This window comes from Burkholderia sp. 22PA0099, from assembly GCF_047497165.1.
Taxonomy (GTDB): domain Bacteria; phylum Pseudomonadota; class Gammaproteobacteria; order Burkholderiales; family Burkholderiaceae; genus Burkholderia.
On record NZ_CP163165.1, the window covers coordinates 1990677 to 2452049 of the forward strand.

Genomic DNA, 461373 nt, shown 5'->3' on the forward strand with positions numbered 1-461373 from the left:
CGGGCCGCACCATTCGGCCCAGAAATCGAGCAGGACGGGCTTGTCGGATTTGATGACGTCTTGTTCGAACGACGCGTCGCTGATGTGTTTGATCAATTCGCTCATTGGGTCGATACCTCATTTGTTTCGGGGGGCTGCCTGCGGGCGCCGGTCGGGTGCGCCGGCCGCCGGTTCAGGCAGCTCCGCCCCGCGAAAATGGTGGCGTGAAGCGCTGCAAACCGTGGGCTCGCGGGTCACTCGGGCGTCATATTAGCCTAAATTGCTATCTGCCGTTGGCGGCGATAGTATCCGCTTCGCGAGTAGGGCTGTAGGGCACTACGGGCGACGTAACCGATGTGGGTATGGCGCGGCGGAATGCAAGGGCAGTGGGGCGGTGGGAATCTTTCCGGATGAAATAAGAACGGGCAGCACATTTAAACGATGCCGCCTTTGGGTCGAGGGCGTTCATCGATTGCGATATTCCGGAGAAGGGTGCTTATATATTGCGCACAGGAGCGCCAATTCGATGTCCCGCCTCGCCCGAAGTGCGATGTTGCCGATAAATCGGTCGCGTTCGAATCGAACCGGTGCTAGAATACGCCGTGACGGGCCTCCTCGCATGGTGGGCCGGTGAACCTGGTCAGGTCGGGAACGAAGCAGCCACAACCGTTTTCCGCCAGTGCCGAGGGTCAGGCTCGTCACCCCTCCCTCTAGTTGTTCTGCTGTATCCCTCTGTCGCATTCGCGGCGCCTCGATATTTGCTGTTTCCCCCCTTGTTGATCGCTGAGCAGCGTCATGCGGTTCGGCACGATTGCGTCGTGTGCCGCCGCCGATCCTTGTGCGCGCAAATCTCGCCGGCATCGGTGGCTTGGCTGTCGGCGGCGCGATATGTTGCTGATACAATTTCGTGATGACCTATCAAGTTCTCGCCCGCAAGTGGCGTCCGAAGGATTTCGCTTCGCTCGTCGGCCAGGAGCACGTCGTCAGGGCGCTTACGCACGCGCTCGATGGCGGGCGTTTGCATCACGCCTACCTGTTTACGGGCACTCGCGGCGTCGGCAAGACGACGTTGTCCCGGATCTTCGCCAAGGCGCTCAATTGCGAGACCGGCGTGACCTCGCAGCCTTGCGGCGTCTGCCGTGCCTGCCGCGAAATCGACGAAGGGCGTTTCGTCGATTACGTCGAAATGGACGCGGCCAGCAACCGCGGTGTCGATGAAATGGCCGCGCTGCTGGAGCGCGCCGTGTACGCGCCCGTCGATGCGCGCTTCAAGGTCTACATGATCGACGAAGTGCACATGCTGACGAACCACGCGTTCAACGCGATGCTCAAGACGCTCGAGGAACCGCCGTCGCACGTCAAGTTCATCCTCGCCACCACCGATCCCCAGAAGATTCCCGTGACCGTGTTGTCGCGCTGCCTGCAGTTCAATCTGAAGCAGATGCCGGCGGGGCATATCGTCACGCACCTGGAGCGGATCCTCGGCGAGGAGCACGTGGCGTTCGAGCAGCAGGCGCTGCGGCTGCTCGCGCGCGCGGCGCAGGGCAGCATGCGTGACGCGCTGTCGCTGACCGATCAGGCGATCGCCTATTCGGCCAACGAGGTGACCGAAGCCGCCGTGTCCGGCATGCTCGGCGCGCTCGACCAGACCTACATGGTGCGTTTGCTCGACGCCATTGCCGCGGCCGATGGCCCGGAAATCCTCACGATCGCCGATGAAATGGCGCTGCGCAGCCTGTCGTTCTCGACGGCGCTGCAGGATCTGGCCGGCCTGTTGCATCGGATCGCCTGGGCGCAGTTCGCGCCGGCTTCGGTGCTCGATGAATGGCCCGAAGCGTCGGATCTGCGCCGCTTCGCCGAGTTGCTCGGCCCCGAGCAGGTTCAGCTCTATTACCAGATCGCGACGGTGGGTCGTGGCGAAATGGGGCTTGCGCCCGACGAATACGCGGGCTTCACGATGACGCTGTTGCGCATGCTGGCTTTCGCGCCGTCCGGTCCGGGCGGTGGCGGGGCCGTGCCGGGCGCGGCACCCGCCGCAAAGGTGGGCGCGAGCCGCGCGGCAGCGCCGGCGGTGACCGCTGCGGCTGGCGCCGCGCCGGCCGCCCGCGCGATGCCGGCCCTCGCGCCGAAGCCCGCGGTGGTTCCGGTTGCGGTGCCGAAGCCGGTGGAGCCGCCGGCCGCGTTGCCGGTTGCTGCTGCGCATGGTGCCGCGGTGGTTGATCCTGCAGTGGCCGAGTCGGCCAAGCCCGTTGCGGTGGTTGAGCCCGCCGCGACCGAGTTGGCCAAGCCTGCTGCGGTGGTTGATCCTGCAGTGGCCGAGCCGACCAAGCCTGCGGCGGTGATTGATCCTGCAGTGGCCGAGCCAGCCAAGCCTGCGGCGGTGGCTGTCGACCCGGTCGCCACCGAAGCCGCTGCGACGTCGAAGCCGGAACTCGCACCGTGGTTGGATGAAGCCGATGTCGCTGCCGAGCCGGTTGTCGTAGCCGCTCCAGCCGCAGTGCCGGCTGCCGCTCCCGAAATTGAGGCTCCCGCCGCGATAGCCGATGGGCTGCCCGCCGAGATTGCATCGCCTCAAGCCGATTCCGCGCCTGCCGCCGCAGAACGGGCGGTTGTGCCGAGCGCACCGTCGCCGGAACCGGCCGCCGAGCCGCAACCGGCACGCACACCAACCGTCACTCCCGAGCCGATCGCCGCCATCGCCAGCGAACCGGCCGCGCGTCCCGCGCCCGCTCGCGCCGGTGGCGCCGCCGCCGCGCTCGACGTGCTGCGCAGCCGCGGCATGCGCGTGTCGTCCGATCGCGACCGCGCGGCCACGGCGGCACCGAAAGCCGCGGCCGCCGCGCCGAAGCCCGCCGCGCCGCGCGTCAACGTACCGACGCCGCGCCCGCGTGCCGAACAACCGGTTCACGCCAACTCGGCCGATCCGTCCGCGCCGCCGTCGTGGGACGACATGCCGCCCGACGATTACATGCCGATGTCGATGTCGGCCGACGAGCACTACGGGCCGCCGCCCGACGACGGCTATTTCCCCGTATTCGACAGCGGTCCCGATGACGTGCGCGTGGCACCGCCGCAGCCGGCCCCGGCGCCGGTCGATGCCCGCCCGCTGCCGCCCGCGATCTCGCTCGACGCGGTCGGCTACGACGGTGAATGGCCGCAACTGGCCGCCAGCTTGCCGCTCAAGGGCGTTGCCTACCAACTTGCCTTCAATAGCGAATTGACGGCGGTCGACGGCGGCGTGCTGAAGTTGTCGGTGCCAGTCCCGCAATACGCCGATGCTGCGCAGGTCGCGAAGCTCAAGACCGCATTGGCCGAAGCGCTCGGCAAGGCGGTCGACGTCGCGGTCGACGTCGGTCCGGCGCGCCGCACGGCCGCAGCGCTCGACGCCCGCGAGCGCGCGGCGCGTCAGCGCGACGCCGAGCAGGACATCGGCGCCGATCCGTTCGTCCAGCAACTGATCCGCGATTTCGGCGCGCGGATCGTCGAGGGTTCGGTCCGCCCGGTGGCGGCCGACCACGCCGGTTCGGCCGGCGGCGCGCCGACGCTGCATTGAGCGCGGCCCCCAACCGTCCCATTCCCTAATCCCGGAACCGGCGCTAAGATCGCGCCGGTCTCACACGAATACCAAGGAGCACGTCCATGATGAAAGGCCAACTCGCCGGGCTGATGAAGCAAGCCCAGCAAATGCAGGACAACATGAAGAAGATGCAGGAGCAGCTCGCCCTCATCGAAGTCGAAGGTCAGTCTGGCGCCGGGCTCGTCAAGGTCACGATGACCTGCAAGAACGAAGTGCGCCGCGTGACGATCGACCCGAGCCTGCTCGCGGACGACAAGGACATGCTCGAAGACCTGGTGGCCGCGGCGTTCAACGATGCCGTGCGCAAGGCCGAAGCCACGTCGCAGGAAAAGATGAGCGGCATGACATCGGGCCTGCCGCTGCCGCCGGGCTTCAAGCTGCCGTTCTAAGGCAGTTCCTTTCGCATATCGGTATCGCATGAAACAGCCGTCCGCCCTGTCCGCCCTCGTCGAAGCACTGCGCGTGCTGCCCGGCGTCGGGCCGAAATCCGCACAACGGATGGCCTACCACCTGATGCAGCACGATCGGGATGGCGCCGAGCGGCTCGGGCGATCGCTGCTGTTCGCGACCGAGCACCTGCAGCACTGCGAGAAGTGCAACACCTTCACCGAGGCGCGCATCTGCGAAGTCTGCAGTGATACCGAGCGCGATCCGAGCCTGCTGTGCGTCGTCGAGACGCCGGCCGACCAGATCATGCTCGAGCAGACACTGACCTACCGCGGCCTCTATTTCGTGCTGATGGGGCGGCTGAGCCCGCTCGACGGCATCGGCCCCAAGGAAATCCACTTCGACCGGCTCGTGAAGCGCGCGTCGGACGGCGTCGTCAAGGAGGTCGTGCTCGCGACCAACTTCACGAACGAGGGCGAGGCCACCGCCCATTACCTGGGGCAAACCTTGAAAGCGCGCGGCCTGTCCGTCACGCGGCTCGCGCGCGGCGTGCCGGTGGGCGGCGAACTCGAATATGTCGATGCGGGCACCATCGCCCGCGCGATGCTCGACCGCCGCACCCTGTAACGCGGCACCGGCCATTCGGCCGTACGCCGTTCCGGAGAATCCACACAGATCGAGCGCAACGCCAGGCCCGCTCGCGGGCGTCAAGGTGCTTGAATTCGGCACGCTGATCGCGGGGCCGTTCGCGGCCCGCCTGTTCGCCGAGTTCGGCGCGGAAGTGATCAAGATCGAGGATCCGAACGGCGGCGATCCGCTGCGCAAATGGCGCAAGCTCTACCCGGAAGCGGGCGGTACGTCGCTCTGGTGGGCGGTGCAGGCGCGCAACAAGAAATCGGTCACGCTCAATCTCAAGACGGACGAAGGCCGGCGGATCGCGCAGCAGCTCGCGGCCGAGGCCGATATCGTCGTCGAGAATTTCCGCCCGGGGCTGCTCGAAAAGCTCGGCCTCGGCTACGACGTGCTGTCGGCGAACAACCCGGGCCTCGTGATGGTGCGGCTGTCCGGTTATGGGCAGACCGGCCCGTATCGCGACCGTCCCGGCTTCGGTGCGATCGCCGAATCGATGGGCGGCCTGCGCCATATCACCGGCTATCCCGAGCTGCCGCCGCCGCGCATCGGCATTTCGATCGGCGATTCGATCGCCGCGCTGCACGGCGTGATCGGCGCGATGATGGCGCTGCATCACCGCAACATGAACGGCGGCAAGGGGCAGGTGGTAGACGTCGCGCTCTACGAAGCCGTGTTCAACATGATGGAAAGCGTGGTGCCCGAGTACGGCGTCTACGGCATGGTGCGCGAGCGCACCGGCGCGTCGCTGCCGGGCATCGTGCCGTCGAATACCTATGCCTGCGCCGACGGCAGCATCGTGATCGGCGGCAACAGCGATCCGATCTTCAAGCGCCTGATGAAGGCGATCGAGCGCGCCGATCTGGCCGACGATCCGGCGCTCGCGCACAACGATGGCCGGGTGCCGCGCACGCAGGAGATCGACGATGCGATCGCCGCCTGGCTCGCGCCGCGCACCATCGACGCCGCGCTCGAGGTGCTCAATGCGGCCGACGTGCCGGCCGGGCGCATTTACAGCGCAGCCGACATGTTCGTCGATCCGCAGTTCGTCGCGCGCCAGATGATCCAGCGTTTCCGTTTGCCGGACGGACAGGAGATTGCGCTGCCGTCGATCACGCCGAAGCTGTCGGACACGCCGGGCGACACGCGCTGGCTCGGGCCGGCGCTCGGCGAGCACACCGACGCGGTGCTCGCCGAACTCGGCTACGACGCTCCGGCGATCGCGGCGCTGCGCGAAAAACGTGTGATCTAGCGCCGCGCAGCGATGCGCCGGCAGGTGGCCGGACTGTCGTTCGCACGCCATGTTTCCTCGGTTACAATCGCCGGATGCGAATCCTACTCAGCAACGACGACGGTTATCTGGCGCCCGGCCTGGCCGCGCTCTACGAAGCGCTGCGTCCGTTCGCCGATGTGACCGTGATGGCGCCCGAGCAGAATTGCAGCGGGGCGTCGAACTCCCTGACGCTGTCGCGGCCGCTGTCGCTGCATCGCTCGGCCACCACCGGATTTCATTACGTGAACGGCACGCCGACCGACTCGGTCCACCTCGCGCTGACGGGGATGTTCGAGGGTCGGCCCGACCTCGTCGTGTCGGGCATCAACAACGGGCAGAACATGGGCGACGACACGCTCTATTCGGGCACCGTCGCCGCCGCCACCGAAGGCATCATGTTCGGCATCCCGGCCATCGCGTTCTCGCTGGTCGACAAGGATTGGGTTGAACTGGAATCGGCCGCGCGCGTGGCCGCCGACATCGTCCGGCATTTCATCGAAACGCCGATGCCGGGCCAGCCTTTTCTGAACGTCAATATCCCGAATTTACCGTACGAGCAGCTCAAGAGCTGGCAGGTCACGCGGCTCGGCAAGCGTCACCCGTCGCAACCGGTGATCCGCCAGAACAACCCGCGCGGCGAGGCGATCTACTGGATCGGCGCCACGGGTGCCGCGCTCGACGCGAGCGAGGGCACCGATTTCCACGCGACGGCGAACGGCCATGTGTCGATTACGCCGTTGCAGCTCGACCTTACCGATACGCAGAAACTGGCTGCGACGCGCGATTGGGCGCACTCGCGGAGCGACGTCGCATGAGCGGCGAGCGCGCCAAGCGGTTTCCGCTTGCGCTCGAGGATCTGAAGCGGGCGCCGCGCAAGGCGGCCGCCCGCACGAACGAGCGATCCCATCCGGCCTCGCCCGCACGGCCGACGCTCGGCGCGTCGGTGGCCGGGTCGCCGGCGCGGCCGGCCGGCCTGGCGCGCGCGGCGCTGCAGGGCAACACTGCCTCGGCAGCGGTTGCGAAGGGCGCCGCTCATGCGGGAAAACTCGCCGTGACCGGTGCGCTGGCGCTGACCTCGGAACGGGTTCGCGAGCGCATGGTCGAACGACTGCGCGCGAACGGCATCACCGATACGCGCGTGCTGGCCGCGATGGCCGCCGTGCCGCGCCATCTGTTCGTCGATCCCGGCCTGGCCGCGCAGGCATACGAAGATGCGGCATTGCCGATCGGCCATCAGCAAACGATTTCGAAGCCGTCCGTGGTCTCGCGCATGATCGAACTGGCGCTCGCGGGCCGTTCGCCCGAGCGCGTGCTCGAGATCGGCACCGGCTGCGGTTATCAGGCTGCGGTATTGAGTCATCTCGCGCGCGACGTCTATTCGATCGAGCGCGTGAAACCCTTGTTCGAACGCGCGAAACGCAATCTCCGGCCATTGCGCGTGCCGAACATCCGGCTGCATTACGGCGACGGCCGCCTCGGCTTGCCCGCGGCCGCGCCGTTCGATGCGATCGTGATCGCGGCGGCCGGCTTGGATATACCGCAAGCGCTGCTCGAGCAACTGACCGTGGGCGGCCGGCTGGTCGCGCCGGTCGGCGCGCAGAGCGGCGATTCGCAAGTGCTGACGCTCGTCGAACGCGTCGGGCCGACGCAATGGCGAGAGTCGCGACTTGATCGCGTTTTCTTTGTCCCTTTAAAATCCGGAGTGATTTGACACTGATGATTACGTTGCGCGCGATGCAAAACAAACAATCGACTATTCCGCTGACATCCGGCCAGCGAATCGGCCAGCGCGCCATCTGTGCAGCCGCACTCCTGCTCGTTGCCGCTTGCGCATCGCGCATGGACCCGGCGCCGGTGGTGGATCGCTCCGGCGCACTCGGCACGTCGCCGTCGGCGCCGTTGGCCGCCACGCAGCCGGCCGTGCCGCTCGGCCCGCCGCCGCCCGGCTATTACCGCGTGAAACCGGGCGATACGCTGTATCGGATCGCCCTGGAAAACGGCCAGAATTACCGCGACATCGCCTCGTGGAACAACCTGTCGAACCCGAATCAGATCGAAGTCGATCAACTGCTGCGCGTTGCACCGCCGAACGGCGCCGTCGCGGGCGCGATGCCGCCGCCGGGTGCTTCGAACGCCCCGGTGCCACCGCTGTCGAGCGGCCCGGCGATGCCGCCGATCTACGGTGCGAACGGTGCGAACGGCGCGCCGGCCGGCAACGCGGTGCCGCCGGTCGCCGCTGCGCCGACGCCGGGCGCAGCGCCGAGCGCCAGCTCGGGTTCGGTGTCGTTCGCGTGGCCGGTGCGCGGCCCGATCCTCAATCAGTTCGACGACTCGAAGAACAAGGGTCTCAATATCGGCGGCACGGCGGGCACGCCGGTCAAGGCCGCGGCAGACGGCCGCGTGGTCTATGCCGGTAACGGTCTGCGCGGTTACGGCAATCTCATTATCATCAAGCACGATCCGACCTATCTCACGGCGTATGCACACAACCGCGCTTTGATGGTAAAAGAGGGGGATTCCGTCACGAAAGGCCAGAAAATCGCCGAGATGGGCAACAGCGATTCCGACCGCGTGATGTTGCATTTCGAGGTTCGCCGCCAGGGCAAGCCTGTTGATCCGCTGAAGTATCTGCCGCCTCAATAGCCGAGACGATCATGCCGAAATCGAAGCGCCACGAGCCGCAAGCCGAGTCTGAGAAGATCAGTCGTGCCACGCAAGCATCGGTGGGACGGGCTGGCGCTTCGAAGCAGGATGATGACGATGCCTCCGAGCCGGAGCGCGATTACGAAGCGCGCGAAGCCGATTCGGACGATAACGACGGCGAACGCGGAACACGCGGCAGCGGTGGCGAGAGCGCGCCCGAGCCCGACGATTTCCGCGCGATCATGCAGGCGGAACTCACCGCCGACACCATCCAGCATTACCTGAACCGCATCAGCGTCAAGCCGCTTCTGACCGTCGAGGAAGAGCAGCATTACTCGCGGCGGGCCAAGGCCGGTGAGTTCGAGGCACGGCAGGTGATGATCGAGCGCAATCTGCGGCTCGTGGTCAGCATCGCAAAAGGCTATCTGAATCGCGGCGTGCCGCTGCTCGATCTGATCGAGGAGGGCAATCTCGGCCTGATGCATGCGATCGAGAAGTTCGATCCCACGCGCGGCTTCCGTTTTTCGACCTATGCCACCTGGTGGATCCGGCAAAGCGTCGAGCGCGCCATCATGAACCAGGCGCGCACCGTGCGGCTGCCGGTGCATGTGATTCGCGAGCTGAACCAGGTGCTGCGTGCCAAGCGCCACCTCGAAAAGAATTCGATGTCGACGGGCGAGGCGGCCGAGCGCCGCGAGGCCAGCATCGACGACATCGCCTACCTGACGGGCAAGACGGCCGAGGAAGTGACCGACATCCTCGCGCTGAACGAGCACACCGCGTCGCTCGACGCGCCGCTCGACATGGATCCGGCCAGCAGCCTGCTGGATCTGCTGCCCGACGACCAGGGCCAGTCTCCCGACGCCGAAGTGCAGCACCGCGAGCTCGAAACCTTGACGCGCGCGTGGCTGTCGCGGCTGTCCGACAAGCACCGCCATGTGATCGAGCGGCGTTTCGGCCTGAACAACATCGAACCGGCCACGCTCGAAGAGCTGGCCGACGAGATGGGGCTGACCCGCGAGCGCGTGCGGCAAATCCAGCAGGAAGCACTGGTGCGCCTGAAGCGGTTTTTTGCCTCCAATGGCGTTCGCAAGGACGCCGTCCTGTAAGTCATTGATGACACCGATTCTGGTTTTTGACATCGAGACGATCCCCGATGTCGACGGCATTCGCCGTCTTGAAGATCTCCCGCCCGACCTCAGCGACGAGGAAGTGGCCGAACATGCGTTCGAGGCGCGCCGCGAAAAGACGGGCGGCGATTTCCTGCCGCACCACCTGCAGCGCGTCGCCGCGATTTCCTGCGTGTTTCGCGACAAGAGCGGCTTTCGCGTACGCTCGCTCGGCACGGCGCAGGACAGCGAAGCCGCCCTGATCCAGTCGTTCTACCGGATCATCGAGAAATACACGCCGCAGCTCGTGTCGTGGAACGGCGGCGGTTTCGATCTGCCGGTGCTCCACTACCGGGCGCTGGTGCACGGCATCCCCGCCCCGCGTTACTGGGATCTGGGCGAGGACGATCGTGAGTTCAAGTGGAACAACTACCTGTCGCGCTATCACACGCGCCACACCGATCTGATGGATCTGCTCGCGCTCTATCAGCCGCGCGCCGCCGCACCGCTCGACGCGCTGGCCAAGCTGTGCGGCTTTCCGGGCAAGCTCGGCATGGACGGCAGCCAGGTGTGGGAGGCGTTTCGGGCGGGCGAGATCGAGGCGATCCGCAGTTACTGCGAAACCGACGTCGTGAATACCTATCTGCTTTACTGCCGCTTCCAGTTGATGCGCGGCGGGCTGGCGCCGGCCGAATACGCCGAGGAAGTGCAGATCGTGAAGGACGCGCTCGTCGCTGAACCCGCGCCGCATTGGGCCGAATACCTCGCGGCATTCCCGAAGGCGTGACCGTGCGCCGGCATCGGTGGCGTCGCGTTCAGTCGTGCAGTTCCAGCAGGATCGGTTGATGATCGGAGGCGCGCGTCGCGCCGTCGATTTCACAGCGTGCGACGCGATCGAGCAGCGTGTCCGTCACGAACACGAAATCGCAGGTCATCGCGCCGTCTTGCCATTGCACCGTGTCGTAGACACCGGCGGTCGGTGGTGGCGTTTCGCCCGGATGCCGGTGCACCCAGGCGTCGACGAAGCCGGGGTCGCCGTCGATCGGTGCGAGCATGCGCCGGTACGCGTCGTCGCGATACGCGCTGTTGAAATCCCCACAGAGCACCGCATCGAGCGCGCGCCCCGAGGCCGCGAACGGCCCGTCGCGCGTTTCGGCCCGCGCCGGATGATGCGCGTGTCCGGCCGCTTCGTGGTGCTGATCGCGTAGCGCTTCGACCTGTGCGAGCCGCTGCGCCGCCGAGTAAAACTCCAGATGCGTGGTGACGATCCGCAAAGGCCGCCCTGTCTCGGTTTCGACGTTGACTTCGAGCGCCACGCGCGGCATCGACGGCGTGCGAACGTCAGCCGGCCACGGCAGCGTGTGACGCATGATGCGCCCGAGCGGCAACCGCGTCGCGATTGCGTTGCCGAATTGACGCCTTGGCGCACCGGTTGCCGCAGGCGGCAGATCGACGGCAATCGCCTCGATCACCGCAAAGCCTGGCAGCAACGCGGCCAGCTCGGCGAATTGATCCGGGCCGGGGCCGCCGGGCAGCGCGCCGAAGCCACGCGTCAGTTCCTGCAGGCAGAGCACGTCGAAATCGGCCAGCGCGCGCGCCTCGGCGACGGTGCGACCCAGATCGACCACGCCGCTGGCGTCTCGGCCCCATTGAACGTTCCAGTTGAGCAGTTGCATGTCGAATCTCCAATCGCGGTCGGCCATTCGTCTACAATCTCGCCTTCCCACAAACGAATGTCAGGAAAAGCTGGTGTCTGAAGCCGCCCCCACTCCCGCGCGCAAATCCCGGAACGCGCCCGTCGTGCATGTCAGCGCGCCCATCGAGATCGAATCGCTCGACCATGAGGCGCGCGGCGTCGGGCGTCTTGTGAACGAGGACGGCGAGCCCGGCAAGGTGATCTTCGTCGAGGGCGCGTTGCCCGGCGAACGTGTCACGTATTCGAGCTATCGCCGCAAGCCGAGCTACGAGCAGGCCACCGTTGTCGATATTCTGCGTCCGAGCGTGATGCGCGTGGAGCCGAAATGCGCATTCTTCGGCACCTGCGGCGGCTGCTCGATGCAGCATCTCGACGTGCGCGCGCAGGTTGCGATCAAGCAGCGCGTGCTCGAAGACAACCTGTGGCACCTGGCCAAGCTGCGCGCCGAAACGATGTTCTCGCCGATCCACGGGCCGGCCTGGGGCTATCGTTACCGGGCGCGGCTGACCGTGCGCAATGTGCCGAAGAAGGGCGGCGTGCTGGTTGGTTTCCACGAGAAGAAGAGCAGCTACGTCGTCGACATGACGAGCTGCGAAGTGTTGCCGCCGCATGTGTCGGCCATGCTCGTGCCGCTGCGTCACTTGGTGGCGGGCCTGTCGATCAGCGACCGCATGCCGCAGATCGAGCTGGCCGTCGGGTCGAGCGTCACGGCGCTCGTGCTGCGCGTGCTGGAGCCGATCAATTCGGACGACGAAGCCTTGCTGCGCGCGTTTGCCGATGCGCATGACGTGCAGTTCTGGTTGCAGCCGAAGGGGCCGGATACGGTGTTCCCGTTCTATCCGCTCGACAAGTCGCTCGACTATACGCTGCCGGAATTCAATATCCGGATGCCGTTCAAGCCGACCGATTTCACGCAGGTCAACCATCAGATCAATCGCGTGCTGGTCGGCCGGGCGTTGCGTTTGCTGGCACCGCAGCGCAACGATCGCGTGCTCGACCTGTTCTGCGGCATCGGCAACTTCACGTTGCCGCTGGCGCGTCTCTCGCGCGAGGTGGTGGGGATCGAAGGCAGCGAGGCGCTGACCACGCGCGCGCTGGCCAACGCGAAGGAAAATGGCGTGGACGACCATACGTCGTTCGCCTGTCGCAACCTGTTCGAAGTCACGGCCGACGATATTCGCGCGCTGGGGGCATTCGACAAGTTTCTGGTCGACCCGCCGCGCGAGGGCGCGCTGGCGGTATCAAAGGCGCTGGCCGAGATCGCACAAAGCGGCGAGGGCCCGCTGCCGAAGCGGATCGTCTACGTGTCGTGCAATCCGTCGACGCTGGCGCGCGACGCCGGGCTGCTGGTGCACGAGGCCGGTTACCGGATGCGCGGCGCGGGCGTGGTCAACATGTTCCCGAACACGTCTCACGTCGAATCGATCGCGGTGTTCGAGCGCGACTGACCGGAGCGTTTCACGCAGGCATGAAAAAACCGGCCCGAGGGCCGGTTTTTCGTGGGAGGCGTTCCGCGATCAGTTGCGGTTGCCGCCGAAGATGCCGAGCAACGCGAGCAGATTCGTGAAGACGTTGTACAGATCGAGATAGATCGCGAGCGTGGCCGTGATGTAGTTCGTCTCGCCGCCGTTCACGACGCGCTGGACATCGAACAGCATATAGGCCGAGAAGATCACGATGGCCAGTACCGACACCGTCAGCATCAGCGCCGGCAGGTGCAGGAACACATTGGCGACCGACGCCAGCAGCAGCACGATCACGCCGACGAACAGCCACTTGCCGAGGCCCGAGAAATCGCGCTTGCTGACCGTGGCGACGGTGGCCATCGCGGCGAAGATCACGCCAGTGCCACCGAAGGCGAGCATGATCAGCGACGGACCGTTCGAGAAGCCGAGGATGAAGCTGAGCAGGCGCGACAGCATCAGGCCCATGAAGAACGTGAAGCCGAGCAGGACGAAGACGCCCGCGCTGCTGTTCTTGGTGCGCTCGATCGCGAACATGAAGCCGAACGCGATCGCGAAGAAGGCGAGCAGGCTCATCATCGGGCTGGTGGCCGCGAACAGCGAGAAACCGGTTGCGACCCCGACCCATGCGCCGAGGACCGTCGGGATCATCGAAAGCGCGAGCAGCCAGTAGGTATTGCGCAGTACACGGTTGCGGGTCTCGGCCGACGCCAGCGAGCCGCCGCGACCGAAGTTGTACGGATAGTCGTTCATGGTTTCTCCTAGCATGGAACGTGACAGCGATCGGGAACCGGATGCATCGCAATGCGCTGCAGCAATCCGGGCGCCGCACTGCATAAGATCGGTCTGCCGGCCCAAGGTTTCAAGGGCCACCGAATGATCTGACACGCGCGCGACGCGCAAGCCTCAGCATACTCGGTTTTCGACCTTACGATGGTGTAAGGGTTCAATCGCAATGATACATCGGAACGTGCTACAATAGCGGATTCATTTGAATTCGTAACTTCTTAATTTTTTGGAGTTTTTATGGCAATCGAGCGCACCCTGTCGATCATCAAGCCGGACGCAGTGGCAAAGAACGTGATCGGTCAGATCTACAGCCGTTTCGAGGGCGCTGGCCTGAAGGTCATCGCAGCTCGTATGGCGCACCTGTCGCGCGGCGAAGCCGAGCAGTTCTACGCAGTGCATGCAGCACGTCCGTTCTTCAAGGACCTGGTCGATTTCATGATCTCGGGCCCGGTGATGATCCAAGTGCTGGAAGGCGAAGGCGCCATCCTGAAGAACCGTGACCTGATGGGTGCAACGGATCCGAAGAAGGCAGAAGCCGGCACGATCCGCGCCGATTTCGCCGACAGCATCGACGCGAACGCCGTGCACGGTTCGGACGCAGCGGAAACGGCCGCGGTCGAAATCGCATTTTTCTTCGCAGGCTTGAACGTCTACTCGCGCTAAGCGGGTAACGCGAATCCGGCGCTTGCAGCAAGGCAGGGCATCATGACGAGCGAAACTACCGTCAATCTTCTCGACTTCGACGCCGAGGGCCTCGTCGCATATTGCGGCAGCCTGGGCGAGAAGCCGTTCCGGGCCAAGCAGTTGCAGCGCTGGATTCATCAATACAATGCCGCCGATTTCGACGGCATGACCGATCTCGCCAAGTCATTGCGCGAGAAGCTGAAGGGTCGCGCGATCATCGGCATGCCCGATATCGCCAGCGATCACGTCTCGTCGGACGGCACGCGCAAGTGGCTGATCGACGTCGGCAACGGCAACGCGGTCGAAACCGTGTTCATCCCGGAAGAAACGCGTGGCACGCTGTGCGTCTCGTCGCAGGCGGGGTGTGCGGTCAATTGCCGGTTCTGTTCGACCGGAAAACAAGGTTTTTCGCGCAATCTGTCGACGGCCGAAATCGTCGGCCAGTTGCGCATGGCGGAATTCGCGCTGCGTGAATCGCTCGGGCGTGCGCCCGGGCCGAACGGCAAGGCCGATCGCGTCGTCACCAATGTCGTGATGATGGGAATGGGCGAACCGCTGCTCAATTACAGCGCCGTGGTGCCCGCGATGCGGCTGATGCTCGACGACAACGCCTACGGGCTGTCGCGGCGCCGTGTCACGTTGTCCACGTCGGGCGTGGTGCCCATGATGGATCGTCTCGGCGCGGAGCTGCCGGTGGCGCTTGCAGTGTCGCTGCATGCGCCGAACGACGCGCTGCGCGACGAGCTGGTGCCGCTCAACAAGAAATATCCGTTGCGTGAGCTGATGGCCGCGTGCCAGCGCTATTTGAATGTCGCGCCGCGGGATTTCATTACGTTCGAATACTGCATGCTCGACGGTGTCAACGACACTGACGCGCATGCGCGCGAGCTGCTCGCCATCACACGCGACGTGCCGTGCAAATTCAATCTGATCCCCTTCAATCCGTTCCCCGAATCGGGGCTGCTGCGCTCGAAGAACGAGCGAATCAAGCAGTTCTCGCAGGTTCTGCTCGAAGCCGGCGTCGTCACCACCGTGCGCAAGACGCGCGGCGATGATATCGATGCCGCCTGCGGGCAGCTCGCCGGCGCAGTGAAAGACCGCACGCGCCTGGCGGAACGGACCGGAACGGGGAAAATCATCGAGGTCCGGGCCGTCTGACGGGGAGGTCCGGGCAACGCGAAAGCGATCCGGGGCAGGCCAGGCCTGCCTCTGTTTAAAGGTTGCGCTTCGGCGCCGGCGATGTGTCGGCGCGGTTGCGCAAGTGAAGAAGAATCGACGCGAGGAATAGGATGAGCGAACCGCAACCGCCAAGAGGCGCAGACACGAACGCCGAGTACAAGCCGGCATCGGCGGGGTTGGAGTCGTTGGCGGCGGTCGGGGCGCGCCTCGCGCAGCTTCGTGAAGCGAAGGGTTGGTCGGTCGCGGATGTTTCGTCTCGCTTGAAGGTTGCCGTGCCGAAGCTGCGCGCACTCGAAGCCGGCGATATCAGCCAGATGCCGGGTTCGACGTTCGCGGCCGGCGTGGTGCGCAGTTACGCGAAGATGCTCGGTGTCGATCCGGAGCCGTTTGCGCAGGCGTTGCGCCGTGAAAAGGGCATCCCCGAAGTCGATCTGTCGATGCCGGCATCGGCCGGCACGGGCCTGCCGCGCGGCCGGGTATCGATTCCGCTTGGTGCTTCCACACGCAGTCGTTCATGGCTGTGGGCGGTGTTGGCCGTGATCGTGGCGGTGATCGCCGCGGCCATGTGGCATTCCGGTGGCGATTCGGCAAATTGGCTCTCGCGTTTCAAGTCGAATGCCGGCGTCGGCGCGTCCGATGCGCAGCAAGCCTCGTCGGTGGCCGCTCAGGCTGCGGCGACGTCCGATTCCACCGCGATTGCGGTGGGCGGTTCGACGGTGGCAGGTGAAGTGGCGTCGAGCGCAACCGAGCGTGCTCCGGCTGCCATTGACGGTGCCGCTTCGGCCGCAGCACCGGCCGTTGCACCGGCACAACCGGCATCGGTCGCGCCTGCTGCTGCGGCGAATCCGGCCGCGCCCGCTACGGCATCGGCCGTCGACGGCGCCAGCGTCGTGGCGGCTGCCGGCCAGTCGACGATCGGCATCACGGTCAAGCAGGATTGCTGGGTCAGCGTGCGCGACAAGAACGGCAAGGAAATCGTGTCGGGGCTGGCCAAGGCCGGCGAGACGCGTCAGGGCGCGGGTGAAGCGCCGCTGCGCATCACCATCGGCAACCGCGCCGGCCTCGACGCGGTGACGTTCGACGGAAAAACCGTCGATCCGGCAAAATACTCGGCGGGTCGGGGCAATGTCGCGCGGTTCGCGCTGCCCTGACGGCAAGTGTCGTGGCTGACCGGGCACGACACTTTTTCAATTCGTGCGCCGCCCGAGGGGTGGCGCTTCCGGCGTAAATGGATCCAACGATGCAATCCGAAGCTCAATCCCCACGCAGCAGTCAGATTTGTTCAACCGAGCCGGTGTTTGGCGGCTTCGCGCCGCGTCGCCGTTCGCACGCGGTGGATGTCCGGTGGGGCGGGAATCTGGTAACGATCGGCGGCGACGCGCCCGTGCGCGTGCAGTCGATGACGAATACCGATACGGCCGATGCAATCGGCACGGCTATCCAGATCAAGGACCTGGCGAACGCGGGTTCGGAACTGGTACGGATCACGGTCAATACGCCCGAGGCGGCGGCGGCCGTACCGGCGATTCGCGAGCAGCTCGACCGGATGGGCGTGTCGGTGCCGCTGGTCGGCGATTTTCATTACAACGGCCATCTGTTGTTACGCGATCATCCGGCATGTGCCGAGTCGCTGTCGAAGTACCGGATCAATCCCGGCAACGTCGGCCAGGGCGCGAAGCGCGATACGCAGTTCGCACAGATGATCGAAGCGGCCGTGAAGTACGACAAGCCGGTGCGGATCGGCGTGAACTGGGGCAGCCTGGACCAGGACCTGCTGGCGCGCATGATGGACGAGAACGCCGCGCGCAGCACGCCGTGGGATGCGCAGAGCGTGATGTACGAAGCGCTGATCCAGTCGGCGATCGGCTCGGGCGAACGTGCTGTCGAACTGGGCCTTGGCCGTGACAAGATCATCCTGTCGTGCAAGGTCAGCGGCGTGCAGGATCTGATCGCCGTGTATCGCGAGCTGTCCAAGCGTTGCGGCTTCGCGCTGCACCTGGGCTTGACCGAGGCCGGCATGGGTTCGAAAGGTATCGTCGCTTCCACGGCCGCGCTCGGCGTGCTGCTCCAGGAAGGCATCGGCGACACGATCCGCATTTCGCTGACGCCGGAGCCGGGCGCGCCGCGCACGGGCGAAGTGGTGGTCGGCCAGGAAATCCTGCAAACCATGGGCCTGCGTTCGTTCGCGCCGATGGTGATCGCATGCCCCGGTTGCGGTCGCACCACCAGCACGCTGTTCCAGGAGCTGGCGATGCAGATCCAGACCTACCTGCGCGAGCAAATGCCGGAATGGCGCAAGACCTTCCCGGGCGTCGAAAAGATGAACGTCGCGGTGATGGGCTGCATCGTCAATGGCCCGGGCGAGTCGAAGCACGCGAACATCGGCATCAGCCTGCCGGGTTCGGGCGAGAACCCGGCCGCGCCGGTGTTCATCGATGGCGAGAAGGTCAAGACCCTGCGCGGCGAGCGCATCGCCGAGGAATTCCAGCAAATCGTGAGCGACTACGTCGCGCGCAATTACGGCCAGGCAACGGCCGAGCAATAAATCGTCAACCGAAATCAGATGACCGAAACCAAGCGAAAGCTCGAAAAACTGACGGGCGTGAAGGGCATGAACGACATCCTCCCGCAGGATGCCGGATTGTGGGAATTCTTCGAGGCGACCGTGAAGTCGCTGCTGCGCGCCTACGGCTACCAGAACATCCGCACGCCGATCGTCGAGCATACGCAACTGTTCACGCGCGGCATCGGTGAAGTGACCGATATCGTCGAGAAGGAGATGTACAGCTTCACCGACGCGCTGAACGGCGAGCACCTCACGATGCGCCCGGAAAACACCGCTGCCGTGGTGCGTTCCGCGATCGAGCACAACCTGCTGTACGACGGCCCGAAGCGTCTGTGGTACATCGGCCCGATGTTCCGCCATGAGCGTCCGCAGCGCGGCCGCTATCGCCAGTTCCATCAGGTCGGCGTGGAAGCGCTTGGTTTCGCCGGTCCCGATGCGGATGCCGAAATCATCATGATGTGCCAGCGCCTGTGGGACGACCTCGGCCTGATGGGCATCAAGCTCGAAATCAACTCGCTCGGCCTGGCCGAGGAGCGTGCCGCGCACCGCGTCGAGCTGATCAAGTACCTGGAGCAGTTCGCCGACGTGCTCGACGAGGATGCGAAGCGTCGCCTGTATACGAACCCGCTGCGCGTGCTCGACACGAAGAACCCGGCGTTGCAGGAGATTGCACAGAACGCGCCGAAGCTGATCGACTTCCTTGGCGAATCCTCGCGTGCGCACTTCGAAGGCCTGCAGCGTCTGCTGAAGTCCAACAATGTGCCGTTCACGATCAACCCGCGTCTCGTGCGCGGCCTCGACTATTACAACCTGACCGTGTTCGAGTGGGTGACCGACAAGCTCGGCGCGCAAGGCACGGTGGCCGCGGGCGGTCGCTACGATCCGCTGATCGAGCAGCTCGGTGGCAAGCCCACGGGCGCTTGCGGCTGGGCGATGGGCGTCGAGCGAATCCTCGAACTGCTCAAGGAAGACCAGCTCGTACCGGAGCAGGAAGGCGTCGATGTCTACATCGTTCACCAGGGCGATGCGGCACGCGAGCAGGCGTTCATCATCGGCGAGCGTCTGCGCGACACCGGCCTCGACGTGATTTTCCACTGCAGCCCCGACGGCGGCACCGCCAGCTTCAAGTCGCAGATGAAGCGCGCGGACGCGAGCGGCGCGGCTTATGCGGTGATCCTCGGCGAAGACGAAGTCGCGAATGGCACGGTGGGCGTGAAGGCGCTGCGCGGTGCCGGCGAGGGCGAGAAGAGCGAGCAGCAGACGGTAACGGTCGAGAACTTGACCGAATTTCTAATCAATGCGATGGTTGCATCCGCCGAAGACGGCGACGACTGATCGCAGCGGATTCGCTCGACAACAAGCAGGAAGAAGGAATCGCTAGCCGATGAGTTATCACGACGAACAAGAATCGATTGAAAGCGTCAAAGCCTGGTGGGCCCGTTGGGGCAACCTGACGACCTGGGTCCTGACTGCGGCGCTCGTCGTCGCCGCCGCCTGGAACGGCTGGAATTACTGGCAGCGCCATCAGGCGGCAGAGGCTTCGGTGTTCTACGAGGCCGTGCAGCAGGCCATCAGCTCCGGCGACAAGGCCAAGATCGCGCGCGCCGCGTCCGACATGGAAAGCAAGTACGGCAGCACGGCGTACGGGCCGATGACGGCGCTGGCCGCCGCCAAGGGCCTGTACGATGCGGGCGATTCGGCCGGTGCGAAAGCCCAGCTGCAATGGACCATCGACAACGCGAAGGACGATTCGTACAAGCAGGTCGCGAAGCTGCGCCTGGCTTCGTTGCTGCTCGACGAAAAGGCCTACGACGCCGGTCTCGCGCTGTTGAGCGGCACGCCCGTCGACAGTTTCAAGCCTCTCGTGGCGGATGGTCGTGGCGATTTGCTTGCCGCCCAGGGCAAACGCGACGATGCGCGTGCAGCGTACCAGCTCGCGCTCGAATCCCTGCCGAAGCAAGACACGTCCACGCGTCAGCTCGTTCAGTTCAAGCTCGACGCGCTCGGTAGCTGAGCGTCCGCGCTCGTTCCACAACTCTAGATAGCTTCGCTCACCGATGAATTTGCTGAAACGTAACGTTCTTCCGATCGCCTGCGCAGTTGCCGTCCTCGCGCTGGCGGCGTGCTCGTCCACCAAGGATGCGCGCCGCGTGCCGACGCCGCTCACCGAGATCAAGCCCGCGCTCAATGTGACGCAGGCATGGAAGACGAGCGTGGGCAAGGGCGGGCGCTATTCGTTCTCGCCGGTTGCGGTTGGCGATGCGGTGTTCGTGGCCGCGGCGAACGGCTCGGTCGAGAAGATCGATGCCAAGACCGGCCAGACTGTCTGGCACACCAAGCTGCGTTCTGACCTGTCGGCCGGCGTGGGCAGCGATGGCACCCTGACGGCGGTGGGTGCGCTCAAGGGTGGCGTGTTCGTGCTTGGCGCGGACGGCAAGCAGCTTTGGCAGACCAACATACAGGGCGAGATCTTCTCGCCGCCGCTGGTCGGCAACGGTCTCGTGATCGTGCGTACGATCGACGGCCAGGTGATCGCATTCGCCGCGCAAACGGGCGAGCAGAAGTGGGTGTACCGCAGCCGCGCGGTGCCGCTGAACCTGCGGGTCTCGGCCGGCATGACGTTCGCGGGCGACGCGGCCGTGCTGGCCGGTTTCCCGGGCGGTGGTCTGGTGGCGATCAACCTGCAGACGGGCGAGGCCTACTGGCAAACGCCGGTGTCCTATCCGAAGGGCGTGACCGAGGTCGAGCGCATCAACGACGTGAGCGGGCCGCCTACGCTGGTCGGCGCACAAACCTGTGCGGTCACGTTCCAGGGCCAGATCGGTTGTTTCGACGCGAATTCGGGCCGCCCGCTTTGGGAAAAATCGTTCTCGAGCCGCAGCGGTGTGGCGCAGGATGACACTGTGATGGCTGGTGGCGACGATTGGTCGGTCGTGACCGCCTACGACGTGATGTCGGGCAAGCAGCTTTGGCGCAATGATCAGCTCAAGAGCCGCGACGTCGGCGTGCCTTATCTGCTGGGCCACGCCTTGGTGATGGGCGATTACAAGGGTTTTGTCCACTTCCTGTCCCGCGACGACGGTACGTTCGTCGCACGCATGAAGACGGACGGCAGCGCGATCACGGCAGCGCCGGTGCTGGCTGGCGATACGCTGGTCGTGCAAACGCATGACGGCGAAGTCTACGGCTTCCGTCCGCGCTGATCGATTTTGCTGGAATTGCGCGGTCCGGCGCCCCAGGGCGCGGGCCGCGCGTGTTTTTTTGTGCGGCAATTGTCGCCGGCGCTCCCGAGCGGGCGGGTCCGGCGCGCTGCCCCGGCGGTCAGCCGCCGAGTTCGCGTGTCGCGCGAGTCGCACGCGCGCGCCCATTGCGGCGCGGAATTCGTGCTAATTTTCATTCAACGCAGCCACCCGTCGCAGCCGGTTCTCCGCGCGGCAGGCATCCCGCTCCTGCGTAATACCGTAAACGACATCAAATGAAACCGGTCATTGCCCTCGTCGGGCGCCCCAATGTGGGGAAATCCACGCTGTTCAACCGGCTCACGCGCTCGCGCGACGCACTCGTCGCCGACCTGCCGGGCCTTACCCGCGATCGCCATTACGGCGAGGGCCGGGTGGGCGAGCGCCCCTATCTCGTGGTCGACACGGGCGGTTTCGAGCCGGTCGCCAAGGACGGAATCCTGCACGAAATGGCGCGCCAGACACGCCAGGCCGTCGCGGAAGCCGATATCGTCGTGTTCATCGTCGATGGCCGTAACGGCCTGGCCCCGCAGGACAAGTCGATTGCCGACTACCTGCGCAAGACGGGCCGGCCGATCTTCCTGGTCGTCAACAAGGCCGAGGGGATGAAGTACACGGCGGTGGCCAGCGATTTCTACGAGCTCGGCCTCGGCGACCCGCGCGCGATTTCGGCCGCGCACGGCGATGGTGTCCACGACATGATCAGCGAGGCGCTCGAAGTGGCCTACGCGGGTCAGTCGGAGGAATCGGACGACGCGGCGCAGACGCGCGGTGTGAAGATTGCCATCGTCGGCCGCCCGAACGTCGGCAAGTCGACGCTCGTCAATACGCTGATCGGCGAGGATCGCGTGATCGCGTTCGACATGCCGGGCACCACGCGCGATTCGATCTATGTCGATTTCGAGCGCAACGGCAAGCCCTATACGCTGATCGACACGGCCGGCCTGCGCCGCCGCGGCAAGGTGTTCGAGGCGATCGAAAAGTTCTCGGTGGTGAAGACGCTGCAGTCGATTTCGGATGCGAACGTCGTCATTCTTCTGCTGGATGCCCAGCAGGATATTTCCGACCAGGACGCGCACATCGCGGGCTTCGTGGTGGAGCAGGGCCGCGCGCTGGTGGTGGGCGTGAACAAATGGGACGGGCTCGATTCGCACACGCGCGAGCGCACCAAGGCCGACCTGACCCGCAAGCTGAAATTCCTCGAATTCGCGAAATTCCATTTCATCTCGGCTGCCGAGAAAACCGGTATCGGCCCGTTGTTGCGCTCGGTCGACGACGCCTACGCGGCGGCCATGAAGAAGCTGCCGACGCCGAAGCTCACGCGCGCGCTGATCGAGGCCGTGGAATTCCAGCAGCCGCGCCGTCGCGGCCCGGTTCGGCCGAAGCTGCGCTACGCCCACCAGGGCGGTCAGAATCCGCCGATCATCGTGGTGCACGGCAATGCGCTCGACGCGATCACGGATACCTACCGGCGTTACCTCGAAAACCGTTTCCGGGAAACTTTCGAGCTGACCGGCACTCCATTGCGGATAGAGTTCCGATCCTCGACGAACCCTTATGCGGACAAGGATTGAGGGGATTAGACCGAATGGCCGGCTCCCGAGCGGGGGCAACGAAATCGGCTATAGTGTAGCGATTGACGGCGGATCTCTTTTTCTTCGCCGACAATCTACAAGATCAACCTGCAAAAAAGATGGAGTAAGCCATGAGCAACAAAGGGCAATTGTTACAAGACCCGTTTTTGAACGCACTGCGTAAGGAGCATGTGCCGGTGTCGATTTACCTCGTCAACGGCATCAAGCTGCAAGGGAACATCGAATCGTTCGACCAGTACGTCGTGTTGCTCCGTAACACGGTTACCCAGATGGTTTACAAGCACGCTATCTCGACGGTCGTTCCGGCGCGCCCGGTGAACTTCCACCCGGACGCGGAAGGCGCGGCCTCCTAACCCGATTGCTGCGGCTGGCGTTGCTCGCCGCCGGCGATCCACGCCAGCCGCCTTACTTTGACACCCGATAATTTGATCAACGCAGCGTTAGTCGGCATCGATTTCGGCAAGACCGATTTCGAAGCCAGTCTCGAAGAACTCAGTCTGCTCGCTTCCAGCGCGGGCGCGCGCCCGGTGGTCACCCTGACCGGCAAGCGTTCCAGCCCCGATGCGGCCATGTTCATCGGCAGCGGCAAGGCCGAAGAACTGCGCCTCGCCTGCGATGCCAACGGCGTCGACATCGTCATCTTCAATCACCCGCTCGCCCCTGCGCAGCAGCGCAATCTCGAACGCACGCTGAACCGTCGCGTGGTCGATCGCACGAGCCTGATTCTCGATATTTTCGCGCAGCGCGCTCGCAGCCACGAAGGCAAGCTGCAGGTCGAGCTGGCGCAGTTGCACTACCTCTCCACGCGGCTGATCCGCGCCTGGACCCACCTCGAACGCCAGAAGGGCGGTATCGGCCTGCGCGGCCCCGGCGAAACGCAGCTCGAAACCGACCGCCGGCTGATCGGTGAACGCATCAAGATGCTGAAGACGCGGCTCGAAAAGCTGCGTCGCCAGCACGATACGCAGCGCCGTCAGCGCGAACGCAACCGCACCGTGTCGGTGTCCCTGGTGGGCTATACGAACGCGGGCAAATCCACGCTGTTCAATGCGCTGACGAAAGCGCAAGCCTACGCGGCCGACCAGTTGTTCGCCACGCTCGATACCACCTCCCGCCGTGTGTATCTGGGCGACGAGGTCGGGCAGATCATCGTGTCGGATACGGTCGGTTTCATCCGTGAGCTACCGCACCAACTGGTTGCGGCGTTTCGTGCCACGCTCGAGGAAACCATCCACGCCGATTTGCTGCTGCATGTCGTCGATGCGTCAAGTGCCGTGCGCCTCGAACAGATCGAGCAGGTCAACGATGTCCTGCACGAGATCGGCGCGGATTCGATCCCGCAGGTGCTGGTATTCAACAAGATCGACGCGGTGCCCGAACTCGCGGCCCGTGGCGACGCGGTCGAGCGTGACGAGTATGGTAATATTTCGCGCGTCTTTTTGAGCGCGCGCACCGGCCAGGGACTCGATACGCTGCGTGCCGCCATTGCCGAAATCGCGACCAGCGATGCGCTGTCCGGCACGGCGCTGCCCGAGCGCGACATTCGGTTCGACAGCAACGCGCTGAACGAACCGCACGACGACCACACGGTTTCCGAACACGGGCACTAGCCGGCGCCAGCCGGACAGTCGCACCTACTCTGGTGAACAAACTCAGGTGAACGATTACAACGAGCGGAGTTCCTGGCTGCGCAAGCGCCCGATGCTGTCGATCAACGATCCCCGTTGGGGGCGTGGCGAAAGCAATGGCGACAAGTCCCGCAAGAACGAACCGAAGCGCCCGCAACCCGATCGCGATGGCGACGGCCCACCCGACCTCGACGAAATGTGGCGCAACTTCAACCGCCGCCTGTCGGGGCTGTTCGGCGGCAAGGGCGGTGGCAATCGCGGCATGCGCCCCGATAACGGGCGTGCTGCGCGCGTCGGTGTCGGCATCGTCATCGGCGTGCTGGTCGCGGTCTACGCGGGCAGTGGCATCTTCATGGTGCCGGACGGCCAGACGGGCGTCGTGCTGAAGTTCGGCGAATACCACGGCACGGTCGGCCAGGGCGCTCACTGGCGCCTGCCGTATCCGTTCGAGTCGCACGAAATCGTCGATACGGCGCAGGTGCATTCCACCGAAATCGGTCGCAACAACGTGGTGCGCATCGCCAACGTCAAGGATGCGTCGATGCTCACGCGCGATGGCGGTATCGTCGACGTGCGTTTCATCGTTCAGTACCGGATTCGCTCGGCGGCTGATTATCTGTTCCGCGCGGCCGATCCCGAACTCGCCGTGCGCCAGTCGGCGCAAGCCGCGATTCGCCGCATCGTTGGCGGGGAAGCGGCCAGCGACGTAATTGGCGTCGATCGTGATGCGTTGCGCACGCAACTCACCACGCAGATCCAGCACGATCTCGATCGTGATCAGACCGGCCTGGTGGTCACCGGCATCACGATTCAGGCCGCCCAATTGCCCGAGCAAGTGCAATCGGCGGTCGACGAAGTGGCGAAGGCGCGTCAGGCCAGCGAAGTTGCGAAGAACGCCGCGCAGGCCTATGCCGACGATCTGCTGCCGCGCGCACGTGGCGATGCGGCCAAGCTGGTCGACGAGGCCAAGGCGTATGCCGATCGCGTGGTCACGCAGGCGCAGGGCGACGCCGACCGCTACCAGCAGGTCTATGCACAGTACGAGAAGGCGCCGGCGGTGGTGCGCGAGCGCATGTATCTCGACACCATGCAGGAAATTTATTCGAAGGCGACCAAGGTCTACGTCGGCAACAAGTCGGGCAACAGCCTCATCTATCTGCCGATCGACAAGATCGTCGAACAACAACGTCAGCGCGTGGCCGACGCGGCCGCTGCCAGCGGTGCGGCGCCGGCTTCGGTGGCCGCAGGTGCATCCGATGCGGGTGCTGGCGCCGGCGCGGCCAATGCAGCGTCGTCGGCCGGTTCGTCCGCCGCCGTTTCTGCCGCGGCACCCGCAAGCGCGGCGCGTGCTGCCAGCGCCACGGCCGGCGACGATTCGCTGCGATCGCGCGAAGGGTTCCGCAGCCGGTCGCGCGAAGACGATTTGCAGTAACGGGGACCGCCAGACATGAATCGAATCATCGCGCTTGTCATTGCGCTCGTCGTCGTCGCGTTCGCCGCGTCGTCCACCGTGTTCGTCGTCGATCCGCGTCACGCGGCCGTGCTGTCCGCACGCGGCGAGGGCGAGCCCACGCTGCTCGGCCCCGGCCTGCACGTGAAGCTGCCTCCGCCGCTGCAAACTGCGGCGCTGGTCGACACTCGCCTGCAGACGCTCGAATGGGCCGATGCACAAAGCTGCACGACCTCGGATAAGCAGGACGTGCTGGTCAGCCCGGCCGTGCGCTACCGCATTACCGATCCGCTCAAGTATTACGCGAAGACCGATGCCGGCTCGCGCGACGTGGTCGATCCGCTGCTGTCGTCGCTGAAGGGCGCGTTGACGCAGGCGTTCTCGACGCGCACGCTGACCGATGCGATCCGCGCGCAGCAGGCCATCGCCGATGAGGCGAAGGCCTCGCTGCAGACCGCCGTGGCGCCTTACGGCGTCGAGATCGTCGATGTCTCGTTGCTGCGTGTGGATTTGCCTGCCGCCGCGTCCGAGGCCGCGTATCGCCGCATGTCGGCCGCCGAACGCGAGCGCGCCGATACGCAGCGTGCCGAAGGTGCTGCGAGCGCCGAGCAGATCAAGGCCGATGCGATGCGCCAGCAACAGCAGATCCTGGCCGACGGTTATCAATCGGCGCAGTCGATCAAGGGCGAGGGCGATGCGAAGGCCGCGTCGATCGCGGGCGATGCGTACGGCCGCGATCCGCAGTTCTATCAGTTCTACGCCAGCCTGCAGGCATACCGGAACACGTTCCATGCCAACGACGTGATCGTCGTCGACCCGGACAGCGAGTTCTTCCGTTTCATGCGCAGTCCGACGGGCGGCAGCGCCGCAACGCCGGCTCCCGCTCCCCGCAAACACTGACGCTGAGAAGGGGCGCCGCCATGTGCGGCGTCATCGATACCGCATGGATATTGCCGGTTCGCTGTTGCTCGCGCTCGCGCTGATGTTGATCGTCGAAGGCGCGTTCCCGTTCGTGTTTCCGGTCGCGTGGCGCGATACGTTTCGTAGAATAGCGGAGCGGCCGCCGCATCATATCCGGATCGGCGGCCTGATCGTGATGGTGATTGGCCTCGTGCTGCTCGTCTTCGCGACCTGATTTCGCGGCCGCCGATCCGGCCCGTTTCCGCCCGCCCCGGGGGCGCGGTTCCTGCCCGAACCGCCTTGCTGGCGCCTGGATGGCGCTTGCCGAACCGCGTGGCGCAGGCACCCACCGATTCCAAAATCCGGCGCGCCCGTGCGCGCCGCTGTTTCCTGTCGTAGGACCGTAACGATGTCGACCTGGTTACTTCCCGAGAATATCGCCGACGTGCTGCCGTCGGAAGCGCGCAAGATCGAGGAGCTGCGTCGCAGGCTGCTCGACCGCTTCCGTTCGTACGGTTACGAAATGGTGATGCCGCCCCTGCTCGAGTATCTCGAGTCGCTGCTGACCGGCGGCGGCAACGATCTGAATCTGCGCACGTTCAAGCTCGTCGACGAACTGTCGGGCCGCACGCTCGGCGTGCGCGCCGACATGACGCCGCAGGTCGCGCGGATCGACGCGCACCTGCTGAATCGCCAGGGCGTGACGCGCCTTTGCTACGCCGGCAACGTGCTGCATACGCGCCCGCGCGGCCTGCACGCCACGCGCGAACAGATCCAGATCGGTGCCGAGCTGTACGGCCATGCCGGCCTCGAAGCCGATCTCGAAGTGCAGCAGTTGTTGCTCGACGCGCTGCGCCTGACCGGCATCGGCACGATCCGTCTCGATCTGTGCCATGCCGGCGTGCTCAACGCGCTGTTCGCGCGCGACGCCGTGGCGGCGTCGCGCGGCGAGCTGTTGTATGGCGCGCTGGCCGGCAAGGACGTGCCGCTGATCAATGAGCTGACCGAGGATCTGGGGGCGGATACGCGTGCCGCGCTGCGCTTGCTGCCGCATCTGTATGGCGACGCGTCGGTGATCGACGAAGCGCGCCGCCAGTTGCCGGCGCTGCCCGAAATCACGCGCGCGCTCGACGATCTGGCGCAGCTCGCGGCGCAGGTGCAGGGCGCCGAGGTCGCGATCGACCTGGCCGACCTGCGCGGCTATGCGTACCACAGCGGTGCGATGTTCTCGGCCTATGTCGACGGCGTGCCGAACGCGGTCGCCCGCGGCGGCCGTTACGACCACGTGGGCCAGGCTTACGGTCGTGCGCGTCCGGCTACCGGCTTCTCGCTCGATCTGCGCGAAATCGCGCGGATTTCGCCGATCGAGGCGCGCGGCACGGCGATCCTCGCGCCGTGGCGTCAGGACGATGCGCTGCGCGTGGCGGTCGGTGCGCTGCGCGACGCGGGCGAGGTCGTGATCCAGGCACTGCCGGGGCACGATCACGTGCTCGACGAGTTCGCGTGCGACCGGACACTGGTCGAGCGCGGCGGCGCGTGGGTCGTCGAACCCCGCTGAAATATCGGCGGCGCGGCTGTTTCGGAGCCCATACCGTTGACGCGAAACGGAAAAATTCGGAACCCGCGCCGAACCTAGGTAGAATACGTTTTTAACCAGCTAACGAATCAACATGTCTGCCAGCGCAGTGAATGTGACTCCCGGGCGCAATGTCGTCGTCGTGGGAACCCAGTGGGGTGATGAAGGCAAGGGCAAGATCGTCGACTGGCTGACGGACCACGCTCACGGCGTCGTGCGTTTCCAGGGCGGTCACAATGCCGGCCACACCCTGATCATCGGCGGCAAGAAAACCATCTTGCGTCTCATCCCCTCCGGCATCATGCGCGCAGGCGTCGCCTGCTACATCGGCAACGGCGTCGTGCTGTCGCCCGAAGCGCTGTTCAAGGAAATCGGTGAGCTGGAAGAAGCGGGCCTCGACGTCCAGTCGCGCCTGTTCATCTCCGAAGCCGCCACGCTGATCCTCCCGTACCACGTCGCGATCGACCAGGCGCGCGAAGCACGCCGCGGCGCCGACAAGATCGGAACCACGGGCCGTGGCATCGGCCCGGCGTACGAAGACAAGGTCGGCCGCCGCGCGCTGCGCGTGCAGGATCTGTTCGACGCCAAGACCTTCGCCGATCGCCTGCGCGAAAACCTCGATTTCCACAACTTCGTGCTGACCCAGTACCTGGGTGGCGCAGCCGTCGATTTCCAAGCCACGCTCGACACGATGCTCGGCTATGCCGATCGGCTGAAGCCGATGGTCACGGACGTCTCGCGTCGTCTGTACGACGCCAACCACGAAGGCCAGAACCTGCTGTTCGAAGGCGCGCAAGGCACGCTGCTCGACATCGATCACGGCACCTATCCGTTCGTCACCTCGAGCAACTGCGTGGCCGGTGCGGCCGCGGCAGGCGCGGGCGTCGGCCCGCAAAAGCTCAACTACATCCTCGGCATCACCAAGGCCTATTGCACGCGCGTTGGCGCCGGCCCGTTCCCGAGCGAACTGTACGACGCGGATAACCCCGCTCGCCAGAGCCAGATCGGCGTGACGCTCGCCAACGTCGGCAAGGAATTCGGTTCGGTCACGGGCCGCCCGCGCCGTACCGGCTGGCTCGACGCCGCCGCGCTGCGCCGCTCGATCCAGATCAACGGCGTGTCGGGCCTTTGCATGACGAAGCTCGACGTGCTCGACGGCTTCGATGAAGTGCACCTCTGCGTGGGCTACAAGATCGACGGCAAGGATATCGACCTGCTGCCGCGTGGCGCCGCCGATGTCGCCCGTTGCGAGCCGGTGTACGAAACCTTCCCGGGCTGGAAGGAAAGCACGGTCGGTATCAATACGTGGGACGCGCTGCCCGCTACCGCACGTGCGTACCTGACGCGCGTGCAGGAAGTGGCCGGCGTGCCGATCGACATGGTGTCGACCGGCCCGGACCGCGACGAAACGATCCTGCTGCGTCATCCGTTCAAGGTCTGAGCAACCGTCTTGTGAGTCAAGCGATATGAAAGTCGGGATTCCAGTCGACGCGATGTTTTGCGACGGCATTGATGATCGTCAGCAGCTTGCGCATGGCGGCGACCAAAGCGACTTTCTTTCGCTTGCCTGCGAGGACGAGACGTTGGTAGTACTCGCGCAGCACAGGGTTGTAGCGCACGCCAGTGAGCGTGGCCATGTACAGGGTGCGACGCACGTCGGCGCGTCCGCCCCAGATGCTGCGCTGACCGCGCATGAGCCCCGAATCGCGATTCAGCGGCGCCACGCCGACCAGTGCTGCGATGCGTCTGCGATCGAGCTTGCCCAGTTCGGGCAGCTCGGCGAGCAGCACGGCGACGCTGGTCGAGCCGATGCCAGGCACGCTGCGCAACGTGCGCGCCAGTTCGGCATGATGATGCGCAACGTGCGCGGCGACCTCGGTATCGCTGTCGTCGAGCTCCTTTTTGAGGAAATCGATGACGCGTTCGAGGCTGGCCCGGGCTGCAGCATGGGCAAGCCGCAAGCGTTGTCGCTCGCCGGTGATCATCTGGACCAGTTGCCGACGCCGCAGCACCAGGGCTTGAAGCCGCTGGAGTTCGGCATCGGCAAGCGGTTTGACGAAACGCTCGCGCTCGGGATGCTGGTGCAGCACGCGAGCGAAGGCGGCCAGCATCCTGGCGTCGAGCGCATCGGTCTTGGCCAGCACGCCCATGGCTCGCGCAAAGTCGCGCGCCATGCGAGGGTTGACCACGGCGACGGCCAGGCCCACGGCTTGAAGTGCGCACGCAGCCTCGAACTCGTAGCCGCCGGTGGCCTCCAGCACGATCAGCGCCGGCTGAAGTTCACGCAATTGACTGACCAGTTGTTCGATGCCGGCCGCGTCGTTGGTTGCCTGCCACGTCGCAGTTTGCGTGCTGGTGGCCACCTCCAGCGTCCGGCTCGACACATCGATTCCCACGAAAACAGTATCGGACACGTCCCTTCGCTCCCATCCTTGTTTATGCGAACTCTACATTCCTACAACCGTTCGGGCTGCAAGAAAGGACGGTCCAACCCGGGCGCCCAGTGCTCAGTCACGGGCTTCGTGTTTCAACCCAGAGGCCGCTCGGGCTACCCGAGTTGGTCCGAGGCTTAAAGATACAAGGCCTGGTCGCACGATGACGCAAGCAAAGAATCATCACGGCGCGCCGATCGAGATGTCCGATCCGCGCAATGACGACAGGAACCTGTGGGTCGGCTGGGACGAGTATCACCGTCTCGTCGAACTGCTGGCGCTCGCGGTGCACGAATCGGGCTGGAAGTTCGACCAGATTCTGTGTCTCGCTCGCGGTGGCCTGCGCGTCGGCGATCAACTGTCGCGCATCTACGATCTGCCGCTCGCGATCCTCGCGACGAGTTCGTATCGCGAGGCCGCCGGCACGCAGCAGGGCGATCTCGACATCGCGCAGTACATCACGATGACGCGCGGCAATCTGTCCGGCAACGTGCTGCTGGTCGACGATCTGGTCGATTCGGGCGTCACGTTGGCGCGCGTGCAGCAGCATCTGAAGGAGCGTTATCCGTCGGTCACGGCCGTGCGCTCCGCCGTGCTTTGGTACAAGGCGTGTTCGAAGGTGAAGCCCGATTACTTCGTCCAGCATCTGGAGACGAACCCGTGGATTCACCAGCCGTTCGAGGAGTGGGACACGTTGCGCCCGCATAACCTCGTGGCGTGGACCAAGCGTGGCCGCGCATTGCGCGACGACGGCACGCCCCAGCAATAAGGCCTGCGAGATCCGCAAGGCATTCACAATCGGCGCCCGCGGGCGCCGATTGCATTTCGGGCCGCGTCCCGTCTGCTACCTGTTTAATCGGGGCCGCATGCTACACTGGCTCGCCCTCGTCGCTTCACGGCAACACTACGTGATGGCATGGCGACGCGAGCAGTCTAGAATAGCGCTCGTTTTTCCGACCCCAGAACGGAACGTTACGCTTCCATGACCGACACGACCCATTCGAACACCCAAAAAACCTCCCTGCAGGCTCTCTCCGTCGCGGCGATCGGTGTGGTGTTCGGCGATATCGGCACCAGCCCGCTTTACTCGTTGCGCGAGGCGTTCAGTCCGGCTCACGGCATTCCGCTCACGCAGGCCTCCATCCTCGGCGTCATCTCGCTGCTGTTCTGGGCGATCATGCTGGTGGTCGGCATCAAGTACCTGATGTTCGTGATGCGCGCCGACAACAACGGCGAGGGCGGCGCGTTCGCGTTGATGGCGCTGGCGCTGCGCTCGGTCGAATCGCGCCGGCATCTGACCAAGGTGCTGATGGCGCTCGGCATCTTCGGCGCCTGCATGTTCTACGGTGACGCGGTGATCACGCCGGCCATCTCGGTGATGTCGGCCGTCGAAGGCCTCGAAATCGCCACCCCCCAACTCACTCACCTGGTGCTGCCGATCACGGTCGTGATCCTGATCGCGCTGTTCTGGATCCAGCGGCACGGCACGGCCACGGTCGGCAAGCTGTTCGGCCCGATCATGGTGCTCTGGTTCGTGACGCTGGCGGTGCTCGGCGTTTATCACATCGCACGCGTGCCGATGGTGATCGCGGCCATCAACCCGTATTACGCGTTCTCGTTCATGGCCGACCACGTGCTGCAGGCCTACGTCGTGCTGGGGTCGGTGGTGCTGGTGCTGACCGGTGCCGAGGCGCTCTATGCCGACATGGGCCACTTCGGCGTGAAGCCGATCCGGCTTGCCGGCTACGCGCTCGTGATGCCTTCGCTGGTGCTCAACTACTTCGGCCAGGGTGCGCTGCTGATGCAGAACCCGAAGGCGATCGAAAATCCGTTCTTCCTGCTGGCCCCCGATTGGGCGCTGCTGCCGCTCGTGGTGCTGTCGACGGTCGCCACCGTGATCGCCTCGCAGGCCGTGATCTCGGGCGCCTATTCGCTGACCAGCCAGGCCATCCAGCTCGGCTACGTGCCGCGCATGAAGGTGCTGCACACGTCCGATCTGGCGATCGGGCAGATCTACGTGCCGGTGGTGAACTGGCTGCTGCTGTGCGTGATCATCTTCATCGTGATCGGCTTCAAGTCGTCCGATAATCTGGCCGCGGCCTACGGTATCGCCGTGACGGCGACGATGGTGATCACCACGGTGCTGGCCTGCGTCGTCATGATCAATGTGTGGAAGTGGAACCGCTTCCTCGTCGGGGCGATCATCGGTGTGTTCCTGATCATCGATCTGGGCTTCTTCGGCGCGAATCTGCTGAAGGTCGCGCAGGGCGGCTGGCTGCCGCTCTGTATCGGCGGGCTGCTGTTCTTCCTGCTGACGACGTGGTTCAAGGGCCGCCATATCGTCAAGGAGCGTACGGCCGCCGACGGTATCCCGCTCACGCCGTTCCTGCAGGGCCTGCTGGCGCATCCGCCGCATCGCGTGTCGGGCACCGCGATCTACCTGACCGGCAACGACCGGCTCGTGCCGGTCAGCCTGCTGCACAACCTCAAGCACAACAAGGTGCTGCACGAGCGCACGCTGTTCCTGACGTTCGTGACGCGCGACATCCCGTATGTGCGCGGCGACGAGCGCATGACGGTGCAGGAAGCGGGCGGCGGCCTGTATATCGTCAAGGCCGAGTATGGTTTCAACGAAACCCCCGACGTGAAGGCCGTGCTCGAGGATATCGGCCGCAAGCACGACATGTCGTTCGAGCTGATGGATACCTCGTTCTTCCTCGCGCGCGAAACCGTGGTGCCGACCCATCTGCCCGGCATGTCGCTGTGGCGCGAGCGCGTGTTTGCCTGGATGCACCAGAACGCCGCGAAGCCGACCGACTTCTTCGCGATCCCGGCCAACCGGGTGGTGGAGTTGGGCACCAAGATCGAGATCTGACCGGGAAGGCGGAGCGCCTTTATCGGACGAAACAAGCCGCGCATCGCGCGGCTTTTTCTTTGGGACCACGGCGGATATGAAAAAGCCCGCATCGTTCGATGCGGGCTTTCGGGCCTTCGAGCTTGCGGAACGAGGCGCGGGCGGCTAGTTTCTGCCCGCCGGCCTCGTTGCCTCGTCAGCGCTTGAGCTTCGCGAACGCCGTCGCCATCGCGCCGGCCGGCTCCGCGTCACGCGAACGCTGCGGGCGGCCGCCTGCGCCGCCGCCGCGCGGCCCGTTGCGATCGCCGCTCGATGCGCCGCCGCGGCTGCCGCTGGTGGCGACGCCCGGCTCGTCATTGAGGCGCATCGTCAGTGCAATCCGCTGACGCTTCACGTCGACGTCGAGCACCTTGACCTTGACCACCTGGCCCGCCTTGACGACTTCATGCGGGTCCTTGATGAACTTGGTGGACATGGCCGAGACGTGCACCAGGCCATCCTGGTGAACGCCGATATCGACGAATGCGCCGAACGCGGCCACGTTGGTCACCACGCCTTCGAGCGTCATGCCCGGCATCAGGTCCGATACCTTTTCCACGCCGTCGCGGAACGTGGCCGTCTTGAATTCGGGGCGCGGGTCGCGGCCCGGTTTTTCGAGTTCGGAGAGGATGTCGCGCACCGTCGGCAGACCGAAACGATCGTCAACGAACTCGGTGGGCGAGAGCCCCGACAGCGCCTCGCGATTGCCGAGCACGTCGTCGATGCGCTTGCTGATCCTGGCGAGCATGCGTTCAACCACCGGATAGGCTTCCGGGTGCACTGACGAACGGTCAAGCGGGTTCTCGCCGCCGTTGATGCGCAGGAAGCCCGCGGCCTGCTCGAACGTCTTGTCGCCGAGGCGCGGCACGCGGCGCAGATGCTCGCGCGACGGGAACGGGCCGTTCGCGTCGCGGAAATCGACGATATTGCGCGCCAGCGTGGCGTTCAGGCCCGACACGCGCGACAGCAGGGCAGCCGACGCCGTGTTGGCATCCACCCCGACCGCGTTCACGCAATCCTCGACCACCGCGTCAAGCGAGCGCGCCAGCTCGCGCTGATTCACGTCGTGCTGATATTGGCCGACGCCGATCGCCTTCGGCTCGATCTTGACGAGCTCGGCGAGCGGGTCCTGCAGGCGGCGCGCGATCGACACGGCGCCGCGCAGCGTCACGTCGAGTTCGGGGAATTCCTTGGCGGCCGTTTCGGATGCCGAGTACACCGACGCGCCGGCTTCCGACACGACGATCTTCTGCAGCTTCAGTTCGGGATGCTTGGCGATCAGCTCGCTGGCGAGCTTGTCGGTTTCGCGCGAGGCCGTGCCGTTGCCGATGCTGATCAATTCGGCCTGCGTGTGCGCGGCGATGCGCGCGAGGCGGGCCAGCGAGCCGTCCCAGTCGCGGCGCGGTTCGTGCGGGTAGATCGTGTCGGTCGCCAGCAGCTTGCCGGTGCGATCGACCACGGCCACCTTGACGCCGGTGCGCAGGCCCGGATCGAGGCCGATCACGGCCTTCGGGCCGGCCGGCGCGGCCAGCAGCAGGTCCTTCAGATTGCGCGCGAACACGCGGATCGCCTCGCCTTCGGCATCCTCGCGCAACTGCGTCAGCAGTTCGGATTCGATGTGCGGCTGCACCTTGACGCGCCAGCACCAGCGGCACGCGTCGGACAGCCATTTGTCGGCCGGGCGGTTCTGGTTCGCGATGCCGAAATGGCGCGCGATCATCGCCTCGCCCGGGTGCGGCACCTGCGCGTCGAGTTCCTCGCCGAGGCCGAGCTTGACGGTCAGCACACCGGCGTTGCGGCCCCGGAACAGCGCCAGCGCGCGGTGCGACGGCACGGTCTTGATCGTTTCCGAGTAGTCGTAGTAATCGCGGAATTTCTCGCCTTCCTCGCTTTCCTTGCCTTCCACGACAGCCGACGACACCACGCCCTGGTTGTGCAGGTAGTCGCGCAGCTTGCCGAGCAGCTCGGCCGTTTCGCCGAATCGCTCGGACAAAATGTCGCGCGCGCCGTCGAGCGCGGCCTTGATGTCGGCAACGCCCTTTTCGGCGTCGACGTAGGCGGCGGCTTCGGCTTGCGGATCGAGTGACGGATCGGCGAGCAGGGCCAGTGCGAGCGGCTCGAGGCCGGCTTCGCGGGCGATCTGCGCGCGGGTGCGGCGCTTCGGCTTGTAGGGCAGGTACAGGTCTTCCAGGACCTGCTTGCTGTCGGCGGCCTCGATGGCGGCGCGCAGTTCGTCGCCGAGCTTGCCCTGTTCGTCGATGCTGGCGAGGATCGTCGCGCGGCGGTCTTCGAGTTCGCGCAAGTACAGCAGGCGCTCTTCGAGCTGGCGCAGTTGCGTGTCGTCCAGATTGCCCGTCACTTCCTTGCGGTAGCGCGAGATGAACGGAACGGTGGAGCCTTCGTCGAGGAGTTGCACGGCGGCCGCGACCTGCCGCGGTTGCACCGAGAGTTCGGTGGCGATGCGCTGAACGATCTTGAGTGCTACGGTTTCCGTCATGGGATTTGAGAGCGTCTACGGCCTGCTGGAGCGCCCGTGGCCGGCGAACCGGGCCGGGCGGGTGAATGGAGCGGGGCATTTTGCCATAAATGCGTTTGGGGGCCGCCGCGAGGGGTTTCCTGCGGTGTTAGAATTTGCGCCATGTCCCGCAGCTTTCCTACGACGTTGCCAATCTCCCGACTCACTTTTGCCGCGCTGGCCCTCGCGCTCGGTGCCATTTCTTCCGTGCCGTCCGTTGCTTCCGCGCAAGCGGAGCCGGCCGCGCAGGCCAATGCGTCCGCCACGGGCGATGCCGCTGCCGCGGCACAGAATCCCGATTTCGATGCCCGCCAAAAAGTGCTCAATCAACGCACGGCGGAAAACAATTATCGTTATGGGGTGGCCCAGCACGACTGCTACAGTCGATTCTTCGTGAATAATTGTCTGATCAAAGCGCGTGACGAGATGCGAGTCGAACGGTCGAGCGTCAGCCAGCAGCAGCTTGCCCTCGACGACGAGCAGCGTGCCGCACGCGCGCAGCGCCGCGACGATCAGCAGGCGCTGAAGGCCGCGCAGCAGCAGGCCGACGCGCCGCAGCGCGCCGCGAACGAACAGGCGAATGCAGCGTCGTACCAGGACAAGCAGCAGCAAAACGCGCTCCAGCGTGCGCAACGCGATGCCGAAGCGCCGCAGCACACGGCGAGCCAAAAGGCGTATGACCAGAAGCAGGCCGATTTCCAGCGCAAGCTCGATCAAGCCCATGCCCAGGCGGCGCAGGATGCGCAGCAGCGCACGCAGAACGCCGAGCGCTACGACGACAAGCAACGCGAGGCCGCGCAGCACAAGGCCGATGTCGAAGAGCGGCAACGTCAGGCCGCGCAGAAGGCCCAGGAAAAGCAACAACAGCAGCAACAGCAATAAGGCGCGTCACAGGTCGTCGCGCCGAATTCGGGGGTGGGTAATTCGTTCGGACAGCCAATCCGGCATATCGCGAGCGGTACGGTCAGGCCCTTGCGATGCGTCGGTTCTTTTCAAGGAGGCGAGCATGCAAACCCGTCAAACGGAGCCGAAGCAGGAGTTGCGTAACCGACTGATGTCGTTGCAGGAGCAACACACCCAACTGTCACGCGAGATCGAGTTGAAAGAAAACCGATCCGACATCGACGACCTGGCACTGCACCGGCTGAAGAAGGAAAAGCTGTTGGCCAAGGACAAAATCATCATGCTGCAATCGCAGCTCGAACCGGATCAGCAAGCCTGATCGCGGCCTGGCAAGCGCCGGCGCCGCATCGGGTACCGGAACTGAGGAACCGCTTGCCGTGAATGCACCGTTAGAAGCATCTGCCGACGCGCGACGCGACGATTCGTCCGCGCCGGCGCCGCGCGCGTCTGCCGCTCAACCGCTCGCGATGCCGAGCCGCAAACGCGTCGGCGAACTCGACGCCATCTTCGGCGAAGGCGGCCTGCTCGCGCGCGCGCTCGACGGGTATCGCCCGCGTGCGTCGCAAATCGACATGGCCCGCGCCGTGGCCGCTGCCATGGAAGCCTCGGCCCGCAAGCTGCCCGAGCCGGAAATCTTCGATGCGCGCAAGCGCCCGGCCCGCAAGCTGCAAGGCGAGGGCGCCGCGGCCGACGATGCGCGCGGCGACAGCGCCCCCGCGGCCGATGACAGCGCCGACAACACCCTGATCGTCGAGGCCGGCACCGGCACCGGCAAGACCTACGCCTATCTCGTGCCGGCCATGCTCTGGGGCGGCAAGGTGATCGTCTCGACCGGCACCAAGCACTTGCAGGATCAGCTGTTCGCCCGCGACATCCCGACCGTGCGCGACACGCTTGCGGTGCCCGTCACGGTGGCCATGCTGAAGGGCCGCTCGAACTACCTCTGCCACTATTACCTGCAGCGCACCGCCGACAGTGGCCGGATGCCGACGCGGCAGGACACGGCTTATCTGCAGGAAATCATCCGTTTCGCCAAGATCACGCGCAGCGGCGACAAGGCCGAACTCGCGAGCGTGCCCGAAACGGCGCCGGTTTGGTCGATGGTCACCTCGACGCGCGACAACTGCCTCGGCCAGGATTGCCCGCAGTACAAGGAATGCTTCGTGATGCAGGCGCGCCGCGAGGCGCAGCAGGCCGACGTGGTGGTGGTCAATCACCATCTGTTCTTCGCCGACATCATGCTGCGCGACACCGGCATGGCCGAACTGCTGCCCAGCGCGAACACGATCATCTTCGACGAAGCGCACCAGTTGCCCGAAACGGCCACGCTGTTCTTCGGCGAAACCTTGTCGACCACGCAGATCCTCGAACTCGCGCGCGACAGCGTGGTCGAGGGCCTCGCGCATGCGCGCGACGCGGTGGAGTGGGTCAAGCTCGGCGCCGCGCTGGAGCGTGCCGCGCGCGATGTGCGGCTCGCGTTCGCCGACACCGGTATTGTGCGCATGTCGTTGGCGCAACTTGGCGACGATCATGCGCTGTTCGCGGCGCTCGACGATGTCGATGCCGCGCTCGACGCGCTCGCGTCGGCGTTGGCCAGCCAGTCCGAGCGGGCCGAATCGATCGGCGCTTGCCTGCGCCGCGCTCGCGAGCTGCAAGGCATTCTGGCGGGCTGGGTGGCGCCCGATGCGGCCGCGGCCGTGGCCGCGCAATCCGCCGGCAAGGACAAATCCGCCAAGGCGGACGACGGCGAGCCGGCCGAAGCGAAACTGAAGGACGATCCGGGCGAGAAGGTGCGCTGGGTCGAGGTGTTTTCGCAGACGGTGCAGTTGCACGAAACGCCGCTGTCGGTCGCGCCGATCTTCGCCAAGCAGCGTGCCGGCGTGCCGCGCGCATGGATCTTCACGTCGGCAACCTTGTCGGTGCGCGGCGATTTCGCGCACTACGCGGCGCAGATGGGCCTCAGCTCGCGCCGCTCGATGACGCTGCCGAGCCCGTTCGACTACCCGCAGCAGGGGCTGCTGTACGTACCGCGCGATATGCCGCAGCCGTCGTCGCCGCTGTTTACCGACGCCGTGTTCGATGCGGCGCTGCCGGCCATCGAGGCGGCGGGCGGCGGCGTGTTCATGCTGTGCACCACGCTGCGCGCGGTGGACCGGATCGCCACCAAGCTGCGCGAGACGATCGAGGCGCGCGGCTGGAACCTGCCGCTGCTCGTGCAGGGCGATGCGAGCCGCACCGAGTTGCTCGACCGTTTCCGCGCCTATGGCAATGCGATCCTGGTCGGCAGTCAGAGCTTCTGGGAAGGCGTGGACGTGCGCGGCGATGCGCTGTCGCTGGTCGTAATCGACAAGCTGCCGTTCGCGCCGCCGGACGATCCGGTGCTGGCCGCCCGGCTCGATGCGCTCACGAAAAAGGGCTTGAGTCCGTTCGCCGTGCATCAGTTGCCGCAGGCGGTGATCACGCTGAAGCAGGGCGCGGGGCGTTTGATTCGTGCCGAAACCGATCGCGGCGTGCTGATGATCTGCGATACGCGGCTCGTCGACAAACCCTACGGCCGCCGAATCTGGCAAAGCCTGCCGCCGTTCAAGCGCACGCGCGAGATCGACGTCGTGCGCGAGTTCTTTGAGGAAGGCGGGCGCGGCATTCGGCCCTGAACGGTATGACGCCGCTCGTCACGCGCAGAGCGCGGCGCGCCGCCAATAAAAAACCCGGCCGAGGCCGGGTTTTTTATCGTTGCCCGAGGGCAGGCTCAGAACTGCCACCATGCGCGCTTGGCCGTGCCCGGGCGTGCATGACCCGTGATGTACGGGCTGTCCGGGAACGTGCTGGCGAGCACGCGCTTGGTGTCGTCGGCGAGCTGCGGCTGGTTCAGCTTCGTGTACGACAGCATCATGATGTGCAGCGCGTCTTCGATCGCCGGCGCGTTCTTGTATTGCGTGATCGCGAGCTGCGCGCGGTTGATGGAGGCCACGTAGGCGCCGCGGCGGTAGTAGTAATCGGCGGCATGCACTTCGTGCGAGGCCAGCGCGTTGACGATGTAGCGCATGCGTGCGGCGGCGTCGGGCGCATACTTGCTCTTCGGGTAGCGGTCGACGACGATCTTGAACGCATCGTACGATTCGCGCAGCGCCTGCGGATCGCGCTCGCTCATGTCCTGACCCGAGAAGCGGCCGAACAGGCCCAGGTCGTCGTTGAAGTGGATCATCCCCTTCAGGTAATACGCGTAGGCGATGTCCGGGTGATCCGGGTGAAGCTGGATGAAGCGGTTGACGGCCTGGTCGGCGGCGGCGGCTTCGTTATCCTTCCAGTTGCAGTAGGCGACGTTGATCTGCGCCTGTTGTGCGAAATGGCCGAACGGATCGCGGCCTTGCAGCGCTTCGAAGTACTTCGCGCACTTGCCCCAGTCGCGGCCGTTCAGCGAATCCTCGGCCTCTGAGTATAATTTGTTGTTCGACCAGGTCGCCGTTTCGTCGGTCTTCTGCGGCAAGCCGTGGCAGCCCGCGATCAGGGCGGCGGCCGCAGCCAGCGCAACCCACGCGGCCACAGGTTTTGCCACGCGTTTGGTCGAAATCATCATGGTGAATGTGGCTCGCATGTCCTAAGCTTTCAGTCTCGGTGACCCAGTCTAAATGACCCGTTCAAGTTCGTTCCGTGCCCAGCCGGGCACGGCAAATAGCGACGATTATAGCCCAAGCGCTACTCCGTCCGACGTATCGGGGAGCGATTCGCTCGACGACGACCTGTCGGGCGAGGGGCTTGTCGCGCCAGCGTCCCCCGCATCCGCCGACGAAGCGCCACGTATCGTCTCGGTTCCCGACTCGCTTGCCGGCGACCGCCTCGACAAGGTGCTCGCGCAATTGTTTCCGGATTTTTCCCGTAACCGCCTGCAAAGCTGGATCGAGGCCGGGCGCGTGCGCGTCGACGGCGCGCCGGCCAAGGTACGCCAGCCGGTGCCGCTCGGCGCGTCGATCGAGCTGGTGCCCGATCTGCTGCCCGAGCAACTCGCGTTCGCCGCGGAACCCGTGCCGCTGTCGATCATCTACGAAGATGACACGCTGGTCGTGATCGACAAGCCCGCCGGCCTGGTCGTGCATCCGGCCGCCGGCAACTGGAGCGGCACGCTGCTCAACGGCCTGCTGCATCGCTACGGCCCGTCCGCGGCGGGGCTGCCGCGCGCCGGCATCGTGCATCGTCTCGACAAGGAGACCTCGGGCCTGATGGTGGTGGCGCGCACGCTGGCCGCGCAAACGGATCTCGTGCGCCAGCTTCAGGCCCGCACCGTCAAGCGGCGCTACTTCGCGCTGGTGTGGGGACGCATGCGCGAGAGCGGCACGATCGATGCGCCGATCGGGCGCGATCCGCGCGAGCGCACGCGCATGGCGGTCGTCACGAGCGCATCGGGCAAGCCGGCGCGCACGCACTTTCGCACCACCGAAACCGTGCTGTGGCAGAACCAGCCCATCTCGTCGATTCACTGCGATCTCGAAACCGGCCGCACGCACCAGATCCGCGTGCATTGCGCGGCGACCGGCCATCCGCTGCTCGGCGATCCCGTCTACGGTCACGCGCGCGGCAAGCGTTCGGTTGCGGCGCTGCCGGGCGGCTTCGCACGGCAGGCACTGCATGCCTGGCGGCTCGGCCTGGTCCACCCGGCCACGGGCCGCAACATGCAGTGGCGCTGCGCGCCGCCGGCGGACATCGTCGAGCTGATGGCCGCGCTCGGTTTCGGCGCCGAGGAGGCCGATTTCGACGACGATGACGAAGACGACGATTACGACGGCGAGATCTTCTATGTCTACGACGATCCCGACGAGGACTGATGCGAATGCCCACCACGATGGTGCCGGAACTGAGCTGGGACGACTGCCTGCAACCGGGTTGGCGCGTCTCGCCGCGCGTGCGTGCGCTGGTCTCCACGCGTAACGGCGGCGTGAGCGTCGCGCCCTACGGCCGTTGGTCGGCGGGCGAGGGCGATGCGCCGGGCGGCCTCAATCTCGGCTTTCGTGCCGGGGACGATCCGCAAGCCGTTGCGGCCAATCGCGCACGGCTGCTGGCGTTGACCGGCCGGCCGCGCGCGGCGTGGCTCGAGCAGGTGCACGCCACCACGGTGGTGCGGGCCGATGCGGTGCTGGCGGGCGGGCTCGATGCGCCCCCGGTGCGCGCCGACGCGAGCGTCACCGATGTGCCGGGGGCGGTCTGCGTGGTGATGGTGGCCGACTGCATGCCGGTGCTGTTCTGCGACGAGGCCGGGCGCGCGGTGGGCGCCGCGCACGCGGGCTGGCGCGGGCTGGTGGGCGGCATCATCGAAAAGACCGCGGCGCAGGTGGCCGAGCTGGCCGGTGTCGAGGCGAGCTGGCTGCATGCCTATCTCGGCCCGGCGATCGGGCCGGCCGCGTTCGAGGTGGGCGAGGATGTTCACGCGGCGTTCGCCGAGGCGGCCACGCCCGACGAACGCGACGCCACCGCGTGCGCTTTCGTCGCCATCGATGGCGCGCCGGGCAAGTACCACGCCGATCTCTACGCGCTGGCGCGCTTGCGCGCGGCGCGCCTCGGCATGGCGCAACCGCTGGGCGGCGGTGCCTGCACGCTGACCGAGCGCGAGCGTTTCTATTCGTACCGGCGCGATCGCGTGACGGGCCGCATGAGCGCGATGATCTGGATCGACGGCTGAAGGCGGTGTGGTGCGGGGTGGCGTATCGTGTGCAGGGATACCGGGCGCGCGCTTCGATGCCGACGAGGGTTTTTTACCGCGCCCCGTCATAAATGCGATGCCGGATTGCTGCGCCGCGTGACATGCTTGCCGTCACGGAACCCGGATAGGCTGATCCGGCTCCAAGCAAATGTCTGTTGCGCTTGCGGCCGGGCTTCCGGCGGCGATTGCGATGGATTGCCGCCACGTCGCGGCCACGTGCGTTTTCTCCCGCAGTTTCACATGGGGAAAACGATAATGATAAATCTACTGCACTGCGGCAGAATCTGGAAGCCAGCCTCTAACGCGTGACGGCGCGCAGTTTTCGCCGTACGCAGGTTGTTGACGCAGCATGTCCAGATGCACCGCCAGGAATCACCGGTAACGCAGGTATGACAGCACCGAAAAATTCGTCGACTTCCTCACAAGCGGACTCCTCCCCGGGACGCCAGACCGCCGATGCGTCCCAGCCGATGCAGCAGATGTTCCAGACGTGGCTCGACGCATGGGGCCGCTTCGCGGAACCGCTGCGTGCGGCCGCAGGCCAGGCAGCCCAGTCCGCTGCAACCGGCCCGTCTTCCACCCCGTTTTCCTTTCCGTTCGCGATGCCGAAGCCGCCCGAATGGGCTGCCGGTTGGCCGCCTGCCGGCGGCGCGGCGCTCCCCGGCGTGGCCTTGCCGATGGCCTCGGTGCCGCCCGCCAAGCTCCAGCAGTTGCAGGCCGATTACGCCCGCGACAGCGCCGAGCTGTTCCGTCAGGCCGGTTCGGCCCAGCTTGCATCGCCCGAACTGAAGGACCGCCGTTTCAGCGCCGAGGCGTGGAAAGCGTCGCCCGCGCACGCCTTCACGGCGGCCTGGTATCTGTTGAACGCACGCTATCTGCAATCGCTGGCCGAGGCGGTCGAGGCCGACCCGAAAACGCGCGAGCGAATCCGCTTTGCGGTGCAGCAGTGGACCGCCGCCACTGCTCCGAGCAACTTTCTCGCGCTGAATCCGGAAGCGCAGAAGAACCTGCTCGACACCAAGGGCGAGAGCCTGCGGCAGGGCATCATGAACCTGCTCGGCGATCTGCAGCGCGGCAAGATTTCCCAGACCGACGAATCGCAGTTCGTGGTCGGCAAGAACCTCGCGAGCACCGAAGGCGCCGTGGTGTTCGAGAACGAACTGATGCAACTGATTCAGTACCGGCCTGTTACGCCGACTGTGTATGAGCGGCCGCTGCTGATCGTCCCGCCCTGCATCAACAAGTTCTACATCCTCGATCTGCAGCCCGAGAATTCGCTGGTCGCGCATGCGCTTGCGAGCGGCCACCAGGTGTTCCTGGTGTCGTGGCGCAACGCCGATGCGTCGATCGCCGGCAAGACCTGGGACGACTACACGAACGACGGCGTGCTCGCCGCGATCGAGGCGGCCGGGCAGATCAGCGGGCGCGAGCAGATCAACGCGCTCGGCTTCTGCGTCGGTGGCACGATGCTGGCCACCGCGCTGGCCGTGCTGGCCGCGCGCGGTGAACACCCGGTCGCGTCGATGACGCTGTTGACCGCGATGCTCGACTTCACCGATACCGGCATTCTCGATCTGTTCGTCGACGAGGCGCACGTGCAGATGCGCGAGCAGACCATCGGCGGCAAGAACGGCGCGACGCCGGGCCTGATGCACGGCGTGGAGTTCGCGAACACGTTCTCGTTTTTGCGACCGAACGATCTGGTCTGGAACTACGTGGTCGACAACTACCTGAAGGGCCGCACGCCGGCGCCGTTCGACCTGCTGTACTGGAACAGCGATTCGACGAGCCTGCCCGGCCCGATGTACGCGTGGTATCTGCGCCATACGTATCTCGAGAACCGCCTGCGCGAGCCCGGTTCGCTGACGGTGTGCGGCGAGGAGGTCGACCTGACGCGCATCGACGTGCCGACCTTCATCTACGGCTCGCGCGAGGATCACATCGTGCCGTGGCAAACGGCCTATGCGTCCACCTCGCTGCTGACGGGGCCGCTGCGCTTCGTGCTCGGCGCGTCGGGCCATATCGCCGGCGTGATCAATCCGCCGGCCAAGAACAAACGCAGCTACTGGACGTTCGATTCGCCCGACGCGAAGGAGTTGCCCGAACACGCGCAGGACTGGTTCGAGGCGGCCACCGAGCATCCGGGCAGTTGGTGGCCCGAATGGATCGATTGGCTCGATCAGTACGGCGGCCGCAAGACCAAGCCGCGCGCCACGCTCGGCTCGGCGCAGTTTCCGGTGATCGAGCCCGCGCCGGGCCGCTACGTGATGGTGCGCAATTGACGCAGGAACATTGACGGATCGTGGCAGGCGGCGCACGCTCGCCGTCTGTCTTTCGGCATTTTTCAACTGAGCGGGCCGCGGTGCGGGCCTGGAGGATGTGGACATGACTGATGTAGTGATCGTATCGGCCGCGCGCACCGCGGTCGGCAAATTTGGTGGTTCGCTGGCCAAGCTGGCTGCGCCGGAACTTGGCGCCACGGTGATTCGCGCGCTGCTGGAACGCAGCGGCCTCGCGGCGGACCAAATCAGCGAAGTGATTCTGGGCCAGGTGCTGACGGCCGGCTCGGGTCAGAACCCGGCGCGTCAATCGCTGATCAAGGCCGGCCTGCCGACCGCGGTGCCGGGGCTGACCATCAACAAGGTGTGCGGTTCGGGCCTGAAGGCCGTGATGCTGGCGGCCAATGCCGTCATCTCGGGCGACGCCGACATCATCATCGCCGGTGGCCAGGAAAACATGAGCGCCGCGCCGCACGTGCTGCCGGGCTCGCGCGACGGCTTCCGGATGGGCGATGCCAAGCTCGTCGACAGCATGATCGTGGACGGCCTGTGGGACGTCTACAACCAGTACCACATGGGCATCACGGCCGAGAACGTCGCCAAGGAATACGGCATCTCGCGCGAAGCGCAGGACGAATTCGCGGCGCTGTCGCAGAACAAGGCGGAAGCCGCGCAAAAGTCCGGCCGCTTCGACGATGAAATCGTGCCGGTCGAGATCCCGCAGCGCAAGGGCGATCCGATCCGCTTCGCCACCGACGAATTCGTGCGCCACGGCGTGACGGCCGATTCGCTGTCGGGCCTCAAGCCCGCGTTCTCGAAGGAAGGCACGGTCACGGCCGCCAACGCATCGGGCCTCAACGACGGCGCGGCCGGCGTGCTCGTGATGTCGGCCAAGAAGGCCGAAGCGCTCGGCCTCACGCCGATCGCGCGGATCAAGGCCTACGCGAGTGCCGGTGTCGATCCGAAGGTGATGGGCATGGGCCCGGTGCCGGCGTCGCGTCGCTGCCTGGAGCGCGCGGGCTGGTCGGTCGGCGATCTCGACCTGATGGAAATCAACGAAGCGTTCGCGGCACAGGCGCTCGCCGTCCATCAGCAGATGGGCTGGGACACCTCGAAGATCAATGTGAACGGTGGCGCGATCGCGATCGGTCACCCGATCGGCGCGTCGGGCTGCCGGATTCTCGTCACGCTGCTGCACGAAATGCAGAAGCGCGATGCCAAGCGCGGCCTGGCCTCGCTGTGCATCGGTGGCGGGATGGGCGTGGCGCTGGCGGTCGAGCGTCCGTAATGCTGGGCGGAGCGCGTCGGGAGCGCGCGCTCCGCAGTTAGCGGCAGACGAACAAGGCGGCGCTTTCCGGCGCTGCGACAACGATAAATGGAGTGTTCAGCATGACTCAGCGTATTGCTTACGTGACCGGCGGCATGGGCGGCATCGGAACCGGCATCTGCCAGCGCCTGCACAAGGTGGGCTTCCGGGTGGTGGCGGGTTGCGGCCCGAACTCGCCGCGTCGTGCGAAGTGGATCGAGGAGCAGAAGGCGCTCGGTTTCGATTTCGTTGCCTCCGAGGGCAATGTCGGCGATTGGGAGTCGACCAAGCAGGCGTTCGACAAGGTCAAGGCTGAAGTCGGCGAAGTCGACGTGCTGGTCAACAACGCCGGCATCACGCGCGACGTCGTGTTCCGCAAGATGACGCTGGACGATTGGCAGGCCGTGATCGACACGAACCTGACGAGCCTGTTCAACGTGACGAAGCAGGTCATCGACGGCATGGTCGAACGTGGCTGGGGCCGCGTCATCAATATTTCGTCGGTGAACGGTCAGAAGGGCCAGTTCGGCCAGACCAACTATTCGACGGCCAAGGCCGGCATTCACGGCTTCTCGATGTCGCTGGCGCAGGAAGTGGCCACCAAGGGCGTGACTGTCAACACGATCTCGCCGGGCTATATCGGCACCGACATGGTCAAGGCGATCCGCCCGGACGTGCTCGAGAAGATTGTCGCCACGATTCCGGTGCGCCGTCTCGGTTCGCCCGACGAAATCGCCTCGATCGTCGCGTGGCTCGCGTCGGAAGAATCCGGCTTTGCGACGGGCGCCGATTTCTCGCTGAACGGCGGCCTGCACATGGGCTGAACGCCGCGCGCGCGGCCGGGCCGGCCGCGTGCACGGGTTCGACGGAGATTCCGAGTGCGTTCCGGGCAGCCGCGCGTTGCGGTGCCGGAACGTTGTCATCGCGCCGTTTCGGCGCTCACAGGTGTTCCATGACTACTACAAAGAAGACTGCCGAACGACTCATCAAGAAGTACCCGAATCGTCGGCTGTACGACACCGAAACGAGCACGTACATCACGCTTGCCGACGTGAAGCAGCTCGTGCTCGAGCAGGAGGATTTCAAGGTCGTCGATGCGAAGAGCAGCGAAGATCTCACGCGCAGCATCCTGCTGCAGATCATTCTCGAAGAGGAAAGCGGCGGCGTGCCGATGTTCTCGTCGTCGATGCTCTCGCAGATCATCCGTTTCTACGGGCATGCGATGCAGGGCATGATGGGCACGTACCTGGAAAAGAACATCCAGGCGTTCATCGATATCCAGAACAAGCTGTCGGATCAGTCGAAGGGTCTCTACGATTCCAATGCGATGAATCCCGAAGTCTGGTCGCAATTCATGAACATGCAGGCGCCGATGATGCAGGGCATGATGACCAGCTACATCGAGCAGTCGAAGAACATGTTCGTGCAGATGCAGGAACAGATGCAGACCCAGGCGAAATCGATGTTCAGCACGTTTCCGTTCAAGCAGCCGACGCCGACCGACGGTTCCGAGAACAAGTAACTGCGCGATGGGCCGTCAGGTGACGGCCCGCGTGACCAGGCGGCCCGCCTTTGTGCGGGCCGTTTGCTTTTGGGGGTGGCCGTTTGCGCTCAGGCGGCGTCTTCGCGGTAATCCGAGTTGGTTTCGACTTCGTGCAGACGCCGTCCACCCTGGCGTTTCAATGCACGCAGTTCGAGCGTGACCTCGCAGTACGCGTCGCGCAGTTTGCGCAATTGCTCCTCGGCATCCTGGCGCTGCTGCAGCAGGTTTGCCAGATCGCGATGATCATCGGCCGGGTGGCTGCTGGAGCGCGTCGTGGGCGGGCCGTAGGCCACGCTCATCGCCAAGTTCGGGGCGGGTGCCGCGAGGGCCACCCGCCCCGTATCTTGTGCGGCGGCGGGACGGAATGGCGCGAGGGTGAGGGCTGGGCCGGCTATCGCGCTACCTGGCAGCGGGCTGCCCTGCGAGCGATCGGGCCGGTGCGCCGTGGTTTGGTCGTCCGGCTCATCGGTCATGCCGCCCGCCACCGGTTCCGGCAGATTGATCAGGCAGCGATAGCCATAGCCATACAGCGACGTGATCTCGCAGCCGTGCGTGCCATCAAGCTGCAGCTTCTTGCGGATTCGGCTGACGTGGGTGGCGACGGTACGCGTATCGATATCGTTTTGCAGCTTCCAGATCCGGTTCAGCAGCGTCTCGTGCGAGATCAGTTGATCGGGATGACGAAAGAAATAGGTGGCGAGCTCGAATTCCTTGCGTGTGAGGTTCACGGCCTCGCCATGCAGGCGGACCTTCGACGCCTTCACGTCGATCGCGTAGGCACCGAAATCCACCAGTTCCTCGGGCTCGGCCGCGTGACGCAGCGCAACGGTGACGATGCGCGACTGCACCTCGGCTTCGCGTGCGGGGCGCACCAGATAGTCGTCCGCGCCGGCCTTCAGCGCCTCGGCCGCCTGATGCCACGCTTCGCGCGCCATCATCGCGATCACCGGCATATGCCATTCGAAATGCTGGCGCACCCAGGCGATCAGGTCCACGCCGCCGATGTCGGGCAGCGCGACATCCACCATCAGCAATTCGAAATCGGTGCGCCGCAGCGCGTTGAAGAACGCGTTGCCTGTCTTGAAGCATTCGGGTTGGTGCCCGCCATTGCGCAACCAGAGTTCAAGTTGCCTGGCTTGATTGGCCGGACCGCCGAGAATAGCGACTTTCATCGGTTCTCGCCTCGTTCGGTTTATTGATTCGGTTAAGGACAGGCCCCGAGCGAGGGAGGCCGTTTAAAGCAGTATCCCGTGCACTTTCCGAAACTTGAGTCGTAATTTGTAACAAAAAGATACAACGCGTTGCGTGCATCAGACCCTGAAATTTTCCGCGAAAATTTTGGATGATTTAATTGGTATGAATAATTGTGTGGCCCTGTAAGAACTGGCTGTGAGCCACGGTGGGTGGTGGCAGGTACGTCTGTTGCGCTGCGGCAAGGGACGTCTGGCACAGCGATCGCGCCTGTTCGAGATGCTGTAACGAATCGTTGCAGTCTCAGGCAGAAATAACAGGGTGGGTACGGTGAGGAGGAAGCGGCCGGCGGTTTGCTCGAACCCGGTCGCGTGCTGGCGCAAGTTCCACCGCGCGGCGCCCGGGCGGGTTTTCGGGCGGGTCCCCCGGCGTGAGCCAATGGCGCCGGCACCGCTACCGATTTTGAATCGCCGGGGCCTAAATCACTGTAAACTCTCGCCTTTGCGTCACACCCCATACCTATTCCAGATGTCCCATACCCCGAAAGTCGGATTCGTCAGCCTCGGATGCCCGAAAGCGCTGGTTGATTCCGAGCAAATCCTCACCCAGCTCCGCGCCGAAGGCTACGAGATTTCCGGCACCTATGACGGCGCGGACCTCGTGGTCGTCAACACCTGCGGCTTCATCGACGATGCCGTGCAGGAAAGCCTCGACGCGATCGGCGAAGCGCTGACCGAGAACGGCAAGGTGATCGTCACCGGCTGCCTCGGCGCGAAAAAGAGCGCGAGCGGCGCCGGCCTGATCGAGGAAGTCCACCCGAAGGTGCTGGCCGTGACCGGCCCGCACGCGCTCGGCGAAGTCATGCAGGCGGTGCACAACCACCTGCCGAAGCCGCACGATCCGTTCGTCGACCTCGTGCCGGCCGCCGGCATCAAGCTCACGCCGCGCCACTACGCCTATCTGAAGATTTCCGAAGGCTGCAACCACCGCTGCACGTTCTGCATCATCCCGTCGATGCGCGGCGACCTGGTGTCGCGCCCCGTCGCCGAGGTCATGCTCGAAGCGGAAAACCTGTTCAAGTCGGGCGTCAAGGAACTGCTGGTGATCTCGCAGGACACCAGCGCCTACGGCGTGGACGTCAAGTACCGCACGGGCTTCTGGAACGGCCGCCCGCTCAAGACGCGCATGACCGAGCTGGTCGCGGCGCTCGGCGAGCTGGCCGCGCAATACGGCGCCTGGGTGCGCCTGCATTACGTGTACCCGTACCCGCACGTCGACGAAATCATCCCGCTGATGGCCGAGGGCGCGTATCGCGGCCATGTGCTGCCGTATCTCGACGTGCCGTTCCAGCACGCCGATCCCGAAGTGCTCAAGCGCATGCGCCGCCCGGCGAACGCCGAAAAGGTGCTCGACCGTGTGCGCAAGTGGCGCGAGATCTGCCCGGATCTGACGATCCGCAGCACGTTCATCGCCGGCTTCCCGGGCGAGACGGAAGCGCAGTTCGAAACGCTGCTCGATTTCATCCGCGAGGCGGAACTCGATCGGGTCGGTTGCTTCGCCTACTCGCCGGTGGAAGGCGCGACGGCCAACGAACTCGGCGGCGCGCTGCCCGACGAGGTGCGTGAGGAGCGCCGCGCGCGCTTCATGGAAGTGGCCGAGGAAGTGTCGGCGGCGCGCATCGAGCGCAAGGTCGGCCAGACGCTGAAGGTGCTGATCGACGAAGTGAACGCCGACGGCGGCATCGGCCGCACGTCCGCCGACGCGCCGGAAATTGACGGCGTGGTGTATGTCGACCCGGTGCAGGGCGGCAAGCGCTACAAGGTCGGCGATTTCGTGTCGGTGAAGATCACCGGCGCGGACGGCCACGACCTGTGGGGCGAGGTCGGCGCGGCATGATGCAGGCGTTGTCCGCACCATCGCCCGCCATCCTCGCGTTCGGCGAGGCGATGGTCGAATTCAACCAGTCGCAGCCCGGCTCGCCGCAATATCTGCAGGGCTTCGGCGGCGACACCTCCAATTTCTGCATCGCGGCGGCCCGCCAGGGCGCGCATACCGGCTTCGTGTCGGCGGTCGGCCAGGATCATTTCGGCCGGCTGCTGCTCGACCTGTGGCGGCGCGAGCAGGTGGATACGGCGTCGGTGCGCATCGACGCGGCCGCGCCTACCGGCGTGTATTTCGTTTCGCACGGCGAGCACGGTCATGCGTTCGACTATCTGCGCGCGGGCTCGGCCGCGAGCCGCTATGCGCCGGGCGATCTGCCGCTCGACGCGATCGCGGCGGCGCAGGTCATCCATCTTTCCGGCATCAGCTTCGCGATCGGTGCGAGCGCCTGCGATTCCGCATTCGCGGCAATCGACCATGCGCGCGCGAACCGCGTGCGCGTGAGCTTCGACACCAACCTGCGGCTCAAGCTCTGGCCGCTGGCGCGTGCCCGCGCGGTCATGATGGAAGCGCTGCGCCGCACCGACATCTGCCTGCCGAGCTGGGACGACGTGACGCTGCTGACCGGTCACGAGCAACGCGACGCGATCGTCGATGCGCTGCTCGACTGTGGCCCGGCCGTGGTGGCGCTGAAGCTCGGCAAGGAGGGTGCCTACGTCGCGACGCCCGACGAGCGCCGCGTCGTGCCCGGCTTCGCCGTGGACGCGCTCGATGCGACCGGCGCGGGCGATTGCTTCGGCGGCGCGTTCGTCGCGCGGATCGTCGCGGGCGACGATCCGTTCGAGGCCGCGCGCTACGCGAATGCGGCCGCCGCGCTGTCCACGCGCGGCTACGGCGCGGTCGCGCCGATTCCCGATGCGGACGCGGTCCGTGCCTTGCTGAACGGCTGAATGGCGGGCTGATCGAACGGCTGATCGAACGGCTGACTGAGCGGCTGACGAAGGGCCGAATAACCGTCTGACTGAAGGGCCTGATTGAAAGACCCGACTCGGCCAGTCGCCGAACGGCCGATCCGCCCGCCGTCATGACCTGCCGGCTGCCGGCCCCCCGCCGGTCGAGGGAATCCTCGATTGCCGCGCCCGGCATCCGTATTACCCTGCGGATCACTCACAAACGACATCGGAGGCAACATGCAACGCGAAGTGGTGGTGGTCAGCGGGGTGCGTACCGCAATCGGCGGGTTCGGCGGCAGCCTCAAGGATTTCTCGCCGACGCAGCTCGGCGCGCGCGTGGTGCGCGAAGTGCTCGATCGGGCGGCGCTGAAGGGCGACGAGGTCGGGCACGTGGTGTTCGGCAACGTGGTGCATACCGAGCCGAAAGACATGTATCTCGCCCGCGTCGCGGCGATCGACGGCGGCATCGCCCAGCACACGCCGGCGCTGACGGTGAACCGGTTGTGCGGCTCGGGCCTGCAGGCGATCGTGTCGGCGGCGCAGGCCGTGCTGCTCGGCGATGCCGAGATCGCGGTGGCCGGCGGCGCCGAAAACATGAGCCGCGCGCCGTACACGATGCCGGCCGCGCGCTTCGGCCAGCGCATGGGCGACGCGAAGATCATCGACATGATGCTCGGCGCGCTCCACGATCCGTTCCAGTCGATTCACATGGGCGTGACGGCCGAGAACGTCGCGGCCAAATACGGCATCACGCGCGAGGCGCAGGACGCGCTCGCGCTCGAATCGCACCGTCGCGCCTCGCACGCCACCCGATCCGGTTACTTCAAGAGCCAGATCCTGCCGATCGAGATCGGCTCGAAGAAGGGCACGGTCCTATTCGATACCGACGAGCATGTGCGCCACGATGCGGCCGCCGAGGATTTCAGCAAGCTGCGCCCGGTGTTCGCGAAGGAAAACGGCACGGTCACGGCCGGCAATGCGTCGGGCATCAACGACGCGGCCGCGGCGGTCACGCTGATGGAGCGCCGCGTGGCCGAGGCGCGCGGCCTGAAGCCGCTCGCGCGGCTGGTGTCGTATGCGCATGCGGGCGTCGATCCCGCCTACATGGGGATCGGCCCCGTGCCGGCCTCGCGCAAGGCGCTGGAGCGGGCAGGCATCGCGGTTGCTGATCTCGATGTGATCGAGTCGAACGAGGCATTCGCGGCGCAGGCCTGCGCGGTGGCGGCCGAACTCGGTTTCGATCCGGCTCGCCTCAATCCGAACGGCTCGGGCATCTCGCTCGGCCATCCGATCGGCGCGACGGGCGCGCTGATCACGGTCAAGGCGCTCTACGAACTGCATCGCGTCGCGGGCCGCTATGCGCTCGTGACGATGTGCATCGGCGGCGGGCAGGGCATTGCCGCCGTGTTCGAGCGCATGGACTGATTTCAATTCCCCGGTAAAAAAGGAGTACCCCGACGTGGCAGCAGCAAGCCGAATCCGATTCCTCCGACTCCACCTCGCGGCGGCGTTGACGGCCGCGTTGGCGGCCGGCGCGGTGCATGCGCAAACGTCGCAGCCGTCCCGCCAGCCGGCCGCGCCGGCTACCTCGGGCGCTTCGACGACCGCCGCCGCGGCAGCCGCGGCCGCAGCGCCGCCCGAGCGCGACGACACGGCGCCGGCCAAGCCGTTGAAGCCGGACCCGGCGCTCGAAAAGCTGCCCGGCTACGAAGGCACGCTCGGCGGCCGCGCGATCGTCGTGCATCTCGGCCCGAAGGCGAATGGGTCGGGCGTGCACGGCGAATACCGCTACGTCGATACGGGCCAGGTGATCCTGCTCGCGGGCGACCGCGACGGCGACATGCTCGAAATCGAGGAGTCGAACGACGGCACCAACATCACGGGCGTCTGGACGGGGCACTTCGACGCGTCGGGCGCGCTGTCGGCCGACCGCATGAACGCCGACGAATCGGACCCGCAGCCGGTCGTGCTGAATCCGTCGGCGCCGGCCAAGGCGGCCCACGGCGCGGCAGCGCCGGCCGCTTCGGCCCCGGCGGCCCGCTCGTCGGGGCGTCCGGTCGGCGGCGTCGGCAATCTCTCGACCGGCGGCTGATTCAACGCCGCATACCGTCTCGGTTATCACCCGTCGGGCCTCGCCGCGCAACGTACCGCGCCGCGAGGCCCGATGCTTTTCGACGATGGCCCATGACGTACATGACGTACCGGGTGGCCGTCCGGGCACCGGCTCGGCACGCCCGCCGCCGACTGTACCGGGCCAAGCCGCGCGAATCGGGCTACCCTGTGCGGACCGTTTTTCACCACGCGGCCCATCCGGCCCATCGATTCCGACATGACCGATACCCCTCAGCAACGCGCGCTCCAGACCCGCATCGTTCAGCCCGAAGGCGAACTGCCGCCCGGTTGGGCGTCGTTCGTCACGCCGGTGGCGCGCGCCTCGACCGTCGTGTTCCCCGATCTCGCCACGATGCGCGCGCTCGACTGGCGCGAAGACAACGCCTGGCGCTACGGCCTGCACGCCACGCCCACCTCGCTCGAACTGGCGCGCCAGCTCGCCGTGATCGAAGGCGGCGCGCATACGCTGCTGCAGCCGTCGGGGCTCGCCTCGATCACGAACGTCTACTTCGGCATCACGAAGGCCGGCGACGACGTGCTGATCCCGCACAACATCTACAACCCGAACGCCGACCTCGGCAACTGGCTGGCCCAGGATTTCGGCCTCAGCGTGCGCTATTACGATCCGCTGATCGGCCCGGGCATCGCCGAGCTGATTCGCCCCGAGACCAAGCTGCTGTGGCTCGAAGCGCCCGGCTCGGTGACGATGGAAGTGCCCGACGTGCGCGCGATCACGGCGGTGGCGCGCGCGCGCGGCGTGGTTACGGCCATCGACAACACCTATTCGGCAGGCCTCGCGTTCAAGCCGTTCGAGCACGGCGTCGACATTTCGGTGCAGGCGCTGACCAAATATCAGTCGGGCGGCAGCGACGTGCTGATGGGCGCGACGATCACGGCCGAACGCGCGCTGCACGAGCGGCTCAAGCTCGCGCGCATGCGGCTCGGCATCGGCGTGTCGGCCGACGATTGCTCGCTCGTGCTGCGCAACCTGCCGAACATGAAGGTGCGTTTCGAGGCACACAGCCGTACCGCGCTGGCGCTCGCGAAGTGGCTCAAGACGCGCCCCGAAATCGCCGCGGTGCTGCATCCGCAGCTATCCGATTGCCCGGGCCACGAAGCGTTCATGCGCGATTTCACGGGGGCGGGCGGTTTGTTCTCGGTGGTGTTCGATGCGCGCTACAGTGCTGCGCAGATCGACCGTTTCGTCGAGGCGCTGGAACTGTATGCGATCGGCTGGAGCTGGGGCGGCGCGCACAGCCTGGCGATGCCGTACGACGTCGCGGCGATGCGCCCGAGCTGGACGCAGGGCACGCTGGTGCGTTTCTATATCGGCCTGGAAGACGAAGCCGACCTGCGCGCCGACATCGAACGCGCGTTCGCGGCGACGCTCGGCTGAACGCAGTCGAATAGAACGAACCGGCTGTCGTCAAAAACGAAACAGCGCATCGGCCGCTCGGGCCGATGCGCTGTTTTCACGTGTGCCGCCGATGCGTTCAGAACAGGCGCAGCAGCCCGTCCAGCCCGACGTAATCGAACGCGACGCTGGCCGCTTCGCGCACCACCGGCTTGGCGCGGAACGCCACCGACAGGCCGGCCGTCGCCATCATCCTGAGATCGTTGGAGCCGTCGCCCATCGCGATCGCGCGTGAAGTCTCGATGCCGAGCGCGGCGCAGGTTTCGCGCACCGTGCGCGCCTTCACCTCGGCGTCGACGATCTCGCCGACGACCTTGCCGGTCAGCTTGCCGTCGACGATCTCGAGCGTGTTCGCGTAAGTGAAATCGAGGCCGAGGCGCGCCTTGAGCCGCTCGGTGAAGAACGTGAAGCCGCCCGACACCAGCAGCGTCTTCAGGCCCGCGGCCTTCGCGCCGGCCAGCATCGCCTCGGCGCCCGGCGACAGTTGCAGGCGTTCGTCGTACACGCGTTCCAGCGCGCTCGCATCGAGCCCGGCCAGCAGCGCGACGCGGCGCGTCAGGCTTTCGTTGAAATCCTTGATCTCGCCGCGCATCGACGCTTCGGTGATCGCCGCGACCTGTTCCTTGAGGCCGCAGAACGCGGCGATTTCGTCGATGCACTCGATCGTGATCAGCGTCGAATCCATGTCCATCGCCAGCAGGCCGAAATCGGCGAGTTGGCGGCCCGCGTCGACGAACGCGTAGTCGAGGCCGTGCGTGCCGCAGTACACCGAAATATCGGGCTGCTGGGCCGGCTTGGCGTCGTCGAAACGGATCGCGTGATCGTCGATCGTCACGAGGCGGGTGCCGCGCGACAGCGCGAACAGCGTTTTGTGATGGGTGGGGGACAGCGGCGCGGGGCTTTGAATGACGAGATTCGTGGTCATGACGTGTCGCGTGGGACGAAAGCGGCGCGGCCAGGCGCGCCGGAAGAGGCCGTATTGTAGCCGGTCGGCATGACCGCCCGGCCGGTTTCGGCGGGGGGCTTCGGTCAGGCATCGGCCCGGCGTGCGGGTCCCATCGGTCCGACATCGGCGCGACGTCGGACCGCGATCACCGCGACTCGCCGGGTGGCTCGCGATCCCAGTAAGGTGGATCGCCGAAGTGCTCGGCGATGAAGTCGATGAACGCGCGCAGCTTGAGCGGCACGAACGCGCGGCTCGGATAGACGGCCCAGATCGCCGACGGCTCGGCCAGCGGGTAATCGGCGAGCACCGGCACGAGCGAGCCGTCGCGCAGGTTCGGCCCGACATCCCAGGTGGATTTGACGGCAATGCCGAAGCCGTCTACCAGCGCCTCGCGGATCGCCTCGCCGTTGCTGGCCACCAGCCGGCCGCCCACGCGCACCGTCAGCGGCCCGGCCGGCGTTTCGAAGGCCCAGTCGCGCTGCTCGCCGAGCACCACGCATTCGTGGCGCGCCAGCTCCGCCGGGTGATGCGGGGTGCCGTGCGCGGCCAGATAGGCCGGCGAGGCGCACACCATGCGCCGGTTGACGGCCAGCCGCCGAGCCACCAGCGTCGAATCGCGCAGCGCGCCCACCCGGATCGCGACGTCGATGCCCTCGTCGACCAGATCGATCACCTCGTCGGACAGCCGCAGGTCGAGCGACACCTGCGGATAGCGGCGCAGGAACGCGGGGATCACCGGCGCGACATGCTGCCGCCCGAACGACGACGACATCGACACGCGCAGCCGCCCGTGCGGCTCGGTGCGGGCGCGCCCGACCGCCGCGCGCGCGGCCTCGGCGGCGTCGAGCAGCGCCTGGGCGCGCGAGAGGAACAGCTCGCCGTCCTGGGTCAGCGTGACGCGGCGCGTCGTGCGGTGCAGCAGCCGCGCGCCGAGCTGGCGTTCGAGCTGGGCGAGCCGGGCGCTGGCGACCGTCGCCGACACGCCGAACTCGCGGCCCGCCGCCGACACGTTGGCGAGCAGCGCCGCGCGTACGAACAACGCCACGTCGAGCAGGTCGAGCGGCTTGTCGGAGGCGGCGGCAGGGGACGTGCTGGTTGCATCGCTCATTATCAGGAAAACCCAAAAAATGTTTCCTGGATTATGTCGGTTTTTCGGATGGATCGGGCCGCGTAGGATCTCGTCATCGATGCACGACGCTGCATCCGACCCAACCCGGAGAACCGCATGAAAGCCATTGCCCTGACCCGTTACCTGCCGATCGACGATCCGCAATCGCTCGTCGATGTCGATTTGCCCAAGCCCGAAGCCACCGGCCGCGACCTGCTCGTCAAGGTCGAGGCGATCTCGGTGAACCCGGTCGACACCAAGGTGCGCGCGCCCAAGGACAAGGTCGAGACGGCCCCGCGCGTGCTCGGCTGGGACGCGGCCGGCACGGTGGCCGCCGTCGGCCCGGACGTGACGCTGTTTCGCGTGGGCGACCCGGTGTACTACGCCGGCAGCATCACGCGCCCCGGCGCGAACAGCGAATTCCATCTGGTCGACGAGCGGATCGCCGCGCTGAAGCCGGCCACGCTCGATTTCGCGCAAGCCGCCGCGCTGCCGCTGACGGCGATCACGGCGTGGGAAGCGCTGTTCGACCGGCTCAAGGTGTCGCCGCAGGGCCGCGACGCCGGCAAATCGGTGCTGGTGATCGGCGGCGCGGGCGGGGTCGGCTCGATCGGCATCCAGCTCGCGAAGCAACTGGCGCAACTGAAGGTGATCGCCACCGCGTCGCGCCCCGAATCGGCGCAGTGGGTGCGCGAGTTGGGCGCCGATCACGTGGTTGACCACTTCGGCGATTTGCCGGCGCAAGTCCGTGCGGCCGGCTTCGAGTCGGTCGATTACGTGCTGATCTTCAACGATACGGACCGCCATTTCCCGGCCGCCGCCGAGATCGTCAAGCCGCAGGGCGCGATCTGCTCGATCGTCGAGAACGCCAAACCGGTGCCGGTCGAGCTGCTGAAGGCCAAGAGCGGCGCGTTCCACTGGGAATTCATGTTCACGCGGGCGATGTTCGGCACGCCCGACATGGTCGAGCAGCACAAGCTGCTGACCGAGGTGGCGCGGCTGGTCGATGCCGGCACGCTGCGCGGCACGGTCGGCCAGCAGCTCGGCACGATCAACGCGGCGAACGTGCGCGAGGCGCATCGCCTGCTCGAAGCCGGCCGCGCGATCGGCAAGCTGGTGTTGAGCGGGTTCTGACGCGAAGCCGGGTGCGACGGCGCCGATGATGCCGTCGCACCCGGTTGCACACGGCGGCCGCCACGGCAATGCGTGGCGGCCGTTGCCGTTTACGGGCCGCCGCCGGGATCGAACCGTCCTGCAAGCCGCGCATGCTGCGCCGCCGCACCGGCAAACCCGCCGAACGCGTCGCTTGCGACTAGACTGGATAACCGCGTGCATCGTGTCGTGCCATCGCCATCACAACCAGGCGCCGCCCCGGCGTCGAGACCTCAGGAGGACAGCATGAGCCTGCGCAATCCGTCCGTCGTCGTCTGCTTCGCCGCGCTCGCGGCAATCGCCAGCACCGCGCACGCGGCGCCGCCCGTCGAGGGCAGCAACAGCGGCGGCAACGACGGCCAGCTCCAGTACACGGTGAAGGTCGATTCGAAGCGCTTCGGCGCGTCGCAGGAAACGCGCAAGATCCGCTCGGGCGAGACCGACGACTTCAACTGGAAATCGGTGCCGCCGAGCGGCGCGGTCGCGATGCCGGATGGCTGCCCCGATACCGATTCCGCCCCGCGCGACGCCAACGGCGCGATGGTGCGCCAGACCCAGGTGCGGCTCGCGCCGTCGGTCGACGCCAAGGGCATGGCGACCGTGCAGGTCAGCTTCCAGGCCAGCGCGCCCGACGGCAGCGCGGCCGTCACGGCCGGCGGCAAGACGCTGCAGTGCCCGAAGGCGGTCACCGTCAGCGAGGTCAAGCGGGTGTCGATCTCGACCAAGGGCGGCGCGAAGACCCTGGCGATGCGCGACGGCACGCACGTGACGGTGTCGATCCAGCCCTGAGCATCGGGCGGTGACGCGTCGGGCGTTACCGCGCGCGCTTGCGCGCCTTGCGCTCGATGAGCCGGTGCGCGAGAAAGCGGTGATCGGCCGAGAACAGCCGGCGATAGGTCATCAGCACCGCGCCGACGGTGCCGAGCGCCGAGGCCGCCGCGATCAGGAACATGATCACGATCTGATAGCGCACCGCCTGCAACGGCGGCTGGCCGGCCAGCACCTGGCCCGTCATCATGCCGGGCAGGCTGACGATGCCGACCACCGCCATCTGGTTCAGGGTCGGCATCATGCCGGCGCGCACCGCCTGCCGGGCCGCTTCCTGCGCGGCTTCCCAGCGCGTCGCGCCGAGCGCGAGCGCGGTTTCGATGCGGTCGCGGCGCGCGGTCAGCTCGCCCGTCATCCGCTCGACGCCGAGGCCCACGCCGGTCAGCGCGTTGCCGAGCATCATGCCGAGGATCGGAATCGCGTATTGCGGCTCGTACCACGGATGGATGCGGATCACGACGAACAGCCCGATCGCGCCCACCGCCCAGGTGCCGGCCCAGATCGACACGATGCTGTCGATGCGCTGGCCCGCGTAGGTGCGCTCGCCGCGCCCCGCGCCCGCGAAGCCGGCCACCAGCGTCATCAGCATCATCAGCGGCAGCACCACGTACCAGCGCGGGTTGCCGAATACCCAGCCCAGCACGTAGCCGATCGCCAGCAACTGCACGACGGTGCGCACGGCGGCCAGCGCGAGCTGGCGCCCGAGGCCGAGCGACAGCGCGAACGACAGCGCGCCGTTGATCGCCACCAGCGCGGCGGCGATCGCCACGTCGCCGAGGCTCAGGTCCTGCAGCACGGGGCTCATTGCGTGGCTCCGGGCGCGTGCCGGCTTGTGGCGGATGGCTTATCGATGCCGCGGCCGTGATCGCCTCTGTCTTCACCGAGCACGCCCGCGCGCATCGTCACGTGACGCGTGCCGACCCGCGCGGCCTGCGCCGGATCGTGCGAGATCCACAGGTACGCGCGCGCCTCGGGCGCGGCTTCGAACCAGGCCTGCACGAGCGCCTCGATCGCGTGCGCCGATTCGGGGTCGAGCGCCGAGGTCGGTTCGTCGAGCAGCAGCACGTCGGGATCGAGTTGCAGCACGCGCAGCAGCGCGGCGATCTGCGCCTCGCCGCCAGACAGTTCGCTCGCCGCCTTGTCGAGGAAATCGTCGGCGCGGCCCGCGCGGCGCGCCAGATCGACGGCGCGCGCGCGGTCGAAACGCACATCGCGATACACGGCCAGCGAGTACGGATAGCGCAGGATGTCCTCGACCACGCCGGCATCGATCACGGCGGGCCGCTGGCGAACATAGGCGACGCTGCGGCGGTACTGCGTGATCGATGCACGCGCAACCAATGCGCCGCGCCAGCGCAATTCGCCGCCGTCGAGCGGATCGAGCAGGGCGAGCGCGCGCAGGAACACGCTCTTGCCCGAACCGGACGGGCCGGTGACAGCAATGCGCATGCCCGGCTCGACGAGAAAATCGGTCGGCGCGACCAGATCCCGCTTGGCGATTGGGTCGCGGCGGGTCAGGCCGCGGGCTTCGATCAGGCCGGCAGATGTCATAAATGCAAGAAAAGGTAAATGGGGCTGGGGTGCCGAAGCGCGGTGCCATAATACCGAAACCTGAGTTTGAGTCGTCCCGTCAAGGCTGTGCGGTCGATGGCCTGTCTCGAAAAGAAAAACTGGAGCCCGGCATGACGCTTACCCGAGTCATCGGCAAATCGGCGGCCTGGATCGTCGGCATCCTCGTAGTGCTGATCGCCGCGCTCGTCGTCTTCGTTCTGATGTTCGACTGGAATCGCGCGCGCCCGTACATCAACGAGCGCGTCAGCACCGAGATCGGGCGGCCGTTCGCGATCCAGGGCGACCTCAAGGTAGGCTGGCGCCGCCCCGACGGCGAAACCGGCTGGCGATCCTGGGTGCCCTGGCCGAGCTTCACGGCCAACAACATCGTGGTCGGCAACCCGGACTGGACCCAATCCCCGCATTTCGCCACGCTGGACGCCGCGCATTTCGATCTCGCCGTGCTGCCGCTGCTCGCGCATCGCGTGGTGATTCCGTCGATCGACATCGTCAATCCCGCGATCGACATCGAGCGGCTCGCCGATGGCCGCAACAACTGGACGTTCTCGATCAAGCAATCGGGCCAGCCGTCCACCTGGAAGGTGGAGTTGCACAATTTCGGGTTTGCGAAGGGCAACGTGACGTATCGCGACGCGATCACCAAGGCCGATCTGAACGTGGCGATCGACACGCTCGGCCAGCCGATTCCGCTCGGCGACGTGCTCAAGCAGCAGGAAGCCACCTCGCGCGCCGCGTCGGCGCAGCGCGTCGGCAAGGCCGGGGCCGCGCAACTGACCAAGAAGATCGAGGCGGCCTCGGCGGCGGAAGCGGCTTCGGCTGCTTCGGCGGCGTCCGCCGCGCAGGCCGATTCGGGGGCCTCCGGTGTGTCCGGTGCGGCAGACGCATCCGGCGTCACTGCGGCGGCCTCGTCCGGCTCCACCGCCACCGCATCGTCCGCCGCGAGCCCGGCCTCGGCCGCCAGCGCCGCTGCCGCGCGCCCGCCCGCGCCGACCTACGCGTTCGGCCTGGTCGTCAAGGGCCGCTACAAGAACGTGCCGATCTCCGGCACCGGCAAGATCGGCGGCGTGCTCGCGCTGCGCGACGCGGCCCAGCCGTTCCCGCTGCAGGCCGACGTCAAGGCGGGCGACACGCGGCTCGCGATCGTCGGCACGCTGACCGACCCGATGCAACTGGCCGCGATCGACCTGCGGCTGTGGCTGCAGGGCACCAGCATGTCGCATCTGTACGCGCTGACCGGCGTGACGCTGCCCGACACGCCGCCGTACGCCACCGAGGGCCGGCTGATCGGCCAGTTCCGCCCGAACGCCAGCACGTTCCGCTACGAGAATTTCGACGGCCGCGTCGGCGGCAGCGACCTGCACGGCACGATGACGTTCGCGCAGCGCTCGCCGCGACCGCTGCTGTCGGGCGAACTGGTGTCGAACCTGCTGCAATTCTCCGACCTCGCGCCGATCGTCGGCGCCGACAGCGCCGCCAGCAAGCGCGCGCGCGGCGACACCTCGAAGCAGCCGTCGGACCGCGTGCTGCCGGTCGAAACGTTCCGCACCGACCGCTGGAAGGCGCTCGACGCCGACGTGAAGTTCACCGGCCGCAAGCTGATCAAGAGCAAGAGCCTGCCGATCACCGATCTCTATACGCATGTCGTCATGCAGGACGGCGTGCTGGCGCTCACGCCGCTGCGCTTCGGCGTGGCGGGCGGCACGCTGTCCACCGAGGCGCATCTCGACGGCAGCGGCACGCCGCTGAAGGGGCGCTTCACGGTGTCGGCGCGGCACCTGAAGCTCAAGCAGTTGTTCCCGAGCGACAAGGTGATGCAATCGGCGCTTGGCGAGATCAACGGCGACGCGACGCTCGCCGCGCGCGGCAATTCGCCGGCCGCGCTGGCCGCCACCTCGACCGGCGAGGTCAAGGCGCTGGTCACCGACGGCGCGATCAGCCGCCTGCTGATGGAGGCGGCCGGGCTGAACGTGGCGAACGTCGTCTACGAAAAACTGTTCGGCAACCGCGACGTGAAGATCAATTGCGCCGCCGTCGATTTCGTCGCCAACGACGGGCTGATGAATTCGAAGCTGTTCGCGCTCGACACCGACGACGCCGTGATCCACGTGGACGGCAACGTGAACCTGCGCGACGAGGGCATGGACCTGCAGATCCATCCGCAGACCAAGGGCTTCCGCGTGTTCTCGCTGCGTTCGCCGCTCTACGTGAAGGGCACGTTCAAGAACCCGAAGGTGGGCGTGAATGTCGGCGCGCTGGCCTTGCGCGCGGGGGCGGCGGTCGGCCTCGGCCTGCTCAACCCGTTCGCGGCGCTGATTCCGCTGATCGCGCCGAGCCACAACCGCGACGTGCCGTGCTCGGAGCTGTTCTCGCAGCTCAACGCGCCGGCCGCGAAGAAGGCCGCCGCGGCCGCGACCTCGAAGAAGTAAGCGGCGGCGGGCAGGCGGGCGGGGCGCATCGGCTCCGCTAGCGCCGCCGGCCCGGCTGCTCGCGGGGCCGGATCGCACGGCGCCCGTAGGCTTGGCATTGGCGCCGCGCCCCAGTGCTTCACCGAGACCTGCTAAAATGTCGGGTTTACGTCGATCCAACACATTACGGGCCTCGCTGTGCTTTCTACCGCCAACATCACGATGCAATTCGGGCCGAAGCCCCTGTTCGAGAACATCTCGGTCAAGTTCGGGGAGGGCAACCGCTACGGCCTTATCGGCGCGAACGGCTGCGGCAAATCGACCTTCATGAAGATTCTCGGCGGCGACCTCGATTCGAGCGGCGGCAACGTCACGCTCGAGCCGAACGTCCGCCTGGGCAAGCTGCGCCAGGATCAATTCGCGTACGAAGACGTGCGCGTGCTCGACGTCGTGATGCAGGGCCACACCGAAATGTGGGCGGCCATGACCGAGCGCGATGCGATCTACGCGAACCCGGAAGCCACCGACGACGACTACATGCACGCGGCCGAACTCGAAGCCAAGTTCGCCGAATTCGGCGGCTACGACGCCGAGGCGCGCGCCGGTTCGCTGCTGCTCGGCATCGGCATCGAGGAACATCTGCACAACGGCCTGATGAGCGAAGTCGCGCCGGGCTGGAAGCTGCGCGTGCTGCTCGCGCAGGCGCTGTTCTCGAAGCCGGACGTGCTGCTGCTCGACGAGCCGACCAACAACCTGGACATCAACTCGATCCGTTGGCTGGAAGACACGCTGAACCAGTACAACTCGACGATGATCATCATCTCGCACGATCGCCACTTCCTGAACTCGGTCTGCACGCACATGGCCGACATGGATTTCGGCACGCTGAAGGTGTGGCCGGGCAACTACGACGACTACATGCTCGCGTCGGCGCAGGCGCGCGAGCGCCAGGCCAACGCGAACGCGCGCGCCAAGGAGCGCGTGGCCGAACTGCAGGATTTCGTGCGCCGCTTCTCGGCGAACAAGTCGAAGGCGCGCCAGGCCACCAGCCGCGCCAAGCAGATCGACAAGATCAAGATCGAGGAATTCAAGCCGTCGTCGCGCCAGAACCCGTTCATTCGCTTCGAGTTCGAGAAGAAGCTGCACAACGTGGCGGTGGTGGCCGAGGACATCACGAAGAAGTACGACCGCACCATCTTCAACCGCTTCAACCTGTCGGTGCAGCCGGGCGAGCGCATTGCGATCATCGGCGAGAACGGCGCGGGCAAGACCACGCTGCTGCGCGCGCTGCGCGGCCTGCTGGAGCTCGATCACGGCACCGTGAAGTGGGCCGAGAACGCGAACATCGGCTACATGCCGCAGGACACGTACGAGGAATTCCCGAAGGACGTGACGCTGATGGACTGGATCGACGATTACCGCAAGGATGGCGACGACGAAACGGCCGTGCGCGGCACGCTCGGCCGCCTGCTGTTCTCGGCGGACGACATCAGGAAATCGGTCAAGGTGCTGTCGGGCGGCGAGAAGGGCCGCATGATCTGGGGCAAGCTGATGCTGGGCCGCCACAACGTGCTGCTGATGGACGAGCCGACCAACCACATGGACATGGAATCGATCGAGTCGCTGCAGATCGCGCTCGAACAGTTCGAAGGCACGCTGATCTTCGTGTCGCACGACCGCGAGTTCGTCAACGGCCTGGCCAATCGCATCATCGAGGTGCGTACGGATGGCTCGCTGAACGACTTCGGCGGCAACTACGAAGATTTCCTGGCGACGCAGGAAAAGGCGTAACTGTCCCAAAAACCCAGCCCATGTGCCCCGGATTGTCCCACGGAATTGTCCCACGGGACAATTCCGTGGTGATGGCGGGTAGTGCACCAAATGAGGGTGCGTAGAGCAGCATTGCGAAACTGAAAAGGCCTGCACCGACAACGAGACGATGCAGGCCTTTTCGTTTGTGCAGCTAGTATGACGAGCGTGCTTACAAGCCACGTTTGTGGCGCAATCAAAAACCTACTTACGAGGTTTTTTGAGCGTCGAGCGACGAGCCTGAAATAGAGTCGAGCTTTGCTGCACGAACTGAACGATGAGCGCCCGCTCGTCAGCATCTAGATGTTGCAGTGCATCTGCGACAGTCGCCAATTGATCATCCATCCGTTTTGATCCGCGCTGCAAAAGCTGATCGACCGAACAATCCAGCGCATCGCTGAGTTGTTGCAGTCGGTACAGCGTTGGCGTGCGCATGCCGCGCTCCCACCGGCTGATCGCTTCCTGCTCAAGGTTAATCATTTCCGCAAGCTTCGCTTGGGTTAGACCGCGTGCGCGTCGAATTTCGGCGATAGCCGTGCCTACGCGAGACGCAAGCAAGGCGTCTTGTGCTTCGTCGGATAGGGGATCGTGTCGGGTAGGCATAGGCCACAATGGTGGTCTCTATTCCATTCCGGTTGAACGCCCTATGTGGCATACTATATTCCAAACAAGGCGATTTAATTTGTTGAAGCTAGGCGATGAGCTTCGAAAGCAATGAAACAAATGCGCGCCGTTCGTGACGCGCGCCTTTTTAACCTGGGAACAATTTTGAAAAAGTCAACACTTTTTGTGCTAGTACTCATCAGCACTTCTGCGAGCGCACAAACCGTCTACGACGCTAGGCGGCAGTTCTTCGGCGCGATCACGGATCAGGCATGCACCGTATATGCCGAAGTCGGGGGAGCCGTTGCTCAGGCTAATGCCAAAGGTATGAAGCGTGCGACTGCCAAAGCCCGCGCGTCCCGTGCAGTCGGCGCTGACGGCAGGCCGCTGACGCAGAATCCGGACGCCCTGAACCTCACGTTCGCGATCATTGACGCTGTGTATGCACAAAGTGCAAAGACCGACGAGGAAGGCAGCGTGATTGGTCGCCAGATTTGTACGCAGACGATGGCGAACGGTGAATGATCTTTTTGCTGCGGCTGCGCTATCGACCTGTAATGCGGCCATCACCTCGCTTTGCAATCCAGGCGCGGTTTCATATCGCCATCAACACACATTGAATACGGCGCTTCCTGATCGTCTTTCCGGTCGCGCGCTGCCGTTGCTTGGCTGGATATCTGATGCTTGTCCTACACACTGACGAACGAAGCGTCGCAACAGCGGAAGGGTGTCGGCCAGTTTGCGATTTGACCATTGCAAATTAGACGCCTTACAACAATTTCAACGGGGAGCCAATACGATGGCAAAGACTCAACTGAGCAAGGAACATCGCACCAAGATTTACATCGCATTCGGGTTGTTTATTTTCGGCATCGCGTGCCTGTATCGTTATTGGGATGTGCACGGATATACGGGTAACGGAGCGGTCACGCAGACGGAAGTAGACGCCGTCAAAGATTACGGTGCCGCCGTGTCCCAGCCAGCAACGCAATTGCAGGCGGATCGTGAGCAGCTTGATTCGGATATTACTAACGTGCCGCCAGTGTCTGAAACCATTACACCGATCAAAGACATTTTCGCCAACTACGAAGCCAATTCGCTGCGCGCGGACCAGCTTTATAAGGGGCAGTGGATTCACATGCACGGGCTGGTTCAGAAGGTGGAGAACAGTTTCTACGGTCCGACTGTCGAACTTGTTCCATCTGATGCCAATATTCATAAGCCGAATAGCTCGGTGCAACTGACGACTGACAAATCCCTACAGGCGAAATTCGCCACCTACGTCCCAGGCGACACACTTGATGCTTGGTGCCAAGGCTTCGAGAATACGCCGTTTGGTCCTGTGTTCGGTCACTGCCGTTTTTACGCAAACTGGAAATCGGCCAGGGCCACACCAAGCGCGGCCCCCGTAGCCGCCTCGGCTGATATATCTGATGCTGATCAAGCCACGCAGTTCGGGCGTATTTATCCGACGACTTTCGATTGTACAAAAGTAGCGAATGGCAGTAACGAAGATACGATCTGCCGCGATCCTGATCTGGCCGATAAGGATATTAAACTCGGTGAACTCATCAGGCGAGTACGTGCTGTACCAGAATTCAGGCAGGATCGGATAAATGATTCATTGACGCAAGCATGGAATATTCGCGCGAAATGCAATAACGCGAAATGTCTAAGTGATTGGTACGATCTGGTTAACAATCGGCTTAGCGATATCTTGGCGGAACAAGCTGTAAAGAAAGAGCCGCAATAAGGGCACACGAAATCGCCCGCTTCCTGACTAACTATCCGATGTTCCTTGAGCCAGTTTTAAGGGCTCTTGAAAATCGATGTGGGAGAGCGGTAGTGGAGTCGAAAAATATTTTCGGTAAAAGATTTCTACATGCGAAATGCATTCCGCATAGTGTCTATCTCAAATGTTGGGCTCGATAATTCGTTAGCTAAAATCAGCGCTTTACGATTTTCGGGGTCGGCCCAATGCCTTGGTTAGAGGTAGACTCGCAAATTCGGACAGTCGGATAAGTGGTTTGTCCGGGGCCAGAGCTAGCGATAGTGCTGGCAAAGGAACCGAGGAAATGACGAAAAGAACCCGACGGGCGCACTCAGCGGCGTTGAAAGCGAAGGTGGCTTTGGCAGCAGTCAAGAGCGAGCGGCCGCTGGCCGAACTGGCGCAGCAGTTCGATGTACATCCGAACCAGACACGAATGGAAGCGGCAGTTACCCATCTGAGCAGGGGCGGTGTGCGCGTTGAGACGATCCGCGCACCGCAAACGAACTTAGCTGCTCGATGCACCTCAGCGAGTCGGGGACATCGAAAATTGTGCAGCGGCTGTAGCATGTCGAACACATACAACCGGCAGGCGAGAGCCGCGCATGTCCGAGTCGAAAAGAATCCTCAAAAAATCACCACCGCCTACTGACCCGAACGCGTCGGACTGCGCTTCGTTCGCGCCGTTGTATACGCTTGATCATTGGGAAAATGATCCGTTCCTGACACGCAACCCGGAACGGGCGAAGTTGGTCGAAGAGCGGAAATTCGTAGAACTCAAGCGACGGAACGTCTCGCCTGACGAGATTGCGGACGCAGGTGAGCGCGATGGCTACCGATTATTTTTGGCCAAAATCTCCCGATGACTTAACCGAAGGCGATGCGGCAACAGTTGCGCACCGTGGCGAAGAAAAAATTCGAATCATCCGCCGTGACATGTGGTCAGCTGCTTTTGCCAGTCTGCTAAGCGCCCCAACAATTCTTTTCGTTGATCACCCTCGGGAGGCATTGTATTGAAAACTCCATTGCTTCCAGACAGTGCGTTTTGAATCGCTTCAATCTGCTGTAGGATCGGGGCACATGTTGTGTCCTTGCCTAATTGCTCAGAAAGCACAGCAACTCGCTGGAGAGTAGACGCAGTAAGTTGACGCTCCGATTCTAGCGCTGCCCGTGTGTCAGCCAGTTCCTTTTCAGTGTCGCGTACTCTTTGTTTGTCATCCTGTTCCGACATAACTGTTTGTTTCAATGCATCTTTTAAGACTTTATTATCGGCTGACAGTTCTGCGTTAGCTTTATCTCGCGTTACATCGGCAACTTGCTTTCCTGCGTGGAAGGCCGCTCCGCTCGCCAATATCAATAAGGTAACTAAGCCCGTCAGCTTCGCCGTGGCGCTAGTCTTTCCCTCATTTCCAGACTGCGAAAGTGATTTCGCATGCTTGTCATCAGGATCATTTTGTTTTTGAACTGAGTCGATCATGTGTTTGATAGAGTGGCGGTGGCCAATAATTTGCCCGGCGGTAGCCGGGCGTGCCAGCGTGTGTTAGATGAAATCTAGTAAATCACCCTAGACCTAGCTGCGTCACTTCTTTGATTTAACAGCGTCGCGAATCGCTCGCTCGCTGATCTGCCCGGTCTCACGCCGCATCTGTTCGAGCGTTGCCTCGGGCGGGAAACCGGGGATAGGTCTGGGAAGGTTTTGATTTTCCGTGTCGCTGCGTTTCTGCCGAATGCGGCCATCTTCGTTGCGGTGACGGCCGTCGAGTCCCGGTTCTTTCATTTTCGATCCCTTTGAAGTTGCTGACGAGCGGCCAGCACGCTTACGGCTGACAACGGACGCGACATGGGGCCGGTCAAAAAAATTTCAAGCATGCAACTGTTATGAGGTCGGAAATATAAACATAACTGTACGGAAAAAAAACGACCGGTTTCTTGCCGCTGCGAAACGTACCAGAAATCTGGAAAGAAAGTCCGTGTTTCTTTATTTCTTGCCACATGAGATAATTTCCACGGTTTCTTTCCATCGAGTGCGACATGTCCAAGACTTTCCTCTACGCCCGGGTGAGCACCAGCGACCAAACGACAGCCAACCAAGTCATGCTGGCGGAAAAGGCTGGGTACGTGATCGCACCTCGTCACGTCTACGCCGAAACGATCAGCGGATCGGTTGCTGCGATGGAGCGACCGATGTTCGCGAAGCTGCTCGGGAAGTTGGACGAGGGCGATAAGCTCGTCGTGACGAAGTTGGATCGGCTTGGCCGGCACGCGCGCGATATCGAATCGACTGTCGCCATGCTGCGTGACATGAAGGTGTCGGTGATCGTGCTGGACTTGCCGGTGGTCGAGGTGACGAGCGCGGCCGGCGATATGGTGATGCGGATGTTCGCAGCCTTCGCGCAATTTGAGCGCGACCAACTGGTAGAACGGACTTACGCCGGTCTGGCGCGAGCGAAGGCGGAAGGGAAGATTGCGGGGCGGCCGTCGTCGTTGACCGCCGCCCAGCGTGCAGAAATCAAAATGAAGCTTGCAGCCGGCGCGACCGCCCGAGGGCTGGCGAAGGAGTACGGAGTGTCACACCCGACGATCAGCAAGGCAGCGATCTGTTGATCGAGTATGGACGCGAGTGTTCCTATAAGCCAGCTATCGTGGACCGTCAACTATCGCAGGCTAAGGTTGGCAGTAGTGCAGAAAAATTGTTTTGATGACGTGAGGCTCAGGAGTAAACGAGAGGGTAAGTGTTAGAATCTGCCATCGCCTTGATGGAGTTTTCAGATGGCTCGCATTGAAGATGTATTTGGTGTTACTTCGAAGCCTGTGCTTTCTTACGTGGAGCGGCCGCAAGTTGACGATAGTTTCCGAGAGGCGTTAGGAGCGAATAAACAGATTATCGTATATGGATCATCGAAGCAAGGTAAGACAGCTCTTGTGTCTAAATACTTACCTTATGATAAAAACTTGCTTGTTAGTTTGACGCCCAAAACATCGCTGTTGGACGTTTATCAGCAAATTCTGTCTGCTGCCGGTGTGCGGTTGCTTGCCTCTTCCACCGAGAAATCAAGCTCTGAATCTAGCTTGTCAATCGGGGCAAAGTTTAAAGCAATGTTGCCCCTCTTTGGTGGTGCCGAGGGCGATGTGTCAGGTACAACGAAAGGCGGCTCAGGAAAAGATGTAAGTTATGATGAAGTCACGGTAAATCTCGAGTTGCCGCAGACCGTTGCTGATTTGTTGAATCGGGTGAATTGTGATAAATGGGTGATTCTGGAAAACTTCCATTATCTCCCTGACTCTGTTCAGCAGGCATTTGCTTTTGATTTGCGCGCTTTTCAGGAGCTCAGCGTTCGGTTTGTCGTGCTTGGTGTGTGGCGCGAAAAAAATCGAATGGCGCAGTTCAATGGGGACCTTCTTGATCGAACTATTGAAATTCCCGTGGAGCCGTGGACAGAAGTCGATTTTCGACGGGTTGCTAAGGCCGGATCTCAATATCTCAATATATCCTTTCAAGAGGAAATTCTTGCGCAGGTGATCGAGGCTTCTTTTTCAAGTATTGGCGTGTTCCAAGAGCTTCTTAAAAATATTTGCTTGGGTGCTGGAGTTAAGCAAAGTCAGCCAAATTCGCTAATTATCAGTGATTCGCAATACTTGATAGATGCAATCCAAGTTAAGACCGGTGATTATGGTGCGCGGCATGAGCGCGCGCTAGAAGCAATTGCCGCTGGTCATAACTCAGGGGGGGCGAAAGGAGATCAAATTCCATTGTTTTTGCCATACTACCTCGTTCGAGTTATTGTTAATCACGGGTTTGAAGGGATATCTAGTGGGGCTCGCAAGCAAACGCTTTGGGATTGGATTCGGGAGATTCATCATCGTGGGCAAGACGTGCGTAGCAACGATATGACGAATTTGCTCGGGGGTATTGCAAACTTGCAGTCGGTTAAGGCGATCTCTCCTCCGATTTTTGCGTATGATGCTCAGCAGCGTATTTTGCAAGTTGTGGATTCAACTTTCTATTTTTTTATAAAAAATGCAAATCCAGAGGATGTTGTTGATAGAATTCAAAATCCTCTTGAAGATTGATTTTTTAGTATGGAAAGGGACCAACTCGTTGTGGGAAAAGATGATTCGATACAGCGAGTTGGGAATGAAAGTGTCATTTTTTTAATTCTGCTTTTAAGGCGCGAATAAGTTTTTTTGTTTCTCGGTCTCTTGTTAGATGATGCCTCTTCAGCCAGTCGATCAGGTTTTTTAGAATCTCGGGATTCTGTGCTTCTTGGGCGATAGTTCGAAGTTTTGTTTTGCTTGTTCTTTGTAGGTCGTATCCAAATTTGTTCGCGTATGTTGCAAGAATTAAGTGAAGTGCGACGAGTCGATCCCATCGATAGCGCGTTTCGTTCTTTTTTAGGTCATCAAAAAAATTCAAAACAGGTTGCATTTCGGCGGATGTAAATTGCTGTGTCCGAAAAATATCATACGACACCATTTTCCCATCAACCCAGCATGGATTTGTGTAAATTTTAAGATTGTCTGAGAAAAAGTGATCGTGCGCGATGGATGGATCATAGTTGAGATTGCTAAAAAGGCTGACATCTGTAATTACCCATCTGATTATTGCTAGGTATTTTATGAAATCATAATCGGATTGGCTTGAGATAGTGGTGTCAAGGAGGATGGCTTCCGAGTCTGCTGCAAGAGTTAAAGTGTATAGACTTAAAAATCTATAAATTGTGCTCGTGAAGTAATATCCGTCGGTGCCGGACTGATAATTTATTTTCATCCAGCCCTTGTCCCAATTAGAGTACAAATTCCACTGGCGGTTTGTAAGTTGAACTGCTTCGCGAAGTAGGCGACCCTTGTAGCGCGCGATCAATTCTCTGCTGGCTTTTTTTTGTTCGTACTCATAGTCTAGTTCGGCTTTGTGGCAATTTTCTTTTCGCTTGAAAAAATATCCAAATGCTGCGGATACAATTATTGATGTAATGCTTGCTCCCAATAGTGTTGTAGGGGTGTTTATTATTTGGCCGATTTCTTTAATCATTTTGGTTGTGATGTAATATTGTTGATGTGTAAGTTTATTTAATTTCTGTTGATGATGTGGCAAGTGCTTCAATATCTATGATGATCGTGTTTGCCATCTCGATGACTGTCCGCGCTTGTGCGAAATCAGGTTCGACATCGTTATGCGCGAATCGATTTCGATATACGCCGTAGAAACCACTGATCAAATTTCTCATCGCCAGCTTTTGTGAATCATCAAGCGCCACGGGAATTTTTCCTCCTTTCCCGAACACCACGTTCACCAAATCCTCGCCGTCGATTTTATCGGCCACACCGAACGCTCGTCGAAGTCGGTCTGTCATTACAACAAAAACTTTACGGATAGCGGAGTCGTAATGTCCGCCTGCCATCAACGGGGAAACGGCTTCTCGTAACCGTGGATCAACGTGTGCGTCGTCGGTCGATTGAGCCACAAGGTTGCGTAGCGCCGTAGGCAGATCATGGAAAACTATGTCTTGTGCATCTTGTGCGCAACTGCTTTTATCGTCACGTTTGAGGTAACGATCAAGGAAAGAAAGGTGACGGCCAAGGCTGCCGCAAGATTTCCATTCGAGCCCCGAGATGTTGAGAAAACTTTCCACTTCTTCGACTAAGGCTTCATGTGCTCGGAGAAGCTCTGCCGGTTCCGCGTCAGCAAATAAAGTATGCAGTTGGATGGCTTTGTCATAGGCTTTTTGGTACTGCTGTAAGGCTGAGGCGAGAGACGGAGATGATGACATTGAGGGCCTCGTGTAGTGGCGAGAGCATTACTACGATAATCCGCTGCGCGGACGGCAGATGAATAAATTCTTACATTTAGCGTGTAAAGTACGGCAATAAGATCACGCTTGCAATGGCTTGAATTATGAGTGTAGCCAAAACTCCATCCGAGAGTAATGAAAGAGTGTTGTCTCCCATTTTGCGATGCTCTCTTCCTAAGATGAACGAAAGCACTGCTGCGTTAAATCCGTGCCGTAAGATATGTGGGCGGCCGAGGTAGTCAAACTCACCAAGGTGTTTTGTTTTTAAGCGATTGAACAGCGCCGATACTATTGCTGCGAAAATGGCGCCAAATGTCAAAGGTTCGAGGAGCAGTGCTACGTGTGGATTGCCGATCATTATTTTCCTTGTCGCAGTAAAAATTATTCGTCACTTGCTCTCATGTAGCACTAGGGTTTCGTAGGGGCAAGTTATCGCTACGACAGCGAACATCATCGGGCAACGACGAACGCCGGTGCTCGCAGTTCCCCGACACGACCGCAGCTCGACAGTGCGCTAACAGACATGGGGTGACACAGGATGCCTCGAATTTATTCTGAACGCGCAGATCAACATGGAAGTGAGGGAGGTGTCATGATGAGAATAGCGGAGGGTCGTCAGTTTTCCACGCGTGCTCGGCAGCCGTTGTCGCTACCTGCTTCTACAGACTCCACTTTACGACTAAAGAGTAGGGCGTTGGACCGCGAGGGTGCATATCAAAATGATGCCCGCTCAGATGGCTGTTAGTGCGATCTCAGTTTGCCGAGCCAAGATTTTCTTGTCCGGACGCGTATTTGACCGTCCTTGGTATCTAAAAACCTCATCCCTGCATTTTTCTCCGGGCTGATGATAAAGTTCAGACAAAATAGCACTGAGAGAGGGCCGCGTGTCACGCAGCATTATTTGCGTCGGCGACACCACGTCGCACGGCGGGAAGGTACTGGAAGGAAGCTCAACAGCAACGCTTGAAGGCAAGCCCATTTCGGGCGTCGGGCACTTGGTCGCGTGTCCACAATGCAAGGGAACGTTCCCGATCCTGCCCGATGTGCTGGGCCGTCGCATTCCGCACGCGATAGATGGTCGAAATACAGCCGTCGAGGGTATGCGTACCGCATGCGGTGCGACGCTCATCGCATCACAGTCGAATTCCACCCTCAGCGACGATGGCGAAGGCCAAGCAAGTACCGGTGCGGCTGTTGCAGCCGCCGCTGCCGCGCTCCCGCTGTTACCGACGCCTACGCTTTGCCTCGAATGCTTGGTCGCAGCGGCGAAAAGCGGTGCGACGATGGTCATGCGGGAGTAAGCCTTGTCTCCCGAAAAAATCGAAGCATATTTCCAGCAGCGGCAAGCGCAGGCAAGTGTGCCGCTGCGCCTGTACGCACTTGTTGACGCGCTACTGTACGGACGCGGTGAAACGGTCGAGCGGCCCGCCGCGACCATCGGATTATTCGACGCCACGCAAGACGCTTCGCTGGCCGACGCGGGACCGTGGCTGATCGACTTCGAAAAAGCGCCGGGGAGCGTGCGTCAATCTTTGATCACGATGAGTGCTGGCGCTGACGGTGTGTCGTGGCTGATCAGTGCCTACTCATTTCCCGATCTCGCATACGAACTCGCCGGGCGTCTGGATGCTCGCATGCCTGACGGCCGCACGGCGCTGCTGCGCTTCTATGATGCGCGCTTGATGGTCGAAATCGCGAGCCTACTATCGTTATCGCAGCGCATCCAATTCTTTGTGCCGACGTTCGATTGGCTCGTGCAGATCAACGGCGAACTGACGAGGGTGCATCCGCATGCTTGACCTAACCACGGAGCAGGTTGCCGCGCTTGCCGACATCGATGCCAAGCGATTTGTCGAGGGCGTGCGATCCGATTTATGCAAAGACGATCCGAAGCTCACGGAGGATGCAACGCTATCTTCGCGGCTTTGGAAGGCGTTCAAGGCCGCGCGCGAGCTGGGCATCGAGCTCGACGAAAATTTGGTTACCTTCCTGCGCATCGAAGCCTACGCCCCCAGCTTTTATGAGGAGCCAGCGATCCGCGCATGGTTGACCCGGCCGGGTCGCTCGCCGGACGAACGATTTCATGACTATTTACGAGTGGTGCGTTGGCAAATTGAACATCCTGAATTCCAAGACGGAGTGAACAATGGCGGGTCTGGCAGTTCCGGTAATCGCGGCAGCAGCGAAAGCGCTTGGGCCAATGTTGGTGCGTGGCGGCACCGCTCTTTTGGGCGGAGCGGCGGTGGGGGCAACGGGTAGCCTGTCCGGGGACACCAAGAAAGCGGACAGCAAAGCCGAGTCGGGCGTTCGCGCGTTGCCGCGTACTGACCAGATGTGCGACAAATGCCCGCCGGAGCATGGCACGAGGATTCGCCGCAACCACGGTGTCAACTGGAACTCGTATCGCTATCAAGCACGCATCACGGGGTTTGCGTTCGATACGGAAGAATGCCGTTGGTCGGACGAGTGGCACTGGTTCGAAATCGATTTCGATGGGTTCCAGCCCGGCGCGTGCCTGCTGCAGGAGGCGAAGGGAAATTATGATCAATTTCTCGATGGGTCGATCCCGAAAGCTGACAAATGGTTCGAGGGGTTCAAGTCGATGGAGGATCAGATCGTTGAGCAGGGTACGACCGTGCGCATGAATCCGCCAACCCGCTTGACGTGGTACTTTCAAACTCCACTTACCTACAAAAAGATGGCTCCCGTGCTCACGCGTGCCGCCGTGCCGGCTGTCTACCAACCGTGATCTGAATATGGAAATGAACGCGATGTTCCGGGACGCAGCCCTGTCGTCTCAAGATTTTCAGGAAATGTTGGCGCGCGAGTCGAGGCTTGTCGCAGTGCTGGCCGAGAAGCATCCATTGATGGCGCACGCGAACTGGCGACTCACGGCTGACTCGATGGAGGAGGCCAATCTGTACCCAGCCTTTGACGAAAACGGCGAGCCGTCAACTCCTGCGTTGGCTGTGTTGACGACGCGAGCAGGTAGCAAACGGCGAAAAGTGTCACATGCGGCGATCTGGAACGTGGCAGAAGGGGACGATAGCGCTGCGATTTCCTGCCAAGTTTCCGACGCGAAGGTGCTGCCTGATCGCGTAACACTGGATATTGATGCCGGGCTTTGCCCGCAGTCGGCTGATGATATCGCCGGCGTCATTCAATCAATTGTCGCCAATTTTTCGCCGTTCGTTGTTGAGGTCGCTCCCAAGGAGTATTTCGACAAGCGCGTGTTCGATGACAAGCCGGGCGTCGGCTGGATGCTGTACTTGCCGAAAGTGATTACGGTGCAGCAGGTGCCCGAGGCGCGTGCGTTGATCCCGGTGACGGATTCCGGAAAAAAGCAAGTCGGCACGATCATCGTCAGCGTCACCGATGCGGTATTTTCGGCTGACAACCCGGAGCACGTCGAGGTCGCGAACCGTATCGAAATTCGGCTGGTCGATCAGGACCTGCTGCCGGGCTACGCAAACTTTTGAACTTCGGCCGCGCTACCCTATTTACTGCAACGCGATTGGAGAGAATTTCTCCGTCGCAGGGAACTGTGCCAGCCGGTCTTGCGCGCGAGAAGGTGGAAGGGAAAGTTGCGGAGCGCCCATCCTCGTTGACTGCCACGCAGCGTTCGAAAATCAAAATGAAGTTAGCGGCAGGGGCGACCGAGCGCGGTCTTGCGAAGGAGTACGGGTGTAGCACCCGACGACCAGCGAGGCGGCGTCCGACAGGACGACGTGATCAACGGGTGAGCGACAGCGCGTGAGTTATTTTTTCCGGATGTTATTGGCGTTCTTGAGCGTCCAAAGGAAGTAACCCTTCTTGTCCAGAAGCTCCCCGCGCTCTTTCAGGTGAGCAACTCGCTCGGCGATCATTGCCGCTGCGCCAGACGCCAAGCCGGTAAAGATCGTCGCGTTTGTAGCGCCAACAAGGGTAGCCGCGTTGAGGCCGATCAACCCCGTCAAGATGCCCATCCTCCGTAGTGCGCGCGACTGATTGATGCGATGCACTGTCTTTTCTACGTCGTTGAGCGCGGCGTCGATCTGATTCCGTTGAATGCTTCGAACCTCACGTACAAAACCTTCACTACCAAACGCTGACTTGATGTTGGCTACCGCGTCAGCCAGGCTACGGCTGAATGTGTTGAAGGCATCGCGATTGTCTTGCTTGACGGCTGAGAGGGTGGAAATATCGAGTCCGTCCAGAAATGGTACATCCAGAGAAAGCAGCGCATGGATGTGGCTGGTAGAAAGCCAGTCGTGGTGCTGATGAAAGAACGAGGTCGCGCCGAATTGATCGGGTAGGTCTACATCATGCTTCAAAAACTCAAGCTCCATTTCTAGTGGAGGAATGAAGGGTGCATAGACGACTTTTCCGGTTCGCATGTAGTCACCGCCGGGGCCGCCGATCCAATCTATGAACTCAGAAGGGATCGGATGATAGGCTGACCCTGCATACGCAATATGTAGCCCGTTGTTCAAAGTCTTTGTGGTACTGGTCCAGTAAAGCTCGGGGCGGTGGTTTAATGTCAGCGGCGACGGTCTATGCTTTCGAAGTTCGTCAAGGACATCAGGTAGAAATCCAGGGTGATACTCACCGGTTGGGACAGGCATATCTCGATAACCTGCACTGTCAACAGCCCAACTTCGTACGTCACGAAGTATCAGAGTGTCTGCAATTAGAAAGAGGCGTTTCGCGAGTGATTCAAAATTTCTGAACGATCTTACGTTCAAAATGAGGTTTAGCCCGTGATTGGCGGTTAGCGCCGCAGATAGGGCTTCGCTGTTCGCACGATACCAGAACTCCACCAGACCGGCGAAGTCGTCCGGGTCACGCTCCGTGAACTTGAACAAGTCTTGCTGAATTCTGGATAGAAGCATCGTGCGCTGACCTCGTTTGTCCGTAGCTGCGTATGGACGAGAGCCCGGCAGTTTCAGCGACGCCGGTACTTAGAGAGTACCACTCCGTCCACGACTAGCTTATGCTTCGTTGGCAACTTCGGGCTATTTACTGCTCCGCGATGGGAGACAATTTTTCCGTCGCGAGGAAGCGCGCCAACCGGTCTTGCGCGGCGATGATGAAATGTCGCGGCGTGCTCGACAAGTGGCGGTCGTACACAGCCAGCACACGCTCGATAGCGTTGCAGCCGGCATCGCAAATTCGGAAAATTACATCGTTTTTTCCTGCTGCCGCACTGGCGCATAGCGCTGCTTCGGCCGCCCGAAAATCATTGAGGTCGCGACGGCCAACAGTGGCTTCGTGCAAAAAAAGCGCCACGTATGTCGCGTGCAGCAGCCGGCTGACCGTGGCGGCATTTCCGGCACCGCTCCTCAGCGTTGCGAGTGCAAGGTGCTGTTCGAGAGATTTTTTGCGCGCAACGTCCGCTGCCAGCGGCAGCAGCATCTCGCGGCTGAGGTGCGGCTTGGCTCGTCGGGGTGAGGATTTTGAGTTGCGTTTCATCGTGAGCGTGGGGGAGCGGCGATGTGTATTTTGGCATGAGGGCGCATCGAGCCGTTGAAGGTAGGCGTTCGTATAAGTGGCGGGCTGTCTACAACGGCAAGATCAAAACCCGGGCAACACGGCATCAACGTAGATTTTAGTTTTTCGCTGTTCTCGTGCATGGGCTGGAAGTTTGGCGTACTTGATACCTGCCGGGAATGGCTGCATTTCGGGAGAGATTCCTCCTATTTCTATGGGACTGACCCGAAATTCATCAGTAGTGAAACGGGACGTAGAGACAGCGCGTCTACTATGGATAAGCAAAGCTGCTGTCACAGGAACGGCAGAGAGTGACAATGGGCGGGGGTTTGGGGGCGGCACGCCCCCAAGGTGGGTAAGCACAACGGCAAATGGCGCAAGCGTAGGCCGTAGGCCGTAGCGCAGCGACATGCCGTTGTGCAGGGGCGGTAGCCCCTTCAAAACGTTCAGAACACAGTCCCTATCGGAAAATGACAACCACTGAAAAGCAGAGAAAAAGAGGTGGGTTGTTGTTTTGCGAACGCCCCGGCGCGCTGCGCACTCGCTACGCTCGTGCTTGCACGCTGCTGGGCGGACCTAGCGCCTCGCCTACGGCTCGTTGTGCGTGCAAAAATTTTTATTTGTAAGGTGGAAAGGTAAAAGGGAGGTTTGTTCCCCAGGCCGGTGAGCATTTCTTGCGACCTGCTGCGAAGCAGCGACTTGCACGCGGCGCTCGTTGATCAACAGATGGGGGCGATGATCCTGAATAGCCGGCAGAGACACGCGGAGGCCGAAGGCCGGAGCACTTTGAGTACGCAGATTTTCCGTCGTCATGCGAACGTCATGCGAACGTACGCTCGGCTCTTCAGTGCGTCATCGCCAGACGGACTTCTGAGAATTTGACCGACCATCGTAAATAGACCGAGCGCCCATTCGCTGCTCGGAGAAATTTCGATGTCTCAAAAAACGCATCCACCATTTTCCTCTCGGATTCCGATATCTCTTGCGGAACTGACGACCAAAATCTCGTACGTTGATGCGCTACCCGGCGTCGGGAAATCGTACACTGCGATTCAAAAAGTTGCTGTTCCCCATGCTGAGAAAAAACACAATTCGATACTCGTGTACGCGGTACCGACAGAACGCTTGAAGACGGAAATCTACAACTCGATGCGTGCTGCTGGAATCGACAAAGACCTCATTTTCCAAACTTCGTCACGTCAAGGCAAGGGGCGTGTGCAGGACCAATTTCGCGAGCTTGTTGTTGGTCGTGACGGCAAGCGGGGCTTGCCGAATGGCTCGATCATTCTAACCACGCACGAGTGCCTCGCGAGAATTCCATCAGACATGCGCGGGAGAGAGCGGTGCGTGGTCATCTACGACGAGGCTCGCGCGTGCCTTGAGCGAAGCTCGACGATTACTTTGCCCGCTCCGTTCCTTGAGCATTGTTTGCAGCCGCGTGATCACGAAGCGCGTGACGGCAAAATTGTTCACTGTCGATTGATGACAGACAAGGAATTCGTCGCGTACAACGGGGAAAAAATTTCTCGCTGGTGCTGGACAGACGCTCGTGTCGAACCTCCCGAAGATGCGGCGGAAATTATCCGTAAATTCGGTCTGACCAGCACTGATCACGGCATCCGCCTGCGCGACTTTACGTCTGCAGTGCATTCGTCGGCGCTAGACGTATTCGTGTCGAGTGGCCACCGAAAAAATACATACATGATGCGTATCGTGATGTCGCCGGCCCGCATGTTCGAGGGCTACGCAAAAGTGCTGATCATGTCGGCCTTCTTCCGCACGAGCCAGATGTACCATTTTCTCGCGAGCGAGACAGTGGAGGGTGTCGGTGTGCCGGAAGACATCACGCGTGAATTCGTTGACCGCGAGCGTGCGACAACTTTGCTGCGTCGCTTGCACAACGTATGCATTTCGTACGTTTTCGATCTGCAAGAGCGCACGCTTTCGAAGTCCGATTTGCGCTCAGCAATCGTCTTGAGCAAGCCGATTTCTGACGATGAAAAAAAATCGTGGTGCCGGCGCTGGCACGACCTGCACGCTGGCGCGCGTGGCAGCACTTTTGCCGAAATTCACGCTGCTTGGATGAGTAGCGAGGAACAGCCGCTAACTGTAGGTCATCAGCAACGTGAGAAATTTTTTGAGTTCTTGCACGACCTTGATGACGAATACGGTGTGCGCGGTGATGCCGTGCTGTGTCATATGACGCGGCAAGCGCTGCGTTTGCAGCGTGCTTTTTTTGAACGGTTTGAGATGGAGCCGGAGCCGTTGCTCATCGGCATCAACGCGTCAATTGATGCGCGCGACGACGGGAAGGGCGCTGCGTGGAAAAATTCGCGGCTTGATACCTTTGGCACGAAGATCGAGCAGATACCTATCGCGGCGCACGGTCTTAATGCCTACCGCCACCGCCATTCTTGTGCATTTCTGGCCTCGATGAAGTACAGCAACCCCGAAGCGAACCTACTGCGCGCGATATCGAACGGTGGATACGATCCCGAGGTGGATCGCACGTTAGACTATGCCTTGCAATTGCTTTGGCGGTGCAACGTTCGTACGATCTCCTCTGATCCAGTGCTGCTGATCGTGCCAGACCGTTACTTGGCAGAGCAACTTCAACAGCGATTTCGCTCGGTCGCGGAGGCGTGGTTGGGAGACGAAGCAGAAAATTCACACGCTGACGCAGGCGACGTATCGCCCACGAGTGACGCTGTTGCACCGAGGACGATTCTTCGTGTCGACGCACCGCATCGCGTTTCGAAGTTGTTCAGGCCGACGGCATTGTTTACTTACAGCTATGTCGATGCCGAAACGAAGAGCGCGTCAAACAAGGCATACCGCGAGAGCGAGCGGGGACGGTTGATTCTGGAACTCCGTGCAATCTGGCGCGACACGCCGGACGGTCGCCGACGCAAGCAGCTGGACGACGAGATTTCCATTTTCGAGCGCAAGCACGGCAGAGGTATGGCCGTCGATGCTCGCCGTGAACGGGATTCGATTCCAACTTTTTCGATGTGGCGGAAGACTGAGGCTGGTATGAAAGCGGAGCGCCGGCTGCAAGAACGTAGCAAATCGCGCGAATCTGCCTGACCGTTTTGCGGTACATGAACTGAATAACGGCAGCGTCTGGACGGACGAGCAGGCGGCGATGAAGGCCGTCTGCTCGCCGGCCGATTATCCCAGCTTGAGCGCTAAATCCTCGGCGCGCAGGTGCGTATAGCGTTGAAGGTGCTTGAGATTCTTGTGACCGGTGATCGTGGCGACTTCCATCACGTTTAAGCCTTTCTCGAACAACCTACTGGCCGCTTCGTGCCTTAGGTCATGGAAATGGATGTTGCCGAGGCCACACTGTTCGCGCACTCTTCTGAATGCGTGTTGTATTGCAGATTGCGTGAGCTTGAATACGCGACCGGTATGAGGCGGAGGACACCATGTCAGCGCTTCCATCGCTCGTGTCGAGAGCGGAACTTTACGCGCCGTTCCATTTTTTGTCATGGGTAACAGAGCAGTCCGTGCTTCAAGGTCGATGTTTTCCCAGCGGAGTTTGGCTATCTCGCCCTGCCGCATTGCTGTCTCGATGGCGAGAATGATCGCTGGGGCAATCTCTCGATTGAAATCAATCGCCTTTTGGATAAGTTTCTCATCGTCGCCAACCATTAACCTCACGTCGCGAGGCAGTGGAAGCTTGGGGCGACGAAAGCCACGAACGGGGTTGACTGTAAGGCCAACATCCCATTCATCGATGGCGATTCGGTATGTTGCTGAGATGGCGTCTAGTTCGCGGCCTACCGAGCTACCGCGCACCTCCGTAATCCTTCGGTCACGCCATTCTGCGAGGTGAGCTTTGTTGAGCTGTGATGCAGGTAAAGCACATAGCTTTTTCTCGGTCTTCAACATTCGTCGCAGCGTCCGTCGATCCCACTCGCTGGACCGTTTGTCGGGCTGAGCGTGCGTGATGTATTTCTTGAACAAATCTCCAACGGTTGGGCCGGTATCGATGACGAGGTCGGGTTGCTTACCTTCATGTGTGTCCGCCCAACGCTTTGCGGCTTCCTCGCTATCGAACGTTGCAGACAACGCGGGCTGTCCTTTGCGACGGATTTTTGCCTGCCATTTTGTCCCACGAGGGGTAATTGTTGCCATCATGCTCTCCAAGTGATTGATTGAGAACATGAACTGGGTAGTTGTCGCACGACCGCGAGTTCGTCAACGGCCTGGCCAATCGCATCATCGAGGTGCGTACGGATGGCTCGCTGAACGATTTCGGCGGCAACTACGAGGATTTCCTGGCGACGCAGGAAAAGGCCTAAGCCTTCAGGCATGTCCCGCCGGCTGAAGCCGGCAAGTTTCACGCGCAGGGCGCGGTGATCCATGATCGCCGCGCCCTTGTTTTTCAGCGCTGCATTTCCCATCCTCTTTCGCTTTCCGCTCCCGCCCGCACCAAGCATTTGACCCGCATCAACCCTCGGCATTGACAATTCCCCGATCATCGAGCCTTTCCGACGCCGCCCATAAGAGGTTTCCGATGAGTCTGTCCCGTTCCTTTCCGCCGCTGACGATTCGCGGTCGTTCGCTGCTTCCCGTCGTGCAGGGCGGCATGGGCGTCGGCGTGTCGGCGCATCGGCTGGCCGGCAGCGTCGCGCGCGAAGGGGCGCTCGGCACGATCGCCAGCATCGATCTGCGTCATCACCATGGCGATCTGCTCGAACGCTGCCGCGCGCAGCCGGGCCGCGAGACGCTCGACGCCGCCAATCTCGAAGCGCTGCGCCGCGAGATCGCCCGCGCGCGAAGCTGGAGCGAGGGGCGCGGCATGATTGCCGTCAACGTCATGAAGGCGGTGCGCACGCATGCCGATTACGTGCGCGTGGCCTGCGAATCGGGCGCCGACGCGATCGTGATGGGCGCGGGCCTGCCGCTCGATCTGCCGGAGTTGACCGACGGGCACGACATCGCGCTGATCCCGATCCTGTCGGATGCACGCGGCATTGCGCTGGTGCTGAAGAAATGGATGAAGAAGGGCCGCCTGCCCGATGCGATCGTGATCGAGCATCCGGCCCATGCGGGCGGCCATCTCGGCGTGGCGCGCATCGAGGACGCGAACGACCCGCGCTTCGATTTCGCGCGCGTGCTCGGCGAGGCCGGCGAGACGATTCGCGCGCTGGGGCTGGCGCGCGAGGCGATCCCGCTGATCGTGGGCGGCGGCATCAACAGCCACGCGGCGGTGCGCGCGGCGCTCGAACTGGGCGCGAACGGCGTGCAGGTCGGCACGCCGTTCGCGGTGACCGAGGAGGGCGATGCGCATCCGGCCTTCAAGCAGGTGCTGGCGCAGGCGCGGCCCGAGGACATCGTCGATTTCATCAGCGTGACGGGGCTGCCGGCGCGCGCGGTGCGCACGCCATGGCTCGAGCGGTATCTGCGTCACGAGGCGCGGATTCGCGCCAGGCTCGGCGCGCTGCGGCAGCGCTGCCCGACGGCGCTCGAATGCCTGTCGGTGTGCGGCCTGCGCGATGGCGTCGAGCGTTTCGGTCACTTCTGCATCGACACGCGGCTCGCGGCGGCCCTGCGTGGCGACGTGGCCAACGGCCTGTTCTTCCGCGGCCGCGAAGCCTTGCCGTTCGGCACCGCGATTCGCAGCGTGCGCGACCTGCTCACGCTGCTGCTGACGGGCAGCGAGTCGGAATCTGCGACAAAGCGTCCCACGTTTTCTTTGGCTTGATGCGCGTCAAGTCGCCGCTGGCGGCCCCCCACGACAATCCATATCGTTCTCAGGGGAATTTTTGCCATGAAAGTAAAAGCTCGTTGCGTTGTGTCCGCTTTCGCCTGCGCCGCCGCCGTCGCGATGACGCCTTCCGTCTCGCACGCGGCGTCGCAGGGCGAGGGCATCAATCAGGGCGACATACTGATGCGCCTGCGTGCGATCGAAATCGCGCCGAACGATCGCGGCAGCGGCACGCTGTCCGCCATTAACGCTGGCGTGAACAACGCCGTGGTGCCCGAACTCGATTTCACCTACATGATTCGCGACTATCTCGGCGTCGAGTTGATCCTCGGCACCTCGCGTCATCAGGTCAATTCGAATCTCGGCCCGCTCGGCGGCGTGAACGTGCTGCCGCCCACGCTGCTGCTGCAATACCACTTCAATCATGCGGGCAAGGTGCGGCCGTATGTCGGTGCGGGCCTGAACTACACGTATTTCTACAACGACGGCCTGCACGTCGGCGATCAGGGCGTGGCGGTGCACAAGAGCAGCTTCGGCCCGGCCCTGCAGTTCGGCGTGGACGTTCAGGTCACCAAGCAATTCTTCGTCAACGTCGACTTGAAGAAGCTCTGGATGCACACCGACGCCACGCTCGGCGGCCAGTCGATCGGGCGGCTGCATATCGACCCGATCATCGTCGGGGTCGGCGTCGGCATGAAGTTCTGACGAACGGAATTCAAGCGTTGGGGTTGAGCGGCACGGCGGTTCGCGTGCCGCTTTTTTCGTCCGCGGCCAGGGCGGCGGCGGATGCCGCTGGCGCGGCGTGCTCAGAGCTTGTCGTACTGGAAGCGCTTGGCGGTGCCTTCGCGCGTGATGCGTTCCCACACCGCGGCTTTTTCTTCCTCGCTCATGAATACCCAGTTCGCGACTTCGAGCGCGGTGCGGCCGCAGCCCTTGCAGATGTCGTCGAACAGCGTCGAGCAGACGCCGATGCAGGGGCTGTCGGGCTTGTCGTGAAGGTTCGAGCTCATGGTGGTGCGGTGTCGGTTCGGTGCGGCAAAAACGCTATGGTAAAGCATCAGCGCGCGATGCTCACGCCGACGCGCGCGATCCAGTGCTGGCGCCGGTTGTAGTCGAGCAGATCCTCGCCGTAGCCATTGAAGTAGCCGAGCCACACGTAGCCGCCCCAGGCATCGCCGAGCAGTTTCGCGAGCGGGTAGGACAGTTGGGAATCGACGCTGCCGTACCAGTGGTGCGTGCCCTTGCGCAGCGTGGTGGCCAGTTGCCAGCCGTCGGGGCTGCCGTATTTGATGACCAGATCCATGTAGCCGCGGTAATCGGCGATGTCGCGGTTGTCGCTGATGCCCACGTAGTAGTACAGCATCGGCGAAACCTGCCAGTGGTAATCGGACAGGTTGCCGAACTCCCAGGTCGGCTGCACGAACGCGATGTTCAGGCTGCGCGAATCGGTGCCGGCCTTGCCGTTCGACTCGTGTCCGATACCGGCCGCGAACCCCATCCGCGTGAACCACGTGCTGTGCAGGCCGGTGTCGGCGACGTAGTAGAACAGCCTCGGCTTGTAGCTGGTGTCGCGGAACGGTTTCGAATCGGCCGACAGATCCCAGATCGAGGTTTGCGTGTAGCCGAAATAGAGGTTGTCGAGCAGCGCGCGCGAGGCCGGGTTGTCGGGCATGTGCAGGCGGTACTTGAAGCTCAACTGCAGCTTCGCGCTGACGTCGCCGTTCACGCCCGCGCCGATGAACATCGGCTCGTAATACGAGATTCTCGACAGCAGGCCCTGCGCGCCGGTGGTCAGCGCGTCGGCGCTCGGCTGCGGCAGGCCGGCGGTGGCGGCCACCGTGGACGCGGCGGCGGCCACGCCGGCCGGCGTCGATTGATGCGCCTCGGCCGATTCGGCGCGCGCCACGGCGACCTGGTTCGGGCCGCGGTTCAGCGAGACCACGGCCGGCGAGGCGTCGAAGCCCACCGGCGCGATCGTCACGGTGCCGCGCGCGCTGTCGGGCCACGGCGCCGAGAATCGCACCTTGCGGTACTGGCCCGCGCGCAGCGTGAAGCGCGCGGGCACGCCGGCCTCGCGCACCAGCTTGACGGGCACCGGCGGCTGCTCGGCATTGGTCACGGTCACGTCGATCGAATCGGGTGCGGTGACGGCCAGCGGCGCGCGATCGTCGTCCGAGTAGATCAGCGTCAATGTCAGCGGCGCATCGGCGGCCGCTTCGCGCGCCGGCTGCACGAGCGAGACGGTGGCGTGCGCGGCGCCGGCCGCACAGAGCAGGGCGGCCGGCAGCAAGCGCGGCAGCAGGGCATGGAACCGCGTGCCGAACGTGTTGCTCGGCAGGGCGGGCGTGATGGGAGCGGAGACGGAGACGAACGAACGAGCGTGACGATGGCGCATGAGTACGATGGATTGGAGAAGCACGGTGGAGTGTCGTGCCGCAACAAGGACACTGCGACAAGTTGGCTTATTGTAATTCAGCGGCAAGCTTGAAACGGATGCCCGATCGTCCGCCGTTTTTGTTGCGGCTGCGATGGCGCGGACACGCAAGCCGGCGTCGCGCCGCCGATGGCGCGCCCGTGCGCCGCATGCGGTGCGCGAGTCGGGCCGTCGGGGCATGACATTGCACCGGGCAGTCCGATATTTTTTCGGGTGGACAGGCCCGCATAACCCGATAAAATTGCCGCGACTTCCCGGTGGGTGTTCCGTTTGCGCGACATCGGCGCATTTTTTTTGTGACGCTCCGGGTTTAGTGATATTTTTCGGGTTTTTCAGGGACGGGTCGCCTTGGCGGGCCGTCGTGACGACACAGTCGATACCGGCCAGCATAGGGCCGGACGGGAGAACGGGATGAACGCAAAGGTAGCTGGCCGGTTGATGGCCCTCTCGCTGTGCGTAGCCGCCACGGCGGCTTCGGCGAAGGACACGCAGCTCAATGTCTACAACTGGTCCGACTATATTGCCAAGGACACCATCCCCAACTTCGAGAAGCAAACGGGCGTCAAGGTCCGCTACGACAACTACGACAGCGACGACACGCTGCAGGCCAAGCTGCTGACCGGCAGCTCGGGCTACGACATCGTGGTGCCCACCAGCAACTACGCCGGCAAGCAGATCGCCGCCGGCATCTTCGCGCCGCTCGACAAGTCGAAGCTGCCGAACCTGAAGAACCTCGATCCGCAACTGATGGCGCTGGTGGCCGGCGCCGATCCGGGCAACAAGTACACGGTGCCCTGGGCCTACGGCACGACGGGCCTGGCCTACAACGTCAACAAGGCCCAGCAGATCCTCGGCAAGGTGCCGCTCGACAACTGGGACATCCTGTTCAAGCCGGAAAACATCTCGAAGCTGAAGGCCTGCGGCGTGTCGGTGCTCGACGCGCCGGACCAGATGTTCGCGGCCGCGCTGCACTACATCGGCAAGGATCCGATGAGCACCAACCCGGCCGATTACCAGGCCGCGATGGCGGTGCTCAAGAAGATCCGGCCGTACATCACGCAGTTCAACTCGTCGGGCTACATCAACGATCTGGTCGGCGGCGACATCTGCTTCGCGTATGGCTGGTCGGGCGACGTCGTGATCGCCAAGCATCGCGCGCAGGAAGCGAAGAAGCCGTACAAGGTCGAGTACTACATTCCGAAGGGCGGCGCGCCCGTGTGGTTCGACGTGATGGCGATCCCGAAGGACGCGAAGAACAAGGAAGCGGCCCTCGAGTGGATCAACTACATCGAGGATCCGAAGGTGCACGCGGCCATCACCAATACGGTGTACTACCCGAGCGCGAACGCCGCGGCTCGCCAGTTCGTCAGCAAGGACGTGGCGAACGACCCGGCCGTGTACCCGCCGGCCGACGTGGTCAAGACGCTGTTCCTGCTCAAGCCGCTGCCGCCGGAAATCCAGCGCCTGCAGACGCGGCTCTGGACCGAGTTCAAATCCGGCCGCTGAAGCTCGCCGCGGTTCGATACCGTCCCTCAAGCCCCTGGTGCCCCCGGGGGCTTTGTTCGTCTTAAATCGCCTTTGTTCGGTACTACCCAGGAGTGATGCAGCAGATCATGAATAGCCCGTCGCGCTTGTCGTCCGCCGCTGCGCCGTCCAGCCCGTCCAATGTTTCGTCGGCGGGCAACGCCGCGAACTTCGTGCAGATCGTCGACGTGGTCAAGCAGTTCGGTGACACCCCCGCGGTGCGCCAGGTCAATCTCTCCGTCGAGAAGGGCGAACTGTTCGCACTGCTGGGCAGTTCCGGTTGCGGGAAATCCACGCTGCTGCGCATGCTGGCCGGCCTCGAAACCGTCACCTCGGGCAAGATCCTGATCGACGGCGAGGACCTCGCCCAGATGCCGCCGTACAAGCGGCCCGTGAACATGATGTTCCAGTCGTACGCGCTGTTTCCGCACATGACGGTGGAAGCGAACGTGGCGTACGGCCTCAAGCAGGAAGGCACGCCCAAGGCCGAGCTGAAGGCGCGCGTGCGCGATGCGCTCGAGCTGGTGCAGATGAGCCGCTATGCGACGCGCAAGCCGCACCAGCTCTCGGGCGGCCAGCAGCAGCGCGTGGCGCTGGCGCGTTCGCTGGTCAAGCGGCCCAAGCTGCTGCTGCTCGACGAACCGATGTCGGCGCTCGACAAGCAGATCCGCCAGCGCACCCAGATCGAACTCGTCAACATTCTCGACAAGGTCGGCGTCACCTGCATCATGGTCACGCACGATCAGGAAGAGGCGATGACGATGGCGAACCGGATCGCCGTGATGAGCGAAGGCCAGATCGTGCAGATCGGCGCGCCGCGCGAAGTCTACGAATATCCGAACAGCCGCTTCTCGGCCGAATTCATCGGCTCGACGAACCTGTTCGAGGGCAACGTGGTCGAGGACGAGCCCGATTACGTGTTCATCGAATCGTCGGAACTGCCGTGCCGCATGCACGTGAGCCACGGCATCACCGGCCCGCTCGGCATGGCGGTGACGGTGTCGGTGCGCCCCGAGCGCATCGCGCTGACGCGCAAGCCGCCCGAAGGCGCCTACAACTGGGGGCACGGCGTGATCACCAACGTGGCCTACATGGGCGGCTACTCGCTGTATCACGTCAGGCTCGATTCGGGCAAGACCGTGATCGCCAACGCCACCAGCCTCGCGCTGTCGGAGATCGACACGCCGGGCTGGAACGACGAGATCTACGTGCGCTGGAGCGCCACGGCCGGCGTGGTGCTGACCGCATGAACGCACTGTCCACGTTCTTCGGCTGGCCGATGCGCAAGCTCGGCCTGAGCGGCCGCACGGCCGTGATCGCGGGGCCGTTCTTCTGGCTCCTGCTGTTCTTCGCGGTGCCGTTCCTGCTGGTCGTGAAGATCAGCTTCGCGGAACTGAACCTCGGCATTCCTCCGTACACCGAACTGACTTCGTTCGCGGACGGCGTGCTGAACATCAAGCTGAACCTGTCGCACTACGCGTTCCTGGTTACCGACAGCCTGTATTTCGCGACCTATGTGAACTCGGTGTGGGTGGCGGCCGTCACGACGTTCCTGTGCCTGCTGCTCGGCTATCCGATGGCGTATTACATTGCGCGCTCGAACCCGGCCTCGCGCAACCTGCTGATGATGGCGGTGATGCTGCCGTTCTGGACGTCGTTCCTGATCCGCGTGTATGCCTGGATCGGCATTCTCAAGAACAACGGACTGCTGAACAACTTCCTGATCGGCATCGGCCTGATCCACTCGCCGATCGAGCTGTATCGCACCAACATCGCGGTGTATATCGGCATGGTCTACACCTACCTGCCGTTTCTCGTGATGCCGCTCTACGCGCACCTCGTGAAGATGGACCTGCGCCTGCTCGAAGCCGCCTACGACCTCGGCGCGAAACCGTGGAAGGCGTTCCTGACCGTCACGCTGCCGCTCTCGCGCAACGGCATCATCGCGGGCTGCCTGCTGGTGTTCATTCCGGCGGTGGGCGAGTACGTGATTCCCGAGCTGCTCGGCGGCGCCGACACGCTGATGATCGGCCGCGTCATGTGGAACGAGTTCTTCAACAACGCGGATTGGCCGATGGCCTCGGCGGTGACCTGCGCGATGGTGCTGCTGTTGCTGGTGCCGATGGCGGCGTTCCAGCACTTCCAGGCGAAGGAACTGGAGGGCCGCCGCAAATGATGCCGAATCGTTATCTGCGGATCGTGGCGCTCGGGCTCGGCTTCGCGTTCCTGTACATCCCGATCCTGAGCCTGATCGTCTACTCGTTCAACGCGTCGCAACTGGTGACGGTGTGGTCGGGCTTCTCGACGCGCTGGTATGCGGCGCTGCTGGCCGACGACGAACTGATCGCGGCGGCCTGGCTGTCGCTGAAGATCGGCGTGCTGACCGCGTTCGCGTCGGTGTTCATCGGCACCTGGGCCGGCTTCGTGCTGGCGCGCATGGGCCGCTTTCGCGGCTTCGCGCTCTACTCGGGCATGATCAACGCGCCGCTCGTGATCCCCGAGGTGATCCAGGGGATCTCGCTGCTGCTGCTGTTCATCGAGCTGGCCAAGTGGATCGGCTGGCCCGCGCAGCGCGGCATGTTCACGATCTGGCTCGGCCACGTGATGCTGTGTCTGTCCTACGTGGCGATCATCGTGCAGTCGCGCGTGCGCGAGCTCGATCCGTCGCTGGAGGAAGCCGCGCTCGACCTCGGCGCGACGCCGTTCAAGGTGTTCTTCACGATCACGCTGCCGCTGATCTCGCAGGCGCTGGTGTCGGGCTGGCTGCTGTCGTTCACGCTGTCGATCGACGATCTGGTGCTGTCGGCGTTCCTGTCCGGCCCCGGCTCGACAACCTTGCCGCTGGTGGTGTTCTCGCGTGTGCGCCTCGGGCTGAACCCCGAGATGAACGCGCTCGCCACGCTGTTCATCGTTGCCGTGACGATCGGCGTGATCGGCGCCAACATGGTGATGCTGCGCCGCGAACGCAGGCGGCTGGCCGTAGCGGCCTGAGCTTGGCCAACTCATGAAAAACGCCCGGAATCGTGTTCGCGATTCCGGGCGTTGTCGTTGTCGTTGTCGTTGTCGGCGCGGCGGTTCAGGCCTCGCTGACGGCCGGCTCGACAAACCACTCGCGGCCCTTCAGCATCGCGTGCCAGTAGACGGGCGGCAGCAGTTTTTCCTTCAGGAACCACGCGAGCTTCGACGGCCGGGTGCCGTCGTTGAGCCAGGCGGGGAAGGTCGGCGCGACCTTGCCGCCGTACAGGAATTCGGCCAGCACCACGCGCCCGCGCTCGACCGTCAGCGGGCACGAGCCGTAGCCGTCGTAACGCGCCACGCCGCGCGTGCGGCCGAGCGCGGCCAGCACGTTGTGCGCGACCACCGGCGCCTGCTTGCGCGCGGCGGCGGCGGTCTTGGCGTTGCTGGTGTTGGTCGCGTCGCCGAGCGCATGGATGTTCTCGAAGGCGCGGTGGCGCAGCGTGGCCGGATCGACGTCGATCCAGCCGTTCGCATCGGCCAGCGCGCTGTCGCGCACGAAGCCCGGCGCGCGTTGCGGCGGCACGGCGTGCAGCATGTCGAATTCGCGCGTGATGTCCTCGGTGCCGCCGCCGTCGGCCTCGGCGCGCGCGCGGCGAAAGCGCGCCAGGCGCGCGGGGCCGTCCACGGCGATGAGCGTGTCGCCGAAGCGCAGGTCGATGCCGTAGCCCTTGACCGATTCCATCAGCGCCGGCACGTAGGCCGGCACGCCGAACAGCGCCGGCGCGGCCAGGTGGAATTCGATCTCGATATTGCCGAGGCGGCCGGTGCGCCGCCAGTGATCGGCCGACAGATACATGGCCTTTTGCGGCGCGCCGGCGCATTTGATCGGCATCGGCGGCTGCGTGAAGATCGCGCGGCCGCGCGGCAGCGCCTGCACCAGCTGCCACGTATAGGGCGCGAGGTCGTAGCGGTAGTTCGAGGTCACGCCATTGCGGCCGAGCGTGTCGCTCAGGCCTTCGATGCCGGCCCAGTTCAGTTCGATGCCGGGGCACACCACGAGTTGCCGGTAGCCGACGCGCGTGCCGCCGTCGAGCGTGATGGTCTGCTGCTCGGGCGAGAACGCGGTGACGGCCGAGCGGATGTGCGTCACGCCGCGCGGCAGGACGCTGGCCATCGGCCGTGCCGTGGACGGCGCATCGAACACGCCGCCGCCCACCATCGTCCAGCCCGGCTGGTAATAGTGCATGTCGGCGGGATCGACGAGCGCGATGTCGAGCGTGCGATCGCGTTTGAGCAGGCTGGCGGCGGTGGCGATGCCGGCCGAGCCGGCGCCGACGATCACGATCTCGTGACGCGCGGCCGGCACGGCGGCGTTGGTAGGGGAGGCGGACATGTTCAGGATTCCTTCAAGGTGAGGCGGCGGCCGCGGCGCTTACAGCGCATCGATCGGCAGTTTCAGATAACGGATGCCGTTCGGCGCCGGATCGGGCAGCCGGCCGGCGCGCATGTTGACCTGCACCGACGGCAGGATCAGCACTGGCATTGCCAGCGTGGCGTCGCGCGCGGTGCGCATCGCGACGAAGCTGTCTTCGTCGATGCCTTCGTGCACGTGGATGTTCGCGTCGCGCTGCGCGGCCACGGTGGTGACCACGCAGGCCTCGCGGCCGCCGTCGGGCGGGTAGTCGTGGCACAGGTAGAGCCGCGTGTCGGGCGGCAGGCTCAACACCTTGCGGATCGAGCGGTAGAGCGTGCGCGCGTCGCCGCCGGGAAAGTCGCAGCGCGCGGTACCGTAGTCGGGCATGAACAGCGTGTCGCCGACGAACGCGGCGGTGTCGGCGGGCGCCGAACCGTCGGCGCGCGCCACCACGTAGGTCATGCAGGCCGGCGTATGGCCCGGCGTGTGGGTCGCGCGGATCGCCAGCGCGCCGAGCGCCAGCGTGTCGCCGTCGTCGATCAGCCGGTCGAACGGGCGGCCGTCGGGCACGAATTCGGGGCCGGCATCGAACAGCGCGCCGAACACCTTCTGCACGCGCGTCACGTCGCGGCCGATCGCGATCTCGCCGCCGAAGCGCGCCTGCAGCCACGGCGCGGCCGACAGATGATCGGCATGCACATGGGTTTCGAGCAGCCAGCGCACGCGCGCGCCGAGCGCCTCGACATGCGCGGCGACGCGCTCGGCGCTCGCATGGCTGGTGCGGCCCGATTTCGGATCGAAATCGAGCACGGAATCGATGATCGCGCACTCGCGCGTGGCCGGATCGAGCACGACATGGGTGGCCGTACAGGTGGCCGGATCGAAGAACGATTCGACGGTGAAGGCGGGGTCGGACATCGCGGGGTGCTCCGGAAACGATCAAGAACCGTCTGTGTACACAAGATACATGCCAGCGGCACCGCCTTGCCGCGTCATTCGGCTAGTAGTTTGATCCGGCGACGATTTTTCGCGACGAGGCACGGCGGGTGCGCGCCGGTTGTCCCGCGGGAATCGCAGATCGCTGCCATCGATGGCAGTGTCATGGCAGTCATGTGGCAGAATTGGCGGCTTGCCTGTCATTGCCTGGGTTCGTCATGTCCACTCGCCGCCGTACCGCTGCGCCCACTGGTTCAGCCGATGCGCTTGGTGCGCCCGAAGAGGCCGGACGCCAGCCCCGCACGATCCCGATCGTCCCGGCCGATCAGGCCGATCCGGCCGCCGCCGCCCATCCTCCCGCCGGCCTCGGCGCGCTCGTCTCCTACCTCGAACACGATCCGCAGCCGATGATCGTGGTCGATCGCGATTACCGGATTCTCGCGGCCAACGCAGCCTACCAGCGCCAGTTCGGCGTGGCGGGGCAGGCCCACGTCGGGCGGCACTGCTACCGCGTGTCGCATCACTACGACGTGCCGTGCGACCAGGCCGGCGAGCATTGCCCGATGCGCGCCGCGCTCGAATCGGGCGCGGCGTCGCGCGTGCTGCATATCCATCACACGCCGCGCGGGCCGGAACATGTCGACGTGGAGATGCGGCCGGTGTTCGACGGCGCGGGCGAGGTCACCGCCTATGTCGAACGGCTGACCACGGTGCGCAGCGCCTCGGCGCGGCCCAGCGCGAGCGGCCTGGTCGGCAGCTCCGAGCCGTTCAACGCGGCGTTGTCGGCCTTGCAGCGCGTCGCGCCATCGACGCTGCCGGTGTTGCTGCTCGGCGAATCGGGCACCGGCAAGGAGCTGTTCGCGCGGGCGCTGCACGAGGGCAGCCCGCGCGCGGCCGGGCCGTTCGTGGTGGTCGATTGCTCGGGCATCGCCGAATCGCTGTTCGAGAGCGAGCTGTTCGGTTACGAGAAGGGGGCGTTCACCGGCGCGCAGGCGCGCAAACCGGGCCTGGTCGAAACCGCGCAGGGCGGCACGCTGTTCGTCGACGAGATCGGCGACGTGCCCGCCTCGATGCAGGTGAAGCTGCTGCGGCTGATCGAGACGGGCACGTTCCGGCGTGTCGGCGGGGTGGAGGCGTTGCGCGCCGATTTCCGGCTGGTGGCGGCGACCCATCAGCCGCTGCGCGAGATGATCGCCGACGGGCGCTTTCGCCCCGATCTCTATTACCGGATCAGCGCGTTTCCGATCGATCTGCCGCCGGTGCGTGCGCGTCACGGCGACATCGGCCTGATCGCCGAATCGATCCTGCGCCGCATCGCCGATGCCCGGCCCGGCGCGCGGCCCTGCGTGCTGCACGAGGCGGCACGCGCCTGCCTCGACGCCTATGCGTGGCCCGGCAATATCCGCGAGTTGCGCAACGTGCTCGAACGCGCCTGCCTGTTCGCCGACGACGGCGTGATCCGCGTCGAGCATCTGCCCGACGCGCTGCGCGGTGCGCTTGCCGATGCGACGCAGTCGGCCGGCCTGCCCAAGCCCGGCGCGCCCGACGACGCCACGCTGCGCCACGTCGCCGGCAGCTTTCGCGGCACGCGCCGCGCGCTGGCGGCGCGGCTCGGGATCAGCGAGCGCACGCTGTATCGGCGCATGCGGGCGTTGGGGCTGGCCGGGCGGGGCGGTTTATAGGTTGATAAGGCGCTGAGTTCGTATCGCGCCGCACCGGCTGCGCTCGGTCACTGCAAGCGGTATCGCGCCGCATCGAGTTGCCCCATGCCCGCCAAGCCTTCCCGTCATCGCGCTGGATGCGGATGCGTGACCAACTGCGAGAACGCTTCCAGCGCCTTCGACACGGTGCCTTTGCGCCAGATCAGCCAGGTCCGCAGCAGGCCGAATTCCTTGCCCATCGGCCAGGCGCGCACCGATTGCGAGCCGGGCATGCTTTCGAGCATGCTGCGCGGCATGATCGCGAGCCCGCCGCCGGCGCTCACGCAGGCCAGCATGCCGTGATACGACTCCAGTTCGCGGATCTCGCCGGGCAGCGCGCCGTCGTTGGCGAGCCAGCGTTCGAGGTGGCGCCGGTACGAACAGTTCTTCCGGAACACGTAGAGCGCGTCGCCGTCCGCGTCGCGGCCCCGGCGGATCGGCGCATGCGCGGCCGGCGCGACGATCACCATCTCCTCGTCGAACACCGGGAAGCCGGTCAGCTCGGCGTGGTCGAGCGGGCCGTCGACGAACGCGGCGATCAGGTCGCCGCTCAACACGCCGTCGATCATCTGCCCGGATGGCCCGGTCGCCAGTTCGAGCGCGACCTGCGGAAAGTGCTGGTTGTAGGTGGCCAGCAGCGCCGGAATCCGCACCGCCGCCGTGCTCTCCAGCGCACCCAGCGCGAAGCGCCCGGCCGGCTGTTGGCCGGCCGTGACGGCGCGCGCCTCGGTCACGAGGTTCAGGATCTTGCCGGTGTAATCGAGGAAGATCCGCCCCGCCTGCGACAACGACAGCCGGTTCTTCTCGCGCGTGAACAGGTCCACGCCCAGTTCTTCCTCGAGTTGCTTGATGCGGGTGGTCAGATTCGACGGCACCCGGTGTACGGCTTGGGCGGCGGCCGCGATGCTGCCATGGCGGGCGACGGCCTGAAACATTTCCAGCTGGACGAGATCCATGTCGACGTTCTCGAAACGTGAATGATTTGCTCAAAACTATTCAGTTTCATTGAGCGATGGCCGAGCTTACACTGCCCCCCATCGAATGCCAACGGAGATCACCATGAGCCAAGCCGCACCTGTTTTTCGCTCCATCAGCCCGCTCGACGGCAAGGAAATCGCCACCTATCCGGTGCAGGGGCCGGACGATCTGGAACAGGCCCTGCAACGCACCGCGGCCGCCTTCGGCGAATGGAAGCGCCGCTCGATCGAGGCGCGCGGCGCGGCGCTGAAGCGGCTCGGCCAGGCGCTGCGCGCCGATGCGCAGCGGATCGCCGAAACCATCACGCTCGAAATGGGCAAGCCGATCAAGCAGGCGCTGGCCGAAGTCGAGAAGTCGGCCGGCGTGTGCGACTGGTACGCCGAGCACGCGGGCGACTTCCTGGCCCCGGAGCCGACGCTCGTCGAGGGCAACAAGGCACGCATCGAATACCGTCCGCTCGGGCCGGTGCTGTCGATCATGCCGTGGAATTTCCCGATCTGGCAGGTGGTGCGTGGCGCGGTGCCGGCGCTCGCCGCCGGCAACACCTATGTGCTCAAGCACGCGCCGAACGTGCTCGGCTCGGCCAACCTGCTGCGCGAGGCGTTCGAGCGCGCCGATTTCCCGGCCGGCGTGTTCGAGCTGGTGAATCTGTCGAACGAGCTGGTGTCGGCGGCGATCGCCGATCGGCGCATCGCCGCCGTCACGGTGACGGGCAGCGTGCGCGCCGGCTCGGCGATCGGCGCGCAGGCGGGCGCGGCGCTGAAGAAGTGCGTGCTCGAACTGGGCGGCTCCGATGCGTTCATCGTGCTGGCGGACGCCGATCTCGACCTGGCCGTGGCGGCCGCCGTGGCCGGGCGCTTCCAGAACTCGGGGCAGGTGTGCGCGGCGGCCAAGCGTTTCATCGTCGAGGCGCCGGTGCTCGACGCGTTCACGGCGCGCTTCGTCGAGGCCGTCAAGGCGCTGCACATGGGCGACCCGCGCGATCCCGACAACTACGTCGGCCCGATGGCCCGCTACGACCTGCGCGACGAACTGCACGCCCAGGTCGAGCGCACGCTGGCCGAAGGCGCCACGCTGCTGGTGGGCGGCGCCAAGGTGGCAGGCGAGGGCAATTACTACCAGCCGACCGTGCTGACCGGCGTGACGCCCGCCATGACCGCGTTCCGCGAGGAACTGTTCGGGCCGGTGGCGTCGATCATCCGCGCCGACGACGCCGCGCATGCCGTGCAACTGGCCAACGACAGCGATTTCGGCCTGACGGCGTCGGTGTTTACGGCCGATGCGGCGCTGGCCGAATCGATCACGCGCGAGCTCGAGGTGGGCGGCGTGTTCATCAACGGCTACAGCGCCAGCGACGTGCGCGTGGGCTTCGGCGGCGTCAAGAAGAGCGGTTTCGGCCGCGAGCTGTCGCACTTCGGTTTGCGCGAATTCTGCAACGCGCAGACGGTGTGGGTGGATCGCCGCTAAAGCCAGGGCAGGCCCGCCCGATCGGGCCTCGATGCCGGCCGCCGCGAACGTTCGCCGTTCGCGGCGGCCGGTTGTCGATCCGGCATGTCACATTGGTTGCTTCCGGTGCCAGCCGAACGGTCGCGCGATTCGGGTCACGCTTGCTTGCCGCGCGACGGCCTCGGCACCGCGCTGAACCCGGCGTTCCGGCAACGTGAGGGTGCCATGATGCGCAAGTCGCATTAAGCTGGCGGCGCGTTCTCCGTTTGATACCGACCGATACCCATCGACACCCACCGACAACGACCCCGATCGAGACAATCCCATGAGCATCCTCACCCCCGCACTGCGCACCCGACTGGAAACGATCAGCACGGCCACGCTGGCCACGGCGCTCTACAAGCGCGGCCTGCGCAATCAGGTCATCCAGGGCGTGACGCCGCTCCAGCGCCTCGCCAGGAGCATGGTGGGCGAGGCGTTCACGCTGCGCTACATTCCGGCCCGCGAGGATCGCAACCCGCTCGAAGTGTTTCGCAATCCCGAGCATCCGCAGCGCAAGGCGGTGGAAACCTGCCCGCCGGGCGCGGTGCTCGTGATGGACAGCCGCAACGATCCGCGCGCGGCCTCGGCCGGCGCCATCCTGGTCACGCGCCTGATGAAGCGCGGCGTGGCCGGCGTGGTGACCGACGGCGGCTTTCGCGACGCCGATGAAATCTCGCGCACCGAGATCCCGGCGTTCCATCAGCGCCCGTCCGCGCCGACCAATTTGACGCTGCACGAGGCGCTCGACATCAACGTGCCGATCGGCTGCGGCGGCGCGCCGGTGTTTCCCGGCGACGTGCTGGTGGGCGACAACGACGGCGTGATCGTGATCCCCGCGCATCTGGTCGAGGAGATCACGGCGGAGGCGCACGACATGACGGCGTTCGAGGATTTCGTCATGGAGCGGGTGCGGGACGGCGACCCGATCATCGGGCTGTATCCGGCTACCCATCCGGACACGCTGGAGAAGTTTGCGGCTTGGCGAGGTCGCAACGGGCGCTGATCGGGACAGGTCGAGCGCAATCGTGGCGGGCGCCGATCGTGTTGGCCCGGCGCAGGCGGGCGTGATGCCGCGTTCGAGCGAGGCCGGGGTGCGGCGAATCGTGGCGGATTCGTCGGCTTGGGGTGCCCAACGAGACACATCCGCTTTTCTCGCCGTCAACCATTCGTAAGCCAGTCGTCACGCCACGCCCATCGCTCCGATAAGCAAAGACGAATAAGTCATTTCCCGTGGTTCGGTACGGATTCCATACTGATTCGTTGAACCGGGCGCGCCCTGCAACACGCTGCGCGCGCCCGGTTCGCCACCCGCACGCCATCCGCTGCGCTGCGGGCAAGACACATTCACAGGGGAATGCACCATGAGCGATTCGACCATCGCGAGCACACGCCGCGGCGACGCCGCCGCGCAAACGAACGGGAGCCGGCCATTCGGCACCGAGGACTGGTGGGCCGTGGCGATCGGCCTGTTCGCGATCGTGGCCGCCTATCTGCTGTTCGCGACCGGCGCCAGCATCAAGGTGCTGGCCGTGGCGCCGGCCAAATGGGCCTCGCTGCCGCAACTCGGCGCCGATCTGGCCGCGCACGCGACCGGTTACGTCGCGCTGTTCGTGGCGTTCGCCGTGGTGTTCTCGGTGGCGATCGCGGCGCTGAAGCTGCCGGTCGCGCAATTCGTGCCCGGCTTCCTCGTGATCTTCGTGGCGTCGGCCGTGATCTTCGCGATCGGCGCGTGGGCGCAGGCGTCCACCTACAACCTCGAACCGCCGCTGATCGCGCTGGTGCTCGGCCTGATCGTGTCGAACCTGTTCACGCTGCCCGTGTGGCTGGCGCCGGCGCTGCGCGTGGAGTTCTACATCAAGGTCGGCATCGTGCTGCTCGGCGCGACGCTGCCGTTGACGCTGATCGCCTGGGCCGGCCCGGTGGCGGTCGGGCAGGCCACCATCGTGTCGCTCGTGACGTTCTTCGTGATCTACGCGGTGGCCCGCGCGCTGAAGCTCGACCGCCGGTTCGCGGCCGTGCTCGGCGTGGGCGGCGCGGTGTGCGGCGTGTCGGCCGCGATCGCGATCGCCGGGGCGGTGCGCGCGCGTCGTGAGCAGGCGTCGGTGGCGATCACGCTGGTGGTGATCTGGGCGATCGTGATGGTGTTCGCGCTGCCCGGCATCTCGCGCGCGCTCGGCCTGCCGACCGGCATCGCCGGCGCGTGGATCGGCACCTCGGAATTCGCCGACGCGGCCGGCATCGCCGCCGCGCAGGCCTACGGCGATTTCGCGCGCCATGCGCCGGGCGTGGTGGCGGGCGCACCCGACGCCTCGCTGCAGGCGTTCGTGCTGATGAAGGTGGTGGGCCGCGACATCTGGATCGGCATCTGGGCGTTCGTGCTCGCGATCGTCGCGACCACGCGCTGGGATCGCGAGGAAGGCGGCGGCGAGGTGCGCGTGCGCACCGGTGCGGGCGAGATCTGGCGGCGTTTCCCGAAGTTCGTGATTGGCTTCGTGGTCGCGTCCGCGCTCGTCACGTGGATCGCCTCGCATTACTCGCTGGCCGATTACCGCAGCGTCGTCACGCCGGCGTTCGTCGCGCCGATCACGGCGCTGCGCACCTGGGCGTTTACGTTCTGCTTCCTGAGCATCGGGCTGACGACGCGCTTCGCGTCGCTGTCGACGGCCGGTGTGAAGCCGCTGATCGCGTTCACGGCGGGCGTGGCGGTCAATATCGTGATCGGCTATGTGCTGTCGGTGCACGTGTTCGCGTCGTATTGGGCGTCGCTCGGTCAATGAACGCGTTCGCGGCCATTCCGCCCGGCGCCCGTTGCGGACGCTGCGTGCACCGCGCCGACGACCGCGCGCTGCTGGAAGCGCGGATCGCCGGCCTCGCGTCGTTCGGCTCTGCCTACGGCGAGAGCGTCGGCGACAGCCGGCTGTGTCTCAAGCTCGACCGGCTGGTGTCGCCCGGCGATGCGTGTCGGGAGTTTGTCGAGCGGGCGGCGTGAGGCGATGTGTGCGAACCACTCAGGTCGTTGGGACCTGAGGCTCGGCTGGCCCACGCCGCACGGAGAGGCGTGTTGTCGGTTCATCGAGCGCGCGGCGTGAGCCACTATCCGCGAACCGCTCGGGCCGCCGGCCCGAGGTTCGACGGCTCGTGTTGTCCGGGGATGCGTGCCGCGAGTTCGTCGGGTGTGAACCGATATCCGCAAATCGCTCAGGCCGCTGGCCCGAAGCTCGGCAACCCATGCCGTGCGGCGGTGTAAGCCGTTATCGACGCACCGCTCGGGCCACCGGTTGCCGGCTCGACAAGGCCATCCAATAGCGTTCGAGACATCGCGCCCATGAGGACGCGCGAGGCGTCCTCATGCCAACCGCCGTGACACGGCTCAGGGCGTCGCCCCCGAAGCCGCCGCGACGGTCGCCGCCTTCCCGGCTTGCGCCGGTTCCGGCGGCGTCCCCATTGCCTGGAACAGCCGCGCCGTATCGGCGAGCCGCGAGCCGGTCGCGCGGATCGCGTCGAGCTGCGCGTTGCGGTATTGCTGCTCGCTGCTGCGTCCGGCCGACGGCGGCAGCGCGCCGAGCCGCACGCGCGCGGCCGTGTCGTCGGATGCGCCGCGCGCGGCCTCGGCGGCGCGGCTCGACGCGTCGAGCGCTTGCGCGTCGTTGTCGAGCGCGGCCAGCGAGTCGGCCACGTTCTGGAACGCCGTCAGCACGGTCGCCTTGTATTGCTCGACCGCCGCCGCGTAGCTGGCCTGCGCCGCGCGCCGCTGCGCGAGCAGCGCGCCGCCATGAAACAGCGGCTGACTCAGCGAGGCCCCCACGCTCCAGATTCCGCCGATGCCCGACAGCGCCGCGGGCCAACTGAACCCGGCCTGGCCGAGCGAGGCCGACAGCGAGATCTGCGGGAACATCTGCGCGGTGGCGACGCCCACGGCGGCGGCGGCCGCCTGCAGCGATGCATCGGCCGCACGAATGTCGGGCCGCGTTTCGAGCAAGGTGGACGGCACCGCCACCGGCACGCTCTCGGGCAAGTGCAGGTCGGCCAGCGCGAGATCGGCGGGCGCCTGATCGGGCGTGCGGCCGAGCAGCACCGCGAGCGCGTGGCGCGCACTGAGCCATTGCTGGCGCAGCGCAGGCAACGACGCTTCGACGCTGGCCGCACTTTGCTGCGCGTTCAGCATGTCGGCGCGCGAGGCCGAACCGAGCCGGTTGCGCCGCACGGCGTCGTCGGCCTGCGCGCGGGCCAGCGCCACGAGCCGTTCGGTGGCCTGCACCTGCTCGGCCAGCGCGGCCGACGTGATGGTGGCCGTGACGATGTTGGCCGCCAGTGCACGTCGCGCCGAATCGAGCTGGAGCGCGGTCACGTCCACGCGCTTCTGCAATTCGCGGTTCGCGAAGCGCGACGCGCCGAACAGGTCGATCGTGTAGCTGGCCTGCAACTGACCTTCGAACAGGTTGTAGAGCGCGGTGGGCGGCCCGAGGTTCGGCACGCCGAGGCCGCGCTGGCGCGCAGTCTGGCCGCCGAGATCGATCGACGGCAGCAGCGAGCTGCCGATCTGCGCGCGCAACTGCTCGCGTGCGGCTTGCAGCGCATGCGTGGAGGCCGCCAGCGTCGGGCTGACGCGCAGCCCTTCGTCGACCAGCGCGTCGAGCTGCGGCGAGCGATAGTGCTTCCACCACTCGGGCACCGGCTGCGCGCCCACCTCGAAGCGCTGGGCCACGCCCTGCGCGGCGACGGTTTGCACCGGCAGCGGCTCGGCGCCGTAATGGGCCGGCGAGGGCATCGCTGGCGGCTTGCCGCTCGGCGCGAACAGCGAGCAGCCGGCCATCGCCAGCGCGGTGGAGGCGGCCGCCGCCACCGCGAGCGGGCGCAGCGTCCGACGAAGCGCGTGGCGTGCGTGGCGCAGGCTCCTGGCGCGGCTTGAAAGGCGTTGCATCATCGTCAGGCTCCGTGAGGCGTGGCGGACGGCGGCGTGCGGTTCGCATCGTCCTCGCGTTCGTTCGATTTGACGCGGAACCAGGTCGCGTAGAGCGCCGGCAGATAGAACAGCGTCAGCACGGTCGCGCTGCTGATGCCGCCCATCAGCGCGGTGGCCATCGGTCCGAAGAAGTTCGAGCGCAGCAGCGGGATCAGCGCCAGCACGGCGGCCGCGGCGGTCAGCGTGATCGGCCGGAAGCGCCGCACGGTGGCGCCGACGATCGCGTCGAAGCGCTTGTGCCCGCCGGCGATGTCCTGCTCGATCTGGTCGACCAGGATCACCGAGTTGCGCATGATGATGCCGAACATGGCGATCACGCCGAGCATCGCCACGAAGCCGAACGGCTGGCCGAATAGCAGCAGCGTGGCGGCCACGCCGATCAGGCCGAGCGGGGCGGTCAGCACCACCATCAGCACCCGCGAGAAGCTCTGCAACTGGATCATCAGCAGCGTCAGCACGGCGATCGCGAGCAGCGGCATCTGCGCATTGATCGAGGCCTGCGCCTTGCCGCTTTCCTCCACCGAGCCGCCAATCTCGATCCGGTAGCCGACCGGAAGTTGCGCGCGCAACGTATCGAGCTGCTTGTCGATGGTCTTGGTGACGTCGATGCCCTGGGCGCCGGCGCGCACGTCGGATTGCACGGTGATGGTGGGCTGGCGGTCGCGCTCCCACACCACGCCGTATTCGAGCGTGTTGCGGAACTGGCCGAGCGAGCCGAGCGGCACCGGGCCGTTCGGCGTAGGCATCGCCAGCGTGGCGAGCCGCGACGGATCGATGCGTTCGGCCTTCGGCGCGCGCAGGTCCACGGCGATCAGCTTGTCGCGTTCGCGGTACTGCGTGACGGTGGTGCCTTGCAGCGTCATGGCGAGGAAGCTCGACACGTCCTGCGACGTCACGTTCAGGTCGCGCGCCTTCTTCTGGTCGAGCTCGAAGCGCACCGAGCGTTCGGCCGGCTCGTCCCAATCGAACTGCACGTTGAACGAACGCGGGTCCTGGCGCACTTGAGCGGCCACCTTCTCGGAGATCGCACGCACCGTGGCGATGCTGTCGCCGCTCACGCGGAACTGCACCGGGTAGCCGACCGGCGGCCCGTTTTCGAGCCGCGATAGGCGCCAGCGGATCGCCGGGAAGTGATCGCGCAGCTCGCCGCCGAGCCAGGTCGCCAGCTTCTCGCGTTCCTTGACCGATTTCGCCGTTACCACCAGTTGCGCGAAGTTCGGCTGCTGCAACTGCTGGTCGAGCGGCAGGTAGAAGCGCGGCGCGCCGGTGCCGACGAAGCTGACCGTGTGATCGATCTCGGGCCGGCCGGCCAGCGCCTTTTCGAGCAGCTTGGTCTGCTGCAGCGTGGCCGCGAACGACGCGCCCTCGGGCAGCCGCACGTCGACCAGCAGCTCGGGGCGGTCCGAACTCGGGAAGAACTGCTGCGGAATCTGCGAGAAGCCGAACAGCGCCACCACGAACAGCGCCACCGTGATGCCCAGCACCACGAAACGCCGCTCGATGCACCAGCCGATCCAGCCGCGCAGGCGCGCGTAGAAACGCGTGTCGTAGATGTCGTGCGCTTCGTGATGGTCGTCGTGATGCGCCTCGTCGTGCGCGCCGGCCTGCGAAGGCTCGCGCTTGCGCTCCGGCAGCAGGTGATAGCCGAGCAGCGGGATCAGCACCACGGCCGCGATCCACGAGGCGATCAGCGCGATCGCCGACACCTCGAAGATCGAGCGCGTGTATTCGCCGGTGCTCGATTGCGCCAGCGCGATCGGCAGGAAGCCCGACACCGTGACGAGCGTGCCGGTCAGCATCGGGAACGCCGTGCTGGTATAGGCGAACGCGGCGGCGCGGGTGCGGCTGAAGCCTTGCTCCAGCTTCACGGCCATCATCTCGACGGCGATGATCGCGTCGTCCACCAGCAGCCCGAGCGCCAGCACCAGCGTGCCGAGCGACACCTTGTGCAGGCCGATGCCGAACAGGTACATGAACAGCGCCGTGATGGCCAGCACGATCGGGATCGAGATCACCACCACCATGCCGGTGCGCAGCCCGAGCGACACCAGGCTCACCACCAGCACGATGCCGATCGCCTCGGCCACCGCTTCGAGGAAGTCGTCGACCGAATGCGACACGGCCAGCGGCATGCTCGACACCTCGGTCAGCTTGAGGCCGGCCGGCAGTTGCGTGCGCAACTGCGTGGCGGTGGCCTCGAGCGCCTTGCCGAGCCGGATCACGTCGCCGCCGGGCTGCATCGTCACGCCGATGCCGAGCACCGGGTGGCCGTTCGAACGCATCTGCGTGACGGGCGGGTCATCGTAGCCGCGCTTGACGGTGGCGAGGTCGCCGAGCCGGAACGTGCGGCCGTTGATGCGCACCACCATGTCGGCCAGTTGCTCGACCGTGCCGAACTGGCCGCTCGGGCGGATGTAGACGCGATCGTTCGAGGTGGTCAGCACGCCTGACGATGCCACCGCGTTCTGGTCGTTGATCGCCTGGCCCAGCTGGGTGGGCGAGATGCCGAGCCGCGTGAGCCGCGCATTGTCGATCTCGACGTAGATCCGCTGATCGGGGTCGCCGAAGTAATCGACCTTGCCCACGCCGGGCACGCGCAGCAGCACGGTGCGCAGCTGATCGGCGTAGTCGTGCAGTTGCGCGGCCGAGTAGCCGTCGCCGTCGAGCGTCCAGATATTGGTGTAGACGTCGCCGAATTCGTCGTTGAAGAACGGCCCCTGCACGCCCTGCGGCAGCGTGGTGGAGATGTCGCCCACCTTCTTGCGGATCTGGTACCAGGTTTCGGGCACGTCCTTGACCGGCGCCGAATCCTTCATCGTGAAGAAGATCATCGATTCGCCGGGGCGCGAATAGCTGCGCACGAAATCGATGGCCGGCGTTTCCTGGAGCTTGCGGCCGATCCGGTCGGTCACCTGTTCCTGCACCTGGCGCGCGCTCGCGCCGGGCCAGAACGTGCGGATCACCATCACGCGGAACGTGAACGGCGGGTCTTCCGATTGCGCCAGGCGCGTGTAGGCCAGGATGCCCGCGAGCGTCGCGAGCACGATCAGGTAGACCACCAGCGCCTGATGGCGCAGCGCCCAGGCCGACAGGTTGAAACGGCTTTCCTCGCGTTCGCTCATGACGCGCCGTCCTCTGCATGCAGCGGTGCCACCGCGCGCACCTTCTCGCCGGCGCTCACGGTATGCACGCCTTGCTGCACCACGCGCTCGCCGGCCTGGATGCCCTGCGACACGGTGATGGTGTTCTCGCCGTAGCGCGTGACCGTCACGCGGCGCAGTTCGAGCGTGTCGTCCTTTCGCAGCACCCAGACGGCCGGGTCCTGGCCCTGGTGGAACAGCGCGGTGGACGGCAGCGTGTAGCGCGCGCCGTCGGCCGGCGTGCCGGCCAGCGCGACGTCGGCGGTCATGCCGAGCTTGACGGCCGGGGTGGGGTTCTCGAGCGTGAGCCGCACGCGATAGGTGCGGCTTTGCGGATCGGCGGCCGGCGCGATTTCGCGCACGCGCGCCGTCAGGCGCTGGCCCGGCAGCGCCGGCAGCGTGACGGCCGCCTCGTGGCCGGGCTTGAGCAGCGCGAGCGTGGCCTCGGGCACGTCGGTCACCACGTCCACCTCGCCCGACCAGGCCAGTTGATAGACGGCCTGCCCGGCCGACACGTTCTGGCCGGTGTCGGCCTGCTCGGCCGTGATGTAGCCGGCGTGATCGGCCACCAGCGTCGTGTACTGAAGCTGGTTCTTCGAGAGCGCGAGCTGCTGCGCGGCCTGATCGCGCTGGGCGCGGGCCGACGCATAGGCGTTCTCGGTCTGTTCGAGCTGGGCGGGGGCGATCAGGTTTTCGCGGGCCTGGGCGCGGTCGCGCTCGACCTGCTGCTGCGCGTAGGTCAGCGCATGCGTGGCGGAGTCGAGCTGCGCCTGCGCGCTGGCGGCGTTCTTTTCGGAATCCGACGGATCGAGGTGGGCGACCACCTGACCCTGCTTGACGGTGTCGCCGAGCCGCACGCTGCGCTCGATGATCTTGCCGGCCACGCGGAACGACAGCGGCGTGGCGTAGCGCGGCTCGACATCGCCGGGCAGCGTGGCGGCGAGCGTCGCGCCGTCGGCGCTGACCGGCGTGGCCACCACCGGGCGCGGGGCGGGCGGCGGCCCGTTGTCCTTCGGATGACATGCTGCGACGAGCAGCGCGGCGCCGATGACGACGACTGCGCGGGGTCCGGATGCGTTCACGGCAACCTCATGAGGGAAGGCGGGCGGCGTTGCAACCGGCGCCAGGCGCCGGCCGCAACGAGCGGCGGCGCCCGCCGCGACGGCCTGTCGGGCCGGCGGCGAACGCCTTTATCTCGAAAACAGCGATGCATTCTAATACACAGTTGTATCTGAATGCAAAGCTGGATCTTCCGAAATTTGGTGCTAGACTTCGCGCCATGAAACCGAAGCGCTTGACCCGCGAACAGAGCAAGGACCAGACGCGCGAGCGCCTGCTCAGTTCCGCGAACACGATATTTACGAAGAAGGGCTATGTCGCGGCGAGCATCGAGGACATCGCGGCCGCGGCCGGCTACACGCGCGGCGCGTTCTATTCGAACTTCGGCGGCAAGGCCGAGCTGCTGCTCGAATTGCTGAAGTGCGATCACGAGGCGATGCGCGCCGAGCTGCAGCAGATCTTCGATTCGGGCGGCACGCGCGACGAAATGGAAGCCCGCGCGCTGACCTTCTACAGCCAGTTCATCCGTTTGAATCCGGCCTTCATGCTGTGGGCCGAAGCCAAGCTGCAAGCCGCGCGCGACGCGAAATTCCGCACCCGCTACATCGCGTTCATGCGCGAGAAGATCCAGGACATGGCCGCCACCATCGAGCTGTTCGCCGAGCGCGCGGGCACGCCGCTGCTGCTGCCGGCCGAGCAGCTCGCGGTGGGCTTGATGGGCTTGTGCGACGGCATCCAGGCGATCCACCAGGCCGATCCGCAGTTCGTGTCGCTCGAAATGACCGAAGCCACGCTCGGTGGCTTCTTCGCGCGCGTGGTGCTCGGGCGCTCGCCCGGCTGAACGCGCCGAATGTGCGGAGAGCGGCCGCCACGCCGCTTCGCATGCTTTCGAATTCCCGACTTTTTCGCTTGTCCTGCCGGACGGCTGCCGCTCAACGGTTCCCGTTCAGGCGGCGGTACGCGTCGAGCAGCGACGTCTTGTAGACCACCCCGGCCAGCATCGGATTCGCCGCCGATTCGATCACCGGCAGCCGTTCGCCCTGGAAGCACATGAAATGCTCGAGCGCCGTGCCGAGCGGCATGTCGGGCGTGAGCAGCGGAAACGGCGTGTGGGTGTAGTCGGCCGCCGTCTTGTGCTGCGTGTCGCGGCCTTCGAGCAGGTCCGACGTGATGTCCTTGAGCGCCACCGCGCCGCGAAATGTCTCGTCGGCGTCGGTCACGTACAGGTACTTGACCGGATATTCGAGGAACACGCGCGTCATTTCGGCCACCGTGGCGTCGGGATGCACCACGGTTTGCGCCGGCTGGATCAGCGCGCGCATCTGCGTGGATTTCAGCCGCAGCCGTTCTTCCTCGTCGCGATGGCGGCGCAGCGTGATTTCGTACATCGAGGTCTGGCCGAGCGCGCGCGCCGCGAAGTAGGCCACCACGCACGACACCATCAGCGGCAGCACCACCTGATAGCTCAGCGTCATCTCGAAGATCATGATGATCGCCATCAGCGGCGCCTGCGTGGCGCCCGCCATGAACGCGCCCATGCCGACGATCGCATACGCGTAGGACGCCGACACATGCCCCGGCAGCAGCATCTGCATGCCGAGCCCGAACAGCGAGCCGGCCGCCGCGCCCACGAACAGCGTGGGCGTGAAGATCCCGCCGACCGCGCCCGAGCCCGCGGTGGCCGCGGTGGCCAGCAGCTTGAACACCATCACGATCACCAGCGCCTGCCAGGTCCACGGCGCATGCAGGATCGAGTTCACGACGCTGTAGCCGTTGCCCCAGACGTCCGGCACCCAGATCGAGATGACGCCCACCACCAGGCCGCCCAGCGCGAGCCGTACCGGCAGCGGCGCGGGCAGCTTGCGGAACTGCGATTTCGAGGCGGCCAGCAGGCGCAGGAACTGCGGCGCGGCCGCGCCGCACAGCAGGCCGAGCGCGACGAACGCCACCACCTCGATGCCGGTGACGGCCGGGAACACCGGCATTTCGTACGGCGGCTTGTAGCCTGCGAACTCGCGCATCGTGATGTTGGCCACCACCGAGGCGACCAGCATCGGCCCGAAGCTTTCCATCGAGATCGCGCCCAGCACGATCTCGCCCACGAAGAACGCGCCCGCGATCGGCGCGTTGTAGGCCGAGGTGATGCCGGCCGCCGCGCCGCAGGCCACCAGCAGCCGCAGGCGCGGCGGATCGAAGCGCGCGACGCGCCCCACCAGCGACGCAGCCAGCGCGGCGAGCTGCACCATCGGGCCTTCGCGGCCGATCGAGCCGCCGCTGCCGATGGTCAGCAGCGACGACGCGCTGCGCCAGAGGCTGTCCTTGACGGGCACGATGCCGTCGCCGAGCGCGACCGCTTCCATGTAGTCGACGCCGCCCGATTTCTTGGCGCTGCCACGCTGCGCGAACAGCAGCACGCAGCCGGCCAGGAAGCCGCCCGCGGCCGGCAGCCAGACGCGCACCTGCCACGGCAGCCGCTTGGCCATCTCGACGAAGCTGCCGCTCGAACCGGAAACGAGGCGCTGGATGGTATCGATGCCCTCGCGGAACAGGATCGTCGCGAAGGCGCCGCTGATGCCGGCGATCACCGACCAGATCAGCATCGTGTGGGCATCGGACAGGCGGAACAGGGTTTGGGCGCGCGTGCGCAGCTTCAGCAGAAAGGACAGCACGAGGTGGTGGGGAGCGCGGAGAAAGTCGAGGGCAAGGATAGCACCGCGCCGCGCCGGCCGGACGGTTCCGGCGGGCGCGGCGCGGGCAGCGAGGTGGGCTGCGGGGCGAGGGGTGCGGCGCTCCTCAGCCAAGCCAGCGCTCGACGAGCCAGGTGATGCCGAAACCGCCGACGATCAACCACAGGTAGAGCACGAAGCCGGCCGTCAGCGCACGCGGGCCGGCGGCGCGAATCTGGGCGAAGCGCGTTTCGATGCCGAGCGCCGTCATGGCCATGGTCAGGGCGAACGTGTCGAGCGTGTTCAGCGTGTGGACCGCCTGCTCCGGCAGCACGCCGAGCGAGTTGATCACGACGAAGCCGAGGAAGCCGAGCGCGAACCACGGCACCGCGAGCTTGCGCTTGCCGTGGCCGGCCGCTGCGCCGCTGGCCGAACGCGACGAATGCGCGAGCCACGCGCCGAGCACCAGCAGCACCGGCACCAGCAGCATCACGCGCGTCATCTTGACGATGGTGGCGGTGTGCACCACCTGCGCATCGACGCCGCTGGCCGCGCCCACCACCTGCGCGACCTCGTGGATCGTGCCGCCGAAGAACAGGCCCAGGCCCTGCGCGTCGAGCGGAATCCAGCCGGCGTGATAGGCGAGCGGATAGGCGAACATCGAGAGCGTGCCAAACAGCACCACGCTGCCCACTGCCATCGCGCTCTGGTGCGGCTTCGATTGCAGCGTGGATTCGAACGCGAGCACCGCCGCTGCGCCGCAGATCGCGCTGCCGGCCGCCGTCAGCATGGCCGTGTCGCGATCGAGCTTGAGCAGCCGGGTGCCGACCCAGGTGCCGATCACGAGCGTGCTGACCACCATCAGCACCGAGACGGCCAGCCCCGGCAGCCCGACCTGGGCGATTTCCTGGAGGCTCACGCGCAGGCCGAAGAACGCCACCGCGATGCGCAGCAGCTTGCGCGCCGAGAAGTTGATGCCGGCGGCCCAGCTTTCCGGCATGCCGTCGCGCAGCGCGTTGCCGTAGACGGTGCCCGCGATGATGCCGACGATCAGCGGCGACAGGCCGAGCCGCTCGATGGCCGGCAGCCCGGCGAGGCGGGTGACGGCAGCGGCGAACAGGGCGACGAACAGCACGCCGTTCAACTGGCCGCGCATGGACGGCGCGGCGGCGTGCGGCAGGGTGGGGTGGGCGGTGGACATGAGGGGGGCGATTCCGGGTGTCGATGCGATGGGCCTAATCCTAATTTGGATATATCGATATGAAAAATTGTGATTAGTGACATCAACTATCGGGAATTCTGATATTTTCTCGGCATGACCCCGGATCAACTGATAACGTTCGCCACCGTCGCCGAGCTGCGCAACATCAGCCGCGCGGCCGATGCGCTGCATCTGTCGCAGCCCGCCGTGTCGGGCCAGTTGCGCCAGTTGCAGGACGAGTTCGGCGAGCCGCTCTATGTGCGCGACGGCCGCGGTGTGCGGCTCACGCCGGTGGGCGAGGCGCTCGCGCCGCTGGCCGCGCAGGTGCGCGACGCCTACGGGCAGGCGCGTGCGTTTCGCGACGCGGTGCGCGGCGTCGAGCGCGGCACGCTGCGGATCGGCGCCAGTTCGACGCCGGCCAGCTACCTGCTGCCTTACCTGATCGCCGCGTTCCGGCCGCTCGCGCCGGCCGTGGTGGTCCAGACCATGACCGGCAACACCGCCGACGTGGTGGCGGCGCTCGCTTCGCTCGATCTCGCGCTGATCGAGGGGCCGCCCGGCGAATCGCTGCCGGCCGGCACCGCCGTGCACAGTTGGCACGAGGACGAGATCGTCGCGATCGTGCCGGCCTCGCATCCGCTCGCGGCGGCGCCCGAGGCGCCGGTGTCGCTCGACGTGCTGGCCGCCTCGCCGTTGGTGCTGCGCGAGGCCGGCTCGGGTGTGCGGCAACTGGTCGAGCGCGCCTTCGCGCGGGCCGGCGTGCCGGTGCGCGTGGCGCTGGAGATCGCCGGGGTGGAGGCCGTCAAGGAGGCCGTGAGGGCGGGGATGGGCGTCGGTTTCGTGTCGGCCATGTCGCTGCGCGGCGATGCGGCGCTGATCAAGCGCCCGATCGCGCCGCAGCCGCTGGTGCGCCGCTTCTCGATCCTGGTGCCGCATGCGGCCACGCCGTCGCGCGTCGCCGCGCGGTTCCTGGAAATGAGCCTGGCCTGGCAGGGCGCCTGACGGCCGCGTCGTCGTTTTATCCGGCCCGATTTCTCCGATTCATCCCCTAGGGATTTTCTCTATGGCCGCCGCCCGGGCCGAAGCGCACCATTCGCGTCATCGAATGGAACCGGTTCCAGGGCGAGGTGCCCGGAGCCACACAACGAGAGACAAGCAGACATGGCACACATCGTGATCGTCGCCAGCGCGTTCGGTGTCGAGGCGATTCGCCGCGACGGGCATCGCGCCTTCGTGGCGCACGCGGCGCAGGCGGGCGCCTCGGGCTTCGAGGTGCGGCGCGAGCTGTTCGCGTCCGACGACGACGCCAGCCCGGCCGCGCTCGCCGCGCTCGGCCTGGCGATCGCCGAGGCCGGCCTGTGGGCCGTCTATTCGACGCCGGCCAATCTGTATCGCGACGACGGCGCGCTCGATCGCGACGCGCTCGATCTGGCGCTGGCCGAAGCCGACGCGCTGGGCGCGCACTTCGTCAAATTCCAGTTGGGCGGCTTCGCCGGCGCGACGCATGCCGGCGCGATCGCCGAGGCGGCGCGCGGCGCGCGCGCGCGAATCCTGGTCGAGAACGGCCAGCTTGCGATCGGCGGCACGCTCGCGCAGTTCACCGGCCTGTTCGCGGCCCTGCGCGCCGAAGGCGCCGGCACGCTGCTCGGCATGACGTTCGACATCGGCAACTGGCTGTGGCCCGGCGAAACGCCGCTGGACGCCGCGCGCGCGCTGGCCGAACACGTCGAATACATCCACTGCAAGGCGGTGACGGGCGAGGGCGCGCGGCGCTTCGCGGTCGCGCCGCAGCAGGCCGACCCGCTGTGCCTGCCGGTGCTGGCCGCGCTGCCGCGCGACGTGCCGCGCGGCATCGAATTCCCGTTCGATGCGGCGAACCTCGCCGCCGATGCGCACCGCCGCGTGGCCTGGCTCGACGCCGCCTGATCGTCCGTTTTCCGCATTCCGAAGGAGCTTTCATCATGTCGCAGTCCCCCGTCGAGATCGTCACCTACGGCGAGGCGATGACGCTGTTCGTCGCCAATGCGCCCGGCCCGCTCGCGCAGGCCGAGCAGTTCACCAAGCGCATCGCCGGCGCCGACCTGAACGTTGCAATCGGTTTGGCGCGGCTCGGCTTCCGGGTCGGCTACGTGAGCCGCGTCGGCGACGATTCGTTCGGCCGCCACGTGCTCGACACGCTCGCGCACGAACGCATCGACGCCGCCTGCGTGACGGTGGACGGGCGCTACCGCACCGGCTTCCAGCTCAAGGCGCGCGCCGACGACGGCAGCGATCCGGACATCGAATACTTCCGCAAGGGCTCGGCCGCCAGCCACCTGTCGCTCGACGATTACGCCGCCGACTACGTGCTCGGAGCGCGCCATCTGCACCTGACCGGCGTGGCCCCGGCGATCTCGGCCACCTCGTGCGAGCTGGCGTTTCACCTGGCCCGCGAGATGCGTGCGGCCGGCAAGACGATTTCGTTCGATCCGAACCTGCGCCCGACGCTGTGGCCGTCGGCCGAGGTCATGGCGCGCACGCTCAACGAACTGGCCTCGCAGGCCGACTGGGTGCTGCCGGGCCTGGCCGAAGGCCATCAACTGACGGGCCTCGACACGCCCGCCGAGATCGCGCGCTTCTATCTGAATAACGGCGCGCGCGCCGGCGTGGTCATCAAGCTCGGCGAGGCTGGGGCCTATTACTTGTGCGCCGACGGCCGGGAAGGCACGGTGGCCGGCGAGCGCGTGGCGCGCGTGGTCGATACGGTGGGCGCGGGCGACGGCTTCGCGGTCGGCGTGATCAGCGCCTTGCTCGAAGGCCGCCCGGTCGAGGCGGCGGTGGCGCGCGGCAACCGCATCGGCGCGCTCGCGATCCAGGTGATCGGCGATTCGGAAGGTCTGCCCACGCGCGCCGAACTCGATCGGCTGGAAGCCGATGCCGAGCCCGCCGTGGCCGAAGCGCTCGCGCGATAATCGCCCCGCGCGGCCACCAACCCGCCAAGCACCCATTGCGGCGCACGACGCCGAAGGAGACAGCCCCATGCATGCCACGCTTCCGGTCCGCCGCTGGTGGAAGATCATGCCGATCGTGTTCATCACGTACAGCCTCGCGTATCTCGATCGCGCGAATTTCGGCTTCGCGTCGGCCGCCGGCATCAACCAGGATCTCGGCATCGGCAAGGATCTGGCCTCGCTGATCGGCGCGCTGTTCTTCCTCGGCTATTTCTTCTTCCAGATTCCCGGCGCGATCTACGCGGAGCGCCGCAGCGTCAAGCGGCTGGTGTTCTGGAGCCTGATCTTGTGGGGCGGCTGCGCGGCGCTCACCGGCGTGATCGACAACATCCCGTCGCTGATGGCGATCCGCTTCGCGCTCGGCGTGGTCGAGGCGGCCGTGATGCCGGCCATGCTGATCTACATCAGCAACTGGTTCACCAAGCACGAGCGCTCGCGCGCCAACACGTTCCTGATCCTCGGCAACCCGGTCACGGTGCTGTGGATGTCGGTGGTGTCGGGCTACCTGGTGCACGAGTTCGGCTGGCGCCACATGTTCATCGCCGAGGGCGTGCCGGCAGTCGTCTGGGCGATCTGCTGGTGGGTGCTGGTGCAGGACAAGCCGGCGCAGGCGAGCTGGCTCACGAGCGACGAGAAACGCGACATCGAACGCGTGCTGGCCAGCGAACAGGCCGGGCTCAAGCCGGTGCGCAACTATCGCGAGGCGTTCCGCCAGCCGGCCGTGATGATGCTGTGCGCGCAGTATTTTTGCTGGAGCATCGGCGTGTACGGCTTCGTGCTGTGGCTGCCGTCGATCGTCAAGAACGGCTCGTCGCTCGGCATGGTCGAGACGGGCTGGCTGTCGGCGCTGCCGTATCTGGCGGCCACCATCGCGATGCTGCTGGTGTCGTGGGCCTCCGACAAGCTCGATTTGCGCAAGGCGTTCGTCTGGCCGTTTCTGCTGATCGGCGCGCTCGCGTTCGCCGGTTCCTATGCGCTCGGTTCGACGCATTTCTGGCTGTCGTACTCGCTGCTGGTGGTCGCGGGCGCGGCCATGTATGCGCCGTACGGCCCGTTCTTCGCGATCGTGCCGGAGCTGCTGCCCAAGAACGTGGCGGGCGGTGCGATGGCGCTGATCAACAGCATGGGCGCGCTCGGCTCGTTCGTCGGCTCGTATTTCGTCGGCTACCTGAACGGCGCGACCGGTTCGCCCGCCGCGTCGTACGCGTTCATGAGCGTCGCGCTGGTGGCGGCCGTGGTGCTGACGCTGCTCGTCAAGCCGCAGCCCGACAGCGTGCCGCCGCTGGCTCACACTTCCACCGGAAAATGATTCGCATGACTCACCGTATCGTTGCCTACAAGACCTTGCCCGACGATGTGCTCGCCTACCTGGAGGCGCATGCCGAGGTGATCCACGCGAACGGCGCCGATGCGCTGGCCGCCGCGCTGGCCGATGCCGACGGCGCGATCGGCGCGAGCTTGCCCGTCACCGCCGCGATGCTCGACGGCGCGCCGAAGCTGCGCGCCTGGTCGACGATCTCGGTCGGCTACGACCAGTTCGACGTGGCGGACCTGACGCGGCGCGGCATCGTGCTCGCCCACACGCCCGACGTGCTGACCGAATCCACCGCCGACACCGTGTTCGCGCTGATCCTGGCGAGCGCGCGGCGGGTGGTCGAGCTGGCGGAATTCGTCAAGGCGGGCGAGTGGAAGAAAAGCATCGGCGAGCCGCTGTTCGGCACCGACGTGCAGGGCAAGACGCTCGGCATCGTCGGGCTCGGCCGGATCGGCGCGGCGGTGGCGCGGCGTGCCGCGCTCGGCTTCCGGATGCGCGTGCAGTACACCAATCGCAGCCCGCATGCCGAGGCCGAGGCGCAGTTCGGCGCGCGCCGCGTGCCGCTCGACGAACTGCTGGCCACTTCCGATTTCGTCTGCCTGCAGGTGCCGCTGACCGACGCCACGCGCCATCTGATCGGCGCGCCCGAGCTGGCACGGATGAAGCCCGGCGCGATCCTGATCAACGCCGCGCGCGGGCCGGTGGTCGACGAGGCGGCGCTGATCGAGGCGCTGCGCACCGGCACGATCCGCGGCGCGGGGCTCGACGTGTTCGAGCGCGAGCCGCTCGCGGCCGATTCGCCGCTGCTGGGCATGAAGAACGTGGTGGCGCTGCCGCATATCGGTTCGGCCACCGCCGAGACGCGCCACGCGATGGCCCGCAACGCGGCCGAGAACCTGATCGGCGCGCTCGACGGCACGCTGCGCGAGAACATCGTCAATCGCGAGGTGCTGGGCGGCGCGCCGGCACGGCAGGGCTGACGGCCGCCACGGGGCACGACGGGGCACCGCGTGCAGGTCGGTCGACTGACGACTGTCCCGGCCCGGCGTGCCGTGTGCTGTGCGGCGTCCGGCTGCGTTATGATCGCGCGCTGAATGCGCGCCAAATCGCACCACAGGCGGTACGACGGGCTGTACGAGTCGAGCGCCGCGGGCCGTCCGGCAACGTGCGCGCACGGGCCGGCGCTGCCGGCCTCGCCCCATGGAGAAACGATCAGTTGAACTGCGTATCCCGCTTCCGCCGTCGGGCCGCATGCCGCATTTTCCCGGAGACGACGCGATGACCGAGCCCCGCCCCGTGCCCGCCGCGCGCCCCGCGACGATCAGCGACGTCGCGCGCGAAGCCGGCACCGGCAAGACCAGCGTGTCGCGCTACCTGAACGGCGAGACCGGCGTGCTGTCGACCGATCTGCGCCTGCGCATCGAAGCGGCGATCGCGCATCTGAACTACCGCCCGAACCAGATGGCGCGCGGCCTGAAGCGCGGCCGCAACCGGCTGCTCGGGCTGCTGGCCGCCGACCTGACCAATCCCTACACCGTGGAAGTGCTGCAGGGCGTGGAGGCCGCGTGCCACGCGCTCGGCTACATGCCGCTGATCTGCCACGCGGCCAACGAGGCCGACATGGAGCGCCGCTACCTGCAACTGCTGACCACGTATCGCGTCGAGGGCATGATCGTCAACGCGCTCGGTGCCCACGAGGATGCGCTGATGCCGCTGCGCGGCTGCGGGATTCCGACCGTGATGGTCGATCGCCGGGTGGAGGGTTTCGATGCCGACCTGGTCGGTCTCGACAACGCCGAAGCCGTGCGCGCGGGGCTGGCGCACCTGCACGGCAACGGGTTCGGTGAAATCGTGTTCATCGTGCAGCCGTACGAGCAGGTCAGTTCGCGCCGGCTGCGCGAGGCCGCGTTCCGCGAGGCGCTGGGCGCCACGGGCCGCGCGGCGCTGCCTACCGTGGTGGCCGATCTCGCCGACGCCGAGGCGTTGCGCGCCTCGCTCGCGGCACTCGATGCGCGGATCGACGCCGCGGCCGGCGAAGGCCGGCGCGTCGCGCTGTTCGCCGCCAACGCGCCCGTCGCGCTGGCGCTCGCGCGGCATCTGCATGCGCGTCACGGTGCGGGCTGGCAGGCCAAGGCCGCGCTGCTGTCGATCGACGACCCTGAATGGGCCGAGCTGCTCGGCATCTCCACGATTCGCCAGCCGACCTACGAAATCGGCTATCGCGCGGTCGAATTCGTGCACGACCGGATCGAGGGCGCCACCGGCGCGGCCCGCGAGGCGTTGCTGCCCGGACAGCTCATGGTTCGCACGTCCACCGCAAGCTGAGTATCATGCGGGGTCGCGCACCGGCCGGTGCGCCTGCCTTCCAAGGATCGTCATGACTGTTGCTCCCGCCACGCTGGTGGCGTTGATCATCGGCACGCTGATCGTCGCGCTGCTGCCGATCGTCGTGTTCCGCCTGCTCAAATCCCCCATGAAGGTCGACCGCCGCGATGCGATCGTCGGCATCGCCGCGTTCATGCTGTTCGCCACCCTGATCGAGCGCGGCTTCTATTCGCTGGTGCTGCACTTGCCCGCAGTGGCCTTGACGCTCGCCAAGCCCGGCGTGTTCGTCGCGTTCAGCCTGATCGCGCCGGCCGTGATCGAGGAAGCCGGCCGTTATTTCGGGCTGCGTTTCGTCGAGCGCCGCTACGGCGCTTCGCTCGGCGACGGGCGCGGTTTCGGCTACGGCGTCGGCTTCGGCGGCGCGCAGGCCTGGTATGTCGGCGTGGTGGTGCTCGGCCAGTGGGTCTGGCTGGTCTGGCTCGCGCAGCGCGGCCAGCTCAACGCGCAACTGTCGACCATGCCGTCCGATCTCGCACTGCGCATCCAGATGATGCTGGTCACGATGTCGGCCTCGACGGTCGGCGTGCGCGTGCTCGGATGCATCGCGATGTTCACGTTCCAGGTGGCGCTGTCGGTGCTGGTGTGGCGCGGCGTGCGGGCGCGCAAGGTGTGGATTCTGCCGCTCGCGATCGTGCTGCATCCGCTGGCCGATCTGCCGCTGATCGCGTTCAATGCCGGCGCGCTTTCGATTTCGACGATGGTGACGAGCTACGGTCTGCTGACCGTGGCGCTGATCGCCGTGCTCGCCCGGTGGAGCCGGCCCGCGCCGCGCACTGCCTGAACCCGGCCTGACTTCACAAGGAGGTCGGCGATGGACGACGACTATCACTACGACTGCGCAAGCCCCGAATACGAGGCGCTGGCGCATGTGATCTGCGATCTGTTTCCCGAACAGACGAGCTTTGCCGAGCGTCAGGACGACGCCGGGCGCTTCCTGCATGTGCAATGGCTGGGCATGCGTTTCGGCGCCGCGCCCAAGCGCATGACGCTCGATCTGCGGATCGAACCCGCCGCGTACGCGCGCTACCTGGCGATGCGGCCGATGCAGCGCGCGCGCAGCCATGCCGTGCTGCGTGCCTATGTCGAGGCGTTCATCGGCTCGCTCGAGGAGCGGCACGCCGATGGGCAGGCGGTCGAGCGCGATACGACGCTCGCGCTCGGCGAGGAATTCGCCTGACGGCCCGATGGTGATGGCCGATGGCATGTAGCGGGCCGCCGTTCGCACGGCCCGGTCGTTTCACTTCCCGTTCCGGTTTCGGGTGTCAGCCGCCGTCGAACACGCGCGGCTGGTAGCCGTTGCCATCCCACTTCGCACGTTTGACCAGCCTGGCCGGTTGGCCCTTGGCCGGGCGCGTGCGCACCAGCAGATCGAAATGGCCGCGCGTCTGCGCCGGGCTGAACGCGAGCAGGTAGCTGCCGCTGGTGGTGGCGTCGGCGTCGCAATCCGCCTGCTGCGCCTCGGTCGGATCGTGCTTGCCGTGCGTGGCGTGTTGCACGCACTGGGCGGCCTCGTCCTTGTCGTAGCTCGACATCGAGGTCAGCGCGTCGAACACCGGCGCCAGCGCCGCGCCGTTCAGGTGATACAGCCGAATCGCCGCGTAGGTATCCGAATGCGCCGTGGACGTGTAGTCATCGAGCACGCGCACGCCGAACGCGGTGTCGTTGGCCGAAAGCGGATACGGGATCAGGTCGAGTTGCAGCGACGGATGCCAGATCGGCCAGGGGAAATCGTCGATCGCGCCGTGCGTGCTGCTTGCGAGCAGGCGAAAGCCGTCGCCCTGGCGGGCCAGCACGCCGGCCCACAGATCGGGCGCGTGATCGCCGTTCGGGGCGGGCAGCAGCGCGGCGACCACCCAGGCATCGCCGCTGCCGGCCGGCGCGTGCGGCCACGGCGCGAGCACCACTTGCCCATCGCCATCAGGCAGCGGTGCGGGATGGCCGAGCAGCGCGCTCAAGGCCGCGCCCAGTTGCGCTGGCGTGACCGGCTCGGTGGCATGCGCCGGGGCGGCGACCAGCGCCGGCAGCATCAGCAGGCAGGCGCGGATCGCGTGGACGGATAGGAGACGGCGCAGGCGAGAGAGCGTCATGAAAGGTTTCGCGGCGTAGCGGCAGTGGGCGGTGAGCGGCGGATGGCAGCGCAGGCCCGTGGGGCCCGCGCCGATCTCATTCGACGACGCGATACACCTGCGCGAAACGCAGCGCCTGCACCACGCCGTAATCGCCGGGCGCGTACTGCATGACCCAGTCGCCGGCGGTGCCGCGCAGCACGTCGCCGTTCTCGGAGCGGGCGATCGTGAACGGCTCGTCCATGCGCCGCGCCAGCAGCACGGCGGGGCGGTTGCGGTACGGGCCGGGCTGGCCGTGTTCGAGGCCGTCGGCGGCCGGCAGATACTTCGGGTCGAAGCGCTCGCGCGACACGACCCAGCGGTCGCCGGTCGAGCCGGTCACGATGGCATCGCCGCTCGCATAGCGGTTCGGCCCTTCGAGGCTCATCAGTTCGCCGGCCTCGGCCGCGAACGCCACCTGCACGGTTTCATCCTTGACGACGCGTTGCGCGGCGGCATCCGTGCGCAGGTCGATTTGCTTCAGTTCGATCATGGTTCGCGTGGCTTGCGCAAAAGCCCGCACTGTAGCCTGAAATGCCCGGGCTGGGGAGGGCACGCGCCGGACGCCGCCGGGCCGCCCAAAAAGAACCCGGCCCGTCGCGCGAAGGCGAGGGGCCGGGGTATTGGATACGGGGGTGCCTGGCGCCGGGGCCGAAGCCCCGTTTGGCAGGCAGGCGGCGCTTATTGCGCGGCCGGTGCGCTGGCGGCGTCCGCTGCCGGCGCGGCGGCCGGCTTCTTGGCGGCCTTGTGCGGTGCGTGCTTCGCGTCGCGCGGGCCGTTATGGTGCCAGCGTTCGGCGAACGTCTTGTCGGCGATGGCCTTCTGCGCCGGCGACAGCGCTTCATACAGCGGGCCGAACGAATCGACCAGCTTCTTCGCGCCGTCGGCGTTGGCCTGGGCGATGTCGGCGTATTGCTTGACGTCGTCGAGCGCCGTGGCCGAGCCCTTCGCATCCACGCGCTGGGCGTACAGGTTGCCCATCGTTTCGCCGTTGTCACGCATCGTGTCGGCGAACGGCTTCCATTGCGCTTCCTGTTCCGAGGTGATCTTCAACTGCTTGTGCAGGAAGTTGATCCGTTCTTCGACGCGGGCTTCGTGACGCGCGGCATGCGTGGCCGCAGCCGACGACGGCGTGGCAGCGGCCGAGGCGGGCGTTTGAGCATGAGCGGCAATCGAACCGCCGAGCGCGAACAGGGCGGCGAGAGTCAGCGAGATCTTTTTCATTTGAACTCCGGTGTGGTCGTCATTCGATTTCCGGTGCGTTCGCCATCGGGTGTAGCAAGCCGCGAGCCGGAAGGTGCGCTATTAGTAGCATGCGAACGTGCAAATGTGCAGCGAAGCGACATCTGCTTACAACCGAAACGAATCGCAAACGCTCGGCCCCGGCGCGGCGGTGCCGGCACGGCCAGGCCCGCCGGGTCGGCGATGCGGCTTGGGGGGCTCGGGCATCGGCGCTATCATCGCGTCACCTTGTCACGGATACCGCCATGCGCCCACCCCGCCTCGACCAGCTCGACGAACTCGACCGCAGCCTCGTGACGATGCTGCAGGCGAACGCGCGCGCCAGCGTGGCCGAGCTGGCGCGGCAGCTCGGCGTGGCGCGCACCACGGTGATCGCGCGCATCGAGCGGCTCGAGCGCACGCAGGTGATCGCCGGCTACGGCGCCCGGCTCGGGCAGGACGTGCTCGATGCCAGCCTGGTCGCCTATGTCGGCATCATCCTCGCGCCGAAATTCGGCCAGGACGTGCTGAAGCGGCTCGATCGCATGCCCGAGGTGCAACTGCTGTGCGCCGTGAGCGGGGAGTTCGATTACGTCGCCTGGCTGCGCGCCGATTCGCCGGGCCGGCTCAACGACCTGCTCGACGAGATCGGTGCGCTCGACGGCGTCGAACGCACCACCACCTCGATCATCCTCGCGCGCAAGATCGATCGCGGCACGATCGGCGTCTAGCTTGCCGCACACGGCCCGGACCGGCCGACACAACGGCGACACAGCGGCGACACAACGGCCGACACAACACCAACGACACCGGAGAGACCATGAAGATGAAACCCAGCCAGGCATTTTCCCGCCCCGAACGATGGTTGCGGCTCGCGTCGTGGGCCGTGGCGATCGTGTTCGCGCTGTTCCTGAACATGCTCGGCAGCCTGGTGATTCGCGACATGATGTTCGCGCCGGCCGGCGGCCCGCCGAGCGTCGAGCAGTTCGCCGACACCGCGCGCGACGCCGCCTTGCGCGACGAGCGGCGCGCGCTCGACGGCGAACGCGAGAGCCTGTCGACCAAACAGGACGCCGCCGGCGTGGCCGTCACGCGCGCCCGGCGCGACTACGACAGCGCCAAGGAGGCGTTCCGCAACTGGGTCGCCACGCGCAGCGCGACCGGCGACAGCAGCCGCAACCCCGAGGTGCTGGCGCGCACGCAGCAACTGGACCGGCTGCAGGCCGCGCTGGCCGGTTTGCAGAAGCAGCAGGACGCGCTGTCGGACCAGGCGCAGGCGCTGGCCCAGCGAGCCCAGGCGCTCGATCGGCGCGCCTCGCAGGCCCGCGAGGCGGCCGACGCGCGTTACGAAAGCGCCGAGCGCCGCTATGCGCTCGAGGTGTTCGGCTGGCGCCTGGCGTTCACGCTGCCGGTGCTGCTGATCGCGCTCTGGCTGCTCGTGCGTTACCGGCGTGCGCGCTACTGGCCGTTCGTCTATGGCTTCGGGCTGTTCGCGCTGTCGGCGTTCTTCGTCGAGCTGGTGCCGTATCTGCCGGATTTCGGCGGCTATGTGCGGGTAGTGGTCGGCATCGCGCTGACCGTGTTCGCCGGCATCTACATGCTGCGGGCGTTCCAGCGCTACGTGGAGCGCAAGCGCGACGAGATGCAGCGCAGCCAGGACGAGCGGGCGCAGTCGATCGGCTATGAAAAGGCCATTGCTTCGTTCCAGAAGAAAACCTGTCCGTCCTGCGACAAGCCGTGGAGCCTCGGCGGCGAGCAGTCGACGTTCTGCATTCATTGCGGGCTGCGTTTGTTTCAGGTGTGTGGATGCGGGACGCGCAATTTCGCGTTTTTTCCGTTTTGCAGCGGGTGCGGGACGGGGGTGCAGGGGGAGGACCCGGCAGCCGCGCCGGCCGTGGCACCCGCCGCGCCGCGTTGAGGTTGCATACGGCATCCTAAATAATTACGATTCGCTGCCGTTATCAGCGGATGGGTAGTGTTGTGTGGCCGGATCGGTGAATGCGTTCCGGCCATCGTTCTTATGGCCTCGTTGGGGCTTTTCGATGGGTAGGCAATGAAAAAGCTTCTGAAGCATTTCGCGCGTGACGAACGGGGTGTCAGCGCCATGGAATACGCCATCCTGGCGTCGATCGTGGTGCTGTCGCTCGGCGGCATCGCGCTGGCCTACCGGACGACGATCACCGGCCTGTTCTCGACGCTGTATTCGCAAGCGAGCACCGCGCAGAGCGCGAACGGCAGCTGAGGCGCGCGCTGAAGCCTGACGGCGAGCACCCGGTACCGATCGGCTGAGCGCCTCGCCGTTTTCCGCGTCTGGCGCGTATTTTGGCAAGGTGCGCGGCAATCTGCCGCATATCCCGCAAACGTTGTCATCGTCAATTCCGGCTTGCCTTGGTAGCCGAGATCAGATTTTTCCTAAAGAATGCCGGCCGGCTGCCGATATCAGCGCCATGAGGTGAAGCGATCGGCACGTTGACGGCCGAGGTTTTTGGACGTCCTGGATGTGAAAGCCAGATGTCGGAAAACAAAATGTATGGCTCGACTGTGGCGAATATTGCAAAAAGCGTCTCGTCACCGTGCGGCGTAACACTGTGTAGTAGAGATTTAACAGTGTTTCACATACATTTACGCCAACTCGCTAATCTCAAAATTTATACTTTGTCCCACGAGGAAGCTCAGGCAAGAGGAGCGAATTCTCGGGGGCCCCGCAGGCTCGAGACGGCTGAGATCACCGTCTCGACAGGCGATCGTTGGTGGCGTCGTTGGGTCTTTCCGGTTGGTTTGGCTAGTGTTTGATTAACGTTTAATTCTGGATTTTCGGGGTAATTATGAAGAAATTTCTCAAGGCTTTTGCTCGCGACGAGCGTGGCGTCAGCGCAATGGAATACGCAGTGCTGGCAGGCATCGTGATCCTGGCACTCGGCGCAATGGCCGCCACCTACAAGGGCAACATCTCGACGATGTTCACCAACCTGTTCTCGCAAGTGTCGTCCGCACAAACCAAGGCGGGTAGCTAAAGCCTCTGGAGGCGGAGATCGTGGGCGCCGCGCGCGATCTCCGTGTTTTGGCATTCCCTGGAAATTGTCGTGCTGATCCTGTCTTTGCTGATGAGGATGGTTGTCGCTTGTCTGCTGGCCTGGCTGGCGATGCGCGACCTGCGTGAACGCCGGTTGCCGACGCGCGCAGTGGCCGCAATCGCCGTGTTGTTTCCCATCGACGCGTTGCTGATCGGCATGCCCATCGCCGAGATGGCCATCCACCTCGCGGTCGGGGTTCTGATTCTGCTGGTCGGCATTGCCTTGTTTGCCGCCCGCATGCTCGGCGGCGGCGATGCGAAGCTCGCCGCCGCTATCTTTTTGTGGGCCGGCATGACGGAGTTCATGCCGGCGCTCACGCTGATTTCGGTGATCGGTACGGTCGTCGGAATCATCAGTTTCGCCACACGCCATCTGTCGCCGGATGCCGAGCAGCGCGGCTTGCGCCGCTGGCTCGCCCTGTTCTCCGGCGCTCGCGGCGTGCCCTACGGTGTCGCGCTCGCGTTGGGCGGCGGCACGGCCATCGTGTTGCCGGCCGCGCTGGCGCTGGCTGTGCGATAGAACGTATCAAACATGTCGAATCTCATCAAAATTCTCGGTTTGCTGGTCGGCGCGATCATCGTCGCCGTCATCGTGCGGATCGTGATCGTCTCCTCGCAGCACACCGACACCGCGGCGCCGACCACCTCGAAGGTGCGGGTCGCCACCGCGGATCTGCCGGTTGGCCTGCTGCTGCGCGACGAGGATCTCGGCTGGAAGACCATTGCCGTCGCCGACGTGCCGCCCAATGCAGTGGTGTCGGGCATGACCGGCGCACCGGATCTGAAGGGTGCCTTGCTGCGCCATCCGGTGAAATCCGGCGCGGTGCTGGTGACGACCGACGTGATGCTGGCCAACTCGCCGGGCTTTCTCGCGGCCACCCTCAAGCCCGGCATGCTCGCCGTGTCGGTGGCGGTCGACGATGTGTCCGGCAACGCCGGCCTGATTCAGCCGGGCGACTACGTCGATCTGCTGCTGACCCAGCAGTTGACGGCCCGCACCAACATGCCCGGCCAGTCGGTGGCGAGCGAGACTGTGGTGCAGCAGGTGCGCGTGCTTGCGGTCGGCTCGCAATTCATGCGCCCGAAGGACGATGCCGGCGCGAATACCGATGGCGGCATCCGCGTGGCGCGCACCGTCACGCTCGAGGTAACGCCGCGCATGAGCGAGGTGGTGTCCGTCGCCTCGCATCTGGGCAGCCTCTCGCTCGCGCTGCGCAGCTTCGCGACCGACAGCCGCGATCCGAATTCCGCGGCCGTCGATACGCCGCCGGCCTCGGCGGTCGCGCCGGTCTGGAGCGGTGACGTCTCGCGCGCGCTGCACGACCTGCAGCGGCCGTCCTCGCCGTCTTCGGCCGGCTATACGCCGCCGCGCGTGGTGATCTACCGCGGGTCGTCGCGCAGCGAAACGGGTGGGGCGGACGGCGCCGCTGGTGGCGGCGTGGGCGTCGCGCCGCCGCTGCCGGGCTTGCCGAACTGATGCGCGCCTCCGTCGAAAACAGGCTTCCGGGGGCATTGCGCCATGGGCTCACGCAGGAACACTCACTGATCATGAAATCGCGGTTCGGAAACCTTCAGCGCGGGCGCCTCGCACCCATCGCACTCGCATCGCTGGCCTTGCTGATGGCAGCGGCGCCGGCCCCCGCCAGCGCGCTCGACCTGCGCGATGGCCGGCCGGTCAACGCACCGGGCAAGCGCGCGGTGTTGCCCGGCATGCCCCAGATGCAGGGCAACGCCGCGTCCGGCGCGACACTCGACCTGACGACCGGCAAGGGCGCGATGCTGACCCTGACGCAGAACGCCGCCTCGGTGTTCGTGGCCGATCCGACCATCGCCGACGTGAACGTGCCGGTGCCGCGCGTGCTGTACGTGCTCGGCAAGAAAGCCGGCACCACCACGCTGTACGTGCTCGACGGCGCGAATCATCCGCTCGTGCAGCGCACGATCAAGGTCACGCCCGATCTCGACGCACTGCGCGGCATGCTCGGCGCGCGCTTCCCGAACGCGGACCTGAAGCTGAACGCCGGCCCCGGCTCGATGCAGGTGGACGGGCATGCCAAGGATTCGAGCGAGGCGGATGCGATGGTGCAGATGCTGCAGCCGTACCTCGCCGACAAGCAGAACCTCGTGAACCGGATCGTGATCGACAAGCCGCTGCAAGTGCAATTGCACGTGCGGATCGTCGAGGTGGATCGCAACGTTACCCGGCAGCTCGGCGTGAACTGGCAATCGCTGACCACCTTCGGCGGCAGCCATTTCTTCGGCGGCCTGTTCAACGGCGCCACCACGCTGTCGTCGCTGACCTCGACCGCCACCTCGACCACCGGCAACGCGTATTCGATCGCAGCCGGCTTCTCGTCGGGCGGCACCAGCATCGATGCGATCATCGGCGCGCTGACCGAGGAGGATCTGCTGACCACGCTGGCCGAGCCGAACCTCGTCGCGCTGTCGGGGCAGACGGCCAGCTTCCTGGCCGGCGGTGAATTCCCGATCCCGATCTCGCAGACCAACGGCGCGGTGACCATCGACTACAAGGATTTCGGCGTCAAGCTCGATTTCACGCCGACCGTGCTCAACGATCGCCGCATCAGCCTGAAGGTGCGCCCGGAAGTGAGTCAGCTCGATTCGACCGCCAGCATCTCGACCGGCACCATCAGCATTCCCGGCATCAGCATTCGTCGCGCCGATACCACGGTCGAGCTGGCCAGCGGCCAGAGCTTCGCGATCGCGGGCCTGTTGCAATCGAATTCGAGCAACTCGATCAGCCAGGTGCCGGGCCTCGGCTCGCTGCCGGTCATCGGCAAGCTGTTCTCGTCGAAGAGCTTCCAGGACAAGAAAACCGAGATCGTCATCATCGTGACGCCCTATCTCGCCAATCCGGTCGATCCGAAGCGCCTGCGTTCGCCGATCGATTCGCTGGTCCGGCGCACGAGCGACGTCGAATACGGCTTCGCGCGCAGCCGCGCGGCCACCCCCGCCGATGCCGGCGCGCCGCAGCCGCAGCTCACCGGCCCGGCCGGCTACGTTTACTGAGGAGGCGCCCCAGGATGTTTTTCGTGTCTCTTGATTCCCGCCTCGGCCTTGCGCTGACGGCTGCCGCGATCGCCGCCGCCTTGACGGGCTGTGTCGCCGATCCGACGCCCGGCATGGTCGACGCATCGACGATCCAGGTCGGCCCCGACGGCACGCCCTCGGTGGATTGCCGCTCGCTCGCGCAGCCGTCCGTGCTGACTTGGGGCGGTGAGCGGCGCCCGTCGATGCAATGGGGCTGCGCCACCTATTCGAATCTCGCCGCGCAGGTCGCGAATCCGCAGGACCTCGTGGCGCCCGCCACGCTCGGCCCCGCCGATGCCGCCGTGGCCGCGAGCGCGGTGCGCCGTTACGAAACGGATAACGTGAAGGCGCTGGGGGGCAGCTCGACCAGCTCATCGGGCTCGTCGGGTTCCTCTGGCAGCGGTGGCACCACCGGGAGTTCGAATTGAGCGCCGCCGATTCCGCGGCCTCGCGCACCCAGGCCAGCACCACGCGCGCCGCGCGCTTCATGGCCTTCGTCGGCGATCGCCAGACCGAGCAGACGCTGCGCAACTTCATCTTCGACGAGGCCCTGCCGCATACGCACGTGGGCCTCGGCGGGGTGAACGAGGCGATCGCCCATATCACCAAGGTGGGCCGTTCGCCGCGCCTGCTGCTGATCGACCTGCAAGGCTCGTCGATGCCGCTGTCGGATCTGGCGCGGCTTGCCGACGTGTGCGAGCCGTCGGTGCAGGTGGTCGCGCTCGGGGACAAGAACGACGTGGCGCTGTATCGCGGCCTGCTCGGCATCGGCGTGCGCGATTACCTCGTCAAGCCGCTGACCGAGGAACTGCTCAAGCGCACGCTCGACCTCAATGACGGCACCGTGCGCGCCGTGCCGCAAACGCGGCGCGGCAAGGCGATCTCGTTCGTCGGCGCGCGCGGTGGCGTGGGCACCACCACCGTGGCCGTCAATCTCGCGCGCCATCTGGCCGATTCCACGCACCGCCGGATCGCCTACGTGGACCTGAACGTTCATGGCGGCGCGGCCAGCTCGATGCTGGGCGTGCGCTCGAACAACGGCCTGTCGGAAGTACTGCAGAGTATCGAACGGATCGACGCGGCCTTCGTGGAACGCACCATGATCCCGATCGGCGCGCGCTTGTTCCTGCTGTCGTGCGAACTGCCTTACGGCGCGGCCTGGCCGTTCAAGGAAGGCGGCATCGAGCGCCTGATCGATCTGCTGACCGACGGTTTCCACTACGTGATCATCGATACCGGTGCTGGCGTGGGTCGCCTCACGACGGAAGCGTTCGACAATTCGGCGCGTGTTTACATGATCAGCGACCGCTCGGTGCATGGTGCGCACGAAACCGTGCGTCTGGCGCAATACGTCGAGAAGCGCGAGAACACGCCGGTCATCTCGTTCGTGCTGAACAATACGATTCCGCGCACCCAGGGCAACGTCGAGAAGGATGATTTCGTCGGCGCGGTCGGACGTTCGGTGCTGCTCGAGATCGGTTACGAGAACAAGATTCTCGCGATCGCCGAAAATGTCGGCGAGCCGCCGACCGGCCGCGCCGCGAACGGCTTCACCCAGTCGATCACCCAGATCGGCAACGATCTGGTGGGCCTCAAGGCGACCAACGAGGTGCGCGGCGGCGGCCGCAGCTTCAAATGGTGGAAGCGATGAAATCGTTCGGCAACAAGGCACGCCCTCCCGAGCCGGCTGTCGAAGCCGGCGTCGCGACGGCCGGCACGTCGGCCTCGGCGCAGCCGGCCGTCGCGGCGCCGGCCGCCGCGTCGGTGCCGGAGCCTTCATGGACCAGCACCGAGGCGCGCCGTGCCGCTGCGCCGTCGAGCGAGCCGATGGTGCGCTCGGATGTGTTCCGGGTGGTGCGCAACGGCGTGTTCGCCACGATGAACGCCTCGGCCGCGGTCGGCAAGACGCGCGACCAGATGCGCGGCACCGTCGAGCAGATGGTGGCGGTGGTGGCCGAGCGCGAGTACCTGAACGTCACGATGGCCGACCAGAACCTGATGGTCGAGGAACTGCTCAACGACATGTTCGGGCTGGGCCCGATCGAACCGTTGCTGGCCGACGAATCGGTGACCGACGTGCTGGTGAACGGCCCCGATCAGGTGTTCGTCGAACGGCGCGGCCGGCTCGAACTGACGCCCTACAAATTCCGCGACAACATGCACGTCGCCAACGTCGCGCAGCGGATTGCCGCCGGCGCGGGCCGGCGCGTGGACGAAAGCAGCCCGATGGTCGATGCGCGGCTGGCCGACGGCAGCCGGGTGAACGTGGTGCTGCCGCCGCTCGCGCTGAAGGGCGCGGCCATCTCGATTCGTAAATTCCCGAAGCGCAAGATCACGCTCGACATCATGGCCAAGCAGGCCAACCTGTCGGCCAACATGGCGAAGCTGCTCAAGCTGGCCGGCCGCTGCCGGCTGAACATCATCGTGGCGGGCGGTACCGGTTCGGGCAAGACCACCTTGCTGAACGCGCTGTCGCACTACATCGGCGACGGCGAGCGGATCGTCACGATCGAGGACGCGGCCGAACTGCAGCTCCAGCAGCCGCACGTGGTCAGCCTCGAAACGCGGCCGGAGAACACCGAAGGCCTGGGCGGCGTGAATCAGCGCGACCTGGTGCGCAACTCGCTGCGGATGCGTCCGGACCGGATCATCCTCGGCGAGACGCGCGGCCCCGAGGCCTTCGACGTGTTGCAGGCCATGAACACGGGCCACGACGGCTCGATGACCACCATCCACGCGAACACGCCGCGCGACGCGATCACGCGGCTGGAAAGCATGGTGATGATGGCCAATGGCAATCTGCCGCTGATGTCGATCCGCCGCCAGATCGCGAGCGCCGTGCACATGTTCGTGCAGATCGAACGGATGCGCGACGGCGTGCGCCGCATCACGCGCATCACCGAGCTGGTGGGCATGGAAGGCGAGGTGATCATCACCCAGGATTTGTTCGCGTTCCGCTACGACGCGACGTCGTTCGGCGACGAGGTGAAGGGCAATTTCGAGCGTCAGCCGATTCGTCCGGCGTTCTACGAACGCGCGACCTACTACGGCTTGCAGGACGCGGTGATGGAGGCGATGAGCTGAGATGGTCAACCCGAACCTGATCGCGACCGCGGCGTTCGTCTGCATCGTCATCGTCGGCCTGATGGCGATGATCGGCGCGAACCTGTACCGGCAGCGTGCGTCGGCGCGCATCGCGCAGCGCATGCAGAGCGCGTTCGGGAAGACCGTGGCGCTGACCGCCACCGAATCGTTGACGGTCGATGTCTCGCTGTTCAACAAGCAGCCGGGCTCGGAGACGGCGATCGGCATGTGGTTCGCGGCGCGGCTTTCGCGGCTCGACACGGTGGCCGGCGCGGGCGGCAAGAAATTCGTGATCATCGTCACGATCGTGGCCACCGTGGGGGCCTTGATCGCCTGCGTGATCGCGCCGATCCCGGGCTGGACGCTGCCGCTCATCATGATCGGCGCGCCGCTCGGCGGCACGCTGTGGGCTTACCGGTTCCTGGTCAAGCGCTTCGATGACCGCTTCCTCGGGGGCTTTTCCGAAGCGCTCGACATGATCGTGCGTGCGGTGCGCGCCGGGATCCCGGTCACCCAGGTGATCATCAACAGCGCCAACGAATGCCCCGCACCGATCGACCGTGAATTTCGCCTGATGGGCGATTCGCTGCAGGTCGGCCTGGATCTCGAGGAAGTGCTGGTGGCGGCCGGGCGCCGCATCCAGATTTCGGATTTCTCGTTCTTCTGCGTCTGCCTGCTCGTGCAGCGTGAAACCGGCGGCCAGCTCAGCGAAACGCTCGAGAACCTGTCGGGCATCATCCGCACGCGGCGCGAAATCCGCCAGAAGGCACGCGCGCTGACGGGCGAGGCGCGCATCACCACCAAGATCCTGACCGCGATTCCGATCGTGATCGTGGGCGGGCTCTACGCGATCAACCGGCCTTATGTCGAGGTGCTGTTCGAGACCGAGGCGGGTCACAAGCTGCTGACCTTCGCCGTGGTATCGATCACGCTCGGCCTGATCGTCGTGACCAAGATGTCGAAACTGGAGACCTCCCGATGACAGCCGGACTGATCGAACTGTTCACCGACCTGATGATGCTGGTCGGGCTGCTGCTGGTGGTCGCCGGCTGGTGGATGATCAAGTACGGCAGCCATCGCGGCAAGATTGCCGATCGCGTGCGCGACGCCGCGCAGATCCGCGCGGCGCGTACCACCGTCGAGGAGGAGGAATCCGAATCCGTGAGCCTGCTCGACCGGCTGACGAACTTCCTGGCCGTGCTCGGCGATCGCATCCCGTTCTTCGACGCCAAGCTGCGCGCGCAGATCGAGGCCGATCTGCTGAACGCGGGCTATCGCGGCGGAAACGGCACGGCGGTGATGCTCGGCGTGAAGTTCTCGTTCGGCCTGCTGATGGCGGCGATCGTAGTGGTGTCGGGCGCCAGCGTGCCCGGGGTCGGCCAGTTTCCCGCATTCCGGGGCCTGGCGATGCTCGGCGCGTTCATTGTCGGCATGATCGTGCCGGAATACGCGCTGCGCTTTCGCGCCCATTCGCGGCGCCGCTGGATCTCGGCCTGCCTGCCCGATGCGCTCGACCTGATGGTGATCTGTACCAATGCCGGTAACAGCCTGCTCGTCAGCATGCAGCGCGTGTCGGACGAACTGACCACGATCTGCCCGCCGCTGTCGGCCGAATTCGCGCTGACGGCCGACGAGCTGCGCATTTCGGGCGACACCGAGCGCGCGCTGCAGAATCTCGGGCGCCGCATCAACCTGCCCTCGGTGCGGGCACTGACCTCCACGCTGACGCAGTCGATGCGCTATGGCACGCCGATCACGCAATCGCTGAAGACGCTGTCGCGTTCGGAGCGGCTCGCCTTCATCATGGCGCTCGAGGAAAAGGCCGCCAAGCTTGCGCCGAAGATGGTGGTGCCCATGATGCTTTTCATTCTTCCGGCCATCTGCGCGATCGCGGCGGGGCCGGCCGTCATTCAGCTCAAAGATTTCTTCGCCCATCAATGAACGCCTTTTCGCCTCGTTCCGTTACCGTGCTGGCGGCTGCGCTGGCGTTCATCGCGCTCTCGGGTTGCGCGTCCCACGGCATCGCCTACAAGCCGGTGGAAACGCCGAGCTTCGATACACGCAAGCTGAATGACCCGGCCAGCGAGGAGCGCGTCGCGCGCACGGCGTTGCAGTCGGGCGACGTGCAACTGGCCACCAACGTCTATACCCGGATGCTCGCGAAGGATCCGCAATCGGTGACGGGCCTGACGGGCCTGGGCGATACGCTGTACGTGGCGGGCGACCTGACGCGCGCCGCTGTCTACTATGACAAGGCGCTCGCGGTCGACGCACGTTCGGTGCCGGCATTGAGCGGCAGGGCCCGCGTGAACCTGCGCCAGCGCCGGTTCGACGTGGCGATCGCGAGCTTCCGCCAGGTGCTCGTGCTCCAGCCGAACCAGCCGATGGCCCAGGCCGGGCTCGGCGCCGCGCTCGACCTGAGCGGCGATCATGCCGGCGCGCAGGCCGAACTGCGCGAGGCGCTGATCCACAACCCCGGCGATCCGTCGATCAGCATCAATCTCGGCATGTCGCTGATCATGGCCGGCCGGCCGCGCGAGGCGGTCGACGTGCTGACCGACGTGACGCGCTTCCCGGCCGCGCCGCCGCAGGCTTTCCACGATCTCGCGCTGGCCTACGGGATGCTCGGCAACAGCGAGGCGGCCTCGGAGCTGCTGTCGCGTGACTTGCCCGCCCAGGATGTCAGCAACGATCTGCGCTTCTACGCCTACCAGCGCGAGCGCCGGCAACTGGCCGCCGCGGCCGTGCCGACGCTGCCGGCCGATCAGGCCGGCAATGTCACGCCGCTCGGCAATTGGGGCGCGCAGGGCCGGCTGACCGAATCTCACGGCCAGGCGGCCGGCAGCGGGGCGCTGCAATGAAGCGCCTTGCCGATGCCATCGGGGGCTGCCGTCTGCTGCTCGGCGCACGACGCTTTGGACGGGCGGAAGGCGGCGTGTCCACGCTCGAATTCGCGCTGTTCGCGCCGGCCATGTTCATCCTGATGCTCGGCATCATCGAGCTCGGCCTCAACCTGATGGTGGATGCCTCGGTGCAATACGCGGCGCAGCAGGCATCGCGCGCGGGCATCACCACCGTCGCGCCGGCCAGCGGCACGCGCGAGCAGGCCGCCACCCAGCTCGTCACGACCATCCTGAAGCCGTGGACCAACATCGGCGGCAAGCTGACCATCTCGATCGTGGATTACGGCACGTTCGGAAACGCCACCCCCGCGAGCGGCGCCGGCGGATTGGGCGACGTGGTGTCGTACCACATTTCGTTGAGCATGCCGAAGGGGTTCACGGGCTTGCTCGGCTTCTTCCACATGGCGCCCATCGTCTACAGCCGTTATTACCTGGTGCAGAACGAGAAATGACAGCGATTCGTTCCTCAACGCACGACGACCTGCGCGCGACTGCGCCCGGCCAGGGCACGCGCCGCGCGTCGCGCGGCTTCGTCAGCATCGAGGTGGCGATTCTCACGCCGCTGATCCTGTTCATCATGTTGGGCTTTACCGAGCTCTACCTGTACATGCGCGCGGTCAGTCTCGTCGAGCACACGGCCTACGTGCTGGCCGGGTCGCTCGGTCAGCGCAACCAGGTGTATTACTCGCAGACCACCAGCGATCCCGACAATCTCGGCTCGATCTGGAATGCGGCAAGCCTGCTGGCGACCCCGCTCAATTTCGGGGTGGCGAGCACCAATCGCGGCGGCCCGGGCGGCGTGATCGTCAGCGTGATTTGCGACAAGAGCGTGAGTTGCGCCGCTCCTGGCGCCACGCCATCGATGGCTGCCGGCACGCCGATGTTGACCGCCACCAACGTGCCCACCAAGACGAATACCAGCGTCGTGACGTGGCAGCAGGCGGCCGGCTATAACGACGGCACGATGCAGACTCACCTCAACCCGGCTTCGGCGAGCACGCTGCTGCCGGCCAACTGGCCTTACCGGGCTGGCGATTCGGCGATCGTGGTCGAGGTGTTCTACAAGTACACGCCGTTCCTCATGACCGCGTTCTTCTGGAAATCGGCACCGGGCCAGATCACGATCTACAAGAGCGTGACCGTCTATCCGCGGACCGGCAAGCCGCTGCCTCTCAAGTACTCGAGCTCCTGATGCGTACCGAACCTCGCACGACCGAAGCCGACGCGGCCTCGACCGATCTCGTCGGTACGCCCGGCGAGCGCCGCACCGCGCCGCGAGTGCGGCGCGGCCCGCAATCGCTGCGCGGCTTCTGGCGGCGCGACGAGGGTGCGTTCACGATGATGTTCGCGGTGCTCGGCGGGGTTCTGATCGGCACGATGTGCCTCGGCATCGATTCGATCCGCTTCACGATGAGCCAGACGCAGATGCAGATGGCGCTGGACGTGGCGGCGCTGTCCTCGGGCGCCGACCTCGCGCACTACTCGGACACGAACGGCAACAACTACACGCAGTGGCAGGCCGATGCGCTGGCCTACTACCAGGGCAACATGCCGAGCAGCTACCTCGGCATGACGCGCCAGCCGATCACGGCCACCGTGACCGGCGATCGTGCGTCCGGCCAGACCATCAATCTCTCGACTTCCGCGAAGCAGCCGTTGCTCGCGCCGTTCTTCCTCGATCCGACCGTCAGCAAGAACGCCGCGAGCGGCACGAACGGCGGCGGTGTGGGCGACCCGCGCACGTTCGCCACCGTCAGCGCCGCGAACTCGGTGATCCGCTTGCCGCAGACGCTGCTCGAACTGTCGCTGGTGCTCGACAACACCGGCTCGATGAGCCAGTCGGCGGATGGCACGTCCAACGGGTCGAGCAAGCTGCAAGGCCTGAAGGATGCGTCCAATACGTTGCTGAGCGCGCTGTACAACCAGTCGAACAGCAGCAACACGACCTATGTCGGCCTCGTGCCGTTCGCCAGCACGGTCAATCTGACGGGCGCGCTGTCGGGCAGCGGCTCGTGGATGAACCCGGTGTTCAGCTACAACAGCGCGAACGTGGGGATGACGAAAACCAAAAACGTGGCGGGTTGGGGCGGCTGCGCCGTCGAGCCGCGCGATGCGGGCAACAATTTGCAGGCGCTCGCCTATTCGCCCAGCGACGCGTTGAAGTTCACGCCGTACTACTACAACGTGCCGCCGGCCGGTCTCAACGTCGTGACGTTTGCCTACGGGTTTTGCTACAACACGAAATACGACACCAGCCAAACGCTCAACAACGTGCCCCTGACGTTGAGCACCAACGGTGCGCAAAACTGGTGCAAGAGCCCGCAGGGCACCGGCATCGGAACCGAATTCGACCAGATGAGCTCGGGCACGCAGACGGTCACTCAGAACTCGCAATGCATGGGGCAGCCGGTCACGTTCATGACCAACCAGCAGAACACCCTGACCACGGCAGTCAGCAACATGGTGGCGGGCGGTTCGACGATCATTCCGGAAGGTCTGCTCTGGGGCTGGCGCATGCTGTCGCCAGCCTGGTCGCAGAACACGGCAGGCGCGGCGAACGGCTGGATCTCGACCGATCCGTCGTTGCCCAAGCCCTTGACCACGCAGGGCCTGCAACGCGTGATGATCGTGCTGACCGACGGCGAAAACCAGATCGGCGCGGCCGGTTCGTTCCCGAACACGCTGTGGTTCAACGGCTTGTCCGGCGTCGGCACGAATTCGCTGAAGGCGACGAGCATCGGGCTCCCCAACGGGCAGACGGATTCCGCCGAACTGCATGGTGGCAATCCGGTGGACGCGTCGTCGGGCAACAACGCCGGGTATCCGGACGACGTCAATACGTTCCAGAATGCCGTCTGCAACGCGATCAAGGCCGATGGCGTGACCGTCTACGCGATCACCTTCGGCTCCGATGCGTCGAACTCGGTGGCGCAAACCGCCATGCGCAACTGCGCGTCGCCGGGCAACTACTACCACGCCCCGGACAACGCTTCGTTGAACACGATCTTCCAGCAGATCGCGGGCAACCTCGGCGAGCTGCGCCTGACGAAGTAAGCGTTCGCGGCATCGGGTTCGACCTGCAACGCCGGCCTTCGGGCCGGCGTTGCCGTTTTCGCAGCGCCATCCGCCGAATTCGTCGTCCCCTCACCAACGCCCAACCGGCGGCCGCGAGCGGCGCGCGCGGCACCTCCGGCAGACCTTCTCCCACCCATCCTTCAAATCGTCACCGCCAATCGTCGAAACGACGAAAATCCATGACGAAACGCATCACTCTTCGTCTATCAACTGTTTTTGCTCGTTCGTACACTCTCCTGCAGGCCTTGCCTTCCTCCGTACAACAACACCTCAGGAGCGTCATCATGAAAATCGCCATTGTCGGCGCCGGTCTGATCGGCCACACCATTGCCCACCTGCTGCGCGAAACCGGCGATTACGAGGTCACGGCCTTCGATCGCGATGCCGACGCGCTCAAGCAGCTCGCCGCCGCCGGCATCGCCACGCGCCGCGTCGATTCCGCCGACGCGAACGCGATTCGCGAGGCGCTCCAGGGCTTCGACGCGCTGGTCAATGCGCTGCCGTATTACCTGGCCGTCAACGTGGCGGCCGCCGCGAAAGCAGCCGGCGTGCATTACTTCGACCTGACCGAGGACGTGCGCGCCACGCACGCGATCCGCAGCCTGGCCGACGGCGCCGATCACGCGTTCATGCCGCAGTGCGGCCTCGCGCCGGGCTTCATCGGCATCGCCGCGCATGCGCTGCTGGAGGGCTTCAGCGAAATTCGCGACGTGAAGATGCGGGTGGGCGCGCTGCCCGAGTACCCGACCAACGCGCTCAAATACAACCTGACCTGGAGCGTCGACGGCCTGATCAACGAATATTGTCAGCCCTGCGAAGCAATCCGCAATGGCGAGCGCCAATGGGTGCAGCCGCTCGAAGGCCTCGAACACTTCTCGCTCGACGGCACCGAATACGAGGCGTTCAATACCTCGGGCGGCCTGGGCACGCTGTGCGAGACGCTGGCGGGCAAGGTCGGCACGCTCGACTACAAGTCGGTGCGCTATCCGGGCCATCGCGACCTGATGCAATTCCTGCTCGACGACATGCGCCTCGCGTCCGACCGCGACGCGCTGAAGGCGATGATGCGCCGCGCGGTGCCGTCGACCAAGCAGGACGTGGTGCTGGTGTTCGTCACGGTCACGGGCACGAAGCAGGGCCAGCTCGTGCAGGACGTGTTCACGCGCAAGGTGTTCGCCAAGGAGATCGGCGGCATGCCGATGAGCGCGATCCAGATCACCACGGCCGGCGCGATGTGCGCGGTGCTCGACCTGTTCCGCGAAGGCCGCCTGCCGCAACGCGGTTTCGTGCGCCAGGAGCAGGTGCCGCTGAAAGCCTTCCTCGACAATCGTTTCGGCAAGCTGTACGAAGGCGCGACGCGGGTGCCGGCACACGCCGCGGCCTGACGCCGGGTCGGCCCGGATCGCAGCGAGAATCGCGGCGATGAACGAACATGGCCGGTGCGCGAGCACCGGCCATGTTGCGTTGTGGCGCAGGCGCGCGATCTGCTGGGGCCGCGCGCCGCGTGTTGCGGATCAGGCCGGCAGCGGCGGCACCATCGCGCCCTGCGCGGGCGGCACGATGCGGTGCAGCAGCGTTTCGACGTTCGTCGCGCTCGGCGCGGTGTTGTCGAATTGCAGCAGGCCGTCGCAGGCCGCGCCCGACGGCACGAAGCGCCGCGCGCGGTACTCATCCCAGTGCGCGAGCTTGTAGGCGTCGCTCGGGTTGCCGCGCGCGACGATGCGCTCGCGCGCCGTGTCCTCGGACGTATGCACCCACACCACGCGCAGCTCGACGTCGTGGCCGATGCCGAGCCATTGCCGGTTCAGCAGCCGCCCGTCGCGAATCTCGCGCGACAGCGGCCCGACCACCAGCACGCTGATGCCGAGTTCGAGGTTCTCGCGGGCGGTGTCGAGCAGGCCCTGGTATTCGGGATCGCGCAGGTGTTGCAGGTAGAGCGGGCTGTCGCGATCGTTCGGGTCCTGCGTCAGCGCACCCATCGCGGCAGCGCTGTAGCGGCCGTACAGCGTGTCCTTGTCGAGCAGGCAGAACGCCTCGCCGGTCGCGCGCATCAGCGGGCCGATCAACTGCTTGGCGAGCGTGGTCTTGCCGGTGCCGGCATGACCGCAGAAAAACACCAGGTACTTCACGAGCGAAGCCTCCGAGGCGAGAAGCGAGAGGAAACGGCCGAAACGAAAGGCCGCCGGCAGCTACCGGACGGCGCCCCGAAAGGCGGGGCGAAAGCCGATCGTCGGGCGCTGCCGTGCAGCAGCGATCATGACCGCGAACGCCTGCGCTGGCAAGGCCGGGCGGCCCGCGCACGGTGCTGCGCGCCGCCCCCCGGAACCGCTACACTGGCGGGCCGAATCACGGATAAAAACGGACGTGGAAGCGGACGTTTCCCCACGACACAATGCTGATCAATTGCGCTGCTTACCAGAACGGCCAGAAGCTGGCCGACATCGATATCGACGACATCAGCGACTACGTCGCGCGCCCCGAATGCTTCGTCTGGGTCGCGCTGAAGGAGCCGTCGAAGGAAGAGCTCGAACGGATGGGCGAGGAGTTCAGCCTGCACGAACTCGCGCTGGAAGATGCGCTGGTCGGCCATCAGCGGCCGAAGATCGAGGAGTACGGCGATTCGCTGTTCGCGGTCCTGCATACGGTGGAGCTCGACGCCGAGGACGAGCTGGAGATCGGCGAACTGAGCCTGTTCGTCGGCACGAACTACATCCTGTCGATCCGCAACCGGACCTCGCACGGCTTCCAGGACGTGCGCCAGCGCTGCGAGCGCGAACCGCACCTGCTCAAGGGCGGCGCGGCGTTCGTGTTCTACGCGCTGATGGATCAGGTGGTGGATCGCTACTTCCCGACGGTCGAGGCGCTCGGCGCGGAGCTGGAGGAACTCGAAGACCGCATCTTCGAGAAAGCGTCGTCGTCCACGGCGCGCGCGATCATTCAGGATCTCTATTCGCTGAAGCGCCGCCTGATGACGGTCTATCAGCACACCGCGCCGCTGCTGGAGCCGCTCTCGAAGCTGGTGGGCGGGCGCACGCCGCAGGTGTGCAGCGGCATGGAGCATTACTTCCGCGACGTGTACGACCACTTGCAGCGCATCACCAAGACGCTGGAGGCGCGGCGCGAAATGGTGGTGACGGCGGTGCAGGTGGATCTCGGGATGATCTCGCTGGCGGAGAGCGAGGTGACCAAGCGGCTCGGTTCGTTCGCCGCGCTGTTCGCGATCCCGACCATGATCGCCGGGATCTACGGCATGAACTTCAACAACATCCCCGAGCTGCATTGGCGCTTCGGCTTTTATATTTGCGTCGGCGTGATGGCGGTGGCCGACCTCGGGCTGCTGTGGTGGTTCAAGCGCGCCCGCTGGCTGTGAGGCGAGGGCGCGCGCCGGCTCAGGCCTTCGCGTCGCGGCCGGCGGCCACGTTCCAGCGGCGCACCTGCCATTGGCGCACGAGGCCGTGCGCCACGTAGGGATCGGCTTGCGCGAACGCCTCGGCGGCAGCCGGCGTGTCGCCCGCGAACAGCAGCACCGCGCAGTCGGCGGGATCGTCCAGCGCGCCGGCGAGCAGCAGCTCGCCGCGCTCGGCGGCCGCGTTGGCCAGCGCCAGATGCGCGTCGCGGAACTCGGCGCGGCGTTCGAGATAGGTATCGACGAGATCGTAGGTCAGCAGGTAGTACATGGTGTCTCCTTCGTTCGTGTTCGCGCGCCGGGGGCGCGGAAAAGCCCAGTATAGGCGCGGCATTCGCCGCCGCGAACAACTGCTTACGATTCGATACGGCAGCGCGGCGCGGCTCGCGGCACACTGCGCGCGCGGCTTCGATCGGGCGCGTCGCGAGGGGCGGCGCGCGACGGGCCGCCGCCGGCCGCGCGGCCGGCGCACGAAGGATATCGAATGACGCTACGTACCCTGTTGCTTGCCGGCGCGCTCGCGCCGCTGATGGCCGCCTGCGGCTGGCTCCACGACGGCCCCGCGCCGGCCGAGATCGACGCCGCCGTGCGGCAGGCGCTCGACACCGAGAATCACGGCCCCGTCAACGCGTTCTTCGGCCAGCCGCTGCCGGTGGCCGCCGACATCTCCGCGATCCGCGAAGACGGCCCGTGCCGCAAGACGGCCGAGCATGCCTATACCTGCGACGTGACGATCGTCTGGCGTTCGGCGAAATCGGAGCAGCCGTCCAGCTCGCATGCCTCGCTGGTGTTCTCGAAGAACGGCCGGGACGAATGGCAGACCTACGGCGTCGATGCGGCGATCGTGGCCGGCGCGGCGCACGCGATGGTGGAGGGCATTCGGCGCGCGTTGCCGGACAGCGCGGCGTCGGCCGGCGCGGCGGCATCGGATGGCCGGCCGTGATGGGCCGTGGTGACGAGCCTGCGTGATGTGCGGGCGTGACTGATTGCCCAGATTCGTAGGACCGACTCACCAGCTTGATTCATCGGCCCGATTCATCGGCCCGATTCATCGGCCCTATTCGCGGCCCGATTCGCGGCCCCGAGCGCGCTTCATGCTCGAAGCGCGCTCGGGGCGCCACGCCGGTTCGCCGCACGAAACCCCGCTCCAAAAACGAACCGCGCGAGGCAACCGAATGATCCGGTCACGCTCGCGCGGTGTGGTTGCGCGCCCCGTTGCCGGGGCGTGGCGTACTACCAGCGATGGTCGTCGCGGTGATCGTCGCCGCCGCGGTGGTCGTCGCCACGTCCGCCCTGGCCGGGGCCGGGGCCAGGGCCGCCCGGACGATGATCGTCGCGATGGTAGCCGGGGCCGCCGGGGCCCGGGCCGGGCGGGTGCGCGCGATTCCAGTCGTCACGCGCCCAGTAGCGGCGGCCGTCGTAGTAACGGTCGCCGTGCCAGCCGATGCTGAGATCGACCGCCACGCTCGGTTGCGCCACGTAGGCCGGCTGGGCCGCGTAACCGCCGCCATAGCCGCCGCCGTAACCCTGATCGGCCGGGTAGGCGACGCAGCCCGCCAGCATCGAGCCGGCCACCAGCGCCGGCGCCAGCAATGCGATCTTGTTCATCTCGTTCCCCTATCGTTGATTGGTGTGATGACCGCAAGCTTAGGGAAAGCGGGCGTCACACGCCGTAAAGGATTGCAACCGTTGATGACGAACCCGTAACGATCGGCCGGAAACCCGGTATGACAGGGCCTGCGCGCCGTGCGAAAAGCGCCTACGAGCGCTCGCCGCCGCCCGGCTGCGCGGGCAGGCGAGCGGCGCCCGAGCCGTCCGGCGCGTTCTGGATCATCAGCATCTGCGGGCTGGCCAGCGTGATGCCGGCCGCGCGCAACTGCTTGAGGATCTCGAACAGCAAATCGCTCTTGATGGTCGAGGTGACGCGCGGGCTGCTGACGTAGCCGGTCACGCTGAGCGTGATGCCGTCGGGCGTCAACTGGCTGAACGTGACCGACGGCGCGGGCTTGTCGAGCACGCCCGGATGCGCCTCGAAGGCGTGCAGCAGCAGGTCGCGCACCTGTTCGGGGTCGGTGTTCAGCGGGAACGTCAGCATCAGCGTGGCCACGCCCAGGTTGCTGTTGCCCATCGTCACGTTGCGCAGGTTCTGCGAGATCAGTTGCGAGTTCGGCACGATCACGGTGGAGCGGTCGGTCAGCTGGATCTCGGTGGCGCGCACGTTGATGCGGCGGATGTCGCCTTCCACGCCGCTGATGCTGACCATGTCGCCCACCTTGACCGGCCGCTCGGTCAGCAGGATCAGCCCCGACACGAAGTTCTTGACGATCTCCTGCAGGCCGAAGCCGATCCCCACCGACAGCGCCGAGACGATCCACGCGAGGCTGCTCCACTGCACGCCGAGCAGCGACAGCGTCATCAGCACCAGCAGCACGTAGCCGAGGTTGCTGAACAGCGTGACGAGCGAGGCGCGCATGCCGGGGTCCATGCCGAGCGTCGGCAGGAATTCGTTGTCGAGCCAGCGCCGCACCGAGCGCAGCAGCCAGAAGCCCACGGCCACCGCCACCACCGCGTTGACGATGCGGTCCGGCACGATGTTCAGGCTGCGCAACTTGGTGCCGCCGAGCATCGTCAGCAGGCTGTCGAACAGATCGCTCGGCGTGGTGCCGAAGCCGCCCGTCAGCAGCGACAGCGCCGCCACCAGCACCAGCAGCGCCACGCCCACGCCCGACAGCAGCGTCGAGGCCTGGTCGAGATGGCTGTCGTCGAGCCCGAACAGGTTCTTGATGGTGACGCCGCTGCGATGCTGTGCCGAGAACAGGCTCGCGCAGACGTCGCGCGTCAGTTGCGTGAGCACGTAGAAGCTGCACAGCACGATCTCGAACCACACGAGTTCGTAGGTGATGAAGCGCGCCACGGTGATATAGCCGATCAGCAACGCGGCCAGCGAGGCGATCACCGCCAGCGACACGGCGGCATGGATCATCCCGGCCAGCGTCGAGCGCGCCTCGGGCTGCTCGCCGGCGGCGGCCAGCTCCGCGCGCGCGCGGTTGGCGCGCAGCAGCGTCGCGCCGATCGTCAGCGCCACCACCAGCGCCACCACCCCGCGCCCGAACAGCGTGACCTGCAGGCTGGTGTCGGCGATCCGGTTCATCTGTTCGAGCGTGCCGGAGATCAGCAGCAGCGCGGCGAGCACGGTCGGGAAGCGCCGCATCGCGAGCGCGACCGGGTCGGCGATCGCCGGCAGCCGCCAGCTCGGGTGCCGCGTGCAGAGCAGCGCGCGGCCGAGTCCGGCGATCAGCGCGCAGGTCATCGCCAGCTCGCTGAACTTGGCGGCGAAATCGTCGAGCGCCGGGGTCAGCGGATCGCCGCGCGTGATCGCCACGTACAGCAGTTGCACCGCCACGCCGGTGGCGATCACGGTGGCCAGCGCGGTGCCGAGCGCCAGCGCGCTGCGGCGCAGCCGCGTCTCGGGCAGGCGGTTCAGGCTGAACCACGCGAAGCCGTGTTCGAGCAGGCGCCGCCCGCCGCTCCAGATCGCCAGCGCGAGGCCCAGCAGCAGCAGCGTGCCGAGCCGCCGGCCCGGCTCCCAGGCGAACGCGCACTGCGCGCTGATCTGGCCGAAGAAGCCTTGCAGCTTGTCGCGGTCGTCGGGCAGCGGCTTGCCGAACGGCGCCCAGAAGCTCGGCCCGAACAGGCTGCCCGAGCGCAGCGCGAGCTGGTTGCGCAACAGTCCGCGCCGCAGTTTCGCGTATTGCTGATTCAGGTTGGCGAGGTCGTCGCGTTCCGAGGCGGCCTGCTTGAGCAGCGCGTCGAACTGGCTGCGGCGCGTGGTCAGGTCGGCGCGCTGGCGCGCCACGGCCGGTGTTTCGGGCGGCGAGCCGGCCGCGGGCGCGGGGCCGAGCACGTCGAGCTGCGCCTGCACCTGGGCGCGTTGCGGGGTGAGCGCGTCGATCAGCTTGTCGACGTCGGTGCTCAGTTGCTCGGCCGCGCCGTCGAGCGTGTCGAGCTGCTGGCTGCTGATGGCGGCCGAGGTCTGCTGCTTGATGCGGTCCTGCTCGGATTGCAATTGCTTGAGCGTGGCGGCCGCGTCGGCGTAGGAGATCGCCGGCGGCGCGGCGGTGGCGCTGGCGGCGGAGGCGACGATCGGCTGCGCGAAGGCGTCCGGCGCGAGCGGGGCGGCGAGACAGAGCATCCACAGCAGCGGCGCGAATGCGCGCGCCAGTCGGGCGGTCAACGGCATGGAAAACCTTTTGTTCGGCGAGTGCGGCGGAGGCCGTGCAGCGGAGGCCGTGCGGCGAAGGCCGGGCCGCCCGCGTGCCGGGAAGCGCGGGAACGAGATGTTACCGGCTGCGGCCGCTGCTGTGGGCGCGCATGCAACGGCGCCGTATCGGGTGCGCCCGGGCCTGGCGGGCGGCCCGTTCCGCACCAGCCGCGCGGGGCGGGGCCGCACGCGCCATCGGCCGCCGCCCGGCGCGTTGCGCAGCGTCACAGATCGTTACTCGCGTTACACACCGCGGCCAGCCTCGCACGGCCCCCGGCCGAGCCCGCCAAAGCCAGGCCCGGCGCGGTTTTGCGCGATGCCGGCCGGGCTCGGCGCGGCGTCGCGCCCGCCATGCCGCTGTGGCGGGATTGGGACTAACCCGCTGGTCATCGCGGCCGGTTGTGGTTGACAATCCGCGCACCGGTTCGGCGTGCCTGCGCGGTCTGTTTGGCCTGTTTGGCGCGACCCGCCAGCCGCTGCGAGACCCACAACAATTCCATCGAGATTCCGAGGCACCGACATGACTTTTCCAAAGCGTCCTATCGCCTTTGTCCTCACCGCGACGAATCACGGCACGATGATCGTGAACCGTCACGACCACAACACCACGACCACCGGCTTTCGCTACGGCGTCGGCCATCAGTTGCTGGAGAACGCCTGCTTCGACGCGAGCGAGATCGACTTCGTGCTGGCGATGCTGACGCGCCGCCACGAACTGCACGGCGACGGCGTGGTGGCGATCGACGGCGGCGCGAACATCGGCGTGCATACGCTCGAATGGGCGCGCCACATGCACGGCTGGGGGCGGGTGCTCAGTTTCGAGGCGCAGGAGGTGGTGTTCTACGCGCTGGCCGGCAACATCGCGCTGAACAACTGCCTGAACGCGCGCGCCAAGCTGGCCGCGCTCGGCGAGCGTTGCGGCGAACTGAGCGTGCCGCAACCCGATTACCTCGCGCACGCGAGCTTCGGCAGCCTGGAGCTGCGCCCGCGCGAGAACGGCGAATTCATCGGTCAGACGATCGCCTACGACACCGCCTCCGGCTCCACGGTGCCGATGGTCAGCCTCGATTCGCTGAACCTGCCGCGCGTGGACCTGATCAAGCTCGACATCGAGGGCATGGAGATCGAGGCGCTGACCGGCGCGCGCGACACGCTGCGCCGCTGCAAGCCGATGTTGACCGTCGAGGTGCTGAAGACCGATTCGACCCAGGTCGAACAGTTCCTGGCCGAGTTCGGCTACCGCTGCGTGCCGGCCGGGCTGAACCTGATCGCCGTGCACCGCGACGATCCGGTGTCGGCGCACCTGCAGGTGGGCGAGGGCGTGGTGTTCATCAGTTGACGGTTCGGGTACACCGTTTGCCCGTGCGGCCGATGCTCGGCTTTCGAAATCGCTGCATGTGTGTCGAATTGAAATAAAAACGTTGTGATTCGTAAATATTTCGGTAAGGCGGCTACCGCAAGCGCGCGTTTTTAGGCATCCTGCGAATTGTCGAATGGTCCGGACCCCGAAGCAGTTGTGTCCGGACTGTGTCGAACCCCGCGTGAATCGTGAAAAGCCGCTAGGGGCTTGCCTTTACGTAGTTTTCGCTACCGTTTTCGCGGGGCTTTTCCAGTATCATGCGCCGGCCGGTGCGAATCACGTCCGGCCGATACGGGGCGGCGTGTCAGGGCGGATCGCCGGGCATGCACGGGTTTCCCGCAGTTGCACGAAAGGTTTTGTAATATCGCTCCGGTACACTCGGCGGCCCTGATTCCGCCCAGTCCGCCACGGCGGTCGATGCAGCCTGCGTTCGGGTACGCAGGCGCATGACGACGATCGCTTCGGCAGCGCCACACTCGCGACGGGTTCCAGCCTGACACTTCTGATTCATGTCCTTCAGTGATTTACCGCGGCGCGCGACGGCCGGTTTGACGCGCGCCCGCCAGACTTTGCGGCTCGATCGGCTCGTTTCGCCGTTGCTTGCGCTCGGCATCGGCATTGCCCTGCTGTTCGTGTTCCAGCATCTGTCGGAGACCGTCGACTACCGCTCGGTGATCCGGCATCTGCGCGCCCTGACGGCGGGCGAGTGGGCCGGCGCGCTCGGCGCGACCGCCCTCAGCTACGCCGCGCTGGTGGCGCGCGACTGGATCGGCCTGCGCTACGTGGGCGCCAAGGTGCCGCGCGTCTCGCTGTGGATCGGCACCATCGCCGGCACCGCGCTCGGCAACGCCACCGGCTTCGGCGCGCTGACCGGCGGCGCGGTGCGGGTGCGCGTCTACGGCCCCTCGGGCGTCACCACCGCGCAGATCGGCCGCATGACCGTGTTCATGGGCGGCACGCTGATGCTCGGCATCGTCGGCATGACCGCGCTCGGCATGGTCGGCGGCTCCGGGCCGCTGGCCTCGATGCTGCCGGTGCCGGCCGACTGGCTGACCGTGATCGGCGCGCTGATCCTGGTGGCGCTGGCCGGGCTGGTGGCGTTCTGCGGGCGCGAGCCGCGCGAGGTGCGCTCGCGCTGGAGCTGGCTCTCGTTCGACATTCCCGCGCGGCGCGACCTGGTCGCCCAGCTCGTGTTCGCCGCCGTCGACGTGGTGGCGGCCGGCCTCGCGCTGTGGGCGCTGCTGCCGCACGGCCATATCGGCTTCGTCACGTTCATCACCGTCTATTCGGGCGCGCTGCTGCTCGGCATGATCGGCCATACGCCGGGCGGCATCGGCGTGTTCGAGGCCGCCATGGCGTTCACGCTCGGCAGCGCCGTGCCGCCCACCTCCATGCTGGCCGCGCTGCTGGCCTATCGGGCGATCTATTTCGGCGTGCCGCTGGCGCTGTCGGCCGGCCTGCTGGCCGTGTTCGAGGGGCGCGCGGTCAGCCAGCGCTTCGTCTCGACGCAGGCCGCGCAGGTGTCGCAACTCGCGCCGCTGTTCCTGAGCCTCGTGACGTTCGCGGTGGGCGGCATGCTGGTGATCTCGGGCGCCACGCCCGCGTTCTGGCAGCGCATCGCGGTGCTGCGCGGGGTGGTGCCGCTGTGGGTCATGGAAGGCTCGCAGGTGCTGTGCAGCGTGCTCGGCGTGTCGCTGCTGTTCGTCGCGCGCGGGCTGCTGCGCCGGCTCGACGCGGCCTGGTGGATCACGTTCGGCCTGACGCTGGTCAGCCTCGCGCTGTCGTTCTCGAAGGGGCTGGCCTTCGTCGAGGCGGGCGTGCTCGGCGCGCTGCTGTTGCTGCTGCTGGTGTCCCGGCGCCGCTTCAATCGTCACTCGTCGCTGTTCGCCGAGCCGTTTACGATCGGCTGGTTCGTGTCGGTGGCGATGGTGCTGATCCTGGCCGTCTGGGTGCTGCTGTTCGCGTTTCGCGATATTCCCTATTCGCAGGAAATCTGGTCGCAGTTCGCGTTCGACGAGCGCGCCTCGCGGGCCTTGCGCGCCACGCTCGCGGCCGGCGTGTTCGCGGCGATGGCCTCGCTCTGGCAGATGCTGCGTCCGGCCGCGGGACGCTTCGTGGTGCCCGAGCCGCAGGATCTGGCCGACGCGGCGCGCATCATCCGCGCCCAGGAGCGCAGCGACGTGGGCCTGGCGCTGATGGGCGACAAGAGCTTTCTGTTCTCGCCGTCGCGCGAGGCGTTCCTGATGTACGCGAAGCACGGCCGCACCTGGGCCGCGCTCTACGATCCGGTCGGCCCGCGCCACGAATGGGCCGGGCTCATCAACGAATTGATCCTGCGTGCGCACACCCACGGCGGGCGCGCCGCGTTCTATCAGGTGCGCGCCGAGGGGCTGCCGCTCTATCTCGACGCCGGCCTCACGCTCGTCAAGCTCGGCGAGGAGGCGCATATCGCGCTGGAGGCGTTCGACCTCAAGGGCTCGAATCGCTCGCATCTGCGCTATGCGCTCAAGCGCGGCGACCGCGAGGCGATGTCGGTCGAGGTGATCGAGCCGCAGGCGGTGCCGGGCATGCTGCCGGTGCTGCGCGAAATCTCCGACGACTGGCTCGACAGCCGCGACGCGCGCGAGAAGAGCTTCTCGGTGGCCGCGTTCCACGACGGCTATCTGGCCACCCAGTCGGTGATGCTGGTGCGCCAGGGCGGCGAGCCGGTCGCGTTCGTCACGTTCATGACCACCGACCTGAACACCGACGCCACCGTCGGCGTCATGCGCCACGTGCCCGAGGCCTCGCCGTACGCGATGGAATACCTGTTCACGCAGCTCGCGCTGCATCTGAAGGAAGCCGGGTTCCGCCGCCTGAGCCTCGGCATGGCGCCGTTCTCGGGGATGGGCACCGCGCCGATGTCGTCGCTGTGGCACCGGCTCGGCCGGGTGGTCTGGCGCTTCGGCGGGCGTTTCTACAATTTCCGCGGCTTGCGCGCGTTCAAGAGCAAGTTCGAGCCGCAATGGGAGCCGCGCTATCTCGCGGCTTCCGGTTCGGTCGGCGTTTTCGTGACGCTCGCCGATTTGTCTTTGCTGGCAGGAGGTCGGCGTTCATGAAGTGGAATCATTGGGGCCGATTGGCCATCTCGGCGGCGTTCGTTCTTGTCCAGGCAAGCGGCGCCCACGCGGCGGACACCGCCAAACCGGCCGCTAAAACGAATGCGGCAAGTGCGGCGCATCCCGCCTCGGCCGTGATCGGCGAGGCCGGCGTGCCGAGCCGCCTGCCGGGCGGGCGCTACGGCGACGTGATCGTCGTGAAGCCCGAGGGCGAGATCCACGGCTTCGTGGTGCTGTATTCGGCGGCCGGCGGCTGGAGCGCCGACGACCAGAACACGGCGGCCGTGCTGGCCAAGGCCGGCGCGCTGACGGTGGGCGTGGATACCGCGCGCTACGCGGCCAATCTGGCCAAGACCAAGGAAAGCTGCCATCAACTGGTGGGCGACGCGGAAGCGGTCAGCCACCAGCTCGAACGGCAGATCAAGACCTCGCGCTACTACGCGCCGATCGTGGCCGGCATCGGGCAGGGCGGCGCGCTCGCGCGTCAGGTGCTCGCGCAGGCCCCCGAGAACACCATCTCCGGCGCGGTCACGGTGGCGCCGGCCGCGACGCTCGATCCGCGTTTCAAGGTGTGCCCGCCGGACCCGACGGTCAGCCGCCGCAAGACGCCGGGCTTCGTCGACACGGCCGCCTCCGGCGATGCATCGAAGCTGGTCGCGCTGCTCGCGCCGCACCTGCGCGACGGCACGGCCGACGAACTCGACGTATCCGACCTGCCGCTCGTGGAGTTGCCGGCCAAGCCGGGCAGCGCCGCGTCTGCCGACGGCAACCTGCTGGCGATCGTGATTTCCGGCGATGGCGGCTGGCGCGATCTCGACAAGACGATCGCCGAGGCCTTGCAGAAGGATGGCGTGTCGGTGGTCGGCATCGACAGCCTGCGCTATTTCTGGAGCGAGAAAACGCCGGCGCAGACCAGCCACGATCTGGCGCGCGTGATGCAGACCTACATGGCGCGCTGGCATGCGTCGCACGTCGCGCTGATCGGCTATTCGTTCGGCGCCGACGTGATCCCGTTCGCCTACAACCGGCTGCCGCCGGCGCTGCAGGAGAAGGTGGCCGTGATGTCGCTGCTCGGCTTCGCGCCGACGGCCGATTTCCAGATTCGCGTGACCGGCTGGCTCGGCATGCCGGCCAGCGACCAGGCACTGAAGGTGCGTCCGGAGTTCGACAAGCTGCCGGCCAAGCAGGTGCAGTGCTTCTACGGCGCGACCGAGAAGGAAACGCTGTGCCCGGCGTTGGCCGGCACCGGCGCCGAGGTCGTCAAGACCGGCGGCGATCACCACTTCGGTGGCGATTACCTGTCGCTGGAGCGGCGCATTCTGGCGGCGTTCAGGAAGAATATCGGCGCGCGTTGAGGCGTTGACGGGGCGTTGATCATGCGTTGATCGCCGAATCACGGCGGCGCGGGCCTTCGGGCTTGCGCCGCCGTTTTCGTTTGGGGGATTTCGCCGCATTTTGCTTCCGGTTTTCCTTTCGTCGCCCCGATTGCTGAACCACGCTCACGAGCCCGTGCACGGCCGGCGGGCTTCACGCGGCGCGGCTGCCTTTGCTACATTCCCCGGCTGACGTCCACGCGGGCCGCGCGCATTCTGCCGCCGCCCGCCCAACCGGAGAATCGATCATGTCCACGCCCACGCAGATCCAGAACAAAGTCGTCGTCATCACCGGCGCGAGCAGCGGGCTCGGCGAAGCCGCCGCGCGCCGGCTCGCCGCCGATGGCGCCCGCATCGTGCTCGGCGCGCGCCGCATCGAGCGGCTCGACGCGCTGGTGGCCGAGCTGAAGGCGCAGGGCGCCGAGGCGCTGGCGGTGGCCACCGACGTGACGCAACGCGACGAGGTGCAGCGGCTGGTGGATACCGCCGTGGCCAGCTTCGGCCGCATCGACGTGCTGATCAACAACGCCGGGCTGATGCCGCATTCGCCGCTGGAGCGCGGCAAGACCGACGACTGGGACCGCATGATCGACGTGAACCTGAAGGGCGTGCTGTACGGCATCGCCGCCGCGCTGCCGCACATGCAGGCGCAGAAATCGGGGCACCTGATCAACGTGGCGTCGGTGGCGGCGCACAAGGTGCGCCCGGGCAGCGCCGTGTATGCGGCCACCAAGGCGGCGGTGCGGATGCTGTCGGAAGGGCTGCGCCAGGAAGTGAAGCCGTACGGCATCCGCACCACGGTGATCTCGCCGGGGGCGATCGACACCGAGCTGCCGGACAGCATCACCGAGGCCGACATCGCGGCGGCCGTGCGCGAGTTCTACGGCATCGCGCTGCCGGCCGAATCGTTCGCGAACCTGGTGGCCTACGTGATCGGCGCGCCCGAGGACGTGGACATCAACGAGGTGGTGTTCCGGCCGACGCGGCAGGAGTTTTGAGGACACGGGGGCGCGCGGCCGTCGCCTGAGGGTTGAGCGGCTGCACGGCTGCACGGCTGCACGGCTGCACGGCTACACGGCTACACGGCTACACGGCTACACGGCCGAAGGCTCGACAGCCCGACAGCCCGACAGCCCGACAGCCCGACAGCCCGACAGCCCGACAGCTCGACAGCTCGACAGTCGATTCAACCCCGCTTCATCCACCCGCCGCCCGCACCGGCAAATCCGCCGCATAGCGCCCCGGCGTCACGCCGAGCGTGCGGCGGAACATCTCGATGAACGCGCTGACGTTGTCGTAGCCGAGTTCCAGCGCGATGGTCGTGACCGGCGCGCCGGCCGCGAGCCGTTCGAGCGCGCGCAGCACGCGCGCCTGCTGGCGCCATTGCGCGAAGCTCATGCCGGTTTCCGCCGCGAAGCGCCGGCTCAGCGTGCGCGGCGCGATGCCGGCCCAGTGCGCCCAATCGGCCGCGCCGCGATGGTCGGCCAGGTCGGCCGCCAGCGCATCGGCGATCCGCGCCAGGCGCCGATCGCTCGGCTTCGGCAGGCCCAGCGCCTGCGCCGGCGAGGCCGCGATTTCCGCCACGATCAGCTCGGCGATGCGCGTTTCGTCGGCATCGTGCGAGCCGCCCGGCCAGCTTGCCGCGCGCCGCACCGCCTCGCGCAGCAGCGGGTTGGTGCGGATCGCGCGCGGCTCGGCCGGCAACGCCGCGCGCGCCGCCGCTTCCTCGACGAACACGCTCCAGCCCGAGAACGGGCCGTGCGAGCGCAGCGAATGCCAGTGGTGGGGCGGCACCCAGATCGCATGGGTGGCCGGCACGACCCACTGCTGCGCCTCCAATCCCACCGACAGCAGCCCGCTCAACGCGCCGATCAACTGGCCGCGCGGGTGCCGGTGCACGTCCGTTTCGCGCGCCGCTGACTGCGTCAATTCAGCAGCCGCAACTAACGGTCCGCCCGACTGGAGTACGAGTGGTGGGGGCAGCAGCGGATCGAGCATGGCCGAAATTCCGTATCGAATGGCTTGCATGAGGGAGTTGGGCCGATTCTATCTCGATAAACTGGTTTTTATCGAAACCGGCGTCGCACGGCGACTGCCCAAGGAGGATCACGATGCGAGCGGAACAACTGCTGCCCGACGGGCAGAACCAGGCCGATCTGAACGGCGTGACCGTGCGCAAGGGCACGGTAGGCGCGTTTCTCTTCAATGCGCGCGTGCTGGGCACGCCCGATGCGACGCCTCAGGCGCGCGCCGAGGCGCGGGCGGACATCCTGGCCGCGCTGCCGGCGCTGCGCGCGCTCGGCCTGTTCGAGGTGCTGGAAGTGCGCGACCCCGCCTTGCGCGCCTGGATCGGCGCACAGTGAGCGTCGATCCATCGAACGCAGCGCGCCACCCCCAACCGGATATCCACGGAGAAAACCCATGAAAGCAGCGATCGTGAAATCGGCCGGCCAGGCGCCGGTATACGGCGATTTCGACGCACCGCGCGCCGCCGACGGCTGCCGCGAGATTCGCGTGCGCGCCGCCGCCCTGAGCCATGTCACGCGTTCGCGCGCGGCGGGCGTGCATTACACGTCGGAGGCGGCGGGCCAGGGCGGGGCGTTCGTGCCGTTCGTGCCCGGCATCGATGGCGTGGGCGAGGACGCCGCCGGCCGGCGCGTCTACTTCTTCGCGCCGGTCGCGCCGCACGGCGCGATGGCCGAGCGCAGCGTCGCCATCGACGCGCATTGCCTGCCGCTGCCCGACGCGCTCGACGACGTGACGGCTGCCGCGCTGGCGATCCCCGGCATGTCGTCGTGGGCCGCGCTCAAGGAGCGCGCGCGGCTCCAGTTCGGCGAGACGGTGCTCGTCAACGGCGCGACCGGCTCGTCGGGGCGGCTCGCCGTGCAGCTCGCGAAATATCTGGGCGCGGGCAAGGTGATCGCCACCGGGCGCGACGCCACCGCGCTGGCCGAACTGACCACGCTCGGCGCCGACGTGATCGTGCCGCTGACCCAGGACGACGCGCTCGACGCCGCGCTGCGCGAACAGTTCTCGGGCGGCGTGGACATCGTGCTCGACTACCTGTGGGGGCCGAGCGCCCACGCGCTGCTCGGCGCGGCGGCGCGCGCGCTGCCCGACCTGGCCGCGCTGCGCTACGTGCAGATCGGTGCGATCGGCGGCAGCGAGATCTCGCTGCCGGCCGCCGTGCTGCGCGCCACCGCGATCACGCTGATGGGCAGCGGGATCGGCAGCGTGCCGCTGCCGATGCTGATCGAGGCGCTGCGCATGGTGCTCGACGTCGCGCCGCGCGCAGGGTTGCGAATCGACGCGCACGCGGTGCCGCTGGCGCAGGTCGGCGAGACGTGGGCGAAGACGGACAGCCGGCGGCGCACGGTGTTCACGATCGATTGAGGCCGGGGTGGCGTGATTTCGGAATGGTCAGTTTGATGGGGGTGATCGTATCGTTTCGATAAGAAAAGTTATCTTAACGATGCGATGGTGTGTCAAGAATACGTGGGCACTGTTCTTCAGTCGATGCGGCGGGGTGTCAGCCGGACGCGCCCAACAGCGCGTCAGTGGTGATGACCGTGCAGTATTCGCCATCGAGATTGGCCAGCGACATCGCATGCACGTCGTCCGCGCTGCGCAGTGTGCCGTTCCAGTCGGTTCTGGCGAACGTGAAGCAGCCGTCGGCGACGAGGTAGGTCTGGAAGCCGAGATTGCCGGCCATGCGCACCGTCGCCTCGACGGAGTTGTTCGTGATGACGCCCGCCACGACCAGCGCGTCGTGCCGCCCGTGGCGAAGCTTCGCTTCCAGGCCGGTGCCGATGAACGCGTTGTTGGTGTGCTTGGGGATGACCGGCTCGCCGGCCAGGGGGGCGCATTGGGGCTTGAATGCATGCCCCGCCTGGCCGGGCCGGTAGTGGGAGCCCGCCTGGGTGGAATCATGCCGGACATGCCACACCGGCCACCCCTGGTTGCGCCATCGTTCGAGCAGCCGGCCGATCTGCCGCTCGGCGTGCGGATTGTTGCGCACGCCCCAGCTTGGGTGATCGATCGCGCATTGCAGGTCGATCAGCAGGAGTACGGCGCCGGGAGGGGGCGGGACGGGATGCATGAGGGCTGGGATGAGAATGGTTCGGTGGGCCAGGGGCGGGCTTCGTACGAGCGAGGCACGCCGTCGTCGAGCTTATACGATGGCGCGCCGGCAGGCATCCGCATGCCTCAAAACCGGTACGACACCGTCACCTGCGCCATCCGCGGCGGCCTCCGCACCCTGCAAAGGCCGATGCGACGGCGGCGCGATTCAACCTGACGTCGAGCACGACAGGCGGCGTCATGCCTCGATCCCGAGCCGTTTCGCGGCAGCCTGCGCGGCCAGCTTCGCCTGCCCGTCCATCCATTTGCGGCTGTCGCGCATCGCTTGCGTGCGCTCGGGGCCGGCCTGCTCGGGCGTGCCGCTCAGGAACGGCGGCGCGGGCGCGTATTCGATCGTGAGCGCCGCACGGCGCGCCAGTTCCTCGCCCTTCAGTTGCGCGACCAGCGTCAGCGCGAAATCCACGCCGGCCGTCACGCCGCCCGCGGTCATGCGGTTGCGGTCGGTCACGACGCGCTGGTCCACATGCCGCGCGCCGAGGATCGGCAGCAGGTCGGCCACGGCCCAGTGCGCCGTGGCGTCGTAGCCGCGCAACAGCCCGGCCGCGCCGAGCAGCAGGCCACCGGTGCACACGCTCGTCACCCACTTCGCGGTGCGCCCGCGCGAGGCCAGGAAATCGAGCGTGGCCGGATCGTTCATCGCATCGATCGTGCCCATGATGCCGCCGGGCACGAACAATACGTCGACATCGGTGGGGCATTCGGCGAACGTGTGCGTCGGCGCGAACGGCAGGCCTTCGACGCTCGATACGGCGTCGCGCGTCTTGCCGACGAGTTGCGTGTCGAAGCGCGCGACCTTGAAGACGGTCAGCGGGCCGACCAGATCGAGCGCCACCATCTGAGGGTGGATCAGCATGGCGACCTTCGGCGCGTCGGGCGGCAACATGTTCATCATGCGCAGGTGGTCGCGTGCCGCGGCGTCGCGGGCGGCGGGCATGGTGGGCGCTGCGGATTCGCTCGCGAGCGCGGGGCCGGCGGACGTGGCGGCGGCGGCCAGGCACAGCGTGCCCAGCGTCAGGAAATCGCGGCGTGAAGCGGAAGAACGTGTCATGAAACAAGGCTCCGGATGGAAAGTCGGAACGAAGCAGGGCGGCCAACGGCATGCGCGGTTGGCGATCGACACGATGTCGATGGCCGGGCACGCGCACGCATTCGGCACGCGCGAGGCGGGCGCCGGCTGGCGAGCAAGGGAATGCGGAGAGCGAGCGGATCGGCGATCCCGCGCGCGGTGATCGGCGTGGAATCTACGGATGCGGAAATCCCTCGATGTTATGCGAGCGACAACACGCGCGAACGCGGAAAGACGTTCGTTATCCGTACGATCGGCTTAATGGCGCGTGACGAGAGGTGGCGCGCGTGCGCCGAGCGAGCCATGAACGTGGCTCGCGGAAGGGGGCGCCTCATCGGCCGGAAACGGCCGGCGGGCGCCGGTCGCCAGCCGCAGCCAATACGCCGGCAGCGGCAAGGTCGGGGCGAGGCCGATCGCGAGTGCCGCGCTGAATGGGCACAGGTCGCCGGCGCGTCGCCGAACAACGCGCCGTGCCCGCTGCAGATCGACAGGTCGACGCCGCGCTCGCCGGTGCTCGGGGCGAGCATCAGGCCGGGCGGAAGCAGCAGGCGGAACGCGACGACCAGCAGCAGCAACGAGGCCGCCGCCGGGTGCGTCAGACGCTGCGCGAGCAGATGGCGGAGTCGGATCATGGCGCGCGTATTTTAGACGCGTCGCCCACGAGTCGAAATGAAACCGTCAACTGCTTTCACAGGGATATGAAACGATCCGCAAGCCGCAAGCCGCGCACAGGCTGCGGTCAGCCGTCCGATGGCGCGAACGTCTCGCCCCGAAACACCCGCACCGGGTTGCCGCGCGCCACTGCGCCATGTTGCCGATGCCGCTCGCGGCGTTCGCGCAGCGCCTGCTGTTCGGCCTCCTGCTGCAAGCGCCAGCCGAGCAGTTGCAACGCGAGCCGCCGGTTCGCGTGCTGGCTGCGCTCGCTCTCCACGCGCACGGCAATCCCACTGGCCAGATGCGTGGCGCGGATCGCCGACGCCGTCTTGTTGACGTGCTGTCCGCCGGGGCCGCGTGCACGCATCGCCTCGAAGCGCATCTCGCCGCAGCGTGGCGCGCACGCATCGCCGCGCACTTCACTCACTTCAGATACGAGCGAATCACCTGCATGACGACCTCGGCTTCCTCGCTGCGGTGCGCCTCGTCGGTTTCCTTGACGACGTGCTCGCGCATATGGCCCTCGATGACCGAGGACATCAGCCCGTTCGCCGCGCCGCGGATCGCCGCGATCTGCTGGAGGATCGCCACGCAATCGCCGTCCTGATCGAGCTGGGTTTCGAGCGCGCGCAACTGCCCCTGCATCCGTCGGACCCGGGCCAGCAACTTCGGTTTGTCGTGAATCGTATGCATGTCGGAGGGTGTTTTTATACTGGGGGGGAGTATACTGCGATCCGTTTTCCAGTCTCTTGGAACGTGGAAATGACTGAATTCTCGACCCTGCTGCAACAGGGCAATGCCTGGTTGTTCGTGCCAAGCGCGATCCTGTTGGGTGCGCTGCACGGACTCGAACCCGGCCATTCTAAAACGATGATGGCGGCGTTCATCGTCGCGATTCGCGGCACGGTCGGGCAGGCGGTGCTGCTGGGGCTGTCGGCGACGCTCTCGCACACGGCCGTGGTGTGGGCGGTGGCGATGACGGGCCTCTATTTCGGCCGCAACTGGAGCGCCGACGCGACCGAGCCGTATTTCCAGGTCGCCTCGGCCGTGATGATCATCGCGATCGCGGCGTGGATGCTGTGGCGCACCTGGCGCGAGCAGCGCGCCGCGCATGCGCATCATCACGACGATGATCACCCGCATGGCCACGATCATCACCATGACGAGGCGCGGCTCATCGACACCGGCCACGGCGTGGTACGGCTCGAGATCTTCGAGGATGGCGTGCCGCCGCGCTTCCGGTTGCGCAATGCCGGCCGGGGCGGGCAGGCGTGGCCGGCGAGCCAGGTGGCCGTGGAAATCTCACGGCCCGACGGCAGCGGCCAGACGTTCCGCTTCGTGCAGCGCGACGGCTTTCTCGAATCGGCCGACGCGATTCCCGAGCCGCATGCGTTCACGGCGCGGCTGTGGCTCGGCCACGGCAACCATAGCCACAACTACGCGGTGGCCTTCGGCGAAGATCACGCGCACGCCGCCGGGCTCGACATGCAGGCCGACGGCTATCAGGACGCCCACGAGCGCGCCCACGCCAACGACATCCGGCGCCGCTTCGCGGGCGGCAGCGTCACGACCGGGCAGATCGTCATGTTCGGCCTGACGGGCGGGCTGGTGCCGTGCCCGGCGTCGATCACGGTGCTGCTGCTGTGCCTGCAACTGAAGCAGTTCACGCTGGGCGCGGCGCTGGTGCTGTGCTTCAGCATCGGGCTGGCAGCGACGATGGTGGCTTCGGGCACGCTGGCCGCGTTGAGCGTCAAGCATGTGTCGAAGCGCTGGAGCGGCTTCGGCGGCTTCGCGCGCAAGGCGCCGTATTTTTCGGGCGGGCTGATCGTGCTGGTGGGCCTGTATCTCGGCTATCAGGGCGTTGCGGCGCTGGCCTGAACGCAGTTCGACTTTTTCCGGAAAGATCTCATGGCAGTCAAATCACCGTGCGTCGAGCTGTGCGCGTTCGACGGCAAGACGGGCTTGTGCACCGGGTGCTTTCGCACTCGCGAGGAGGCGCGGGCCTGGAAGGGCATGACCGATCATCGCCGCCATCAGATCCTCAACGAGCGGAAGCGCCGGGAGGCGAAGGTGGGGCGCAGCGTGGTTGCGGGGAATGGGGAGGATTGAGTGGTGTCGTCGGTGTTGGGGCTTTTTAGCGAGATGGCGAGATGAATCGGCTGACCCGCCGCACGAGCGGCAACCCCGCCGCTGCGAACAACGCCAGCCCGGCCGCCGCCACGAATAGCGGTGCGCCGCGCCCCGGCGTGTAATGCATGAACGACGGCAGGCATTGCCCCGCGAAGATCGCCATCGACAGGTTGCCGAGCGCCCTCCCGCGCCGGTTCGCCGGGCTGGCTTCGACCGTCATGTGATTGACGAGCGGAATCGACAAACCGAAGCCGGTGCCGAGCGCCACCGCGCCGGCCACGAACGGCGCGAGCGACGCGGCGCAGGCGAACACGCCATGCGCGACGGCGTAGGCGAGAAACGCGACCGTCAGGGTGGAGGGTGCGCCGAAGCGCGAACTGACACGCGGCATCGTGGCCGCCACGCCCACCGCCACCAACGACACGAACGCCAGAAAGTAGCCGGTGCCCGCTTCGCCGATGCCGAGTTCGTGAAAGCGCAGCGGCAACACGATCACAGCCGAGAAGAAGCACGCCATCGACAGCAACGCCGCGCAATACACGCTCTTGAGCGCATCGGGCAGCGGCGTGCCGCTGTCCGGCTCGCGCGGCGCGCCGCGTTCATCGGGCACGAACCGCAGCACGCAGGCAAACAGCAGCCACGCCACCGCGTATTGTAGGAACGGATACCACCAGCCGCGCACGGCCAGCCAGCCGCCCAGCATCAGGAACGCCACGCCGCCCAGTTCGATCGCCATGCCCTGGCGCGCGATCATCGCGAGCCGCTGGCGGTCCTCGTAGAACGCCGAGATCAACCCGGTGCCGGTGGCCATCACGAGCGCCGTCGCGCCGCCGAGCAGGAAGCGGCTGCCCAGCACGGCATATGGGCCGTGCAGCAGCGCGCCGCCCAGCCCGAGCGCGCCATACAGCGCGAGGCCGAGCAACAGCGCGCGGCGCAGGCCGATCCGATCGGCGATGCGGCCCGCGATCGGCCCGAGCACCACCACGCCCACCGACGGCATCGTCACGAGCCAACTCTCCAGCCCGCTCAGGCCGAGCCGCAGCGACACGCGCTGCAAGCCCGGCACGAGCGCGCATCCCACCATGATGGTCAGGCAGGCCACACTCAGCAGCGTGGTTTCGCCGGCTTTTCCCAATGCTTGTTTCACGAGGTCCGATCCTTGACGGCATTCGCCGCCTGTTCTACGATGTCCATTCAGTGAGACAATCGTTTCGATATATGGAACAGGATAAGAAGGCATCGCCGCGTCGTCAAGGCGCGGCCGGTGCGCGCGCATCCGCGCATGCGTCGAATCCGGCATCGGCCGAGCCCGCTCGTCACGCGGCGCAAGACACGCATGAAGGGGAAGGCGAGGGCGCAGCCGGCAAGCAGGTGATCGCGCGCGCCGCGGCGGTGCTGCGCGCGCTCGAAGGGCAGACGGGCGGGCTGTCGCTGGCGCGGATCGCGCAGGGCGCGAATCTGCCGCGCAGCACCGTGTATCGCATCGTCGCGGCGCTGGAGGCGCAGCAGATGGTGATGTCGGGCGCGGACGGCGTGCGGCTCGGGCCGGCGCTCGCGCGGCTGGCCGCGTCGGCGCATACCGACCTGGTGGCGGTGGCGCGCCCGCACGTCGAGGCACTGAGCCAGCGCACGCGCGAAACGGTCGACCTGTGCCAGTTCCGTGGGCAACACGCGATCAGCGTCGATCAGGCCGTGTCGAACCAGGAGCTGCGCGTGGTGTCGCCGGTCGGCACCGCGTTCCCCGCGCATTGCACGGCGCACGGCAAGGCCTTGCTGGCGCGCCGCAGCGATAGCGAGGTCGCCGCGCTGTTCGCCGACGGCATGCCGAAGCGCACCGGCGCCACGCTGGCCAGCCTCGATGCCTTGCTGAAGGATCTCGCGCGCGTGCGCAAGCTCGGCCATGCCATCGATGCGCAGGAGCACGCCGAGGGCGTGTGCGGCATCGGCGTATGGCTGCGCACCGGCCTGCCCGACGATTACGCGATCGCGATCGCCGTGCCGGCGCTGCGTTTCGAGCGCCAGCGCGAGGCCTTGCTGTCGGCGCTGATGCAATGCAAGTCCGAGATCGAAGCGCTGATGCACACGGCCGCCCCACGCTGAATTCATGTCACACTCGCGCGCATGACTGCCCATCCGCCGACCGCCGCTCCTTCTCCCGATTCACCGGCTCCGTCCGGCTTCCCTGATGCCGACGAGCTGGCCATGCTGCGCGCGTGGTACGAGGGCATGTCGGTGCGCGCGGCGGCCGAGCGTTATCTCGGCGACCGGCTCGGCCAGGGCCGCTCGGCACGCGGCGTGCTCGGCGCGATTCGCCGCCGTCTGGTGGCCGCCGCCACGCGAGCCGGGCGACGCGATCTGGCCGAGCTGCTCGCGCATGCGCCGGCCGAGCGCACGCAACATGCGCGCGCGGTGGCCGAGGCGATCGTGCAACTGCGTCACGCCCGCTTGCCCGAGCCGCACGTCGGCGACGACGTTGACCTTTGGCTGCCCGCGCGCGCCGTGGCGGCGCTGCGCGCGCACGGCATCACCACGCTGGCCGACCTGACGGTGCGCATTCCGCGCCGCCGCCAATGGTGGAAGGCGATCGACGGGCTCGGCCCGGCCAGCGCGCGCCATATCGAGGCGTTCTTCCGCGCGCATCCGGCGCTGACCGAACGCGCCCGCGCGCTGGTGGCCTCGGCCGCGCCGGCCGCGATCGTGCCGTGGGAGCAACTGCGCCTGCCGCACGAGGTGGACGGCACGGCCGGCACGTTCCGCGCGCCGCGCGCAACCTGCACGCTCGACGCCGACAACGATTACACCGCCGTGCAGGCCTGGCTCTCGCTGCACGAGTCGGAGGCCACGCGCCGCACCTATCGCAAGGAGGCCGAACGATTGATCCTGTGGGCGATCGTCGAGCGCGGCCGCGCGCTGTCGTCGCTGACGACCGAAGACGCGCTCGCCTACCGCGCGTTCCTGCGCCGCCCCGAGCCGGCCGAACGCTGGACCGGCCCGATCCGCCCGCGCCGCGCCGCCGACTGGCGGCCGTTCACGGGCGCGTTGTCGGCGCGCTCGGCCGCGCATGCGCTGTCGGTGCTCGGCGCGCTGTTCCGCTGGCTCGTCGAGCAGCGCTATCTGCTTGCGAATCCGTTCTCGGGCGTGAAGGTGCGCGGCGGGGCACGCTCGGCCGCGCTCGACTCGTCGCGCGTGTTCAGCGACGGCGAATGGCAGATCGTGCGGGTGATCGCCGACGGCCTCGAATGGTCGGGCGGCTGGGAGCCGGCCGCCGCGCAGCGGCTGCGCTTCCTGCTCGATTTCTCGTATGCCACGGGCCTGCGCGCGAGCGAACTGGTGGGCCTGACGCTCGGCGCGATCCGCAGTGACGCGCGCGACGACCGCTGGATCCACCTCGTCGGCAAGGGCGGCAAGGCCGCGCGCGTGGCGCTGCCGCCGCTGGCCTGGCAGGCGCTGACGCGCTACGCGTGCGAGCGCGGCCTGTCGATGGTCGCGACGCAATGGCGGCCCGACACGCCCGTGATCGGCGCTCTGGCCGGCGACGTGCAGGCCGGCATCAGCGGGGTGCGGCTCTGGAAGGTGCTCAAGCGCTTCTTCATGCAGGTGTCCGAACAGTTCGCCACCGATCATCCGCCGCTCGCCGACAAGCTGCGCCGCGCAAGCCCCCACTGGATGCGCCACACGCACGCCACCCACGCGCTCGCTCGCGGCGCGGAACTGACCACGGTGCGTGACAATCTGCGCCACGCGTCGATCTCGACCACCTCCATCTATCTGCACGGCGACGAGGTCAAGCGCGCCAAGCAGATGGCCGACGCGTTCGGCGCGAAATCGTGAGCGCGGCGTAAGTTTGTCAACGTGCGCGTCTCCGGCAGGCGCACCGTCGCAAATTGATACGTGTTTAGCTGGCAATCCGCGTTGTTTCGGCTTTTTCGTTGTGCCGCGCACGCGTAAAATGCGTCGCGATTCCCGCCGTCTCGCAAAGCGCCGATGACGCATGCTGGTGTCGCGCGTGCCGCATCGGCTCGCGCGTTGCCACCGACACCCGCTATCACCACGATGACATCGACAACACGTTTCTTCCTGCGCACGGCAGCGCTGGCCTGCGTGCTGGCGAGCGCCGCGCCCGCCGTTCATGCCGCTTCGCCCGCAGCGTCACCGGCCGCCGTGCCGACCATCGTCGTTGACACCGGCCACACGCCCCTGCATCCGGGCGCGACCGGCGCCAGCGGCCGCGTCGAATACCGCTACAACCTCGACCTGTCGGCGGCGGTCGCGGCCGACCTGGCCGCGCAGGGCGATCGCGTGTTCCGCACCTCGGCCGACGGCCGCGAGATCGCGCTGGCCGCGCGCGCCACGCAGCACCCCGACGCGAACCTGTTCATATCGATCCATCACGATTCGATCCAGCAGCAATATCTCGATGCGGGCCGCCAGCGCGATTTCCACGGCTACGCGATCTTCGTGTCCGAGCGCAATCCGCATTACGCGCAGAGCCTGCGCTGCGCGAAGGCGGTGGGCGAGCGGATGCTGGCGGCCGGCGAGACGCCGTCGCTCTATCACGCGGAACCGATCCACGGCGAGAACCGCCCGCTGCTCGATCGCCGGCTCGGCATCCACCGCTTCGACGACCTGATGGTGCTGCATACCGCGCCCATGCCGGCGCTGCTGATCGAGGCCGGCGTGATCGTCAATCCCGACGAGGAGCGGCGGCTTGCGCAACCGGAAACGATTCGTCGCATCGGTGGCGCCATCGCGGCCGGCATCGAAGCCTGCACGCAGGCCGGCGGCGCTTGAGCGTGACGCGGGCCACCGATTTTCACGAGCGCGCGCACCCGATTCGCTTACTATCTGAAGCTTGCGGCGACGGACCCTGTCGCCGCCTTTCCCTGACCGACCTCTCGCCATGCAACGACCGGAGCCGCGCCTGACCGAACCGCTCGCCGCGCTCGACGAATCGATCGACGACCCGATCGACGATTCGCCGCGCCACGCCGACGCGACGCGCATCGAACGCGCGATTTCGCAGGCCGCCCAGCCCGTGTGCCTGTGTGCGTCCGACGGCACGCTGACCTGGTCCAACGCCGCGTTCGAGCGCTTGACCGGCCGCCGCGCCGGCGTGCCCGGCACCGCGTTGCGCCTGCAATCGATGCTGGCCGCGCCCGGCGACGCATGGTCCGCGCCCAGCATGGACGCACTCGCGCGCGGCAGCGAGATCTGGCTGCTGCAGCGCCCGACCGGTGACGGCCTGCCGGTGCGCCTCGTGCTGTCGCCGCTCTACGCGGCCGAAGCGGGCAACGCACGGCATGCGGCCCGGCGCGGCGCGGCGGCGCAACTGGCCGGCGGCATCGACCTGTCCGGCGCGGATGGCGCGCATCGGGCCGAGGCGAACGGCGCGAACGCCATCGGGACCGACGCCTGGGTGGTGTTCATCAGCCGTGCCAACAACGAACCGCCGTCGGGCGGCGAGCTTTGGTACGCCGCCAACTACGACGACACCACGCGCCTGCCGAACCGCAAGCTGTTCGCCGAACGGCTCGACCTGCGGATCGCCCGGGCGCGCGCCACCGACGGCTGCTTCAGCATCGTGCTGCTCGAAATCGGCGGCCTCAACACCATTCGCAACGCGCTCGGGCTGCCCGGCGTGGAGCTGGCCGTGCGCGTGACCGGCGAGCGGCTGCGCACCAAGGTGCCGCATCTGTACGGCGTGGCCAGCATGGGCGACGGCAAGTTCGCGATGCTGTGCGACGAGCCCGCGCCGTCGGTGCGCCGGCTGGTCGATACCATCGTGGGCTGCGCCGGCGAATCGATCGAGTTTGCGGGCGCGGCGCTGCACGTGTCGGCCAGCGCCGGCATCGCGGCCTATCCCGAGCACGGCGAGGATACCGATACGCTGCTGCGCCGCGCGAACGTGGCGCTGTCGTCGGCGATCGAGGATGGCGACGGCGTGGCCGTGCCGTTCTCCAGCGCGCTGGAAGTGCGAGCCACGCGCCGCTTCGAACTCGAGGCGGCGCTTTCGCGCGGCATCGACCGGCAACAGTTCTGGCTCGCCTATCAGCCGCAGGTCACGCTCGAAACCGGGCATATCGCGCAGGTCGAGGCGCTGCTGCGCTGGCGGCATCCGCGCTCGGGCGACATCAGCCCGAACGAATTCATCCCGATCGCCGAGGAAAGCGGCCTGATCGACCGGATCGGCGAATGGGCGATCCGCACCGCCTGCCGGGAAATCGGCCGCCTGCACCGCGATCGCGACGACGCGCCGCGCGTGTGCGTGAACGTCTCGCCGCAGCAGTTCCGGCGCGGCAACCTGCTCGGCATCATCGAGCAGGCGCTCGACGACAGCGGGCTCGCGCCGCACAACCTGGAAGTGGAAATTACCGAGGGCGTGCTGTTCGGCGACACCGAGGCCGCGCTCGACACCGTTTCGTCGATCCGGCAACTCGGCGTGGAAATCGCCGTCGACGATTTCGGCACCGGCTATTCGAGCCTGTCCTACCTCACACGCTTTCCGGTCAATCGCGTGAAGATCGACCGCGCGTTCGTCGCGCCGCTGCCGAGCGACGCGCGCAGCGCCGAACTGGTGGCGGCCATCATCGCGATGGCGCATGCGTTGAAGATGCGCGTGACGGCCGAGGGCGTGGAAACCATCGAGCAGGCCAACCAGTTGCTGGCGCTCGGTTGCGACGAGGCGCAGGGCTTCTGGTACGCCCGGCCGCATTCGATCGCCTCGCTGCGCACGCTGATCGGTATGTAAAACGGGGCGGCGGGCCGCCTCGCTTTGCACTCTTTCGGTTTCCTTTCTTTTCTGGGCAGGCGAGCGTCGGGGGCATGATCCGGCACCCGAAAATATTTTTCATCGGGCAGGGAATAAGCGGGTGCGTGCGGTGTTCGCCGTGTGTACCCCGAGAATGATCCGACTCGCCCAGCCATGAAACCCGCACCCGAACCGATTCCGACCGAGCAGGACGTCCAGGCCTACGCCGATGGCCTGCTTGCCGCCGAGCGCGCGCCGAGCGTGCTGGCCTATCTGGCGCGGCAGCCGGCCGAGGCGCGCCGCGTGGCGTTTTATGCGCGGGTCAACGCGCAGATGCGTTCGCATTTTCCGGCGCAACTCGCGATCGAGGGGGCCGAACCGGCGTGGGGCGGTGAAGCGTTGCGGGCAGCCGAGCTGGCCGGCGCGGCGTTGCAGCCCGATCAGCCGCGCGGCCTGCGGCGCGGGTGGGCGGGCTTGTCCCGCGGCGGCCGCGTGGCGACCGTGGCGGTTGCGCTGGCGGTGGCCGCCGGGTTGGCGGCCTGCGTCGTCGCGGTCGGCCTGCCGGCGTTCGAGCGCGCCGCCGCGCAACGGCTCGATACCGCCGCCTACGACGAATTGACCGCGGTGACCGCATTGAACGCGCATGATATTGCCGCCGCGCCGGCCCGGCCCGACGATGCGTTGTCGAACCCCGCGCCCAACCTCGGTGCGGTCGGTTTCCGGTTGGCCGATGCCCGGCCGCTGGCGCTCTGGCCGTTCGCGCGCGCCCATGCGTTCGTCTATCGCAATGCGCTGGGCGAGCCGCTGGTGCTGGTTTCGCCGGGCACGCCCGAGCGCGGCGGGCGCTGGCAGGCACGCCGGCTCGGCGCGGTGCGTTTGCTCGAATGGACATCGGCCGCCGGGCAACATATCGTGATCGCCGGCGAGGCGCGCACGCACGGCCTGATGAAGGCCGCCGACCTGCTGGCCGGCGATTGAATCCGAGGTACGACCGCATGCATGTTTCCCTTTTCCGACCGTCCGCCCATGAGCCGACCTTGATGTCATGACCATCCGAGACGAACTGATCGACCATGTGCCGCGCCTGCGCCGTTATGCGCGCGCGCTGATCCACAACCGCGAGCTTGCCGACGATCTCGTGCAGGACACGCTCGAACGCGCGCTGCGCCATACCGAGCAGTTCCAGGCCGGCACCGACCTGCGCGCCTGGCTGTTTACGATCATGCACAACGTGTTCGCGAACCAGGCACGACGGCCCGGCGCGCGCGCCGAGCATGTGTCGGTGGACGACGAGGCGCTGCCCGAGGCCGCGCTCGCCGTGCCCGGCGCGCCCACGCGCTCGCTCGAAGTGCGCGACCTCGATTACGCGCTGCAGCGCTTGCCGCTCGACCAGCGCCAGGTGGTGCTGCTGGTGGGCCTGGAGGAACTGAGCTACGCGGAAGTGGCGCTGTCGCTCGGCATTCCGCTCGGCACCGTGATGTCGCGGCTCTCGCGCGGCCGCGAACGCCTGCGCACCCTGATGTCCGGAACCCAATCCAGCGCAAACCTGAAGGTGGTGCGATGAACGAAGCCATCACGCCGATCACCGAATCGGAACTGCACGCTTACGTGGACGGCACGCTCGGCGAAGCGCGCCGCGCTCAGATCGACCAGTTGCTCGAAACCGATGCCGGCCTGGCCGAGCGCATCGGCGATTACTTCTCGATCAATTCGATGCTGCACGAGCGCTACGACCGCGTGCTCGACGAGCCGCTGCCGGCGCGCCTGTTGCCTCCCGAGGATCTCGCACCGGAAGCGGTCGAGATGCCGCGCGATGCGGCGCCCGTGGCTGCACCCGCGCTCGCACCGGTGGCCGGCGCGGCGCGTCCGGCCGCGAACTGGAAGCGCTTCGCGGGCCTCGCCGCCGCGCTCGTGATCGGCATCGGGATCGGTGCGGGCGGCATGTTGAGCCCGGTCGGCCGCGATGTGGCCGGCAGTGCGGATGGCGGCGGCGGTTCGATCCTGCGCGCGTCGTATGGCGGCGAAGCGTTGGCGCGCCAGTCGGCGATCGCCTATGTCACCTATGCGCCGATGGTGACGCGGCCTGTCGAGGTGGGCGCCGATCGCGAGCAGGAACTGGTGCAATGGCTGTCGAGCCGGCTCGGCACCGACGTGCGTCCGCCGATCCTGACGCGCGCCGGCTACGAGCTGATGGGCGGCCGCCTGCTGCCCGGCGACGACGGCCCGATCGCGCAGTTCATGTATCACAACACGCTCGGCGAGCGGATCACGCTGAACATCTCGCACCGCAAGCTGGCCTCGGACGTGACGGCGTTCAAGCTGTATCAGAGCGGCCCGGTGAACGTGTTCTATTGGGTGGATGGCCGGTTCGGCTATGCGGTGTCGGGCGGCATGGATCGCCAGGCGCTGCTCGATCTGTCGCACGAGGTGTACGAGCAGTTGACCGCCAGCGGCGGCCCGCAACCGGTGACGAAGTAAACACACAGGAAACGGCGGAGGTCGGTTGACGCGGCGCGGTGCGATGTGAATCGAACCGCGCCGCGTCGCCGTTTACGTATCAGCGATTCACGTCGACCACCAGCCGGCCGCGCACCTTGCCGGCCAGCAGGTCCGCGCCCGCGCCGATCGCTTCGGCCAGGCCGATTTCGCGCGTGATGGTGTCGAGCTGGGTCAGGTCGAGCGTGTCGGCCAGCATGCGCCAGGCGGCTTCGCGTTCGGCGTAGGGGCGCGTCACGCTGTTGATGCCGAGCAGGCTCACGCCGCGCAGGATGAACGGCGCGACCGTGGCCGGCAGCGACATGTCCTGTGCGAGGCCGCAGGCGGCCACCGCGCCGTCGGCGCGCAGCGAGGCGCACACGTTCGCCAGCGTCGCGCCGCCAACCGAATCGACCGCCGCGCCCCAGCGCTCCTTCTGCAGCGGCTTGCCCGGCTCCGACAGCGTGGCGCGATCGATCACCTCGGCCGCGCCGAGCCCGGTCAGATAATCGGTTTCCTGCGTCTTGCCGGTGGAGGCCACCACGCGATAGCCGCGTCGCGCCAGCAACGCGATCGCGAAGCTGCCGACCCCGCCGCTCGCGCCCGTCACCAGCACGTCGCCCCGTTGCGGGCCGATGCCGTGACGTTCCAGCGCGAGCACGCACAGCGACGCCGTATAGCCGGCCGTGCCCGCCGCCATCGCCTGCCGGGCCGTCAGCCCCTGCGGCAACGGAATCAGCCAGTCGCCGTTCACGCGCGCGCACTGCGCGAGCCCGCCCCAATGCTGCTCGCCCACGCCCCAGCCGTTCAGCACCACCGCGTCGCCGGGCCGGTATGTCGGATGCGCGCTCTCGCGCACCGTGCCGGCGAAATCGACGCCCGGCACCATCGGAAAGCGCCGCACCACCGGGCTTTTGCCGGTGATCGCGAGGCCGTCCTTGTAGTTGAGCGTGCTGTATTCGATATCGACCAGCACGTCGCCCTCGGGCAAGCGCGCCTCGTCGAGCGTGTCGAGCCGGGTGTGGCTGGCGCCGTTGGCGTCCTGTTCGATCAGAAGGCAATGGAACATCGTGTGTCTCTCAGCGGAACGTGGGTCCGGTCACGGACGGGTGCGGGCGCCGGCCGGCTGCCGCTGCGGCAGGACGGCCAGGAACCCGCTGAAGAAGGTGTCGAGCGGCGCGGCGTTGCGCACCAGCCGGGCGCGCAGCACCGCGCCTTCCCAGCCGATCCAGAAAAACTCCGCCAACGCGTCGGGGTTCGCGTCGGCGGCGAGCGTGTTCTCGCGCTGCGCGTCGCGCAGGCAGCGCGCCACGCGCGCCTGCCAGCGCGTGAAGATCGTTTCGAGCGCTTCGCGGAATCCCTCCGGCAGCGCGCCCACCTCCAGCCCGAGATTGCCGATCAGGCAGCCGCGCGTGAAATCGTGACGCGCCATGCCGGCCTTGGCGTCCTCGACGAAATCGGCCAGCCGTGTAAGCGCCGGGCGGCTGTCGTCGAGCAGCCAGCGGTCGAGCCGGGCCGCGAAGTAGGCGTCGTAGGCCGTCATCAGCTCGCGGCCGAACGCTTCCTTGCTTTCGAAGTAGTGATAGAACGAGCCCTTCGGAATGCCGACGCGCTTGAGCACCGTATCCAGGCCGGTGGCCGAGAAGCCTTGCTCCGTCAGCAATTCCATGCCGGCGCGGATCAGCACGCCGCGCGTATCGGCGTGCGCTTGCGGGTTTTTCGGGGGACGGCCGCGGCGCGGCTTGAGGGCGGAATCGGTCGGATTTGTCATGCGGCCGATTTTAGACTGATCGTCTATAAAAATGCAAACGGAAGCGGCGAGCGCTGCTTGGATCAGCGTCCGGGGGCCAGTTCGAGCGTTTGCGCGGGCTGCGCGACGAAGTCCGGGTGGGCGGGGTCGTAGTCGTAGCGCGTGACGATCGCGCGGCGCGGGCCGCTCGGGCCGGCCAGATAGTCGATGCGATTGACCGAATTCGGCACGCCGTCGCGCAGCCGGCGCGACACGGCCGTGCCGCCTTGCACGCCATAGACCGGGCGCGCCAGCGCGGCGGCCGGCCAGATGCCGGGCAGATGCGTGTGGCCGCCGAGCACCAGATCGATGCCGGCGTCGGCCCAGCGCCGCAGCGCGGCGTCGCGGCCGTGCAGCAGGTCGTGCCGGTTGGCCGGATCGGCGGCGACGATCGGCTGATGGACCACCGCCACGCGCAATTGCGCCGGCCCCGCGCGTTCGAGCCGTCGCGCCACGCGCTCGACCTGTGCCGCCGAGATCTCGCCCGCCGCGTGCCGTGCCGCACGCGTGGTGTTGACGCCGAGCACCAGCAGCGCGGGCGTGTCGAATTCCGGCTCCAGCGCCGCGCCGAACGCGCGCCGGTAGTTCGCGTACGGCCGTCGCCAGCGCGAGACCAGATCGAACAGCGGGAGGTCGTGATTGCCCGGAATCGCCAGCACCGGCAACGGAGCGAGCCGCGCGACGAACGCGCGCGCCGCGTCGAACTGGCCGCGTCGCGCGCGCTGCGTCAGGTCGCCCGACATCACGATCAGCGCGGGCTGCAACTGCGCGGCGAGCCGTACCAGTGCCTCGACCGCGGCGGGCCGTTCCGCGCCGAAGTGGGGATCGGAAATCTGGAGCAGGGTGGTCATCGGGGGATTATCGCCGGCTTGGGGGCGGTCATTTGCGTTCGCGTTCGGCTTCATCCGGCTCGGGCTTGAGCAGGCGCAGCGGCTGTTCGCCGACGCGAAACACCAGCGGCAGCGCGAGCCGGGCGATCTCGCCGTCGGTCGCGACCTTGATCGAGCGGCGCCGGCGCGACGCGCGATCGACCGTGAAGCGCTCGAAACCGAAGCCGATCATGTCGCCCGCATCGCGTATCCGGCTGATTGCGCCGCGCAGCGACAGCAGGATTTGTGCGAGCCGGCCGTGCGCGAGCGGCGCCATCGCCACCAGCATGCCCTGCGCGAGCAGCGGCGCTTCGGCCGCGCCGACCTGTTCGAGCTGGAGGCGGTTGTTCGCGACGAACAGCGTGGTGGTGCGCAGCTCGCGCACCGTGCCTTCGTGCTCGACGCGCAGCCGCAGCAGGCGGTGCGGGCGCAGCAGCGTGAAGATCGCCGAGCCGAGCGCGACCAGCCGGCTGCGGCCGAACTGGCGTTTGTATTGCTCGCGCTGTTCGAGCAGGCGCGGGTAGAGGCCGAGGCTGGCGTTGACGAGAAACAGCGCGTCATTGACGAAGCCGACCTGCACCGGGTGTTCGCGCGCGGCGAGCAACAGCGCGATCGCGCGCTCCGTATCGGCCGGGATGCCGTGATCGCGGCTGAAGTAGTTGAAGGTGCCGCGCGGCAGCACGCCGAACCGGCAGCCGGCATCGTAGGCGGCGCGCGCCACCGTGCGCAGCGTGCCGTCGCCGCCCACGCCCACCAGCACGCCGCTGCCGACGCGCCGCGCCGCGCGGGCGGCGGTGTCGGCCAGTTGCGACGGATCGGTGACGGTCAGGAGTTCGTAATGGCGGTTTGCCTGGGCGAACGCGGCGTCGAGCTGGGCGGTGAGGGTTTCGGCCTCGCGGGTGCGGCCGGAGCCGATGTTGAGGATGAAGAGGTAGGGGGCGGGGTCCGGGGGCGTCGTCATCGAAGGGCGCTCGGTGGGGGTGAAGCTTACGATTTTATTTCAATCGAGGTGGGCGAGGTTGAGGGAATTGCGGAGCGAGTGGCGATCTCTATCGAGTATTGGATTGCCCATCGATGATTCGATTTTATTTTTGTTATCGAATCGATGACCGATTCAGATTTCCGGGGGTGGCTGACCAAGAGCCCGGCGGCCTAGGCGGGATCGACAGCGACCGATTGGAGCTAATTCACGCAGATGCGATCCTGATCGAATCAAGCTCTACCGCGATTTCGGCCCCGAGGGTGGCGTACAAATAGACCAGACTTGCCGCGCGTCGATCGGTAAGGCGTTCTCCCTTTGCCAGTACGGTTCGCGCTTGTGCGAAGCGTTCGTCATCCGGCCGCAGCAGCCGGATCGCGTACACGATGTTCAGCAAGCCCCAGTTTTCGAGGCAAACGCAGGTCACCCCTTCAAAGGTGAGGGTTGCACGCCTGTTGTCGAGATACAGGCCGAGCGTCAGCGTGCGTGGTTCGTTGGGTGCAACGGTGACGGTGTCCAAATACCAATCGTGGAAGTGCCCGAACTGTTCTAGTGATTCTGCAATCGTCATGAGTGGGTCTATGGAAGTATTGAAACCGGCCAGCCATGATGCCGGTTGATGCCGTCCCGATTGTGCGCGTGTGGATTGGCGTTTCCGTGATGGGCCTCAAAGTCGATATCCGTCATGGGCGTTCCATTCGGGCCATATTGGCGCTCGCTGTCAACGTCCTCATCCCGAACGACGTGTCGGTTCATTGCGATGTGGCGCAGCCCGGCATCGTTCGCACACCGCACCATCCGAACCACGCCGCACCCCTCACCCCGGCACCACCTCGGCCGCGAACGCGGCCACTTCCGCCACCAGGCTCCGCGCGGCGCGCGCCACCAACTCGCCGCCTTTCTCCTGCGACGCCAGCTTCGGGTTCGAACCCATCCGCCCGTCCGGGAAGCGCGCACGGAAATCCAGCGCCTCGCGGATCGGCCCCATCGGCGCGATCTCGGGCGAATAGTCGGCCTGCTTGATGGTGTGCGGCAGCGCCCACTGCGTCACGGCGATCTCCGACGGTGTGGCATGCACGCCGTGGCCGGTCGGGAATTGTCGGTGCGCAATCTCGGACACGCCGTCCAGGTCCCACCAGTTGCGCAGCTTCAGCGCGAACCCGCAACGGCGGCGCGCGAAACTGGCCTGCGCGTAGATCTCCGAGAACGCCGCCTCGATCGACGCGACGTTGCCGCCGTGCCCGTTCAGAAACAGGATCTTCTCGAAGCCGTGCCCGGCCAGCGAATGGACCCAGTCGCCGATCGCCGCGATGAACGTGCTCGGGCGCAGCGAAATCGTGCCGGGAAAGCCGAGATGATGCTGCGCCATGCCGATGTTGAAGGTGGGCGCGACCAGGATGTCGGCGGAGGTCTGCGCCTCGTGCGCGATGATCTCGGGGCAGAGCCAGTCGGTGCCGAGCAGGCCGGTGGGGCCATGCTGCTCGTTCGAGCCGATCGGCACGACCACGGTGCGGCTGCGTTTCAGGTAATCCTCGATTTCGGACCAGGTCGACAGGTGCAGAAGCATGGTGAATTCCATTGGCAGTGCGCACGGCTCGCGCGACTGCGGGCCGAAGGTGCGCGGGGGGATCGATTGTCAGATTGTCATCGCGAGAACGCGGCACGGGCCGCCGCATCCCTGGACGCTATCGTCCCAGCATCGCGGAAAACTCACAACTAACGCCCCGCCGAACGAACCCTTGCCTGCCGGAAACGCGGCCAGGCAACGGCGTCGAGAAAGGCCAAGGCAGCCCCCCGCCATGCGCGGCGAGCCGCTACACTGCCCGACGAGCCGCCAGCCGTCACCTGTCGTGCCGCCGCTGAACCGCAACCCCCTTCGCCCGGAGACCTCCCATGACCCACGCCACCGCAGCGTCCCCCGCCGTCACCACCTGGCGCGGCGACGCGCTGGAAAACCTCCACCACGCGCACATCGCCGTGGTCGACACCGAAGGCCGGCTGCTCGCTGGCCACGGCGACCCGCTGCGCATCACGCTGGCCCGTTCGGCGGCCAAGCCGGCGCAGGCGCTGGCCGTGCTCGAAACCGGGGCGCTGGAGCGCTTCGGCTTCGACGAGGCCGATCTTGCGCTGATGTGCGCCTCGCACAGCAGCGAACCGCGCCACGTCGAGCGCGCCCAGGCGATGCTGGCCAAGCTCGGCGCGAGCGAGGACGACCTGCGCTGCGGCCCGCACACGCCGATCTCCGACGCCGTCTGGCGCGACTGGGTCCGGCGCGGCATCGAACCGCGCGCGGTGTGCAGCAACTGCTCGGGCAAGCACGCCGGCATGCTGGCCGGCGCGCGCGCGATCGGCGCGGCGCTGGCCGATTACCACCTCGACACGCATCCGATGCAGGTGCGTGTGAAGCGCACCATGGCCGAGGTGTGCGATCTGCCCGATGACGCCGTGGCCTGGGGCGTGGACGGCTGCAACCTGCCGACGCCGGCGTTCGCGCTCGATCGCCTCGCGCGGATCTACATGAAGCTGGCCGACGCGGCCGATCGCGCCGAAGCCGGCGAGGGCGTTGAGGATGCCGAAGCATCCGCGCGCCGCGCTGCACTGGCGCGGCTCTATCACGCGATGACGCGCCATCCCGAACTGGTTGCGGGCGAAGGGCGCTTCTGCACGCAACTGATGCAGGCGTTCGATGGCCAACTGGTCGGCAAGCTCGGCGCGGACGGCTGCTACGGGGTGGGGATTCGCGCCTCGGACGCCACGCGCCGGCTCGGCGCGGCGGGCGCGATCGGCGTGTCGGTCAAGGTGGAGGACGGCAACGTGGGGGTGCTGGCGATGATCGTCTGCGAGGTGCTCGACAGGCTCGCGATCGGCATGGCCGAACAGCGCGCGGCGCTGGCCGTGTTCCATCGCCCGCCGATGCGCAACACGAAGGGCGTGGAAACCGGCCGCGCGGCGTTCCCGTTCGAACTGGCGCGGAACTGAAGCAGCACCCAAGCACGACGGCCCGCAGTGCCGATGGTTCCGGACTACTCGGCGCTTTGCGTGGCCGCCGTCGGCGCCTTGCTGAAGCGGATATGCGCGATGCGGCGCACCAGCCACGCGGCGGCCACGGCCGCGCAACCGGCCAGCGCGATGCCGATGTGGATCGACTGCACCATCGTGCGCCGCGCGGCTTCGAGCAGCGCGCCGCCGTCCAGCCCGGCCGCGTGGAGCTTGGCCAGCAGCGCCTCGCCCACGCCCGGATCGACCAGCACGCGCGGGTCGGCCAGTTGCGCGAGCCAGCGCGCGGCGGTGTCCGGGCCGAGCACGCTGAGGGCCTCGCCCACGCCGGTCGCATAGCGGTGCTGCACGATGGTTGCCAGGATGCTGGTGCCGAGCATGCCGCCCACCATCCGCGTGGATTGCAGCAGTGCGGTGGTGATGCCGAAGCGCTCGCGCCCGGCGATCTCCTGGCTGAAGATGTTCAGGTTGTTGAGGATGAAGCCGAGCCCGATGCCGATCGCGCCCATCGCCACTTCGAGGATCAGCCGTGGCGTCAGCGCGCCGGTTAGCGCCAGCGTGGCCGAGGCGGCGGCGAGCAGCCCGAAGCCGATCGACAGGATCAGCGTGGGCTTCTTCAGGTGCGTGACGATGCGGATGTTGATCAGGCTGCCGAGCGCGATGCAGGCGGCGATCGGCGTGGCCAGCAGGCCGGCCGTTTGCGGATCGAGGCCGAAGCCGCCCTGCAGCAGCAGCGGCGCGAAGAAGATCAGCGAGAACATCACGAAGCCGGCCAGCGTCGACAGCAGGAACAGCGTGACAAGCTGAGGATCGCGAAACAGATCGAGCGGCACGATCGGATGCGTGGCACGCCGCTCGCACACCAGAAACGCGACGAACGCGAGCACCACCACGGCCGCCAGCGTCAAGGTTCCGGTGCCGATGCCATGCACCGGCAGCGCCTCGATCAGGAATTGCAGGCAGCCCAGCGTGATCGCCACCAGCAGCGCGCCGGTGTAGTCGATGCGGACCTTGCCTTCGCGCGGGCGCACGATCATCGGCAGGTGCCGCCCGATGAAGTACAGCGCGAGCGCGCCCACCGGCACGTTGATCAGGAACGTCGAGCGCCAGCCGAAATGCTGACTGAGCCAGCCGCCCAGCGACGGCCCGGCGGCCGTGCCGATGCCGTAGGTGGCGGCCAGCACCACTTGCCAGCGCACCCGCTCGCGCGGGTCGGGGAACAGGTCGGGGATCGACGCGAACGCGGTGCCCACCATCATGCCGCCGCCCACGCCTTGCAGCGCGCGCGCCACGGCCAGCATCCGCATGTCGACGGCCGCGGCGCACAGCACCGAAGCCAGCGTGAACACCAACACCGCGGCCACCACGAAATGCTTGCGCCCGAAGTAATCGCCGAGCCGGCCGAAGATCGGCACCGTCACCACCGAGGCGAGCAGGTAGGCGCTGGCGATCCACGCGTAGTACTCGAAGCCGTGCAGATCGGCGACGATCGACGGCAGCGCGGTGCTGACCACCGTCTGGTCGAGCGCCACCAGCATGTTGACGAGGCCGATGCCGAGCATCGCGAGCAGCGCGTCGCGGAAGCTCAGGGCGGGAGAAGCGGGGGAGGAAGCGTTCACGAGAGGGGCGGCCGGGGGCGGTGCTGCGAAAGCCTCTCACGATAGCGACGCGGGCCGCCCCGCGCAACCGTTTCAAATGTTGATCGTGTTGATCGATCGCGAGAGGCGGGTCATCGCCGCTTCATGGCCGAGTCCATGGCCGCGTCACGAAGCGGGCGATACGTGCCGCGATCAGCCGCGCCCGACGAACGGCATGTGGCTTGCCATCACCGTCATCGACAGCACGTTGGCGTCGAGCGGCAGGCTGTCCATGTAGAGCACCGCGCGCACCACGTTGTCCATGCTCATGCGCGGTTCGACCTTCAGCGAGCCGTCCGCCTGCAGCGTGCCCTGCGCCATCAGGCTGCTCATGTCGCTGACCACGTTGCCGATGTCGATCTGCCCGCAGGCGATGTCGTAGGCGCGGCCGTCGAGCGAGGCGGCCTTGGTCAGCCCGCTGATCGCATGCTTGGTGGCCGTGTAGGCGGCGGCCTGCGGGCGCGGCGCATGCGCGGAGATCGAGCCGTTGTTGATGATCCGGCCGCCGCGCGGGCTTTGCTGCTTCATCAGGCGAAACGCGCCCTGCACGCACAGAAAGGCGCCGGTCAGGTTGATGTCGACGGCCTGTTTCCAGTGCGCCACCGGCATCTCCTCGATCGAGCATTGCGGCGTGAACACCCCGGCGTTGTTGAACAGCAGGTCGAGCCGGCCCCAGCGCGCCTCGATCGTCTCGAACAGCCGGGCCACGGCGGCTTCGTCGCCGACGTCGCAACTGATGGCCAGCGCGCGGTCCTGCGCGCCCGATTCGGCGATCACCGCCTGCAACGCGTCGAGCTTGCGCGCGGCCAGCGCCACGCGATAACCCGCCTGCAGCAGGCCCAGCGCCACGCTGCGTCCGATGCCGGAACTGGCGCCGGTGACGAGGGCGACCTTCTCATTCATGTTCGACTCCCGAGGTTGCGGCCCGGCACGCGCGGCGCGCCACGGCCCGATAGAAAAACGTTCAGTTCACCGCATCGTTCAAATCGGTCAGGTCGCGCCCGCGCGTTTCGGTGGAGAGCCACACGCCCACCAGCGTCAGCGCCGACAGCACCGCCGTGTAGATGCCCATCACCCAGAACGAGCCGCCGGTCAGGCCGATCAGGTAGATGCCGAGGATCGGCGCGAGGCCGCCCGACAGCACCGCGCCGATCTCGCGCGAGAGCGCCACGCCCGAGTAGCGGTAGCGGTTGCCGAACAGTTCGGCGAAGTGGGCGCATTGCGCGCCGAGCATGCTGTTCGCGCCGAGCGCGAAGCCGCCGAACATGGCGATGCCCACCCACAGCGGGTCGCCGGTGCTGATCATCCACCAGGCCGGCACCGCCCACACCAGCATGAAGATCGCGCCGGCGCGGTAGATGGTCTTGCGTCCGAACCGATCCGACAGCGCGCCGAACAGCGGCGTGGTGATCACGCTGGCCAGCGTCACGATGATCGCGCACGAAGTGCCGATCTTCGCGAGCTGCGCGCTGGGCAGGCCGAGCCGGGTGGCCACCGTGCCGCCCAGGAATGCGATCACGATGGTGGTGTAGATGGTCGAGCCGCCTTGTTCGGCGAGGCGCATCAGCACCGCCGCCAGCACCGGCCGGCGCGCGTGCTGCACGACCTGGCGGATCGGCGAGCGCGCCACCTGATGGCCGCTTTCGAGCGCGGCGAAGGCCGGGCTTTCGCGCAGCTTGAGGCGGATCCAGATCGCCACGGCGATCAGCACCACGCTGGCCAGGAACGGCAGGCGCCAGCCCCAGGCCAGGATCGTGGCGGTATCCATCGAGTGCTGCATCAGGCTGAAGGTGGCGGTGGCGATGCCGAAGCCCGCGAAGATGCCGACGAACGGCAGCGCCGCGAAATAGCCGCGCCGCTTTACCGGCGCGACTTCCGCCATCAGCGTCGAGGCGCCGGCCTGTTCCGCGCCCGCGCCGAAGCCCTGGATCAGCCGCAGCACGATCAGCCCGACCGCGCCGAGCGGGCCGGCCGGCAGCAGGCCGACCAGCGTGGTGGATACGCCCATGATGGCGATCGTCATCAGGAGAACGAACTTGCGGCCCTTGCGGTCGCCCAGCGAGCCGAAGAACACGCCGCCGAGCGGTCGCGCGAGGAAGCCCACGCCGTAGGTGGCGAAGCTCGCGAGCAGGCCCGCATGGGCATCGAACGAGGAGAAGAACACGCGGCTGAAGATCAGCGCGGTGGCCAGGCCGAAGATGGCGAAATCGTAGTATTCGAGCGCGCTGCCCACCGCGCTCGTCAGGATCGCGCGGCGTAGCTGCTGCGCGCTGACCGGCGCGGCGGCGCCCGCGTCGGGGGAATCGGGCCGCGCGCTCGCGGCATCAGACTGCGTCACGGGCGTGAACGCGTCACGGTGGGTCGTCATCTGTCTGTCTCCATGTCCGGCTTCTTGTTGTCGCGTGCCGATCCTGGCGCGCGTCCGGCCGCGGCGAAATCGCTTCGGTGATCGAAACGTCTTCCATCGTTCGAGCGGCTTCGGCTACACTTGGTTATCGATAACCAAGTGATGCAAAATCTAACATAAAGGAGACGTGTATGTCCAAGGAACCCGTATTGGTTGTTACCCGATATCCCGAGGCGGACATGATCGTGCTGGCCGAGCGCTACACGCTGCATGTGCTGGCCGATGCGCCCGATCGGGCCGCGCTGCTGGCCGAACTCGCGCCGCAAGTGCGGGTGCTGGCCACCAACGGCGAGGCCGGCGCGGACGCGGCGCTGATCGATGCGCTGCCGAAGCTGGAGGCGATCGTGTCGTACGGCGTGGGGGTGGATGCGATCGACCTGAAGCACGCCGCGTCGAAGGGCATTCGTGTGACGAATACGCCCGACGTGCTGACCGAGGACGTGGCCGACCTGGGCCTCGCGCTGATGCTGGCGCTGGCGCGCGAGATCGCCGCCAACGATGCGCGCGTGCGGGCCGGCGAGTGGGGCCGCGAGCATTTCGCGCTGACCTCGCGGATGTACGGCAAGCGGCTCGGCATCATCGGCCTGGGGCGGGTCGGGCGCGCGGTGGCGCGGCGCGCGGCGGCGTTCGACATGCAGATCGCGTATCACGACCGCGCGCGCTTCGACGACCTGCCGTACGCCTTCCACGACAGCGCGGCGGCGCTGGCGGCCAACGTCGATTTCCTGATGGTGTGCGCGGCGGCCGATCAGATCCCGCGCGGCGCGATCGGCGCCGAGGTGTTCGAGGCGCTCGGACCGAACGGATTCCTGATCAATATCGCGCGCGGCAGCATTCTCGACGAACCGGTGCTGGTGGATTATCTGAGCGACGGGCGCCTGCGCGGCGCGGCGCTCGACGTGTTCTGGAACGAGCCGGCCATCGACCGCCGCCTGCTGGCGCTGCCGAACGTGGTGCTGTCGCCGCATCGCGCCAGTGCGACCGTGGAAACGCGCGCGGCGATGGCGCGGCTGGTGCGCGCCAACCTCGATGCGTTTTCAGCCGGCGAGCCGCTCGTGACGGAGTTCACGGCGCATTTGCCGAAAGCGTCGGCCTGACGTGAAGGCGGGCGTGGCGGCCCGCTGATCCGGCCGATCGGGCCTTGCGCTCAGGCGCTTTCGCGCGCCACCACTTCGTAAGGAATACGGATCAGGGCCGGCGCGTCGTGCAGCGTGCGCTGCGCCTTGGACGAGGCCGTTTCGCGGCGCGATGCGTTGGGCCGTTCGCTGGCGTCGATCGCCGCCAGCAGCGAGAGGCCCGTGGAGCGGCCGATTCCGTAGGCGTCCACCGATACCGTGGTGATCGACGGGTAGCAGTGCCGCGCCAGTTCGAAATCGCCGAAGCCGGCCACGGCGATATCGTCGGGCACCTTCAGGCCGAGCCGCTGGCAGGCCATGATCACGCCGAACGCGTGGATGTCGCTGGTGCACATCACGGCATCGGTGTCGGGCCATTCGGCGAGCAGCCGGGTCAGCGCGGCGGCGGCGTTTTCCATCGCCACGCCGTGGGCCATGCTGGTGTTGCCGTCGGCCGGCGTGGCCTCGCGCGGCGCATGCAGGCCCGCCGCCTTGACCGCCGCCAGATAGCCGTTGCGGCGCGCCAGGCCGCGCAAGTCCAGGCGCGTCGTGCCGCCCACGAAGCCGATGCGGCGATAGCCGCGCTGATACAGGTAGCCGCCCATCGCGGCGGCCGCTTCCTCGTTCGAGAATCCCACCACGCGGTCGATCGGATCGGCCGGCAACTCCCACGTTTCGATCACCGGAATGCGCGCCTGTTCGAGCATCGCGCGTGCGCGCGGCGTGTGGTGGCCGCCCGTCAGCACGATGCCGCGCGGCTGGTGGCTCAGGAGCGAGGCGATCAGCGCCTCCTCGCGCTCGACCTGGTATTCGGTGTTGGCCAGCAGCAGCCGCAGGTTGCGTGTTTCGGCCACCTCGTTGAGGCCGCGCACCGTTTCGGCGAAGTTCGAACTCGACAGCGACGGCACCATCACGGCGACGATATTGGCGCGGCCCGAGGACAGCGCGCCGGCCACCGCGTCGGCCACGTAGCCGGTCTGGCGCACCGCGTCCATCACGGCGGCGCGCGTGGCGTCGCTCACATGCTGCCCGGTCAGCACGCGCGAGACGGACATCTTCGAGACGCCCGCGAGGCGCGCGACGTCGGCCATGCGGACGGGGGCGCCCGGTTCGGGCTGGGAATCGTGCTTGATGCTCATGGTGTCGGAGGCTGCGCCGGTCGGATCGGTGCCGCGGCGCGGTGCGATGCGCGCGGCAAACGCCAATTGTAGCCGCAGCGGGCGAGGGCGCCGGGGCGTTCCGGCCCTTGCAGCGCGGGTCGGGTCGCGCCCGCCCGCCAATCCGCGAAAAATCTTCCGCGTCGTGTAACCGGATCGGCATCCGAAACGATCTGTTGGAGACCAGCGCCGCATCACGGCGCGTTCCGCCTCTCGACACAGGATGCCGCCATGCCCGCCACGACGTTTCGTTCGCTTTCCCGACTATTCGACCCGACCTGGCTGGCCGCACGCTGCCAGACCTGGGCGCCGTTGCCGGTGCGCGCGATCGTCGGTTACGGCTACCTGGCGCACGGCTACGCGAAAATCCTCAAGAATCCCGAGCATTTCGCGGCGATCCTGCACGCGCTCGGCGTGCCCGCGCCGCACCTGATGGCCTGGGCGACGATCGCGATCGAACTCGGCGGCGGCCTCGCCGTGCTGGCCGGCGCGTTCGTGCCGCTGGTGGCGTGGCCGATGCTGGCGGTGCTGCTGGTCGCGTCGGCCACCGTCCACCTGCAATACGGCTTCACGTCGATCAAGCTGATGGACGTGGTGAACGGCGTGCCGAAGTTCGGGCCGCCCGGCGTCGAGGCCGACCTGCTGTACGTGGCGGGCATCGTCGCGCTGATGTTCGGCGGTTCCGGGCCGTTCTCGGTGGACCGCCTGCTGCGGCCCTGGTACGCCCGGCTCGGCGCGGCGCCGCGTGCGGCGCGCGGCGTGTCGGCCTGACGCGGCGTTCGCACGGAGCCGACGCATCGTGTCCACGCCCGCCATGACGATGGCCCTCGATCCGCGCCCGGGCGAAGCGCCGGCCGCCCGGCGCGCCGGAGCCGCCGGGATTTCCGAGGCCGAACGCCGCCTGACCGCGCTGCTGCTGCGCTCGATCGAAGGCGACAAGGCCGCCTATCGCCATTTCCTGCAAGAGCTGACCCGGGTGCTGCGCGCCCGCCTGCGGGCCAGGCTGCGCCGCCGCGACGAGGACGTCGAGGATCTGCTGCAGGAAGTGCTGATGGCGGTTCACAACGGGCTCGAAACGTTCCGGCCCGACGTGCCGCTGACGGCCTGGATCAGTGCGATCGTGCGCTACAAGGTGGCCGATTATCACCGCGCGCGGTTCCGCTGGGACGCGCTGCACGAACCGCTCGACGACGACGGCGACCTGTTCGTCGAATCGGGCAGCGAGGCCGCCGACGCGCGCCGCGACGTGGCGCAACTGCTGGCGACGCTGCCCGACGGCCAGCGCGTGCCGATCGAGCACATGCGGCTGTGGGGCATGTCGGTGGCGGAGACGGCCTGCGCCACCGGCTTGTCGGAATCGGCGGTGAAGGTCGGCGTGCACCGCGGGCTGAAGGCGCTCGCGGCGAAAATTCGAGGCAAATGCGCAGGAGACCGTAATGAAGACTGACGAGCTGATCATGAACCTGGTGGACGCGCCGCGCCCGCCGGGCCGCGCCGAGGTCGGCCGCAAGCTCGGGCTGGCCGTGGCGGCCGGTCTGGCCGCCGCGCTGCTGCTGTTGCCGGCGATCTGGGGCGACACGTTGCGGATCGCCGCGGCGTTCGCGCGGCCGATGTTCTGGGCCAAGGTGATGCTGCCCACCTCGATGACGCTCGCCGCCGTGTGGGTGGGCGCGCGGCTGTCGCGGCCCGGCATGCCGGTCGGGCGCGCGTGGTTTGCGCTGGCGCTGCCGGTGGCGGTGGTGGCGGTGGCGGCGGCGCTGGTGCTGGCCGTCACGCCGGCCGAGGCGCGCGTCGATCTCGTGCTCGGCCGCACCTGGCGCACCTGTTCGCTCTATATCGTCGGCCTGTCGGTGCCGGCCCTGGTGGTGCTGCTGTGCGCCATGCGCGGGCTGGCCGCCACCCGGCCGGTGGCGGCCGGCCGCGTAGCCGGGCTGCTGGCCGGCGCGATCGGCGCGCTGGTCTATTCGCTGCGCTGCCCCGAGATGGCCGTGCCGTTCTGGGCCGTCTGGTATCCGGTCGGCATGCTGGTGCCGGCGCTGATCGGCGGCGCGCTCGGGCGGCGCGTGCTGCGCTGGTAGCGGCAAGGTCGTCCGTTCTCCCAAGCATTGCACAGGCGTCGAACAAGGCCTGCCGGGCGATCGGCAGGCCTTTTTTGCGTGGCCGGCCGTGCTCGGGCAGCGTGCTTTGGCGAAAACTACAAGCGCCCGATCGAGCGCTGTCAAAACTACACGGGCCTCGTTTCGCGGCGCTTCGGGCGTCTTCCGCCCCTTGTTTTGCGCTGCAACACGCGCGCCCTTGCGCGGCGCGCTTGCGCCGTGTTTCGGCATCTTTTTTAAGCGTCCGCCGCGAAGCTGGCTTGGAGTTTGCTAAAGCCTAGGCGTTGCATTCCATCGCCTTCGCGCCGCACCGCCGCTTCCGTCGACGTTCGCTTCGCGCATTACTTACTTGCACGCACCTTGGGGAACTACCTTGTCGCTTAACGTCCTGATGGTTGCCGCCGAAGCGGCGCCGCTTGCCAAGAGCGGCGGCCTCGGCGATATGGTCAGCGCGTCGGCCGGCGCGCTGCGTCGGCGCGGCGTCGATGTCTCGATCCTGCTGCCCGGTTATGAAAGCGCCTTCGAGCAGGCCGTCGCGCCCACGCCGATCGGCCTGATCCGCGATCTGCCCGGCGGCGACGCGCGCCTCTGGCGCGCCACCATGCCCGATACCGGCGTGCCCGTGCTGCTGCTCGAAATGAACCACCTGTATGGCCATCGCGGCAGCGGCCTCTACCAGGACGAGGGCGGCCGCGACTACGTCGACAACTTCGTGCGTTTCGCCTCGTTGTCGGCCGCCGCGGCACGGATCGCCTCCGGCGTGCGCGGCGTCAAGCGCCCGCACGTGGTGCATGCGCACGACTGGCACACCGGCCTCACGCCGCTGCTGATGAAGCTGGCCGGCGCGCGGGCGCGCAGCGTGTTTACGATCCACAACCTCGCGTTCCAGGGCAACTATCCGCCGGGGCTCGCGCCGTACGCCGGCATTCCGTCCGAGCTGCTGGCGGCCGCGCCGAACGAGCCGCACAGCATCGAGTTCTACGGCATGCTCAGTTGCATGAAGGCCGCGATCGTCTATGCGGACCGCCTGTCGGCCGTCAGCGAGCGCTATGCGCAGGAGATCCTGACGCCGCGCTTCGGCAACCGCATGGAAGGCGTGCTCGGCGCGCATCTCGACAAGCTGTCGGGCATCGTCAACGGCATCGACGATGCGCTGTGGGACCCGCTGCACGACGACACGCTCGCGCAGTGCTACGGCGTGGACGATCTGGCCGGCAAGCACGCCTGCAAGAAGGCGCTCCAACAAAGTTACGGATTGCAGATCGATCCGTTCGCGCCGCTGGTGGCGATCGGCAGCCGCCTGACCACGCAGAAGCTGGCCGACCGCCTGTGCGAGGCGATCGGCGACGCGCTCGAACGCTGGCCGCGCGCGCAGTTCGCGGTGCTGGGGCAGGGCGAAGCCGGCATCGAACGGGAATTGCGACGGCTGGCGGCGCAGTGGCCGGGCCGGCTCGGCGTGCACGTGGGCTACGACGAACCGCGCGCGCACCGGTTGCATGCGGGCGCCGACATCCTGCTGCACGCGAGCCGCTTCGAGCCGTGCGGGCTGACGCAGCTCTATGCGATGCGCTACGGCACGGTGCCGGTGGCGTCGCGCGTGGGCGGGCTGGCCGATACGATCGTCGATGCGCCGCTGCGCGACGCGAGCACGTGTGCCGATCCGCAGGCCCAGGTCGGCAATGCCACCGGCTTCCTGTTCGACGGCGAACGCGCCGAGGACATTGTGCAGGCGCTTGGTCGCGCGTTCGACCGGTTCGCGCAGCCGCAAACCTGGCGTGTCTTGCAGCGCAATGCGATGCAGCGCGATTCGAGTTGGGCGGGGCCGGTTGCGCGGTATATCGATCTGTACTGCGAACTGGCCGGCGTCAGCGTGCCGCGCACGGCGCAGCCGGTGAAGCTGAAGACGAAGGGCGGCGCGAGCGTGGTGGCGAACGATGCGCCGTCGCGCAGCGCGCCGGCCGTGGCACGGGTCAGACAGCATGCGGAGGCGGCGTTGGGGCGTGCCTGAGAAGCGGCGGCCGCGCTCGACGTTACGCAGAGCGTGCGCGTGAACACGCGGCTCGGATTGATCTGAGCGGCGAAGCCGATTCGATGAGCGTCACGGCGCGGCTCTCGATCCGTCCGCACACCGGCTCGGTGCGCTGGTCGAACCGCGCGACTTCGGCGATGATGTGTGCCATTGGCACTCTCGACTTCCCCGCATGACCACGCCTGCGCCCTTCCGAATCTGCCGCCTGCGCGGCGGCCTCTACGGCCTGCTGCTCGGCGATGCCCTTGGCGTTCCTTACGAATTCCACAGCGCCGCCTCGCTTTCCCACCTGAGCCCCGGCGATATCGACATGACGCCGCCGCCCGGTTTCGAGCGCGCGCACCACGGCGTGCCGCCCGGCACCTGGAGCGACGACGGCGCGCAGGCGCTCGCGCTGCTCGACGCGTTGCGGCGCGACCGCGCGCTCGATCTCGATACGTTCGCCGGCAACCTGCGCGACTGGTTCCATCGCGGCGCGTTCACGCCCGACGGCAAGGTATTCGACGTCGGTCTGCAGACGCAGCGCGCGCTCCAGCAACTGAGCGCCGGCGTGGCGCCCGCGCAGGCCGGCCCCGACGGCGAGCGCGACAACGGCAACGGCTCGCTGATGCGCTGCCTGCCGGTGGTGCTGGTGGCGGCTTCCCATGACGAAGCGATCGCGCTGGCGCGCAAGCAGAGCGTGGTCACGCACGGGCATGTGCGCTCGCAACTGTGTTGCGCGCTCTATGCGGTGACGGCGATGGAGATTCTCGACGGCCTGAGCGCGGCCGATGCCGTGCGCGCGGCGGAAGACGTGCTGCTGGCACGCTGCGCCGGCACTGTCGAGGAAGCCGAACTGAAGATCGTGCTCGACGGCCGCTTCGACGCGCCGCAAGGCTCGGGTTACGTGGTCGACAGTTTCTGGTCGGCCATCCATTGCCTGTTGTCGACGCACGGCTTCGAGGCGTGCATCAAGCGTGCGGTGCAGCTCGGCAACGACACCGACACGACCGCCGCCATCGCCGGCGGCCTGGCCGGCCTCGTGCATGGCGAGGCGGGCTTGCCGGCACGCTGGCTCGACAGCCTGCACGGCAAGCCGCTGGTCGAGGCGCTGCTGGCCGCCGCCGGCCACTGACTGCCGCCATGATCAGCCGCCTGACGTTCCGCATGCCCGCCACCTCGGCCGAGGTGTTCGAAGCGTTCCACAACCACGACACGCGGCTGCGCTGGGACACCTTGCTCAAGACAGCCGGCGTGGAGGGCGGCCATCGCTATCCGCATGTCGGCGCGATTTCGGTCAACGTCGGGCGCGGCTGGAAAAGCCTGTTCTGCCTGCGCACGCGTTTCGTGTCCTACCAGCCGCCGCTGCTGGCCGCCGCCACGCTGGTTGCACCGGCCGGCATCTTCCGCACCTGGACCGCCTCGATTCGCCATCGCGACCTCGGCGGCGGCCAGTCGGACCTGATCTACACGGTGCGCTTCAGCCTGCGCCCCAACTGGCTCGACCGGCACGGCAAGCCGATCGTGGTTCGCCTGTTCGAGGATGAAACGCGGCGGCGCTTCGAGGCGCTTGCCGCGTTTCTACGCACCTGAGGCGAAGTTTCAGGGCACGGCTTCAAGCCGCTTCCCGCCCGAAATCGACGATCACCTTGCCGAAGTGCGCCCCCGAGGCCAGATAGCGATACGCCTCCTGCGCTGCCTCGAACGGGAACACCCGATCGATCACCGGCTCGATGCGGTTCTGATGCAGCGCGCGCACCGCGCCTTCGAGGTCGTGCGTCGAGCCCGTCTGGCTGCCGAGGATGTTCAGCGTCTTGATCATCACGGGCAGCACCGGCATCGTCACGTCCATGCCACCGATGAAGCCCACCACGTAAATCGTGCCGCCGATCTTCGCCGCGTTGATCGAGCGCGCGAACGTGCCGCCGCCCACCGTCTCCACCACGAGGTCGGCGCCTTCGCCGCCGGTGGCGTCGAGCACGGCCTCGTCCCAGGCGGGGCGGGTGCGGTAGTTGATCAGCACGTCCGCGCCCAGTTCGCGTGCGCGCGCCAGTTTTTCATCGGATGACGAAGCAATGATCACGCGCGCACCGGCCGCCTTCGCGTATTGCAGCGCGAACAGGCTTACGCCGCCCGTGCCGAGCAGCGCCACTGTCGAGGCCGGGCCGGTGCGGCTCTTGACGATCGCGTTCCAGGCCGTGGTGGCCGCGATCGGCAAGGTGACCGCCTGCGTGTACGGCATGCCGTCGGGAATCCGAACCAGTGCGCCACCCGGCACCACGGCGTAGTCCGCCAGCGAGCCGGGCATCGTGACGCCGCGAATGCGCGCACCGTTGGCCGCGCTGGGCAGCCCGGCCTGCCAGTCGACGAACGCGCCTGCCATCACGCGCTCGCCCGGCGCCCAGCCGCGCACGCGTTCGCCCACTTCCACGATCTCGCCTGCGCCGTCGGTGCCGGGCACGAACGGCGGCGCGGTGTTGCCGAAGCGGCCCCAGGCCACCATCAGGTCGAGGTAGTTGAGGCCGGCGGCGTGAAGCCGGATCAGCACTTCGTCGGCCGCCGGGCGTGGCGCGATGGCTTCGTCCAGCGTCAGTTGAAAAGGGTCGCCGGTGGTCAATCGATACGCACGCATGGTTGGCTCCTGATGAAATCGAGCCTCCATGTTAGGGGTGGCGAAACCCTATAATCGATCGCGAAAACACGACACCCTTGCATGGAGTGCAGTAATGAACGGCACGGAATCGGATGAAATCGGCGCGTTGCTGGCGGTGCTCGAAACCGGCAGCTTTACGGCGGCCGGGCGCCAGCTCGGGCGCGACAGCTCCGTGATCTCGCGGCGGCTGAAGGCGCTGGAGACGCGTCTCGGCACGCGTCTCGTCGAGCGCTCCACGCGCCGCCTGTCGCCCACCGAGGCGGGCTTGCGCCTGCGCGAGCGCGTGCAGGAGGCGATGCAATTGATCCGCACCGGCGAGGAGGAGGCGCGTTCGCTGGCCGCCACGCCTACCGGCCTGCTGCGCGTGAGCCTGCCCGCCGGATTTGGGCGGCGCTGGATCGCGCCGCGCCTGCCCGCGTTTCTCGCGCGTTACCCGTCGCTCGACGTGGAGGCCAGCTTCACCGATCGTTTCGTTGACCTGATTGCCGAGCGCTTCGATGCGGGCGTGCGGATCGGGCGGCTGGACGATAGCCGGCTCGTCGCGCGGCGCGTGCTCGGCATGCGCCGGCTGTTGTGCGCGTCGCCCGCTTACCTGGCTGCGCATGCGCCGATTCGGCACCCGCGCGACCTTGTGCAGCACGCGTGCATCGGCTTCACGCCGATGGCCTCGCATCCGGTCTGGCATCTGTCGCGGCGCGGCGAACGGCAGGCCGTGCGCACGCGTTCGCGGCTCGCCACCGACGACATCGACGCGGCGTTTCATGCCGCGCTGCAGGGCACCGGCGTGACGTTCAGCGCCGACTGGATCGTGGCCGACGCGCTGCGCGACGGCCGCCTCGTGACCGTGCTGCCCGGTTGGGACGTGACGGGCGACGAGGTCATGCACGTCGTGCGTGCGTCCGCGCAATACACGCCGGCCAAGGTGCGCGCGTTCATCGACTGGATGGCCGACGAGTTCGCCACGGCGCCGTGGGCGGGCGCCGTGCGCAAGCGGCGTTGAGCGCGCGATCGATCGGCATTGACTTGTGCTGATGGTGAATGCGATGCTCGCTGGCGCCGGGCAGGGTCACAAGCCCGCTCCGGCATCGACCGACACCTCGCGCGCTGCCTGCGACGCGACACACAAGACAACGAGAGACCCGACCCACCATGCTCGAAGCCATCGCGCCCGATCTCTGGCATCTCCCCCACAGCTTTACGGCAAGCGGCCTGCGCGTGACGTCGCGCATGACGGTCGTTCGTTTCAAGGACGGCTCGCTGTGGCTGCATTCCCCGGTGCCGCTGTCGCCCGACGTGCGCGCGCAACTCGCGGCGCTCGGCACGGTGCGCTACATCGTGGCGCCTAACAAAATGCATCATCTGTTCGCCGGTGACTGTGCGGCCGCGTTTCCGGACGCCGCGCTGTACGGCGTGCGCGGCCTCGGCAAGAAGCGCCCTGATTTGCGCAATCTGCGCGAACTGGGCCGCGAGGTCGAGCCGGAATGGCGCGACGATCTCGACCAGATTCCGTTCGACGGCATTCCTTTGGGCAACGAAACGGTCTGGCTGCATCGCGCGTCCGGCACGTTGATCCTGACGGACCTGTGCCAGTGGTGGCGGGGGGAGTTGCCGTTGGCGTCGCGCTTGTATGCGTCGTTGACGGGGGTGAGGACGCAGTTGGCCGTGCCGCGCACGGTAAGGATGGCGGTGAAGGATCGTGCCGCCGCGCGGGTCAGTGCGGAGCGGATTCTGGCCTGGCCGTTTACGCGGGTGATCGTTGCGCATGATGCGGTGGTGGAGGCGGATGCGCGGCGTGGGGTGGAGCGGGCGTTGGGGTGGTTTTAATGTCTCTTTCAAGCAGCGAATTTTAATTAAAAATCAGAATTTTTAGAGGTGAGCGTGCTTCATCTTAAGGCCTATAGGGATATTCTCGATCGCGCATTTGTCGTGGTGCTCACGACCAATTCGCATGAGCGAAAAGCGGTGCTTGATGTCATGCAGGCAAGTCGGAAGCTGGTTACGCAACATGATTCGCATCGAGCCTACTTGTGCGTTGCTGACGACAGAGTCGTGCTGGTGCTCGATGGCGATGGCGCTTTCTCCGGATCGGGTGCGGCTTCGCGTTTTTTAAGCGATTTCATTGCCAACGAACGATATCCCACGCCAGCCGCCGTAGTGCTTTGCGGCGTGTGCTGGGGGAATCCTCAACGGGTATCGATTGGTCGTGTTTTAGTGAGTGGCACGCTTGTTTCGGTGAATCGTTCTGTTGCCGAGCAGTCGGGCGTGACCGCCGTCATTCCGAAGACGTTCGAGACCACCCTGCCTGACGAAGCCGTGCAAGGCTTCACAGGTGTCGACTCGATCGCGCCGGCGACGATGCTTTCCGAAGAGCAGCTATACAAAGGAACACAAGCTCGCGAGGAACTCCTTGCCCAATTTCCTGCCGCGCATGGCGGGGAAATGGAGGGGTTTGCCGTCGTGCCGTCGTGCCATAACAAGTCGATCCCCTGGCTCGTGATCAAAGCGGTGTCCGACTACGGCGACGATGAATTCGATCGTGAAGCGCAGGACGACGCAGCGAAAAAAGCGGCGCAAGTATTCCTGCGTGGTTTGCCCGCCATTCCGCTTAATGACGAACGCAAGGAAGCCGTGCAAAGCTTCGCGGACGTTATTCGAGGCCACTCATTCGAGCTGCGCAAGGATTTGCTCGGGAATGAAGGCAAGCTTGCCGTTGAGGTCAATCATGCTCTTCGAGGGCTGGATTCCGTCATCGACTTCTATACCGGCAGCGAATCGATCTCGCCATATCTGGCGCAAAAACTATGTGTCGTGATAAAAGAATTGGCGTTGAATGCAATTGAACATGGCCGGGCTAATAGGGTGCGTGTCAACGTGCTTCCGAGCGGGGTTGTCTTCCATGACGACGGGAAACCGTACCTGCTCGAAAATCTGTCCGATGAAATTGATGGGCGTGGCGGGATGATCGCCTTGAGGGCGTTTCAGAGGGATCACGTCAAGCAAGGCAAGGTAACGATCAAAAGTAAAGCGCATGCCAAATGGGCCAATGGCATACAGTTCGATATCGATAACCCGCACCCGACTTTGGCGGGCACAAAGGAAAAGTGTCGGGCGGAGGTGGACCAGAGGGAATGCCCTGCCATCTACGTACATCCGGAGTGCAGGGATGTTTACGTCGATATTCGCCGTGTCGAAATGATGACGCTTGCTCTGGATACGGTGGACGAGTTCAAGCCGCTGCTCGACGCTGGAAAGAAGCTGTATGTGGCTCTGACCGATCCGGACATCCGAAAAGAAATAGAAAAGGCCTTCAAGGAAAATATTTCCGCAGGAAAGCTGGTGATTTTAATGGAAGATGATTCGGATGATCTCGATCCCTTTGTGTCGGTGCTTTCCAATTCTCAGGCATAGGCGTTCGCCAGAAGGTCTGGGCAAATAACAAAAACGGGCGGCCCAAAGCCGCCCATCTTCTCATACCCCCACACTCAAAAATCAAACTGCGCCGACAACAACAACGTCCGCGGCGCCGCATTCGTCACATACGTCCCTTGCTGAATCCAATACCGGCTGCCGAAAATATTCTCGACATTCGCCCGCAGCACCACATCCTTCGACGCAATGCGCGTCGCATACCGCAAGCCCACGTCGTAACGCGTCCACGCCGGCAAGCGCAGCGCGTCGCTCGAATCGTAGTACTGCGCACCGGTATGAATGATGCGGCCATTAACGCTCAAGCCCGGCACCCACGGCAAATCGTAATCAGCCGCCAAATTGAACGCGAACTTCGGCACGCCGCCCGCCACGTTGCCATCCTGCGTGCCGCCCGCGGTGCCCGACACCTTCGGGTCGTAGAACGTCGCGCTCGCCATCACGCGCAGGTCGCGCGTGACTTGACCGTAGGCGGACAGTTCGAGGCCGCGCACGCGCGTCATGCCGTTGTAGCTGTAGATATTGCTGACCGGGTCGGTCACGGCGTTCGGCTGCGAGATCTGGAAGATCGCGGCCTGCGTCATCACGCGGCCCCAATCGGCCTTCACGCCGGCTTCGTACTGGTTCGACTTGTACGGCGCGAACCCTTGCCCCGCGTTGGCGGAGCCGGCCGGGGCCGGGCTGCTGACCGACAGGCCGGATGTGAAATTGCCGTACACCGAAATATTCGACAGCGGCTTGACCACGAAGCCGGCCAGCGGCGTGATGGCCTGCTGGTCGATCGTGCTTTGCAACGCGCCCGAGGTCGGATCGTAGTTATCCTGACCAACGGTCTGGCGGCGGAAGCCGCCCGTCAGCAGCACGCGGTCGTTGAAGAACGACATCGTGTCGATCACCTGCTGGCTGTTCAGGTGCGTCTGGCTGCTGCGCTGCATGTCGCCGCGCGGCAGGCCGACGGAGGGCAGCGGCGCCGGGTTGTAGAGGTTCGACGAAACCGAATTCACGCCATAGGCGTAGAAATAGCCGATTTCCTGATTCAGGCTCGTGACGCCGGCAACCAGCGTGTGCTTCACGCCGAACGTATCGAAGTGGAAGCGGAAGCCGGCATCCACGGTCTTGGTGCGCGTGTATTGGTCGTAATAGCCGTTGACCACATCGAACGCGCCGCTGGAGGTCAGGCCCGACGCATACGGGAAGTTCTGCGCCGACGTGCCGTAGTGCTCGCCCGCCGCGCCGTACACGGTCACGTACTGGTTGATGTCGTACTCGGCGCGCGTCATCAGCGCGGTGTCGCGCAGCTTCAATTGCGCACCCGGGAACAAGGTGCTGTACGCCGACGGCACGGCCGGCACCGCGGTGGCGGTGCCGAAGCCGATCTGTGATCTCAGATCGTCCGTGTTTTCGGACACGTTGTAGGCGTCGAACGACCACCGCAGTTGCTTGCCGCGGTAATCGAGGCCGATCGCGCTGTCGCCCTGCAACTGGTTGCCGTGCGCGATGCCGGTCTGGCCGTCCTTGATCTGGCCGTTGAAGCGCACGCCGAACTGGCCTTCGCTGCCGAAGCGGCGGCCGATGTCGGCGGCCACGCCGAACTGGCCCTTGGTCTGGTAAAGCGCGGTCAGGCGCGTGAGCGGGGTGTCGTCGGCGCGCTTGCTGACGATGTTGATCGCACCGCCCACGCTGCCGCCCGGGCCCATGCCGTAGGCCAGCGAGCCGGGGCCTTCGAGCACTTCCACGCGCTCCAGCATGTTCACCGGCACGCGCGCGGCCGACACCATGCCGTACAGGCCGTTCAGCGCCACGTCGGTGGCCTGCACGTCGAAACCGCGAATCTGGAACACGTCGCCGAAGCCGCCCGAGCTTTGCTCGGCCCGCACCGAGGCGTTGTTGACGACCACGTCGGCGATGGTGCGCGCCTGCGTGTCGCGCATCAGTTCTTCCGTGTAGTTCGTCGTGCTGAACGGTTGGTTCATGACGTTGGCCGTGCCGAGCACGCCGACGCTGCCGCCGCGCGCGAGCTGACCGCCCGCGTAGGGCGCGGGCAGTTCGCCCGGCTCGGCCTTGGCCTTGACCGACACGGCGGGCAGGGCGGCCGTCACCGGCTGCGCAGCGTCTGCGGCGGCCGGAGCGGCTTGGGCGGTCGGTGCGGCAGAGGCGGCAGAGGCGGCAGAGGCGGTCTGGGCCTGCGCGCTCTGGAGCGCGGCGGTGCCCATCAGGGCGACGAACAGGGCTTCGGCGGCGCGGGCGGCGGCCGTGCGACGGGTCATGGTGTGCGAGTTTCCACGGTGCGGCATAAGGCTTGAGGCTCGGGTCAAAGTTGGTAGATGAGATTCATTTCAATAACGAGAATCGTTTGCAATTGTAAATGGGGCCGATGCCGCGTTGCACAAAAATCGACGGATTCGATCAAAAAACGACGGATTCGGACAAAAAGATTGTCACGGAGCGACGCGCGGGGCAGGGCCGGTCGGCCGCGCCTTGCGCCGTCTCGGCGCGCCATGCTGTACTACGCCGGACCGTTTTTCCCCGGGCGTGATGGGTCCGACAGCACTCGAAACAGGAAAGGGCAAGGCCATGCATGTGATCAGCGCATTGAGTTCCGATTTCTACGAAGTGGAGTTCGCCGGCAAGCCGGCCAATCAGTGGAACGTGTTCCCCGACTGGAACCCGCACGACCGCTTCGGCATCCTGATCTACGATCCGCTGGCCGCGCTGGGCGCGACGCACCTGATCCAGGTGGCCTGCATGTGTTTCTACGACGTCAAGCCGAGCCGGCGCGAGGAACGCAAGATTTACCCGGAGATTTTCGCGATCCATGTGGGCGAATGGTGGGGCGGCTACGGTTACTTCGATTTCTGGCCGGCGCGCCGCGAGGTGTGCGTGCCGAACGATCACCAGGAGATTCTCGGCGCGCTCAACGATCGCGGCATCACGCGGCTGGCCTTGCCGGAGCGACCGGCGCGCGAGCTCGTGCATCGCCGCAAGGAGGAGGATTGCGCGCTGGAGGGGCTGGCGACGGCGGTGTTCTACAGCCCGAGCGGGCGCGTCGACCAGGCGGATTTCACGATCCGCAGCAACGACCGCCGCAGCGAGCGCGACGTGCATCGCGTGCTCGACCGGCCGCAACTGGCCACCGACGCGGCGGCCAAGCTGGCCAATTCGCGCGTGCCGGTCAAGGAAGGCGACCCGGATTTCGCGTCGCGTCAGCAGGCGCTGAACGTCAACATCGATGACACGATGCGCGAGGCGGCGCGTCGGCAGCGCGAATGCCTGAAGGTCGACGAACTGATCACGGAGTCGTACCGTTTCGTTCGGCCGGAAGTGGCGCTGAAGTGCTTGTGAAACGCAGTTAGCGCTGCGTGAGTGCGATCCGGCGTTGCGGCGGCCAGCCGCCGCGACCGGATCGTCAGAACGAACCCCGTCATCCCCGATTCGCGCGACACAGAACAGGTCGGCATCAGGAACGCGGCCAGCAGGCCGATCCGGCCGACGCACACAAGCGCGCTTTCCACTACCTCGTCAAGCGAAGCCGTTACCGTGGCGGGCGCAACCATTTCCGGAAACAACAGGCAGGCCACGCTCATGCCGACCAACGCGAGCGTGCGCACCGTGCATGGCAATCCGGTTGCGCCCGCAACGAATGACGACGCTGCCATTCCACAACGATCCAGGCGATCCGGCTGACTCCACGCGGACGATCTTGCTGCCTGTATAGCAGCGCTTTCCACACCACCTCACGCGGCATTCATTTCCTTTACGACATCGCAGGCACGGCGAGTGGCCTTCGCACGCGTGCTCATTTTGTTAGGCATTCATCTGAAAAAAGATGGAATACGCGGCGGCGTGGCGCTGTTCTGTGAGGGTAGCGAGAACGAACCGGTGCGGTGTTTCAGGCACGGGCGCTCTTCGATCATGAGCACGCAACGAACAGTGTCCCTGTCGTCCATTCTGAGAGGAGTCATGCGATGCACAAGCGAGTTGCGGTACTGGTGATCGGGGGCGGCCCGGGCGGCGCCACCGCGGCGGCCATTCTGGCCAAGGACGGGTTGGAGGTGCTGTTGCTGGAGCGCGATACGTTTCCGCGCTATCACATCGGCGAATCGTTGCTGGCGTCGTGCCAGTCGACGCTGAAATTGTCGGGCGCGTACGAGGCGGTCAAGGCGCACGACTTTCAGATCAAGCGCGGCGGCGTGGTGTATTGGGGCGACGACAAGTGGGTGCTGGACTGGCGGCAGCTCGTCGATCCGGACATCTGGTCGTGGCAGGTCGATCGCGCCACCTACGACGACATCCTGCTGCGCAATGCCGAGAAGCAGGGCGTGGAAGTGATCGAAGGTGCGAGCGTCAAGCGCATCGTGTTCGACGGCGAGCGCGCTGTGGCGGCCGAATGGACGCGGCGCGGCGAGGACGTCACGCAGCGCGTCGAATTCGATTACGTGATCGACGCCTCGGGCCGCCACGGGCTGATCGCGCAGCAGCATTTCGACATGCGCCAGCAACACGAGGTGTTCCAGAACGTGGCGATGTGGTCGTACTGGAGCGGCGCGGAACTGCTGCCCGACAGCCCGGAAGGCGGCATCAACGTGGTGTCCGCGCCCGATGGCTGGTGGTGGAACATTCCGCTCGGCAACGACCGCTACAGCATCGGCATGGTCACGCACAAGAACAAGTTCGTGGCGGACCGGCGCGGCTTCGACTCGCTGGAGGATTACTACCTGGCCCGCGTCGCGCAATCGCCGGCCATCCAGGGCGTGACGCGCAACGCCACGCGCGTGGCGCCGGTCAAGGTCGAGCAGGATTATTCGTATGTCGCGGAACGCTTCTGCGGGCCGGGCTACCTGCTGGTGGGCGATGCCGCCTGTTTCCTCGATCCGCTGCTGTCCACCGGTGTGCATCTGGCCCAATACAGCGGCATGATCGCCGCGGCCTCGATCATCAGTACAACGAAAGGCGACGTGCGGGAAGCCGAAGGCCGCGCCTTCTTCGAATATGTCTATCGGCGCGCCTATACGCGGATGCTGGTGCTGGTGTCGCGCATGTACGAGCGCTATCAGGGCGCCGACGACTATTTCTGGAACGCGCAGAAGCTGGTGCACGAATCGGCGCGCAAGGTCGAGCCGATCCGCGATTTCACGACCATCACCACCGGCCTGACCGACATCGACGAAGCCGCGAACGTGGATACCCGCATCCTGAACGACGTGCTGATGCAGGAAGCGAAGACCATGCAGGACACCAGCCTGCAAGGCTCGGCGCCGTCGGACATCACGGCGCTGGACATGCAGCCGTTGTTCGGCGACTGGTTCAGCCTGAGCGGCGAGGATGCCAGCGTGAGCCGGCTCGAACTGGTCACGTCGCCGTCGCTCGGGCTGCGCCGCATCACCACCCCCACCGCCGTCTGAGACGGCCCAACCATCCATGAGTACGGAGCCCCGGCTGTGATCCAACCGCTTCTCTTCACCTTGACCGTGATGACCATCCTGGCCATGCCGGGGCCGACCAACACGCTGCTGGCCACCGGCGGCGCGACCCTCGGCCTGCGTCGCGCCTTGCCGTTGGCGTTGGCCGAGGCATTGGGTTACGGCATCGCGATCCTGGCGGTCGGGCTGTTGCTGAAGCCGGTGCTGGCGCAGTGGCCGCAGTTCGCGCGGGTGTTGCGGGTGGCCGTGTCGGCCTATCTGTTTTACCTCGCCTGGACGCTGTTTCGCAGCGGGCGCGGCGATCAGGCCGAGCGGATCGGCCCCGGGCCGATCGCGCCGCGCCGCGTGTTCGTTGCCACGCTGCTGAACCCCAAGGCGCTGGTGTTCGCGATCAACGTGATCCCGTTCGACAGCCCGCACGTGGCGTTCTATCTGCTCGGCTTCGTCGCGATCCTGGCGCCGCTGTCGATCGCCTGGATCCTGCTCGGCGCGGCACTCGGCAAGGCCGCGGCCGGCACCGGGCGCGAGCGGTGGATCGCGCGTGCCGGGGCGGCGGTGCTCGGATCGTTCGGGGTCCTGCTCATGGCCTCTGCATTGAAGTAACGAGGAGTTTCATCATGAATCGACGCGTACAGGTATTGGTGATCGGCGGCGGCCCCGGCGGCTCGACCGCGGCGGCGCTGCTGGCCAAGGAAGGCCACGACGTGCTGCTGCTGGAGCGCGACACGTTTCCGCGCTATCACATCGGCGAATCGCTGCTGGCCTCGTGCCAGGCCACGCTCAAGCTGTCCGGCGCCTACGAGGCGGTCAAGGCGTACGGCTTTCAGATCAAGCGCGGCGCGCTGATCCACTGGGCCGACGACGAATGGGTGCTCGACTGGCGCAAGCTGGTCGATCAGGATGCCTGGTCATGGCAGGTCGATCGCGCCACCTACGACGACATCCTGCTGCGCAACGCCGAGCAGCAGGGCGTGGAGGTGATCGAGGGCGCGACGGTCAAGCGTATCGTGTTCGACGGCGAGCGCGCGGTGGCCGCCGAATGGATGCGGCGCGGCGAGGACGTGACGCAGCGCGTGGATTTCGACTACGTGATCGACGCCTCGGGTCGCCACGGCTTGCTGTCGCAGCAGCATTTCGACATGCGCCAGCAACACGAAATCTTCAAGAACGTGGCGGTGTGGTCGTACTGGACCGGGGCGGAGCTGCTGCCCGACAGCCCGGAAGGCGCGATCAACGTGGTGTCCGCGCCCGATGGCTGGTGGTGGCACATTCCGCTCGGCAACGATCGCTACAGCGTGGGCCTGGTCACGCACCGCAACGCGTTTCTGCGCGATCGGCCCGGCTTCGATTCGCTCGAAGCCTACTATCTCGACCGCCTGAGCCAGTCGAAGGCGATTCGCGGCGTCACCGCACAGGCCACGCGCGTCGCGCCGGTCAAGGTCGAGCAGGATTACTCGTACGTATCGGACCGATTCTGCGGGCCGGGCTACATGATCGTCGGCGACGCGGCCTGCTTCCTCGATCCGCTGTTGTCCACCGGCGTGCATCTGGCGCAGTACAGCGGCATGATCGCGGCGGCAGCCATCAACAGCGTCGTGAAGCAGGAAATCGACGAAGGCGAGGGCTGGCGCTTCTTCGAGTACATCTATCGGCGCGCCTATACGCGAATGCTGGTGCTGGTGTCGCGCATGTATCAGTCGTACAAGGGCAAGGACGAGTATTTCTGGAGCGCGCAGAAACTGGTGCATGCGAGCACGCATCACGACGAGCCGGTGCGCAACTTCACCGATATCAGCGCGGGCCTGAGCGATATCCACGAGGCCAACGACATCGATACGCGCGCGCTGACGCAGCAACTGCTCGACGCCGCCGAGGCCGAGCAGGACGCCAAGGCTGCGCGCGTGCCCACCACCAACCTGCATACGCTGGACGTGTCGGTGTCGTGGGGGCCGTGGCGCAGCCTCGAAGGCGCGGACACCACGCTGGAGGACATCCGCCTCGTGACCCAGCCATCGCTCGGGCTGCGTCGCGCCGCACGGAGCGAGGCATGATGAACGCCCCGGCCGAGATGCTCGAATTGATTACCGGCGCATGGAAAACGCAGGTCGTGCATGCGTTTGCCGCATTGTCGGTGGCCGAGGCGCTGGACGCCGCGCCGTTGCCGCCCGACCAACTGGCGCGCCGCCTGGGCGCCGACGCCGATGCCCTGACGCGGCTGCTGAGGGCCGGCGCGGCCCTCGGCCTCGTGCGGTGCGATGCCGAGGGCCGCTATTCCGGCTCGCCGCTGCTCGACACATTGCGCGCGAGCGGCCCCGGCTCGCTGCGCGGCTACGCGATGGCGGTGGCGATGCCGGGGCACTGGCTGCCGTGGGGGCGCGCCGTCGATGCGGTGCGCTCCGGCGGGCGGCAAACGGCGGTGACGCTGGGCGGCGAGCTGTGGGATCACTACCGCACGGAGCCCAACGAGGCGGCGGTGTTCTCGGCCGGCATGAGCGCCTTGACGAACCTCGTGGCGGCCGACGCGGCGCGGCTCGTCGATACCGCCGGCACCCGCGTGGCGGTGGACCTCGGCGGCGCATCGGGCACGCTGGTACGCGCGCTGATGGCGGCCAACCCGGCGCTCGAAGGCGTCGTGCTCGATCTGCCGCACGTGGTGGACGATGCGCGCGCGGCCGCCGACCTGCAGGGCCTGGGCACGCGCCTGCGGGCGGTGGCCGGCGATTTCTTCGCGCCGCTGCCCGACGCCGATCTGTATCTGCTCAAGCACATCCTGCACGACTGGGACGATGCATCGTGCGTGCGAATCCTGCGCAACTGCCGCGACGGGCTGGTTGCGGGCGGCCGCGTCGCCGTGATCGAACTGGCGCTGCCCGATGCCGGCGATGCGGCGGCGGCCGGTTCGTTCGCATCCCTGATGGATCTGACGATGCTGATGCTGACCCCGGGCCGCGAGCGCACGCTGGCCGAATATGAGGCCTTGTTTGCCGCAGCCGGGCTGGCGCTGCGCAAGGTCACGCCGCTGCCGGCCACCGCGATGCTCATCATGGAGGCTGGCCACGCATGAACGCACATGTCGCCATCGTCGGCGCGGGGCCGGTGGGCATGGTGGCCGCGCTGCTGCTCGATCGTCACGGTGTGGCCGTCACGCTGTTCGATACCGAGGCCGCCACGCGCAACGGCCCGCGCGGCAGCACCCACAACGCCCGCACCATGGAGTTGTATCGGCAGCTCGGGCTGGCCGCCGGCATTCGGCGGCTCGGCCTGCCCGACGCGCATCCGACCGACGTACGCTACCTGACGCGGCTCGCCGGTTTCGAGCTGGCGCGGCTCGCGATGCCGTCCGAACGCGACAAGCGGCAGGCGGTGGCCGACAGCGGCCCGCTCGATCAGGTGCCCGAACCGGTGTTGCGCGCGAACCAGATGCAGGTGGAGGCGCATCTGGCCGAGCACATCCGCACGCAAACCGGCATCGATTACCGGCCCGGCTGGCATGTCGAGACGTTCCGGCAGGACGCGGGCGGCGTGACGCTGCGCGCCAATCACGCCGCGCTCGGCGCATCGACGTTCGAGTGCGATTACCTGATCGGTTGCGACGGCGCGCGCAGCATGGTGCGCGATGAACTGGGCATCGCGCTGGAGGGCCCGGACGGCATCGGCAGCCAGTATTTCGGCGGCCGGATGCTGGCCACCTATTTCCGTGCGCCGGCCTTGTATGCGGGCTGTCTGCGCGAGCGCCGGGCGTTCCAGTACTGGATCAGCAATCCCGATGCGCGCGCAACCTTGATCGCGCTGGACGGTCACGGTGAATTCCTGATGTTCACGCAGGCGCCGCCCGGCGACGCGCCCGCCGATGCCCGGCAGATCGTTGAAACTATCCATCGCTGCATCGGCGGCAGCGAGGCCGTGCCGGTCGAGGTCGTGCACACCCGTGCGTGGCGGGCCGGCGCGGCGCTGGTGGCCGAGCGCCTGCACGACCGGCGCGTGTTCCTGGCGGGCGACGCCGCGCACGTCTTCACGCCGACCGGCGGTTTCGGCATGAACACCGGCATCGAGGACGTGGCCAACCTGGCGTGGAAACTGGCCGCGACGCTGCAAGGATGGGGCGGCCCGGCGTTGCTCGACAGCTACGCGCTCGAACGCTTGCCGGTCGCGAAACGCAATGTGGCCGCGGCGCGCGAGTTGTCGCGCCGGGTGGGCGCCGTGCAGACGTCCGCCGACATCGAGCACGATTCACCCGCCGGCGCGGCGCAACGCGCGCAGCTCGGGGCCGTGCTGGCCGGCTTCGCCGATCAGTTCGATTCGATGGGCGTGCATCTCGGGGCGCGCGTCGACGGCTCGCCGATCGTGATCGGCGACGCCGCACCGCCCGCCGACGATTATCGGCACTACCAACCCTCGGGCGTGCCGGGCGGCCGCGCACCGCATTTCTGGATCGATGCGGGGCGCGGGGTGGGCAGTTCGATCTACGACCGGTTCGGCACGGGCTTCACGTTGCTGCGCTTCGATGGCGCGGAGGCGGGCGAGATCGTGCGCGCGGCGGCACGCCGTGCGGTGCGGCTCGACGTGATGGACGTGTCGAACGCGCCGGCGCAAGCGCTCTATGGCGGCGCGCTGGTGCTGATCCGTCCCGATCGCGTGATCGCCTGGCGCGGCAACCGCGATGTCGATGCGGATGGCGCGGAGGCGATATGGCGGCGGCTGACCGGATTCGCGGCGGCTTGAGCAAGGGATTCGGCGGCTAGTCCGCCGTCGCATCCGCCGCTTCACCAAACCAGCGCCGAAGCGTCTCCTCCAACGCGCCTTCATCGACAGCAGCGTCCGTCGCCCAAGCCACGAACCCGTCGGGCCGCACCAGCACGGCGCGCAACCCGAGCCGATCGTTCGCATCGCTGACGAGATGGCGCACGCGCGATCGCCAGCCCGCCAACAGCGCGGCACGCGCCGGGTCCGCATCCGTGGCGCGCGCCGCAAATTCCAGAAACAGGCCACGCCCGTCGCGTAACAGGCTGCCGGCTCGCGTCCCGTCGTGCAACGCGAAATCGGGCAGGCTGCAGCCGACCAGCGGATGCGCGCCACCGAGCTCGTAGCGCAGCGCGATGCCCCACACGCGTTCGGCGAAATACGTCGCGCCGTCGCGCGTGGCGGCCAGATCGCGGATCACGTCGGCCAGCGCGCGCGTGCCGACCGTGGGCCGCATCAACGCAACCTGCGCACGCGACCAGTCGAGCACACGTGCGCCCACCGGGTGCCGCTCGCTCGCGTAGCTGTCGAGCAGGCCGGCCGGCGCGTCGCCGCGCAGCGTGGCGGCCAGCTTCCAGCCGAGGTTAATCGCGTCGCCGATGCCGAGATTGAGGCCCTGGCCACCGAGCGGCGAGTGGATATGCGCGGCATCGCCGGCCAGCAGCACGCGGCCCTGGCGATACGCGCCGGCCTGGCGTGCGCGGTCGGTCCAGGTGGCGGCCAGATGCAGCCGCTCGACCGTGAGATCTAGGCCGGTCACGCGCCGCAACACGGTTTGCACATGGTCGGCGGTGATCGGCTGGAGACGCTGGCATGCGCCGCCGTCGAAATCGACCATCGTGATCGTGCCCGGAGGTGCATAGGTGTACATACCATAGGGCGTGGCGTGACGGCCGGGGCGCAGCGCGGCGAACGCGGCCGAACCGCCCAGTTCCACTTCGACCGAATAGCCGGTGAACTCGGGATCGGTGCCGATGAAATCGAAGCCGGCCGCCTTGCGGATCGTGCTGCGCCCGCCGTCGCAGCCCACCAGCCAGCGCGCGCGGAACGTCTCGCCGCCGGTGGTGTGAACGGTCACGGCGTCGCCATCGTCGTGCAGGCCGTCGACGCGGCAACCGTATCGGAGCGCGGCGCCCAGCGTGCTCGCGTGCCGCGCCAGCACGGTTTCGAGCGCCGCCAGTTCGACTGCCAGCGTATAGCCGGCCGGGCCGGGCAAGTAATACGGCCAGGCCGACGCATCGATCTCGTCGAGATGGAACGCAATCCCCGCGAAATGGCCGCCGGGGCGGTGCGCCGCGTTGCCCGGCCGTTGCCAATGCGCGGACGCCTTGGCGCGGTTCGCCGCGTCGCCTGCCTGCTGCGCGGCGACGATCGCGTCGAGCAGGCCGCGGCGGTGGAACGCGTCGAGCGTGGGCGCGTTCAGGCCGCGCATGCCGAACGGCAGCCGCTTGAGCGGTGAATCAGGTGAACTGAGTGAATCAGGCGCATCGGCCTGTTCGAGCACGAGCACCGAACAGCCGTGCAGGCGCAGTTCGCCGGCCAGGAACAGGCCGACCGGGCCGGCGCCCGCGATGACGACGTCGTAAAGCGAAAGGGAAGGGTGGTGCATGGAAAGCTCCGTTGTCGAGGTTCGACCGGAGCGTTCCTGAGCCAGGACACCGCGCGGACGAACCGGTGAGCGCCTGGGCGGCGCCGGGTTCGTCGCGGGGATCCCGGCACGAGGCCAAAGACCAGAGCTTTCGTTACCGAAAGGACTTGGGCTTACCAGACCAAGTCTGCCTTTTCCGACGCCGCTTTATAGCATCGCGGCGCGCGCCGCGCAATGGTGGCGTGATGGCGGTATGGTTTTTCCGACTCACGGCATTATGAAAAATTGATGTTTCGGCGTGTTGAAAATCCGCGTTCGAACCGGTTTTATCGAACGCATGCTGAAACCCGATTTTTGTCATGTTCGCGCGGTTGTACGCCAATACTGTCGCCTGTATATTGGCCGGGATTTTTACGCCGGATAAAGAACCGGTAATGACTTGAATAGACCAGCCAACAAGAAGTAATACGCACCGGGGATGCTGATGGCCAGACGCTGGCATCTGCCTTTTCGGCTGCACGTCTCGGTGTTCATTGCCGTGGTCGTGTTGCTGATCGGCGGCCTGATCAGCGCGGTGGATTACGATCATTCACGCAGGATTCTCGAGGATCACTCGGCGAATCTGGTGCGCGACATGAGCCGTGAGACCGCGAATGAAATCCAGAGGATGTTGACGCCGGCGTCGATCGCGGTGAAAACCCTGGCCTACGGACATATCGTGCGCACGCATTCCACCGCGCAGCGAATGGCCGTACTCGGTGCATTGCACGCCATCCTGCTCGCGTCGCCGGGCATGGAAGACATTTACATCGGTTATGCGAACGGCGATTTCTTCATGTTTCGCGCGATTCGCAACGACGTGCAACGCCGCGGCCTGCAAGCGCCCGACGCGGCACGTTTCGCATTGCAAACCATTGATCATTCGGTCAAGCCCGCCGCCGGGCATTTCATCTATTTCGACGCCGATCTGCATGTGATCGCGGATGTGACGCGCGCCGAGTATCCGGCCACGTTCGATCCGCGCATGCGTCCGTGGTATCAACAGGCGATCGAGCAGAAGCGCTTGATCCGCACCGCGCCCTATGTGTTCTCGTCGGTGCGCGAAGTGGGTACCACGCTGGCGTTCGCCGCGCCCGATGGCCGCGCGGTGGTGGGCTGCGACATCAACCTCGACACGCTCCAGCAAACGCTCGTCGCGCGCAACACCCTGCCGGGCCTGAGCTTCGCGCTGCTGGGCGCGGACGGCCAACTGGTGGCCTCGACCTGGCAGGCAGGGCCGGTGCACGGCGCGACGGACGACGCCGATCAGCTCGCCAGCAGCGAGGAAATGGCGCAGGTGTCGGTGCTGGCGCGCATGGTCGCGAGCATTCGCGAGGTCGGCCGCGCGGGCTGGCACGCCAGCGTGGTCGAGGCGCAGGACGAGCCGTGGCACATGACGGCGAGCCGGCTCGCGTTCGACGACGTCGCGCCGCTTTACCTGACCTCCGCGATCCGCCAGCGCGATTTGCTGCGCGAGGCCGACGAGCGGCGGCTGATGGTCGGCATCGTCACGCTGGCGATTCTGGCGCTGTCGGTGCCGGTCACATGGTGGTTCGGCGCGATCATCACGCGCCCGCTGAAGAAGCTCGCAGCCCAGGCCGACACGGTGCGCCGCTTCGAGCTGGCGCCGGGCGGCGAGATCGCCACCACGCATATCAGCGAGATCGACCGGCTGGCGGCGCGCATGGAGGAGATGAAGCGCACCATCCGGCGCTTTCTCGACACGATCCAGGCGGTGGCCGCCGAGCCCGATTTCGAACGGCTGATGCCGATGCTGCTGACCGAAATGCTGGCCGAGGCGCACGCCGATGCCGGTGTGCTCTATCTGGCGAGCGAGGACGGCACGGTGCTGCAACCGGCCGCCGCGCGCGACACGCGGCGCGAGGCCGTGAACGAAACGCTCAAGCCGCTCGCGGTGGACACGGCGCCCGCGCTGATCCGCTCGGCGCTGGCCGAGAATCGTGCGCTCGCCGGGCAATTGTCGAACCCGGACATCCTGCAGGCCGGCTTCTCGCAGTTCCGGCTCGGCGCGGGCGATGCGGCCGTGGTGCCGCTCGTGAACCGCGAGGGCGTGCTGGTGGGCGCGTTCGTGCTGCTGCATTCGAAGCCGCTCGAAAAAATGCAGTTGTCGTTCATCGCCGAGCTGACCGGGCTGTTCGTCAGCGCGATCGAAACGCGCGAGCTGATCAAGATGCAGCGCGCGCTGTTCGAATCGTTCATCCAGTTGATCGCCAAGGCCATCGACGCGAAAAGCCCGCACACGGGCGGCCACTGCAACCGCGTGCCGGAGCTGACCAAGATGCTCGCGCAGGCCGCGTGCAGCACGCACGAAGGCCCGTGGCGCGATTTCGATCTCGATGCGCAGCAGTGGGAGGCCTTGCATGTGGCGGCGTGGCTGCACGATTGCGGCAAGATCACCACGCCCGAATACGTGATCGACAAGGCCACCAAGCTCGAAACGCTGTACGACCGAATTCACGAAATCCGCATGCGCTTCGAGGTGCTCAAGTGCGAGACGGAAATCGCTTACCTGAAGGCCGTCGAGGCCGGCATGGATCGCGAGCGCGCCGCGAGCACGCGCGATGCGCTGCTGCGCGAGATCGACGACGATTTCGCGTTCGTGGCGGCCTGCAACGAGGGCGGCGAGTTCATGGACCCGGCGCGGGTCGAGCGGCTCGAACGGATCGGCCGACGCACCTGGCGGCGTACGCTCGACGATCGGCTCGGCGTGTCCGAGGACGAGCGCAAGCGCCAGGCGCGCACGCCGCGCGGGCCGTTGCCGGTGCGCGAACCGCTGCTGGCCGACAAGGCCGAGCACCGCATCGAGCGCGAGAGTGCGGCCACGCCGTTCGGCTCGCCCGACAACCGCTGGGGCTTCCGGATGCACGTGCCCGAGCTGCTGTTCAATCGCGGCGAGCTGTACAACCTCTCGGTGTCGCGCGGCACGCTCTCCGAGGAGGAGCGCTTCAAGATCAACGAGCACATGTTGCAGACCATCATGATGCTGTCGCAACTGCCGTTTCCGCGTCACATGCGCAACGTGCCCGAAATCGCGGGCGGCCATCACGAGAAGATGGACGGCACCGGCTATCCGAAGGGGCTGCGCGGCGACGAGATGAGCCCGCTCGCGCGGATGATGGCGATCGCCGATATCTTCGAGGCGCTGACGGCCGGCGACCGGCCTTACAAGCGCGGCAAGACGCTGTCCGAGGCGATCGCGATCATGGCGTCGATGTGCGAAGCACAGCATATCGACGCGGAGCTGTTCGGCCTGTTCCTGCGCTCGGGCGTGCACCTCGATTACGCGCGGCGCTTCATGCTGCCCGAGCAGATCGACGAGGTGGATATCGCGCGCTACCTCGCGTCGTCAGAGCGCTTGGCGGCCTGAGCCGGCGGCGTATAGTGGCGATTTCCATTCCCGGAAACTTGGCCATGCTGACTTACGCGATTCAGAAAACCGGTGACGACTATTCCCGGTTGGACCCGCAAGGCCCGACCGATTACGCCGGGTTCATCGGTGCGCTGGAGCAGTTTCCGTGGGCGGCGCAACTGGCGCTGTGGGACGTCGACCAGAGCGGCCCGTTGCCCGCGCTGGTGCTGCGCCACACCGGCGATCAGCGCGAATTGTGGATCAGCGCGCTCGGCGCGGATCTCGGCCAGGATTTTCAACTGAACGCCGTGGCGATGCGCGAAAAGAAGCCGAGGTTCGGGTTCGGCAAGCCGAGCATCGAGCGCGATGTCGTCACGTTCGACGTGGAATCGCGCGCCGATGTCGACCGGCTCTGCCAACTGTTTTGCAGTGCGCAATATGCGGCGTTCGACGCGGACGTGGCGCGGCTCGACGAGCGCTCGCGCGAACGCGAGCGCTGGCGCCGCCGCTAACGCCTGGCGCCGCCACTGCCGCGCGGCCCGATCGCTCAGGTCTGCAGATAAACAACCTGCGTGTGCGTGTATTCATACACGCCGTGCTTGCCGTCCGCGCCGCCGATGCCGCTCTTGCGCACACCGGCATGGAAGCCCTGCATGGCCTCGAAGTTCTCGCGGTTCACGTAGGTCTCGCCGAACGACAGGCCGCGAATCGCGTGCATGGCCTTGTTCAGGTTGGTGGTGTAGACCGACGAGGTCAGGCCGTATTCGCAGTCGTTGGCGAGCGCGATGGCCTGGTCGAGATCGTCGATGATCTGGATCGGCAGCACCGGCCCGAAGATTTCCTCGCGCATGATCGCCATGTCCTCGCGGCAGCCGGTGATCACGGTGGGCTCGTAGTGAAAGCCGCGGCCGAGGTCGGCCAGCTTGCCGCCCGTCACCACCGTGCCGCCTTGCTCGACAGCCCGGGCCACCTTCGCCGCCACCTTGTCCAGGCCGCCCTGATTGATCAGCGGCCCCATCTCGACCGACGCGTCCGCGCCCGGATCGCCGTACTTCGTCACACGCATCGCCTCGCTGATGCGCTCGATGAACGCATCGGCCACCTTGCGCTCGACATACACGCGCTCGGCGCAGTTGCAGACCTGCCCGGTGTTGATCACGCGCGAGTTGCGGATCGCCGTCACGGCCAGGTCGAGATCGGCGTCGGCCAGCACGATGGCCGGGGCCTTGCCGCCCAGCTCCAGGTTCAGCTTGGTCAGATTCGTCGCGGCGGCGGCCATGATGCGCTGGCCGGTGGCCACGCTGCCGGTGAAGCTGATCATGTCCACGCCGGCATGCGCACTGAGCTTGCCGCCTACGTCGCCCTTGCCGCCGACCACGTTGAACACGCCCTTCGGCAGCGAAGTTTTCGCCACCAGCTTGGCGAACTCGAAGCAGTTGTTCGGGGTTTCCTCGCTCGGCTTGATGACGATGGTGTTGCCGGTGATGAGCGCCGGCGCCATCTTGCGGGCGATCAGGAAGAACGGGAAATTCCACGGCAGGATGCCGGCCACCACGCCCATCGGCTTGCGGAACAGCAGCATGGTTTCGTTGGCGCGGTCGCTCGGGATGATTTCGCCTTCGATGCGGCGCGCCCACTCGGCCATGTAATCGAGGTAATCGGCCGTGAAGTTGACTTCGACCTCGGCCAGCCCGCGAATCTTGCCGCCTTCGCTGACGATGATGTCGGCCAGCCGCGCCACGTCGGCGCGCAACAGGTCGGCGATCTGGTTCAGGAAGCGGGCGCGTTCGATGGCGGGGCGGGTGCCCCAGGCCGGCTGCGCGCGTCGCGCCGCCTCGATCGCGCGGTCGAGATCGGCAACGCTGGCCACGGGCGCGTGCGACAGCACCGCGCCGGTGGCCGGATTGCGGACCTCGAAATGTTCGGTGGAACTGACGAATTCGCCGTCGATGTACTGCTGGTATTGCGTCGGAGTGCTGGACATGGTCGTCTCCTGGCTGGAATCGGGGTAGGTCGTTGCGTCGTCGTTGGCTTGGGAATCAGCGCGAATCAGTAGGCGCCCTTGGCGCCCGGTTTCGCCGCCGCGCCCACGGCGCCGGCCGGGCGGAAGCGCGCCAGCGCGGCGTCGAGTGCGTCGCGCAGCGCCACGATGTCGATCGCCACGGCCACGAAGCTCGCACCCCATTCGAGGTAGCGGCGCGCCGCGTCCTCGGCTGGCGCGAGGATGCCGGCGGCTTTGCCGGCCCGGCGCGACACCTCGATGATGTGGCGGATCGCCTGCTGCACGGTGTCGTGGCCGGCGTCGTCGGGATGACCGAGCGCGCACGACAGGTCGGCCGGACCGATGAACAGACCGTGCACGCCCTCGGTGGCGGCGATCGCCTCGACGTTCTCCAGCCCCGCGCGCGATTCGATCTGCACGGTCAGGCACAGCGCCGATTCGGCACGCGCCAGGTAGTCGCCCACGCTGCCCCAGCGCGTCGCGCGCGTCAGCGCGCCGCCGATGCCGCGAAAGCCGCCCGGCGGGTAGCGCATCGCGCGCACCAGCGCCGCCGCCTGCTCGGCGGTTTCGACCATCGGCACCATCAGCGTGGTCGCGCCGATGTCGAGCAATTGCTTGATGCGCGCCGGGTCGTGATCGACGGTGCGCACCACCGGCTGAGTCGGGTAGGCGGCCAGCACCTGCAATTGTCGAAGGATGGTCTCGATCGAATTCGGTGCGTGCTCGCCGTCGACCAGCATCCAGTCGTAACCGGTCTGCGCGATGATTTCGGTGGTGTAGCTGCTGGCGAAGCTGTTCCAGGTGCCGAGTTGCGGCGTGTGCGCGGCGAGTGCGTGTTTGAACGGATTGTCGAGCGGGGGCAACGGTGGCATGCGGTGTCTCCGGAAATCGGTAGGGGCTGCGAAATAATTCAGAAGTCGGAAGTCAGGCGGAGCCGGGCGGCGCGGCACGGCGCTACGATCCTACGCCGTACTGAGGATTCGTGGCGCGACGCGTGCGGGCTCGGCGGCCTCGCCGGGCCGGCCGGCCGACGCATTCGGCAACCCGCCGCCAGCAAGCCGCGCGCCCGCCGCGCTCAGTGCGCTCAGTGCGTGTAAGGCCGCGCGAGCTGGCAATCGGGGTTCAGCCGCACGCCGAAGCCGGGCTTGTCGAGCGCCGAGGCGCGCATCCGGCCGCGCTCGGGCACCGGCTCGTCGAGCAATTGCGGATGGAACATCGGCACCACCTGGTCGGCCTTCGGCGCCATCATCAGGAACTCGGCGAACGGGCTGTTGTGGCGCGTGATCACGAAGTGGTAGCTGTAGACCGACGAGCCGTGCGGCACCACCAGCGCGCCGTGCGCGTCGGCCAGCGCCGAGATCTTGATCAGCTCGGTCACGCCGCCGCACCAGCCCACGTCGGGTTGCAGCACGTCGCAGCAGCCCATCTCCAGCAGCAGCCGGAAGCCCCAGCGGGTGGCCTCGTGCTCGCCGGTATTGATCAGCATGCCGGGCGGCGCCGCCTTGCGCAGCGCCGCATAGCCCCAGTAGTCGTCGGGCGGCAGCGCTTCCTCGATCCACTTGAGGCCGTACGCTTGCGCCGCGTGGGCGAGCCGCGTCGCGTAGTTCAGGTCGAGGCTCATCCAGCAGTCCCACATCAGCCAGAAATCGGGGCCGACGCGCTCGCGCATTGCCGCCAGCGCCTCCAGGTTCTTGCGCATCCCTTCGTCGCCCTCGGCCGGGCCGTGATGGAGCGGCATCTTCCCGCCGATGAAGCCCATCTGCTGGGCCAGGTCGGGCCGCGCGCCGGTGGCGTAGAACTGCAGCTCGTCGCGCACCGCGCCGCCGAGCAACTGATGCACCGGCTCGTCGCGCACCTTGCCGAGCAGGTCCCACAGCGCGAGATCCACGCCCGAGATGGTGTTGAGCACCAGCCCCTTGCGGCCGTAATAGAGCGTGCCGAAATACATCTGATCCCAGATCTTCTCGATGTCGGTCACCTTGGCGCCCTCCACGAAGCGCGCCAGATGCTTCTCGACGATATAGGCGGCCGGCTCGCCGCCGGTGGTGACGGCGAAGCCCACCGTGCCGTCGCTGGCTTCCACCTCCACCACCAGCGTGCCGAGCACGTTGATGCCGAAGCTGCGGCGGCTCGCGCGGTATTCGGGGTAGCGGCCCATCGGCGTGGCGATGTGGTCGTCGATCCAGTGGCCGTCTTCCTGGTCGTGGTAATCCGCGCCGCCGCCGCGGAGCGTGTAGGCACGGATCTGCTTGATGGTGGGGACCGACATGATGTTCCTCCGGAGTGCGAACTAGCGAATGAATGACAGCGAGCGGCGTGCAGGGCGAGGCCGCCGCGCGCCTCGAAGAGGGAGCCGCCTCACGGCGAATAGCGCGGCCGCGCCTGCGGCTCGTCGTGCGGCCGTCCGCTCGGCGCGGGTTGCCGGCGCACGGCCAGCACCAGCAGCGCGGCGGCCAGCGTGGTGGCGGCGAGCGTGTAGAGGCCGGCCGACGATGAATGGAACGCGGTCTCGGCGGCCTGCTTGAGGTTCGGCGCGACGAAGCCGCCGAGCGCACCGAGCGAATTGATCAGGCCGAAGCCGGCGGCAGCCGCGCTGCCGCGCAGCGTCGAGGCCGGCAGCACCCAGAACACCGGCTGTACGGCGATGAAGCCGGCGGCGGCGAAACAGAGCGCCAGCAGCGACAGCGCCGGCTGCGCGCTGGCCACCGACGCGGCAATGCCGGCCGCGCTGATCGCGAGCGTGGCGGCGGCGATCTGGCGATGGCGGCCGCTGCGGTCGGCCAGCACCGGCGCCCAGTAGGCGGCCACCAGCGCGCACAGCCACGGCAGCGCCGCTACCAGCCCCACCTCGAAGCCGAGCTTGCGGCCCATCAGCCCGGCCACTTGCGACGGCAGATAGAACACCACGCCGTACACGCTCATCTGGATCAGCAGATACACCGCGCTCAGGTGCAGCACGCGCCGGTCGGCCAGCGCCTGGCGGATCGAGGCCGGGCCGTGGTCGCGCTTGGCGTGATCCTCGGCGTCGAGCGTGGCCACCAGCACCTCGCGCTCGGCGGCCGGCAGCCAGCGCGCGTCGCGCGGCCCGTTGTCGAGCCGGAACCACGCGGCCACGCCCACCACGCTGGCCAGCAGCCCCTCCACCAGGAACAGCCACTGCCAGCCGCGCAGCCCGGCCACGCCGTGCAGATCGAGCAGCAGCCCCGACAGCGGCGAGCCCACCACGAACGCGATCGGCGCGCCGAAATAGAACAGGCCGAGCGCCTTGCCGCGCACCTGGCGCGGAAACCAGTAGGTGAGATACAGGATCACGCCGGGGAAGAAGCCCGCCTCGGCGATCCCGAGCAGGAAGCGCAGCACGTAGAACGCCGTCTCGCCGTGCACCAGCGCGGTGGCCGCCGACACCAGCCCCCAGCTGATCATGATCCGGCACATCCAGAGCCGCGCGCCCACGCGTTCGAGCATCAGGTTGCTCGGCACTTCCACCAGCGCGTAGCCGACGAAGAAGATGCCCGCGCCGAACGCGTAGGCCGCGTCGGACACCCCGGTGTCGAGCTGGAACTGCGCCTTGGCGAAGCCGACGTTGGCGCGATCGAGAAAGGCCATCACGTACATCAGCAGCAGGAACGGCAGCAGCCGTCGCGTGACGCGCCGAATCGCATCGCCGAGCAGGATTGCCGGGTCGTCCATTCATGTCTCCGTTGTTGTTCGTCGCCGTCGATCGCGTGGCCGGCCTTGGCCGGTTCCATCGTCGATCGCGCGTTCGTCGTTGCCGTGCACCGCCCTCGGTGGGCGCGAGGCATGCAGCACTGTAATCAGCCCGGCGATGCGTGACCAATACCAATATCGGCGATGGCGATGCAATTTCCGGATCGAGTGTCGATAACGACGGCGGCCCGGCAACGAGCGACTCGCGACACGGCGATCCGGAACGCGGATCGGACGATGCGGATTCCGGATTGTCGCGGCCAGGGCGGCGACCCTATATTGAGCCGCACGGCCCGGGCGGCCTGGCCGCCGCACAACCGCAATTCAGGAGGACGAAGTGCTGCTACAGGACAAGGTGGTGATCGTGACGGGCGGCTCGCGCGGGATCGGCCGCGCGATCGCGGTGGCGAGCGCGCGCGAGGGCGCCGACGTGGTGATCAATTACTGGGGCGACAACGATGCCTCGTACGGCCGGGGCACGGCCGTCGACGAGGTGCTGGCCGAAGTCGGCCGGGCCGGCCGCCGCGCGATCGCGGTGGAGGGCAACGTGGCCCAGCCCGGCACCGGCACGGAGCTGGTGCGCCAGGCGGTGCGCGCGTTCGGCAAGGTGGACGTGCTGGCCAGCAACGCCGGCATCTGCCCGTTCCATGCGTTCCTCGACATGCCGCCCGCAGTGCTGGAACGCACGGTGGGCGTGAACCTGAACGGCGCATTCTATGTGACGCAGGCGGTGGCGCGGCAGATGCGCGAGCAGGGCACGGGCGGCGCGATCGTCGCCACCAGTTCGATCAGCGCGCTGGTGGGCGGCGGCATGCAGACGCATTACACGCCCACCAAGGCCGGCGTGCATTCGCTGATGCAGTCGTGCGCGATCGCGCTCGGACCGTACGGAATCCGATGCAATTCGGTGCTGCCGGGCACCATCGCCACGGACCTGAACGCCGAGGACCTGGCCGATGCCGAGAAGCGCGCCTATATGGAAAAGCGCATTCCGCTGGGCCGGCTCGGGGCGCCCGACGAAGTGGCCGATTGCGTGGTGTTCCTGGCCTCGTCGCGCGCGCGTTATGTAACGGGCGCGGCGTTGCTGGTGGATGGCGGGCTGTTCGTCAACCTTCAGTGACGATCACGGGCGAATCCGGCGCGCCGGGCGCGTCGCGCAGCGCATCGACCGCCGGGTCGGAGAAGCGGCGCAGCAGGCCGACGAAGTATTCGGCCGCTTCCGAAAGCGGCTCGTCGCGGCGCGTGAGGATGCCGTAGCCGGGCAGGCGCTTGCCGATTTCGAGCGGCAGCGCCACCAGCAGCCGCGCCTTGACGTGATCGCGCACCACCGGTTCGGGCAGCATGGCGATCGCGTCGAAGGTCTCGACCAGTTGCAGCGTCGCGAAGATCGAGCCGCATTCGGTGAGGTTGGCCGGCGTGGCGAGCCGGGCGCGCGCGAATTCGTTTTCGAGCAATACGCGCGCGGGGCTGGTGACCGGCTGCGCGACCCACGGCCATTGCGCGAGTTCGGCCAGCGTGAGTTCGCCGCGCGCGGCCAGCGGATGCTGCGCGCGCGTGACCAGCACCAGCGTTTCGGCGGCGATCGGCTCGAAGTGGAAATCGTTGTGTTGCAGCGCGTTGGTGAGGCGGCCGAGCGCGAGGTCCACCTCGCGGCGGTACAGCAATTGCACGATCTGATCGCTGGTTTCGCCGAGGATGCGCACGTTCAGCAGCGGGCGCACGGTTTTGAGCGAGGCCACGGCCAGCGCCAGCACGTCGGGCGCGGCGCCCATGATCGCGCCCACCGTCAATTGGCCGTGGCCGCCGCGGCGCTTCACGTCGAGATCCTCGGCGAAGCGGGTCAGGTCCGACAGCGCGCGCCGGGCATAGGCCAGCACCGGCAGGCCCAGCGAGGTGGGCGCAAGACCTTTCGCATTCCTGTCGAACAGGCGGAAGCCGAACGCATCCTCGATATCGCCGAGCATGCGGCTCGCGCTGGGCTGGGCCACGTTGATCTCGCCGGCCGCCTGATGCACGTTGCGGCAATCGTCGAGCGCGACGAGCAACGCGAGATGCTTGAATTTCAACCGGTTGACGAGCGACAGCGCGGTGGTGTGCAGGGTCATGGGCGGGTGATTCGTTTTCTGGATCGCCCAATGATGATAACGGATTGGTTGGCTATCGCGAGGCGTTTATAGTCGCTGCAACGCGTCGGGCGTGCCGCCATGCAGCGGTCGCACCGATGCGACAACGAGGGAGACACGATCATGGAGACGATCGCATTCCGGATGCAGCTCGATCCGGGCCGGCGCGACGAATACGAGCGCCGGCACCGCGAAATCTGGCCCGAACTGACCGACGCGCTGCGCGCGGCCGGCATCCGCGATTACTGGATCTTTCTCGACGAGGCCACCCATCACCTGTTCGCTGTGCTCAAGCGCGAGCCGGGCCATCGCATGGATGCGCTGGCCGCCGAGCCGGTGATGCGCAAATGGTGGGACGCCATGGCCGACATCATGCAGACCGAGCCCGACGGCTCGCCCGTGCAGGTGCCGCTCGCGCCGTTGTTTCATCTTCCCTGAATCGATGTGCGCGCCTCGAGCGCAAGGAGCCCGACGATGCGAGTAGTGGATCCGCATGTGCATTTCTGGCGGCCCGCCGGCGGCGATTATCCGTGGCTGGCGAAGCCCGGCACGTCGTTCGTGGGCGATGCGCGCGATCTCGCGCACGATTATCTGCCGGCCGATTTGCTGCGCGAGGCGGGCGAGATCGAGATCGCGAAGGTCGTGCATGTGGAGGCGAACTTCGACCCGGCCCGGCCCGTGGAAGAAACGCGCTGGCTGCACACGCTGGCGGACGATCGGTCGGCCGGCCACGCGGGGCTGCCGCACGGCATCGTCGCGGCGGCGGATCTGTCCGCGCCCGATGCCGAGGTCGTGCTGGCCGCGCATGCCGCGTTCGCCAACGTGCGCGGCATCCGCCAGATCCTCAACGTGCACGCCGATCCGCTTTACAACTACGTGGCGCGCGACTACCTCGCCGACCCGGCATGGCGGCGGCAGTTCGGGCTGCTCGCGCGTTACGGCCTGTCGTTCGACATGCAGCTCTATCCCGCGCAGATGCCCGAAGCGGCGAAGCTCGCGCGCGCGCATCCGGACATCCCCATCGTGCTCGATCACGCGGGCATGTTCGTCGATCGAGACACGCCGGCCGGGTTTCGCGCCTGGCGCGACGGCCTGCGCGCGCTGGCGGCCTGCCCGAACGTGTCGGTCAAGCTGAGTGGGCTGGCGATGTTCGATCACGCGTGGACGGTCGAGAGCCTGCGGCCCTACGTGCTCGATGCGATCGACGCGTTCGGCGTGACGCGCGCGATGTTCGCCTCGAATTTCCCGGTGGATCGCCTGTTCGGCGGCTACGAGGCGCTGTGGCGCGCCTATGCGCGGATCGTCGGCGGCGTGTCGGACGACGAGCGCCGGCTGCTGTTCTCGGCCAATGCCGAACGCGTGTACCGGATCTAGCGGCGCTCGATGCGTACCCCGGCAAGACCAACATACATACAACGGAGACGAACTTGGCGACACCTGACAAGGCGGTCCCGCCGCGCCTCGAACTGAGCGGCGCGAGCAAGTCGTTCGGCGCGGTGCGCGCGCTGATCGGCGGCGAGCTGGTGCTGCAAGCGGGCGAAGTGCATGCGCTGCTCGGCGAGAACGGCGCGGGCAAATCCACGCTGGTGAAGATCCTCGCGGGCGTGCATGCGCCGGACACCGGCGTGTTGCGCGTGGATGGCGCGGAGCGGCGCTTCGCCTCGCCCTCGGACGCGCGCGCGGCCGGCATCGCCGTGATCTACCAGGAGCCGACGCTGTTCTTCGATCTGTCGATCGCCGAAAACATCTACATGGGCCGCCAGCCGCTCGACCGGCTCGGCCGCATCGATTACGCGGCGATGGAAAGGCAGGTGGCCGTGCTGCTGGCCTCGCTCGGCGTGAACCTGCAAGCGCAGCAACGCGTGCGCGGCCTGTCGATCGCCGATCAGCAGGTGATCGAGATCGCCAAGGCGCTGTCGCTCGACGCCAACGTGCTGGTGATGGACGAACCCACCGCCGCGCTGTCGCGGCCCGAGGTGGAGCGGCTGTTCGCGATCGTGCGCACGCTGTGCGAGCGCGGCGCGGCGGTGCTGTTCATCACGCACCGGCTGGAGGAAGTGTTCGCGCTGGCGCGTCACGTCACGATCATGCGCGACGGCGCCAAGGTGTTCGACGCGCCCACCGAGACGCTCAGTACCACGAAGATTGTCGCGACGATGGTGGGCCGCGATCTGGCCACGTTCTATCCGAAGGCCGAGGTCGAACGCGGCGCGGTGCGGCTGTCGGTGCGCGGGCTGACGCGCATCGGCGTGTTCAAGGACGTGTCGTTCGACGTGCACGCGGGCGAGATCGTCGCGCTGGCCGGGCTGGTGGGGGCGGGGCGCAGCGAGGTGGCGCGCGCCGTGTTCGGCATCGATCCGCTCGACGCGGGCGAGATCGCGGTGGCCGGCAAGCGGCTCGCGCCGGGCGACCCGGGGCGGGCAGTGCGCGCCGGCCTGGCGATGGTGCCCGAGGATCGCCGCGAGCAGGGCCTCGCGCTGGAGTTGAGCATCGCGCGCAATGCGTCGATGACGGTGCTCGGGCGGCTCGCGCGCTTCGGGCTGGTGTCGGCCGCGCGCGAGCTGGCGCTGGCCGGCGAGTGGGGCGCGAAGCTGCGGCTGAAGGCGGGCGACTTGCGGCTGCCGGTGGGCACGCTGTCGGGCGGCAACCAGCAGAAGGTGGTGCTCGGCAAGTGGCTCGCGACCGGGCCGGCCGTGCTGATCGTCGATGAACCCACGCGCGGCATCGACGTGGGCGCCAAGGCCGAGGTGTACGCCGCGCTGGCCGACCTGGTGCGCGACGGCATGGCGGTGCTGATGATTTCGAGCGAACTGCCCGAGGTGCTCGGCATGGCCGACCGCGTGCTGGTGATGCACGAGGGGCGCATCCGCGCCGATATTCCCCGCGCCGAGGCCAGCGAGGAGCGTATCATGCGCGCCGCGCTCGGCGGGCGCGATCCGTCGCTGGAGCGTGCCGCATGACCACCGGAACCCCGACCATGAACCCAGCCGAATCCGCGGTGCGCCACCCGGCGGCGGCGCTGGCCGCCGCGATCGCGCGCAGCCGCGAAACCACCTTGTTCGTTGTCCTGCTGTTGCTGGTGGGCGGCACGGCGCTCGCGCGGCCGCAATTCCTCAACCTGCAGAACCTGCGCGACGTGCTGCTCAACGTCTCGATCATCGGCCTGCTGACGGCCGGCATGACGATCGTGATGCTGATGCGGCATATCGATCTGTCGGTCGGCTCGGTGGTGGGGCTGGGCGCCTACGGGGTCGGCAGCCTCTATGTGGCGTTCCCGCAGATGCCGGTGCCGGTGGCGCTCGCGGCGGGCGTGGCGATCGGGCTGGCCGCGGGCGGCGTGAACGGGCTGCTGGTGGCGTACGGGCGCGTGCCTTCGCTGGTCGCGACGCTGTCGATGCTCTATATCCTGCGCGGCGCCGATTACGCCTGGGTGCACGGCGGCCAGATCAACGCCGGCAACTTGCCCGATGCCTATTCGCGGCTGGCCACCGGCGCGGTGCTCGGCGTGCCGGTGCTGGTGCTGATCACGGTGGTGCTGCTCGCCGGCCTGTCGGTTTACCTGAAGCGCTACCGGGCCGGGCGCGAGCACTACGCGATCGGCTCGAACCCCGAGGCCGCGCGCCTCGCCGGGATTCGCGTGGACCGCCGCGTGCTGGCCGGCTTCCTGATTTCCGGCGCGCTGGCCGGGCTGGCCGGCGCGCTGTGGCTGGCGCGCTTCGGCACGGCCGACGCCAGCACCGGCAAGGGCATCGAGTTGCAGGTGGTGGCCGCCGCGGTGGTGGGCAGCGTGGCGATCAACGGCGGGGTGGGCACGATACTCGGCGCCGCGCTCGGGGCGCTGGTGCTCGGCGTGATCAGCATCGCGCTGGCCGTGCTGCATGTCTCGCCGTTCTGGGAACAGGCGATCGAGGGCGCGCTGATCGTGGCCGCCGTGACGGCCGACACGCTGCTGGCCCGCTCGGTCGCCAAACGCATGATGAGGAAACGCGATCATGGCTGATATATCTCGCAAGGGCGCGCGCAGCGCCACCGCATTGGGCTGGGAAAGCCTGCTGGCCGTGATCCTGGTGCTGTCGCTGGTGCTCGGGCGCGTGCTGTCGCCGGTGTTCCTCGACGCGTCGAACCTCGCCAACATCCTGCTCGACATCGGCGAGATCGCGCTGATGGCGCTGACCATGACGCTGATCATCGTGACGGGCGAGATCGACTTGTCGGTGGCGTCGATCCTCGGCGCGTCGAGCGCGCTGATGGGCGTGCTCTGGCATCTGGGCTGGCCGATGCCGGCGGTGATCGCGGCGGCGCTGGCGGCCGGCACGCTGGCGGGCCTGTTCAACGGCTGGGTGATCGTGCGTTTCCGGCTGCCGTCGCTGGCCGTGACGATCGGCACGCTCGCGCTGTTTCGCGGGCTGGCCTACGTGCTGCTCGGCGATCAGGCCATCGCCGATTTCCCGCCCGGCTACACGGCGTTCGGCATGAACACGGTGGGCGGCAGTTTCCTGCCCGAGCCGTTCGTGATCGTGATCGTCGCGGCCGTGCTGTTCACGGTGCTGCTGCAGGCCAGCGCATTCGGCCGCAGCCTCTATGCGATCGGTGCGAACCCGGCCGCCGCCACGTTTTCGGGCATCGCCGTGGCGCGCACCAAGCTGCGCCTGTTCGTGCTGTCCGGCTTCATGAGCGCGCTGGCCGGAGTGGTCTACACGCTGCGCTTCACCAGCGCGCGCGGCGACAACGGCGAGGGCTTCGAGCTGGCCGTGATCGCGGCCGTGCTGTTCGGCGGCGTCAGCATCTTCGGCGGGCGCGGCTCGCTGTATGGCGTGCTGCTGTCGCTGCTGATCGTCGGCATCCTGAAGAACGCGCTGACGCTCGTCGACGTATCGAGCGAAGCGCTGACGATCGTCACCGGCGTGCTGCTGCTGTCGTCGGTGCTGATCCCGAACCTCGCCGCGAGCTGGCATGCGCGGCGGCTGCACCGGCGCACGCTGTCTCGCTGAGCGTCGAACGCCGCGTTCGTTGTTTCGTCTTGCATATCAACATGGCCGGGCTCGCATCTCAGCCATACACGCCGGCCTTACATCGGAGACACCAGCATGCATCGATTTCCTCACTCGGCCGCGCGCGCGGCCGCCTGCCTGAGCCTGGCGGCGCTTGCCACGCTCACCACGTTTGCCGCGCTGGGCGCCGCGCCCGCGCAGGCGGCCGGCGTCAAGGAAGGCCTGAAGATCGCCTTCGTGCCGAAACAGATCAACAACCCGTACGAGGTGATCGCCGACGACGGCGGCATGGCCGCCATCAAGGAACTGAAGGGGCAGGGCAAGGTGGTGGGGCCGTCGGATGCGGGGGCGTCTTCGCAGGTGCAATACATCAACACGCTGACCACCCAGCGGCAGAACGCGATCGTGATCGCCGCCAACGATGCCAACGCGCTGGTGCCTTATCTGAAACGCGCCATGTCGCAGGGCGTGAAGGTGGTGACGTTCGATTCGGACACCGCACCGGATGGCCGGGAGATCTTCGTCAACCAGGCCAACGCCGAGAGCATCGGGCGCGGCCAGATCCAGCTCGTCGCGAAGCTGACGGGCGGCGAGGGCGAGTTCGCGATTTTGTCGGCCACGCCGAACGCGACCAACCAGAACACCTGGATTCACTGGATGCAGGAGGAATTGAAGAAGCCCGAATACGCGAAGCTCAAGCTCGTCAAGATCGCCTACGGCAACGACGACGATCAGAAATCCTTCGTCGAGACGCAAGGCCTGTTGCAGGCCTATCCGAACCTGAAGGCGATCGTCGCGCCCACCTCGGTGGGGATCGTGGCGGCCGCGCGCTATATCTCGACATCGTCGAGCAAGGGCAAGGTGGCCGTGACGGGGCTGGGCACGCCGAACCAGATGCGCGCGTTCGTGAAGAACGGCACCGTCAAGGCGTTCCAGCTGTGGGACCCGGGTCAGCTCGGTTATCTGGCCGCTTACGCCGCCGCGAACCTCGCCTCGGGCACGATCACCGGCAAGGAAGGCGAGCGCTTCGACGCGGGCAAGCTCGGCGCGCGCACCATCGGCAAGAACGGCGAGGTCGTGCTCGGGCCGCCGACCACGTTCGATGCGGGCAATATCGACCAGTTCAATTTCTGAGCGGCTGCGCCGCTGCGGTAAGCTCGCGGTCTTGCGAATATCCGGCCGCGAGCCGCTTGGTCATGAACCACGATTTGATCGAAAACACCGCCGCATACATTGCGCGATACCTCGCCGAACGCCCTGCGGCGGTCGATACGGTGGAGGGCGTGCAGCGCTTCTGGCTCGATGCGCAGGAGACCGAACTGACGCTCGACGTGACGCGCGCGGCGCTTGAATTGCTTGCGCAGCGCGGCGTGACGGAGGTGCGGAAGGTGGGCGATCGCATGCTGTGGCGACGCCGCTTGAACGATGCGACGGCGTGACGGCTGCACTTACGCCTTGTCCTGCGGCCTCGCGATGCCGAGCATCGTGAAAACATCGAGTTGCCCGCCCATCTGCACGAAAACCTTGTCGTACAGCTCGGGCGTCGGCAGCGCGCTCCACTCGACGGCGGTGCGAACCAGATACGGCGCGGGGCTGTGCGGCTCGATGCGCATCAACCATGCGGCGATCTCGGCCAGCCGCGCGTAAGCCTGGGCGCGTTCGCGCAACAGGTCGGCGGTGAGGGCTTCGGTTGGGGGCGCGGCGTCGGCGGTGCCGCCGATGGGTTCGGAGATCGTTGCATTTGCAACGGGCGCTTCGGTGGCCGCCGGCGCTGCTTCCTGCGCCGCCAGCCCGCGCCGTTGCAGCTCGTGGCCCAGCCATGCGCGGATCTGTTCCAGCAGCGCGTGCAGCCGGCCGATCGGCGGCGTGGCGTTGCCGAAGCGCGGCGCCAGGGCGTCGCGCAGTGCATCGAGCGCGGCCAGCCCGTCGCCCAGCGCCGCGTGCCGCGCGGCCAGCGATTCGCTGGAGGCCGCGCCCAGCGTGAACTGCAATTCCGGCAGGCTCGCCGCGCTTGTATCGGCGGCCTGATGGCCGGCCCGGTGTTCCTGGTCGTCGCGCACCGCCCGTTCCCAATCGGCCCAACTGAATGCGGGCCGCCCCTCGCTTTCCACCAGCGTGGCGAGGCGCAGCGTGGCGAGATTTTTTTCGTCCATCAGGCGCAGCAGCGCCTCGCGTTGCTCGAAATGGTCGTTGGCGTCGTCGGGCAGCATCGTGTCCCAGAAGCGCGCGCAGGTTTCGCGCAACAGCACGAGCGGCGGTGCGATGCCGTCGAAGCCGTGCTGCTGGATCTGCGCCTCGAACAGCCAGGTCAGCAACTGCAAATCCTTGCTCTGATGCGCCAACATGCCGGCGGCCAGCATGCCGACCTTCATCCAGTCGGTGCCTTGCCGGTGGCGCGGCCGCTCCCACACCCCGACGGGCAGCGACGGGTCGTCCTGCGCGCGCGCCTGGCGCAATGCCGTGTAGTAGGGGGTGGCGCGCATCGAGCGCCCGCTGGGGGCATCGGCGGAAATCGGTGCGAGCAGCGTGCCGAGATCGAGCCGGAAGTGCTCGGTGAAATAGCGGTCGGCGCTGGCGTAAAGCGAATCGGTCATCGGTCGTTCCGGGATGGCGAGGGGGCGGGCAACGCAGGAAATCGCGTCGATGCTACGCCAGTTCGGCGCCGCGGCGATAGCGCCGCGCCCGCCCCCCGCGCTCAGGTCCACAGAAACACCGCGCAGCCCGCCGTTACGAAACCGGTGCCCAGCGTGAACACGCGCCAGCGCAGCGGCGTCGACAGGAGCCGCCGCAAGCTGCGCCCGGCCAGCGCCCACGAGCCGTTCGCGATCAGGCACAGCGGCGGCGCCGTCAGCAGCGCGGCGGCCGGCAGCCACGGGTTCGCATGCGTGGCCGACAGCGCCAGCGAGGCCAGCGCCACCGTGCCGGTGATCGCCTTCGGGTTGGTGAACTGGAACAGCGTGGCGGGCAGGTAGCGCATCGGTTGCGCGTCGCCGGGGCTGTCGCCGAGGCGCGCGTGCGCCATGCGCCAGCCGATCCGCACCAGCCACACCGTGCCGACGATCTTCAGCAGCAGCACGCTGCGCGGCCACGTGGCGATCACCGGTTCGAGCAGCACGATACCGAGCGTGCTCAACAGCAGCGTGCCGGTCAGGATTCCGAACAGTTGCGGCAGCGTGCGGCGCAGGCCGAAGCGCGCGCCCGATACCATCAGCATCATGTTGTTCGGCCCCGGCGTGGCCCACATCGAAAAGGCCACGACGACGAACGGCAGGAGCGGGGCGAGGCTGTGCGGCATGACGGCGATCCATCGACAAGGAGATATGAGATGGATTGCAGTCTAGATGCGAAGAAAACTTTGCAATAGCGAGGATTTCTCGCAGAATGCCGTGAGGAAAATTCACAGCCAAACCCGATGCGCCGCCTGCCCCCGCTCAACGCCCTGCGCGTGTTCGACGCCGCCGCCCGGCGCGCCAGCTTTTCCGGCGCGGCCGAGGAGCTGTGCGTCACGCACGGCGCCGTCAGCCACCAGGTTCGTCAACTCGAAGATTGGTTCGGCAAGCCGCTGTTCGTGCGGCATGCGTCGGGCGTGCGCCTGACGGCGGCCGGGCTGGCGCTGCACGACGCCGCCGACCGCGCGCTGGCGCTGCTGGAAAGCCGCTGCGCCGAGATCGCCGGGCCGGGCGAGGCGGCCGAGATCGTGGTGGGCGCGCCGGGCAGCCTGCTCGCCAATTGGGTGATTCCGCGCCTGGAGCGCTTCGAGGCCGCACACCCCGAGATTCGCGTGCGTTTGCAGACGAGCGCCGCGCTGGCCGACCTGGAGGCGCAGGTGGTCGATGCGCTAATCGTCAGCGGGCGGGCGTGGCCGCGCCAGATCGAGGCCGTGGCGCTGTTCGAGGAGCGGATCGGGCCGGTGTGCGCGCCGGACTGGCCGCATCGGATCGTGGCCGCCGGCGCGTTGCCGGGGCAGGCGCTGCTCCATACCCGTTCGAATCCGCAGGCCTGGGCCGATTGGGCCGCCGCGCAGGGGCTGGATGCGGCGGGCTTCGGCGGCGGGCGGCGCTTCGATCACCTGTCGTTGATGCTGGAGGCGGCCGCGGCGCGGCTGGGCGTGGCGATCGCGCCGGCCTTGCTGGTGGAGCGCGAGATCGCGGCCGGTCGGCTGGTCGCGCCGCTCGGGTTCGTGGCGGGCGGCGGCGCGTTTGCGTTCTGCACGCGGCGCGGGCAGGCGGCGGCCGGGGTGACGGCGCTGCGCGATTGGCTGCTGCGCGAGGCCGAGGCGGAGGAGGAGGCTGCGCAGGCCAGGCCGAAGGCGAAACGGGGGCGGGCGCGCAAGACGGCGGGGTGAGGCGGCGGGCAGTGCATCGGCCGGTCGTATCGATCACGGCATGTGCCGGCGTATCTGCCGCCACATGTGGCGCCGCGTCTGCCACCGGTTCGGTCCGCCTTCCCGCATACTGACGCTCCCCGCCACGCACAGCGTCATTGCCACCGTGTCTTCCGCCCCCGCCACGCACAGCGTTACCGCTCCCGCGTCTTCTGCTCCCGCCACGCACAGCGCCACCGCCACCGAGTTTTCCGCCCCTGCCACCCCCAGCGCCACAGCCCTCGTGTCGTCCACCGCCGCCGCTCGCCGAGACGCCCGCCAATCGTTCTGGCGCGACCCAGCCCTCCCGTTCGTCGAAAGCCGGCGTGCCTGCCGCAGCCGCGCCTGCTACAAGCCGCATCACCATCCGACGTTCTCGGTCGGCGCGGTGGACGGCGGTGCGAGCGTGTTCACCGGCGCGCCCGGCGGCCCGATCGGTTTGCAACCCGGCATGCTCGTGCTGGTGCCGGCGCATCGCGTGCATGCCTGCAACCCCGAGCCCGGCGAGGCCTGGAGCTACCAGATGCTGCACATCGATGCGAACTGGCGCGATGCCGTCCGCCAGGAATACGCGCCGGCCGTGCCGCAAGATGCCAAGGATGACGAACCGATCCGCATCGTGACGAACCCCGCGCTCTACGCGCAGTGCTGCGAACTGAACGCGCTGCTGTGTTCCGACGCCGATGTCCGCGACAAGGAAGCGGCGCTGATCGAATTCGTCGGTGCGTGCGATGCGGCGCAGGGCCTGCCGATCGCGCCGCCGGCCGCTCCCGCGCATCTGGCCGACCGGATTCGCCCCGCGCTCGACTGCCTGCGCGCCGAACCCGACAGCGACATCGCGCTCGACGGCCTCGCGCGCCTGGCCGGCATGAGCCGCTATCAGTTGATCCGTGCGTTTCGCGCGGTGACCGGCATGACGCCGCATGTCTGGCAACTGAACCAGCGCATCAACCTCGCGCGGGCGCGGATTCGCGACGGCGACAGCCTGGCCGCCGTGGCCCAGCATCTCGGTTTCGCCGATCAGGCGCATTTCCAGCGCGTGTTCAAGGCCTACGCGGGCGTGACGCCCGGCACGTTCCGCGCCTGAGCCGCAATTTCCTTCAATACCGCGCACCGCGCGGCCGGCACACTGCGAGCCCGTTCTTCGCTGATGCCGGATATGCAAGTCTTCCTGATGATCGCCGCGGCGCATTTCCTGGCGCTGCTGTCCCCCGGGCCGGATTTCTTCCTGATCGCCCGCACCTCGCTGTCGGCCGGCTGGCGCGTGGCCAGCGGCGCGTGCCTCGGCATCGCGCTGGCCAACGGCGTGTTCATCGTCGCCGCGTTTGCGGGCACCTCGGCGTTGCGGCCCGGCAGCGCGTGGTTCGCGGGCCTGCAACTGGCCGGTTGCGTCTATCTGCTGTGGCTCGGCGTGCTGTTCGTGCGCCACGCGGGCGGCAGCGATCTTCAGGTGTCCGCAACACGCGCTTCCGGCGCGGCTCGCGCTCGGCCGCTTGCGGCGTGGGGGCGCGCCATGGGGATGGGTTTCCTGTCCGGCATCCTCAATCCGAAGAACGCGTTGTTCTACGCGAGCCTCGCCGCGATGTTGAGCGGCCCGTATGCGAGCGCGGGCTGGAAGCTGTTCTACGGCGCATGGATGGGCGGCGTGGTGCTGCTGTGGGACGCGCTGGTGGCGCTGACGATCGGCAACCGCATCGTGCTGCGGCGCTTCACGCGCATCCTGCCGTGGCTGGAGCGCGTCTCGGGGCTGGTGCTGATTGCGCTGGCGCTCGGCGTGCTGGCCGTGCTCGCGTGGCGATGACGGCCGGCCCGGCAGTTGGCCAAGGGCAACCCGCTCAGGGCAGCAACTGCGCGAGGCCCGCCGCCGACACGTCGGCCACCGCGCAGAGCCGCGCCTCGTCCCAGCCCTGACGCGCGCCGGCCGACAGGCCCGACATCACGGCCGACACGTAATCGGTGGCGGTGGCGGCCTGCTCGGGATGCGTGGCCGCCACGAATTCGCGGACTTGCACGCGCCGCCATTCGGCCACCTCGCAGGCCAGTTGCGCGCTCTCGCTCGCCTCGCCGCCGCGCGCGGCTTCCAGCACGAGGCAGCCCGGCCGTTCGGGATCGCGCGCATAGGTGCGCGCCGCGCTGCCGATCAGCTCGGCCAGCGCGTCGGCGGGCGGGCGGCCCGGCACCAGGATGCCGTCCAGCGCGAGCGCCGTGCCCGCGTAGCGCTCCAGCACCTGACGGAAGAACGCCGCCTTGCTGCCGAACGCCGAATAGAAGCTCGGGGCCTTGATGCCGAGCGCATCGGTCAACGCGCTGAGGCCGACCGCGTCGTAGCCGGCCGCATGGAACATGCGCTGGCCCACCTCGAGCGCGGTATCGGGGTCGAATGCACGCGGGCGGCCACGCCCGGGTTTACCGCCGTTGATTAAATTAGCATCCACTACAAAAATACCTTGCGTTGTCGTGACTCGAAATTTATAGTGATCGCTAATTTATTTCAAGGAGTTCATGCGATGAATACGGAAGCAGCAGGCTGGCAAGGCAAATCGGTGATGGTGGTGGGCGGCAGCCGCGGCATCGGCGCGGCCATCGTGGCGTGGTTCGCGTCGGCCGGTGCGACGGTGCGATTCACTTGGGCGGGCTCGCAGGCGGCGGCCGAGGCGGTGGCGAAGGATACCGGCGCGCAGGCCGTGCGGGCGGACGCGGCCGACCGCGATGCGTTGCTGGCCGTCGTGCGCGAGGCCGGCCCGCTCGACGTGTTCGTCTACAACGCCGGGCTGTTCGTCGGCGGCGATCCGCTCACGCTCGACGCCGACGCCATCGATCGCCTGATCGACGTCAACGTGCGCGGCGCGTATCACGCCAGCGTCGAGGCCGCGCGCCTGATGCCCGACGGCGGCCGGATCATCTCGATCGGCTCGGTGAACGGCGACACGGTGCCGTTCGAGGGCGCCGCCGCGTACGGCATGAGCAAATCGGCGCTGCAAGGCATGACACGCGGCCTCGCGCGCGATTTCGGCGCGCGCGGCATCACCGTCAACGTCGTGCAGCCCGGCCCGACCGACACCGACATGAACCCCGCCAACGGCCCGCTCGCCGAGCAGATGCGCAGCTACATGGCGATTCGCCGCCATGGCACCGCGGCGGATGTCGCGAGCCTGGTCGCTTATCTGGCATCGCCCGCCGCGCGCGGTATCACCGGCGCGATGCATACCATCGACGGCGGTTTCGGCGCTTGAGGCCGTTTTCGATCCTGAGGAATCCACTATGAAAATCGGCATCATCGGCCTGGGCGCCATGGGGCGCGCGATGGCGCGCAATCTAGCGGCGGCCGGCCACGACGTGCGGGCGTGGAGCCGTTCCGGCGCGAGCGTGGAGGGCGTGACGCGGGCCGCGTCGCCGGCCGACCTGCTCGACGGCGACGCGCTGCTGACCATGCTTTCCGACGACGCGGCGATCCGCGAGACGCTGATCGCCCCGGGCCTGCTGGCCCGGGCGCGGCCGGGCCTCGTGCATGTGGTGGCGTCCACCATTTCGGTGGCGTTCGCGCACGAGTTGGTCGCGCTGCATGCGGCGGCCGGCGTGGGCTACGTGTCCGCGCCGGTGCTCGGCCGGCCCGACGTGGCCGCGCGCGGCGAGCTGAACGTGCTGGCGGGCGGCAAACCCGACGCCGTGAACGCGATCCGGCCGCTGCTGGAGGTGATCGGCGGGCGGATCTGGGACATGGGCGAGGAAGCGCCGGCCGCCAACGCCGCGAAGATCGCCTGCAACATGATGATCACGATGGCGATCGAGGCGATGGCCGAGGCCGTCGTGCTGACCGAGGCGAACGGGCTCGGGCGCGAACGCTTCTTCGAGCTGATCCTCGGCACGCTGTTCGGCAGCCGTTCGTATCAGGTCTATTCGGCCAATCTCGCGCAGGGCAACTACGAGCCGGGGTTCAAGGCGACGCTGGGGCTGAAGGACTTGCGGCTCGCGTCGGAGGCCGCCGCCGAGGCCGGGCGCGCGTTGCCGATGCTGGCCGCCGTGTACGCGCGGATGGGCGAGACGGTGGCGGCCGGGTTGGGGGAGCGGGATTGGTCGGTGATGGCGGAGGTGACGATCAAGGGGGTGGGCGGGAAGGGGTGAGGCCGTGGCGGGGTGATGGGCTGGGTTCCGGATCGCTCCGCCTGTTTCACCTCTTTCAACGCCGACCGTGCCGCCATAGTTTTACGATCGCCACATAGGCAAGCACGGCGGCGATCAGTTCAATCGTCAGCCATACAACGAAATACAAGTTGTCGGGATCGTCGACACCGAGCCAGTCCGACGCACGAATCCATGCACGTGTCTCGGCTAGCGACCAGTGATTGGACATCGGTATGAAGCGAACAGAAAGAAGCAGCAAACCGATGAACAGCGCCATCTTCGATAGCCTACGGACAAGTGTTGCCATGTGTGATGACCTCAATCGTCCCGTATGCGTCAAGGCCGGAATGGCCGGCAACGATGGTTCTGGTGTGCAGTAGCGCGGTGCGGATTCTCATGAAATCGACACGGCTTGGAAGCGTAATACATCCAAATGACAAGCCTGAACCGCCAGCAGGATGCAACCGGAACTGCCCACGCTTGACACCATTGATCCATGTCACATCGTCGATTATCCCGTCATCCCGATACAGTGCGAACCATTCGCTGTGATCGGACGGATTTCCCTTGTAGGCATTCCACTGGTCTTTGAGCCAGGTTTGAAACCTCGAACTCAAGCCGCCAGCAGGACGTGCGACGATCCAGTACCTTCCGGCTGGAATGGGTCCTTTATCGACCTTTGCCGTGCATCCCCCTCGATTCCGGTAGATTTCATCACCTGAATATGCCTGGTATGTGCCAACACCATGAATCGTGAGCGGTGACAGCCATGTGTTGTTAACGATGAATTTTCCAGTAACAGCCATTCTGATTTTCCTTCATTGAGTTGAATAGCGATCTGGCGATTGCCAGATCGCACGACAATGAAGAAAAATGCCAATCCGAGCCAAGACGCAGATCAAAAAGCGACAGGCTTTTCGGCGCTAACGGGGAGTCTGCGATTGTTTGCCGTGAGTCATCGCTGCAATGTCATCTGTCTCATTGTGCTGCGGCACCAGGCGGCTGACCGGCCAGCATCCGCCGTGCGTCCCCCGCCGACAGCGCATACCCGAAAAAACGCCGATAGAAATCCTGCGTCTGCGCGATCAACTGCTGCGCCGGAAACACCTCCGGATGCAGCACGCCCGCGGCCCAGCGTACCTGCAACGCCACCTCCGGCCCGTAGCGATCCCACGGAAACACGCCCGCCGGATGCGGTGTACACGGCCGTCGCGCACCGCATCTGGCCGCCGTGCTCGCGCGGATGGGCGAGACGGTGGCAGCCGGGTTGGGGGAGCGGGATGGGTCGGTGATGGCGGAGGTGACGATCAAGGGGGCCGGCGGGAAGGGGTGAGAGCGTGGCGGGGCGATGGGCTGGGTTCCGGATCGATTCAGAGACGCTGCTCGGGACCTGTCCTGTCGGACGCGAGAAGATCTGCATCGTCGGCATCGGTCGACAGGCTTCATCAAGGATGTGCAATAATGTGCGCATATTTTATGCGCATAGGATCTGCACATGATTTCTGCACAAATGCGGCACTCCGATGAACCGGCCGCGTCTAACCCGACGAGAAAAGCCAGTCGCAAGCCCACCAACGTGTCGTTGCCCTCTGATCTGCTCGAACGCGCGAGAGAGTTGGATGTCAACATCTCACGTGCAAGCGAACGGGGTCTGCGTGAGGAAGTTCAGGAAGCCGAGGCTCGTGTCTGGGCAGCAAAGCACGCTGGTTTCATTACCGAGATGAATGCGCGCATTGAACGCGACGGCCTACCTCTCGACGAGCACCGGATGTTCTGATGGCACGTTTTGATTTGTATAACAACCCGTCATCCAGGTCGAAGGCGAAGTCGCCCTATCTGCTCGATGTGCAAAGCGATCATCTGGGAGATCTGATGTCACGGGTCGTCATTCCGCTGACACACCTGGCGGGCAGTTACACACCCGCCAAGGTTGCGCAGGATCTGGCTCCGATCATCGAGATCGACGGCGAAAAATTCATACTGGAAACGCCATTTCTAGGCGCGATAAGAACCAGTGAGCTTGGCCCTTCGACCGGAACGCTAAAATCCGAGCAGACGAGGGTTCTGGCCGCGCTCGATCGTCTGTTCGGCGCTTTCTAATTAAGTTGACACAGCCCTGACGATGAATCTGCAATTGTTTGCCGTGAGTCATCGTTGTCAATGTCACCTGTCTCATTGTGCTGCGGCACCGGGCGGTTGACCGGCCAGCATCCGCCGCGCGTCCCCCGCCGACAGTTCATACCCGAAAAACCGCCGATAGAAATCCTGCGTCTGCGCGATTAACCGCTGCTCCGGAAACCCCCCCGGATGCAGCACGCCTGCCACCCAACGCACCTGCAACGCTACCTCCGGCCCGTATCGGTCCCACGGAAACACGCCCGCCGGATTGCGATACACACGGCCGTCACGCACCGCATCGAGCGTCTGCCACAGCGAGCGCTGCGGCGATTGCGCGATCGAGCCGGCGTTCGCGCCGAGGATCACCACGTCCGGATGCCACGCCAGCACCTGCTCGATCGAGACCGGCCGCAGGTTGCCGCTGATCCCGTCGGCGGCGTTGCGCGCGCCGGCCGCGCGCAGCCATTGATCGACGATGGTATCGCTGCCGTCCACCTTGAGCGGCGCGAGCGAGGCGACGTGCAACACGCGCGGCTCGGTGCGATCCGGCAGTGCGTCGAGCGCGCGACGCGTGGCGGCGAGCGTGTCGCCAAGATACGCGCGGTAGTCGCGCGCGCGTTGCGCGGCCAGCGGCGTGTCGAGCGCGGCGGCGGTCTGGTCGACGCAGGCCAGCATCGAATCGAAATCGTCGAAGCCCACCGGCACCACGTCGAGGCCCAGCCGCTGCATGGCCGCGATCGACGGCGCGCCGCGCGACACGAACACCACGTCGGCCCGCGCGCGCAGCAAATCCTCGGCATTGGGGTTGCCGTTCGCCACCGGCTGCGCGCGCCGCATTGCCGGCGCGACCTGCATCATCCAGGGGAACGCCTGCGGCCGCGCGACGGTGGCCACCACGCGGTCGGCCGCACCGAGCATCAGCACCACAGCGTTGTGCGCATACCAGAGATCGGCGATGCGCTGCTTCGGTTCCGCGTGCGCGAGCGGCGCGGCGAGGGCACCGGCCAGCACGACGGCCTGTGCGGCCATCCGGACCGTGCACCGTGCATGAAAAGAAAGGAGACGCATCACAGTTCGAACTCCACCGACGCCATCACGGTGCGCGGCGCGCCGAGCTGCGCTGTGGCGTTGCCCGCACCCGTATAGCCGTTCAGGCCGCCCGGCACGATGTTGGTCCAGTACTGGCGGTTCGTCAGGTTGTCGACCGCCAGCCGCAGCGTGACGGCGCGCTCGAACACGCTGGTCAGGTAGCGCACGCCGAGATCGACGGTGGCGTACGCGGCCGCCGAGCCGCTGTTGGCGTTGTCGGTGGGGCGCACGCCCACGTAGTGCAGGTTGACGTCGGCGGCCAGCCCCGGCACCTGCCGCACGTCGTATTCGGCCAGCAGGTTCACGGTGTATTTCGGCAGCCCGACGATCTGCTTGCCGTCGGTGCTCGCGTCGCCGGTGTCGAACAGGCGCGGGTCGAGCCACGCGACGCCGCCGAACAGCGACAGGTTGCGCGTCAGGTGGCCGTCGAGCATCCATTCCACGCCGAGGTTGCGCTGCTCGCCGCCGGTGCGGTAGATGCCGTCGGCCATCGTGTACGCATACGGCCGCGTGATGCGGAATGCGGCCAGCGAGGTGTTCCAGCGCGAGAACGCCACCTTGTAGCCGACCTCCCACTGCTTGCTGCGGTACGGATCGAGGATGTTGCCCGCGTTGGCCGAGCCGGTGGGCGCGGTGTCGCCTTGCTGCAGGCTGTCGGCGTAGGTCAGGTACAGGCTCTGGTTCACGGCCGGCTTGAACACCAGGCTCGCGCTGCCCGACAGCCCCTGGTTGGCCGATTCGCTGGTCTGCGTGCCGCGCACGTTGTAGTTGTGCGTCGACAGCCAGCTCTGGCTGCCGGCCAGCAGCACCGACCAGCGCGGCGAGAACGCGATGTCGTCGTTGAGCAGCAGCGATTGCTGGCTGGCCTGCGCGGACTGGTAGCGATGCTCGAAATCGGGCGCGCCGGTCACGAACACCGATTGCGGATTCGCCAGGTTGCCCATGCCGAGCGTGCTGGTGCCGCCGGCCACCGGGTTGAAGTTGTCCCACACGAAGCCGCTGGTGCCGATGCCGATGCGGTGCTCGATGCTGCCCGTCTTTACCTTGCCGTTCAGGTAGACGAGGTTGCTGGTGATCGTGAAGCGGCTGGCGGTGGCGGTCGACAGCGTGGTGCGGTAGTTGCCGGCGTTGTCGATCAGCGTATCGGTGATGCCGGTCGATTCGCGGTCGGCGATCTGCCGCAGCACCGCCGCGCTCAGGCGCCAGTCGGGAGAGAAATCGTGCTTGAGCTGGATCGAGCCGGTGGTCGTGGTGTTGTCGCTGCCGCCGTTGACCGCGCCGTAGGCGGCGTTGGTCGGGTCGAGCGCGCCCGAGAGATGCACGCCGCCCGCCAGCGCGAAGGTGGCCGGGAAGCCCTTCGCCACGTAGTGATAGCGGCTGACGTTGGTTTCGATGACGGTGTTCGGCGACAGGTGGAAATCGAGCGCGAGGCTCGCGAGCTGGCGGCGCACGGTGCTGTGCTCGGTATAGCCGCTGCCGGTTTCGTCGAGCAGCGTGAAGCGGTAGCCGATCGCCTTCGACGGGCCGACGCGGTCCGACGCCTCGATCTCGCGCTGGAAGCGCGTGCCGCCGGCATAGCCGAGCGTGACGCGGAACAGGCGGCTGTCGGTGGGCCGCTTCTGCACGTAGTTGAACGTGCCGGCCGGGTTGGCCGGGCCGTACAGTGCGCCGGCCAGGCCGTTCAGCACTTCGATGCGATCGAACTGCTCCAGCGGATAGTCGGTGGTCGACACGGCGTTGAGGCCGTCGATGCGGCTGTTCTGCACCACGCTGCCCTGGATGCCGCGCGACTGCGGGCGCGCGCCGTCGCCCTGCACCGATGGGATGAAGCGCAGCGCATCGGCGATGCTCTTGAGCTGCTGCGCGCGGATCACATGCTGCGGCACGACGTTGATCGAATACGGCGTGTCGACGCGCTTCAGATCGCCGAGCGGGCCGAGGTTGGCGCGCTCGACGCGCATCGACTGGCCGGGTGGCGTGTGGGCGGTGACGGTGACGGCGGGTATGGCTTGCGTGTGGGTGGGTTTGTCGGTGCTGGCGGACGCGGCCGTCGACGTCGATGTGGCGGCGGCAGATTCGGCGCCCTGCGCAAACGTGGGTGCGGCGATCGCGAACAGCAGGGACGAGGCGGAAGCGATACGGCGCAGGGGAAGGCGGGGGCAAAAGTGAGGGCGAGAAGCGGTCGGCATGGGGTTCAGTCGGGAGGAAACGGTGGCGCGCGGAAGAACCGCGAGCCGGCGATGTCGAACTGTTCGACGGGCGTGCCGTACAACGCGCCGATCGCGGTGGCGTCGAGCACGTCGTGCGGCGCGCCGTCGGCGGCCAGGCGTCCGCGATCGAGCACCACCACGCGCGTGGCGGCGTGGCAGGCATCGTCGGGGCGGTGGGTGGTGTGCAGGATCGCGTAGCCTTCGCGCGCGAGGTCCGCCAGCAAGGCATGCAGGCGCAACTGGTGACCGTAGTCGAGGCCGGTCAGCGGCTCGTCCATCAGCAGGATCGGCGCGTCCTGCGCCAGCGCGCGTGCCAGCAGCACGCGCTGGCGTTCGCCGCCCGACAGCGCCGCGTAGTCGCGATCCGCGAGCGCGGCCACCTGCATCCGTTCGAGCGCGGTGTCGATGGCGTCGCGGTCCGCGCCGCGCAGGCGCTGCCGCAGGCCGGTGTGCGGCAGCCGGCCCAGCGCGACGATCTGCTCGACCGTGTGCGGCAGCGCCGGCACGTGATGTTGCGGTACGTAGGCGATGCGGCGTGCGATGTCGCGGCGGCGCTGGTGGGCGAGCGGCGTGCCGTCGAGCAGCACGCGGCCCGCCGCCGGCCGCGCCGCACCGAACAGCAGGCGCAGCAGCGTGCTCTTGCCTGCGCCGTTCACGCCGAGCAGCGCGACCAGTTCGCCGCCGCGCAAGTGCAGATCGATACCGTCGAGCACGCTCGCCGCGCCGCGCCGGAACCGCAGGCCTTCGCAGGCGAGTGAGGCGGCGGCCCGAGGGTGTGCGTTGGGCGCGCTCATCGCAGCAGCCTGCCGCGCTGGCGCACCAGCACGAAGCCGAACGCGAGCGCGCCGGCGATCTCGGTGATCACGCCGAGCGGGATTTCGGAGGCGACGAGGCTGCGCGCGAGCGTATCGGCCACCACCAGCACCGTCGCGCCGAGCAGCGCGCAGGCCGGCACCACGACGCGATTCGAGGCGCCCGCCACGGCGCGCGCCAGATGCGGCACCAGCAGCCCGACCCAGCCGATCATGCCGCCGAGCGAGACGGTCAGCGCTGCCGCGAGCGTGGCCACGCCGATCACCGCGAGCCGGATGCGATGGACCGGTACGCCCAGGCTCAACGCTTCGTCGTCGCTTTGCGAGAGCGCGTCGAGCAGCGGTGCGGCCGCGCACAGCAGCAGCACGCCGACGGCCAGCGGCGGTCCGAGGCGGCCGAGATCGGGCCAGCCGACCTGGGCCAGGCTGCCGAGCAGCCAGTAGACGATCGCGGGCAGTTGATCGAGCGGATCGGCTACGTACTTGACCATCGCCAGCAGCGCCGAGAACAGCGCGTTGCTGACCAGCCCGCCGAGCAGCAACGCCAGCGTGCCGCCGCCACCGAGCAACCACGCCACCGCCACGCCGAGCAGCATCGCGGCGCAGCCGGCCCCGAACGCGCAGGCTTCGATCCACCAGGCGTTCGGCGCGACGCCGCTCGTGACGATGCCGAGCGCCGCGCCGAACGCAGCGCCGCTCAACACGCCGAGCCAGCCCGGCGACACCAGCGCGTTGCGAAACACGGCCTGATAGCTCGCGCCGCTGGTGGCGAGCGCCGCGCCGGCCAGCGCGGCGGCGAGCAGGCGTGGGAGCCTTTCATCGACGACGATCGCGTGCCACTGCGCGAGCGTCGCGGCGGAAATGGCCGGGTGCGCTGCAGCATGCAACGCCTGCACGACCTCCAACGGCGTCAGCGGAAAGCGGCCGGCGCAGAGCGCCAGCAGCGCGGCGGCGGCGAGGCTCGCGGCGCACAGGGCGAGCACGATGCTTGGCTGGCCGGCACGGCGCAAGCGGGGGAGAGGCGGGGAAGACATCGACTGCATCGGGGCGCGGCGTGACGTGTTGAGGCGAATGACACGGCCGCAGCGTGGCGGAAAGCGACGTATTTTAGGGGATATAACGTTCTGGTGCAGTGCGACAAAATGTTTCGTGCACGGCCGGGATTCGTGAAATGTTCGCCAAGATGGTTTTGTTCGACTGATCGATAAGGGCATTTCGCTCGTTGTCGGAGCGTGTAAACCAACCCGTCGATCTGACGCTGCCTGCTTCGGCGACGCGGAATGCATACCGCCAGGTCAGCTAGCGTTCGGATGCAGGGCAAGTGACGGTGCGCTGCGCATGAGCGATGTAGATGTTGCGTTGCTCTTCCGAACCTGCGATAGCGGGTATGACGCATTTTGCGAAAGGTGGGTTTTATATGACGATCATCTCCTATTGTTAATCGCGGCAGCACTGTAGGTGGCGTGTTGATGAGCGTCAATTTGCTTATCCCGCATGCGCGATAAGCTCGCCGACGCTTCGCACTCATTCGACCTTCGCTGACCAAGGATCAATAAAATGCCTATTTCCGATATCAAAGGCTCCGTCACCGTTCAGGGACGTGAGGGAAGTATCGAAGTCGGTTTTAGCCACGGATTGAATCTGCCTGTCGATAAGCGAATCACATGGCATTGCACGGATGGCAATATCAAGTTCATGGATGACTGGAACGAGAGGTCTTGATCATGGCATTTTGGGGGAAATTTATTATTAATAATAACCCTCTCGCGCCATTGATAATTTATGGCGTGGGTACGTTCATGGCTTTTTCAGGCGAGGGGATTTACCGTAATAGCGGTGGTTGCACCGGGATTGTGGGAAATGGCCCTTTACCGCACGGGCGATACTGGATCGTTGATCGCCCCAAAGGAGGAGTGCGTTCACAGTTGGGAGCCTGGAGCAAGGATTTGGGTAATTCTTTGATCGGTAAGCCTACCCATCACGCGGAATGGTTTGCTCTGTATCGCTGCGACGGCCAAATCGATGATTGGACATGGATACATGGAGTCAAGCGCGGCAATTTCAGGTTGCATCCAACCGGTGGCGCCGGTCATTCGTTCGGCTGCATCACGCTGCCAAGCCAATCTGATTTCCAGGCTATCCGTCGGGCATTTTTAAACACAAAGACCATTCCTGCTGGCAGATCGGGGTTGGACGCTTACGGCTGGATTGAGGTAGTGACCCATGGCAACACTTGCCCGTAGCGCATTCAAAGTCCTCCTCTTTGTCGGCTTGTTCGCCGTATCAATGCGGTTTGTTCACACCTACCCATTGCCAATGACGACAAGCCAGCAGCAATGCCTGCTTGAGATATCCGAGAAATTCGGCGTGAGCGACCCCGAAGGTTTTTATCTTTCCGTGGTTGCCGTCGTCAATTTGATGCTGGCAGCCATTGAATACTGGTTGATGGGAAAGCTCTGGCGCCGTTACTTGGAAAAACGGCGAAAAACGTCGTGATCCATCTGAACCGTTCACCCCGCCTGTCGACCTTGTGCGGCAGGCGTTCGCCTTCAGCTTTCAAGTACACAACGTCATACAAGTAACAGATTGTCGGTAGGCCGAACCCTGTCCCCATCCGTTAATCTGGCTATGTGCCACCAGACAACAAGAAGGGGATATGAAAGGAACATCGAAGATTCTCGGCACCGTCGTGTCGTCGACGCTGATCGTCAGCCTGTTGGCGCTTGCCGGATGCAACAAGGGCAACTCCACCGACACCACGCAGGCCGCCTCCGATGCGTCGGGCGCCTCCGCCGCGCAACCGGCCTCGGCCGCCAGCCCCTACACGCCGCCCACCGCCGCGCAGCTCGAACAGATGGTCGCGCCGATCGCGCTGTTCCCCGACAAGCTCGTGGCCCAGGTGCTTGCGGGCGCAACCTATCCGGATCAGATCACCGCGGCCAACCAGTGGCTCGCGCAGAATCCGTCGTTGAAGGGCGCCGCGTTGCAGAACGCCGCGAACCAGCAGCCGTGGGATGTCAGCGTGAAGTCGCTGACCGCATTCCCGGCCGTGCTGAACCAGATGGCCGGCAATATCCAGTGGACCACCGCGCTCGGCGAGGCCTACGTCAATGACCCGACCGACGTGATGAACGCGATCCAGGTCATGCGCCAGCGCGCGCAGCAGTCGGGCAACCTGAAATCGTCGAAGCAACTGGCGGTGTCGAGCACGGCGCGCCAGGCGCCGCCGCCCGATTATCAGGATGAGGCCGGCCAGCCGCCGGTGTACGCCGGCCCGGCCGTGATTCCGCCGCCGCCGCAAACCATCGTGATCGCGCCGGCCCAGCCGGACGTGGTGTATGTGCCGACCTACGACCCGAACGTGGTGTACGGCCAGCCGGTGCCGGTCTATCCGGGCTATGCCTATCACCGCCCCGAGTATTCGACGGGCGAGGTGGTGACGGCCGGCGTGCTGACGTTCGGCGTCGGCATCCTGGTGGGCGACGCGATCAGCCATCACCACGACTGGGGCTGGCACGCGTGGGGCATGAACTGGGGCGGCGATCGCGGGCGCGACGGCGGCTACCGCAACGACGGCCCGGGTAACGGTGGTGGCGGTGGTGGCGGCTGGCATCGTCCGGCGGTGGTCTACAACAACAACACATACGTGTCGCGTTCGACCACGGTCGTCAACCACATCAACAACACGACGATCAACAATCACTACGACACGAACCGCAACGTCGTGAACAACAACAACGTGGTGAACAACAACACGCGGATCGACAACCACAACGAAGGCCGCCCGAGTCCTGGCCAGGCGCCGGGCCAGTTGCAGGGGCAGGCGCCGGGACGCGAGCCGGGCAATGCGCACCGGCCGCCGGGCCTGCCGCCCGCGAACCCGGGCGCGATGACGATGCCGCATTTCACGCAGGGCGATACGCGTGAGGGCGCACGCCCCGTGCCGCAGCCGCAGGGGCAGGGTGGCAATCCGCGCGCGGAAGGGCGTCCGGGCTTCGAGGCGCAGCAGCATGGCAATGCCGAGCCAGGCCGCCAAGCGCAGCAGCCGGGGCAGCCGCACGTGCCGCAGCCGAATTTCGGCGGGCAGATGCAGAACGGCCAGCGGCAGGAGCACGAGCGTCCGGCCGGCGAGCCGCCGCGCATGGATCAACAGCGCGAACAGCAGCAACAGCAGCAACAGCGCGAACAGCAGCAACAACGCGACCAACAGCAACAGCAGCGTGAACAACAGCAGCAACGCGAGCAACAACAGCAGCAGCACGAACAGCAGCAACAGCAACAACGGGAGCAGCAACAACAGCGCGAGCAGCAGCAACGTGAACAGCACGCGCAGATGCCGCATCCGGTCGAGCCGGCCCGCGAGCAGCCGCGCCCGGAGCAGCACGAGCAACCGCGTCCGCAGCCGCAGCCGCATGAACAGCCGCGTCCGCAACCGCAGCAGCACGAACAGCCGCATGGCGGCGGCGAGCAGCACGAGCCGCATTCGCACTGAGGCACCGCAGCACCGCAACCCCGGCACCGAGCCCACAACCCGCGCCCGAACCGGTTTCGCACCGGCCTCCGGCAGCGGGTTGTTCAGTTCAACGAGACGATTCGCGCACCGTTTTCCGTAAGCCTCGAAAGGCCCGCCGTGAACCGATTCCACGGCCTGCGAGACTTTGTCGAAAATGATGTTGACTTATGTTTTGCAGGCCGCCTAGAATCCGCAGGTCTTCAAATTTGGGGCAAAAGCCTTGGACTCTTGTAGTAGTCGAACCTCGATCAGATTCGCTGCCTGAACGGCAGGACGTCCGCGCTTCCCATCCCAGCCGCCGTCCTGCCAACAGGCAGACGGTGCGCGTCGCTTTACCTCCCCGTGCATCCTGTTCCCGCGCCATGAGGCGCCGTCTCGTCATGCGTTCGCGCGTCAGCGCCGATCCGCCTGCGCGATGGCGCTCGTGCGCCCCGGTCCGACCGGTTCGCTGATCGCACGGCTGTCATTCGACGGCCGTACGATGCGCGCCGTCTCCACGCCCGTGCCCGGCACGCCCGGCTGGCGAGAGCCCTGCGCTTTTGTTTCGTTTTCCTTACTTGCTGCCCATTCGCCTCCACCGCGATGAGGTTATCGATGAATCTGAAATTCGGCATCAACCTGACGGCCAACCCGTCCGTGTCCCGCGTGCTGCCCAATCGCTGGGACCTGCTGGCCTTTCCGCTCATCATCGGCATACTGGCGATGGCCGCCATCGGCTTTCACCAGACGCTCGCGCCGATCTCGACGCTGAAAACCGAGGCCATCTCGCTCGACCCCTCGCATCTGCCCGAATACGCGATGCGCACCACGCTGCGCATGCTCGCGGCGATGTTCGCCTCGCTCGTGTTCACGCTGACCTACGGCACGCTGGCCGCGAAAAGCCGGCGCGCCGAGAAGGTGCTGGTGCCGATCCTCGACATCCTGCAATCGGTGCCCGTGCTCGGCTACATCTCGTTTACGGTCACCTTCTTCCTGGCGCTGTTCCCCGGGCGCGTGATCGGCGCGGAGCTGGCGGCGATCTTCGCGATCTTCACCAGCCAGGCCTGGAACATGACGTTCAGCTTCTATCAGTCGATGCGCTCGGTGCCGCGCGATCTGTCGGAAGTGTCGCGCAGCTTCCAGCTCACCGGCTGGCAACGCTTCTGGAAGCTCGAAGTGCCGTTCGCGGTGCCGGGCCTGATCTGGAACATGATGATGTCGATGTCGGGCGGCTGGTTCTTCGTGGTGGCCTCGGAGGCGATCACGGTGGGCGACAGCACCATCACGCTGCCGGGCATCGGCGCGTATCTCTCGCAGGCGATCGCCACGAAAAGCCTGGGCGCGGTGGGCTGGGTGATCCTGACCATGACGGTGGTGATCCTCGCCTACGACCAACTGCTGTTCCGCCCGCTGGTGGCCTGGGCCGACAAGTTCCGCATGGAGAACACCGCCTCGGCCGACGCGCCGCAATCCTGGCTGCTCGACATGGTGCGCCGCACGCGGCTGATTCACCGGATGCTCGCGCCGGCCGGCTCGATGCTGGCCGCCACCGCCCGCATGCGCCTGCGGATCCTGCCGCGCCGCCAGGCCGCCGCGCCGTCCGCCGCGCGCAAGGCCACGCTGGCCGGCGACATCGTGTTCGCCACGGTGATGGGCGCGCTCGCACTGTATGCGGTGGTGCGCGTGGTGGCCTACATGCGCACCGGCGTCACGCTCGACGAGGTCGGCCACGTGTTCGGCCTGGGGCTGATCACGCTGCTGCGCGTGGTGCTGCTGATCGCGATCTCGTCGGTGATCTGGGTGCCGCTCGGCGTGCTGATCGGCCTGCGCCCGGCGCTGGCCGAGAAGATCCAGCCGCTCGCGCAGTTCCTGGCCGCGTTCCCGGCCAACCTGCTGTTCCCGATCTTCGTGATCTTCATCGTGCACTTCCACCTGAACGTCGACATCTGGCTGTCGCCGCTGATCGTGCTCGGCACGCAGTGGTACATCCTGTTCAACGTGATCGCCGGCACCACCGCCTACCCGAACGACTACAAGGAAGTGGCGAAGAACTTCCGGATTCGCGGCTGGCAATGGTGGCGCGGCGCGATGCTGCCCGGCATCTTCCCGTACTACATCACCGGCGCGATCACGGCCTCGGGCGGCGCGTGGAACGCCAGCATCGTGTCCGAATACGTGCAGTGGGGCGACACCAAGCTGGCCGCGCACGGCCTGGGCGCGTACATCGCGCAGACCACCGCGGCGGGCGACTTCCCGAAGATCATTCTCGGCATCGTCGTGATGTCGCTGTTCGTGACGCTGTTCAACCGCGTCCTCTGGCGCCCGCTGTATGCGTACGCCGAATCCAAACTCCGCCTCGATTAACCCGGTTACCAAGGAGACCTCATCATGAATACGGACATCCTGAGCGCCGACCGCACGGCAGCGGCCGCCACCACGAACGGCGCGTCGGCCCATGGCGCCGAGGTGCTGCGCATCGACAACGTGCGCCGCGGCTTCGACAAGTCGCAGGGCGAGCAACTCGTGCTCGACGGCGTGAACCTCTCGCTGCGCGAGGGCGAGATCGTCGGCCTGCTGGGCCGTTCCGGCTCCGGCAAATCCACCTTGCTGCGCATCATCGCCGGCCTGATCGAGCCGAGCAGCGGCGACGTCAGCTACATGGGCAAGCCGCTGCGCGGCCCCGCGCAGGGCTGTGCGATGGTGTTCCAGACCTTCGCGCTGTTCCCGTGGCTCACCGTGCTGCAGAACGTGGAAGCGGGCCTCGAAGCGCTCGGCGTGGACGCGAGCGAGCGCCGCCGCCGTTCGCTGGCCGCGATCGACCTGATCGGCCTCGACGGCTTCGAGAACGCCTACCCGCGCGAGTTGTCGGGCGGCATGCGCCAGCGCGTCGGCTTCGCCCGCGCGCTGGTGGTGGACCCGACGCTGCTGCTGATGGACGAGCCGTTCTCGGCGCTCGACGTGCTGACCGCCGAAACGCTGCGCACCGACCTGCTCGACCTGTGGACGCAAGGCCGCATGCCGATCAAATCGGTGCTGATCGTCACGCACAACATCGAGGAAGCGGTGTTCATGTGCGACCGCATCCTGGTGCTGTCGTCGAACCCGGGCCGCGTGGTGGCCGAGATCCAGGTGCCGTTCAAGCACCCGCGCAACCGGCTGGACCCGGTGTTCCGCAAGCTGGTGGACGACATCTACGCGAAGATGACCACCCGCAACCTGGGCGAGACCGCGCGCGACGAATGGCAACTGGGCAGCTGGCTGCCGCACGTGTCGACCAACCTGATGGCCGGGCTGATCGAGACGGTGGCCGCCGCGCCGTACAACGGCCGCGCCGACATGCCGGAAATCGCGCGTTCGCTGCACCTGCATATTGATGACCTGTTCCCGATCGCCGAAGTGCTCCAGCATCTGGCGTTCGCCGACGTGCGCGACGGCGACGTGCAACTGACGCCGGCCGGCCGCATCTTCGCCGACTACGGCACGCAGGAGCGCAAGACGCTGTTCGCCGATCACCTGCTGCGCCATGTGCCGCTGGCGGCGCGGATTCGCACGGTGCTCAACGAGCGCCCCGGCCATCGCGCGCCGCGCGTGCGCTTCGAGCAGGAACTGGGCGATTTCCTGCCCGACGAAACCGCCGAGGAAACGCTCGACGCGCTGATCGCCTGGGGCCGTTACGGCGAGGTGTTCTCGTACAACGACCAGACCGGCATCTTCAGCCTGGCCGACGTGGAGAGCTGATCGGCGCGCGCGCCGCCTTCGTTCCATTGCTGCGATGGTTCGAAGCGGCGCCGCCCATATCGTTAGCAGCAATGCTTCGTTGTCCCCCGCAGGCAGTCGAAATTAGGCTGTCTCGTTCTGTTCGGGGATCACGCTGCATGAATCGCTTTGCATCAACATCGACTGACCGGCCGACGACGCACGCGTCGCGGGCCACCTTGCTTGGCGCACTCGCCGCAGTGGCCGCATTCACGCTGGCCGGCTGCGAAAAATCGGAGCCGGCGGGCGCGGGCAACGGCTCGGCCTCCGCCTCTGCTTCTGCCGCGCAAGCGGCGCTGAAACCGCAAGCGGGCGGCACGCTCACCTGGGGCGTGACCACCGAGCCGGCCTGTTTCGACCCGCACCGCGCATCGCAGCAGAACGCGTTCTGGGTGATCCGCAACGTATTCGATTCGCTGATCGACAAGCGCGCCGACGGCAGCTATGCGCCGTGGCTCGCGAAATCTTGGAGCGTGTCGGACGACGGCAAGGTCTACACGTTCAACCTGCGCGACGACGTGCACTTCACCGACGGCACGCCGTTCGACGCCAGCGCCGTCAGGGCCAACTTCGACTACATCCTCGCCAACGTGGCGACCACCTCGGCCTCGTCGTCGCTGCTGGTGCACTTCGATCATGCGGAAGTGGTGTCGCCGAGCGTGGTGAAGCTGGTCATGAAGCAGCCCGATTCGACCACGCTCGAATCGCTGTCGAGCGTGAAGCTCGGCTTCATCTCGCCGAAGGCGCTCAAATCGGCCGCCGACCTGTGCGCGGGCGGCCCGCCGCTGGTGGGCACCGGCCCGTTCGTGTTCAGCGCGTATCAGCGCGGCCAGTCGGCCACGTTCACGCGCAACCCCGATTACCAGTGGGCATCGGGGCGCGCCCAGCATCAGGGGCCGGCCTATCTCGACCGCGTGGTGTACCGCTTCCTGCCCGAGGCCGCGGTGCGCACCGGCGCGCTCAGTTCGGGCCAGGTCGACATGATCGAGGGCGTGCAGCCCACCGACGCACCGGTGTTCGAGGGCGTGGACGGCTTCGGCTATTACACGGGGCCGTCGGCCACCACCTCGTTCACGCTGAACGTCAACTACACGATCGCGCCCGCCGACGACGTGCGCGTGCGCCGCGCGCTGCGCGACGGCTTCGATCTCGACGCGATCGTGAAGAGCGTCTACCTGGGCACGGTGCGACGCGCGTGGTCGAACATCGGCCCCGACAACCCCGACACCAATGCCGCGCTGAAGGGCACCTGGGGCAACGACGTGAAGGGCGCGAACGCGCTGCTCGACGCGGCGGGCTGGACCGCACGCGATGCGGAAGGCTTCCGCACCAAGGACGGCAAGCGCCTGAGCATCGAGGTCGGCTATCCGCAACCCTACGTGCGCGACAGCCGCGACGTGCTGATCCGCGCGATCCAGTCGGCGCTGCGCCAGAACCTCGGCTTCGACCTGAAGCTGCACATCACCACCGCCGGCGATTTCGCGAACCAGAAGGCCAGCGGCGTCTGGTACATCTACCCGAACACCGACAACCCGTCGGACGTGGCGATGGAGCTGTGGGACATGCTCGGCGATCACGGCTTCCTGTACAACGCGATTCCGAAGTCGGACCCGGAGATCACCGGCGCGATCAACCGCGCGCGACAACTGCCGGTGGGCGACGAACGGCGCAAGCTGCTGGCCGACATCCAGCATCGCGCGGTGGATCAGGCGTATATCGTGCCGCTGTTCGCGCCGGCCTATCACATCGCGGCGAAATCGACGGTGCACGGCATCGGCTTCGAGCCGGAACTCGACGGACCGAACAGCGCCTACGAGCTCTGGATCGATCGCAAGGAGCACTGATCATGTTGCGCCAGATCGCGACCCGCTTCGGCACCGGGCTGCTGGTGCTGTGGCTGGCGGCCAGCGCCGCGTTCGTGACGATCCATGCGCTGCCGGGCCGCATCGAGGACATCCTGGCCGGCGACCTGACCTATCCGGGCCTGCGCGACGCGATCGCCGCGCAGTGGGGGTTGAACCACAGCCTGCCGTATCAGTACGGGCAGTTCCTGTTGCGGCTCGCGCACGGCGACCTCGGCACCTCGTTCGTGATGCAGCAGCCGGTGGCCTCGGTGCTGGTCAGCCAGCTGTGGCCGACCGTGCAACTGGCCGGCTCGGCTGGCTTGCTGGCGCTGCTGCTCGCGCTCGGCGCGGCGACCGTCACGGCGGGCGCGCAGGACCGGCGCGGCGAATGGCTGCGCCGCTCGGCGTCGGTGGTGGAGCTGGGCTTCACGTCGATGCCGGTGTTCTGGCTCGGCATGCTGCTGCTGATCGCGTTCTCGTTCCATTTCCGCTGGTTCCCGGTGTCGGGCGGCGGCGGCTGGCGTTCGTTGGTGCTGCCGGCCGTCACGCTCGCGCTGCCGACCGCCGGGGTGCTGTCGCAGGTCATGCGCGAGGCGCTCGATTCGGCGTACGAACGGCCGTTCGTGACCACCGTGCGGGCGCGCGGCGTGTCGGCGTTCGGGCTGCGCGTGCGGCACCTGCTGCGGCACGCGCTGCTGCCGGTGGTGACGCTCGGCGGCTGGCTGATCGGCGGCCTGCTCGGCGGCGCGGTGATCACCGAGAAGATGTTCGGGCGGCCGGGCCTCGGCAGCATCACGCTCGATGCGGTGACCTCGCAGGACGTGCCGGTGGTGCTGGCCGTGGTGCTGCTGGCCGCGTTCGTTCATGTCGCGATCTCGACGCTGCTCGATGTCGCTTATCTGTTCATCGATCCGAGGCTGCGCAAGTCATGAGCGATCTGTCCGCCTTGTCCACCGCCGCGCCCGACGCGGCGCTCGCCGTTCCCGTCGCCACCGCCGCGCGCGCTGCGCGCCGGCCGTGGCGTTGGCCGCTTTCGGTGCTGCTGTCGGTGGCGTTTCTGGTGCTGCTGGCCGTGGCGCTGGCGTTTCCGCATGCGTTCACGCGCTACGACCCGCTCGTCAGCGACGTGGCGCACGCCTTGCAGCCGCCCGGCGCGGAGCACGTGTTCGGTACCGACCGGATCGGCCGCGACGTGCTCGCGCGGGTGATCTACGGCGCGCGCTATTCGCTCGTGATCGGCCTGGCCAGCATGGGCGTGAGCCTGCTGATCGGGTTGGTGGTGGGTCTGACCGCCGGGCTCGGGCCGCGCGCGCTCGACGAGGGCGCGTCGCGCATCTTCGACGTGCTGTCCGCGTTTCCGCCGATTTTGCTGTCGCTGTTCGTGGTGTCGTTCGCCGGGCAGGGGATCGTCAATATCGCGGTGGCGGTCGGGATCGCCGGCATTCCCAAATTCGGCCGCGTGCTGCGTGCGCAGACGCTCGGCGTGCGCCGCGCCGATTACGTCACGCATGCGCCGGCCTACGGCTATTCGCGCACGCGGGTGTTTTTCCGGCATCTGCTGCCGAACGTGCTGGCGGCGATCCCCGTGATCGCGACCATCGACATCGGCAGCGCGATCCTGGCCGTATCCGCACTCAGCTTCCTCGGCCTCGGGCCGCAACCGCCCACGCCCGAATGGGGCGTGATGCTGGCCGAAGGGCGCGACGTGCTGCGTGTCGCGTGGTGGCCGAGCGTGTTCCCCGGCGCGGCGATCACGCTGACGGTGATGGCGTTCACGGTGATCGGCAAGGTGTTGTCGCGTCGTCATGGAGGGCGTGCCTGATGAACGCACGATCGAAATTCCCTGGCGGCGTGCCGCCGTTGGATGGACAACCCGGCCAACCCGGGCGAACGCTGGTGGACGTGCGGGGCCTGTCGATCGGCTTCGCGCACGCGGCCGGCGCCGCGCCGCTGGTGCGCGGCGTGGACCTGACGATCCGTGCCGGCGAATGCGTCGCACTGGTCGGCGAATCGGGCTCGGGCAAGAGCCTGACCGCGCGCAGCCTGATCGGGCTGGCCGGCGCGGGCGCGCGGGTCAGCGCCGAGCGCTTCGAGATCGACGGGCGGCCCGCGCTCGATTGGCGCGAGAAGGATTGGCGCACCGTGCGCGGCGCGTTCGCCGGGCTGGTGATGCAGGACGCGCTGGTGTCGCTCGATCCGTTGCGCACCATCGGTGCCGAGATCGGCGAGGCGGTGGCGCGCCACGGTGCGGCGCGCTCGCGGCGCGAGCGGATCGCGCGCGTGCACGAGACCATGGCGGCCGTCGGCATTCCCGAGCCGCAACGGCGCGCGGCGCAGTACGCGCATGAACTGTCGGGTGGCCTGCGCCAGCGCGCGTTGATCGCCTCGGCGATCGCCGCCGCGCCGCCGCTCGTGATCGCCGACGAGCCCACCACCGCGCTCGACGTGACGGTGCAGGCGCAGGTGCTGGCCGTGCTCGCCGAGCGCTTGCGCACCGGCATCGGCCTGTTGCTGATCAGCCATGACCTGGCCGTGGTGGAGGGCATTGCCGACCGTGTGCTCGTCATGCATCGCGGCGAGGTGGTCGACAGCGGGCCGACCCGCAGCGTGCTGGCGCGGCCCGCGCATCGCTATACGCGGCAGTTGCTGGCCGCGCAGCCGGATGGCCGTTCGCGCGGGCACCGGCTTGCCACCGCGCGGCTGGCCGATGATCAGGAACCCGAAGCGGAACACGAACACGACGCGGCGCAAGCGGGCGATGTCGCATTGCGCACCGTGCGCGAACCGCTGCCCGCGCGGCGCGCGCCCGGCGACGCCGTGGTGCTGCGCGTGGACGGTATCGGCAAGGTGTATCCGCAGCGCGGCGGCGCGCCGTTCGTCGCACTCGACGACGTGTCGTTCTCGGTGCGGCGCGGCGAGGTGCTCGGCATCGTCGGCGAATCGGGCTCGGGCAAGAGCACCACCGCGAATATCGTGCTGGGCCTGCTCGCGCCGAGCGCCGGCGAAGTCGAATTCCTCGGCCGGCGCTGGAACGGCGCGGGCGCCCGCGAGCGGGAGCGCCGCGAGACGCGGCCCCGGCTGCGCTATATCCCGCAGGACCCGCTCGGCTCGTTCGATCCGCGTCATACCGTGCGCGAGCTGCTCGACGACGGCCTGTACGCCGCGCGGCTGCCGAAGCTCGAGCATGCGGCGCGCGCGATCGCGCTGCTGGAGCGCGTGGGCCTCGATGGCAGCTATCTCGACCGGCGGCCCGTATCGCTGTCGGGCGGCCAGCGTCAGCGCATCGCCATCGCGCGCGCGGTGGCGGCCGAGCCGGCGCTGATCGTGTGCGACGAGCCGGTGTCGGCGCTCGATGTCTACGTGCAGGCGCAGGTGCTCGATCTGCTCGGCGAATTGCAGGCGTCGCTGGGCGTGTCGCTGATTTTCATCTCGCACGATCTCGACGTGATCCGCCATGTCAGCGATCGCGTGCTCGTGATGAAGGACGGCAAGGTGGTCGAGGCCGGCGAGGCGCAGGCCGTGCTCGATGCGCCGCGCGCGGATTACACGCGGCAGTTGCTGGCCGCGTCGCCGGGGCGGCGGCGCGGGCAGGGGGCGGAGCGGGAGGTGCGGGTTGCGGCCTGAAGCGGCCTGACGCGGTGGCCGTTCAGCGCGGTTGTGTCAGAGGTCGCGCGTGCGCGGGATGACGACGGCCTGGCCGTGCAGCGTGCCGTGCGCGTCGATCAGTTGCCACAGCGTGGCTTCCTCGATCATGAAGCGTTCGCCCGATTTCATGATCCGCACGCCCTGATAGCCGGCTTCGTAGCCGAGCCGCTGCACACGTTCGAGGAATTGCTGCCGCTCCTCGCGGTTCGGCGCTTCGGCCGACAGCCGCGACGGCAGCCGGGTGATCTCGTCCCAGTCGTAACCGAAGCGCTGCTGCGCGGCCTTGTTGCCGTAGATGAACACCGGGTCGGCGGCGGTGTTGTGCGCGAGCACCGCGAACGGCGCGTGCTCGTAGAGCCATTCGGTGGCTTCGGCGGGCGAGAGGGTGTCGCCGTGCGGCACGAGCGGTTTGCCGAGCAGGCGGGCGTGGCTGTCGGCGAGGAGGCGGTAGAAGTCGGGTTGGCTGTGGAGAGGCGGCATGGGGCTGCGTGGACGGAATCGGGTTTGGGAGCATACCCGAAGCGCCGCGGCGATGCTGGCCTTCGAGGCCGCCGAAATGCCTCCGGTTTTATCGGTCCAATCAATCGAAATGCCCGTTCGGTTGATTCGATTGGAAATCATCTGATTTAAATAAATCACCGCTTCCTTATTGCCGAATATCAAAACCATCAGGCAAAAATTGCATGCCCCTATTTTGAATTCCCGATCAGCCCCCTCTCGGGAAACCCACGCCGCAAGCATGTTCATGCCGCATCGCACCATCTCCCCATTCAAGCATTTCGCATTGCAAATTTATTGACGATGTTAAACAAGCGATCCTTGCGTTTATTTCGGATCGGGTGCTATAACCCGATTCACGTGCCGGTTTGCAGCAATGACGTCATCAATAAATGCGAGCGGAGCAATGAAAAAAACGTCGAGGAATCTGGGTTGGGGCAGCATGGCGATCCTGACCGGCACCTTGCCGGTGGGCGCCTATGCGGCATGCTCGGCCACGGCACCGGCCAGCGGCGCGGCGGTCACGTGCAGCGGCGCGAACGTGCCGTCGGTGGTGGCCGTGCCGGGCAGCACCGGCGTGTCGATCGGCCTCGATTCGACCTCGACCGGCAACTACGTGTTGAGCGCCACGCCCACGCCGTTTTCCGTCGATACCGCCAGCACGATCACCAACAACGGCACGCTGTCGATGTCGGGCAACGGCACGGGCGTCGCCAACCGCGGCGCGATGCTGATCGGCGTGAACAGCGGCAACACCATCACCAATGGCGCAACCGGCGCGATTTCGACGACGGGCGCCTATAACGACGGCATCGCCGCGAACGGCAACGGCAACACGCTGGTCAATCAAGGCACGATCGCCACCACCGGCAACAACGCCTACGGCATGACGGCGGCGTGGGGGCAGAGCAATGCCGGCGCGTCGGGCAACACGCTCGTCAATACCGGCACCGTCACCACCTCGGGCAACAACGCGCGCGCGGCGTCGCTGCTGGGCGGCAACGGCACGATCGACAACAGCGGCACGCTCACCACCAACGGCCGCGACGCGCCGGCCGCCTATATGCAGGGCAACAACGACACGCTGATCAACCGCGGCACGATCCAGACCACCGGCACCGCCACCAGCGGCGGCAGCGTCGACGCGGTGGTGTCGAACACGCTCGGCAGCTCGTTTACGGCGACCATCACCAATCAGGCCGGCGGCCGGATCATCAGCAACAACGGCATCGGCGTGCGCTCGACCAACGGCAACACCACGATCACCAACGCGGGGTTGATCCAGGGCGGCGGCGGCACCGCGATTCGCGGCGGCAACGGCAATGTCACGCTGATCCTGCAGACCGGCTCGCAGATCATCGGCACGGCCGACGGCGGCGCGGGTTCGAACACGGTGACCTTGCAGGGCAGCGGCACCGCGGCGAACGCGTTCACGAATTTCCAGAGCCTGACGATGGCGGGCGACGCCTGGAACTGGGCCGGCACCGGCACGTTCTCGAGCGCGCTGGTGCAAAGCGGCACGCTGAACCTGACCGGCACGCTCGGCACCACCACGGCCACGGTGGCGGCCACCGTCAACGCGGGCGCGACCTTGCAGGCCAACGCGGCGAACCTGCCGCTGGCCGTCACCGACAACGGGCTGGTGCGCTTCCAGCAGGATGCGGCCGGCAGCTACACGGGCACGATCGGCGGCGCGGGCGCGGTGGAGAAGAGCGGGGCGGGCATGCTGACGCTCGCGCCCGCCACCCTCGGCGGCAACGCCTACGCGGGCGGCACGACCCTCACGCAGGGCACGCTGGCGGTGGCGGCCGACAACGCGCTCGGCGCATCGTCGGGAAGCCTGGCGTTCAACGGCGGCACGCTGCAATTCGGCAGCGCGTTCGATCTGTCGCCGGGCCGCGCGCTGTCGATCACGGCGAACAACGGCACGATCGACACACAGGGCTTCCGGTCGACGATCGCCCAGAACATCACCGGCGCGGGCAGCCTGACCAAGCTCGGCAGCGGCACGCTGGCGCTGAACGGTGCCAGCAGCTATGCGGGCGGCACGAACGTGAATGCGGGGGCGCTGCTGGTCGGCGATGCGGCCCACCCGGGCGCGGCGCTGTCCGGCAACGGGCTGGTGGCGGTGGCGCCGGGCGCGACGCTCGGCGGCTACGGCAGCGTGACGGGCAACGTGACCAACACCGGCACGATCGCGGTGGCCAACGCGTTCGCGGGCCTCGCGAGCGGGGCCACCGGCAACCTGCAGATCATCGGACACCTGACCAATGCCGGCCTGATCCAGCTTGGCGGCCCCGGCGTGGGCAACACGCTGACGGTGGCGGGCGACTATATCGGGCAGAACGCCGCCATCGCGATGAATACGTACCTGGGCGGCGACGGCGCGGCATCCGACAAGTTGATCGTCGCCGGGGTGGAGGCGACCGGCACCACCACGCTGAAGGTGACCAACGTGGGCGGCCCCGGCGCGCAGACGCTCGGCGACGGCATCCAGGTGGTGCAGGCCAACAACGCCGCCGCGACGGCGGACGGCGCGTTCACGCTGGCGGGCGGCACGGTCAGCGCGGGCGCCTACGCGTACTTTCTCGCCAAGGGCGGGCCTGCCAGCGGCGCCAGCCAGAGTTGGTATCTGCGCAATTCGGTTCCGCCCCAGCCGCAGCCGGCCGTCGTCATGCCGGGGCAACCCGCGCCGCCGCCCGCCACGCAGGCCATTACACCGGCGGCCGGCACGCCCGAGGCGATCGTCGAGGCCGTCGCCGACGCCGCGCCGGGCAGCGCCCCCGAGCCGATCTACCGGATGGCGGTGCCGCTGTATTCGGAAGCGCCGGCCGTTGCGCGGCAACTGGGCCAGCAACAGATCGATACCTTCCACGATCGCCTGGGCGGGCAGGACCTGCTGTCGGAGCACGGCCCGGTGCCGGCCGCCTGGGCACGCGTGTGGGGCGGCTACAGCAACATGCGGCAGCAGGGCGATGCGAGCCCGTCGTTCGACGGCACCGTCTGGGGCATGCAGGTCGGGCAGGAACTGTATGCGGACCAAAGCCCGAGCGGGCATCGCAACCATTACGGCTTCTTCCTCGGCTTCTCGCGCGCGGTGGGCGATGTTGACGGCTTCGCGCTCGCGCAGCGCGATCTGGGCGTGGGCACGTTGCAGGTGAACGCCTACGATCTCGGCGGCTACTGGACCCACATCGGCCCGGGCGGCTGGTACACCGACGCCGTGCTGATGGGCAGCGCGTTGACCGTGCGCACCCACGCGAACGACAACCTGAACGGCTCGACCAACGGCAACGCGTTTACCGGCTCGCTGGAGGCCGGGCTGCCGATCGCGCTCGGCTACGGGCTGACGCTCGAACCGCAGGCGCAACTGGTCTGGCAATGGCTGTCGCTCGATCGCTTCGACGACGGCGTGTCGAGCGTGAACTGGAACAACGGCAACACCTTCCTCGGCCGGATCGGCGCGCGCCTGCAATGGGCGTTCGACGCGCACGGCGTGAGCTGGAAGCCCTACGTGCGCGTGAGCCTGCTGCGTTCGTTCGGCGCCGACGACCAGACCACCTTCGGCGGCGCGACCACGCTCGGCACGCAGGTCGGCCAGACCGCCGGGCAGATCGGCGCCGGATTGATCGCACAACTGAGCAAGCGCGGCAGCGTGTACGCCACGCTCGCTTATCTGACGAACCTCGGCGGCGAACACCAGCGCACCATCACGGGCAATGCCGGGGTGCGCTGGGCGTGGTGAACGGCGGCCAGCCGCGACGGTTCTCCCGCCGCTATCCGAACCGGTGATACCGATTCATCAAGGGCGTGGCCGATACGCCATGCACGATCACCGACAGCGCGATCACGCCCAGCACGACAGGCGCCAGCGGCCGGGCCACGGCCGGTGCGTGTTCGATCGCGAACAGCAGGTAGTAGAACGAACCGATGCCGCGAATCCCGAACCAGCCGATCAGGCGGCGCTGCGTGGCGGTGGCCGGCGAGCCGGCCAGCGACAGCCTTACCGCGAGCGGCCGAATTATCAGCATCAGCGCGGCGGCCAGCGCGGCCATGGCCCATGAGAACTGCGTCACGACGAACGTGGCGAGCAGGCTGCCGATCATCGTCATGATCACCACCTCGGCGATCCGCTCCAGTTCGATGGTGAAGCCGAGCACCGATTCGGTCATGTAGGCGTGGGCGCGCTGCGGGTCCTGCTCCGTTGCGCCGATATCGTTCGAATCGACCGAGCCGATCACCTCGGTCGGCGCGCTCGGGCCGCTCGCGCGATGCTCGACGCGCCGCATCGCCACCCCGGCCGCGAACGCCGACAGGAAGCCGAACGTATCGGCCAGTTGCGCCACGCCGAACGCGATCACGATCAGCCCGAGCGCGAAGAAGCCTTCGAGCCCGAGCGCCTGTGCATGATGCGTGCGCAGCCGCGTGATGCCGTGGGTGGTGATCCAGCCCAGGCCGGTGCCGATCGCGAGCGCGCCGACGATGCCCCATGCGGTGTGCAGCAGGAACGGCAGCGAGGCCGGTGCGGCGCCTTGCGTCATGTCGAGCTGCCCGCACAGCGCGAGGCCCGCCAGCACGAACGGCAACGAGATGCCGTCGTTGAGCCCGCCTTCGCCGGACAGCGCGAAACGCACCAGATCGACGTCGCCGGGGTTGCGCACCTGCACGTCGTGGGCCAGCACCGGATCGGTCGGCGCGAGCATCGCCGCCAGCAGCAGGGCCGGCCCCCATCCGAGGCCGAGCAGCCAGACCGCCGCGCCGGCCAGCAGCGGCACGGTGACGATCATCGCGATGAAGCCGAGCCGCGCCGGCAGCAGCCAGCGCCGGTCGAGCGCGGCCACGCGCAGGCGCAGGCCGATCGCGAACAGCGACACCAGCAGCGCGACCTCGGCGATCTGCCGCAGCAGCTTCGCGTCGCGCCCGAGATCGAGATGCATCATGCCGAGCCCGGCCGGCCCGAGCGCCGCGCCCACCGCCAGATAGATCATCGCGGTGCTGCATGGCAACCGATGGAGCGCCGAACTCGTCACGCCGACCACGATCAGGACGCCGCCGACCATCAGATACCACAGCGTTTCATGAAGCATCGAGATTCCTCCGTCGCGGATGGTGGGAAGGGTGCGATGCGCGCGAGGAACGTTGCGCACGCCACCATTTCCGACCGAGTGCCCATGACCCAAGCAAATATCGCGCCGCGCGTGCGTTTTGGCGCGGAACGCGTCTTGCGTGCCCTGGCGGTTCCTCAACCCTCAACCACGATCGTAAGGAACCGACCATGCAATCAGTCAAGCCGATCCTCCCGCACTTGCTCCGCGCCGCCATCGGTGCTTCGCTGGCCGCCGTATTGGCCGCATCCCCGGCCGTCCACGCCCAAAGCTCCATGCAGCCCGCCACCAACACGCCGCAGGGCGCGCGCGGCGAGACCCCGCATTACCCGGCCTCGGGCGTGGCGGGCCAGGGCGCCGAGCCGATGCAGGGCGCCAGCCCCGGCGGCAACGGCATGAAGCCCCACACGAACAAGCCCAAGGGCGCGCGCGGCGAAAACCCGCATTACCCGGCGCCGGGCATGCCGGGGCAAGGCGGCAGCGCCGCGCAGGGCAACTGATCGACTGCGCCGGCCGGGCAGAATCTACAAAGCGTGTAGCAAAGACCGGCCGGCGCGCGTGACCGCCTCGCCCGATGTGGCGTGTGCCGCCTGGCATCGGGCAGGAAGTTTCGCCCGATGCCGATGGCCGGGGCGACCCGATCCTCACAGGAGCAACGATGAACGCGATTCCCATGACAGCGAACCACCGGTTCCCGATGTCCGCATCCCATATTCCGCCGTTTCCCGATCCCGACCCGGTCGATCCGCCGGGCCAGGACGATCTGCCCGGCATCCCGCCCGAACCGCTGCGCGACCCCGAGCGCGTGCCGCCGTTGCCGGTCAGTGCATGACCTTGCGTAACCGTTGACCGCTGACCGTATCGCCTGGCCGGCGCGTCAGGCCGATATGCGCGTCGCGACCGGATCGCTCGCTCAACGCCAGCGCCGCCTTGGCGGCCTGTTAGCCGCGCGTCGGGTTCTGCCGCGTGATCGAATCCATCGGGCTGATCGCCGCATCGTCCTGCCCAATGTTCACGCGCTGCCGAGCGCCGGCCGCGACGATCTCGTCGAAACCGAACGCGCCGCCCGGCGGCCCGGCAGCGCGCGATCGACCCCGACGTTTCCGCTCAACGCGCGATCGCCAACGCGGCCCCGACCGGCAGCACCGGCGAATCCCGATCGGGCGCGGCCTCCACGAGAAAGCGCCCGACCACGCCCGGTTCGAACAGCATGCAGTAGGTCGAGCCGCCGTACTGGAAGTAGCCGATTTCGTCGCCTTTCGCGACGCGCTGGCCGGGGAACGCGTCGATCACGCACGACGACACGTCGCCCATGCCGACGAACACGCAGGCCACCGTCCCCATGCCCGGGTCCTCGCACTCGATCACCACCACCGCACGGGTGGCCACCGCCGTCATGTAGCCCTGCGAATCGTTGAGGCCGGACGGATCGAGCCCTTCGACGTCGGCGGCCGAGAAATAGCTGCCCGGCACGCGATAGGCATGGGTGATGGTGCCGCCGACCGGCGCGTGCCAGCGGTGGTAATTCCACGCACTCAAGTAGGCCTGATAGACGTCGCCGCCCACGAAGCGCTCGGCCAGCAGCGACTGAGCGGGCGTCAGCATGTCGCGAATCGAATACGGCTGCGACTTGATCCAGAAATCGTCGAGGCGCTGCACGCGGCCGGCGATCTGGTACGGCGCGGCCTCGCAGGCGTTGACCACCACGCGCGCGTCGCCGGGTTCCGCCACCGGGCGCGCGCCGTCGCGAAAGCGCCGCGTGAAGAAGTGATTCCACGATTCGAAGCCCCAATGGGGTTCGCCGGGTCGGCAGATGAATTCGTCGAGCCGCATCCGCTCGCGCGCCTCGTGGCAGAACCAGCCGTCCGGCCCGCTGTCGTGCAGATGGGTGCGCGAGTGCGGGCCGGACAGGAACGCCGACCAGGTGGTCAGCAGCTTGCCCAGTTGCGTGTTGACGGCCTCGTCGCGGAACAGCGCATAGCCGGCCGGCATGCACATCGGCCAGTCGAGCAGGGCGTTGACGGGGCACACGATCAGGCCGGTCTCGCTGAACGGCGGCGCGTAGCGCAACACGGAGTCGAGGATCGTCATGAGGTCGTCGATGGTCGCGTAGCCGAGCCCATAGCCGGCCTCCAGCGCCTGTTCGATCGCGCGGCTCAAGCCCATGCGCAGCATCGGATCGCGCTCGAACAGCGCCGCCAGTTCGGCCACCACGGCGGAACGCGGATGCGCGCCCGCCTGCGCGTAGGCATCGTGGGCGAGTTGCCGCCGGTACGCGGTCATGTGCTGTTCCTCGGCGGCGAGCCAATCGCCGAGGCGGCGGCGCGTGCTGCGGGCAGGGCCTTGGATGGGGGGCATGGGGGTCTCCGGGTAGGGGGTGCCTGGAAGTAGACAGCATCCTGCGTGCCCGAGGGCCAGGAATTCATTCAAATGTTTTTAATGAGATTTGTTCGCCTACAAGATGATTTTGAATTTATCAATTGGTTAATTCTTAAAAATGACTTATCTATAATTATTTATCTTATTTAATTTATAAAATTTCTTTGACGAATTGCGATTGATCCGTTTAATATGCCTCGCGAGAAAATGACGATTCGAGTTTTCAATAAAATAACTTCATAGAAATTTCGACGCAAAAAATCCAAAAAATCCGAGAGGCCCGCATGTCGACGATCTTGATGTCACAGGCGTACGAGTTGAAGCTGGCGTCGCATCCGGCACCCATGTCCGTGCTCCGCTTTACGGGCCGGGACGCCGTGAGCGAGCTATACCGCTACCACATCGAATTCACGAGCCCGATCGCAGCGATTCCGATGGGCCAGGTGGTGGGTCGTCCCGCCAAATTCGTGGTGGCGCCGGTCGATCCGAACAGGGATTATCTGCAAAGGATGTTCGGCGAAAACGCCGAACAGTTCAGCAAGGTGCCCCCGGCCTATACGATCCACGGCGTCATCACGGAGTTCGACGAGTGCGGCACCTCGGGCGACCAGACGCACTATCGGGTTCTGCTCGAACCGAAGCTGGCCGATTTGAACCGCGGCGTCACGAGCCGGCTATTCCAGAATCAATCGATCGAGGAGATCGTCACTCATACGCTGCGCCATCATGGCTATCGGGCGGGAGTCGATTTCCGGTTCCAATTGCGCGGCCAATACAAGCGCCGTGAATACGTCACCCAGTATCACGAGACGACCTTCGCGTTCATTCAACGGCTCTGCGCCGAGGAAGGGATGTGGTTTCGCTGGGAGCAGAGCAAGGATTACGCGGTGCTCGTGCTGGGTGACGATCTGGATGCCTATGCGCGCAAGCAGCGCACGGTGTCGTACCTGCGCGACGCGGGGCTCGAGAGTTCAGGCCAGGATGCGATCAAGACGCTCGAAAAGCGCACCAGGCGGGTACCCGAAGCCGTGCGCCTGCACGACTACAACCACCGACAGGCCGGGGTCTCGTTGCTGGTCGAGGAAAACGCGGCGCGCAACGACCCGACGACGAGCGGCATCGATTACCAGTGGGGCGAGCACTACGCCACACCCGAGGAAGGTCGGGGCCGGGCACGCCGGCGTCACGAGGCACATCTGGCCAGCCAGATCACCTTCAAGGGGACCGGCAATCCGTTCTGGCTCGAAGCCGGTGAAGTGATGCGGCTCGCGCCGAATCCGGCCGAAGCGAAGCATGGGATTTTCGTGACGTCGGTGCAATCGCAGGGGGGCCGCGATCAATCGTATTGGGTCACCTTCGAGGGCGTGCCGTCGGACCGCGTGTGGCGCACGCCGGTCGCCACGATCGATCGACCCTCCATCGGTGGCGTCCTGCCGGCCCGGATCACCTCTCCGGGCGATTACCCCTACGCGTATCTGACCGAACAGGGGTGGTACGTGATCAAGCTGCCGTTCGACCTCGATGGATGGAGCCCGGGCGGCACCAGCCGGCCGGTGCGGTTCGCGAAACCGTACAGCGGCGACAACTACGGGCATCACTTCCCGCTGATCGACGGGGCGGAGGTGGCGGTCGTCTTTACGCACGGCGATCCCGACCGGCCCGTGATCATCGGGGCCATGCACGATAGCCTGCATCCCGATCTCGTCACGAGCCAGAACCACACGCGGAACCTGATCCGCACCGCCGCGAGGAACGAGCTGCGGATGGAGGACAAGAGAGGCGTCGAGCACGTTCACCTCACGACGCCGTATCGGGCGAGCGAGCTCAACCTCGGCCACATGGTCGATGACAACCACCAGGCGCGCGGCAAGGGAGCGGAGCTTCGTACCGACGAACACGTGGCGATCCGGGGCGGCAAGGGCGTTTTCATTTCCGCCGACATGTTGTCGGTGCCGAGCGGGCCGCAACTCGACATGCGGCCAGCCCAAGGGCGGCTTGAGCTTGCGCTTCAGCAGATGCAGTCGCTCGCCGATGCGGCGCAAGCCGCCGAAGCGGTCGCTGCCGATTACGCCAGGCAGAAAGTCCTGCTGGACGAAACCTTGGGCGAACTGAAAAAAGCTGGCGTGCTGATCAGTGCACCGGCCGGCGTCGGGATCGTATCGGGCGACCACCTGCAGCTCACGGCCGGCAAAAACCTGATCGCAAACGCGGGCGGCAATGCCGATATCGGCGTCATGAAGCGATTCACGGTGGCTGCCGGCGAGGCCGTCTCGTTGTTCGCTGCCCAACTCGGCATCAAGTTGTTCGCCGCGAAGGGGAAGGTCGCCATCCAGGCGCAAACCGACGACATGGCGTTGGCGGCGTTGAAGGACGTCACCATCACCAGCGCCGAGGGCCGGCTCGTGCTGTCGGCCGCGAAGGAGGTGTGGATCGGCGCTGGCGGCTCGTATATCCGGATCGACGCCAATGGCATCGAGAACGGCACACCGGGGGACATTCTCGAGAAGTGCGCGTCGTGGAACAAGCCAGGCCCCGCTTCGGCACAAGTCGGCAGTGCGCTGCGGAACAGTTTGCCTGCCGCGCGCCTGGTGTTGAATCTGGCAGCCTCGCCGTCCGCCATGGCGGCCATTCCGCAGGATGTACCGTACAAGCTGTACGCACAGGGCGCGTTGGTCACGCAAGGGATCACCGATGCAACCGGGCGGATTGTCATCGATCATCGCCCGGGCACGCAATCCTATCGGCTCGAGTTCGCCAATGGGGTCGCCTACGACATTCCTGTCGGTGAGGCATTTCGCGGCGATGCGGCCAATGGGCAATTGGCCAATCAGGGCTTCCATTTCTTCGAGCAAGGCGAGAACGGCGATGGCACTGATCGTGCCGCCCATCGCCTGCAGTATTACCGCTTGCTGAATCCCGATACCGACGCTCCGAACGCGGAGGCCCGGTCATGAGTCAGCCGGCAGCCATTACCGTTCCGATTGCGCGATCGTGTGGCGATACGGCGACCTTGACGTTGCCGCATCACGTGCAAGGCGCGGAATACAAGGCGAGGGAGGCGACGCACTTGCCGCTGGTCAACGGCGAGGAGGCGTTCGGCGCTGTCTACGATGCGATTGCCATGGCGCAACACAGCGTCGAGATTGTCTGCTGGGGGTTCCAGCCGTCGATGTACTTCAAGCGTGGGTCGTCAAACCAAGGCTCGCTGTCGATCGGGGCGTTGCTGCTCGAACGGGCGCGACGCAACGTGACGATTCGATTATTGGTGTGGGGCGATAAATTCCATGTGGCGCAATTCATGGAAAACATGATGCCTGGCGGTCGATTTTCACAAAAACCCGACAATCGGAATTCAGCTCAAAGAGAGTTTGATTTGTGGTGGTATTGGCAGGTCAAGCTGGATAAAAAGAATCGGTTGGGAACCGATGCGACGGGGGCCGATTTGTATCAGTTTCCGATGAATTACGTGGCAAAAGGTATGGAATATGAAGCCAGGCGCGCGCAGTTGCCGTTTCGTGACCCGGCATTCCGCCATATCGAATTCGCCACGCGGGATTTCACCATGATCGAGCGCGCCGAAATTGGATGGCGAACGGCGACGGACAGTCAATACAGCGAGCGCAGCGTCAAATCGAAGGTCCAGAATAGCGTCGCAATGGGGCTGGCGCCGTCACACCATCAAAAAATGGTGCTGGTCGATTATGAGCATCCGGAATTGGCGACCGGTTTTGTGATGGGGCACAACACGCTCGACGAATACTGGGACACGAGCCGCCACGGCGATACGCGCATGCATCCCAAAATGGGACGCAACGGATTTCTGCCGCGGCAGGATATTTCCGCTCGTGTCACGGGGCCGATTCTGATCGATTTGAACCAGAATTTCTGTCAGGCATGGGATGCAACGACGGGACAACGGCTGGAACAGCAGCGGGGATCGGTGAAGGCCCCGTTGCTTCGCTGCGGCAAAGACGATTTGCCGGTGATGGCGCAGATCCTGCGCACTCAGCCCCAAGTCAAGAAAGAGGGCGTGAAAGATGCCAAGCGTGGGGTGAAAGACATCGAGCGTCTTTACCTGCAAGCGGTCAACAATGTGACCAATTTCATTTATATCGAGAATCAATTTTTCCGATTTCCGCCGCTGGCTGAAAAGCTGACCAATCTGGTCAAGGCGTATCAGGCTGGTGGGCGCAAGACGCCGCTTTATTTGTTCGTCGTGACGAATTCGAGCAACGACGGGATTGGGTTGGGTACTGTGAGTACCTACCATATGCTCAATGCGTTGGGGCGTGCGGATGTGTTGCCAGGCGTGTCGAAATTGGAGCGTTCGGACGAATTGGAGAAGCAATACAAGGAAGCACTCGGGGCGAAGAAAACGGCCGATCTCGCATATGAGCGTGCAAAGCGGGTGGAAGTCGATCCGTTTTCTGGTTCGGGGCAGTATGCCGTGAACAATTTGATCGCTGCGCAACGGGATGCCGCGGAAGCCGCTCAGCGGGTGAGCGACCTGGAAGTTCAACTGGAAAAGGCCAAGACCGAGAACCCGGAGAAGCTCAATATTCCCGGGCTCAATGTGCATATTTGTACCCTTGTTCCGCCGGATACACCGAAAGGTAAAACGTGGGACGAAGTTTATATTCATTCGAAGTTGATGATTATCGACGATGTGTTCGTTACGCATGGCTCGGCGAATGTCAATTTGCGTAGCATGGAGGTGGATAGTGAGTTGAATATTTGCCACGAGTCTATGCGGGTTACGCAGCCGCTGCGGGAGAAGATATGGAGGATTCATGGGGGGGATAAGGCGGTGGGGGAGAAGGATGGGAATGGGAGGTTGGATGCGGGTGTTGCATTTGAGGAGTGGGGAAATATTAATTTGAAAAATAAAAAGATGAGACGTGAAGGAGGTGCGCCATTGGCATCGCTGATCGAATTCTATCGAGATGATCCGAGTCGCTCCTATCTGGATTAAAATATGAGACTCATTACCTTAGTGTTTCTGGCAATTTCCAGCTTATCTGCTTGCTCGAAGGAGGGTGATTTGCCCGGATCGTTTGACCTTGCTGGCGTACGCGCCAATCTGGCGTTCACCTGTAGCCGCGAAGCGGATCGACTACCTGCCATCGATTCGGACGTTGATGCATTGTTCCGCTATGGCCGTTATTTACAAACACGCGATGGGCCGAAGAACTTCGACGAAGTTGCACGCTATTTTCGAATCGCGACGGCGCATGGACATTACAAGGCTAACCACAACGTGCAGCAATTGGTGTCGCATGGCATGGCCAGTTCTCCGAATGCGGCACACGAAGCAGTCGAGTGGGCGAGTCAGTTGGTCAATCAAGGTATTCCGATGGGTTACTACGATATCGGCTATTACCTAAATTCCGGATATGGGCTAAAGCAAAACAAGGAACTGGCGCTGAAGTACATCCGGAAGGCTGCTGACCTCGGCAATGCTGATGCCCAGTATTATGTTTCACAGTTGCTTGCCCCCCGCGATAAGGCACCGGCTATTGCCGAAAAAATGCTGGAATGTGCGGCTGATCAAGGGCACGGGCGGGCCGCTTACGAGTTAGCGATCCATCTATCCTATTTAGGCAGGTCCGACGAAGCCGTGCAGGCCTATCAGAAAGGGGTGGCTGCCGGAATCAGCGGAACCGCGATGAGTCTTGAAGACGCTTTCCTGTCGCCAGAGTCGCTTGATAAGCAATTCGCTCTCGACGTGCCAAAAGATCCCGAGCGGTCACGTCGCTATCGAATAATCGCTCAGTTTTTAAGGAATAACCAACTGGCGAACCCGAAAGTTCCTGACATCGACCAGATCGTTCCGTTACCGCCGGCGAAACTCCCACCATGGGACGGTACCTTCGAATGGGAAAAGCAACGCGCTCAGGTGCCGCCCAAACCATCGGAAGAATTGATCGACCGATTGGCAAAGGAAAAAAACCTGAATCCCGAGACCGGATGGCCGCTTTCGGCTGATGCCCAGATTTCGAGGGCAGCGGCGTCGCCCGAATTAATCGCTCGATTGCCATTGGGCTCAACGGCGCGAGCCGGAACGCAGTGTCCCGAAAGCGGAGTCTGGTGTGCGCAACTTCGCCCGGGCCTTCAGGCTGAAACGACACGGATTTTCAAAAAGGGCGACGAACTGCCGATGATCGACTATTACGAACCGCGTCCGCTGGCCTTGCTTGATCGCGTAATGGGCGAACGCCGCTTGACGACAGACGTCATGTGGAAGCTGGTCACCTACGAGGACAAAACGTGACGATGCAAGCCGCCTGCCGATCAAACCCAAGCTCCAATCCCGAAACAACCCGCCTCCGTTTTTAAAGAACCCCCAATCATGATCAACCTCATCCGACTCGGCGACACGACCGACCATGGCGGAACCGTAATCACCGCGTCGGTATGAATTGCAGGCGGTGCCCACCCCGGGTATGACCGACATGAAATTCGTGCTGTCCGGGCGCGAGCTTCACTACTTCAACCAGAAGCAGGCGTGGACGCCATTCGAGTGGCCCGGCCAGTCGCCGCCTTTGCGCTCATTGCGATTGCGTGCACGGCGCGGGCGCGGTGCTGTTGATCAGCGCGGCGCTTTCCTGCGCCACGGCCTGCGCCGCGATCTGCTGCAATCGCACGGCCAGCGTGGCAGGAATGCCGAGCTGCTGCGCGGCCACCTCGGCGGCGCCGAAGCGCGTCGCATCGCCCCCCGTGATCTGCGTGAACAGCACGAGGCCGGCCAGATAGGCGCCGTTCACGCTCGGGTGCATGTAGTCGGGCGCGCTGATCTGCGGATCGTTGACGGCGTTGATGCCGTACCAGAGCAGCGGCAGGCTCGCGCTGGTCGTGACGAACGGATCGGAATTCGCGACGCCCTGATTCCACGCGAGCCGCCACGCCTCGCCGGCCGGCGCGACACCGGCGATCGCGCCATCGACAGCCGCCGCGTTGTAATACGCGTCGTGGTTCGCATCGGCGAGCGTGTTCAGCGCGGTTTGATATTGCGCGGCGAAACCCGACGCGCTCGTGCTGCCGGCCAGCGTTTGTGCGAGATCACCGCGCGCCCACGGCTCGTACAGATACACGTTCGCATGCGGCGCCGCACCGTGCACGGCGCTCTCGATCGTCTTCACGCTCGCGCAAAAATCCTTCGGATTACTGACGCTGGAGCCGGTCAGCGCCGACGGCAACGGCTTGACGCTGAGTTCCTGCAACACCACCGCGTTCCAGCCCGGCTGGGCGATCACGCTGGGGGCGGCCGCGAAATTCTTCGCGAGGCTCGTTTGCGAGATCGCTTCGATATGGACGTCGTAACGCAACCCGGCCTCGGCCGCGAGCTGCGCGAAGATCGCCGGAATGCCGCCCCACGGCCCGGTTTCGAGCTCGGCGCGCGCGCCGGTCTGGCCGTAGTTTTCGTCGACCACCAGCGTCGAGGCGCTGGTGGAGCCGGCCGCGCCGCCCGAATGATAGGGGCGCACCGGCGCATAGCGGCCGTGCGTGAAGCTGTCGCCGACGAACAGGATGTGCTGCACGCCCGCTGCGGACGCCGACGACGTGGAAGACGATGTCGCGCTGGACGAGGCGGCGGCCTGCCCGCCGTTGTTGCCGTCGCCGCCACCGCAGGCGGCGAGCCATGCCGCGAGCGTGAATGCCATGCCGCATGCGGCGGCCAGCCGGGCCGCCTTTCGGGAAAACTGCTTGTCGATCACGTTGCCTCCGTTCGGGTGCGCGGCGTTGCGCCCGCGCGACCCGGATGCTGCCGGCGGCCTCCGGTTCATGCCGATGGGGCCGCCTCGATATACGGCGCGCACGTTCCGATGCCGCGCCGATCCCGCTCGACGTTCGGTGCGATCGCTCGTGGCAGGGCGATATCGGCGATATACGGCGCGGCGATATTCGGCGACGTTGCGCGCTTGCCCCGAGCGAAGCGGCAGCCTGCCGTCGATCCTGCCGCGCAGGCTACGGGGGAGTGCGGGGCGTGTCCAATATGCTTTTGCGCACGCACCCATATCGGTGCGATATGCGAATGCGGATGGGCGTGGCAGGCGCGTTGGGGCGAGGTGGTGGCTTACAAACAGCCTGGGTGAGTGGCGGCCGCGGGAACCGGCGGCAGGAATTACCCCGAGCGTGCCGGATACGTGGGCAGCGTGCTGCGCGATGCCGAGTCATACCGGTTCGATCGGCCCATATTTAACGGCATCGCGATCGTATTCTTCAATCGATTTTCGATAACAAAATCGGCGCAATTATTTTGTTATATCGATTAACGGGCAAACGTTTTTCTCATATTGAAGTTTCACGATTAATCGGTAAGCTTCGCTGCTGATCCTTCCTGCAGGCGGCTCCGGGGCGTGAGGGATTGACAGCGTCGAATCAATGATTTGAATAGGTTCCTTGCCTGCGCGTCGGGCAGCGAAGGCGCACGGCATTCAACGCGATCGAGACATTCCGAGGAAAACATGGAAAAGAAGAACAACGCGCTTCACAACGCGATTCCCCCTTGCTTTACCGAAAAGGATCAAAGCACCGAGCGCCTGACCGAATTGTTCGTCGGTGTGGCGCAGGCGCGCCGCATCAAGAACGGCCAGACGCCGGCCGAACGGGCCGTGTTCCGCAAGCTGCACGGCGTCGCGCATGCGCGGCTCGAGATCGACAAGAAGATTCCCAAGCACCTGAAAGTCGGCGCGTTCGCGCAAGGCACCCTCAACGCGTGGGTGCGCTTTTCGAGCGACACGGTGCCTGCGTCGGCGGACCTGAAGACGACGCTCGGCATCGGCATCAAGCTGTTCGGCGTGCCGGGGCAGAATGCGCTCGGCGAGCGCGGCGACACGGCCGACTTCATCATGCAGAACCACCCGGTGTTCTTCGTCGACAACGCCGAGGAGATGGTGGCGTTCACCTACGCCGGCGTGGTGGCGAACGATTACCCTGGCTATCTGAAGGCACACCCCGAAACGCAGCGGATTCTCGACGAGATGGCCAAGGTGGAAGGCAGCGTGCTGACCGCCGACTACTGGGCGATCCTGCCGTTCGAGGCCGGCAAGGGCGGCAAGAGCGGCAAGGACGTGCAGTACGTGAAATACCGGCTCGAACCGGAAACCCGACCGGAAAACGTCCCGAACAACGAGGCGGATTACCTGGCGACCGATCTGGCCCGGCGCCTCGCCAGCCGCGAGTACCGCTTCCGCTTCATGGTGCAGGTGCGTACCCCGCAGCCGGCCGATCCGGCGAAACAGACGATGCCGCTCGATCGCGCCACGGTCGAATGGCCCGAATCGGAAAGCCCGTACGTGCAGGTCGGCACGCTGGTGCTGCCGCAGCAGGACGTGGGCGCGCGCGGCCAGGCCGAATACGGCCAGGGGCTCGCGTTCAACATCTGGCGCGTGCCCGAAGTGCAGAAGCCGGTGGGTTCGCTGGCCGAGGCGCGCAAGGTGGTGTACGCGGCCAGCGCCCGTGCCCGTCACGAGGCGAACGGCCAGCCGCTGCAGGACCCGACCGAGCCGCGCGAGGCGGCGCCCGCACCGGCGCCGCTCGATACCTGCATCGTCAAGGCCGTGATCTACCCGTCGATCGGCGTGGCGCGCGTCGGCACCAGCGACGATTGGTTCATCGGGCCGGAAGTGCCGTATCCGCCGGCCGAAGCGGCCGGGTTCTATCGCGACGCGAAGCAGCGCCTGAAGCGGCAGGCGGCGCGTTTTCGCGTGTATGGCGTCAATGCCAAGGGCGAGATCGTCGAGGAACTGCACGCCGGCAACGCCGACATCGAATGGAAGGTGCAGCTCGCGAACACCAAGGCGGCGTGGTACGGCTTCCAGTTGGCGCTCGATATCCCCGAGGCCGCTTCCGCACCGCCCACCACGCTGCGCAACCCCGGCGTGCCGGACCGCGCCGCGCTCTCGATCACGCCCAAGGCGCGCAAGGTCGCCGGCAAGAAGGGCGCCGCGGTGCAACGTTTCGACGACGGCAAGTTCATGGACAAGCCGGTGTATCTCGGCGAGTTGCGCACCGACGACCAGGGCCGCCTGGTGGTGCTCGGCGGGCATGGCGTGTCGGCCTCGTACGACGGCAGCCGCGCGGTCACGTTCGGCAACAACGAGGGCTGGCACGACGACGTGTCCGACGGCCCGGTGACCGCCACCGTCACCTACAAGAAGCAGCCGCTGCTCGTCACGCCCGCGTGGGTGGTGGTGGCGCCGCCGAACTACGGGCCGCAGCGCAAGTCGGTGCGCACCATGTGGGATCTGATGCGCGACCTGGCGATCAGGAACGCGATGCTGCCGATGCCGGCGCGGCCCAGCTTCACGCACGACATCCTGCCGATTTTCGAGCGCCTGAACGGCCTGCAGTGGGTCAACGCCGGGTTCGCGGCCGGCTTCGGCTGGAAGGGCATGGTGGATCTGACCAGCGAGGACGCGTTGGGCCGCCTGTCGAGCGCGAGCGGCGCGTTCGTCGAACTGCGCCGCACCATCGCGCTGCAGTTCCGCAACGTGGCGATCGACGGCGCGTCGCCGAAGCCGTGGCCCTGGCTCTACGGCGATGCGATGGCCGTGCCGGCCGCCAACACGCCGCGCCAGAATTCCACGCTGTCGGCCACCCAGCTCGCCATGCTGCAGGCCTGGGCGGAAGGCAATTTCATCGAGGATTACGATCCGAAGCACCGGCACCCGGCCAAGCTGGAGGATTATCCGCTCGCCCGGCGCGGTGACGTGCTGACCCAGGCCGCGCTCGATTTCTGTCTGGCCGACGCGTTCCATCCGGGCTGCGAGATGACCTGGCCGGTGCGCTACGCGAGCATGTATGTCGCGCCGTTCCGCTTCGCCCACGCGAAGGAGGGCTGGCAGGCCCCGAACCTCGGCGAGGTGCTGACCGGCGATGCGCTGACGCTGCCGAACGGCCCGATGGCCGGCCAGCAGGCGGGCGGCATCACGCGCTGGATGGCGGTGCCGTGGCAGACCGATACCGCGAGCTGCCGTTCCGGCTATGACAAGACCTACGATCCGTACGTCCCGTCGTTCTGGCCGGCGCGCGTGCCGAACCAGGTGCTGACCCGGGAGAACTACGACATCGTGATGGACGAGAAGCGCCCGCTCGGCGAGCGGCTCGCGGCCTTCGCCAATCGCGCCGCGTGGATCGATCCGCTCGGCTCGACCAGCTACACGCAGCAGATCAACAACATGATTGCCCACTTCGATCATCTGGGCGTGGTGGAGGTGCGCGAGGGGCCGTCGGATCGCGCGCACTTTCCCGCGCTCGTCGAGGTGGAGGATCAGCACGTGCCGATCAAGGACGTCAGCCTGACCGGCGCCCGGGCGAGCGACGATCCGAAGGCCGAGGGCAAGGGCAGGCTCAAGGCCGGGATGGCGGCTGTCGAGGCGAGCGCTCATGTGTCGGGTGCTCAGGCGCAGGTGGGGGCGGTGTCCTACGCGAGCGCCGATTCGGTCGATCTGATGACGATCGAGAAGGTGCGGCGCTTCCCGCACGGCCTGCTGCGTTGAGCGCTTCGCCGGTATTGACGGCGGATGTGGCGGTGATCGGCGCCGGGCCGGCCGGCGCGATCGCCGCGCTCAATCTCGCGCCGTTCCGGCGCGTGCTCGTGATCGACAAGGGCGGGGCCAGCGCGGCCCGCATCGGCGAGAACCTGCCGGCTGCCGCCGGCCGGCTGCTGCGGGACATGGGGCTGTACGACGCGTTCGTCGCGCAGGGCCATGCGCCGAGCCGATATCTGCGCAGCGCCTGGGGCGGCGCGCAACTCGCCGATACCGATGCGATCCGCAATCTCGACGGCCCGGGCTGGCATCTCGATCGGCCGCGCTTCGACGCATGGCTGCGCGAGGAGGCGAGCCGGCGCGGCGCGGCGATCGTCGCGGATACCGCGGTGCGCGGCATCGAGCGCAGCGGTGGGTCCGACGGCACCTGGCAACTGGATTTGCTGCGCGCCGGCCGGCCGGTCGCGGCCCGGGCGCGGCTCGTGATCGACGCGAGCGGGCGGCGCGCCGTGCTGGGCAGGCGGCTCGGCGGCGGGCGCGAGCCGCTGGATCGGCTTGTCTGCGGCTGGATCTTCGGGACGGATGCGGGCTCGAGCACCGGCAACGGCGGCGACGCGAACGAGCTGCACGCGGAACCGGGCGGGTGGTGGTACACCGCGTCGCTGCCCGATCGCGGCCGCGTGCTGGCGTTCTATACCGATGCCGATCTGCCCGACGCGAGCAGCGCCCATTCTCGCGACGCGTTGCTGGCGCGCTTGGCCGCCATGCCCGAGCTGGCCGAGATGGTCGGCCGGCTCGATGCGTGCGGGTTTCGTCCCGATGGCGCATACGGCTTTTGCGCCGCGCACACCGCCACGCAGGCGGCCGTGGCGGGTGAGGCGTGGCTGGCGGTGGGCGATGCCGCGCTCGCGTTCGATCCGCTGTCGTCGCAGGGTTTGTTCAATGCGCTCTATACCGGGTTGGCCGGCGCGGACGCGGTCTATCGTCATGACGTCGAGGGCGTGCCGGCGGCACTCGACGCATATCGGCAGCATATCGACGGGATTCGCGATGCGTATCTGCGGAATTTGAGTGCGTGCTACCGGATGGAGACGCGTTGGGCGGATCGGCCGTTTTGGCGGAGGCGGGGGGAAGGGCGCGGGTGATGGGGGGATGTGCGATTCGATCGAGGTGCGTTACGGGCATCCATATCGCTTCGCCAGCCCGATGCGGTTGCATTCGGGCAGGGAAACGATATGCTGGACGACTTTCGAGGGAATCCCCGCGCCAAGCATCGGGTGGGGATGAAAGAAATCGATGCGGCGCCGATCGCACATCAAAGTGAAAATATGAAATCGAATCTGCCGGTCCTGAGCGACCATCCCATCGATCCCGATGTGCGCGAGCGCATCATGGCCGAACTGGCGGCGATCGAAAGCACGCATGACGTCAAGATCCTGTATGCCTGCGAATCGGGCAGCCGCGGCTGGGGTTTCGCCTCGCCCGATAGCGACTACGACGTGCGTTTTCTGTATGTTCACAAGCTCGAGTGGTATCTGCGCGTCGAGCCGCAACGCGACGTGATCGAAAAACCGATCGACGACGAGCTCGATGTCAGCGGTTGGGAAATTCGCAAGGCCCTGCAATTGCTGCATCGTTCCAATCCGACGCTGCTCGAATGGCTCGATTCCCCGGTGGTGTATCTGGAGGAGCCGGCCTACACGAGTGAACTCAAGGCGCTGGCGCGCGCCTTCTTTGCGCCCATGCGCGGCCGGTATCACTACCTGTCGATGGCAAAGAAGAATTTCCGCGGCTACCTGCAGGGCGACGACGTTCGCTACAAGAAATACCTGTACGTCCTGCGCCCGCTGCTGGCCACGCGCTGGATCGATGCAGGCAAGGGTATGCCGCCGATGCGCTTCGCCGATCTGGTCGCCGGTACCGTGACGGACGCCGCCTTGCTCGGCGAGATCAACGACCTGCTGGCCATCAAGATGCGCGCCGGCGAGGCCGAGATCGGTCCGCGCCGGCCGGCCATCCACGATTTCATCGAGACGATGCTGCGCGAGGCGGAGATCGAGGCCGACTACAAGCGTGCGGAGGGGGAGATCGCCATGCTCGATGGTTTTCTGAGGCGCGTGACGCAGGGGTGAGCGCATCCCGCACACCCGACGCGGCACCGTCTACCATGTCGGCTCTGCCGGCTGGCGCGCTCGTTTAGCGCCGCGCCAGCCGGACATCTCGACTGAAACCTCTTCGAAAGGCCAGGTAATGACCACCGTAACGCTGCTTGCCGACGACGAACTGTCGCCGGCCGCGAAAGCCGTCTTCGACGATATCCGCGCCACGCGCAATTCCGATTTCGTGAACAACTTCTGGCGTGCGCTGGCGCACGATCCCAAGACGCTCAAGCGCACCTGGGAAAGCATCAAGGAAGTCATGGCGCCGGGCGCGCTGGACCCGAAGACGAAGGAAATGCTGTACGTGGCGGTGTCGATCGCGCACGGCTGCGCGTATTGCATTCACTCGCACACGGCCGGCGCGCGGGCCAAGGGCATGACCGACGAGGAATATGCGGAAATGCTGGCGATCGTCGGCATGGCGTCGGAGACGAATCGGCTGGTGACCGCGCTGGGCGTGCCGACCGACGAGGCGTTCATGGTGGCGACGCCGGGAACGGGGGCGTAACGGGGAGCGCCGTTCCGGGCGCGTCGCGAACCGCATGCATTGTGTGATGCGCCGGCCGAAGCCGGCGCGCCTGGCGTTATGCGGCCGGTTTGCCGCGCACCAGGATGTTGACGGCGAAGAGGCCCAGCACGGTGCCGGCGATCCAGCGCTGGGCGCGCATCGCCGAGGGGCGCTTGCCGAGAAAGCCGCTGACGCGTGCCGCTGCCAGCACGATCATGCCGTTGACGAACACCGAGATGGCGATCTGCACCACGCCAATCTGCACGAACTGCGTGAACGTCGAGCCGGCCGCCGGGTTGATGAATTGCGGAATCAGCGCCGAGTACATCAGGGCGATTTTCGGGTTCAGCACGTTGGTGACGAAGCCCATCGTGAACAGGCGGCGCGGCGAGTGCGGCGCCAGCTCGCGTGCCTCGAACGGCGACACGCCCTTGGGCTTGAGCATGTTCCAGGCAAGATAGCCGAGATACAGTGCGCCGCCGATGCGCACCACGTCGTAGGCCAGCGGCACGGCCTTGAACAGTGCGGCCAGGCCGAGCCCCGACGCCACCAGATAGCAGACGAAGCCGAGCGCGACACCGGCCAGCGAAATCATGCCGGCGAGCCGACCCTGGGAAATCGAACGGGAAGCCAGATAGATCATGTTCGGCCCGGGCGTCAGGACCATGCCCAGGGAAATGACGGCGATGCCGATGAGGTTTTCGGTCGGAATCATGAGCATGACTGCGTTCTCTCTTTGGTTTGTTGGATTCGATGTCGATCAGGTGCTGGCGCCGAGGCTGGATGGGGGCGCGGGGCTTGGCACCCGAGCAATATCCATGAGGGGCGACGGCGGGTCAACTTCTGCGTGGGATGATGGATTAGTTATTTGACATAATGCGAATTAACGAAGTTAAATCTGTTAGTCCTAAGTTCAAATGTCGTGTTTCCGCTAAATTGAAATGTCGTGTTTGCGGGTTCAGGCTGGCGGCCAGCATTGCTTGAGGAGCGCTGGCCATGAACGCAACTGGGACGATCACCATGTCGATGACCGAGCTGGACCGGTTGAAGGTGGTACAGGCCGTTTGCGAGCGGCGTCTGAAACCTAGTCAGGCGGCGGATCGGCTCGCGTTGAGCGTTCGTCAGGTGGAACGCCTCGTGCAGCGCTATCAGGCCGCGGGCGTTGCCGGACTGGTTTCGGGCAAGCGTGGGCGACCGGGCAACCATCAGTTGGCCGATGGGCTGGCGCGACGTTCGCTGGCCATTATTCGCGAACGCTACGCGGATTTCGGGCCGACGCTGGCCTGCGAGAAGCTTCGGGAATGTCACGGCATCGGTCTGGCGGTCGAGACGGTTCGCGCGCTGATGAGGGCTGCGGGTCTATGGATTCCGCGTAAGGATCGACCTGCCAAGGTCTACCAGCCCCGCAATCGTCGTGCGTGTCTGGGCGAACTGATCCAGATTGACGGCAGCGATCACCGGTGGTTCGAGGAACGTGCGCCAGCCTGCACGTTGTTGGTATTCATCGACGATGCGACTGGCCGGCTGATGACGCTGCATTTCACGGCGACCGAGTCGACGTTCAGCTATTTCGAGGCGCTGGGCAAGCACCTGGCAGCGCACGGCAAACCGGTCGCGTATTACAGCGACAAGTTCAGCGTGTTCTATATAAAGGATCGTGCCAGTACGGCTGGCAAAGGCGTGACGCAGTTTGGCCGCGCCCTGTACCAACTCAATATCGAAGCGTTTTGTGCGAACACGAGTCAGGCCAAGGGGCGTGTCGAGCGGGCCAACCTGACGTTGCAGGACCGACTCGTCAAGGAGCTGAGGTTGCGGAATATCAGCACGCGCGAAGCGGCCAATGCGTATGCGCCCTCCTTCATCGCTGATTTCAATCGGCGCTTCGGCAGGCCACCGAAGAGCGATCACAACGCACATCGGCCGCTGCGCGATGACGAGGATCTGCGGCAGATTCTGGCCTATCGGGTGCCACGCAAGGTCACGAATGCGCTGACCGTCCAGTACGATCGGGTGATGTATTTACTGCAGGATACGGTGCCCAATCGCAAGCTTATTCATCAGTACGTGGAAGTCGTTGAATATCCCGACGGCACGATCGAGATTCAGGCTGATGGTGTTGTATTGCCGTACACGGAATACGACCGGATTACGAAGATCGATCAGGGTGCGGAGGTCGAAAACAAGCGGCTCTCACATGCGCTTGCGGTGGCGCGTTCCGTGCAGGAAATGCGTGACGATCGACGCGCATCGGGCTCCCCTTCCCGCACTCATATGGGCGAGGAAGTTCGAGCGAAGAAAGCGCTGGTGGGTATGAAGAAACAGCGGGCGATCACGCTGGCGGATGTCACACAGGCCGTGCACGAAGTGAGCAGCAAAAAGCATCAAGAACGGGGGCTGGGCGGCTACGCCGCCCAGCCCAAAAACACGAGGAAAAGTACCGTAAAACCCGACATTTCTATTTAGCGCAGACCCCGACATTTGAACTTGGCGCAGACAAAATCGCGATGCTGATCTGGACCTTTTTGCAGTTCGCAACTTTTCGGCCACACATCCGCAACACACCAGAATTCCGACCAACGCACTCTGCGCGTCGGCCGCTCCTGATCCGGCCGACGCCCTCAGAGTGATAAATAAAATGCGATATCCGAATCTGCGTTATGGGAAAACCCCCGAATTTCATTATTGCACGCAAAACCGACCGATTAATGATTTGGTGCGTGAATTACGCCGTTCAGAAAGAACTATTTCCGATTGGCTTTCTGGAAAGCAACGCGTTCCGTGGTGGTTCCAGAAATTTTGCGAATTCGGTCGTATGAGCGAGAAACAACACTCGCGTTGTTTCGGAAAATCGATACGATGCGCATGCTGCCAACCAGGATTCCAGTTGCTCTACTCACAGCTCCGTTAGTACTTTCTCAACAAAGCCCGCACCTGCAAGACCAGCCTTGGGGTAATCCAGCGGATTACCTGAAAACGGCTCCTCACTCAACTCAACACTTGGATCGTCTTCTGCATACGAGATCAAATAAGTGCGCTTAGTGAAGGGATCTTCCCTCACAAACTTTGGAATTGGCCAGTCTTCGGCACGCCAACCCTTCAAATGTGAAGCGACGATCCAAGCACCATTCCTTAAAGACAAATCCCCAAATATAAGAATTTTTGTAGCGCGAGATGGCGTCAAGCCTAGCTCGGAGTAGTCATTCACATGATCGGGAAAACCTTTAAAAAAATAGCCCGCAACAATCCCTTTTTTCGTGTTGGCTCGTGCAACAACGCCAAGGGCGCGCCCCCCGTCGCGCAAGGGCACTAGGAACACATCCCCTTCGCAATATGCGAAAGCTCTCATTGCTTCAGCCTCCTAAAGTAGTTCCCCGCCGCGTCCATATACGCGTCAAAGTTAACATTCTTATCGAGCAATGGCGCCAGTTTTACAACGAAAAGCGTCCGCACAGCACGCATCGCTACCAACCTCCCGCCACGGTCCGTCGAGCCCGGCTGGATTCCGATAACATCGACACCCGACTCACTGCTTGAGTGGCTATAAAATTCCGCCGCAGGTCGCGTTCTCGATCAAGCGGATCTTCCGCAGATGAAATAAACGGCATCCGATTGCTTGGGCCAAGCGTGCCTCGGCTCACATCGCTTCAGCCGGCGGCGACAACGCAAACCACCGAAAATCGTTCGGCGTCATCTCGTAAGCGCGGCGGAATGCGTGATTGAAATCCGACGCGCTGCTGAAGCCCAGCGCGAAGGCGATATCGATGATCGCCATATGCCGAAACTGGCGCAATTGATCCGCGGCTTCACGCAGTCTGCAATTGCGAATGTAGGTCGCCAATCCCCCCTCCGCCTCGAACAGGCGATACAACGTAGCGCGAGACAGTTGCGACGCACGCTGCACACTCTCGGGCGACAGGTCCGACTCGTGCAGATTGGCCGCGATATGACGTCGTATTGCGCCGAACGTCGCGGCGCGCGCCGCAATGCGGGCGGTGCCGGTCAGGCGCGCCTGCTTGCCGAACGCCGCGGCGATCAGCAGCGCGCAGACGCGCATCGCGTCATGCGCCTCGGCCGCCTGCATCCGGGGCAGGTTCCGGCAGAGGTTGTCGAGCATCGACGGGATCAGGCGCGCGACCGGCGAGTGATAGCCGATCACGCTTCCATGAATCGATTCCGGCTCCGGCAGCACCGAACTCAACAGCGCGCGGGGCAGGAAGAACGCCAGCAGGCGGCAGGCGCTGCGCTCCATGCGCATGGGCTGGTTCAGGTCCAGCGCCAGGATGCCGGGCGTGGACTGCATCGATTTGCGCTTCGGATAGAGCCCCGTCGTCGTCTCGACGTGCCCTTCCACGACGATGTGAAACACGTAGTCGCGAACGGTGTCGGTGGAAATCCTCGCCGACGATCGCGCCTGCAATACCGGATCGGTAAGGCAATCCGTGAATCTCAGATCACCCGACCGATACATGTCGATGCTTCCGTGAAAGCCGTCGGCCATTTGGGCGCGCGAGATCGGCACATCGAGCATATGGCCGAGGCGGCTTCGCCAGGCGAGCAACTGCTGCGAACGCGCCTCGGCATGCGTACTGAAATGATCGTGCAGACAAGCGGACGGAACCGTATCGCCGGCCGAGAGATTCGTCGTCAAGAAAGGCACCCCGTAACCATGGCGTTTTGTTTTTTGAAAATGAGACGCCCGATCAATCTATCCGAAGTCGGCTACCTATACTAGCGCGGCTCCATTAATTCAGGAGCCATCGGGAATAGGCATTGGATTTTCAGGAAATATCCACTTAAAACAGGAGATCAAATATGGCTGGCTATGCTGTTACCAATAAAACCGACAAGGAAGTCTGGATCACGATCTACGAGCCGTTCGGCAGCATCATCAGCTACGGCCCGGTCAAGTCGAACGAGACCTGGACTTTCAACAAGGGCGCCTGGGCCGTCGGCTCCACGTATAAGCTGCTCGCCGAATATCCCGTCCAGGAACCGCACAGCTGGGCCACCACCACCCGGCAAACGCTGCGGCACCTGGATTTCGACTCGATCAACCTGATCGGCGGCCCGGACGGCGGCTATTGGCAAACGCCCTGACGCTCACGGGGCGGCACCGGGTTGAAGGTGCCGCCCTGTCACGGCGGGTCCGCCAACGATCGGCGCGGTTTTCGCCCTGGCGGAACGCGATTGGCGAGCGCACGACGCACCCCCCCTCCCCGCGAAGCCGCTATTCCGCAAAACTCGCGTTCACCCGATACGCTTCCGGCAGCTTCAAGATGTCCTCCTTCAACGCCAGCCTGACCAAGCCCAGAAACTCCTGAACCAGCGGCTTCGCGGCATTGGTCTGGGTGTGCAGAAAATAACCGCGCGCAACCATCAGCGGCTCGAACGGCAGCAGAACCACATGCTCGTGCGCGTTGTGCAGCGTCGCGAGCCCGTTCGTCAAGCCGATGCCCAGCCCGCGCGACACCATCGACAGGATCAGCGACGCATACGGCGTTTCGATCGCCGGCACCTGGTCGACGCCGTTCGCCCGCAACACCCGGTCGATCGGTGCGCGCGGTTCGTCCGCATAGGACGGCAGGATCAGGCGCTCGTTGCGCAGGTCGCTCGCGACGATCTTGCTGCGCGAGGCCAGCGGATGCCTGGCCGGCACGGCGCACAGCATCGGCAGGTGATACAGGTCCTCGGACATCACCGCATACGCTTCCGGCGCGACCGACCCGATGCCCACGTCGTAATGCCCCGACGACACCCATCGCTGCATCGTGGCCTCGCTGCGCATCTCGAGCGACACATACACCTGCGGATGCCGCTGCACGAACTGCTCGATCACGGCGGGCATGAAACCCAGCGCGAACAACGGCGCGGCCACGACCCTGAGCCGCCCGGTCGCCATGGTGCGAATTTCGCGCGCGGATTGTTCGAGCATGTCGAGCCCGACGAAGCTGCGTTCCACGTCGCGATAGAACGCCGCGCCGGCCTCGGTGATCTGGATTCTTCCGCCGTTGCGCGAAAACAGTTGCAGGCCCGTTGCGCCCTCCAGCTCCGCGATCAGCCGGCTGATGCCGGGCTGTGACGTGCCGAGCTCGTCCGCCGCCGCGGTCATCGATCCGCGCAACACGACGAGGCGGAATGCCTCGATCTGCCTGACGTTCATCATCCCCTCGTTGCTTGGCCGGCTTTCGAGCTTGCCATAACAAAAATGAATGGGCGGCCATTTTGGCGGTATTTGCCAATGTCCAAGGCCACCTTCAGACTCGCCTCGAACGTGTTGCCAACCCCCTCATTGTTTGATTTTCAGGAGTGAACGCATGACGCAGACGTATTTCCACGTTGACGAGGACCTGGATTTCGCCCCTTCGCGGCCGGCCGATGGCCGTGACGAAGGTTCGTACGCACGCCGGGTGTGGACGGACACCGGCAGCGAACACCCGGCCGCCGTCGCCGTGTGGCGCGCGACGCCGGGCACGTACAGCTATCCGGCCCGCGCGCTGGACGAAACCTTTGTCGTGATCAGCGGCACGGCGCTGTGCCAGGTCGGCGGCGGGGAACAGAAGGAAATCGGCCCGGGCAGCATCGTGAATATCGCCAAGGGCGAAGCGATCACGCTGCAGGTGCAGACCGAACTGCGCAAGGTGGCGACGGTCATTCCGAAGCCCTGAGGCCGATCACGCGGCGCAGCCGCGGGTTGCGCCCGATCGCCCCTGATCGCCCCTAACCGCGCCGGGCCAGCATGTCGTCGAATACCGGCACCAGCGCGAGCGCGACCAGGACGATCGCAAGCGGCACCGTCGAGACGAAGCCGAGATGCCGGAAGCCCGACGCGCCGGCCAGGCCGCCCACCGCGAACGACAGCAGCAGCGAGCCGAGCAGCACCAGCTTGCGACGGTCGGCCCGCACCGCCGGCTCGGCCGCCGAGCCGCCATTCCAATAGACGAGCTTGCCCAGTTCGATGCCGATATCGGTCACCAGCCCCGTGACGTGCGTGGTGCGGATCTCGGCCTTCGAGATCTTCGTGATCATGGCGTTCTGCAGGCCCATCACATAGCAAAGCAGGCACACCGTCGCCGGCACGAACAGCACGTGATGCGTTTCGAGATGCGCGCCCAGCAGGCCGAACAGCAGCAGGAGCGCGGCCTCCAGCATCAGCGGCATCGCGTACAGGCTGGTCAGGCGCCGGCGGCGGCCCCAATTGATCAGGATGGCCGAGGTTGCGGAGCCGGCGAGAAACGCCACGAGGGAACTCAGCGCCGCGGCCACGAGGTCGAGTTCGCCGATCGCGAGATTGTCGGCCAGCGAGGACACGATGCCGGACATGTGCGACGTGTACTGCCCGACCGCGAAGAAGCCGCCCGCGTTGGCGGCGCCCGCCACGAACGCGAGCACGCGCCCGAGACGACGGTTCGACGTCTCGTTGCGCTCGGGCGAAGTGAAACCGCGAAGATAGTGGATGGGCATGAAGACCCTCGATGCCGTCGGATGGCGCCCCGGAGCTTGCCTCCGGGCGGGGCATCCTGACGCGGGCGGCAGCCGGGTCGGCCCGGCGGCATGGCGCGCGAACAATTTGCAAGCATCGTGTACAAAAGCGTCGGTTGGCGCGTGCCGGCGGGTTTCGTCGGAGGGAATGGCCGGGAACAAGGGCAAAGGCGGCCCGTGCCGCGCATCGAGAAGGCGCGGATTGCCCCGCCCCCCCACGACCGTTACCGGCCTCGCCTGCCGTCCGGCCTGATCGTGACGGTCCGGCGCTCCGGGGTCAGCACCACGGGCGAGGCGCTTCCCGGCTCGATCGTGAGGCGGTTGTCGACCCCGGCCACACCGGGGCAGCCCACGGCGGCTCGACCGATTGCGTCGCGCAGCTTGGCGGACGGCACGCCGCCGTCCAGCGTCACATGCGCCTGCCGCACCTTGACCGACACGCGCGCCGCCCCGCGATCGAGCACCGGCGCGATCGCCGCGCGCACCGCCCGGTCGATGGCTGCGTCCTGATCCGCGAGGCCGCCGCGGCCGAGGCGTCGTTCCGGGGGGACATTTCGGCTCGCGGCAGATCGTCGGAGCCGGGGCCGGTCACCGTCATTCGCACGCCGGGCGGCCTTGCGAGATCGAGGGCCGGTAAGGCGAACACCTTGTCGGGCAGGACCGAATCAAGTCGGGATGTCATGGCGCACCTCCGCAAAAAAAAAAGGGGCAGCGCGTGGCGTCAAGGCATCGCTCGCCTCCCCTCCTGATTGCATTGCAAGCATCGTGCCGTGCTGCGGTGCCTCGGAATCGCCGAGCAATGACAAGCCCGGCAGTCGCGCGCCTGCCCATCCGCCTCGCCGCCGGGGAGGCACGGCCCGTGCTTGTGTTCATCATCGATTCGGCCAGAACACGGGAGCCAGAACCCTTCATGACGCACACCTCGCAGGAACAGGCGAACGGCCAGCATCGAGCGCGTGGGGCGGTGCGGCGGCCGCCCGGCGTGCCGCCCACGCCTCGCAATCCCGTTGCTGACCTGGCGAGCCTCGACGCCTTGCTCGCCACCCTGCCCGCCTCGCTCGACGACACCACGCTGGCAGCGGCGGCGCATCGGCTCATCGAGGCATTCCCGCATCTGCCGCGTCCCGGCGCGGGCAATACGCTCGCGCGCTGGCGCTTTCTGGCCGGCGTGGCCGGCCGTGACCTGCCGCTGGTCAAGCTTGTCGAAGCGCACGCCGATGCCGATGCGATCCTGGCCGAGCTGGGCGGTCCGATGCCCGAAGAGCGCGAACCTGGGCTGCTCGCCGTGTGGGCCGCCCGTTCGCCCGCGGGCGATTTGCGGATCTCGATGCGATCCGGAAGCACCGGCCCGGTTCGGCTCAACGGCACGAAGGCCTGGTGCTCGGGCGCGCACTGCGTCGACACCGCGCTCGTGACCTGTATCGATGCCGACGGCCACGACCGGCTCGCGATTGTCGCGATGCGCCAGCCCGGCGTGACGATCAGCGCGCGCGGCTGGGATGCGCTCGGCATGCGGGCGACGCGCAGCGTGGAAGTCGATTTCGTCGATGCCGCCGCCACCCTGGTCGGGCCGCCCGGCGCGTACGTGCAACGCCCGGGCTTCTGGCACGGCGGCGCGGGCATCGCCGCCTGCTGGTATGGCGGCGCGGCGGCGTTGGCCACGCGCCTGCGCGACGCCGCCGGCAAGCGCGACGATCCGCATCTGCACGCGCATCTGGGCACCGCCGACATCGCGCTGACCGCCGCACGCGCCCTGCTGCGCGAAACGGCGCAAGCCATCGACGCCGAACCGCGTGCCGACGCGATGGCGGCGGCGCTGCGTGCGCGCGGCGCGGCCGAACACGCTGCCGACACGGTGCTGCGCGCCGCGCAACGTGGGCTCGGTGCGGGCCCGTTGTGCCGCGACCGCTGGTTCGCGCAGATGGCGGCGGATCTGCCCGTGTTCCTTCGCCAGAGTCATGCCGAGCGCGACCTGGCTGCGCTGGGCGCGGCGCTGGCGACGTCTCGACCCGGATGGCGCCTGTGACGATGCGTCCCGCTCCCGTGCTCCTTCTCCGGCGTCATGCCGAGCGCGACCTTGACGCGTTGGGCGTGGCGCTGGCGAAATCTCGACCCGGATGGCGCCTGTGAAGACGCCCCCCGCTTCCATCAACCTCGACACGCTCGCGCGACAGGCCCGCTTCGATGCGAAGTTCGCCAACGGCGACGACCCGTGGCGCACCCGCTCGAGCTGGTACGAAGCCCGCAAGCGCGCGCTGCTGCTCGCGGCGCTGCCCCGCGAACGCTACCGTCGCGCGTTCGAGCCGGGTTGCGCGAACGGCGAGTTGTCGGCAGCGCTCGCCCCGCGCTGCGCCACGCTGCTGTCGGCCGATTTCTCGCCGCGCGCCGTGGCCCTGGCGCGCCAACGGCTCGCCCCGTTCCCGCATGCTCGCGTGGAGACGCGCGCGATGCCGGACGACTGGCCCGACGGCGGTTTCGACCTGATCGTCGTCAGCGAATTCGCTTACTACCTGGATGCCCCGTCGCGCTGCGCAGCGCTGGCCCGCCGCGCCTGCGCCGCCCTCGATCGCGACGGCACGCTCGCCTGCTGCCACTGGCGGCATGGCGCCGACGACATGCGGATCGACGCCGCCACGGTTCACGCCTGTTTCGCGCAAGCCGCATCGGCCGCCTCGCTGACCCTCGCGACGCATATCGACGATGCCGATTTCCTGCTCGATGTCTGGAGCGCCGAGCCGGGCAGCCTCGCGCGCAGGGAAGCGGCGCATCACGAGATGGCGGGCCGCAGCGCATAAGCCGGGGCGACCGGTTCAGCGCCACGCGTCACCCATCGACACGCCAGTACCGCTCGGGACGATCGAGATCGCCGAGCGGGCCGCTGCCGAACGCCCGCAACTGACTGGCGTAGGCCGCCACGGCGCGTCGTTTGACGTCGCGCGCCCGATCTCCCTCGCGATCCGGGCACCAGCCGCCATCGAGCGGCGTGATCCGTGCGCCCGAGCGTCGTAGCGCATCGAGGCAGTGCTCGACCTCGCCGTGCGCGTTCCGATGGATCGCCTCTTCGTAGACGAGACAGGCCCCGAGCCGACCCGCGCGTCGCAGGTAACGCCACGCCTCGGCCACGCGCCGATGATCGGGATGCCGCAAGCCGAGCGGCAGCAGCGGCACGACGCCGGGCGACAGCGCCAGTTGCTCCGCCAGGGCGCGGGCCAACGTCGGAACGTCGGGCGACGCGCCGTATTGATCGTCGAGGAACGCGAGATGAACGCCGCGCGCGCCGCAGCAGGCCAACGCCTGCGCGTCCTCGTGCAAGCGCCCGGCCATCGCGGCGGTGGAATGCGCGAAGCCGGCCGCCTGATCCCAGGAGCGGTGCTGCGGCGATGCCGGCGTGCCGGCAAACACCGTGCACACGATTGCGCCGGGCCGGGTCGCGAGCAAGGCCGCGCAACCGAACACCGCGTCGTCGAGATGGGGGGAGACGACGAACAGCGGCGCGTGCTCGTCGTCATGGCTCGGCGGCCGGGCGGAAAGCGCTGCGTTCGATTCCGGCGCGGCGCAATCCTGCATCACCGGCCGCATCACCGGCTTCATGACGCGACTGGCGCGACGCCCGCCAGCCCGTCCGGCTCCGCTTCATCCGCGGATCGCAACGGGACCCGCGCCCAGGCGCCGAGCGTGTCGCCGAAGCCCCCGCGCGCACGCGGATCGCGGCGCGCGCTGGTCACCACGCGCGGCGTGGCGCTCCAGGCAATCGACGCCCCGGTTGCGGCCAGCAAGTCGACCAGCATGACATCCTCGCTGCAGGCCAGCGGCGGAAACCCGCCGGCACGCCGGTAAGCCTGTGCGCTGACGCCGAGGTTCGCGCCATGGACGTGGCGATGGCCTTCCGTATCGCGATAGGTGCGCCGCCAGTGCTCGCGCACGCTGGCCGGGTGGCCCCGCCAATCGTCGATGCTCACCGTCCCGCACACGGCGTCCGCGCCCAGCGCCAGTTGCGCGGCCAGCCAGTCCGGCGCGACGCGGGTGTCCGCGTCGGTAAAGGCGAGCCAGCGCGCGCCCGCCTCCAGCAGCCGATCGGCGCCGGCCGCCCGCGCCACACCGACGTTGCGCGCGTGCACCACCAGGGTCGCCACGCCGAAGCCGGTCGCGATCCGTGCCGAGCCGTCGCGGCAACTGTCGAGCACGACCATCACCTGCACCGGCTCGTGCGCGAGCGCGGGGTGGCGCGCCGCCGCCAGGACGCTCGACAGGCATGACGCAAGCCGGTGCGCCTCGTTATGGGCGGGAATCACGACACCAATCATGGCGGGTCCTTTGCGAAAGCAATCGATCCTGATCGAGACGCAAATCGGATGCCCGGTGCGGGATCGACACACCGGGGCGTCGCGGGGCGTCGTTCTGGTCAAGGGCCGACGCGATTTTTTACAGGGTTTGCAATATCGCGCGGTCAACGCCGAACCGGTCGCCGCTCGAAGGCCGGCGAACCCCCCCCGCTCACGCCATCGCGCCTGTCCGTCCGATCCCCGCCTCGGGCACGGTCCGTCATGCGCTCCACGCCTGATGCAACGCCTGATAAGCATTCGAGAAATGCCGCAAAGTCGTGCCGAAAACTGCCGCCATAATGAGCCGCCTCGCGCGGCAAGGGGCCGCGCGTTTCGTTTCCGCCAGGAGTCGCACCATGGTTCAGACGCCCGCGAGCAGCGCAGAAGATCGCCAACCCGATTCGACCGAAAGCGACGGCCACGCGTTGTCGCGCCGCCGTTTCTTCGGCCTGACGGGCGCGCTGCTCGCGCTCGGCGGCGGCTGGCCCGCGACCGACGCGTTCGCGCTGACCGATGCCGATCCGGGCGCAAGCAGCGGCGGCGCCGCACCGCGTCGCGGCGGCGTGCTCGACGCGGTGGTCACGCCCGAGCCGCCGACGCTGGCGATCTTCCTGAACACGTCCACGCCCGGTCGCGCGGTCGCCAGCAAGATCTTCGACGGGCTGCTCGATTACGGCGCGGACCTGAAGCCGCGCCCGCAGCTTGCCGAAAGCGTCACGCCGTCCGCCGACGGCCTGAGCTGGACCATCCGGCTGCGGCAAGGCGTGCAGTGGCACGACGGCAAGCCGTTCACCGCCGCCGACGTCAAGTATTCCGGCGAGGTGATCTGGAAGCAGTACGCGCCGGTCGCGCGGCGCCTGTTCCAATACCTGACGCGCGTCGACACGCCCGACAGCCACACCGCGATCCTGCGCCTGTCGAAGCCGTCGCCGGTGATCCTCAACGCGCTCGATGCGATTGCCGCGCCGATCCTGCCGCGCCATCTGTACGAAGGCACCGACATCCTGAACAACCCGTACAACAACCGCCCGGTCGGCACCGGGCCGTTCGTGTTCAAGAGCTGGCAGCGCGGCAGCGACATCCAGCTGACCCGCTTCGCGCATTACTGGCGCGAGAACGGGCCGTATCTCGACGGCATCACGTGGAAGATCGTGCCCGACGCCGGCGCGCGCGCCGTCGGGCTCGAAACCGGCTCGGTGAAGTATGGCGAGCGCAACCCGGTCACGTTCTCGGACGCGGACCGTCTCGCGCAATCGCCGTCGCTGGTGGTGAGCCGAGCCGGCTACAACGGCTTCGCGGCGAACTTCTGGCTGATCCCGAACCTGCGCCACCCGATCCTCGGCAACCTGAAGGTGCGTCAGGCGATCCTGCACGCGATCAACCGCGCGGCGCTGGTCAATACCGTGTGGCGCGGCTACGCCAAGCCGGCGACCGGCCCGGTGTCGTCATTGCTGAAAACGTTCTACACGGCGGATACGCCGCAATACGCGTTCGATCGCAAGGCCGCCGAGGCGCTGCTCGACGAGGCCGGCTATCCGCGCAAGGCCGATGGCTGGCGCTTCAGGATCAATCACGATTTCATCCCGTACGGCGACGACTATCAGCGCACCGGCGAATTCGTGCGGCAGGCGTTGCGCGCGGTCGGCATCGACGTGACGCTGCGCGCGTTCGACCTGGCCGCGTGGACCAAGAACGTGTTCACCGACTACGCGTTCGATCTGGTCAGCTCGTGGGGCGTGAACTGGCAGGACCCGCAGATCGGCGTCGAGCAGTATTTCTGGTCGAAGGCCGCGGTGCGCGGCGTCGCGTGGCAGAACGCGGCCGGCTATGCGAGCGCGGAGACGGATCGCGTGATCGAGGCCGCGCAGGTCGAGACGGATCTGGCGAAGCGCGTCGCGCTGTATGCGCAGTTGCAGCGGCTCGTGCAGCGCGATTTGCCGCAACTCTACCTGTTCGAATTCCGCTGGTTCGGCGTGTGGGACAAGCATCTGCGCAATGTTGCGGATACCTATGACCACTCGCAGAGCAACTTCGCGGAGGTCGGGTTCGATAACGTGTGAGGGGGCGATGCGGGGTGATGGGAATGAACCGAAACGTCGCGAGCAATAAACAATCGGGGCAGCGTTGACACGCGCATCACCCCGGTGCACCATCCGCGAAGCAGTGATGAAAATAATCGGCCATTCAACCCAATTCTCACTTTTCCTCAAATGGCACATTTACTCTCCACCCTTTGCTTTTCCTGTCCGACTTGCCAAAAGCCGTTGAATGGAAGCTGGGAAGTATTGGCGCCATCGGAAGTCTATCAATTGAGATGCTGGGATTGCCAGACCGTGTTCAACGGCCTGATGGTGGTGTGCGAGCAGTGCGACGCGGACAACTTCATCATGGATACCCGCCCGATCGCCCGCGCGGAAGCCGCCTGTTCGCAATGCGGCCATATCAATGTCAACCCATAGGCACGGGCCGAATTCTTTAAATAAAACCGAACGGCATTGATTTGATATTTGCCGCCGCAATCACTGACGTCATTGCACCTTGATTCACGTTTTCCATTGATCAAACCGGGCGCGGGGCCGCAATGGCCCTCGCCCGCGATTCGCTTCATCCCGCCCGCACGTTTTCAAACCCGCAACGTCTCCTGCGACTCACCGCCGATCAGATCGATTTCATACGGCGTGGTCTGATAGATCTCGCCGAGCCAGTTCGCGAACAGCAGATACGCATGGCTTTTCCATCGGTTGAGCGGCGCGCGCTCGGGATCGTCGCCGGGGAAATAGTCGAACGGCACCGCCGGCGCGAGGTTCTTGGCCACGTCCCGCACGTACTCCTCGCGCAGCGTGTCCGCATCGTATTCGATGTGGCTGAACATGCAGAGCGAGCGGTGCTTGAGATCCTCCAGCATGCACAGCCCCGCCTCCGGCGAATCGAGCAGCACGCGAATGTCGGACCCGGGCGGGAAATCCTCCTGCCTGATCTCGGTGCGCCGCGAGATCGGCGCGACGCAGTTGTCGGCGAAACCGCGCAGGTAGGGCGAGTTCGGCACGCGGTTCAGATGCGGGAATACGCCGAACGCCTTCTTCGGCAACAGCCGGGTGGGAATGCCGTAGAAGTGATAAAGCGACGCCTGCGCCGCCCAGCAGAGGTTCAGCGTGGAATGGACGTGAGTCTGCGTCCATTCGAAGATCTCGGTCAGTTCCTCCCAGTACCGCACCTCCTCGTACTTCAGCATGCCCAGCGGCGCGCCGGTGATCACGAAGCCGTCGAACTTCTCCGTGCGGACATCGGCCCACGGGCGGTAGAACGCGCTCAGATGGCCTTCCGAGGTGTTGCGCGAGCCGTGATCGGTGATACGGATCAGCGATAGCTCGACCTGCAGCGGCGTGGGCGCGAGCAGGCGCGCGATCTGCGTTTCGGTGCGGATCTTGTTCGGCATCAGGTTGAGCAGGCCGATCCGCAGCGGGCGGATGTTCTGGCGCACGGCGTCGGACTCGCGGATGAGGCTGACGCCTTCGGCTTCGAGCGCGCTCACGGCGGGCAAGTCGTTGGGGATCTTCAGGGGCATGGTCGTTCTCCTCGATGGTTATCGCGCGCGCAGCGCGGTCGCGCTCAACTCGGCGTTCAGTTGCAGGATCACCTTGTCCATCTGCGGACGAATGAAGAAATGGTCGCCGTCGAACCAGTGCTGCGCGAAGGCAGCCTGCGTCTCGCGCCCCCAGCCGTCGATCTTTTCGGGCGAGGTCTGGTCGTCGGCGCGGCCGGCGAACGCGGTAATCGGCACCTCGAGCGGCGCGCCGCCTTGGTAGACGTAATGCGCCACCAGCGCGAAATCGGCGCGGATCGCCGGCGCCATCAGCCGCATCAGTTCCGCGTGCTGCAATACCTCGGCCGGGGTGCCGTTGTAGCGCGTCAGGCGCTCGATCATCTTGTCGTCGTCGTGCTCGTCGAGCGCCTCCACCGGCTCGCGCAACTGCGGCGACGCGCAGCCCGACACGATCAGCTTGGCCGGCAGCGGCAAGCGCGAGCGCTGCAGATGCCGCGTCAGCTCGAACGCCAGCAGCGCGCCGAGGCTGTGCCCGAAGAACGCGAACGGCCCGGCGTCCTGCGCGGCGATCACGTCCGACAGCCGTCGCACCAGCGCGGCCAGGTCGCGCTCGGCAGGCTCCGCCAGGCGCATGCCGCGCGCGGGCAACTGCACGGCGCACAGTTCGATTCCGGCATCGAGCGCGGCGCGCCACGGCTGGTAGATCGTGGCGCTGCCGCCCGCGTAGGAAAAGCAATAGAGGCGCAGGCGGCGGGCCGCGTCGGGCGGCCCGAAGCGCGTCAGCCACGGGTTGGTTCCGGCGGTGCGTGGCGTGCCGGGGCGAAGTGTGGTCGGTTCGTGATTCATGCGTCGGGACTCGTGCGAGAGCTTCCATCCACCAGATGGAAGAGATGATCGGCGTGGTGGTAGTACTGGTCGTCATGCGTGATCACGATGACGGTCTTGCCGCGTGCGCGCAGCTCCGGCAGCAACTCGGTGTAGAACACGCGCTTGAACACCGGGTCCTGGTCGGAGGCCCACTCGTCGAACAGATAGATGGCGCGGTCCTCCAGATACGACACCAGCAGCGTGAGCCGCTTGCGCTGGCCGGTGGACAGCGACAGCGTGGAAAAGCGCCCGTCCTCGAAGCTCACCTTGTGGTCGATCTCGAGCCGGCTCAGGTAATGCCGCACGCGCGGGGCGGTGTCGGCGGTGACCGGTTCGAGCAGGCGTTCGAACAGGTGGAAATCGGCGAACACCGCCGTGAACTGGTTGCGGTAATGCACCAGATTGTCGGGCGTGACGTCCACGCCGTGCAGCGTGAGGCGGCCCTGCTCCACCGAATACAGGCCGAGCAGCAGCATCGCGAGCGTGGTCTTGCCGCTGCCGTTCGGTCCCACGATGTAGCTGATCCGGCCGAGCGGAATCTCCAGGTTCAGCGGCCCGACGGCGAAGCCGCGCTCGCCGTCGTGGTGCACGTAGCGCACGTCCGACAGCACCAGCGACGCCGGGCCGCCCGCGAACGGCGACGCGTCGGCCTCCGCCAGCGCGGGCGCAGGCGTGGAATCGTCGAGCGAATCGCTGAGGGCCTGCGCCTTGTTCAGCGCCACCGCGCCGCGTTGCAGCGTGGGCATGGCGGTCAGCAGCGCGCCGACCGGCTCCACCAGGTAGAGCAGCATCAGCGCGACCATCGGCAAGGTGGGCGAACTCTGCGGAAACCAGTGCGACACGCCGAACACGAGAATCCCGAGCGCGATGAAGAACTGCATCGAGCCGAGGTTCGACACCCAGGTGTAGCCGGCCATCCCCGCGAAGAACGCGCGGCGCAGCTTGTCGGCGCCCGGCTCCAGCACGTCCTTGATGAAGTGATGGGCGCGCCGCTGGTTCAGTTGCAGCTCCTTGGCGCCCTCGACCAGGCTGCGAAAATCGCGGAACAGCACGTCGGTCTGCTCGCGCGCCTCCACGAAGCGCCGCGCCGGCCCGCGCTGCGCGAACGTGAAGAACGCCGAGCCCGCCACCAGGAACAGCACCAGCGCCAGAAAGCTCTGCCACGACAGCCACGCGATGTAGCCGAGGCACGCCAGCAGCACGATGGCGTTGCCGAACAGGATCGGCAGCAACTGCGAGCAGGTGGCGAACGTGCTGAGATCCTCCGTCAGGATCGCGAGCAGCGCCGCCGGCCCCATCGATTGCAGCTTGCGCAGCGGCGTGGCGAGCAGCTTGCGACTCAGCGAGATGCGCAGCTTGAAGATCATCGATTGAGAAATTTGCAGCAGCGCCAGCTCCGAGGCGGCCTTGCTCGCCAGTTGCAGCACGCACAGGCCGGCGAACGACAACGCGAGCGCGCCGGTGGCGTCGTGCTGTTCGATCACCCGCCCGATGATCGCCACCAGCGCGGCGCTGCTCAGGCCGCTCACGATGCCGCCGGCGATCACGACGGTGAGCAGCCGCCAGGATTGGCGATACAGCCGTGCAATGAGTTTCAGCATGGCACCGTCCCTGCCCCTGCCCCTGCCCCTGCCCCTGCCCCGCTTGTCTCGCTCATGTCGGTCGATGCTTGCAACGCGTGTCGGCTCAGGACCATGCCATTTCTCCCCGGTTGCGCTGCGGCGCATGCGGCCCGGCGTCGTCGAGCCATGCGTCCAGTACCGCCGCGATCGTCGCGGCATTCTCGCCCATCACGAAATCGATGTGCCGCCCCGGCAGCCGCCGGCTGTGGCTGCCCCGCAGATTGCGCGTGTACGGCGCCCAGCAATCGGGATCGATGCCGGTGGCGAGCGAATCGACCGCCCAGAGCGTGTGGATCGGCGCATCCAGCACCGGTGGCACGAAATTGACGGTGAGCGTGTACGCATCGCGCACCGTTTCGAAATAGCCGGTCATGGTGTGATAAGCCTCGTCGGAAATGCCTTGAGATTCGAGGAAGGCGCGCGGGTCGCCTTGCAGTGCGTCGGCCACGGCGTCGGCGCCGAGCTTCGACACGGCGGCCCGCAGGTTGCCGAGCGAGACATGCAGCTCGGGTTGGTCGCGAATCAGCGGATCGTCCTCGGAGAACGCCAGGATGTAGCCGACGAAGCCGACGAACGTGAATTCGGCGGCCTCCGCCTCCGCCTGCGGTTTGCGTTCGTTGCGTTCGTGGCGTTCATTGAGCCAGGTATCGAGCAGGATCACGCCCGCCACCGTGCGCCCGCGCCGCTCCAGTTCCGCCGCGACGCTCAACGCCAGCGTGCCGCCCAGCGACCAGCCGGACAGGCGCACCTCGCCCGCGGGCTGGAATCGCTCGATGTCGTCCGCGTAGGCCGAACAGAGCCCGGCCAGATCGCGGTCGGCCAGCTCGACGCCGGCCGCCTTCGGCGAGCGAATGCCATACACGGGCTGCGGCCCCTTCATCGCGTTGGCCAGCTCGGCATAGACGAGCACCTCGCCGTTCGCTGGATGCAGCAGGAACAGCGGGGGCGCGCCGTCGCCCTGCCCGCTGCCCTGCCCGTCGCCGGCCGCACCGGGCCGCAGCGGCAGCACCAGGCCGCGCTCGACCACCGGCGCCGCGAGCCACTTCGCGAGTTCCGCGGGCGTCGGGTCGCTGAACAGGTTGGACAGCGGCAGCTCCACGCCGAACGCGTGGTTGATGCGCGACACGAGCTGGATCGCCAGCAGCGAGTGGCCGCCCATCGTGAAGAAGTTGTCGTGGATCCCCACCCGATCGACCTTCAGCGCCTCGGCCCACAGCGCGCACAGCAAGGTTTCGGCCGGCGTGCCGGGCGCGGTGTACGACGCGGCGTTGCGGCTGAAATCGATGGCCGGCAGCGCGCGGCGATCGACCTTGCCGTTCGGCGTGACCGGCAGTTTGTCGAGCACGCACAGGTGCGCCGGCACCATGTAGTCGGGCAGGCTCTGGCGCAGGCTGCGTTGCACCTGGAGCACGTCGAGCCCGGCCACCTTCAACTGCGCCGGCTGATTGACGAGCCGCGCCGGCGCAGCCGTGCCTTCGGCCGCGCGCCAATCGACGGCGACCGGCGCGCGCGACACCACCGCGTGGAACGTGCCGCGATCGCCGCTGGCGGGCGCCATGGCGACGTGCAGGCCGAGCGATTCGCACATCGCGCGCATCGCGTGGCGATCGACGGCCGGCGCAACGCTTTCGAGCACCGCGTCGAGCGTCAGGTCCGTGCCGAGCGCGCGATGCACGGCGATATCGGCGGCCAGCGCGGCGTCGGCGATGCCGCCCAGCGCGAACGGCGGTGCATCGCCGCGCTCACCGTGCTCACCATGCGAGTCGAAATGCGCCTTCAGCCGTTGCTCGATCAGCGGCAGCGGCGCGCCGTCCCACGCATCGAAGCGCAGGCCGCCGCTCGGCGCGGTGGCGGCGTGGCCGACCCGGATCACCACGTCGTAGCGGTAGTCCGTCATCTCGTTGTGCACGCGCCGCCCCTTCGACTGAATGTCGATGTGGCCGATCGTCGGCAACCGCTGTTGCAAGGCGAGGAACCACGCCGGATCGACGGTCAGTTCGGATTCGTTGGCCGCGCGCTGCGCGACGCGCGGCGCGAGTTGCGACAGGCGCAGATCGCCGCGCTGCCCGTACTTTTCGAGCGAGGCGTGAAACACCGGCAACAGGCCGCAGTGCCGAATGTCGCCGAGAAACACCGTGCCGTGCGCCCCCACCGCGTGCACGCTGCGCTCCACCACATCGCGGAAATACGCCTCGTCGGGGAAATACTGCGCGACGGAGTTCACCACCACGGTGTCGAACGGGCCGTGATCGAGCACCGACGCGTCGCTGGCCTCGGCATGCTGGAGGCTCACGGCGCAGCCGTCGAAGCGGCCCGCCACCGAGCGCTGCAACTGGGTCAGCGCGGCGGCCGAGAAATCGGTGCCGTGATAGCGCTCGCACTGCGACGCCAGGCGGTGCAGCAGCAGGCCGCTGCCGCAACCGATTTCGAGCAGCGCGCGCGGCTGCAGCGCCGCGATCCGCGCCACCGTCTGATCGACCCATTCGCGCATCTGCGTGGCCGGGATTGGCTCGTGGTCGTAGCTGCTGGTCCAGCCCTGGATGTCGAACGCGTCGTCGTCGGGCGCGTGCTCGGCGTAGGTTTCCTCGAACGTCTGCTGCCAGCGGTCGACGTGATCGAGTTCGTTCGCGTCCTGCTCGACGAGATAGGCCACCAGGCGCTTTTCGCCGGCATCGTCCGCCTGCATGAGCACGGCGGCGTCGCGCACTTGCGGCAATGCGCGCAGTGCGGCTTCCACCTCGCCCAGTTCGATGCGGAAGCCGCGGATCTTGACCTGATGGTCGATCCGGCCCAGGTATTCCAGATTGCCATCGGCCAGCCAGCGCACCAGATCGCCGGTGCGGTACATCCGGCTTCCTGGCTCGCCATATGGGTTCGGTACGAAGCGCTCGGCTGTCAGGTCCGCTCGGCCGCGATAGCCACGTGCCAACCCGGCGCCCGCCACGAACAATTCGCCCGCTACACCGATAGGAACCGGCTCAAGCGAGGCATCCAGCACGTAGGCCTGCGCGTTCGCCACCGGCTTGCCGATCGGCGGGGCTTGCAGCAGCGTGCCCGTCACTTCGTAGGCTGTGGCGCACACCGTCACTTCGGTCGGCCCATAGGCGTTGAAGAAGCGCCGTCCTGGCGACCATTGCGCCACCAGTTCCTGCGAGCAAGCCTCGCCCGCGCTGATCAATGTGTGCAGCGTCGGCATCGATTCGGGAGAATTGGCGGCCAGCACCACGGGCGGCAGCGTCGCGACCTGCACGCCCAGTCGGGCAATCGTCGCTTCGAGCGTCAACCCCGGCATCAGTTGATCGCGTGGGGCCAGGCACAGCGTTGCGCCTGCGCTCAGGGCCATGAAGATTTCCCACGTCGAGGCATCGAAGCCGAACGCCGCGAATTGCAGCACGCGTTCGCCGGGCTGCACGCCGAACAGTTTTGATTGCGCGTGAGCGAGGTTCAGCAAGCCTTCGTGCGTCAGTTGCGCGCCCTTCGGCTGGCCTGTGGACCCCGACGTGTAGATCACGTAGGCCAAGCGCTGAGGATGCACGTCCAAACCGAGGCGCTCCGTCGGCTGCGAAGCGATTGCTGTCGCGTGCTCGTCCACCAGCAGGCGGAACAGCATCAAACCGGGCACATGGTCGGACAGCGCCGAGGTCGTGATGAGCAACGGCAGCGCCGCATCCTCGACGATCCACGCCAGACGGTCCGACGGCTGCGACGGATCGAGCGGCGCATAGGCCCCGCCCGCCTTCAGCACGGCCAGCACCGCCACCACCAGTTCGATCGAGCGATCCAGGCAGATCGCCACCGGCGTTTCCGGCTGCACGCCCATCGCCCGCAGGCGATGCGCCATCTGGTTGGCGCGGGCATCGAACTGCGCGTACGTCAGCGCTTCATCCCCGAACACCAGCGCTACGGCATCCGGCGTGCGATCGACTTGCGCTTCGAACACGCCATGCACATGACGAACCGGATCGCGCATCGAGCCGCGCATTGACCCGGTATCGTTCCATTCGAGCAGCATCTGCTGCCGTTCCTGCACCGGCAGCAACGCGAGCCGGCCGACCGGCGTATCGGGCGCTTCCGCCACCGCGCGCAGCAGCACCTCGTAATGCGCGAACAGCCGTTCGATCGTGGCCCGGTCGAACAGGTCGGTGTCGTACTCCACCGCGCCCACGATCTGCCCGTCGATCTCCTGCAAATGGATGGACAGATCGAGCTTCACCGTCGCGCTGTGGGTGTTCATCATGCCGATCGTCAGCCCCGGCAGTTCCAGCGAGCCCGACGGCGCGTTCTGCATGTTGAACGACACCTGGTAGATCGGTGCATGGCTGGTGGTGCGGCCCGGGTTCAGCGCATCGACCACCTGCTCGAACGGCAGATCCTGGAACGTATAGGCCTGCAAGGCGTCGGACCGTACCTGCGCGAGCAGCGCGTCGAACGGCAGCGCGGGCTCGGCGCGCACGCGCAGCGTCAGCGTGTTGACGAAGAAGCCGATCAGCGGTTCGATCTCCGCGTGATGGCGGTTCGCGATCGGCAAGCCGATGCACACGTCGGTCTGGCCGGCATGACGCCCGAGCACCACGCCGAGCGCGGCGGCGAGCGTCATGAACAGGCTGGCGCCGGCGCGCTGGCTCAGGGCCTTCAGGTCCTGGTTCAGCGCAGCCGGCCAGTGCAGCGGCACCACCGCGCCACGATGCCGCTGCATCGCCGGCCGGGGCCGGTCGGTCGGCAGCGTGAGCAGTTCGGGCGCGCCTTGCAGCGCGTCGCGCCAGTAGGCCAGTTGCCGCGCGAGCACGTCCTCGGTCATCCAGCCGCGCTGCCAGGCGGCGTAATCGGCGTACTGGATCGCGAGCGGCGCGAGCGGATCGGCCTGCCCCTGGCTGAACGCGCGGTACAACTCGCCGAATTCGCGCACCAGCACCCCCATCGACCAGCCGTCGCTCGCGATGTGGTGCATCGTGGCCAGCAGCACATGCTCCTGGTCGCCGAGGCGCAGCAGCCGCCCGCGCACCAGCGGCCCGGCGGCCAGGTCGAACGGTTCGCCCGCTTCGGCCTGCACCTGCTGCCGGGCGGCCGCTTCGCGCGCGTCCCGATCCGCCATGCCGCTCAGGTCGTGCAGCGCCAGCGCGAAGCGCGCATGCGGCTCCACACGCTGCACCGGCTCGCCGTCCACCACCTCGAAACGCGTGCGCAGCACCTCGTGACGCTCGACGATCCGGTCCAGCGCCATGCGCAGCGCGGTGACGTCGAGTTCGCCGGTCAGCCGCAGCGCGGACGGCATGTTGTACGACGCGCTGCCCGGTTCGAAGCGGTCGAGGAACCACAGGCGCTTCTGCGCGAACGACAGCGGCGCGGGCCGGTCGCGCGCCACCTGCACGATCGGCGGCGCGTCCATGCCCTCGGCGCGGCTGCGCGCCGCATCCACATGACGCGACAGCGCCGCGAGCGTGGGCGCCTCGAAGAACACGCGCAGCGACAGCTCCACGCCGAACGCCTGGCGGATGCGCGAGATCACGCGCGTGGCCAGCAGCGAGTGGCCGCCCAGCGAGAAGAAGTTGTCGTCGGCGGCCACGCCCGGCAGGTTCAGCAGCTCGCACCAGATGCCGCCGAGAATTTCCCCGGTCGGGGTGCCGGTGGCCGGCGCGCCGCCGCCCGGCGTGCCAAGCTCGGGCGGCCGCAGCAGCTTGCGGTCCACCTTGCCGTTCGCGTTGAGCGGAAAGCGATCGAGCAGCACGAAGTGCGACGGCACCATGTAGTCCGGCAGCACGGTGCGCAAATGGCGTTGCAGCGTGCGCTGATAGCTCAGTTCGTCGCGCAGCGGCGACAGCGCCCGGACGTGGCGGCCGGGGTGGCCGCCACCGGCCGCGAACACGTCGCGCCAGTCCACAGTGACGGGCTCGCGCGAGATCACCGCGTGGAACCGGCCCTGGTCGCCGGCGGCCGGCGCCATCCACAGCGAACAGCCGGCCGCCTCGCACAGCCGTTGCAGCAGCCGGCGATCGAGCGGCCCGTTCGCGGCGGGGTCGAGTTCCGCGAGCAGCGCGCCGAGCGTGCCGGCGGCCGACAGGCCGCGCAGCGCCTGGAGCACGGCATGCGGCAGCGCCAGATCCGCGTCGGGAATGTCGCGCACCGCCACGCAGCGCGCCGAGGCCGCCTGCACGAGGCGCGCCGCCACGGCTTCACCGGTCTCGCCGCTCTGCCGCAGCGACGCCCAGTCCTGCCAGGCCACCTGCGACCCGAGCGGGGCCGGCTCGGCGGCCGCCTCGCGATCGATCGTCAGGATCGCGTCGTAACGGAACTGCGTCAGCTCGTTTTTCGTCTGCCCGGCCTTGGCCAGCACCTGCACGTGGCGGATGCGCGGCATGCGCTGCGCGAGCGCGAAGAAGTAGTTCGGATCGACCAGCAGTTCGGCCTCGCGCCGCGCGCCGAGTTCGATCGCCTCGCGCAGTTCCGACGCGAGCATCGATCCGGGCGCGTTGAACAGCTCCACCGAGGCGAGGAACAGGTCGAGCTGCCCCGCGTGGCGCAGGTCGCCGAGGAATACCCGGCCGCCCTCGGGCAGCGCGGCCAGCGCCGATTCGATCACCTGCCCGAGGTAGTCCGCGTTCGGGAAATACTGGGCGACCGAATTGATCACCACCGTATCGAACGCCTGCCCGGCGGCCAGCGCTGATGCATCGTCGGCGGCCCCCTGTTGCAGCGTCACCCGCTCGCGCAGCGCCGGCTGGCCGTCCACCTCGGCCTGCAGCTTGGCGATCGCGACCGCCGACAGATCGGTGCCGTGATAGTGGCCGGCGAGCGGCGCGAGGCGGTGCAGCAGCAGGCCGGTGCCGCAGCCGATTTCGAGGATGCGGCGCGGCGCGAGCGCCGCGATGCGGCCCACCACCTGCTCCACCCACTCCTGCATCTCGTGGCGCGGAATCGGCTGTTGGTCGTAGCGGCTGGTCCAGCCGACGAAATCGTCGTGGCCATGCTCGCGCGCGTCGGTTTCGCCGTAGATCTGATCGAAGGTCTCGTTCCAGAACGCCACCTGCTCGCCGCCGGCATCGGCCTGGCCGTCTGCTGCCGCCGCGTCACCCGCGTGATTGACGATATAGGCCGCCAGATAGCGTTCGCCGGGCCGGTCCTCGCGCGCCATCACGATCGCGTCCTGCACGTCGGGCAAGGCCTGCAGCACCGCCTCGACCTCGCCCAGCTCGATCCGGAAGCCGCGCAGCTTGACCTGATGATCGATGCGGCCGAGATAGTCGATCGAACCGTCGGCGCGCCAGCGCACCAGATCGCCGGTGCGGTACATGAGGCTGCCGGGCGCGCCGAACGGGTTCGGCACGAAGCGCTCGGCCGTCAGGTCGGCGCGGCCCAGATAGCCGCGCGCGAGCCCCTCGCCCGCCAGGTACAGCTCGCCGCTCACGCCCACCGGCACCGCCTGCCAGGCGGCGTCGAGCACATAGGCCTGGGTGTTGGCCACCGGGCGGCCTACCGTGACGTGGCGCAATTCGTCGGCGTCGAGCCGCGAGCAGGTCGAATAGGTGGTGTCCTCGGTGGGGCCGTACAGGTTGCGGATCAGGGTGCCGGGCAGCGCCTCGCGCAGTTCGCGCGCGAGCAGCAGCGGCAGCGCCTCGCCGGCCAGGTTCAGCGCGCGCACCGACGGCGGAATCGCGTCCTGGCGCAGCAGCTCGGCGATCGCCGACGGCACCGTATTGATCAGCGACACCGGGAAGCGCCCCGGATGCTCGAGCACGTCGAGCACGGTGTTCGCGATATGCACGGTGCCGCCGCAGCACAGCGGCGCGAACATCTCGAATACGGACAGATCGAAACAGTTCGAGGTGGACGCCAGCACATGCCGCAGGCTCGCCGCGTCGAATTCGTGCAGCGCCCAGGCGAGGAAGGTGCGCAGGCTCGCATGCCGGAGCATCACGCCCTTCGGCCGCCCGGTGGAGCCGGACGTATACAGCACATAGGCCAGGTTCTCCGCCGTGGCGAGCGGCGCGGGATCGGCGTCGGAGCCGTCCGGCCAGCCGGTGTCCAGGTCGATCGCCTGCCACTCGGCCGCGTTGCCGTGGCGGCGCTGGTGCGACTGGGTCAGCAGCACGCGCGGCTGGCCGTGCCCGATCATGTATTTGAGGCGATCGGGCGGATACATCGGATCGAACGGGATATAGGCGCCGCCCGACTTGAGCACGGCCAGATGCGCGGCCAGCAGGTCCAGCGAGCGATCGAGGCAGATCGCCACGCGCGTTTCCGGCCCCACGCCGAGTTCGCGCAGGCGATGCGCGAGCCGGTTGGCGCGTGCGTTGAGCGCGCGATAGGTCAGCGTCTCGCCGTCGCAGATCGCCGCCACCGCATCGGGCGTGCGCCGCACCTGCGCCTCGAAGCATTGCGGCAGCAGCGGCGCCGGCACCTCGAGCGCGGTGCGGTTGAACGCGTGCAGCACCTGCTCGCGCTGCGGCTCGGGCAGCAGCGGCAACTCGGCCAGGGCGGCGTCGGGGTGCGCGCAGATGCCGTCGAGCAGCACCCGCAGATTGTCGGCAAGCCGTTCGATCGTGGCGGCGTCGAACAGGTCGGTGTTGTACTCGAAGTGGCACGCGAGGCCCTCGTCGGCCGTCTCCATCACGTACAGCGACAGGTCGAACTTCGAGGTGGTGCCGGCATTGCCGAAATAGCCGAGTTCCACGCCGGGCAGCGCCAGGTCCTGCATCGGCGCGTTCTGCAACACCAGCAGCACCTGGAACAGCGGCGTGTAGGCGACCGAGCGCTCCTGGTTCAGCACGTCCACCAGATGCTCGAACGGCAGGTGCTGATGCGCGTACGCGCCGAGCGTGGTGGCGCGCACCTGGTGCAGCAGCGTGCGGAACGCGGCCTTCGGGTCGATCCGGTTGCGCAGCACCAGCGTGTTGACGAAGAAGCCGATCAGGTCTTCCGTATCGGCCAGCGTGCGATTGGCGATCGGCGTGCCGATGCAGATGTCGTCCTGCCCCGACCAGCGCGCGAGCAGCACGCTGTAGGCCGCGTTCAGCACCATGAACAAGGTGGTTCGCGTCTCGTGCGCGAGCGCCTGCAGGCCGCTGCGCACCGGCTTGCCGAGGCGGAAGCCGAACAGGCTGCCGCGATAGGTCTGCACCGCGGGCCGCGGGCGGTCGGTCGGCAGCGCCAGCAGCTCGGGCGCGCAGCGCAGCGCGTCGGTCCAGTAGGCGAGCTGCGCGTCGAGCACTTCGCCGCGCAGCCAGCCGCGTTGCCACACCGAGAAATCCGCGTATTGCACGGCAAGCGGCGGCAGGCCGTCCGGCTCGCCGTCGAGCACCGCTGCATACAGCGCGGCGAACTCCTTCACGAGCAGGCCCATCGACCAGCCGTCGGACACGATGTGGTGCAGCGTGAACAGCATCACGTGGCGTTGCGCATCGAGGCGCAGCAGCTTCGCGCGCAGCAGCGGGCCGCGCACCAGGTCGAAGCGGCGCTCGGTTTCCTGGCGGGCCAGCTCGCGCGCTTCCTGCTCCTGGCGCGCTTCGTCCAGCGACGACAGATCCACCACCGGCAGGTCGATCGACAGCGTGGCGGCGATCTGCTGCACGGGCTGGCCCTCGTGCGTGCCGAACGTGGTGCGCAACACCTCGTGGCGGGCCACCAGCCGGTTCAGCGCGGCACGCATCGCGGCGGGGTCGAGCGCGCCGCGCATGGTCAGCGCCTCGCAGATGTTGTAGGCCGCGCTGTCGCTTTCGAGCTGATCGAGGAACCAGAGCCGCTGTTGCGCGAACGACAGCGGCAGCCGGGCCGAGCGGTCGGCGCGCGGGATCGTCGGCGCGGTGGACGTCGTGCCCGGCGTCACGCCCGGCATTGCGCCCGCGCCGAGGCGCCGCGCGAAGCCGGCCACGCTCGGCGCTTCGAACAGGCTCGCCAGCGAGGCCTCCACGCCGGTGGCCGCGCGCACCCGGCTGATCACCTGGGTGGCCAGCAGCGAATGGCCGCCGAGCAGGAAGAAGTCGTCGTGGATGCCCACCTCGGGCCGGCCGAGCACCTCGGCCCAGATCGCGGCCAGCGCGGCTTCGAGCGGCGAGCGCGGGCCGGCGTGTGCGGCGTCCGCCGTCGCCGGCTCGGGCAGCGCATGCGTGTCGAGCTTGCCCGATACGTGGCGCGGCAGGCGCTCCAGGCGGATCAGATGTTTCGGCAGCATGTACGCCGGCAGCGCCTGCGCCAGTTGCGCGCGCAACGCGTCGGGATCGAAACCGCCCTCGTTATCGACCTCGCTATCGACCTCGTTATTGCCCTCGCCGCCGTCATCGAACACGCAATAGCCCACCAGTTGCCGGCCGTTGCCCGCGCCGCGCACCTGTGCCGCCGATTCGCGCATGCCCGGCAGCGCGGCGAGCGCCGCTTCCACCTCGCCGAGATCGATGCGATAGCCGTTCAGCTTCAATTGCCGGTCGGCCCGCCCGACGAATTCGAGCGCGCCGCCCGCGCCGGCCCGCACGAGATCGCCGGTGCGGTACATGCGCTCGCCGGGTGCGCCGAACGGATCGGGCACGAAGCGCGTGGCCGTCAGCGCCGCGTCGCCCCAATAGCCGCGCGCGAGCGCCGGCCCGGCCAGATGGAGTTCACCGGCGACGTTGGCCGGCACCGGGTGGCCGCGCCGGTCGAGCACGTAGCCGCGCATCCCGGCGATGGGCCGCCCGAGTGCCACCCCGGGCGCGTCGTCGGCCAGGTCGACCGCCTGCACCGTGGCCCAGATGGTCGCCTCGGTGGGGCCGTATTCGTTGTAGACGGCCAGTTGCGGGCAGCGCTGCCGGGCCAGCTCGCGCAACGTCGGCGGAAACACGTCGCCGCCGACGATCAGGCAGCGCAGCGCGCCGAGCGTGTCGTCCGACACCCGGCGCAGCAGTTCGGCGCTCAGTGCCGGCGTGCCGATCAGCGTGTCGCACCGATGCGTGTCGGCCAGCCGCGCGAGCGCCTCGGCGTCGCCCGCCTGCGCCTCGTCGGCCAGCACCAGCGTGCCGCCGCCCAGCAGCGTGGCGAACAGCCCGCTGGCCGCCGCGTCGAACACGATCGACAGCGCGAGCAGGTGGCGGCGGATCGGCGGGTAGAACGCCAGCCGTGCATCGAACGAGGCCCGCAGGTTGCCGTGCGTCACGGCCACGCCTTTCGGCGTGCCGGTCGAGCCCGACGTGTAGATCACGTAGGCCAGTTGCCCGGGATGGATCGAGACGTCCGGCGCGGTGTCGGGCCAGGCCGCGTTGAACGGTGCATCGGGCGCATCGGGCGCGTCCAGATCCCGGCGCGGCAGGTCGGCCGGCCAGGCGTCGAACCGGCGCTGCGTCAGCGTCAGCACCGGGCCGGCCTCGCGCAGCACGCGCGCGAGGCGCGCGGCGGGCTGATGAGGATCGACCGGCACGTAAGCGCCGCCGGCCTTGAGCACGGCCAGCAAGGCCACGATCGCCAGCGGCGAGCGCTCGACGCCGATCGCCACGCGGCTGTCGGCGCGCACGCCCTGCGCGATCAGCCAGTGCGCGAGCCGGTTGGCGCGCGCGTCGAGTTCGCCATAGGTGATCGTGGCGCCGTCGCAGACGATCGCCGGGTGCGCCGGCTGCCGCGCCGCCACGGCATCGAGCCGCTGCACGAGATCGCGCGGATCGTGTGCCGGATGCGGCTCGGTCGCCGACGGCCGCTGCCCTTGCCAGGATTCGGCGATCGCCTGGCGTTGATGTTCCGGATGCGGCTCGGCCGCGACCGGCCGCTGCCCTTGCCAGGATTCGGCAATCGCCTGTCGTTCATGTTCCGGATGCGGCTCGGCCGCGACCGGCCGCTGCCCCTGCCAGGATTCGGCGATCGCCTGGCGTTCGTGTTCCGGATGCGGCTCGGCCCCCACCGGCCACGGCCCCTGCCACGACTCGGCGATCTCCCGGCGTTCCTCCTCCGCGAGCCACGGCACATCGCCCACCGGCATCGCCGGATCGGCCAGGATGCCCGTCACGAGCCGTTGAAAGCGCTGCGCCAGCCGGTCGATGGTCGGTGCGTCGAACAGCGCGGCGTTGTATTCGAACATCACGCCGAGGCCGTCGCGTTCCTCCACGACGTTCATCGCCAGATCGCACTTGGCCGGCTGCTGCCCGGTGCCGAGCGCGGTCAGCGTGAGCGCCGGCAACGCGAACGTGCGCTGCGGCACGTTGTGCAGGATCAGCACCGCCTGCAGATACGGCACATGCGTGCCGTGCCGTTCCGGGCGCAGCACCTCGACCAGATAGTCGAACGGCAGATCCTGGTTCGACAGCGCCCCGAGCACGCGCTCGCGCACCTGCGCGAGCAGCGCTTCGAAGCTGCGCGCGCCGTCCACCTCGGTGCGGATCACCAGCATGTTGACGAAGAAGCCGACCAGCGCGTGCAGCTCGGCATCGTTGCGATTGGCCACCGGCGTGCCGACGCACAGGTCCTGCTCGCCGGACCAGCGCGACAGCAGGAGCGCGTACAGCGCCTGCAACACCATGAACAGCGTGGCGTTGCCGCGCCTGGCGAGCGCATGCAGGCCGGCCAGTTGTGCCTGGTCGAGGAACACCCCGCTCGACGCGCCGTCGAAGCCCGGCGTCAGCGGGCGCGCGCGATCGAGCGGCAACGGCAGCAGCGGCGGCGCGTCCTGCAGCGTCTCCACCCAGTAGGCGACCTTCCGGTCGAGCACCTCGCCGCCGAGCCAGCCGCTCTGCCAGCTCGCGTAATCCTGGTAATCCAGGGCGGGCGGCGCGAGTTGCAGCGGGCGGCCTTCCGCGAAGGCCGGGTACAGCGCCGCGATGTCCTGCAGCAGCACGCCCATCGACCATTCGTCGAACACGATGTGATGCAGCGCGATCACCACCACATGTTCGGCGTCGCCGAGCCGCGCCACGCGCACCCGCATCAGCGGCCCGGTACGCAGATCGAACGGCGTGGCGACTTCCGCCGCGATCAGCGCGCGCACCCGCGCCTCGCCGTCGTTCTTGCCTTCGCCGTCGCCTTCGCCTTCGCCCGGCGCGGCCTCGATCAGCGACAGTTCGACCGAGGCGTGCGGCGCGACCTGCTGGAGCGGCCGCCCCTCGTGTTCGACAAACGTGGTGCGCAGCGAGGCGTGGCGCGCCACGATCGCGTCGAACGTGCGTTGCAGCGCGTCGAGATCGAGCCGCCCGTCGAGCCGCACCGCGTTGACGATGTTGTAGGCCGTGCTGCCGGGCTGCATCCGGTCCAGCAGCCACAGGCGCTGCTGCGCGAACGACAGCGGCCCCGGCCGGCCCTGCTCGTGCGCGGGGCGGCGGGGAATCGCGGCCCGCGCGTCGCGCGACGGATCGGACAGGAATTCCAGAAGGGCCGTCTTGTGTTGCCGGAGCTTCGCCACCAGCGCGGCATCCATGCGGCCGGTCGCGCCCTTGAGCACCAGTTGCCCGTCGTCGGCCTCGACGCGGATCTTCAGTTCCCGCAGTTCCTGCAGAATGTCCAGCAACGCCATGCTCGTGCTCCTTGCCATGTGTCTTTGTTCTCGTTCGCTTTCGTTCGTTCTCGTGACGCGGAATCGGCCCGTGCGGCGCGGCGCTCGTCGGGAGGGCCGCGCCGCCGTGCTCAGATGCGCATCTCGGGTTCGTCGTCGGTCGGACCGGACGCGTCCTGCTCCGTGTCATCCGTGCGATGCGCGAGTTCGACGAGCAGGCCGTCGACGTACCGCGCCATGCCGGCCACCGTCTGCACCTCGAAAATCATCGCCAGCGGCACCTTGATGCCGAACTCGCGCGTGACCTGCGCCGCCAGTTGCACCACCAGCAGCGAATTCGCGCCGAACTCGAAGATGCTGTCGAGCCGCCCCACCCGCGCCACGCCGAGCACCGTGGCGCACACCTCCGCCAGCCGGATCTCGGTGTCGGTCTCGGGCGCCACGTAATCGCCCTCGCGCGCGTCGTACGCGGGCGCGGGCAGCGCCTTGCGATCCACCTTGCCGCTGGTGGTCAGCGGCAGCGCGTCGAGCACGATCCACTCGGTCGGCACCATGTAGTCGGGCAGCGTCTGCCGCAGCGCCGCGCGGCACGTCTGCAAGTCCGCCTCCCCGCCCGCCTCGCCGTCCATCACCAGATACGCCGCCAGCGCCTTCTGCCCGGCCGCGTTGTCGAGCGCGAGCACCACCGCCTCGCGGATCGCCGGCAGCATCACCAGCGCGGCCTCGATCTCGCCGAGTTCCACGCGGAAGCCGCGAATCTTCACCTGGTTGTCCATCCGGCCGAGGAAGTCGATCCGGCCGTCCGGCAGGTAGCGCGACAGGTCGCCGGTGCGGTACATGCGGCTGCCCGGCGGCCCGAACGGGTCCGGCACGAACTTCTCGGCCGTCAGCTTCGGGCGGCCCAGATAGCCCCGCGCCACGCCGGCCCCCGCGATGTAGAGCTCGCCGATCACGCCGGGCGGCACCGGGTGGCCGCGCGCATCGAGGATGTAGTGCTGCATGTTGGCGATCGGCTTGCCGATCAGCACGCTCGCGCCGCTCAGCGCGGCCGGGTCGACGTATTCCACGCAGCAGCCCACCACGGTTTCGGTCGGGCCGTATTCGTTGACCACCACCGTGCCGGGGAAGTAGCGCAGCCAGGTGTTGAACTGCGCGATCGTCAGCACGTCGCCGCCGATCACGCTGGTGCGCACGCGGGTGCGGACGTCCTCGGGCTGCAACGCGGCGGCCATCAGGTCGATATGGGCCGGCGTGATCTTCACCATGCTCAACTGCTGGGCCTCGCGCATCGAATCGACGATCCGGTCGTGCCCGCCCGGCAGCGGCAGGTGAATGTCGCGGCCCGCCCACAGCGGAATGAACAGCGTGGTGAGCGAGGCGTCGAAGATCAGCGGCAGGTGCGTGAACGAGGCGCGTTCGCCGTCGCGCATCGGGTAGCCCTCGATGCCCCAGTGCAGATAGTTGACGATGCCGCGATGGGTGATCTGCACGCCCTTCGGCATGCCGGTGGAGCCGGACGTGTAGATCACGTAGGCGAGGTTCTCGCCGCCGGTCAGGTTCGCGGGGTTGCCGCGCGGCATGGCCGCGACCGGCGCCCAGCCGTCGTCGAGCGCCAGTTGCTCGACGGGCACCGCCTGCAGCGCTGCTCGCAGCGAGGCCTGCGTGAGGATCAGCAGCGCGCCGGAGTCCTTTGCCATGTAGGCCAGGCGCTCGGCCGGGAACGACGCATCGAGCGGCACGTACACGCCGCCGGCCTTCAGCACCGCGATCAGCGCGACGATCAGGTCCACCGAGCGCTCCAGGCACACGGCGACCTTCACCTCCGGGCCGACGCCGCGCCCGCGCAGCCAGTGCGCGAGCTGGTTCGCGCGCGCGTTGGCGGCGTGGTAGGTCAGCGACGCGTCGCCCACCACCACCGCCGTCTGCTGCGGCCGCGCCTCGGCATGCTGTTCGAAGCGCGTGTGCAGCCCCATGTCGGGCACCGCGAGCCGGCTGTCGTTCCAGTCGCGCAGCATGTGCTCGCGCTCGGCCTCGTCCACCAGCGCGAGGTCGCCCACGCACCCGGACGGGTTGCCGACGATGCTCGTCAGCAGCACGCCGAAGTGGCGCGCCATGCGCTCGACGGTGGCGGCGTCGAACAGGTCGGCCGCGTACTGGAAGCGGCAGTGCAGCTCGCTGCCCACGTCGCTGACGAGCAGGCTCAGATCGTATTTCGCGGTGTCGCCGTCGAGCGGCCAGCGTTCCACCTCGATGCCGGGCAGCGGCGCGGCCTGGGTCAGCGCCGCGTTGTCCACCTGCAGGAACGCCTGGAACAGCGGCGTGTGGCTCAGGTGGCGTTCGAGCTTGAGCGCATCGACGAGCCGTTCGAACGGCAGATCCTGGTTCGCGTAGGCGCCGAGCGCGACCGCACGCATCCGCTCGAGGAACGCGTCGAACGGCAGCGCGCCGTCCACCTCGCAGCGCAGCACCAGCATGTTCATGAACATGCCGAGCATCGATTCGAGTTCGGTGCGCTGGCGGCCGGCCACCGGCGTGCCGATGCAGACGTCGCGCTGGCCGGCATAGCGCGCCAGCAGCACGCCGTAGGCGGCCGCCAGCGCCATGAACAGCGACGCCCGATGGCGCCCGGCCAGCTCGCGCAGGCTCGCGGCGGTGGCCGCCGGCACCACGAACGCGACGTTGCCGCCCGCGCTGCGGCGCACGGCCGGCCGGGCGCGGTCGGTCGGCAGCGTCAGCAGCGTGGGGGCGCCGTCGAGCTGGCGCGTCCAGTACGCGAGCTGATCGGCGATGGCGGGGCCTTCGAACAAGCGGATCTGCCAGACGGCGAAATCGAGGTACTGGAGCCTGACCGGTGGCAGCGGCGACGGTTGCCGTTGCGCGAACGCCGTATAGAGCGCGGCGAACTCCTGCATCATCACGCCGATCGACCAGCCGTCGCTGACCACGTGATGCATCGTGACCAGCAGCACGTGCGCATCGTCGGCCAGCCGGATCAGGTGGGCGCGCAGCGGCAGGTCGGTGGCGAGGTCGAACGGCGCGGCGGCAAGCTCGGCCACCAGTGCGTCGGCGCGCGGCTTGCGTTGCGCGGCGGGCAGCGGCGTCAGGTCGTGGAGCGGCAGGTCCACCGCCTGCGCCTCGGCGATCGCCTGCTGCGGCCGGCCGTGCGTGCCGACGATCCGCGTGCGCAGGATTTCGTGGCGTTGCACGATGGCGTCGAACGCGCTCTGCACGGCGGCGATATCGAGCGCACCGCGCAGCAGCAGCGCGTGCGGCAGGTTGTAGGCCGGCGACGCGGGTTCGAGCTGGTTCAGGAACCACAGGCGTTCCTGGCCCGGCGACAGCGGCATGCCCGAGGCGAGCGCATCGCGCGGCACGGGTTCGATGCGCGCTTCCGGCTCGGCCCCGGCTCCGCTCAGGCGGGCGGCCAGGGCGGCCACCGTGGGGGCTTCGAACAGGTCGGCCAGCGCGATGTCCGCGCCGAGCCGCGCGCGGATGCGCGAGGCCAGTTGCATGGCCAGCAGCGAATGGCCGCCGAGGTCGAAGAAATTGTCGTGGATGCCGACGCGGTCGAGCTTCAGGGTTTCCTGCCAGATCGCGCTCAAGGCCTGCTCGGTTTCGGTGCGCGGGGCGACGTAGTCGGCGCCGCTTTGCGGGGCGTCCGGTGTGGGCAAGGCACGACGGTCGAGCTTGCCGTTCGGCGTCAGCGGCAAGGCGTCCAGCCAGATCAGTTGCGACGGGATCATGTAGTCCGGCAGCGTGCGCGACAGCGCCTGGCGCAGTTCCGGCGTATTCGTCGGCTCGTGGCCGTGGGCCGCCACGGCATAGGCCACCAGGCGTTGTTGGCCCGGCTGATCCTCGCGGATCGCCACGGCGGCGTCGCGTACTTCCGGGAGCCCGCGCAGCGTGGCTTCGATCTCGCCCAACTCGATGCGGAAGCCGCGCAGCTTGACCTGCTGGTCGATCCGGCCCAGATACTCCAGTTCGCCAGTCGCGAGGCGGCGCACGCGGTCGCCGGTACGGTACATGCGGCTGCCCGGCACGCCGTAAGGGTTCGGCACGAAGCGCTCCGCCGTCAGGTCCGGGCGGCCTCGGTAGCCACGCGCCACGCCGTCGCCCGCGATGAACAGTTCGCCGGCCACGCCGACGGGCACCAGTTCCAGCGCGTCATCGAGGACGTGAACCTGCGTGTTGGCGATCGGCCGGCCGATGTCGATGCGCGTCCCTTCCTCGCTGTGCGCCAAGCGTGAGAACGTCGACCAGATCGTGGTTTCCGTCGGGCCATACAAATTGACCAGCGACGGCACCGCTCGCAGCAAGGATTCCGCCAGATCGCGCGGCAGCGCTTCGCCGCCGCTCAATACCATGAAACCCGGCTTCGGTTGCCAGCCGTGATCGGCCAGCATGCGCCAGGTGGACGGCGTGGCCTGCATCGCCGTGATCTGCTGCGATTCGATTTCCCGAGCCAGACGCGACGATTCCTGCGCCGTTTCTCGCGATGCGATCACCACGCATGCGCCACTGATCAGTGGCAGATACAGTTCCAGCGCCGCGATGTCGAACGACAGCGTCGTCACGCTCAACAGCCGGTCGTGCGCCTGCAATGACAGATCGCGCTGCATCGACGCCAGCAGGTTCATTACGTTTTGCTGCGTGACCTGCACGCCCTTCGGACGCCCCGTCGAACCCGACGTGTACAACACGTAAGCCAGTTCGCCGCCGCTGCGATCAAGCCGCGCGCTGTCGAATTGTTCAGGACCGGCCGGCCACTCGCCCAGATCGAGCCGCTTGTCGTGATCAGCCAGCAAGCCGTCATGCGTCAACACCAGCGCCGGTTGCGCATCGCCCAGCATCATCGCCAGCCGCTCGGCCGGGAACGCCGGATCGAGCGGAAGATACGCCCCGCCCGCCTTCATCACGGCCAGCAACGCCGCCAGCAGATCGATGCCGCGATGCAGGCACACGCCAACGACCACCTCACGACCCACGCCCAACTCGACCAGCCGATGCGCCAGCCGATTCGCCCGCGCATCGAGCTGCGCATACGTCAGCGCCTGATCCCCGAACCGAACCGCCACCGCATCCGGCGTGCGCGCCGCCTGCGCTTCGAACGCCCCATGCACGCCCAGCGACGCCGTATACGCCATCGCCGTATCGTTCCCGCCCTCCATGACCTGCCGCCGCTCGGCTTCCGCCAGCAACCCGATCCGCTGCACCGGCGCGCCGGCATCGTCCACCATCGCCCCCAGCAGCGCCTCGAAATACCCGAGATACCGCTCGATGCTCGCCCGCTCGAACAAGGACGTCGCGAACAGCATGCTCAGGCCGATGCGCCCGTCGTGTTCGCGCATGATCAGGCTCAGGTCGAAGCGCGCCATGATCTGCGCCGCTGCCATGCTTTCGAGTTGCAGCCCGCTCAATTCGAAGTTCGCGCGCTCGTAGTTCTGCCACACCATCATCAGTTGGAACAGCGGCGCATGCGAGCGCGAACGCGCCGGGTTGACGGCCTCGATCACCTGCTCGAACGGCAGATCCTGATGGGCCTGCGCGGCCAGCGCCGCCTCGTGCACGCGCCGCACCGCCTCGCCCACCGACGGTTGCCCCGTCAGGTCGATGCGCAGCGCCAGCGTGTTGACGAAAAAGCCGATCAGCGGCTCGACTTCGGTATTCATGCGGTTCGCCACCGGCGTGCCGATCACCACCTCGTCCTGCCCCGACAGGCGCGCGGCCAGCGCCGCCCACGCCGCCAGCATCACGTTGAACACCGTCGTGCCCTGCTGCCGCGCCAGCGTCTTGATGCGGCTCACGAGCGGCGCGTCCAGCATCACGTCGACGCTGTCGCCGGCGTGGTCCTGCACCGCGGGCCTGGCGTGGTCGAGCGGCAGGGTGGTCAGCGCCGGCGCGTCGCGCAGCGTGCGCTTCCAATACGCAAGCTGCTGTTGCAGCATCTCGCCCGATACGCGCCGGCGCTGCCACACCGCGTAATCCGCATACTGGATCGCGAGCGGCGGCAGCGGGTCGGGCTGCCCGGCGACGAACGCCTGGTACAGCGCGCCGAACTCGCGAATCAGCACGCCCATCGACCAGCCGTCGCTGACGATGTGATGCATCGTCACCAGCAGCACGTGGTCCTGCTCGCCCATGCGCAGCAGACGCCCGCGCACCACCGGCCCCGCCGACAGGTCGAACGGCGCGTCGGCCTCCGCCTCGGCGTGACGCAGCAGCGCGGCCTGCGCATCGGCCAGGCCGCTCAGGTCGTGTTGCTCCAGCGCGAACGGCCGCCGCGCATCGATTTGCAGCACCGGCTCGCCGTCCGTCGTGGCGAAACGCGTGCGCAGCACCTCATGGCGCTCGACGATGCGGTCCAGCGCCCGGCGCAACGCCGCCACGTTCAAGGCGCCGCGCAGCCGCACGCCGGCCGGCACGTGATACGCCGCGCTCGCGCGCCGGTCGAGCCGGTCGAGAAACCACATGCGCTGCTGCGCGAACGACAGCGGCAGCGCCGCGTCGCGCGCCACCGGCACCGGCGCCTCGTCGCTCGCCGCCGGCAAGCCGGATTCCTCCTCGGCCAGCAGGCGCAGCAGTTCCTCTTTGAGGGCATCCAGGGAAAGCTCTTCCACGGGGGTTCCTTGTCTATCGTTGAATGTCGCGGCTTATCGGTGCTTGGCGGGGCTCATCGGTGCTTGGCGGGCGCGGACGCATGGCGTCGGCGCCGCTGCTCGCCGCGCCTTGCCGCGGCGTCCACCTGCGTCTGGATCTGCGCTTTCTCCTCGTCGGCCTGCGCATGCAGCAGGCCCACCAGTTGCGCGATCGTCGGGTACTGGAACAGGTCGATCATCGAGACGGGCTTCGGACTCAGCAGCGTCAACTGCTGATGCACGTGCACCATCTGCAGCGAGTGGCCGCCCAATTCGAAGAAGTTGTCATGGATGCCCACCCGCTCCACCTTCAGCACCTCCGCCCAGATCTCGCCGATCCTGCGCTCCGTCTCGGTGCGCGGCGCGACGTAGTCGGCCTCGCTGACGATGGCGCCCGGCGCCGGCAGCGCGCGGCGGTCGAGCTTGCCGTTCGGCGTCAGCGGCAAGGCGTCGAGCCACACGAGCTGCGACGGCACCATGTAGTCGGGCAGCGTGCGCGCCAGCGCCGCGCGCACGGTCTGCACACCGGCCTGCACTCCAGCCGCCTCGCCGCCCTCGGCGGCCACCAGGTAGCCCACCAGCCGCTTGTTGCCGGGCTGGTCCTCGCGCACCACCACGGCCGCCTCGCGCACTTCCGGCAGCGCCACCAGCGACGCCTCGATCTCGCCCAGCTCGATGCGAAAGCCGCGCAGCTTCACCTGGTTGTCGATCCGCTCCAGATATTCCAGTTCGCCTTGCGGCAGCCAGCGCACGCGGTCGCCGGTGCGATACATGCGGCTGCCGGGCGCACCGAACGGGTTCGGCAGGAAGCGTTCGGCCGTCAGGTCCGGCCGGCCGCCATAGCCGCGCCCGACGCCCACCCCCGCGATGAACAGCTCGCCGGGAATGCCGGCCGGCACCAGCCGCCCCTCGGCGTCGAGCACGTAGAACTGCAGGTTGGGATGCGGCTTGCCGATCGGCGGCAGCCGCTCGAACGCGGCCGACACTTCGCGGTTCGACGAGCTGGCCGTCACCTCGGCCGGCCCGTACGCGTTGAGGAAGCGCCGGCCGTTCGACCAGCGCGCCACCAGCGCCTGCGTGCACGCGTCGCCCGCGGTCACCAGCGTGTGCACGCCGGGCAGCGCGTCGCCGTCCATCGCGGCGAGCACCGCCGGCGGCAGCGTGGCGACCTGCACGCCCATCCGCGCGACGGTGGCTTCGAGCGTCACGCGCGGCATCAACTGTTCGCGCGGCGCCATGCACAGCGTGGCGCCCTGCGTGATCGTCTTGAAGTAATCGCTGACCGAAACATCGAAGCCCGGCGCCGAGAACTGCAGCACGCGGTCGCCGACCTTCAGGTGGTACAGCTTCCACATGATGTGGGTCAGGTTGGTCAGCCCTTCGTGCGTCAACTGCACGCATTTCGGCTGGCCGGTGGACCCGGAGGTGTAGATGCAGTAAGCGAGCTGGGCCGGGTACGTGCGCAGCGCCAGATCGTGCGCGGGCTGGCCGCTCGTATCGACGGCCTGCGGCCCGTCCAGCGCCACCGCGCCGGGCGGCAGGCGCGCCACGCTGGCGTGGTCGGCCAGCACCGCGGCCGGCGCGCAGTCGCGCAGCATCCGCGCGAGCCGCTCGTCGGGCAACTGCGGATCGAGCGGCACGTAGGCGCCGCCGGCCTTCAGCACGGCCAGCACGGCCACCAGCGTTTCCACGCCGCGATGCAGGCAGAGCGCCACCAGACGGTCCGCGCCCACGCCGTGCGCGACCAGATGGCGCGCCAGCCGGTTGGCGCGCGCGTTCAGCTCGGCGTAGGTCAGCGCCTCGTCCTCGAACAGCACCGCCACCGCGTCGGGCGTGCGGGCGACCTGCGCCTCGAACATGCCGTGCGCCGTTTGCGCGGGGTCGCGGGGCACGGCCGTATCGTTCCAGGCGTGCACGATGCGCTGGCGCTCGGCGGGCGGCAGGATCTCGAGCGCGTGCATCGGCTCGGCGGCGCCGGCCGTCATGCCCGCCAGCAGCGCCTTGAAATAGCCGAGATAGCGCTCGATGCTCGCGCGCTCGAACAGCGCGGTGTCGAACGTCACGCGCCCGGCGAAGCCGGCTTCGTGTTCGCCGAGCGCCAGCGTCACGTCGAACTGCGCGCGGTCGCGGTCGGCCGACAGCCCTTGCAGCCTGACCTCGCCGAGATCGAGATCGGCCGGCTCGGTGTTCTGCCAGACCAGCATCAACTGGAACAGCGGCGCGTGCGAGGTCGAGCGCGCCGGGTTGATCGCCTCGATCACCTGATCGAACGGGAGGTCCTGATGCGCTTGCGCGGCCAGCGTCGCCGCGTGCACGCGGGTTACCAGTTCGCCCACGGCGGGTCGGCCCGACAGGTCGATGCGCAGCGCCAGCGTGTTGACGAAGAAGCCGATCAGCGGCTCGACTTCCGAGCGCATCCGGTTCGCCACCGGCGTGCCGATCACCACGTCGTCCTGCCCCGACAGGCGGCCGGCCAGCGCCGCCCACGCGGCCAGCACCACGTTGAACGGCGTGGTGCCCTGCTGCCGCGCCAGCGCCTTGATGGCCGCGCTCAAGGGCGCGTCGAGCACGACCTCGACGGTCTCGCCCGCGTAGTCCTTCACGGCCGGGCGGGCGCGATCGAGCGGCAATTCGCTCAATTCCGGCGCGCCTTGCAGCGTGGCTTGCCAGTACGCGAGCTGTCGTTGCAGCACCTCGCCCGCGAGCCAGCGGCGCTGCCACGCGGCGTAATCGGCGTACTGGATCGAGAGCGGCGTCAGCGGATCGGCCCGCCCTTCGCCGAACGCGCGATACAGCGCGCCGAATTCGCGGATCAGCACGCTCATCGACCAGCCGTCGCTGACGATGTGATGCATCGTCACCAGCAGCACATGCTCGCGCTCGTCGAGCCTCAGCAGCCGGCCACGCACCAGCGGGCCGGCCGACAGGTCGAACGGCGCGGCGGACTCGTCGCGGGTCTGGGCCGCGACCTCGTGGTCCGGGTCGGCTGCGTCGCTCAGGTCGTGGAGCGTCAGCGCGAACGGCGCCGGCGCGTCGATGTGCTGCACGGGCACGCCGTCCACCACCACGAAGCGCGTGCGCAGCGCTTCGTGACGTTCGACGATGCGGTTCAGGGCGCCATGCAGCGCATCGACATTCAGCGCGCCGCTCAGGCGCACGCCCACCGGGATGTGGTAGGCCGCGCCGGCGCGCTTGTCGAGCTGGTCGAGGAACCACAGCCGTTGCTGCGCGAACGACAGGCGCGCGGCCTCGCGCGGGTCGCGCAAGGCGATCGGCGGCAAGTCGGTGGCGGCGGCATGTTCGACTACCTGCGCGAAGCGGTTCAGCGTGGGTTGGGCGAACAGCGCGGCCAACGGCACTTCGACGCCCAGCCGGGTGCGGACGGCGGAGCCCACCTGCACGGCCAGCAGCGAATGGCCGCCGAGTTCGAAGAAGTTGTCGTGGACGCCCACGCGGTCGAGCTTCAGGACGTCGCGCCAGATCGCGCTCAATGTCTGCTCGGTTTCGGTGCGCGGGGCGACGTAGTCGGTTTCGCTTTGCAGCGCTTCGGGCTTGGGGAGTGAGCGGCGGTCGAGCTTGCCGTTCGGGGTTTGGGGCAGCGCGTCGAGCCACATCAGTTGCGACGGGATCATGTAGTCGGGCAGCGTGAGCGACAAGGCTTGCCGCAGGGCTTGCGTGCCGGCCGGCGCGTGGCCTTCGGCGGCCACGACGTAGCCCACCAGGCGCTTGTGGCCTGGCTGGTCCTCGCGGACCATCGCCGCCGCATCGCGGATTTCGGACAGGCTGCGCAGCGTCGCTTCGATTTCGCCCAACTCGATGCGGAAGCCGCGCAGCTTGACTTGCTGGTCGATCCGGCCGAGATATTCGAGTTCGCCGTGCGGAAGCCAGCGGACCAGATCGCCGGTGCGATACATGCGGCTGCCGGGTTCGCCATAGGGGTTCGGAATGAAGCGTTCGGCCGTGAGGTCCGGACGATCACGGTAGCCGCGCGATACGCCCGCGCCTGCCAGGAACAATTCGCCCGCTACCCCGATCGGTACAAGTTCCAGCGCTTCGTCGAGGATGTGTGCCTGCGTGTTCGCCACCGGGCGGCCGATATCGATGCGAACGCCGTGCTCGCTCGGGAATACGCGCGAGATCGTTGAATACATCGTGGTTTCGGTCGGGCCGTACAGATTGACGACCGAGGCGACCGATTGCAGCAGTTGTTCGGCCAAATCGCGCGGCAAGGCCTCCCCGGTGCTGATCAGCAGGAAATCCTTGGCCGGTTTCCAACCGAAATCCATCAACATGCGCCACGTCGATGGCGTGGCTTGCATCGCCGTGATTTCACGCGATTCGAGCGCCTGAGACAACTTCGACGGATCGAGCGCGGTTTCGCGCGAAGCGATCACCACGCAGGCACCGCTGAACAGCGGCAGGCACAGTTCCAATGCAGCGATATCGAACGACAGCGTCGACACGCTCAATAGCCGGTGCTGCGCTTCCAGCTTCAGATCGCGCTGCAGCGACATGAGGATGTTCAGCATCCCGTGCTGGGTGACTTGGACACCCTTCGGCCGGCCTGTCGAACCCGACGTGTAAAGGATGTAGGCGATCTGATCGCCATCGGGCCGTGCATCGCGCCGGAAATCGCTATTGCCGGCCGGCCATTCGCTCAGGTCCAAACGTTTTGCGTGGTCGGCCAGCAAACCCTCGTTCGTCAGCACGAACGCCGGTTGCGCATCGTCCAGCATCATCGCCAGCCGCTCGGCCGGGAATGCCGGGTCCAACGGCAAGTAACCGCCGCCCGCTTTCATGACACCGAGCAACGCCGCCAACAGATCGATACCGCGATGCATGCAGATGCCGACCATCACGTCGGGGCCGACGCCACGCGTCACCAAATGATCGGCCAGCCGATTCGCCCGCGCGTTCAGTTGCGCATACGTCAGCGCCTCGTCCTCGAAGCGCACCGCCACGGCATCAGGCGTACGCGCCACCTGCGCTTCAAACATCCCATGCACGCTTTGCGCACGCTCGCAGGCCATCGCCGTATCGTTCCAGCCGAGCATCACCTGCCGGCGTTCCGCTTCCGGCAGCATCCTCAGTTGCAACATCGGCTGATCGGCATCGGCCGCCATGCCGTCGAGCAGCGCCGTGAAATAACCGAGATACCGCTCCACGCTCGCGCGCTCGAATACCGACGAGGCAAACATCAAGCGACCGGCAATGCCCGTATCGCTCTCGCCGAGTTCGAGCGTCACGTCGAATTGCGAAGGCGCCTGCGCCGCCGCCATCGCTTGCAGCGTGATGTCGCCGAGATCGAGATCGGCCCGCGCGTTGTTCTGCCAGACCAGCATCGTCTGGAACAGCGGCGCGTGCGCCAACGAACGCGACGGGTTGATCGCCTCGATCACCTGATCGAACGGGAGGTCCTGATGGCTCTGCGCCGCCAGCGTCGTGTCGTGCACGCGCTCGAGCAGTTCGCTCACGGAAGGCCGGCCCGACAGATCCACGCGCAACGCCAGCGTGTTGACGAAGAAGCCGATCAGCGGCTCGACCTCCGAGCGCATCCGGTTCGCGGCCGGCGTGCCGATCACCACGTCGTGCTGCCCCGACAGGCGGCCCGCCAGCGCGGCCCACGCCGCCAGCACCACGTTGAACACCGTCGTGCCTTGCCGCCGGGCCAGCGCCTTGAGCTTCGCACTGAGCGGTGCGTCGAGCGTCACGTCGAGGCTGTCGCCCGTGTAGTCCTGCACGGCGGGCCGGGCGCGATCGAGCGGCAGCGTGGTCAGTTCCGATGCACCGTGCAGCGTGGTTTTCCAATACGCGAGTTGCCGTTGCAGCACCTCGCCCGCAAGCCAGCGGCGCTGCCACGCGGCGTAATCGCCGTATTGGATCGCCAGCGGCGTCAACGGATCGCCCCGCCCTTCGCTGAACGCGCGGTACAGCGCGCCGAACTCGCGGATCAGCACGCCCATCGACCAGCCGTCGCTGACGATGTGATGCATCGTCACCAGCAGCACATGCTCGCGCTCGCCCAGCTTCAGCAGCCGGCCGCGCACCAGCGGCCCCGCCGACAGATCGAACGGCTCGGCCGCCTCGGCTTCGGCGTGGCGTTGCACCTCGGCTTCCGGTTGCGCAAGCGCGCTCAGGTCATGCGCGGTCAAGGCGAATCGGGCGGCGGCGTCGACACGTTGCTCGGGCTCGTCATTCGCCAGCACGAAACGCGTGCGCAGCACGTCGTGGCGCGCGACGATCCGGTCGAGCGCCTGGCGCAGCGCGTCGGCATCGAGCGCGCCGCTCAGGCGTACGCCCACCGGGATGTGATAGGCCGCGCCGGCGCGCTTGTCGAGCCGGTCGAGGAACCACAGCCGTTGCTGCGCGAACGACAACGGCGCGGGCTGGTTCGCGCCGCGCGACACGATCGGCGGCAGCGCGCTGGCGTTCGCCTGCGCCACGGCTTGTGCGTATTGGCCCAGCGTCGGGTGGGCAAACAGTTCCGACAACGGGACTTCCACACCCAACCGGCTGCGGATCGACGACGCCAGTTGCACGGCCAGCAGCGAGTGGCCGCCGAGGTCGAAGAAGTTGTCGTGGAGGCCCGCGCGGTCGAGCTTCAGGATGTCCGACCAGATCGCGCTTAGTGTCTGCTCGGTTTCGGTGCGCGGGGCGACGTAGTCGGCGCCGCTTTGCGGGGCGTTCGGTGTGGGCAAGGCACGACGGTCGAGCTTGCCGTTCGGCGTGAGCGGCAAGGTGTCCAGCCACACCAGTTGCGACGGGATCATGTAGTCCGGCAGCGTGCGCGACAGCGTCTGGCGCAACGCCTGCACGTCCAGAGGCTCGTGGGGGTTCGCCGCCACCACGTAGGCCACCAGGCGTTTTTGTCCAGGCTGATCTTCGCGGATCGTCACCGCTGCGTCGCGCACTTCGGGCTGCGCGCGCAGCGCGGCTTCGATCTCGCCCAACTCGATGCGGAAGCCGCGCAGCTTCACCTGCTGGTCGATTCGGCCCAGATACGCCAGTTCGCCAGTCGCGAGGCGACGCACGCTGTCGCCGGTACGGTACATGCGGCTGCCCGGTGCGCCGTACGGGTTCGGCACGAAGCGTTCTGCCGTCAGGTCCGGGCGACCTCGGTAGCCACGCGCCACGCCGTCGCCCGCGATGAACAGTTCGCCGGCCACGCCGACGGGCACCAGTTCCAGCGCGTCATCGAGGACGTGAACCTGCGTGTTGGCGATCGGCTGGCCGATATCGATGCGTACGCTTTCGTCCTTGAGCGCCAACCGCGAGAGCGTCGACCAGATCGTGGTTTCCGTCGGGCCATACAAATTGACCAGCGACGGCACCGCTCGCAGCAAGGATTCCGCCAGATCGCGCGGCAGCGCTTCGCCACCGCTCAACACCATGAACCCCGGCTTCGGTTGCCAGCCGTGATCGACCAGCATCCGCCAGGTGGACGGCGTGGCCTGCATCGCCGTGATCTGTTGCGTCTCGATTTCTCGCGCCAGACGCGACGGCTCAAGCGCCGTCTCCCGCGCTGCAATCACCACGCATGCGCCACACAGAATCGGCAGATACAGTTCCAGCGCCGCGATATCGAACGACAGCGTCGTCACGCTCAACAGCCGATCGTGTGCCTGCAACGGCAGATCGCGCTGCATCGACGCCAGCAGGTTCAGCACGTTTTGCTGCGTGACCTGCACGCCCTTCGGACGCCCCGTCGAACCGGACGTGTACAACACGTAAGCCAATTTGCCGCCGCTGCCATCAAACCGCGCGCTGTCGAATTGTTCAGGCCCAGCCGGCCACTCGCCCAGATCGAGTCGCTTGTCGTGATCAGCCAGCAAGCCGTCATGCGTCAGCACCAGCGCCGGTTGCGCGTCCTCCAGCATCATCGCCAGCCGTTCGGCCGGGAATGCCGGGTCCAAAGGCAGGTACGCCCCGCCCGCCTTCATCACGGCCAGCAACGCCGCCAGCAGATCGATGCCGCGATGCAGGCACACGCCAACGACCACCTCACGACCCACGCCCAACTCGACCAGCCGACGCGCCAGATGATTCGCCCGCGCATCGAGTTGCGCATACGTCAACGCCTGATCCTCGAACCGAACCGCCACCGCATCCGGCGTGCGCGCCACCTGCGCCTCGAACGCCCCATGCACGCCCAGCGAAGGCATATACGCCATCGCCGTATCGTTCCCACCCTCCATGACCTGCCGCCGTTCGGCTTCCGCCAGCAACCCGATCCGCTGCACCGGCACGCTCGCTTCATCCACCATCGCGCCCAGCAGCGCCTCGAAATACCCGAGATACCGCTCGATGCTCGCCCGCTCGAACAAGGATGTCGCGAACATCGCGTGGCCGGCGATACCGCCGTCGTATTCGCCGAGTTCCAGGCTCAGGTCGAGTTGTGTCAGGTCGCGCCCTTCCTCGCCGCGATCCGCCACCATCCCGTGCAGTTCCAATGCGCCGAGCGCCAGCGCGTCCTGCGCGCTGGTCTGCCATGCCAGCATCGTCTGGAACAGCGGCGCATGCGCGCGCGAGCGCGGCGGGTTCACGGCCTCGATCACCTGATCGAACGGGATGTCCTGGTGGCCTTGCGCGGCCAGCGTGGCCGCGTGCACACGCGCCACCAGCGCGTGAGCGCGCGGCTGGCCCGACAGATCGATGCGCAACGCCAGCGTGTTGACGAACAGGCCGATCAGCGGCTCCACTTCCGTGCAGGTGCGGTTCGCCACCGGCATGCCGATCACCACCTCGTCCTGCCCCGACAAGCGGCCCAGCAGCGCCGCCCACGCCGCCAGCACCACGTTGAACACCGTCGTGCCGTGGCGCTGCGCAAACGCGCGGACCCGCCCGCTCAACGCCGCATCGAACGCCACCTCAACGCTGCTCGCGGCGTAATCCTGCACGGCGGGCCGCGCGCGGTCCGCCGGCAGCGTGGACAGCGCGGGCGCGTCGTGCAGCGAGCGAGCCCAGTACGCCAACTGCGCCTGCCACGCCTCGCCGCCGAGCCGCCGGCGTTGCCACGCGACGTAATCGGCGTACTGGATCGGCAGCGGGCCGAGCGGATCGGCGCGCCCCGCGCTGAAGGCCTGGTACAGCGCGCTGAATTCGCGGATCAGCACGCCCATCGACCAGCCGTCGCTGACGATGTGATGCATCGTCACCAGCAGCACATGCTCGCGCTCGCCGAGCTTCAGCAGCCGGCCGCGCACCAGCGGCCCGGTGGCGAGATCGAACGCCGTGGAGGCTTCCGCCCGCAGGTGCCGCTGCGCCTGAGCGTCGATATCGATATCGGTATCGGCGTCGACATCGGCCGTGCCGCTCGGGCTCAGGTCGTGCGTCGCCAGCGCGAACGGCGCCGGCGCATCGATGCGCTGCACCGGCTCGCCGCCGACTACCTCGAAGCGGGTGCGCAGCGCCTCATGACGTTCGACGATGCGATCGAGCGCGCGGCGCAGGGCCGCCACATCCAGCGCGCCGCTCAGACGCACGCCGGCCGGCACGTGATACGCCGCGCCGGCCCGGCTGTCGAGCCGGTCGAGGAACCACATGCGCTGCTGCGCGAACGACAGCGGCATCGCCGCGTCGCGCGCCACCGGCACCGGCGCCTCGTCGTCCGCCGTGGGCAGGCCTGGGGCTTCCGCCGCCAGCAGCGCCAGCAGCTCTTCCTTGAGGGCATCGAGTGAAAGATCTTCCACGGTCGTTCCTTGTTCAGCGTTGGCCGTCATGCTTGCCTCGTCCTGCCGGGCGCGGCGGCGTGGCGCCTGCGCCGTTGCTCGCCGCGTCGCGCCGCGGCGTCGACCTGGGTTTTGATCTGCGAGTGTTGCGCGTCGGCGTCGGCATGCAGCAGGCTCGCGAGTTGGGAAATCGTCGGGTACTGGAACAGATCGATGATCGACACCGGCTTCGACGTCAGGCTCGCCAGGCGCTGATGCACACGCACCAGCAGCAGCGAGTGGCCGCCGAGTTCGAAGAAGTTGTCGTGGATGCCCACGCGGTCGAGCTTCAACACCTCGGACCAGATCGCGCTCAGGGTTTTCTCGACTTCGGTGCTCGGGGCCACGTACTCCGATTCGGCTCGCAACGCGTCCGGTGTCGGCAGCGCGCGGCGGTCGAGCTTGCCGTTCGGGGTTTGCGGCAGCGCGTCGAGCCACATCAGTTGCGACGGGACCATGTAGTCGGGCAGCGTGAGCGACAGCGCTTGCCGCAAGGCCTGCGTGCCGGCCGGCGCGTGGCCTTCGGCGGCCACGACGTAGCCCACCAGGCGCTTGTGGCCCGGCTGATCCTCGCGGACCATCGCCGCTGCATCGCGCACTTCGGGCAGGCTGCGCAGCGTGGCTTCGATTTCACCCAACTCGATGCGGAAGCCGCGCAGCTTCACTTGTTGGTCGATCCGGCCGAGATATTCCAGTTCGCCGTGCGGAAGCCAGCGCACCAGATCGCCGGTGCGGTACATGCGGCTGCCGGGTTCGCCATAGGGGTTCGGAATGAAGCGTTCGGCTGTCAGGTCCGGACGATCACGGTAGCCACGCGATACGCCCGCGCCTGCCAGGAACAATTCGCCCGCTACCCCGATCGGTACGAGTTCCAGCGCTTCATCGAGGATGTGGGCTTGCGTATTTGCCACCGGGCGACCGATATCGATGCGCACGCCGTGCTCGCTCGGGAATACGCGCGAGATCGTCGAATACATCGTGGTTTCGGTCGGGCCGTACAGATTGACGACCGAGGCCACCGATTGCAGCAGTTGCTCCGCCAAATCGCGCGGCAACGCCTCCCCGGTGCTGATCAGCAGGAAATCCTGGCTCGGCGTCCAGCCGAAGTCCATCAACATGCGCCACGTCGAGGGCGTGGCTTGCATCGCCGTGATTTCACGCGATTCGAGCGCCAGAGCCAGCTTCGACGGATCGAGCGCGGTTTCGCGCGAAGCGATCCCCACGCAGGCACCGCTGAACAACGGCAAGCAAAGCTCCAGCGCGGCGATATCGAATGACAGCGTCGATACGCTCAACAGCTTGTCCTGCGCTTCCAGCTTCAGATCGCGCTGCAAGGACATGAGGATGTTCAGCATCCCGTGCTGCGTGACCTGAACGCCCTTCGGCCGGCCTGTCGAACCTGATGTGTAGAGGATGTAGGCGATCTGATCGCCGTCGGGCCGTGTTTCGACGCGGAAATCTTCGCTGCCGGCCGGCCATTCGCCCAGGTCCAAACGTCTTGCGTGGTCGGGCAGCAAACCATCGTTCGTCAGCACCAGCGCCGGTTGCGCGTCGTCGAGCATCATCGCCAGCCGCTCGGCCGGGAACGCCGGGTCCAGCGGTAAATAACCGCCTCCCGCCTTCATGACACCGAGCAACGCTGCCAACAGATCGATACCGCGATGCATGCAGATGCCGACCATCACATCGGGGCCGACGCCGCGTGTCACCAAATGATCGGCCAGACGATTCGCCCGCGCGTTCAGTTGCGCATAGGTCAGCGCCTCATCCTCGAAGCGCACCGCGACCGCTTCGGGCGTTCGCGCCACCTGCGCCTCGAACATCCCGTGCACGCTTTGCGCACGCTCGCACGTCATCGCCGTATCGTTCCAGCCGTGCATGACCTGTCGGCGTTCCGCCTCCGGCAGCATCTTCAGTTGCAACATCGGCTGGCCGCTATCGGCCACCATGCCGTCGAGCAGCGCCGTGAAATAACCGAGATACCGCTCCACGCTCGCGCGTTCGAACAGCGACGTCGCGAATGTCAAACTCCCCGCGATAAGGTCGTCGTACTCGCCCAGCTCCAGCGTCACGTCGAACTGCGCCGGGACGGCCGCGGGCGCGATCCCCCGCAGCGTCACCGTGCCGAGATCGAGATCGGCCCGCGCCGTGTTCTGCCAGACCAGCATCGTCTGGAACAGCGGCGCATGCGCCATCGAGCGCGACGGATTGACCGCCTCGATCACCTGATCGAACGGCACGTCCTGATGGCTTTGCGCCGCCAGCGTCGTGTCGTGCACGCGCTCGAGCAGTTCGCTCACGGAAGGCCGGCCCGACAGATCCACGCGCAACGCCAACGTATTGACGAAGAAGCCGATCAACGGCTCGACTTCCGAGCGCATCCGGTTCGCCACCGGCGTGCCGATCACCACGTCGTCCTGCCCCGACAGGCGGCCCGCCAGTCCAGCCCAAGCCGCCAGCACCACGTTGAACACCGTCGTGCCCTGCCGCCGGGCCAATGCCTTGATGCCCGCGCTCAGTGCGGCATCGAAGCGGATCTCGACGCTCTGCCCCGCGTAGTCCTGCACGGCGGGCCGTGCGTGATCGAGCGGCAACGCGGTCAGTTCCGGCGCGCCTTGCAACGTCGTCTTCCAGTAAGCCAGTTGCCGTTGCAGCACCTCGCCCGCGAGCCAGTGGCGCTGCCACGCCGCGTAATCGCCGTACTGGATCGCCAGCGGCGGCAACGGATCGTCCCGTCCCTCGCTGAACGCCCGATACAGCGCGCCGAACTCGCGAATCAGCACGCCCATCGACCAGCCGTCGCTGACGACGTGATGCATCGTCACCAGCAGCACATGCTCGTGCTCGCCGAGCCTCAGCAGCCGGCCGCGCACCAGCGGCCCCGCCGACAGATCGAACGGCGCGCCGGCGTCGTCCCGCGCATGGCGCAACACCTCATGCTCCGCGTCGGCCAGCCCGCTCAGGTCGTGCAGCGACAGCGCGAACGAGGTAGGCGACTCGATGCGCTGCACCGGCTCGCCCTCCATCAGCACGAAGCGCGTGCGCAGCACCTCATGACGCGCGACGATGCGGTTCAATGCCCGCCGCAACGCCTCGGCATCGAGTACACCGCTCAAGCGCACGCCTACCGGGATGTGATACGCGGCGCTGGCGCGCGGGTCGAGCTGGTCGAGGAACCACCAGCCGCTGCTGCGCGAACGACAGCGGCGCGGCGTCGCCGGCTTCGCGCCCGCCGATCGGCGGCAGCGCGCTCGCGCCCGCGTGCTCCACCACCCGCGCGAACCGTTCCAGCACCGGATGCGCGAACAGCTCGGCCAGCGCCACCTCCACGTTCAGGCGGCTGCGGATCGCCGACACCAGTTGCACGGCCAGCAACGAGTGGCCGCCCAGGTCGAAGAAATTGTCGTGCACGCCCACCCGCCCGAGCTTCAGCACCGCCGACCAGATCTCGCCGAGCACCTGCTCGGTGCGCGTGCGCGGCGCGACATGATCCGCCCCGCCGTGCAACTCGCCCGGCGCGGGCAGCGCGCGCCGGTCGAGCTTGCCGTTCGGCGTGAGCGGCAGCGCATCGAGCCGCATCAGTTGCGACGGCACCATGTAGTCGGGCAGCGTCGCGGCCAGCGCCTGCCGCAGCGCCGGCAGGTCCGCCGCGGCGTGGCCGTCGGCCGTCACCACGTAGCCCACCAGGCGCTGGTGGCCGGGCTGATCCTCGCGCACGATCACCGCCGCGTCGCGCACGGCCGGCTGCGCGCGCAGCGCCGCTTCGATCTCGCCCAACTCGATGCGGAAGCCGCGCAGCTTCACCTGATGATCGATCCGGCCCAGATATTCCAGCTCGCCGTTCGCGAGCCGGCGCACCCGATCGCCGGTGCGATACATGCGGCCGCCCGCCGCGCCATGCGGATCGGGCACGAAGCGCTCGGCCGTCAGGTCCGGCCGGCCGCGATAGCCGCGCGCCACGCCGTCGCCCGCGATGAACAGCTCGCCGGCCACGCCGGGCGGCAGCCTCCGCCCGTCGGCATCGAGCACGTGCAGCCGCACGTTGGCCAGCGCCCGGCCGATCGACGGATCGCGCGCGGCGTCGGCCGCGATGCGCTGCACCGACGCGCACACCGTGCCCTCGGTCGGGCCGTACGCGTTGAAGAAGCGCCGCCCGTTGGCCCAGCGCGCCGCCAGCGCCTGCGTGCAGGCCTCGCCCGCGGTGACCAGCGTATGCACCGACGGCAAGGCATCGGCGTCCATCGAGGCGAGCACGGCCGGCGGCAGCGTGGCGATCTGCACGCCCAGGCGGGCGATGGTCGCCTCCAGCGGGCCGCGCGGCATCAGCCGCTCGCGTGGCGCCAGGCACAGCGTCGCGCCGGCCGTCAGCGCCATGAAGATGTCGGTGACCGAGGTGTCGAAACTGAAGCGCGCGAACAGCAACGCGCGCTCGCCCGGCTTCGCGCCGAACAGCGGCGTTTGCGCATGGATCAGGTTCACCAGGCCGCCGTGCGCGAGCTGCACGCCCTTCGGCAGCCCGGTGGAGCCCGAGGTGTAGATGCAGTAGGCCAACTGGGCCGGGTGCGTGGGCCGTTGCAGATTGCCGTCGGGCCAGCCGGATACATCGATGGCGTGCGGGCCGTTCAGCGCGAGCGCGCCGTCGGGCAGCCGCTCGAGCAGCGTGTGATCGGCGAGCACCAGCCGCGGTGCGCAGTCGCGCAGCATCTGGCGCAGCCGTTCGTCGGGCAATTGGGTATCGAGCGGCACGTAGGCGCCGCCGGCCTTCAGCACGCCGAGGATCGCCACCAGCATGTCGATGCCGTGCGGCAGGCACAGCGCCACCGGCACCTCCGGGCCGACACCGCGCGACACCAGCTCGCGGGCCAGCCGGTTGGCGCGCGCATTGAGCGCGGCGTAGCTCAGGGCCGTCTCGTCGAAGATCACCGCCAGCGCGTCGGGCGTGCTCGCCGCCTGCGCCTCGAACATGCCGTGCGCGCTCTGCGACGGGTCGCGCGCCTCGGCCGGATCGTTGCCGTCGTGAGCGAGGGCTTGCCGCTCGGCGGCCGTCAGCATGTCGAGCTGCCGCACCGGCCGGTTCGCGTCGGCCACCAGCGCGTCGAGCAGCGTCGTGAAGTAGCCGAGATAGCGCTCGACGCTCGCGCGCTCGTAGAGCGCGGTGGCGAACGTCAGGCTGCCGGCGATGCCGTCGCCGGTTTCGCCGAGTTCCAGCGTCACGTCGAACTGCGCCTGGTCGCGCTCGGGGGCCATGCCCCGCAGCGTCACGTCGCCGAGATCGAGGTCGGCCTGGGCCTGGTTCTGCCAGACCAGCATCGACTGGAACAGCGGCGCGTGCGCCATCGAGCGCGACGGGTTGGCGGCTTCGATCACCTGTTCGAACGGCAAATCCTGGTTCGCCTGGGCCGCGAGCGTCGCCGCGTGCACGCGGCTCACCAGTTCGCCCGCGTCGAGGTGGCCCGACAGGTCGATGCGCAGCGCCAGCGTGTTGACGAAGAAGCCGATCAGCGGTTCGACCTCGGTGCGCGTGCGGTTCGCCACCGGCGTGCCGATCACCACGTCGTCCTGCCCCGACAGGCGGCCGGCCAGCAGCGCCCACGCGGCCAGCACCACGTTGAACACCGTGGTGCCGCGCTGTTGCGCGAACGCCTTGATGCGGCCGCCGAGCGCGGTGTCGATCCGCACGCCGAGGCTCTCGCCCGCGTAGTCCTGCGCCGCCGGGCGCGCGTGGTCGGGCGGCAAGGTGCTCCGTTCCGGCGCGCCCTGGAGCGTGGCTTTCCAGTAGGCAAGCTGCTGTTGCAGCACCTCGCCCGCGAGCCAGCGGCGCTGCCACACCGCGTAATCCGCGTACTGGATCGGCAGCGGGGCCAGCGGGTCGTCGCGCCCCTCGCGGAACGCCCGATACAGCGCGCCCAGTTCGCGCACCAGCACGCTCATCGACCAGCCGTCGCTGACGATGTGATGCATGGTCACGAACAACACATGCTCGCGTTCGCTCAGGCGCAGCAGACGGCCGCGCACCAGCGGCCCCGCCGAGAAATCGAACGGCTCGCCCGCTTCGGCCTCGGCATGCGCGTGCACGCCGCGTTCCGGGTCGGGCTGCGCGGCCAGATCGTGCAGCGTCAGCGCGAAGCGCGTGTGGGCGTCGATGCGCTGCATCGGCACGCCGTCGGTCGCGTTGAAGCGGGTGCGCAGCACCGCGTGCCGCGCGACGATCCGGTCCAGCGCGCGGCGCAGCGCCTCGGCATCGAGCGCGCCGCTCAGGCGCACGCTCACCGGAATCCGGTACGCGGCGCTGGCGCGTGGGTCGAGCCGGTCGAGGAACCACAGGCGCTGTTGCGCGAACGACAGCGGCACCGCTTCGCCCGACTCGCGCGGCTCGATCGGCGGCAGGCGGCTCGCGCCGGCCTGTTCGAGCACCTGCGCGAAGCGGCCCAGCGTGGGATGCGCGAACAGTTCCGCCAGCGGCACTTCCACGCCGAGCCGGCTGCGAATCGCCGACGCCAACTGCACGGCCAGCAGCGAATGGCCGCCCAGTTCGAAGAAATTCTCGTGCAGGCCCACGCGTTCGACCTTCAGCACCTCGGCCCAGATCGCCGCGAGCGTCCGCTCGGCTTGCGTGCCCGGCGCGACGTAGGCCGCGCCGCTCATCATCTCGCCCGGCGCGGGCAGCGCGCGCCGGTCCACCTTGCCGTTCGGCGTCAGCGGCAGCGCGTCCAGCCACATCAGTTGCGCCGGCACCATGTAGTCCGGCAGGGTTTTCGCCAGCGCCTCGAGCAGCACGTAAGGCTCGGCCCGCGCGTGGCCGTCGGCCGGCACGGCGTAGCCGACGAGGCGCTTTTCGCCGGCGTCGGCCTCGTGCATGAGCACGGCGGCGTCGCGAACCTGCGGCAACGCGCGCAGCGCGGCTTCCACTTCGCCCAGTTCGATCCGGAAGCCGCGGATCTTGAACTTGATGGTCGATCCGGCCGAGATATTCCAGATTGCCGTCGGCCAGCCAGCGCACCAGATCGCCCGTGCGGTACATCCGGCTGCCCGGTTCGCCGTACGGGTTCGGCACGAAGCGCTCGGCTGTCAGGTCGGCCCGCCCGCGATAGCCGCGTGCGAGTCCCGCGCCCGCCACGAACAGTTCGCCTGCTACGCCGATCGGTACGGGTTCCAGTGAGGCATCCAGCACGTACGCCTGCGCGTTCGCCACGGGTTTACCGATCGGCGGCGCTTGCAGCAGCGCGCCCGGTACTTCGTAGGCCGTGGCGCATACCGTCACTTCGGTCGGGCCATACGCGTTGAAGAAGCGCCGCCCCTGTGACCATTGCGCGACCAGTTCCTGCGAGCAGGCCTCGCCCGCGCTGATCAACGTGTGCAGCGTCGGCATCGATTCCGGCGAGCTTGCGGCCAGCACCACGGGCGGCAGCGTCGCCACCTGCACGCCCAGGCGGGCGATCGTCGCTTCGAGCGTCAACCCCGGCATCAGTTGATCGCGGGGAGCCAGGCACAGCGTTGCGCCTGCGCTCAGGGCCATGAAGATTTCCCACGTCGAGGCATCGAAGCCGAACGCCGCGAATTGCAGCACGCGTTCGCCGGGCTGTACGCCGAACAGTTTTGATTGCGCATGCGCGAGGTTCAGCAAGCCTTCGTGCGGAAGCTGCGCGCCCTTCGGCTGCCCCGTCGAGCCCGACGTGTAGATCACGTAGGCCAGTTGCCGAGGATGCACGTCCAACCCGAGGCGTTCGGTCGGCTGCGAAGCGATTGCCGCCGCGTGCTCGTCCACCAGCAGGCGGAACAGCATCAAACCGGGCACATGGTCGGATAGCGCCGAGGTCGTGATGAGCAACGGCAGCGCGGCATCCTCGACGATCCACGCGAGACGGTCCGACGGTTGCGACGGATCGAGCGGCGCGTAAGCACCTCCCGCCTTCAGCACGGCCAGCACCGCTACCACCAACTCGATCGACCGATCCAGGCAGATCGCCACCGGCGTTTCCGCCTGCACGCCCATCGCCTGAAGACGGTGCGCCATCTGATTGGCGCGGGCATCGAGTTGCGCGTAGGTCAGCGCTTCATCCCCGAACAGCAGCGCCACGGCATTCGACGTGCGATCGACCTGCGCCTCGAACAGCGCCTGAACGTTGCGCGCGACGCCGCGGTCGGACGCCGTGTCGTTCCATCCGGCCAGCACCTGCGCCCGCTCATCATCGGGCAGCAGCGCGAGCCGGCCGACCGGCGTGTGCGGCGCCTCGACCACGGCGCGCAACAACACCGCGTAATGCGCGAACAGGCGTTCGATCGTCGTGCGCTCGAACAGATCGGTGTCGTATTCCACCGCCCCTACCAGATCGCCGTCGGCCTCGTGCAGATGCACCGACAGATCGAGCTTCGCCGTCGCGCCGTGGGCATCCAGCATGTCGATCGTCAGCCCCGGCAACGCCAGCGCGGCCGACGGCTCGTTCTGCAGGTTGAACGACACCTGGCAGATCGGGGCATGGCTGGTGGTGCGGCCCGGATTCAGCGCATCGACCACCTGCTCGAACGGCAGATCCTGGAACGCATAGGCCTGCAACGCGTCCGAGCGCACCTGCGCGAGCAGCGCGTCGAACGGCAGCGCGGGCTCGGCGCGCACGCGTAGCGTCAGCGTGTTGACGAAGAAGCCGATCAGCGGCTCGATCTCCGCGTGATGACGGTTCGCGCTCGGCAGGCCGATGCACACGTCGTGCTGGCCGGCATGCCGCCCGAGCACCACGCCGAGCGCGGCGGCGAGCGTCATGAACAGGCTTGCGCCCGCGCGCTGGCTCAGGGCCTTCAGGTCACGGTTCAGCGCGGCCGGCCAGCGCAGCGGCAGGATCGCGCCGCGCTGCCGTTTCACCGCCGGCCGGGGCCGGTCGGTCGGCAGCGTGAGCAGTTCGGGCGCGCCTTGCAGCGTGTCGCGCCAGTAGGCCAGTTGCCGCGCGAGCACGGCTTCGGTCATCCAGCCGCGCTGCCACGTCGCGTAATCGGCGTACTGGATCGCGAGCGGCGCGAGCGGATCGGCCTGCCCCTGGCTGAACGCGTGATACAACGCGCTGAATTCGCGCACCAGCACGCTCATCGACCAGCCGTCGCTCGCGATGTGGTGCATCGTGGCCAGCAGCACATGCTCCCGTTCGCCGAGACGCAGCAGCCGCCCGCGCACGAGCGGCCCGGCGGCCAGGTCGAACGGCGTATCGCTCTCGTCCGCGAGATGGCGGCGCACCTGCGCCTGCGCGTCGGCCTCATCGGCCTCGCCGCTCAGGTCGTGCAGCGCCAGCGCGAAGCGCGCATCGGCCGTCACGCGCTGCACCGGCTCGCCGTCCACCACCTCGAAGCGCGTGCGCAGCATCTCGTGCCGCGCGACGATCCGGTCCAGCGCGCGGCGCAGCGCCTCGGCATCGAGCGCGCCGCTCAGGCGCAGGCCCACCATCACGTGATAGGCCGTGCTCGCGCCCTGCTCCAGCCGGTCGAGGAACCACAGGCGCTGCTGCGAGAACGACAGCGCGGCGGCCTCATCGCGACCGCGATCGCGCGCCACGATCGGCGGCAAGGCGCTGGCGCCCGCCTGCTCGACCGCGTCGGCGAACTGCCCGAGCGTCGGATGCGCGAACAGTTCGGCCAGCGCCACCTCCACGCCGAGCCGGCCGCGCACGCGCGAGGCCAGTTGCACGGCCAGCAGCGAATGCCCGCCCAGTTCGAAGAAGTTTTCGTGCAGGCCCACCCGCTCGACCTTCAGCACCTCGGCCCAGATTTCCGCGAGCGCGCGCTGCGTCGCGGTGCGCGGCGCGGCATAGGCCGCATCGCTGACGATCGCGTCCGGCGCCGGCAGCGCGCGGCGGTCGAGCTTGCCGTTCGGCGTGACGGGCAGCGCAGCGAGCCACACCACCTGCGCCGGCACCATGTAGTCGGGCAGCGTGCCCGACAGCGCGTCCTTGAGCGCCGCCAGCCCCGGCGCGGCGTGCCCGCGCGCCGCCACAGCGTAGGCCACCAGGCGCCGGTCGCCCGGCGCGTCCTCGCGCACTATCGCCACCGCGTCGGCCACCGCATCGAGCGCGCGCAGCGCCGTCTCGATCTCGCCGAGTTCGATCCGGAAACCGCGCAGCTTCACCTGATGATCGATCCGCCCGAGATACTGCAGCACGCCCTGGGGCAGCCAGCGCGCGCGGTCGCCGGTGTGATACAGCCGAGCCCGCGCGTCGGTCGAGAACGGATCGGCGACGAAGCGCTCGGCCGTCAGCGCCGGCTGGTTCAGGTAGCCGCGCGCGACGCCCGATCCGCCCAGGTACAAGTCGCCCGGCACGCCGTTCGGCACCGGCCGCAACTGCGTGTCGAGCACGTAGGCGCGCATGTTGGCGATCGGCTTGCCGATCGGCACGCCGTGCCCTGGCGAGGCTTCCGTGATCTCGTGGCACACCGCGAACGTGGTGGCTTCGGTCGGGCCGTAGATGTTGAGCAGCCGCTGCGGAGGATTGGCCGCGAGCACCCGCGCGATCGCGGCCGGGTCGAGCTGCTCGCCGCCCACCAGCAGGCAGTCGAAGCGGGCGAACGCGCCGCTGTCGTGCGCGGCCAGTTGATTGAACAGCGCGGTGGTCAGGAACATCACGTCGGCGCCGTGCCGGTCGAGCGCCTGCAGGAAGCGGCGCGGATCGAGCGCGGCCTGCCTGCCGATGCAGGCGAGGCGCGCGCCCGTCAGCAAGGCGCCCCAGATCTCGAAGGTCGCCGCGTCGAACGCCAGGTTCGACACGTGTGCGACGACATGGCCGGCGCGCAGTTCGACGTAATCGGTATTGACGACCAGGTCGATCACCGAGCCGTGCTCCACCATCACGCCCTTGGGGCGGCCCGTCGAACCCGACGTGTAGATCAGATAGGCGAGCGACTGGCGGTGGCCGTCGAGGCCCAGCGGCGTGTCGGGCTGTGCCGCCCACGGCGCGTGCGGCGCGTCGAGTTCGATCGTGTGGCCGGCGAAACCGCCTTTGGCCAGGCGGCTCGCCAGCGCGCCTTGCGTGACCACGTGCGCGGCGCCGCTGTCGTCCAGCATCAGCGCGAGCCGTTGCGGCGGATGCGCGGGGTCGAGCGGCACATAGGCCGCGCCGGCCTTGACGATGGCGAGCACGGTGGTGATCGCGTCGATGCCGCGCGGCAGGCACAGGCCCACGCGGCTGCCCTCGGCCACGCCGAGCGCGCGCAGGTGATGCGCTAGCCGATTCGCGCGCCGGTCGAGTTCGCGATAGGTCAGATGGGTCGGGCCGGCCGGGGCGTCATTGTCATCGCCGTCATCGTCGTGCACCACCGCCACCGCGTCGGGCGTGCGATCGGCCTGCGCTTCGAACAGCGCGGCCAGGCCCGCCTGCGGCGTCGCGCGCGCCGTGTCGTTCCAGTGCACGAGCAGGCGTTCGCGCTCGGCGGCGGAAAGCAGATCGATCGCGTCGATGCAGGCCGCGTCGTCGCACACCATGCCGGCCAGCAACGTGGCGAGGCGCTCGAGCGTGCGCGCCATGCTCGATGGGTCGAACAGCGCGGTGGCGAACGTCAGCGTGCCGACGATCGCGCCGTGATCCTCGCGCAACTCCAGGTTCGCGTCGAACTGCGCGCGCGCCTGCTCCATCGGCAGGCCGCGCAGCGTCACGTCGCCGAGCGCGAGCCCGTCCGGCTCGGCGTTCTGCCAGTTCAGCACCAGTTGGAACAGCGGCGTGTGCGTCATCGAGCGCGGCGGATTGACCGCCTCGATCACCTGATCGAACGGAATGTCCTGATGACGCTGCGCGTCCAGCGTCGCCGCATGCACGCGCTCGAGCAGCGCGCCCACGCTCGGGCGGCCCGACAGGTCGATGCGCATCGCCAGCGTGTTGACGAAGCAGCCGATCAGCGGCTCCACCTCGGTGCGCGTGCGGTTGGCCACCGGCGTGCCGATCACCACGTCGTCCTGCCCGGCCAGGCGCCCCACCAGCGCGGCCCAGGCGGCCAGCATCACGTTGAAGACGGTGGTGCCGTGCCGCTGCGCGAGCGCCTTGAGCTGTCCGCTCAAGGGCGCATCGAACCGGACGTCGAGGCTGTGCCCGTCGTAGTCCTGCACGGCGGGCCGGGGGCGATCCAGCGGCAGTTCGGTCAGCGCGGGCGCGCCTTGCAGCGTGGCCCGCCAGTAGTCCTGCTGCGCCTGCAGCGCGTCGCCGGACAGCCAGCGGCGCTGCCACGCGGCGTAATCGGCGTACTGGATCGCCAGCGGCGGCAGCGGATCGTCGAGCCCGGCGGCGAACGCTTGGTACAGCACGCGCAGCTCGCCGATCAGCACGGCGAGCGACCAGTCGTCGCTGACGATGTGGTGCATCGTGGCCAGCAGCACATGCTCGTGCTCGCCGAGCCGCAGCAGGCTGCCGCGCACCAGCGGGCCGGCCGCCAGGTCGAACGGCGCGCCCGCCTGCTCGCGCGCCAGCCGCAGCGCCTCGGCGTGCGGGTCGGCCAGGCCGGCCAGGTCGCGCTGCGTCGGCACGAACGGCGCGTGCGCGGCGATGCGCTGCACCGGCTCGTCGTCCACCAGTTCGAAGCGGGTGCGCAGCACCTCGTGGCGCTCGACGATCCGCGCGAGCGCCCGGCGCAGGGCCTCGGCGTTCAACGCGCCGCTCAGGCGCAGCGCCACGTTGACGTGATAGGCCGCGCCGGCCTGCCGGTCGAGCCGGTCGAGGAACCACCAGCCGGCGCTGCGCGAACGACAGCGGCATGCCGGCCTCGCGCGCCACCGGCGTCGGCCGGGCATCGTCGTCGGCCGGCAGGTCGCCCGCTTCGGCGGCCATCAGCGCCAGCAATTCCTGCTTGATCGCGTCCAGAGACAGCTCTTCCATCGCCCGCTCCCTAGTTGGCGCTCGCCTTCGCGCGGCGCTTTTCTTCCAGCAGCTTCATCAACGCTTCCCGCGACATGCCGTCGAGGTTCGCCTTGGCGGCTTCGATGAAGGTCTTCTCCGACGCGGCCTTCTTCTGCGCCACGGCCTCGTCCACCTTGCGCGTCAGCAAGGCCACGGTGGGCGCCTCGAACACGTTGTGCAGCCCGAAGTTGACCTGGAACACGTCGCGAATTCGCGCCAGCATTTGCAGCGCCAGCAGCGAGTGGCCGCCGTTCTCGAAGAAGTTGTCGTCCACGCCCAGCGCCTCGGTGCCGAACAACTGGCGCCACAGCGCGAGCAGCCGCGCTTCGGTGGGCGCTTCGGGGTCGTTGAGCACGCCGGCCGCGCCGGTCTCCTCGGCGCGCGTGCCCGCTTCCGATGCCAAGCCTGCATTGGCGGCCGCCACGCGCGCGGCGAATTGCGAAAACGCGTACGGCGACACGACGATCCGCGGCGCGGCGCATCGCGTCAGCAGCTCGAACACCTGCACGCCCTCGGCGTTCAGGATGCCGATGTCGCCGGCCGTATCACCCGCATCCACCGCGTTCGCCGTGGACGCGGCCTGCGCCGCCATGCCGGTCTCGTGCCAGGTGCCCCAATCGACCGACAGCACGTTCGCGCCCGACGCGGCCCGCTCCGCCTGCGCGAACAGGTCGAGGAACGCGCTGGCCGCGCAGTAGTCGGTCTGGCCGATCGTCGGGCACAGGCCGTTGACCGAGCCGCACAGGATCGTGAAATCGAGCTGGTCGAGCGCGAAGTGGCGTTTCAGCCGCGCGGTGCCGGCGACCTTGGCGGCGAGCAGCCGCTCGGCCGCCTCGCGGGTGCGGAAATGCAGCAGCGCGATGTCGCCCACGCCGGCCGCGTGGAAGATGCCGCTCGGTTTGCCGACGGCCGCGACGCGTTCGGCCAGCCGCGCGACGTCGGCGTCGGACGCCAGATCGGCTGCCACGTAGTGCACGCGCGCGCCCTTGCGTTCGAGCGCGCGGATGCTGGCGATCTTGATGCTGACGGCGTCCTCCGCGCCGTGTTCGGCCAGCCACGCATCCCATTCGCTCGCGTGCGGCAGCGCGGTGCGGCCCGCCAGCACGAGCGCGGGCGCCCTGACGCGGTCGGCGACATGCTGCGCGAACACCATGCCGATGCCGCCCAGGCCGCCCGTGACGAGATACACGCCTTCGTCGCGCAGCGCGAACACCGGCTCGTCCGCCGCGAGGTCGGTGGGCACGATCTCCTCGACCCACGCGCCGCGCCCGCGCAGCGCCACCTGCCCGGTGCCGCGATTGCGCAGGACTTCGTCGCCCAGCAGGCCGGCGATGCTCGACGCGGGCGCGCCCAGCTCGCTCGCGACGACGTCCACGTAATTGACGAGCAGGTTGCGGAATTCGAGCGGGATTACCTTGCAGGCCGCCGCGATCAGCGCCGCGTGCGGGCGCAGCGGTTCGTCGCCGAGCACGGCATGCACGCCGTGGCCGGCCACGGTCAGCGAGATCGGCTCCGGGCTCTGGATGTTGCCGAGCACGTTGGCGAGGCCGAGCAGGTCGTGATAGCGCGAATGACCGAGCGCGTCGTCCGGTTCCGACAGCGACCACAGATGCAGCAGCGCCACCGGCAGCCGGCCGGTCTGCACCAGATGCGCGAACAGCGCCGCGTAATGCTCGGGGTTCGACGGGTTCACGGCCAGCGCATTGCCCGCGTCGAGCGACAGCGCGTCCGCCTCGCGCACCAGCACGACGTTCGCCTCGCGCGCGCGCAGCGCCTGCACCACGGCGTCCGTTTGCGCGCCCGCGTTGCCGAACACCAGCACCGGCCCGGCGAGCGGCGCGGTGCGCGCCTTGCGCGGCAGTTCGGCGCGCCGCCGCCACGACGGCAGGTACAGCCACTTCGACACGTCGGCCTGCTTGCCCAGCACCGGCGCGACTGATGCCGCAAGCTGCGGCTCGAACGCCGCGCCCGAGGCCTCGATCCAATGCCGCTCGCGCTCGAACGCGTAGGTCGGCAACGGAATCCGGCGCCGCGCCTCGCCCGCGTGCAGCGCCGCCCAGTCGACCGGCACGCCATGCGCCCACAGCGCGCCGAGCGCACCGGCCACCATCTGCGCCGCCGGCTGCGTGCGCCGGATATCGGGCAGCGTCGGCACCACGCAGCGCGCCGCGTTCGGCGCGAGGCCGTACTTGACGAGGTTCGCGAGCGTCTTGCCGGGGCCGACCTCGATCCACGCGCCGTCGCCGTCGTTCGCGACCGTTTGCGCGCAATCGGCGAAGCGCACCGCGCCGAGCAGGTGCGAGACCCAGTAGCCCGGGTCGGTCGCGGCCTCGTGGGTGATCCATTCGCCCGTGACGTTGGAGGCGAAGCGGATCGCCGGCGCGTGCAGCGGCACGCGTTCGACACAGGTGCGGAACTCGGCCGCCACGCTTTCCAGCAGCCCGGAGTGGAAGGCGCGCGTCACGCGCAGCCGCGAGCAGTCGATCGACCGTTCGCGCAGCGTCGCCTCCAGCCGCTCGATCGCCTCGGGCGTGCCGGACACCGCGCACGAGGCGGGCGAATTGACGGCGGCGATCCACAGATCCGCGCCCAGCAGCGCGCGGATCGCGGTTTCGCCGTCATGCACGGCCAGCATCGCGCCGGCCGGCGAGCGCGCCATCAGCTTGCCGCGCTCGCCCACCAGCCGCACCGCGTCTTCCAGCGAGAACACGCCGGCCAGACACGCGGCCACGTATTCGCCGATGCTGTGCCCCAGCATCGCCGTCGGCGCGATGCCGAGGCCGATCAGGTAGCGCGCCAGCGCGTATTCCACCGAGAAGATCGCCGGCTGCGCCAGGTCCGTGGCGTCGATGGCGGCGCTCGCCCGCTCGGCCTCGGCCGGCGACGGGAACAGCACGGCGCGCAGGTCGAGCGCGTGGATCTCGCGAAACAGCGCCAGGCACGCATCGAGTTCGCGCGCGAAGGCCGGCTCGGCGTCGTGAAGCTCGCGCGCCATGCCCGCGTATTGGATGCCCTGCCCCGGGAACATGAACACCACCGGCAGCGCCGACGCGCCGCGCTCGGCGGCGTGGCTGACGGCGATCTCGCCGCTGCTGTCGAGCTGGCGAAGCGCGTCGTCCACGCTGTCGCAGGCGATCGACGCGCGATACGCGAAATGCTCGCGGCCCACTTGCGTCGTGAACGCGGCGTCAGCCAGCGAGATACCCGGCTCGTCGGCCAGGCGCTGGCGCAGCCGCGCCATCCCGGCGCGCACCGCGGCCGGCGTCTTGGCCGAGACCAGCAGCGTCGGGGTCCGGCGCGACGGCGCGGCCGGCGCCGGTGGCGGCGCTTCGGCCACGATCAGATGCGCGTTGGTGCCGCCGATCCCGAACGAACTGACGCCCGCGATGCGGCCGGCCGCCTTCGGCTGCCAGGCCTGCAGCTCGGCATTGATGTAGAACGGGCTGTTCGCCAGGTCGAAGTTCGGATTCGGGCGCTTGAAGTGCAGCGTCGGCGCGATCTCCCGGTGCCGCAGCGCCTGCGTGACCTTGATCAGGCCGGCCACGCCGGCCGCGGCGTCGAGGTGGCCGATATTGGTCTTGACCGCGCCGATCGCGCACGCGCGCGGCGCGAAGCCGTCGGTGGCGAATACATGGTTGAGCGCGCGCAGCTCGATCGGGTCGCCGAGGATCGTGCCGGTGCCGTGCGCCTCGATATACGACACATCCTCCGGCCCCACCCCGGCCACCGCCAGCGCCTCGGAAATCACGCTCATCTGGCCCGTCACGCTCGGCGCGGTGAAGCCGACCTTCTGCGAGCCGTCGTTGTTGACGGCCGAGCCGAGGATCACGGCGTGGATCGTGTCGCCGTCGGCCAGCGCGTGCTCGAGCTTTTTCAGCACCACGATGCCCACGCCGTTGCCGCCGATGGTGCCCGCCGCGTCCGCGTCGAACGTGCGGCAATGGCCGTCGGGCGAGCTGATGTCGCCTTCGGCGTAGAAGTAGCCTTCCTCGCGGAAGTTGCGCAGCGACACGCCGCCGGCCAGCGCGAGGTCGCACTCGCCGTTCAGGATCGCCTGGCAGGCGGTATGCACGGCCACCAGCGAGGTGGAACAGGTGGTCTGGATCGTGACGGCCGGCCCGCGCAGGTTCAGCTTGTACGACAGCATCGAGCACAGCGCGTCCTTGCTGGTGCCGATCATCAGTTGCATCGGGTTCAGCGTGGCCATCAGGCCCGGGTTCTGCATGAGGTTCTCGAACAGGTAGCGGCTGTACGAAACGCCCGCATATACGCCCACCAGCCCCGGAAAATCGCGGCGCGCGTAGCCCGACATTTCCAGCGCCTCCCACGCCACTTCCAGGAACAGGCGGTGTTGCGGATCGGTCAGCGCCGCGTCGGAGGCCGTCATCTCGAAGAACTTCGCGTCGAAGCGGTCGATGTCCTTCACCACCGCGCCGGCCCGCACGTAGTTCGGGTTGGCGAGCGTGGCGGCATCGACGCCGGCCTTCAGCAGCGTGTCCTCGGAATACGACTCGATGCATTCCACGCCCGCGCGCAGGTTGGCCCAGAACGCGTCCACGCTGTCGGACTTCGGAAACCGGCCGCTCAACCCGACGATGGCGACGGCGTTCTGATGCGGGTCTTCGTGATCTTCGTGATCTTCGTGATCGTTCATGCCGATTACCTATTTATCAAGTGCGTGGCCTCGGGCCGCGCTGTGGAATGCCGGTTGGAGCGAGTCGAGCAAGCCGACGCGGCCCGTCAATCGACCTTCTCCCGCACCGCCGGCGCGGCAAACCGCCGCCGCCGCCGTTCGCCGCGCCGGGCGGCCGCATCGACCTGGTGCCGGATGCGCGATTGCGCCTCGCCCTGCTCCGCGTGCAGCAGGCCGGCGAGCTGCGAGATGGTCGGGTACTGGAACAGGTCCACCACCGACACCGGCTGCGCCGCGAGCGGCACGAGCCGCCGATGCAGCCGGATCAATTGCAGCGAATGGCCGCCGAGCTCGAAGAAGTTGTCGTGGATGCCCACCCGCTCGACTTGCAGCACCTCCGCCCAGATCTCGCCGAGCGCGCGCTCGGTGGCGGTGCGCGGCGCGACGTAGCCGGCCGTGCTCGCGAGCGCGCCGGGCGCGGGCAGCGCGCGGCGATCGAGCTTGCCATTCGGCGTGAGCGGCAGCGCGTCGAGCCGGATCAGTTGGGCCGGCACCATGTAGTCGGGCAGCACGGCCGCCAGCGCGTCGCGCAGCGCCTGCGGGTTGCCGGCTTCGTGCGCTTGCGCCGCCACCACGTAGCCGACCAGGCGCGGGTCCGCACCGCCCGCGCCGTGCACTGTCGCCACCGCGTCGCGCACCTCCGGCAGCGCGCGCAGCGCGGCCTCGATCTCGCCGAGTTCGATCCGCAGCCCGCGCAGCTTGACCTGGTGATCGATGCGGCCGAGGTAGTCGAGCGCGCCGTCGGCGGTGCGGCGGCCGAGATCGCCCGTCAGGTACAGACGCGCACCCGCTGCGCCGAACGGGTCCGGCACGAACTGCTGGGCGGTGAGATCGGGGCGGTTCAGGTAGCCGCGTGCGAGCGCCACGCCGCCGATCGCGATCTGGCCGGCCACGCCGGCCGGCACCGGCTCGAACGCGTCGTCAAGCACCTGCACCGTGACGTTGTCGATCGCCGCGCCGAGCGGCACCGTCTCGCCGTCGAAACCCGGCGGGCAGCGCCACGCCGTGACATCCACCGCCGCCTCGGTCGGGCCGTACAGGTTGTAGAGCGCCGTGCCCGGGAAGCGCGCCTGGCAGCGCGTCAGCAGCGCCGCGGGCATGGCCTCGCCGCTGAAGAAGATCTGCCGCACGACGTGGCCGTCGAGCGCGGGCTCCGCATCGAGGAACGCCTGCAGCATCGACGGCACGAAGTGCAACGTCGATACCGCCTCGTCCACCAGGCAGCGCGCCAGGTAATGCGGGTCCTTGTGGCCGTCGGGGCGCGCCATCGCGAGCCGCGCGCCTGCCAGCAGCGGCCAGAAGAATTCCCAGACGGATACGTCGAACGCGTACGGCGTCTTTTGCAGCACCACGTCGTGCGCGTCGAGCTGGCCGGCGTCCTGCATCCACAGCAGCCGGTTCACCACCGCCGCGTGCGTGTTGATCACGCCCTTCGGCTGGCCGGTGGAGCCGGACGTGTAGAGGCAGTAGACGGCCTGCTCGGCGTGCACGGGCAGCAGCAGGTCGTGCGCGTCGAGGCCGGACAGATCGGGCGCATGCGGGCCGTCGAGCGCCAGCGCGCCGTGCAGTGCATCAGGCAGGCGCGCGAGCGTCGCCTGATCGGCCAGCACGGCGGCCGGTTCGCAGTCGTGCAACATCCGTGCGAGCCGTTCGGCCGGCAGGCGCGGGTCGAGCGGCACGTAGGCGCCACCGGCCTTCAATACCGCCAGCAAGGCCACCACCATCGCCACGCCGCGCTCCAGGCACAGCGCCACCCTCGCCTCCGGGCCGACGCCGTGTGCTGCCAGATGACGGGCCAGCCGGTTGGCGCGCGCGTTCAGTTCCGCATAGGTCAGCACGCCGTCCGCGCCGACCAGCGCCACTGCATCGGGCGCGCGGCGCGCCTGGGCCTCGAACAGCCCGTGCACGCTCTGCGCCGGGTCGCGCGCCACGCGGGCGCCGGTTCCGCGCGCCAGCACCTGCTGTCGCTCCATGTCCGGCAACAAGGTCAATTGCGGCACCGGGCGGTCCGCATCGGCCACCATCGCCGTCAGCAGCGCCTCGAAATAACCGAGGGTGCGCGCCATGCTGGCGCGTTCGAACAGCGACGCGGCGAACGTCAGGCGGCCGGCGATCGTGGTGCCGTCGTCGCCCAGTTCCAGCGTGGCGTCGAATTGCGCCGGCACCTGCGCGGCCGGCAGGCTTTCCAGCGCCACGCCGCCCAGTCGCGCCGGCAGCGGCGCGTCGTTGCGCCAGGCCAGCATCAACTGGAACAGCGGCGCGTGCGCCATCGAGCGCGGCGGGTTCACGGCCTCGATCACCTGATCGAACGGCAGATCCTGGTGGGCCTGCGCGGCCAGCGTCGTGTCGTGCACGCGCTTGAGCAGCGCGCCCACGGTCGGCCGGCCCGACAGGTCGATGCGCAGCGCCAGCGTGTTGACGAAGAAGCCGATCAGCGGCTCGGCCTCGGCGCGCATCCGGTTCGCCACCGGCGTGCCGATCACCACGTCGTGCTGGCCCGACAGGCGGCCCGCCAGCGCCGCCCACGCGGCCAGCACCACGTTGAACACGGTGGTGCCGTGCCGGCGCGCCAGCGCCCGGACCTGCGCGCCGAGCGCCGGGGCGAGCGTCACGTCGAGGCTGTCGCCGGTGTAGTCCTGCACGGCCGGACGCGCCCGGTCGAGCGGCAGCGTGGTCTGCTCCGGCCCGCCGCGCAGGGCCGATTGCCAGTACGCGCGCTGTTGCTGCAGCACCTCGCCCGCGAGCCAGCGGCGCTGCCAGGCGGCGTAATCGGCGTATTGCAGCGCGAGCGGCGGCAGCGGATCGGCGCGCCCCTCGACGAACGCGGCGTACAGCGCGCCAAGCTCGTGCATCAGCACGCCCATCGAGCCGCCGTCGCTGACGATGTGATGCATCGTGATCAGCAGCACATGCTCGTGCTCGCCCAGCCTCAGCAGGCTGCCGCGCACCAGCGGGCCGGCCGCCAGATCGAACGGCTCGCCCGCCACGGCTGCGGCCTCGGCATGCCATGAGGCCTCGCGCTCGGGGGCCGCCAGCGTGCTCAGGTCGTGCGTGGCCAGCGCGAAGCGCGCGGGCGCATCGATGTGCTGCACCGGCTCGCCGTCCACCAGGTCGAAGCGTGTGCGCAGCGCTTCGTGCCGCTCGACGATGCGGTCGAGCGCGCGCTGCAGCGACGCGACGTCGAGCACACCGCTCAGGCGCAGGCCGATCGGCAGGTGATAGGCCACGCTCGCGCGCCGGTCCAACTGGTCGAGGAACCACAGCCGCTGCTGCGCGAACGACAGCGGGGCCGGCTCGCTCATGTCGCTCATGTCGCTCATGTCGCTCATGTCGCTCATGTCGCTCATGTCGCTCATGTCGCTCATGTCGCTCATGTCGCCCGAGTCGCGCGGTGCGATCGGCGGCAGCGTGCTCGCATCGGCCTGTGCCACCACGTTGGCGAACCGGCCGAGCACCGGATGCGCGAACAGTTCGGCCAGTGGCACTTCCACGCCGAGTTCGCGGCGCACCGCGGCCGTCAGGCGCACGGCCAGCAGCGAATGGCCGCCGAGATCGAAGAAATTGTCGTGCAGGCCCACCCGCTCGACGCCGAGCACCTCGGACCAGAGCCGCGCCAGTACCTGCTCGGTGGATGTGCGCGGCGCGACGTAGTCGGCCGTGCTTGCGATCGCGCCCGGCGCCGGCAGCGCGCGGCGGTCCAGTTTGCCGTTCGGCGTGAGCGGCAAGGCATCGAGCCAGACCCACCGCGACGGCACCATGTAGTCCGGCAGCGACGCGGCCAGCGCCTCGCGCAGCGCCGGCGCCGCCGGCTGCACCTGCGCCTGCGTGTCCTTCGCGACCAGATAGCCGACCAGGCTCGGGTGGCCGTGCGCGTCGTGGTGCACCGTCACGGTGGCGTCGCGCACCTCGGGCAGCGCGAGCAGCGCCGCCTCGATCTCGCCCGGTTCGATGCGGAAGCCGCGAATCTTGACCTGATGATCGATCCGCCCCAGGTAGTCGAGCTCGCCGTGCGGCAGCCACCGCGCCAGATCGCCGGTGCGGTACATGCGGCTGCCCGGCGCGCCGAACGGGTCCGGCACGAAGCGCTCGGCGCTCAGGGCCGCGCGGCCGTGGTAGCCGCGCCCCACGCCGCCGCCCGCCACGAACAGTTCGCCCGTCACGCCGGCCGGCACCGGTTGCCCGTCGGCATCGAGCACGTAGGCCGCCAGATCGGGGATCGGCACGCCGACGGCGCTGCGCACGCGCGCGTCAGCCGACAGCGGCGCATACGTGACGTGCACCGAGGTTTCGGTGATGCCGTACATGTTGACGAGCTGCGGCATGGCGTAGCCGTGCCGCGCGATCCACGGTTCGAGCGCATCGCGATTGAGCGCCTCGCCGCCGAACACCACGGCCCGCAAGGCCGGCAGCGGGCCCTGCTCGAGCACCACCGGAATCAGCGACTGGAACGCGGACGGCGTCTGGTTCAGCACCGTCACGCCCTCGCGCAGCAGCAGCGCGTGCAGCGCTTGCGGCGAGCGCGACACGGCGTACGGCACGATCGCGAGCCGGCCGCCGTACAGCAGCGCGGCCCAGATCTCCCAGACCGAGAAGTCGAACGCGAACGAATGGAACAGCGCGCCGACGTCGTCGGCGCCGAAGCCGAACCAGGGCTGCGTGGCGTCGAACAGGCGCAGCACGTTCCGGTGCGAGTGCAGCGAGCCCTTCGGCTTGCCGGTGGAGCCCGAGGTGTAGATCACGTAGGCCAGGTTGTCGGCCACGACGCACGGCGCGGGATCGTGGTCAGGCTCGGCATCGAGCCCGGCATCGACGCACACGACCGGCAGCGCGCGGGCCGGCAGCGCGCCGCTTAGGCGCGAATCCGTGACCAGTGCCGCCGGGCGCGCATCGTCGAGCATGCTGGCCAGCCGCTCGCCGGGGTAGGCCGGATCGAGCGGCAGATAGGCGCCGCCGGCCTTCAGGATGCCGAGCAGGCCCACCAGCATGCCGATCGAGCGTTCGGCGAACAGGCCGACCAGCACGTCCGGCCCCACGCCGAGTGCGCGCAGGCGATGCGCCACGCGGTTCGCCTGCGCGTTCAGTTCGCCGTAGCTCAGGTGCCGGCCGTCGTCGCTCAGGGCGATCGCTTGCGGCGTGCGCGCGGCCTGCGCCTCGAAGCGCGCGTGGATGGCCGGCTCGGCCGGTTCGAGGTGGCGCAGGCCGCCGTGCGCGGCCAGGAGTTGCGCCTGTTCGGCGTCGTCGAGCAGGCGCAGGCGCGCGATCGGCTGCGCGGCGTTCGCCACCATGCCGTCGAGCAGCGTCGTGAAGTAGCGCAGCACGCGCTCTGCGCCGGCTCGCGTGTAGAGCGAGGTGGCGTACGTCAGGCTGCCCGCGATGCCGTCGTCCGATTCGCCGAGTTCCAGCGTCATGTCGAACTGCGCCGGGGCTTGGCGCCGCCCGATGCTTCGCAACGTCACGCCGCCGAGGTCGAGATCGGCCCGGGCCGTGTTCTGCCAGGCCAGCATCAATTGAAACAGCGGCGCATGCGCCATCGAGCGCGACGGATTGACCGCCTCGATCACCTGATCGAACGGCACGTCCTGATGGCTTTGCGCGGCCAGCGTCGCCGCGTGCACACGGGCGACGAGTTCGCCCACGTCCGGCCGGCCCGACAGATCGATGCGCAGCGCCAGCGTGTTGACGAAGAAGCCGATCAGCGGCTCGACTTCCGAGCGCGTGCGGTTCGCCACCGGCGTGCCGATCACCACGTCGTCTTGCCCCGACATCCGCCCGGCCAGCGCGGCCCAGGCGGCCAGCACCACGTTGAATACCGTCGTGCCCTGCTGCCGGGCCAGCGTCTTGATCCGCGCGCTCAGGCGGGCGTCGAGCGTCACCGCGACGCTGTCGCCCGCGTAGTCCTTCACGGCCGGACGCGCATGATCGGGCGGCAGCGTGGTCAGTTCCGGCGCGCCTTGCAGTGTCGCTTTCCAATACGCCACTTGCCGTTGCAGCACGTCGTCCGCGAGCCAGTGGCGCTGCCACGCGGCGTAATCGCCGTACTGGATCGCCAGCGGCGCCAGCGGATCGTCCCGCCCTTCGGCGAACGCCCGATACAGCGCGCCGAACTCGCGCACCAGCAGGTCGATCGACCAGCCGTCGCTGACGATGTGATGCATCGTCACCAGCAGCACATGCTCGTGCTCGCTCAGGCGCAGCAGGCGGCCGCGCACCAGCGGGCCGCTCGCCAGGTCGAACGGCTCGGCGGCTTCCTGATCGACATGCCGTTGCACGTCGTATTGCGGGTCGGCTTGCGTGGCGAGGTCGTGGGTGGTCAGCGCGAACCGGGCGGGCGCGTCGATGCGCTGCACGGGTTCGCCGTTCACCACCGCGAAGCGGGTGCGCAGCACTTCGTGGCGTTCGACGATGCGGTTCAGCGCCTGGTGCAGCGCGTCGGCATGCAGTTCGCCGCCGAGGTGCACGCCCACCGGGATGTGATAGGCCGCGCCCGCTTGCCTGTCGAGCTGGTCGAGGAACCACAGCCGTTGCTGCGCGAACGACAGCGGGGCCGCCTCGCGCGTGTCGCGCACGGCGATCGGCGGCAGGCTGCTCGCGCTCGCGTGTTCCATGGCCGAGGCGAACAGCGCCAGCGTCGGATGCGCGAACAGCTCGGCCAGCGGCACTTCGATGCCGAGCCGGCTGCGCACGGCGGACGCCACCTGCACGGCCAGCAGCGAATGGCCGCCGAGTTCGAAGAAGTTGTCGTGGACGCCCACGCGATCGAGCTTCAGGATGTCGCGCCAGATGTCGCCGAGCGCCTGCTCGGTCAGGGTGCGCGGGGCGACGTACTCCGATTCGGCTTGCAACGCGTCCGGTGTCGGCAGCGCGCGGCGGTCGAGCTTGCCGTTCGGGGTTTGCGGCAAGGCGTCCAGCCAGATCAGTTGGGACGGGACCATGTAGTCGGGCAGCGTGCGCGACAGGGCTTGCCGCAACGCTTGCGTGCCGGTTGGCGTTTGGCCTTCGGCCGCTACGACGTAGCCCACGAGGCGCTTGTGGCCCGGTTGGTCCTCGCGGACCATCGCTGCCGCATCGCGCACTTCGGGGAGGCTGCGTAGCGTCGCTTCGATTTCGCCCAACTCGATGCGGAAGCCGCGCAATTTCACTTGTTGGTCAATGCGGCCGAGATATTCGAGTTCGCCATGTGGCAGCCAGCGGACCAGATCGCCAGTGCGATACATGCGGGTTCCGGGTTCGCCGTAAGGGTTCGGCACGAAGCGTTCGGCTGTGAGGTCCGGACGGTCGCGGTAGCCACGCGATACGCCCGCGCCTGCCAGGAACAATTCGCCCGCTACCCCGATCGGTACGAGTTCCAGCGCTTCATCGAGGATGTGCGCCTGCGTATTTGCCACCGGGCGACCGATATCGATGCGAACGCCGTGCTCGCTCGGGAATACGCGCGAGATCGTTGAATACATCGTGGTTTCGGTCGGGCCGTACAGATTGACGACCGAGGCCACCGATTGCAGCAGTTGTTCGGCCAAGTCGCGCGGCAAGGCTTCGCCGGTGCTGATCAGCAGGAAATCCTGGCTCGGCGTCCAGCCGAAATCCATCAACATCCGCCACGTCGAGGGCGTGGCTTGCATCGCCGTGATTTCACGGGATTCGAGCGCCTGAGACAGTTTCGACGGATCAAGCGCCGTTTCGCGTGAAGCGATCACCACGCAGGCACCGCTGAACAACGGCAGGCACAGTTCCAGCGTGGCGATATCGAACGACAGCGTCGACACGCTCAACAGCCGGTCCTGCGCTTCCAGCTTCAGATCGCGCTGCAAGGACAGCAAGATGTTCAGCATCCCGTGCTGCGTGACCTGAACGCCCTTCGGCCGGCCGGTCGAACCGGACGTGTACAGGATGTAGGCGATCTGGTCGCCGTCGGGCCGTGTTTCCACGCGGAAATCTTCGTCGCCGGCCGGCCATTCGCTCAGGTCCAACCGTCCTTCATGGTCGGCCAGCAAGCCATCGTTCGTCAGCACCAGCGCCGGGTGAGCGTCATCGAGCATCATCGCCAGCCGCTCGGCCGGAAACGCCGGGTCCAGCGGCAAATAACCGCCTCCCGCCTTCATGACACCGAGCAGCGCCGCCAACAGATCGATACCGCGATGCATGCAGATGCCGACCATCACGTCCGGGCCGACGCCACGCGTCACCAAATGATCGGCCAGCCGATTCGCCCGCGCGTTCAATTGCGCATACGTCAGCACGTCGTCGTCGAACCGCACCGCCACCGCATCGGGCGTCCGCGCCGCCTGCGCCTCGAACATCCCGTGCACGCTCTGCGAGCGCTCGCACGCCATCGCCGTGTCGTTCCAGCCGTGCAGCACCTGCGCGCGCTCGGCTTCCGGCATGACGCGAACCGCGTCGAGTGCGAGCGCCGGCGTGGTTTCGAGCGCGGCAACGAGGTTTTCCAGCACCGTGTGCATGGCCATGCACACGGCGTCCGGCTTCACGTCGCCGCCGATCTGCGCCGTCAGACGGAAATCGCGGCCGAGGTCGTCCACCATCATGCCGACCGGGTAATGCGTGCGTTCCTTGAACGCCAATTGCCGGAAGCCGCCCCACGCCGCCTCGCCGCGCTCCGCCACCGCATCGGTATGGCGATAGTTGAGCAGCGACGAGAACAGCGGCGTGCCGGCGCCGAGCGGGCTGGCGCGCAGCGCGAGCGCGAGCGAGGCGTGCTCGTGACGCAGCAGCCCGGCCAGCGTGGCCTGCGCCTGCCGCACGGCGTCGCGCACGTTCAGCGCGCCGACATGGAACCGCACCGGCAAGGTGTTCATCAGCATGCCCATCGCCCGCTCCACCCCGGCGCCGCCTTGCGTGCGGCCGAGCAGCACGGTGCCGAACACCACGTCCCGATGCCCGCACGCCGCGGCCAGCACGCGCGCCCACGCCAGATGCATCACGCTCGCCACGCTCACGCCGAGGCCGCGCGCCTGCTGGCGCAAGCGCCCGGACAGCGCCGCGCCGAGTTCGAGCGTGGCCTCGTCGAGGTCCGCGCCGTCGCCGCGCACGTTCAGCAGGCCATACGGCGCGCTCGGCTGCGTGAGCGGCGCCAGCATCTCGGTGAAGAACGCTTCGTGGGCGGCGTCGCCGCGCCCGGCGACCGATCGCGCGACGAAGTCGCGGAACGCGACCGGCGGCGGCAGACGGTCGGACGCGCCCTGCACGATCTGCCGAATCTCGCCGATCACGAGTTCGAGCGAGGTGTGATCCGCGATCAGGTGATGCGACAGCAGTTGCATCAGCCAGCGCTGGTTGCCAGCGTCCTCGACGATCGCGACGCGCAGCAGCGGCGCATCGCGGATATCGAGGCGGTAATGATGCGGGTCGTAGCGATGGCGCAGCCAGGCGGCGATGTCGGTGGCTCCGGCCTCGGGCGCGGGACGCTCCACCTCGATGGCGACGTGGCGTTGCACCACCTGCACCGGTTGCGGCAGCCCTTCCCAGAGCACGGCGCTGCGCAGGATGTCGTGACGGCCGACCACCTCGTGCAGCGCGGCGACGAACCGCTCGGCATGCGCCTGCGTGTCCAGCGACACCTGCATCGACAACAGGTAGGCGTCGCCGTCGCGATTCATCAGGTGATGGAACAGGATGCCTTCCTGCAACGGCGTGAGCGGATAGATGTCGGCGATGTTCGCCGCACCGCCCGGCACGCGCCGCGTCACCGTATCGATGTCGTGCTGGCTCAGGTCGATCAGCGTCAGCAGGTCCGGCGTGATGCGGGTGGTGGTTTCGGTGATCCGGTTCGGTGGCGCGATCGCGGCATCGGCCGGGGCATTGGCCGCAGCCGCCGCCTCGACCAGCGCGGCGATGGTCGGCGCGGCGAACAGCGCGGCCAGCGTGATCTCGATGCCGAGCCGATTGCGGATCGCCGCCGCCAGTTGCACGGCCAGCAGCGAATGGCCGCCGAGTTCGAAGAAGTTGTCGTGGATGCCCACGCGGTCGAGCTTCAGGATGTCCTGCCAGATCGCGCTCAATGCCTGCTCGGTTTCGGTGCGCGGGGCGACGTAGCCGGTTTCGCCTTGCAGCGCTTCGGGCTTGGGCAGCGCGCGACGGTCGAGCTTGCCGTTCGGGGTTTGGGGCAAGGCGTCCAGCCACATCAGTTGCGACGGGACCATGTAGTCGGGCAACGTGCGCGACAGCGCTTGCCGCAAGGCTTGCGTGCCGGTCGGCGCGTGGCCTTCGGCCGCTACGACGTAGCCCACGAGGCGTTTGTGGCCCGGCTGATCCTCGCGCACCATCGCCGCCGCGTCGCGGATTTCGGGCAGGCTGCGCAGCGTGGCTTCGATTTCACCGAGTTCGATGCGGAAGCCGCGCAGCTTCACTTGCTGGTCGATGCGGCCCAGATATTCGAGTTCGCCGTGCGGGAGCCAGCGCACCAGATCGCCGGTGCGGTACATGCGGGTTCCAGGTTCGCCGTACGGGTTCGGCACGAAGCGTTCGGCTGTGAGGTCCGGACGATCACGGTAGCCGCGCGATACGCCTGCGCCTGCGAGGAACAATTCGCCCGCTACCCCGATCGGTACAAGTTCCAGCGCTTCGTCGAGGATGTGCGCCTGCGTGTTCGCCACCGGGCGGCCGATGTCGATGCGTATGCCGTGCTCGCTCGGGAATACGCGCGAGATCGTCGAATACATCGTGGTTTCGGTCGGGCCGTAAAGGTTCACGACCGACGCCACCGATTGCAGCAATTGCTCCGCCAAATCGCGCGGCAAGGCCTCCCCGGTGCTGATCAGCAGGAAATCCTTGGCCGGTTTCCAACCGAAGTCCATCAACATCCGCCACGTCGAGGGTGTGGCTTGCATCGCCGTGATTTCACGGGATGCGAGCGCTTGAGTCAGCCTCGACGGATCGAGCGCCGTTTCTCTCGACGCGATCACCACACACGCACCGCTGAACAACGGCAGGCACAGTTCCAGCGCGGCGATATCGAACGACAGCGTCGACACACTCAATAGCCGGTCCTGCGCTTCCACCTTCAGATCGCGCTGCAAGGACATGAGGATGTTCAGCATGCCGTGCTGGGTGACTTGCACACCCTTCGGCCGGCCGGTCGAACCCGACGTGTAAAGGATGTAGGCGATCTGATCGCCATCGGGCCGTGCATCGCGCCGGAAATCGCTATTGCCGGCCGGCCATTCGCTCAGGTCCAAACGTTTTGCGTGGTCGGGCAGCAAACCCTCGTTCGTCAGCACGAACGCCGGTTGCGCGTCTTCGAGCATCATCGCCAGCCGCTCGGCCGGGAACGCCGGGTCCAGCGGCAAGTAACCGCCGCCCGCCTTCATGACACCGAGCAACGCCGCCAACAGATCGATGCCTCTGCGCATGCAGATGCCGACCATCACGTCTGGGCCGACGCCACGCGTCACCAAATGATCCGCCAGCCGATTCGCGCGCGCGTTCAGTTGCGCATACGTCAGCGCCTCGTCCTCGAATCGCACTGCCACCGCATCGGGCGTACGTGCCACCTGCGCCTCGAACATCCCGTGCACGCTCTGCGAGCGCTCGCAGGCCATCGCCGTATCGTTCCAGCCGAGCATCACCTGCCGGCGTTCCGCTTCCGGCAGCATCTTCAATTGCAGTATCGGCTGATCGGCATCGGCCGCCATGCCGTCGAGCAACGCCGTGAAATAGCCGAGATACCGCTCCACGCTCGCCCGCTCGAACAGCGACGTTGCGAACGTCACGTTGCCCGCGATGCATGCGCCGGATTCACCGAGTTCCAGCGACATGTCGAACTGCGCGGGGGCCTGTGTCGCGTCGATGCCGTCGAGCGTCACCGTGCCGAGATCGAGATCGTCCTGCACGTTGTTCTGCCAGACCAGCAGCAACTGGAACAACGGCGCATGCGCCAGCGAGCGTGACGGGTTGACCGCCTCGATCACCTGATCGAACGGCACGTCCTGATGGCTTTGCGCGGCCAGCGTCGTGTCGTGCACGCGCTCGAGCAGTTCGTTCACGGAAGGCCGGCCCGACAGATCGATGCGCAACGCCAGCGTATTGACGAAGAAGCCGATCAGCGGCTCGACCTCCGAGCGCGTGCGGTTCGCCACCGGCGTGCCGATCACCACGTCGTCCTGGCCGGACAAACGGCCGGCCAGTGCGGCCCACGCCGCCAGCACCACGTTGAACACCGTCGTGCCTTGCCGCCGAGCCAGCGCCTTGAGCTTCGCACTGAGCGGCGCGTCGAGCGTCACGTTGATGCTGTCGCCGGCGTAATCCTGCACGGCGGGCCGGGCGCGATCGAGCGGCAGCGTGGTCAGCTCCGGCGCGCCTTGCAGCGTGGTGCGCCAGTACGCCAGTTGCGTCTGCAACGCGTCGCCCGCCAGCCAACGACGTTGCCACGCGGCGTAATCGCCATACTGGATCGCCAGCGGCGTCAGCGGATCGTCTCGCCCTTCGGCGAACGCGCGGTACAGCGCGCCGAACTCGCGGATCAGCACGCCCATCGACCAGCCGTCGCTGACGATGTGATGCATCGTCACCAGCAGCACATGCTCCCGCTCGCCGAGCTTCAGCAGCCGGCCGCGCACCAGCGGCCCCGAGGCCAGATCGAACGGCTCGGCCGCTTCGTCCCGCGCATGACGCAGCACGTCGCGCTCCGACGAGCCGACCGGATCGAGCACCGTCAACGCGAACGGCGCGTGGGCGTCGATGTGCTGCACCGCCTCGCCCTCCACCAGCACGAAGCGCGTGCGCAGTACCGCATGCCGTTCGACGATGCGATTCAAGGCCCGGTGCAGCGCGTCGAGATCGAGCGCGCCGCTCAGGCGCACGCCTGCCGGGATGTGATAGGCGGCGCTGGCGCGCTTGTCGAGTTGATCGAGGAACCACAGCCGCTGCTGCGCGAACGACAGCGGCGCGGTCGGATTCGCGCCGCGCGCCACGATCGGCGGCAGCGCGCTGGCATTCGCGTGCTCCACCGCTTGCGCGAATTGGCCCAGCGTCGGATGGGCAAACAGTTCGGACAACGGGATTTCCACGCCCAACCGGCTGCGGATGCGTGACGCCAGTTGCACGGCCAGCAGCGACTGGCCGCCGAGGTCGAAGAAGTTGTCGTGGAGGCCGACGCGGTCGATCTTGAGGATGTCCGACCAGATCGCGCTCAAGGCCTGCTCGGTTTCCGTGCGCGGGGCGACGTATTCGGTATCGCCTTGCGGGGCGTCCGGCGCGGGCAAGGCCCGGCGGTCGAGCTTGCCGTTCGGCGTCAGCGGCAAGGCGTCCAGCCATACAAGTTGCGACGGGATCATGTAGTCCGGCAGCGTGCGCGACAGCGCTTGACGCAGTTCCGGCGTGCTCGTCGGCTCGTGGCCGTGCGTTGCCACTGCATAGGCCACCAGACGCGGTTGGCCCGGTTGATCCTCGCGGATCGTCACCGCCGCGTCGCGCACTTCGGGCTGCTTACGCAGCGCGGCTTCGATCTCGCCCAATTCGATGCGGAAGCCGCGCAGCTTCACCTGTTGGTCGATCCGGCCGAGATAGTCCAGCTCGCCGTGCGGCAGCCAGCGTACGCGGTCGCCGGTGCGGTACATGCGGCTGCCGGGCGCGCCATACGGGTTCGGTACGAAGCGTTCGGCCGTGAGGTCCGGGCGGCCTCGGTAGCCGCGCGCCACGCCGTCGCCCGCGATGAACAGTTCGCCGGCCACGCCGGCCGGCACCAGTTCCAGTGCGTCGTCGAGGACGTGGACCTGCGTGTTGGCGATCGGCCGCCCGATGTCGATGCGCGTAATGCCTTCGTCGTGGTGGGCCAGACGCGAGAACGTCGACCAGATCGTGGTTTCCGTCGGCCCGTACAGATTGACCAGCGACGGCACCGTTTGCAGCAAGGATTCCGCCAGATCGCGCGGCAGCGCTTCACCGCCGCTCAACACCATGAACCCCGGCTTCGGTTGCCAGCCGTGATCGGCCAGCATGCGCCAGGTGGATGGCGTGGCCTGCATCGCGGTGATGCGCTGCGATTCGATCTCCCGCGCCAGACGCGACGGTTCCTGCGCCGTTTCTCGCGATGCAATCACCACGCATGCGCCACTGATCAGTGGCAGATACAGTTCCAACGCGGCGATGTCGAACGACAGCGTCGTCACGCTCAACAGCCGGTCGTGCGCCTGCAACGGCAGATCGCGCTGCATCGACGCCAGCAGGTTCATCACGTTTCGCTGCGTGACCTGCACGCCCTTCGGCCGCCCTGTCGAACCGGACGTGTACAGCACGTAAGCCAGTTCGCCGCCGCTGCCATCAAGCCGAACGCTGTCGAATTGCGAGGACCCCGCCGGCCATTCGCCCAGATCGAGCCGCTTGTCGTGATCAGCCAGCAAGCCGTCATGCGTCAGCACCAGCGCCGGTTGCGCGTCCTCCAGCATCATCGTCAGCCGCTCGGCCGGAAACGCCGGGTCCAGAGGCAGATACGCCGCGCCCGCCTTCATCACGGCCAGCAACGCGGCCAGCAGATCGATGCCGCGATGCAGGCACACGCCAACGACGACCTCGCGACCCACGCCAAGCTCGACCAGCCGATGCGCCAGACGATTCGCCCGCGCATCGAGTTGCGCATACGTCAACGCCTGATTCTCGAACCGCACCGCGACCGCCTCGGGCGTGCGGGCCACCTGCGCCTCGAACGCCCCGTGCACGCCCAGCGACGGCGCGTAAGCCATTGCCGTGTCGTTCCAGTCGTGCAGGACCTGCCGCCGCTCGCTGTCCGCCAACATCGGCAAGGCCCCGATACGCACGGCCGGATCGTCCGCCACGGCTTCCAGCAGCCGCACGAAGCGCTCGGCCATCTGCGCGATGTCCTGCGCGACGAACAGGTCCACGCCGTACTGGATGCGCAGTTCGAGGCGCTCCGGCAACTGGATCGCGTCGATCATCAGTTCGTGCGCGCTGAAATCCACCGGCCCGCTCAGGAGTTCGCTGTCCAGCCCCTCGAGTTCGGGGGCCGCCAGCGACCGGTTCAGGTTGAACATGACGGGCGCCAGCGCGCGCCGACGCGATTCGTAGCGCAGGCCGAGCTTGCGCAGCAACTGCCCGAACGGATAGCGCGAGTGCTCGTAGGCGTCGATCAACTGCCGCTTGACGCCCGCCAGATACCGCGCGAAATCGGGCTGCCCGCGCCATTCGAAACGCACCGGCACCAGGTTCAACGCATAGCCGACGAGGTGCGCGTCGCCGATCTCGGGACGCCCGGCGATCATCGGCATGCCGATCACGAGGTCGGGCTGGCCGGTCAGGCGATGCAGCAGCACCGCGAGGCACGCGCCGACCGTCATCGTCATCGTGGCGCCGAGGCGGCGGCTGGCCGCGACGAGCCGCGCGTAGCGCTCGCCGTCGAGATGCACCGTGTGCACGGCGGCGCGGCTGCCCGGCCGCGCGGGCATCGGCCCGGTGCCGGGCGGCAGCAGTGCCGGCGGCAATTCGCCGGCGAAGCGGCCGAGCCAATACGCCTCGTCCAGCGCGAACTGCGCGCTGCGCGCATAGGCCCGGTGCTCGGCCACGTAGGCCGAAAACGGCACGGCAGCGGGCAGCACGGCCGCGCGCCCCTCGCGGCGCGCGCCGTAGCACTCGGCCAGCTCCTGCAACAGCACCTCCTGCGACAGGCCATCCATCACGAGATGGTGAAACGTCAGCACGAGCCGGTGTTCGAACGGGCCGAGCGTCAGCAGGTCGCAACGCATCAGCGGGCCGCTGACCGGGTCGAGACGCCGATGATTGTTCTCGTGCAGCCAGCGCTCGGCGGCGGCTTCCACGCCGTCGCCCGAATCGGCGAGTGTCACGTGCCCCAGCTCGACCGGCGCCGAGGCGAGCGTGTGCTGGCGCGCGCCGTCGGCGTCGAACACGGTGCGCAGCGCCGCGTGGCGCGCCACCAGCGTGGCCAGCGCGTCGCGCAGGGCCGCCACGTCGGGCGCGCCGCTCAGGCGCAGCACCGTGACGGCGTGGTAGCCGAGCGCCGTCTCGCGGTCGAGCTGGCATTCGAACCAGATCCCCTGCTGGGCCTCGCTGAGCGGAAAGCTTTCCGTCGCGCCGGCAGGCGTCGCGTCGGCCACCGCGCAACGCTGCCGCAGCGCGTCCAGATGCGGCATGGCCGCCATCACCGCGCCGGCCGCCACGCCGAAATCGACGAAGCAGCCGATTTCATCGACGCCGATCTCGCGCAGGCGCGCCACGATCGGCTCGCAGCTTTCGGGCGTGCCGATCAGCGCGCTCGACTTCACGTAGCGGTCGTAGGCGACATCGAGCAGATAGCCGCGATCTTCCGCGCTCAGCGACTGCACGTCGATGTTCATGCCGAGGCTGCGGGCCATGTTCTGGAACAGCCCGATCGAGGTTTCGAGGTAGCGGATGAACGGCTGGCGCGCGGCCTCGCGTGCCGCCGCCAGATCGTCGCCGACGAAGGTATGCAGCAGCACCGTCACGTGGCCCGCGCTCGCGTCGTGGCCGTGTTGCCGCAGGGCGTCGCGGTAGATGCGCAGGTTCTCGCGCAGCTCGTCGATGCTCTGCCCCATCAGGTTGGTCAGCACGCCCGCGCCGGCCTCGCCGGCGCGGCGATAGGTGTCCGCGTTGTTGACGATGGTGATCCACACCGGCAAGTCGGCCTGGCGCGGCATCGGGTAAAGCGAGACGTCGATGTCCTTGCCCGAGCCGTCGCGCGCGCGCATCGCCTCGCCGCACCAGAGCGATTTCACCTGTGTCAGCCGCTCGAACATCAGCTCGCGGTGCTGCCCGAACGCCTCGGGCGCGAACACGAAATCGTTCGGATGCCAACCCGATGCGCAGGCGATGCCCACGCGCCCGTTCGAGAGGTTGTCGACCACCGACCATTCCTCGGCCACACGCATCGGATGGTGCAGCGGCAGCACCACGCTGCCGGCGCGCAAGCGGATCGAGGTGGTTTCGCGCGCCAGCGCCGCCGCCAGCACGGCCGGGTTCGGCGACAGGCCGCCGAACGCGTGGAAATGCCGCTCGGGCACCCACAGCGCGTGGAAGCCGTGCGTGTCGGCGTAGCGCGCGGCATCCATCAGCAGGTCGTACTTGCCGGCGTCGTAACCGGCGTCGTAGTGGCCGAAGAACGACAGGCTGAAATGCATCGGCGCGAGGTTCGTGGCGGGCGTGGTCTCGTCGGCATCGGAGTTGGAGTCGGTTCGGGCCGCGACGGCGGACGTGCTTCTGAACGCGGTGGCGGACGCGGCCTCGCTGTCGCCGGTTCGGGCCGCGATGGCCGACGTGTTTCTGAACGCGGTGGCAGCCGTTACGACTGGCTCGGCGGGCGCGGCGTCACCGTCGCCGGTCCGGGCCGCGACGACGGACGTGCTTCCGAACGCCGTGGCCACCGTGGCGGCAGCCGCCATGACGGCCGGCTCGGCGGCCTCGGGCACGGCCCGCTTTTCGCCCGGGCCGCCGCCGTCGGTGCCGCCGGGACCGTCGGGCGGTGTCGCGCCCGGAAGGAAGCCGCCTTCGCGCAGCGCCTGCACGCTTTGACGCACGGCCTCCTCCACGCGCGCCAGGTCCGCATCGGTATGCGCGGTGGACAGGAACATGTTGCGGCCTTCCCAGATATACAGGCCGCGAAACAGCAACTGATAGAACAGCAGATCGACGTTCTGCGAAGCCACGAAGCGGAACAGCGAACCGGCATGCACGACGTGGATCGGCGCGTGCGCGTCGGTGAAGATCCGGTTCAGCCGCGCGGCCAGTTGCGCGGTGCGCGCGTTGAGTTGCGTCTGCAGCGCCGGGCCGGCGTCGATCAGCTTGAGCAGCACGGCGCGCGCGGCGGCCAGCATCAGCGGATGCTTGCAGAACGTGCCGGCGAAGAAGGTGGTGGTGTGCTGCGGGAACGAGCGGTCGCCGTAGCGCCACTGGCCGCCATCCACCGCATCGAGGAACTGCGCGGCCCCGGCCACGATGCCGGCCGGCATGCCGCCGCCCACCACCTTGCCGTAGGTGACGATGTCCGCGCGCACGTCGTACCACGCCTGCGCGCCGCCCGGATGCAGGCGGAAACCGGAAATCATCTCGTCGAAGATCAGCGCGATGCCGTGCTCGCGCGTCAGCGCGCGCAGCGCGTGCAGGAATTCGCGCGGATGAAAATCCGGACGGCGGCTCTGGATCGGTTCCACCAGTACCGCGGCCAGCTCGCCCGCGTGCCGGCGGATCGCCTCCAGCGCCGCGTCGGTGCCGTAATCGAGCACCAGCGTGTGGGCCGCGGCCCCGGGCTGGACGCCGGGCGCGAGCGCCACGCTGCCGCCGCGCGGGTCGGCCTCGGCCAGCGTGTCGTCGCCCCAGCCGTGGAACGAGCCGGCGAAGATCGCGATCTTGTTGCGCCGCGTGACGGTGCGCGCGAGACGCAGCGACAGCGTCACCGCCTCGGTGCCCGAGTTCGTGAACGTCACGCGCTCCATGCCGGTGAGTTGATGCACGAGCTCGGCCACCTCGCCCGCCAGCACGGCCTGCGGCCCGAGTTCGAAGCCGGTGCGCAACTGCTGCTCCAGGGCGCGTTCGATGAAGTCGGGCCGGTGTCCGAACAGGTTCACCCCGAAGCCCATCGTCAGGTCGAGGTAGGCGTTGCCGTCGACGTCCCACACGGTGGCGCCGTCCGAGCGCTCGCTGACGATCGGATACAGCAGCTCCTTCACCGAGAAGCGGAAGCCGGCCGACGCGCGATTGTCGGCCAGCACCGGGCGGGACCGCGCCGCGCGCTCCTTCGAGCCGCGTGTGCGGGCGATGTAGGCGTCGATGAAGCGGTCGAGGAACGCGCGCTGACGCGGCGTCAGATTGCCGTTCAGGTCGCTCTTGAGCGTGACGGCGGCCGGTTGATAAGGCACGAACGGATGATTGGCGGCCGGTATCGGTGCGACTGAGGCGTGCGCCGTGAACGAGGCTTGTGCGGCAGCAGAGGCCTGCGTTGCGACGGGGGCCTGCGCCGCGACGTGGGCTTGTGGTGCGGCAGCGGCCTGTGCCGCGACGGGGGCTTGCGGTGCGGCAGCGGCCTGTGCTGCAACGGGGGCTTGTGCGGCGGCAGCGGCCTGTGCTGCAACGGGGGCTTGTGCGGCGGCAGCGAGCTGCGCTGCAACGGGAGCCTGCGCTGCGGCCGAGGCTTGTGCTGTCACGGAGGCTTGCGCCGCGACGGGCGCGGTGGCTGCCGGGGCCTGCGTCGCGGGCGCAAACAGCGGCTCGGGCTGCGCGAGGTTTGCACTCGTAGCCGCACCCACGCCGCTCAGTGCGGCAAGCTGCGATTGCGTCATGCGCTCGAAGCTCGACAGTTGCTCGCGGATCACGCGCTCCAGCGCCGACGCCGAAGCGATGGCCTCGGCGGGCGGCAGCAAGGCAGCCGAGGCCGCCACCGCAGCGGGCAGCGCGCCGTGAGTCGCCACGGGCGAGGCTACGACCACCGGTTGCCCGCCCGCCTCGCCCGTCGCCGGAGCGGCCGTCGCCAGCACCACCGGTATCACCGGCACCGCCTGCACCGGCGGCGCGCTGTGCTCGGCCAGATAGCCGGCGATCGCCGCGATGGTCGTCAGTTCCTCGAACAGTTGCCGCACCGACAGCGTGACGCCGTAGCGCTGCTCGATGGTGCGGATCACCTGGACCAGCACCAGCGAATCCGCGCCGAGTTCGAGCAGCGGCGCATGCGGATCGACCTGTTCGGGGCGACTGCGCAGCGACGAGGCAACCAGCGCGCGCAGCGCGCCTTCGATCTCGTCCCTGCGCCCGGCGAGGGCCTGCGTACCGGAAGTCATGATGGGCGTCTCGGCAAGGGGGAAAGGTGTGCCGCATCGGCGGACGCAACGGCCAGCAGGGCCGGCGCAGCGGAAACAGCGGAAACAGCGGGAACGACGGGAACGATGGGCGCGGCCGGCAGCGACACCCAGTGCCGCTCGCCCTGAAACGGATAGGCCGGCAGCGCCGCCCGGCGCCCGCGCGCCGCGCCGAACAGCGATTCGTCGAGCGTGTGCCCCGAGGTCCACAGCGCGCCGAGCATGCGCAGCCACGCTGCGTCGGACTGCGCGTCGGCGGCGTCGCGGTCGAGCGCCGGCCAGCATTCCATCGAGGCGGCGTGGTCGCCCGTGGCCTGCAGGCGCGCGAGCGAGCACAGCGTCTGGCCGGGGCCGAGTTCGAGCACGAGGCGCGCCCCGCTCGCTCGCACCGTGGCCAGGCCGTCGGCGAAGCGCACCGGTTCGAGCAGATGGCGCACCCAATAGGCGGGATCGGTGGCCTCGGCCGCCGTGATCCACGTGCCGGTGAGGTTCGAGACGAACGGCAGCCGGGGCGCGTGCAAGGCGACGCGCGCCAGCCGTTCGGCGAAGGCCGGCGCGGCGGGGGCCATCATCGCGGAGTGGAACGCATGCGACACCGCCAGGCGGCGGCACGACACGCCGGCCTCGCCGAGCCGCCGTTCGAGCGCGGCGACGGCCGCCTCCGGCCCCGCCGCCACGCAGCGCTCGGGCGCATTGACGGCGGCCAGCGACACCGGTTCGTCGAGCCAGGGCCGCAGCGCGGCCTCGCCGGTCGCGACGCCGAGCATCGCGCCGGCCGGCTGCGCCTGCATCAGCGCGCCGCGCGCGGCGACCAGCCCGAGCGCGTCGTCGAGCGAGAACACGCCGGCCAGCGTGGCGGCCACGTATTCGCCGAGGCTGTGGCCGAGCATCGCCACGGGTTGCACGCCCGCGTCGAGCAGCGTTCGCGCGAGCGCGTGCTCGATCACGAACAGTGCCGGCTGCGCGAGCGCCGTGGCCGTCAGCGCGGCCGTGGCGGTGGCGTCGCCGGCCGGATCGAGCGGATACAGGGCGCTCAGGAGATCGAGGCCCGCGATCTCGCGAAGGCGCTGCGCGCCGGCTTCGACGTGCGCGCGAAACGCCGCGTGCGAGCGGTACAGCGTCTGCCCCATGCGCAGGCGCTGCGCGCCCTGGCCGGGAAACAGGAACGCGACCGGCGCGGCCACGCCGCGCACCTGCCGGGCGTCGCGCAGCGGTGGTTCGAGCGCGGCGATCGCCTGCTCGCGATCCGCGCACACCAGCGCACGGCGCCAGTTCAGCGCCTGCCGCGACCGGCGCAGGCCGCGCGCGATGTCCGCCAGCGCGTCCCGCGGCGGCTCGCGCAACGCGCCGCCGAGCCGCGCCGAGACCGCCGCCAGCGCCGGCTCGGAGTGGGCCGACAGCAGCAGCAATTGCGGCTCGCCGTCGGCACCATCAGCACCATCGGCATCGGCCCCGGCATCCGCTCGATCGAACCCCGGCGCCTCGGCCAGCACCACATGGCACAGCGTGCCGCCGAACCCAAACGAGCTGACACCGGCATGACGACGCTCGCCCGGCCCGCTCGTCCACGTCTGACGTTCGGTCGGAATCGACAGGCCGGTGCCATCGAGCGGGCAATGCGGATTCGGCGCGCGGTAATGGCGCTGCGCCGGCACCACGCCGTGCTCCAGCGCGAGCACCGCCTTGATCAGCCCGGCGATGCCGGCCGCGGCCTCCAGATGCCCGATCTGCGACTTGACCGAACCCACCCGGCAGCGTGCGCTGCCGAACACGCCCTTCAGCGCGTTCAGTTCGATCGGGTCGCCGAGCACCGTGCCGGTGCCGTGCGCCTCCACATAGCCGACCTGGTTCGGCGCGACGCCCGCCGCGTCGAACGCGCGGCGGATCAGCCGTGCCTGCGCCTGCCCGTTCGGGGCGACCAGGCCGTTGCTGCGGCCGTCCTGCATCATCGCGGAGCCGGCGATCACGGCACGCACCGGGTCGCCGTCGCGCAGCGCGTCGGCCAGCCGCTTGAGCACCACCACGCCGCAGCCTTCGCCGCGCACGTAGCCGTTCGCCTCGGCGTCGAAGGCGCGGCAGTGTCCGGTGGGCGACAGCATGCCGCCCTGCGCGAACGGCCGGCCCGAATCGGACGACAGGATCAGGTTCACGCCGCCGGCCAGCGCCAGCGTGGATTCGCCGCGACGCAGGCTCGCGCACGCATGGTGCACCGCCACCAGCGACGACGAGCAGGCGGTGTCGATCGCGAGGCTCGGGCCGTTCGCATCGAGGAAATACGAGAGCCGGTTCGCCGCGATGCTCGCCGCGCTGCCGGTTGCCGCATAGACGTTGAGACCGTCGCCGTCCTGTGCCTGAAAGCCGTCGTAGTCGTGCGTCGAGATGCCCACGAACACGCCGGTTTGCGTGCCGGCCACGCTGGCGGGCGCGATGCCGGCGTCCTCGAACGCGTGCCAGGCCGTTTCCAGCAGCAGGCGCTGCTGCGGGTCCATGCGCTGCGCTTCGAGCGGCGAGATGCCGAAGAACGACGCGTCGAAGCGATCGACCTCGTCGAGAAAGCCGCCCCAGCGGGTCGGCGCGAGATGGTCGGGCTTCAGGTCGAAGGTGCGCGCGGCGAGGCGCGCGGCGGGAATCTCGCGGATGCCGTCGTGCCCCGCGTCGATCAGTTGCCAGAACGCTTGCGTATCGCTCGCGCCGGGGAAGCGGCAGCCGATGCCGATCACGGCGATCGGCTCGGCATCGCGCGCGGCGGCCTGGGCGTTGGTTTCGGTTTCGGTGATCGGCGCGATCGCGCCTGCGGCGGCCAGATGGCGGGCCAACTGCGCGGGCGTGGGGTAATCCCAGAACACCACCGGCGTGAGCGGCATCTGCAACCACTCGCCGAGCGCTGCGGCAAGCTGCACGGCCACCACCGAGCTCAGGCCGACCATCGCGAACGGCTGCTCGGGCTCGATGAGCGCGGCCTCGATGCCGACGCGCTCGGCGATCTGCGCGCAGAGCCACGCCTCGATATCGGCTGCGGATCGCGCTGGTGCAGGCGAAGCGGAGGATGCAACCGATGCAGCCGCGCCAACCGATGCGGTCGACGCGTCCGATGTAATCGACGGCGCTGATCCACCCGATGCAACCGATGCACCCGACGCCACCGATCCAACCAAGGCCGCCGCCGCAACATCGGCCACCCCAGAGCCCAGCCCCATCACCCCACCCGCCCGCGCGTTCCCGCGCGGCCGCTCCCACCGATGCACCACCTGCAGCTCACCCCCGAGCAGATCGTCGCGGCATTGACGCCGCCGCACCTTGCCGCTCGACGTGCGCGGAATGCGCCCGGCCTTCACCAGCACCACGACATCGGGCGCGTGGCCGGTGGCCGCCATCACGGCCGGCACGATCGCCTGCACGGCGAGCGGGTCCACCGGCTGGCCGAAATCGAGTTCCTGCACGATCGCGAGACGCTCGCCCTCGTCAGCCTCGACGGAGAACGCCACCGCGCCGTCGCGGCGCAGCGTGGGATGGCTCGAAAAGGCGGCCAGCTCGATATCCTGCGGATAGACGTTCTGGCCTTGCACGATGATCAGGTCCTTCTCGCGCCCGCAGATATACAACTGGCCGTCGCGCACGAAACCGAGATCGCCGGTACGCATGCAGTCCGGCGACGTGGCCTCGCCGGCCGGCCGCGCGTGGAACGCGTCCCGCGTGGCCGCCTCGCGCCGCCAGTAGCCCTGCGCCACGCACGGCCCATGCACCCAGATTTCACCGATCTCGCCGGCGGCGCAGCGCGCGCCGGTCTCGGGCGAGACGATCGCCACCTCGTGTTGCGGCAGCAGTGCGCCGGTATTGACGAGCACGCGGCTTTCCACCGCGCTGTCCGGCGTGGCCGGCACGGCGCGGCCCTGCGCGAGCGCGGCCTTCTCGAACGGCAGCGCCTCGGGCGTGCCCCCGGCGGTCACGCCCCAGCGGCCCGACACCATCAGCGTCGATTCGGCCAGCCCGTAGGCGGCGAGCCAGCTTTCCGGCCGGAAGCCGTACGGCGCGAATGCCTGCGTGAAACGCGTCAAGGTCTCCTGACGAATCGGCTCCGCGCCGTTGAACGCGATCCGCAGGCTGCTCAGGTCGAGCCCGGACAGATCCTGGCCCGCCATCGCGCGCACGCACAGGTCGTAGGCGAAATTCGGCGCGCCGGTCAGCGTGGCGCGGAACGCCGCGATCGTCTTCAGCCAGCGCAGCGGGTTCAGCAGGAACGACGCGGGCCGCATCAGCACGGCGCGGCAGCCGATCACGAGCGGCCCGAGCACGCCGCCGATCAGGCCGAAGTCGTGATACGGCGGCAGCCAGAACACCAGCACGTCGTCGGCGCCGGCCGAAAGGAAGCCGGTGATCAGCCGCAGGTTCCACAGCACGTTGGCGTGGCTCACCATCACGCCCTTCGGCGAGCCGGTGGAGCCCGAGGTGTATTGCAGGAACGCGATGTCCGCACCGTCGAGCGCGGGTGCGCGCCAGCCGTCGGCGCGGGCGGGCGCGTCCTCGATCAGCAGCCACTGCTCGACCGACAGCGGCGTGCCGCGCTCGCCCATCGCCGCGATCTGCCCGAACTCGGCCCGGCCGGTCAGCGCGAAACGGCCGGCCGCGTCGTCGACGATCGCCTGCAGGCGCCCGATCTGCCGCGCATGGGTGGGCGGGTACGCCGGCACCGGAATCGCGCCGGCATACAGGCAGCCGAAGAACGCGCAGATGTAATCGATGCCGGGATGGAACAGCAGCAGCACCGGGTGCGCCTGCGGCACGCCGCGCGCCGTCAGCAGGCAGGCGATGCGGCGCGCGCGCTGATCCAGCTCGCGGTGCGTGATGGATTCGTCCGCGCCGCCTTCCGGCGCGAGGAAGGTGTAGAGGCAGGCGTCGGGCTGCACGTCGGCGCGATGCATCAGCAAGGCGACCAACTGCTCGCCGGGCAATACGCGTTCGCCTTGCGGGCCAGTTGCACTGTTCATCGCTCTCCCCCAACCACGGCTGTGTTCTGGAAACCCCGGCGCAAGCGCCGGCATGGGCACGGTGTGGCGGCGCGGCGCCGCCGCCGTTCAATCCGGCTCGGACGCGCGGTCGATCACCGCGTGCAGCAGCACGTTGGCGCCGGCCTCGATCCATTCCGGCCTGGCGTCCTCGATCTCGTTGTGGCTGATGCCGCCGATGCACGGCACGAACACCATCGAGGCCGGCGCGACCTGCGACAGGTAGCAGGCGTCGTGGCCGCCGCCCGACACGATGTCGCGATGCGAATAGCCGAAGCGCTGCGCGGCGGCCCGCACCGACTGCACGCAGGTGGCGTCGAACGGCACCGGCGCGTAATAGAAGATCGGATCGACGCGGGCATCGAGCCCGGCGTCCTCGGCGAGCCGCGCGACGCCTTCCAGCAGCTCGGCGTGCATGCGCGCCAGCACGGCATCCTGCGGATGGCGGAAATCCACGGTGAAGAACACCTGGCCCGGGATCACGTTGCGCGAGTTCGGGCGCACCTGCATCATGCCGACCGTCGCGCAGGCGAGCGGCGCGTGGCGCAGGCCGATCTCGTTGACGAGCTGCACCACGCGCGACGCGCCGAGCAGCGCATCGCGCCGGCGCGGCATCGGCGTGGTGCCCGCGTGCGAATCCTGGCCGGTCAGCAGCACCTCGTACCAGCGCTGCCCCTGCGCGTCGGTCACGACGCCGATCGCGTGCCCTTCCGTTTCGAGAATCGGCCCCTGCTCGATATGCAGCTCGAACGCGGCGTGCACCGGACGGCCGCCGCACGGCACGTCGCCCGCGTAGCCGATGCGGCGCAATTCCTCGCCGATCGTCTTGCCGTCCACGTCGCGCAGCCCCAGCCCGTGCTCCAGCGTGTAGCGGCCCGCGAACACGCCGGAGCCGATCATGCCGGGCGCGAAGCGCGAGCCCTCCTCGTTGGTCCAGATCACCAGCTCCACGGGGCGTTCGGTCTCGATGCCGAGATCGTTCAGCGCGCGCAGCACCTCCAGGCCGCCGAGCACGCCGTAGATGCCGTCGAAACGGCCGCCGGTCGGCTGCGAGTCGGTATGCGAGCCGGTCACCACCGGCGACAGCGCGTCGTTGCGGCCCTTGCGGCGCATGAACACGTTGCCCATCGTGTCGATCGACACCGTGCAGCCGGCCGCCTTGGCCCAGCCGATGATCAGGTCGCGCGCCTGCCGGTCGAGGTCGGTCAGCGTCAGTCGGCATACCCCGCCCTTCGGCGTCGCGCCGATCTTCGCCAGCTCCATCAGGCTGTCCCACAGACGCTTGCCGTTGACGCAGGTGGTCGAACTCAGCGCGATGTTGGTCAGTTCGGACATCTGAAATCTCCTCGATAGGGACGGGCAGCAGGCCCGGTGCGGCGTCTGGATCAAGCGGTCAAGCCCCACGCCGATGCGTCGCTCAGAACAGCATTTCCTTGCCGATATGCAGATGCTCGAACGTGATGTCCGCCTCGCGGCAACGCGCGAAGAAATCGGCGATCTGGGTGGCCTGGATGCTGTCGGGCGCGTATTCGGCGCCCATCACGTAGCGCAGCCACGGCTCCTGCCCCATCGCGTAGATGAACGCGGTGCGGCTGCCAAGGTCGGACAGCAGCTTCCAGGCTCGCGCCGAATTCGACGCGGAGAGCCGCCGCGAATCGTCGTCGCGGCGGGCGAGCGGCCGGGTCATCAGCGGCGCGTACAGCCAGCTCAGGGGCGCGCCGTTGCACTCCATGCCGACGAACACCGCGTCGGGCCGGCCGGCCGTGTCGCGCACCAGGCGGTACAGCGCCGGGTTGATCGCGTCCGAATCGACCAGGAAGAAGAAGCGCCGCTCGTTCACGCGCACCAGCAGCGTCTGCTTGCTGTAGATGTCGAGATCGGCGTGCTCGCCGGTAAACGGCAGGCTCAGGATCTCGCCGCCCGGCACCGGCACGGCATCGAACGCGCCCACCGTGCGCACGTCGGTGTAGCCCAGGCTGCGCAGCGCCAGCTCCATCGACGGATCGGCCAGGCTGCCGGTGCGATTGCGCGGCACGATCGCCTGGCCGACCTTGTGGCGCAGTTGCACCAGCGCCTCGGGCGAGAAATGGTCCTGGTGGCAGTGCGAGATCACGAGGTAATCGATGCGGTCCGGCAGGTCGGCATAGGTAAAGCGGCCGTCTTCCGTCGAGGCATCCCAGGTGAACATCGGATCGATCAGGATCGTCACGTCGGCCGATTGAATCAGCACGCACGCGTGGCCGAAGTGCCGCACCCGCACCGCCTCGCCGTGGTAATCGGGTTGCTTGCGCGCGGGCGGCGTGGTGGTGAACATGTCGAGGAAATCGGCGCGCTCCAGCGTGGCCGCATCGAACAGCGCGGCCAGTTCGCCGAACGGCGCGGCCTGGGTGCGCATCGATGAGAGCCGGTCGAGCAGCGGCGAGGCGAACGGCACGCGCGCGAACACGTTGCCCGGGCCGCTCACGCGCGGCGTGTTCATGAAGAACTTGCGGTCGGCGTCGGCCACCGTGGTCAGCAGCAGTTCCTGGCTCGCGCGGTTCGTGAGGCCGGTGCGTTCCACCAGTTCCTCGATGATGCGGATCGCGGGCTGGTTGTTCTGGTCGTACACCAGTTCGGTCACGCCCGCGAGCGAGGCCGGCAGCTTGTCGTACAGGCCGTCCAGCGAATAGCCGCTCGCCTCTTCCTGCAACAGGCGATCGAACGCCTTGAAATCGTTCGCGAAGCGGATCAGGTCCGCCGAGCGGGCCTTGGTTTCCTCCAGCACCCGCGCGATCTCGGGCGCGGCCGCTTCGGGCAGATCCATGAACGGGCCGCCGAACATGGCCGGATCGCTCGAGGCGGCCACATGCATCTTCGGATTGCCGACGAACGACTGCATCGCCGGCAGGTAGCGGAACGCGAGGTTCATCGCGTACTGCACCGGCGGCACCAGGTGCGGCCAGGCCAGCCAGCGATCGAGCAGCAGCTCCATCTTGATGGACGGCTTCAGGAAAACGGGGGCGTCAGATTGGAATCGCATGGCGGGTTCTCATGAGGACTGTTCGAGGTTCCGGCCCGAGGGCGCTTGCGGATACGGTGCTTCGGTCGGCCCGGTCGCGGCCTGCCGCGCATCGGGCGGCGCGACGTCCTGCGCGGCGGGGTCGCCCCCCAGCGCCAGATACAAGGTCAGCGCGTTGGCATATTGCGCATACACGGCCTCCTCCAGTTGCACGTCGGCCTGCTGGCGCGTCTGCTGCAGGGTCAGCCAGTCGGTCAGCGTGGTGTTGCCGGCCCGGTAGCGGATCTCGGCCAGCGCTTCGGCGCGCCGGGCGGCGGTGACCGCCTCCGACAGCGCCTTGACCTCGCGATCGGATTGCACGCACGCGGCCCACGCCGAACGCGTGTCGGCCAGCGCCTGATAGAAGGTCTGGCGGAACGTGACGACCGCCGTGTCGTAGGTGGCCTTCGAGGACTTGATGGTCAGGCTGGCGGTGTTCCATTGCAGGAACGGCAGCGACAGCGTCGCGCCGAGCGTGCCGATCGGGTCCTTCAGGATGTTGGACAGCGTGGTTTCGGTGGCGCTGCCGCTGGTGACCGAGCCGAACAGCGAGAAGGTCGGATAGAACGACAGGCGCTGCACGTCCGCCTGCGCGAGCGATTCGCGCAGGCGCGCCTCGGCGGCCTGCAGGTCGGGCCGGCGCCCGAGCAGATCGGCCGGCACCACCGGCGGCACGGCCGGCATCGGGCGGATCGGCAGCCCGTCCGGCTCGGGTTCGCGGTGCTCGGGCGACTGGTCGAACAGGATCGCGAGCGTATTGCGCTGCGCTTCGAGCTGCGCGTTCACCTCGGTCTGCTGGCCTTCCAGCGTCTTCAGCGTGCTCAGGGCCTGCGATTCCTCGTAGTCGCTCGCCTCGCCGGCCACGTGCTGGATGTGCACGAAGCGCAGCGTGCGCTGGGCTGTTTCGATCGCCTCGCGCACGGTCGCGCCGATGCTCTTGAGTTCGCCGATCTGCCAATAGGCGCTGGCCGTCTGGCTGACCAGCGTGAGCGCGGCGCTGCGGCGGTCGTACTCGGTGGCCACCGCCTCGAAGTTGCTGGCGTCGCGCTGCCGGGCCAGGTGCCCCCAGAAATCCAATTCGTAGCTGACCGTGCTGCTGGTGGTGTACGAGCGCACGGAGCCGCCGCCGCGCGTCAGGTTGCGCGCCGAGCTGCCGCTGCCGCTCACCGCCAGGGTGGGCGTGAGGTTGGTATCCGTGAGGCCGGCCTGCAGCCGCGCGCTGTAGAGCTTGAGGGCCGCCGCGGCGAGCGTGTTGTTGGTGCGCAGCGCGCGCTCGATCAGGTCGTCGAGCTGCGGATCGCCGAAGCGGCGCCACCATGGGTCCGCCTGGGCGAACGCCGTGCCGGTCAGCGGCAGCGTGTTGCTGTCCCATTGGGTCGGCACGTCGAGTGGGGTGCGTTGGTATTCGCTCCGGGTCAGCGCGCCGCAGCCGGCCAGCCCGCAGGCCGCCAGCACCGCGCCCGCCAGCATCGCGCGGCGCGATCGGAAGCGGGAACAGAAACGGAAGGACGCGAGCGGGTTCATGGCGTGCCTCATTCGCGCGCCAGCGCATCGATGGGATCGAGCCGCGACGCGTTGCGCGCGGGCCAGAAACCGAACGCCACGCCGATCAGCGTCGAGCACGCGCAGGCCACCGCCATCGACAGCACCGAGAAGCGCAGCACGATCACCTTCACGAACAGCGAGAACACGCCGCTCACGGCGAACGCGAGCAGCACGCCCAGCACGCCGCCGGCCACGCAGATCAGCACCGCCTCGATCAGGAACTGCTGCATGATGTCCGACTGCCGCGCGCCCACCGCCATGCGGATGCCGATTTCGTGCATGCGCTCGGTGACCGACACCAGCATGATGTTCATCACGCCGATGCCGCCCACCAGCAGCGAGATCACGGCCACGCACATGATCAGCAGCGTCAGCGTGTGGGTGGTGTCCTCGACCGTCTGCATGATGCTGTCGCTCGAACTCGTGAAGAAGTCCTGCGTCAGGTGGCGGCCGGCGATCAGCGTCTTGATGTTCTGTTCCGCGATGCGGTTCGGCACGCCGTCGCGGATCCGCGCCGTGATGCCGTTGAACCACGACTGGCCGGTCAGGCGATCGACGGCCGTGGTGTCCGGAATGAACACCTGCAGGTCCGGGCTCGAACCGAACAGGCCGTCGTTGCGCGCGGTCACGCCGATCACGGTGCACGGCAGCGAGCCGACCAGGATGATCTGGCCGATCGGCTGCTCCCAACCGCGAAACAGCCGCTGGCGCGTGTTGTCGTCGATCACCACCACCTGCGCGCGGCGCAGCGCCTGCGCCGCGTCGAACGGCTGGCCGGCCGCGAAGCGGGTGCCGTGCACCCGGAAATACTCGGCGCCCACGCCGCGCACCGAGGTATGCGCCTTGACGTTGCCGCGTTGCAGCGTCTGGCTCGACAGCACCAGCGGCGTCACGCTGTCCACGTAGAACTGCGCGCGCAGCACGGCCACGTCGCCCGGCCCCAGCGTGTGGATCGCGCTGGCGTTTTCGTCGCCCCAGTCGCGCCCCGGGTTCACGTCCACCGTGTTGGTGCCGATCGCCTCGATCGAGGCAATCACGCTGCGCTGCGCGCCCTCGCCGAGCGCGACCACGGTCACCACCGCGGCGATGCCGATCACGATGCCGAGCATCGTCAGCAGCGTGCGCAAGCGATGCGTGACCATCGCGATCCACGCGATCTTGAACGCGGCGCCGAGGCTGGCGGCGCTGGTGGCGCTGGTGGCATCTGCGCGGCGGCCACGCGTGCCGCCCGCGCTGCCCGCGCTGCCCGCGAGCGCATCGGCCGCGCCGGCCGGCGGCACGGCCACCACCGCGTCGTTCGGGCGATCCGCGACGATCCGGCCGTCGTTGATCTCGATGATGCGCCGCGCATGCGCGGCGATATGGTGATCGTGCGTGACGAGGATCACGGTGTGGCCGAGCGCGTTCAGCTCCAGCAGGATGCGCATCACCTCGCGGCCGCTGTGCGAATCGAGCGCGCCGGTCGGCTCGTCGGCGAGGATCACCTCGCCGCCGTTGACCAGCGCACGCGCGATGCTGACGCGCTGCTGCTCGCCGCCCGACAAGGTGGTCGGGCGATGGCTCGCGCGCGCGCCGATGCCGAGCCGCGCGAGCAGCGCCTGCGCGCGCTCGCGGCGCGCCGGCTTCGCCGTGCCGGCGTACACGGCCGGGATCTGCACGTTGTCTTCCGCGCTCAGGTGCGGCAACAGGTGATAGCGCTGGAACACGAAGCCGAAATGTTCGCGGCGCAGGCGCGCGAGCTGGTCGCCGTCGAGCGCGCGCACGTCCTCGCCGGCGATCCGGTAGCGGCCCGCACTCGGGCGATCGAGACAACCGAGGATGTTCATCAGCGTCGACTTGCCCGAGCCCGACTGCCCGGTGATCGCCACCAGTTCGCCGCGCCGGATCTGCAAGTCGATCTGCTTGAGGATCGCGACCTCGGTGTCGCCCACCGCGAAGCGGCGTTCGACCTGCTCCAGATCGAGCAGCGGCGGCGTGTCGTGGTCGCCGATCACGCGCCGTTCCCCTGCGCCGCCGCCTTCAAGGCCTGATCGAGCGAGGTGCCGACGATCACATGCTCGCCCGCGGCCAGCCCGGACAGCACCTGCACGTCCGTGTCGTTCATCAGGCCGACGCGGATCTCGCGCGCCTGCGCCGCCTCGCCCGCGAGCACGCGCACCTCGTAGCGCTGCGCGCCGAGCCGCTTGCCGAGCGCGGCGCGCGGCAGGATCAGCGCATTGGCGGCGTGGCCGAGCACGAACGACACCTGCGCCGTCATCGACGCGCGCAGCGTGCGCTGCGGGTTCGCGACATCGAACAGCCCGTTGTAATAGATCGCGGCGGGCGCTTGCGACTGCGTGCTCTGATAGGGCTGCATGGCCTGCGCGACGATCGATTCGGGCGCCGGCTCGACGGCGCGCAGGCGGCTGTCGTATTGGCGGTCGGGATCGCCGAGTATCGTGAAGTGCACCGGCATGCCCGGCTTCACGCGCACCACGTCGGCTTCCGAGATCTTCGCGCGCACCGTCACGGTGTCCAGGTCGGCGAGAATCATCAGCACCGGCACGATCTGCGCGGCCACCACCGTCTGCCCCGGCTGCGCGACCATCGCGATGATCTCGCCGTCCATCGGCGCGGTGATGTGGGTGTAGGAAAGCTGGGTGCGCGCGTTGTCGACCGCCACCGACGACACCAGAATCTGCGCGTTCAGCGACGCGAGATCGGCGCGCGTGGTGTCCACGTTGCCCTGCGCCACTTCGTAGTTCGCGCGCGAGCTGGCGTCGTGCTGGAGCATGAAGGCCTGGCGGTCGAGTTCATGCAGGTATTGCGTGAGCAACGCCCGCTTCGAATCGCGCTGCGCGCGGGCGCTGTCGAGCGAGGCCTGCGCGCTGCGCAGCGCGTTCTGTTCCAGTTGCGGATCGATGGTCGCGAGCAGTTGGCCGCGCCTGACGCGATCGCCGAGCTTGACCGGAATCGACTGGATCTGGCCGTTGACCTGCGCGCCGATCGAAACCTGTTGCGAGGGGTGGATCGTCCCGGTGGCGAGCACGTTCTCGTCCAGATCGCCACGCGTGACGGTCGCCGTCAGGTATTGCGGCGGCTCGGGCCGAATGGCGAACAGCCAGACGATCACCGCGAGCACCACGATCACCATGACGGCGCACGCTGCCAATAACGGCCTGCGTCGAGCGAACTGAACCGGGTTGGACATGAAACCCCTGATGAAAGGCCAGGCACGGCACGTGCGACGGCCACGGCGGCGCCGCACCGGAATCGATGCGGGACACGCCGGAATCGCTGACTTCGGGCCGACCAGGCATGAGCGCGGCCCCCACCCCGATCACGACGATCGGGGCGGCAAGCGGGTCACCACATGGCAGGGTGCGTGATGCGTGATGCGTGATGCAGGGCGCGGCCTGGGCCGCGAGGCTCACGCGTCCATTTGTCGACGCAGGCTGAGAGGACGCATGTCGGTCCAGACCTCGTTGATGTAATCGAGGCACGCCTGCTTCGGGCCGACCTTGCCGACCGCTTTCCAACCGGCCGGCACGTCCTTGTACTCAGGCCAGATCGAGTACTGTTCCTCGTGATTGACGACCACGGTGTAAATTTCTTCGGACATCTCGCTCATAGCTGATCACCCTGCGAAAGAACATGGAACATGGAGCGGATAGGATTTCCGCGGATACGTGAGGCTTCGCGTATTGGTTCGTATAACGAAGAATTAAGCCTGGCGGCTGTCTCCGGCATTTTGATTTTTACCATTCGACGGCTTGGCGCCGTGGTGCGCCCGCGTTCGGACGCCGCGCATTCTCGCAAACCGCTCACCGGTTCGTGGGCTCCGAAAACCCTACGTTATCCTTACGGATTGGGGATTCGAACCCTCAAGTGAGCAACTTCTCTCAAGGTGAGCAGAAGTCTAAGTTTCAAATTTTGCAATGTCAACAACATCCCAATTGATGCGAAGCAGCACTAAATTGCCTAAATGTTTTTCTCGTGGCATTGCAACGAAAATTTTCTAATAAGCTTCGGTAATCAATGGGTTGGCCTTGTCCGACAAGGGATGGAAGGCATGCAATCGGGATAACCCTGTATCGGAGTTTCAAAAAAATATGCAATAACCGAGATCAAAATGGGAACGCAATGAATATCGCCGGATTCGCATTCAATTCTCAATTTTTTCTCAAGTTATACGACTGATTTTTTAATCCATGCCGCTTTTTGACGAAATCCTGTCGCGTGAAGCACGATGGGTGGGGTTCCCGCGAGTTAGCGGATGCGGGTTGGCCCGCGCATGGGAGATGGGAGACTTACCGGTCGGTGCGCGACGCAGTCGCAGCACGAGTGGGGAGATGCGTTGAAGCGTGTCGGGTATACGTGGGTGCGGCTGCGATGACGGTGAGGTGATGGCTTCGGATCGTCGCTTGTTGCTTCGCTATCGGTGCGTGGGCGTGCCGTGGTCGACGATCCCGATGGGGCCGTCGACCATCGCGGCTTAACCCGAAACCCGTTTCATTTCATTGTTTTCCTTGGCAGTCCCGATCAAATCGGCCGTGCTGCCCTCGCCGCCCTCCGGAAACCGCTCCGGATACAGATGCCGCTCGGCGGCCACCGCATCGAAGGTGTTCGACCAGCGCGCCACCACCACCGTGGCCAGGCTGTTGCCGATCGTATTGCACGTGGCGATCGCCATCGACATGAACCGATAGACGCCGAAGATCAACGCCAGGCCCTCGATCGGCAGGATGCCGGTCGACGTCACCGTCGCGGCGAACACGACGAACGAGCCGCCCGATACGGTGGCCGCGCCCTTGGAGGTCAGCAGCATCAGCAGCAGGATGCCGATCTGGTGTTCGATCGTGATCGGCACGCCATACGCATGCGCGATGAACATCACGCCCATCGACATGAAGATCGAGGTGCCGTCCAGGTTGAACGCATAGCCGGTGGGCAGCACCAGGCCCACCGTCTGCTTCGCGCAGCCGAGCCGTTCGAGTTTGATCAGCAGCCGTGGCAGCGCGCTCTCCGACGACGCGGTGCCGAGCACGATCACGATCTCTTCCTTGATATAGCGAAGGAATCGCCACAGGCTGAAGCCGGCGATGCGGGCGATCGCGCCCATCACCACCACGATGAACAGCACGATCACGGCGTAGAAGCTGAACACGAGCTGCGCCAGCGCGATCAGCACCGCCGTGCCGTTGCTGCCCACCGCATAGGCCACGGCCCCGAAGGTGCCGAACGGCGCGAGCTTCATCACGAGATTGATGAACGAGAACAGCACGTCGGAGATCAGGTCGAGCCCTTCGTTGATGCGCACCCGGCGCCGCTCGGGGATCGCCAGGATGCCGATGCCGACCATCACGGCGAGCACCACCACCTGCAGCAGCTCGCCCTTCGCGAAGGCCCCGATGAAGTTGTCCGGCACGAGGTGCATGACGAACTCGGAGAAGCTCTGCGAGGTGGCTTTCGCGGCGCTCGCGGGCACCGCGCCGACGGCCACGCCGGTCATCGATCTGCCGGTCTGCAGCAGATTGCCGGCCAGCAGGCCGAACGCCAGCGCGATCGTCGACACCACCTCGAAATAGACGATCGAGCGCCACCCCACGCGCCCCGCGCTCTTCACGTCGCCGGCCGAGGCGATGCCGTGCACGATGGTGAGGAATACCAACGGTGCGACACCGGCCTTGATGAGCGCCAGGAAGATGTCGCCGAGCACCTTCAGTTGCGCGCCGAACTTCGGGAACACCAGCCCCACGGCGATGCCGAGCACCAGCGACAGCAGAACCTGCATGCCCAGTTTTCGATACCACGGCAAGGCCTTCGGCGCTGCGATGGCGCGGTCTCGCGACGGGTTTTCGCTGTTCATCGATTGCTCCTCCACGCGTTGAGCGGCGGTTCAGACGCCGTTCGACAAGGCGATTGCGCGATCGACCATCTGCGGCGCCAGGCCCAGGTAGTTCGCGGGGTCGGTCATGCGGTCGATCGCGGCGCGATCGAAGTGCTTCGCGACTTCCGGCAGCGCGGCCAGCGCCTCGGCCAGCGTGCCGCCGGTTTCGTTGACGGTGCGGCAGGCGTCGTAGACGATGTCGTGCGCCTGCTGACGCCCGGTGTACGGCGCCATGCCCATCATCACGGCTTCCGCCACGATCAAGCCCTTGCTGATGCCGAGGTTGTGCTTCATGCGCGCCGCGTCGACGATCAGCCCGCCGAGCGCGAACTTCGCCTGATGCAGCGCGCCCGAGCTCAGCACGAAGCTTTCGGGAATCGCGATCCATTCGGCATGCCAGGGGCCGGTGGCGCGCTCGAAATCCTGCACCATCGCATCGACCATCAGGCCCGCGTGCTGGCGCACGGCCTTGGCGGCCGCCAGCATCAGTTCGCTCGAAATCGGGTTGCGCTTTTGCGGCATGGTGCTGCTCGCGCCGCGCCCCTTGACGAACGGCTCGTACACCTCGGCGAACTCGGTGGACGCCATGATCATGATGTCGAGCGCGATCTTGCCGAGCGAGCCGGTGATCAGCGCGAGCAAGTTGACCGCCTCGGCGAAGCCGTCGCGCGCCACGTGCCACGTGGTGGCCGGCACGCCGAGCTTCAGTTCCTCGGCCAGCGCCTGCTGCACCGCGAAGCCCTTCTCGCCCAGCGACGCCAGCGTGCCGGCCGCACCGGCGAATTCCACCACCGCCACGCGTTCGCGCAACTGCGCGAGCCGCACCTGATGGCGATCGAACATCGCCAGCCAGATCGCGACCTTGTAGCCGAACGTGACGGGCAGCGCCTGTTGCAGGTGGGTTCGGCCGGCCATCGGCGTGTCGCGGTGCTTCGCGGCCAGATCGACAAGGATCGCGCGCAGCTCGCGGATATCCGCATCGATCGAATCCAGCGCGTCGCGCACCTGCAGCGCCACCGCCGTATCCATGATGTCCTGGGTGGTCGCGCCCCAGTGAACGTAGCGCCCCGCCTCGCCGCACATCGCCACCAGTTGATGCACGAGCGGCAGGATCGGGTAGCCGACGATGTCGGTTTCCTCGCGCATGTGGTCGAAATCGATGCGCTCGATGCGCGATTCGCGCGCGATCACGTCGGCGGCCTCGGCCGGGATCACGCCGGTGCGCCCTTGCGCGCGGGCGAGCGCCACTTCGACGTCGATATAGCGCTGAACCAGCGCGTGATCCGAGAACAGCGCGCGCATCTTGGCCGTGCCGAAGGCATCGCGGAACAGCACGGAATCGATCACGGTGCTGGCCATGAGCGGGACGGAACGTTGCATGGAGACCTCTTGAAACAAGGGAAATGGCGATGGACGTGTTTATATGTCCGGACATATTGGATCTTATATGTTCGAACATATCGGACAAGCTATGATTTACCCTATGTTTTCGACGTCATCTACCCACGCACCATGAACAGGCCTCACTTCGCCGACATCGCCCGCGACCTCACCGACGGCATCGCGTCGGGACGTTATCCGGTCGGCTCGAACCTCCCGACCGAACTCGAACTGCGGGATCACTACCAGACCAGCCGCCACACGGTGCGCGCGGCGCTGGCCGAATTGCAGGAGCGCGGGCTGGTATCGCGCCGCAAGAACGCCGGCACGCGGGTCGAGTCGGCGCAGCCGCGCAACGACTTCCGTCCGTCGCTGGCGTCGGTGGACGATCTCGTGCAATTCGGTTCCGAACATTTGAGACAGGTGCAATCGGTCGAGCGGATCGCGGCGACGGCGAAGCTCGCGAGCACGCTGCATTGCGCGCCGGGCGAAACCTGGCTGCGCATTTCGAGCTTGCGGATCACGGAGGACAAGGACAGCCCACCGGTGGGCTGGACCGACGTGTATCTCGATCCGAGCTACGGCGAGGTGGCCGATGCGGCGCGGGAGAACCCCGATACGCTGATCAGCACGTTGATCGAGCGCCGCTACGGGCGCGCCATCGAAGAGATCCGGCAGGACGTGCGCGCCGTGACCGTGGCGCCACTGATGGCGCGGCGCCTGCAGGTCGAGCCGGGCTCGGCCGCGCTGCAGATCGTGCGCCGTTACTACGATTCGGCCGGCACGTCGTTCGAGACGTCGGTGACCTTGCATCCGGCGGAACGCTTCCACATCTCGATGCAATTGACCCGGTCGAAAGCCAAATAACCGGGGGCAGGCATGCCCTGCCCCCGGTCGCACCCGCCGAGTTACGCGCCGTCCCCCACCAACAGAATCAACTTCCCGCGCGCAAACCCGCTCTGACTGGCGGCCAGCGCGTCACGCCATTGCGCGAGCGGAAACGCCCGCGCGATCGGCACCGAGAACTGCCCGGCCGCCGCCCGCTGGGCGAACTCGCCGAGCACGTCGTAACGCAGCTCGCCGGTGAGCCGGGCCGTCGCGTCGGCGTCGAGCACCGGCATGCCGGTTTCGTCGAGCGTGGCGCCCGGGTCGCTGTCGAACGAGGTGCGCACGCCGAGCTTGGCCGCGCCATCGAAATCGACGATGGTCAGCACCCGCCTCGGCTCGCCGCCCACCGCCTCGATCAGCGCCGGCAGCGCGCCGGCCACGGCGCTCGACACGTTCACCGGCGCGGTATCGAGCGCCAAGTCGAGCGGGCCGCCGGCCAGCGCCAGCACGCGCTCGGCCATGCCGTCGCCGTAGGCCGTCACGCTCGCGCCGAGCGCGCGCAAGGTGTCCGCATACGTCCGGCCAGCGGTGGCGAACACCTGCGCGCCGCGCAGCAACGCGATCTGCACGGCCGCGAAGCCGACCGTGGTGCCCGCGCCGTGCACCAGCAAGCGCGTGCCGGCCGTCACGCCGAGCTGATCGAGGCTGCGATACGCCGTTTCCACGGCCATCGGCAAGGCGGCGGCTTCGGCGTAGCCGAGCGTGTCCGCGATCGGCGCCCAGTGGTCGAGCAGGCAGAATTCCGACGCGCCGGCCACCGGCGTGCCGACGTAATCGGGCACGCCCAGCACGCGATCGCCGATCGCGATGCCCGTCACGCCCTCGCCCACGGCGTCCACCGTGCCCGCCACTTCCAGGCCGATGCCGCGCGGCAGTGCGCCGGGAAACAAGCCTTTGCAGAGCGCCCAATCGGCCGGCGTCAGGCCGCAGGCGCGCACGGCGACGCGAATCTGCCCGGCGCGCGGGGCCGGCACCTCGGCCGCCTCCAGGCGCAGGACTTCCGAGGGTTCTCCGAATCGATGAAAACGCAGGCTTTGCATGGTGAAGGACTCCTGAATGGTCGGATGCGGTCGCGACAGGCGTAACGAAGCCATGAGGCCCGGTGAACGGGCGACTCGCGGGATCGGATAGAATTGTCAGTGACTGACTTTACACGTAATGTCAGTCACTGACAATAAGGTGGGCCATGCCTCGAGATCGGGAAGTCGTCAGGCGTCTGCTTCAGCAGGCGGCCATGGAGTTGTATCAAACGCAGGGCTACGAACAGACCACCACCGCGGAAATCGCGGCGCGGGCCGGCGTGACGGAGCGCACGTTCTTCCGGCATTTTCCGGACAAGCGCGAGGTGCTGTTCGGCGGCGAGGCGGCGTTGATCGAGCTGCTGGTGGGCGCGGTCAAACGCGCGCCGCCCGAACTGGGGCCGTGGGACACGTTGTTCGCGGCGTTCTCGTCGGCCGAGCCGCTGTTCATCGAGAACCGCGACGCGGTCGAGCCGATGCGCCGGATCGTGGCCGGCAGCCCGGCGTTGCAGGAGCGGCACCTGGCGAAGACGCGCACGCTGACGCTGGCGCTGGCCGCGGCGCTTACCGAGCGCGGGGTGCCCGAGCGGCTGGCGAGCCTGGCCGCGCAGATGGGGATGGCCGCGATCGGGCACGCGGTGGAGGCGTGGCACGACGCGCAGTCGGGCACGCCGAATTCGCATCTTGCGCAGGCGTTTCGGGATATTCGGGGCTTGGCGGGCGGGTGAGGCGCGAGGCTCGGCCCCGACGAGGCATGCACCGGCTCGTCCCAGCCCCCGGTCGAGGCCGGAGTGTCAAGGCATGTCGCGCAAGCATGTCGGGCAGACGGCGAGCCTACACGCCCACCGTCACTCGCCTTCCTTGCGCGGGCCGGGCGGCGCCGCATGCGCGCCACCGCGTACGGGCGGCGAGGACAAGGCTGCAGCGGGCGTCGAGGACGCGGCCGGCGACTTGCGAGACGGGATCGGCGCGTGGGCGCCCGGCCGGCTCGCCGATGGCGGCGCATCAAACGGCGAACCGCCCGCATTGCGTATCGCGTCGCGCTCCTGGATGTGCTTATCGCTCGGCTGCGCCGGGCGATCGAGCAACCGGAAGGTGCGTTGCTGCTCGAACTCCTCGGAGTGCTGGACACCGCCCGTGCCGGCCGCGCGGCTCGTGGCCGACGCCAGCGAACTTTCCACGGTTCGAATTGCCTTGGCGTGACCGAACGCATTGTTCCAATGTCTATTTTGCGTAAGGTCGGCACTCCCATGTTTGGCCACGTCGGCCTTTCGTTTGGCCAGTTCACCCGTCAACGTGGCAACCCGCTGCCGTTGATCGAATTGTTCGTCGTCCGAACCATAGAGGGCATCGTCCGCGGCCCTGCGATCGATTCCCATGTGACCCACGGCGGCGCGTGAGGCGCCACTACTCGAGGCCGACGCGGGCGGCTTGGCGGGCGCGGGGGCCGCCGAATGCGGCAACTGCGCCGACAGCACATCGGAACCCACCGCCACTTTTCGTGCCGCGCTCGAGGTTCCGTAGGGGATCTGTGCCGATAGCGCCGGCTTCGCACTCGGCGTGGCCTCACCGCTCGCCGATGCCGATGCGCCAAGCGATGACGAGGCCAACGCGCCCCCTGCCGGCGACTTGCCCCAGACGATGAGCGTTGCCGGCGTGCCACGCGGTGCAGTCCGCGGTGGCGGCGCCGACGCCGGCTTCGAAGCCGAAGCCGAAGCCGGCGTCGAAGCTGAAGCGGACGCGGGAATGGCGTGAGGCGTCCCGCCGCCGGACTCCTGCGTCTTGGTATTTTTGCGTTCGGTTTTTCCCACATCCGTCTTGCGATTCGATTGCATGACGATCCCCTGGCATCGGCGATCGGCAATGTACCTCGACGTATCGAACCCCGCACGATGTTTTTCAGTCCCGAGTTGATGGGCCGCCGAGTCCGCACATACCCACCTGGGCGAGCTTCCACCCACCGGCCGGAACGCCGTGCGGGCCGGCTCGCGGCACGCGCCGGCAAGCCGAATCGGCCTGCGAGCATTGGGTGCGCACACACCCAACCCCGAGCCACGCCCCGGCGCCATTTCCCGTTTCAAATCATCGCGTTGCCCGCCGCGCGCAAGCCTGGCACGCCGATTGCAAGATTGTTGCCGCGAAGCGTTCACCCTCGGCCGGTTTTTCCGCGCCGTCGTGAAGACCTTATCGATAGCAGTACAGCGTCCGCCATTCCGAGGCCCCGGCCGTGTTGCCGTAGCTGGCAACGTCGGCGCGCCGAGCTTGCTCATCGACGAACGAACCGGCTGCTTCAACAAAGTCAATAACGCGAGGTGAGATCATGAGTGAAAGCATTCAGAAAAAGCTGTTGCGAGTCCGCCCTCCCCGGGTCCGAATCACGTACGACGTGGAAACGGGCGGCGCGATCGAGAAGAAGGAACTGCCGTTCATCGTCGGCGTGCTCGCCGACCTGAAGGGCGACCGCGCCACCGACGACGCCACGCCGCCCATCAAGCAGCGTTCGATGGTCGAGATCGACCGCGACAACTTCAACAACGTGATGGAGCAGATCCTGCCGCGCGTCACGTTGACGGCGGCGAAGAACGCCGACGCCGAACTGAAGGGGCTGCTCGGCGACGATTTCGAACTGACGTTCAAGACCATCGACGCGTTCGAGCCGATGCCGATCGTCAAGGCGCTGCCGTCGTTGAGCAAGCTCTACGATTCGCGCACGCAGATCCGTGATCTGCAGGCCCGCGCGGAAACCAACGATGCGCTCGGCGCGGCGCTCGACACGCTGATCGGCAAGCTGTCGCAGGGCACGCCGACCACGCCTGCCGCAGATGCTGCCAAGGACAAGACGGCCACGCCCCCGGCCGACTCGGCAACCGAATCGGCCAAGACCGGCGACTCGGAAACCGAACCGGCCAAGACCAGCGACTCGGAAACCGAACCGGCCAAGACCGGCGACTCGGCAACCGACTCGGCCAAACCGGCCGCGCCCGCCCTCGCCGCCAGCGATGTGGCTGCCGCGCAAGCCACCATCGCCGCCGTGCCGGGCGTGCAGGTCGATCAGATCAAGCCGCTGGTGCAGGCCTTCGCCGACCAACTGAACCTGTATTTCGTCGCGACCGACAAGGTCGCCACGCAAGCCATCAACACCGCCAGCGCGCGCGGCGCGATCGCCGTGATCGACGAACTGGTGGCGCTGATCGACGAGAAACTGAGCATCGCGCTGTCGGGCGTCATGCACAGCGACAGCTTCAAGAAGATGGAAGCGACCTGGCGCGGCCTGAACTACCTGGTCATGAACACCGAGACCAGCACCATGCTGAAGCTGCGCGTGTTCAACGCCACCAAGGACGAACTGCGCCAGGACATGATGAAGGCGGTGGAGTTCGACCAGAGCGCGCTGTTCAAGATGATCTACGAGGCGGAGTACGGCACCTTCGGCGGCAATCCGTACAGCCTGCTGGTGGGTGACTACGCGATCGACCACACCTCGAACGACATCGATTTCATCTCGAAGATGTCGGAAGTGGCGGCGGCGGCCCATGCGCCGTTCATCGCGCAGGCCTCGCCCGCGCTGTTCGGCCTGGACGGCTTCGACAAGCTCGACAAGCCGCGCGACCTCGCGAAGATCTTCGAAGGCCAGGATTCGCTGCAATGGCAGGCGTTCCGCGAAACGGAAGACGCGCGCTACGTGACGCTCGCCCTGCCGCGCGCGCTGCTGCGCCTGCCGTATGGCTCGCCGGACAAGCGCAACACGGTGCCGTGCGACGGCATCAATTTCGACGAGCGCATTGGTTCGGGTGCCGAAACGGCCTTGATTTCCGACGCGGGCGATGTACTGAGCTACCCCGATCCGGCGCCGGACCACTTCCTGTGGGGCAACCCGGCCTACCTGCTGGCCCAGCGCATCACCAACGCGTTCTCGCTGTACAGCTGGACGGCGGCGATTCGCGGCGTGGAAGGCGGCGGCCTGGTGGACAACCTGCCGAGCTACACCTACACGTCGGCGCACGGCAGCGTGGAATTGCTGTGCCCCACCGAAATCTCGATCACCGACCGTCGCGAGAAGGAACTGAACGACCTCGGCTTCATCTCGCTCTGCCACTGCAAGGGCACCGGCAAGGCGGCGTTCTTCGGCGGCCAGACCACCAACCAGCCGAAGAAGTACTTCTCCGATTCGGCCAACGCCAACGCGCGCATCTCGGCGATGTTGCCGTACATGCTCGCCGCCTCGCGTTTCGCGCATTACATCAAGGTGATCATGCGCGAGAAGATCGGCAGCTTCATGACGCGCGGCAACGTGGAGGATTTCCTCAACGCGTGGATCTCGAACTACGTGCTGCTCGACGACAACGCGCCGCAGGACGCCAAGGCCGGCTATCCGCTGCGCGAAGCCCGCGTGGTGGTGACCGAAGTGCCGGGCGAGCCGGGCGCATACCGCGCCACGGTGTTCCTCAAGCCGCACTTCCAGCTCGAGGAACTGACCACCTCGATCCGCCTCGTGGCCAACCTGCCGAAGTAATACGCGACCTCTTCCATTCCAGGAACCATCATGGATCTGATTCTTTTCCAGCCGGGCGATCAAAGCATCATGAACGACGACGGCAGCCAGGTCGACAACTCGGCCTGGGCCGCGGACGGCCCCTCCGGCCTCTGCATCGAAATCGTCTCGCTGCACCAGGGCATGAAGCAGCAGATCACCACCGACGTCAGCAACAACGCGCGCACCTCGGGCCGGCCGATCATCACCGAGTTCACGCTCGTGAAGTACGTGGACCAGACCTCGGTCAAGCTCTACGAGTACTGCCTGGGCGCCACCACGCTCGGCAAGGGCGCGGACAAGCCGAGCACGATCTACATCGCGCGCGAATCGGGCGGCAAGACCACCAACATCATGAAGATCGAGCTGAAGGACGCCATCATCAGCGAGATCCAGCTGCAGACGCATCCGGACGACATGCCGACCGAGCAGTTCAAGCTCAACTTCACGGAAGTCATCTGGACCTACACGCAGCAGATGAACGACATGTCCACCAAGGGCGTGAAGACGGCGGGCTGGAGTATCGCGAAGAACATGCCGATCGCCGGCAAGTTCTCGTCGAACCTCTGATCCGCCGCAGCCGGAGCACGCCATGCCGTTCCTGCTCGAACGCCTCGCGCAAGCGCCCGCCTTCGACGGCTCCCGGCCGTTCGACTTGCGCGAGGCGGTCGCCGCGCAGATCCAGCGCATCGTCAGCGCGCGCAGTACCGGCGCGGGCGTGGATCTGCTCGGCTTCGGCATGCCGAGCGCGGTCGAGCTGGAGATGTACAGCAAGCCGCAGCTCGAACGCTATGCGCAGCGGCTGGCGCTGCTGATCGCCCGCCACGAGCCGCGGCTGCTCGCGCCGCGCGTGAAGATCGAGTCGGTCGGGCAGCCGCTCGGCCCGTACCGGCTCGCGATCTATGGTTCGCTCGATGACGGCAACGGCACCGACGTGTTCCATTTCGAGTTGCCCTCCCACTGAGCCCCGAGGTCACGATGCGCCCCGCCACCTCCAACCTCGCCGACTGCTTCCGCGAGGAACTCGCCTCGCTGCGTACCGAATCGGTGCTGTTCGGCGAGAAGCATCACGAGCTGGCGCGCACGCTCGGGCTCAACGCGCGCGAGGCGACCGATCCGCAGGTGGAACTGCTGCTGCAATCGTTCGCGTTCCTCGCGGCGCGGCTGCGCCACCAGATCGCGCAGGACAAGGCGCGCCTGCCCGATACGCTGCTGTCGTTCCTGTATCCGCACCTGGAGGCGCCGATCCCGTCGATGCTGATCGCGCAGATCGAACCGAAGCCGGACGGCGCGGATTTCTCGCGCGAACAGGTGCTGCCGCGCGGCCGCATGATGAGCGCCTCGCCCACCAATCATCTCGGGCAAAGCACCGAGTGCCGGTTCCGCACCTGCTACGACACGCCGCTGCTGCCGCTGCGCATCGACACGGTGTCGTTCGAATCGGGCCACGGCTACGAATCGATGGGCGGCGTGACGGCCTCGCAATCGGTGCTGCGCATCCGCCTGCGCGCCGACGGCGTGGGCACGCTGCATACCAAGGGCGCCGGCCCGCGCCGGCTGCGCTTCTATATCGACAACGCCCAGGCCGACGCGATCGAACTGTATGAAAGCCTGGCGCTGCATCTGAGCGGCGTCGCGGTGCTGCCGTCGATGGCGGGCCGGCCCCGCCAGTTGCCGCCCGACAGCCTGCGCTGGCTCGGCATGGAGCCGGACGAAGCGGCGCTGACCGCGAACCACCATACGCACCCGGGTTATCGGCTGCTCCAGGAGTATTTCGCGTTTCCCGAGAAATTCCTGTTCTTCGAAATCGGCCGTCTCGACGAGATCGATTTCAGCGCCGTGGAAGATTACTTCGACCTGATCCTGGTGCTCGACATGCCGTTTCAGCCGGACTGGAATATCGGCCCGGCGTCGCTGCGCCTGAATTGCGTGCCGCTGGTGAACCTGTTCTCGCAACGCATCGAGCCGATCGCGCTGACCCATACCGAATACGAATATCACGTCACTGGTGACCTGAAGAACCACCGCTACTGCGAGATCCATTCGATCGAAATGCTTGAATCGATCTCGAGCGAGGGCAAGCCGCGCTCGATCGCGCCGTATTTCGCGATGGACGATTTCCGGCGGCTGGAGGATCAGGATTATTTCTACCTGCCGCGCCGGCTGCCCGCCACCGCGCAATACGTGGCCGGCAGCGAGATGTACGTGTCGTTCCTCGACGAGCATTTCGACCTCGGCCAACTGACCGACGAGGTGGTGGGCGGCCGCGCGCTGTGCACCAACCGCCGGCTGCCGGAGCGGCTGATGTCGGGCAGCCCGCTGCATCTGGAAGACGCGGGGCCGGCCAACCGCATCCTCGCCCTGACCAAGCCCACGCCGCACCACACGCCGCCGCAGATCGGCAACCGCCCGTGGTCGCTGATCTCGCAACTGTCGCTGAACCACCTGTCGCTCGACGGCGGCCCGGTGGCGCTGGCCGCGCTCAAGGACATCCTGCGCCTGCACGTCGGCACCCAACGCGAGAGCGGCTGGGCGCAGATCGACGCGATCCAGGCGCTGCGCAGCCGCAGCATCATGCGCCATGTGGGGCGTGACGGCTGGCGCGGCTTCGTGCGCGGCGTCGAATTGACCGTGACGATGGACCCGAGCGATATCGGCGCGGCCAGCACGGTGCTGTTCTGTTCGGTGCTGCGCCATTTCCTGCGCGGCTATGCCAGCGTCAATCATCTGGTGGAAGTCGCGCTCGAAACGCGCAATCTCAAGGGGAGCCACAAGCCATGGCAGCCATCGGCCGGCACCGCTATCGCACTGTAAGGGACTACCTGTTCCAGCAGTACGGCGACTTCGACGTGTTCCAGTTGATGCGCCTGCTGCTCTCGGACACCGACCCGGCGCTGCCGATCGGGCAGCGGCTGCGTTTTCGCGCGGATCTCTCGGCGGCGTTCCCGGCGCGCGAGTTCACGCGCATTTCGCTGCTGCCCGGCGAACCGGACGACGCCGAGCTTGATGCCGAGCTTGATGCCGCTGCACCGGCCGGGCGCCGCGCGCGCCGGATTCGCGGCGTGGACATCCGCACCGCGAATTTCTGCATCGCGAGCGTGACCGGCCCGCTGCCGGAATCGTTCACCGAATGGGTGCGGGAGCTGGCCTCCGAGCGCGCCACGGCGATGGCGGACTTCCTCGACATGTTCAACCAGCGCGCCAACGTGCTGCGCTATCAGGTCAAGCAGGCGCTCACGCCGGGCCTGAACGACCGTCCGCCCGGCGAAACCGAGATCGCCGGCTGCCTGGCCGCGCTGTCGGGCCTCGCCGACCCCCGGCTGGCCGCGCGCGTGCCGCTGCCGCAGCGCGCCTGGCTCGGCATCGCCGGGCTGCTCGCGAACCGCCGCCGCCCCGCCTCGACGCTGGTGGACGTGCTCGGCGCCGCGCTCGACGCGCAGGTCAGCGTGACCGAGAACGTCGGCGCCTGGCACGAACTCGACGTGCGCGACCGTTGCGTGCTCGGGGTGCGCAACCATCAGCTCGGCCGCACGCTGGTGGTGGGCCGCCGCGTGTGGGACCAGCAGGCGCGGCTGCGCATCGAGATCGGCGTGGTGGATTACGACGCGCTGCAACGCCTGCTGCCGCCGCCCGACGGCTCGGACCCGACCGAGCCGGCCGATCCGCCCGACAGCCTCGGCCGCTGGGCGGCGTCGGCCGCCACCGCCCGGCCCGCGGGCACCTCGTCGAACTACGCGATGCTGTGCGGCCTCGTGAAACTGCTGGTGGATCGCCTGGCCGACTGCGAGATCGTGCTGCACGTGCGCGAGGCCAGCGTGCCGGGCGTGCCGCTGCCGCAACCGGCGCGCGGCACCGACACCACCTCGATGCGGCTCGGCCAGAGCGCCTGGCTGGCCGGCAAGCCCGCGCATCCGCACGCGAGCCGCCCGGTGCGCTTTCTGATTCGCACCAATCACGCCGTGGAGGCCGCATGAACGAGATCCTTGGCGTCGACGCCACGCGCGCGTTCTCCGTGCAGCGGCTCGGTGCGCCCGAGCCGCGCGTGTTCCTGCACTGCGCCGTGTTCGTCAATCGCAACACCGTGCTCGGCGCGGAAACCTTCCGGCTGGAGAGCTTTCAGGGCCAGGAGCAGGTGTCGGAGCCGTTCGAATTCCAGCTCGAACTGAGCGGCAATTCCAGCGGCGCGGCCTCGGGCCGGCTGCGCTTCGACGAACTGGTGGGCCGCGCGATCACGGTCGGCATCGCCAGGCCGGTGGGCGACGCCGCGTCGAGCGAGGGCGCGTTCCAGGCCGCGCTCGATGGCGACACCGTCGCCGCCGAACAGTTTTCGCTGTTCAACGGCATCGTGACGAGCTTCGCGGCCGGCCATCGCGGCAACTACAGCATCGGCATGAAGCCGGCGCTGCACCGGCTCGGCCTGACCAACCACTACCGCGTATTCAATCGCCGCACCGTGCGCGAGATGATCGAGCTGCTGCTCGATGCGCACCATATCGCCTACGCGCCGATCACGGTCACGCTCGACAACCTGGCCACGATCCGCCGCCAGGACTGGATGCAGGCCGGCGAGACCGATCTCGAATTCCTCAAGCGCCTGATGGGCAAGGCCTTGATGCACTACTACTTCGTGCACGGCGCCACCGGCCACCGCGTGGTGTTCTCGAACCTGCCGCAATACCCGGAGGTTGCGCCCGGCCAGCCGCCGCTGCGCTACACGTACACCGAGACGAGCGCGCTCGGCATGGAGCAGGACGATCTGGTCACCGAATTCAGCATGAAGCAGACGCTGGCCAGCACCGGCGTGCATGGCGTGCTGACCCAGCAGGACGGCGCGTGGCTGACCAACCGCGTGGTGCAGTTCAACTCGTTCAGTGCCGACGAGCATCACGATGCCGATCCGCTGCCGTTCAACCTCTACAAGAGCTATCAGTACGGCGGCGGCAAGGAGGAGGCGCGCATCCTCTCGCGCAGCACGCAAAGCTCGCTGGAAAGCAGCCGCCGCGAGTTGAGCGGCGCGAGCCGTTGCTCGGCGTTTCGGGTGGGCCATCGCTTCCGCCTGCGCGCGGCCGGCGACGGGGAAGCACCCGAGGCGACGTTCCTCGACGGCGCGTTCGTGCTGACCTCGGTGTCGCATCAGGCCAGCATGGACGGCGGCTACCAGAACCATTTCCAGGCCGGCGACGCGGCGTTCCTGATCACGCCCTACTCGATCCAGTCCACCCAGCAGGGCGCGGTGCTGGCCGAGGTGGTGTCGGGCACCAGCGCGCCGGCCCAGCCGCCGATCGATTTCGGCGCGGCGTCGTCGTTCGCCACCGCGCAGGCCAGCTTCGTCGACACCCTGAACCCCGGCTCGTTTCCGCAGATCGGCGTGCATGTGCGCTTCTCGACCGCCGCCAAGGACGACCCGCCGGTGTGGATCAAATTGTCCGCGTCGATGCAGACCGCGCCCACCATCGGCGCGATCGTGGTGGTGTCGCGCGCGCAGGACGAATCGGAGCTGCCCGAGATCCAGAACGTGATCCAGTCGAACGGCAGCACGCTGGTGGTGCCGTCGGGCTGGCTGTCGAACACCCACGTCGGCAGCCAGTATTCGACCAACTACGGCGACAACCAGACCATCAACTACGGCCGGCTGTCCGCGCCCGACCTGGGCCAGGCCACGCGGATCGTCTCCAGCGCCTATGCGAGCGGCCATTTCGGCAACGCCAGCTTCTCGCAGGGCGCGGGCTACAGCTTCAGTTGCGCCGACCCGTCGGCGCCCGGCGCGCGTTCGAACCCGGCCGAGCTGTATGGCGGCGCCGAGCCCGAGGGCGATATTCTCAGCGCCACCGAGGCGATCGGCTCGACATACAACCGCGCGAGCGGCACGCGCAGCTACAGCCACTCGGCGTTCGGCACCTCGATCAGCGACAGCACGGTCGGCGACGAGCAATCGACGCGCGCCGTCGGCGACAGCAGCGCGGTATCGATCGTCGGCAGCTCGGTCAGCCTGTCGACCACCGGTATCAGCATGAACACCAACATCACCGGCTCGGTGATCGACAGCACGATGGTGGGCAGCACGGTGCGCACCACGATCAGCGGCGACACCCTCGAAACCAGCTTGTCGGGCGACACGGTGCGCAACACGGTGTCCGGCGACCTGATCGAGGACAGCGTGAGCGGCAACGTGATGCGCAACACCACCTCGGGCAACGTGATGGAGGTGTCGCTGACCGGCAACGTCACCCGCAACACCACCACCGGCAACGTCATCGAAACCTCGTTTACCGGCAACACCACGCGCACCGAAACCACCGGCCTCACCGTGGTCGATCACGTGAACTGCGGCGAAACCGTCAACAAGATCAACGGCGTGGTGCAGCAAAGCGAGACCAGCGGCGCGTCCACCACCACCGCCACCCACGGCGACACCACCCGCATCGAGACCAGCGGCGCGACCTCGAACATCGTCACGATGGCGGCGATCACCGTGGTGGAGACGGCCGGCCCCGGCGCGCGCGTGTCGAACAACGATGAAACGCCCCACGTCGACAACATCGTGACGCGGATCCACATGATCGAAGCCACGCTGATCTTCATGTGAGCGCCGCCCGATGAAAATCGTCAAACCCCAGTCGCTCGGCCTGTTCTTCAAGCCGTACACGTTCGCGGGCCGGCATTACCTGTCGGTGGCCGCGCTCGGCTTCTTTCCGCTCGGCGCGCCCTGCGAGCGCTATCTGGCCGAAAGCACCCAGTGGCCGCACGTGGCCGCGAGCCTGCCGGCCGGCCAGCCGCTCGACGAGGCGATGCCGCGCACCGGCGCCGAGGTGCTGCTGCTCGGCGCCGCCCATGCGCCCGACCAGCAGGCCTGCGCGAGCCTCACGGTGCAACTGCGGCTGGATGCCGCCGACGGCCGGCCGCTGGTCAGCAAGTGCCTGGTGGTCTGCGGCGAGCGCGAATGGCGCGCCGATGCGCTGCGGGCACGCCAGGTCGGCCGTGCGAAGCCGTTCCTGACGATGCCGCTGACGTACGCGCGGGCGTTCGGCGGCCCGCGCAATCCGGTCAATCCGGCCGGCTGCGGCACCCGCGAGGCGCGCTTCGGCACCGGCAGCGGCGCGATGCCGAACGTGGCCTACCCGGCCGGCGAGGTGGACGCCGCCTGGCGCGCCAGCGTGCCGGCCGGGTTCGGCCCGATTCCGATCGGCAACGCCGCGCGGCGCGACCGGTTCGGCCGCTACGGGCGCGGCTGGAGCGCGCAGGCCGAGCCGGGTTTCGCGTCGGACCTCGACTGGCACGTGTTCAACATGGCGCCGCCAGATCAGTGGCTCGACGCGCCGCTCGCGGGCGGCGAGCGCTACACGCTGCGCAACCTGCATCCGCGCCATGCCGAACTGACCGGCGAGGTGCCGGCCTTCGCCGCGCGCGCTTTCGTGCTCGGTGCGGGTGAAGCGCCGGCGCAGGCCCGCGAGGTGGCGATGAAGCTCGACACGCTGTGGCTGGTGCCCGATCACGATCTGGGCGTGTCGATCCATCACGGCACGATCGAGATCGCCGACAGCGACGGGCAGGACGTGGCCGTGCTGATGGCCGCCTACGAGCATGCGGGCGACCCCAAGCCGCGCTCGCACTACGACGCGGTGATGGCGCTGCGTCTCGATCCGGTGCTGAGCCGCCAGCACGTATTCAACGACAGCCAGCTCGCGCCCGAGCGCTCGGCCGAGGCGCTGGCGCGCCGCGCCGCGCGGCAGCACGAGGCGGAACAGGCCGCGCTCGCGCGCAGCCAGCAGCGGCTCGACCTGCTCGATGCGCAGTATTGGGCGCGTCGCGGCACGCCGCCGCCGGCCGATCACGTGCCGGCGCGCGCCACGCTGCCGGCGCTCGGCCTGATGACCTCGCAAACAGTCGCCGAAGGCGATTTCGATCTGTCCGAGATCGTCACCAAGGCCAAGGCATTGGCCGACGACGCCGAACGACGCGGCAAGGCCGCGCTCGCCAGCGTGCCCGCCGCCGTGCCGGCGCCGGTCGATCCGGCCGCCCTGCTCGACGCCGCGTTCGAGCGCGCGGCCCGGCCGGCCCATGACCTGCTGCCGCCCGCCGTGGCCGGCCGCGATCCGCAGGTCGAATCGATGCTCGCGCAATGGCCGCCGCTGCCCGCCGAGGCGAGCGAGCAGCAACGCGTTCGCGATGCGGCCTCGCGCGAGGCCATCGCCAAGTTGCCGGCGTTGAAGCGCCAGTCGCGCCGCGCCGCGCCGAAGCTGGCCCAGGCCGCGCTGCCGTATCCGCCCGAGGTGGCGGCGCAGCTCGGCGCGCGCGTGCGTCAATGGCATGCGGCCGGCGTGCCGCTGGCCGGGCGCGATCTGGCCGGTGCGGATTTGCGCGGCGCCGATTTCTCGGGCGCGGACCTGCGCGAGACGATGTTCGACGGCGCGGACCTGCGCGGCGCATGTTTCGCGGGCGCGAACCTGCAAGGCGCGGTGCTGCTCGGCGCGCGGCTCGACGGGGCCGACTTCGGCGGCACGAACCTGCAAGGCGCGAACCTGTGCGAAAGCCGGGGCGACGACGTGGTGTTCGACGGCGCGGACCTGACCCGCGCCCAGGCGATCGACGCGCAATGGCCGCATGCCAGCCTGCGCGGCGCGCGCCTGCGCCGCCTGCTCGCGATTCGTCTCGCCTGCCCGTACGCGGTGTTCGACGGCGCCGACGCGAGCAAGGCCACGCTGTTCGATCTCGACGCCGACGACAGCCGCTGGCACGCCGCCACGCTGGACAAGACGGTGTTCCTGCGCGCCCGGCTCGCGCGCGCCGATTTCGGCGGCGCCAAGCTGCTCAAATCGGTGTTCACGATGTCGGACCTGCAGGCGAGCCGCTGGCACGAGGCCGTGCTCGACGGCGTGCAGGCAGGCGGCGCGACGGTCTGGCGCGACGCGGTGCTGGCCGGCGTCACGGCGAGGCAATGCGGCTTCAACGGCGCCGATTTCGGCCGCGCGAACCTCAGCGGCGCACGCTTGCTGCGTTGCGATCTCGGCCGCAGCGACCTGCGCGGGGCGCGGCTCGACGGTGGCCTGTTCGCGCGCTGCGGCCTGTATCGCGCCGACCTGCGCGACAGCGAAGCGGCCGCGGCCGAGTTCTATCGCTGCTTGTGCCGCAAGACCGATTTTTCCGGCGCGCGCCTGGTGGATACCGCCTTCCTGCAATGCGAACGCAGCGGCGCGATTCCGCCCGAAGGCGCGCTCGCCGCCACCGGGAGCCCGGCATGAGCACCCCGCACCAAGCCGCGCCCGCCTTGCAGGCCGCCACGCCGTGGGACGAGATCGCGCTCGCGATCCGGCTCGACCAGCCGATCCGCGCGCACGACCTGCGCGGTCTCGACGCGCGCCACCGTGCGCTGGCCGGCGCGATCTTCAACCAGACGGACCTGGCCGGCGCCTCGTTCGCCGGGGCCGACCTGGCGCGCGTGCGCTTCATCGATTGCGATTTGCGGGGCGCCGATTTCGGCAACGCCGATCTCGATCACGCGAGCTTCGTCAAATGCGACCTGTCGCAAGCGCGGCTCGCGGCGCGCAACCTGCGCCACGTCAGCTGGATCGATTGCAATTTGACTGCCAGCCATTGGGAGCATGCGCAGGTGCAGGCCTGCACGATCGTCAACGGCACGCTCGACCATGCCCGCTTCGATGGCAGCGCGCTGACGCGCTGCACGCTGCTGAACAGCCGCTTCGATCGCACCAGCGTGGCCGGCGCGACGCTGCGGCAATGCGTGATCAGCCCGGCCGACTGGCGCACCGTGAACCTGGCCGGCCTGCAGGCCGAGGGCACGATCTTCTCGAACGCGAATTTCGAAGGCCAACTGATGAGCGGGCTGCGTCTGCCGCGGTGCTCGATGCAGGCGGCCGAACTCGGTCATGCCGACCTGGCCGGTGCCGACCTGAGCCACGTGAACCTGTACCGCGCACGGCTCGCGCACGCCAACCTCAGCAATGCGGTGGCGCCGCACGCGCTGCTGCTCGAAGCCGTGCTGACCGACACCAGCCTGGCCGACGCGCAGCTCGACGGCGCGATCTTCCAGAAAGCCCGCCTGCACGGCTGCCGGCTCGACGGCGCGCGGCTGCGCGCCAGCATCTGGAACCGCAGCCATCACGACAACGTGTCGTTCCGGCGCGCCGACCTGAGCCATGCGCGCTTCGAACAGGTGGAGGGCGATCACGTCGATTTCGGCGACGCCACGCTCGACCACGCCCAATTCCACAACGCGTCGCTGTGCGAGACGAACTTTCGCGGCGCCAGCCAGCACCGCGTCGGCCGCACCGACCCCGCCCGCCTCGCCGCCGAGGCCCGCACGCTCGCCCTGGAGAACGAATGATGGCTACCGCCAAGACCGGCAACAAGCTGCCGCCGCCCCTGCCGCTGCACCTCGTCGAGGCCCGCATCATCGTGGCGCTCGACCAGCACGCCTTCCTGCTCGACGACGGGCGCGCCGCGCACCAGGCCCTGAGCTGCCTGATCCGGCCCGAGGTGGGCGACCACGTGCTGGTGGCCACCTGCCGCAATGCGACCAGCTACGTGCTGCACATCCTGCATCGCAGCGAGCCGCACCTGGTGCAATTGAGCGTGCCGGGCGCGCGCGAGCTGCGCATCGAGCAGCCGCGCATCGGCCTGGCCGCGAGCGACGCGATCACCGTGCAGGCGCTGACCGACGTGGAGATCAGCGCCGCCACCGGCGCCCTGAGCCTGAACGCGCGCAACCTGTTCACCACCGTGCAGGAAAGCCTGGTGCAGAGCGTCGGGCAGTTCGTCGGCCGCGCCGGCCATTATTTGCTCGAGGTCAGCCGGGTGCTGCGCCTGCATGGTCAGCAGGCCGTCGTCACGGCCGACGAGGACGTCAAGGTCGACGGCGAGCGCATCAGCATGGGCTGACGCCGCGCTGCCTCGCCACCTCGCCACCGCCTCGTTACCGCACCGCTCGCCACCGAAACCGGAGATCCGCCCGCCATGTTCGCCACCAACAGCGTCGCCGCCATGTCGATGTTCACCGTGCCCGACGTCTGCAAGACGCCGGCCCTGGTGCCCGTTCCGCTGCCGTATCCGAACCTGACGATGTCGGCCAGCCATATTCCGTCGGTGTTCAACGTGATGTTCGGCGAGGGGCTGGCCGAGAACCTGATGACCGAAGGCACCATCAGCATGGGCGACGAGCCGGGCGTGCTCGGCGGCGTGGTCTCGGGCATCTTCATGGGGCCGGACACCTACCTGACGGGCAGCCTGAAGGTGATCGTCGGCACCGCGTTCGCCACCCGCATGACCTCGCTGGTCGGCATGAACGGCCTGCCGTTCAACACCATGGGCATGTCGCTGGTGCCGGCGCAGTTCAAAGTGCTGCTGCTGGGATGAGCATGCGCCCCGTATCCGCCCCGCCGGCGTGGTTACGCCGCCTGTCGCTCGCCGCGCTGTGCGTTGTGCTCGCCGCCTGCAGCTGGTTCGGCCCGAAGACGGCCGCCGTCTCGCAGATCAAGGTGGTGGCCGAGATCAGCGCGAACCAGAACGCCGCCACCCAGCTCGACGTGGTGTTCGTGTACGACAGCAACGTGCTCGCGCTGCTGCCGGCCACCGGCCCCGACTGGTTCCAGAAAAAGGACGCGCTGCTGGCCGGCCTCGCCACCGCGATCGACGTGGTGAGCCTGCAGGTGCCGCCCGCCACGCTGGCCACCGCCAGCCTGCCGAAGCGTCATGGCAAGGCGATCGCCGTGTACAGCTACGCGAACTACCTGAGCGCGGCCGGCCAGCCGAAGGGCAACATCACGCCGTACAAGAACGTGACGATCTGGCTCACGCCGACCGCCGTCACCTATCAATCGCAGTGAGGCCCGCTCGCGATGCGTTTTCCGGAATGAACAGGCCATGACACTCACCGCCCCGCTCCCCGATGCCGTCCAGTGGTCGGAAGGCATGATGCTTTCGCCGCAGCATCTGCAACAGAACGACCGCTATTGGCAGGCGCATCTGCGCCATCGCCTGCAAACCGTGACGCCGTTCTACTGGGGCGTGCTGACGCTGCGCTTCGAACTGGTGAAGGAAATCCTCAGCATCAGCGAGCTCGAATGCCTGCTGCCCGACGGGCTGCTGGTGGGCTTTCCCGGCGCGCTGCCCTACACGCCGCCCGGCAACGTCGAGATCGACGTGGGCGCGGCGTGCCGCAGCGGCGAGCCGCCCGTCAAGGTGTGGTGCTGCGTGAACCCGCGCGGCGCGCACGCGGCCGTGCAGGACAGCCAGGAACGCCGCTACAACTCGGTGCTCGACGAATCGAACCTCGACGAAAACACCGGCGAGCAGGCCGTGCAACTGCCGCGCCTGCAGGTGCGCTTCCATCTGCACCTGGGCGCCAGTTCGCCGTCGACGCAGACCGCCGTGCCGCTGCTCGAAATCTCGCGGGCCGACAACCAGCAGTTGCGCATCACGCCCTACCATCCGCCGATGCTGAACATCGCGGTGGCCGACAGCCTCGGCGAAACCAACCTGTGGCGCGGCCTGCACGAACTGCACGACCAGCTGTGGGACAAGGTCGTGCAGTTGGGCGAGCACGGCAAGCTCGATGCGCGCGAGGACACGCTGAGCGTGGAGCAGCGCCAGCATCTCGACGCGGCGCGGCGCATCGGCGCGTGCCTGCCGCCGTTCTCCACGCTGCTGGCCGCCAGCACCCACCCGAGCCAGCTTTATCAGGCGCTCGCGCACCTGGTGGGCGCGGCGGCCGGGATCGGCGCCGACCCCACGCCGCTGCTGATGAAGCCCTATCAGCACGACGATTGCGCGCCGCAGTTCCGGCAGGCGATCGAGTTCGTGCAGGCGCGCATCGACACGCTCGACACGCGCTACGAACAGCTCGATTTCAAGCGCGTCGAATCGTATTCGCCGACCCAGCCCGACCTGTGCTTCGAGCGGCGGCTGCCGCCGGGCATGGGCGACGAATTGATCGTCGAACTCGAACCGCGCGACGGGCAAACCGCCACGCAACTGCTCGGCTGGCTCGACGAGGCCTTGATCGCCGACGCCGCCGTGCAGCCGAAGCTGCGCCGCGCGCGGGTGGCCGGCGCGCTGGTGCGCGCGTTGAGCGCGCAGGAGATCGAGCGCGAGAAGCTGCGCCCGCATGCGCTGCTGTTCGCGATCCGCAACCAGCCGCTCGCGCTTGACGACCAGGGGGCGCTGCACGCGTTCGGCGATGCGTCGCTGTTGCAGATCGTCGGCCGCAAGAACGATGCGCGGCCCAACGCGATCGTGCTCTATCGCAACAAGCTCGCCACCGGCGCGCCGGCCCAGCCCGCTCCCGCAGGAGATCGCCATGCATGACGCGCCCGCCTGGCCGCAACCGCGCACCGGCAGCTACGTGCTGGTGGCGCGCTTCGCCGATTTCTACCAGGACGTGGCCGCGCTCAGGCGCGCCCAGGCCGAGGGGCGCATGGCCGCCCATCTGGCCGGCGACGGCGGCGCGCTGCCCACCACCGGCGCCGAGTTCGCGGCGCGCGCCGCCGCCCGGCTGCGCGCGCTGCTGCAACAGCAGGCCCGCCGCTGCACCGAAACCCCCGGCACCGAAGACAGCCGGCTCGAACAGCAGGCGCTCTACCTGATGACCGCGCTGGCCGACGAGATCCTGATCTTCGAACTCGATTGGGCCGGCCACGACGCCTGGCTCGACGTGCTGCTCGAACAAGCGATGTTCGGCACCGGCAACGCCGGCTCGCGCTTCTTTGCGATGGCCGAGGCGCTGGTCGAGGCGAGCCTGCCCACGCCGCGCCATGTCGATCTGGCGGCGGTGTTCCTGCTGGCGATGGAACTCGGCTTTCGCGGCCGCTACCGCGCGCGTCAGGCGCAGCCGCACCTCGACCGGATTCGCGAGCGCCTGTTCCAGCGGGTCAGCGCGGCCGGCGCGAGCCCCGACGACGACGGCCCCGCATTCGCCCAGGCCTATGCCTACCCGCTCACCGGCAGCCGCGACGAACGGCTCGCGCCGGTGTCGCCGTGGCGCAACCTCGGGCTGTACGGGCTGGCCGCCTTCCTGGTGCTCGGCGTGGTGACGTGGCTCGTGCTGATGCACCCGTTCGAACGATTCCTGAATTCCTGATCACCCGATGGCCCGCGTGGCCGAGGCCGGAGCGCTTCCGTGAACGTATTGCAACCTCTCACCGCCTGGCTCAAGGCGCAGACCGGCTGGACGCTCGACCCGCACGCGCTGCAGCTCGTGCTGACCGGCGCGGCGGCGCTGGCCGTGCTCGCCGTGGCGGCGAAGCTGGCCGCCACGCTGTGGGTCAAGCTCAAGCCGCTGCTGAAGGCGCCGGCCGTGCCCGCGCTGTGCGGCTGCGAGCCGGCCGCCGCCACGCGCAAGCCGGGCTGGATCGCGCGCGCCTCGCTCGCCATCGATTACCTGCACACCCGCCGCGAGTGGCGCTACGGCACGCCCTGGCTGCTGATGCTGGGCCAGGCCGGCGCGGGCAAGACCAGCCTGCTCGAATCGATCGGCCCGGCCCACACGCAAGCGCTCAGCGAGCATCAGCGCACGCTCGCGGTGGACGGCGCCACCTGGTATTCGCTCGACCGCGGGCTGGTGCTCGACCCGGACGGCAGCCTGCCCGAAGCGGCCGCGCGCGCCGCGCTCGACGGCGACGCGGCCGACGAACCGGCCGCGCGCCGCTGGCGCAAGACGCTCGACCAGCTCGACGCGTTGCGCCCCGAGCGCGCGCTCGACGGCATCGTGTTGACCGTGTCCGCCACCACGCTGCTCGGCGGCGACCCCGCGCGCACGCTGGCGGTGGCGCAGAACGCGCGTCAGCAGTTGCGCACGCTGGAGGAGCGGCTCGAATTCGCGCTGCCGGTGTACGTGATCGTGACCGCCTGCGATGCGCTCGACGGCTTCGCCGCGTTCTGGCGCTCGCAAACGCCGCAGCGGCGCGACGAGATGGTGGGCTGGTCCGCGCCGAGCCAGGCCTTCGAGACGCCGCCCACGCAATGGGCCGAGCCGATCTTTGCCGAGATCGACAGCCAGTTGCGCGCCTTGCAGGTGGAGGCCGCCGCGCACTGCGAGCGGATCGCCGCGCACGACGCCGACGCGCTGTTCCTGTATCCGAGCCGGTTCGCGCAGTTGAGCACGCCGTTCCAGCAGTGGCTGTCGGTGGTGTTCCAGGTGTCGGCGTGGCAGACCGGCTTCTTCCTGCGCGGCGTGTATTTCACCGGCGCGATCGCGGCCGACGGCGAGCGCGTGGCCCCGCTCGACGACACGCGCCGCGACGTGGCGTTCGTGCACGGCCCCTTGCTCGACAAGGCACTCGCGGAGCGCCATCTGGCGCGGCCCACCCGGGCCGGCGTGTGGTCGCGCAACCAGTTGATCCGCCGCGTGCAATGGGGCTGCGTGGCGGGTTTCTCGCTGCTGTTGCTGGCGTTCGTGGTGCGCGCCTGGCAGCTCGACGACCAGATCGGCCGCGTGACCGATGCGCTGCGCCGCCTGCAGACGCTGCAAGCCGCGGCGCCGGCGGCGGGCTGCGTGGCGCAGGCGCCCGTCTATCAGTTGATCGACGACGTCGCGCGCATCGATGCCGATGCGCACAGCTGGCTGCTGCCGATGTCGCTGATCGATTCGCGCCTGTCGAGCCAGAGCGCGCGGCGGGTGGCCGACGACGCGTTCCGCAGCGTGATCCTGCCCGGCCTGGCGTGCCGGATGTCGACGCAGGCCTACGCGCTCGGTGCCGACGCCAATCGCGGCATCGACGCGCGGCTCGACTACAGCGGAGCCGCCGCGCAACTGCGCGGCTTCGTGCAGCAGGCCGACCGCTACGAACGCAATGCGAGCCGCTTCCAGCGCCTGCTCGGCAAATCGCCGTATGCCAAGGAGCGCACGCCGCTGCCCGGCTTTCTCGAACTGGTGGAGTACGCCTACGGCGCACCGCTCTCGCCGTATCTGCGCACCCGGCCCGGCCTGCTGCCGGCCGTGCTCGCGAGCCTGAACGCGGCCGATTTCCCCGGCAGCTACGGCACGCCGCCGCAACTGAAGCAGAACGTCAGCGACCATATCGTCGCGCTGGCCGCGCAGACGCGCGACCTGACCCAGGCCGAACTGCAATCGGGCGTGACGCTGCTGGGGCAGTTGCAGGCGCGCACGCTGCCGATCCTCGCGCACGTCAAACAGTTCACGCACTGGCTGAACTGGATTCGCACCGACTGGCTCGGCTCCAGCGCCACGCGCAACCCGATCCTCGCGGCGCAGGCGCAACTGGCCGCCAGCCTGCGCCCGCTGATCGACGACGACGGCTACCCGGCCAGCGTGCTCGCGCAAGCCACCGCCCAGTTCGATGCCGCCGGCCAGTATCCGCTCGCGATGCAGACGCTGAACGCGATGTCGCTGCCCGGCTACGGCCCGCTGTTCGTCACCACCAACGGCGCCGCCGCGCTGAACCCCGCGATGCAGAACGAGCTGACGGGGCTCGACGCGCTCGGCAGCCTCGGCTACATGGCGATCGACCCGGTCGCGCCGTTCGCCTGCGCCAACAACGACATGGCGAACTGGAGCCAGGGCCTGCTCAAGGATGCGAACCAGTATCCGGCCGACTATCAGACATTCATCGCCCAGCCGATGCTCAAGGGCGCGCAGCCCGATGCGCTGTATCGCCAGTTGGCCCGCTACCAGCTCGAACTGGCGATGAACAACAGCCTGCAACTGGCCCAGGCCGCCGCCAACCTCGCGCCGGGCAACCCCGACGGCACCACGGCCGACGCGCAGCAAAGCGCCGACAGCGGCAATTTCGCCAACCTCTCGCCGCTGCTGCTCGGCGTGGAAAAGCAGTTCCGCACGCTCGGCATGGCCGGCAGCGCCACCCAGATCACGCAGTGCGCGCATCAGTTCGCCAACAGCCAGCTCGGCCGCATCGCGCAACTGGCCGACCAGAGCCAGCTTTATCAGCCGGCGTTCCAGCCGGCTTCGTCCGATCCCGACGCCAGCTTCTTCGACCTCGGCAGCACCGCCGTGATCACCGACACGCTGTCGCGCCAGATCAGCCGCGTGCAGGTGCTGGTGGGCTATGCGCAGCCGGTGCTGAACTATCTGGCGCAGGCCGAGCCGGGCGCCTCGAACGCCGGCGCCAACACCTCGAACGCGGCCTACTGGACCCACACCGCCAACGAACTGACGCGCTACACCCAGGGCAAGGACCCGAACTCGCAGCCGGCCGTGCTCGACACGCTGTTCATGAAGCTGTTGCCGTCGCTGCAGAACGGCAACTGCGGCGAGCAACTGGCCGGCTACGACGCGCCCACGCTCGGCAACGACCTGTTCTCGAGCCATCGCGGCCAGTTGATGCAAAGCGTGCAGATGCGCTGCAAGGGCGAGCGCTACGCGCAGGCGCAGAACGCGTGGCTGCCGGTGGCGAGCCGCTTCACTCGCGATCTGGCCGGCCGCTATCCGTTCGGCTCGCTCGATGCGGATGACGCGAGCCTGGCCGCCGTCAAGGGCTTCCTGGCCGATTACGAAGGCCGGCGCGCCGCGCTGCAGAAGCAGGTGGCGGGCCTCAAGGACCCTTATTGGAAAAACGTGCGCGCGTTCCTCGCCCAACTCGATCAGGTGGACGATTTCCTGGCGGGCAACCTGGTGGCGGCCGGCGACGGTTCGGCATCGTTGAGCCTGAACGTCAATTTCCGCGCGCTGCACGCGGGCGCGAACGGCAGCAACCAGATCGGCGAGATGAACCTGATGTCGGGCGCCAAGGGCATCACGTTCCCGAACGGTGGCGCGAGCCTCGACTGGCAGTTCGGCGAGCCGCTGGTGCTCGACCTGTCGTGGGCCGGCCTGTCGCTCTGGCGGCCGTCGCTGGCGGTCAGCGCGCCCGATCTTCAGGTGGACGGCAATACCGCCTCGTTCGCGGCGGCCGGCAACTGGGCGCTGCTGCGCCTGATCGAGCGGCATCGCCCGGTGGCCGACCCGGCTTCCGACCCGCGCGACCCGGCTCGCTCGCTGCTGCAATTCGACGTGCCGGTGCTCGATGCGAGCAAGCCGGGCAGCCCCGCGAGCGACACCGCTCACATCTACATCGGGATTCGCATGTCCAACCCGGCTGCCGGCGCGGCGGCGCCCGCGCCGGCATCGGCAGCGGCTTCGGCGCCGAGCCCGGCCGCCCGGCCCGGCGCGCTGCTGAAGCTGCCGCCGGCCTTCCCGACTACCGCTCCTCAATGAATGGAAACCGACTCATGAACGATGCCCTCTATCTCGCCGCCGACACGCATTTCAAGGAACACCTGCATCTCGGCCTGGACGCGTTGCTCGCGCCGATCGACGCCCATGCGCCGTGCGGACGCCCCGCACGCGAATTGCGCGGCTACGGCCAGATCGCCCAGGAACGTCGGCACGACGACCCCTCGCTGCCGATGGGCGCCTGGGAGCGCGACCTGAAGCGCGCCGACTGGCTCAAGGTCAGTCATCTGATCGTCCAGATGCTGGCGCTCCAGAGCAAGGATCTGCAACTGCTCCAATGGCTGTTCGAGGCGCAGGTCAAGCATCACGGCATCGCCGGCATCGCGCCGGCCCTGACGCTCACGCGCGAGATGTGCACGCGTTTCTGGGATCCGATCCATCCGTTCCCCCATGGCGGCGACTACGAGCATCGCGCCAACATCCTGCGTTCGATCGCCGACAAGCATCTGGGCGTGCTGCGCCTCGCGCCGCTGGTTCAGCACGCCGAGCGCAGCTATGGCTGGGCGGACTGGGAGCGTGCCCGCTACCACGCCCAGGTGCGCGTGTCGCGCGGGCGCCTCGACGCGGCGCCCGAAGGTGCGACGCTGGACCAACTGCAGACCGCGCTGGCCGATACGCCGAGCGACGCGCTGGCCGCCACGCATGCGGAACTGGCGCGCGCGCTGGCCGCGCTGGCGTCGCTGGGCGCGAGCGTCGATCCGCTGTTCGGCGCCGAGGCGCCGAGCCTCGGCAAGCTGGCCGACCTGCTCGAACAGATGCGGGCGTTGTTCGTCGGCGAGCTGCACAAGCGCGGCATCGAGCCGCCCGGCTTCGCGCCGGCAACCGCAGCGCCCGCTGCGCAGGCGCAGGCGGCGTCCGAGGCCGGCGGGGAGCCGGACGCCGCGACCGATCCGGCCTCGGAGCCGGCCACGGACACCGCGGTCGCCGCGGCCCCCGGCTTGGCGGCCGATGTGCTGCGCGATCGCGCCGATGCCTACGCGCGTCTGGCCGAGATCGCCGCGTTCCTGATGCGCATCGAGCCGCACAGCCCGGCGCCGTACCTGGTGCGCACGGCCACCGAATGGGGCCGGCTCTCCACGCCGGAGCTGTATCGCGAGGTGTTCCTGCGCTTGGGCGGGCAATTGAACATCTTCGAGATGCTGGGCATCGAGGCCCCGAACCCGGGCGCGGCGCAGTAACGCGAGTCCTTGATTCGAACCACGCCGGCGAGGCAGCCGGCTCCTGTCCCGTCATGTCCGGAGGATTGCGATGTTTCCGAAGAAGCCCGATTACACCTCGCGCGGCCGAAAGCTCGATGCGAAGGTGCCGGATAAACCCGCCAAGCGGGACAATCCGCTCGGTGCGCCCGTGGAGCGACGCCAGCGCGCCAACAGCCTGCGGCGGCTGCCGACGGAACATTTGATGGAGCTGGCGCAGACCCACGACAGCGTCCACGTCAGACAAGGCGCCGAGCGGGAAATCGGGGTGCGCCACGACCTCGTCGCGGAAAGCAGTGCGCAGTTTTCCGGGGGTGGCCGGCCGAAAATGAATGCGCTTGGCCCGGTCGGCATGCGGGAAGTGACCGCGATGCGCTTCGCCTCGAGCATGGCGGAAGAGGCGCAGGACGAGGTGAATCGCGAGTACAAAAATCCCAGGGACATGAGCCAGGTGGGGCAGATCGGGGTGGCCAACGTCGGCGGCCATCTGGGCGTCGGGTTTTCAGGTACGCAGGACGGCATGGCGCACACCCGCGCCGTCGAGCAGCGCATGCTGGATCTGCAGAAGGACTACGGGGACAACGGCCTGGCACAGCACTGGAGCGGGCGACTGGAAGGCGTTGCCGTCTCCGACGTGTTCGCGGACAAATCGGACCTCAACATCTGCGCCGCGAAGCGCGCCTCGCATGTGGCGAGCAGCGTCGCGAACGCCGCGAACGGGTCGCCGCTGTCGCCGATCCAGCCCGTGCATCGGCGCGATATTGCGCCGCCCGATTCGTTGATCGAAATGATGAGCCCCGCCACGAGCGGGCGCGGCAACCTGTTGAGCGATTTCAGCGCCGCGCAGAAGCGCCGTGGGTCCGCCGTGGCGCCGGATGTCGCGCTGTCGCCGGCGATCAGCGGCCGGCCGCGCAGCAAGAGCGTCGACAGCATGGCGAACTCCTGCGACATCTGCATGGGCGAGCACGATCACCATATGGAAAAGCGCTTCAACCACGGCAAATGAACGTCCCGCACGCGCGGCGCCGATCGCGCCTCGCTTCATGAAACCAGGAGGTAAGCCATGCCTTATCGCTACGTCGACCACACGATGAACCCCACGCAGGTGAATCGGCAGGTCAGCTACGGGCCGACCGCTGACATCGCCCCGTTGGATCAGCAGCGCTTGCAGAATCATTACGGCACGCCGCAGGTGCTCGCGCGGGTCACGCAGTACAGCACGCGTCACGCCACTTACGTGGCGGCGGCCCAGGCCGGCAACCGGCCGCTCACGATCCAGGAGGATCAGGCGCGCGTCACGGGGAGGCAGGCCACCCACGCCTCGATCAACCATGTGATCGCCTCGGGTACCGGGCAGAACCTGCTCAACGAAGGCACGCTGTCCTTCCAGACCGGCCAGGCACGCGTGAATCAGCATTGGAATGCCGCCATCGGGCCGATGGCGCCGGGGCGCTTGCAGGCGCGCATGAACGTGATGCACGGCATCGCCGAGCAGGCCGCGGCGGTGGGCCGGCAGCAGGGTTACTCGCGCGCGATCATCAACGAGCGCGGCAACGAACCGTTGAACAACACGGCCACCAACCGGCGCATCTACGGCAACGCGCAAGCCGGCCAGCGGCTGCAGGTGCAGCCGACCCGCGACATGGCGTTGCAGCACACGCTCACGGCGTTCCAGGGCGCGACGCCGAACGCCCGCGTGCGCGCCTATCGCGACGTGCTGCGCATGACGTTCGACTCCCCCGGCAACTTGAGGGTGGGCGACGAGTACGGCAACAACCTGGCCCGTACCGGTATCGACATCCCGCTGCGGGCCGATGGCCTGACGCCGACGGCGCATGGCCAACGGCTGCTGAACGCCCACGCGACCTATGCGCCGCCCCGGCTGCACGCGCCGAACCGCACGTTTACGATCGACCAGAACAACGTGCGCGTGTCGAGCAGCATGGAGGAGCCGAACCCTCGGCCGCTCACCGGCAAGCGCTCGGCCACCTACATGCTGTCCGCGCCGCCGACCACCAAGAAACCGAAGCTGAATCCTCCGAGCGCACCGTCGAGCGGCATCCCGACCATGAAAACGGGTGGTTTCACGTTCGCCCCGTCGCCCTTTTCGGCGTTCGGCCAATCGACGTCGCCGATCACGGCCCGCCCGATCTTCCGCGTGAAGGGGCCGCGCAAGATCACGTCGACCTGAACCTGATTCCGTCGCCGCCACCGGACGCAAGGCCCCTCCACCATGCAACTTGCCCCCGCCTCCGACGCCCGGCCCGCGTCGCCCGCGAGCGATGCATCGCCGGCCGACGCCACGCCGCTCGCGCGCCTGCTCGGCGATCTCACGCACGCGGACTGGCCCGCCGACGCACTGGCGGCTCACCTGCCCGGCGTGCTCGATCACGCCGGCGCGCTGGCGCCGGCGAGCCGGCTGGATTGGCTGATCGGCCTGCGCCAGGCCTGGCAACGTGCCCCCGAGGCGTTCCCGCCGGCCGCGCGCCGCGAGCTGCTCGATCTGGCCGCCGCTTGGGGCTGCTGGCCGCTCGCGATCGAGGTCGGCCAGGCCTTGTTGTGCGTGCAACGTCACGATGCCGCCTTGCTCGACCGGCTCCGCGATGCCTATCACCAGATGGGCGAACCCGACGCCGCGTTCGACGCGAGCGTGGCGCTGCAACTGGCCTGCCCCGCGCAGCCGGCCCATGCGGCCCGCCACCGCGAGCTGGTGGCATGGCGCGACTGGCGTGCCGGCACGCTGCCGGCCAGCGAACCCGCGCACGCCGGCGACGTGCTGCGGCTCGAACCGCTCGGCCATCATCATCGCGACGATTTCGGCTGGCAGTACGACGATCCCGACATCGCCGAGCTATGCAGCCTGCCGCATTTCGAGAGCCGCGCGGCGTGGCACGACTGGCTCGACGGGCTGCACCGCTTCGGCGACAACCCCTGCGCGGTGCTGCATCGTCATTGGGGTTTCATCGGCTTCGTCGGGTTGTCGCTGCAGCGCGGCGTGGGGTGCCTCTATTACTGGATCGGACGCGACTTCCAGGGGCACGGCTTTGGCGCGCATGCGGCTTCGATGTTGCTGGCCGCCGCACATCGGCATGCCGGCATGGCGGCGTGTTACGCGAAGGTCTACGCGTACAACCTGCCGTCGCGCAGGACGCTGGAACGGATGGGGTTCGGCGACACCGGCATTCGCGGCGCGGCGCCGTACGACGATCAATGGTTTTACCGGGTCGGGCCGCACGCGGACGCGGGGCGCGTGGCCGACGAGCTGCACACGCTGCTCGACGATCTCGATTCGGAAGTGCGCGCGGCGATACCGTTGCGGGGCTGAAGCCGGCACCCTGACGGCTCGGCTGTCGCTCAGGTTGCTCGACGATCTCGATTCGGAGGTGCACGCCGCGATACCGTTGCGGGGCTGAAGCCGGCGCCCTGACGGCTCGGCTGTCGCTCAGGTTGCTCGACGATCTCGATTCGGAGGTATGCGCCGCGATATCGTTGCGGGGCTGAAGCCGGTGCCCGCCCCGCCCGTGTGTCGCTCAGGTGTTGTCGTCTCGCGCGCCGGACAGGTTCGGCACGTCGAGCGGATGCGCGCCGGTGCCCGCCGGATCGGCCTTGCGGGAGGCAGGCAGTGCCGATTCCCCACCGCCACCGCCGTTGAGACGATCCTGCACGGCGCGCGGCAGGTGATGCGACAGGATGGTTTGCGTGCGACGCGGCAACGCGAGTTCGATCGAGGCCGGCGGCGCCTGGCGCGGCGAGCGGCCCGCGCCACCTGCCGCGGCGATGGTGGCCGCGCGGCGATCGGTATCGCCCGGGTCGCGCGTGCCGAGCACGGGGCGCGTCGCGCCGTTCGGCACGATCACCTCGACGCGATGGGCATCGCCGCGCAAGCGCAGCGTGGGCGGCGGAAACGGCTTGTTCTTGGGCATGACGCAGGCGATGATCCGGGGTTCGGGGGCCGACGCGAGCGCCGGATTCGACAACACCACACAACGCGGGCGCGGTTGACGCCCGTTTCACATTCAGGAACCGATTCGATGGCTCGAATCTATCAAGCTGCCAGCATGGGCGAAGCGACCGTGCGTATCGCCCTCACCTCGCGCGGCGAAGCCGACCTGCTGGTGCACCGCGTAACCAGCATGGGCTACGCCCATGGCGATGCGCTCTGGTACATCACCCGCGACCGCCACAATGCCACCGCCATCGTGTATTTCTGCAGTGTCGGCATGGCGGAAATCAAGGCGTGTTTCGTCGACAGCCAGGGCGAAGCGGGCTGGCAGCGGGAATCGCGCTTCAAGGGGCGTTTGCGTTGAAGGGGGACGGGCGCGCTCAGTGCCCGGCATCGCCTTCCGGCGGGTGATCGCCTTCGCGCCGCACGCGCCACAGCGTGCGGTTGCCGATCGCCACGCGGGCGACCACGCCGCGCGCGCGCAAGGATTCGAGTGCCGCGAGCGTGACGTCGATCGACTCCTGCGCGTCGTGCGCATCGATCCAGAACCGGTGCACGCCCTCGATCGTGTCGGCCGCGGCGGGATAGGCCTCGAGATAGCGCGCAATGCGGCCGGCGACGTGTCGGACCAACTCGTCATTCATGCGCCCTACCTCGCCGTCGAATCGTCAAGCCGCCAGCTTACCTCAATCACCCATGGCCGCCTGATTCGCGCGCTCCCGCTCCAGGCCGTGCTTGCGCACCAGCTTGCCGAACGCGCTGCGCTCTTCCCCCGCCAGCCGCGCGGCATGCGAGAGATTGCCGTTGGCACGCGCCAGCAGCCGGCGCAGATAATCGACCTCGAAGCTGGCGATCGCGGCCGCACGCTCGGTGCGAAACGGGCGCGGATCGCCGTCGGCGGCCAGGGTATCGGCGGTGGCGCCGGCCGGGCTGGCCGCGCCGAGCCGCACGCCGGCATCCTCGCTCATCAGCACGGCGCGGTGCACGGCATTTTCGAGCTCGCGCACGTTGCCGGGCCAGGTGTGTGCGCGCAGATAGGCCTGTGATTGCGGATGGAAATGCAGCGCCGGCTTGGCGTAGCGCGTGCGCAGCCGCGCCAGGAACGCCTCGGCCAGTTCGAGCGCGTCGCCGGTGCGTTCGCGCAGCGGCGGAATGCGCAGGGTGACCACGTCGAGCCGGTACAGCAGGTCGCGCCGGAACTGGCGCGCGTCCACCCGTTCGAGCAGATCGGCATTGGTCGCGACGATCACGCGAACGTCGGCCTGGCGTGTTTTCGCGCCGCCGACGCGGCGGTAGCTGCCGTCCTGCAGGAAGCGCAGCAGCGCCGCCTGGGCTTTCAGGCCGAGCGCGTCCACCTCGTCGAGGAACAGCGTGCCGCCTTCGGCCTCGCCGATCAGGCCGTCGCTGACGAGCTTGGCATCGGTAAACGCTCCGCGTTCGTGGCCGAACAGTTCGCTCTCCACCAGCGCCTCGGGCAGCGCCCCGCAATTGACGGGCACGAACGGGCCGTGCCGCCGCGCGCCGAGATAATGCATCGCGCGCACGGCCAGTTCCTTGCCCGTCCCGGTCTCGCCGAGCACGGTGACCGGCACGTCGACGCTCGCGATTTTCTCGATCTGCTGCCGCAGCGCCGCCATGGCCTCCGACGATCCGATCAGGTTGAGACGGGTGAACTGATTCATACGCACTCCAAAGCTGGTGCCGATGACCCGTGACGACGCGCAGGCAACTGGCGTCGCGGCAGATCCGTTTATTGTCGGGCGGTGCGGTCCTGCCACGGAACCGGGTGAAAAACGACCCACAATTCACCGGTAACGAACGCCCCCGTAACAGCACCGACTTATTCGGCACTCAGCGTCCCGCGCGGCCCCAATGCTAATTAAATTCGACCGGAGTGAGAAGCCCGATCAGAAAAAAATCGACGGCAATCCGTATTGCATTGCAGCGGCCCGGCGCATGCGCAACCGGTTGTAATCGGAATGCAATGTGGCGTAATGGAACCGCGGCCGGCCTCTCTCGACGCAGCCGAACCCTTGGATTACGGGGCTGCGCGCGAAAACTTTAGGCGATTCGAGAAAATTGTCGCGATGCCTCGGTCTTGCGCGGATGCGGTTCGATCACAACCCCGCCGCGCAAACGATTATCCGATCCCAATTTCGCGTAAATCCATATCAATTTCAAATCTCACTGCTGCCTATGCATTAAATCTCTTTTTGTTTTTATATTCGGAGAATCGGCAAATATGTTTGAAATTTCCACTATGGCGCGGAGCATGCGCATGCTCGATCGAGTTTCATGTCGGCGCACTTCGGCCTGCCGGCATGCCGGGGTCGCACGCAGGCATGGATCGGGAGCGTCAGGGCGCGAGCCGAGACCGGGCGGGCCATATCGACGCCCGCGCTTCGATCTCCGAGGTGGCCAAGATAGCCGACAGGCCGGCGAGCGCATCGATTGCTTCGGATTGCGACATATTTTTTCGCGGCCAGAAAGGGTTGTCGCGAATCAACGCGACGATCGGCGTGGGGCGTGGCAGCGGTGGCCTGGCCATTTCGTGCTCGACCTTGCGCCCGATCTCGCGCCAGGCTGTCGGCGCGCATCCGAACCCGATTCGCGGCGCGCGTGGCGTGATGCGCCGACGTTATTCGAACGACGGACCCTCCCCATCCGACGCGCGGATATCGAGCATCCGCAACGCCAGCTCGTTGAGGCGCTCGGCGATGTGCGCCGGCGTCAGCTTGCCGTTGGTGCGCAGCCACAGGTAGCTGTAGTAGTACATGCCGAGCACACCCTTCAGCACGATCGGATCGTAGGGGCGGAATTCGCCCAGCTCCGCGCCGTCGACCATCGCGTCGCGCCACACCGTCTCGTAGCGGCTGTGCAGCGCGAGCACCTCCGAATGGCGCGGTTCGGTCAGCGAATGCACCTCGCGAAAGCACACCGCCAGTTCCGATTGATGCGAGGCGATCTTCAGCACCAGATGCCGGCCCAGCATCACGATGCGCTTGCGCGGATCGGGCTCCGGGCGCACCACGCGATTGGCGAAATCGGCCAGATCGGTGATGTATTCGCGCGTGATGTCGTACAGCAGGTCTTCCTTGCTGCGGATGTGATGATAGAGCGCGCCGCGCCCGAGTTGCACCGCCTCGCCCAGTTCGGTCATGCCGATCGCGTGATAGCCGCGCTCGGCGAACAGGCGCGCGGCGATCTTGAGAATGCGCTCGCGCTGCCCGCCGGCTTCTTCGCGCGGCCCCTGCCCGCGTGGTTCTACGGTGCCCATGTCGATTCCTGTCGTGCTTGGTTTTCCCGGCCCGGCGCAAGGCCGGGCACGGCGTATCAGCGCGCTATTGTACCGGTTGGTCCAGGCGCCTGCGTGGCCGCGCCAGTGCGGGCGCGAAGCCGATCAGGCCGAGCACCGGGCCGGGCAGCAGCAGCCACGCCGCGTCGAGGCCGGCATGCTCGAACAGCAAGGTGGTGGCCGGGATCGCGACCACGGTGATCGCGAAACCGATCGAGTTCTGGATCGCCAGCGCGCTGCCCATCCGCTCGCGCGGGCAGGCGCGCGCCGACAGCGCCGAGAACTGCGGCGAATCGGCGATCACGGCCGCGCCCCACACCAGCATCAGTCCGAACAGCGCGGCGGGCGGCAGCACGCGCCAGCCCAGCGCGAACGCGACGATGCACAGCCCCGACAGCGCCAGCGCACCGGCCGCCACCCGCTCGCTGCCGATGCGCCGCGACAGCGCCCCGCCCAGCAGGCAGCCGAGCGCGCCCGCGCCGATCACCGCGAAAGACAGCCCGAACACGCCGCCGGCCCGCACGCTGGTTGCCAGCGCGGCGCGCGCGATGAACAGCGGCACCACCGTCCAGAACGCGTACAGCTCCCACATATGGCCGAAATAACCGAACGCGGCCGACCGGAACGCAGGCACCCGGAACGCACTCAGCACGCCGGCCCGTGGCCCGCCAACGGGCACGGACCGCGCAGGCGCGCCGTCGCCGAGCAGGCCGATCAGCACCGCGCCGGCCAGCGCCAGCCCCGACGACGCGACGATCACGCCCTGCCAAGGCAGCGCCGCGCCGGCCACCCGCAGCAGGTGCGGCAGGCCGGTGCCGAGCGTGAGCATCGCCACCAGTTGCGCCAGCGCCGGGCCGGTGCGCTCGGGCGCCCAGCCCACCACGAGCTTCATGCCCATCGGATAGATGCCGGCCAGGCACACGCCCACGCCGAACCGCAGCGCCGCCCCGCTCGCCACGCCGTCGGCGAACCCGGCGAACCCGGCGTTGAACAGCGCGCCGAGGATCGCGCTCGCCACGAAGATCGCGCTGGCGCGGAAGCGGTCGGCCAGGCCCGTCAGCGACAGGCCCAGCGTGCCGAGGATGAAGCCGCCCTGCACGGCGCTGGTCAGCCAGCCGATATCGGTCGCGCTGGCGTGCCAGGCCCGCATCAGGTCGTTGGCGGCGCTGTTCGCGCTGAACCACAGCGAGGTGCCGAACAGTTGCGCCAGCGCGATGGTCGCCACCGGCCCGAGTTGCCGGACCGGCCAGGCGAGCCGCCGCGCCGCTTGCGGCTTGATCAGTTCCATGTGTCTCCGTGACGATGCCGTTTCATGTCGTGCCATTTCAGCAAGGCGGTGGCGATTAGGAATGCTGGGCATTTCAGGTCGTGCGAGGCTCCGGGGCCGGTCGATCGGTCAGCCGCGCTTGAGCGGCGTGGTGTAGGTGGTGGCGGTGCCGCTCAGGCATACGTCGCCGAGCTGATTGATCACGCTCACCTCGAGCGTGCAGATCGGCTTGTCGGCGCGCACGCTCTTGATCGACACGCGGCCCGTGACGGTATCGCCGACGAACACGGCCTTCGAGAATTTCAGCTCCATGCCGAGAAACACGCTGCCCGGGCCGGGCAAGTCCTCCGCGACGATCGCGTTCAACATGCCCGAGGTCACACCGCCCTGCACGATCAGCCCGCCGAACATCGAGTCGCGCGCGAGCGCTTCGTCGTAGTGCAGCGGGTTGCGGTCGCCGGTGATTTCGGTGAACAGCTCGATGTCGCGCATGCGCATCGTCTTGTTGCGTTCGGCGCTGGCGCCTTCCTTCGGCATGCCAGCCAGCGTCAGGGTCCAGCCATTCGATTCGCTCATTGCATCCTCCTTGTGGGTCGATTGGGATCGGTCGGAATCGGTTCGGAATGGTCAACAGAAATCGGCGTTCTCGATCAGCACGGCCATGCCCTGGCCGCCACCGCCGCACAACGAGGCGATGCCGCGTCGCACGCCGCGCCGGCGCATCTCCAGCGCCAGCGTCAGCAGCAGCCGGAAGCCCGACGCGCCGAGCGGATGCCCGATCGCGATGGCCCCGCCGTTGACGTTGACCACCTCGGCCGGCAGCCCCAGCTCGCGCATCGAGGCGATTGCCACGCCGGCGAACGCCTCGTTGATCTCGTAGAGATCGATATCGGCCGGGCGCAGGCCCTGCCGCGCCAGCAGCTTGCGGATCGCGATGGCGGGCTTCAGGTGCAGCGTGGCGTCGGGGCCGGCCACCCAGCCCCAGTCGACGATGCGCGCGAGCGGCCGCGCGCCGCCTTGCGCGAGCGCGGCGGTAGATACCACAAGCCCGGCGCTGCCGCCGTCGGACATCTGCGATGCATTGGCGGCGGTGATGGTGCCGTCGGGGCCGAACGCGGGCTTCAGCGTGGCGAGCCGCTCGCGCGTGGTGTCGGCGCGGATGCCCTGGTCGGACGCGACCCTGCCGCTCGCGGTGGCCACCGGCGCGATCTCGTGCGTCTCGCGCCAGGCGGCGCTGTGCGCGGCGCGTTGCTGCGACAGCGCGGCCCAGGCGTCCTGCGCCTCGCGGTCGATGCCGAGCGCCCGGTTGCAGGCGTCCGACAGCACGCCCATCGATTGCCCCGACAGCGCGCAGCGCAGCCCGTCGCTGTCGAGCGCGCTGCGCGGCTCGGCATCGGCCTCGGGGTCGAACGGCGACGCCAGCACGGCCGGCGCGCGCGACATCGAATCGAAGCCGCCGACCAGATAGCGCGCGCCCTCGCCGCCGCGAATCCGCCGCGTCGCGTCGCAGGCGGCTTCGAGGCTGGCGATGCAGACGCTGTTCAGCGTCAGCGCGGGCGTGACGGGCGCGACGCCGGCGCGCGTGCTGGCGATGCGGGCCGGGTTCTGCCCCAGCCCTGCCTGCACCACGCAGCCCATCAGCACGGCGTCGGGCGCGGCCGCCTCGGGATGGCGCGCGATCAATGCGCGGATCGCCCGCTCGCCCAGGTCGAGCGAGCCGAGCGGGGCCAGCGCGCCGCGGTATTTGCCGAACGGCGTGCGTACCCCGTCGAGCAGCCAGGCGTCCTGCGGCAACGCGCTCATGAGCGGGCCTCCGCAAGCGCCGCCGGCTCGTCCGGCGCGAAGAACGGCAGCACATGCCGGCCGACCTGCATCGGCCGCATCCGCACCGCCATGCCGACGCGCGCCGCATCGGGGTGATCCAGCAGCAATTGCGACAGCATCGTCGGCCCTTCTTCCAGTTCGATGATGGCGATCACGTACGGCGCGGCGGCGGCCCACGCGAAATGGCCGGGGCGATGAATCGCCGAGAAGCTGCGCACCGTGCCGCGCCCGCTCGCGGGCTGCCAGCTCACGCGGCCGCTCCAGCAATGCGGGCAGTGCGCGCGCGGATAGAACAGCGCGCGGCCGCAATCGTCGCAACGCTGGAGCAAGAATTCGCCGCGTCGCACGGCGTCCCAGAACGGCGCGCTGATCGCGCTCGGAATCGGGCCGGGCACGTCGAGCGTGTTGAAGAGATCGTTCATGCGTCGGCTCCCAGCACCAGGGCGGTGGCCTCGCTGACGGTCGCGCCGTTGCCGGTCACGAGCGCCGTCTGCGCGTTCGGAATCTGCCGGTCGCCGGCCGCGTGGCGCAACTGGCGCACCGCCTCGACGATATGCGTCATGCCGCCGGCCAGATCGGCCTGGCCGCAGCCGAGCTGGCCGCCGTGGGTGTTCAGCGGCCGGTCGCCGTCGTGGCCGAAGCGGTGCTCGTCCATCCAGTGACCGAAGCGGCCCGGCGCACACAGGCCGGCATCCTCCAGCGTCAGCGCGACCATGATCGTGTAGCAGTCGTACAGCGACAGCAGGCTCATGTCGTCGGCGGCCAGCCCGGCGCGCGCCAGCGCCTGCGCCATGGCGGGCTTCAGCGGCCCGCTGGTCAATTGCGTCATCTGGCTGATCGCGCGGTGCGTGACCTTCTCGCCCGCGCCGAGCAGATGCACGGGCGGATGACGCAGCGTGCGCGCGCGCTCGGCGCGGGTCACCACCACGGCCGCACCGCCCGCCACCGGCATGACGATTTCGAGCAGGTGCAGCGGGCTGGCGATGACCGGCGAGGCCAGCACGTCGTCGATGCTGGCCGGCTGGCCAAAGAAGATCGCGTTCGGGTTGCGCTGCGCGTTCTCGCGCGCGATCGCGGCGATCCGCGCGAACTGGCGCGGTGTGGAGCCGAACTCGGCCATGTGGCGCTGCATCGGCAAGGCGTACGAAATATTGGCGCCCGACGCGCCGAACGGCACGTCGAATTCGCGGATCGGGTTGCGGTTCGGCGAGCGCGGCGCGGCCTCTTCGCGCACGTTCGCCAGCACGCACACCACGGCCTCGCACATGCCGGCCTCGATCGCCGCGGCCGCGCGCCAGACCATGCCCGCGCCGCTCGCGCCGCCCAGGTCCACCACGTTCGACATGCGCGGCTCGATGCCCAGATATTCGGCCACGGTGGCCGGCACGTGCTGCGGCGTCTCGCCGACCTGCGGGCCGACCAGCAGGCCATCGATGGCGTCCTTGCCGAGCCCGGCGTCGTCGGCCGCGCGGCGCACCGCCTCGGCGATGAACTGCAGCGTGGTCGCGCCCTGCGTGCGGCGCTGCGGCTTCAGTTCGGCGATACCGGCGATCGCCCCCATCGAGCGTCGATTCATGCCGGCTCCTTCGCGTAGAGCGCCGCGTATTCGGCCAGGCACTCGGGGTTGGACAGCGAGCCGAGGTTCTTCACCGGCACGCCCGCCACCACCGAGCGCGCCGCGCCCTCGACGCGCTTGCCGTTGATGGTGTACGGCACCGCGTTCACGCGATGCACGTCGCGCGGCACATGGCGCGGCGAGGCCTTGCCGCGCACCTCGGCGCGCAGCCGCGCGACCAGCGCCGCGTCGAACGCGAAGCCGGCCTTCATGACCACGCACAGCACGATCTCCTCGTCGTCGCCGACCGGCCGGCCGAACACGAGGCAATCCTCGATCTCGGGCTGCGCGTCGATCACGCGATAGATTTCGGCGGTGCCGATCCGCACCCCGCCCGGCTTCAGCGTGGTGTCGGTGCGGCCGTGGATCACCACGCTGGCGCGGCAGGTCTGCTCGGCCAGATCGCCGTGGGTCCAGATGCCGGGCCGCGCCTCGAAATACGCCGCGTGGTAGCGCGCCTCGCCGCCCTCGCCCCAGAACGTCAGCGGCGCGCTCGGGAACGGCTCGGTGCAAACCAGGTCGCCCTTGCGCCCGATCACCGATGCGCCGCGCTCGTCGAGCACGTCCACCGCCAGCCCGAGCCCCTTGCAGGCGATCTCGCCGCGCCGCACCGGGTGCAGCGGCGAGCCGAGCACGAAGCAGCCGATGATCTCGGTGCCGCCCGAAATCGACGCGAACATCATGTCGCGCTTGAGGTTGGCGTAGAGCCAGTCGAATTGCTCGGGCGCGACCGGCGCGCCGGCCGACAGCACGCTGCGCAGCGCGCCGAGCGCATGCGCGCGGCCCGGCGCGTAGCCGGCTTCCTGCAATGCGCCCAGATAGCGCGGGCTGGTGCCGAAATGGGTGATGCCGGCCTGTTCGGCCACGCGCCACAGCACGCCGTGATCGAGCCCGGCCTCGCGCTTGACGATCGGCGCGCCGTCGTACAGCACGACCGCGGCGTGGCTGGCCAGCCCCGAAATCAGCCAGTGGTACATCATCCAGGCGGTGTTCGTGTACCAGCTCATGACCTCGCCGGGCCGCACGTCGCAGTGCATCAGGTGCTCCTTGCGATGCTGGAGCAGCACGCCGCCGGCGGTATGGACGATGCCTTTCGGCAGGCCCGTGGTGCCCGAGGTGAACATCACGTAAAGCGGATGCGAGAACGGCTGGCGCGCGAATTCGAGCGGGCCGGCGCTCGCGCACAACGTGTCCCAGCTCAGGCTGTGCGCGGCGATGCCGTCGAGCGGCTGCGCGCCCTCGCCCGTCACGACCAGATGCGCCACGCCGGGCATGCCGGCCAGCACGGCACGCAGGTTGTCGTCGATCGGAAAGCGCTTGCCGTTGTAGACGTACGCGCGCGCCGCGATCAGCACCTTCGGCTGCACCTGGCCTACCCGGTCGACGATGCCGGGCGCGCCGAAATCGGGCGAACACGAAGCCCACACCGCGCCGATCGAGGCGCTGGCCAGCAGCGCGACCAGCGCATCGGCGTCGTTCGGCAGGATGCCGGCCACGCAATCGCCAGCGGTTACGCCGAGCGCCAGCAGGCCGTGCCGGGCCCGCGCCACGCGTTCGCGCAGCTCGCCCATCGCGATGCGCCGCGTCACGCCGGTTTCATCGGCCTCGACCACCGCGAGCCGCGCATCGTCGCCCACCAGCAGGTTCTCGGCGAAATTGAGCCGCGCCTCGGGATACCAGCGCGCACCGAACATCGCGCCGTCGGCCGAGCGTTGCAGCACCGGGCCGCCACGCTCGCCGATCACGCCGGCGTAATCCCACAGCGCATTCCAGAAGCCGTCGAGATCGCTGGTCGACCAGCGGTGCAGCGTGTCGTAGTCGAGCGGATCGAACCCGTTGGCGCGCGCGAATCGCGCGAGATGGGCGCGGCTCCATTCCTCGGGACCGGGTTGCCAGAGCGGCAAGGCATCGCGTTTCATAGATCTCCGTCAGGGGGCGGGGAATTCGAAGCGGGGTGGTTTCGGCACGCACAAGTACCGACTGATCGGTACAGTAAACAGCGTGACACGGCCCGTCAAAACATTTCCGGCCCGTCGCGGGTTTACGCCGACGCGGCGCCGGGCGGCCGTGCGCGCCCGGCGCCGCGCTGCATTTTCATGCGGCCGACGACGGATCGGCGCGCGTCTGCGCGGTGACGTGAATCCGGCTGAACGCCGTGCTGTACAGGCACAGGTAGTACTCGAGCGGCAGCCGGTCGGCCGTGCGGCCCACCGATTCGATCGACATCACCGGCTGCCCGGGCGGCAGTTCCAGCAGCCCGGCCTGGGTCTCGTCGGGCATGGCTGCCTCGAACCAGCGCTCGGACGATTCGATGCGCAACCCGTAGCGCTCGCGCATCACGCCGTAGGCCGACACGTTGTCGGCGATCAGCGATTCGAGCCCCGGCACGCGATGGCCGGCCAGCATCAGCCACGACAGCGCGGTGGGCCGGTCGTCGACCGAATAGAGCCGGTGCAGGCGCAGCACGTCGGCGCCGGGCGGCAGCGCCAGCATCTCGCGCTCGCGCTGGGTGGGCCGCGCCCGCTCGATCGCGAGCACCCGCGTCGTGACCTTGTGGCCGCGCCGGATCTCGCCGAACAGGCTTTCGTTGCGCGACGCGAAATCCACGTCGGTCTTGCGCGGCGCGACGTAGATGCCCTGCCGGGGCACCTTGGTGATGTAGCCGTCCTTGACCAGCGAATCGAGCGCGAGCCGCACGATCGGGCGCGACACGCCGAGCTGGTCGCACAGGTTCTGTTCGGACGGCATGCGCGCGTTGGCGCTGATCTCGGGATGGCGGATCGCCGCCTCCAGCACGTTCTTGACCTGCACCCACAGCGGCAGCGGGCCGCCGCGGTCGAATTGTTCGGGGCCGCCGAGCAGGTCCTGCATGGCAATCGATTCGATGATGTCTGGCATACGGTGGCAGTTCTGATGTTGGTTCGGATTATCGGCCAAGTTCCGCCGCGCGGCACCCCCGCCGCACGGCCCCGTCCCGGTGTTTCCCCTCAGGAAATTCATCTTGACAGCGCTGGAGCGCTTGACCATCATTCTGGTTATAACCAACTGGTAATAACCACGTCAAGCCCAACCGGCGCACGACGATACGGAGACGAAACAGGCAGCGCCCCCATCGCGGCGGCGCTCGGCCTGAGGCCCGACCCCGGGCCGGACTCCGGGAATTCACCGGTTTGGTCTGTACTGATCAGTCAATACGATTTCAGGCAACGTTCATCGCACTGCCCGCTCGCCGCGGGACCCATGAGGAACCCATGACGTCCACCCCGCTTTCCTATCCACAACGCTTCGATCTGTCCGGCACCCGCGCGGTCGTGACGGGCGGCGCCGGCGGCATCGGCTTCGAATCGGCGCGCGCCCTCGCCCAGTGCGGCGCCCGCGCGATCCTGCTCGATCTCGACGGCCGCGCGCTCGACGTCGCCTTGCAACGCCTGCGCGACGAAGGCCTCGACGCGGCCGGCCACACGCTCGACGTGACCGACCCCGACGCCGTCACGCGCGTGGCCGCCACGGTGCTGGCCGAGGAAGGCCGCATCGACACGCTGGTCAACAGCGCCGGCATCGCGCGGCTGAACCGCGTGCTCGACACGCCCGACGCCGAATGGCGCCAGGTGATGGACATCAACGTGAACGGCACGTTCTGGGTGTCGCGCGCGTTCGGCCGCGCGATGGTGGCGCAGCGCGCGGGCAGCATCGTCAACCTCGGCTCGATGTCCGGCCTGGTGGTGAACCGGCCGCAGACCGCCGCCGCCTACATGACGAGCAAGGGCGCGGTGCACATGCTGACCAAGGCGCTCGCGACCGAATGGGCGCGCGACAACGTGCGCGTCAATGCGCTGGCGCCCGGCTATGTCGGCACCGAGATGACGCTGGCGATGCGCGCGCGGCCCGAGCTGTTCGACGTCTGGCTCGACATGACGCCGATGGGCCGCTGCGGCGAGCCCGCGGAGATCGCCTCGGCGGTGGTGTTCCTCGCCTCGCCGGCCTCGTCCTACATGACCGGCTCGATCGTCTCGATCGACGGCGGCTACACGTCCTGGTGAGATGCGGAGACCGACCATGAACAGCCTCAACACAGCCCCCGCGCTCGGCGAAGCCGAACGCCAGATTCGCCAGTCGATCATCGACGCCTGCCGGCGCATGAACACGCTCGGCATCAACCAGGGCACCTCGGGCAACATCAGCGTGCGCCACGGCGACGGCATGCTGGTCACGCCGACCAGCATGCCCTACGACGGCATGCAGCCCGAGGACATCGTCTACATGCACGGCGACGGCACCTCGCAGGGCCGCCGCCAGCCGTCGAGCGAATGGCGCTTTCATCTCGACATCCTGCGCGCGCGGCCCGACGTGCAGGCCGTGGTGCACGCGCATCCGCCCTATTGCACCTCGCTGTCGATCCTCGAAAAGCCGATCCCGCCGATTCATTACATGGTGGCGGTGGCCGGCGGCAGCGACATCCGCTGCGCGCCGTACGCCACGTTCGGCACCGAGGAACTGTCCGCCAACGCGTTGCAGGCGCTGACGGACCGCAAGGCCTGCCTGCTCGCGCATCACGGCATGATCGCGACCGGCGCCACGCTCGACAAGGCGATGTGGCTCGCCGTCGAGGTCGAAACGCTGGCGCGACAGTATCTGACCTGCCTTCAGGTGGAAGAACCGCCGCTGCTGTCGCTCGACGAAATCCGCAACGTGATCGCCCGGATGGGCAATTACGGGCACCGCGACTAGCCTGGGCGACACGACGTCATCGCCGCATCATCGCCAGAACCCACAATCAGGAGACAGAAGCAATGCGAACCCGACAAGCACGCAGACAATTTTTCGTTCCCGCCCCGGCCGCCTGGCGGCTGCTGTCCACCGCGGCGGCGCTGGTCGCCGCGCTCGGCCTGGCCGCGCCGGCCGCGCACGCCGACCCGTCGCTGAAGGGCAAGCGCATCGGCGTGTCGATCACCGGCACCGATCACTACTGGGACCTGATGGCGTTTCGCGGCGCGCAGGACGAGATCAAGCGGCTCGGCGGCACCGCGATCGCGCTCGACGCCGGCCGCAAGGACCAGACGCAGATCTCCCAATTGCAGACGCTGATCGCGCAGAAGCCCGACGCGATCATCGAGATCCTCGGCAACGTCAGCGTGCTGAACCCGTGGCTGGAGAAGATCCGCGCCGCGAAGATCCCGCTGTTCACGATCGACACCGCCAGCCCCTATTCGCTGAACGTGACCACCTCGAACAACTACGATCTCGGCGCCGAAATCGCGCTGCAGATGGTGTCGGACATGGGCGGCAAGGGCAACGTGCTGGTGTTCAACGGCTTCTACAGCGTGCCGGTGTGCAAGATCCGCTACGACCAGATGAAGTACGTGCTGAACAACTACCCCGACATGAAGATCATCGAGCCGGAACTGCGCGACGTGATCCCGAACACGGTGCAGAGCGCCTATTCGAACGTCACGGACATGCTGACCAAATACCCCGCCAAGGGCTCGATCGGCGCGATCTGGTCGTGCTGGGACGTGCCGCAGATCGGCGCGACGCAGGCCGTGCAGGCCGCCAAGCGCACCGAAATCAAGACCTACGCGATCGACGGCAGCCCCGACGTGGTGAAGATGGTGGCCGATCCGAACTCGCCGGCCGGCGCGGTGGGCGCGCAGCGTCCGTACGAGATCGGCAAGACCTCGGCGCGCAACGTGGCCGCCTATCTGGCCGGCCAGCGCGTCGCGCCGTTCACGTTCGTGCCGGCCGTGCTGGTCACCAAGGAGAACGCCGGCGCCACCGCCAAGCCGATCCTCGACGACGCGGCCAAGGCCGGCAAGTAAGAAGGCCGTCGAACCGGCGTCAGCCAGGCAGGCGGCCGTGCGGCCCGGCGGGTACGGACGCACGGCCAAGCATCAGCGCACAGCGCGCCGTCATGCACGACGGCGCGCTGTCGAACGGAGTCAGTCATGCGCAACCACGAAGCGCGCATCGCGATCTCGATGAAGGGCATCAGCAAACGCTTCGGCGCCGTCCAGGCGCTCGCGGATGCCGACCTCGAGGTCGCGTGCGGCACGATACACGGGCTGGTCGGCCAGAACGGCGCCGGCAAGTCCACCATCATCAAGGTGCTGGCCGGCATCAACGTGCCGGACAGCGGCGAGATCCGCATCATGGGCCAGCCGGTCACGCGTCTCACGCCGGCCGGCGTGGAGGCGCTCGGCGTCCATTTCATCCATCAGGATCGGCTGCTGGTGCCGACCGCCACGGTGGGCGAGGCGGTGTTTCTCGGCAACGAGCCGCGCGTCGGCCCGTTCATCGCGCGGCGGCGCATGGAGCGCGAGGCGGCTGCGCTGCTCAAGCGCTATTTCGATCTCGAGCTGCCGGCCGGGCTGCTGGTGCAGGACCTGACCACGGCGCAGCAGAAGATCGTGCAGATCACGCGCGCGCTGGCGCGCGACGCCCGGGTGCTGGTGCTCGACGAGCCCACCGCCGCGCTGGTCAAGCGCGAGGTGGACAGCCTGTTCGCCGTGCTGCGCCGGCTGCGCGACGACGGCATCGCGGTGATCTTCATCTCGCACTACATGCAGGAAATCGAATCGCTGTGCGACGCCGTCACCGTGATGCGCAACGGCACCGACGTCGGCGTGGTGTCGCCCAAACGCACGCCGATGGACGAGATCATCGGCATGATGATCGCCCGCGACGTGGGCGAGATGTTCCCGGCGCGGCAGGTCGCGCCCGGCGCACCGATGCTGGAGGTGAACGGCCTGGCGCGTGCGGGCAGCTTCGCCGACGTGAGCCTGACGGTGCGGCGCGGCGAGATCGTCGGCCTGACCGGCCTGCTCGGCTCCGGCGCGAAGGAACTGGTGCAATGCCTGTTCGGGCTCAAGCAGGCCGACGCCGGCACGGTCGCGGTGGACGGCCGGCGCGTGGCGCTCGGCTCGCCGATGCAGGCCGTGCAGGCCGGCATCGCGATGCTGCCCGAGGACCGCCGCGCACACGGCGTGGCGCTCGGCCTGTCGGTGCGCGAGAACATCAGCCTGGCCAGCCTCGGCCGCTACAGCCGCGCCGGCTTCATGCGCGACGGCGGCGAGCGCTCGGCGGTGGGCGATTTCATCCGCGAGCTGTCGATCAAGACGCCGGGCGGCGAGGCGCTGGTGCGCAACCTGTCGGGCGGCAACCAGCAGAAGGTGGCGATCGCGAAATGGCTGTCGTGCCAGTCGAAGGTATACGTGCTCGACGAACCGACGGTGGCCGTGGACGTGGCCGCCAAGGTCGAGATCTACACGCTGCTGAACCGCCTCGCGGCCGAAGGCTCGGCGATCCTGATGCTGTCGTCGGACCTGCTGGAACTGTCCGATTTCTGCGATCGCGTGCTGGTGGTGTATCGCGGCGCGATCGTCGGCGAATTCAGCGGCGAGCGCCTGAACAGCGACCAGTTGCTGGCCGCGTCATCTGGCGCGCAGCGCGCCGATGGCCTCACCCAGGGAGCCAACGCATGACTGCCATACCACGTGCCGTACTTCATAGCGCCGCGGCCGACCCGCAAGCGGCGCCCGCCCGCCGTCGCGGCCACGCGATTCGCGGCCTCGCGATCCGCCTCGCCGCGGTGGGCACCTTCCTCGCGATCCTGCTGTATTTCGCGTTCGGCGCGCCGGGCTTCACCACGCCCGGCAACCTCGTCAACATCGTCGAGCAATCGGCCATCCTCGGCGTGATGGCGTTCGGCATGTCGGTGGTGATCATCGGCGGCGGCTCGAACGTGACCGACGGCGGCATCGACCTGTCGATCGCGGCCAACATGGGCGTGTGCGCGGCCGTCTACGCCAAGCTGCTGACGCTCGGCTACGGCGACGCCGCCGCGCTCGGCGCGGTGCTGCTGACCGGCCTCGCGATCGGCCTGCTCAACGCCATCGCGGTGGTGCGGCTCGGCATCCTGCCGCTGCTCGCCACGCTCGCCGTGATGAACGTCGCGGCCGGCGTGGAGCTGACCGTCACGCAGAACACCGTGATCAGCGTGGCCTCGCCGGTCATGACGTTCGTCAGCTCGGCCTCGCTGTTCGGCATCTCGGCGCTGGCCTGGACGCTGATCCTGGCCTCGGCCGCGATGATCGCGCTGATCCACTGCACCCGCTTCGGGCTGCGGCTCTACGCGGTGGGCGGGCACCCCGAGGCGGCCCGCTCGGCCGGCATCGGGGTGGGCCGCTACCTGATGCTGACCTACCTGTTCAGCGGGCTGTGCGCGGCCATCGCGGCGGTGCTGACCGTCTCGCGGCTCAGTTCGAGCACGCCCGGCTCGGGCGACATGCTGCTCAGCGTGCTGGCCGCCGCGCTGCTCGGCACGGTGTTCTCGCGCCGCTTCGTGCCGACCATCGGCGGCACCCTGCTCAGCGTGCTGTTCATCGGCTGCCTGGCCAACGGCTTCCAGTTGCTGAACGTCTCGAGCTACTGGGTCAACGGCGTGCAGGGCGCGCTGATCCTGCTGGTGGTGGCCACCACCGCCTTCGCCCGCAAACCGGAGAGCGCACGATGAGCACCCCCGCCGTTCAATCCAACGCGCCGCACCCGCTGGCGCGCGCCGGGCGGCTTGCCGCCAACTACAGCCTGATCGTGGTGTTCGTGGCGATCTGCGTGGTGTTTTCGATGGTCACGCCCACCTTCCTGAGCGCCGGCAACCTGTTCAACGTGCTGGTCAACAACGTGGTGCTGCTGGCGATCGTGGCGCTCGGCCTGACGCTGGTGGTGGCCTCGGGCGGCATCGACCTGTCGGTCGGCGTGGCCGTGGATCTCGCCAGCATGGTGTTCGTGATGCTGCTCGGCGCGGGCCACGGCCTGGCCGCCAGCATCGCGGCCGGGCTCGGCGTGGCGGTGGTGGTCGGCCTGGTCAACGCGGTCCTGATCACGCGGCTGAAGATCAGCCCGTTCCTGGCCACGCTCGGCGTGCTGTTCATCGGCCAGAGCACGCAGCAGCTCGCCACCGGCGGCGGCCAGCCGATCTACCTGATCACCGGCGCGCCGGCCCATGCGTTCGATGCGATCGCGCGCTCGACGCTGGCGCAGGTGCCCACGCCGGTTTATGTGCTGGCGGCCTGCGCGGTGGGCGTCTACCTGCTGATGCATCGCTCGGTGTTCGGCCGGCAGATCGTCGCGCTCGGCGTGCAGCCCGGCGTGGCCCGCTACTCGGGGATTCGCGTGGCGCGCCAGCTTTCGTGGGTGTACGTGCTCGGTGCGCTGCTGGCCGGCATCGCCGGCATCCTGCTGTCGGCCACCGTGCGCTCGTACGTGCCGCTGTCGGGCAACGCGTTCCTGCTCGACGCGATCGGCGCGACCTTCATCGGCACCACGCTGAGCAGCGAGCGCCGCCCGACCGTGATCGGCACCCTGCTCGGCGTGCTGATGCTGGCGGCCATGAAGAACGGGCTGCTGCTGGTGGGCTGGAATTTCTATTGGCAGCAGGTCGGCATCGGCGTGCTGGTGTTCGTGGTGCTCGCGGCCAGCTTCGCGCTGCGCCGCTCCTCTCACTGATCAAGGGTAATCAAGGTGACAACTTTCGACGTCAGTTGCATCGGCTTCCACGTGCTGGACGTGCTCGGCCGTCCGGTCACGGCCATTCCGGCCGGCGGACGCGCCGCCTATATCGACGAGATCGTGATGACCGTGGCCGGCACCGCCGGCGCCACCTCGGTGGCCTGCGCGATGCTCGGCATCCGCACCCGCTCGGTCACCACCGTCGGCACCGACGACATGGGCGAATTCCTGATCGCCAAGATGCGCGGCTACGGCGTGGATTGCGATCTGGTGTCGCGCACGGCCGAGGTGCAGACCTCGGCCACCATCCTGCCGGTGCGCCCGAACGGCGAGCGCCCGGCGCTGCACGTGCCGGGCAGCGCGAACGCGTTCAGCGTGCGCGACGCGGACCTCGACGCCGCGCTCGATGCGCGCATCGTCCACGTGGGCGGCACTGGCCTGATGAAGGCGTTCGACGGCGCGCCCACCGTGGCGCTGCTGCGCCGCGCCAAGGAGCTGGGCCGGCTGACCACGTTCGACCTGATCCAGGCCACGCCCGAGACGATCGCGCTGGTCGAGCCGTGCCTGCCCTATCTCGACTACTTCGTGCCGAGCATCGACGAGGCCGCCGAAATGGCCGGCACCACCGACGTGGCCGAGGTCGCGCGCTTCTTCCAGGCGCGCGGCGTCAAGAACTGCGTGCTCACGCTCGGCGCGCAGGGCGTGTACGTCGCGCCCGAGCACGGTGCGCCGTTCGCGCTGCCCGCGTTCGAGGTGGCGGTGTCCGACACCACCGGCTGCGGCGACAGCTTCACGGCCGGCCTGATCGTCGGCCTCACGCGCGGCTGGGATCTCGAGGCCTCGGCGCGCTTCGCCTCGGCGGTGGCCGCCAAGGTGGCGATGGGCCTTGGCTCGCAAGGCCGGCTCGTGTCGTTCGACGACACGCTGGCCGCGATGCATGCGCTGCCGGTGCGCGCCGCCGCGTCCGCTTCTATGCCCGCTTCTAAGCCCGCCTCCCACACGCATTGATCCAGGAGATTTCCACATGTCAGCTTCCCAACCCCAGGCGCCGGTGGCGCTCGTGACCGGCGCGAGCCGCGGCATCGGCCAGGCGCTGGCGCTCGGCTTCGCCGACGCCGGCTACGACCTCGTGCTGATGGACCTGCCGCAAACCGGGCGCGAACTGCGCCAGACCGCCGAAATGATCGGCCTGCGCAACCGCCGCGCGTGGCTGTACACGCTCGACATCAGCCGCCGCGCCGAGATCGACGCCGCCGTGGCGCAGGCGCTGGCCGATGCCGGCCAGATCGACGTGCTGATCAACAACGCCGGCGTGCTGAAACCGTCGCTGCTGCAGGATCTCGACGAGCAGACCTGGGACACCCACTTCGACGTGAACGTCAAGGGCGTGCTGATGATGTGCCAGGCGGTGGTGCCGCAGATGCGCGCGCGCAAGGCCGGCCGCGTCATCAACATCGCCTCGATCGCCGGCCGCCAGGGCGTGCCCACACAGGGCCACTACGCCGCCACCAAGTCGGCCGTCATCACGCTCACGCGGGTGCTGGCGCAGGAAGCCGGCATGGACGGCGTGACCGTCAACGCGATCTGCCCCGGCATCATCCTGACCGAGATGGGCCGCAACAACCTCGGCAGCGAGGACGCGATCCGCCACTGGGAGAACGTCACCGCGCTCAAGCGGCTCGGCGCGCCCGAGGACGTGGTCGGGCCGGCGCTGTTCTTCGCCTCGGCGCAATCCGCATTCGTGACCGGGCAGGCGCTGAACGTCTGCGGCGGCATCTATTTCCACTGATTCGGGAGACTTTCGATGATCGACGCCAACCGCTTCTATATCGACGGGCGCTGGGTCGTGCCGCACGGCACGGACCGCTTCCGCGTGATCGACCCTGCCACCGAGGCCGTCACGGGCGAGCTTGCGATGGGCGACGCCGAGGATGCGGCCGCCGCCGTGGCCGCCGCGCATGCCGCGTTCGACGGCTGGGCCGCCACCTCGCGCGAGACGCGCCTCGCGTTGCTCGTGCGCCTGCTGGAACGCTACAACGCCGGGGCCGACGAGATGGCCGCGCTGATGACGGCAGAAATGGGCGTGGCCAGCGGTTTCTCGCGCAGCGCGCAGATCGCGCTGGGCCGCGCCCATCTGGAGACGGCGATTCGCGTGCTCGGCGAATTCGCGTTCACCGAGCAGCGCGGCAACACGTTGCTGGCGCGCGAACCGATCGGCGTGTGCGCGCTGATCACGCCGTGGAACTGGCCGATGAATCAACTGGTCGTGAAGGTCGCGCCCGCGCTGGCGGCCGGCTGCACGATGGTGGTCAAGCCCAGCGAATTCTCGCCGTACAGCGCACTGCGTTTCGCGCAGATGATCGACGAGGCGGGCTTTCCGCCCGGCGTGTTCAACCTCGTCAACGGTGACGGCGCGATCGTGGGCGAGGCGCTGTCGCGCGATCCGCGCGTGGACATGGTGTCGATCACCGGTTCGACGCGGGCCGGCGTGGCGGTGGCGCGCGCGGCCGCCGACACCGTCAAGCGCGTGCATCAGGAACTGGGCGGCAAGTCGGCCAACCTGATCTTCGACGATGCCGATTTCGATCGCGCCGTGGCGGCCGGGGTGCGCGCCAGCTACCTCAATTGCGGGCAATCGTGCAGCGCGCCCACGCGCATGCTGGTGCCGCGCGCGATGATGGCGCGCGCCGCGAGCGTGGCCGCCGAGACGGCCGACGCGATCCGGGTGGGCGCGCCGGGGCGCGAGGACAGCGAACTCGGGCCGGTGGTCAACGCCAAACAATATGCGCATATCCAGTCGCTGATCGAGAGCGGAATTGCCGAGGGCGCGTCGCTCGTGGCCGGCGGCCCGGGCCGCCCGGAAGGCATCGAGGCCGGTTATTTCGTGCGCCCCACCGTGTTCGCCGATGTCGCACCGGGCATGCGGATCGCGCGCGAGGAAATCTTCGGCCCGGTGCTGTCGATCATCGGCTTCGACGACGAGGCGCAGGCCATCGAGATCGCCAATGACAGCCCGTATGGCCTGGCCGGCTACGTGCAGACGGCCGATGCCGCACGCGCGCGCCGAGTGGCCGCGAAGCTGCGGGTGGGCAACGTCTACATCAACGCCGCGCCGTGGGACGCGAACGCGCCGTTCGGCGGCTACAAGCAGTCGGGCAACGGCCGCGAGCATGCCGAGTTCGGGCTGGGCGATTACCTCGAGATCAAGGCGATCGCCGGGTATTGAGGCGTCATTGCGTCATGACGCGGGCCGCGCGGGCGGCCCGCCCACGGCTTGAGGAGACTGCGATGCTGAACTGGAACACCTACCGTGACGAGCTGATCGCGCGGCTCGACGGCCTGCGCCCGCTGACCCCGGACCCGGCGTCCACTTGGCTGGCCGCTCACGAGCGCGGCGACGGGCCGGGCAACGCGCCGGGCGGCACGCATCTCGATGCGAAGACACGCGCGTTGATCGCGCTGTCGGTGGCCGTCACGGCGCGCTGCGGCGGCAGCATCGCGATTCATGCCGATGCCGCCGCCGAGGCCGGCGCGAGCCGTCAGGAGATCGCCGAAGCGCTCGGCGTGGCCGTGGCGATGAACACCGGGGCCGCGCTGGTGTACTCGGCGCGGGTGATGGAACTGGTCAGCGGGGGGCGGCGCTGAAACCTCGAGGCGTTGGCGCCGCCACCGCCCTCGCCTGCCTCAGAACGAATGCGTCAGCCCCACCCGCGCGACGATCTGATGCGAGTTCGACGACACCCCGGCCGAGCCCGGGATATAGGCGTTGTCGAGCGCGAAGCCCGCCGGGCCGCCGTTCACCTTCTGATACACGGCCTGCGCATACAAGGCGGTGCGCGCCGACAGCGAGTACTGCGCCATCGCGCCGAGCTGATTCCAGTGCAGCGACGCGGCCGCCCCGCCCTGGCTCAGATGCGCCATCGTGTACGTGTACATGCCGGCCACGAACAGCGCGGGCGTGAGGTTGTACTTGATGTTGGCCTCGAAGTTGTCGAAGTTCAGGCCGTCGTTGTTCGGCCCGAGCGAATCCACATAGATCGACGAGGTCGGACGTTGCAACGCAACGTGCGTCCAGGTGGTCGAGATCACGGCCTGGCCGATGCCGTAGCTGCCCGCCACACCGTAAATCTTCTCGTTGGCCGCCACGAACCCGTAGTCATCCGAAGCAATCGCGCCGCCCGCAGTGGTGCCGGGCGACGACAGGTCCTCGTACACCGCGGCCAGCGACAGCGTTGCATAGTGATACTTGATGCCGGCCGCGTAGATCCGGTTGCCGGCGAAGCCGGGCTGGTTGCCGAAGCCGTACAGGCCGGTGACCGACAGCCCGTGGAATTCGGGTGACAGGTATTTCACCGAGTTGTTGGCATGGAACGACGCATCGGTGTTGTCGTTATCCACCGGGTGCGAGAACAGGAAGCCGCCCCAGTTGCCGTTCGCCGTCATCAGGCCGATGGTGTCGGTCACGGTGTCGAACTGGCGCCCGAGCGTCACGGTGCCGAGCGTGGCCGATTCCAGCCCCACGTACGATTGATAGCCGAATTCGCGGCCGCCGTAATAGGCGCGGCCGTTGTCGAGCATCACGCCGCTTTCGAGATCGAAGATCGCGTGCACGCCGCCGCCGAGATCCTCAGAGCCCTTCAAACCCCAGCGGCTCGTCACCAGATCCACGCTGGACGTCTGCCAGGCCTTGCTGCCGTTGGCGTTGCTGGTCAGGTTGATGCCCTCGTCGAGCACGCCGAACAGCGTGACGCTGCTTTGTGCATACGCACTGCCGCTTGCCGCGGCCAACATGCCGAACGTGACACCCCATGCCAATCGTTTCATGACGGACCCCTGTCGAATAGGTTTTATGAATTGATTCGTATTGCGAACTGATTGATGCGTCGCACCGCGTGGCGCGGCTTGCCGAAGATGGGTGAAGCGAGGTGTGGCTGCGCGCCGAGGCAGCCGGTTTTCAGGCGCCGCGCGACGGCGGCGTCAGGTCGATGCGATCGGTGCCGCGCGCCGCCCGCCTGCGCGGTGCAACGGCCCCGCCCACTGCGCGGTGGCGTTCAGTGCGCCGCGAGGTAGGCCTTGACGGCCGGCAGGCCCGGCTTGCCGTCCAGCGTGGTCACGCCGGCCAGCCATTTGTCGAGCACGCCGGGGTTGGCCTTGAGCCAATCGGTGGCGGCCTTGTCGGGCGAAACCTTGTTGGTGATCGGCAGCATCACGTGGTTCTCGATGTCGGTCGTGAATTGCAGGTTCGACACGAACTTCGCCACGTTCGGGCAGCGCGCGGCGTAGTTGGTCGGCTCGACCGTCATCACCTTCGCCTCGCCGAAGTTCGGGCCGAACACGTCGTCGCCGCCGCTCAGATAGTTGATCTTCATCTGCACGTTCATCGGATGCGGTTCCCAGCCGAGGAACACCACCCACTGCTTCTCGCGCACCGCGCGATTGACCTGCACCAGCATGCCGGCCTCGCTCGATTCCACCAGCTTGAACTTGCCCAGGCCGAACTGGTTGCTGCCGATCATCTTCTCGATCAGGCGGTTGCCGTCGTTGCCCGGCTCGATGCCGTAGATATGGCCCTGGAGCTTGTCCGCGAACTTGGCGATGTCGGCGAACGAGCGCAGCCCCGCCGCATATTCGTAATCGGGCACGGCCAGCGTGTATTTCGCCCCGGTCAGGTTCGGCGTGGGCAGCACCGTGAACGAATGCGCCTGCACGAACGGCGCGACGATCGGGTCCATGGTGGGCGACCAGTAGCCGAGGAACACGTCGATCTGCCCGCTCTTGACGCCGGCGAACGTGATCGGCACCGAGGCGATCGTCTTGGTCGGCTTGTAGCCGAGGCCGGCCAGCACGCTCGATGCGAGGCCGGTGGTGGCGGCGATGTCGGTCCAGCCGACATCGGCGAAGCGCACGGCGGAGCACGCCGCCGGGTCGGCCGCCTGGGCCGGCGCGGCCAGCGCGCCCATCAACGACACCGCGCTCAACGCCTGAACGGCGCCGGCTGCCTTGAATTGCTTGAATCGCATCAACATGAAGGACTCCCGTACGTATTGGAGGTTATCGGCATGAGGGAGCCGGCTTCCCGGCAACCTGCCGCGGGTTGGCTCGCGCCGAGCCCGTGGCGGCCTGCGCGGTGCAAATCCCATGTATCGAATCATTCGTGGAATCAATTCGGCGCAGCCGAGGTTTTGCGACAAAAGCTTTTCCAAATGCGACTTCACTGTTTTTCTGAAAGCCTTGTGCAATAAGGTCTTTTATTGAACGTATCTTCAACTTTCGGAAATCGAACCGGCATGGCGCACGGCCCGCGCCTTGGCCCGGGCGGTGCGCCCCGCCAGGCGCGGCATCGGAATCGTAGCGCGATGGCGCCCCGATCGAAACCCGCTTCACGTTGGCGCGAGGCAAGCGCCGGATCGGCCCGTGTCGAACCTGCCGCCGTGGCATGCGCCGCTTGCCGCGCCGTCGCATCGGCATTGCCCATTGTTCGGGATTCAATGTCCGCATAAGATTGGCGCCTGTTCGAGAACCCAGGCGGATCGCCATGCCAAAAATCGGAATCCGCGAAGTGCGGCGCGCGCAATTGATCGATGCGACCTTGCAGACCATCGAGCACGAAGGTTTGTCCGGCACCACGCTCGCGCTGGTCGCGCAGCGCGCCAATATCTCGACCGGGATCGTCAGCCATTATTTCGGCGGCAAGGACGGCCTGCTGGAAGCCACCATGCGCCACATCCTGCATGACCTGTGGACGGCCACGCAGCGCCGCCGCCTCGCGGCGCGCGCCGAGCCGCGCGCACGGTTGCGCGCCATCGTCGCGGCGAATTTCGATGTGTCGCAGGTCAGCTCGCCCGTCATGAAGACATGGCTCGCGTTCTGGGCGGAGAGCATGCACCAGCCCACGCTGGGCCGGTTGCAGCGATTGAATACGCGGCGGCTTTATTCGAACCTGTGCGCCGAGTTCAAGCACGCGCTGCCGGTGGCGGCCGCCCGGCGTGCAGCCACCGGCCTCGCCGCGATCATCGACGGCCTGTGGTTGCGCGGCGCGACGGCCGGCCAGCCGTTCGACACGAAATCGGCGTTGCGGGTGGCGAACGACTATATCGACCTGCTGCTCGCAGGCAGCACCCACGAGGATTGACGGACTTTCACGGGAAACGGAGCGAAACGGTTCGGCATCCTCATCGCCAGGTCAGCACCACCGACCCCGCCAGCAGTGCCCCCAGCACCAGATTGAGCGCACGCCACTGACGCGGCGTGCGGAACACGCGCGCCAGCAGCGCCCCGAGCGAGCACCACAGCGCCAGCGATGCGCTCGCCGCCACGGCGAACGACACCGCCAGCAGCAGCGCGAGCCCGCCGGGGGTGTTCGCCAGCAGTGCGAACGATGCCGCCGCGCCCACCGTCATCGCCCAGCTTTTCGGATTGAGCCACAGCAGCAGCGCGCCATTGACGAGCGTGATCGGCTGCGCCGGCCCCTCGCCCGCGTTCATCGGGCCGCTGCGCGCGATGCGCCAGGCGAGCCACAGCAGATAGGCCGAACCAATCGCCTTGACCGCCGTTTGCAGCGCCGGCATCGCCAGCAGCACGCTGGCCAGCCCGAGCGCGGCGAATGCGGCGAGCGACGCCAGCCCAAGCGCGATCCCCAGCATCAGCGGAATCGAGCGCAGGAAGCCGAAGCGCGCGCCGGACGCCGTGGCCAGGGTGGTGGCGCCGCCGGGCGTGACGGTCGCCACCACGACGAACAGAAACAGCGGAGCGTAAGAGGCAGCCATCGGTACGAATCCCGTCGATCGAAAGCGATGACTGTACCGAGCCGCCATCCATCAGGAAAACCAATAATTTTGATGCGATGCATTACGCCGCATAATGCGTCGATGACCCGAAACCTCGATCTCGACCTGATCCGCACCTTTGTGGCCGTTGCGGACAGCGGCGGCATGACCGTCGCCGCGAACCGGCTGCACATGACGCAAGGCGCCGTGAGCCAGCAGGTCAAGCGCCTGGAGGATGGGCTCGGCTGCCTGCTGTTCGTGCGCCAGACGCGCAAGCTCGCGCTGTCGCGTCAGGGCGAGACGTTTCTGGTCAAGGCGCGCCAATTGCTGCACCTCAACGACGAAATCTGGGCCGACATGCAAGCCGATGCGTTGCGCGGCAGCCTTCGAGTGGGCGTGCCGTTCGATCTCGTCACGCCGCTCGCGCCGGCCATGAAGGCGTTCGCCGAAGCGCATCCGCAGGTGGAATTGTCGCTGGTGTGCGCGGCGTCGGCCGAGCTGGGCGACGCGCTGGATGCAGGCCGGGTGGACGTGGCGCTGGTCGAATCGGTCGCGAGCGAGGCTGCCGGCGAAGTGATCCGCATCGAACCATTGGTGTGGGTGACGGGCCGCGGCAGCGACGCATGGCAGAAGCGGCCGTTGCCGCTGTCGATGGTGGACGAGCGCTGCGCGTTCCGCCCCTGGGTGCTCGGCGCGCTGGCCGAGCGGGCGATCGCCTGGCGCACGGTGTTCGAGAGCGGCAGCATCGAGGCCACCGCCGCCACGGTTCGCGCGGGGCTGGCCGTGACGGCGTGGCTCGTGTCGACGGTGCCGGCCGATCTCGAAACGCTCGCGCCGCATGCGGCCGGCTTGCCGGTGTTGCCGCCGTTCGCGATTTGCCTGCGAACACCCGCGCCGCCGGCCGAGGCGCAGCCGGCGGCGCTGGCGTTCGCGGCCTGTGTGCGCGAAGCGATGGCGAGCGAAGGCGGCGCGCGGGTGGCGAAGATTGCGTGATGCGAAGATTGCGGGAGGCGGAGTGACGGACGGCAGGCGGCGAGCCTGAGCCCGCCGCTCAATTCACCAGCACGATCCGCTTTGCCTCCGGCAAGCCATCCGGCTTGGCCGGCTCGACCAGGTCGAACTCGAACACATACTGGCGCGACGGCAGCTTCGAGATGATCTGCGGGTCCACCAGCGACGCCGTGCGGAAATACGCGCCCTTGGTTTCGCTGGCCGTCACGATCGACGCACGCGGCATCTCGGGCCAGAAATTGAGGAAGCCGCGCCCTTCCTGATGATCGAAGCGGTTGCACGCGCCGCGCACGCGGCTGCCGATGCTGCCCCAGCGCGCACGCGGATCGGGCGAGCTGTCGGTCGACAACAGCCCCGGCACCAGATAGCCGTTGATGTATTGATCGGCCGCATCACGCAGCTCGCGCGACACATTGCCAAAGCCGAGGATCTCCACGCGGCAGCCCTTGCTCTGCAACGCGCGCACCACCTGAACGAAATCGCCGTCGCCGGTGACCAGCATCACGGTGTCGAGCCGTTCGGATTCCATCAGCACGTCGACGGCCATGTCGAGATCGGCGTTCGACTTCGACACCTCGTTGCCTTCGTCGTCGGTGAAATGCTTGACGTGCTTGACCGTGACACGGAAGCCCTGGTCGCGCAGCGCCGACTGATAACCGAGCGCCTTCGCGCTGTATTCCGGCGACTGCTCGGCACGCTGCAGGTCGTAGGCGATATACACGTTCAGACGTTGCGCGAAGCCTTCCGCGCGGCACGCCAGCTCGCGCAGCGCTTCATAGCGCATGCCGTGGCCGCCGTTCATCCCGATATTGCTTGCGTCGACATACACGCCGATCCGTCTCATTCAGTTTCTCTAGCGATTCAGTTTTCAAGGCAGGGAGTGTAGCGCACGCGTGGGCCGCGCCGATAAGCGCGAGATCAAACGGGGACGCGCACCGGCCGGCGCGGGCCGCCCGGTGCGGGGGGAATCTTCCGACGAATCCGATGCAACGGCCGTCAGGACAGGGCCACGGCCGGTTGGGCTTGCAGGAATTGCTGCAGGTAGGCCTCGAATTCCGCCTTGACCTCGGGGTGACGCAGCGCAAATTCGACCGTTGCCTTCAAATAGCCGAGCTTGCTGCCGCAATCGAAACGCGTGCCGTGATACCGGTAGGCCAGCACCTGCTCCTCGGTCAGCAGCGATTGCAGCGCGTCGGTCAGTTGCAGTTCGCCGCCGGCGCCGGGCTGCAACGCGCGGATATGGCGGAAGATCGTCGGCATCAGCACATAGCGGCCCACCACGCCGAAATTCGACGGCGCATCGGCCGGCGCAGGCTTCTCGACGATGCCGGACAGCTTGATCACGTTGTCGCCCCACAGGCGGCCGTCCACCACGCCGTACGCGGCGCTTTCCTCGCGCGCGATGGTTTCGACGCCCACCACCGAGCTGTGATAGTGATCGAACATCTCGATCAGTTGCTTCACCACGGGCGTCGGGCCGTGCAGCAGGTCGTCGGCCAGGATCACCACGAACGGGCTGTCGCCTATCAGCTTCTCGGCGCACAGCACGGCATGGCCGAGCCCGAGCGCGGTGGCCTGGCGCACGTAGAAGCAATCCACGTTGGCCGGCTTGATGTTGCGGACGATGTCGAGCAGCTTGTGCTTGTTGCGCGCCTCCAGCTCGGCCTCGATCTCGTAGGATTTGTCGAAGTGATCCTCGATCGCGCGCTTGCTGCGGCCCGTCACGAAGATCAGCTCGGTGATGCCGGCCGCCACCGCTTCCTCCACCGCATATTGAATCAGCGGCTTGTCGACGATCGGCAGCATTTCCTTCGGGCTGGCCTTGGTGGCCGGCAGGAACCGCGTCCCGAGGCCAGCGACCGGGAATACGGCTTTGGTGACTTTCAGCATGGCGGGGTTTCCCACATCGGTTGAATGTTCCGGACTGCAGAAGACGGCCGCGGCCGAGCCGGCTGGCTGGCTGGCTGGCGGTCCCGAGCCGGCTGGCCGGCGGTCAGTAGGCGCCGTCGCGATGGAGCACCACGCCGATCGTCTTGAACAGGATCGCGATATCGCTGCGCAGCGACCAATTGCGCACGTACCAGGCGTCGAGGAACACGCGGCGCGCGTAATCGGTGTCGTTGCGGCCACTGACCTGCCAGAGGCCCGTCATGCCCGGCTTGGCCAGCAGGTAGTAGGCGGCATCGGCGCCATAGCGCTCGATTTCCTTTTCCACCACCGGGCGCGGCCCGACCAGGCTCATGTCGCCGCGCAGCACGTTCCACAATTGCGGCAACTCGTCGAGGCTGGTCTTGCGCAGCACCGAGCCGATGCGCGTGACGCGCACGTCGTGCTTGAGCTTGAAATCCTTGTCCCATTCGGCGCGCGCCACCGGGTCGTTCGCGAGCAACTCCTTGAGCACCTTGTCGGCGTCGAGCACCATCGAGCGGAACTTGTAGCACTTGAACTTCCTGCCGTTCTGGCCGATGCGCGTGTGGCCGAAGAACGCCGAGCCGCCGTCCTTCGCCACCAAAATCGTCAGGATGGCGAAAATCGGCAGCAGCATCAGCATCAGCAGGCCGCCCGCCGTCACGTCGAATGCCCGCTTGAGCACCTTGGCAGAGAATCGCGTGAGGTTGTTCTGCACGCGCAGCATCATCACTTCATGGCCGAAGAAGTAGGACACGTCGGTCTTGCAGAGCGGCACGCCGCGCATCGGCGCCATCACGGTCAGGTCGCGAATGCCGCTTTCGGTCAGGTCGCGAATCCACGCGTTGCGCAGCTCCTTGTCCTCCGGCTCCAGCGCGATCACCACCTGCGCGCCGGGCAAGGCCTTGAGCGTGGCGGCGGACAAGCCCTTCAGTACCGGCACGTCGCCGACGAATGCCGTGTCGGCCCGGCCATCGGGCGCCACGTAGGCCACCACGTCCGCACCCAGATACAACTGCGCCGACATCAGGCGCTGCGCTTCGAGCGCCGACTCGCCGCAGCCGACGATCAGCGTCGGGCGCTTCCACAGGTGCGCCATGTCGAGCACCTTCTTCGTCACCAGCCGGAACGTTGGCACCAGCACGAACGCGCCGCTCCAGGTCATCGCCCACCAGCCGCGCGAGAACATGCCCTTGGTCAGCGTGGTCAGCGCGAGATGCAGGATCGCGAGCACCACCAGCGCCTCGAACACCTCGCGCAACTCGCGCCCGAACGGCCGGCGCAGCCCGTAGTGCCGCACGCGCAGCCAGAACCACAGCGTGCCGCCGAACGACAGCAGCATGTACACCACCATCGGCTGCTGGCTGATCGCTTTCCAGAGGCTGATCTGCGGATCGCTCTGGAACGTGCCGAGCACGTTGGTGGTGATCAGCAGGGCCACGGCGAAACCGATCACATCGGTGGCCGCCAGCGCCACCTTGATCGTCAAGGCCGGAAACGGGCGCAGTTCGATGTGCCGTTCCGACAGACTGTCGAGACTGATGATTGAGCTCACGTGACCTGTCCTCGTATTGATGTTGGCATCGCTGTTCTGGTGAACGTCCACCGCAATCATTCGGATTCCGAACTCGTTGAAGTCGCGGCAAGCGCCGTGCTCGGGTTAATCCTAAGTGCGGCCCGCCCGATACTCGGTTCGGCTTCGCACAGAAGCCGGTTATCGCTCATGCGACGCCGTCTTCGATCAGGTTGATCAGATACTTGCCGTAGGCGTTTTTCTTCAGCGGCGTGGCGAGCCGTTCGAGCTGGCCGGCATCGATCCAGTTGCGGCGGTACGCCACCTCCTCCGGGCAGGCCACCATCAGGCCCTGACGCTTCTGCAAGGTGGCAACGAAGTTGGCCGCTTCGGTCAGCGAATCGTGCGTGCCGGTGTCGAACCACGCATAGCCGCGCCCCATGATTTCGACCTGCAGGCGCTCGCGTTCGAGATAGCGCCGATTGACGTCGGTGATTTCCAGTTCGCCGCGCGCCGACGGGCGAATCCCGGCGGCGATGTCGCACACCTCGCTGTCGTAGAAATACAGGCCCGTGACGGCGTAGTTCGAGCGCGGCACCTCGGGCTTCTCCTCGATCGACAAGGCGCGGAACTGCGGGTCGAACTCGACCACGCCGTAGCGCTCGGGGTCGCGTACGTGATAAGCGAACACGGTGGCACCCTGCGTGCGCCGGTCCGCGGCTTCGAGTTGGGCGACCTGATCGTGGCCGTAGAAAATGTTGTCGCCGAGGATCAGCGCCGACGGCTGGCCATCGACGAACGCGCGCCCGATCACGAACGCCTGCGCGAGCCCGTCGGGCGACGGTTGTTCGGCATATTGGATATGCATGCCCCAGCGGCTGCCGTCGCCGAGCAAGGCGATGAAGCACGGCAGGTCGCGCGGCGTGGAAATCACCAGCACCTCGCGAATGCCGGCCACCATCAGCGTGCACAGCGGGTAATAGATCATCGGCTTGTCGTACACCGGCAAGAGCTGCTTCGATACCGCATGCGTGATCGGATAGAGGCGCGTGCCCGATCCGCCCGCCAGAATGATTCCCTTACGCATCGCTCGTTCCCGCCCCGTTGGCTTGGCGTGCGTGCCTCATTGCATCGCACTCCGTATCGATTGGCTGGCCATCCGTCTGGCCCGATCTCGATTCGTGGTTCAGCCCGGCCCCGGCGCGCCGCGCAGCCGCATGCCTTCGGCGATGCCCCGGAACACGCTGCGCCGGCCGTCGGAGGTGAAGCGCGCGCACTTCACGAGCATCGCCGCGACCGAATAGGTCTGCGCCAGCAGCGAATACGGAAAGCCCAGGTTCTTGCGGCTGAAGTACAAACGGTTGCGCGTGCAATAGAACAGGCTGAACGGGCTTTCGCCGCCGCCGGTCGAGAAGCTGACCTTGTGCGCAACCAGCGAACTCGGCACGTACCACAGGTGTATGCCGGCCTGATTCATGCGCCACACGAAATCGGTGTCGTCGTAATAGACGAAATACTTCTCGTCCATCATGCCGACGCGCGCGAACACGCTCTTGTGCAGCGCCATGAAGCAGGTGGGCGCGTATTCGGATTCGCCCGGGTGATCGAACTGCCCGACGTCCTCGTCGCCATCGCCGATATGCGCGGTGGTGGCCTTCATGCGCGAGATCGTGCCGCCCGCGCACCAGATCCGGTTGGTGCCGTGATAGAGGATCTTCGGAAACGTCGCGAGCGTGTCCGGGCCGTCCTCGATCGGCCGGATCAGGCTGGCCACCGTATCGGGGTGGCGAAACTCCACGTCGTTGTTGGCCAGCAGCACGTAGTCGCAACCGTCGGCCAGCGCCATCGCGATGCCCTGGTTGTTGCCGCGCGCCACGCCCACGTTGGCGTCGTTGAACACCACCTGCGCGGTCAGGCCCGCCCGGCTCGCCAGTTCGCGCGACAGGATGCTGCCGCTGTCGCTCGCGCTGTTGTCGATCACGTAGAGCTTGATCGCCACGCCGGCCTGCGCCGCGAGGCTGTCGAAGAAATCCGGCAGCACGTCGTCGGAGTGATACAGCACCGTCACCACGCCCACCAGCGGCTTCGCGCCCGGCTTGCCGAGCGGCTTCACACGTCCATTGCCCATTGCCCCACCCTCCCCGCTCACGCCACGGCCCGACTGGCCTGGTACAGCCCCTTGGATTGCATCTCGACGATGCTCTGCTCGTAGTTGTCCTGCTTGACCTCCTGCCCCTCCACCCAGGCGGCGAAACGCGCGATGCCTTCGTCGAAGTGCACCTTCGGCTCGAAGCCGAGAAATTCGCGGGCGCGCGTGAGATCGGCGTAGTTGTGGCGGATGTCGCCCAGGCGGAATGCGCCGGTCACGTTGATCGGCACCTGGCTGCCATACAGTTCGTTGAGCCGGCGCGCCACGTCGATCACGGCGGTGCGGCGGCCCGAGCCGATGCCGAACACGCGGCCGGCCGCCTCGGGGTTCATCAGCGCGGCCTGCGTGGCATCCACCACGTCGTCCACATACACGAAATCGCGGCTCTCCTGCCCGTCCTCGAACACGTTGATCTCGTTGCCGTTCTTGATGCGGGTCGAGAAGATCGACAGAATCCCCGTGTACGGATTCGACAGCGACTGGCCCGGCCCGTACACGTTCTGATAACGCAGCGCCGACGCGCCGACGCCGATCGAGCGGCACACCGTCATCACCATCTGTTCCTGGTCGTACTTCGTGATGCCGTACACCGACGACGGATGGATCTTCGATTCCTCGTCGGTGGGCAGGCATTCGAGCGGCTCGCCCGATTCCGGGCACAGGTAATCGAAGCGTCCGGCCAGCAGGTCGCGCTCCTCGCGTGCATCGGGGTACACGATGCCGAGTGCCGGCGAGCGGTACTTGCCATCGCCGTAGATCGCCCGCGACGAGGCCACCACGAACTTGCGCACGGTGTTGCTGCGGTTCTTGACGAGAACGTCGAGCAGCACGCCGCTGCCGCCCACGTTCACGTCGATGTAATGGCCGACCTCGTACATCGATTGGCCGGTGCCGGTTTCGGCGGCCAGGTGCACCACGGCGTCCTGGCCCTGCATGGCGCGCTCGACCACCGAGCGGTCGCATACCGAGCCTTCGATCAGGCGTACCGAATTGCCGAGCGAGCGCAGCAGCGACGATTCCTGATAAGGGTCCACGCCGTGAATCTGTTGCGCGAGGTTGTCGAGCACGGTGACGGTCGCGTTCTGGCTGGCGAGCTGTCTGGCGAGGTGCGATCCGATGAAGCCGGCGCCGCCGGTGATGAGGACTTTCATGATTTGCAGTGCTCCCAGGTTTGCGTGTTCCGGTTGTATCGCCTGATCACGCGCGCCGGATTGCCGGCCACCACGCAGTAGTCAGGCACATCGCGCGTCACGACGGCGTGGCTGCCCACCACCGCGTTGCGTCCAATCACCACGTTCGGCAAGATCATCGAGTTGAAGCCGATAAAGCTGCCAGCGCCGATCACCACGCGGTTGCCCTGCGTGCGCAGCCGCATGCCGATGCGCACCGGGTCGTTCACATCCTCGAACGGATGCTCGACGTCGACGATCGCGCAGCCGCCGGTAATCGTTACGTCATCCTGAATTTCAATGCGGGACCCGCACACGATATGGACGTTCTGTTCGATATTCACGTCGTTGCCGATCGACAATCGGGGCGGCACGCCGGTTTCGCCCACCACCAGCTCGATGCGCGCGCCGGCGCGTATCAGCACCCGTTCGCCCACCGTGGCGTGCTGCACGTTCGCGAGCAGATAAGGCTGATAGATCACGCTGCCCTTGCCCACCCGCTCGAACAGATGGGCATACCAGAGGCGCGTCTTGAGCATGAAATAGGCGCGCTTCACGGTGTTGATCCGTTCGAGCCAGTTCGCTTCACCGAACCTCGCCAGGCTTCGCGGCAGCACGCTCATGCGCGCACCGTCGGCCGGCCGGCCATCTGCTTGGCGAACACGTACAGCGAGCGCAGCATCCGTGGCCGGCTTCGCAGCGCATGCAGGGCGCGCTGCTTGACGCCGACATCCGCGAACTCGGCGCTCCTGCCGATGCAATGCTGGAACTGCTCGTACAGGCCGCTTTCGAGGTACAGGATCGCCGAGCGCAGCAACACGCCTGCCCGGCCGCGATCGACCACATCACGCTTCATGCCGAGCGCCTCGGCCATGTTGCAGGTGCGCATCAGGTCCTGGATATTGGTTTCGTGGCGTGCCGGGTTGAGGATCACCGTCGAGGTGAAGCCCTTCGGGTTGACGCGATACACGCCCAGTTCCTGATCGAGATACGCGGCCCGGCTGCCATGCAGGCATTGCACGAGGTTCGCCACGTCGGCCACCACCTTCAGTTCGAGATCGACCGGATGGCGCCGGCGCAACGCGCCGCGAAACATCACCGAGCTGTTCAGGAAGAACGGCCCGTGTTCGATCAGGTATTCGGCGTCGAACACGGCAGGCTTGTCGCGGGCGAGCGCGAAATCCACCGGCTCGCCGGTCAATGCGTCGACCGTGCGCATCTTGTGCGCCACCATGCCGAATTCGCGCTGCGTTTCGAGGAAGGTGTATTGATGCGCGAGCTTGCCGGGCAGCACCATGTCGTCGCCGTCCACGGTGGCGATGTACTCGCCGCTCGCCTGCGCCATCGCATCGGCCAGGTTGCGCGAATAGCCGACATTGGTTTCGTGCGCAACCAGCTTGATGATCTCGGGATACCGCGCGCGAAAGCTTTCGATGATGGCGAGCGAGCCGTCCACCGAGCCGTCGTCGCCGATCACGATATCGAACGGCACGCCGATTTCCTGGCTCAGGATGCTGTCGAGGCACGGGCCGATATAGCGTTCGAGGTTGTAGCACAGCACCACGACCGAGATGACCGGCGGCTTCACGGGTTGAATCTCCATGTCTTGCTCCTCAATTCAAGGCGAAGCGGCGGGCCAGATCGCGGGCCTTGCGCTGCGAAATCGGCGAGACGGCAATCGTCGCGCCCACCATCAGCAGCCACATGCTCGCCACGATCATCAGCAGCGCGAAGCGGTTGACCGGCGGGAACTGGGTGTAATGAAACGCCACGCCCAGCGCACTGGCCGCCACCACCCGTATCAGCAGGCCGCGATACCAGGCCGCATTGATGCCGGGCAGGAACTTGCGGTGAACCACGGCGACCCACAGAAACAGTTGCGCAAGGTTGATGGCGAGCCACGCATAGGCCGCGCCCACCGCGCCGTAATGCAGCGCGCCGATCAGCACCGCCGGCACCAGGATCGCGACGAAGCCGAGGTTGCCCTTGATATGCAGCGAGAGGTCGCCGTCCGCGTACTGGATCAGGAACGACAAGCCCGCGATGGCCGAGCAGCCGTTGCCGATCGCATAGCAGCGCAGCACGGTCATGGCGTCGGGATTCACCGGCAGGGACATCGCCCACAGCTTGAACACCAGGTCGGGCACGCTGGCGAACAGCATCGCGACCGGAATCACCGCGATCATCAGGATCTCGCTGGCGAGGAAATAGCTCGATTCGAGCGAGCCGCGGTTGCGCGCGCTGTCGGCCGTGAAGCGCGGCGTGAACGCCTGCTGGATCGGGCTGGCGAGCAGCAGGATGCCGCTGGCCAGCAGCGTCGCCATGCTGAACACGCCGAACGCGGACAGCGGCAATACCTTGGACAGGATGATCTTGTCGGCCTGCGTGGAGGTGGCCCACATCAGCGCCGAGAACGCGATCGACAGCGAGAGCCTGGCGCGGGCCGCCAGCACCACCCGTGAAAACGTGCGCGACAGCACCGGCGCGCCGATCGCGCGGCCGAGCAGCAGGCGCATGGTCAGCGCCTCGCCGACGATCGCCGCCAGTTGCCACAGGAAGAACACGTCCACGCGCGGCCAGATCGCGATCAGCGGCACCACCAGCACGGCGCGAATCACCGAGAAGATCACGATCACCGTGTTCAGCGTCGCCTGCCGGTCGATACCCACCATGCCGCCGCGATACAGCGACGACAGCCAGCGCGCCGATACCGTCAGCATCATCAGCACGAAGGCCAGCGCGATGTCGTGCGCGGGCAGCGTCTTCGCCTTGAGCCAGCCGGTGGCGAAGAACGGCGCGCCGAAGATCGACAGCACGACCAGCACGGCGCACATGCCCGCCACGAATTTCTCGAGCGATTGCAACAACACGCGCACCTCGGCTTTCGAGCCATCGTCGGTGGCGCGGGCCAGTTCGCGGCACAAGGTGGGCGACAGGCCGAGATCCAGCAATTGCACCCAGGCAAGCAGCACGGCATTGAACGCGATCAGGCCATACGCCTCGACGCCGAGATGATGCACATACACCGGCACCATGACCATGCCGAGCACGACCGTCACGATCTGACCTGCATAGTTCGAAATCAGGCTGCGTTTGAGCATCTTGGTAGGCGATAAGAGACGGGATGATTCGGATCGCGACAGACGAACCCGCGATGCCCATCGACAGCGGACGCTGCCCGTAAGTCATGCTGCACTGCACGCAACGAAGCCAATTTAGTGGTGGACAACCGGCGGGAATGTACGGGCTCGCACACTGCCCGGTTCATGATTGAGACAGGCACGACGATCGATTCGGAATGCAAAATGACAGGCGGGCGCTGGATGGTCCCTGCGATGCGTTGGCCACGCCGTTCGTGCCGTGGCCGTGCGGCGCATCACGGGTAGCACTCGGCCTCGAACAGCGGCTTGCCTTCGGCATCCTTCGCCGCCAGCACCGGCGGGTATTCGATCGGCCAGTCGATATTGATCATCGGGTCGCTCCACAGCAGGCTGCGTTCGTATTCGGGGAACCAGTAATCGGTCACCTTGTAGACGAACTCCGCCGCCACCGACAGCACGATGAAGCCATGCGCGAAGCCCGGTGGAATCCAGAGCTGCCGATGGTTGCGGGCACTGAGCCGCACGCCCACCCATTTACCAAAGTTAGGAGAACTGAGCCTGAGGTCGACGGCAACGTCGAACACCTCGCCCGCGGTCACCCTCACGAGCTTGCCCTGCGGATGCACGATCTGATAATGCAGGCCGCGCAGCACGCCGCGCGACGAGCGCGAGTGATTGTCCTGCACGAATTCGAAGCCCTGGGCCACGGATTCCTCGAATTCGCGCGCGTTGAAGCTTTCGAAGAAGAAGCCGCGCCGGTCGCCGAACACCGCCGGTTCGATCAGCTTGACTTCGGGTAAGGCCGTTGCGGTCACTTGGATTGCCATGTCGGCGTGCTCCAGGTGAAGGCGTCGGTCAACCACGGTAGACATAAAAACGGCGCGCGACCGGCCACGCCCCGATGCTTGCCGACAGCCCGATCACGCCCGCTGTGCATACGCGCCCACCCTCCCTGTTGAATACTCGCCAGTTGCCACTTCATTGACGCACTCCTGATGATCCCGATATCGACCGACCGTATCGCCGACATGCCGCCCACGGCTCTATTGTTCAGGTCTATTGAACACTCGATCGCGATATTGATTCAGTACGTCGCCCCACACTCTCGGGCCCTGCCGGCGGCACGCCGACACGGCCCGTCGCGCACGGATCACGTCGCCATCTGGTTGTGTTCGAGATACGCGGAGGTATAGCCGTAGCTGCGCCGCTCGCTGCGCCGCAACGGCACCACGTTGAAGATGGCGCCCACCGTCCAGGCGCCGGCACGGTCGAGCTGGGTAAGCGTTTCCTCGATCTCGGCTTCGGTATGCGAGCCCGAGCGCAGCACCATCACGGTCTTGCCGGCGCTGTTCGCGACGATCGCCGCATCGCTCACGGCCAGCAGCGGCGGCGTGTCGATGATCACCAGGTCGAAGCGCCGCTTGAACTCGTCGAGCAGCGACCTGAAGCCCGGCATCATCAGCAGTTCGGACGGGTTCGGCGGGTATTTGCCGCACGACACGAGCGACAGGCCCGGCACGCCCGACGGCTGGATCGCCTGATCGATGCTCAGGCGTCCTGCCAATAGTTCGGCCAGGCCGCCCGCGTTCGGCTTGCTGAAGAACGACGCCGCCCGGCCGCAGCGCATGTCCGCATCCACCAGCAGCACCCGCTTGCGGGTTTCGGCCTCCAGCACGGCGAGGTTCGCCGCGATGAAGCTCTTGCCGGTTTCGGGCGTGGGGCCGGTCAGCACGATCACGCCGTCGTCGGGCCGGTCCGTCTCGTACAGATGCAGGTGCAGGGCCGTGCGCAGGCCGCGCAGCGCCTCCACCGACGGATCATGCGGGAAGCTGCGCGCCAGCAGGTATTGCGAGGCGGCCGGCTGCGCGGGCTCGTCGGTACGCACGTTGGACGACAGCAGCGGCGTGCGGCGCTGGATCGCCGCGTTGGGCGGCGCGAACACCAGCTTGCTCGGCATCGCCTGATCGAGCCGCGCCTGGTGCGCGCTGTAGAGCACCGAGGCCAGCATCGGCATGCGCAGGTTGCGCTCGATGAACTTCGTATCGGTCACGCCGGTCAGGTAGCGGTGGCGCAGGAACACCAGCAGCACACCGAGCATCAGGCCGAGGCCGAGGCTGGCCAGCAGGATGATCGGCCCGTTGGGCGACACCGGATCGACCGGCCGCACCGCATCGTCGACGATATGCACGTCGCCCGTGGTGCTCGCGCGGCGCACCGTCAGTTCCTCGGCCTTGTTCACCATCGCGATATAGATCGATTCGGCCACCTTGGCGTTGCGGCTCAGGTCCGCGTTGGTGCGCTCGGAGGCCGGCATGCGCACGAAACGCGCGTTGAACTGCGCCTTGGCCGCCGACAACTGCGCGATCTGCTGATTGATGTTCTGCATCGGCGGGCTGTCGGGCGTGAAGTTCTGCATCATCTGCGTGCGCTGCAGTTGCAGCGTCGCGATCTGCCGCTCGATATCGATGCCGCCCTGCAGATACGATTGCGCCTCGGCGGTCGGCTGCAGCGAGCCGACCGACGCCTGATAGCCCATCAGCGAAGCCTCCGCCTGGTGCAGTTCGTCGCGCAAGCGCGGCAGCTCGCGGTTGATGAAATCCAGCGTCTGGCTGTCGTTGGCGCGGCTGGCGGCGATGGTCGCCGCGACATAACCCGCCGCGATCGAATTGGCGACGTTGGCGGACAGATCCGGGTTGTCGCTGTCGTAGGTGATCTGCACGAGCCCGGTATCGCTGCCCTTCTCGACGATCTTGAGCTTGCGCGCGAAGCGTTGCAGCGCATTCACGCCGTTCCAGGCCGTGACGTTGAATTCGGTGCCCGGCAACGCCGCGAGCTGCTTGACCCGGATCGATACGCCGCCGGCCTGCGCCGGCTCGCCCACCTTGCCGTTCAGCAGCACCGCGCCGTTCCCGTCGAGCAGCGCGTAGGCGCCGTTCTCGAGCGCGCGCAGCCGCAGCCGCCGGTTTTCGAAGCGGGTCGGCACCTTCATCGATTCGACCTCGATCTGCTCGCCGCCCCATGCATAGGACGTCAAACCGAACCACGGATGAGACAGTTCGCCCGGCGTCGCGAACTTGTGCGACAGCATGCCGAGCAACGGCAGCACGCGCGGCGAGGCGGTCACGTTGTAGCCGTATTGCGCCAGCACCGGATCGAGCACCGAGCGGCTCTGCATCATGCCGATCTCGGCCTCGGTGCGCGCCGGCCGTTGCCCGACCACCACCTGCTGGCCGTCCGCGGCAAAGCCCAGCGCGTTGCGGCCCTGCGCCTCGACCTTGATCACCGCGCTCGCCGAATAGATCGGCGTGGCCAGCCAGATATACACCACGGCCAGCGCCACCACGGCAACCGTGATGGCCGCCACCGTCCACAGATGGTCGCGCAACACGCGAATCATGCCCAGTGCGTCCGGCGCGTCATCTGGCATGCCTCCGGAATATCGGGCGTTCATATTCGGACTGTTCACGTTGGTCGTTCCTCTAAACCTTGCTCGTTGAGAATGGATGCGGCGCAGGGCCAGGCATTAGCGGGTGGCGGCGTAGAACAGATACAGGCTCGTCACCGTCGGCAGCAGTTGCTCCAGCAGGCGATTGACCTGGGCGATCTGCGCGGTGCCCACGTACACGACATCGAGCGGCTTCAGGTCGAACTGGGTGGACAGCAGGATCGAATCGACCTTGGTCATGTCGAGCCGGTAGATGCTCGGCTTGGTCGGGTCGCTCAACGTGCGTCGGATCACGAGGATCTGCCGCGGCTGCGCACTTTGCGGGTTGATGCCGTTCGCATTGGAGAGCGCATCGGCCAGCGTCATGCGGCCCTTGTCCATGAACAGGGTTTGCGGTTTCGAGATTTCTCCCAGCATGAACACGCGGCTCGCGTTGTGATCGGGCACGTAGACGATGTCGCCCGTTTCCAGCGCCACGTTCTGCGAAATGTCGCCGCGATCGAGCGTGCGCTGCACGTCGAGCAGGTAGGTCTTGCCGCCGCGCGTGAGCTGCACGCGTTGCAGATCCGCATCGGCCAGCGAGCCGCCCGAGCGCGTGATCGCGTCGAGCACCGTGAGCTTCAGGTCGGTAATCGGCAGCGAGCCCGGGTTCTTCACTTCGCCGGCGAGCTGGATCTGCTGGCTGCGGTACTGGATCACGCGCACGTCGAGCTGCGGCTTGATGGCGTAGCCCGCCAGGCGCGACACCAGCATCGCGCTGATCTGCGCGGTGGTCTTGCCGGCCACCGCGACGCGGCCCACGGTCGGGAAATAGATCGTGCCGTCGGCCGCCACGCGCGCGCCGTCCGGCGTGATCTGCACGCCCGGCGCGCCGACGCCGCCCCCGCCCGTGTTGTCGAGCGGCGGCAGCGGCGTGGCGGCCGCACCGGTCACGGTCAGTTCCGGGTGCCCCCACACGGTGATGCCGAGAATGTCGCCCTGGCCGACCCGATAGTCGATCTGCGGGCCGTCCGGCGCCTGCGGCAGCGCCGGCGGCTCGGATTTCATGGCCTGCACCTGGCCGGTAATGACGCCGGCGTCGATCATCTGCACCGGGTACACCGGCGGCGGTGCATCGCTTTTCGCCGGTTCCTGCATTTGAGCCGGATTGAGATACGGCCCGGGGGCGAACGTGCAAGCGGCTGCCGCCCAGCACGTCAACAGTGCGAATATCCTGCCGATGCTTTTCATGTTGGTCATCCCGTGACGAGGTACGAATCGATCTAGGTCGGTGTTCGTTTTCAATACGCAGTTCAATACGCAGTGCGAATCGATCGGGCGGCGCGCGTTCAATAGGCCGCCGCTCGGATCTGATGCCCGAGATAGCTGCCTGCCGATTTCGACGGCATCTCATGCATGCGACGCACGTTGCCGTCGCTGGCGCTTTCGGCCGAGGAGCTGGCGTGCAGCAGACGCTGAAACTCGCCCTTGATGATTCCGTAGCACTCGCAGGCCGACGCTTCGAGGCCGGCGCGATCGAGGATGGTGATCTTGCCGCGCCGCTGCGCGATCAAGCCGGCGTCCTGCAGCTTGCCGGTGGCCTCCGTCACGCCTTCGCGACGCACGCCGAGCATCGAGGCGATCAATTGCTGGGTGACGGCCAGCTCGTCAGTCTTGAGACGATCCTGCGTGAGCAGCAGCCAACTGCTGACCTGCCTGACGATGTGATGGCGACGGTTGCACAGCGAGTTCTGCGCGACCTGCGTGAGCAGCGCCTGGATGTAATAGAGCATCAACTGATGCACGAAGCCGTGGCGATCGAATTCGCGCTTGAACAATTGCGCATTCATCGCATAGGCGTAACCGCCGCTACGCACTTCGATGCGGGTCGGCATCGTGAAGCCGCCTGTCAGGGCGGGCACGCCGATCACGCCTTCATTGCCCACCGCGGCGACTTCCGCGGTGGCGCCGTCCGCCATCAGGAAAATCATGGAAATGATGGCACTGGTGGGGAAATAGACTTTCTTGACGGTTTCCCCGGCATCGGACAACAACTGGCCGCTCTTCAATTGAACGAGTTGAAGATGAGGTGCAAGCGCGTCGAAATCCGAGGCGGGCAAGGACGCGAGAAGATGATTTGCAGGTTGTGTGGTCATGACATCGGACATAAATATTGGCGCTGGGTCATTTGACATACCGAAGTAATTCGGGCCTGTAAGCTGGAAAGCAGGACAGCCAAGCATTTTTTTGCAGCGCACCAGCCCTCACTCCGGTGCAGGACAACTGCCGACGGTCATCTGCCGTTGGTGAGATTCATACAGCGATAACCATGCCAACAATATCAAGTCGTTGTTTATAAACGTTTTTTTAAAATGTGTTTTAAACAGTGAGGGGTTTTATGTCGGAAATGTCTCGAATCTGAGCTACTTTCCGGCCTCGCTCCGCAGCCTCGACGCATTGCACAAGATGCTGCGCTGCACTCAAGCCGGCTCGGATGCAAGATTGTCAAGGCGCAGGGCGCGATAAGCCCTCTCGTGCGATCGCCGCAAGGCGGTGATTTTCGGCAAGCGCGATTTGATTCGATCTGCTTCATATTTGATACGCGGCCTGAAAATGCGCGATCGCGCACTGTCATTCCCCTGACGTTCATGTCCGCGCATTGATTTTCCGAGTACCGAAACTCTGTGCGACGCCGTACCGAATTACGCCACGGCGCCCGATAGCATCGCGTCTGCGGAATCATCCCCGCGACTCGGCTCTGGCGTGCTGGCGCGGACTGAACGATCACGGAGGAACGGCGATGAAGGTCGCACTGATTCAAGATTGGCTGGTCACGTACGGCGGCTCGGAAAAAGTCCTCGAGCAGATTCTCGAATGCTTTCCCGACGCCGATCTCTTCAGCCTCGTCAACTTCATGCCCGATCACCCGTTGCTGAAGGGCAAGCCGGTCAAGACCTCGTTCATCCAGAAGCTGCCGTTCGCGAAGCGCCGCTATCGCGGCTACCTTCCGATGTTTCCGTTGGCGATCGAGCAGTTCGACCTGTCCGGCTACGACCTGATCATTTCGAGTTCGCATGCGGTGGCGAAAGGCGTGCTGGTCGGCCCCGATCAATTGCACGTGAGCTACATCCATTCGCCGATCCGCTACGCGTGGGATCTGCAGCACCAGTACCTGAACGAAAGTGGCCTGACGAAAGGGCTGCGCGCGTTTCTCGCGCGCGCGGTGCTGCATTACCTGCGGATCTGGGATGTGCGTACCGCGAACGGCGTCGACACGTTCATCGTCAATTCGCGGTTCATCGGGCGGCGTGTCGAGCGGGCCTACCGGCGCGATTCGGTGGTGGTGCATCCGCCCGTCGACGTCGAGGCGTTCGAGCCGTGCTCACGAAAGGAAGCGTTCTACGTGACGGTTTCGCGAATGGTGCCGTACAAGCGCATGGACCTGATCGTCGAGGCGTTCGCCGCGATGCCGGACCGCCGGCTGGTGGTGATCGGCGACGGCCCGGACATGGCCAAGGTGCGCGCCAAGGCCGGCCCGAACGTGACGATCCTCGGCCATCAACCGTTCGCCGTCCTGAAGGATCACCTGCAACGCGCGCGCGCCTTCGTGTTCGCGGCGGAAGAGGATTTCGGCATTTCGGTGGTCGAGGCGCAGGCGTGCGGCACGCCGGTGATCGCGTTCGGCAAGGGCGGCGCATGCGAAACCGTCATCGACGAGACGCAGCCCCACCCCACCGGCCTGTTCTTCGAGGCGCAGACGGTGGAATCGATCCAGGCGGCCGTCGGCCGCTTCGAGGCGAATCTCGGCCGATTCTCACCGGTGAGTTGCCGTCTCAATGCCGAGCGCTTTTCGAAGGCCGAATTCCGGCGCGGCCTGCTGACCGCCGTATTGGGGGCGGCCGAATCCCGGCCATCGCTGCCGGCTGCCCGCAAGATCCGCGCGGCGTTGCGCGATGCGCTGCGCGCGCCCGAGGCGTCCGGTTCGCAGCAGGCGGACGTGGCGCTGAAAATCGATTGATTCCGGTGTCGCGTTAACCCTTGCGTGCGGCGCCGCACAAACGGCGCACGCGGCCTGACCGATAGTCGAACCCATACCGAAAAGGACCACGCGCTACCTGCCCGCGTCGCGGCGACACGCTCGTCGCCACGCCGGCTGCCGACCTATGCCCGATTTCCATAGGAGTCCGCCATGTCCCAGTCAGCTGTCCCGGCCGGTTCCTCCGGCCACGCAAGCGCACTGCCGCACCATGACGCCCCGACCTATCTCGACGATCTGCTCGAGGCGGGCCTGTTGATCTCCACCGGCGTGGACGGCCTGTACGGCCGCAGCGCGGTATTCGAGGAGGTGGTCGAGCGCGTGAATGCGTTGATCGGCCGCTGGGGCGACGGCAAATCGGTGGAAGTGTTGCGCTTCCCGCCCGCGATGAACCGCACGATTCTTGAAGAAAGCGGTTATTTCAAGCATTTCCCCGATCAGATCGGCAGCGTGTTCTGCTTCAGCGGCGACGAGGTTCGCCATCAACGCCTGCTGGCCTGCCTCGACCGGCAGGAAGACTGGACCGAAGACGTCAAGCCCACCCGCCTCGCCGTCACGCCGGTGGCCTGCTATCCCGTCTACCCGATCATGGCCGCGCGCGGCCCGCTGCCCGCCGGCGGCCGGTTGATCGACATCTTTTCGTACTGCTGCCGACATGAACCGTCTCGCGAGCCGGAACGGATGCTGATGTTCCGGCAGCGCGAATTCGTGTGCCTGGGCACCGCCGAACAGGTGCAGGCGTTTCGCGAGGACCTGATCGACTACGCGAAGGCGGCGATCGGCTCGCTCGGCCTGCCCTGGTCGATCGAGCTGGCCAACGATCCGTTCTTCGGCCGCATCGGCAAGTTCATGGCGAACAGCCAGCGCCAACGCGCGCTGAAGTTCGAACTGCTCGTCGACGGCATCAACCCGGACAAGCCCACCGCCTGCGGCAGCTTCAACTACCACCTCGACCGCTTCGGCGAACTCTGGAAGATCGAGACGGCCACCGGCGACACGGCCCACACCGGCTGTTGCGGGTTCGGGCTGGAGCGCCTGGCGCTGGGCCTGTTCCGGCACCACGGCTTCGATCCCGGCGCGTGGCCCGAGCCGGTGCGCCGGGTGCTGTGGCGTTGAGTGATCAGGCCGCGCGCGACGAGGTATTCCTTCTGCTGTTTTGCCGTTCCGGCATCGCCATGGAGTGACTTCATGAACAACACGCAGCACGTAGTCCGAAACATCATCGCCGACCTGAACTGCCTCGACGTGCCGGTCGACGCCGTGACCGACCGCACCGACCTTTACGCGGTCGGCCTGACGTCGTTGACGTCGGTGCAGTTGCTTCTGGAAATCGAACGCGCATTCGACATTCAGGTTCCCGACGCGATGCTGACCTACGAGATGTTCGAAAGCATCGACGCGCTGGCCGACGCGATTGGCACGTTGCAGCAGGCGGACGCGGCCTGACCGGCGGCTGCCGGCCGCCAGCCGCTCACTGCCTCGCCGGCAGCTCGCGTTCGACGATGTCGAGCAGCCGGCACGCGGCCACGTCCCAACGGAAATCGGCGGCGCGCGCGCGGCCGCGTGCGCGCAAGGTGTCGCGCGTCTCGGGGTCGGTCATCATCTGCACGACCTTGGCGGCGATGTCCTCGACCGAGCGCGCGTCGCAATACAGCGCGGCGTTGCCGCACACTTCCGGCAGCGCGGCCTCGCGCGAGGCGATCACTGGGCAGCCGCACGACATGGCCTCCAGCGGCGGCAGGCCGAAACCTTCGTAGAGCGAAGGAAACAGGAAGCAGCCAGCGTGCTCGTACAGCGCCTTCAATTCGCCGTCGGACACGAAGCCGGCCATCACCACGTCGTTCGACAGCGAGATATCGGCTTTCTCCTTCGCGTTGAACACCCGCAGGTCGAACCCGCCCACCACCACGAACTGCCAGTCGTGCCCGCCGTCGAGCAGCGCGATGGCCGCCAGCACGCGCGCCAGGTTCTTGCCGACCGACAGGCTGCCGACGATCAGCACGTAGTGGTCGGCGCGCAGGTTCAGCCGCGACAGGATGCCGGCATCGGGCACGATCCGGTCGAAATGATCCACGCCGTTGTGGACCACCGAAATACGCGACGCGGGAATGTTCAGCCGGGCCATGATGCGGTGCTTCGAGAACTCCGACACGGTCACGATATGGTGGGCGGTGCGCTTCAGGATCGCGTAGGCGAAGCGATACCAGAGCCGGTATTTCCAGGAGTAATTCCCGGGCAGGTCGTACACGGCCACGTCGTGCACCATCAGCACCTGCCGTCGGGCGAACAACGGGCCGATATTGCACAGGCTCAACAGCACGCGCTCGCCCACGGCCCATGGCAGTCCGAATTGTTCCCACAGCGAGCCGCTCAGGCGTGCCGCCACAATCTGCTCGGCCGGAAACACCACGCCATCCTGCGCGTTCGCGGGCAGCAGCAAGGCCGGGCGCCTGCCTGATGGAAACAGGCGCGCGAACGCCATGGCCAGTTCGTAGCCCACCCGCTGCACGCCGGTCATGCGCTGCGAGGCGAACTTGCCGTTGATGGCGAACCGCCCGCCCCGGCCGGATCGGCTCGACCGGTCGCGAAGCTCGTGATCCGCGCCGCGCATGAGCGCGGCGCGCGGCCGGTCCGGGTCCGTGGCGCGCGTGTGCGACTCCTTGATCGTCTGGCTCATCGGGCGTGGCTCTCCGGGGTTGACGTCGGTCTGCGCATTAGGCAATTCGCGCCCGGTGCGCACCGTACGATCTCGCACACTGCCCCGCGTTCGCCAATGTGCGACGGCGCACCGATGGATCGCCACGATGCCCCGAGCATGCTTGGGCAACATCGCCGCGCCGGCCCGTCGGGCAGCGCGCGCCGTCAAATCGTTTCGCTTTCCTACCGACCCTCATGCCCAGCGCCGCCAGCCCGCACCGTCTCGATCATGTCGACGCCATGCGCGCGATCGCCGTGCTGCTCGTGATGTGGACGCACTACGCCGAGCTGTACGGCACCATCGCCGGCTCGCAATTCGTGTTCGACACGATGCAGCAGTCGATCAATTTCGGCCGGATCGGCGTGGTGATCTTCTTCGGGATCAGCGGCATGCTGATTCCCAACAGCCTGCGCGGCTCGGTGGCCGATGGCACGCGCCGTTTCGTGATCCGACGGGTGTTTCGCCTGTATCCGGCGTTCTGGCTGTCGCTGCCGATCGGCTATGCCGTGTATTGGCTGCTGTTCGGCCACCGAATGGCGCCGATGGGGCTGGCCGCGAACCTGTCGATGATCCCCACCGCATTCGGTTGGGACGCCATCATGTCGCATTACTGGACGCTCGAAACCGAGCTGGCGTTCTACGTGCTGTGCCTGGCGCTGCATTGGCTCGGCGGCCTGCACCAGATGCGCACGCTGTGCCTGACCTGCCTCGGCCTGTGCGCCGCGTTCGTGCTCGGTTCCGCGTTGAAGCTGATTCCCGCCGATGCGCTCGGCCAATACAAGGGCATGCTGTATCACCTCGCGATCATGTTCTGGGGCGCCTGCTTCCGGCAGGCTTACGACACCCCGCGCGCCGCCGTGAGCTTCGGCTTGTTCTGGCGGAGGGTTTCGCTGTCGTATCGCGCGGCGTTTGTTGCCGTGACGGCCGCCGTGGTCGGCATTGCCGTGTTGATGGCCGGCATCGACCTGCTGCATCGCGATTTCGTGCACGTTTCGGCGTCGATCGGCTATCTGTTCGGAATCCTCGCGTTCCTGCTGTTCGCCACCGTGATCCGCATCCGGGCGCGCGTGTTCGCCTGGATCGGTCGAATCAGCTATTCGCTGTATTTGCTGCACGGTGTGCCGCTTTACCTGATTTATTGGTACTGCAAAGCAAATGGCCTGACGGGCGGCCCGCTGGGGGTGTACATGGTGCTGACCGTGCCCCCGGCGCTGGCGCTGGCCTGGGCGAGCTACCGGCTCGTCGAGACGGCGGGTATCGACGCCGGCTACGCGCTGACGCCGTCGAGCCGCTCGCCGGCCGGCGCCGCACCGCGCCGCGGCGCGCTCGATGCCGCCCGCCCGGCGTCGGCCGCGCGCGACGAGGCATGACGGCTTGCACCCGCCGTCCGGCCCAAGTGCGCTGGCACACTGAACAACCTCCCAACCTGACTTAAGGTGGCGACCTCGGTCAGCCGATCGTCCAGCCGTCCCGCCGGAGGTTTCGATGTACGCGAAGTCGATTTCGATGCTGTTTTACCTGTTCTTCACCTGCGTGATTTTCAATCCGCAGGTGTCCGGCGTCACGATCTATCTCTACACGTTCCTGCCGTTTCTCGACCCGGGCTTCAGCCGGTTCCTGCTGGCCACCTCGCGCCGCTGGCTGATCCCGATCGGCATCGCCATGGCCGCGTGCCTGCTGACCAATCCGATGATGGCCGCGAAGATCGTCTCGATCTTCGCCAGTGTCGGCTACCTGATGTACACCATTTCGAAGCGGATCGATTATCTGCACCCGTGGATGATGGTCAATATCCTGTTCGGGCTCGCGCAGTTCGTGCTGTATTACGCCGACTATTCGCTGTCGGTATCGATGGGCCCCGATCAGGTGTCGAAGATGCTGTGGGGCGACTCGGCCACCCAGACCAACGCGAACTATTACGCCATCCTCTATTTCGCGCGCGTCAGCGGCTTCTCGCGCGAAGCCGGGTTCTTCTCTTCGCTGCTGTCGGCCGCGTTCGTGCTGTACCTGTTTCAGGGGCGGCGCAACCGCTGGATCATCGCGATGTACTGCGTCGGCCTGTTCATCAGCTTGTCCAAGGCCTCGTTCGTGCTGCTGATCTTCGCCGCGCTGTACGGCATGCGGCGGCAACTGCGCGCGATGCTGCCGTTGTTTTCGCTGGCCGCGTTCTTCGGCGTGACGATGGTGATCGCGCTGTACATGAGCGCCCACGACTTCTTCGGCTCGGAAACCTTCGCGCACCGGTTTGCCGGCTATCCGTTCCTGGTGGACGCGAGCTTCGCCGACCTGGTGCGGGGCGTGACCTCGCAACAGCTCAACGACGAATACGGCTACCTGCCCTACCTGGCCTCGAATCGCGAGCTGTACGCCATCAGCTCGGTCACGTTCACGGGAATCCCGGGCCTGTTCGCCGATGTGGGGCTGCTCGGCGCGCTGGTGGTGCTCGGCGTGCTGGCGTTCACGGCCAGCGACGGCTTCGTGATCCTGCTCTGCCTGCTGATCACCACCACCGTCGGCCTGACCACCGTGACCTCGTTCGTGCCGCTTGCCTATTTGATCGCGTATTGGCCGAGCTTTGCGCGGTATCTGAACGCGCAACGCGAACGCCCCGCCGCGCCGGCCCGTTCGCGGTTGATCTCGCGGCCACCCCCGGCGCCGATCGCGGTTCCGCCACGTCATTTGCTGCGATGAGGCTCGCGCTCATGCATCCGGCGCCGCGGGCAGCCTGGCGTGCGATGCCGCTTCTCGCACTGCTTTTCACCCTGTTTATCGCGCCGCTGCTCGGATGGTCGGCCGAATCCTCGGCACAGCTTCGCAATGCCAACGACGCGGTCGCCTTGCAGGGGGTGCCGGGCGAGCGATTTTCGCTGAAGTTCACGCCGGCCTCGCTCGACGCCCTGGGCGCGACGCTGACGGTGCTGGTGTTTTCGTACGACGCCACGGGCCGGCTCAATCCGTCGCCGGCCGCCACCTACTTCCAGGATGTCGACCCCGACCAGCAAGGCCGGGCGGTGAGCGTGCCGGTCACGCTGACCCGCCCCGGCTTCTATCGGGCCCAGGCCGAACTGTATTCGCGCGCCGGCACCTTGCTCGGCCGCGCCGCCACCACGTTCACGCTCCAGCCGACACGCCGCGTGGCCGGCTTGCCCGGATTCGGCGTGGTGACGCACTTCGCGCAACTGCAGGGCTCGCCGGCCGTGCTGCTGCCGATGGTGCAGCGAGCCGGATTTTCGTGGATTCGCGACGAACTCTATTGGCAGGAGATCGAGAAAACCCCGGGCCGGTTCCGCTTCCCGCCGCCATACGATGCCTACCTCAAGCAAGCCGCGCAGTTGGGCATCGCGCCGCTCGTGGTGCTCGATTACGGCAACCCCCGCGCCTATCCGGCGCTGTTCGGCAAGGCGTCGTTCCCGCAAACACCCGAGGCGCGCCAGCGCTTCGTCGGCTACGTCGAGCAGGTCGTCAAGCGCTACGGCAGCCTGGTCAAGCATTGGGAGCTATGGAACGAGCCGTCGTTCGATCAGATCTCCTACGCAACCTACGGCGCGCTGCTGAAGGCCGTCTACCCGGCGATCAAGGCCCTGAGCCCGGCCGCGACGGTGATCGCGTGCGGCGGCGGCGGCATCGGCGGCGGCCCCGGCGCCGATTGCCCGATCGAGCTGGTCAAGGCCGGCGCCCTCGACTATCAGGACGGCTTCAGCGTGCACCCCTACATGTCGCCGAACACGCCCGAGCGCGGTTATGCGGCCAAGGGCGGCCCGATCGATACGGTCAGCATCCCGACCACCTGGCCTTATCTGAAATCCGTGGGCGCGCGATATTCGAAAAAGAACGGCACGCCGCTGCAGGTATGGATCACCGAATACGGCTGGCCCGTCAATCCGAAGGTGCCGGGGCAAGACGAGGCGAGCCAGGCCGGCAACCTGGTGCGCAGCTATCTGATGTCGCGACGCGCCGATTCGGTCCGCGTGCTGTTCTGGTACGACTTCATGGACGATGGCACCGATCCGAACAATATCGAGCACAACTTCGGATTGCTGCATCACGACATGTCGCCGAAGCCCGCGTTCGTCGCCGCCTCGGTGCTGGCGGCGACGCTCGGCAGCCGGCCCTGGCGCAATGCGCTGGCCGATGGCGACGTGAAGGTCTATCGGTATGCGACGGGAGACGATGCGGTGACGGTGGGCTGGACGGTGAGCGCCACGCCGGGCACGGCGTCGATCGATCTGCCGCCCGGGCGCTATGTGGAACGCGACTGGCAAGGCGTGGAGACGGCGGTGACGGTCACCAGCCGGCCGTTCCTCTGGCAACTCGGGCCGCTGCCGCGCTATCTGCTGCCGGTGCGCGCCGTGCCGAGCCGCCCCTCCGGTGCCTAGCTCCGGCTGGCGCCGAACAGCCGGCGCAGCCAACGCCCGGCGGTCACGGTCAAGGGCCGGCGCCGCGGCTCCTCCGCCACGCGCTGGCGCGCCTCGACTTCGTCGCGCGTCAGCATCCGCTCGGTACGCGCGTCCGCGCGGCGTGCCGCCACGCACAGCGCCACGACGAAGAGGATCGCGCCGACTTCCAGAACGGTAATGACGATGACGATCAAGAGGTGCATGGCGGTCGAGGGCTGGAGAAGGCCGGGAACGCGGGACAACGCTCGCCCGCGCCGCAAGTTTGCCACAGCCGGCGGGCCCTGCCGCGATCGCCGCGCCACGCTTCGACCTCGTCTCCTGCCGCTGTCAGATCGACGCGACACTCCCCTTGCCTGTTCAAGCCAGTTCGTACCCCGAATGGATCTGCCCCATGCCCCTGCTCAGTTACGTGACGAATTTCGGCGACCCTTATCTGACGATTCCGCTGGCCGCGCTGATCCTGCTGTGGCTGGCGATGATGCGCTCCTGGCGAGCCGCGCTGTTCTGGGCCGGCGGCATGACGCTCGGCGCGTCGGTGGTGGCGGCCAGCCGGGTGGTGCATGTGATCTGGGGCATCGAGGTGCCGGCGCTGAATTTCACGGTGGTGAGCGGCCACGCGATGCTTGCCGGTGCGGTGTATCCGACCGTGTTCTCGTTGTGCGACAACCGCACGCGCCGCGGCGCCGTGGTCGGCCCGTATGCCGGCGGCCTGCTGCTGGCCACGGCGATCGGCGCGTCGCGCATCTTGCTCGGCTATCACTCGACCGCCGAAGTGGTGTGCGGCCTGGTGGCGGGCATGCTGGTCGCCACCCTGACCTGCTTCCAGTTCACGTTCGCGCACACCCTGTTCGGCAAGCCCGGCGGCTTCACGCTGCACGATCCCACCTTGTTCGCCGCCGCCGCGCTCGCGGCCGTCGTGATGTATCACGGCAAGGTCGCGCCGGTATCGGCTCGAATCGATCGCGATGCGGTCGGGCTTTCGCAGTGGAGCAAGGCGCAGGCTGAAAGAATTCGGCAATAAGGACGGCCTGCCGTATCGAAACCGACGCGCTTGCCGCCAAAAACAATATTGGCATGAATTACCGAATCACGAGAAGCGTACCGCCTGCACAACAAATTGCTTTATAAAAATTACCGCCCTTCCATCTCGCCTCGAATTTATCTCGTTCCTGTGAAGAAGTAATAATCGGCTGTTTTTACCTGAAATGACCGCGCAAACGTTTTACATCGAATTGATTAATCCCGGTTTCATCGTCTCGGATCGAAAGCGCCAAACACGGAATCATAGGTGCGTTAGATTTGTATTTCATGAGATTGGCGACGCGCTGTTCCGGAAACCGCCGATATCGGTATTCGTCGGAAAATCGAACGCCGACAGCGCCGTGAATCGACCCTGTTGAAGAAAACCAACGCGCGGCCCGGGACTTGCACGAATTCACGTCACATTGAGGCAGAATCCTGCATCCTCGAATTGAATTGCCGAGCAAAAATCAACAATTACAAGGAGCCAGGCAGGAAACCGAGGAAATGTTTCGATACAAGCAGCAAGAAATCGTCACACGAAAACGAGGCGCAATAGTATAGGTTTGTTTTCTTGAAATGAAAATCGGGATATTCCCGCTTGGTGCAACTGCTAAATAGTCTTACAGTCCTCCCTGCTGCGTGCGAATTTAGTGAACAATAGCGTCGACAGCTTCACTTGATGGATAAGCCAGTTTTCTGACTTATCTTAAATCACATCAATCGACGCAGCACCGCGATGCCAGTCGCTTAGATCCAGGCCAGTGTCTGACAGGGCTACCATCACGCCCACCGTTTCATGAGGTTCGAATGAAGCGGTGATGTTCGATGGCATCTGATTTGTCCGAAAAATAATCGTGAGGGGTCCGACGGGCGCAATACCTGGCCGATTGCCAGGTATTGCGCGCGCGTCGGCCCGTGCCGCGTGGTCGATGTCGCGTTCAATTGCCGCGCGCGATACCGAACAGAAGCGATCAATTTTGGGAATCATTGTGACCGTGCCCTTGAACTTGATATTCGACCGAAAAATGGATCAGCTCGCGAAGCGGCGCAGACGTTGGACGAAACAACGAAAACGGGAAATCGTGGTCGAGAGCTTCGACCCCGGCACGTCGCTGCAGACAGTGGCAGCGCGGCACAACATCAATCCCAGTCAGCTTTCGCATTGGCGAAAGCAGTTCCGGGAGCAGCTCTCGTCGGCCTCGAGGATCGACGACTCAGCCAGGGCGGATGCGGGGCAGCCCGACTGACCGAGGCGGAATCGGCAACGTGCCTCGCCACGAACCCGCGTAACAACCGGCAGCCGGGGCCGGAGGCGGCCTTCACGGCCGCTCGACAGCATTCGACGCCGGATGCGTCGGCCGCGCCGGGAGCCTACCCGCCGCGAAGCACGACAGCATCTGCCAGCGCTTCCTTCCGTGAACCGGGGCGCGGTTACTTTACGAGGACAACATGCACGAATTTCATCATGTGATTTCCCCGATCTTTCGTACTGCGACATCCTTGCCGAGCGGCACGCAAGTGCACGAACCGGCCCCTGCGCCTTCGGCCCGCCCGTGCCTGTATCTGTCGCGTCATCCCGACCCCACGCTGGTGGCCTACCTCAAGGAACAGCACTGGGAGGTGCGTTGCGCGAGCACCTCGGCCGATGCGAAGCGCCTGGAGAACCCGGGCGTCGCGCAGGCCGGCATCGTCGATCTCGACAGCTTCAAGGCGCGTGAACTGGCCGCGCTGGAGCCGATCCTGCGCCAGAAGCAGACCGGCTGGATCGCGCTGGTGGACTCGGCCCGGCTGGCTGATCCCGAGATTCGCAAGCTGATTCATCAGTACTGCTTCGACTATGTGAAGCGCCCGCTGACGCGCACCATGGTCGATTACCTGGTGACGCATGCCTACGGCATGATGACGTTGTGCGACAGCGAGCCGGCGGTCGAAGTGGAGACCGGCGGCGGCGCGATGGTCGGCACCTGCGAAGCGATGCAGCGCCTGTTCCGCACCGTTCGCAAGGTTGCGAACACCGATGCGACCGTGTTCGTTTCCGGCGAATCGGGCACCGGCAAGGAACTGACGGCGATCGCCATCCACAAGCAATCCTCACGACGCAAGGCGCCGTTCGTCGCGATCAATTGCGGCGCGATTCCGCACCATCTGCTGCAGTCCGAACTGTTCGGCTACGAACGCGGCGCCTTCACCGGCGCGAACAAGCAGAAGATCGGGCGCGTCGAGGCGGCGCACGGCGGCACGCTGTTTCTCGACGAAATCGGCGACATGCCGCTCGAAAGCCAGGCCAGCCTGCTGCGCTTCCTGCAGGAAGGCCGGATCGAGCGGCTCGGCGGGCACGAATCGATTCCGATCGACGTGCGAATCATCTCGGCCACCCACGTCGATCTCGAGGCGGCGATTCGCGTCGGCCAGTTCCGCGAGGACCTGTTCCATCGCCTGTGCGTGCTGCGCATCGACGAGCCGCCGCTGCGCGCGCGCGGCAAGGATATCGAACTGCTCGCGCAGTACATGCTGCAGAAGTTCGCCAGCGACGGTGCACGCAAGATTCGCGGGTTCACGGCCTGTGCGATCTCAGCGATGTACAGCTATGGCTGGCCGGGCAACGTGCGCGAGTTGATCAACCGGATTCGCCGCGCGATCGTGATGGCCGACGGGCGCTTGATTTCGGCGGCCGATCTCGGCCTCGATCAGTTCACGGCGCAAGCCCCGACGACGCTCGCCGAAGCCCGCGAGCGCGCCGAGAAGTTCACCATCGAAGCCGCGCTGCTGAAGCACCGCCGCCGCCATTTCGAGGTGGCGGCCGAGCTGGGCGTGTCGCGCGCCACGCTGTACCGTCTGCTGAATACCTACGGCCTGTAGGCGAGGCAAGCCGGTCCGCGCAAGACGGGACGCCCCGCCCCGCGCTGGCAGGCTTCGTCTGGCCAATCAGGCCAGCCGGCCGTAGTTGTCCTCGAAGCGGACGATGTCGTCCTCGCCGAGATAGGTGCCCGACTGCACCTCGATGATTTCGAGCGGCGTCTTGCCGGGGTTCGCCAGGCGATGCACGGTGCCGAGCGGGATATAGGTCGATTCGTTCTCCGAAATCAGGAAGGTGTCCTCGCCGCGCGTCACCTCGGCCGTGCCGCGCACGACGATCCAGTGCTCGGCGCGATGATGATGCATTTGCAGCGACAGCTTCTCGCCCGGCGTCACGACGATGCGCTTGACCTGGAAGCGCTCGCCCGAATCGATCGAATCGTAATAGCCCCACGGGCGATGCACCTTGCGGTGGTTGTCGGCCTCGGGGCCGCGCTCGGCACGGATTCGCGACACCACGGCCTTGATCTGCTGGGCGTTCTGCCGGTCGGCCACCAGGATCGCGTCGGCGGTTTCGACCACCACCACGTCGCGCAGCCCGACACAGGCGATCAGCCGGCCCTGCGAATGCGCGAAGGTGTTTTCGGTGTCCTCGAACATCACGCGCCCCTGCCCGACATTGCCGGACGCATCGCGCGGCAGGATCTCCCAGATCGCATCCCACGATCCGACGTCGGACCACGGCGCATCCATCGGCACCACCACGCCGGCGATGTTGCCGCATTCGGCCAGCCGCTCCATCACGGCGTAGTCGATCGAATCGTCAGGACAAGCATCGAATGCCTGTTTGTTCAGGCGCACGAACACGTCGTCGGACGTGCTGCCGCGATGCGCCTCGCGGCAGGCCGCGAGAATATCGGGGCGCACCGTGCCGATCGCATCGAGCCACACCGAAGCCCGCAGCACGAACACGCCGGCATTCCACAGATATTCGCCGGAATGCACGTATTGCTCGGCCAGCTCGCGGCGCGGCTTCTCGACGAAACGGTCGATCACGAAGCCGCCGTCCTGCCCGATCGGCACGCCCGTACGGATATAGCCGTAGCCCGGCTCCACGCGGCGCGGCACCACGCCGATGGTTGCGATCGCACCATTCGCCGCGTAATGCGCGGCACGCAACACGGCGGCCTGGAACGCGGCGGCGTCCGGCACCGCATGGTCGGCCGGCGTCACCACCAGGATCGCGTCGTCGCCATTGGCCACGCTGACCAGCGCGGCGGCGGTCAGCGCCGGCGCGGTGTTGCGCGCGCACGGCTCCAGCACGATGCGCGCCGGCTTGCTGCACGAGCGCAATTGCTCGGCACTGATATAGCGATGGGATTCGCCGCACACCAGCAGCAGTTCGCCGGCGGTCGGCCAGCTTGCCTGCAGGCCGTCGAGGCGGCGCGCGGTGGCCATCAGCAAGGAGTCCTCGCCAAGCAGCTTCAGCAACTGTTTCGGATACTGCTCGCGCGACAGCGGCCACAGCCGCGTGCCGGCGCCACCCGCCAGGATCACGTGCTGGATCGGCAGGCTGGCGGCCGCCGCATGGACAGGTTGCGCAGCTTGGAATGCGAGGGGGGTGCTCATCGATGGGCTCCAGTTTCACGAGGGATTCGCGCAATCGCGCGGCGCCGGTCCGCTGCAAGTGCGCCGCAACGGGCGGGCGCGCGGTACATGCCAACGTAAAAGCTTGCTGCACTGCACACCGTGCGGTCGCGAACACAGGCGCCGCCGCCCCGATATTTCGTGCTCCTGACGGCTCGCATGTCTGCCTGCCCCATCAAAGTGCGCCAGCGCACCGAACGCCCGGGCACCGGCATTGCATGCTGGCTGCACGAGGAATGACGTGAAGGGTAAGGCGATCAGGAATGCCGAACGCACGACGATATCGTCGGGACGGGGGAGACGCATTCGACAGCGGAAGGGGGCTCCGCCAGGCTCACCATGAGGGATCCTCGAATGACGAGAGACTTTCGCCAATTTGACCAATATTAGACCGCGATGAGTATATGGAACCGATCATTTTCAGTGGGCACGCCGGATGGCTGCATGAAGCCGATGGCGACTGCGGGGTCGTGCTTTGCAATCCGTTGGGGCACGAAGCGATGTGGTTGCATCAGGCCATGCGTCAGTTGGCCGACTATCTGGCCTTGAGAGGGGTCACGGTGTTGCGCTTCGACTATCTGGGCACGGGCGACTCGACCGACAACGGCGCCTGGGTCCGGCCGGCCGACTGGGTGGCCGAGGTGGTGGACGCCGTCAACTGGCTGAAGGACACCACGGCGGTCAAGCACGTTTCGCTGGCGGGGTTCCGCTTCGGGGCGATGATCGCTGCGCTGGCGGCGCGGCAGGTCGAGGTCGATTCGCTCGCGCTGTTCGCGCCCGTGGTGTCGGCCCGGCTGTTCCTGCGTGAAATGAATTTCCTCCATCAAACCTGGCGCCGCAAGGCCGGCCTCGCCGACGACGAAGCGCCGCCCCCGGACGGCACGCGCGAAATCTTCGGCCACCTGTTCTGCGCCGGTGGGCTGGACGCGATCGCCGAATACGATCTCGCCAGCGGGCCGCGACCCTCGGCCGACCGCGTGCTGATCGCGCACAGCGGGCAGAACGACGGCAGCGACAAGCTCGCCGCACGGCTCGGCGCGCAAGGCGTGCCGGTCGAATCGATCGAGTTCACCCACTACGCGCAAACGCTCTGCCCGCCCTGGATGACCGAATCGCCGGTGGTCATGCTCAACGCGGCGGCGGACTGGCTGTCGCGGCACGACGGCACCGCCACCGTCGCGTCGTGCCGCACCGTCGAGCGCCTGCACCCAGGCATGCCGGTGCCGGGCGGCGTCGAACGCCCGGTGCGCACCGGCGATGGCCGGCTCGCCGGCATCCTGTGCGAGCCGATGCAACACGGCGACATGGCCGCGCCCGCGCTGCTGATCGCCAACACCGGGGCCACCCATCATGTCGGCGACGGCCGCTTCGGCGTGGAGCTGGCGCGCGAGATGGTGTTTCATGGCTACGCGTCGCTGCGCGTCGATGCGGACGGCATCGGCGACAGCGCGGGCGCGGCGCAGGCACGCGGCCCCGGCCAGATTCCGTACGAATCGATGGCGGCGGACCTGTCGGCCTGGGTGGACTGGCTGGCCGCACAGGGCTACCGGCAGATCGTGATCTTCGGCATCTGCGCCGGGGCGTACACGGCGCTGGTCGCGGCGCGCAAGAACCTGGGCATCCGTGGGCTGATCCTCGTGAATCCGGCCAGCTTCCTGCTGCCGGAGAACTGCACCATCCTGCAGGCGGCGCAGAACCCGCGCGGCTCGGCGCGCGCCAACCTGCGCTCGATGACGCGCGCCGACAAATGGACCAAGGTGCTGCGCGGCGAGGTCAGCCTGCGTCCGGCGGCCCGCACGCTGTGGCGTCACGCCATGACGCGCGCGCAGCACCATCTGGCGACGCTGTCGAACGACCGGCTGTTCGCCACCACCTCCAGCCATCAGGTGCATCGCCACTTCCGCCGGCTCGACGCGGCGGGCGTGCGCGTGCGGCTGCTGTTCAGCCCGAAGGATCACGCGCTCGACGAGTTCTACCTGCACTTCGGCGCGAGCCGCCGCAAGCTCGGCAGCCTGCCGCGGCTCAACGCGCTGGTGCTGGACAACGTCGATCACGAAGTGCTGAACCGGCGTGCCCGCGAGGACGTGACCACCGAATGCTTCGCACTGCTTCAGGAAATTTTTCTCGCCGTGCGCCGGGAACACGTCCGCCCGGTCGCGGCAGGCACCCAGGCGGAGTTCACGATGACCTGACTCGCCGGCCGCGGCCCGGCCCGACTGACGAACGATGGTGGGGCGAGGTCGGCCTGCCACGCCATGATCTGCTCATGACATTGCACGATGACCAATCCCACCATCCGCCAGTTGCAACGACGGCTCGGGCAACTGAACCAGTTGCTGGAGGAAACCCGTCAACGGGAAAAGCTGGCCAAGCTCGAACAGCTCGCCAAGGATGTCCAGGAGTACGACATCTCCGAGCTGGAGTTGCTGCGCGCGGCGGGCTTCATCAAGCCCAAGCGCACGCCGGTGCAGGCGAAGTTCTACAACCCGGAAACCGGGCAGACCTGGTCCGGGCGCGGTCAGCGCCCGCAATGGATCGTCGGCAAGAACCTCGACGACTACCGGATTCGCGAGACACCGCAACCGTGGTGGCCTGAACGGAGCAAGCCGAAACCCTGAGTGCTTCGCATCACGCGACGCCTGTTCGCATGGAATTATTTTCCGTTTGATCGGAAGATTAAATTTTCATGACAAAAGGCCCAGCGTTCGACCACGCTGCGCACTCAAAGGACTTCGTCATGCTCAATAACGTCAATTCGGGGAACCGGATCGGCCCGCAACCCGGCGCCGATTCCAGCACACACACCGAGCATTCCACCCCGGCGACCGATTCCGGCGCGGCGCGCCGGTCCGCGTCGAATCATGCGTTATCGGACCTGACGCCCTCGACCGAAGCCCCGCGCGGCGAAGGTTCGCCGCGCATCACGGCGCGCTCGTCGGCCCCCGAATTGCCAGGTACCGCCTCGACGTCCGCCTCGACATCGACCTCGACCGGTGCGCCGTTGACGCCACCGCCGCGCTCGCCGCTGCGCAACGCGGGCCAGACGCCGGGCACGCCGCCGCCGATTCCGCCGCGCTCGGCCAATCGGCCGAAACCGCCGGGCACGGTGTCCAGCGAGGCGAGCACGTCGACCTCCTCCACTGCATCGACGTCGCACGAACCGCCGCCTCCGCCCCGCAGCAGTTCGACGGCCGCGCCATTGCGCCCGCCGCCCGCGCATATCCCGATCAGCCGGCCGACGCCGCCCCCGCCGGCGCGGCCGCGCCGCAATCCGGCGCGCCCGCAGCACCAGGGTTCGACGCCGCTGCATCACGGCTCGACCGCCTCGACATCCGCCAGCCACGACGCCGACACGGATTCCGCGCTGCCGTTCCAGCCGCATCCGCTGCAACTGGCGATGACCGCTTCCGAGGCCAGCACCTCGGCCGCACCGCCGCGCCCGCTGGCGTCGCACGACGAGATCGCGAGCGCCGCGTTCACCGGCGTGCCGCTGCGCCTGCCGCCGATCGCCGAGCAGGACGAGCAGATCGAGGAGGTGCATCGGCAGGTCGCGCAACTGAACGTGCCCGCGCCGAGCGAGGCCGAGCTGGCCGCCGTTCAATCGCTGGTCGAGCAGATGCCGGCCGCCGACGTGCACGATCCGCAGCAGCGCCAGATGCTGGCGGCCGTCACGCAACTGCTGAACGACGTGATTCACACGGTCACGCATTCGCAGGTCGGCGGCGTCAGCCTGTCCGATATCGCCAACAACAACTTCGACAACACCTACGCAAAGGGGCTGGTGTCGCTGGCCAACTCGATCGTCGCGCGCACCGCGTCCGTGTACGTGCCGACGTTCGGCCGCCAGTTGGCCGGCCAGCGCTTCGCCGAAGGCATGGAGCATCAGCAATGGTCGACCGGCGCGCGCAGCGCGCTCGGCAGCGCGCTCACGTTCGTGCCGATCGCATTGCTGTTGGCCGGTGCGGTGCGCGACGCGCAGAAAGGCCGTGCCACCGACACCAGCAAGATTTCCCGCTACGCGCTGGCCGCGGTCGGCAGCACCATGATGATCGCGGGCCTCGGCACCGGCGCGATGGCCGGCGCGGCGGCCAGCCTCGGCGCCTTCGTGCTGTACTGCGCGATGCGCGACAGCGTGCAGTCGTTCGTCAAGCTCGCCCCGAAGGAGGCCAAGCAACCGTCGCTCGGCGAATCGATGGCATCGGGCGGCGCGTACGCCGTCGATCAGATGGCGGCCGGCAGCGGCATGTCCTACACGGCCACGCCGTCGGGCGCGGGCGCCGCGGGCGAACCGCTGCAAACCGGCCACGGCAGCGAGCGCGCCGGCTACAACCTGGGCGGCGAGGTGATGGACGACATGGTGTCGAACGCGATTACGGCACGCGGCATGCCGCAACTGACGCTGTCGGGGAAGATCCCGAGCCTCTCCGATCTGGCCGACACGGCCACCGGCGCGTTCCCGGCGCGCGCGACGCTGTTTACGGCCAGCACGCTGCTGTCGCAGATCGTCGCCGATCACATGACGGGCAGCTCGCCCACCACGCAGACCAACGTCAACAACCTGGCCGTGGGCCTGATGCTCGGCCTGCTGCTCTATGCGCCGTTCGCGCAGATGGGCAACACCAAGGAGCCGGCCGGCTCGGACACGGCCTCCCACGCCAGCGTCGAGGAGCTGCACGAAGATCCGGCGCACCGCGTGTAACGCGGTATCCGCTGCATTCGCCGAAGCGCGGCGGCCGGGTTGGAAACGGCCGCCGCGCTCGCGTTTTGCTTGCGTCTGGCTTGTGTTCGGCTCGACTAAGCAAAGATGAAATGCCGCTAAAGGCCGCCGCCGTTGCATCCTAGAATCGAGCCGATCCTGGACCGCTACGGGTCCGATGCCGACGATGCGGAGTGGCGACATGACTGAACCGAAACAACCGGCCTGGCGTCTCGAAACGCTGGCCGTGC

At 67.2% G+C, this 461373-nt stretch carries 353 protein-coding genes, 1 other RNA gene and 7 pseudogenes (2 of these 361 running past the window's edge); 223 read left to right on the plus strand and 138 right to left on the minus strand.

All coding sequences use genetic code 11. From position 1 onward, the window contains the following. A protein-coding gene (trxA, locus tag AB4851_RS24490; RefSeq protein ID WP_414445443.1) for a thioredoxin TrxA crosses the window boundary here: on the minus strand, positions 1-105 show its 5' portion. The gene continues 222 nt to the left of window position 1, outside the view; 105 of the gene's 327 nt are visible here — the first part of the coding sequence; it begins with the start codon at positions 103-105; its stop codon lies beyond the left edge, outside the window. 478 nt (positions 106-583) lie between these two features. Here trxA and ffs point away from each other — a divergent pair. The 10 genes from ffs to AB4851_RS24540 all read left to right on the plus strand — a co-directional run bounded on the left by ffs (position 584) and on the right by AB4851_RS24540 (position 10385). Next, an RNA gene (ffs, locus tag AB4851_RS24495) (signal recognition particle sRNA small type) lies at positions 584-682 on the plus strand. A gap of 207 nt (positions 683-889) precedes the next feature. Then, entirely contained in the window at positions 890-3532 is a 2643-nt protein-coding gene (locus AB4851_RS24500; RefSeq protein ID WP_414451785.1) for a DNA polymerase III subunit gamma/tau, read from the plus strand. 86 nt (positions 3533-3618) lie between these two features. Beyond that, positions 3619-3945 carry a YbaB/EbfC family nucleoid-associated protein gene (locus AB4851_RS24505; protein ID WP_414445441.1) on the plus strand — a complete coding sequence of 109 codons (327 nt, stop codon included), beginning with the start codon at positions 3619-3621 and terminating at the stop codon, positions 3943-3945. A 28-nt stretch (positions 3946-3973) separates the two neighbouring features. Next, positions 3974-4570 (plus strand): recombination mediator RecR, encoded by a 597-nt coding sequence (recR, locus tag AB4851_RS24510; protein ID WP_414451786.1) that lies wholly within the window; start codon positions 3974-3976, stop codon positions 4568-4570. Positions 4571-4583: 13 nt separating this feature from the next. Continuing rightward, positions 4584-5825, plus strand: a complete 1242-nt coding sequence (locus AB4851_RS24515; protein ID WP_414451935.1) for a CaiB/BaiF CoA transferase family protein — start codon at positions 4584-4586, stop codon at positions 5823-5825. Between the two features lie 74 nt (positions 5826-5899). Next, positions 5900-6661, plus strand: a complete 762-nt coding sequence (gene surE, locus AB4851_RS24520) for a 5'/3'-nucleotidase SurE (protein WP_414451787.1) — start codon at positions 5900-5902, stop codon at positions 6659-6661. Beyond that, a complete protein-coding gene (locus AB4851_RS24525) occupies positions 6658-7557 on the plus strand; it encodes a protein-L-isoaspartate(D-aspartate) O-methyltransferase (RefSeq protein WP_414451788.1) in 900 nt (299 codons plus the stop codon). The genes surE and AB4851_RS24525 overlap by 4 nt, the downstream gene beginning before the upstream one ends. Positions 7558-7562: 5 nt before the next feature. Then, on the plus strand, positions 7563-8489 hold the full coding sequence (locus tag AB4851_RS24530; protein ID WP_414451936.1) for a peptidoglycan DD-metalloendopeptidase family protein: 927 nt from the start codon (positions 7563-7565) through the stop codon (positions 8487-8489). 11 nt (positions 8490-8500) lie between these two features. Further along, positions 8501-9598 (plus strand): RNA polymerase sigma factor RpoS, encoded by a 1098-nt coding sequence (gene rpoS, locus AB4851_RS24535; protein ID WP_414451789.1) that lies wholly within the window; start codon positions 8501-8503, stop codon positions 9596-9598. 7 nt (positions 9599-9605) lie between these two features. Next, entirely contained in the window at positions 9606-10385 is a 780-nt protein-coding gene (locus AB4851_RS24540) for a 3'-5' exonuclease (RefSeq protein ID WP_414451790.1), read from the plus strand. A 28-nt stretch (positions 10386-10413) separates the two neighbouring features. On the opposite strand, the gene AB4851_RS24545 is transcribed toward AB4851_RS24540, so the two are convergent. Continuing rightward, complete coding sequence (locus AB4851_RS24545; RefSeq protein ID WP_414451791.1) at positions 10414-11274, minus strand: endonuclease/exonuclease/phosphatase family protein; 861 nt, start codon at positions 11272-11274, stop codon at positions 10414-10416. A gap of 73 nt (positions 11275-11347) precedes the next feature. Here AB4851_RS24545 and rlmD point away from each other — a divergent pair, with 73 nt between their 5' ends. Next, the gene (rlmD, locus tag AB4851_RS24550; protein WP_414445434.1) at positions 11348-12742 is read left to right on the plus strand and encodes a 23S rRNA (uracil(1939)-C(5))-methyltransferase RlmD; all 1395 of its coding nucleotides are present in this window, start codon (positions 11348-11350) and stop codon (positions 12740-12742) included. A gap of 69 nt (positions 12743-12811) precedes the next feature. Here rlmD and AB4851_RS24555 read toward each other — a convergent pair whose 3' ends face one another. Then, complete coding sequence (locus AB4851_RS24555) at positions 12812-13510, minus strand: Bax inhibitor-1/YccA family protein (RefSeq protein WP_414451792.1); 699 nt, start codon at positions 13508-13510, stop codon at positions 12812-12814. Between the two features lie 273 nt (positions 13511-13783). Here AB4851_RS24555 and ndk point away from each other — a divergent pair, with 273 nt between their 5' ends. The 15 genes from ndk (at position 13784) to AB4851_RS24630 (ending at position 29804) form a co-directional block, all read left to right on the plus strand. Further along, positions 13784-14209, plus strand: a complete 426-nt coding sequence (ndk, locus tag AB4851_RS24560; RefSeq protein ID WP_414451793.1) for a nucleoside-diphosphate kinase — start codon at positions 13784-13786, stop codon at positions 14207-14209. A gap of 42 nt (positions 14210-14251) precedes the next feature. Next, on the plus strand, positions 14252-15388 hold the full coding sequence (rlmN, locus tag AB4851_RS24565; RefSeq protein WP_414445431.1) for a 23S rRNA (adenine(2503)-C(2))-methyltransferase RlmN: 1137 nt from the start codon (positions 14252-14254) through the stop codon (positions 15386-15388). A 131-nt stretch (positions 15389-15519) separates the two neighbouring features. Further along, the gene (locus tag AB4851_RS24570) at positions 15520-16560 is read left to right on the plus strand and encodes a helix-turn-helix domain-containing protein (RefSeq protein ID WP_414451794.1); all 1041 of its coding nucleotides are present in this window, start codon (positions 15520-15522) and stop codon (positions 16558-16560) included. Positions 16561-16649: 89 nt separating this feature from the next. Continuing rightward, positions 16650-17954, plus strand: coding sequence for a flavodoxin-dependent (E)-4-hydroxy-3-methylbut-2-enyl-diphosphate synthase (gene ispG, locus AB4851_RS24575; protein WP_414445429.1), 1305 nt, complete (start codon positions 16650-16652; stop codon positions 17952-17954). Positions 17955-17972: 18 nt separating this feature from the next. Then, the gene (hisS, locus tag AB4851_RS24580; RefSeq protein WP_414445428.1) at positions 17973-19310 is read left to right on the plus strand and encodes a histidine--tRNA ligase; all 1338 of its coding nucleotides are present in this window, start codon (positions 17973-17975) and stop codon (positions 19308-19310) included. Between the two features lie 49 nt (positions 19311-19359). After that, positions 19360-19989, plus strand: coding sequence for a tetratricopeptide repeat protein (locus AB4851_RS24585; protein WP_414445427.1), 630 nt, complete (start codon positions 19360-19362; stop codon positions 19987-19989). A gap of 43 nt (positions 19990-20032) precedes the next feature. Next, complete coding sequence (bamB, locus tag AB4851_RS24590) at positions 20033-21178, plus strand: outer membrane protein assembly factor BamB (RefSeq protein ID WP_414445426.1); 1146 nt, start codon at positions 20033-20035, stop codon at positions 21176-21178. Between the two features lie 272 nt (positions 21179-21450). Further along, positions 21451-22788 carry a ribosome biogenesis GTPase Der gene (gene der, locus AB4851_RS24595; protein ID WP_414445425.1) on the plus strand — a complete coding sequence of 446 codons (1338 nt, stop codon included), beginning with the start codon at positions 21451-21453 and terminating at the stop codon, positions 22786-22788. Between the two features lie 131 nt (positions 22789-22919). Continuing rightward, positions 22920-23162, plus strand: coding sequence for an RNA chaperone Hfq (hfq, locus tag AB4851_RS24600; protein ID WP_206126773.1), 243 nt, complete (start codon positions 22920-22922; stop codon positions 23160-23162). 57 nt (positions 23163-23219) lie between these two features. Beyond that, on the plus strand, positions 23220-24419 hold the full coding sequence (hflX, locus tag AB4851_RS24605; RefSeq protein WP_414451795.1) for a GTPase HflX: 1200 nt from the start codon (positions 23220-23222) through the stop codon (positions 24417-24419). A 46-nt stretch (positions 24420-24465) separates the two neighbouring features. Then, a complete protein-coding gene (gene hflK / locus AB4851_RS24610; protein WP_414451796.1) occupies positions 24466-25869 on the plus strand; it encodes an FtsH protease activity modulator HflK in 1404 nt (467 codons plus the stop codon). 15 nt (positions 25870-25884) lie between these two features. Further along, positions 25885-26787 (plus strand): protease modulator HflC, encoded by a 903-nt coding sequence (gene hflC / locus AB4851_RS24615; protein WP_414451797.1) that lies wholly within the window; start codon positions 25885-25887, stop codon positions 26785-26787. Positions 26788-26830: 43 nt separating this feature from the next. Further along, on the plus strand, positions 26831-27022 hold the full coding sequence (locus tag AB4851_RS24620) for a DUF2065 domain-containing protein (RefSeq protein WP_414451798.1): 192 nt from the start codon (positions 26831-26833) through the stop codon (positions 27020-27022). Positions 27023-27196: 174 nt separating this feature from the next. Continuing rightward, positions 27197-28345 (plus strand): ATP phosphoribosyltransferase regulatory subunit, encoded by a 1149-nt coding sequence (locus AB4851_RS24625; protein WP_414451799.1) that lies wholly within the window; start codon positions 27197-27199, stop codon positions 28343-28345. A gap of 112 nt (positions 28346-28457) precedes the next feature. Further along, on the plus strand, positions 28458-29804 hold the full coding sequence (locus tag AB4851_RS24630; RefSeq protein WP_414445419.1) for an adenylosuccinate synthase: 1347 nt from the start codon (positions 28458-28460) through the stop codon (positions 29802-29804). Positions 29805-29820: 16 nt separating this feature from the next. Here the strand turns inward: AB4851_RS24630 and AB4851_RS24635 are convergent, their stop codons facing one another. Next, positions 29821-30777 (minus strand): IS110 family transposase, encoded by a 957-nt coding sequence (locus AB4851_RS24635; RefSeq protein ID WP_414446788.1) that lies wholly within the window; start codon positions 30775-30777, stop codon positions 29821-29823. A gap of 181 nt (positions 30778-30958) precedes the next feature. On the opposite strand from AB4851_RS24635, the gene AB4851_RS24640 reads away from it, so the two are divergent. Together AB4851_RS24640 and AB4851_RS24645 are read left to right on the plus strand one after the other, a co-directional pair. Further along, the gene (locus AB4851_RS24640) at positions 30959-31564 is read left to right on the plus strand and encodes a phosphoribosyltransferase (protein ID WP_414445418.1); all 606 of its coding nucleotides are present in this window, start codon (positions 30959-30961) and stop codon (positions 31562-31564) included. Positions 31565-31777: 213 nt separating this feature from the next. Next, a complete protein-coding gene (locus AB4851_RS24645; protein WP_414451800.1) occupies positions 31778-33670 on the plus strand; it encodes a potassium transporter Kup in 1893 nt (630 codons plus the stop codon). Between the two features lie 175 nt (positions 33671-33845). Here the strand turns inward: AB4851_RS24645 and AB4851_RS24650 are convergent, their stop codons facing one another. Next, entirely contained in the window at positions 33846-36185 is a 2340-nt protein-coding gene (locus tag AB4851_RS24650) for a Tex family protein (protein WP_414451801.1), read from the minus strand. Between the two features lie 141 nt (positions 36186-36326). Here AB4851_RS24650 and AB4851_RS24655 point away from each other — a divergent pair, with 141 nt between their 5' ends. The 3 genes from AB4851_RS24655 to AB4851_RS24665 all read left to right on the plus strand — a co-directional run bounded on the left by AB4851_RS24655 (position 36327) and on the right by AB4851_RS24665 (position 39760). Next, positions 36327-37085 carry a colicin transporter gene (locus AB4851_RS24655; RefSeq protein ID WP_414451802.1) on the plus strand — a complete coding sequence of 253 codons (759 nt, stop codon included), beginning with the start codon at positions 36327-36329 and terminating at the stop codon, positions 37083-37085. 124 nt (positions 37086-37209) lie between these two features. After that, complete coding sequence (locus tag AB4851_RS24660) at positions 37210-37425, plus strand: DUF465 domain-containing protein (RefSeq protein WP_414451803.1); 216 nt, start codon at positions 37210-37212, stop codon at positions 37423-37425. 58 nt (positions 37426-37483) lie between these two features. Continuing rightward, positions 37484-39760, plus strand: a complete 2277-nt coding sequence (locus AB4851_RS24665; protein ID WP_414451804.1) for an ATP-dependent DNA helicase — start codon at positions 37484-37486, stop codon at positions 39758-39760. Positions 39761-39855: 95 nt separating this feature from the next. Here AB4851_RS24665 and AB4851_RS24670 read toward each other — a convergent pair whose 3' ends face one another. Continuing rightward, on the minus strand, positions 39856-40683 hold the full coding sequence (locus AB4851_RS24670; RefSeq protein ID WP_414445412.1) for an outer membrane protein assembly factor BamD: 828 nt from the start codon (positions 40681-40683) through the stop codon (positions 39856-39858). A gap of 52 nt (positions 40684-40735) precedes the next feature. Between AB4851_RS24670 and AB4851_RS24675 the strand changes: the two genes are divergently transcribed. The 6 genes from AB4851_RS24675 to phaR all read left to right on the plus strand — a co-directional run bounded on the left by AB4851_RS24675 (position 40736) and on the right by phaR (position 47905). Next, entirely contained in the window at positions 40736-41926 is a 1191-nt protein-coding gene (locus tag AB4851_RS24675) for an RluA family pseudouridine synthase (protein ID WP_414445411.1), read from the plus strand. A 5-nt stretch (positions 41927-41931) separates the two neighbouring features. Beyond that, on the plus strand, positions 41932-42777 hold the full coding sequence (pgeF, locus tag AB4851_RS24680) for a peptidoglycan editing factor PgeF (RefSeq protein WP_414451805.1): 846 nt from the start codon (positions 41932-41934) through the stop codon (positions 42775-42777). Positions 42778-43187: 410 nt separating this feature from the next. Beyond that, entirely contained in the window at positions 43188-45080 is a 1893-nt protein-coding gene (gene phaC, locus AB4851_RS24685) for a class I poly(R)-hydroxyalkanoic acid synthase (protein WP_414451806.1), read from the plus strand. Between the two features lie 103 nt (positions 45081-45183). Further along, a complete protein-coding gene (locus tag AB4851_RS24690; protein WP_414451807.1) occupies positions 45184-46365 on the plus strand; it encodes an acetyl-CoA C-acetyltransferase in 1182 nt (393 codons plus the stop codon). A 101-nt stretch (positions 46366-46466) separates the two neighbouring features. Continuing rightward, entirely contained in the window at positions 46467-47207 is a 741-nt protein-coding gene (locus AB4851_RS24695; protein WP_414451808.1) for a 3-ketoacyl-ACP reductase, read from the plus strand. Positions 47208-47335: 128 nt separating this feature from the next. Continuing rightward, positions 47336-47905: a polyhydroxyalkanoate synthesis repressor PhaR gene (phaR, locus tag AB4851_RS24700; RefSeq protein ID WP_414445406.1), complete on the plus strand. Its 570-nt coding sequence runs from the start codon at positions 47336-47338 to the stop codon at positions 47903-47905. Between the two features lie 89 nt (positions 47906-47994). On the opposite strand, the gene AB4851_RS24705 is transcribed toward phaR, so the two are convergent. Continuing rightward, positions 47995-49098: a response regulator transcription factor gene (locus AB4851_RS24705; protein ID WP_414451809.1), complete on the minus strand. Its 1104-nt coding sequence runs from the start codon at positions 49096-49098 to the stop codon at positions 47995-47997. 547 nt (positions 49099-49645) lie between these two features. On the opposite strand from AB4851_RS24705, the gene rimO reads away from it, so the two are divergent. The 5 genes from rimO (at position 49646) to AB4851_RS24730 (ending at position 55459) form a co-directional block, all read left to right on the plus strand. Then, entirely contained in the window at positions 49646-51013 is a 1368-nt protein-coding gene (gene rimO / locus AB4851_RS24710; protein ID WP_414445404.1) for a 30S ribosomal protein S12 methylthiotransferase RimO, read from the plus strand. Next, positions 51013-51948 (plus strand): sugar kinase, encoded by a 936-nt coding sequence (locus AB4851_RS24715; protein WP_414451937.1) that lies wholly within the window; start codon positions 51013-51015, stop codon positions 51946-51948. Before rimO ends, AB4851_RS24715 begins: the two co-directional genes overlap by 1 nt. 240 nt (positions 51949-52188) lie before the next feature. Further along, entirely contained in the window at positions 52189-53376 is a 1188-nt protein-coding gene (gene bktB, locus AB4851_RS24720; RefSeq protein WP_414445402.1) for a beta-ketothiolase BktB, read from the plus strand. Between the two features lie 34 nt (positions 53377-53410). Next, positions 53411-54043: a hypothetical protein gene (locus tag AB4851_RS24725; protein WP_414451810.1), complete on the plus strand. Its 633-nt coding sequence runs from the start codon at positions 53411-53413 to the stop codon at positions 54041-54043. Positions 54044-54280: 237 nt separating this feature from the next. Further along, positions 54281-55459: a cystathionine beta-lyase gene (locus AB4851_RS24730; protein ID WP_414451811.1), complete on the plus strand. Its 1179-nt coding sequence runs from the start codon at positions 54281-54283 to the stop codon at positions 55457-55459. A 97-nt stretch (positions 55460-55556) separates the two neighbouring features. On the opposite strand, the gene serB is transcribed toward AB4851_RS24730, so the two are convergent. Next, complete coding sequence (gene serB / locus AB4851_RS24735) at positions 55557-56402, minus strand: phosphoserine phosphatase SerB (protein WP_414451812.1); 846 nt, start codon at positions 56400-56402, stop codon at positions 55557-55559. A gap of 166 nt (positions 56403-56568) precedes the next feature. Beyond that, complete coding sequence (locus AB4851_RS24740; protein WP_414451813.1) at positions 56569-57531, minus strand: LysR family transcriptional regulator; 963 nt, start codon at positions 57529-57531, stop codon at positions 56569-56571. Between the two features lie 117 nt (positions 57532-57648). Here AB4851_RS24740 and AB4851_RS24745 point away from each other — a divergent pair, with 117 nt between their 5' ends. Both AB4851_RS24745 and AB4851_RS24750 read left to right on the plus strand, forming a co-directional pair. After that, positions 57649-58665, plus strand: a complete 1017-nt coding sequence (locus AB4851_RS24745; RefSeq protein WP_414451814.1) for a zinc-binding alcohol dehydrogenase family protein — start codon at positions 57649-57651, stop codon at positions 58663-58665. A gap of 264 nt (positions 58666-58929) precedes the next feature. Then, positions 58930-59472 (plus strand): DUF6013 family protein, encoded by a 543-nt coding sequence (locus AB4851_RS24750; protein WP_414451815.1) that lies wholly within the window; start codon positions 58930-58932, stop codon positions 59470-59472. A gap of 25 nt (positions 59473-59497) precedes the next feature. Here AB4851_RS24750 and AB4851_RS24755 read toward each other — a convergent pair whose 3' ends face one another. Together AB4851_RS24755 and AB4851_RS24760 are read right to left on the minus strand one after the other, a co-directional pair. Next, the gene (locus AB4851_RS24755; RefSeq protein ID WP_414451816.1) at positions 59498-60316 is read right to left on the minus strand and encodes an ABC transporter permease; all 819 of its coding nucleotides are present in this window, start codon (positions 60314-60316) and stop codon (positions 59498-59500) included. Further along, entirely contained in the window at positions 60313-61062 is a 750-nt protein-coding gene (locus AB4851_RS24760; RefSeq protein ID WP_414451817.1) for an ATP-binding cassette domain-containing protein, read from the minus strand. The genes AB4851_RS24755 and AB4851_RS24760 overlap by 4 nt, the downstream gene beginning before the upstream one ends. Positions 61063-61193: 131 nt before the next feature. Here AB4851_RS24760 and AB4851_RS24765 point away from each other — a divergent pair, with 131 nt between their 5' ends. Further along, positions 61194-63509 carry an AsmA family protein gene (locus AB4851_RS24765; RefSeq protein WP_414451818.1) on the plus strand — a complete coding sequence of 772 codons (2316 nt, stop codon included), beginning with the start codon at positions 61194-61196 and terminating at the stop codon, positions 63507-63509. Positions 63510-63686: 177 nt separating this feature from the next. Beyond that, positions 63687-65279, plus strand: a complete 1593-nt coding sequence (locus AB4851_RS24770) for an ABC-F family ATPase (protein WP_414451819.1) — start codon at positions 63687-63689, stop codon at positions 65277-65279. 222 nt (positions 65280-65501) lie between these two features. Here the strand turns inward: AB4851_RS24770 and AB4851_RS24775 are convergent, their stop codons facing one another. Next, entirely contained in the window at positions 65502-65900 is a 399-nt protein-coding gene (locus AB4851_RS24775; RefSeq protein WP_414451820.1) for a helix-turn-helix domain-containing protein, read from the minus strand. A gap of 111 nt (positions 65901-66011) precedes the next feature. Between AB4851_RS24775 and AB4851_RS24780 the strand changes: the two genes are divergently transcribed. The 4 genes and pseudogenes from AB4851_RS24780 to AB4851_RS24795 all read left to right on the plus strand — a co-directional run bounded on the left by AB4851_RS24780 (position 66012) and on the right by AB4851_RS24795 (position 68534). After that, positions 66012-66425: a hypothetical protein gene (locus AB4851_RS24780; protein WP_414451821.1), complete on the plus strand. Its 414-nt coding sequence runs from the start codon at positions 66012-66014 to the stop codon at positions 66423-66425. 274 nt (positions 66426-66699) lie between these two features. Beyond that, positions 66700-67653, plus strand: a complete 954-nt coding sequence (locus tag AB4851_RS24785) for an OB-fold protein (RefSeq protein ID WP_414451822.1) — start codon at positions 66700-66702, stop codon at positions 67651-67653. A 322-nt stretch (positions 67654-67975) separates the two neighbouring features. Then, positions 67976-68098 (plus strand): annotated as a pseudogene (locus AB4851_RS24790) (IS3 family transposase); the annotation flags it as partial. 175 nt (positions 68099-68273) lie between these two features. After that, a complete protein-coding gene (locus AB4851_RS24795; RefSeq protein ID WP_414452012.1) occupies positions 68274-68534 on the plus strand; it encodes a hypothetical protein in 261 nt (86 codons plus the stop codon). Positions 68535-68590: 56 nt separating this feature from the next. On the opposite strand, the gene AB4851_RS24800 is transcribed toward AB4851_RS24795, so the two are convergent. Then, on the minus strand, positions 68591-69145 hold the full coding sequence (locus tag AB4851_RS24800) for a hypothetical protein (protein WP_414451823.1): 555 nt from the start codon (positions 69143-69145) through the stop codon (positions 68591-68593). Positions 69146-69247: 102 nt separating this feature from the next. Further along, positions 69248-69445: a hypothetical protein gene (locus AB4851_RS24805; RefSeq protein WP_414451824.1), complete on the minus strand. Its 198-nt coding sequence runs from the start codon at positions 69443-69445 to the stop codon at positions 69248-69250. A 254-nt stretch (positions 69446-69699) separates the two neighbouring features. Here AB4851_RS24805 and AB4851_RS24810 point away from each other — a divergent pair, with 254 nt between their 5' ends. Next, positions 69700-70272: a recombinase family protein gene (locus AB4851_RS24810; RefSeq protein ID WP_414451825.1), complete on the plus strand. Its 573-nt coding sequence runs from the start codon at positions 69700-69702 to the stop codon at positions 70270-70272. A gap of 165 nt (positions 70273-70437) precedes the next feature. Continuing rightward, positions 70438-71739, plus strand: a complete 1302-nt coding sequence (locus AB4851_RS24815) for a hypothetical protein (protein WP_414451826.1) — start codon at positions 70438-70440, stop codon at positions 71737-71739. Positions 71740-71812: 73 nt separating this feature from the next. On the opposite strand, the gene AB4851_RS24820 is transcribed toward AB4851_RS24815, so the two are convergent. The 3 genes from AB4851_RS24820 to AB4851_RS24830 form a co-directional block, all read right to left on the minus strand. Continuing rightward, positions 71813-72697: a hypothetical protein gene (locus tag AB4851_RS24820; RefSeq protein WP_414451827.1), complete on the minus strand. Its 885-nt coding sequence runs from the start codon at positions 72695-72697 to the stop codon at positions 71813-71815. A gap of 34 nt (positions 72698-72731) precedes the next feature. Then, entirely contained in the window at positions 72732-73436 is a 705-nt protein-coding gene (locus tag AB4851_RS24825) for a TIGR02391 family protein (protein ID WP_414451828.1), read from the minus strand. A gap of 76 nt (positions 73437-73512) precedes the next feature. Then, a complete protein-coding gene (locus AB4851_RS24830) occupies positions 73513-73815 on the minus strand; it encodes a hypothetical protein (RefSeq protein ID WP_414451829.1) in 303 nt (100 codons plus the stop codon). 526 nt (positions 73816-74341) lie between these two features. On the opposite strand from AB4851_RS24830, the gene AB4851_RS24835 reads away from it, so the two are divergent. Genes AB4851_RS24835 through AB4851_RS24855 form a run of 5 tightly spaced genes read left to right on the plus strand, consistent with a single transcriptional unit; the run spans position 74342 to position 76936 of the window. Beyond that, positions 74342-74758 (plus strand): PAAR domain-containing protein, encoded by a 417-nt coding sequence (locus AB4851_RS24835; protein WP_414451830.1) that lies wholly within the window; start codon positions 74342-74344, stop codon positions 74756-74758. Positions 74759-74761: 3 nt separating this feature from the next. Next, positions 74762-75256, plus strand: a complete 495-nt coding sequence (locus tag AB4851_RS24840) for a DUF4123 domain-containing protein (RefSeq protein ID WP_414451831.1) — start codon at positions 74762-74764, stop codon at positions 75254-75256. After that, positions 75249-75716 carry a hypothetical protein gene (locus AB4851_RS24845; RefSeq protein ID WP_414451832.1) on the plus strand — a complete coding sequence of 156 codons (468 nt, stop codon included), beginning with the start codon at positions 75249-75251 and terminating at the stop codon, positions 75714-75716. The genes AB4851_RS24840 and AB4851_RS24845 overlap by 8 nt, the downstream gene beginning before the upstream one ends. After that, entirely contained in the window at positions 75604-76206 is a 603-nt protein-coding gene (locus AB4851_RS24850; RefSeq protein ID WP_414451833.1) for a restriction endonuclease fold toxin 5 domain-containing protein, read from the plus strand. The genes AB4851_RS24845 and AB4851_RS24850 overlap by 113 nt, the downstream gene beginning before the upstream one ends. A gap of 7 nt (positions 76207-76213) precedes the next feature. Further along, entirely contained in the window at positions 76214-76936 is a 723-nt protein-coding gene (locus tag AB4851_RS24855) for an immunity 52 family protein (protein ID WP_414451834.1), read from the plus strand. Positions 76937-77215: 279 nt separating this feature from the next. Here the strand turns inward: AB4851_RS24855 and AB4851_RS24860 are convergent, their stop codons facing one another. Together AB4851_RS24860 and AB4851_RS24865 are read right to left on the minus strand one after the other, a co-directional pair. After that, positions 77216-78301, minus strand: coding sequence for a hypothetical protein (locus AB4851_RS24860; protein WP_414451835.1), 1086 nt, complete (start codon positions 78299-78301; stop codon positions 77216-77218). Between the two features lie 154 nt (positions 78302-78455). Further along, the gene (locus tag AB4851_RS24865) at positions 78456-78908 is read right to left on the minus strand and encodes a hypothetical protein (protein ID WP_414451836.1); all 453 of its coding nucleotides are present in this window, start codon (positions 78906-78908) and stop codon (positions 78456-78458) included. Between the two features lie 951 nt (positions 78909-79859). Between AB4851_RS24865 and AB4851_RS24870 the strand changes: the two genes are divergently transcribed. Then, a complete protein-coding gene (locus AB4851_RS24870) occupies positions 79860-82013 on the plus strand; it encodes a hypothetical protein (protein WP_414451837.1) in 2154 nt (717 codons plus the stop codon). Positions 82014-82097: 84 nt separating this feature from the next. On the opposite strand, the gene AB4851_RS24875 is transcribed toward AB4851_RS24870, so the two are convergent. Then, complete coding sequence (locus AB4851_RS24875; protein ID WP_414451838.1) at positions 82098-83069, minus strand: site-specific integrase; 972 nt, start codon at positions 83067-83069, stop codon at positions 82098-82100. A 38-nt stretch (positions 83070-83107) separates the two neighbouring features. Here AB4851_RS24875 and AB4851_RS24880 point away from each other — a divergent pair. The 3 genes and pseudogenes from AB4851_RS24880 to AB4851_RS24890 all read left to right on the plus strand — a co-directional run. Further along, positions 83108-83233 (plus strand): annotated as a pseudogene (locus AB4851_RS24880) (hypothetical protein); the annotation flags it as partial. A gap of 215 nt (positions 83234-83448) precedes the next feature. Next, complete coding sequence (locus AB4851_RS24885) at positions 83449-84639, plus strand: NAD(P)H-dependent flavin oxidoreductase (RefSeq protein WP_414451839.1); 1191 nt, start codon at positions 83449-83451, stop codon at positions 84637-84639. Between the two features lie 66 nt (positions 84640-84705). Beyond that, positions 84706-85347, plus strand: coding sequence for an OmpW/AlkL family protein (locus AB4851_RS24890; protein ID WP_414451840.1), 642 nt, complete (start codon positions 84706-84708; stop codon positions 85345-85347). A 101-nt stretch (positions 85348-85448) separates the two neighbouring features. Here AB4851_RS24890 and AB4851_RS24895 read toward each other — a convergent pair whose 3' ends face one another. Further along, positions 85449-85652, minus strand: a complete 204-nt coding sequence (locus AB4851_RS24895) for a DUF1289 domain-containing protein (RefSeq protein ID WP_414451841.1) — start codon at positions 85650-85652, stop codon at positions 85449-85451. 47 nt (positions 85653-85699) lie between these two features. Further along, positions 85700-87037, minus strand: a complete 1338-nt coding sequence (locus AB4851_RS24900; protein WP_414451938.1) for a phospholipase A — start codon at positions 87035-87037, stop codon at positions 85700-85702. Between the two features lie 450 nt (positions 87038-87487). Between AB4851_RS24900 and AB4851_RS24905 the strand changes: the two genes are divergently transcribed. The 4 genes from AB4851_RS24905 to AB4851_RS24920 all read left to right on the plus strand — a co-directional run bounded on the left by AB4851_RS24905 (position 87488) and on the right by AB4851_RS24920 (position 91591). Then, entirely contained in the window at positions 87488-88582 is a 1095-nt protein-coding gene (locus AB4851_RS24905; protein ID WP_414445388.1) for a polyamine ABC transporter substrate-binding protein, read from the plus strand. A 107-nt stretch (positions 88583-88689) separates the two neighbouring features. Beyond that, positions 88690-89850 (plus strand): ABC transporter ATP-binding protein, encoded by a 1161-nt coding sequence (locus AB4851_RS24910; protein ID WP_414445387.1) that lies wholly within the window; start codon positions 88690-88692, stop codon positions 89848-89850. After that, on the plus strand, positions 89847-90776 hold the full coding sequence (locus AB4851_RS24915; RefSeq protein ID WP_414451842.1) for an ABC transporter permease subunit: 930 nt from the start codon (positions 89847-89849) through the stop codon (positions 90774-90776). Before AB4851_RS24910 ends, AB4851_RS24915 begins: the two co-directional genes overlap by 4 nt. Beyond that, positions 90773-91591 carry an ABC transporter permease subunit gene (locus tag AB4851_RS24920; protein ID WP_414445385.1) on the plus strand — a complete coding sequence of 273 codons (819 nt, stop codon included), beginning with the start codon at positions 90773-90775 and terminating at the stop codon, positions 91589-91591. The genes AB4851_RS24915 and AB4851_RS24920 overlap by 4 nt, the downstream gene beginning before the upstream one ends. An 85-nt stretch (positions 91592-91676) precedes the next feature. Here the strand turns inward: AB4851_RS24920 and AB4851_RS24925 are convergent, their stop codons facing one another. Beyond that, positions 91677-92951, minus strand: coding sequence for an FAD-dependent oxidoreductase (locus tag AB4851_RS24925; RefSeq protein WP_414451843.1), 1275 nt, complete (start codon positions 92949-92951; stop codon positions 91677-91679). A gap of 39 nt (positions 92952-92990) precedes the next feature. Next, positions 92991-93890: an MBL fold metallo-hydrolase gene (locus tag AB4851_RS24930; protein WP_414451844.1), complete on the minus strand. Its 900-nt coding sequence runs from the start codon at positions 93888-93890 to the stop codon at positions 92991-92993. A gap of 236 nt (positions 93891-94126) precedes the next feature. Here AB4851_RS24930 and AB4851_RS24935 point away from each other — a divergent pair, with 236 nt between their 5' ends. Beyond that, positions 94127-95590 (plus strand): sigma-54 interaction domain-containing protein, encoded by a 1464-nt coding sequence (locus tag AB4851_RS24935; protein WP_414451845.1) that lies wholly within the window; start codon positions 94127-94129, stop codon positions 95588-95590. A 104-nt stretch (positions 95591-95694) separates the two neighbouring features. Here the strand turns inward: AB4851_RS24935 and ptrR are convergent, their stop codons facing one another. After that, complete coding sequence (ptrR, locus tag AB4851_RS24940; RefSeq protein WP_414445381.1) at positions 95695-96564, minus strand: putrescine utilization regulator PtrR; 870 nt, start codon at positions 96562-96564, stop codon at positions 95695-95697. Between the two features lie 103 nt (positions 96565-96667). On the opposite strand from ptrR, the gene AB4851_RS24945 reads away from it, so the two are divergent. The 4 genes from AB4851_RS24945 to AB4851_RS24960 all read left to right on the plus strand — a co-directional run bounded on the left by AB4851_RS24945 (position 96668) and on the right by AB4851_RS24960 (position 101063). Then, positions 96668-98053, plus strand: coding sequence for an aldehyde dehydrogenase family protein (locus AB4851_RS24945; protein ID WP_414451846.1), 1386 nt, complete (start codon positions 96668-96670; stop codon positions 98051-98053). A 304-nt stretch (positions 98054-98357) separates the two neighbouring features. Then, on the plus strand, positions 98358-99077 hold the full coding sequence (locus AB4851_RS24950; protein WP_414451847.1) for a ribonuclease activity regulator RraA: 720 nt from the start codon (positions 98358-98360) through the stop codon (positions 99075-99077). Positions 99078-99435: 358 nt separating this feature from the next. After that, positions 99436-100851, plus strand: coding sequence for a YeiH family protein (locus AB4851_RS24955; RefSeq protein ID WP_414451848.1), 1416 nt, complete (start codon positions 99436-99438; stop codon positions 100849-100851). Next, a complete protein-coding gene (locus AB4851_RS24960; RefSeq protein WP_414451849.1) occupies positions 100848-101063 on the plus strand; it encodes a hypothetical protein in 216 nt (71 codons plus the stop codon). The genes AB4851_RS24955 and AB4851_RS24960 overlap by 4 nt, the downstream gene beginning before the upstream one ends. Positions 101064-101444: 381 nt before the next feature. Here AB4851_RS24960 and AB4851_RS24965 read toward each other — a convergent pair whose 3' ends face one another. The 3 genes from AB4851_RS24965 to AB4851_RS24975 are packed head-to-tail and all read right to left on the minus strand — an operon-like array spanning position 101445 to position 107259. Beyond that, positions 101445-102995 carry an efflux transporter outer membrane subunit gene (locus AB4851_RS24965; RefSeq protein ID WP_414451939.1) on the minus strand — a complete coding sequence of 517 codons (1551 nt, stop codon included), beginning with the start codon at positions 102993-102995 and terminating at the stop codon, positions 101445-101447. Between the two features lie 5 nt (positions 102996-103000). Beyond that, positions 103001-106159 carry an efflux RND transporter permease subunit gene (locus tag AB4851_RS24970; RefSeq protein WP_414451850.1) on the minus strand — a complete coding sequence of 1053 codons (3159 nt, stop codon included), beginning with the start codon at positions 106157-106159 and terminating at the stop codon, positions 103001-103003. Further along, positions 106156-107259: an efflux RND transporter periplasmic adaptor subunit gene (locus tag AB4851_RS24975; RefSeq protein WP_414445372.1), complete on the minus strand. Its 1104-nt coding sequence runs from the start codon at positions 107257-107259 to the stop codon at positions 106156-106158. Before AB4851_RS24975 ends, AB4851_RS24970 begins: the two co-directional genes overlap by 4 nt. Positions 107260-107456: 197 nt before the next feature. Between AB4851_RS24975 and AB4851_RS24980 the strand changes: the two genes are divergently transcribed. Then, positions 107457-108077 carry a TetR/AcrR family transcriptional regulator gene (locus AB4851_RS24980; RefSeq protein WP_414445371.1) on the plus strand — a complete coding sequence of 207 codons (621 nt, stop codon included), beginning with the start codon at positions 107457-107459 and terminating at the stop codon, positions 108075-108077. Between the two features lie 91 nt (positions 108078-108168). Here AB4851_RS24980 and AB4851_RS24985 read toward each other — a convergent pair whose 3' ends face one another. Both AB4851_RS24985 and AB4851_RS24990 read right to left on the minus strand, forming a co-directional pair. Then, on the minus strand, positions 108169-109905 hold the full coding sequence (locus AB4851_RS24985) for a ClcB-like voltage-gated chloride channel protein (protein ID WP_414451851.1): 1737 nt from the start codon (positions 109903-109905) through the stop codon (positions 108169-108171). A 124-nt stretch (positions 109906-110029) separates the two neighbouring features. Then, positions 110030-111103, minus strand: a complete 1074-nt coding sequence (locus AB4851_RS24990) for a YeiH family protein (RefSeq protein WP_414451852.1) — start codon at positions 111101-111103, stop codon at positions 110030-110032. A 114-nt stretch (positions 111104-111217) separates the two neighbouring features. On the opposite strand from AB4851_RS24990, the gene AB4851_RS24995 reads away from it, so the two are divergent. The 8 genes from AB4851_RS24995 (at position 111218) to AB4851_RS25030 (ending at position 118970) form a co-directional block, all read left to right on the plus strand. Further along, complete coding sequence (locus AB4851_RS24995) at positions 111218-112105, plus strand: LysR family transcriptional regulator (RefSeq protein ID WP_414445368.1); 888 nt, start codon at positions 111218-111220, stop codon at positions 112103-112105. Between the two features lie 159 nt (positions 112106-112264). Next, the gene (locus AB4851_RS25000) at positions 112265-113029 is read left to right on the plus strand and encodes a TIM barrel protein (RefSeq protein WP_414451853.1); all 765 of its coding nucleotides are present in this window, start codon (positions 112265-112267) and stop codon (positions 113027-113029) included. A 35-nt stretch (positions 113030-113064) separates the two neighbouring features. Further along, positions 113065-114054, plus strand: a complete 990-nt coding sequence (locus tag AB4851_RS25005; RefSeq protein ID WP_414451854.1) for a sugar kinase — start codon at positions 113065-113067, stop codon at positions 114052-114054. 67 nt (positions 114055-114121) lie between these two features. Next, positions 114122-115402, plus strand: coding sequence for an MFS transporter (locus tag AB4851_RS25010; RefSeq protein WP_414445365.1), 1281 nt, complete (start codon positions 114122-114124; stop codon positions 115400-115402). Positions 115403-115407: 5 nt separating this feature from the next. After that, positions 115408-116388: a 2-hydroxyacid dehydrogenase gene (locus AB4851_RS25015; RefSeq protein WP_414451855.1), complete on the plus strand. Its 981-nt coding sequence runs from the start codon at positions 115408-115410 to the stop codon at positions 116386-116388. Positions 116389-116686: 298 nt separating this feature from the next. Further along, positions 116687-117733, plus strand: a complete 1047-nt coding sequence (locus AB4851_RS25020) for a LacI family DNA-binding transcriptional regulator (protein WP_414451856.1) — start codon at positions 116687-116689, stop codon at positions 117731-117733. Positions 117734-117785: 52 nt separating this feature from the next. Continuing rightward, the gene (locus AB4851_RS25025) at positions 117786-118574 is read left to right on the plus strand and encodes a YhfC family glutamic-type intramembrane protease (RefSeq protein WP_414451857.1); all 789 of its coding nucleotides are present in this window, start codon (positions 117786-117788) and stop codon (positions 118572-118574) included. Between the two features lie 30 nt (positions 118575-118604). Beyond that, positions 118605-118970: a DUF3022 domain-containing protein gene (locus tag AB4851_RS25030; RefSeq protein ID WP_414451858.1), complete on the plus strand. Its 366-nt coding sequence runs from the start codon at positions 118605-118607 to the stop codon at positions 118968-118970. A gap of 85 nt (positions 118971-119055) precedes the next feature. On the opposite strand, the gene AB4851_RS25035 is transcribed toward AB4851_RS25030, so the two are convergent. The 3 genes from AB4851_RS25035 to AB4851_RS25045 all read right to left on the minus strand — a co-directional run bounded on the left by AB4851_RS25035 (position 119056) and on the right by AB4851_RS25045 (position 121122). After that, a complete protein-coding gene (locus AB4851_RS25035; RefSeq protein ID WP_414451859.1) occupies positions 119056-119880 on the minus strand; it encodes a hypothetical protein in 825 nt (274 codons plus the stop codon). 76 nt (positions 119881-119956) lie between these two features. Further along, complete coding sequence (locus tag AB4851_RS25040; RefSeq protein ID WP_414445359.1) at positions 119957-120391, minus strand: PGDYG domain-containing protein; 435 nt, start codon at positions 120389-120391, stop codon at positions 119957-119959. Between the two features lie 188 nt (positions 120392-120579). Beyond that, a complete protein-coding gene (locus AB4851_RS25045; RefSeq protein ID WP_414451860.1) occupies positions 120580-121122 on the minus strand; it encodes a Spy/CpxP family protein refolding chaperone in 543 nt (180 codons plus the stop codon). 263 nt (positions 121123-121385) lie between these two features. On the opposite strand from AB4851_RS25045, the gene AB4851_RS25050 reads away from it, so the two are divergent. The 17 genes from AB4851_RS25050 to AB4851_RS25130 all read left to right on the plus strand — a co-directional run bounded on the left by AB4851_RS25050 (position 121386) and on the right by AB4851_RS25130 (position 137690). Then, positions 121386-121850: an Lrp/AsnC family transcriptional regulator gene (locus AB4851_RS25050; RefSeq protein ID WP_414445357.1), complete on the plus strand. Its 465-nt coding sequence runs from the start codon at positions 121386-121388 to the stop codon at positions 121848-121850. Positions 121851-121945: 95 nt separating this feature from the next. Continuing rightward, positions 121946-123037 (plus strand): hypothetical protein, encoded by a 1092-nt coding sequence (locus AB4851_RS25055; protein WP_414451940.1) that lies wholly within the window; start codon positions 121946-121948, stop codon positions 123035-123037. Positions 123038-123172: 135 nt separating this feature from the next. After that, a complete protein-coding gene (locus AB4851_RS25060; protein WP_414451861.1) occupies positions 123173-123361 on the plus strand; it encodes a Flp family type IVb pilin in 189 nt (62 codons plus the stop codon). Positions 123362-123944: 583 nt separating this feature from the next. Next, positions 123945-124133, plus strand: a complete 189-nt coding sequence (locus AB4851_RS25065; RefSeq protein WP_414451862.1) for a Flp family type IVb pilin — start codon at positions 123945-123947, stop codon at positions 124131-124133. Positions 124134-124202: 69 nt separating this feature from the next. Beyond that, on the plus strand, positions 124203-124712 hold the full coding sequence (locus tag AB4851_RS25070; RefSeq protein WP_414451863.1) for a prepilin peptidase: 510 nt from the start codon (positions 124203-124205) through the stop codon (positions 124710-124712). Between the two features lie 12 nt (positions 124713-124724). Then, a complete protein-coding gene (cpaB, locus tag AB4851_RS25075; protein ID WP_414451864.1) occupies positions 124725-125669 on the plus strand; it encodes a Flp pilus assembly protein CpaB in 945 nt (314 codons plus the stop codon). Between the two features lie 71 nt (positions 125670-125740). Continuing rightward, positions 125741-127222, plus strand: a complete 1482-nt coding sequence (locus AB4851_RS25080) for a type II and III secretion system protein family protein (protein ID WP_414449227.1) — start codon at positions 125741-125743, stop codon at positions 127220-127222. A 23-nt stretch (positions 127223-127245) separates the two neighbouring features. Next, positions 127246-127671 (plus strand): CpaD family pilus assembly lipoprotein, encoded by a 426-nt coding sequence (locus AB4851_RS25085; RefSeq protein WP_414449228.1) that lies wholly within the window; start codon positions 127246-127248, stop codon positions 127669-127671. Beyond that, positions 127668-128894: an AAA family ATPase gene (locus AB4851_RS25090; protein WP_414449229.1), complete on the plus strand. Its 1227-nt coding sequence runs from the start codon at positions 127668-127670 to the stop codon at positions 128892-128894. Before AB4851_RS25085 ends, AB4851_RS25090 begins: the two co-directional genes overlap by 4 nt. Then, on the plus strand, positions 128879-130327 hold the full coding sequence (locus AB4851_RS25095; protein WP_414449230.1) for a CpaF family protein: 1449 nt from the start codon (positions 128879-128881) through the stop codon (positions 130325-130327). Before AB4851_RS25090 ends, AB4851_RS25095 begins: the two co-directional genes overlap by 16 nt. 1 nt (position 130328) lies before the next feature. Then, complete coding sequence (locus AB4851_RS25100; RefSeq protein WP_414449231.1) at positions 130329-131309, plus strand: type II secretion system F family protein; 981 nt, start codon at positions 130329-130331, stop codon at positions 131307-131309. Beyond that, a complete protein-coding gene (locus tag AB4851_RS25105) occupies positions 131306-132268 on the plus strand; it encodes a type II secretion system F family protein (protein ID WP_414449232.1) in 963 nt (320 codons plus the stop codon). Before AB4851_RS25100 ends, AB4851_RS25105 begins: the two co-directional genes overlap by 4 nt. Beyond that, entirely contained in the window at positions 132265-133188 is a 924-nt protein-coding gene (locus AB4851_RS25110) for a tetratricopeptide repeat protein (protein ID WP_414449233.1), read from the plus strand. The genes AB4851_RS25105 and AB4851_RS25110 overlap by 4 nt, the downstream gene beginning before the upstream one ends. Next, a complete protein-coding gene (locus AB4851_RS25115) occupies positions 133185-133682 on the plus strand; it encodes a TadE/TadG family type IV pilus assembly protein (RefSeq protein WP_414449234.1) in 498 nt (165 codons plus the stop codon). Before AB4851_RS25110 ends, AB4851_RS25115 begins: the two co-directional genes overlap by 4 nt. After that, entirely contained in the window at positions 133679-134422 is a 744-nt protein-coding gene (locus AB4851_RS25120) for a hypothetical protein (protein ID WP_414449235.1), read from the plus strand. Before AB4851_RS25115 ends, AB4851_RS25120 begins: the two co-directional genes overlap by 4 nt. Continuing rightward, on the plus strand, positions 134422-136284 hold the full coding sequence (locus tag AB4851_RS25125; RefSeq protein WP_414449236.1) for a VWA domain-containing protein: 1863 nt from the start codon (positions 134422-134424) through the stop codon (positions 136282-136284). The genes AB4851_RS25120 and AB4851_RS25125 overlap by 1 nt, the downstream gene beginning before the upstream one ends. A 305-nt stretch (positions 136285-136589) precedes the next feature. Next, positions 136590-137690 carry a saccharopine dehydrogenase C-terminal domain-containing protein gene (locus AB4851_RS25130; protein ID WP_414449237.1) on the plus strand — a complete coding sequence of 367 codons (1101 nt, stop codon included), beginning with the start codon at positions 136590-136592 and terminating at the stop codon, positions 137688-137690. Positions 137691-137819: 129 nt separating this feature from the next. Here the strand turns inward: AB4851_RS25130 and AB4851_RS25135 are convergent, their stop codons facing one another. Beyond that, entirely contained in the window at positions 137820-138434 is a 615-nt protein-coding gene (locus tag AB4851_RS25135; RefSeq protein ID WP_414449238.1) for an AAA family ATPase, read from the minus strand. 263 nt (positions 138435-138697) lie between these two features. On the opposite strand from AB4851_RS25135, the gene corA reads away from it, so the two are divergent. Further along, positions 138698-139675 carry a magnesium/cobalt transporter CorA gene (corA, locus tag AB4851_RS25140; RefSeq protein ID WP_414449239.1) on the plus strand — a complete coding sequence of 326 codons (978 nt, stop codon included), beginning with the start codon at positions 138698-138700 and terminating at the stop codon, positions 139673-139675. A 19-nt stretch (positions 139676-139694) separates the two neighbouring features. Here corA and AB4851_RS25145 read toward each other — a convergent pair whose 3' ends face one another. Further along, positions 139695-139982 (minus strand): YciI-like protein, encoded by a 288-nt coding sequence (locus tag AB4851_RS25145; protein WP_414449240.1) that lies wholly within the window; start codon positions 139980-139982, stop codon positions 139695-139697. Between the two features lie 213 nt (positions 139983-140195). Between AB4851_RS25145 and AB4851_RS25150 the strand changes: the two genes are divergently transcribed. Then, positions 140196-140654 carry a hypothetical protein gene (locus tag AB4851_RS25150; RefSeq protein ID WP_414449241.1) on the plus strand — a complete coding sequence of 153 codons (459 nt, stop codon included), beginning with the start codon at positions 140196-140198 and terminating at the stop codon, positions 140652-140654. A gap of 290 nt (positions 140655-140944) precedes the next feature. On the opposite strand, the gene AB4851_RS25155 is transcribed toward AB4851_RS25150, so the two are convergent. Next, positions 140945-141319 (minus strand): hypothetical protein, encoded by a 375-nt coding sequence (locus AB4851_RS25155; protein ID WP_414449242.1) that lies wholly within the window; start codon positions 141317-141319, stop codon positions 140945-140947. Positions 141320-141470: 151 nt separating this feature from the next. Beyond that, positions 141471-143951: a DUF3772 domain-containing protein gene (locus tag AB4851_RS25160; protein WP_414449243.1), complete on the minus strand. Its 2481-nt coding sequence runs from the start codon at positions 143949-143951 to the stop codon at positions 141471-141473. Positions 143952-144492: 541 nt separating this feature from the next. On the opposite strand from AB4851_RS25160, the gene AB4851_RS25165 reads away from it, so the two are divergent. The 4 genes from AB4851_RS25165 to AB4851_RS25180 all read left to right on the plus strand — a co-directional run bounded on the left by AB4851_RS25165 (position 144493) and on the right by AB4851_RS25180 (position 150801). Further along, a complete protein-coding gene (locus AB4851_RS25165; protein ID WP_414445337.1) occupies positions 144493-145311 on the plus strand; it encodes an FkbM family methyltransferase in 819 nt (272 codons plus the stop codon). Positions 145312-145841: 530 nt separating this feature from the next. Next, on the plus strand, positions 145842-148430 hold the full coding sequence (gene mprF / locus AB4851_RS25170) for a bifunctional lysylphosphatidylglycerol flippase/synthetase MprF (RefSeq protein WP_414449244.1): 2589 nt from the start codon (positions 145842-145844) through the stop codon (positions 148428-148430). After that, positions 148427-149785 carry a virulence factor family protein gene (locus AB4851_RS25175; protein WP_414449245.1) on the plus strand — a complete coding sequence of 453 codons (1359 nt, stop codon included), beginning with the start codon at positions 148427-148429 and terminating at the stop codon, positions 149783-149785. Before mprF ends, AB4851_RS25175 begins: the two co-directional genes overlap by 4 nt. A gap of 266 nt (positions 149786-150051) precedes the next feature. Beyond that, on the plus strand, positions 150052-150801 hold the full coding sequence (locus AB4851_RS25180) for an SDR family oxidoreductase (protein WP_414449246.1): 750 nt from the start codon (positions 150052-150054) through the stop codon (positions 150799-150801). 199 nt (positions 150802-151000) lie between these two features. Here AB4851_RS25180 and AB4851_RS25185 read toward each other — a convergent pair whose 3' ends face one another. Next, positions 151001-151801, minus strand: coding sequence for an AraC family transcriptional regulator (locus AB4851_RS25185; RefSeq protein WP_414445333.1), 801 nt, complete (start codon positions 151799-151801; stop codon positions 151001-151003). A 113-nt stretch (positions 151802-151914) separates the two neighbouring features. Between AB4851_RS25185 and AB4851_RS25190 the strand changes: the two genes are divergently transcribed. Both AB4851_RS25190 and AB4851_RS25195 read left to right on the plus strand, forming a co-directional pair. Continuing rightward, on the plus strand, positions 151915-152166 hold the full coding sequence (locus AB4851_RS25190) for a hypothetical protein (protein ID WP_414445332.1): 252 nt from the start codon (positions 151915-151917) through the stop codon (positions 152164-152166). Between the two features lie 58 nt (positions 152167-152224). After that, on the plus strand, positions 152225-153196 hold the full coding sequence (locus AB4851_RS25195) for a quinone oxidoreductase family protein (RefSeq protein WP_414449247.1): 972 nt from the start codon (positions 152225-152227) through the stop codon (positions 153194-153196). A 136-nt stretch (positions 153197-153332) separates the two neighbouring features. On the opposite strand, the gene AB4851_RS25200 is transcribed toward AB4851_RS25195, so the two are convergent. The 5 genes from AB4851_RS25200 to AB4851_RS25220 all read right to left on the minus strand — a co-directional run bounded on the left by AB4851_RS25200 (position 153333) and on the right by AB4851_RS25220 (position 156356). Beyond that, positions 153333-153902, minus strand: a complete 570-nt coding sequence (locus AB4851_RS25200) for a cysteine hydrolase family protein (protein ID WP_414449248.1) — start codon at positions 153900-153902, stop codon at positions 153333-153335. Between the two features lie 219 nt (positions 153903-154121). Further along, on the minus strand, positions 154122-154991 hold the full coding sequence (locus AB4851_RS25205; protein WP_414449249.1) for a DJ-1/PfpI family protein: 870 nt from the start codon (positions 154989-154991) through the stop codon (positions 154122-154124). A gap of 218 nt (positions 154992-155209) precedes the next feature. Continuing rightward, a complete protein-coding gene (locus AB4851_RS25210; protein ID WP_414449250.1) occupies positions 155210-155641 on the minus strand; it encodes a hypothetical protein in 432 nt (143 codons plus the stop codon). Between the two features lie 107 nt (positions 155642-155748). Beyond that, complete coding sequence (locus AB4851_RS25215) at positions 155749-156090, minus strand: peptide chain release factor-like protein (RefSeq protein ID WP_414449251.1); 342 nt, start codon at positions 156088-156090, stop codon at positions 155749-155751. After that, a complete protein-coding gene (locus AB4851_RS25220) occupies positions 156087-156356 on the minus strand; it encodes a metal/formaldehyde-sensitive transcriptional repressor (RefSeq protein ID WP_414445325.1) in 270 nt (89 codons plus the stop codon). The genes AB4851_RS25215 and AB4851_RS25220 overlap by 4 nt, the downstream gene beginning before the upstream one ends. Positions 156357-156425: 69 nt before the next feature. Here AB4851_RS25220 and AB4851_RS25225 point away from each other — a divergent pair, with 69 nt between their 5' ends. Together AB4851_RS25225 and AB4851_RS25230 are read left to right on the plus strand one after the other, a co-directional pair. Continuing rightward, on the plus strand, positions 156426-157541 hold the full coding sequence (locus AB4851_RS25225) for a nickel/cobalt efflux protein RcnA (protein WP_414449252.1): 1116 nt from the start codon (positions 156426-156428) through the stop codon (positions 157539-157541). Positions 157542-157571: 30 nt separating this feature from the next. Continuing rightward, on the plus strand, positions 157572-157772 hold the full coding sequence (locus tag AB4851_RS25230) for a DUF1289 domain-containing protein (protein WP_414449253.1): 201 nt from the start codon (positions 157572-157574) through the stop codon (positions 157770-157772). A 25-nt stretch (positions 157773-157797) separates the two neighbouring features. Here AB4851_RS25230 and AB4851_RS25235 read toward each other — a convergent pair whose 3' ends face one another. After that, positions 157798-158940, minus strand: a complete 1143-nt coding sequence (locus tag AB4851_RS25235; protein WP_414449254.1) for an MFS transporter — start codon at positions 158938-158940, stop codon at positions 157798-157800. A gap of 71 nt (positions 158941-159011) precedes the next feature. Here AB4851_RS25235 and AB4851_RS25240 point away from each other — a divergent pair, with 71 nt between their 5' ends. The 7 genes from AB4851_RS25240 to AB4851_RS25270 all read left to right on the plus strand — a co-directional run bounded on the left by AB4851_RS25240 (position 159012) and on the right by AB4851_RS25270 (position 167019). Beyond that, positions 159012-159893: an IclR family transcriptional regulator gene (locus AB4851_RS25240; RefSeq protein ID WP_414449255.1), complete on the plus strand. Its 882-nt coding sequence runs from the start codon at positions 159012-159014 to the stop codon at positions 159891-159893. A 21-nt stretch (positions 159894-159914) separates the two neighbouring features. Next, a complete protein-coding gene (locus AB4851_RS25245) occupies positions 159915-161624 on the plus strand; it encodes a phage integrase family protein (protein WP_414449256.1) in 1710 nt (569 codons plus the stop codon). A 222-nt stretch (positions 161625-161846) separates the two neighbouring features. Next, positions 161847-162584 carry an N-acetylmuramoyl-L-alanine amidase family protein gene (locus AB4851_RS25250; RefSeq protein WP_414449257.1) on the plus strand — a complete coding sequence of 246 codons (738 nt, stop codon included), beginning with the start codon at positions 161847-161849 and terminating at the stop codon, positions 162582-162584. A 109-nt stretch (positions 162585-162693) separates the two neighbouring features. Then, positions 162694-164541: a putative bifunctional diguanylate cyclase/phosphodiesterase gene (locus tag AB4851_RS25255; protein ID WP_414449258.1), complete on the plus strand. Its 1848-nt coding sequence runs from the start codon at positions 162694-162696 to the stop codon at positions 164539-164541. 174 nt (positions 164542-164715) lie between these two features. Further along, positions 164716-165519 (plus strand): transcriptional regulator, encoded by an 804-nt coding sequence (locus AB4851_RS25260; protein ID WP_414449259.1) that lies wholly within the window; start codon positions 164716-164718, stop codon positions 165517-165519. Positions 165520-165586: 67 nt separating this feature from the next. Beyond that, the gene (locus AB4851_RS25265) at positions 165587-166105 is read left to right on the plus strand and encodes an RNA polymerase sigma factor (protein WP_414445316.1); all 519 of its coding nucleotides are present in this window, start codon (positions 165587-165589) and stop codon (positions 166103-166105) included. Beyond that, on the plus strand, positions 166102-167019 hold the full coding sequence (locus AB4851_RS25270) for an anti-sigma factor family protein (RefSeq protein WP_414445315.1): 918 nt from the start codon (positions 166102-166104) through the stop codon (positions 167017-167019). Before AB4851_RS25265 ends, AB4851_RS25270 begins: the two co-directional genes overlap by 4 nt. Positions 167020-167098: 79 nt before the next feature. Here the strand turns inward: AB4851_RS25270 and AB4851_RS25275 are convergent, their stop codons facing one another. From AB4851_RS25275 to AB4851_RS25300, 6 genes are all read right to left on the minus strand, one after another. Beyond that, positions 167099-168085 (minus strand): MDR family oxidoreductase, encoded by a 987-nt coding sequence (locus tag AB4851_RS25275; protein ID WP_414449260.1) that lies wholly within the window; start codon positions 168083-168085, stop codon positions 167099-167101. A gap of 30 nt (positions 168086-168115) precedes the next feature. Further along, positions 168116-168787, minus strand: coding sequence for a TetR/AcrR family transcriptional regulator (locus AB4851_RS25280; RefSeq protein WP_414449261.1), 672 nt, complete (start codon positions 168785-168787; stop codon positions 168116-168118). Between the two features lie 62 nt (positions 168788-168849). Then, positions 168850-169656, minus strand: coding sequence for a metallophosphoesterase family protein (locus AB4851_RS25285; protein WP_414449262.1), 807 nt, complete (start codon positions 169654-169656; stop codon positions 168850-168852). A 28-nt stretch (positions 169657-169684) separates the two neighbouring features. After that, positions 169685-170635, minus strand: coding sequence for a diacylglycerol/lipid kinase family protein (locus AB4851_RS25290; protein ID WP_414449263.1), 951 nt, complete (start codon positions 170633-170635; stop codon positions 169685-169687). A gap of 226 nt (positions 170636-170861) precedes the next feature. Beyond that, positions 170862-171224, minus strand: a complete 363-nt coding sequence (locus AB4851_RS25295) for a hypothetical protein (RefSeq protein WP_414449264.1) — start codon at positions 171222-171224, stop codon at positions 170862-170864. A gap of 246 nt (positions 171225-171470) precedes the next feature. Further along, entirely contained in the window at positions 171471-172220 is a 750-nt protein-coding gene (locus tag AB4851_RS25300) for a creatininase family protein (protein ID WP_414449265.1), read from the minus strand. Positions 172221-172546: 326 nt separating this feature from the next. Between AB4851_RS25300 and AB4851_RS25305 the strand changes: the two genes are divergently transcribed. Continuing rightward, entirely contained in the window at positions 172547-173632 is a 1086-nt protein-coding gene (locus tag AB4851_RS25305; protein ID WP_414449266.1) for an asparaginase, read from the plus strand. Between the two features lie 44 nt (positions 173633-173676). On the opposite strand, the gene AB4851_RS25310 is transcribed toward AB4851_RS25305, so the two are convergent. From AB4851_RS25310 to AB4851_RS25320, 3 genes are all read right to left on the minus strand, one after another. Further along, a complete protein-coding gene (locus AB4851_RS25310) occupies positions 173677-175212 on the minus strand; it encodes an MFS transporter (protein WP_414451941.1) in 1536 nt (511 codons plus the stop codon). A 228-nt stretch (positions 175213-175440) separates the two neighbouring features. Further along, positions 175441-176190: an SDR family oxidoreductase gene (locus AB4851_RS25315; RefSeq protein ID WP_414445306.1), complete on the minus strand. Its 750-nt coding sequence runs from the start codon at positions 176188-176190 to the stop codon at positions 175441-175443. Positions 176191-176251: 61 nt separating this feature from the next. Continuing rightward, positions 176252-177655, minus strand: a complete 1404-nt coding sequence (locus tag AB4851_RS25320; RefSeq protein ID WP_414449267.1) for an MFS transporter — start codon at positions 177653-177655, stop codon at positions 176252-176254. A gap of 170 nt (positions 177656-177825) precedes the next feature. Here AB4851_RS25320 and AB4851_RS25325 point away from each other — a divergent pair, with 170 nt between their 5' ends. Beyond that, positions 177826-178791: a 2-hydroxyacid dehydrogenase gene (locus AB4851_RS25325; protein WP_414445304.1), complete on the plus strand. Its 966-nt coding sequence runs from the start codon at positions 177826-177828 to the stop codon at positions 178789-178791. Positions 178792-178841: 50 nt separating this feature from the next. On the opposite strand, the gene AB4851_RS25330 is transcribed toward AB4851_RS25325, so the two are convergent. Continuing rightward, positions 178842-179900: a LacI family DNA-binding transcriptional regulator gene (locus tag AB4851_RS25330; RefSeq protein ID WP_414451942.1), complete on the minus strand. Its 1059-nt coding sequence runs from the start codon at positions 179898-179900 to the stop codon at positions 178842-178844. Positions 179901-180197: 297 nt separating this feature from the next. Here AB4851_RS25330 and AB4851_RS25335 point away from each other — a divergent pair, with 297 nt between their 5' ends. The 6 genes from AB4851_RS25335 to AB4851_RS25360 all read left to right on the plus strand — a co-directional run bounded on the left by AB4851_RS25335 (position 180198) and on the right by AB4851_RS25360 (position 185663). Then, the gene (locus tag AB4851_RS25335; protein ID WP_414449268.1) at positions 180198-180737 is read left to right on the plus strand and encodes a DoxX family protein; all 540 of its coding nucleotides are present in this window, start codon (positions 180198-180200) and stop codon (positions 180735-180737) included. Positions 180738-180765: 28 nt separating this feature from the next. Next, positions 180766-181413: a sigma-70 family RNA polymerase sigma factor gene (locus AB4851_RS25340; protein WP_414449269.1), complete on the plus strand. Its 648-nt coding sequence runs from the start codon at positions 180766-180768 to the stop codon at positions 181411-181413. Beyond that, positions 181403-182044, plus strand: coding sequence for a DUF1109 domain-containing protein (locus AB4851_RS25345; protein ID WP_414449270.1), 642 nt, complete (start codon positions 181403-181405; stop codon positions 182042-182044). The genes AB4851_RS25340 and AB4851_RS25345 overlap by 11 nt, the downstream gene beginning before the upstream one ends. A gap of 391 nt (positions 182045-182435) precedes the next feature. Then, positions 182436-184070, plus strand: a complete 1635-nt coding sequence (glgA, locus tag AB4851_RS25350) for a glycogen synthase GlgA (RefSeq protein WP_414449271.1) — start codon at positions 182436-182438, stop codon at positions 184068-184070. A 193-nt stretch (positions 184071-184263) separates the two neighbouring features. After that, positions 184264-185205 (plus strand): ADP-ribosylglycohydrolase family protein, encoded by a 942-nt coding sequence (locus AB4851_RS25355; RefSeq protein WP_414449272.1) that lies wholly within the window; start codon positions 184264-184266, stop codon positions 185203-185205. 8 nt (positions 185206-185213) lie between these two features. Next, on the plus strand, positions 185214-185663 hold the full coding sequence (locus tag AB4851_RS25360) for an SRPBCC family protein (protein WP_414445296.1): 450 nt from the start codon (positions 185214-185216) through the stop codon (positions 185661-185663). A 22-nt stretch (positions 185664-185685) separates the two neighbouring features. On the opposite strand, the gene AB4851_RS25365 is transcribed toward AB4851_RS25360, so the two are convergent. Next, a complete protein-coding gene (locus AB4851_RS25365) occupies positions 185686-186702 on the minus strand; it encodes a zinc-dependent alcohol dehydrogenase family protein (protein WP_414449273.1) in 1017 nt (338 codons plus the stop codon). A 94-nt stretch (positions 186703-186796) separates the two neighbouring features. On the opposite strand from AB4851_RS25365, the gene AB4851_RS25370 reads away from it, so the two are divergent. The 3 genes from AB4851_RS25370 to AB4851_RS25380 all read left to right on the plus strand — a co-directional run bounded on the left by AB4851_RS25370 (position 186797) and on the right by AB4851_RS25380 (position 190131). Further along, on the plus strand, positions 186797-187723 hold the full coding sequence (locus tag AB4851_RS25370) for a LysR family transcriptional regulator (RefSeq protein ID WP_414449274.1): 927 nt from the start codon (positions 186797-186799) through the stop codon (positions 187721-187723). Positions 187724-187872: 149 nt separating this feature from the next. Beyond that, the gene (locus tag AB4851_RS25375; protein WP_414449275.1) at positions 187873-188547 is read left to right on the plus strand and encodes a DUF4336 domain-containing protein; all 675 of its coding nucleotides are present in this window, start codon (positions 187873-187875) and stop codon (positions 188545-188547) included. A gap of 48 nt (positions 188548-188595) precedes the next feature. Then, complete coding sequence (locus AB4851_RS25380) at positions 188596-190131, plus strand: hypothetical protein (RefSeq protein ID WP_414449276.1); 1536 nt, start codon at positions 188596-188598, stop codon at positions 190129-190131. Positions 190132-190205: 74 nt separating this feature from the next. On the opposite strand, the gene AB4851_RS25385 is transcribed toward AB4851_RS25380, so the two are convergent. After that, positions 190206-192416, minus strand: a complete 2211-nt coding sequence (locus AB4851_RS25385) for a TonB-dependent receptor (RefSeq protein WP_414449277.1) — start codon at positions 192414-192416, stop codon at positions 190206-190208. A 307-nt stretch (positions 192417-192723) separates the two neighbouring features. On the opposite strand from AB4851_RS25385, the gene AB4851_RS25390 reads away from it, so the two are divergent. From AB4851_RS25390 to AB4851_RS25415, 6 genes are all read left to right on the plus strand, one after another. Further along, positions 192724-193491, plus strand: a complete 768-nt coding sequence (locus AB4851_RS25390) for a hypothetical protein (RefSeq protein WP_414449278.1) — start codon at positions 192724-192726, stop codon at positions 193489-193491. Positions 193492-194114: 623 nt separating this feature from the next. Then, positions 194115-195551 (plus strand): NAD(P)/FAD-dependent oxidoreductase, encoded by a 1437-nt coding sequence (locus tag AB4851_RS25395; protein ID WP_414449279.1) that lies wholly within the window; start codon positions 194115-194117, stop codon positions 195549-195551. 36 nt (positions 195552-195587) lie between these two features. Then, positions 195588-196172 (plus strand): LysE family translocator, encoded by a 585-nt coding sequence (locus tag AB4851_RS25400; RefSeq protein WP_414449280.1) that lies wholly within the window; start codon positions 195588-195590, stop codon positions 196170-196172. Positions 196173-196186: 14 nt separating this feature from the next. After that, the gene (locus tag AB4851_RS25405) at positions 196187-197620 is read left to right on the plus strand and encodes an NAD(P)/FAD-dependent oxidoreductase (RefSeq protein WP_414449281.1); all 1434 of its coding nucleotides are present in this window, start codon (positions 196187-196189) and stop codon (positions 197618-197620) included. Continuing rightward, a complete protein-coding gene (locus AB4851_RS25410; RefSeq protein ID WP_414449282.1) occupies positions 197617-198633 on the plus strand; it encodes a methyltransferase in 1017 nt (338 codons plus the stop codon). Before AB4851_RS25405 ends, AB4851_RS25410 begins: the two co-directional genes overlap by 4 nt. After that, positions 198630-200291 (plus strand): FAD-dependent monooxygenase, encoded by a 1662-nt coding sequence (locus AB4851_RS25415; protein WP_414449283.1) that lies wholly within the window; start codon positions 198630-198632, stop codon positions 200289-200291. The genes AB4851_RS25410 and AB4851_RS25415 overlap by 4 nt, the downstream gene beginning before the upstream one ends. Before the next feature lie 16 nt (positions 200292-200307). Here the strand turns inward: AB4851_RS25415 and AB4851_RS25420 are convergent, their stop codons facing one another. Both AB4851_RS25420 and AB4851_RS25425 read right to left on the minus strand, forming a co-directional pair. Beyond that, positions 200308-201918, minus strand: coding sequence for an FAD-dependent monooxygenase (locus AB4851_RS25420; RefSeq protein WP_414449284.1), 1611 nt, complete (start codon positions 201916-201918; stop codon positions 200308-200310). A gap of 133 nt (positions 201919-202051) precedes the next feature. After that, positions 202052-202486 carry a hypothetical protein gene (locus tag AB4851_RS25425; protein WP_414449285.1) on the minus strand — a complete coding sequence of 145 codons (435 nt, stop codon included), beginning with the start codon at positions 202484-202486 and terminating at the stop codon, positions 202052-202054. A 45-nt stretch (positions 202487-202531) separates the two neighbouring features. On the opposite strand from AB4851_RS25425, the gene AB4851_RS25430 reads away from it, so the two are divergent. Next, a complete protein-coding gene (locus AB4851_RS25430; protein ID WP_414449286.1) occupies positions 202532-205324 on the plus strand; it encodes an HD domain-containing phosphohydrolase in 2793 nt (930 codons plus the stop codon). Positions 205325-205368: 44 nt separating this feature from the next. Beyond that, a complete protein-coding gene (locus AB4851_RS25435; protein WP_414449287.1) occupies positions 205369-205818 on the plus strand; it encodes a hypothetical protein in 450 nt (149 codons plus the stop codon). A 35-nt stretch (positions 205819-205853) separates the two neighbouring features. On the opposite strand, the gene aldA is transcribed toward AB4851_RS25435, so the two are convergent. The 4 genes from aldA to AB4851_RS25455 all read right to left on the minus strand — a co-directional run bounded on the left by aldA (position 205854) and on the right by AB4851_RS25455 (position 210998). Continuing rightward, positions 205854-207290 carry an aldehyde dehydrogenase gene (aldA, locus tag AB4851_RS25440; RefSeq protein WP_414449288.1) on the minus strand — a complete coding sequence of 479 codons (1437 nt, stop codon included), beginning with the start codon at positions 207288-207290 and terminating at the stop codon, positions 205854-205856. 65 nt (positions 207291-207355) lie between these two features. Then, entirely contained in the window at positions 207356-208180 is an 825-nt protein-coding gene (locus AB4851_RS25445; protein ID WP_414449289.1) for an HpcH/HpaI aldolase family protein, read from the minus strand. 212 nt (positions 208181-208392) lie between these two features. Further along, positions 208393-209577, minus strand: coding sequence for an L-rhamnonate dehydratase (gene rhmD / locus AB4851_RS25450; RefSeq protein ID WP_414445272.1), 1185 nt, complete (start codon positions 209575-209577; stop codon positions 208393-208395). An 89-nt stretch (positions 209578-209666) separates the two neighbouring features. After that, positions 209667-210998 (minus strand): MFS transporter, encoded by a 1332-nt coding sequence (locus AB4851_RS25455; RefSeq protein WP_414449290.1) that lies wholly within the window; start codon positions 210996-210998, stop codon positions 209667-209669. A gap of 355 nt (positions 210999-211353) precedes the next feature. On the opposite strand from AB4851_RS25455, the gene AB4851_RS25460 reads away from it, so the two are divergent. After that, positions 211354-212136, plus strand: coding sequence for an SDR family NAD(P)-dependent oxidoreductase (locus AB4851_RS25460; protein WP_414449291.1), 783 nt, complete (start codon positions 211354-211356; stop codon positions 212134-212136). Here the strand turns inward: AB4851_RS25460 and AB4851_RS25465 are convergent. Then, entirely contained in the window at positions 212123-213121 is a 999-nt protein-coding gene (locus AB4851_RS25465; protein WP_414449292.1) for a LysR family transcriptional regulator, read from the minus strand. The two genes, AB4851_RS25460 and AB4851_RS25465, sit on opposite strands and share 14 nt — an antisense overlap. Before the next feature lie 141 nt (positions 213122-213262). Between AB4851_RS25465 and rhaM the strand changes: the two genes are divergently transcribed. The 7 genes from rhaM to AB4851_RS25500 all read left to right on the plus strand — a co-directional run bounded on the left by rhaM (position 213263) and on the right by AB4851_RS25500 (position 219569). Then, positions 213263-213577: an L-rhamnose mutarotase gene (gene rhaM / locus AB4851_RS25470; RefSeq protein WP_414449293.1), complete on the plus strand. Its 315-nt coding sequence runs from the start codon at positions 213263-213265 to the stop codon at positions 213575-213577. Between the two features lie 36 nt (positions 213578-213613). Continuing rightward, on the plus strand, positions 213614-214513 hold the full coding sequence (locus AB4851_RS25475) for an amidohydrolase family protein (RefSeq protein ID WP_414449294.1): 900 nt from the start codon (positions 213614-213616) through the stop codon (positions 214511-214513). Positions 214514-214566: 53 nt separating this feature from the next. Next, positions 214567-216099, plus strand: coding sequence for a sugar ABC transporter ATP-binding protein (locus AB4851_RS25480; RefSeq protein WP_414449295.1), 1533 nt, complete (start codon positions 214567-214569; stop codon positions 216097-216099). Positions 216100-216116: 17 nt separating this feature from the next. Next, positions 216117-217139 carry an ABC transporter permease gene (locus AB4851_RS25485; protein WP_414451943.1) on the plus strand — a complete coding sequence of 341 codons (1023 nt, stop codon included), beginning with the start codon at positions 216117-216119 and terminating at the stop codon, positions 217137-217139. Beyond that, positions 217132-218130, plus strand: coding sequence for an ABC transporter permease (locus AB4851_RS25490; RefSeq protein ID WP_414449296.1), 999 nt, complete (start codon positions 217132-217134; stop codon positions 218128-218130). Before AB4851_RS25485 ends, AB4851_RS25490 begins: the two co-directional genes overlap by 8 nt. Before the next feature lie 96 nt (positions 218131-218226). Further along, positions 218227-219264, plus strand: coding sequence for a rhamnose ABC transporter substrate-binding protein (rhaS, locus tag AB4851_RS25495; protein ID WP_414449297.1), 1038 nt, complete (start codon positions 218227-218229; stop codon positions 219262-219264). 62 nt (positions 219265-219326) lie between these two features. Further along, positions 219327-219569, plus strand: coding sequence for a hypothetical protein (locus AB4851_RS25500; protein ID WP_414449298.1), 243 nt, complete (start codon positions 219327-219329; stop codon positions 219567-219569). A 9-nt stretch (positions 219570-219578) separates the two neighbouring features. Here AB4851_RS25500 and tssA (AB4851_RS25505) read toward each other — a convergent pair whose 3' ends face one another. Together tssA (AB4851_RS25505) and AB4851_RS25510 are read right to left on the minus strand one after the other, a co-directional pair. Next, entirely contained in the window at positions 219579-220724 is a 1146-nt protein-coding gene (gene tssA, locus AB4851_RS25505; RefSeq protein WP_414449299.1) for a type VI secretion system protein TssA, read from the minus strand. Positions 220725-220825: 101 nt separating this feature from the next. Beyond that, positions 220826-221425 (minus strand): LysE family translocator, encoded by a 600-nt coding sequence (locus tag AB4851_RS25510; protein ID WP_414449300.1) that lies wholly within the window; start codon positions 221423-221425, stop codon positions 220826-220828. Between the two features lie 117 nt (positions 221426-221542). Here AB4851_RS25510 and AB4851_RS25515 point away from each other — a divergent pair, with 117 nt between their 5' ends. The 3 genes from AB4851_RS25515 (at position 221543) to AB4851_RS25525 (ending at position 224294) form a co-directional block, all read left to right on the plus strand. Then, complete coding sequence (locus tag AB4851_RS25515; protein ID WP_414449301.1) at positions 221543-222475, plus strand: LysR substrate-binding domain-containing protein; 933 nt, start codon at positions 221543-221545, stop codon at positions 222473-222475. Positions 222476-222620: 145 nt separating this feature from the next. Next, positions 222621-223580: an AraC family transcriptional regulator gene (locus tag AB4851_RS25520; RefSeq protein WP_414449302.1), complete on the plus strand. Its 960-nt coding sequence runs from the start codon at positions 222621-222623 to the stop codon at positions 223578-223580. Positions 223581-223652: 72 nt separating this feature from the next. Continuing rightward, positions 223653-224294, plus strand: coding sequence for a LysE family translocator (locus AB4851_RS25525; protein WP_414449303.1), 642 nt, complete (start codon positions 223653-223655; stop codon positions 224292-224294). A 34-nt stretch (positions 224295-224328) separates the two neighbouring features. On the opposite strand, the gene AB4851_RS25530 is transcribed toward AB4851_RS25525, so the two are convergent. Continuing rightward, positions 224329-224928: a TetR/AcrR family transcriptional regulator gene (locus AB4851_RS25530; protein WP_414449304.1), complete on the minus strand. Its 600-nt coding sequence runs from the start codon at positions 224926-224928 to the stop codon at positions 224329-224331. 72 nt (positions 224929-225000) lie between these two features. Here AB4851_RS25530 and bdcA point away from each other — a divergent pair, with 72 nt between their 5' ends. Together bdcA and AB4851_RS25540 are read left to right on the plus strand one after the other, a co-directional pair. Next, entirely contained in the window at positions 225001-225726 is a 726-nt protein-coding gene (gene bdcA, locus AB4851_RS25535) for an SDR family oxidoreductase (protein WP_414449305.1), read from the plus strand. A gap of 28 nt (positions 225727-225754) precedes the next feature. Continuing rightward, positions 225755-226615 (plus strand): NAD(P)-dependent oxidoreductase, encoded by an 861-nt coding sequence (locus AB4851_RS25540; protein ID WP_414449306.1) that lies wholly within the window; start codon positions 225755-225757, stop codon positions 226613-226615. A 55-nt stretch (positions 226616-226670) separates the two neighbouring features. Here AB4851_RS25540 and AB4851_RS25545 read toward each other — a convergent pair whose 3' ends face one another. The 3 genes from AB4851_RS25545 to AB4851_RS25555 form a co-directional block, all read right to left on the minus strand. Further along, positions 226671-226922, minus strand: a complete 252-nt coding sequence (locus AB4851_RS25545; protein WP_414449307.1) for a hypothetical protein — start codon at positions 226920-226922, stop codon at positions 226671-226673. Next, on the minus strand, positions 226903-227421 hold the full coding sequence (locus tag AB4851_RS25550) for a DUF2778 domain-containing protein (protein WP_414449308.1): 519 nt from the start codon (positions 227419-227421) through the stop codon (positions 226903-226905). Before AB4851_RS25550 ends, AB4851_RS25545 begins: the two co-directional genes overlap by 20 nt. Positions 227422-227593: 172 nt before the next feature. Beyond that, on the minus strand, positions 227594-227926 hold the full coding sequence (locus AB4851_RS25555) for a hypothetical protein (protein WP_414449309.1): 333 nt from the start codon (positions 227924-227926) through the stop codon (positions 227594-227596). Between the two features lie 184 nt (positions 227927-228110). On the opposite strand from AB4851_RS25555, the gene AB4851_RS25560 reads away from it, so the two are divergent. Further along, positions 228111-228392 carry a type II toxin-antitoxin system CcdA family antitoxin gene (locus AB4851_RS25560; protein WP_414449310.1) on the plus strand — a complete coding sequence of 94 codons (282 nt, stop codon included), beginning with the start codon at positions 228111-228113 and terminating at the stop codon, positions 228390-228392. Further along, positions 228392-228715, plus strand: coding sequence for a CcdB family protein (locus tag AB4851_RS25565; RefSeq protein ID WP_414449311.1), 324 nt, complete (start codon positions 228392-228394; stop codon positions 228713-228715). Before AB4851_RS25560 ends, AB4851_RS25565 begins: the two co-directional genes overlap by 1 nt. Positions 228716-228787: 72 nt before the next feature. Here the strand turns inward: AB4851_RS25565 and AB4851_RS25570 are convergent, their stop codons facing one another. From AB4851_RS25570 to AB4851_RS25585, 4 genes are read right to left on the minus strand one after another with little or no spacing between them, the layout of a single operon-like run. After that, positions 228788-229762, minus strand: a complete 975-nt coding sequence (locus AB4851_RS25570; protein ID WP_414449312.1) for an ABC transporter substrate-binding protein — start codon at positions 229760-229762, stop codon at positions 228788-228790. Positions 229763-229800: 38 nt separating this feature from the next. After that, entirely contained in the window at positions 229801-232011 is a 2211-nt protein-coding gene (locus AB4851_RS25575; protein ID WP_414449313.1) for a TonB-dependent receptor, read from the minus strand. Between the two features lie 5 nt (positions 232012-232016). Beyond that, positions 232017-232826: an ABC transporter ATP-binding protein gene (locus tag AB4851_RS25580; RefSeq protein ID WP_414449314.1), complete on the minus strand. Its 810-nt coding sequence runs from the start codon at positions 232824-232826 to the stop codon at positions 232017-232019. Beyond that, positions 232823-233878: a FecCD family ABC transporter permease gene (locus AB4851_RS25585; RefSeq protein ID WP_414449315.1), complete on the minus strand. Its 1056-nt coding sequence runs from the start codon at positions 233876-233878 to the stop codon at positions 232823-232825. The genes AB4851_RS25580 and AB4851_RS25585 overlap by 4 nt, the downstream gene beginning before the upstream one ends. Before the next feature lie 523 nt (positions 233879-234401). Between AB4851_RS25585 and AB4851_RS25590 the strand changes: the two genes are divergently transcribed. From AB4851_RS25590 to AB4851_RS25635, 10 genes are all read left to right on the plus strand, one after another. Further along, entirely contained in the window at positions 234402-234566 is a 165-nt protein-coding gene (locus tag AB4851_RS25590; protein WP_414449316.1) for a hypothetical protein, read from the plus strand. Positions 234567-234568: 2 nt separating this feature from the next. Beyond that, on the plus strand, positions 234569-235087 hold the full coding sequence (locus tag AB4851_RS25595; protein ID WP_414451944.1) for a DUF2778 domain-containing protein: 519 nt from the start codon (positions 234569-234571) through the stop codon (positions 235085-235087). Beyond that, positions 235068-235340 (plus strand): hypothetical protein, encoded by a 273-nt coding sequence (locus AB4851_RS25600; protein WP_414449317.1) that lies wholly within the window; start codon positions 235068-235070, stop codon positions 235338-235340. Before AB4851_RS25595 ends, AB4851_RS25600 begins: the two co-directional genes overlap by 20 nt. A 160-nt stretch (positions 235341-235500) precedes the next feature. Then, positions 235501-237336: a DUF3300 domain-containing protein gene (locus AB4851_RS25605; protein ID WP_414449318.1), complete on the plus strand. Its 1836-nt coding sequence runs from the start codon at positions 235501-235503 to the stop codon at positions 237334-237336. A 615-nt stretch (positions 237337-237951) separates the two neighbouring features. Beyond that, positions 237952-239700, plus strand: coding sequence for an ABC transporter permease (locus tag AB4851_RS25610; protein ID WP_414449319.1), 1749 nt, complete (start codon positions 237952-237954; stop codon positions 239698-239700). A 24-nt stretch (positions 239701-239724) separates the two neighbouring features. After that, the gene (locus AB4851_RS25615; protein ID WP_414449320.1) at positions 239725-241074 is read left to right on the plus strand and encodes an AAA-associated domain-containing protein; all 1350 of its coding nucleotides are present in this window, start codon (positions 239725-239727) and stop codon (positions 241072-241074) included. A 197-nt stretch (positions 241075-241271) separates the two neighbouring features. Continuing rightward, positions 241272-242936 carry an ABC transporter substrate-binding protein gene (locus AB4851_RS25620; RefSeq protein ID WP_414449321.1) on the plus strand — a complete coding sequence of 555 codons (1665 nt, stop codon included), beginning with the start codon at positions 241272-241274 and terminating at the stop codon, positions 242934-242936. A 2-nt stretch (positions 242937-242938) separates the two neighbouring features. After that, complete coding sequence (locus AB4851_RS25625; protein ID WP_414449322.1) at positions 242939-243868, plus strand: ABC transporter permease; 930 nt, start codon at positions 242939-242941, stop codon at positions 243866-243868. Then, positions 243865-244758: an ABC transporter permease gene (locus AB4851_RS25630; protein ID WP_414449323.1), complete on the plus strand. Its 894-nt coding sequence runs from the start codon at positions 243865-243867 to the stop codon at positions 244756-244758. Before AB4851_RS25625 ends, AB4851_RS25630 begins: the two co-directional genes overlap by 4 nt. Next, positions 244758-246560: an ATP-binding cassette domain-containing protein gene (locus tag AB4851_RS25635; RefSeq protein ID WP_414449324.1), complete on the plus strand. Its 1803-nt coding sequence runs from the start codon at positions 244758-244760 to the stop codon at positions 246558-246560. Before AB4851_RS25630 ends, AB4851_RS25635 begins: the two co-directional genes overlap by 1 nt. 36 nt (positions 246561-246596) lie before the next feature. On the opposite strand, the gene AB4851_RS25640 is transcribed toward AB4851_RS25635, so the two are convergent. Further along, positions 246597-247061: an MEKHLA domain-containing protein gene (locus tag AB4851_RS25640; RefSeq protein ID WP_414449325.1), complete on the minus strand. Its 465-nt coding sequence runs from the start codon at positions 247059-247061 to the stop codon at positions 246597-246599. Positions 247062-247521: 460 nt separating this feature from the next. Here AB4851_RS25640 and AB4851_RS25645 point away from each other — a divergent pair, with 460 nt between their 5' ends. Next, positions 247522-250824, plus strand: coding sequence for an autotransporter outer membrane beta-barrel domain-containing protein (locus AB4851_RS25645; RefSeq protein WP_414451945.1), 3303 nt, complete (start codon positions 247522-247524; stop codon positions 250822-250824). 31 nt (positions 250825-250855) lie between these two features. Here AB4851_RS25645 and AB4851_RS25650 read toward each other — a convergent pair whose 3' ends face one another. Then, a complete protein-coding gene (locus AB4851_RS25650) occupies positions 250856-252166 on the minus strand; it encodes a cation:proton antiporter (RefSeq protein WP_414449326.1) in 1311 nt (436 codons plus the stop codon). Positions 252167-252354: 188 nt separating this feature from the next. On the opposite strand from AB4851_RS25650, the gene AB4851_RS25655 reads away from it, so the two are divergent. Next, positions 252355-252684 carry a hypothetical protein gene (locus tag AB4851_RS25655; RefSeq protein ID WP_414449327.1) on the plus strand — a complete coding sequence of 110 codons (330 nt, stop codon included), beginning with the start codon at positions 252355-252357 and terminating at the stop codon, positions 252682-252684. Positions 252685-252842: 158 nt separating this feature from the next. Then, on the plus strand, positions 252843-253016 hold the full coding sequence (locus tag AB4851_RS25660; RefSeq protein ID WP_414445239.1) for a hypothetical protein: 174 nt from the start codon (positions 252843-252845) through the stop codon (positions 253014-253016). A gap of 275 nt (positions 253017-253291) precedes the next feature. Here the strand turns inward: AB4851_RS25660 and AB4851_RS25665 are convergent, their stop codons facing one another. Beyond that, positions 253292-254542, minus strand: coding sequence for a phosphatidylserine decarboxylase family protein (locus AB4851_RS25665; RefSeq protein WP_414449328.1), 1251 nt, complete (start codon positions 254540-254542; stop codon positions 253292-253294). Positions 254543-254847: 305 nt separating this feature from the next. Between AB4851_RS25665 and AB4851_RS25670 the strand changes: the two genes are divergently transcribed. The 4 genes and pseudogenes from AB4851_RS25670 to AB4851_RS25685 all read left to right on the plus strand — a co-directional run. Continuing rightward, the gene (locus tag AB4851_RS25670; RefSeq protein ID WP_414449329.1) at positions 254848-257517 is read left to right on the plus strand and encodes a type VI secretion system Vgr family protein; all 2670 of its coding nucleotides are present in this window, start codon (positions 254848-254850) and stop codon (positions 257515-257517) included. Beyond that, positions 257514-259535, plus strand: coding sequence for a phospholipase D-like domain-containing protein (locus tag AB4851_RS25675; protein WP_414449330.1), 2022 nt, complete (start codon positions 257514-257516; stop codon positions 259533-259535). Before AB4851_RS25670 ends, AB4851_RS25675 begins: the two co-directional genes overlap by 4 nt. Before the next feature lie 3 nt (positions 259536-259538). Continuing rightward, positions 259539-260834, plus strand: a complete 1296-nt coding sequence (locus AB4851_RS25680) for a DUF6396 domain-containing protein (RefSeq protein WP_414449331.1) — start codon at positions 259539-259541, stop codon at positions 260832-260834. Between the two features lie 181 nt (positions 260835-261015). Next, a pseudogene (locus AB4851_RS25685) lies at positions 261016-261069 on the plus strand (hypothetical protein); the annotation flags it as partial. A gap of 42 nt (positions 261070-261111) precedes the next feature. Here the strand turns inward: AB4851_RS25685 and AB4851_RS25690 are convergent. Continuing rightward, positions 261112-262278, minus strand: a complete 1167-nt coding sequence (locus tag AB4851_RS25690; RefSeq protein WP_414449332.1) for a hypothetical protein — start codon at positions 262276-262278, stop codon at positions 261112-261114. A 750-nt stretch (positions 262279-263028) separates the two neighbouring features. Between AB4851_RS25690 and AB4851_RS25695 the strand changes: the two genes are divergently transcribed. From AB4851_RS25695 to AB4851_RS25710, 4 genes are all read left to right on the plus strand, one after another. Then, entirely contained in the window at positions 263029-266064 is a 3036-nt protein-coding gene (locus tag AB4851_RS25695; RefSeq protein ID WP_414449333.1) for a LodA/GoxA family CTQ-dependent oxidase, read from the plus strand. Beyond that, complete coding sequence (locus AB4851_RS25700) at positions 266061-267200, plus strand: NAD(P)/FAD-dependent oxidoreductase (protein ID WP_414449334.1); 1140 nt, start codon at positions 266061-266063, stop codon at positions 267198-267200. The genes AB4851_RS25695 and AB4851_RS25700 overlap by 4 nt, the downstream gene beginning before the upstream one ends. 183 nt (positions 267201-267383) lie before the next feature. Continuing rightward, positions 267384-268187, plus strand: coding sequence for a nucleotidyltransferase domain-containing protein (locus tag AB4851_RS25705; protein ID WP_414451946.1), 804 nt, complete (start codon positions 267384-267386; stop codon positions 268185-268187). A 118-nt stretch (positions 268188-268305) separates the two neighbouring features. Continuing rightward, the gene (locus tag AB4851_RS25710) at positions 268306-268722 is read left to right on the plus strand and encodes a carboxymuconolactone decarboxylase family protein (RefSeq protein ID WP_414449335.1); all 417 of its coding nucleotides are present in this window, start codon (positions 268306-268308) and stop codon (positions 268720-268722) included. 76 nt (positions 268723-268798) lie between these two features. Here the strand turns inward: AB4851_RS25710 and AB4851_RS25715 are convergent, their stop codons facing one another. After that, positions 268799-269437: a LysE family translocator gene (locus AB4851_RS25715; protein ID WP_414449336.1), complete on the minus strand. Its 639-nt coding sequence runs from the start codon at positions 269435-269437 to the stop codon at positions 268799-268801. A 281-nt stretch (positions 269438-269718) separates the two neighbouring features. Between AB4851_RS25715 and AB4851_RS25720 the strand changes: the two genes are divergently transcribed. Beyond that, the gene (locus AB4851_RS25720; RefSeq protein WP_414447630.1) at positions 269719-271185 is read left to right on the plus strand and encodes an ISNCY family transposase; all 1467 of its coding nucleotides are present in this window, start codon (positions 269719-269721) and stop codon (positions 271183-271185) included. Positions 271186-271615: 430 nt separating this feature from the next. Here AB4851_RS25720 and AB4851_RS25725 read toward each other — a convergent pair whose 3' ends face one another. Further along, complete coding sequence (locus AB4851_RS25725; protein ID WP_414449337.1) at positions 271616-272068, minus strand: Imm26 family immunity protein; 453 nt, start codon at positions 272066-272068, stop codon at positions 271616-271618. Positions 272069-272124: 56 nt separating this feature from the next. Between AB4851_RS25725 and AB4851_RS25730 the strand changes: the two are divergent. After that, positions 272125-272256 (plus strand): annotated as a pseudogene (locus tag AB4851_RS25730) (integrase core domain-containing protein); the annotation flags it as partial. 100 nt (positions 272257-272356) lie between these two features. Here the strand turns inward: AB4851_RS25730 and AB4851_RS25735 are convergent. After that, positions 272357-273250 carry a helix-turn-helix domain-containing protein gene (locus AB4851_RS25735; RefSeq protein WP_414449338.1) on the minus strand — a complete coding sequence of 298 codons (894 nt, stop codon included), beginning with the start codon at positions 273248-273250 and terminating at the stop codon, positions 272357-272359. Positions 273251-273534: 284 nt separating this feature from the next. Here AB4851_RS25735 and AB4851_RS25740 point away from each other — a divergent pair, with 284 nt between their 5' ends. After that, positions 273535-273819, plus strand: coding sequence for a hypothetical protein (locus AB4851_RS25740; protein WP_414445229.1), 285 nt, complete (start codon positions 273535-273537; stop codon positions 273817-273819). Positions 273820-273949: 130 nt separating this feature from the next. On the opposite strand, the gene AB4851_RS25745 is transcribed toward AB4851_RS25740, so the two are convergent. Further along, a complete protein-coding gene (locus tag AB4851_RS25745) occupies positions 273950-274885 on the minus strand; it encodes a LysR family transcriptional regulator (RefSeq protein WP_414449339.1) in 936 nt (311 codons plus the stop codon). Between the two features lie 151 nt (positions 274886-275036). On the opposite strand from AB4851_RS25745, the gene AB4851_RS25750 reads away from it, so the two are divergent. Next, complete coding sequence (locus AB4851_RS25750; RefSeq protein ID WP_414449340.1) at positions 275037-275387, plus strand: cupin domain-containing protein; 351 nt, start codon at positions 275037-275039, stop codon at positions 275385-275387. A gap of 52 nt (positions 275388-275439) precedes the next feature. Here the strand turns inward: AB4851_RS25750 and AB4851_RS25755 are convergent, their stop codons facing one another. After that, positions 275440-276183 (minus strand): YoaK family protein, encoded by a 744-nt coding sequence (locus AB4851_RS25755; protein WP_414449341.1) that lies wholly within the window; start codon positions 276181-276183, stop codon positions 275440-275442. A 242-nt stretch (positions 276184-276425) separates the two neighbouring features. Continuing rightward, positions 276426-276698 (minus strand): BON domain-containing protein, encoded by a 273-nt coding sequence (locus AB4851_RS25760; RefSeq protein ID WP_414451947.1) that lies wholly within the window; start codon positions 276696-276698, stop codon positions 276426-276428. A gap of 413 nt (positions 276699-277111) precedes the next feature. On the opposite strand from AB4851_RS25760, the gene AB4851_RS25765 reads away from it, so the two are divergent. Together AB4851_RS25765 and AB4851_RS25770 are read left to right on the plus strand one after the other, a co-directional pair. After that, on the plus strand, positions 277112-278227 hold the full coding sequence (locus AB4851_RS25765; RefSeq protein ID WP_414449342.1) for an acyl-CoA dehydrogenase family protein: 1116 nt from the start codon (positions 277112-277114) through the stop codon (positions 278225-278227). A gap of 100 nt (positions 278228-278327) precedes the next feature. Beyond that, complete coding sequence (locus AB4851_RS25770; protein ID WP_414449343.1) at positions 278328-278996, plus strand: class I SAM-dependent methyltransferase; 669 nt, start codon at positions 278328-278330, stop codon at positions 278994-278996. A gap of 28 nt (positions 278997-279024) precedes the next feature. Here AB4851_RS25770 and AB4851_RS25775 read toward each other — a convergent pair whose 3' ends face one another. Beyond that, on the minus strand, positions 279025-279792 hold the full coding sequence (locus AB4851_RS25775) for a PIG-L deacetylase family protein (protein WP_414449344.1): 768 nt from the start codon (positions 279790-279792) through the stop codon (positions 279025-279027). Beyond that, on the minus strand, positions 279789-280505 hold the full coding sequence (locus AB4851_RS25780; protein ID WP_414449345.1) for a glycosyltransferase: 717 nt from the start codon (positions 280503-280505) through the stop codon (positions 279789-279791). Before AB4851_RS25780 ends, AB4851_RS25775 begins: the two co-directional genes overlap by 4 nt. A gap of 374 nt (positions 280506-280879) precedes the next feature. Here AB4851_RS25780 and AB4851_RS25785 point away from each other — a divergent pair, with 374 nt between their 5' ends. Both AB4851_RS25785 and AB4851_RS25790 read left to right on the plus strand, forming a co-directional pair. Further along, entirely contained in the window at positions 280880-282583 is a 1704-nt protein-coding gene (locus tag AB4851_RS25785; RefSeq protein WP_414449346.1) for an ABC transporter substrate-binding protein, read from the plus strand. Between the two features lie 273 nt (positions 282584-282856). After that, complete coding sequence (locus AB4851_RS25790) at positions 282857-282982, plus strand: hypothetical protein (protein WP_414445219.1); 126 nt, start codon at positions 282857-282859, stop codon at positions 282980-282982. Positions 282983-283146: 164 nt separating this feature from the next. On the opposite strand, the gene AB4851_RS25795 is transcribed toward AB4851_RS25790, so the two are convergent. From AB4851_RS25795 to AB4851_RS25890, 20 genes and pseudogenes are all read right to left on the minus strand, one after another. Next, positions 283147-284088 carry a homoserine O-succinyltransferase gene (locus AB4851_RS25795; RefSeq protein ID WP_414449347.1) on the minus strand — a complete coding sequence of 314 codons (942 nt, stop codon included), beginning with the start codon at positions 284086-284088 and terminating at the stop codon, positions 283147-283149. 18 nt (positions 284089-284106) lie between these two features. After that, positions 284107-284913, minus strand: a complete 807-nt coding sequence (locus AB4851_RS25800) for a thioesterase II family protein (protein WP_414449348.1) — start codon at positions 284911-284913, stop codon at positions 284107-284109. Further along, entirely contained in the window at positions 284910-286535 is a 1626-nt protein-coding gene (locus AB4851_RS25805) for a cyclic peptide export ABC transporter (RefSeq protein WP_414449349.1), read from the minus strand. The genes AB4851_RS25800 and AB4851_RS25805 overlap by 4 nt, the downstream gene beginning before the upstream one ends. Before the next feature lie 85 nt (positions 286536-286620). Next, positions 286621-300012: an amino acid adenylation domain-containing protein gene (locus AB4851_RS25810; RefSeq protein ID WP_414449350.1), complete on the minus strand. Its 13392-nt coding sequence runs from the start codon at positions 300010-300012 to the stop codon at positions 286621-286623. Positions 300013-300122: 110 nt separating this feature from the next. Then, on the minus strand, positions 300123-306608 hold the full coding sequence (locus AB4851_RS25815) for an amino acid adenylation domain-containing protein (protein ID WP_414449351.1): 6486 nt from the start codon (positions 306606-306608) through the stop codon (positions 300123-300125). 53 nt (positions 306609-306661) lie between these two features. After that, entirely contained in the window at positions 306662-316315 is a 9654-nt protein-coding gene (locus tag AB4851_RS25820; RefSeq protein WP_414449352.1) for an amino acid adenylation domain-containing protein, read from the minus strand. 26 nt (positions 316316-316341) lie between these two features. Next, complete coding sequence (locus AB4851_RS25825) at positions 316342-319467, minus strand: non-ribosomal peptide synthetase (protein WP_414451948.1); 3126 nt, start codon at positions 319465-319467, stop codon at positions 316342-316344. Next, a complete protein-coding gene (locus AB4851_RS25830) occupies positions 319385-323242 on the minus strand; it encodes an amino acid adenylation domain-containing protein (RefSeq protein ID WP_414449353.1) in 3858 nt (1285 codons plus the stop codon). The genes AB4851_RS25825 and AB4851_RS25830 overlap by 83 nt, the downstream gene beginning before the upstream one ends. A 94-nt stretch (positions 323243-323336) precedes the next feature. After that, positions 323337-329087, minus strand: a pseudogene (locus tag AB4851_RS25835) (amino acid adenylation domain-containing protein); the annotation flags it as partial. 95 nt (positions 329088-329182) lie between these two features. Beyond that, the gene (locus AB4851_RS25840; protein ID WP_414449354.1) at positions 329183-333847 is read right to left on the minus strand and encodes a beta-ketoacyl synthase N-terminal-like domain-containing protein; all 4665 of its coding nucleotides are present in this window, start codon (positions 333845-333847) and stop codon (positions 329183-329185) included. Positions 333848-333933: 86 nt separating this feature from the next. Beyond that, on the minus strand, positions 333934-353652 hold the full coding sequence (locus tag AB4851_RS25845; protein ID WP_414449355.1) for a non-ribosomal peptide synthase/polyketide synthase: 19719 nt from the start codon (positions 353650-353652) through the stop codon (positions 333934-333936). Continuing rightward, a complete protein-coding gene (locus tag AB4851_RS25850; RefSeq protein WP_414449356.1) occupies positions 353649-358655 on the minus strand; it encodes a beta-ketoacyl synthase N-terminal-like domain-containing protein in 5007 nt (1668 codons plus the stop codon). Before AB4851_RS25850 ends, AB4851_RS25845 begins: the two co-directional genes overlap by 4 nt. Positions 358656-358742: 87 nt before the next feature. Continuing rightward, entirely contained in the window at positions 358743-360008 is a 1266-nt protein-coding gene (locus AB4851_RS25855; RefSeq protein WP_414449357.1) for a Zn-dependent hydrolase, read from the minus strand. Positions 360009-360090: 82 nt separating this feature from the next. Continuing rightward, on the minus strand, positions 360091-361692 hold the full coding sequence (locus AB4851_RS25860) for an MBL fold metallo-hydrolase (protein ID WP_414449358.1): 1602 nt from the start codon (positions 361690-361692) through the stop codon (positions 360091-360093). Between the two features lie 9 nt (positions 361693-361701). Next, positions 361702-363234, minus strand: a complete 1533-nt coding sequence (locus AB4851_RS25865; RefSeq protein ID WP_414449359.1) for an efflux transporter outer membrane subunit — start codon at positions 363232-363234, stop codon at positions 361702-361704. A gap of 8 nt (positions 363235-363242) precedes the next feature. After that, the gene (locus tag AB4851_RS25870) at positions 363243-365249 is read right to left on the minus strand and encodes a MacB family efflux pump subunit (protein WP_414449360.1); all 2007 of its coding nucleotides are present in this window, start codon (positions 365247-365249) and stop codon (positions 363243-363245) included. Beyond that, complete coding sequence (locus tag AB4851_RS25875; protein WP_414449361.1) at positions 365246-366445, minus strand: efflux RND transporter periplasmic adaptor subunit; 1200 nt, start codon at positions 366443-366445, stop codon at positions 365246-365248. The genes AB4851_RS25870 and AB4851_RS25875 overlap by 4 nt, the downstream gene beginning before the upstream one ends. A 219-nt stretch (positions 366446-366664) precedes the next feature. Next, positions 366665-366856 carry an MbtH family protein gene (locus tag AB4851_RS25880; protein WP_414445204.1) on the minus strand — a complete coding sequence of 64 codons (192 nt, stop codon included), beginning with the start codon at positions 366854-366856 and terminating at the stop codon, positions 366665-366667. A gap of 873 nt (positions 366857-367729) precedes the next feature. Further along, positions 367730-369103, minus strand: coding sequence for a cation:dicarboxylate symporter family transporter (locus AB4851_RS25885; RefSeq protein ID WP_414449362.1), 1374 nt, complete (start codon positions 369101-369103; stop codon positions 367730-367732). A 30-nt stretch (positions 369104-369133) separates the two neighbouring features. Next, positions 369134-370504 (minus strand): adenylosuccinate lyase family protein, encoded by a 1371-nt coding sequence (locus tag AB4851_RS25890; RefSeq protein ID WP_414449363.1) that lies wholly within the window; start codon positions 370502-370504, stop codon positions 369134-369136. 132 nt (positions 370505-370636) lie between these two features. On the opposite strand from AB4851_RS25890, the gene AB4851_RS25895 reads away from it, so the two are divergent. Beyond that, positions 370637-371371: a GntR family transcriptional regulator gene (locus tag AB4851_RS25895; protein ID WP_414449364.1), complete on the plus strand. Its 735-nt coding sequence runs from the start codon at positions 370637-370639 to the stop codon at positions 371369-371371. A gap of 41 nt (positions 371372-371412) precedes the next feature. Here AB4851_RS25895 and AB4851_RS25900 read toward each other — a convergent pair whose 3' ends face one another. Then, the gene (locus tag AB4851_RS25900) at positions 371413-372432 is read right to left on the minus strand and encodes an NADP-dependent oxidoreductase (RefSeq protein WP_414449365.1); all 1020 of its coding nucleotides are present in this window, start codon (positions 372430-372432) and stop codon (positions 371413-371415) included. Positions 372433-372626: 194 nt separating this feature from the next. On the opposite strand from AB4851_RS25900, the gene AB4851_RS25905 reads away from it, so the two are divergent. Further along, positions 372627-373139 carry a TetR/AcrR family transcriptional regulator gene (locus AB4851_RS25905; protein WP_414449366.1) on the plus strand — a complete coding sequence of 171 codons (513 nt, stop codon included), beginning with the start codon at positions 372627-372629 and terminating at the stop codon, positions 373137-373139. 120 nt (positions 373140-373259) lie between these two features. Here the strand turns inward: AB4851_RS25905 and AB4851_RS25910 are convergent, their stop codons facing one another. Beyond that, on the minus strand, positions 373260-374246 hold the full coding sequence (locus tag AB4851_RS25910) for a hypothetical protein (protein ID WP_414449367.1): 987 nt from the start codon (positions 374244-374246) through the stop codon (positions 373260-373262). A gap of 485 nt (positions 374247-374731) precedes the next feature. Between AB4851_RS25910 and tssB the strand changes: the two are divergent. The 19 genes and pseudogenes from tssB to AB4851_RS26005 form a co-directional block, all read left to right on the plus strand. Next, a pseudogene (gene tssB / locus AB4851_RS25915) lies at positions 374732-375133 on the plus strand (type VI secretion system contractile sheath small subunit); the annotation flags it as partial. A 279-nt stretch (positions 375134-375412) separates the two neighbouring features. After that, positions 375413-376924 carry a type VI secretion system contractile sheath large subunit gene (tssC, locus tag AB4851_RS25920; protein ID WP_414451949.1) on the plus strand — a complete coding sequence of 504 codons (1512 nt, stop codon included), beginning with the start codon at positions 375413-375415 and terminating at the stop codon, positions 376922-376924. Between the two features lie 30 nt (positions 376925-376954). Next, positions 376955-377512, plus strand: coding sequence for an Hcp family type VI secretion system effector (locus AB4851_RS25925; protein WP_414445201.1), 558 nt, complete (start codon positions 376955-376957; stop codon positions 377510-377512). Positions 377513-377534: 22 nt separating this feature from the next. Then, on the plus strand, positions 377535-377906 hold the full coding sequence (locus AB4851_RS25930) for a GPW/gp25 family protein (RefSeq protein ID WP_414445200.1): 372 nt from the start codon (positions 377535-377537) through the stop codon (positions 377904-377906). A gap of 14 nt (positions 377907-377920) precedes the next feature. After that, positions 377921-379756, plus strand: a complete 1836-nt coding sequence (gene tssF, locus AB4851_RS25935) for a type VI secretion system baseplate subunit TssF (RefSeq protein WP_414449368.1) — start codon at positions 377921-377923, stop codon at positions 379754-379756. Beyond that, positions 379720-380916, plus strand: coding sequence for a type VI secretion system baseplate subunit TssG (tssG, locus tag AB4851_RS25940; protein WP_414449369.1), 1197 nt, complete (start codon positions 379720-379722; stop codon positions 380914-380916). Before tssF ends, tssG begins: the two co-directional genes overlap by 37 nt. After that, positions 380913-383528 (plus strand): contractile injection system protein, VgrG/Pvc8 family, encoded by a 2616-nt coding sequence (locus tag AB4851_RS25945; protein WP_414449370.1) that lies wholly within the window; start codon positions 380913-380915, stop codon positions 383526-383528. Before tssG ends, AB4851_RS25945 begins: the two co-directional genes overlap by 4 nt. 10 nt (positions 383529-383538) lie before the next feature. Further along, a complete protein-coding gene (locus tag AB4851_RS25950) occupies positions 383539-386181 on the plus strand; it encodes a DUF2169 domain-containing protein (protein ID WP_414449371.1) in 2643 nt (880 codons plus the stop codon). Continuing rightward, positions 386178-387284 (plus strand): pentapeptide repeat-containing protein, encoded by a 1107-nt coding sequence (locus tag AB4851_RS25955; protein WP_414449372.1) that lies wholly within the window; start codon positions 386178-386180, stop codon positions 387282-387284. Before AB4851_RS25950 ends, AB4851_RS25955 begins: the two co-directional genes overlap by 4 nt. Then, complete coding sequence (locus AB4851_RS25960) at positions 387281-387838, plus strand: DUF3540 domain-containing protein (RefSeq protein WP_414445194.1); 558 nt, start codon at positions 387281-387283, stop codon at positions 387836-387838. Before AB4851_RS25955 ends, AB4851_RS25960 begins: the two co-directional genes overlap by 4 nt. A 75-nt stretch (positions 387839-387913) precedes the next feature. Then, a complete protein-coding gene (locus tag AB4851_RS25965) occupies positions 387914-388312 on the plus strand; it encodes a DUF4150 domain-containing protein (protein ID WP_414445193.1) in 399 nt (132 codons plus the stop codon). A gap of 2 nt (positions 388313-388314) precedes the next feature. Next, entirely contained in the window at positions 388315-388782 is a 468-nt protein-coding gene (locus AB4851_RS25970; RefSeq protein ID WP_414449373.1) for a hypothetical protein, read from the plus strand. A 37-nt stretch (positions 388783-388819) separates the two neighbouring features. After that, the gene (gene tssK, locus AB4851_RS25975) at positions 388820-390262 is read left to right on the plus strand and encodes a type VI secretion system baseplate subunit TssK (RefSeq protein WP_414449374.1); all 1443 of its coding nucleotides are present in this window, start codon (positions 388820-388822) and stop codon (positions 390260-390262) included. After that, positions 390255-391034: a DotU family type IV/VI secretion system protein gene (locus tag AB4851_RS25980; RefSeq protein ID WP_414449375.1), complete on the plus strand. Its 780-nt coding sequence runs from the start codon at positions 390255-390257 to the stop codon at positions 391032-391034. Before tssK ends, AB4851_RS25980 begins: the two co-directional genes overlap by 8 nt. A gap of 39 nt (positions 391035-391073) precedes the next feature. Next, entirely contained in the window at positions 391074-395126 is a 4053-nt protein-coding gene (locus AB4851_RS25985) for a type VI secretion system protein (RefSeq protein ID WP_414449376.1), read from the plus strand. A 14-nt stretch (positions 395127-395140) separates the two neighbouring features. Continuing rightward, positions 395141-396322 (plus strand): type VI secretion system protein TssA, encoded by a 1182-nt coding sequence (gene tssA, locus AB4851_RS25990; protein WP_414449377.1) that lies wholly within the window; start codon positions 395141-395143, stop codon positions 396320-396322. 70 nt (positions 396323-396392) lie between these two features. After that, entirely contained in the window at positions 396393-397346 is a 954-nt protein-coding gene (locus AB4851_RS25995) for a hypothetical protein (RefSeq protein ID WP_414449378.1), read from the plus strand. A gap of 57 nt (positions 397347-397403) precedes the next feature. Further along, positions 397404-398531: a hypothetical protein gene (locus tag AB4851_RS26000; protein WP_414449379.1), complete on the plus strand. Its 1128-nt coding sequence runs from the start codon at positions 397404-397406 to the stop codon at positions 398529-398531. A 42-nt stretch (positions 398532-398573) separates the two neighbouring features. Further along, complete coding sequence (locus tag AB4851_RS26005) at positions 398574-399665, plus strand: GNAT family N-acetyltransferase (protein ID WP_414449380.1); 1092 nt, start codon at positions 398574-398576, stop codon at positions 399663-399665. 205 nt (positions 399666-399870) lie between these two features. Here the strand turns inward: AB4851_RS26005 and AB4851_RS26010 are convergent, their stop codons facing one another. Beyond that, complete coding sequence (locus AB4851_RS26010) at positions 399871-400263, minus strand: hypothetical protein (protein WP_414449381.1); 393 nt, start codon at positions 400261-400263, stop codon at positions 399871-399873. Positions 400264-400371: 108 nt separating this feature from the next. On the opposite strand from AB4851_RS26010, the gene AB4851_RS26015 reads away from it, so the two are divergent. Next, a complete protein-coding gene (locus AB4851_RS26015; RefSeq protein ID WP_414449382.1) occupies positions 400372-400647 on the plus strand; it encodes a DUF6150 family protein in 276 nt (91 codons plus the stop codon). Positions 400648-400663: 16 nt separating this feature from the next. Here the strand turns inward: AB4851_RS26015 and AB4851_RS26020 are convergent, their stop codons facing one another. The 10 genes from AB4851_RS26020 to AB4851_RS26065 form a co-directional block, all read right to left on the minus strand. After that, positions 400664-400927 (minus strand): hypothetical protein, encoded by a 264-nt coding sequence (locus AB4851_RS26020; protein WP_414449383.1) that lies wholly within the window; start codon positions 400925-400927, stop codon positions 400664-400666. Positions 400928-400969: 42 nt separating this feature from the next. Then, complete coding sequence (locus tag AB4851_RS26025) at positions 400970-401965, minus strand: sigma 54-interacting transcriptional regulator (protein WP_414449384.1); 996 nt, start codon at positions 401963-401965, stop codon at positions 400970-400972. Positions 401966-402921: 956 nt separating this feature from the next. After that, on the minus strand, positions 402922-403560 hold the full coding sequence (locus AB4851_RS26030) for a TetR/AcrR family transcriptional regulator (RefSeq protein WP_414449385.1): 639 nt from the start codon (positions 403558-403560) through the stop codon (positions 402922-402924). Between the two features lie 64 nt (positions 403561-403624). Next, on the minus strand, positions 403625-404866 hold the full coding sequence (locus AB4851_RS26035) for an MFS transporter (protein ID WP_414449386.1): 1242 nt from the start codon (positions 404864-404866) through the stop codon (positions 403625-403627). A 108-nt stretch (positions 404867-404974) separates the two neighbouring features. Further along, the gene (locus AB4851_RS26040; protein ID WP_414449387.1) at positions 404975-405421 is read right to left on the minus strand and encodes a MaoC family dehydratase; all 447 of its coding nucleotides are present in this window, start codon (positions 405419-405421) and stop codon (positions 404975-404977) included. Positions 405422-405472: 51 nt separating this feature from the next. Next, positions 405473-406648 (minus strand): thiolase family protein, encoded by a 1176-nt coding sequence (locus tag AB4851_RS26045; RefSeq protein ID WP_414449388.1) that lies wholly within the window; start codon positions 406646-406648, stop codon positions 405473-405475. After that, a complete protein-coding gene (locus AB4851_RS26050) occupies positions 406645-407091 on the minus strand; it encodes a Zn-ribbon domain-containing OB-fold protein (RefSeq protein ID WP_414449389.1) in 447 nt (148 codons plus the stop codon). The genes AB4851_RS26045 and AB4851_RS26050 overlap by 4 nt, the downstream gene beginning before the upstream one ends. After that, the gene (locus AB4851_RS26055) at positions 407088-408245 is read right to left on the minus strand and encodes a thiolase family protein (RefSeq protein ID WP_414449390.1); all 1158 of its coding nucleotides are present in this window, start codon (positions 408243-408245) and stop codon (positions 407088-407090) included. Before AB4851_RS26055 ends, AB4851_RS26050 begins: the two co-directional genes overlap by 4 nt. Further along, complete coding sequence (locus AB4851_RS26060; RefSeq protein ID WP_414449391.1) at positions 408242-410203, minus strand: acetoacetate--CoA ligase; 1962 nt, start codon at positions 410201-410203, stop codon at positions 408242-408244. The genes AB4851_RS26055 and AB4851_RS26060 overlap by 4 nt, the downstream gene beginning before the upstream one ends. 175 nt (positions 410204-410378) lie before the next feature. After that, positions 410379-411182, minus strand: coding sequence for a GntR family transcriptional regulator (locus AB4851_RS26065; protein ID WP_414449392.1), 804 nt, complete (start codon positions 411180-411182; stop codon positions 410379-410381). 353 nt (positions 411183-411535) lie between these two features. Here AB4851_RS26065 and AB4851_RS26070 point away from each other — a divergent pair, with 353 nt between their 5' ends. The 10 genes from AB4851_RS26070 (at position 411536) to AB4851_RS26115 (ending at position 421433) form a co-directional block, all read left to right on the plus strand. Next, positions 411536-412324, plus strand: coding sequence for an SDR family NAD(P)-dependent oxidoreductase (locus AB4851_RS26070; RefSeq protein WP_414449393.1), 789 nt, complete (start codon positions 411536-411538; stop codon positions 412322-412324). A gap of 16 nt (positions 412325-412340) precedes the next feature. Next, the gene (locus AB4851_RS26075; protein ID WP_414449394.1) at positions 412341-413012 is read left to right on the plus strand and encodes an L-fuculose-phosphate aldolase; all 672 of its coding nucleotides are present in this window, start codon (positions 412341-412343) and stop codon (positions 413010-413012) included. 62 nt (positions 413013-413074) lie between these two features. Beyond that, positions 413075-414100, plus strand: a complete 1026-nt coding sequence (locus tag AB4851_RS26080) for a sugar ABC transporter substrate-binding protein (protein WP_414449395.1) — start codon at positions 413075-413077, stop codon at positions 414098-414100. Positions 414101-414226: 126 nt separating this feature from the next. After that, entirely contained in the window at positions 414227-415762 is a 1536-nt protein-coding gene (locus AB4851_RS26085) for a sugar ABC transporter ATP-binding protein (RefSeq protein ID WP_414449396.1), read from the plus strand. Continuing rightward, positions 415759-416793, plus strand: a complete 1035-nt coding sequence (locus AB4851_RS26090) for an ABC transporter permease (protein ID WP_414449397.1) — start codon at positions 415759-415761, stop codon at positions 416791-416793. The genes AB4851_RS26085 and AB4851_RS26090 overlap by 4 nt, the downstream gene beginning before the upstream one ends. Further along, on the plus strand, positions 416790-417785 hold the full coding sequence (locus AB4851_RS26095; RefSeq protein WP_414449398.1) for an ABC transporter permease: 996 nt from the start codon (positions 416790-416792) through the stop codon (positions 417783-417785). The genes AB4851_RS26090 and AB4851_RS26095 overlap by 4 nt, the downstream gene beginning before the upstream one ends. Before the next feature lie 15 nt (positions 417786-417800). Continuing rightward, the gene (locus tag AB4851_RS26100) at positions 417801-418796 is read left to right on the plus strand and encodes a carbohydrate kinase family protein (protein ID WP_414449399.1); all 996 of its coding nucleotides are present in this window, start codon (positions 417801-417803) and stop codon (positions 418794-418796) included. Between the two features lie 16 nt (positions 418797-418812). Beyond that, positions 418813-419577 (plus strand): SDR family NAD(P)-dependent oxidoreductase, encoded by a 765-nt coding sequence (locus AB4851_RS26105; RefSeq protein ID WP_414449400.1) that lies wholly within the window; start codon positions 418813-418815, stop codon positions 419575-419577. 15 nt (positions 419578-419592) lie between these two features. Next, positions 419593-421014 carry an aldehyde dehydrogenase family protein gene (locus tag AB4851_RS26110; protein WP_414449401.1) on the plus strand — a complete coding sequence of 474 codons (1422 nt, stop codon included), beginning with the start codon at positions 419593-419595 and terminating at the stop codon, positions 421012-421014. A gap of 62 nt (positions 421015-421076) precedes the next feature. Beyond that, positions 421077-421433, plus strand: a complete 357-nt coding sequence (locus tag AB4851_RS26115) for a carboxymuconolactone decarboxylase family protein (protein WP_414449402.1) — start codon at positions 421077-421079, stop codon at positions 421431-421433. A 39-nt stretch (positions 421434-421472) separates the two neighbouring features. Here the strand turns inward: AB4851_RS26115 and AB4851_RS26120 are convergent, their stop codons facing one another. Both AB4851_RS26120 and AB4851_RS26125 read right to left on the minus strand, forming a co-directional pair. Continuing rightward, a complete protein-coding gene (locus AB4851_RS26120; protein ID WP_414449403.1) occupies positions 421473-422612 on the minus strand; it encodes a porin in 1140 nt (379 codons plus the stop codon). Positions 422613-422839: 227 nt separating this feature from the next. Further along, positions 422840-423748, minus strand: coding sequence for a choline ABC transporter substrate-binding protein (locus AB4851_RS26125; protein WP_414445585.1), 909 nt, complete (start codon positions 423746-423748; stop codon positions 422840-422842). Positions 423749-424323: 575 nt separating this feature from the next. On the opposite strand from AB4851_RS26125, the gene betI reads away from it, so the two are divergent. After that, on the plus strand, positions 424324-424920 hold the full coding sequence (gene betI, locus AB4851_RS26130; protein WP_414451950.1) for a transcriptional regulator BetI: 597 nt from the start codon (positions 424324-424326) through the stop codon (positions 424918-424920). Between the two features lie 40 nt (positions 424921-424960). Here the strand turns inward: betI and AB4851_RS26135 are convergent, their stop codons facing one another. Further along, a complete protein-coding gene (locus AB4851_RS26135) occupies positions 424961-425554 on the minus strand; it encodes a LysE family translocator (RefSeq protein ID WP_414449404.1) in 594 nt (197 codons plus the stop codon). Between the two features lie 102 nt (positions 425555-425656). Between AB4851_RS26135 and AB4851_RS26140 the strand changes: the two genes are divergently transcribed. Beyond that, entirely contained in the window at positions 425657-426547 is an 891-nt protein-coding gene (locus tag AB4851_RS26140; protein ID WP_414449405.1) for a LysR substrate-binding domain-containing protein, read from the plus strand. A gap of 58 nt (positions 426548-426605) precedes the next feature. Here AB4851_RS26140 and AB4851_RS26145 read toward each other — a convergent pair whose 3' ends face one another. The 13 genes from AB4851_RS26145 to AB4851_RS26205 form a co-directional block, all read right to left on the minus strand. After that, positions 426606-427409 (minus strand): NYN domain-containing protein, encoded by an 804-nt coding sequence (locus tag AB4851_RS26145; RefSeq protein WP_414449406.1) that lies wholly within the window; start codon positions 427407-427409, stop codon positions 426606-426608. Positions 427410-427561: 152 nt separating this feature from the next. Beyond that, complete coding sequence (galU, locus tag AB4851_RS26150) at positions 427562-428455, minus strand: UTP--glucose-1-phosphate uridylyltransferase GalU (RefSeq protein WP_414449407.1); 894 nt, start codon at positions 428453-428455, stop codon at positions 427562-427564. 103 nt (positions 428456-428558) lie between these two features. Further along, positions 428559-429962, minus strand: a complete 1404-nt coding sequence (wbaP, locus tag AB4851_RS26155) for an undecaprenyl-phosphate galactose phosphotransferase WbaP (protein ID WP_414451951.1) — start codon at positions 429960-429962, stop codon at positions 428559-428561. A gap of 232 nt (positions 429963-430194) precedes the next feature. Next, on the minus strand, positions 430195-431073 hold the full coding sequence (gene rfbA / locus AB4851_RS26160; protein WP_414449408.1) for a glucose-1-phosphate thymidylyltransferase RfbA: 879 nt from the start codon (positions 431071-431073) through the stop codon (positions 430195-430197). A gap of 99 nt (positions 431074-431172) precedes the next feature. Then, on the minus strand, positions 431173-432114 hold the full coding sequence (locus tag AB4851_RS26165) for a glycosyltransferase family 2 protein (RefSeq protein WP_414449409.1): 942 nt from the start codon (positions 432112-432114) through the stop codon (positions 431173-431175). Between the two features lie 17 nt (positions 432115-432131). Then, on the minus strand, positions 432132-433286 hold the full coding sequence (locus AB4851_RS26170; protein ID WP_414449410.1) for an NAD-dependent epimerase/dehydratase family protein: 1155 nt from the start codon (positions 433284-433286) through the stop codon (positions 432132-432134). Then, positions 433283-433927 carry an acyltransferase gene (locus AB4851_RS26175; protein ID WP_414449411.1) on the minus strand — a complete coding sequence of 215 codons (645 nt, stop codon included), beginning with the start codon at positions 433925-433927 and terminating at the stop codon, positions 433283-433285. Before AB4851_RS26175 ends, AB4851_RS26170 begins: the two co-directional genes overlap by 4 nt. After that, positions 433924-434907: a glycosyltransferase family 2 protein gene (locus tag AB4851_RS26180; RefSeq protein ID WP_414449412.1), complete on the minus strand. Its 984-nt coding sequence runs from the start codon at positions 434905-434907 to the stop codon at positions 433924-433926. Before AB4851_RS26180 ends, AB4851_RS26175 begins: the two co-directional genes overlap by 4 nt. 10 nt (positions 434908-434917) lie before the next feature. Further along, positions 434918-436405 (minus strand): lipopolysaccharide biosynthesis protein, encoded by a 1488-nt coding sequence (locus AB4851_RS26185; protein ID WP_414445168.1) that lies wholly within the window; start codon positions 436403-436405, stop codon positions 434918-434920. A 275-nt stretch (positions 436406-436680) separates the two neighbouring features. Continuing rightward, positions 436681-437232: a dTDP-4-dehydrorhamnose 3,5-epimerase gene (rfbC, locus tag AB4851_RS26190; protein WP_414445167.1), complete on the minus strand. Its 552-nt coding sequence runs from the start codon at positions 437230-437232 to the stop codon at positions 436681-436683. A 323-nt stretch (positions 437233-437555) separates the two neighbouring features. Further along, positions 437556-439832 (minus strand): polysaccharide biosynthesis tyrosine autokinase, encoded by a 2277-nt coding sequence (locus tag AB4851_RS26195; protein ID WP_414449413.1) that lies wholly within the window; start codon positions 439830-439832, stop codon positions 437556-437558. 96 nt (positions 439833-439928) lie between these two features. Further along, positions 439929-440936 carry a polysaccharide biosynthesis/export family protein gene (locus AB4851_RS26200; RefSeq protein ID WP_414451952.1) on the minus strand — a complete coding sequence of 336 codons (1008 nt, stop codon included), beginning with the start codon at positions 440934-440936 and terminating at the stop codon, positions 439929-439931. Positions 440937-441178: 242 nt separating this feature from the next. Beyond that, positions 441179-441985 (minus strand): Crp/Fnr family transcriptional regulator, encoded by an 807-nt coding sequence (locus tag AB4851_RS26205; protein ID WP_414445583.1) that lies wholly within the window; start codon positions 441983-441985, stop codon positions 441179-441181. A 602-nt stretch (positions 441986-442587) separates the two neighbouring features. Here AB4851_RS26205 and AB4851_RS26210 point away from each other — a divergent pair. The 3 genes and pseudogenes from AB4851_RS26210 to AB4851_RS26220 form a co-directional block, all read left to right on the plus strand. Next, positions 442588-443823: pseudogene (locus AB4851_RS26210) on the plus strand (glycosyltransferase family 4 protein); the annotation flags it as partial. Between the two features lie 195 nt (positions 443824-444018). Then, positions 444019-444981 carry an amino acid--[acyl-carrier-protein] ligase gene (locus AB4851_RS26215; RefSeq protein WP_414449414.1) on the plus strand — a complete coding sequence of 321 codons (963 nt, stop codon included), beginning with the start codon at positions 444019-444021 and terminating at the stop codon, positions 444979-444981. 72 nt (positions 444982-445053) lie between these two features. Continuing rightward, positions 445054-445311, plus strand: a complete 258-nt coding sequence (locus AB4851_RS26220; RefSeq protein ID WP_414449415.1) for an acyl carrier protein — start codon at positions 445054-445056, stop codon at positions 445309-445311. Between the two features lie 25 nt (positions 445312-445336). Here AB4851_RS26220 and AB4851_RS26225 read toward each other — a convergent pair whose 3' ends face one another. Further along, entirely contained in the window at positions 445337-446476 is a 1140-nt protein-coding gene (locus AB4851_RS26225) for a glycosyltransferase family 4 protein (RefSeq protein ID WP_414451953.1), read from the minus strand. Positions 446477-446757: 281 nt separating this feature from the next. Here AB4851_RS26225 and AB4851_RS26230 point away from each other — a divergent pair, with 281 nt between their 5' ends. From AB4851_RS26230 to AB4851_RS26240, 3 genes are all read left to right on the plus strand, one after another. Further along, complete coding sequence (locus AB4851_RS26230) at positions 446758-447933, plus strand: acyltransferase family protein (RefSeq protein ID WP_414449416.1); 1176 nt, start codon at positions 446758-446760, stop codon at positions 447931-447933. A gap of 115 nt (positions 447934-448048) precedes the next feature. Next, positions 448049-449254, plus strand: a complete 1206-nt coding sequence (locus tag AB4851_RS26235; protein ID WP_414449417.1) for a hypothetical protein — start codon at positions 448049-448051, stop codon at positions 449252-449254. Positions 449255-449298: 44 nt separating this feature from the next. Beyond that, positions 449299-450939 carry a beta-glucosidase gene (locus AB4851_RS26240; protein ID WP_414449418.1) on the plus strand — a complete coding sequence of 547 codons (1641 nt, stop codon included), beginning with the start codon at positions 449299-449301 and terminating at the stop codon, positions 450937-450939. Here the strand turns inward: AB4851_RS26240 and AB4851_RS26245 are convergent. Next, positions 450936-451163 (minus strand): hypothetical protein, encoded by a 228-nt coding sequence (locus AB4851_RS26245; protein WP_414449419.1) that lies wholly within the window; start codon positions 451161-451163, stop codon positions 450936-450938. The genes AB4851_RS26240 and AB4851_RS26245 overlap by 4 nt on opposite strands. A gap of 188 nt (positions 451164-451351) precedes the next feature. Between AB4851_RS26245 and AB4851_RS26250 the strand changes: the two genes are divergently transcribed. From AB4851_RS26250 to AB4851_RS26260, 3 genes are all read left to right on the plus strand, one after another. Continuing rightward, positions 451352-451981, plus strand: a complete 630-nt coding sequence (locus tag AB4851_RS26250) for a phosphatase PAP2 family protein (protein WP_414449420.1) — start codon at positions 451352-451354, stop codon at positions 451979-451981. Between the two features lie 931 nt (positions 451982-452912). Next, complete coding sequence (locus AB4851_RS26255) at positions 452913-453230, plus strand: transposase (RefSeq protein ID WP_414449421.1); 318 nt, start codon at positions 452913-452915, stop codon at positions 453228-453230. A 202-nt stretch (positions 453231-453432) separates the two neighbouring features. Further along, entirely contained in the window at positions 453433-454842 is a 1410-nt protein-coding gene (locus AB4851_RS26260; RefSeq protein WP_414449422.1) for a sigma 54-interacting transcriptional regulator, read from the plus strand. Between the two features lie 66 nt (positions 454843-454908). On the opposite strand, the gene AB4851_RS26265 is transcribed toward AB4851_RS26260, so the two are convergent. Continuing rightward, positions 454909-456408 (minus strand): mannose-1-phosphate guanylyltransferase/mannose-6-phosphate isomerase, encoded by a 1500-nt coding sequence (locus tag AB4851_RS26265; protein ID WP_414449423.1) that lies wholly within the window; start codon positions 456406-456408, stop codon positions 454909-454911. Between the two features lie 536 nt (positions 456409-456944). On the opposite strand from AB4851_RS26265, the gene AB4851_RS26270 reads away from it, so the two are divergent. Both AB4851_RS26270 and AB4851_RS26275 read left to right on the plus strand, forming a co-directional pair. Beyond that, positions 456945-458618 carry a serine aminopeptidase domain-containing protein gene (locus AB4851_RS26270; RefSeq protein ID WP_414449424.1) on the plus strand — a complete coding sequence of 558 codons (1674 nt, stop codon included), beginning with the start codon at positions 456945-456947 and terminating at the stop codon, positions 458616-458618. 87 nt (positions 458619-458705) lie between these two features. Further along, positions 458706-459044, plus strand: a complete 339-nt coding sequence (locus AB4851_RS26275) for an H-NS family nucleoid-associated regulatory protein (RefSeq protein WP_414445152.1) — start codon at positions 458706-458708, stop codon at positions 459042-459044. 241 nt (positions 459045-459285) lie between these two features. Here AB4851_RS26275 and AB4851_RS26280 read toward each other — a convergent pair whose 3' ends face one another. Beyond that, positions 459286-459552 (minus strand): hypothetical protein, encoded by a 267-nt coding sequence (locus AB4851_RS26280; RefSeq protein WP_414449425.1) that lies wholly within the window; start codon positions 459550-459552, stop codon positions 459286-459288. 73 nt (positions 459553-459625) lie between these two features. Here AB4851_RS26280 and AB4851_RS26285 point away from each other — a divergent pair, with 73 nt between their 5' ends. After that, positions 459626-461125: a hypothetical protein gene (locus AB4851_RS26285; protein ID WP_414449426.1), complete on the plus strand. Its 1500-nt coding sequence runs from the start codon at positions 459626-459628 to the stop codon at positions 461123-461125. A gap of 199 nt (positions 461126-461324) precedes the next feature. Continuing rightward, positions 461325-461373, plus strand: partial view of an O-acetylhomoserine aminocarboxypropyltransferase/cysteine synthase family protein gene (locus tag AB4851_RS26290; RefSeq protein WP_414449427.1) — the start only. 1247 nt of this gene lie beyond the right edge of the window; only the first 49 of its 1296 coding nucleotides appear in the window; it begins with the start codon at positions 461325-461327; its stop codon lies beyond the right edge, outside the window.

What these genes read in the sequence shown, in the direction of transcription:
- AB4851_RS24500 (WP_414451785.1), top strand. Translation starts at nt 890, where the DNA reads ATGACCTATCAAGTTCTCGCCCGCAAGTGGCGTCCGAAGGATTTCGCT.
- AB4851_RS24505 (WP_414445441.1), top strand. Translation starts at nt 3,619, where the DNA reads ATGATGAAAGGCCAACTCGCCGGGCTGATGAAGCAAGCCCAGCAAATG.
- recR (WP_414451786.1), top strand. Translation starts at nt 3,974, where the DNA reads ATGAAACAGCCGTCCGCCCTGTCCGCCCTCGTCGAAGCACTGCGCGTG.
- surE (WP_414451787.1), top strand. Translation starts at nt 5,900, where the DNA reads ATGCGAATCCTACTCAGCAACGACGACGGTTATCTGGCGCCCGGCCTG.
- AB4851_RS24525 (WP_414451788.1), top strand. Translation starts at nt 6,658, where the DNA reads ATGAGCGGCGAGCGCGCCAAGCGGTTTCCGCTTGCGCTCGAGGATCTG.
- AB4851_RS24530 (WP_414451936.1), top strand. Translation starts at nt 7,563, where the DNA reads ATGATTACGTTGCGCGCGATGCAAAACAAACAATCGACTATTCCGCTG.
- rpoS (WP_414451789.1), top strand. Translation starts at nt 8,501, where the DNA reads ATGCCGAAATCGAAGCGCCACGAGCCGCAAGCCGAGTCTGAGAAGATC.
- AB4851_RS24540 (WP_414451790.1), top strand. Translation starts at nt 9,606, where the DNA reads ATGACACCGATTCTGGTTTTTGACATCGAGACGATCCCCGATGTCGAC.
- AB4851_RS24545 (WP_414451791.1), bottom strand. Translation starts at nt 11,274, where the DNA reads ATGCAACTGCTCAACTGGAACGTTCAATGGGGCCGAGACGCCAGCGGC.
- AB4851_RS24555 (WP_414451792.1), bottom strand. Translation starts at nt 13,510, where the DNA reads ATGAACGACTATCCGTACAACTTCGGTCGCGGCGGCTCGCTGGCGTCG.
- ndk (WP_414451793.1), top strand. Translation starts at nt 13,784, where the DNA reads ATGGCAATCGAGCGCACCCTGTCGATCATCAAGCCGGACGCAGTGGCA.
- rlmN (WP_414445431.1), top strand. Translation starts at nt 14,252, where the DNA reads ATGACGAGCGAAACTACCGTCAATCTTCTCGACTTCGACGCCGAGGGC.
- AB4851_RS24570 (WP_414451794.1), top strand. Translation starts at nt 15,520, where the DNA reads ATGAGCGAACCGCAACCGCCAAGAGGCGCAGACACGAACGCCGAGTAC.
- ispG (WP_414445429.1), top strand. Translation starts at nt 16,650, where the DNA reads ATGCAATCCGAAGCTCAATCCCCACGCAGCAGTCAGATTTGTTCAACC.
- hisS (WP_414445428.1), top strand. Translation starts at nt 17,973, where the DNA reads ATGACCGAAACCAAGCGAAAGCTCGAAAAACTGACGGGCGTGAAGGGC.
- AB4851_RS24585 (WP_414445427.1), top strand. Translation starts at nt 19,360, where the DNA reads ATGAGTTATCACGACGAACAAGAATCGATTGAAAGCGTCAAAGCCTGG.
- bamB (WP_414445426.1), top strand. Translation starts at nt 20,033, where the DNA reads ATGAATTTGCTGAAACGTAACGTTCTTCCGATCGCCTGCGCAGTTGCC.
- der (WP_414445425.1), top strand. Translation starts at nt 21,451, where the DNA reads ATGAAACCGGTCATTGCCCTCGTCGGGCGCCCCAATGTGGGGAAATCC.
- hfq (WP_206126773.1), top strand. Translation starts at nt 22,920, where the DNA reads ATGAGCAACAAAGGGCAATTGTTACAAGACCCGTTTTTGAACGCACTG.
- hflC (WP_414451797.1), top strand. Translation starts at nt 25,885, where the DNA reads ATGAATCGAATCATCGCGCTTGTCATTGCGCTCGTCGTCGTCGCGTTC.
- AB4851_RS24620 (WP_414451798.1), top strand. Translation starts at nt 26,831, where the DNA reads ATGGATATTGCCGGTTCGCTGTTGCTCGCGCTCGCGCTGATGTTGATC.
- AB4851_RS24625 (WP_414451799.1), top strand. Translation starts at nt 27,197, where the DNA reads ATGTCGACCTGGTTACTTCCCGAGAATATCGCCGACGTGCTGCCGTCG.
- AB4851_RS24630 (WP_414445419.1), top strand. Translation starts at nt 28,458, where the DNA reads ATGTCTGCCAGCGCAGTGAATGTGACTCCCGGGCGCAATGTCGTCGTC.
- AB4851_RS24640 (WP_414445418.1), top strand. Translation starts at nt 30,959, where the DNA reads ATGACGCAAGCAAAGAATCATCACGGCGCGCCGATCGAGATGTCCGAT.
- AB4851_RS24645 (WP_414451800.1), top strand. Translation starts at nt 31,778, where the DNA reads ATGACCGACACGACCCATTCGAACACCCAAAAAACCTCCCTGCAGGCT.
- AB4851_RS24650 (WP_414451801.1), bottom strand. Translation starts at nt 36,185, where the DNA reads ATGACGGAAACCGTAGCACTCAAGATCGTTCAGCGCATCGCCACCGAA.
- AB4851_RS24655 (WP_414451802.1), top strand. Translation starts at nt 36,327, where the DNA reads ATGTCCCGCAGCTTTCCTACGACGTTGCCAATCTCCCGACTCACTTTT.
- AB4851_RS24660 (WP_414451803.1), top strand. Translation starts at nt 37,210, where the DNA reads ATGCAAACCCGTCAAACGGAGCCGAAGCAGGAGTTGCGTAACCGACTG.
- AB4851_RS24670 (WP_414445412.1), bottom strand. Translation starts at nt 40,683, where the DNA reads ATGATGATTTCGACCAAACGCGTGGCAAAACCTGTGGCCGCGTGGGTT.
- AB4851_RS24675 (WP_414445411.1), top strand. Translation starts at nt 40,736, where the DNA reads ATGACCCGTTCAAGTTCGTTCCGTGCCCAGCCGGGCACGGCAAATAGC.
- pgeF (WP_414451805.1), top strand. Translation starts at nt 41,932, where the DNA reads ATGCCCACCACGATGGTGCCGGAACTGAGCTGGGACGACTGCCTGCAA.
- phaC (WP_414451806.1), top strand. Translation starts at nt 43,188, where the DNA reads ATGACAGCACCGAAAAATTCGTCGACTTCCTCACAAGCGGACTCCTCC.
- AB4851_RS24690 (WP_414451807.1), top strand. Translation starts at nt 45,184, where the DNA reads ATGACTGATGTAGTGATCGTATCGGCCGCGCGCACCGCGGTCGGCAAA.
- AB4851_RS24695 (WP_414451808.1), top strand. Translation starts at nt 46,467, where the DNA reads ATGACTCAGCGTATTGCTTACGTGACCGGCGGCATGGGCGGCATCGGA.
- phaR (WP_414445406.1), top strand. Translation starts at nt 47,336, where the DNA reads ATGACTACTACAAAGAAGACTGCCGAACGACTCATCAAGAAGTACCCG.
- AB4851_RS24705 (WP_414451809.1), bottom strand. Translation starts at nt 49,098, where the DNA reads ATGAAAGTCGCTATTCTCGGCGGTCCGGCCAATCAAGCCAGGCAACTT.
- rimO (WP_414445404.1), top strand. Translation starts at nt 49,646, where the DNA reads ATGTCCCATACCCCGAAAGTCGGATTCGTCAGCCTCGGATGCCCGAAA.
- AB4851_RS24715 (WP_414451937.1), top strand. Translation starts at nt 51,013, where the DNA reads ATGCAGGCGTTGTCCGCACCATCGCCCGCCATCCTCGCGTTCGGCGAG.
- bktB (WP_414445402.1), top strand. Translation starts at nt 52,189, where the DNA reads ATGCAACGCGAAGTGGTGGTGGTCAGCGGGGTGCGTACCGCAATCGGC.
- AB4851_RS24730 (WP_414451811.1), top strand. Translation starts at nt 54,281, where the DNA reads ATGACCGATACCCCTCAGCAACGCGCGCTCCAGACCCGCATCGTTCAG.
- serB (WP_414451812.1), bottom strand. Translation starts at nt 56,402, where the DNA reads ATGACCACGAATCTCGTCATTCAAAGCCCCGCGCCGCTGTCCCCCACC.
- AB4851_RS24740 (WP_414451813.1), bottom strand. Translation starts at nt 57,531, where the DNA reads ATGAGCGATGCAACCAGCACGTCCCCTGCCGCCGCCTCCGACAAGCCG.
- AB4851_RS24745 (WP_414451814.1), top strand. Translation starts at nt 57,649, where the DNA reads ATGAAAGCCATTGCCCTGACCCGTTACCTGCCGATCGACGATCCGCAA.
- AB4851_RS24750 (WP_414451815.1), top strand. Translation starts at nt 58,930, where the DNA reads ATGAGCCTGCGCAATCCGTCCGTCGTCGTCTGCTTCGCCGCGCTCGCG.
- AB4851_RS24755 (WP_414451816.1), bottom strand. Translation starts at nt 60,316, where the DNA reads ATGAGCCCCGTGCTGCAGGACCTGAGCCTCGGCGACGTGGCGATCGCC.
- AB4851_RS24760 (WP_414451817.1), bottom strand. Translation starts at nt 61,062, where the DNA reads ATGACATCTGCCGGCCTGATCGAAGCCCGCGGCCTGACCCGCCGCGAC.
- AB4851_RS24765 (WP_414451818.1), top strand. Translation starts at nt 61,194, where the DNA reads ATGACGCTTACCCGAGTCATCGGCAAATCGGCGGCCTGGATCGTCGGC.
- AB4851_RS24775 (WP_414451820.1), bottom strand. Translation starts at nt 65,900, where the DNA reads ATGCCTACCCGACACGATCCCCTATCCGACGAAGCACAAGACGCCTTG.
- AB4851_RS24780 (WP_414451821.1), top strand. Translation starts at nt 66,012, where the DNA reads ATGAAACAAATGCGCGCCGTTCGTGACGCGCGCCTTTTTAACCTGGGA.
- AB4851_RS24785 (WP_414451822.1), top strand. Translation starts at nt 66,700, where the DNA reads ATGGCAAAGACTCAACTGAGCAAGGAACATCGCACCAAGATTTACATC.
- AB4851_RS24795 (WP_414452012.1), top strand. Translation starts at nt 68,274, where the DNA reads ATGTCCGAGTCGAAAAGAATCCTCAAAAAATCACCACCGCCTACTGAC.
- AB4851_RS24800 (WP_414451823.1), bottom strand. Translation starts at nt 69,145, where the DNA reads ATGATCGACTCAGTTCAAAAACAAAATGATCCTGATGACAAGCATGCG.
- AB4851_RS24805 (WP_414451824.1), bottom strand. Translation starts at nt 69,445, where the DNA reads ATGAAAGAACCGGGACTCGACGGCCGTCACCGCAACGAAGATGGCCGC.
- AB4851_RS24810 (WP_414451825.1), top strand. Translation starts at nt 69,700, where the DNA reads ATGTCCAAGACTTTCCTCTACGCCCGGGTGAGCACCAGCGACCAAACG.
- AB4851_RS24815 (WP_414451826.1), top strand. Translation starts at nt 70,438, where the DNA reads ATGGCTCGCATTGAAGATGTATTTGGTGTTACTTCGAAGCCTGTGCTT.
- AB4851_RS24820 (WP_414451827.1), bottom strand. Translation starts at nt 72,697, where the DNA reads ATGATTAAAGAAATCGGCCAAATAATAAACACCCCTACAACACTATTG.
- AB4851_RS24825 (WP_414451828.1), bottom strand. Translation starts at nt 73,436, where the DNA reads ATGTCATCATCTCCGTCTCTCGCCTCAGCCTTACAGCAGTACCAAAAA.
- AB4851_RS24830 (WP_414451829.1), bottom strand. Translation starts at nt 73,815, where the DNA reads ATGATCGGCAATCCACACGTAGCACTGCTCCTCGAACCTTTGACATTT.
- AB4851_RS24845 (WP_414451832.1), top strand. Translation starts at nt 75,249, where the DNA reads ATGCTTGACCTAACCACGGAGCAGGTTGCCGCGCTTGCCGACATCGAT.
- AB4851_RS24850 (WP_414451833.1), top strand. Translation starts at nt 75,604, where the DNA reads ATGGCGGGTCTGGCAGTTCCGGTAATCGCGGCAGCAGCGAAAGCGCTT.
- AB4851_RS24855 (WP_414451834.1), top strand. Translation starts at nt 76,214, where the DNA reads ATGGAAATGAACGCGATGTTCCGGGACGCAGCCCTGTCGTCTCAAGAT.
- AB4851_RS24865 (WP_414451836.1), bottom strand. Translation starts at nt 78,908, where the DNA reads ATGAAACGCAACTCAAAATCCTCACCCCGACGAGCCAAGCCGCACCTC.
- AB4851_RS24870 (WP_414451837.1), top strand. Translation starts at nt 79,860, where the DNA reads ATGTCTCAAAAAACGCATCCACCATTTTCCTCTCGGATTCCGATATCT.
- AB4851_RS24875 (WP_414451838.1), bottom strand. Translation starts at nt 83,069, where the DNA reads ATGATGGCAACAATTACCCCTCGTGGGACAAAATGGCAGGCAAAAATC.
- AB4851_RS24885 (WP_414451839.1), top strand. Translation starts at nt 83,449, where the DNA reads ATGAGTCTGTCCCGTTCCTTTCCGCCGCTGACGATTCGCGGTCGTTCG.
- AB4851_RS24890 (WP_414451840.1), top strand. Translation starts at nt 84,706, where the DNA reads ATGAAAGTAAAAGCTCGTTGCGTTGTGTCCGCTTTCGCCTGCGCCGCC.
- AB4851_RS24895 (WP_414451841.1), bottom strand. Translation starts at nt 85,652, where the DNA reads ATGAGCTCGAACCTTCACGACAAGCCCGACAGCCCCTGCATCGGCGTC.
- AB4851_RS24900 (WP_414451938.1), bottom strand. Translation starts at nt 87,037, where the DNA reads ATGCGCCATCGTCACGCTCGTTCGTTCGTCTCCGTCTCCGCTCCCATC.
- AB4851_RS24905 (WP_414445388.1), top strand. Translation starts at nt 87,488, where the DNA reads ATGAACGCAAAGGTAGCTGGCCGGTTGATGGCCCTCTCGCTGTGCGTA.
- AB4851_RS24910 (WP_414445387.1), top strand. Translation starts at nt 88,690, where the DNA reads ATGAATAGCCCGTCGCGCTTGTCGTCCGCCGCTGCGCCGTCCAGCCCG.
- AB4851_RS24915 (WP_414451842.1), top strand. Translation starts at nt 89,847, where the DNA reads ATGAACGCACTGTCCACGTTCTTCGGCTGGCCGATGCGCAAGCTCGGC.
- AB4851_RS24920 (WP_414445385.1), top strand. Translation starts at nt 90,773, where the DNA reads ATGATGCCGAATCGTTATCTGCGGATCGTGGCGCTCGGGCTCGGCTTC.
- AB4851_RS24925 (WP_414451843.1), bottom strand. Translation starts at nt 92,951, where the DNA reads ATGTCCGCCTCCCCTACCAACGCCGCCGTGCCGGCCGCGCGTCACGAG.
- AB4851_RS24930 (WP_414451844.1), bottom strand. Translation starts at nt 93,890, where the DNA reads ATGTCCGACCCCGCCTTCACCGTCGAATCGTTCTTCGATCCGGCCACC.
- AB4851_RS24935 (WP_414451845.1), top strand. Translation starts at nt 94,127, where the DNA reads ATGTCCACTCGCCGCCGTACCGCTGCGCCCACTGGTTCAGCCGATGCG.
- ptrR (WP_414445381.1), bottom strand. Translation starts at nt 96,564, where the DNA reads ATGGATCTCGTCCAGCTGGAAATGTTTCAGGCCGTCGCCCGCCATGGC.
- AB4851_RS24945 (WP_414451846.1), top strand. Translation starts at nt 96,668, where the DNA reads ATGAGCCAAGCCGCACCTGTTTTTCGCTCCATCAGCCCGCTCGACGGC.
- AB4851_RS24950 (WP_414451847.1), top strand. Translation starts at nt 98,358, where the DNA reads ATGAGCATCCTCACCCCCGCACTGCGCACCCGACTGGAAACGATCAGC.
- AB4851_RS24955 (WP_414451848.1), top strand. Translation starts at nt 99,436, where the DNA reads ATGAGCGATTCGACCATCGCGAGCACACGCCGCGGCGACGCCGCCGCG.
- AB4851_RS24960 (WP_414451849.1), top strand. Translation starts at nt 100,848, where the DNA reads ATGAACGCGTTCGCGGCCATTCCGCCCGGCGCCCGTTGCGGACGCTGC.
- AB4851_RS24965 (WP_414451939.1), bottom strand. Translation starts at nt 102,995, where the DNA reads ATGCAACGCCTTTCAAGCCGCGCCAGGAGCCTGCGCCACGCACGCCAC.
- AB4851_RS24970 (WP_414451850.1), bottom strand. Translation starts at nt 106,159, where the DNA reads ATGAGCGAACGCGAGGAAAGCCGTTTCAACCTGTCGGCCTGGGCGCTG.
- AB4851_RS24980 (WP_414445371.1), top strand. Translation starts at nt 107,457, where the DNA reads ATGAAACCGAAGCGCTTGACCCGCGAACAGAGCAAGGACCAGACGCGC.
- AB4851_RS24990 (WP_414451852.1), bottom strand. Translation starts at nt 111,103, where the DNA reads ATGTCCACCGCCCACCCCACCCTGCCGCACGCCGCCGCGCCGTCCATG.
- AB4851_RS24995 (WP_414445368.1), top strand. Translation starts at nt 111,218, where the DNA reads ATGACCCCGGATCAACTGATAACGTTCGCCACCGTCGCCGAGCTGCGC.
- AB4851_RS25000 (WP_414451853.1), top strand. Translation starts at nt 112,265, where the DNA reads ATGGCACACATCGTGATCGTCGCCAGCGCGTTCGGTGTCGAGGCGATT.
- AB4851_RS25005 (WP_414451854.1), top strand. Translation starts at nt 113,065, where the DNA reads ATGTCGCAGTCCCCCGTCGAGATCGTCACCTACGGCGAGGCGATGACG.
- AB4851_RS25010 (WP_414445365.1), top strand. Translation starts at nt 114,122, where the DNA reads ATGCATGCCACGCTTCCGGTCCGCCGCTGGTGGAAGATCATGCCGATC.
- AB4851_RS25015 (WP_414451855.1), top strand. Translation starts at nt 115,408, where the DNA reads ATGACTCACCGTATCGTTGCCTACAAGACCTTGCCCGACGATGTGCTC.
- AB4851_RS25020 (WP_414451856.1), top strand. Translation starts at nt 116,687, where the DNA reads ATGACCGAGCCCCGCCCCGTGCCCGCCGCGCGCCCCGCGACGATCAGC.
- AB4851_RS25025 (WP_414451857.1), top strand. Translation starts at nt 117,786, where the DNA reads ATGACTGTTGCTCCCGCCACGCTGGTGGCGTTGATCATCGGCACGCTG.
- AB4851_RS25030 (WP_414451858.1), top strand. Translation starts at nt 118,605, where the DNA reads ATGGACGACGACTATCACTACGACTGCGCAAGCCCCGAATACGAGGCG.
- AB4851_RS25035 (WP_414451859.1), bottom strand. Translation starts at nt 119,880, where the DNA reads ATGACGCTCTCTCGCCTGCGCCGTCTCCTATCCGTCCACGCGATCCGC.
- AB4851_RS25040 (WP_414445359.1), bottom strand. Translation starts at nt 120,391, where the DNA reads ATGATCGAACTGAAGCAAATCGACCTGCGCACGGATGCCGCCGCGCAA.
- AB4851_RS25045 (WP_414451860.1), bottom strand. Translation starts at nt 121,122, where the DNA reads ATGAAAAAGATCTCGCTGACTCTCGCCGCCCTGTTCGCGCTCGGCGGT.
- AB4851_RS25050 (WP_414445357.1), top strand. Translation starts at nt 121,386, where the DNA reads ATGCGCCCACCCCGCCTCGACCAGCTCGACGAACTCGACCGCAGCCTC.
- AB4851_RS25055 (WP_414451940.1), top strand. Translation starts at nt 121,946, where the DNA reads ATGAAACCCAGCCAGGCATTTTCCCGCCCCGAACGATGGTTGCGGCTC.
- AB4851_RS25060 (WP_414451861.1), top strand. Translation starts at nt 123,173, where the DNA reads ATGAAAAAGCTTCTGAAGCATTTCGCGCGTGACGAACGGGGTGTCAGC.
- AB4851_RS25065 (WP_414451862.1), top strand. Translation starts at nt 123,945, where the DNA reads ATGAAGAAATTTCTCAAGGCTTTTGCTCGCGACGAGCGTGGCGTCAGC.
- cpaB (WP_414451864.1), top strand. Translation starts at nt 124,725, where the DNA reads ATGTCGAATCTCATCAAAATTCTCGGTTTGCTGGTCGGCGCGATCATC.
- AB4851_RS25080 (WP_414449227.1), top strand. Translation starts at nt 125,741, where the DNA reads ATGAAATCGCGGTTCGGAAACCTTCAGCGCGGGCGCCTCGCACCCATC.
- AB4851_RS25095 (WP_414449230.1), top strand. Translation starts at nt 128,879, where the DNA reads ATGGTGGAAGCGATGAAATCGTTCGGCAACAAGGCACGCCCTCCCGAG.
- AB4851_RS25100 (WP_414449231.1), top strand. Translation starts at nt 130,329, where the DNA reads ATGGTCAACCCGAACCTGATCGCGACCGCGGCGTTCGTCTGCATCGTC.
- AB4851_RS25105 (WP_414449232.1), top strand. Translation starts at nt 131,306, where the DNA reads ATGACAGCCGGACTGATCGAACTGTTCACCGACCTGATGATGCTGGTC.
- AB4851_RS25110 (WP_414449233.1), top strand. Translation starts at nt 132,265, where the DNA reads ATGAACGCCTTTTCGCCTCGTTCCGTTACCGTGCTGGCGGCTGCGCTG.
- AB4851_RS25115 (WP_414449234.1), top strand. Translation starts at nt 133,185, where the DNA reads ATGAAGCGCCTTGCCGATGCCATCGGGGGCTGCCGTCTGCTGCTCGGC.
- AB4851_RS25120 (WP_414449235.1), top strand. Translation starts at nt 133,679, where the DNA reads ATGACAGCGATTCGTTCCTCAACGCACGACGACCTGCGCGCGACTGCG.
- AB4851_RS25125 (WP_414449236.1), top strand. Translation starts at nt 134,422, where the DNA reads ATGCGTACCGAACCTCGCACGACCGAAGCCGACGCGGCCTCGACCGAT.
- AB4851_RS25130 (WP_414449237.1), top strand. Translation starts at nt 136,590, where the DNA reads ATGAAAATCGCCATTGTCGGCGCCGGTCTGATCGGCCACACCATTGCC.
- corA (WP_414449239.1), top strand. Translation starts at nt 138,698, where the DNA reads ATGCTGATCAATTGCGCTGCTTACCAGAACGGCCAGAAGCTGGCCGAC.
- AB4851_RS25145 (WP_414449240.1), bottom strand. Translation starts at nt 139,982, where the DNA reads ATGTACTACCTGCTGACCTACGATCTCGTCGATACCTATCTCGAACGC.
- AB4851_RS25150 (WP_414449241.1), top strand. Translation starts at nt 140,196, where the DNA reads ATGACGCTACGTACCCTGTTGCTTGCCGGCGCGCTCGCGCCGCTGATG.
- AB4851_RS25155 (WP_414449242.1), bottom strand. Translation starts at nt 141,319, where the DNA reads ATGAACAAGATCGCATTGCTGGCGCCGGCGCTGGTGGCCGGCTCGATG.
- AB4851_RS25160 (WP_414449243.1), bottom strand. Translation starts at nt 143,951, where the DNA reads ATGCCGTTGACCGCCCGACTGGCGCGCGCATTCGCGCCGCTGCTGTGG.
- AB4851_RS25165 (WP_414445337.1), top strand. Translation starts at nt 144,493, where the DNA reads ATGACTTTTCCAAAGCGTCCTATCGCCTTTGTCCTCACCGCGACGAAT.
- mprF (WP_414449244.1), top strand. Translation starts at nt 145,842, where the DNA reads ATGTCCTTCAGTGATTTACCGCGGCGCGCGACGGCCGGTTTGACGCGC.
- AB4851_RS25175 (WP_414449245.1), top strand. Translation starts at nt 148,427, where the DNA reads ATGAAGTGGAATCATTGGGGCCGATTGGCCATCTCGGCGGCGTTCGTT.
- AB4851_RS25180 (WP_414449246.1), top strand. Translation starts at nt 150,052, where the DNA reads ATGTCCACGCCCACGCAGATCCAGAACAAAGTCGTCGTCATCACCGGC.
- AB4851_RS25185 (WP_414445333.1), bottom strand. Translation starts at nt 151,801, where the DNA reads ATGCTCGATCCGCTGCTGCCCCCACCACTCGTACTCCAGTCGGGCGGA.
- AB4851_RS25190 (WP_414445332.1), top strand. Translation starts at nt 151,915, where the DNA reads ATGCGAGCGGAACAACTGCTGCCCGACGGGCAGAACCAGGCCGATCTG.
- AB4851_RS25195 (WP_414449247.1), top strand. Translation starts at nt 152,225, where the DNA reads ATGAAAGCAGCGATCGTGAAATCGGCCGGCCAGGCGCCGGTATACGGC.
- AB4851_RS25200 (WP_414449248.1), bottom strand. Translation starts at nt 153,902, where the DNA reads ATGCATCCCGTCCCGCCCCCTCCCGGCGCCGTACTCCTGCTGATCGAC.
- AB4851_RS25205 (WP_414449249.1), bottom strand. Translation starts at nt 154,991, where the DNA reads ATGACACGTTCTTCCGCTTCACGCCGCGATTTCCTGACGCTGGGCACG.
- AB4851_RS25210 (WP_414449250.1), bottom strand. Translation starts at nt 155,641, where the DNA reads ATGATCCGACTCCGCCATCTGCTCGCGCAGCGTCTGACGCACCCGGCG.
- AB4851_RS25220 (WP_414445325.1), bottom strand. Translation starts at nt 156,356, where the DNA reads ATGCATACGATTCACGACAAACCGAAGTTGCTGGCCCGGGTCCGACGG.
- AB4851_RS25225 (WP_414449252.1), top strand. Translation starts at nt 156,426, where the DNA reads ATGACTGAATTCTCGACCCTGCTGCAACAGGGCAATGCCTGGTTGTTC.
- AB4851_RS25230 (WP_414449253.1), top strand. Translation starts at nt 157,572, where the DNA reads ATGGCAGTCAAATCACCGTGCGTCGAGCTGTGCGCGTTCGACGGCAAG.
- AB4851_RS25240 (WP_414449255.1), top strand. Translation starts at nt 159,012, where the DNA reads ATGGAACAGGATAAGAAGGCATCGCCGCGTCGTCAAGGCGCGGCCGGT.
- AB4851_RS25245 (WP_414449256.1), top strand. Translation starts at nt 159,915, where the DNA reads ATGACTGCCCATCCGCCGACCGCCGCTCCTTCTCCCGATTCACCGGCT.
- AB4851_RS25250 (WP_414449257.1), top strand. Translation starts at nt 161,847, where the DNA reads ATGACATCGACAACACGTTTCTTCCTGCGCACGGCAGCGCTGGCCTGC.
- AB4851_RS25255 (WP_414449258.1), top strand. Translation starts at nt 162,694, where the DNA reads ATGCAACGACCGGAGCCGCGCCTGACCGAACCGCTCGCCGCGCTCGAC.
- AB4851_RS25260 (WP_414449259.1), top strand. Translation starts at nt 164,716, where the DNA reads ATGAAACCCGCACCCGAACCGATTCCGACCGAGCAGGACGTCCAGGCC.
- AB4851_RS25265 (WP_414445316.1), top strand. Translation starts at nt 165,587, where the DNA reads ATGACCATCCGAGACGAACTGATCGACCATGTGCCGCGCCTGCGCCGT.
- AB4851_RS25270 (WP_414445315.1), top strand. Translation starts at nt 166,102, where the DNA reads ATGAACGAAGCCATCACGCCGATCACCGAATCGGAACTGCACGCTTAC.
- AB4851_RS25275 (WP_414449260.1), bottom strand. Translation starts at nt 168,085, where the DNA reads ATGTTCCATTGCCTTCTGATCGAACAGGACGCCAACGGCGCCAGCCAC.
- AB4851_RS25280 (WP_414449261.1), bottom strand. Translation starts at nt 168,787, where the DNA reads ATGACAAATCCGACCGATTCCGCCCTCAAGCCGCGCCGCGGCCGTCCC.
- AB4851_RS25285 (WP_414449262.1), bottom strand. Translation starts at nt 169,656, where the DNA reads ATGACCACCCTGCTCCAGATTTCCGATCCCCACTTCGGCGCGGAACGG.
- AB4851_RS25290 (WP_414449263.1), bottom strand. Translation starts at nt 170,635, where the DNA reads ATGACGACGCCCCCGGACCCCGCCCCCTACCTCTTCATCCTCAACATC.
- AB4851_RS25295 (WP_414449264.1), bottom strand. Translation starts at nt 171,224, where the DNA reads ATGACGATTGCAGAATCACTAGAACAGTTCGGGCACTTCCACGATTGG.
- AB4851_RS25300 (WP_414449265.1), bottom strand. Translation starts at nt 172,220, where the DNA reads ATGCTTCTGCACCTGTCGACCTGGTCCGAAATCGAGGATTACCTGAAA.
- AB4851_RS25305 (WP_414449266.1), top strand. Translation starts at nt 172,547, where the DNA reads ATGACCCACGCCACCGCAGCGTCCCCCGCCGTCACCACCTGGCGCGGC.
- AB4851_RS25310 (WP_414451941.1), bottom strand. Translation starts at nt 175,212, where the DNA reads ATGCTCGGCATCGGCCTCGTCAACATGCTGGTGGCGCTCGACCAGACG.
- AB4851_RS25315 (WP_414445306.1), bottom strand. Translation starts at nt 176,190, where the DNA reads ATGAATGAGAAGGTCGCCCTCGTCACCGGCGCCAGTTCCGGCATCGGA.
- AB4851_RS25320 (WP_414449267.1), bottom strand. Translation starts at nt 177,655, where the DNA reads ATGACGACCCACCGTGACGCGTTCACGCCCGTGACGCAGTCTGATGCC.
- AB4851_RS25325 (WP_414445304.1), top strand. Translation starts at nt 177,826, where the DNA reads ATGTCCAAGGAACCCGTATTGGTTGTTACCCGATATCCCGAGGCGGAC.
- AB4851_RS25330 (WP_414451942.1), bottom strand. Translation starts at nt 179,900, where the DNA reads ATGGCCGACGTCGCGCGCCTCGCGGGCGTCTCGAAGATGTCCGTCTCG.
- AB4851_RS25335 (WP_414449268.1), top strand. Translation starts at nt 180,198, where the DNA reads ATGCCCGCCACGACGTTTCGTTCGCTTTCCCGACTATTCGACCCGACC.
- AB4851_RS25345 (WP_414449270.1), top strand. Translation starts at nt 181,403, where the DNA reads ATGAAGACTGACGAGCTGATCATGAACCTGGTGGACGCGCCGCGCCCG.
- AB4851_RS25355 (WP_414449272.1), top strand. Translation starts at nt 184,264, where the DNA reads ATGACCACGCCTGCGCCCTTCCGAATCTGCCGCCTGCGCGGCGGCCTC.
- AB4851_RS25360 (WP_414445296.1), top strand. Translation starts at nt 185,214, where the DNA reads ATGATCAGCCGCCTGACGTTCCGCATGCCCGCCACCTCGGCCGAGGTG.
- AB4851_RS25365 (WP_414449273.1), bottom strand. Translation starts at nt 186,702, where the DNA reads ATGCGTGCGTATCGATTGACCACCGGCGACCCTTTTCAACTGACGCTG.
- AB4851_RS25370 (WP_414449274.1), top strand. Translation starts at nt 186,797, where the DNA reads ATGAACGGCACGGAATCGGATGAAATCGGCGCGTTGCTGGCGGTGCTC.
- AB4851_RS25375 (WP_414449275.1), top strand. Translation starts at nt 187,873, where the DNA reads ATGCTCGAAGCCATCGCGCCCGATCTCTGGCATCTCCCCCACAGCTTT.
- AB4851_RS25385 (WP_414449277.1), bottom strand. Translation starts at nt 192,416, where the DNA reads ATGACCCGTCGCACGGCCGCCGCCCGCGCCGCCGAAGCCCTGTTCGTC.
- AB4851_RS25390 (WP_414449278.1), top strand. Translation starts at nt 192,724, where the DNA reads ATGCATGTGATCAGCGCATTGAGTTCCGATTTCTACGAAGTGGAGTTC.
- AB4851_RS25395 (WP_414449279.1), top strand. Translation starts at nt 194,115, where the DNA reads ATGCACAAGCGAGTTGCGGTACTGGTGATCGGGGGCGGCCCGGGCGGC.
- AB4851_RS25405 (WP_414449281.1), top strand. Translation starts at nt 196,187, where the DNA reads ATGAATCGACGCGTACAGGTATTGGTGATCGGCGGCGGCCCCGGCGGC.
- AB4851_RS25410 (WP_414449282.1), top strand. Translation starts at nt 197,617, where the DNA reads ATGATGAACGCCCCGGCCGAGATGCTCGAATTGATTACCGGCGCATGG.
- AB4851_RS25415 (WP_414449283.1), top strand. Translation starts at nt 198,630, where the DNA reads ATGAACGCACATGTCGCCATCGTCGGCGCGGGGCCGGTGGGCATGGTG.
- AB4851_RS25420 (WP_414449284.1), bottom strand. Translation starts at nt 201,918, where the DNA reads ATGCACCACCCTTCCCTTTCGCTTTACGACGTCGTCATCGCGGGCGCC.
- AB4851_RS25425 (WP_414449285.1), bottom strand. Translation starts at nt 202,486, where the DNA reads ATGATCGTAATCCACCGCGCTGATCAGGCCGCCGATCAGCAACACGAC.
- AB4851_RS25430 (WP_414449286.1), top strand. Translation starts at nt 202,532, where the DNA reads ATGAGCCGTGAGACCGCGAATGAAATCCAGAGGATGTTGACGCCGGCG.
- AB4851_RS25435 (WP_414449287.1), top strand. Translation starts at nt 205,369, where the DNA reads ATGCTGACTTACGCGATTCAGAAAACCGGTGACGACTATTCCCGGTTG.
- aldA (WP_414449288.1), bottom strand. Translation starts at nt 207,290, where the DNA reads ATGTCCAGCACTCCGACGCAATACCAGCAGTACATCGACGGCGAATTC.
- AB4851_RS25445 (WP_414449289.1), bottom strand. Translation starts at nt 208,180, where the DNA reads ATGCCACCGTTGCCCCCGCTCGACAATCCGTTCAAACACGCACTCGCC.
- rhmD (WP_414445272.1), bottom strand. Translation starts at nt 209,577, where the DNA reads ATGTCGGTCCCCACCATCAAGCAGATCCGTGCCTACACGCTCCGCGGC.
- AB4851_RS25455 (WP_414449290.1), bottom strand. Translation starts at nt 210,998, where the DNA reads ATGGACGACCCGGCAATCCTGCTCGGCGATGCGATTCGGCGCGTCACG.
- AB4851_RS25465 (WP_414449292.1), bottom strand. Translation starts at nt 213,121, where the DNA reads ATGACCCTGCACACCACCGCGCTGTCGCTCGTCAACCGGTTGAAATTC.
- rhaM (WP_414449293.1), top strand. Translation starts at nt 213,263, where the DNA reads ATGGAGACGATCGCATTCCGGATGCAGCTCGATCCGGGCCGGCGCGAC.
- AB4851_RS25475 (WP_414449294.1), top strand. Translation starts at nt 213,614, where the DNA reads ATGCGAGTAGTGGATCCGCATGTGCATTTCTGGCGGCCCGCCGGCGGC.
- AB4851_RS25485 (WP_414451943.1), top strand. Translation starts at nt 216,117, where the DNA reads ATGAACCCAGCCGAATCCGCGGTGCGCCACCCGGCGGCGGCGCTGGCC.
- AB4851_RS25490 (WP_414449296.1), top strand. Translation starts at nt 217,132, where the DNA reads ATGGCTGATATATCTCGCAAGGGCGCGCGCAGCGCCACCGCATTGGGC.
- rhaS (WP_414449297.1), top strand. Translation starts at nt 218,227, where the DNA reads ATGCATCGATTTCCTCACTCGGCCGCGCGCGCGGCCGCCTGCCTGAGC.
- AB4851_RS25500 (WP_414449298.1), top strand. Translation starts at nt 219,327, where the DNA reads ATGAACCACGATTTGATCGAAAACACCGCCGCATACATTGCGCGATAC.
- tssA (WP_414449299.1), bottom strand. Translation starts at nt 220,724, where the DNA reads ATGACCGATTCGCTTTACGCCAGCGCCGACCGCTATTTCACCGAGCAC.
- AB4851_RS25510 (WP_414449300.1), bottom strand. Translation starts at nt 221,425, where the DNA reads ATGCCGCACAGCCTCGCCCCGCTCCTGCCGTTCGTCGTCGTGGCCTTT.
- AB4851_RS25515 (WP_414449301.1), top strand. Translation starts at nt 221,543, where the DNA reads ATGCGCCGCCTGCCCCCGCTCAACGCCCTGCGCGTGTTCGACGCCGCC.
- AB4851_RS25525 (WP_414449303.1), top strand. Translation starts at nt 223,653, where the DNA reads ATGCAAGTCTTCCTGATGATCGCCGCGGCGCATTTCCTGGCGCTGCTG.
- bdcA (WP_414449305.1), top strand. Translation starts at nt 225,001, where the DNA reads ATGAATACGGAAGCAGCAGGCTGGCAAGGCAAATCGGTGATGGTGGTG.
- AB4851_RS25540 (WP_414449306.1), top strand. Translation starts at nt 225,755, where the DNA reads ATGAAAATCGGCATCATCGGCCTGGGCGCCATGGGGCGCGCGATGGCG.
- AB4851_RS25545 (WP_414449307.1), bottom strand. Translation starts at nt 226,922, where the DNA reads ATGGCAACACTTGTCCGTAGGCTATCGAAGATGGCGCTGTTCATCGGT.
- AB4851_RS25550 (WP_414449308.1), bottom strand. Translation starts at nt 227,421, where the DNA reads ATGGCTGTTACTGGAAAATTCATCGTTAACAACACATGGCTGTCACCG.
- AB4851_RS25560 (WP_414449310.1), top strand. Translation starts at nt 228,111, where the DNA reads ATGATTTCTGCACAAATGCGGCACTCCGATGAACCGGCCGCGTCTAAC.
- AB4851_RS25565 (WP_414449311.1), top strand. Translation starts at nt 228,392, where the DNA reads ATGGCACGTTTTGATTTGTATAACAACCCGTCATCCAGGTCGAAGGCG.
- AB4851_RS25570 (WP_414449312.1), bottom strand. Translation starts at nt 229,762, where the DNA reads ATGGCCGCACAGGCCGTCGTGCTGGCCGGTGCCCTCGCCGCGCCGCTC.
- AB4851_RS25575 (WP_414449313.1), bottom strand. Translation starts at nt 232,011, where the DNA reads ATGCCGACCGCTTCTCGCCCTCACTTTTGCCCCCGCCTTCCCCTGCGC.
- AB4851_RS25580 (WP_414449314.1), bottom strand. Translation starts at nt 232,826, where the DNA reads ATGAGCGCGCCCAACGCACACCCTCGGGCCGCCGCCTCACTCGCCTGC.
- AB4851_RS25585 (WP_414449315.1), bottom strand. Translation starts at nt 233,878, where the DNA reads ATGTCTTCCCCGCCTCTCCCCCGCTTGCGCCGTGCCGGCCAGCCAAGC.
- AB4851_RS25590 (WP_414449316.1), top strand. Translation starts at nt 234,402, where the DNA reads ATGCCTATTTCCGATATCAAAGGCTCCGTCACCGTTCAGGGACGTGAG.
- AB4851_RS25595 (WP_414451944.1), top strand. Translation starts at nt 234,569, where the DNA reads ATGGCATTTTGGGGGAAATTTATTATTAATAATAACCCTCTCGCGCCA.
- AB4851_RS25600 (WP_414449317.1), top strand. Translation starts at nt 235,068, where the DNA reads ATGGCAACACTTGCCCGTAGCGCATTCAAAGTCCTCCTCTTTGTCGGC.
- AB4851_RS25605 (WP_414449318.1), top strand. Translation starts at nt 235,501, where the DNA reads ATGAAAGGAACATCGAAGATTCTCGGCACCGTCGTGTCGTCGACGCTG.
- AB4851_RS25610 (WP_414449319.1), top strand. Translation starts at nt 237,952, where the DNA reads ATGAATCTGAAATTCGGCATCAACCTGACGGCCAACCCGTCCGTGTCC.
- AB4851_RS25615 (WP_414449320.1), top strand. Translation starts at nt 239,725, where the DNA reads ATGAATACGGACATCCTGAGCGCCGACCGCACGGCAGCGGCCGCCACC.
- AB4851_RS25625 (WP_414449322.1), top strand. Translation starts at nt 242,939, where the DNA reads ATGTTGCGCCAGATCGCGACCCGCTTCGGCACCGGGCTGCTGGTGCTG.
- AB4851_RS25630 (WP_414449323.1), top strand. Translation starts at nt 243,865, where the DNA reads ATGAGCGATCTGTCCGCCTTGTCCACCGCCGCGCCCGACGCGGCGCTC.
- AB4851_RS25635 (WP_414449324.1), top strand. Translation starts at nt 244,758, where the DNA reads ATGAACGCACGATCGAAATTCCCTGGCGGCGTGCCGCCGTTGGATGGA.
- AB4851_RS25640 (WP_414449325.1), bottom strand. Translation starts at nt 247,061, where the DNA reads ATGCCGCCTCTCCACAGCCAACCCGACTTCTACCGCCTCCTCGCCGAC.
- AB4851_RS25645 (WP_414451945.1), top strand. Translation starts at nt 247,522, where the DNA reads ATGGCGATCCTGACCGGCACCTTGCCGGTGGGCGCCTATGCGGCATGC.
- AB4851_RS25650 (WP_414449326.1), bottom strand. Translation starts at nt 252,166, where the DNA reads ATGCTTCATGAAACGCTGTGGTATCTGATGGTCGGCGGCGTCCTGATC.
- AB4851_RS25655 (WP_414449327.1), top strand. Translation starts at nt 252,355, where the DNA reads ATGCAATCAGTCAAGCCGATCCTCCCGCACTTGCTCCGCGCCGCCATC.
- AB4851_RS25660 (WP_414445239.1), top strand. Translation starts at nt 252,843, where the DNA reads ATGAACGCGATTCCCATGACAGCGAACCACCGGTTCCCGATGTCCGCA.
- AB4851_RS25665 (WP_414449328.1), bottom strand. Translation starts at nt 254,542, where the DNA reads ATGCCCCCCATCCAAGGCCCTGCCCGCAGCACGCGCCGCCGCCTCGGC.
- AB4851_RS25670 (WP_414449329.1), top strand. Translation starts at nt 254,848, where the DNA reads ATGTCGACGATCTTGATGTCACAGGCGTACGAGTTGAAGCTGGCGTCG.
- AB4851_RS25675 (WP_414449330.1), top strand. Translation starts at nt 257,514, where the DNA reads ATGAGTCAGCCGGCAGCCATTACCGTTCCGATTGCGCGATCGTGTGGC.
- AB4851_RS25680 (WP_414449331.1), top strand. Translation starts at nt 259,539, where the DNA reads ATGAGACTCATTACCTTAGTGTTTCTGGCAATTTCCAGCTTATCTGCT.
- AB4851_RS25695 (WP_414449333.1), top strand. Translation starts at nt 263,029, where the DNA reads ATGGAAAAGAAGAACAACGCGCTTCACAACGCGATTCCCCCTTGCTTT.
- AB4851_RS25705 (WP_414451946.1), top strand. Translation starts at nt 267,384, where the DNA reads ATGAAATCGAATCTGCCGGTCCTGAGCGACCATCCCATCGATCCCGAT.
- AB4851_RS25710 (WP_414449335.1), top strand. Translation starts at nt 268,306, where the DNA reads ATGACCACCGTAACGCTGCTTGCCGACGACGAACTGTCGCCGGCCGCG.
- AB4851_RS25715 (WP_414449336.1), bottom strand. Translation starts at nt 269,437, where the DNA reads ATGATTCCGACCGAAAACCTCATCGGCATCGCCGTCATTTCCCTGGGC.
- AB4851_RS25720 (WP_414447630.1), top strand. Translation starts at nt 269,719, where the DNA reads ATGAACGCAACTGGGACGATCACCATGTCGATGACCGAGCTGGACCGG.
- AB4851_RS25725 (WP_414449337.1), bottom strand. Translation starts at nt 272,068, where the DNA reads ATGAGAGCTTTCGCATATTGCGAAGGGGATGTGTTCCTAGTGCCCTTG.
- AB4851_RS25735 (WP_414449338.1), bottom strand. Translation starts at nt 273,250, where the DNA reads ATGCTCGATGTGCCGATCTCGCGCGCCCAAATGGCCGACGGCTTTCAC.
- AB4851_RS25740 (WP_414445229.1), top strand. Translation starts at nt 273,535, where the DNA reads ATGGCTGGCTATGCTGTTACCAATAAAACCGACAAGGAAGTCTGGATC.
- AB4851_RS25745 (WP_414449339.1), bottom strand. Translation starts at nt 274,885, where the DNA reads ATGATGAACGTCAGGCAGATCGAGGCATTCCGCCTCGTCGTGTTGCGC.
- AB4851_RS25750 (WP_414449340.1), top strand. Translation starts at nt 275,037, where the DNA reads ATGACGCAGACGTATTTCCACGTTGACGAGGACCTGGATTTCGCCCCT.
- AB4851_RS25755 (WP_414449341.1), bottom strand. Translation starts at nt 276,183, where the DNA reads ATGCCCATCCACTATCTTCGCGGTTTCACTTCGCCCGAGCGCAACGAG.
- AB4851_RS25765 (WP_414449342.1), top strand. Translation starts at nt 277,112, where the DNA reads ATGACGCACACCTCGCAGGAACAGGCGAACGGCCAGCATCGAGCGCGT.
- AB4851_RS25775 (WP_414449344.1), bottom strand. Translation starts at nt 279,792, where the DNA reads ATGAAGCCGGTGATGCGGCCGGTGATGCAGGATTGCGCCGCGCCGGAA.
- AB4851_RS25780 (WP_414449345.1), bottom strand. Translation starts at nt 280,505, where the DNA reads ATGATTGGTGTCGTGATTCCCGCCCATAACGAGGCGCACCGGCTTGCG.
- AB4851_RS25785 (WP_414449346.1), top strand. Translation starts at nt 280,880, where the DNA reads ATGGTTCAGACGCCCGCGAGCAGCGCAGAAGATCGCCAACCCGATTCG.
- AB4851_RS25795 (WP_414449347.1), bottom strand. Translation starts at nt 284,088, where the DNA reads ATGCCCCTGAAGATCCCCAACGACTTGCCCGCCGTGAGCGCGCTCGAA.
- AB4851_RS25800 (WP_414449348.1), bottom strand. Translation starts at nt 284,913, where the DNA reads ATGAATCACGAACCGACCACACTTCGCCCCGGCACGCCACGCACCGCC.
- AB4851_RS25805 (WP_414449349.1), bottom strand. Translation starts at nt 286,535, where the DNA reads ATGCTGAAACTCATTGCACGGCTGTATCGCCAATCCTGGCGGCTGCTC.
- AB4851_RS25810 (WP_414449350.1), bottom strand. Translation starts at nt 300,012, where the DNA reads ATGGCGTTGCTGGACATTCTGCAGGAACTGCGGGAACTGAAGATCCGC.
- AB4851_RS25840 (WP_414449354.1), bottom strand. Translation starts at nt 333,847, where the DNA reads ATGAACGATCACGAAGATCACGAAGATCACGAAGACCCGCATCAGAAC.
- AB4851_RS25845 (WP_414449355.1), bottom strand. Translation starts at nt 353,652, where the DNA reads ATGACTTCCGGTACGCAGGCCCTCGCCGGGCGCAGGGACGAGATCGAA.
- AB4851_RS25850 (WP_414449356.1), bottom strand. Translation starts at nt 358,655, where the DNA reads ATGAACAGTGCAACTGGCCCGCAAGGCGAACGCGTATTGCCCGGCGAG.
- AB4851_RS25855 (WP_414449357.1), bottom strand. Translation starts at nt 360,008, where the DNA reads ATGTCCGAACTGACCAACATCGCGCTGAGTTCGACCACCTGCGTCAAC.
- AB4851_RS25860 (WP_414449358.1), bottom strand. Translation starts at nt 361,692, where the DNA reads ATGCGATTCCAATCTGACGCCCCCGTTTTCCTGAAGCCGTCCATCAAG.
- AB4851_RS25865 (WP_414449359.1), bottom strand. Translation starts at nt 363,234, where the DNA reads ATGAACCCGCTCGCGTCCTTCCGTTTCTGTTCCCGCTTCCGATCGCGC.
- AB4851_RS25875 (WP_414449361.1), bottom strand. Translation starts at nt 366,445, where the DNA reads ATGTCCAACCCGGTTCAGTTCGCTCGACGCAGGCCGTTATTGGCAGCG.
- AB4851_RS25880 (WP_414445204.1), bottom strand. Translation starts at nt 366,856, where the DNA reads ATGTCCGAAGAAATTTACACCGTGGTCGTCAATCACGAGGAACAGTAC.
- AB4851_RS25885 (WP_414449362.1), bottom strand. Translation starts at nt 369,103, where the DNA reads ATGAACAGCGAAAACCCGTCGCGAGACCGCGCCATCGCAGCGCCGAAG.
- AB4851_RS25890 (WP_414449363.1), bottom strand. Translation starts at nt 370,504, where the DNA reads ATGCAACGTTCCGTCCCGCTCATGGCCAGCACCGTGATCGATTCCGTG.
- AB4851_RS25895 (WP_414449364.1), top strand. Translation starts at nt 370,637, where the DNA reads ATGAACAGGCCTCACTTCGCCGACATCGCCCGCGACCTCACCGACGGC.
- AB4851_RS25900 (WP_414449365.1), bottom strand. Translation starts at nt 372,432, where the DNA reads ATGCAAAGCCTGCGTTTTCATCGATTCGGAGAACCCTCGGAAGTCCTG.
- AB4851_RS25905 (WP_414449366.1), top strand. Translation starts at nt 372,627, where the DNA reads ATGGAGTTGTATCAAACGCAGGGCTACGAACAGACCACCACCGCGGAA.
- AB4851_RS25910 (WP_414449367.1), bottom strand. Translation starts at nt 374,246, where the DNA reads ATGCAATCGAATCGCAAGACGGATGTGGGAAAAACCGAACGCAAAAAT.
- AB4851_RS25925 (WP_414445201.1), top strand. Translation starts at nt 376,955, where the DNA reads ATGGATCTGATTCTTTTCCAGCCGGGCGATCAAAGCATCATGAACGAC.
- AB4851_RS25930 (WP_414445200.1), top strand. Translation starts at nt 377,535, where the DNA reads ATGCCGTTCCTGCTCGAACGCCTCGCGCAAGCGCCCGCCTTCGACGGC.
- tssF (WP_414449368.1), top strand. Translation starts at nt 377,921, where the DNA reads ATGCGCCCCGCCACCTCCAACCTCGCCGACTGCTTCCGCGAGGAACTC.
- tssG (WP_414449369.1), top strand. Translation starts at nt 379,720, where the DNA reads ATGGCAGCCATCGGCCGGCACCGCTATCGCACTGTAAGGGACTACCTG.
- AB4851_RS25945 (WP_414449370.1), top strand. Translation starts at nt 380,913, where the DNA reads ATGAACGAGATCCTTGGCGTCGACGCCACGCGCGCGTTCTCCGTGCAG.
- AB4851_RS25950 (WP_414449371.1), top strand. Translation starts at nt 383,539, where the DNA reads ATGAAAATCGTCAAACCCCAGTCGCTCGGCCTGTTCTTCAAGCCGTAC.
- AB4851_RS25955 (WP_414449372.1), top strand. Translation starts at nt 386,178, where the DNA reads ATGAGCACCCCGCACCAAGCCGCGCCCGCCTTGCAGGCCGCCACGCCG.
- AB4851_RS25960 (WP_414445194.1), top strand. Translation starts at nt 387,281, where the DNA reads ATGATGGCTACCGCCAAGACCGGCAACAAGCTGCCGCCGCCCCTGCCG.
- AB4851_RS25965 (WP_414445193.1), top strand. Translation starts at nt 387,914, where the DNA reads ATGTTCGCCACCAACAGCGTCGCCGCCATGTCGATGTTCACCGTGCCC.
- AB4851_RS25970 (WP_414449373.1), top strand. Translation starts at nt 388,315, where the DNA reads ATGCGCCCCGTATCCGCCCCGCCGGCGTGGTTACGCCGCCTGTCGCTC.
- tssK (WP_414449374.1), top strand. Translation starts at nt 388,820, where the DNA reads ATGACACTCACCGCCCCGCTCCCCGATGCCGTCCAGTGGTCGGAAGGC.
- AB4851_RS25980 (WP_414449375.1), top strand. Translation starts at nt 390,255, where the DNA reads ATGCATGACGCGCCCGCCTGGCCGCAACCGCGCACCGGCAGCTACGTG.
- tssA (WP_414449377.1), top strand. Translation starts at nt 395,141, where the DNA reads ATGAACGATGCCCTCTATCTCGCCGCCGACACGCATTTCAAGGAACAC.
- AB4851_RS25995 (WP_414449378.1), top strand. Translation starts at nt 396,393, where the DNA reads ATGTTTCCGAAGAAGCCCGATTACACCTCGCGCGGCCGAAAGCTCGAT.
- AB4851_RS26000 (WP_414449379.1), top strand. Translation starts at nt 397,404, where the DNA reads ATGCCTTATCGCTACGTCGACCACACGATGAACCCCACGCAGGTGAAT.
- AB4851_RS26005 (WP_414449380.1), top strand. Translation starts at nt 398,574, where the DNA reads ATGCAACTTGCCCCCGCCTCCGACGCCCGGCCCGCGTCGCCCGCGAGC.
- AB4851_RS26010 (WP_414449381.1), bottom strand. Translation starts at nt 400,263, where the DNA reads ATGCCCAAGAACAAGCCGTTTCCGCCGCCCACGCTGCGCTTGCGCGGC.
- AB4851_RS26015 (WP_414449382.1), top strand. Translation starts at nt 400,372, where the DNA reads ATGGCTCGAATCTATCAAGCTGCCAGCATGGGCGAAGCGACCGTGCGT.
- AB4851_RS26020 (WP_414449383.1), bottom strand. Translation starts at nt 400,927, where the DNA reads ATGAATGACGAGTTGGTCCGACACGTCGCCGGCCGCATTGCGCGCTAT.
- AB4851_RS26025 (WP_414449384.1), bottom strand. Translation starts at nt 401,965, where the DNA reads ATGAATCAGTTCACCCGTCTCAACCTGATCGGATCGTCGGAGGCCATG.
- AB4851_RS26030 (WP_414449385.1), bottom strand. Translation starts at nt 403,560, where the DNA reads ATGGGCACCGTAGAACCACGCGGGCAGGGGCCGCGCGAAGAAGCCGGC.
- AB4851_RS26035 (WP_414449386.1), bottom strand. Translation starts at nt 404,866, where the DNA reads ATGGAACTGATCAAGCCGCAAGCGGCGCGGCGGCTCGCCTGGCCGGTC.
- AB4851_RS26040 (WP_414449387.1), bottom strand. Translation starts at nt 405,421, where the DNA reads ATGAGCGAATCGAATGGCTGGACCCTGACGCTGGCTGGCATGCCGAAG.
- AB4851_RS26045 (WP_414449388.1), bottom strand. Translation starts at nt 406,648, where the DNA reads ATGAGCGCGTTGCCGCAGGACGCCTGGCTGCTCGACGGGGTACGCACG.
- AB4851_RS26050 (WP_414449389.1), bottom strand. Translation starts at nt 407,091, where the DNA reads ATGAACGATCTCTTCAACACGCTCGACGTGCCCGGCCCGATTCCGAGC.
- AB4851_RS26055 (WP_414449390.1), bottom strand. Translation starts at nt 408,245, where the DNA reads ATGAATCGACGCTCGATGGGGGCGATCGCCGGTATCGCCGAACTGAAG.
- AB4851_RS26060 (WP_414449391.1), bottom strand. Translation starts at nt 410,203, where the DNA reads ATGAAACGCGATGCCTTGCCGCTCTGGCAACCCGGTCCCGAGGAATGG.
- AB4851_RS26065 (WP_414449392.1), bottom strand. Translation starts at nt 411,182, where the DNA reads ATGCCAGACATCATCGAATCGATTGCCATGCAGGACCTGCTCGGCGGC.
- AB4851_RS26070 (WP_414449393.1), top strand. Translation starts at nt 411,536, where the DNA reads ATGACGTCCACCCCGCTTTCCTATCCACAACGCTTCGATCTGTCCGGC.
- AB4851_RS26075 (WP_414449394.1), top strand. Translation starts at nt 412,341, where the DNA reads ATGAACAGCCTCAACACAGCCCCCGCGCTCGGCGAAGCCGAACGCCAG.
- AB4851_RS26080 (WP_414449395.1), top strand. Translation starts at nt 413,075, where the DNA reads ATGCGAACCCGACAAGCACGCAGACAATTTTTCGTTCCCGCCCCGGCC.
- AB4851_RS26085 (WP_414449396.1), top strand. Translation starts at nt 414,227, where the DNA reads ATGCGCAACCACGAAGCGCGCATCGCGATCTCGATGAAGGGCATCAGC.
- AB4851_RS26090 (WP_414449397.1), top strand. Translation starts at nt 415,759, where the DNA reads ATGACTGCCATACCACGTGCCGTACTTCATAGCGCCGCGGCCGACCCG.
- AB4851_RS26095 (WP_414449398.1), top strand. Translation starts at nt 416,790, where the DNA reads ATGAGCACCCCCGCCGTTCAATCCAACGCGCCGCACCCGCTGGCGCGC.
- AB4851_RS26105 (WP_414449400.1), top strand. Translation starts at nt 418,813, where the DNA reads ATGTCAGCTTCCCAACCCCAGGCGCCGGTGGCGCTCGTGACCGGCGCG.
- AB4851_RS26110 (WP_414449401.1), top strand. Translation starts at nt 419,593, where the DNA reads ATGATCGACGCCAACCGCTTCTATATCGACGGGCGCTGGGTCGTGCCG.
- AB4851_RS26115 (WP_414449402.1), top strand. Translation starts at nt 421,077, where the DNA reads ATGCTGAACTGGAACACCTACCGTGACGAGCTGATCGCGCGGCTCGAC.
- AB4851_RS26120 (WP_414449403.1), bottom strand. Translation starts at nt 422,612, where the DNA reads ATGAAACGATTGGCATGGGGTGTCACGTTCGGCATGTTGGCCGCGGCA.
- AB4851_RS26125 (WP_414445585.1), bottom strand. Translation starts at nt 423,748, where the DNA reads ATGGGCGCGCTGGCCGCGCCGGCCCAGGCGGCCGACCCGGCGGCGTGC.
- betI (WP_414451950.1), top strand. Translation starts at nt 424,324, where the DNA reads ATGCCAAAAATCGGAATCCGCGAAGTGCGGCGCGCGCAATTGATCGAT.
- AB4851_RS26135 (WP_414449404.1), bottom strand. Translation starts at nt 425,554, where the DNA reads ATGGCTGCCTCTTACGCTCCGCTGTTTCTGTTCGTCGTGGTGGCGACC.
- AB4851_RS26140 (WP_414449405.1), top strand. Translation starts at nt 425,657, where the DNA reads ATGACCCGAAACCTCGATCTCGACCTGATCCGCACCTTTGTGGCCGTT.
- AB4851_RS26145 (WP_414449406.1), bottom strand. Translation starts at nt 427,409, where the DNA reads ATGAGACGGATCGGCGTGTATGTCGACGCAAGCAATATCGGGATGAAC.
- galU (WP_414449407.1), bottom strand. Translation starts at nt 428,455, where the DNA reads ATGCTGAAAGTCACCAAAGCCGTATTCCCGGTCGCTGGCCTCGGGACG.
- rfbA (WP_414449408.1), bottom strand. Translation starts at nt 431,073, where the DNA reads ATGCGTAAGGGAATCATTCTGGCGGGCGGATCGGGCACGCGCCTCTAT.
- AB4851_RS26165 (WP_414449409.1), bottom strand. Translation starts at nt 432,114, where the DNA reads ATGGGCAATGGACGTGTGAAGCCGCTCGGCAAGCCGGGCGCGAAGCCG.
- AB4851_RS26170 (WP_414449410.1), bottom strand. Translation starts at nt 433,286, where the DNA reads ATGAAAGTCCTCATCACCGGCGGCGCCGGCTTCATCGGATCGCACCTC.
- AB4851_RS26175 (WP_414449411.1), bottom strand. Translation starts at nt 433,927, where the DNA reads ATGAGCGTGCTGCCGCGAAGCCTGGCGAGGTTCGGTGAAGCGAACTGG.
- AB4851_RS26180 (WP_414449412.1), bottom strand. Translation starts at nt 434,907, where the DNA reads ATGGAGATTCAACCCGTGAAGCCGCCGGTCATCTCGGTCGTGGTGCTG.
- AB4851_RS26185 (WP_414445168.1), bottom strand. Translation starts at nt 436,405, where the DNA reads ATGCTCAAACGCAGCCTGATTTCGAACTATGCAGGTCAGATCGTGACG.
- rfbC (WP_414445167.1), bottom strand. Translation starts at nt 437,232, where the DNA reads ATGGCAATCCAAGTGACCGCAACGGCCTTACCCGAAGTCAAGCTGATC.
- AB4851_RS26195 (WP_414449413.1), bottom strand. Translation starts at nt 439,832, where the DNA reads ATGCCAGATGACGCGCCGGACGCACTGGGCATGATTCGCGTGTTGCGC.
- AB4851_RS26200 (WP_414451952.1), bottom strand. Translation starts at nt 440,936, where the DNA reads ATGATCGACGCCGGCGTCATTACCGGCCAGGTGCAGGCCATGAAATCC.
- AB4851_RS26205 (WP_414445583.1), bottom strand. Translation starts at nt 441,985, where the DNA reads ATGACCACACAACCTGCAAATCATCTTCTCGCGTCCTTGCCCGCCTCG.
- AB4851_RS26215 (WP_414449414.1), top strand. Translation starts at nt 444,019, where the DNA reads ATGTCCCAGTCAGCTGTCCCGGCCGGTTCCTCCGGCCACGCAAGCGCA.
- AB4851_RS26220 (WP_414449415.1), top strand. Translation starts at nt 445,054, where the DNA reads ATGAACAACACGCAGCACGTAGTCCGAAACATCATCGCCGACCTGAAC.
- AB4851_RS26225 (WP_414451953.1), bottom strand. Translation starts at nt 446,476, where the DNA reads ATGCGCGGCGCGGATCACGAGCTTCGCGACCGGTCGAGCCGATCCGGC.
- AB4851_RS26230 (WP_414449416.1), top strand. Translation starts at nt 446,758, where the DNA reads ATGCCCAGCGCCGCCAGCCCGCACCGTCTCGATCATGTCGACGCCATG.
- AB4851_RS26235 (WP_414449417.1), top strand. Translation starts at nt 448,049, where the DNA reads ATGTACGCGAAGTCGATTTCGATGCTGTTTTACCTGTTCTTCACCTGC.
- AB4851_RS26240 (WP_414449418.1), top strand. Translation starts at nt 449,299, where the DNA reads ATGCCGCTTCTCGCACTGCTTTTCACCCTGTTTATCGCGCCGCTGCTC.
- AB4851_RS26245 (WP_414449419.1), bottom strand. Translation starts at nt 451,163, where the DNA reads ATGCACCTCTTGATCGTCATCGTCATTACCGTTCTGGAAGTCGGCGCG.
- AB4851_RS26250 (WP_414449420.1), top strand. Translation starts at nt 451,352, where the DNA reads ATGCCCCTGCTCAGTTACGTGACGAATTTCGGCGACCCTTATCTGACG.
- AB4851_RS26255 (WP_414449421.1), top strand. Translation starts at nt 452,913, where the DNA reads ATGTCGCGTTCAATTGCCGCGCGCGATACCGAACAGAAGCGATCAATT.
- AB4851_RS26260 (WP_414449422.1), top strand. Translation starts at nt 453,433, where the DNA reads ATGCACGAATTTCATCATGTGATTTCCCCGATCTTTCGTACTGCGACA.
- AB4851_RS26265 (WP_414449423.1), bottom strand. Translation starts at nt 456,408, where the DNA reads ATGAGCACCCCCCTCGCATTCCAAGCTGCGCAACCTGTCCATGCGGCG.
- AB4851_RS26270 (WP_414449424.1), top strand. Translation starts at nt 456,945, where the DNA reads ATGCGTCAGTTGGCCGACTATCTGGCCTTGAGAGGGGTCACGGTGTTG.
- AB4851_RS26275 (WP_414445152.1), top strand. Translation starts at nt 458,706, where the DNA reads ATGACCAATCCCACCATCCGCCAGTTGCAACGACGGCTCGGGCAACTG.